Origin of the sequence: Cognatundibacterium oligocarboniphilum (genome assembly GCF_013377855.1) — a bacterium.
GTDB lineage: Bacteria > Pseudomonadota > Gammaproteobacteria > Burkholderiales > Burkholderiaceae_D > Undibacterium > Undibacterium oligocarboniphilum.
In genome coordinates, this window is record NZ_JABXYJ010000003.1 from 115,343 (window position 1) to 443,753 (window position 328,411).

297 protein-coding genes, 4 pseudogenes and 1 riboswitch (1 of these 302 only partly in view) are annotated in these 328,411 nt (G+C 53.5%); of the genes and pseudogenes, 121 read left to right on the plus strand and 180 right to left on the minus strand.

What is annotated here, in order from left to right:
* Both HV832_RS05850 and HV832_RS05855 read left to right on the plus strand, forming a co-directional pair.
* A protein-coding gene (locus HV832_RS05850; protein ID WP_176802628.1) for an N-acetylmuramic acid 6-phosphate etherase crosses the window boundary here: on the plus strand, nucleotides 1-482 show its 3' portion. 454 nt of this gene lie to the left of the window's left edge; 482 of the gene's 936 nt are visible here — the last part of the coding sequence; its start codon lies off the left edge, out of view; it ends in the stop codon at nucleotides 480-482.
* 74 nt (nucleotides 483-556) lie between these two features.
* The gene (locus tag HV832_RS05855) at nucleotides 557-1,465 is read left to right on the plus strand and encodes a LysR family transcriptional regulator (RefSeq protein WP_176802629.1); all 909 of its coding nucleotides are present in this window, start codon (nucleotides 557-559) and stop codon (nucleotides 1,463-1,465) included.
* Between the two features lie 45 nt (nucleotides 1,466-1,510).
* Here HV832_RS05855 and HV832_RS05860 read toward each other — a convergent pair whose 3' ends face one another.
* From HV832_RS05860 to HV832_RS05880, 5 genes are all read right to left on the minus strand, one after another.
* The gene (locus HV832_RS05860) at nucleotides 1,511-2,833 is read right to left on the minus strand and encodes a serine hydrolase domain-containing protein (protein ID WP_176802630.1); all 1,323 of its coding nucleotides are present in this window, start codon (nucleotides 2,831-2,833) and stop codon (nucleotides 1,511-1,513) included.
* Nucleotides 2,834-2,868: 35 nt separating this feature from the next.
* Nucleotides 2,869-3,468 carry a M15 family metallopeptidase gene (locus tag HV832_RS05865; protein ID WP_176802631.1) on the minus strand — a complete coding sequence of 200 codons (600 nt, stop codon included), beginning with the start codon at nucleotides 3,466-3,468 and terminating at the stop codon, nucleotides 2,869-2,871.
* A 180-nt stretch (nucleotides 3,469-3,648) separates the two neighbouring features.
* Nucleotides 3,649-5,451 (minus strand): ABC transporter substrate-binding protein, encoded by a 1,803-nt coding sequence (locus HV832_RS05870; protein ID WP_176802632.1) that lies wholly within the window; start codon nucleotides 5,449-5,451, stop codon nucleotides 3,649-3,651.
* Nucleotides 5,448-6,440 carry a M14 family metallopeptidase gene (locus tag HV832_RS05875; RefSeq protein WP_176802633.1) on the minus strand — a complete coding sequence of 331 codons (993 nt, stop codon included), beginning with the start codon at nucleotides 6,438-6,440 and terminating at the stop codon, nucleotides 5,448-5,450. Before HV832_RS05875 ends, HV832_RS05870 begins: the two co-directional genes overlap by 4 nt.
* Nucleotides 6,441-6,484: 44 nt before the next feature.
* Nucleotides 6,485-7,804: an AmpG family muropeptide MFS transporter gene (locus tag HV832_RS05880; RefSeq protein ID WP_176802634.1), complete on the minus strand. Its 1,320-nt coding sequence runs from the start codon at nucleotides 7,802-7,804 to the stop codon at nucleotides 6,485-6,487.
* Nucleotides 7,805-8,094: 290 nt separating this feature from the next.
* Here HV832_RS05880 and HV832_RS05885 point away from each other — a divergent pair, with 290 nt between their 5' ends.
* The 3 genes from HV832_RS05885 (at nucleotide 8,095) to HV832_RS05895 (ending at nucleotide 10,367) form a co-directional block, all read left to right on the plus strand.
* Nucleotides 8,095-9,045 carry an N-acetylglucosamine kinase gene (locus tag HV832_RS05885; RefSeq protein ID WP_223827206.1) on the plus strand — a complete coding sequence of 317 codons (951 nt, stop codon included), beginning with the start codon at nucleotides 8,095-8,097 and terminating at the stop codon, nucleotides 9,043-9,045.
* The gene (locus HV832_RS05890) at nucleotides 9,042-9,845 is read left to right on the plus strand and encodes an N-acetylmuramoyl-L-alanine amidase (RefSeq protein ID WP_317889304.1); all 804 of its coding nucleotides are present in this window, start codon (nucleotides 9,042-9,044) and stop codon (nucleotides 9,843-9,845) included. Before HV832_RS05885 ends, HV832_RS05890 begins: the two co-directional genes overlap by 4 nt.
* Nucleotides 9,846-10,169: 324 nt before the next feature.
* Complete coding sequence (locus HV832_RS05895; RefSeq protein ID WP_317889305.1) at nucleotides 10,170-10,367, plus strand: hypothetical protein; 198 nt, start codon at nucleotides 10,170-10,172, stop codon at nucleotides 10,365-10,367.
* A gap of 141 nt (nucleotides 10,368-10,508) precedes the next feature.
* On the opposite strand, the gene HV832_RS05900 is transcribed toward HV832_RS05895, so the two are convergent.
* The 3 genes from HV832_RS05900 to HV832_RS05910 form a co-directional block, all read right to left on the minus strand.
* A complete protein-coding gene (locus tag HV832_RS05900; protein ID WP_317889306.1) occupies nucleotides 10,509-11,348 on the minus strand; it encodes an HDOD domain-containing protein in 840 nt (279 codons plus the stop codon).
* Nucleotides 11,349-11,501: 153 nt separating this feature from the next.
* Nucleotides 11,502-11,999, minus strand: coding sequence for a CreA family protein (locus HV832_RS05905; protein WP_176802636.1), 498 nt, complete (start codon nucleotides 11,997-11,999; stop codon nucleotides 11,502-11,504).
* Between the two features lie 98 nt (nucleotides 12,000-12,097).
* The gene (locus HV832_RS05910) at nucleotides 12,098-13,561 is read right to left on the minus strand and encodes an APC family permease (RefSeq protein WP_176802637.1); all 1,464 of its coding nucleotides are present in this window, start codon (nucleotides 13,559-13,561) and stop codon (nucleotides 12,098-12,100) included.
* A 224-nt stretch (nucleotides 13,562-13,785) separates the two neighbouring features.
* On the opposite strand from HV832_RS05910, the gene HV832_RS05915 reads away from it, so the two are divergent.
* Nucleotides 13,786-14,205, plus strand: coding sequence for a DUF2946 family protein (locus tag HV832_RS05915; protein ID WP_176802638.1), 420 nt, complete (start codon nucleotides 13,786-13,788; stop codon nucleotides 14,203-14,205).
* A gap of 101 nt (nucleotides 14,206-14,306) precedes the next feature.
* Nucleotides 14,307-16,625, plus strand: a complete 2,319-nt coding sequence (locus HV832_RS05920; RefSeq protein ID WP_176802639.1) for a TonB-dependent receptor — start codon at nucleotides 14,307-14,309, stop codon at nucleotides 16,623-16,625.
* 111 nt (nucleotides 16,626-16,736) lie between these two features.
* Here the strand turns inward: HV832_RS05920 and HV832_RS05925 are convergent, their stop codons facing one another.
* The 3 genes from HV832_RS05925 to HV832_RS05935 form a co-directional block, all read right to left on the minus strand.
* On the minus strand, nucleotides 16,737-18,389 hold the full coding sequence (locus HV832_RS05925) for a M28 family peptidase (RefSeq protein ID WP_223827207.1): 1,653 nt from the start codon (nucleotides 18,387-18,389) through the stop codon (nucleotides 16,737-16,739).
* 27 nt (nucleotides 18,390-18,416) lie between these two features.
* Nucleotides 18,417-19,499, minus strand: a complete 1,083-nt coding sequence (locus HV832_RS05930; RefSeq protein WP_176802640.1) for a calcium:cation antiporter — start codon at nucleotides 19,497-19,499, stop codon at nucleotides 18,417-18,419.
* A 93-nt stretch (nucleotides 19,500-19,592) separates the two neighbouring features.
* Nucleotides 19,593-20,162 carry a GNAT family N-acetyltransferase gene (locus HV832_RS05935; protein ID WP_176802641.1) on the minus strand — a complete coding sequence of 190 codons (570 nt, stop codon included), beginning with the start codon at nucleotides 20,160-20,162 and terminating at the stop codon, nucleotides 19,593-19,595.
* A 76-nt stretch (nucleotides 20,163-20,238) separates the two neighbouring features.
* Here HV832_RS05935 and HV832_RS05940 point away from each other — a divergent pair, with 76 nt between their 5' ends.
* Both HV832_RS05940 and HV832_RS05945 read left to right on the plus strand, forming a co-directional pair.
* Complete coding sequence (locus HV832_RS05940) at nucleotides 20,239-20,442, plus strand: hypothetical protein (RefSeq protein WP_176802642.1); 204 nt, start codon at nucleotides 20,239-20,241, stop codon at nucleotides 20,440-20,442.
* Entirely contained in the window at nucleotides 20,439-21,122 is a 684-nt protein-coding gene (locus tag HV832_RS05945; protein WP_223827208.1) for a MarC family protein, read from the plus strand. The genes HV832_RS05940 and HV832_RS05945 overlap by 4 nt, the downstream gene beginning before the upstream one ends.
* On the opposite strand, the gene cadR is transcribed toward HV832_RS05945, so the two are convergent.
* Entirely contained in the window at nucleotides 21,119-21,559 is a 441-nt protein-coding gene (gene cadR / locus HV832_RS05950; RefSeq protein ID WP_176802643.1) for a Cd(II)/Pb(II)-responsive transcriptional regulator, read from the minus strand. The genes HV832_RS05945 and cadR overlap by 4 nt on opposite strands.
* A 262-nt stretch (nucleotides 21,560-21,821) precedes the next feature.
* Between cadR and HV832_RS05955 the strand changes: the two genes are divergently transcribed.
* Nucleotides 21,822-24,185 (plus strand): heavy metal translocating P-type ATPase, encoded by a 2,364-nt coding sequence (locus HV832_RS05955; protein ID WP_176802644.1) that lies wholly within the window; start codon nucleotides 21,822-21,824, stop codon nucleotides 24,183-24,185.
* Here HV832_RS05955 and HV832_RS05960 read toward each other — a convergent pair.
* On the minus strand, nucleotides 24,164-24,484 hold the full coding sequence (locus HV832_RS05960; protein WP_176802645.1) for a hypothetical protein: 321 nt from the start codon (nucleotides 24,482-24,484) through the stop codon (nucleotides 24,164-24,166). The genes HV832_RS05955 and HV832_RS05960 overlap by 22 nt on opposite strands.
* A 105-nt stretch (nucleotides 24,485-24,589) precedes the next feature.
* Nucleotides 24,590-26,872, minus strand: coding sequence for a putative bifunctional diguanylate cyclase/phosphodiesterase (locus tag HV832_RS05965; RefSeq protein ID WP_176802646.1), 2,283 nt, complete (start codon nucleotides 26,870-26,872; stop codon nucleotides 24,590-24,592).
* Between the two features lie 198 nt (nucleotides 26,873-27,070).
* Between HV832_RS05965 and HV832_RS05970 the strand changes: the two genes are divergently transcribed.
* Both HV832_RS05970 and HV832_RS05975 read left to right on the plus strand, forming a co-directional pair.
* On the plus strand, nucleotides 27,071-27,691 hold the full coding sequence (locus HV832_RS05970; RefSeq protein ID WP_176802647.1) for a TetR/AcrR family transcriptional regulator: 621 nt from the start codon (nucleotides 27,071-27,073) through the stop codon (nucleotides 27,689-27,691).
* A 212-nt stretch (nucleotides 27,692-27,903) separates the two neighbouring features.
* Nucleotides 27,904-28,998, plus strand: a complete 1,095-nt coding sequence (locus HV832_RS05975; protein ID WP_176802648.1) for an alkene reductase — start codon at nucleotides 27,904-27,906, stop codon at nucleotides 28,996-28,998.
* Nucleotides 28,999-29,076: 78 nt separating this feature from the next.
* On the opposite strand, the gene HV832_RS05980 is transcribed toward HV832_RS05975, so the two are convergent.
* Entirely contained in the window at nucleotides 29,077-29,535 is a 459-nt protein-coding gene (locus HV832_RS05980) for a MerR family transcriptional regulator (RefSeq protein WP_176802649.1), read from the minus strand.
* An 82-nt stretch (nucleotides 29,536-29,617) separates the two neighbouring features.
* On the opposite strand from HV832_RS05980, the gene HV832_RS05985 reads away from it, so the two are divergent.
* Entirely contained in the window at nucleotides 29,618-32,287 is a 2,670-nt protein-coding gene (locus tag HV832_RS05985) for a heavy metal translocating P-type ATPase (RefSeq protein WP_176802650.1), read from the plus strand.
* A gap of 332 nt (nucleotides 32,288-32,619) precedes the next feature.
* Nucleotides 32,620-34,338 carry an alkaline phosphatase family protein gene (locus tag HV832_RS05990; RefSeq protein WP_223827209.1) on the plus strand — a complete coding sequence of 573 codons (1,719 nt, stop codon included), beginning with the start codon at nucleotides 32,620-32,622 and terminating at the stop codon, nucleotides 34,336-34,338.
* Nucleotides 34,339-34,429: 91 nt separating this feature from the next.
* Here HV832_RS05990 and HV832_RS05995 read toward each other — a convergent pair whose 3' ends face one another.
* Nucleotides 34,430-34,708: a hypothetical protein gene (locus tag HV832_RS05995; protein WP_176802651.1), complete on the minus strand. Its 279-nt coding sequence runs from the start codon at nucleotides 34,706-34,708 to the stop codon at nucleotides 34,430-34,432.
* Between the two features lie 54 nt (nucleotides 34,709-34,762).
* Between HV832_RS05995 and HV832_RS06000 the strand changes: the two genes are divergently transcribed.
* From HV832_RS06000 to HV832_RS06015, 4 genes are all read left to right on the plus strand, one after another.
* The gene (locus HV832_RS06000) at nucleotides 34,763-36,964 is read left to right on the plus strand and encodes a TonB-dependent receptor family protein (RefSeq protein WP_176802652.1); all 2,202 of its coding nucleotides are present in this window, start codon (nucleotides 34,763-34,765) and stop codon (nucleotides 36,962-36,964) included.
* A 192-nt stretch (nucleotides 36,965-37,156) separates the two neighbouring features.
* Nucleotides 37,157-38,083 (plus strand): metallophosphoesterase family protein, encoded by a 927-nt coding sequence (locus HV832_RS06005; RefSeq protein WP_176802653.1) that lies wholly within the window; start codon nucleotides 37,157-37,159, stop codon nucleotides 38,081-38,083.
* A gap of 209 nt (nucleotides 38,084-38,292) precedes the next feature.
* Nucleotides 38,293-39,333, plus strand: a complete 1,041-nt coding sequence (locus HV832_RS06010; RefSeq protein ID WP_176802654.1) for a GMP reductase — start codon at nucleotides 38,293-38,295, stop codon at nucleotides 39,331-39,333.
* A 386-nt stretch (nucleotides 39,334-39,719) separates the two neighbouring features.
* Nucleotides 39,720-40,490: an energy transducer TonB gene (locus HV832_RS06015; RefSeq protein WP_176802655.1), complete on the plus strand. Its 771-nt coding sequence runs from the start codon at nucleotides 39,720-39,722 to the stop codon at nucleotides 40,488-40,490.
* A gap of 155 nt (nucleotides 40,491-40,645) precedes the next feature.
* On the opposite strand, the gene HV832_RS06020 is transcribed toward HV832_RS06015, so the two are convergent.
* Nucleotides 40,646-41,158, minus strand: a complete 513-nt coding sequence (locus HV832_RS06020) for a chemotaxis protein CheW (protein ID WP_176802656.1) — start codon at nucleotides 41,156-41,158, stop codon at nucleotides 40,646-40,648.
* Between the two features lie 174 nt (nucleotides 41,159-41,332).
* On the minus strand, nucleotides 41,333-42,181 hold the full coding sequence (locus HV832_RS06025) for a tRNA threonylcarbamoyladenosine dehydratase (protein WP_176802657.1): 849 nt from the start codon (nucleotides 42,179-42,181) through the stop codon (nucleotides 41,333-41,335).
* A gap of 115 nt (nucleotides 42,182-42,296) precedes the next feature.
* Here HV832_RS06025 and HV832_RS06030 point away from each other — a divergent pair, with 115 nt between their 5' ends.
* The 4 genes from HV832_RS06030 (at nucleotide 42,297) to HV832_RS06045 (ending at nucleotide 45,309) form a co-directional block, all read left to right on the plus strand.
* Nucleotides 42,297-42,830 carry a hemerythrin domain-containing protein gene (locus HV832_RS06030; protein WP_176802658.1) on the plus strand — a complete coding sequence of 178 codons (534 nt, stop codon included), beginning with the start codon at nucleotides 42,297-42,299 and terminating at the stop codon, nucleotides 42,828-42,830.
* Between the two features lie 20 nt (nucleotides 42,831-42,850).
* The gene (gene pdxH / locus HV832_RS06035; protein ID WP_176802659.1) at nucleotides 42,851-43,483 is read left to right on the plus strand and encodes a pyridoxamine 5'-phosphate oxidase; all 633 of its coding nucleotides are present in this window, start codon (nucleotides 42,851-42,853) and stop codon (nucleotides 43,481-43,483) included.
* A 177-nt stretch (nucleotides 43,484-43,660) separates the two neighbouring features.
* Nucleotides 43,661-44,815 (plus strand): MGDG synthase family glycosyltransferase, encoded by a 1,155-nt coding sequence (locus tag HV832_RS06040; RefSeq protein ID WP_176802913.1) that lies wholly within the window; start codon nucleotides 43,661-43,663, stop codon nucleotides 44,813-44,815.
* 5 nt (nucleotides 44,816-44,820) lie between these two features.
* Nucleotides 44,821-45,309, plus strand: a complete 489-nt coding sequence (locus HV832_RS06045) for a hypothetical protein (RefSeq protein ID WP_176802660.1) — start codon at nucleotides 44,821-44,823, stop codon at nucleotides 45,307-45,309.
* Between the two features lie 24 nt (nucleotides 45,310-45,333).
* Here the strand turns inward: HV832_RS06045 and HV832_RS06050 are convergent, their stop codons facing one another.
* The 3 genes from HV832_RS06050 to msrA form a co-directional block, all read right to left on the minus strand.
* Nucleotides 45,334-46,413, minus strand: coding sequence for a hypothetical protein (locus tag HV832_RS06050; RefSeq protein WP_176802661.1), 1,080 nt, complete (start codon nucleotides 46,411-46,413; stop codon nucleotides 45,334-45,336).
* 10 nt (nucleotides 46,414-46,423) lie between these two features.
* Nucleotides 46,424-46,936: a lysozyme gene (locus tag HV832_RS06055; protein WP_176802662.1), complete on the minus strand. Its 513-nt coding sequence runs from the start codon at nucleotides 46,934-46,936 to the stop codon at nucleotides 46,424-46,426.
* 98 nt (nucleotides 46,937-47,034) lie between these two features.
* On the minus strand, nucleotides 47,035-47,559 hold the full coding sequence (msrA, locus tag HV832_RS06060) for a peptide-methionine (S)-S-oxide reductase MsrA (protein ID WP_176802663.1): 525 nt from the start codon (nucleotides 47,557-47,559) through the stop codon (nucleotides 47,035-47,037).
* Nucleotides 47,560-47,728: 169 nt separating this feature from the next.
* On the opposite strand from msrA, the gene HV832_RS06065 reads away from it, so the two are divergent.
* From HV832_RS06065 to HV832_RS06075, 3 genes are read left to right on the plus strand one after another with little or no spacing between them, the layout of a single operon-like run.
* Nucleotides 47,729-49,096, plus strand: coding sequence for a hypothetical protein (locus HV832_RS06065; RefSeq protein WP_176802664.1), 1,368 nt, complete (start codon nucleotides 47,729-47,731; stop codon nucleotides 49,094-49,096).
* A complete protein-coding gene (locus tag HV832_RS06070; protein WP_176802665.1) occupies nucleotides 49,093-49,800 on the plus strand; it encodes a hypothetical protein in 708 nt (235 codons plus the stop codon). Before HV832_RS06065 ends, HV832_RS06070 begins: the two co-directional genes overlap by 4 nt.
* Before the next feature lie 5 nt (nucleotides 49,801-49,805).
* Entirely contained in the window at nucleotides 49,806-52,625 is a 2,820-nt protein-coding gene (locus HV832_RS06075; protein ID WP_176802666.1) for an ATP-binding protein, read from the plus strand.
* 77 nt (nucleotides 52,626-52,702) lie between these two features.
* Here HV832_RS06075 and HV832_RS06080 read toward each other — a convergent pair whose 3' ends face one another.
* Nucleotides 52,703-53,407 (minus strand): glutathione S-transferase N-terminal domain-containing protein, encoded by a 705-nt coding sequence (locus HV832_RS06080; RefSeq protein WP_176802667.1) that lies wholly within the window; start codon nucleotides 53,405-53,407, stop codon nucleotides 52,703-52,705.
* Between the two features lie 152 nt (nucleotides 53,408-53,559).
* Here HV832_RS06080 and HV832_RS06085 point away from each other — a divergent pair, with 152 nt between their 5' ends.
* Nucleotides 53,560-54,978, plus strand: coding sequence for a DHA2 family efflux MFS transporter permease subunit (locus HV832_RS06085; RefSeq protein WP_176802668.1), 1,419 nt, complete (start codon nucleotides 53,560-53,562; stop codon nucleotides 54,976-54,978).
* 142 nt (nucleotides 54,979-55,120) lie between these two features.
* On the opposite strand, the gene HV832_RS06090 is transcribed toward HV832_RS06085, so the two are convergent.
* The 4 genes from HV832_RS06090 to HV832_RS06105 all read right to left on the minus strand — a co-directional run bounded on the left by HV832_RS06090 (nucleotide 55,121) and on the right by HV832_RS06105 (nucleotide 61,944).
* The gene (locus HV832_RS06090) at nucleotides 55,121-55,498 is read right to left on the minus strand and encodes a TraR/DksA family transcriptional regulator (RefSeq protein ID WP_176802669.1); all 378 of its coding nucleotides are present in this window, start codon (nucleotides 55,496-55,498) and stop codon (nucleotides 55,121-55,123) included.
* Nucleotides 55,499-55,831: 333 nt separating this feature from the next.
* Nucleotides 55,832-57,388, minus strand: coding sequence for a POT-type proton-dependent oligopeptide transporter (locus HV832_RS06095; RefSeq protein ID WP_176802670.1), 1,557 nt, complete (start codon nucleotides 57,386-57,388; stop codon nucleotides 55,832-55,834).
* Between the two features lie 218 nt (nucleotides 57,389-57,606).
* Nucleotides 57,607-60,798, minus strand: a complete 3,192-nt coding sequence (locus tag HV832_RS06100; protein WP_176802671.1) for an efflux RND transporter permease subunit — start codon at nucleotides 60,796-60,798, stop codon at nucleotides 57,607-57,609.
* A 3-nt stretch (nucleotides 60,799-60,801) separates the two neighbouring features.
* A complete protein-coding gene (locus HV832_RS06105) occupies nucleotides 60,802-61,944 on the minus strand; it encodes an efflux RND transporter periplasmic adaptor subunit (RefSeq protein ID WP_317889308.1) in 1,143 nt (380 codons plus the stop codon).
* A gap of 280 nt (nucleotides 61,945-62,224) precedes the next feature.
* On the opposite strand from HV832_RS06105, the gene HV832_RS06110 reads away from it, so the two are divergent.
* From HV832_RS06110 to HV832_RS06120, 3 genes are all read left to right on the plus strand, one after another.
* On the plus strand, nucleotides 62,225-62,875 hold the full coding sequence (locus HV832_RS06110; RefSeq protein WP_176802673.1) for a dienelactone hydrolase family protein: 651 nt from the start codon (nucleotides 62,225-62,227) through the stop codon (nucleotides 62,873-62,875).
* A 244-nt stretch (nucleotides 62,876-63,119) separates the two neighbouring features.
* Nucleotides 63,120-64,151, plus strand: a complete 1,032-nt coding sequence (locus HV832_RS06115; RefSeq protein ID WP_176802674.1) for a Leu/Phe/Val dehydrogenase — start codon at nucleotides 63,120-63,122, stop codon at nucleotides 64,149-64,151.
* A gap of 192 nt (nucleotides 64,152-64,343) precedes the next feature.
* Nucleotides 64,344-64,658 carry a TM2 domain-containing protein gene (locus HV832_RS06120; RefSeq protein WP_176802675.1) on the plus strand — a complete coding sequence of 105 codons (315 nt, stop codon included), beginning with the start codon at nucleotides 64,344-64,346 and terminating at the stop codon, nucleotides 64,656-64,658.
* A 251-nt stretch (nucleotides 64,659-64,909) separates the two neighbouring features.
* Here the strand turns inward: HV832_RS06120 and HV832_RS06125 are convergent, their stop codons facing one another.
* From HV832_RS06125 to HV832_RS06140, 4 genes are read right to left on the minus strand one after another with little or no spacing between them, the layout of a single operon-like run.
* Nucleotides 64,910-65,530 carry a YkgJ family cysteine cluster protein gene (locus HV832_RS06125; protein WP_176802676.1) on the minus strand — a complete coding sequence of 207 codons (621 nt, stop codon included), beginning with the start codon at nucleotides 65,528-65,530 and terminating at the stop codon, nucleotides 64,910-64,912.
* Nucleotides 65,527-66,207: a 3'-5' exonuclease gene (locus HV832_RS06130; RefSeq protein ID WP_176802677.1), complete on the minus strand. Its 681-nt coding sequence runs from the start codon at nucleotides 66,205-66,207 to the stop codon at nucleotides 65,527-65,529. Before HV832_RS06130 ends, HV832_RS06125 begins: the two co-directional genes overlap by 4 nt.
* A gap of 34 nt (nucleotides 66,208-66,241) precedes the next feature.
* The gene (locus HV832_RS06135) at nucleotides 66,242-66,514 is read right to left on the minus strand and encodes a hypothetical protein (RefSeq protein WP_176802678.1); all 273 of its coding nucleotides are present in this window, start codon (nucleotides 66,512-66,514) and stop codon (nucleotides 66,242-66,244) included.
* Entirely contained in the window at nucleotides 66,511-69,051 is a 2,541-nt protein-coding gene (locus tag HV832_RS06140) for a putative bifunctional diguanylate cyclase/phosphodiesterase (RefSeq protein ID WP_176802679.1), read from the minus strand. The genes HV832_RS06135 and HV832_RS06140 overlap by 4 nt, the downstream gene beginning before the upstream one ends.
* Before the next feature lie 209 nt (nucleotides 69,052-69,260).
* Here HV832_RS06140 and HV832_RS06145 point away from each other — a divergent pair.
* Nucleotides 69,261-69,854 (plus strand): annotated as a pseudogene (locus HV832_RS06145) (glycine--tRNA ligase subunit alpha); the annotation flags it as partial.
* Between the two features lie 58 nt (nucleotides 69,855-69,912).
* Here the strand turns inward: HV832_RS06145 and HV832_RS06150 are convergent.
* The 3 genes and pseudogenes from HV832_RS06150 to HV832_RS06160 all read right to left on the minus strand — a co-directional run.
* Nucleotides 69,913-70,263 (minus strand): annotated as a pseudogene (locus HV832_RS06150) (substrate-binding domain-containing protein); the annotation flags it as partial.
* A gap of 60 nt (nucleotides 70,264-70,323) precedes the next feature.
* Nucleotides 70,324-71,157, minus strand: a complete 834-nt coding sequence (locus HV832_RS06155; RefSeq protein WP_176802680.1) for a hypothetical protein — start codon at nucleotides 71,155-71,157, stop codon at nucleotides 70,324-70,326.
* A 166-nt stretch (nucleotides 71,158-71,323) separates the two neighbouring features.
* Nucleotides 71,324-72,493 (minus strand): HEPN/Toprim-associated domain-containing protein, encoded by a 1,170-nt coding sequence (locus HV832_RS06160; protein ID WP_176802681.1) that lies wholly within the window; start codon nucleotides 72,491-72,493, stop codon nucleotides 71,324-71,326.
* Nucleotides 72,494-72,726: 233 nt separating this feature from the next.
* On the opposite strand from HV832_RS06160, the gene arsD reads away from it, so the two are divergent.
* From arsD to HV832_RS06180, 4 genes are all read left to right on the plus strand, one after another.
* Nucleotides 72,727-73,095, plus strand: a complete 369-nt coding sequence (arsD, locus tag HV832_RS06165) for an arsenite efflux transporter metallochaperone ArsD (RefSeq protein ID WP_176802682.1) — start codon at nucleotides 72,727-72,729, stop codon at nucleotides 73,093-73,095.
* Between the two features lie 91 nt (nucleotides 73,096-73,186).
* Nucleotides 73,187-74,950: an arsenical pump-driving ATPase gene (gene arsA, locus HV832_RS06170; RefSeq protein WP_317889347.1), complete on the plus strand. Its 1,764-nt coding sequence runs from the start codon at nucleotides 73,187-73,189 to the stop codon at nucleotides 74,948-74,950.
* Nucleotides 74,951-74,987: 37 nt separating this feature from the next.
* Entirely contained in the window at nucleotides 74,988-75,407 is a 420-nt protein-coding gene (locus HV832_RS06175; RefSeq protein ID WP_176802684.1) for an OsmC family protein, read from the plus strand.
* Nucleotides 75,408-75,827: 420 nt separating this feature from the next.
* Nucleotides 75,828-76,913: a hypothetical protein gene (locus HV832_RS06180; protein WP_218131972.1), complete on the plus strand. Its 1,086-nt coding sequence runs from the start codon at nucleotides 75,828-75,830 to the stop codon at nucleotides 76,911-76,913.
* Nucleotides 76,914-76,955: 42 nt separating this feature from the next.
* On the opposite strand, the gene HV832_RS06185 is transcribed toward HV832_RS06180, so the two are convergent.
* From HV832_RS06185 to HV832_RS17235, 8 genes are all read right to left on the minus strand, one after another.
* On the minus strand, nucleotides 76,956-77,294 hold the full coding sequence (locus HV832_RS06185; protein ID WP_176802686.1) for a hypothetical protein: 339 nt from the start codon (nucleotides 77,292-77,294) through the stop codon (nucleotides 76,956-76,958).
* A complete protein-coding gene (modC, locus tag HV832_RS06190; RefSeq protein WP_176802687.1) occupies nucleotides 77,258-78,328 on the minus strand; it encodes a molybdenum ABC transporter ATP-binding protein in 1,071 nt (356 codons plus the stop codon). Before modC ends, HV832_RS06185 begins: the two co-directional genes overlap by 37 nt.
* Nucleotide 78,329: 1 nt before the next feature.
* Complete coding sequence (modB, locus tag HV832_RS06195) at nucleotides 78,330-79,013, minus strand: molybdate ABC transporter permease subunit (RefSeq protein WP_176802688.1); 684 nt, start codon at nucleotides 79,011-79,013, stop codon at nucleotides 78,330-78,332.
* Nucleotides 79,004-79,828, minus strand: coding sequence for a sulfite exporter TauE/SafE family protein (locus HV832_RS06200; RefSeq protein ID WP_176802689.1), 825 nt, complete (start codon nucleotides 79,826-79,828; stop codon nucleotides 79,004-79,006). The genes modB and HV832_RS06200 overlap by 10 nt, the downstream gene beginning before the upstream one ends.
* A 9-nt stretch (nucleotides 79,829-79,837) precedes the next feature.
* Nucleotides 79,838-80,608, minus strand: coding sequence for a molybdate ABC transporter substrate-binding protein (modA, locus tag HV832_RS06205; protein WP_176802690.1), 771 nt, complete (start codon nucleotides 80,606-80,608; stop codon nucleotides 79,838-79,840).
* A 148-nt stretch (nucleotides 80,609-80,756) separates the two neighbouring features.
* Nucleotides 80,757-81,119, minus strand: coding sequence for a winged helix-turn-helix domain-containing protein (locus HV832_RS06210; RefSeq protein ID WP_176802691.1), 363 nt, complete (start codon nucleotides 81,117-81,119; stop codon nucleotides 80,757-80,759).
* A gap of 5 nt (nucleotides 81,120-81,124) precedes the next feature.
* Nucleotides 81,125-81,598: a GNAT family N-acetyltransferase gene (locus HV832_RS06215; protein ID WP_176802692.1), complete on the minus strand. Its 474-nt coding sequence runs from the start codon at nucleotides 81,596-81,598 to the stop codon at nucleotides 81,125-81,127.
* A gap of 143 nt (nucleotides 81,599-81,741) precedes the next feature.
* Nucleotides 81,742-81,891, minus strand: a complete 150-nt coding sequence (locus tag HV832_RS17235; protein WP_244954599.1) for a hypothetical protein — start codon at nucleotides 81,889-81,891, stop codon at nucleotides 81,742-81,744.
* Between the two features lie 25 nt (nucleotides 81,892-81,916).
* On the opposite strand from HV832_RS17235, the pseudogene HV832_RS06225 reads away from it, so the two are divergent.
* From HV832_RS06225 to gloA, 6 genes and pseudogenes are all read left to right on the plus strand, one after another.
* Nucleotides 81,917-82,276 (plus strand): annotated as a pseudogene (locus tag HV832_RS06225) (glycine--tRNA ligase subunit alpha); the annotation flags it as partial.
* Nucleotides 82,277-82,310: 34 nt separating this feature from the next.
* Nucleotides 82,311-84,395 carry a glycine--tRNA ligase subunit beta gene (glyS, locus tag HV832_RS06230; RefSeq protein ID WP_176802693.1) on the plus strand — a complete coding sequence of 695 codons (2,085 nt, stop codon included), beginning with the start codon at nucleotides 82,311-82,313 and terminating at the stop codon, nucleotides 84,393-84,395.
* 34 nt (nucleotides 84,396-84,429) lie between these two features.
* The gene (gmhB, locus tag HV832_RS06235) at nucleotides 84,430-84,993 is read left to right on the plus strand and encodes a D-glycero-beta-D-manno-heptose 1,7-bisphosphate 7-phosphatase (protein WP_176802694.1); all 564 of its coding nucleotides are present in this window, start codon (nucleotides 84,430-84,432) and stop codon (nucleotides 84,991-84,993) included.
* Nucleotides 84,994-85,013: 20 nt separating this feature from the next.
* A complete protein-coding gene (locus tag HV832_RS06240; RefSeq protein WP_176802695.1) occupies nucleotides 85,014-85,760 on the plus strand; it encodes a lysophospholipid acyltransferase family protein in 747 nt (248 codons plus the stop codon).
* Between the two features lie 121 nt (nucleotides 85,761-85,881).
* Complete coding sequence (locus HV832_RS06245) at nucleotides 85,882-86,784, plus strand: M48 family metallopeptidase (protein WP_176802696.1); 903 nt, start codon at nucleotides 85,882-85,884, stop codon at nucleotides 86,782-86,784.
* Nucleotides 86,785-86,889: 105 nt separating this feature from the next.
* Nucleotides 86,890-87,288, plus strand: a complete 399-nt coding sequence (gloA, locus tag HV832_RS06250; RefSeq protein WP_176802697.1) for a lactoylglutathione lyase — start codon at nucleotides 86,890-86,892, stop codon at nucleotides 87,286-87,288.
* Between the two features lie 32 nt (nucleotides 87,289-87,320).
* Here gloA and HV832_RS06255 read toward each other — a convergent pair whose 3' ends face one another.
* The 6 genes from HV832_RS06255 to HV832_RS06280 form a co-directional block, all read right to left on the minus strand.
* Nucleotides 87,321-87,473: a hypothetical protein gene (locus HV832_RS06255; protein ID WP_176802698.1), complete on the minus strand. Its 153-nt coding sequence runs from the start codon at nucleotides 87,471-87,473 to the stop codon at nucleotides 87,321-87,323.
* 138 nt (nucleotides 87,474-87,611) lie between these two features.
* Nucleotides 87,612-89,258, minus strand: a complete 1,647-nt coding sequence (gene pgi / locus HV832_RS06260; protein WP_176802699.1) for a glucose-6-phosphate isomerase — start codon at nucleotides 89,256-89,258, stop codon at nucleotides 87,612-87,614.
* Nucleotides 89,259-89,320: 62 nt separating this feature from the next.
* Nucleotides 89,321-90,103, minus strand: a complete 783-nt coding sequence (gene rsmA / locus HV832_RS06265) for a 16S rRNA (adenine(1518)-N(6)/adenine(1519)-N(6))-dimethyltransferase RsmA (RefSeq protein ID WP_176802700.1) — start codon at nucleotides 90,101-90,103, stop codon at nucleotides 89,321-89,323.
* Nucleotides 90,100-91,143, minus strand: coding sequence for a 4-hydroxythreonine-4-phosphate dehydrogenase PdxA (gene pdxA, locus HV832_RS06270; protein ID WP_176802701.1), 1,044 nt, complete (start codon nucleotides 91,141-91,143; stop codon nucleotides 90,100-90,102). The genes rsmA and pdxA overlap by 4 nt, the downstream gene beginning before the upstream one ends.
* Nucleotides 91,143-92,486 (minus strand): peptidylprolyl isomerase, encoded by a 1,344-nt coding sequence (locus HV832_RS06275; RefSeq protein WP_223827210.1) that lies wholly within the window; start codon nucleotides 92,484-92,486, stop codon nucleotides 91,143-91,145. Before HV832_RS06275 ends, pdxA begins: the two co-directional genes overlap by 1 nt.
* A 208-nt stretch (nucleotides 92,487-92,694) precedes the next feature.
* Nucleotides 92,695-94,881 (minus strand): LPS-assembly protein LptD, encoded by a 2,187-nt coding sequence (locus HV832_RS06280; RefSeq protein ID WP_176802703.1) that lies wholly within the window; start codon nucleotides 94,879-94,881, stop codon nucleotides 92,695-92,697.
* A 218-nt stretch (nucleotides 94,882-95,099) separates the two neighbouring features.
* Here HV832_RS06280 and HV832_RS06285 point away from each other — a divergent pair, with 218 nt between their 5' ends.
* Genes HV832_RS06285 through HV832_RS06305 form a run of 5 tightly spaced genes read left to right on the plus strand, consistent with a single transcriptional unit; the run spans nucleotide 95,100 to nucleotide 99,691 of the window.
* Nucleotides 95,100-96,152: an aminoglycoside phosphotransferase family protein gene (locus tag HV832_RS06285; RefSeq protein ID WP_176802704.1), complete on the plus strand. Its 1,053-nt coding sequence runs from the start codon at nucleotides 95,100-95,102 to the stop codon at nucleotides 96,150-96,152.
* Nucleotides 96,153-96,162: 10 nt separating this feature from the next.
* The gene (gene murU, locus HV832_RS06290; protein ID WP_176802705.1) at nucleotides 96,163-96,882 is read left to right on the plus strand and encodes an N-acetylmuramate alpha-1-phosphate uridylyltransferase MurU; all 720 of its coding nucleotides are present in this window, start codon (nucleotides 96,163-96,165) and stop codon (nucleotides 96,880-96,882) included.
* Nucleotides 96,879-98,249, plus strand: coding sequence for a Xaa-Pro aminopeptidase (gene pepP, locus HV832_RS06295; protein ID WP_176802706.1), 1,371 nt, complete (start codon nucleotides 96,879-96,881; stop codon nucleotides 98,247-98,249). The genes murU and pepP overlap by 4 nt, the downstream gene beginning before the upstream one ends.
* Before the next feature lie 7 nt (nucleotides 98,250-98,256).
* On the plus strand, nucleotides 98,257-99,423 hold the full coding sequence (locus HV832_RS06300; RefSeq protein ID WP_176802707.1) for an FAD-dependent monooxygenase: 1,167 nt from the start codon (nucleotides 98,257-98,259) through the stop codon (nucleotides 99,421-99,423).
* Nucleotides 99,424-99,478: 55 nt separating this feature from the next.
* Entirely contained in the window at nucleotides 99,479-99,691 is a 213-nt protein-coding gene (locus tag HV832_RS06305) for a hypothetical protein (RefSeq protein WP_176802708.1), read from the plus strand.
* Between the two features lie 123 nt (nucleotides 99,692-99,814).
* Here HV832_RS06305 and HV832_RS06310 read toward each other — a convergent pair whose 3' ends face one another.
* On the minus strand, nucleotides 99,815-100,270 hold the full coding sequence (locus HV832_RS06310; RefSeq protein ID WP_176802709.1) for an Lrp/AsnC family transcriptional regulator: 456 nt from the start codon (nucleotides 100,268-100,270) through the stop codon (nucleotides 99,815-99,817).
* A gap of 333 nt (nucleotides 100,271-100,603) precedes the next feature.
* Between HV832_RS06310 and HV832_RS06315 the strand changes: the two genes are divergently transcribed.
* Together HV832_RS06315 and rocF are read left to right on the plus strand one after the other, a co-directional pair.
* Nucleotides 100,604-101,689 carry an ornithine cyclodeaminase gene (locus HV832_RS06315; RefSeq protein WP_176802915.1) on the plus strand — a complete coding sequence of 362 codons (1,086 nt, stop codon included), beginning with the start codon at nucleotides 100,604-100,606 and terminating at the stop codon, nucleotides 101,687-101,689.
* A gap of 30 nt (nucleotides 101,690-101,719) precedes the next feature.
* The gene (gene rocF / locus HV832_RS06320) at nucleotides 101,720-102,631 is read left to right on the plus strand and encodes an arginase (protein ID WP_176802710.1); all 912 of its coding nucleotides are present in this window, start codon (nucleotides 101,720-101,722) and stop codon (nucleotides 102,629-102,631) included.
* Nucleotides 102,632-102,679: 48 nt separating this feature from the next.
* Here rocF and HV832_RS06325 read toward each other — a convergent pair whose 3' ends face one another.
* The 5 genes from HV832_RS06325 to HV832_RS06345 all read right to left on the minus strand — a co-directional run bounded on the left by HV832_RS06325 (nucleotide 102,680) and on the right by HV832_RS06345 (nucleotide 107,284).
* On the minus strand, nucleotides 102,680-103,504 hold the full coding sequence (locus HV832_RS06325; protein ID WP_176802711.1) for a tetratricopeptide repeat protein: 825 nt from the start codon (nucleotides 103,502-103,504) through the stop codon (nucleotides 102,680-102,682).
* Between the two features lie 352 nt (nucleotides 103,505-103,856).
* Nucleotides 103,857-105,302, minus strand: a complete 1,446-nt coding sequence (locus tag HV832_RS06330) for an NAD(P)(+) transhydrogenase (Re/Si-specific) subunit beta (protein WP_176802712.1) — start codon at nucleotides 105,300-105,302, stop codon at nucleotides 103,857-103,859.
* Complete coding sequence (locus tag HV832_RS06335) at nucleotides 105,302-105,616, minus strand: NAD(P) transhydrogenase subunit alpha part 2 (protein ID WP_176802713.1); 315 nt, start codon at nucleotides 105,614-105,616, stop codon at nucleotides 105,302-105,304. Before HV832_RS06335 ends, HV832_RS06330 begins: the two co-directional genes overlap by 1 nt.
* 141 nt (nucleotides 105,617-105,757) lie before the next feature.
* Nucleotides 105,758-106,117, minus strand: coding sequence for an aspartate 1-decarboxylase (panD, locus tag HV832_RS06340; protein ID WP_176802714.1), 360 nt, complete (start codon nucleotides 106,115-106,117; stop codon nucleotides 105,758-105,760).
* Nucleotides 106,118-106,168: 51 nt separating this feature from the next.
* A complete protein-coding gene (locus HV832_RS06345; RefSeq protein WP_176802715.1) occupies nucleotides 106,169-107,284 on the minus strand; it encodes a Re/Si-specific NAD(P)(+) transhydrogenase subunit alpha in 1,116 nt (371 codons plus the stop codon).
* A 514-nt stretch (nucleotides 107,285-107,798) separates the two neighbouring features.
* On the opposite strand from HV832_RS06345, the gene HV832_RS06350 reads away from it, so the two are divergent.
* The 3 genes from HV832_RS06350 (at nucleotide 107,799) to HV832_RS06360 (ending at nucleotide 110,579) form a co-directional block, all read left to right on the plus strand.
* Entirely contained in the window at nucleotides 107,799-108,266 is a 468-nt protein-coding gene (locus HV832_RS06350; protein WP_176802716.1) for an NUDIX hydrolase, read from the plus strand.
* Complete coding sequence (mnmA, locus tag HV832_RS06355; protein ID WP_176802717.1) at nucleotides 108,263-109,360, plus strand: tRNA 2-thiouridine(34) synthase MnmA; 1,098 nt, start codon at nucleotides 108,263-108,265, stop codon at nucleotides 109,358-109,360. Before HV832_RS06350 ends, mnmA begins: the two co-directional genes overlap by 4 nt.
* Before the next feature lie 274 nt (nucleotides 109,361-109,634).
* Nucleotides 109,635-110,579 (plus strand): MurR/RpiR family transcriptional regulator, encoded by a 945-nt coding sequence (locus tag HV832_RS06360; protein ID WP_176802718.1) that lies wholly within the window; start codon nucleotides 109,635-109,637, stop codon nucleotides 110,577-110,579.
* Nucleotides 110,580-110,738: 159 nt separating this feature from the next.
* On the opposite strand, the gene ahpF is transcribed toward HV832_RS06360, so the two are convergent.
* Together ahpF and ahpC are read right to left on the minus strand one after the other, a co-directional pair.
* Nucleotides 110,739-112,286: an alkyl hydroperoxide reductase subunit F gene (gene ahpF / locus HV832_RS06365; RefSeq protein ID WP_176802719.1), complete on the minus strand. Its 1,548-nt coding sequence runs from the start codon at nucleotides 112,284-112,286 to the stop codon at nucleotides 110,739-110,741.
* 121 nt (nucleotides 112,287-112,407) lie between these two features.
* Nucleotides 112,408-112,971 carry an alkyl hydroperoxide reductase subunit C gene (ahpC, locus tag HV832_RS06370; RefSeq protein ID WP_176802720.1) on the minus strand — a complete coding sequence of 188 codons (564 nt, stop codon included), beginning with the start codon at nucleotides 112,969-112,971 and terminating at the stop codon, nucleotides 112,408-112,410.
* Between the two features lie 345 nt (nucleotides 112,972-113,316).
* Between ahpC and asd the strand changes: the two genes are divergently transcribed.
* From asd to bfr, 6 genes are all read left to right on the plus strand, one after another.
* Nucleotides 113,317-114,168, plus strand: a complete 852-nt coding sequence (gene asd / locus HV832_RS06375; RefSeq protein ID WP_176802721.1) for an archaetidylserine decarboxylase — start codon at nucleotides 113,317-113,319, stop codon at nucleotides 114,166-114,168.
* 290 nt (nucleotides 114,169-114,458) lie between these two features.
* A complete protein-coding gene (hemP, locus tag HV832_RS06380; protein ID WP_176802916.1) occupies nucleotides 114,459-114,605 on the plus strand; it encodes a hemin uptake protein HemP in 147 nt (48 codons plus the stop codon).
* 65 nt (nucleotides 114,606-114,670) lie between these two features.
* A complete protein-coding gene (locus HV832_RS06385) occupies nucleotides 114,671-114,997 on the plus strand; it encodes a hypothetical protein (protein ID WP_223827227.1) in 327 nt (108 codons plus the stop codon).
* Between the two features lie 16 nt (nucleotides 114,998-115,013).
* Nucleotides 115,014-115,253: a (2Fe-2S)-binding protein gene (locus HV832_RS06390; protein WP_176802722.1), complete on the plus strand. Its 240-nt coding sequence runs from the start codon at nucleotides 115,014-115,016 to the stop codon at nucleotides 115,251-115,253.
* A gap of 80 nt (nucleotides 115,254-115,333) precedes the next feature.
* Nucleotides 115,334-115,933 (plus strand): energy transducer TonB, encoded by a 600-nt coding sequence (locus HV832_RS06395; protein WP_176802723.1) that lies wholly within the window; start codon nucleotides 115,334-115,336, stop codon nucleotides 115,931-115,933.
* An 88-nt stretch (nucleotides 115,934-116,021) separates the two neighbouring features.
* Nucleotides 116,022-116,498 (plus strand): bacterioferritin, encoded by a 477-nt coding sequence (bfr, locus tag HV832_RS06400; RefSeq protein ID WP_176802724.1) that lies wholly within the window; start codon nucleotides 116,022-116,024, stop codon nucleotides 116,496-116,498.
* 105 nt (nucleotides 116,499-116,603) lie between these two features.
* Here bfr and HV832_RS06405 read toward each other — a convergent pair whose 3' ends face one another.
* Nucleotides 116,604-117,212 (minus strand): glutathione S-transferase N-terminal domain-containing protein, encoded by a 609-nt coding sequence (locus HV832_RS06405; protein ID WP_176802725.1) that lies wholly within the window; start codon nucleotides 117,210-117,212, stop codon nucleotides 116,604-116,606.
* A gap of 264 nt (nucleotides 117,213-117,476) precedes the next feature.
* Here HV832_RS06405 and purB point away from each other — a divergent pair, with 264 nt between their 5' ends.
* From purB to HV832_RS06430, 5 genes are all read left to right on the plus strand, one after another.
* Nucleotides 117,477-118,844 (plus strand): adenylosuccinate lyase, encoded by a 1,368-nt coding sequence (gene purB / locus HV832_RS06410; RefSeq protein ID WP_176802726.1) that lies wholly within the window; start codon nucleotides 117,477-117,479, stop codon nucleotides 118,842-118,844.
* Nucleotides 118,845-119,104: 260 nt separating this feature from the next.
* Nucleotides 119,105-119,647: a cytochrome b gene (locus tag HV832_RS06415; protein ID WP_176802727.1), complete on the plus strand. Its 543-nt coding sequence runs from the start codon at nucleotides 119,105-119,107 to the stop codon at nucleotides 119,645-119,647.
* Between the two features lie 15 nt (nucleotides 119,648-119,662).
* The gene (locus tag HV832_RS06420; RefSeq protein ID WP_176802917.1) at nucleotides 119,663-120,226 is read left to right on the plus strand and encodes a YceI family protein; all 564 of its coding nucleotides are present in this window, start codon (nucleotides 119,663-119,665) and stop codon (nucleotides 120,224-120,226) included.
* Between the two features lie 31 nt (nucleotides 120,227-120,257).
* On the plus strand, nucleotides 120,258-120,830 hold the full coding sequence (locus HV832_RS06425) for a YceI family protein (RefSeq protein WP_176802728.1): 573 nt from the start codon (nucleotides 120,258-120,260) through the stop codon (nucleotides 120,828-120,830).
* A 118-nt stretch (nucleotides 120,831-120,948) separates the two neighbouring features.
* Entirely contained in the window at nucleotides 120,949-121,386 is a 438-nt protein-coding gene (locus HV832_RS06430) for a MarR family winged helix-turn-helix transcriptional regulator (protein ID WP_317889309.1), read from the plus strand.
* A 130-nt stretch (nucleotides 121,387-121,516) separates the two neighbouring features.
* On the opposite strand, the gene HV832_RS06435 is transcribed toward HV832_RS06430, so the two are convergent.
* The 7 genes from HV832_RS06435 to queA all read right to left on the minus strand — a co-directional run bounded on the left by HV832_RS06435 (nucleotide 121,517) and on the right by queA (nucleotide 131,987).
* Entirely contained in the window at nucleotides 121,517-124,603 is a 3,087-nt protein-coding gene (locus tag HV832_RS06435) for an efflux RND transporter permease subunit (protein ID WP_176802729.1), read from the minus strand.
* The gene (locus tag HV832_RS06440; protein ID WP_176802730.1) at nucleotides 124,600-125,856 is read right to left on the minus strand and encodes an efflux RND transporter periplasmic adaptor subunit; all 1,257 of its coding nucleotides are present in this window, start codon (nucleotides 125,854-125,856) and stop codon (nucleotides 124,600-124,602) included. Before HV832_RS06440 ends, HV832_RS06435 begins: the two co-directional genes overlap by 4 nt.
* Nucleotides 125,857-126,177: 321 nt before the next feature.
* Entirely contained in the window at nucleotides 126,178-127,116 is a 939-nt protein-coding gene (gene secF, locus HV832_RS06445; protein ID WP_176802731.1) for a protein translocase subunit SecF, read from the minus strand.
* 34 nt (nucleotides 127,117-127,150) lie between these two features.
* Nucleotides 127,151-129,040, minus strand: a complete 1,890-nt coding sequence (secD, locus tag HV832_RS06450; RefSeq protein WP_176802732.1) for a protein translocase subunit SecD — start codon at nucleotides 129,038-129,040, stop codon at nucleotides 127,151-127,153.
* Nucleotides 129,041-129,118: 78 nt separating this feature from the next.
* Nucleotides 129,119-129,442: a preprotein translocase subunit YajC gene (gene yajC, locus HV832_RS06455; RefSeq protein WP_176802733.1), complete on the minus strand. Its 324-nt coding sequence runs from the start codon at nucleotides 129,440-129,442 to the stop codon at nucleotides 129,119-129,121.
* A gap of 167 nt (nucleotides 129,443-129,609) precedes the next feature.
* On the minus strand, nucleotides 129,610-130,743 hold the full coding sequence (gene tgt, locus HV832_RS06460) for a tRNA guanosine(34) transglycosylase Tgt (RefSeq protein ID WP_176802734.1): 1,134 nt from the start codon (nucleotides 130,741-130,743) through the stop codon (nucleotides 129,610-129,612).
* Between the two features lie 200 nt (nucleotides 130,744-130,943).
* Nucleotides 130,944-131,987 carry a tRNA preQ1(34) S-adenosylmethionine ribosyltransferase-isomerase QueA gene (gene queA, locus HV832_RS06465; protein WP_176802735.1) on the minus strand — a complete coding sequence of 348 codons (1,044 nt, stop codon included), beginning with the start codon at nucleotides 131,985-131,987 and terminating at the stop codon, nucleotides 130,944-130,946.
* 122 nt (nucleotides 131,988-132,109) lie between these two features.
* Here queA and recG point away from each other — a divergent pair, with 122 nt between their 5' ends.
* From recG to HV832_RS06485, 4 genes are all read left to right on the plus strand, one after another.
* Nucleotides 132,110-134,263: an ATP-dependent DNA helicase RecG gene (gene recG, locus HV832_RS06470; RefSeq protein ID WP_176802736.1), complete on the plus strand. Its 2,154-nt coding sequence runs from the start codon at nucleotides 132,110-132,112 to the stop codon at nucleotides 134,261-134,263.
* Between the two features lie 72 nt (nucleotides 134,264-134,335).
* Entirely contained in the window at nucleotides 134,336-134,818 is a 483-nt protein-coding gene (locus tag HV832_RS06475; RefSeq protein WP_176802737.1) for a GNAT family N-acetyltransferase, read from the plus strand.
* 95 nt (nucleotides 134,819-134,913) lie between these two features.
* Nucleotides 134,914-135,828 (plus strand): SDR family NAD(P)-dependent oxidoreductase, encoded by a 915-nt coding sequence (locus HV832_RS06480; RefSeq protein ID WP_176802738.1) that lies wholly within the window; start codon nucleotides 134,914-134,916, stop codon nucleotides 135,826-135,828.
* A gap of 197 nt (nucleotides 135,829-136,025) precedes the next feature.
* Complete coding sequence (locus HV832_RS06485; RefSeq protein WP_176802739.1) at nucleotides 136,026-136,970, plus strand: hydrogen peroxide-inducible genes activator; 945 nt, start codon at nucleotides 136,026-136,028, stop codon at nucleotides 136,968-136,970.
* A 45-nt stretch (nucleotides 136,971-137,015) separates the two neighbouring features.
* On the opposite strand, the gene HV832_RS06490 is transcribed toward HV832_RS06485, so the two are convergent.
* Nucleotides 137,016-137,804, minus strand: coding sequence for a helix-turn-helix domain-containing protein (locus HV832_RS06490; protein ID WP_176802740.1), 789 nt, complete (start codon nucleotides 137,802-137,804; stop codon nucleotides 137,016-137,018).
* Between the two features lie 225 nt (nucleotides 137,805-138,029).
* Here HV832_RS06490 and HV832_RS06495 point away from each other — a divergent pair, with 225 nt between their 5' ends.
* The 5 genes from HV832_RS06495 to HV832_RS06515 all read left to right on the plus strand — a co-directional run bounded on the left by HV832_RS06495 (nucleotide 138,030) and on the right by HV832_RS06515 (nucleotide 140,340).
* Nucleotides 138,030-138,242 carry a hypothetical protein gene (locus HV832_RS06495; RefSeq protein ID WP_176802741.1) on the plus strand — a complete coding sequence of 71 codons (213 nt, stop codon included), beginning with the start codon at nucleotides 138,030-138,032 and terminating at the stop codon, nucleotides 138,240-138,242.
* A 72-nt stretch (nucleotides 138,243-138,314) separates the two neighbouring features.
* On the plus strand, nucleotides 138,315-139,181 hold the full coding sequence (gene ubiA / locus HV832_RS06500) for a 4-hydroxybenzoate octaprenyltransferase (RefSeq protein WP_176802742.1): 867 nt from the start codon (nucleotides 138,315-138,317) through the stop codon (nucleotides 139,179-139,181).
* A 113-nt stretch (nucleotides 139,182-139,294) separates the two neighbouring features.
* Complete coding sequence (locus HV832_RS06505; protein WP_176802743.1) at nucleotides 139,295-139,606, plus strand: ElaB/YgaM/YqjD family protein; 312 nt, start codon at nucleotides 139,295-139,297, stop codon at nucleotides 139,604-139,606.
* Between the two features lie 3 nt (nucleotides 139,607-139,609).
* Complete coding sequence (locus tag HV832_RS06510) at nucleotides 139,610-140,020, plus strand: phage holin family protein (protein WP_176802744.1); 411 nt, start codon at nucleotides 139,610-139,612, stop codon at nucleotides 140,018-140,020.
* 2 nt (nucleotides 140,021-140,022) lie between these two features.
* Nucleotides 140,023-140,340: a YqjK family protein gene (locus HV832_RS06515; protein WP_176802745.1), complete on the plus strand. Its 318-nt coding sequence runs from the start codon at nucleotides 140,023-140,025 to the stop codon at nucleotides 140,338-140,340.
* A 55-nt stretch (nucleotides 140,341-140,395) separates the two neighbouring features.
* Here HV832_RS06515 and HV832_RS06520 read toward each other — a convergent pair whose 3' ends face one another.
* From HV832_RS06520 to HV832_RS06530, 3 genes are all read right to left on the minus strand, one after another.
* Nucleotides 140,396-142,204 carry an ArnT family glycosyltransferase gene (locus tag HV832_RS06520; RefSeq protein WP_176802746.1) on the minus strand — a complete coding sequence of 603 codons (1,809 nt, stop codon included), beginning with the start codon at nucleotides 142,202-142,204 and terminating at the stop codon, nucleotides 140,396-140,398.
* Nucleotides 142,205-142,544: 340 nt separating this feature from the next.
* Nucleotides 142,545-143,372 carry a pyrroline-5-carboxylate reductase gene (proC, locus tag HV832_RS06525; protein WP_176802747.1) on the minus strand — a complete coding sequence of 276 codons (828 nt, stop codon included), beginning with the start codon at nucleotides 143,370-143,372 and terminating at the stop codon, nucleotides 142,545-142,547.
* Nucleotides 143,362-144,066 carry a YggS family pyridoxal phosphate-dependent enzyme gene (locus tag HV832_RS06530; protein WP_176802748.1) on the minus strand — a complete coding sequence of 235 codons (705 nt, stop codon included), beginning with the start codon at nucleotides 144,064-144,066 and terminating at the stop codon, nucleotides 143,362-143,364. Before HV832_RS06530 ends, proC begins: the two co-directional genes overlap by 11 nt.
* A gap of 108 nt (nucleotides 144,067-144,174) precedes the next feature.
* On the opposite strand from HV832_RS06530, the gene HV832_RS06535 reads away from it, so the two are divergent.
* Genes HV832_RS06535 through HV832_RS06545 form a run of 3 tightly spaced genes read left to right on the plus strand, consistent with a single transcriptional unit; the run spans nucleotide 144,175 to nucleotide 146,865 of the window.
* Entirely contained in the window at nucleotides 144,175-145,218 is a 1,044-nt protein-coding gene (locus tag HV832_RS06535; protein WP_176802749.1) for a type IV pilus twitching motility protein PilT, read from the plus strand.
* A gap of 25 nt (nucleotides 145,219-145,243) precedes the next feature.
* Complete coding sequence (locus HV832_RS06540) at nucleotides 145,244-146,380, plus strand: PilT/PilU family type 4a pilus ATPase (protein ID WP_176802750.1); 1,137 nt, start codon at nucleotides 145,244-145,246, stop codon at nucleotides 146,378-146,380.
* Nucleotides 146,377-146,865, plus strand: a complete 489-nt coding sequence (locus tag HV832_RS06545; RefSeq protein WP_280525081.1) for a glutathione peroxidase — start codon at nucleotides 146,377-146,379, stop codon at nucleotides 146,863-146,865. Before HV832_RS06540 ends, HV832_RS06545 begins: the two co-directional genes overlap by 4 nt.
* A 5-nt stretch (nucleotides 146,866-146,870) precedes the next feature.
* Here HV832_RS06545 and HV832_RS06550 read toward each other — a convergent pair whose 3' ends face one another.
* The 11 genes from HV832_RS06550 to rplM form a co-directional block, all read right to left on the minus strand.
* Nucleotides 146,871-147,596: an LrgB family protein gene (locus HV832_RS06550; protein WP_176802751.1), complete on the minus strand. Its 726-nt coding sequence runs from the start codon at nucleotides 147,594-147,596 to the stop codon at nucleotides 146,871-146,873.
* Nucleotides 147,593-147,925, minus strand: a complete 333-nt coding sequence (locus HV832_RS06555; protein ID WP_176802752.1) for a CidA/LrgA family protein — start codon at nucleotides 147,923-147,925, stop codon at nucleotides 147,593-147,595. The genes HV832_RS06550 and HV832_RS06555 overlap by 4 nt, the downstream gene beginning before the upstream one ends.
* 32 nt (nucleotides 147,926-147,957) lie before the next feature.
* Nucleotides 147,958-149,181 carry a glycolate oxidase subunit GlcF gene (gene glcF / locus HV832_RS06560; RefSeq protein ID WP_176802753.1) on the minus strand — a complete coding sequence of 408 codons (1,224 nt, stop codon included), beginning with the start codon at nucleotides 149,179-149,181 and terminating at the stop codon, nucleotides 147,958-147,960.
* A gap of 6 nt (nucleotides 149,182-149,187) precedes the next feature.
* Nucleotides 149,188-150,252, minus strand: coding sequence for a glycolate oxidase subunit GlcE (gene glcE / locus HV832_RS06565; protein WP_176802754.1), 1,065 nt, complete (start codon nucleotides 150,250-150,252; stop codon nucleotides 149,188-149,190).
* A 30-nt stretch (nucleotides 150,253-150,282) separates the two neighbouring features.
* Nucleotides 150,283-151,770, minus strand: a complete 1,488-nt coding sequence (locus HV832_RS06570; RefSeq protein ID WP_176802755.1) for an FAD-linked oxidase C-terminal domain-containing protein — start codon at nucleotides 151,768-151,770, stop codon at nucleotides 150,283-150,285.
* 137 nt (nucleotides 151,771-151,907) lie between these two features.
* Nucleotides 151,908-152,258 (minus strand): iron-sulfur cluster insertion protein ErpA, encoded by a 351-nt coding sequence (gene erpA / locus HV832_RS06575; RefSeq protein WP_176802756.1) that lies wholly within the window; start codon nucleotides 152,256-152,258, stop codon nucleotides 151,908-151,910.
* 51 nt (nucleotides 152,259-152,309) lie between these two features.
* Nucleotides 152,310-152,702 (minus strand): bactofilin family protein, encoded by a 393-nt coding sequence (locus HV832_RS06580; RefSeq protein WP_176802757.1) that lies wholly within the window; start codon nucleotides 152,700-152,702, stop codon nucleotides 152,310-152,312.
* A gap of 70 nt (nucleotides 152,703-152,772) precedes the next feature.
* Complete coding sequence (locus HV832_RS06585) at nucleotides 152,773-153,498, minus strand: DUF6776 family protein (protein ID WP_176802758.1); 726 nt, start codon at nucleotides 153,496-153,498, stop codon at nucleotides 152,773-152,775.
* Nucleotides 153,499-153,504: 6 nt separating this feature from the next.
* A complete protein-coding gene (argC, locus tag HV832_RS06590) occupies nucleotides 153,505-154,542 on the minus strand; it encodes an N-acetyl-gamma-glutamyl-phosphate reductase (RefSeq protein ID WP_176802759.1) in 1,038 nt (345 codons plus the stop codon).
* A gap of 142 nt (nucleotides 154,543-154,684) precedes the next feature.
* Nucleotides 154,685-155,077 (minus strand): 30S ribosomal protein S9, encoded by a 393-nt coding sequence (rpsI, locus tag HV832_RS06595; RefSeq protein ID WP_176802760.1) that lies wholly within the window; start codon nucleotides 155,075-155,077, stop codon nucleotides 154,685-154,687.
* A gap of 9 nt (nucleotides 155,078-155,086) precedes the next feature.
* The gene (rplM, locus tag HV832_RS06600) at nucleotides 155,087-155,515 is read right to left on the minus strand and encodes a 50S ribosomal protein L13 (RefSeq protein ID WP_176802761.1); all 429 of its coding nucleotides are present in this window, start codon (nucleotides 155,513-155,515) and stop codon (nucleotides 155,087-155,089) included.
* 404 nt (nucleotides 155,516-155,919) lie between these two features.
* On the opposite strand from rplM, the gene HV832_RS06605 reads away from it, so the two are divergent.
* On the plus strand, nucleotides 155,920-156,375 hold the full coding sequence (locus tag HV832_RS06605) for an OsmC family protein (RefSeq protein WP_176802762.1): 456 nt from the start codon (nucleotides 155,920-155,922) through the stop codon (nucleotides 156,373-156,375).
* A gap of 84 nt (nucleotides 156,376-156,459) precedes the next feature.
* On the opposite strand, the gene HV832_RS06610 is transcribed toward HV832_RS06605, so the two are convergent.
* The 16 genes from HV832_RS06610 to HV832_RS06685 form a co-directional block, all read right to left on the minus strand.
* Nucleotides 156,460-157,224 carry a BPSS1780 family membrane protein gene (locus HV832_RS06610; RefSeq protein ID WP_176802763.1) on the minus strand — a complete coding sequence of 255 codons (765 nt, stop codon included), beginning with the start codon at nucleotides 157,222-157,224 and terminating at the stop codon, nucleotides 156,460-156,462.
* Nucleotides 157,221-158,186 (minus strand): homoserine kinase, encoded by a 966-nt coding sequence (locus HV832_RS06615; protein ID WP_176802764.1) that lies wholly within the window; start codon nucleotides 158,184-158,186, stop codon nucleotides 157,221-157,223. Before HV832_RS06615 ends, HV832_RS06610 begins: the two co-directional genes overlap by 4 nt.
* Nucleotides 158,187-158,207: 21 nt before the next feature.
* Nucleotides 158,208-158,645: a hypothetical protein gene (locus HV832_RS06620; RefSeq protein WP_176802765.1), complete on the minus strand. Its 438-nt coding sequence runs from the start codon at nucleotides 158,643-158,645 to the stop codon at nucleotides 158,208-158,210.
* A gap of 181 nt (nucleotides 158,646-158,826) precedes the next feature.
* Nucleotides 158,827-159,873: a porin gene (locus tag HV832_RS06625; protein ID WP_176802766.1), complete on the minus strand. Its 1,047-nt coding sequence runs from the start codon at nucleotides 159,871-159,873 to the stop codon at nucleotides 158,827-158,829.
* 346 nt (nucleotides 159,874-160,219) lie between these two features.
* Nucleotides 160,220-161,458, minus strand: coding sequence for a multidrug effflux MFS transporter (locus HV832_RS06630; RefSeq protein WP_176802767.1), 1,239 nt, complete (start codon nucleotides 161,456-161,458; stop codon nucleotides 160,220-160,222).
* 70 nt (nucleotides 161,459-161,528) lie between these two features.
* Nucleotides 161,529-163,010 (minus strand): NAD-dependent succinate-semialdehyde dehydrogenase, encoded by a 1,482-nt coding sequence (locus HV832_RS06635; RefSeq protein WP_176802768.1) that lies wholly within the window; start codon nucleotides 163,008-163,010, stop codon nucleotides 161,529-161,531.
* Between the two features lie 156 nt (nucleotides 163,011-163,166).
* Nucleotides 163,167-164,387 (minus strand): THUMP domain-containing class I SAM-dependent RNA methyltransferase, encoded by a 1,221-nt coding sequence (locus HV832_RS06640; protein WP_399310411.1) that lies wholly within the window; start codon nucleotides 164,385-164,387, stop codon nucleotides 163,167-163,169.
* Nucleotides 164,388-164,525: 138 nt separating this feature from the next.
* Entirely contained in the window at nucleotides 164,526-164,948 is a 423-nt protein-coding gene (locus HV832_RS06645) for a CopD family protein (RefSeq protein WP_176802921.1), read from the minus strand.
* Nucleotides 164,949-165,012: 64 nt separating this feature from the next.
* Nucleotides 165,013-166,278, minus strand: a complete 1,266-nt coding sequence (locus HV832_RS06650; RefSeq protein WP_176802769.1) for a glutamate-5-semialdehyde dehydrogenase — start codon at nucleotides 166,276-166,278, stop codon at nucleotides 165,013-165,015.
* Nucleotides 166,279-166,413: 135 nt separating this feature from the next.
* The gene (gene holA / locus HV832_RS06655) at nucleotides 166,414-167,433 is read right to left on the minus strand and encodes a DNA polymerase III subunit delta (protein ID WP_176802770.1); all 1,020 of its coding nucleotides are present in this window, start codon (nucleotides 167,431-167,433) and stop codon (nucleotides 166,414-166,416) included.
* Complete coding sequence (locus tag HV832_RS06660; protein WP_176802771.1) at nucleotides 167,434-167,943, minus strand: LPS-assembly lipoprotein LptE; 510 nt, start codon at nucleotides 167,941-167,943, stop codon at nucleotides 167,434-167,436.
* A 23-nt stretch (nucleotides 167,944-167,966) separates the two neighbouring features.
* Nucleotides 167,967-170,594, minus strand: a complete 2,628-nt coding sequence (gene leuS, locus HV832_RS06665) for a leucine--tRNA ligase (protein ID WP_176802772.1) — start codon at nucleotides 170,592-170,594, stop codon at nucleotides 167,967-167,969.
* Nucleotides 170,595-170,683: 89 nt separating this feature from the next.
* On the minus strand, nucleotides 170,684-171,133 hold the full coding sequence (locus tag HV832_RS06670; RefSeq protein ID WP_176802773.1) for an ExbD/TolR family protein: 450 nt from the start codon (nucleotides 171,131-171,133) through the stop codon (nucleotides 170,684-170,686).
* The gene (locus tag HV832_RS06675) at nucleotides 171,130-171,804 is read right to left on the minus strand and encodes a MotA/TolQ/ExbB proton channel family protein (RefSeq protein ID WP_176802774.1); all 675 of its coding nucleotides are present in this window, start codon (nucleotides 171,802-171,804) and stop codon (nucleotides 171,130-171,132) included. Before HV832_RS06675 ends, HV832_RS06670 begins: the two co-directional genes overlap by 4 nt.
* Nucleotides 171,805-171,848: 44 nt before the next feature.
* Nucleotides 171,849-172,655 (minus strand): 4-hydroxy-tetrahydrodipicolinate reductase, encoded by an 807-nt coding sequence (gene dapB, locus HV832_RS06680; RefSeq protein ID WP_176802775.1) that lies wholly within the window; start codon nucleotides 172,653-172,655, stop codon nucleotides 171,849-171,851.
* 11 nt (nucleotides 172,656-172,666) lie between these two features.
* Entirely contained in the window at nucleotides 172,667-173,224 is a 558-nt protein-coding gene (locus HV832_RS06685) for an outer membrane protein assembly factor BamE (RefSeq protein ID WP_176802776.1), read from the minus strand.
* A gap of 75 nt (nucleotides 173,225-173,299) precedes the next feature.
* Here HV832_RS06685 and fur point away from each other — a divergent pair, with 75 nt between their 5' ends.
* On the plus strand, nucleotides 173,300-173,731 hold the full coding sequence (gene fur, locus HV832_RS06690) for a ferric iron uptake transcriptional regulator (RefSeq protein WP_176802777.1): 432 nt from the start codon (nucleotides 173,300-173,302) through the stop codon (nucleotides 173,729-173,731).
* A 108-nt stretch (nucleotides 173,732-173,839) separates the two neighbouring features.
* On the opposite strand, the gene HV832_RS06695 is transcribed toward fur, so the two are convergent.
* From HV832_RS06695 to HV832_RS06705, 3 genes are read right to left on the minus strand one after another with little or no spacing between them, the layout of a single operon-like run.
* The gene (locus tag HV832_RS06695; RefSeq protein WP_176802778.1) at nucleotides 173,840-174,238 is read right to left on the minus strand and encodes a response regulator; all 399 of its coding nucleotides are present in this window, start codon (nucleotides 174,236-174,238) and stop codon (nucleotides 173,840-173,842) included.
* A gap of 13 nt (nucleotides 174,239-174,251) precedes the next feature.
* Complete coding sequence (gene hrcA, locus HV832_RS06700; protein ID WP_176802779.1) at nucleotides 174,252-175,271, minus strand: heat-inducible transcriptional repressor HrcA; 1,020 nt, start codon at nucleotides 175,269-175,271, stop codon at nucleotides 174,252-174,254.
* 44 nt (nucleotides 175,272-175,315) lie between these two features.
* On the minus strand, nucleotides 175,316-176,002 hold the full coding sequence (locus tag HV832_RS06705) for an HAD family hydrolase (RefSeq protein ID WP_223827211.1): 687 nt from the start codon (nucleotides 176,000-176,002) through the stop codon (nucleotides 175,316-175,318).
* Nucleotides 176,003-176,076: 74 nt separating this feature from the next.
* Here HV832_RS06705 and HV832_RS06710 point away from each other — a divergent pair, with 74 nt between their 5' ends.
* The 4 genes from HV832_RS06710 (at nucleotide 176,077) to HV832_RS06725 (ending at nucleotide 180,707) form a co-directional block, all read left to right on the plus strand.
* Nucleotides 176,077-176,970, plus strand: a complete 894-nt coding sequence (locus tag HV832_RS06710) for an NAD kinase (RefSeq protein WP_176802781.1) — start codon at nucleotides 176,077-176,079, stop codon at nucleotides 176,968-176,970.
* Nucleotides 176,971-177,046: 76 nt separating this feature from the next.
* On the plus strand, nucleotides 177,047-178,693 hold the full coding sequence (gene recN / locus HV832_RS06715) for a DNA repair protein RecN (RefSeq protein ID WP_176802782.1): 1,647 nt from the start codon (nucleotides 177,047-177,049) through the stop codon (nucleotides 178,691-178,693).
* Nucleotides 178,694-178,770: 77 nt separating this feature from the next.
* On the plus strand, nucleotides 178,771-179,877 hold the full coding sequence (hemH, locus tag HV832_RS06720; RefSeq protein WP_176802783.1) for a ferrochelatase: 1,107 nt from the start codon (nucleotides 178,771-178,773) through the stop codon (nucleotides 179,875-179,877).
* A gap of 2 nt (nucleotides 179,878-179,879) precedes the next feature.
* A complete protein-coding gene (locus HV832_RS06725) occupies nucleotides 179,880-180,707 on the plus strand; it encodes a symmetrical bis(5'-nucleosyl)-tetraphosphatase (protein WP_176802784.1) in 828 nt (275 codons plus the stop codon).
* Nucleotides 180,708-180,860: 153 nt separating this feature from the next.
* Here HV832_RS06725 and HV832_RS06730 read toward each other — a convergent pair whose 3' ends face one another.
* The 6 genes from HV832_RS06730 to HV832_RS06755 are packed head-to-tail and all read right to left on the minus strand — an operon-like array spanning nucleotide 180,861 to nucleotide 185,533.
* Nucleotides 180,861-181,703, minus strand: coding sequence for a lysophospholipid acyltransferase family protein (locus HV832_RS06730; RefSeq protein ID WP_399310421.1), 843 nt, complete (start codon nucleotides 181,701-181,703; stop codon nucleotides 180,861-180,863).
* Nucleotides 181,704-181,762: 59 nt separating this feature from the next.
* Nucleotides 181,763-183,049 carry a dihydroorotase gene (locus tag HV832_RS06735; protein ID WP_176802785.1) on the minus strand — a complete coding sequence of 429 codons (1,287 nt, stop codon included), beginning with the start codon at nucleotides 183,047-183,049 and terminating at the stop codon, nucleotides 181,763-181,765.
* A 10-nt stretch (nucleotides 183,050-183,059) separates the two neighbouring features.
* Complete coding sequence (locus tag HV832_RS06740) at nucleotides 183,060-184,034, minus strand: aspartate carbamoyltransferase catalytic subunit (RefSeq protein WP_176802786.1); 975 nt, start codon at nucleotides 184,032-184,034, stop codon at nucleotides 183,060-183,062.
* The gene (pyrR, locus tag HV832_RS06745) at nucleotides 184,027-184,539 is read right to left on the minus strand and encodes a bifunctional pyr operon transcriptional regulator/uracil phosphoribosyltransferase PyrR (RefSeq protein WP_176802787.1); all 513 of its coding nucleotides are present in this window, start codon (nucleotides 184,537-184,539) and stop codon (nucleotides 184,027-184,029) included. The genes HV832_RS06740 and pyrR overlap by 8 nt, the downstream gene beginning before the upstream one ends.
* Nucleotides 184,536-184,937: a Holliday junction resolvase RuvX gene (ruvX, locus tag HV832_RS06750; protein ID WP_176802788.1), complete on the minus strand. Its 402-nt coding sequence runs from the start codon at nucleotides 184,935-184,937 to the stop codon at nucleotides 184,536-184,538. Before ruvX ends, pyrR begins: the two co-directional genes overlap by 4 nt.
* Entirely contained in the window at nucleotides 184,937-185,533 is a 597-nt protein-coding gene (locus HV832_RS06755; RefSeq protein ID WP_176802923.1) for a YqgE/AlgH family protein, read from the minus strand. Before HV832_RS06755 ends, ruvX begins: the two co-directional genes overlap by 1 nt.
* A gap of 441 nt (nucleotides 185,534-185,974) precedes the next feature.
* Here HV832_RS06755 and HV832_RS06760 point away from each other — a divergent pair, with 441 nt between their 5' ends.
* Nucleotides 185,975-187,477, plus strand: a complete 1,503-nt coding sequence (locus tag HV832_RS06760) for a cryptochrome/photolyase family protein (RefSeq protein WP_176802789.1) — start codon at nucleotides 185,975-185,977, stop codon at nucleotides 187,475-187,477.
* Nucleotides 187,478-187,525: 48 nt separating this feature from the next.
* Here the strand turns inward: HV832_RS06760 and HV832_RS06765 are convergent, their stop codons facing one another.
* The 7 genes from HV832_RS06765 to HV832_RS06800 form a co-directional block, all read right to left on the minus strand.
* Nucleotides 187,526-188,167, minus strand: a complete 642-nt coding sequence (locus tag HV832_RS06765; protein WP_176802790.1) for a glutathione S-transferase family protein — start codon at nucleotides 188,165-188,167, stop codon at nucleotides 187,526-187,528.
* 356 nt (nucleotides 188,168-188,523) lie between these two features.
* Nucleotides 188,524-194,769, minus strand: coding sequence for a FimL-related protein (locus HV832_RS17240; RefSeq protein ID WP_223827212.1), 6,246 nt, complete (start codon nucleotides 194,767-194,769; stop codon nucleotides 188,524-188,526).
* A 91-nt stretch (nucleotides 194,770-194,860) separates the two neighbouring features.
* On the minus strand, nucleotides 194,861-197,203 hold the full coding sequence (locus HV832_RS06780; protein ID WP_399310427.1) for a methyl-accepting chemotaxis protein: 2,343 nt from the start codon (nucleotides 197,201-197,203) through the stop codon (nucleotides 194,861-194,863).
* 56 nt (nucleotides 197,204-197,259) lie between these two features.
* On the minus strand, nucleotides 197,260-197,844 hold the full coding sequence (locus HV832_RS06785; RefSeq protein ID WP_223827213.1) for a chemotaxis protein CheW: 585 nt from the start codon (nucleotides 197,842-197,844) through the stop codon (nucleotides 197,260-197,262).
* A 73-nt stretch (nucleotides 197,845-197,917) separates the two neighbouring features.
* On the minus strand, nucleotides 197,918-198,283 hold the full coding sequence (locus tag HV832_RS06790) for a response regulator transcription factor (RefSeq protein ID WP_176802791.1): 366 nt from the start codon (nucleotides 198,281-198,283) through the stop codon (nucleotides 197,918-197,920).
* A gap of 26 nt (nucleotides 198,284-198,309) precedes the next feature.
* Nucleotides 198,310-198,708, minus strand: a complete 399-nt coding sequence (locus HV832_RS06795) for a response regulator (protein WP_176802792.1) — start codon at nucleotides 198,706-198,708, stop codon at nucleotides 198,310-198,312.
* 116 nt (nucleotides 198,709-198,824) lie between these two features.
* Nucleotides 198,825-198,977, minus strand: coding sequence for a rubredoxin (locus HV832_RS06800; RefSeq protein WP_176802793.1), 153 nt, complete (start codon nucleotides 198,975-198,977; stop codon nucleotides 198,825-198,827).
* Nucleotides 198,978-199,141: 164 nt separating this feature from the next.
* Here HV832_RS06800 and thiD (HV832_RS06805) point away from each other — a divergent pair, with 164 nt between their 5' ends.
* Both thiD (HV832_RS06805) and hemL read left to right on the plus strand, forming a co-directional pair.
* Nucleotides 199,142-199,960 carry a bifunctional hydroxymethylpyrimidine kinase/phosphomethylpyrimidine kinase gene (gene thiD, locus HV832_RS06805; protein WP_176802794.1) on the plus strand — a complete coding sequence of 273 codons (819 nt, stop codon included), beginning with the start codon at nucleotides 199,142-199,144 and terminating at the stop codon, nucleotides 199,958-199,960.
* A 38-nt stretch (nucleotides 199,961-199,998) separates the two neighbouring features.
* Complete coding sequence (gene hemL, locus HV832_RS06810) at nucleotides 199,999-201,279, plus strand: glutamate-1-semialdehyde 2,1-aminomutase (RefSeq protein WP_176802795.1); 1,281 nt, start codon at nucleotides 199,999-200,001, stop codon at nucleotides 201,277-201,279.
* Between the two features lie 65 nt (nucleotides 201,280-201,344).
* On the opposite strand, the gene HV832_RS06815 is transcribed toward hemL, so the two are convergent.
* A complete protein-coding gene (locus HV832_RS06815; protein ID WP_176802796.1) occupies nucleotides 201,345-202,622 on the minus strand; it encodes an amidohydrolase family protein in 1,278 nt (425 codons plus the stop codon).
* Between the two features lie 87 nt (nucleotides 202,623-202,709).
* Here HV832_RS06815 and HV832_RS06820 point away from each other — a divergent pair, with 87 nt between their 5' ends.
* Nucleotides 202,710-203,720 carry a LacI family DNA-binding transcriptional regulator gene (locus tag HV832_RS06820; RefSeq protein ID WP_176802797.1) on the plus strand — a complete coding sequence of 337 codons (1,011 nt, stop codon included), beginning with the start codon at nucleotides 202,710-202,712 and terminating at the stop codon, nucleotides 203,718-203,720.
* A gap of 22 nt (nucleotides 203,721-203,742) precedes the next feature.
* Here HV832_RS06820 and HV832_RS06825 read toward each other — a convergent pair whose 3' ends face one another.
* The 8 genes and pseudogenes from HV832_RS06825 to HV832_RS06860 all read right to left on the minus strand — a co-directional run bounded on the left by HV832_RS06825 (nucleotide 203,743) and on the right by HV832_RS06860 (nucleotide 214,765).
* Entirely contained in the window at nucleotides 203,743-204,297 is a 555-nt protein-coding gene (locus HV832_RS06825; protein WP_176802798.1) for a YggT family protein, read from the minus strand.
* 92 nt (nucleotides 204,298-204,389) lie between these two features.
* Nucleotides 204,390-205,043, minus strand: a pseudogene (locus tag HV832_RS06830) (transcriptional regulator); the annotation flags it as partial.
* 749 nt (nucleotides 205,044-205,792) lie between these two features.
* Nucleotides 205,793-206,968, minus strand: coding sequence for a ribonucleotide-diphosphate reductase subunit beta (locus tag HV832_RS06835; protein WP_176802800.1), 1,176 nt, complete (start codon nucleotides 206,966-206,968; stop codon nucleotides 205,793-205,795).
* Between the two features lie 134 nt (nucleotides 206,969-207,102).
* Nucleotides 207,103-210,021, minus strand: coding sequence for a ribonucleoside-diphosphate reductase subunit alpha (locus HV832_RS06840; protein ID WP_176802801.1), 2,919 nt, complete (start codon nucleotides 210,019-210,021; stop codon nucleotides 207,103-207,105).
* Between the two features lie 489 nt (nucleotides 210,022-210,510).
* Nucleotides 210,511-211,950, minus strand: coding sequence for a sigma-54-dependent transcriptional regulator (locus HV832_RS06845; protein ID WP_176802802.1), 1,440 nt, complete (start codon nucleotides 211,948-211,950; stop codon nucleotides 210,511-210,513).
* Complete coding sequence (locus HV832_RS06850; RefSeq protein WP_176802803.1) at nucleotides 211,947-213,713, minus strand: sensor histidine kinase; 1,767 nt, start codon at nucleotides 213,711-213,713, stop codon at nucleotides 211,947-211,949. Before HV832_RS06850 ends, HV832_RS06845 begins: the two co-directional genes overlap by 4 nt.
* 21 nt (nucleotides 213,714-213,734) lie before the next feature.
* Nucleotides 213,735-213,962, minus strand: a complete 228-nt coding sequence (locus tag HV832_RS06855) for a PP0621 family protein (RefSeq protein ID WP_176802804.1) — start codon at nucleotides 213,960-213,962, stop codon at nucleotides 213,735-213,737.
* A complete protein-coding gene (locus HV832_RS06860; protein WP_176802805.1) occupies nucleotides 213,959-214,765 on the minus strand; it encodes a cytochrome C assembly family protein in 807 nt (268 codons plus the stop codon). The genes HV832_RS06855 and HV832_RS06860 overlap by 4 nt, the downstream gene beginning before the upstream one ends.
* A 259-nt stretch (nucleotides 214,766-215,024) precedes the next feature.
* On the opposite strand from HV832_RS06860, the gene HV832_RS06865 reads away from it, so the two are divergent.
* Nucleotides 215,025-217,187 (plus strand): S46 family peptidase, encoded by a 2,163-nt coding sequence (locus tag HV832_RS06865; protein ID WP_176802806.1) that lies wholly within the window; start codon nucleotides 215,025-215,027, stop codon nucleotides 217,185-217,187.
* 83 nt (nucleotides 217,188-217,270) lie between these two features.
* Here HV832_RS06865 and HV832_RS06870 read toward each other — a convergent pair whose 3' ends face one another.
* The 7 genes from HV832_RS06870 to nosZ form a co-directional block, all read right to left on the minus strand.
* Nucleotides 217,271-217,894, minus strand: a complete 624-nt coding sequence (locus tag HV832_RS06870; protein WP_223827214.1) for a nitrous oxide reductase accessory protein NosL — start codon at nucleotides 217,892-217,894, stop codon at nucleotides 217,271-217,273.
* Between the two features lie 45 nt (nucleotides 217,895-217,939).
* The gene (locus HV832_RS06875; RefSeq protein ID WP_176802808.1) at nucleotides 217,940-218,470 is read right to left on the minus strand and encodes a nitrous oxide reductase accessory protein NosL; all 531 of its coding nucleotides are present in this window, start codon (nucleotides 218,468-218,470) and stop codon (nucleotides 217,940-217,942) included.
* A gap of 8 nt (nucleotides 218,471-218,478) precedes the next feature.
* Nucleotides 218,479-219,291: an ABC transporter permease gene (locus HV832_RS06880; protein WP_176802809.1), complete on the minus strand. Its 813-nt coding sequence runs from the start codon at nucleotides 219,289-219,291 to the stop codon at nucleotides 218,479-218,481.
* A gap of 11 nt (nucleotides 219,292-219,302) precedes the next feature.
* Nucleotides 219,303-220,262, minus strand: a complete 960-nt coding sequence (locus HV832_RS06885) for an ABC transporter ATP-binding protein (protein WP_176802810.1) — start codon at nucleotides 220,260-220,262, stop codon at nucleotides 219,303-219,305.
* On the minus strand, nucleotides 220,237-221,508 hold the full coding sequence (locus HV832_RS06890; protein WP_176802811.1) for a nitrous oxide reductase family maturation protein NosD: 1,272 nt from the start codon (nucleotides 221,506-221,508) through the stop codon (nucleotides 220,237-220,239). The genes HV832_RS06885 and HV832_RS06890 overlap by 26 nt, the downstream gene beginning before the upstream one ends.
* Nucleotides 221,505-224,069: a 4Fe-4S binding protein gene (locus HV832_RS06895; RefSeq protein ID WP_399310497.1), complete on the minus strand. Its 2,565-nt coding sequence runs from the start codon at nucleotides 224,067-224,069 to the stop codon at nucleotides 221,505-221,507. Before HV832_RS06895 ends, HV832_RS06890 begins: the two co-directional genes overlap by 4 nt.
* Before the next feature lie 177 nt (nucleotides 224,070-224,246).
* Complete coding sequence (gene nosZ, locus HV832_RS06900; RefSeq protein ID WP_176802813.1) at nucleotides 224,247-226,169, minus strand: TAT-dependent nitrous-oxide reductase; 1,923 nt, start codon at nucleotides 226,167-226,169, stop codon at nucleotides 224,247-224,249.
* A gap of 394 nt (nucleotides 226,170-226,563) precedes the next feature.
* Here nosZ and HV832_RS06905 point away from each other — a divergent pair, with 394 nt between their 5' ends.
* Both HV832_RS06905 and HV832_RS06910 read left to right on the plus strand, forming a co-directional pair.
* A complete protein-coding gene (locus HV832_RS06905) occupies nucleotides 226,564-226,962 on the plus strand; it encodes a c-type cytochrome (RefSeq protein ID WP_176802814.1) in 399 nt (132 codons plus the stop codon).
* A gap of 70 nt (nucleotides 226,963-227,032) precedes the next feature.
* Nucleotides 227,033-228,094 carry an FAD:protein FMN transferase gene (locus HV832_RS06910; protein WP_176802815.1) on the plus strand — a complete coding sequence of 354 codons (1,062 nt, stop codon included), beginning with the start codon at nucleotides 227,033-227,035 and terminating at the stop codon, nucleotides 228,092-228,094.
* A gap of 19 nt (nucleotides 228,095-228,113) precedes the next feature.
* On the opposite strand, the gene HV832_RS06915 is transcribed toward HV832_RS06910, so the two are convergent.
* Nucleotides 228,114-228,512 (minus strand): MarR family winged helix-turn-helix transcriptional regulator, encoded by a 399-nt coding sequence (locus HV832_RS06915; protein WP_176802816.1) that lies wholly within the window; start codon nucleotides 228,510-228,512, stop codon nucleotides 228,114-228,116.
* On the minus strand, nucleotides 228,493-228,630 hold the full coding sequence (locus HV832_RS06920; RefSeq protein ID WP_176802817.1) for a hypothetical protein: 138 nt from the start codon (nucleotides 228,628-228,630) through the stop codon (nucleotides 228,493-228,495). The genes HV832_RS06915 and HV832_RS06920 overlap by 20 nt, the downstream gene beginning before the upstream one ends.
* Nucleotides 228,631-228,834: 204 nt before the next feature.
* Between HV832_RS06920 and HV832_RS06925 the strand changes: the two genes are divergently transcribed.
* The 5 genes from HV832_RS06925 (at nucleotide 228,835) to HV832_RS06945 (ending at nucleotide 234,875) form a co-directional block, all read left to right on the plus strand.
* The gene (locus tag HV832_RS06925; RefSeq protein WP_176802818.1) at nucleotides 228,835-229,404 is read left to right on the plus strand and encodes a YIP1 family protein; all 570 of its coding nucleotides are present in this window, start codon (nucleotides 228,835-228,837) and stop codon (nucleotides 229,402-229,404) included.
* Between the two features lie 290 nt (nucleotides 229,405-229,694).
* Complete coding sequence (locus HV832_RS06930) at nucleotides 229,695-230,483, plus strand: type IV pili methyl-accepting chemotaxis transducer N-terminal domain-containing protein (protein WP_176802819.1); 789 nt, start codon at nucleotides 229,695-229,697, stop codon at nucleotides 230,481-230,483.
* Between the two features lie 152 nt (nucleotides 230,484-230,635).
* Entirely contained in the window at nucleotides 230,636-232,102 is a 1,467-nt protein-coding gene (locus HV832_RS06935) for a pyridoxal phosphate-dependent decarboxylase family protein (RefSeq protein WP_176802820.1), read from the plus strand.
* A 29-nt stretch (nucleotides 232,103-232,131) separates the two neighbouring features.
* Nucleotides 232,132-233,388: an ATP-grasp domain-containing protein gene (locus HV832_RS06940; protein ID WP_176802821.1), complete on the plus strand. Its 1,257-nt coding sequence runs from the start codon at nucleotides 232,132-232,134 to the stop codon at nucleotides 233,386-233,388.
* Complete coding sequence (locus HV832_RS06945) at nucleotides 233,376-234,875, plus strand: hypothetical protein (protein WP_176802822.1); 1,500 nt, start codon at nucleotides 233,376-233,378, stop codon at nucleotides 234,873-234,875. The genes HV832_RS06940 and HV832_RS06945 overlap by 13 nt, the downstream gene beginning before the upstream one ends.
* 50 nt (nucleotides 234,876-234,925) lie before the next feature.
* On the opposite strand, the gene HV832_RS06950 is transcribed toward HV832_RS06945, so the two are convergent.
* The 5 genes from HV832_RS06950 to HV832_RS06970 all read right to left on the minus strand — a co-directional run bounded on the left by HV832_RS06950 (nucleotide 234,926) and on the right by HV832_RS06970 (nucleotide 239,566).
* A complete protein-coding gene (locus HV832_RS06950; protein ID WP_176802823.1) occupies nucleotides 234,926-235,354 on the minus strand; it encodes a flagellar protein FlaG in 429 nt (142 codons plus the stop codon).
* Nucleotides 235,355-235,547: 193 nt separating this feature from the next.
* Nucleotides 235,548-236,345 (minus strand): ABC transporter ATP-binding protein, encoded by a 798-nt coding sequence (locus HV832_RS06955; protein WP_176802824.1) that lies wholly within the window; start codon nucleotides 236,343-236,345, stop codon nucleotides 235,548-235,550.
* Entirely contained in the window at nucleotides 236,346-237,164 is an 819-nt protein-coding gene (locus HV832_RS06960; protein ID WP_176802825.1) for an ABC transporter permease, read from the minus strand.
* Between the two features lie 119 nt (nucleotides 237,165-237,283).
* Nucleotides 237,284-238,243: an ABC transporter substrate-binding protein gene (locus HV832_RS06965; protein WP_223827231.1), complete on the minus strand. Its 960-nt coding sequence runs from the start codon at nucleotides 238,241-238,243 to the stop codon at nucleotides 237,284-237,286.
* A 177-nt stretch (nucleotides 238,244-238,420) separates the two neighbouring features.
* Nucleotides 238,421-239,566 carry an ABC transporter substrate-binding protein gene (locus HV832_RS06970; protein WP_223827215.1) on the minus strand — a complete coding sequence of 382 codons (1,146 nt, stop codon included), beginning with the start codon at nucleotides 239,564-239,566 and terminating at the stop codon, nucleotides 238,421-238,423.
* 299 nt (nucleotides 239,567-239,865) lie between these two features.
* On the opposite strand from HV832_RS06970, the gene ffh reads away from it, so the two are divergent.
* Nucleotides 239,866-241,233, plus strand: a complete 1,368-nt coding sequence (ffh, locus tag HV832_RS06975) for a signal recognition particle protein (protein ID WP_176802827.1) — start codon at nucleotides 239,866-239,868, stop codon at nucleotides 241,231-241,233.
* 243 nt (nucleotides 241,234-241,476) lie between these two features.
* Nucleotides 241,477-241,806 (plus strand): SWIB/MDM2 domain-containing protein, encoded by a 330-nt coding sequence (locus tag HV832_RS06980; RefSeq protein ID WP_176802828.1) that lies wholly within the window; start codon nucleotides 241,477-241,479, stop codon nucleotides 241,804-241,806.
* Nucleotides 241,807-241,949: 143 nt separating this feature from the next.
* On the opposite strand, the gene HV832_RS06985 is transcribed toward HV832_RS06980, so the two are convergent.
* Both HV832_RS06985 and HV832_RS06990 read right to left on the minus strand, forming a co-directional pair.
* A complete protein-coding gene (locus tag HV832_RS06985) occupies nucleotides 241,950-242,573 on the minus strand; it encodes a lytic transglycosylase domain-containing protein (RefSeq protein ID WP_223827216.1) in 624 nt (207 codons plus the stop codon).
* Between the two features lie 102 nt (nucleotides 242,574-242,675).
* A complete protein-coding gene (locus tag HV832_RS06990) occupies nucleotides 242,676-244,406 on the minus strand; it encodes a proline--tRNA ligase (protein ID WP_176802829.1) in 1,731 nt (576 codons plus the stop codon).
* 225 nt (nucleotides 244,407-244,631) lie between these two features.
* Between HV832_RS06990 and HV832_RS06995 the strand changes: the two genes are divergently transcribed.
* On the plus strand, nucleotides 244,632-245,198 hold the full coding sequence (locus HV832_RS06995) for an RNA pyrophosphohydrolase (protein ID WP_176802830.1): 567 nt from the start codon (nucleotides 244,632-244,634) through the stop codon (nucleotides 245,196-245,198).
* A gap of 3 nt (nucleotides 245,199-245,201) precedes the next feature.
* Nucleotides 245,202-245,744 (plus strand): CNP1-like family protein, encoded by a 543-nt coding sequence (locus tag HV832_RS07000; protein WP_176802831.1) that lies wholly within the window; start codon nucleotides 245,202-245,204, stop codon nucleotides 245,742-245,744.
* Between the two features lie 81 nt (nucleotides 245,745-245,825).
* Here the strand turns inward: HV832_RS07000 and proB are convergent, their stop codons facing one another.
* The 4 genes from proB to rplU form a co-directional block, all read right to left on the minus strand.
* Nucleotides 245,826-246,944 carry a glutamate 5-kinase gene (gene proB / locus HV832_RS07005; protein WP_176802832.1) on the minus strand — a complete coding sequence of 373 codons (1,119 nt, stop codon included), beginning with the start codon at nucleotides 246,942-246,944 and terminating at the stop codon, nucleotides 245,826-245,828.
* A 219-nt stretch (nucleotides 246,945-247,163) separates the two neighbouring features.
* The gene (obgE, locus tag HV832_RS07010) at nucleotides 247,164-248,276 is read right to left on the minus strand and encodes a GTPase ObgE (RefSeq protein ID WP_176802833.1); all 1,113 of its coding nucleotides are present in this window, start codon (nucleotides 248,274-248,276) and stop codon (nucleotides 247,164-247,166) included.
* Between the two features lie 286 nt (nucleotides 248,277-248,562).
* A complete protein-coding gene (gene rpmA, locus HV832_RS07015) occupies nucleotides 248,563-248,820 on the minus strand; it encodes a 50S ribosomal protein L27 (RefSeq protein ID WP_176802834.1) in 258 nt (85 codons plus the stop codon).
* Nucleotides 248,821-248,864: 44 nt separating this feature from the next.
* Nucleotides 248,865-249,176, minus strand: coding sequence for a 50S ribosomal protein L21 (gene rplU / locus HV832_RS07020; protein ID WP_162020347.1), 312 nt, complete (start codon nucleotides 249,174-249,176; stop codon nucleotides 248,865-248,867).
* 275 nt (nucleotides 249,177-249,451) lie between these two features.
* Between rplU and ispB the strand changes: the two genes are divergently transcribed.
* From ispB to HV832_RS07055, 7 genes are all read left to right on the plus strand, one after another.
* Nucleotides 249,452-250,432: an octaprenyl diphosphate synthase gene (gene ispB, locus HV832_RS07025; RefSeq protein ID WP_223827217.1), complete on the plus strand. Its 981-nt coding sequence runs from the start codon at nucleotides 249,452-249,454 to the stop codon at nucleotides 250,430-250,432.
* 251 nt (nucleotides 250,433-250,683) lie between these two features.
* On the plus strand, nucleotides 250,684-252,420 hold the full coding sequence (gene pilB, locus HV832_RS07030; RefSeq protein ID WP_176802836.1) for a type IV-A pilus assembly ATPase PilB: 1,737 nt from the start codon (nucleotides 250,684-250,686) through the stop codon (nucleotides 252,418-252,420).
* Nucleotides 252,421-252,435: 15 nt separating this feature from the next.
* Nucleotides 252,436-253,662: a type II secretion system F family protein gene (locus HV832_RS07035; protein ID WP_176802837.1), complete on the plus strand. Its 1,227-nt coding sequence runs from the start codon at nucleotides 252,436-252,438 to the stop codon at nucleotides 253,660-253,662.
* Entirely contained in the window at nucleotides 253,662-254,528 is an 867-nt protein-coding gene (locus HV832_RS07040) for a prepilin peptidase (RefSeq protein ID WP_176802838.1), read from the plus strand. The genes HV832_RS07035 and HV832_RS07040 overlap by 1 nt, the downstream gene beginning before the upstream one ends.
* Nucleotides 254,528-255,151, plus strand: a complete 624-nt coding sequence (coaE, locus tag HV832_RS07045) for a dephospho-CoA kinase (protein WP_176802839.1) — start codon at nucleotides 254,528-254,530, stop codon at nucleotides 255,149-255,151. The genes HV832_RS07040 and coaE overlap by 1 nt, the downstream gene beginning before the upstream one ends.
* 126 nt (nucleotides 255,152-255,277) lie before the next feature.
* Nucleotides 255,278-256,033 carry a cell division protein ZapD gene (gene zapD, locus HV832_RS07050; protein WP_176802840.1) on the plus strand — a complete coding sequence of 252 codons (756 nt, stop codon included), beginning with the start codon at nucleotides 255,278-255,280 and terminating at the stop codon, nucleotides 256,031-256,033.
* 7 nt (nucleotides 256,034-256,040) lie between these two features.
* Entirely contained in the window at nucleotides 256,041-256,235 is a 195-nt protein-coding gene (locus tag HV832_RS07055; protein ID WP_176802841.1) for a DNA gyrase inhibitor YacG, read from the plus strand.
* 20 nt (nucleotides 256,236-256,255) lie between these two features.
* On the opposite strand, the gene HV832_RS07060 is transcribed toward HV832_RS07055, so the two are convergent.
* From HV832_RS07060 to HV832_RS07105, 10 genes are all read right to left on the minus strand, one after another.
* A complete protein-coding gene (locus tag HV832_RS07060; RefSeq protein WP_176802842.1) occupies nucleotides 256,256-257,815 on the minus strand; it encodes a sigma-54-dependent transcriptional regulator in 1,560 nt (519 codons plus the stop codon).
* Between the two features lie 17 nt (nucleotides 257,816-257,832).
* A complete protein-coding gene (locus HV832_RS07065) occupies nucleotides 257,833-258,393 on the minus strand; it encodes a hypothetical protein (protein WP_176802843.1) in 561 nt (186 codons plus the stop codon).
* Entirely contained in the window at nucleotides 258,390-259,682 is a 1,293-nt protein-coding gene (locus HV832_RS07070) for a D-amino acid dehydrogenase (RefSeq protein WP_176802844.1), read from the minus strand. The genes HV832_RS07065 and HV832_RS07070 overlap by 4 nt, the downstream gene beginning before the upstream one ends.
* Nucleotides 259,679-260,881, minus strand: a complete 1,203-nt coding sequence (gene alr, locus HV832_RS07075) for an alanine racemase (RefSeq protein WP_176802845.1) — start codon at nucleotides 260,879-260,881, stop codon at nucleotides 259,679-259,681. The genes HV832_RS07070 and alr overlap by 4 nt, the downstream gene beginning before the upstream one ends.
* Nucleotides 260,882-261,282: 401 nt before the next feature.
* On the minus strand, nucleotides 261,283-261,729 hold the full coding sequence (locus HV832_RS07080) for an NUDIX domain-containing protein (protein WP_176802846.1): 447 nt from the start codon (nucleotides 261,727-261,729) through the stop codon (nucleotides 261,283-261,285).
* Nucleotides 261,722-262,600 carry an ATP-binding protein gene (locus HV832_RS07085; RefSeq protein WP_176802847.1) on the minus strand — a complete coding sequence of 293 codons (879 nt, stop codon included), beginning with the start codon at nucleotides 262,598-262,600 and terminating at the stop codon, nucleotides 261,722-261,724. The genes HV832_RS07080 and HV832_RS07085 overlap by 8 nt, the downstream gene beginning before the upstream one ends.
* 8 nt (nucleotides 262,601-262,608) lie before the next feature.
* Nucleotides 262,609-263,847 carry a bifunctional glutamate N-acetyltransferase/amino-acid acetyltransferase ArgJ gene (argJ, locus tag HV832_RS07090; RefSeq protein WP_176802848.1) on the minus strand — a complete coding sequence of 413 codons (1,239 nt, stop codon included), beginning with the start codon at nucleotides 263,845-263,847 and terminating at the stop codon, nucleotides 262,609-262,611.
* A gap of 157 nt (nucleotides 263,848-264,004) precedes the next feature.
* Nucleotides 264,005-265,213 (minus strand): acyl-CoA dehydrogenase family protein, encoded by a 1,209-nt coding sequence (locus tag HV832_RS07095; RefSeq protein WP_176802929.1) that lies wholly within the window; start codon nucleotides 265,211-265,213, stop codon nucleotides 264,005-264,007.
* Nucleotides 265,214-265,652: 439 nt separating this feature from the next.
* On the minus strand, nucleotides 265,653-268,412 hold the full coding sequence (secA, locus tag HV832_RS07100) for a preprotein translocase subunit SecA (RefSeq protein ID WP_176802849.1): 2,760 nt from the start codon (nucleotides 268,410-268,412) through the stop codon (nucleotides 265,653-265,655).
* A 171-nt stretch (nucleotides 268,413-268,583) separates the two neighbouring features.
* Entirely contained in the window at nucleotides 268,584-269,540 is a 957-nt protein-coding gene (locus HV832_RS07105) for a M23 family metallopeptidase (RefSeq protein ID WP_176802850.1), read from the minus strand.
* A 61-nt stretch (nucleotides 269,541-269,601) separates the two neighbouring features.
* Between HV832_RS07105 and HV832_RS07110 the strand changes: the two genes are divergently transcribed.
* Nucleotides 269,602-270,102, plus strand: coding sequence for a DciA family protein (locus HV832_RS07110; protein WP_176802851.1), 501 nt, complete (start codon nucleotides 269,602-269,604; stop codon nucleotides 270,100-270,102).
* 33 nt (nucleotides 270,103-270,135) lie between these two features.
* Here HV832_RS07110 and HV832_RS07115 read toward each other — a convergent pair whose 3' ends face one another.
* A complete protein-coding gene (locus HV832_RS07115; RefSeq protein ID WP_176802852.1) occupies nucleotides 270,136-270,687 on the minus strand; it encodes a cob(I)yrinic acid a,c-diamide adenosyltransferase in 552 nt (183 codons plus the stop codon).
* 301 nt (nucleotides 270,688-270,988) lie between these two features.
* Between HV832_RS07115 and HV832_RS07120 the strand changes: the two genes are divergently transcribed.
* Nucleotides 270,989-271,876 carry a LysR substrate-binding domain-containing protein gene (locus HV832_RS07120; RefSeq protein WP_176802853.1) on the plus strand — a complete coding sequence of 296 codons (888 nt, stop codon included), beginning with the start codon at nucleotides 270,989-270,991 and terminating at the stop codon, nucleotides 271,874-271,876.
* A gap of 79 nt (nucleotides 271,877-271,955) precedes the next feature.
* Here HV832_RS07120 and HV832_RS07125 read toward each other — a convergent pair whose 3' ends face one another.
* The 4 genes from HV832_RS07125 to HV832_RS07140 all read right to left on the minus strand — a co-directional run bounded on the left by HV832_RS07125 (nucleotide 271,956) and on the right by HV832_RS07140 (nucleotide 276,270).
* Nucleotides 271,956-272,876 (minus strand): aldo/keto reductase, encoded by a 921-nt coding sequence (locus tag HV832_RS07125; protein WP_176802854.1) that lies wholly within the window; start codon nucleotides 272,874-272,876, stop codon nucleotides 271,956-271,958.
* A 93-nt stretch (nucleotides 272,877-272,969) separates the two neighbouring features.
* The gene (locus HV832_RS07130; protein WP_176802855.1) at nucleotides 272,970-273,620 is read right to left on the minus strand and encodes a DsbA family protein; all 651 of its coding nucleotides are present in this window, start codon (nucleotides 273,618-273,620) and stop codon (nucleotides 272,970-272,972) included.
* A gap of 79 nt (nucleotides 273,621-273,699) precedes the next feature.
* Nucleotides 273,700-274,824, minus strand: a complete 1,125-nt coding sequence (locus HV832_RS07135; protein WP_176802856.1) for an anhydro-N-acetylmuramic acid kinase — start codon at nucleotides 274,822-274,824, stop codon at nucleotides 273,700-273,702.
* 78 nt (nucleotides 274,825-274,902) lie between these two features.
* Nucleotides 274,903-276,270 (minus strand): M23 family metallopeptidase, encoded by a 1,368-nt coding sequence (locus HV832_RS07140; protein WP_176802857.1) that lies wholly within the window; start codon nucleotides 276,268-276,270, stop codon nucleotides 274,903-274,905.
* A 295-nt stretch (nucleotides 276,271-276,565) separates the two neighbouring features.
* Between HV832_RS07140 and tyrS the strand changes: the two genes are divergently transcribed.
* The 9 genes from tyrS to ruvB all read left to right on the plus strand — a co-directional run bounded on the left by tyrS (nucleotide 276,566) and on the right by ruvB (nucleotide 284,770).
* A complete protein-coding gene (gene tyrS / locus HV832_RS07145; RefSeq protein WP_176802858.1) occupies nucleotides 276,566-277,834 on the plus strand; it encodes a tyrosine--tRNA ligase in 1,269 nt (422 codons plus the stop codon).
* Nucleotides 277,831-278,286 (plus strand): D-aminoacyl-tRNA deacylase, encoded by a 456-nt coding sequence (dtd, locus tag HV832_RS07150; RefSeq protein ID WP_176802859.1) that lies wholly within the window; start codon nucleotides 277,831-277,833, stop codon nucleotides 278,284-278,286. Before tyrS ends, dtd begins: the two co-directional genes overlap by 4 nt.
* Nucleotides 278,287-278,344: 58 nt before the next feature.
* Nucleotides 278,345-278,998 carry a histidine phosphatase family protein gene (locus tag HV832_RS07155; RefSeq protein WP_176802860.1) on the plus strand — a complete coding sequence of 218 codons (654 nt, stop codon included), beginning with the start codon at nucleotides 278,345-278,347 and terminating at the stop codon, nucleotides 278,996-278,998.
* 389 nt (nucleotides 278,999-279,387) lie between these two features.
* On the plus strand, nucleotides 279,388-280,398 hold the full coding sequence (gene dusB / locus HV832_RS07160) for a tRNA dihydrouridine synthase DusB (RefSeq protein ID WP_176802861.1): 1,011 nt from the start codon (nucleotides 279,388-279,390) through the stop codon (nucleotides 280,396-280,398).
* Between the two features lie 87 nt (nucleotides 280,399-280,485).
* Nucleotides 280,486-280,719, plus strand: a complete 234-nt coding sequence (locus HV832_RS07165) for a helix-turn-helix domain-containing protein (protein ID WP_176802862.1) — start codon at nucleotides 280,486-280,488, stop codon at nucleotides 280,717-280,719.
* A gap of 54 nt (nucleotides 280,720-280,773) precedes the next feature.
* Nucleotides 280,774-282,339: a bifunctional phosphoribosylaminoimidazolecarboxamide formyltransferase/IMP cyclohydrolase gene (gene purH / locus HV832_RS07170; RefSeq protein WP_176802863.1), complete on the plus strand. Its 1,566-nt coding sequence runs from the start codon at nucleotides 280,774-280,776 to the stop codon at nucleotides 282,337-282,339.
* A 34-nt stretch (nucleotides 282,340-282,373) separates the two neighbouring features.
* Nucleotides 282,374-282,916 (plus strand): crossover junction endodeoxyribonuclease RuvC, encoded by a 543-nt coding sequence (ruvC, locus tag HV832_RS07175; protein WP_176802864.1) that lies wholly within the window; start codon nucleotides 282,374-282,376, stop codon nucleotides 282,914-282,916.
* A gap of 207 nt (nucleotides 282,917-283,123) precedes the next feature.
* Nucleotides 283,124-283,705: a Holliday junction branch migration protein RuvA gene (gene ruvA, locus HV832_RS07180; protein ID WP_176802865.1), complete on the plus strand. Its 582-nt coding sequence runs from the start codon at nucleotides 283,124-283,126 to the stop codon at nucleotides 283,703-283,705.
* 15 nt (nucleotides 283,706-283,720) lie between these two features.
* Nucleotides 283,721-284,770: a Holliday junction branch migration DNA helicase RuvB gene (gene ruvB, locus HV832_RS07185; RefSeq protein ID WP_176802866.1), complete on the plus strand. Its 1,050-nt coding sequence runs from the start codon at nucleotides 283,721-283,723 to the stop codon at nucleotides 284,768-284,770.
* Between the two features lie 231 nt (nucleotides 284,771-285,001).
* Here the strand turns inward: ruvB and HV832_RS07190 are convergent, their stop codons facing one another.
* A complete protein-coding gene (locus HV832_RS07190) occupies nucleotides 285,002-286,027 on the minus strand; it encodes a porin (RefSeq protein WP_176802867.1) in 1,026 nt (341 codons plus the stop codon).
* A gap of 415 nt (nucleotides 286,028-286,442) precedes the next feature.
* Complete coding sequence (locus HV832_RS07195) at nucleotides 286,443-287,585, minus strand: porin (protein WP_176802868.1); 1,143 nt, start codon at nucleotides 287,583-287,585, stop codon at nucleotides 286,443-286,445.
* A 338-nt stretch (nucleotides 287,586-287,923) separates the two neighbouring features.
* Here HV832_RS07195 and coq7 point away from each other — a divergent pair, with 338 nt between their 5' ends.
* Complete coding sequence (gene coq7, locus HV832_RS07200; RefSeq protein WP_176802869.1) at nucleotides 287,924-288,556, plus strand: 2-polyprenyl-3-methyl-6-methoxy-1,4-benzoquinone monooxygenase; 633 nt, start codon at nucleotides 287,924-287,926, stop codon at nucleotides 288,554-288,556.
* Between the two features lie 17 nt (nucleotides 288,557-288,573).
* Here coq7 and HV832_RS07205 read toward each other — a convergent pair whose 3' ends face one another.
* From HV832_RS07205 to HV832_RS07255, 11 genes are all read right to left on the minus strand, one after another.
* Nucleotides 288,574-289,836, minus strand: a complete 1,263-nt coding sequence (locus HV832_RS07205; RefSeq protein ID WP_176802870.1) for a putative Na+/H+ antiporter — start codon at nucleotides 289,834-289,836, stop codon at nucleotides 288,574-288,576.
* 124 nt (nucleotides 289,837-289,960) lie between these two features.
* Nucleotides 289,961-292,243, minus strand: a complete 2,283-nt coding sequence (locus tag HV832_RS07210) for a UvrD-helicase domain-containing protein (RefSeq protein WP_176802871.1) — start codon at nucleotides 292,241-292,243, stop codon at nucleotides 289,961-289,963.
* A gap of 79 nt (nucleotides 292,244-292,322) precedes the next feature.
* Nucleotides 292,323-293,033 (minus strand): purine-nucleoside phosphorylase, encoded by a 711-nt coding sequence (gene deoD / locus HV832_RS07215; RefSeq protein WP_176802872.1) that lies wholly within the window; start codon nucleotides 293,031-293,033, stop codon nucleotides 292,323-292,325.
* Nucleotides 293,015-294,400, minus strand: coding sequence for a thymidine phosphorylase (gene deoA / locus HV832_RS07220; RefSeq protein WP_176802873.1), 1,386 nt, complete (start codon nucleotides 294,398-294,400; stop codon nucleotides 293,015-293,017). The genes deoD and deoA overlap by 19 nt, the downstream gene beginning before the upstream one ends.
* Before the next feature lie 4 nt (nucleotides 294,401-294,404).
* Nucleotides 294,405-295,187 carry a deoxyribose-phosphate aldolase gene (gene deoC / locus HV832_RS07225; RefSeq protein ID WP_218131973.1) on the minus strand — a complete coding sequence of 261 codons (783 nt, stop codon included), beginning with the start codon at nucleotides 295,185-295,187 and terminating at the stop codon, nucleotides 294,405-294,407.
* Between the two features lie 123 nt (nucleotides 295,188-295,310).
* Nucleotides 295,311-295,928 (minus strand): thiamine phosphate synthase, encoded by a 618-nt coding sequence (gene thiE / locus HV832_RS07230; RefSeq protein ID WP_223827218.1) that lies wholly within the window; start codon nucleotides 295,926-295,928, stop codon nucleotides 295,311-295,313.
* Between the two features lie 10 nt (nucleotides 295,929-295,938).
* Nucleotides 295,939-296,790 (minus strand): bifunctional hydroxymethylpyrimidine kinase/phosphomethylpyrimidine kinase, encoded by an 852-nt coding sequence (gene thiD / locus HV832_RS07235; RefSeq protein ID WP_176802874.1) that lies wholly within the window; start codon nucleotides 296,788-296,790, stop codon nucleotides 295,939-295,941.
* Nucleotides 296,790-297,599, minus strand: coding sequence for a thiazole synthase (locus HV832_RS07240; protein ID WP_176802875.1), 810 nt, complete (start codon nucleotides 297,597-297,599; stop codon nucleotides 296,790-296,792). The genes thiD (HV832_RS07235) and HV832_RS07240 overlap by 1 nt, the downstream gene beginning before the upstream one ends.
* A gap of 89 nt (nucleotides 297,600-297,688) precedes the next feature.
* Entirely contained in the window at nucleotides 297,689-297,898 is a 210-nt protein-coding gene (gene thiS, locus HV832_RS07245; protein WP_399310474.1) for a sulfur carrier protein ThiS, read from the minus strand.
* A 3-nt stretch (nucleotides 297,899-297,901) separates the two neighbouring features.
* Complete coding sequence (gene thiC, locus HV832_RS07250; RefSeq protein WP_176802876.1) at nucleotides 297,902-299,815, minus strand: phosphomethylpyrimidine synthase ThiC; 1,914 nt, start codon at nucleotides 299,813-299,815, stop codon at nucleotides 297,902-297,904.
* Between the two features lie 78 nt (nucleotides 299,816-299,893).
* Nucleotides 299,894-299,997, minus strand: a riboswitch (TPP riboswitch).
* 175 nt (nucleotides 299,998-300,172) lie between these two features.
* Nucleotides 300,173-302,266, minus strand: a complete 2,094-nt coding sequence (locus HV832_RS07255; RefSeq protein ID WP_176802877.1) for a tetratricopeptide repeat-containing diguanylate cyclase — start codon at nucleotides 302,264-302,266, stop codon at nucleotides 300,173-300,175.
* Nucleotides 302,267-302,503: 237 nt separating this feature from the next.
* On the opposite strand from HV832_RS07255, the gene HV832_RS07260 reads away from it, so the two are divergent.
* From HV832_RS07260 to HV832_RS07275, 4 genes are all read left to right on the plus strand, one after another.
* Nucleotides 302,504-305,389 (plus strand): valine--tRNA ligase, encoded by a 2,886-nt coding sequence (locus HV832_RS07260; RefSeq protein ID WP_176802878.1) that lies wholly within the window; start codon nucleotides 302,504-302,506, stop codon nucleotides 305,387-305,389.
* Between the two features lie 215 nt (nucleotides 305,390-305,604).
* The gene (locus tag HV832_RS07265) at nucleotides 305,605-306,048 is read left to right on the plus strand and encodes a DUF2147 domain-containing protein (RefSeq protein WP_176802879.1); all 444 of its coding nucleotides are present in this window, start codon (nucleotides 305,605-305,607) and stop codon (nucleotides 306,046-306,048) included.
* 437 nt (nucleotides 306,049-306,485) lie between these two features.
* Nucleotides 306,486-308,093 (plus strand): methyl-accepting chemotaxis protein, encoded by a 1,608-nt coding sequence (locus tag HV832_RS17470; protein WP_176802880.1) that lies wholly within the window; start codon nucleotides 306,486-306,488, stop codon nucleotides 308,091-308,093.
* Between the two features lie 56 nt (nucleotides 308,094-308,149).
* Nucleotides 308,150-308,458: an HP1242/YdcH family protein gene (locus HV832_RS07275; protein ID WP_223827219.1), complete on the plus strand. Its 309-nt coding sequence runs from the start codon at nucleotides 308,150-308,152 to the stop codon at nucleotides 308,456-308,458.
* 252 nt (nucleotides 308,459-308,710) lie between these two features.
* On the opposite strand, the gene HV832_RS07280 is transcribed toward HV832_RS07275, so the two are convergent.
* The 10 genes from HV832_RS07280 to HV832_RS07325 form a co-directional block, all read right to left on the minus strand.
* A complete protein-coding gene (locus HV832_RS07280; protein ID WP_176802881.1) occupies nucleotides 308,711-309,514 on the minus strand; it encodes a DUF3025 domain-containing protein in 804 nt (267 codons plus the stop codon).
* A 5-nt stretch (nucleotides 309,515-309,519) separates the two neighbouring features.
* Entirely contained in the window at nucleotides 309,520-310,572 is a 1,053-nt protein-coding gene (gene pyrC, locus HV832_RS07285; RefSeq protein ID WP_399310480.1) for a dihydroorotase, read from the minus strand.
* Nucleotides 310,573-310,819: 247 nt separating this feature from the next.
* Nucleotides 310,820-311,548 (minus strand): amino acid ABC transporter ATP-binding protein, encoded by a 729-nt coding sequence (locus HV832_RS07290; protein WP_176802882.1) that lies wholly within the window; start codon nucleotides 311,546-311,548, stop codon nucleotides 310,820-310,822.
* A 70-nt stretch (nucleotides 311,549-311,618) separates the two neighbouring features.
* On the minus strand, nucleotides 311,619-312,311 hold the full coding sequence (locus HV832_RS07295; protein WP_176802883.1) for an amino acid ABC transporter permease: 693 nt from the start codon (nucleotides 312,309-312,311) through the stop codon (nucleotides 311,619-311,621).
* Between the two features lie 2 nt (nucleotides 312,312-312,313).
* Nucleotides 312,314-313,066, minus strand: coding sequence for an amino acid ABC transporter permease (locus HV832_RS07300; RefSeq protein ID WP_176802884.1), 753 nt, complete (start codon nucleotides 313,064-313,066; stop codon nucleotides 312,314-312,316).
* A gap of 234 nt (nucleotides 313,067-313,300) precedes the next feature.
* A complete protein-coding gene (locus HV832_RS07305; RefSeq protein ID WP_176802885.1) occupies nucleotides 313,301-314,248 on the minus strand; it encodes a transporter substrate-binding domain-containing protein in 948 nt (315 codons plus the stop codon).
* Nucleotides 314,249-314,444: 196 nt separating this feature from the next.
* Nucleotides 314,445-315,341 (minus strand): amino acid ABC transporter substrate-binding protein, encoded by an 897-nt coding sequence (locus HV832_RS07310; RefSeq protein WP_176802886.1) that lies wholly within the window; start codon nucleotides 315,339-315,341, stop codon nucleotides 314,445-314,447.
* Nucleotides 315,342-315,622: 281 nt separating this feature from the next.
* The gene (locus HV832_RS07315; protein ID WP_176802887.1) at nucleotides 315,623-316,909 is read right to left on the minus strand and encodes a Glu/Leu/Phe/Val family dehydrogenase; all 1,287 of its coding nucleotides are present in this window, start codon (nucleotides 316,907-316,909) and stop codon (nucleotides 315,623-315,625) included.
* A 310-nt stretch (nucleotides 316,910-317,219) separates the two neighbouring features.
* The gene (locus tag HV832_RS07320; protein WP_176802888.1) at nucleotides 317,220-318,191 is read right to left on the minus strand and encodes a LysR family transcriptional regulator; all 972 of its coding nucleotides are present in this window, start codon (nucleotides 318,189-318,191) and stop codon (nucleotides 317,220-317,222) included.
* 60 nt (nucleotides 318,192-318,251) lie between these two features.
* Nucleotides 318,252-320,132, minus strand: a complete 1,881-nt coding sequence (locus HV832_RS07325; protein WP_176802889.1) for an ABCB family ABC transporter ATP-binding protein/permease — start codon at nucleotides 320,130-320,132, stop codon at nucleotides 318,252-318,254.
* A gap of 212 nt (nucleotides 320,133-320,344) precedes the next feature.
* Here HV832_RS07325 and HV832_RS07330 point away from each other — a divergent pair, with 212 nt between their 5' ends.
* Nucleotides 320,345-320,764 (plus strand): acyl-CoA thioesterase, encoded by a 420-nt coding sequence (locus HV832_RS07330; RefSeq protein ID WP_223827220.1) that lies wholly within the window; start codon nucleotides 320,345-320,347, stop codon nucleotides 320,762-320,764.
* Entirely contained in the window at nucleotides 320,764-322,347 is a 1,584-nt protein-coding gene (locus HV832_RS07335; protein WP_176802890.1) for an alkaline phosphatase D family protein, read from the plus strand. The genes HV832_RS07330 and HV832_RS07335 overlap by 1 nt, the downstream gene beginning before the upstream one ends.
* Before the next feature lie 235 nt (nucleotides 322,348-322,582).
* On the opposite strand, the gene HV832_RS07340 is transcribed toward HV832_RS07335, so the two are convergent.
* From HV832_RS07340 to HV832_RS07350, 3 genes are all read right to left on the minus strand, one after another.
* Nucleotides 322,583-324,262, minus strand: a complete 1,680-nt coding sequence (locus HV832_RS07340) for a long-chain-fatty-acid--CoA ligase (protein WP_176802891.1) — start codon at nucleotides 324,260-324,262, stop codon at nucleotides 322,583-322,585.
* Between the two features lie 261 nt (nucleotides 324,263-324,523).
* Complete coding sequence (locus tag HV832_RS07345; protein WP_176802892.1) at nucleotides 324,524-326,626, minus strand: molybdopterin-containing oxidoreductase family protein; 2,103 nt, start codon at nucleotides 326,624-326,626, stop codon at nucleotides 324,524-324,526.
* Nucleotides 326,627-326,726: 100 nt separating this feature from the next.
* Nucleotides 326,727-327,641 (minus strand): NAD(P)-dependent oxidoreductase, encoded by a 915-nt coding sequence (locus tag HV832_RS07350; protein WP_176802893.1) that lies wholly within the window; start codon nucleotides 327,639-327,641, stop codon nucleotides 326,727-326,729.
* A 163-nt stretch (nucleotides 327,642-327,804) separates the two neighbouring features.
* Here HV832_RS07350 and HV832_RS07355 point away from each other — a divergent pair, with 163 nt between their 5' ends.
* A complete protein-coding gene (locus tag HV832_RS07355) occupies nucleotides 327,805-328,305 on the plus strand; it encodes an acyloxyacyl hydrolase (RefSeq protein ID WP_223827221.1) in 501 nt (166 codons plus the stop codon).
* Nucleotides 328,306-328,411 lie beyond the last annotated feature (106 nt).

The window sequence follows — 328,411 nt, forward strand, 5'->3', positions numbered from 1 at the left end:
CCGCCGGTGCGTTGACCATCGGGCTGGCGAATAATCCAGCCACACCGCTGCTGCTGACGGCGGAAATCGGCATCGGATTAGATACCGGCAATGAACTGATTTCCGGCAGTACCCGATTAAAGGCTGGCACCGCTCAGAAAATAGCATTGAACACGTTTTCCACCGCACTGATGGTGAAGCTGCACAAGGTTTACGGCAACCTGATGGTGGATGTGAAACCGACCAATGTGAAGCTGCTGCGCCGTACCGTCAGCCTCACCATGCATGCGACAGGGCATGATGAGAAAACCTGCCGCCGGATTCTGGAAGAATGCGATTTCCACGTCAAGACGGCCATCGTAGCGCTGCAGCGCCGTATCAGCGTCAGCGCTGCCGGGCAATTACTGGAACAGCATCGGGGTGACGTGCGCAGTGCGCTGGAATCAGCCATTCCAGATGCGCCGCACATGTACCATCGTGCGGATGAAAAGCTTTCACCGTAACGGTCACGGCAACAATCCGCGCTGCAGGTACAATCGCGGAACGGACACATCTCATTTCAGCCATTCACGCCACCATGCGATTACGCCACATTGAAGTTTTTCATGCAATTATGCAGGCGGGCACCATCAGCGGAGCCGCACAGTTACTGAATATTTCCCAGCCTGCCGCCACCAAGGTATTACAGCATTGCGAACTGCAACTCGGTCTGAAACTGTTTGAGCGCATCAAAGGCAAACTGCATCCGACACCGGAAGCACATCAGCTGTTTATCGAAGTCGATAAGCTCAACCGCGATCTGCAATCAGTGCGCCGCCTTGCCAATAATCTCAAGAACCATCCGGATGAAGCGGTACGGCTGGCATCGACACCCACCTTGTCGGTCACGGTGATTCCGGCTGCCCTGGCCGCATGGCGCGCCAGATTTCCACAAATTCACTGCACGCTCGCAACCCATCACACCAGCGATATGGTCAATGCCTTGCTGCTTGGCGATGTGGATTTTGCGTTTTCGCTCTACGACCCGTGCCATCCGAATCTGGCTTCCGAGCCGCTGGTACGCGGCAGCATGACAGCGATTGCACCGATGGGCAGCTGGTCGCGCAAGCTGGACAATCAGCCGCTGCCAGTCGCCGACTTGCCGAAAAACCTGATTACGCTTGATCTCGACGATCATCTGGTCAGCCGCGTCATGGATACCTGTGAAGAACAAGGTATCCGTTTTAATTCCTATACCGAGGTGCAGACTTATGTACTGGCGCGCACACTGGTCGAGCTGGGTGCCGGCGCAGCAGTCATCGATCCGTTTACTGCCGCCACCGCCAATCACGATAAAGTACAATGCCGCCCGATGTCACCACAGGTTCCTGTCGATTTATTTTTGCTAACGAAAAAATCGACTCCCCTATCCCGTTCAGCCCGCGCATTTGTCGACTGCGTGCAGATGGCAGGCAGCACCTGCATCGCCAGAACAAGCGGAGAATAATTTATCCGGCACGTACCGCCGGTACCGTAGCAAACCTGCTCGTCTTCAGTACAAAGTCTCTGCCAGGACACCCAGAATCTGCTCTTCCCAGCGGTTCATGCTGGAATACAGGCCGGGATTCTGTTCCGGATCGGCACCGGTACCGCCAGTCATATAAATGATGCCATTGCGCTGCACCGGATCAAAGATAAAACCGGACTGCAAACCATAAGCAAAACCCAGATGACCGACGCCGGTCATCCCTTGCGGTTGACCCGGCAATGGCGGCGTCATACGGTCGCCGTGCGCACCGTCGCGGGTGCCGGTGAATACCTGCATGCCCAGCGCCCATGACTGAAACAAACCATGATAACTGTCACCATTCGTCTGGGCATCTGCCTGATAACGCCATTGCGGTGCGATCATCGTCCGGACCGAAGCAGGCTGCAGCAGACGGACGCCATCCAGCTCCCCCTGCTGCATCAACATCAGCATGATGCGGCTCAATCCGCGTGCGCTGATGCGCAGCCCGCCCTGCGGACTGAACAGAGTCGCATTGCTGCCCGGCTGATAATCCAGCAGATAGGGCCTGGCCGCGGGTGCCTGCTGATGGTAGTCATCGACTTGTGCAACCCAGGGACCAGCGCTATCCCAGCGCTCCTGCACCTGTTTGCGGTACAGCGTCGCTAACTGTGCGAGCTGCGCCGGAGCCAGATTCGCCGGATGAAAACTGCCGCAGATCTGCAGCGGTTCCAGCACCAGTTGCTGCATCAGCAGATCAAAACGCTGACCGGAAACCGCCTCCATGACAGAACCGATGACGCCCCAGTTCAGATTCACATAGCTGAAGAAGCTGCCGGGCCGGAAATCGCGTCCGCTGGCATCCGGTGCTGCCCACGGCGAAGCATCGCTGCCAGCCGCGCCCTGCAAGACGCGCCGCAAGCTCATGTCTGGCGGGAAGTTATAACCGGCATCATCTCTCAACGAAGAAGTGTGACTCAGCAGCATGCGCAGCGTGATCGCTGAATCAGGATAATGCGGATTACGCACTCGATATCCCAGATAGCGGCTGATATCTTCATCCAGATCGAGACTGTGCTGCTCCACCAGGCGCATCACACCTATTGCCGTTACCATTTTAGAGACCGAGGCAACGCGGTACAGGGTTGCTGCATTCGCAGGCAGATGGTGGGCAGACTGTGTCGGATCGATATAACGCTCGCCGAATTGTTGTTCATACACAATCTGTCCATTGCGTATCGTCAGCACCGACAGACTTGCCAACGGCCGTTGCGGATCACGCTGGATGGCGCGCAGTTTTTCAGTCACAGTCGGAAAGAATGTGCGGAGCGCCTCGTCGTCCGCCGACTGAGCCGATGAAATCATCATCAACGTGACAAGTACAGAGAATGTTGTCCGCATCATCAATCAATGCGCAGGTATGTCTGGCGAACCAGCGTCGGGTCGCCGCAATTGAAATGCCACCACTCGCTGTTGATGCCGCGAAACCCGCCGTGAAACATGGCAGCCCTCAATATATTGCGGTTGGCCTGCTGTGCATGACTGATCTGACCTTCAGCCAGCATCCTTTCTTCCAGTGCAGGATGCGACTTTTCTACCAGCTCATCGAAAGCGCTACCCATATCCAGTTCCTGCCCTGCTGCATCCAGCAGAGTCGCATCAACCGCCATGCCGAAAGAATGAATAGACCCGCGGGCCGGATCTGCCACATACATTTGCAGACGGGTGCCATCCAGATGCTGCCAAAGCATTTCCTGAACGCGGTGCGGACGCAACGCATCCAGCACCAGAATACGCATTCCCGGCGCATGCTGCGCCAGATAGCGCACTGCCCGCTGCAAGGCATCAGCCGCTTCATGATGCAGCCAGGCGCAATCGAGCTCGCCATACAGGTCGCGCCCGACAAAATTGTCTGCGCCGATATAACGCAAATCAACAGTCACACCATCTATCGTATTCAGGCGACGAAAATCGGGATGACCGGCAATCAATTCACAACGCATGTACAGCTTCTCCAGATAAAACGGACAGCAACCATCCGCGGAAAATATCAGAATTTTTCATCGCACAGAATAAAATCAGACGGCAAGGTATACCAATGAAACTTTACCCGGTGCATATAACCGCAACTCATTTCCCGGTGCGCCGGACTATTTTTTTACAGCGTCCGGCGCCGCATGCCGTCAATGCAGATTCTGCTGTGCATCCGGCGCAATATCGAGATAACGCCAGTTTGTAAGTTCCACCGGATGGTGCTGGTAATTGCGCACCCAGGGCTGCACCACATCGGCAGACAATGGATGAATTCGCGGAATCCATGGGTTATACGCATGCATCAGTAACGCCATCTGCTGATACAGCCGCCTGCGTTCCGGTGAATCGGTCATAAGCCTGGACTGCTCATAGAGCTGATTGAATGCCGGCAGATTAAAGCGGGCATAGTTTGCCCGTCCGGTATTGGGTCCATACAGCAGCTGATAAAAATTTTCACCGTCAGGAAAATCCGCAATCCAGTTTGCTTCCGTCATCTGCACCTTGCCGAGACGGGATGCGCGGATGATCTCTGAATGTTTATCGGTTTTAAAACTGATACGGATTCCCAGCGCATCCAGACTTTTACGCCAAAGCTCATCCCGCAGGCGCCCTGTGGTATTCGCCTGAGAATACATTTCCAGCCGCAGTGGCTGGCCGCCGGGCAGCGTACGGTAACCATCTGCTGCGCGCCGGTATCCGAATCGATCCAGCAAGGCATTGGCCAGCGGCAGGTCATGCGGAACCGGATTTTTCAGGTTCGGGTCATAGCCCAGCACATTCGGCGGCAGCGGTGAGTGCGCCGGAATCGCCAGCCCTTTTTCCATCAGACGGATATCTTCCGCACTGTCATAACTCATGGCAATCGCCCGCCGCAAGGCAATCTTGTCCGGCGTGTAACCCCCGATTACCGGATCTTCCATATTCATCCAGACATAGTAAGTCTGCAAAGGTGAAAACAACGATAAGCGCACGCCCTGCTGCTGCAATTCCGGTTTCAATTGACCGTCGCGCAGCACCATTTCTGCCAGCGGCGGCGGCACCTGCTCCAGCACATCGAGTTCACGGTTCAGAAAAGCCAGTACACGCGCCTGCTGTTCTTCAATGATATGAATCACCACCTGGCTGACCAGTGGCAAGCGCTGTCCCCGCAACGCCGCTGCCATTGCCTGGGCAGCAGGATCACTCCCCGGCTGATCCTGAAAAATCACCTGACGGTATTGGGGATTGGCCTTCAACACCAGTCGAAAACTGCGTTGCCACTCACTCAATACAAATGGTCCTGTACCAGTCGGATGATTACCCGCCTGATTACCATATGCTTCCATCACTTCCCGCGCCACCGCCGCCGTTGCGCCGGTCGCCAGAATAAAAGGAAAATTCTTGTCGGGCGCAGTCAGCCGGATCTGCAAGGTGTAAGTATCGAGCACCTGCAAACCCTCAATGGTAAGCCGGGGGTCTGTGGCCCCCAGTCCTTGCGGCGGCTGGCGCAATTGTTCATCGCCCAGCAGTTTTCCTTCAAACATAAACAGCCATGGCGACTTCAGAACCGGATCGTACAGGCGGCGAATGCTGTAAGCATAATCTGCCGCTGTCAGCTCACGCGCACGTCCCTTGAAAACCGGATCGGGAGAGAAAAAAATCCCCGGCTGCAGATGAAGGATATAGGTCTTGCCGCCATCCCGTACTTCCGGCATCGACTTCAGGGTATTGGGCCGCAGCTGCAATGGTCGCGCCAGATAGTCATAACGCAGCATGGGTTCGAAAATGTTTTCATTGATACTGAGCGTGGCAATATCCGATGCCACTGCCGGGTCCAGCGCACTTTCCGGCGTCGTCAGCAACACGCTCAGCGTCTTGCCTGCCGCTTGAGCCGGGAACGTCGGCAGCCAGACCGTCACGCTCAATAGGGCGCTGAACAACCAGTATCCGGCAGGCAAGGAAAATAATTTCATGACTGCGACTCCATTGCGCGCTCAATCCGATCACTGTGGCGGGTCACATAAAACCATTCCTCACCAGCCTGGGCGGCACTGTCGGGAAAGATCATGCGCCCACCGAATTCGGCACGCACTTCGCTGCCGTCATAGCGAATACCGATGAGATCGCCGGCTTGCAACTTATCGAAACTGCGCCACGCGCGCACAAAACGATCATCGGCATGGAACTTGTCGATCACGTCGTAAATGCGCAAGCCCTCCATCTCATGCATGACTACCGGGCTACTACCTTCTATCATGCCGAGATGGATCAGTGTATTGATAATCGCACGGTACGCAACTTCCGGCGCCTCCGGCGCCTGATGCTGGCCGCATTCCAAAGTCACGGCATAACCACCGGTGGAGCGCATATATTCCGTGGTTCCGACACCAAACCGGGCGGCATTCGCCATAGCCACCGGATCTGCGTCCGGCCCCAGCCTTTGCTGGCGACGGGCAACGCCGCACGCGTAGGTGCTGAGCCAACCATCCACCATGCGGCGCACGCCAAGCCGCATCGCCATCGCGAGCTCGGCAGCGGCATGGGTAAATGGTTCGATCGCGCCCTGATTATTTTCCGGCCCGACCAGTACGAATGCCTCGCCTTCGCCACGGAATGAATGCAGGTCAAGCAATACCTCATGTTCTGCCAGCAAGGGGCAAAGCCAGTTTGCGACATGATCTTCGAATTCGGCCGGAGTCACTGTCGGAATCAGACGCCGGTTCAGGTTGCGATCACCCTGCCGCTGTCCGCGCTGATACGCCAGCGGATTGGCAACCGGCACCAGCGTCAGAAAGCCGCTGCGTAACACAATTCGGCCAGCAGCCATCTCCGCCATCAGTCGCCGGATTGCCACCGTACCGCAGGTTTCATTGCCGTGTACGGCGCCAGTCACGATCAGGCGTGGCCCGGCCTGCAATGATGTGTAGCGATGCGATTCAAAAAAAAGGGGTGTGGCATTCATCGGTATTCCTATTTATTTTCAGAGCGTTTTTTCATCTGGGTTGATTACTTGATTTTTTCATCGGTCTTTTTACCAAATGAGGGATCAACCTCAATCAGCGCCGTTACAATCAGCGTCGGTACAGCGGCGACGCAAATCCAGATGAAAAAATGACTGTATCCCAGCCAGGACTGCAGCCAGCCGCTGAACATACCGGGCAGCATCATGCTGGCCGCCATGAATCCGGTACAGATCGCATAATGCGCAGTCTTGTGTTCGCCATCTGCGACCATGATCATGTACAGTACGTAGGCAGTGAAGCCGAAGCCATAACCCATCTGTTCCAGCGCAACCGCCGCGCCGACCAGATACAGATTCTGCGGTTGCACCAGTGCCAGATACACATACACCAGATGCGGCACATTAATTGCCAGCGCCATCGGCCACAGACACTTTTTCAATCCATAGCGGGCAATCAGCGCACCACCTGCCAACCCGCCGGCCGTCAGTGCGATCATTCCCATGGTGCCGTAGACAATACCGACAGCCTGGGTTGACAGACCCAGCCCGCCTTTGTCCAGCCCGTCGAGCAAAAACGGCGGCGCCATTTTGACCAGCTGCGCTTCGCCAAAGCGGTACAGCAGCAAAAACGCCAGCGTGATCAGGATATTTTTCTTGCGGATGAACTGGCCAAAAATCGTGAAGAAAGTTGTCATCACCTGATCCGGATCTCCATGCGCAGAGTCACTCTCCGGTACCGGCAAAGCCCAGCGGTGATAGAGCGACAAGCTGATGAACATCAAAGCCAGCACGCCAAAAACCACAATCCAGCCCAGTGCAATATTGCCCGTGACATCGCGCAGGGTACCGGCCAGATACACCAGTGCGCCCTGTCCGGTCAGCATGGAAATCCGGAAAAACATGCTGCGCACCCCGACTAATGCCGCTTGCTGATGCTGTTCCAGCGCCAGCATATAAAAACCGTCCGTGCTGATGTCGTGCGTCGCAGCGGCAAACCCCAGCAGCCAGAATACTGCCAGCGTCGCCTGAAAATAAGCAGCCACCGGAATTGTCAGCGCCACCAGACCGAACAATCCACCGATCAGCAGTTCCAGCGTAATGATCCAGAACCGTTTGGTGCGGAACATATCGACAAACGGCGACCACAAAGGCTTGATCACGAAAGGCAGGTACAGCCAGCTGGTATACAAAGCGATATCCGCATTGGATATCCCCATATTTTTGTACATGATCACTGACAGCGTCATGACCGCGACATACGGTATCCCCTGGCCGAAATACAGCGTCGGAATCCAGCGCCAGCTATGACCGGCATCGCTCTCAGAATGGGCATCGGTATCGTGAATGGCAGTGTCTCTGGTCATTATGATGTTTTCTTAATCGGTATTACCTTATACTGCTTTCTGTACGTCGGGATTTTCCCCATTGAGCGCACGGAAAACGATTGAATTTTTGCCTTCTGCTTATAGAGAAAAGTTATACGCTGTGCCGATCTTTTCATTTCTGCAAGCGGAGCAAAGCAACCTATGATAAACGATCAATACCCTGTGCGATACCGCCGGAAACAGGCGGACACCTCTTTCACCTGAAGTGATGATACCGTTCGCAGTCGCGCCTGCTGTTGCCGGTCTGCGCTGCCGGACGAATTAGCCGTATGATGAATCCGATACCGTCTCCGCCTCATTCCGCCGTCCTGTCCCGACTGGGTCTGGGCATTGATACCGGTGGAACGCAGACACGCTGGGCCATTGCCACCATCGATGGAAAAATCGTCGCCAGCGGCACCACCGCCGGACTGACCGCACTGCAACTCAATACCCTGCAAGGACAGGCCGAATTTGGCCAGGTATTCGCCGGTCTGGCCGCCACCGCACATGCGCATGGCAGCCTGCAAAGCGTCCGGGCAGGCATCACCGGTTTCGGCGATCAGGCGCATCATGTCCTGCTGCAAAGGATGCTGACCGATATCCTGCATCTTCCATCACAGGCAATTCATCTGAGTAATGATATTGAAATTGCCTATCTGGATAATTTCCAGCCTGGCACAGGCTATCTGATTTATGCCGGCACCGGTTCGATTGCCGCATTCATCGATGAGACAGGTCAGTTTCACCGTGCCGGCGGGCGCGGCTATCTGCTGGATGACGGCGGCAGTGGCTTCTGGATTGCGCGCGAGGCGTTGCGCCATATCTGGCGCAGCGAGGATGAAGATCCGGGATGGAGCGAGCATTCACGGCTGGCACAGGAAATGTTTAAGGCGCTGGGCGGCGGCAGTTGGGACGTTTCTAAAAATTTCATTTATCATCGCAGTCGTGGTGAAATCGGGACGCTGGCGCTGGCAGTCGCCGCAGCAGCCGATCACGACGAAACCGCAACGCGGATTCTGAAACAGGCGGGTGCGGAACTGGCACGGCTGGGTTTGGCAATGTGCCGCCGTTTCGGTGACAAACCGATGGTGTTGAGCGGACGGGTACAGGAACTGCACCCGCTGATCGCAGATTCGCTACGCCAGCATTTGCCGCCACATATCAGCCTGCGGCGCAGCGTCTGTCAGGCGCACTTTTCGGCAGCCAGGCTGGCTGCCAGACAACTCAGGACTTTATGATGAAAAACTGGTTACTGATCGGCATTCTCGCCATCCTGCTGAGCGCTTGTTCTACCGTTCCCCGGCGCGATATTGATGCCAGCATTTCGGCCAAAAGTCAGGAAGACCGCGTGCAATTTCTGGTTCTGCATTACACCGCGATTGACCAGCCGACCTCGCTGCGTGTACTCAGTCAGCAGGGCGTCAGCAGCCATTATCTGGTGGGAAATGAGTCGCCCGTTAAAGTATGGCAACTGGTGGACGAAAACCGCATGTCCTATCACGCCGGGCTCAGCGACTGGAAAGGCTACAGCCGCTTAAATGCCAGCTCCATTGGTATTGAAATCGTGAATCTCGGCTTTAAAGATACACCGGAAGGGCGCGTCTATTTCCCATTTCCCCAGGAACAGATTGACCGGGTGATTGCCCTGGTCAGGGAGATTGCGGCCAGGCATCAGATTCGCCCGGAATACATTCTCGGTCATTCGGACATCGCCCCACAGCGCAAATCGGATCCCGGCCCAATGTTCCCGTGGAAGCAGCTGGCCGATGCCGGTCTGATTCCCTGGCCGGATGCCGCCGAAGTGGCGCAGCGCACACCGTTATATGAAGCGCAATTGCCGGACGTTTTCTGGTTCCAGCAAAAACTGGCACGGCACGGCTATGCGGTACCGCAGACCGGCGTACTGGATGAAGCGACCAAAAATGTGCTGATTGCCTTTCAGACCAAATACCGGCCTGCAAAGTTTGACGGCATTCCGGATGCAGAGACCGCAGCCATACTCGATGTGCTGGTCACCAATACCAATAAAGTGCATTGACTGCAGCAAACACCGACGCCAGGTCTGAATAACCAATATCACCGAAATACAAATCCTGACGCAAGAGTTCCCATCCTGAGGATTCAGACATTGCCTGACTGACCGGCGCTTCATCCCGTCTGCAAGCATTCTGTTCCGCACAAACTGCATTTGGTCGCCAGCACCTGTCATTCTGACTGCGGAATGATTACAGTGCACTGACCGGAACACGACAGGAAAGGGGCTGTATCATGAAACTTGCTGCGAATATGGAAGGCATACTGCTGGCGGCAATCGGGCTGGTGATGCTGAGCAATCTGCTGCGACCGTTATTTATCTGAGGTGATGATGCTGACACTGATGCTGTGGCTGATTCTGCTGGTATTCTGCTGGCCGCTGGCCTTGCTGGTACTGATGCTGTATCCGCTGGTCTGGCTGTTGTTGCTCCCATTCCGGATCATCGGCATTGCCGTGGATGGCGTTCTGGAGTTATTGCGGACAATCATCATGCTGCCGGTCCGGCTGTTACGTGCCGGCAGCTGACTCAGCTGGCTGAATTTATCTGAATGCACTCCTCCGGATTGAGCAATAGCAGCGGATGGTTGACGGAAACGCGCTCAATCATCCCTTATGACTGTGAAAATGGCTTCAGCAAGGTGTTAAAGCATATCCGCAACCCGGCTCTCAGTGCACGTGGTTGAATAATTCGTGCAGCTCTTCCAGACGGTCTTCCAGCTCATCGCTTGCCAGACCGAGGAAATCAAGCGCCTGCTGGCCGCCCTTCTCCCATTCGGCGAGCGTTTCCTGCCCATGATATTTGTGAATGGCGTACTCAGCCACCAGTGACAGCGCCACCAGTGCGCGCACCCGTTCGCTGGTAGCGGTATCCTGCAACACGGCATAATCATGGTGCAGCAAAATCGCACTACAGACCTCTTCAGGCAAACCCCAGGTGCGGGCCATCAGCGCCCCGATCGAAGTGTGGCTGGTGTGGTGTTTTTCCTGCTCGATGAAGGTGAATTTATGCTCGAGTTGCTGATACGCCAGTTCCAGCGTCTGCTGGTAATCAGGAAAACGCTCCATCAGAATCGGAATGCCGATATCGCAGAACAGGCCAAACGTATGCGCCAGATCAACCGGACAAACACGCATGCAGCCGGCCAGATATGACATGGCTTGCGCGCGCTTGGAGGAAAAATCCCAGAATTTGATCAGGGATACATTTTCTATCTGTATGGATTGCCGGGCAATGATGCCTGTCATCAGCAGGCCGCATTGCTGCATACCGAGCAACTGTACCGCATGATCGACTGAAGATGCTTTCAGTCTCAGACCAAAAAAAGACGAATTAGTGAGCTTCAGCAAAGAAGCCGATAAAGAAACATCGTGGGAAATCGTGGCTGCCAGACGACGCGGATCAGGTTCGCGGCTGCTTAGTTCTGCCTGGACATCAGCCAACATACTGGGGCGCGGGGGAATCCGGATGGTCTTGATCAACGCATCAACCGACTGATCATTCGCCACAGATGTCTTGCTTGCAGGTGTCATATCAAAGCGATAAGGGATATCTTGCAGCTGAGTATTTTAACGTAAATTACAGCGAAGAACCCCTGTCCCGACGCAGTTTTTCACTTCCTGCTGCACCGGAACGGCAAGCAGATCCTCAGCTGCAAGTGTTTATTTGAGCGGAATCGGCGTACTGTGATCGACGGCGACAGCGGTGACGCTGTTTTTCGGTGAACCATCGATCAGTTTGTCCGAATAAGTCAGGTACACCAGCGCATTCCGCTTCTGATCGACCATGCGGACAATGCGCAATTTTTTAAACAGGATAGACAAACTCTGATTAAACACTTCTTCCTGTTGCTTCAACGGTCCCGGAAAAGTGATCGCCCCGACCTGACGGCAGGCAATCGATGCTTCCGATTTATCCTCTGCCAGACCAAGCCCGCCGGAGATGCCGCCCGTTTTGGCGCGCGAGACATAGCAGGTCACGCCATTGACTTTAGGGTCATCGTAAGCCTCCACCACGACTTTATGGTCAGGCCCGATCAATTTAAATGCCGTATCCACGCTGCCGATATGTTCGGCCTGCGCCGCCGTTGTACATAAACCCCAAACCAGTGCAGCGAATATGGTCTGTTTTACCTGTTTTACCTGTTTTGCCCGTTTCATGTTCATCCTTTGTCGGTATATGAATCAGCATGCGTTCCTTGGCACGACCTGGCTGCCAGAAACCCGGAAGTCCGAAGCAGATATGGTGCAACCGGGAGTTAATTCAAGCGGGAATGACGTTTGCTGTATAAAAAATAAATGCCGACCGCAATAAACATCCAGATAAAGAATACCCTATATGTCGTCGCTGATAAATCTTTCAAAATATACAGACAGGCCAGTATGCTCAGGCCCGGGATCAGATAAGGACCAAACGGTACCCTGAACCCATGATTGCCATGACCGGTTCCCTGACGGCGGATCACCGGCACCGCACTCGACACCACGATGAACGCCACCAGCGTCCCCATGCTGACCATATCCCACAGGAACGTGGCATCTACCAGACCGGCAACAATACCGACCACCAGACACACCAGCACCGTGTTGATGACCGGTGCACGGGTGCGGCTATGCACCTTCTGAAATGCATAAGGAATCAGTCCGTCTTTGCTGATGGCATATAAAATCCGACTCTGCCCGTAAATGGTCACCAAAGTCACGCTGAAAACAGAAATCACCGCACCGGCAGATAAAATCAGCGCCGGCCAGGCTTTGCCGGTGACATTTTGCAAAATCACCGCCAAACCAGCTTCCTGTCCGTCAAACATGGCAGCAGGCTGTGCACCGATGGCAGCAACGGCAACCAGCATGTAAAACACCGTCACAACCAGTAGTGCCGCCATGATGCCCAAAGGAACATTTTTGCGTGGATCCTTGACTTCCGCGCCGGCCGTTGCAACCGTGTCGAGTCCGATGAAGGAGAAAAAAACTGTGCCTGCTGCCGCTGTCACGCCTGCCATACCCGCCAGTCCCTTGCTGTTGTCAGTATTAAAAAAAGGCGTGAAGTGTTCGGCATGAAAGCCGGTGAATGCAATCACCGCAAAGAACGTCAGAATCACCAATTTGATCATGACCATGATGGCATTGACCGTGGCGGATTCCTTGGCGCCACGCAGCAACAGCACACAGCAGATCATCACCAGAATCACTGGCGGCAGATTGAACTGGGACAAATGAATTTCCATGCCTTTCGGCCCCGAAACGATCATCGGTGAACGCAGCATTTCCGGAATCTGCCAGCCAATCGCATTTTCCAGGAAATTATTCAGATAAGCCGACCAGCCAATGGCAGTTGCACTGGCGGCCAACCCGTATTCCAGCAACAGGCAGGCTGCCACCACGAAAGCAGCAAACTCGCCGACTGTTGCATAGGCAAAGGAATAAGATGAACCGGATGCCGGAATTCTGGCAGACAGCTCGGAATAGCACAGCGCCGTCAGCCCTGCCGTCAGGGCGGCAATTAAGAAAGACAGGATCACGGAAGGCCCGGCCTTGGGCACGGCTTCGACCATGGTGAAAAAAATCCCGGTGCCGATGGTGGCACCGACGCCGATCATGGTCAGCGCAAATAAACCCAGTGAGCGATGCAGGCCTTGGTGTTGCTCATCCTCCGCAATGATGTCCTGCGAACTAGCCGGTTTGGTACGCAGCAATTGCTGCAGTAATGAAGTCTGGCTCAAGATCATTCCTTCTGCTCGGAAACGCTATCTTGTGGATCGCGCCTCCCTGTTTAATCGGCTCATGTCACCATTGCGCCATCGCACAATGCACCAGCCGTACCGGACTCTGCGAAGCCGGTCGCCAGAGGAATATGTCATTCCGGTGACATGAAAACCGCCATCATAGCGGTAAACGGCGGGCAGATTCACGCTGCCTGCAGGAATTTAGAAGTTTGTTGTATATCATGTTCATCAGGATTGCCGGTGTTACAATTCGCTACATGATTCTGTTCACACCGTCCCGCCGCATCGTGCACCGTCTGGTGCGCGCAGTACTGCTGATGTATGTACTGACGCTGGGCGTTGCCATGGCATCCCCCATGATCCGCTCCGATGCCATGAACCTGATCTGTACCAGCACAGGTTACAAGCTGATCGGCCAGGCAAGCGGTGATTCCACCCCGGGAAAAATCCAGCCAGGCCAGCATCTGCTGGATTGCCCGCTGTGCACAGCCGCCGGTATCCCTCCTGCATTTTCCTGTGCGCCGGTCTGCGAACCGCCTCACACCCTGTCGTACGCGACGCGTTCCATTCCGGCTGCCCGCCTCGCCTCTATCGTGTCGGCACCGTTGCCGGCCCGCGGACCTCCCATAACCATTCAGTAAATCTCCACACTGGTCAGACAACTTGCTGTCATTGCCTGAATACGGCAGACAGCCGTTCGCCCGCACCTCTTTCTGTGCACATTATTGATTGATTCCACACTATGCTGACTACCTCAGTCCCAGCGGGTCTGCGCGTCCGGAAAACCATTCTAGTCGCAGCTCTCGCCTTTGCATTTTCCTGCTTCCCTGCCATGGCAATGGCCGATATCGTTGTGGCCGATGCCAGTGCATCGCTGCAATCGGTCATCATTAACGGTGAGCGCCCGTCTTCCCTGCCGACGGAAATTCCAACCACCATCGAAGGCATACGAGCACGAGAAATCGAACGCACCATCAATGCGGTGGATGCAGAAGATGCGCTCAAATACCTGCCCAGCCTGCTGGTCCGCAAGCGCTACACCGGCGACTACAACCATGCCGTGCTGGCAACGCGTGCTTCCGGCACAGGCAACAGCGCACGCTCGCTGGTGTATGCCGACGGCATCCTGCTTTCCAATTTACTCGGTAACGGTGCAACATTCACCCCGCGCTGGGGTCTGGTGACACCGGAAGAAATCGAACGGGTCGACGTGCTGTACGGTCCGTTTTCCGCCGCCTATGCAGGTAACTCCGCTGGTGCCGTGGTGGATTACATCACTCGCATGCCCAGACAGTTTGAAGCACATGCCAAAATCACCGGCCTCAGCGAAAACTTTCAGCTCTATGGCACCAGCCAGACCTATACCGGCAAGCAACTGAGTACCAGTCTGGGCAACCGCCAGGGAGATTTTTCCTGGTGGCTGAATCTGAATCAGCTCGACAGCGATGGCCATCCGATTGCCTTCACCACCAAACTGATGGCATCCGGCATCAGCAGCAATACGGGCCAGGTCGTAACTGGTGCCATTGCAGGGAAAAATCCGCAGAATCAGGACTGGTGGATTCTTGGGGCTACGGGCCAGTATCACACCGTGCAAGACCATGCAAAAATCAAACTGGCTTATGATCTGAGCCCGGCTTTGCGTGCCAGCTATACCTTCGGCTACTGGCGCAATCACATGGACAGCGGATTACAAAGCTACTTGCGCGATACCGCCGGCAATCCCGTCTACAGCGGCGACATCAATCTGAACGGTAAAAAATATTCCCTGTCGCCAACCGATATGTCGAACACGCAGAACCGGCTGGAACATCTGGCGCACGGCCTGAATCTGAAAAGCCGCACCAAAGGCGTGTTTGAATGGGAAATCGCCGCCAGCCTGTATGACTACCGCAAAGATACCGGGCGCAACCCGCTGGCGGTAGTCCCGGCAGCAGACAATGGCGGCCCGGGTCGGATCACTGATCAGAGCGGCACCGGCTGGAATACGTTTGCCATGAAAGGCATCTGGCGGCCCAATACCGCGCACACCACGGAATTCGGCTATCAGCGCGAGGATTACCGGATGCGAACCCAGGTCTCAGATACCACCGACTGGCTGCACGGCGAAGGACAAAAACTGTTTTCCGCCTTTCAGGGCGACACCCGTTTGCAGAGTCTGTATTTACAGGATGCCTGGCGTCTGGCGCCGCAATGGAAAAGCATTATCGGCGGCAGGCTGGAACAATGGCAGGCTGATCACGGCGCGTTATCAAATGCCGGCACCGTCCTGCATTTCGGCAGTCGCAGTGAACAGGCTTTCTCGCCGAAAGCCGCACTGGCGTTCAGTGCCGCTGACAACTGGACTTACAAGGCATCGGTCGGACGTGCAGTTCGTATGCCGACCGTATCCGAACTGTATCAGGGCAGTATTTCCAATAACGTGATTGTGAACAATGACCCGAACCTGAAACCAGAAAAATCCTGGACCACGGAATGGACTGCAGAACGCAGTCTCGACGAAGGAAAAAGCATACTGCGTGCCACACTGTTTCATGAGCGGACCAGCGATGCCCTGTACTCTCAGGTGAATACGCTGGTCACGCCAAATATCACCAACATCCAGAACATCGGCATCATCAGGACAACCGGACTGGAACTGGTGTATCAGGCCAGCGATGTGTTCTGGCGCGGGCTGGATGTGATGTCGAGTGTGACCTATACCGATTCGGTGATTCTCAAGAATGCGGCCAATCCGGTCAGCGTCGGTAAAGCGCAGCCGCGCATCCCGGACTGGCGCGCCAATCTGGTACTCAGTTATCGCCCGAATGACAAGCTCAGCACTTCGCTCGGCATCCGCTACAGCGGCCGCCAGTATGGGGCGCTGGATAACAGCGACATCCATGCCTTCACATACTTCGGTTTCTCCAGTTTCCTGGTTGCCGATGTGCGCGTGCATTACCAGCTCGCCAGACAATGGAGTGCCGCTATCGGTATCGATAATCTGAACAATAAAAAATACTGGGCGTTTCATCCCTACACCCAGCGCAGCGTCAGTGCAGAAATCAGGTTCGATTATTGATACGCTGCCGAATGAAGCAAACCGGGCGGTTCGCACAGAAATGTGCGCCGCCCATTTCATTATTTTTCAGTGATCCGGCAACCTGACTTCCAGCCGTTGCAGGACATAGTATCAGCGTTTAATGTTAGCGAAGGCTTCACCCTGATGCCAGACAGGCATCAGGGTGGTATTGGCGACTTCGTAGCCCAGATTCAGGGTAAATTGCGCCTGCTGCGCCATGCCAGATAAATCCCAATCGGGGCGATACCTGTCCTGCTCGGTGTGGTAGTGCCCCTTGAAATCTTTCATCTGCTGCTGATAAACCTGCTTAGGCTGTTTGTCGAAATCAAAATGTCCGTCGCCCGAAAAAACGGCAGAACCTACGTTAAACGCAGGTACTCCGGCACGCGCAAAATTGAAATGGTCGGCCCGAAAAAAAGCGCCGCCCAGGTCAGGCGCAGGCGGAGCGATTTTCAGTTTCATTTTTCCGGCCACTTTTTGCGCACTCTGATACAGGTTACTGCGCTCACTGCCTTCCACGCCGATATCCCTGGTGCGGGCGACAAAGTTCATGCTGTCCAGGTTTAAATCCGCAGCGGTAGCCGCCAGTGGCCACGGTGGATTAGTGATATAAGCCGCACTGCCAAGCAGGTATTGTTCTTCCGCACAAGGCCAAAGAAAAATCTGCGTACGCCGGGTCGGATGAGTGACAGCGGTCTCGGCCATCGCCAGCAGAGCTGCACTACCGGAAGCGTTATCGATCGCGCCATTGAAAATATGCGTCTTTCCGCTGGCGTCGGTTTCTATGCCGAGATGATCCCAGTGTGCGGAGTAAACCACTGCCTGTTTTTTCAACACCGGATCGGTCCCCGGCACCATGCCGATGACGTTGAATTGCTCGACCTGACGCACGCGGCTGTGAACCTTCGCATGCAGACGCAGGTTCAGGCTGACCGGGCGGAAATCGCGCCTTTCAGCGGCGGCTCTCAACTGATCGAGATTTTGCCCGGCTGCAGCAAATAATTGTCTGGCCGTACTTTCCTGCAGCCAACCTTCCATTGCGTTGCCTACGTCGGGCAAGCTGAAACGTTCATGCGTAAAGCTGGTTTGCGGCACGTTCCAGGCATAGGTTGCGGAAGGCGTGGTGTGTATCAGTAAAACGCCGGCAGCACCTTGTCTGGCAGCCTCTTCGTATTTATACGTCCAGCGGCCATAATAGGTCAGTGCTGCACCTCCGAAACGCTGCGGTTCATCCGCTGTCGCTTGCGGATCGTTGACCATCATGATCAGCAGTTTGCCCTTCAGATCGGTGCCTTTGAAATCGTCCCAGCGTTCTTCTGGCGCACGGATTCCGTAGCCGACAAAAACCACCTGCGCATCGAGATTACTTTCTGTCCTTCCGCCCGATGAGCCGAATACGATTTCCGAACCGGATACAGGTTTCATGATCTGATTGCCGCTAATGAATTCGGCGTAGCTGTCGGGGAGGGTCTGGCTGCCAATGATTTTAACGCTTTGCAAAAATCCATGTACCTGCGGGGATGGCAGGGGCTGCAAGCCTATGCGCAATGCCTGGGTTTCCAGATAGCGCACCGCCAGCTCGCCGCCGCGCTGACCGGTGCCGCGTCCCTCCAGTAAATCATCGGCCAAAAAAGCAAGATGCGCCCGCAATGAAGGCTCAGATACAATCGGCGCCGATTGCGGGCCCGCTGCCAGCGCTTCACCAGCAAATAAAGCCGCTGCAGCATATAAAAACCATTTCAGACTCATCGTTCCGACACGCATGTATTATCCTTTCGCTGTTCTGCCCGCTCAGGGCACTATTGTGGTGAGTAAATAAACGGCAAACAATACCAGATGAATCGTTCCCTGCATCACAGTGGTACGACCTGTCCCCAGCGAGAGCGTGGTAATCATCAGCGACAGCAGTAACAGCACGGTGGATTTAGCGTCGATCCCCAGCGTCAGTTGCCATCCGGTCAGTAAAGAAATCACAGCCACCACCGGAATGGTCAGGCCGATGCTGGCAAGTGCCGAACCGAGCGCCAGATTAATGCTGGTCTGCAGCCGGTTGGCACGCGCCGCACTGAGCGCCGCCAGCCCTTCCGGCAGCAACACGATTATCGCGATAATGATGCCGACCAGCGCTTTCGGCGCACCCGCGGCTGCCACGGCCGACTCCAGCGCAGGTGCCAGTGATTTTGCCAGCAGCACCACCGCCACCAGACAGACCAGCAACAAGCCGGTACTGATCCGGGCCATGTTTGCCGATGGCTGCGGTGCATGCACTTCTTCATCGCTGGCTGCCACGGCGGGCAGAAAATAATCACGATGCCGCACGGTCTGCACCAGCACAAACGTGCCGTACAGCACCAGCGACACCACGGCAATAAATGCCAGCTGACCAGGGCTGTAATAAGGACCGGCAATGGTGGAGGTAAAATTCGGCAATACCAGCGTCAGCACCGACAAGGCAGCCAGTGTTGCCAGCGAAGTGCTTGCCCCTTGCAGGCCGAAACGCTGTTCTTTGTGCCGGATGCCGCCTACCAGCAGACACAGGCCGATCATGCCGGTCAGGATCACCATGACTGCCGCAAACACTGTGTCGCGCGCCAGCCCGGCAGTCACTTCGCCGCCAGCCAGCATCAGCGAGACAATCAGCGCGACTTCAATCAGCGTCACCGCCAGCGCCAGCAACAAGGTGCCGAAAGGCTCGCCGATTTTATGTGCCACCACTTCAGCATGAAACACGGCTGTCAGCACCCCGGCAAATAATGCGGCGGTCAGCAGAATGGCATACCAGCCAGCCGTCAGCAGCAGGCTGCCTCCCAGCACCAGAAAGACGAGAGCTGGCAGGATAAGTGACCAGCGGGGAAGTGCCGGTGTGATGGTCATACGCAATCTCCTAATCAGATCAGCAGGTGAATTCAGGCCATGTTTCGCTGCTACAGTCCTGACTGCGGATGGTAACCGAAGTTCCGCTGGAATTTACAAAAATCCAGCAGAAGACGGCCATTCCGGTGCCAGCAGCGAATAGCATTTCAAATCCGCATAATGATCCTGTTTCCATTCGCATTCGCGCAAAATACCTTCGAGCCGGAAACCGAGGCGCTCCGCCAGTTTCCAGCTGCGCAGATTGTCCGGATCAATCAGCATTTGCATCCGGTGTATCTGCAATGTCTGAAAACAATAGGTGAGCATTGCCTGCAGGCTTTCGCGCATGATGCCGCGCCCCCAGTGCTCAGGAAAAATCCAGAACCCGGCTTCCGCGCAATGATGTTCCTGCTCCCATTCATTGATGCCGCAAGTGCCGATCAGCGCATGCGGCGCATGACTGAAACAGATTCCCCACCAGATGCCGGTGCCGGTTGCCCGGATCAGTTCAAACCAATCGAGCTGAGCCTGGGTCAACGTCTGCGTTTCATAGCTGATACCGTAGTAATCGGTGACACGCGGATCGGACATGCCGCGAAACAGCAAAGGTAAATCGTCAGTAGTCATGCAGCGCAAGATCAGGCGCGGTGTGTGCAAAACAGGGAAATCGGCAGGAGATGACATACAGGATCAGCAGGGAAATGATATCGGTGGTCTCAGGGGTTTTCAGGACAGGTGCCGTCATCAAAGCGCAGCATACATGGATAAAGGAAGATGGGAAATGCTGCAGCAAACAATCTTTTCTGGCGCTGCTGTTGCACGCATTGCTGGTGGATGCGGCTTTTTGAATGCGGTTTTATTGAATGCATTTCTGTTGGGCGTATTTTTGTTGTACGCATTTTTGTTGTACGTATTTTTGTTGCATAATCAGGCGGATGTTTTTATGAGGAGTTTTTTGCCATGAGTCTTGCGATGATCGTTTTCTTTAAGGCACTGGTTCTGGTACCGGTAACCTTATTGCCTATTTTAAATCCGATCGCGATCGCTCCGATTTTTTTATCCATGACCGGCCCGATCGAGCCTGCGATTGCCAACCGGCTCGCAAAACGAATTGCCATCAATTGTTTTCTGCTGCTGATGGGCGCTATTTTCATCGGTTCTTATGTGTTGGATTTTTTCGGTATTTCCCTGCCGATCGTCCGGGTTGCCGGCGGGATTGTGGTCAGTATGGCTGGCTGGAAACTGCTGAATGACCAGAGCCAGGACAAGCTGCTGAACTCGGTCGCGGCCACTCATGGCGGCCAATGGAATCATGAAGAATTACGCCGCCGCAGCTTTTATCCGTTCAGTTTTCCGCTGACGGTCGGCCCCGGCACGATTGCCGCGTCGGTCACGATCGGCACGCAGATGCCGCATAAGCCGATTGACTGGCTGCTGACCAGCTTCGCTTCCGCACTCGGCGTGCTGCTCACCACGCTGGTAATTTATCTGTGTTATCGCTTTGCTCGCAATATGGAGCGTTTTCTCGGCGATGTCGGTGCCACTGTACTGCTGCGGCTGTCAGCATTTATCCTGCTATGCATCGGGATAGAAATCGGCTGGGCCGGTGTTTCGGATTTGCTGGCAGAACTGAGCCAGCATTAAGCCTTTTTGGTGTCCGGCGGGTGACAGGCGCAGGCTTCGCCATGCGCGGCAGCCACCAGTTCCTGCAAGATCCCGCACTCGCGGCCGTGATGCCGCTCGTCACAGCGCGCGCGCAGCTGGCTCAGTTGTTTTTCCAGTGCTTTCATACTTTTCAGTCTGGCTTTGACGCGGGCAATCTGCTGGTCGATGAGCAGATTGATATCGCCGCAATCATCCGCCGGATCGTTGATGAAAGTGGTCAGACGACGAATATCTGCCAGCGGGATATCCAGCGCCCGGCAATGCCGGATGAAAGACAGGCGTTCCAGATGTTCTGCGTTATAACTACGGTAGCCATTGTCCTGCCGCGCGGGTGCCGGCAGCAATCCCTGCTTTTCGTAAAAGCGGATGGTTTCCAGTTCAACGCCGGTGGCGCTAGAGAGTTCACTGATGCGCATGTTGTTTTCCTTTTACATATACTCCCCCCAGTATATAAAAATACCCTTTATTTACTTTGATATCAGGCCGTTTTATATATTAAAGAGGGGGAGTATCATGAATGATAAGGCCGTACAGGTAGTCATCATCCAGTCAGCCTTTATTTAAGCCTGGCACAAAAAGAAGCTTGACCCTGTAGTCACTCCAGAGTCTACAGTAGAATTCATTTCACCAACAGGACGATAAGACGTTCTGGCAATCAATGATTTCACAGGATAGACCATGAGCGAGAAAATCACCTGCTGCGGAGATCCACAACCGCCTGTCAGCACCTGCAACCACCCTCATCATCAGGACGGTAAACACAGCCATGATCACCATGCGCATCATGATCACGACAGCCATCATCGTCACGGACATGCCTGCAAGCAGGATCATGCTCACGATGCCAGCCATGTGCATGCACATCATGACGGACAGTCTGCCCCCAAACAGTCCGGCAGCATGCCGCCCGGCACGCAGCAATTCCGGCTGCACATTGCCGCGATGGACTGCCCGACCGAAGAAGCACTGATCCGGCGCGTGCTGACACCGTTGCCGCAGGTGCTGGGACTCGATTTCGACTTGCTGAACCGGATACTGACGGTGCATCACCAGGAACAGGAAGTAGCAGAAATCCAGCAGCGGCTGACTGCACTCGGCATGCAGGGTCAGTTAATGGCCGCAACAACAGCAACTGCACCGGTCAGACAACAGGGATGGTGGCGCCTGCTGGTAGGCGGCGGCGCAGCACTGGCGGCAGAAGCACTGGTCTGGGCGGGCTCGCCAGAAAAGGCGCTGCCGGTTCTGATATTGTCCATGATTGCCGTTCTGATCTGCGGCCTGCCGACACTGAAAAAAGGCTGGATCGCCTTGCGTCACCTGACCCTCAATATCCATCTGTTGATGACGGCTGCCGTCAGCGGCGCATTGCTGATTGGCCAATGGCCGGAAGCGGCGATGGTGATCTGCCTGTTTGCACTGGCGGAAATGCTGGAGGCCGCCAGCCTGATCCGGGCGCGGGACGCGATTGGCAGCCTGCTCGATCAGGCTCCCGAAACGGTGCAGTGCCAGCAGCCCGACGGCGGCTGGCAGGCACAGAATACGGCTGAGATTGCCGTCGGCGCGCTGATCCTATGCCGCCCTGGCGACCGCATTGCCATGGATGGCGTGATTGAATCGGGCCGGTCTGAAGTTAATCAGGCTGCCATCACCGGCGAAAGCATGCCACAGGAAAAAATCCCTGGTGATCCGGTGTATGCGGGCACACTGAATCAGACCGGAGCGTTGCAGATTCGCGTGTCAGCGCTGGCTGGCGCCAGCATGCTGGCACGCATAGCCCATTCCGTGCAGGACGCGCAAAGCCAGCGCGCCCCGACCCAGCGCTTTGTCGACCGCTTCGCCGCGCTGTATACGCCTATCGTATTTGTGATTGCTGTACTGGCCGCGATACTGCCACCGCTATTATGGCAGCATGGCTGGCACGACAGTCTGTACCGGGCGCTGGTGCTGCTGGTCATCGCCTGCCCTTGTGCACTGGTCATTTCAACGCCGGTCACGGTCGTCAGCGGCCTGGCACTGGCGGCCCGGCGCGGCATCGTAGTCAAGGGCGGATTGTTTCTGGAACAGGGGAAATTCCTGCAACAGCTGGCGTTCGATAAAACCGGCACGCTGACCGAAGGCAAGCCCGCGTTGCAGCACACACAAAGCTTCAGCGCACTGACGCCTGCTGAAATTCTGCGCATCGCCGCCAGTCTGGATGCGCACTCCAGCCATCCGCTGGCACAGGCATTGCTGCAAGCATGTCAGGAACCCTTATTGCCTGTGACGGAAGTCAGTCTGTTTGCCGAGGGGCGGGGGCGCGGCATTCGCGGGCGCATCGGCGATCAGCCATATCTGCTGGGCAACCGCGCGATGCTCGCAGCACTGGGACTGGAACAGATGCCGGATAACGGAAAGTCAGCCAAATCGACAAATCCATCTGCGGCACAGTCTCTGGAACAGGATGGCAGCACCCTGATTTTTCTGTGCCAGCCGGGACAACTGCTCGGTGTACTCGGCGTGGCAGATCAGGTACGCGCCAGCAGCAAGGAAGCCGTGCAGGAGCTGCATGCTCTTGGTATCCGCACGCTGATGCTGACCGGAGACAATGCATCCGCAGCGCAGGCGATTGCAAGACAGACCGGAATTCAGGAAGTGCGCAGCGAACTGCTGCCGGAAGATAAACTGCAAGTCATCAGCACGCTGGCGCAGCAAGGTATGACCGGCATGGCCGGCGATGGTATCAATGATGCGCCGGCGCTGGCACGCGCTCAGATTGGTTTCGCGATGGCAGCAGGCAGTGATATTGCAATGGAAACCGCCGATGTGGCGCTGATGCAGAACGATCTGCGCAAGCTGCCTGAATTCATCCGTATTTCCCGCAAAACCAATGCGGTGCTGTGGCAGAACATCGGCTTTGCGCTTGCCATCAAACTATTATTTCTGCTGCTGGCGCTGACGGGTCATGCCAGCCTGTGGATGGCCGTATTTGCCGACACCGGTACCAGCTTGCTGGTGGTGCTGAACGGCTTGCGTCTGCTGCGTTACTCCGGCTCGCGCGGCTGATCGCCGGACGCTGGTTCATTGAGCATCAGGGCATGTTCAACCTGGCTGGATTCGTCGCCGATACGGCTTTGCCAGGCGCGCGCAAAATAGCTTTTTTCTTCCGCTGTCGGCGCAGAAAACCAGATCACCATCAACGTGCCTTTGTGATCGTGAATTTTTGCCAGCTTGGTGATGCATTCCCGGTTGCCGGCGACATCTGCCAGTCCGATCGCATAGCCATACACACGGCTCAGACGTTCAATCCGGTCTGGTTCGGTTTCGCTGTTGGTGGCAGAAATTTTCGGGTGATCCAGATACATGATGCAGTCTCCGTCGTGAATGAGGTCGTCTAGCCGCACTGATTTTAGCCCAAGCAGCCCGGCGCGGCTACGTTTATCCGATGCTGAACGCACCGCACCCGCGACTCAGAATACGCGGTAAGCGCGTTGCAGCAACTGGTTGATGGTTGGCACGTCCAGCGGACGGTAATAATAGTATCCCTGGAAATAGCGGCAACCGACTTCTTTCAGGAAATTTTCCTGCTGCTGATTTTCGACGCCTTCGGCCACCGTATCACAGGAAAGGATTTCTGCCAGCGACACAATCGCCTTGATGATCATTTCACTCTTGCGGTTATAGCCGATCTGAGACACAAACGAACGGTCGATCTTGACGGTATGCGCAGGGAAATGGCTGAGCTTGGACAAGGATGAGTAGCCCGTGCCGAAGTCATCAATCGCAATGCTGAAGCCGCGATTTTTCAGTGCATTCAGATGGTGGATCGACAGGGATTCATTTGCGATCAGGCCGGTTTCGGTGATTTCCAGTTCGAGATAACGGGTTTCCACCGCATAGTGCTGGCAACGCTCCTCAATCAGCTGGATCAGATCGGCCCGCGCAATATCAGATACCGACAGGTTCAGCGCCACGACCGGACTCTGACCGAACAGATCGAGCCAACTGCGGATCTGGGCGCAGACCTGGTCCAGCACAAAATCGCTGATGTAGCGGATCAGGCCGGAGCGCTCTGCAATCGGAATAAATTCTGACGGCGCCACTTTTCCCAGCGTAGCGGAATTCCAGCGCAACAGCGCCTCCACCCCGGCCAGCGAACCATCATGCGCCACCTTCGGCTGGTACAGCAGGTGAAATTCGTTCTGTCGCAGACCGTTGATCACACCAACTTCAATTTCGACATTGCGCCGGATCTGTAATGCATCTTCTTCATCGAACAAGGTCACGCTCTGGTCGCTCGACCGGCGCGCCGTATCAAGGGCGACTTCGCTGCGCCGGATCAGGTCATCCGGCTCGGCATCTTCCGGCCGCACCAGCGCGATTCCGGCCGAAAACTGCACCAGTAATACTTCGCCATTGATTTCCAGTTCTTTAGGTAAAGCCTGGCGGATCTGATCCACCAGCTGAATCACATCGCCGGGCGTGCGCAATTGTTCAATCACAAACGAAAAGACGATGCTGCGCAAGCGGGCGCAAAAACAATTTTTCGGCAATACCTGCGACAGTTCGTCAGCAAAGCGGCGCAGCAACACGTCACCGGTGTGGGCGCCAAACTGCTGATTGGCATGCCGGATACTGTTGAGCCGGAACGACACCAATGCCGTCACCTGGCTCGTATCTTTGCTGGTCAGCAGGGTGAACAAATACTGGCGCAGCATTTCGCGGTTCGGCAGATTGGTCAGCGCGTCGTGGCTGCTGAGGTAATCTTCGCGCTCCAGGCTGAGCTGCAATTCATTCTGCATGTGATGCAGATGCGACACATCGCGCAAGGCAACGATGTAATGCTCGCTGGAAGTCTGCGAGATATTGTCCAGCGCCACCATTTTGCCGTCACGCGTCCGGTAGGCAGACATCCGCAGATTGCCAGAATCTTCGCTTTGCGTGACTTTCAGGCGCACGCTATTTTCTATCGACAGCCAGTTAAATAGCGCCTGTTCCTGGTCTGTCTCAGGATCCCGGCCAAGCAGCGCATTGGCCTGATTATTCGCCTGCAGGATCATGCCTGCCGCATCGGTCAGCAGTAATGCGGTTCCGGCATTTTCGAAAACCTCCTGATACTGGGTATAGCTGATCTGCAAGGCATTACTGGCACTACGAAATCGCAACAGCATGGCATCAAGCGCATGCAGCACCCGGAACACAGTCAGCGGCAGACTGAAATTGAAAAATAAGAACAGCAGCAGATGCAGATAAATCCGGGTTACCGGAACCGGCCCGGGCGACTCAGCCAGATGGGTATTAAAAAAATGATAGGGTTCGCCAAACAGCAAAAACAAAAACGGAATCACATTCAGAAACATCAGGCTCAGTGCCAGCCGGGTGCTGAAAAACAGGCGGGCAATCATCGGCACGGCATACATCAGGATATAGCCCAGCCGCGCCAGCTCCGGGTTAGACACCATCGTGATAATAATCAGTGCCGTTGCATAAATATTTGCCACCAGCAGCGCAGCACCAAGCCGGACGGAACGCGAGGAATAATAAATCGCCAGCGATTTGATGCAATACACCGCCAGAATCGCCCACAGTACAGGGTAAGTGCCTTGTGCATAGGCATGCAATGAACTGTGAATCGCAATTCCGCCTTCCAGAAGAAAACCGGACAGCAGAAAAATACGCAGCGCACTTAATTTCCAGGAAGTATGTTCAACCGGCGTCAGCGTGTTCTCATTCAGAAAAAGCCAGCGAAACATAGTGATAAGCAATAGGACCCGGTTAAATAAAATGAAATTTTTGCAGAATGAAAGTAAATTTTCATACAGGCTGAAATATTATCGTAGCAATTGTTACATTTTTTTCTATGCGCGTACATGAATTACACATCTTGATACAAGCTTTGTTGTTACATCTCCATCTTGACATTAGACGACCGGTCTAATATGATTCGGATCATGGATAAATATGGTCACCGCCCCACACATCAGGACACCCGCGAACGGATTCTCGCAACAGGTGAAGGACTGATTCTGGGCAGCGGTTTCAGCGCACTGGGGCTCAGTGAAATACTGGCTGCGGCAGCGGTTCCCAAAGGATCGTTCTACCACTACTTCCAGTCGAAGGAAGGTTTTGGCGTGGCGATGCTGGAGCGTTATTTTGCCGACTATCTGCAGCGCACGCATGTGTTGTTTTCCGACCCGCAACTGACCGTCAGGGAGCGGCTCTTAAGCTACTTCCGGCAGTGGCAGTTGCAGGCAGAAAACAGCGGTTGTCATAAATTATGCCTGGCAGTCAAACTAGCCGCTGAAGTGTCTGATCTGTCAGAGCCGATGCGTGAAGCCTTGTCTGTCGGAATGCGCAATATCATGTCGCAGATTGCAGATGCGATTCGTACCGGACAGGCAGACGGTAGCCTGAGCAATCAGGCCGATGCCCAGGATCTGGCCGAATCTTTGTATGGCCTCTGGGTTGGCGCTTCCCTGCTGACGAAGGTGAAGCTGGATTTGCGTCCTCTGGCGCTGGCTTACCGGCAGACAGAAACACTGCTGCAGGTCCACCGGCCAGCAGGGGCATAAACGACGCATGAAGTCACCCGTGCTGTCGGGTAGAACAAAAACAGCATATGCAGCACAGTGTCCAGAGTGTCAGGCGGCAATATGTAAACCAGTTATGAAGTGCAATGTGGGCTGAACGTCATGCCCATTTTTTTGAAACACAAACTAGACGACCGGTCTAATTTATTATTCTTCTTACCCACCCTGTTATTGGAAAAACCAAAGGAAAACCGATGCTGAATCATTTACTCTCCCCCGTCAAAGCAGGCAGTATTGCTCTGAATAACCGCGTTGTGATGGCGCCGCTGACGCGCTCCAGAGCCGGTCAGCCAGGCGATGTGCCACGCGCACTGAATGCCGAATATTATGCGCAGCGCGCCAGCGCCGGCCTGATCGTGACTGAAGCCAGCCAGATTTCCCGTCAGGGCCAGGGCTATGCCTGGACTCCCGGTATCTATACCGATGCTCAGCAGGCCGGATGGAAAAATGTGGTCGATGCGGTGCATGCGAAAGGCGGAAAAATCGCACTGCAACTCTGGCACGTAGGCCGGATTTCTCACAATCTGTTGCAGGAAAATGGTCAGGCACCGGTTTCAGCATCTGCGATTCAGGCGGCCAACAGCCAGTGCTTCGTGGTGCAGCCGGACGGTACACCAGCCAATGTCCAGACCGCCGAACCGCGTGCGCTGACATTAGAAGAAATGCCTGGCATCGTGGAGCAATACCGTCAGGCCAGCGTTCGTGCCAAGGACGCAGGTTTTGATCTGGTCGAAGTCCATGCCGCAAACGGCTACCTGCTGCAGCAATTCATGTCCACCAACAGCAACCTGCGTGCCGATGCCTATGGCGGCAGTCTGGAAAACCGTGCCCGTCTGACACTGGAAGCCGTGGATGCCGCGATTTCCGTCCTCGGTGCAGCACGCGTCGGTGTCAGGATTTCACCTAACTTCGTGGCGCATGGCATTGCCGATACCGAAGCGGAAGCGATGGCTTTATATCTGGCAAAAGCTTTTACCCAGCGCGGAATTGCTTATCTGCATATTGCAGAACCTGACTGGGCTGGCGGCGCCGAACTGACATCAGCCTTCCGTACCGAATTACGCGCAGCCTTTCCCGGCACACTGATCTGCTGCGGCGGCTACACGGCAACCGAGGCAGAATCCCTGATCGCCAGCGGACTGGCAGACGCGGTGGCATTTGGCCGCCCTTACATCGCCAATCCGGATCTGGTGGAACGCTTCGCCGCCGGTGCCGCATTGAACACCCCGGACCGCAGCACCTTCTACGGCGGGGAAGAAAAAGGCTACACCGACTATCCGTTCATGTAATACGCAGTTGCCGGAAATGCTGGTCTGAAACGTCTGCGTCCTGCACCGCATTCACGACCGGCTTTCCGGCGCTCTGATTCACGGCTGACCAGCCAGCCGGTGGGTCGTATGGCATGCTGGCAGCGGTGCCGGCTCCTCCTGCCCCAATGCCTGAATGATCGGGCACTGCATCTGCGCCGACGCCGATTCGCAGGCATGAATCAGATGCGACAACATGCTCTCCATATGATGCAAATCTGCCAGCTTGGAGCGCACCTGCGTTAATCGCTCCTGCGCCACATGCCGTATCGCCTTGCGGTCATCGCTGTCCTCCAGCAACAGCAGATTACCAATCTCTTCCAGCGAAAATCCCAGTTCCTGCGCCCGCTTGATAAAGCGTATCCGTTCGATCAATGCCACAGGATAAGTGCGGAAACCGCTGCTGACCTGCGGCACCGGCAATAACGCGCGACGCTGGTAGTAGCGTATAGTTTCAATGCCGACACCAGCCGCTTTCGCCAGCTGCCCGATCGTATATTGCCTGTTTTCAGCCATCATAAAAAATCCTTGACTCCGTTCCTGAGTACAGGGTCTATGATACAAAAAAAATTCCTGCCATCCTTCATTCCGGGAGATTTCCATGACACATGAACACACGGACAATTGCTGCTCTCCTGCACAACCCGCTGCGCCGTCCGGCAATAGCGAAAAAATCTATACCGATCCGGTCTGCGGCATGCAGGTTACCAAGAGTGCTGACAAAACCGCACGCTTTCAGGGAGTTCCCTATTATTTCTGCAGCCAGTCCTGCGTGACCAAATTCAATCTTGCGCCGGAAAATTATGTCCGCGCCAAACCGGTGATCGGTGCTGGAAGCATTGCCACCGCTGCTGCAAATCCGGCAGCCCCGGCCTCCATGAAGACCAAAGAAGTCAGCCGCCCGGCCTCGGTCCCGCCTGCGGCGGCCTCTTGCTGTGGCGGACATGCCGAAGGCAGTGCGATGTTGCACGATCCGGCAGGTCAGCATCTGGATCCGGTCTGCGGCATGACCGTCAACGAGATCACGCCTCACCAATTTGAACACAACGGCACCCGTTATTACTTCTGCTCCGCCCATTGCATCAAAAAATTCAGCGCCGATCCGGCGGCTTATCTGGAACCTGGCAAGCGCCCTGCTCCGCCGCCAACAGCCAAGGATGCCATCTACACCTGTCCGATGGATCCGGAAATCGAACAAATCGGCCCCGGCATCTGTCCAATCTGCGGCATGGCGCTGGAACCGAAAGAAGCATCGATGCATGAAGACAGCAGCGAATTCGACGACATGCTGCGACGCTTCAAAATCAGTATCGTGCTGAGTCTGCCGCTGCTGTTGATGACGATGGGCGATATGCTGCCCGGTGTGTCGTTTCACAACATGCTGGGTATGACAACGTTTAACTGGTTACAGTTTGTGCTGGCGACGCCGGTGGTGTTGTGGCTGGGGCGACCGTTTTTCGACCGCGCGCTGGCATCCTTTAAAAGCGGTAATCTGAATATGTTCAGTCTGATCGGGGTCGGCACGGCTGCCGCGTATCTGTTCAGCCTGATCGCATTGCTGATACCGGACAGCCTGCCCGATGCGTTCAAGATGCACGGCATGGCGCCGCTGTATTTTGAAGCGGCGGCAGTTATCATCAGCCTGGTGCTGCTGGGACAAGTGCTGGAATTACGCGCCCGCTCTCAAACCAATGCAGCGGTCAAGGCGCTATTGTCGCTGACGCCTGCAACAACGATACGTGTAGCGGCAGATGGCACCGAGCAGGAAGTCGCGCTGGCAAGTATACACACAGGCGACATCCTGCGGGTGAAACCGGGTGCGCATATCCCGGTCGATGGGGTGTTGCAGGATGGTAGCTCGTATGTCGATGAATCGATGATTACCGGCGAACCGGTACCGGTTGCCAAACAACAGGGCAACCAGCTCAGTGCCGGCACCATGAACCAGCAGGGCAGCTTTACCATGCGTGCTGAGCGGATCGGTAGCGACACGCTGTTGGCCAGAATCATCACGCTGGTGAATCAGGCCAGCCGTTCACGGGCACCAATTCAGAAACTGGCCGATAAAGTCTCGGGCTGGTTTGTACCTGCCGTGATCGGCATCGCTGTGCTCGCCTTTGCGGTATGGGCGCTGTGGGGACCCGCACCGGGACTGGCAAACGGCCTGATGGCAGCAGTATCCGTACTCATCATCGCCTGTCCCTGCGCGCTCGGACTGGCAACCCCGATTTCTGTCACCGTCGGAATTGGCCGCGGCGCCCATGAAGGTGTGCTGTTCAAGGATGCAGAAGCATTGGAACGTCTGGAAAAAATCGACACGCTGGTCATCGATAAAACCGGCACTCTGACCGAAGGCAAGCCATCGCTGCAGGAAATGATACCGGCCAGCGGTGAAGACCGCAGGGCATTACTCGGGCTGGCACTGGCGCTGGAACAACACAGTGAACATCCTCTGGCTCAGGCAATCGTGAGTTATGCACGCCAGCAGCAGGTCGTGGCGGCCAGCATCAGCAACTTCATCGCCGTCACCGGTAAGGGTGTCTCGGCACTGAGCCAGCAGGGAGAAATCCTGCTGCTCGGCAAACCCGGCTTCCTCAGTGAACAAGGCATTGCGCTGGCCGAATTCCAGTCTCAGATTAAAACCCTGCAACAGCGCGGTCATACTGTCATGCTGATAGCGGCCGGACGCAAGGCAGTTGCCTTGTTCAGCGTTGCCGACAGCATCAAGACCGGTACTCAGCAAGCCATACAGCAATTGCAGCAGCAAGGCATACGGGTTATCGTCATGACCGGCGACAATGCGCAGACCGCCCAGGCGGTCGCCAGCCAGCTGGGTGTGGACGAGGTGCATGCCGACGTCATGCCGGAAGATAAATTCCGCTTTGTGCAGCAATTACAGGAACAGGGTCATCAGGTGGCAATGGCTGGCGACGGCATCAACGATGCACCGGCGCTGGCACAGGCGAGTGTCGGTATCGCAATGGGAACCGGCACCGATGTCGCCATGAACAGTGCTCACGTGGTTCTGGTCAAGGGCGATTTACGCGGCATCGCCAAAGCCCGCAGCCTGAGCCAGAACACGATGAAAAATATCCGCCAGAATCTGTTTTTTGCATTTGTTTATAACTTCATCGGCGTACCCATCGCCGCTGGTATTCTGTTCCCCTGGTTCGGCATTTTGCTGAGTCCGATGATCGCCAGTGCCGCGATGAGTTTCAGCTCGGTGTCCGTCATCAGCAATGCACTGCGGCTGCGTCATACCAGACTGTAAATTCATCATCCCGGAAAATCGGAGCGGGAACGGAGAACAGAGAACAAGGCAGAAAGCGTGCAACGCGCTTTCTGCTCACCGAAAGTGGCGGAATGGCGGAATAAAAGATATATATCATTGTCATACGTCCAGTAGTCTTCTTCAGAATATCCGGGCATGTCACATGAATGTCATCTGACGCTGCTAGCATCACTGCACAACATTCGCCTACTCTGGGTGGCTGCCTGCGTTGTTAACGTGTCATGAACACGACAGACAAGCTTGGGAACAATATCTGCCACAGGTCGGGCGGCCAACCCACTTTCTCCACCTCATACTGATTTGCTGACTCCATGATGAAAAAAATTCCCCTGTCAGCGCTTTTACTCAGCGCTTTGTACGTCCACGGCAGCTATGCCCAGACTGCCACCACCACACCGATTGAACATGTGATTGTATTGGTGGGTGAGAACCGGACATTTGACAATCTGTACGGCGTGTATCAACCAAAAAAGAAGCAGACCATCTCTAACCTGTGGTCGAAAGGCATCGTCAAGGCCGATGGTTCGCCGGGACCGAACTATCATCTGGCAGCGCAGAAAACAGCAGAAAACATCACTGCCTATACTCCGACGCCAATGATCAAAGCCCCTTATGCCAACTTGCCCCAACCGTATGCTGCCGGGGCCTTCGGGCAGCGTCATGATGTACCGGATGCACGTTTTCCGGCTGACATGGCCAATGGACCCTTTCAGATTACCAAGCATGTCAGCTACGGTGCGCACACCGGCGATCCGGTACACCGTTTTTTCCAGATGTGGCAACAGATCAACGGCGGCAATAATGACCTGTTTGTCTGGGTTGCTGAAATGACGGGAGTTGGCCCAAGCAACGCCCCGATTCCTTTCGCCCCCGGTCGCACCTATCAGGGTGGCATTGCGATGGGCTTTTACAATATGTCGACCGGTGATGCACCGACCTTCAAAAAACTGGCCGACAACTACGCGATTGCCGACAACTATCACCAGCCTATCATGGGCGGCACCACCGTCAACTATCTGGCACTGGCAACGGGTGACGTGACTTTTTATACCGATCAGGGTAAGTCTGGGATTCCTCCAGCCAAGATGATCGAAAACCCTGATCCACAGCCGAATACCAATAACTGGTACACCGAAGACGGCTACCGTGGCGGCACATATATTCAGTGCGCCGATCTGTCACAACCGGGTGCTGCCGGTATCCATGCATTCCTGAAAAAATTGCCGTATCACGCCTTCAATCAAGGCAATTGCGCGCCGGATACCTACTACATGGTCAATAATATGGACCCGGCCTACTCGCCATTGGGCGAACCGCTGGCATTGGGTGCGGATAAATTTTTGCTGCCGCCACAAACCATTCCTCATATCGGCGATGCGTTGACTGCTGCCGGTGTTTCATGGAAGTGGTATAGCGGTGGCCGCAATGACGGTAAAAATGTGGACAAAGAGTATTGCGCCATGTGCGACACGCCGTCGTTCTTCACTTCAACCATGACCGGTCCGGATAAAGCCAAATTACAGGACCTGCACCAATTCTATGTCGATGTCAAAAAAGACGAGAAATCCTTCCCTGCAGTTTCCTACATCGCGCCTTACGACAGCCTGTCCGGTCATCCCGGTTATGCATCGGAATCCAGTTTTGACGAGCTGGCAGCCGACGTGATTGCCCGCGTCAAAGCGAATCCGGAACTGTGGAAAAAAACAGCGATCCTGATCACCTTCGATGAAGGCGGTGGTTATTACGATTCCGGTTATGTGCAGTTCATCGATTTCTTCGGTGACGGCACGCGCATCCCGCTGGTTGCAGTATCACCGTATGCGAAAAAAGGGCATGTCGATCATACTTATTACGATCACGCATCGATACTGAAATTCATCCAGCGCAACTGGAAACTGGCGCCATTATCCAAGCGCAGCCGGGATAATTTGCCAAATCCGGTGACCGATAAGAAGAATCCGTATGTACCACTGAACCGCCCTGCACTGGGCGACCTGATGGGTATGTTTGATTTCAAACAAAAACCCTGATTTCTGGAACATTACAAAACTTCAACCGGCAACTCAGGCATCCGCCCCTTCCATGAGACAGACGCACAGCGCTTGCTGTGCGTCTGTTTTTTTATGCGCCTCCAGCATTCTTCCCAGTTTTAAAAAACAGGGATTCATCCACTGCGTTTAACGCAAAAAAATATTTCGCCGTGATGACAGCATCAGTATTTTTGTTGCAGAAATGTAGCGAAAATTTCATCCGCTCTGGATTCACTTTCCTGTCACATTGTCTGATTAAACTTCGCGTCGTTGATGTCCGGACATTGCTGCTTTTTATTGCACTCAAAAGCAAATGATTTCCTCGCTTCAGATGAACGGTCAGATTTGCTGGTGCTTCTGATTCGTTCATAGACACACAACATATTCCAACAATTATTTATAAACCACACTCAGGAACTTACTCATGGCACTCCAATTCCGTCGTTCTCCACTTTACCTGATTTTGCTGCAGGCATTTGCCGCACCTGCTTTTGCAGAAGACGCGCCAGCAGAAGTTGTCAGCGTCGTTATCTTCGGCCAGGGTAATACACGTCAGGTACAAGACGTATCCAAAAAAGATCTGGCACTGGCATTGCCAGGCACCAGCCCACTGAAAACACTCGACAAACTGCCAGGCGTGAGCTTCCAGTCTGCTGATCCGTTCGGTGCTTATGAGTGGTCTACCCGCTTCAGCGCGCGCGGCTTCAACCAGAGCCAGATGGGCTTCACACTGGATAACGTACCGCTGGGCGACATGAGCTACGGTAACAACAACGGCCTGCATATCAGTCGTGCGATTTCCTCTGAAAATATTGGTCGCGTTACCTTGTCTCAGGGCGCAGGTGCCGTCGGCACAGCATCAACCAGCAATCTGGGCGGCACAGTACAGTTTTTCTCTTCCGCTCCGACCGACGAATTCGGCGTGACCGGCGCGCAGACTTTCGGCAGCAACAAGACCTATCGCACATTCGCGCGTGTGGATACCGGTTTGCTATCTTCCGGCACCAAAGCTTATCTGAGCGCGACCCGTCAGCGTGCAGAAAAATGGAAAGGCACAGGTTCCCAGAATCAGGACATGTTCAACTCGAAAGTAGTTCAGAAACTGGGCAACAGCAAACTGACTGCATTTTTTAACTACTCTGACCGTACTGAAATCGACTATCAGGATTTGTCGATTGAAATGGCAAATCGTCTCGGTTACGACTGGGATAACTACGCACCGGACTGGCAGCGTGCAGTGAATGCCGCCAAAGGCATTTACACTGGCAAAGTCAACAGCCTGGATGATGCTTACTATCAGGGTAGCGGCCTGCGTAAAGACAGTCTGCTCGGCGCGACACTGGACAACCGTTTTGGCGAAGACGTTTCTCTGAAAACGACAGCCTACCACCACAGCAATCAAGGTCAGGGTCACTGGTACACACCATACAGCAGCTCTTCCAATGGCTTGCCAATCGCGATTCGTACTACAGAATATTCGATCAGCCGTAACGGCGTGATTGCCGACCTGACAGCGGAACTCGGTCAGCACACATTCAATGCCGGTTTCTGGGCAGAAAGCAGCCTGCACACACTGACCCGGAATTTTTATGATGCCACGCCGCTGGATACAAATTATTTCCTGAGCAATCCAAACAAGACTGGCTTCAAGCAGAATTTCACGACAACCACGACTCAGTTCTACGCACAGAATACGATTTCCCTGCTGGCTGACAAGCTGAAACTGAATGTTGGCTTTAAATCCCCGAATGTCAAAATCAATGCCGTCACGATCGTCGGTACCCGTGCTGCCGGTGATCTGACTGCATCTAAAAACTTCCTGCCACAACTCGGCCTGAATTATGCACTGAGCAAATCGGACGAATTGTTCCTGAGCTTCTCGCAGAATATGCGTGCCTATCAGCCGGGTGTGAATGGTCCGTTCTCTCAGACACAAACTGCGTTTAGCCTGAGCTCTGCTTCCATCAAGCCGGAAACTTCCAAAACGGTAGATGCCGGTTATCGCTTCAAGACCGATAATCTGGTTGGCTCTGTTGCCGCTTATTTCACACGCTTTGATGACCGCCTGATGGCAGTTGCCACTTGTGCTGGTATCGTTGGCTGCCCAAGCACATTCGTCAACGTCGGCCAGGTGGAAACCAAGGGTATCGAGACAGCAGCAATGTGGACACTGGCAAAAGACTGGTCTCTGTTCAATTCTCTGACGTATAACGACTCCAAGTACAAGTCAAATTACATGGACGGTACGACGCTGGTCGCCATCTCTGGCAAGCAGGTCGTGGATTCGCCAAAGCTGATGTTCAAGACAGAGTTGTCGTATGAAACACCACAATGGTTTGGCCGCGTCGGTGCCAAATACACAGACAAGCGTTTCTACACTTACACCAATGACGCCAGTGTTCCGGCTTACTGGGTCATGAATCTGTCGACTGGATACAAGCAGAAAAATCTGGCGGGCATTAAAGATTTCTCTGTGCAGTTCAACGTAGAAAATCTGTTCAACAAACAGTATTTCAGCACAATCGGTTCCAACGGTTTCCAGACCTCTGATCCGACTGGGACGGCACAGACTCTGCTGACCGGTGCACCACGCCAGTTCTTCGTGACATTCAGCGGTAAAATCTGATGACTTTATCAGCCTGACTTCTCCGCGCCGCAAGATACGGAGAGTTGAGCAAAACACCTCTTATCTGATTCGTCGGATAAGAGGTGTTTTTTTATTTACCCAACATTCGTCGTTGCCACAACCCCACTGCATGAACAGGTAAAATACGCACTTTGCGCCGCACTGCGGCTGCTCCGCCATCTGAAATATCTTATGCGTCTTCCTTTTTACCTGTCACTGCCGCTTGCACTGTTCACCCTGCTCACCCAGGCTGCAGACCCGGCGCCGACTGGAAAAAAGAACCACCAGAAAAACACTGACCCTGCAACCATCACACTCTACGCTGCGGGAGATATTGCCGACTGCCATAAAAAAACTGCTGTCGACAGTATGGCCGCCCGCACCTCCGATCTGATCCTGAGCCATCTGAACAACGACCCCGATGCGCTGGTGCTCACTCTGGGGGACAATACTTATCCGGTCGGCCGGCCGGAAGAATTCAGCCGCTGCTATGAGCCGACCTGGGGTCGCTTTAAAAACAGAACTCTGCCAGCACCCGGCAACCACGAATACGGCATGCCGAAAGCATTGGGTTACTTTAATTATTTTGGCGACCTCGCCGGACCGGAACGACGCGGCTATTACGCGGTGCAGGCGGGGCACTGGAAAATCATTTCGCTCAACAGCAACCTGGATCCGCAAGCCATGCAAAAGCAGCTGGAATGGCTGCAGCAGGAACTGACGCAAAAGAAATCCCGTTGCACACTGGCTTTCTGGCATCACCCTGTATTCAGCTCCGGCGGTCATGGTCGCAATGAACGCATGCAGCCAGCCTGGAAAATACTGGCTAACGCGCAGGCCGATCTGGTGCTGGCTGCGCACGATCATGATTATGAACGCTTTGTACCGCTGGATGGCAACGGCGAACGCGATGATAAAAATGGCATGCGCAGTTTCGTCGTCGGCACCGGCGGCGCGCAACTGACTCCGATGTTCCTGCCGCGCCTGTCAACAGAAATCAGGGATAACTCGACCCACGGTGTCCTGAAGCTGCGCCTGCACGAACAATCCTACGAATGGGAGTTTCTGCCCGTTCCCGGCCAGCGCTTCACCGATAAAGGCAGCGGCAACTGCCACTGATCCGCGCCAGCCGCGCTGACATTGTCTACGCTGATGCTGCCTCACGCACCCAAACCAGGTATATCACTGAAGTGATAAACAGTATTCCTGAACGCATCGGTACGTAAAAATTTTTTTGCACTATACTGAATTACGGCTCAACGGTCTTGTCTGCCCCGGCGGATCAGGCTGCCCTTTCCCGCGTCCGCCAGACGCATTCCGGAGTCGTTATGCATATCGAAGAAACCCTGCGGCTGGATTTTAAGGATGTTCTGATCCGCCCGAAACGTTCCACGCTGACTTCCCGTTCCCAGGTTGATCTGGAGCGCGAATTCGTCTTTCATCACTCGCGCAAAACCTATCGCGGCATTCCCATCATTGCAGCCAATATGGACAGCACCGGCACCCTGGAAATGGCAGCGGTACTGGGAACGCATCAGCTGTCCGTGGCGCTGCACAAACATTATGACGAAGAAACGCTGGTGAGTTATTTCTCCGGGCTGAACAGAAAATCTTCGGCGTTTTACTCGATGGGCATCACGCAGGCCGATTTTGACAAATTCTGTGCAGTGATGGCGCGGGCGCAAAATGCCATCGAATATGTCTGCATTGATGTGGCCAATGGCTACACCGAAGGATTCATCCATTTCGTCAAAAAAGTACGTACTACCTACCCGCACCTGACCATCATGGCAGGCAATGTGGTGACCGGTGACATGACGGAAGAGCTGATTCTGGCTGGCGCCGATATAGTGAAAGTCGGCATCGGCCCCGGCTCGGTCTGCACAACCCGCAAAATGACCGGTGTCGGTTATCCGCAACTGTCCGCCATCATCGAATGCGCCGATGCCGCGCACGGACTGGGCGGTCAGATCTGCGCCGATGGCGGTTGTGTGGTGCCGGGCGACCTGGCCAAAGCGTTTGGCGGCGGTGCTGATTTCATCATGCTGGGCGGCATGCTGGCAGGACATGACGAATGCGCCGGTGATCTGATCGAGCGCGATGGTCGGCAATTCAAGCGTTTCTATGGCATGAGCAGCAAAGCGGCCATGGATAAATACGCCGGCGGCGTCGCCAACTACCGCGCCTCGGAAGGCAAGGAAGTGCTGATTCCCTATCGCGGTCCGGTGGCCGACAGCCTGCAGGACATTCTGGGTGGCGTGCGTTCCGCCTGCACTTATGTGGGCGCGCACAAGCTCAAGGAACTGACCAAACGCACTACATTCATCCGCGTCACGCAGCAGCTTAACGAGGTATTCGGCAAATCCTGAACTTGCTGCCTACCTGCTGTCTGTACCCGACTGAAGCGGTGGCAGCCACATCAACTGTCACCGTCCGCCCTCATTGTCTGATATTCCCATTACCCGGTCTTCCTGTCAGACACTGGCACATTTCCTGCTCTTTATTTTTCGACGGCACACGAAAACTCCCTGACTGCAGGGATTTCCGGTGTTGCGGCACAGCATTGCTATAGTATTCATTCCATGGCAGCATAGCCGCTTATTTTTTATACCATTTTTGGTAAAAAAATCCGGAATGCCGGGTGCGTACAAAAAGAATATCAGACATGTCCAGTCTGTGAAAATAACGCGGCATGACCGCTCTCTGTACCGTACCGGGGATATGCATGTTGTAACCAATTTATATGTGGAGAGATATGAATAAGGTAGTTCAGAACAGCAGCAAAATACATTTATTGCCGGCATGCAGCCTGCTGGCCGCCAGCCTGATACTGACGGCATGTTCCAAAACCCCGGCACCGGAAGAAAACAGCAGCACCCCGCCGTCCTCTGCTCCGCCTTCCCAGTCCAGCGCACAACCGACCGGTCTGGTGAAAAATCCGGTCAGCCACGACCATGTCGCAGATGTCACCAAATGGATGGATCAGGCTTCGACCAAGACCGCAGCACAAATTGCACAGGAAGAAAAACTACTGAAGGAGACCAGAGAGAAACAGGTGCAGGAAGCAAAACACGCTCAGGAAAACAAAACTGTCCAGGCTAAAAATACCGCAACGGCAAAAGAATCCCTTCCAGCAGCGTCTGTTCCGGCGCCAGTCACCACACCCACCATCGCACCCAAACCTGTAGAAACCGCACCGCCTGCGGCAACTACGGCTGCACCTGCAACGCCACCCACAACAGCACAAAACAAACCGGCAGAACCAGAACGCATCGTCTTAAAACTGATCAATAACATCCAGCCCAAATATCCTGCGACGGCTGTACGTGCCGGGGTGACAGAAGGCTCGGTCAGCGCGCTGATTCATGTAGAAACGGACGGCAAGGTGTCCAAAGTCGATATTATCAAAGCACGCCCGGCCAAGCATTTTGATAAAGAAGTCATCTCGACCGTCATGCAGTGGCGCTATGCACCGATTTCACGGCCGCAAACCACGGTGGTGGAATTTAATTTCAAGGTTGACTGATCGCGTCCGATCCTGCCAGCCGGTCGCAACGCATCTGTCGCGCGGCTGTCTGGCTTTGCATACAGGTCAAAAAAACACCGGCTGCTTTCGTGCCGGTGTTTTTTTGATCCTGCCGTGTTTGTTGCGGCATGGTGGTGCTGATGCAGAGTCAAGACTTATTTTTTCTCGTCCGTAATCAGTCCCAGCTCGGGACCGGACATCAGTTTTTCGATATCCAGCAAAATAATCATGCGCTGATCAATATCACCGAGGCCAATCAGATAATCGCTGGAGAAAACCGTGCCCAGTTCTGGCGGCGGCTTGATGGCAGAAGCCGGTAATGTCACCACGTCAGAAACGCTGTCAACAATCATGCCGATCACATGCCCTTTGATGTTGAGCACGATAACGACTGTCGATTCGTCAAAATTAGCGTTTCCTGTTGCAAAACGCAGGCGCATATCAATCACCGGCACGATCACACCGCGCAGGTTCATCACACCTTTCAGATATTCCGGTGCATTTGCAATCCGGGTCAGCGTCTCGAAATTCCGGATTTCCTGCGTCTGTAAAATATGGATACCATATTCTTCCTTTCCCAGACGAAATGCCAGAAACTCCTGCTCAATCTGGCTGACTACATTCTGTTCATGATCAGCGACTGGGCTGGCAAAGTCTGATGTGCTCATTGAATATCCTCTCATATACCGCTGACGGCGGTAAAAAAGCATGGGCGATGTATGCCTTTTCACTGTACTTCCCGCTTGCCTGAAACTCAAGCCCGGGGTTACGGCAAATAGACGGAATTTGTTAAATATTGTCTAAAAGAAACTTTTTTTAAAGAAATTTTTAGCTCTTTGTTATTACTGGCCGACACTCTTCATACCAGCCAGCTGGCGCAATACCTGCGCCACGGCCATCAGACCAAATGATGCCGTCACCACGACGGATGAACCAAACCCGGCGCAATTGAGCCCGGTCACACCGCCGTTGCGCGATACATCGACCTGGCTGACGCCGTCATCCGACGCGAGTTCTGCTGTATTCACGGCGCAGCTCTCAGCTGTTTCCGGCATAGTCAGTACTTCCATTGAAAACACCGCGTCAATCCCGAATTTAGTCTTGGTGCCGCGCGGGAATCCGTGATTCTGGCGCAAGCGTTTGCGCACCAGCGCCAGCAGAGGCTCCTGCTCGGTACGCGACAAATCGCGGATCATGATTTTGGATGGATCGGTCTGCCCACCCGCGGCACCGATGGTGATCAGGTGAATACCTTTTTCGCGGCAATAAGCAATCAGCGCCGTTTTCGCTTTCACATTGTCAATCGCATCAATCACGTAATCGAACCGGTCTTCGCCTAACATCTGGGCGACGTTTTCCGGTCCGATAAAATCTTCCACCTGATGCACTATGCAACCAGGGTTAATCAGTGCGATCCGTTCCGCCAGCGCGGTGATCTTGGCTTTACCCAGCGTGTCGCTGGTTGCCTGAATCTGACGGTTAATATTCGATTCAGCCACATTATCCAGATCAATCATGGTGAGCTGCCCGATGGCGCTGCGCGCCAGCGCTTCGACCACCCAGGAGCCGACGCCGCCGACGCCAATGACGCAGACATGCGCATCCTGAAAACGTTGCAGCGCCTGTGCGCCATACAACCGCGCGATGCCGCCAAAACGGCGGTCAAAATCAATATCCGTATCTTGTTGCATAATGATAGAAAATGGAAAGGCAGGCGCCATTTTACAAGACCCTGATTGATGTGTCGCAAGCATCGCCGTCCTGCGTCATGCATAATATGGAACACTCACTCCAAAAGGAGCCAGTATGAACAGTTTATTTGACAGCGCCCCTGGTTTTGACCAGCCGCTCGCGGTACTGAAGCACTGCCATGACCGTATTCGTAAGCAATTAGCCACGCTGGACAAATTGGTCAGCCACCTCAGTGACGTCGGCATTGACGAAAACGCCCAGCAGGCCGCTAAAGCCGTACTGCGTTACTTTAACAAGGCAGCCCCCTTGCACCATGAGGATGAGGAAATTGATCTGCTGCCCGAATTACAGGTAACCGCGCAGGGTGAAGATGCCAGTCTGCTGGCGACATTGGTGGATAAAATTCTGGCGCAGCACCAGCAGATGGCAACGCAGTGGAAAACACTGGAAAAGCAGTTGCTCGCGATCGAAGATGGCAGCGGCACCGATCTCTCTGCATCAGATGTGGAAGATTTTTCTGCGCTTTATGCAGAACACATGCAGATTGAGGAAGGCCAGATCGCCCCGATGGCACAACGCCTGTTTAACGCCACACAGATACAGAAACTCGGCGCTGCCATGCAGGCACGCCGGGGTATCAACTCCTAGTATTATTAAGAAGGATATTCATGTCTATCGCCGATCTCCGCAAAGATTATCAGCAAGCCAGTCTGGATGAAACCGAGGTCGCCGCCGACCCTGTCGAGCAGTTTGGCAAATGGTTTCAACAGGCACTGCAGGCCGATGTTGCCGAAGCCAATGCCATGAGCCTGTCTACCGTCAATGCTGCCGGGCGGCCATCTTCCCGGATTGTCCTGATCAAGGATTTCGATCAGCGCGGTTTTTGCTGGTTCACCAATTACGACAGTGCCAAAGGTCATGATCTGGCGCAGAACCCATTTGGCGCCTTGCTGTTTTTCTGGACTGCGCTGGAGCGCCAGGTGAGGATTGAGGGACGCATCGAAAAAATCAGCGCCGGAGAAAGCGATCAGTATTTCCACAGCCGTCCACTGGGCAGCCGTCAGGGAGCACATGCTTCGCATCAAAGTCAGCCCATCGCCAGCCGCGCCATCCTGGAGCAGCAACTGGCACAGGCAGTGGCACAATTCGGCGATCAGCCACCACGTCCGGCGCACTGGGGCGGCTATCGGCTGGTCCCTGAACGGCTGGAATTCTGGCAGGGCCGCAGCTCTCGTCTGCATGACCGTATTGTGTATCTGAAGACAGCCGCAGGCTGGCAGATTCAGCGTCTGCAACCCTGATTTTCCTGCTGGCTGCAAGCCGGTCAGTCGTCCAATATCCTGCAGACGCAGTCACTGCGCCTGACCACGGCGGTACAACCTGTGGCGCGGCGCTCACGCCGGAATACGGCGTCATCAAAGCATCATACTTGCGTGTTAGTCTGGGAAATTCATCTTATTTCCCGTACTTTCCTCGCCATGGTCAGAAAAAAAATCCTGTTGCTGAGCGTCTCAGCCGGTGCCGGACATAAGCGTGCAGCCGAAGCGCTGCATGCGGCCGCGCTGCTGCATGACGCCGCACTTGATGTCTGCCATCTGGATGTGATGCAATTCGTGACGGCAGGTTTTCGTAAAATCTATACTGACTGGTATATCCGGCTGGTGAACAAGGCGCCGTCCTTGTGGGCTTATCTATATCAGATCAGCAATGAAGCGCAGGCCGATGGGAAAATGGAACGGCTGCGCCGCAGCATTGAGCATCTGAATGCGCGTCCTTTATTGAAAGAAATCGCGGCCTTTGCGCCTGATGTGATTATCTGCACACATTTTTTACCGGCAGAAATTCTGTCCAGATTGCTGCTGAAGAAAAAACTACATTGCCCGGTCTGGGTGCAGGTAACCGATTTTGACCTGCACCGCATGTGGGTGCATGAACGTATGGCCGGTTATTTTGCACCAAACGAAGAAATTGCTGATCGTATGCGGCAGCAAGGCATCCTCCCTTTGAATATCCACATCACCGGTATTCCGGTCATGCCGGCCTTTGGCGAACCTGCTAATCGCTTTGCCTGCGCCAGAGGATACGGGTTGCGCCCGGAGCAGGCGACGGTACTGCTGATGGGCGGCGGCTCCGGCATCGGCGGGCTGGAGCAGCTGGCAGAACGCCTGCTACAGCTCGATGAGGCGTTTCAGTTGATCGTCCTGACCGGCAGCAATACCCGTGCGCTGGACGCCTTGCGTGAACTGGCCGAACGTATCCCCGGACGACTGCTGCCGCTGGGCTATACCGATCAGGTGCAACGCCTGATGGCCTGTGCTGATCTGGTCATTACCAAGCCCGGTGGACTGACCACCGCAGAATGCCTCGCGATGGGGCTGCCAATGATCGTGAATTCCCCCATCCGCGGGCAGGAAGAAAGAAATGCCGAATTCCTCATGGAGCAAGGTGTCGCGCTGAAGGCCTATGATGATATGAGTCTGCTGTACCGGGTGCGTTACCTGTTGCAGCATCCTCAGCAACTGCAGCAGATGCGCGCCCGCGCCCGCGCACTGGGCAAGCCGCATGCAGCGGCACAAGCAATCCAGCGGGTGCTGCAAACACCACCACCCGCGCCTGTCCGGGCTTTTCACTGACTGTCATGTCCAATAACGTCAAATCCGTTTACATGACGCTGGCCTGGGTCTGCCTGCTGGCCATTCTGTTTGCGCAGGTCGAAATCCAGATTGAGGGCCCTGCGGGCTGGGGCAGTAATCTGCCGACCTGGCGCATTGAAAAACACTGGCTGCTCGACATCTTCTGGGGAGGCCGCGCGATGACCGGTTACCATGCCTGGGTGTTTCCGTTTATTGCCTTGTTTTTTCATTTTCCGCTGGTGCTGCTGCAAACCTGGAGTCTGCGCCTGCAAGCCAGGATCATCGCCTGCCTGATCGTGTTCTGGATCGTCGAAGATAGCATGTGGTTTGTGATGAACCCGGCCTACGGCATCAGCCGGCTGCAACCGGCGCTGGTACCCTGGCATCACCACTGGCTGGCTGGCGTGCCGGTCGATTACTGGCTGGGCAGCATCGCCGCCTTGTGGCTGCTGCGCTACTCCCTGCCACCGGCTGGCAGCAGGGAAAACAACTGATCCCTTCCCATCGGCCTGGGCAGCTTATTGGGTACTGAGCGGTGCCGCAGCGTACCCGGCTTTCGGATCGTCGGTCGCCACCGCGCCCGACGTTGCCGGGGTCGTCGTCATGTTTTGTTTTTCCGGAATCTTGAATCCGGCATACGTACCTGCGCTCATGCCGAGCAAGGCCAGAATATTGCTATCGAGTTCCGGCATACGGACATGCTGCACCACGTAAATCACAAACAGCAGTCCGAATAAGATGTTCAGGACCAGCATCTGAAAACGGTACAGCGCCAGCCCCTGCGCATCACTCAGAATATCGCGCCAAAAACCTGCGCTTTCCGTTTCCAGCAAAGGCTTGCTGGCATCGACACCGGTTGCCGTCAGATAAGTCGCGCTGCCTATTCCCATCAAACCCAGCGCCTGGGCAGACAATGCCGGAGTGCCCTCTCCGACAATCCACAGCCACAGATAAGCAGCAAACACGATGAAAAACCACCACGCCATCTGCACCCGGGCCAGACTGAAAGTGCGTCGCTGTACACTCAGGTGCGTCAGGTCGCGCAACAACCCGGAATCACGTCCCAGTCGCAGCAGCACAAAACCAACCAGACCAATACAGCCACAGCCCAGCAACATTTGCAAAGGATGCAATACCTGCAGGCGAAACATGCCGCTCTCCAGTTCTTGCGGACTGCCATTCAGATTCAGGCTGAGGTGATAGCTGACGGTGCGCTGAAAGCCCGTTTTTGCATCACGCCACGGCGAGCCGAGCAATACTTCACGCAAATCCGCCTGGCTATCGCTATCGAGTGCCGGTAACCTGTATCCAAGCGCATCCTGCGGCGTCCCCGGATGACAATCAAACGGCTTATACGGAGTCAGCACACCCTGTATCCGCAACTCCACCACGCCCGCCTGTACTGCGGCAATCCGCTGACACAAGCCCGGTGCGGAAATAGTGAAAGGCTGATTGAATTGCAGCTCCGTCAGCGGCAACTGCAGATTATCTGACATGGCGGCCTGAACCGGCAGGGCACCGACAATCCCGCACAACAACAAACCGGGACCCAGACCACGCAGACGGCTCCATATCCTGCTCAACATCATAGCGAACATCGAGATCTCCTCAAACCGGTAATAAAAACAGAGTGCGTTCAGCAGCACGGCGTTTGATCAGGCCGGAAAAAGGCTGGCCACCCGCCATGATCCAGCGGCCGAATTCATCGGCTGCCCCCTGGCGATCATTCATATTCAGTTTTTTGAGCAAGGTAGAGTTACGCAAATTGCCGATGCCGAGATTAAAGACAAAGCTGGTCAGCGCACCGAATTCATTGTCATTCAGAGAGACCGCGACGACCGACAGCACATCGCGCCCCGCATTCATCAGATCGGCGTGCAGCAGCGTTAATGCCTGATCCAGCGAAATCCCGCCCGGATACAAAGCTCTGACCTGCTGCTGACTGGCATCACCACGCAGAAAGCGCCCCTGATACGTAATCGCGTGCCCCCAGCCTATCGTCCAGATACCAACCGGATCAAGATACGGTTCGATCGCACTGGTTGCCGGATCGCCGTCCGGGATACCCTCATACTGTCTGACCAGATCAATGGTCGCCGCATTCACATCGCGCAATGCCATCTGCCGTTCTCCCGTCGAAATATTCCTGAACGCTCAGACAAATGGAGCATCAGGCAAACCGGAAGATCATAGCAAATAAATAATTTCAAAACAGATCATTAAATGATTTTATTTGCAAATACCTGACGCGCCTTGGCAACTTTGGGTGCTACGACAAACGTGCAATACCCTTGTTGCGGATGCTGCCGGTAGTAATTCTGATGATAAGCCTCCGCCCGGTAAAACACAGGCACCGGACTAAGCTCCGTGACCAGCGGCGCATCCCACACCGCCGCCATTGCAGCAATCACCTGCTGTGCGGTCTCTCGCTGCGCCTCGTCGTGGAAGTAAATCACGGAACGATATTGCGTTCCAACATCATTCCCCTGCCGATTCAGCGTGGTCGGATCGTGAATCGTGAAAAAAATTTCCAACAACTCGCGGTAACTGATGAGCACCGGATCAAAGCTCAGGCGCACGACCTCCGCATGCCCGGTCGTGCCGCTGCACACCTGCTCATAAGTCGGCTGCAACACCATCCCGCCCGCATAACCCGATTCCACCGCCAGCACACCACGTATCTGCTGATAAACCGCTTCCAGGCACCAAAAACATCCCCCACCTACCGTAGCCATTTCTGTCATTTTTTTCTCCTGATTGCTTATTTTATATAGCATGGATGTTTCACCAGATAAAAACATCCTATACCAGATTTTAATGACCGTCTGCCAGAAAAGTGAGGGCGACAAACCATCGGCCACACATTAAATAAACGACAATATTCAAGCCCGGTACAAGCAGGTAAAATGCCGTATGCAAAATTTTAGTGACGACGTTCACGTCCAGAGCGGCGAAGACCTGGCTCTGCAGACGTATTTCAAAACTGGTATTTCCCCCGATGACGTTGCCGCCGTTTCTCCCTTAAAGCGCGCCCAGCCTGTCGTGCAGGCATTCACTGCGCTGTTTCACGGCGGATTTAACGGCGTGTTGCTGCGTCTCCTGGTGCTGCGCGAACTGGCGTCCGATGTCGAATCGCCGGCGGTCAGCCGCGCCGATATCAACGCCAAGCTGGGTTATCTGGAGCCGGATGCGCTGGAAACTGTGCTGTCGCGCCTGCGCTCCACCGGCCTGCTGGTATGGGACGCAAGCCAGTCGGTCTACCGCATTACGCCGACTGCCCGCAATGTACTGGCGGCACTCGAATCACTGATTCATACCGAACAGAATCAGGATCAGGCCGAAATGAGCTATATGCTGACGCAGGTCGCCGGTGCGCAGGCAGTCGGCGGCGTTTCAGTCGAACAACTGCATCACCTGCTGGGCCGCCTGATTGAACTGACCGAAGAATTTTCCGATGCGATTGCCTCCGGCTCCGAATTCCAATTGCGGACAGCCCAGAAAAAATGGCACACCGCCTGCGACTGGGTGGAGAAAGGTTCGCAGATTATCCACGCCATCACCCACGACGAGCGCGCCGATGCCGCCACGCATCGCGCCGCGCAGGCGATTGGCCGCGCTCAGAGCGCCCTGTTGAATATGCAGGGGATGTTCTCGCGGGCGCTGAACCAGATTGAGCGGCAACGCGTGCATCTGGGGCAATCCGGCCTGTCCACTACCGACATCAAAACCTGGCTGCTGCAAAAAGACGATCTGGCCGCGCTGGCTGACGGTGCGCTGGCGCAACCGGTGACTCCGCTGTTCATCACCCCGTCTGAAATGATCGACGTTGCAGAAAGCGAATTGCTGAGCCATCGCATCTCCGCCGTCGCTGGCGCGCTGCCGGCGGGTGAAAATGCGGTCGCCGTCGCCAATGACGACAGCGACGCCCTGCATGAGCTGGATCACTGGCTGGGATTGCTGAGCCGCTCTGACGCCCGCACCAAACCGCTGGCCCTGCAGGATATCCTGCTGCCAGCCAGTTTTGCGATCGCCTCTTATCGTGCATCAATGCTGCCGCTGCTGGGGGACGCCAATGAATCTGCCTTGCAAGGCGCCACCGCGACACTGGCACGGCTGCCGTTGGAATTTCATTCCAAAGACAAAATGCAAAAACTCAATGATCCGCATGTCGCGGCGATTTCCGTCGCCAGCCTGACTGCAGCAGCCGTTGCCCCCGACACCGCGGACCACAATGCCGACGATGCAACGGCACACCGGGAACCCATCAGAGACACACCATGACTGAAGATGCACAAATCCTGATTGCGCGCCTGCTCGCGCATCAAACCCTGCGCCGTGATGACAAACTGGTTAAACGCGCCTTGTCGGATGAATTATTCCGTGCCGATCTCGACGGGCGTCTGAAAGCCTGCGGTATGAAATTTATCGACAATGTGTATGCCGATTACGTGACGCTGGCGCTCACCCGCGACAGCGAAGCCAAAGTATTCGGCACCCGCGAAACCTGGCAGAACAATAATGTCGGCCTCGCTCGCGATGGCGTTGCGCTGCTGGTGGTGTTGTGGTCGCTGATCATCCTGCCTAAACGCGAACGCCAGGAAGCGCATCAGCTGGCCGAAGAAGACCAGAACGATATGTTCGGCAAAGAAAAACCTCTGCCGCGCGCGGAAGATACCTCGATCGGCATTTCATACCGTGCGCTGCTGGCCGATTTCGGCGACAAGCTCGGCAAAAAAACCCGCATGGACATGAATCTCGGCCAGCTCGCCCGTATCGGCTTTATCGAACGCAAGGGCGACCTGATCTGCGAAGGTCCGCTGCTCGATCTGCTGATGGATACCGACACCCTGAAAGACCGCATCATCAACGGCGCACTGTCCGATATTTTCCAGATTCCGGCAACCCGCACGCCGGCGGTACTCGGCATGCCCGTTGCAGATGAATCGGTTGCGCCGGATACGACAGACTCTACGGAAGATCAATAAGCCCCATGTTTCATATCAAATCTCTCGAACTCGTCCATTGGGATTACTGGCAGCGGATTAAAAATATTCCGCTTGACGCCAAGATCATCACCATTGCCGGACAAAACGGCTCCGGTAAAACCACGTTGCTCGATGCGCTGCGTACCTTGTTCGGACTTGAATGCTCGATGGGGCGTTCTTACAAACACTATGCCCGCCATTCCGGACAGCAGACCGCCTGGATCAGGGCAGTGGTCGATAACAGCGCGGTCGGCCCGCAGATTTCTAATCGCCCATTCCGCATGTCCGGTCTGTACGAAGATGAAGTCACGCTGTTCTGCAAAATTGAAAAGAACGGCGGCGACTGGAAACGCCAATACCTGATGCGCGGCGGTAAAACCGAGATTGAAGAAGTGCTGGAAGCCAGCGACTGGCTGGGTGTGGAAAGTTACCGCAAACGCTTATCTCATGCCGGTCTGTCGAACGCCATGGGCAAAGTGCTGGCACTGGAACAGGGTGAAACCGACAAGCTGTGCGAATACGCGCCGCGTCAGCTGCTCGATCTGGTATTTCAGGTATTCGGCGACAAGGAAGTGCTGGACGCGTATGACGATGCCAAACGCCATCAGCACGATACCGAAATAGAACTGCAGCGTTTTGAAACCGAACTCGAAGCAGCCAAAACCAATCTGGAAGGTCTGCGTCTGAAGGTGGCAAACTACCACCAGTACGAAAGTCTGGGCAGGGAAAAACGCGACCTGCAGGAAGAAATCCTGCCGACGCTGCAATACCATGAAGCACTGGAAAAAGCCGCTGCCACCAGTCAGGCACTGCGCGCCTCACGCCGCTTTCTGAAAACCCAGGACCAGGCTCTTTCGGAACGCAGGCAGCAACTTGCGCAGCAGGCGCAACTGGTGACAGAAGCCCGGGAAGCCGAAACCGCACTGGAAGCGGAAGAATTCACCCTGCGTGAAAAACTGCAGCAAATCAATGCCAAATTAAAGCCGCAGGAAAGCCTGCTCGAACAAAAAGCGCGACTGCAAAAGCTGGCCGCGGAAGTCGATGCCGATGTCGCCAACATTGCCGACGATCTGGAGAAAAAAGAAGCCGAACTCTCACGGTTGAAACTTGATCGCGACAGCCTGAGCCAGCGTATTGCCGCAGAGATGGATACCATCGCCGCATTGCAGGGCAAATCTTCACTGCCCGACCCGGAAAACGTCCGCCTGATGCGGCGTGCACTGAACGATGCCGGCATTGCCCACTGCATGCTGACCGATATCGTCGAAGTCACCGATTCGCAATGGCAGGGAGCGGTCGAAGGCGTTCTGCGCGGCTATACCTCGGTGATTCTGCTCGATAAAGCCAGCGACGCCAGCGCCGCCTACCGCATCGGTGAAAAGCAGAAATATAGCCACTTCATCGTACCGGAGCGCGTCAGTGCACCGTTGGTCCGGGACAAGAGTCTGCTGTCGGTGGTGAATTTCACAGCACAGGCACCGGGCTGGCTGATTGAACAATTGCAGCGCATCGACACCGTACCTTCTGTTGAAGCCGGTATGAAATTACCCAGATCGCAGGAATGGATTACTCCCGATGCCTACCATTTTGAACGTCGCGGCGGCCGCTCTTTATTCGTCGAGGTATCGCGCTACCGCTTCGGCAACGCCGGACGTACCCAGCGCCTGGAAGCCTTGCTGAAATCGCTGCCGCGCCTGCAATCACAAGAAGACGTGCTGACCATGAATATCAGCAAACTGGCAGGTGAAATCAGCAGTTACAAAGCGCGTCTGGCCGGCGTTGATGCCGCCAAGGAACTGAGCGCCCGTCATGCCGAATTTGAAGAAGCCAGCCGCAATATCCAACCGCTGAAACAACAGCGCATCGAAACCGGCAGCCGGCTGGGAGAGCTGGCGCCATTACTGAAAGCAGCGACTGAGCAACGCTCCGTCACGCACCTCAAATGGGAACAGGCAAAAGCCGCGATTGCCGATGCAGAATCACAATCGCGCAGCCTGGAAAAACGCCATGCAGAAGAACGCAAGGTGCAGTTTGAAACCCTGCGCACCATGCGCGATACCTGGCATAACCTGCCGCCGCAATGGAAACGGACTTCACATCGTCAGGAACTGGTGGCTGAACATGAAAATGTGCATCAGGTCGAATTACGCATCCGCAGCCTCGCCAATAATCTGGCCCGCGACGACTGGGAAACCGATGCCACCGTGGTCGATCAATACATGCGACTCAATACGCTGCTGCAGGGTCGGCAAGCAGAAACCGATGAACGTCGCTATCAGAATAACCGCGCCATCGAAGCCACCATCAATGCCCGCGCTGCCTACATGGACAGACTGCGCTACACCATCAAGGCCTACAGTAAAAATATTAAACAGCTCGGCGAGCTGGCGGGCATCGAGGTGCATACCGATCCGGTCAAGCTGGAAAACGACGATATACAACTGTCCCAGGCCGGCCTGCATGTGCGCTTCAAATTCGACGGCAAAGGTCCGATCGGCATGAACGACGGCGAAGCCTCCGGCGGACAGCAGGTGATGAAATCGCTGATCCTGCTGATCGGTTTATTGAAATCGGAAGACGGCTCAGGCGGCTTTGTATTCATCGACGAACCGTTCGCCCATCTGGATATCCGCAATATTCAGCTGGTCGGTGAATTTCTGAAAAACACCGATGCCCAGTACCTGATGACCACACCGCTGACGCACAATACTGATGTCTATGACCCGTCGGAACTGACGCTGATCACCAGTAAAAAGAAAAAAGACACCGAATGGGCGCAACCGATTTTTGTATTGCAGAGGAAGCAAACTAAAGAGGCCCGCTAATATTCTGCATCTTTCTGCTGCGCTTATCCTGTCGTTATCGGATCAGGGTCAAGCGCAGCAAAATCTGACAAACGCTATCAGTCGCACGACGGGATCACTAAGCCGCGCTGTACTGCCGGTCTTTGCAGAAATTGCTCCAGCACACGCTGTACTTCGGGAAAATCCGAAAACCCGACCAGATCACCCGCCTCGTAAAAACCCGTCAGGTTTCTGACCCACGGAAAAGTCGCGATGTCGGCAATACTGTATTCGCTGCCGCACAGCCACTGGCGGTCGCGCAGATGCTGGTTGAGCACATTCAGCAGACGCTTTGACTCATTCACATAACGCTCCAGCGGACGTTTGTCTTCATACATCCTGCCGGCGAATTTGTGAAAGAAACCGACCTGACCAAACATGGGGCCGATGCCGCCCATCTGAAACATCAGCCACTGCAGCGCCTGATAACGCAATGCCGGATCGACCGGTAAAAACTGGCCGGATTTCTCTGCCAGATAAATCAGGATCGCGCCCGATTCAAACAATGACAGTGGTTGGTGTCCGGGGCCGTCCGGGTCAATGATGGCAGGGATTTTATTATTCGGATTCAGCGATAAAAACTCGGCAGACAACTGGTCATCCGTATTGAAATCAATCAGATGCGCTTCATAGGGCAGACCGGTTTCCTCCAGCATGACCGAGACTTTCACACCATTCGGGGTAGGCAGAGAATACAGCTGGATGCGCTCCGGATGGCGGGCAGGCCATTTGTTTGTGACTGGAAAAGCGGAGAGAATGCTCATGCAACACCTCATAGAAAAAATGGTGAGGCGACGATAGCATAATTTCTGCAGGGCCGATGGCATTGCATTGATCGCCTCCCGTAACATTGCCATACAACGATGCAGCGGACTCGGTGTTATGATTTTCGCTTTCGTCGGCACCGGTATTCCTCATGTCTGCCAGCACAACCATTGAAGCATCCCGTGTGAAACAATATCTGCCATGGGTGGTCGCTACGGCGCTATTCATGGAGCAGCTCGACTCCACCATTATCAACACCGCAGTGCCTTCGATGGCAGCCAGTCTGGCCGTCAATCCGCTGAGTCTCAAAGCAGTGGTCACCAGTTATATCCTGAGTCTGGCAGTCGGCATTCCGGTCAGCGGCTGGATTGCCGACCGCTTCGGCACCCGGCGCGTGTTCAGCATCGCGGTGGCTGTCTTTACGCTGTCATCCGTCATGTGTGGACTATCCATCAACTTATCGATGCTGGTGGTCGCACGCATCCTGCAAGGGCTGGGGGCTGCGATGATGATGCCGGTCGGACGCCTGACCATTGTCAGGACATTTCCGAAGTCCGAATTGCTGGCTGCCATGAATTTCGTGATTATTCCTGCGCTGATCGGCCCCTTGTTAGGGCCGACGGTGGGTGGGCTGATCGTCCACTGGGTGTCATGGCGGGCGATTTTTTTCATCAATGTGCCGGTCGGCCTGATTGCCCAATACCTGATTCACCGGCATATGCCGGACTACCATGGCGACCAGCCGCGGCCACTCGATCTGCGCGGTCTGGTGCTGTTCGGCAGCGGTGCCGCGTTGCTGTCCTGGCTGCTGGAAATTTTTGACGAACACACGATTTCGCTGCAGCTGACGGCGATACTGTTTCTGCTGGCTTTTCTGCTACTCGGCGGCTACGTACTGCATTCACAGCGCACCAGTTTTCCGCTACTGAATCTGAACCTGTTTCGGGTGCGCACTTTCCGTGTCAGCGTGGTCGGCGGCTTCGTCACCCGGCTTGGTATGGGCGGTATGCCCTTCCTGCTGCCGCTGTTGTATCAGCTGGGACTCGGCCTGCCCGCATGGCAGTCCGGCATGCTGATGATGCCCTCGGCAGCAGCGGCCATGGGCATGAAGCTGATTGCAGCCAGAGTGTTGCAGCGCTTCGGCTACAAGCAGGTGTTGATTATTAATACCCTGATGATCGGCCTGACGATTTTCACTTTTTCCCTGATTACACCGGCTACGCCGGTATATCTGATCGTGGCGCTCGGACTTGCCCAGGGTTTATTCAATTCTCTGCAGTTCACCAGTATGAATTCAATGGCCTATGCCGATATCCCGCCAGCGGATTCCAGCATGGCCAGCACCATCGCCAGCACCCTGCAACAGATGTCGATGAGCTTTGGCCTGGCCTGCGGCTCACTGGTCACCGCCTGGTTTTTGAGCGGTCTGCCGCAATCGGATCAACTGGCAGTGACCTCGGCACTGCATCATGCGTTTCTGACGCTCGGCGTCATGACGCTGATTTCTTCTCTCAGTTTCTGGAGCCTGAAATCGAAAGACGGTGAAAGCGTTTCCAAAGGTACGCAATAAATCCATCGTTATCTCATTAGTGCGTCATTCACCAGAAAAGAATTTAGATACCATGGACAGATGATTGCTGAGACAGCACAGTCAAACTAAAAAGGAGCCGTGCGGCTCCTTTTATTTGTTCCTGCTGAATTCCGGCGCAGTCTCACATGCTGTTGTGCGTATGGATATGCAGGCGCTGCTGCTCTGCCTCCATTTTTTCCTGACAAGCGATGCAGCGTTCTGCGGTCGGCTCGGCCTCGAGGCGGGCAAAGGGAATCAGCACTCCGCATTCCTGGCAAATATCGGCAATGTTTTCCGCCAGACGCGCCTGTGCTCTCTGCAGCGCCTGCCATTCCTCATGCTGATGCAGATATTGCGCCATCGTGTCATGGCTGATGACATCATTGGTCACGGAGTCACCTTCGCCGGCACCGGCGTCCAGCTTGCCCGGATTATGGTGGCGCAAGTCCTCCTCAATCTGCTGCTTCATCTGCTCCAGCCGTTTTTTCAGATTTTCCTGCTGTGCATTGCTGAGACTCATATCGGCTCCTTAAAATGAAGATCACAGATCCAGATTACTCCGCCAACCCGGATGAACTTTGATTCACCGCAATCTCGCTGCTGGATGGTTGATTCAGAAAAAAACTGTACAGGACAGCTGCCTACCGATTGTGCATCAGTATATCCCGATGCTATTTTTAAATTCAAATCCTGTTTTACGGGTTAATCATACTGAGGTAAAACAGGCGGCCGAGCTCGCCATGACAAGTTATGACAGAAATCTGAAATAAGCCTGAATGAGAAAAAACCGCATGCTGTTGTCATGCGGCTTTTTTGTTTTTCCAGCCCATACCGACGATATCGGCAAAACCGCTCAGGATGTGCGATAGTTATTCTGCATCTTGTAACTTCTGGCATACAGCGCAAACAGCAAGGCTGCCAGCAGCGCAAATCCGGCAAAAAAGAACATCTGGAATGCCGTCACACTGATACCGGTTGTTTTAATCTGTGCCGTGACGGCGTCGCTCTTGACGCTGGAATTCGCCAGCAACACCCACAGATTACCGATCGTCACCGACAGATTCCAGAAGCTCATGATCACGCCCTTCATCGCCAGCGGCGCCTGGCTGTATGCAAATTCCAGCCCGGTTGCCGATACCAGCACTTCACCAAAAGTCAGCAAGGCATAAGGCAGAATCTGCCAGGTAATCGTCAGCGCATCACCATGATCAATCGCCAGCTGCATGAAGCCGACGACAATCCATGCCAGTCCGGAAAAGGCGATTCCCAGTCCCATCCGGCGCAACGCGGTCAGCTCAATCCCGATCCGTTTCAGCAAGGGAAACAACACCAGATTATTAAACGGAATCAACAGCATCACCAGCATCGGATTCAGCGCCTGCATCTGAGCTGACTGAAACCAGGAAGGTTTCGTCATCAAATCCGCCTGCAATACCCAGGTCGATGCTTTCTGATCAAACAGCGACCAGAAAGGCGTCACCAGCGCAAACACCACCAGTACCCGCAACACGGCACGCACGCCGTCCACCGCCTCATCCGGATGTGCGCTGCGGGCGCGCTCCAGCTGCATCCACGATCCCATGCCGCCGCAACCCAGCACCATCACCAGCGCCAGACACAGTGCCGCCACGATACCGATTTGCGGAATCAGGAACAGGCTTCCACCTGCTAACACCAGACCCAGCACGGCTACATAAAAGCCGTTTCTGTCCTGCCCCGGCGTCGCGCTGCTGAGCGCCGTACGAACGACATTCAGGAAAGAATGCGGATCTTTCGGTGCCAGCGGCACATAAACATATCTGACGCGGCCAGACCAGAACACAATCGTTGCGATCAGCATCAGCAGACCCGGAATACCGAAAGCGACACTGGCGCCAAACTGCTTCAGGAAAACCGGCATCAGCAAGGACGCGAAAAAGGAACCGAAATTGATGATCCAGTAAAAACCGTCAAACACTTTCTGCGCCAGACTGCGGTTACTCTGGTCAAACTGGTCGCCGACAAAAGATGCTACCAGCGGCTTGATGCCGCCGGAACCCAATGCAATCAAAAATAAACCGGTAAAAAAACCATTACGGCTATTCTCAAAAATCGCGAGACAGGCATGACCCGCGCAGTAGACCAGACTCAGCCAGAACACGGTATTGTATTTACCGAAAAAACGGTCGGCGATCCAGCCGCCCAGCAAAGGAAAGAAATACACGCCAATCACAAAAGTATGGAAAATCTCTTTCGCCATGCCTGCACGCAGTTGCTCAGGCATAGACAGCAACAGACTGGTAATCAGGAACGGTGTCAGGATATTGCGCATCCCGTAAAAGCTGAAACGTTCGCAGCCTTCGTTGGCAATGATGTACGGAATCTGCCGTGGCATCTTCGCCTGTGCTGGCTGTCCGGCTTCTTGAGTCATGAGTCTCTCCAGTTCAATTGTTGTTGTGATTAAAATGAATAAACGGCCCGGATAAAGGCCGTTATGAATGGAAATCATCGTTTGTAACGGTTTGTCACAGAACGCTCATCGCAGTATCCTGATTTGAAACCGGCAAGTCAAGCATACCCCGTCCACCGTTTGTTGCAGCGACTCTCCGGCCGGTTTCTGGCATCTGCCGGAGAACGCTGGCGCAGGCATCAGCGGCGTTTTGAGCGCAGCCAACCAGCGAAACGGAAGGGCAGGCGGAACAGGAAGCGAATCAACAATAAAGTAAGTATCGCCTCTGCGAACGTCAACACAAATGCAATCACCGTATTCCAGCGGGCGTCACGCCGGTGGAATTTGGCCTTCATCCTGTCATAGTTGATTTCTATGCTGTCGTAGAAAGTCGGTACCACCAGCAGCGTCAGCAAAGTTGACGTCACCGTTCCGCCAATGATGGCAATAGCCAGCGGGCGATAAAACTCACCGCCCTCACCCAAGCCGATCGCCACCGGCAACATACCGGCGATCAGTGCAAACGTAGTCATCAAGATAGGACGCAGGCGCTTGCGACCTGCATACATCAGCGCATCCTCCCGGTCAAAGCCTTCGCGTTCGCGTTCACGGGCGCAGTCAAGCAGCAGGATCGCATTCTTGGCGACCAGCCCCATGAGCATAATGATGCCGATAAAACTCATCAGATTCAGCGTGCCATGTGTCAGTAACAGCGCCAGCACCACACCGATCAGACTCAGCGGCAACGACAACATGACGGCCACCGGTGCCGTGAATGAGCCGAACTGCATGACCAGAATCAGATACATCAGCCCGATTCCCATCACCAATGCAATCGCCATTTCCGAAAACAGCTCTTTCTGCGAACGTGCAGCACCACCGAGTTCCAGTGCATAACCGGTCGGGAAATTGATCGACTTCGCCAGCGCCAACGCATCGGAAGTGACTTCACCGGAAGATCGTCCCTGCGCATTGGCAGACACCGCAATCATGCGCTTGCCATCAAAGTGCTGAATCTGTGACGGCCCTTTGCCCATCGTGATTCTGGCGATCTGTTCCAACGGCACCATTTTATCGCTGCCGGTCACCGAAATCGGCAGACGTTCGATGTTTTCCAGATTGACCCGATCTTCCGGCTGCAAGCGAACCGCTACATCACGGGCTTCGCCGGTCGGATCTACCCAGTCACCCACTTCAACACCGGCGAATGCCACCCGCAACGCCTGCGCCGCATCATTGACGGAAATGCCGAGTGAATTCGCCAAACCCCGGTCCATCTCGATCTGGAGTTCATCTTTCGGCTCCTGTTCCGACAAGCCGACATCGACTGCACCCGGGACTTTCCTGAGTTTTTCCATGAAATCATTGGCGATCTCCAGCAGCTTGCGGGCATCCGGCCCGGAGAACTGAATCTGCACCGGCTTGCCGCCACCATTATTCAGATCGTCCTGCACCACATATTCGGCACCGATGATTTGCGCCACCAGTTGTCGTAGTTCGACCGCAATTTCTGCCGCAGAACGCTTGCGCTCGGTACTCTTGCCGATATCCACGTACACCCTACCACCACTCAGGTTAACGGTGCTGTTGGTTGCCTTGGTTTCGGATATGGTACGCGCCAGTTCTGCCGCTTTCTCGACTTTCAGCCGCGAATATTCGAGACTGGAACTCGATGGCGTACGGACATTCACCAACAGAGAGCCGTTATCCGCCGCCGGTAAAAAACTCGAACCGCCCAGCGTTGCGTGTAAAACGAGCGCACCGACAAAAGACGCACCGGCAATCACTGCCATCCAGACCCGGTGATGCAGCGCCCACGCAATCACGTGACCATAGCGGTCGGATTGATGATCAAACCAGGTATTGAATTTTGCCAGCCAACGGCTGATACCTTTTTTCGGCTGCTCATGATGACCCGGCGGATCGCCCCAATAGGCCGACAACATCGGGTCCAGTGTGAAGGAGATGAACAAACTCACCAGCACCGAGCTGGCGACTGTCAATGCAAACGGACGGAACCATTCCCCCGAAATACCAGGCATGAATGCCACCGGAATAAACACAGCAATAATCGAAAACGTGGTAGCCGCCACTGCCAGACCGATTTCCCTGGTGCCATTGCTCGCAGCCGTTTTACGGTCAACGCCCATTTCCATGTGACGGACAATATTCTCACGTACCACGATCGCATCATCAATCAGCACACCGATGGCCAGCGACAGGCCGAGCAGCGTCATGAAATTCAGTGTAAAACCGGATAACCAGATTGCGATAAAAGCAGCCACCACCGAAGTCGGCAGGCTCAGCGCCGTAATCAGGGTCGAGCGCCACGAGTTCAGGAACACATACACCACAAAAATCGTCAGCACCGCACCGAAAATCAAAGATTCGATGACGTTATCCAGGCTGCTCTCCGCATCTTTTCCGCCATCCTGGGTGATTTCCATGGTCGTGCCGGCCGGCAGCGTTTTATTAATTTCCGCCACCATCGTGCGCACCCGGTTTGCCACCGAAACCGTGCTGGCATCGCGTGAACGGGTAATGGAAATCCCGACGTTCGGATGGCCGTTGCGCATACTGAAACCGCTGATTTCAGCAAAACCATCTGCCGTATCCGCGACCTGTGCAAGGCGGATCACTTCATTGCCGCGCCGCTTGATGACGATGGCCTTGAATTCTTCCGGCGACTCAATCCGTCCGATCAGACGAATGCTTTGTTCATTCAGCGGGCCTTTGACCTTGCCAACCGGCGCCGTGGTGTTCTGGTTTTTCAGCGCAGTCACCACCTCTGCCACAGAAACATTGTATTCACGCAGCTTCTGCGCACTCAGCAGCACACTGAGTTCCCGTTTCAGTGAACCGTTCACACTCACGGTCGCCACCCCATCGATGTTACGGAATTTATCCGAAAATTCATCTTCAGCTTTGCGCGAAATTTCAGCATGCGTCAGCGTGCTGGAAGATAGCGCAATCTGCATGATCGGTTGTGCCGACGGGTCTACCCGCTGCAGCACCGGTTCGCGCATTTCCACCGGTAATTTATAGCGGACAGCAGCAATCGCATTCCTGACCTCATCCGAGGCCTCAACCATATTTTTGTTGAAATTAAAAAAAATGACGATACTGGCACTGCCCTCATAAGCCGTGGAACTGAGTTTATCCACACCGGAAATGCTTTGCAGGGATTTCTCGATGCGGTTGATAATTTCCCGTTCCACGGTTTCCGGCGACGCTCCCGGATATGGCACGCTGACGACCAGCAAAGGCTGATCGACATCGGGAATCTGATTCACCTTGAGTTTTTTAAGCGCCAGCAAACCCAGAGCCATGAGCGCTATGATAATCACGATCATCGCAATCGGACGCTTGATACTGAAATCGGAAAGGAACATAGTTTATTTTCCTGCTGGTGCCGGTGCGGCAGACACGGAAGCAGCGCTGGCTGCGGTGGACGTCGCTGCGATCGCTCCGGCCGATGCCACCATCTGCACTTTCTGGCCGTCTTTTAGTGTGGACAACGGATTACTGATCACCTGATCGCCATTGTTCAAGCCGCTACGCACGGCATAGTCGCCGCGACGGGCATCACGCTGACCGATGACGACAGAAACCTTATGCAGCACGCCGTCCTTGATCCGCCAGGCATAGGCTTTATCGCCATCACGGATCAGCGCGGAACCGGGAATCATCAGGGTTTCGGCAGAAGCGGCCTCAATCATTCCTTCTGCAAACAAACCGGAAACCCTTGGCTGGACGCTGCCTTCCGCAAAGTTCACCAATACCTCCACCTGCCGGGTAGTGGCATTCGCTGCCAGATCAACCCGTTTCACCTTTCCGCTGAATTCCTGGTTAGCGTAACCGTTGATCCTGAACCGTACTGTCTGTCCGATTTTGACGCTGGTCACTTTATCGGCAGAGACCAGCCCCTCAAAACGCATGCTGGCAGGATCAATGACTTTCACCAGTTCCTTCCCGATCTGGGCCGTGTCTCCAGCAGAAACCTTGCGTTCACTGACGACGCCATCAAATGGCGCCCGCACTTCGGTGCGCTGCAATTGCTGACGCGCCTGAACGGTGCGAGCCTTTGCTGCGACCAGATCGCTTTGCGTGTTATTCCGGCGGATTTCAGCATCTTCCAGCTGCTGCGTCGAAGCCATACCGGAAGCACGCAGAGTTTTCAGGCGCTGCATCTGACGTTCCGCCTGATCGTAGGTCTGCAACGCGGCACGTTCGGCTTCCAGTGCAGAATTCAGACTATCCTTGATCGAGGTGTCATCCAGCCGGACCAGTAAATCACCGCGCCTGACGGCTTCCCCGTTTTCCTTCAATACCTGCAGCACGACCGATGAAATTTCGGAACGCAGGTCTGCCTTGCGTTCCGGCTGAATCGAGCCATTGATGACCGGGCCGGAAGCCAGTGCATTGCTGCTGACCATCGACAAATCTTCCTTGGTGATCATGAGCGGTTTTTCTGCTGCCGCCGAAGTTTTGGCCTGATCAGCCGTTTTTTTATTGCAGCCACTCATGGCAAGTGCCATGCATACTATGATTAAACTGAGTCGCAACATAGACAATCTCCGGATAGCTCGATTCTGGGAAGGTCGCTCCGACATTAAAAACTGACAAAAGTTGCAGATGGCTTTTATTTGCCTGCTTTCAGGTCAGTTTGTTAATGGGAGCAGACCATAGCCGGTCAGTATCCATGACGTCGAAAGCAATTGTCAATCAGACATTTTATTTTTCGTGTGTGGCGCCACCCTTGCAATTCCGATGCAAGTCCGTTAGTCTCCGCCCTCCTTTGCTTTTCCGTATTCTGTTGTGTCAGCATCCATTCAAGTAAGCTCCCGCGCAAGCGAGCACTCTCCCTCACGTCCAACGGCACTGATCGCGACCGACGTCTTCGGCCATACTCCTGCAATCGACAGCCTGGCCAGACAGCTGGCTGTGGACGCGACAATTATTTCGCCGTTTGCCGATCCTGCCCGGCCATTCCGTTCCGAGCAGGAGGCTTATGAGGCATTTATCGCTGGTGGAGGGATCGCCCGCTATACAGAAAAAATCGCCCATGTCCTGGAACAGGCTGCGATACCGTTTCAGTTAGCGCTGGGTTTCAGCGCAGGCGCCAGTGCATTGTGGCTGTCCGTCGCAGAAAGCCCGGAAAACAACGTCAATCCAAACATTTCCTGCATACGCAATGCCGTGTTGTTTTATGGCTCCCGCATCCGCGAATACCGCATGTTGCGACCGACCTGTCCGGTGCGCCTGATTTTTGCCGAACAGGAGGCCGCATTTGAACCGGCGGGACTGGTACAGGATTTACGTCAACGCGGACACGCTGCAGAAATTCACTCCGATAGCAAGCACGGCTTCATGAATGCGTATTCCCGCGGATACTGCGTTCAATCCTATACCCGTTATCTGGGTGAGTTGTCCGCCATGTTGCATCCATCCATGTACCATACGGCCTGACCCGCAGCGTTGCACAGCACCATCACAATAAAGGCGCCGGATTTGAGTAAACAGACCACCCTCACTTATACTCTGCTCCGCGTGACACAATCACCGCCCCATGTCTGCGGCGGCCAAACCGGCCAGCGCAGGCAATTTGTAATTGCACGACCCGTTTTGACTTTTCTTATTAACATTTTTTGCAGACCGATGATTCAGCCTTATCCGGCGTTGTGAATCACTGTTGCTGCGCGGAGCCATAAGCATGACCGCTTTCGTATTCAATGAAATTAATTTTGACAACCATGAACAGGTTGTCTTCGCCTCAGAAGCCAAATCCGGCTTAAAAGCCATCATCGCCGTACACAATACCCAACTCGGCCCGGCCATGGGCGGCTGCCGTATGTGGAATTACTCCAGCGAAGCCGAAGCAGTGCGCGACGTATTGCGCCTGTCACGCGGTATGACATATAAAAACGCAGTTGCCGGACTGCCCATCGGTGGCGGCAAGAGCGTGATTATCGGAAACCCGAAAACGGATAAAACACCTGCGCTGTTCGAAGCACTGGGCGAAGCGCTGGAACGTCTGGGCGGCCGCTACGTCACCGCCGAAGATGTCGGCACCAGTCCCGCCGATATGGCAAACGTTGCGCTGAAAACAAACTATGTGGCAGGACTGGGAGATCGCGGCGACCCGTCTCCATTCACCGCACTAGGCTGTTTTGTCGGTGCGCAGGCGGCAGTACGGCATCAATTCGGACGTGACAGCTTCGACGGCCTGACTGTTGCGCTGCAAGGTCTGGGACATGTCGGCTACGATTATGCGCGTCGTCTGCAAGAAGCTGGCGCCAGACTGATTGTGTCAGACATCGATCAGGCGGCACTGGCACGCGCGCAGGCGGAGCTGGGCGCCGAAGTCGTCGCCACCGACGCCATTTACGATGTGCAGGCAGACATCTATGCGCCCTGCGCGCTGGGTGCTACTGTAAACCCTGAAACGCTGTCGCGCCTGAAAGCAAAAATCATTGCCGGTGCTGCCAATAATCAGCTCGCCACACCGGAAATGGGCATCGCCTGCCGTGAAAAAGGCATCCTCTACGCACCGGATTTTGTGATTAACGCCGGCGGCATCATCAAGGTATGTTACGAATACCTGAATACGCCGGAAACTGGTCTGGACGCCCATGTACGCCGCATCGGCGAGACCTTATCTGAAGTATTCGTACAAGCGGATGCCGACCGGTTGCCAACCAGCGTAGTGGCCGACCGCATTGCCGAAGCGCGGTTCAAAAAATAATCCCCGCCTTCTGTGGTCCTGCTCAGGCCGTCCGGTATCCGGGCGGCCTTTTTTATTTCCATTGCCAGCAATTTCACAGCATGGCTGTTGCCCGATGGTATTCGGCATCCAGAATTCAGTAGTATTTTTTATTCAACTTGTTATGATATTCGCTTCAGCCAGTATCAGCAGGCACTCTGTAAAGGATCCGTGATGGGTATGGTATTTTGTCGTGGTTGTGGAAAAGAAATTCACGAAACAGCGTTGAATTGCCCGCATTGCGGCGCACAGCAAACAGGACCGAAGCAGCAGACAAGCAGCAATAAACGCATCCTGCCTGCCGCACTACTCTGTTTCTTCGTGGGCTTTCTCGGCATTCACCGCTTTTACGTCGGTAAAATCGGCACCGGCATCTTGCAACTATTGACTTTCGGCGGACTCGGTATCTGGGCGCTGATTGATTTCATCATGATCGTAGCCGGCAGCTTCACGGATAGTGAGGGCAATACCATCAATCTCTGGACCTGATCACGGCAGCAACTTACCGGCGCGATTTTTCTGAGCCGGCTCCGGCGTACTCCGTTTTGTTCCGGTTTTTTTCTGCAAATCCCTCGCACGCCTTTCCGGATGCCGCGATGACTTCCAGCATGGGCAAACGCTGGCTTTTCATCTGAAACATCCGGCAGCCATGCATAAAACCGGCATCATGCGTGATGTAGTAATGTCTGCACCGCAGACAGTTCTGCTGAGAGGATAGAGACTGGGAAGCGTTGTTCATCTCAATCCTCTGCCTGATCCGGTATCTGCCATACCTGACTGAACGCCATCAGCAAGCCTTCGCCCAACAATAGCGGTGTCTGGGGCCATCCGTGGTCGTCCAGTGCCAGCCGGGTCCCGGTCATCAAGGCTTCGGAGCGCAGCAGCCGCTCCAGATTTTGCGGCAACGTCTCGCTTGCTGTCGCACATGCGCTGGCATCATACGAATGTGCTTTCCGACATACCGCCGGACGCCAGGCATAAATACTGCACTTTTCGTCATGCAGCAACGGGCATGCCGTCTCCTTCTGCTCCGCGGCAGCAGCCTGCTGCAAACGTGCATAGGTCTGCCGGGCCAGATCCGGTTCATGCAGAGTCATCTGTCCGGCAATGAAAGCCGCTTCTGCCTGGGTGATTTCCACCCTCTGCCGGCGGCAGCAATGGCTGCATCCGGCAGCGCACGCCACCTGCCTGCCGTCGAATTTCTGCTGGCTGATCTGGTCAATATTTTGATGCAGCTGTTGCATCATCTGCTGCGGCGTCACCGACGCGACCGTCAGCCTGCGTCCCTGAGTGTTGCGCACCAGCGTAATCGCCTGCAAAAAACTCTGCTGTTCCTGCTCGCTCAGCGCATCGACCGTCATCGTATATCCATATTGTCCGGCATTCCGGACAATATCCTTCCCTGAGTGTGTTTTCCGGCATTGACCATATGTTGCACGTCCAGTCGCTGCTGCCAGTGCTGATAGACCAGCAGGGCCACATGGGCATCATTGGCTGCATACAAAATCTGCTTTTCCGTCAGTGGATGCTGCGCCCAGTTCGACGTGGAGATTTTTTTTGATTTGGACAACTGCATCCCGAAAAATTTGGCCACTGCCGTTTTGGCGCCCATATCGGCATGCTTGTTTTCGCGTAATGCTTTTGCCAGGTCCAGTACCGGCGCAGTGAGAATGCCCAGCTTGTCTTTCAGGCTTTTCAGATCATCACTCAATCCGAACCCTGCCTTCAGAACGTGGCTGGCTTCCAAAATCTGCTTCAGCACAGTATGTTGCCGCTCACTGAGCGCAGGACCTTGCACCGGAAATAAAAAAACCTGTTGTTCGGTCGCCAGCTGGATCAGATGCGGTCCGTTGTGGCGCTGCCCTTTCTGAAATACAGGCCGGGTCTCGGTATCAAAGCCCAGCACCGGCACGGACATCAGTTGCTCGCACACCTGTTCCGCCATTGTGTCATGCAGCACCAGCGTGACATTCTGAATGGCGATTCCGGGATATGCCGGCAACGAAGGAGCCGGCTCGTGATTAATTTCCTGATTCATTCTTTCTGGTCTGATGTGCGGCCTGCCGGATCACTCATTTTATCTTTCCGTCATCGGTGACAACCGGTTCCGGCGGTACAGTTTCCCCGTGCAGATCCTGACGCCGCCGACGCTGCGCCTGCGGAACATCCGGCGAGATCATCACGACCTGACCGTCTTTCAGCGAAATAGCCAGTTTATCCAGTCCATCATGCCGGAAATGATAAACGGTCGCATCGCTGACGGCACAGGACTGCTGCAGGCTGGCATCTACCAACTGCTGCGATAATTCCTGAATACCGGCAATCTGCCACAGCAGTCTGGTCATGATATTTTCACCGGATATCGAATGAGATAATTTTCAAAAGCCGCCGCATCCATCGGTTTGGCAAAATAATAACCTTGCACCTGATGGCAATGCATCTCTTTCAGTAACTGTATTTGCTCAATTTTCTCCACCCCTTCTGCCACGACGTTCAACCCCAGACTCAGTCCCATCGCGACGATGGCGCTCGCAATCGCGGCATCGTCCGGATTCACATGAATATCATTGATGAAGGATTTATCGATTTTCAATTCATCAATCGGAAAACGGCGCAAATAAGACAAACTGGAATAACCTGTTCCAAAATCATCCAGCGAAATCGATAAACCCAGTTTTTTCAGAGAACGTAATGCGGACAACGTGCTGCTGACATCCTGCATCACCATGCTTTCGGTCAACTCCAGCGTCAGCTGGTGCGGATCAGCGCCAGAATCCTGAATGATCCTGGCAATACGTTCCGATAAATCGTCCTGCCTGAACTGGCGCGAAGACATATTGACGGCAATCTTCAGCAGCGGTAAGCCGTGATTGCGCCAGATCACCTGCTGGCGACAGGCTTCATTCAACACCCACTCTCCCAACGGCAGGATCAGTCCGGTCTCTTCTGCCAGCGGAATAAATTCAACAGGCTGTATCAGGCCAATCTGCGGATGATGCCAGCGAACCAGTGCCTCGGCGCCAATCACGGTATGCGTCACCAGATCAATCTTCGGCTGGTAATGCAGACTGAATTCACCCCGCTCCAGCCCGCGCCGCATCGCACCTTCCATGTTCAGGCGGCTGATGGCGGTCACGCCCATCTCTGGCACAAACTGACGTGCGCTGTTACGCCCGTGTTCCTTGACCCGGTACATCGCAATGTCGGCATAACGCAGCAGAATTTCGCCATGATCGCCATCGCGCGGATAGACCGAAATGCCGATACTGGCGGTCACAAACACTTCCGCGCCATTGATCAGCATTGGCCGCGCCAGGGAATCCCGCACTTTTTCAGCAATCGCATCCACATCTCCGCTCTCAGGCAGATCCGTCAGCACAATCACGAACTCGTCACCACCCAGGCGTGCTACGGTGTCTGTATCACGCACACACAGATTCAGGCGTTGCGCGACCTGTTTCAGCATCTCGTCACCGGCACCATGACCGGAAGCATCATTGATCAGTTTGAAGTGATCCAGATCAAGCAGCATCAGGCCGACATGCAGCTCCTGCCGCTTGGCCCATGCAATGGCTTGCGTAATACGATCGTTCAGCAGACTGCGGTTGGCCAGACCGGTCAGGCTGTCATGGGTAGCGTGATATTCCAGTTCTTTCTGGTAATTGACCCGCTCACTGACATCGTTGATGACGCTGACAAAATGCGTGGTGATGGCGCCGGCGGCATCCTTGACCGGCGAAATGTGCAGTTCATTCCAGAATTGCGAACCATCTTTGCGGTAATTGCGCAGCAGGGCACGCCCCTCGCGCTTTTCCCGCAATGCAGAACGAATTTCTTCCAGATCCGGCTGCGCCATGTCTTCCCGCACCAGAAAGCGGCCTTCGCGTCCGATCACTTCTTCGGCACGGTAACCGGTAATGCGCTCAAACGCAGGATTGACGTAGACGATAGAATGATCGTGATCATCGCTGCGCGTGATCATGATGCCATTGCTGCTCGATACCAGCGCCTGCTCCCGCAGCAGCAAAGCCTGCTCCACTTCCCTGATCTGAAACTGGTCGTCGTTGATAATCTGGCGCACCGCAATCAGATGCGTGACCCGTCCATGCTCATCGCACAACGGACTGACTACCTGCCGCTCCCAATAACAATGTCCCGCTTTATGGCGGGTCTGGATATCGCCATGCCAGTGTTCGCCGGGTTGCAGAGCGGTAAATGCCGCACGGTGCTGCAAATCGTCCGGAAAGCCGTTATCCCATAACACGCATTTGCTTTCCAACTCAGCCAGCGTGAATCCGGACTGGCGGGTATACGCCTGATTACAATACTCCAGTTCGCCCAGTGCATTGGTAATCAGGATAGAAAACGGGCTTTGCTGCACCGACAGTGCCAGCAGTTCCAGATCATTCTGCAAATCCCGATGACCCGGCATCCCCAACTGCGCCAGAATAGCGTCAGCGAGTTCCCGAAAAAAACGGCCCAATACCTGATGCAAGGGATGAACATCGGTAAAGTGTTCGGGTGCACGCGCATGCAATGTCAAACGCCTCTGCGGTGCTATCAGTTCGCTGACCATCAGGTCGTGCATACTGTCGGCAGCCCCTGTGTACGGTTCAGCCTGCTCCGGCATTCCGGCGGTGAAAGTATAAGTCTCAGTCTGCCCTTGCTGCTCCAGCAGAATATCCGCCTGTAAATACCCCGCCCGCTGCACCAGAATCCGGCAAAAATCCTGCAACATGGCAGGCAGCGCATGAGGCGACCACAGACAGTGCGTCAACTCCCCCAGTAATAAATACCAATGTTCCAGCCGTTGCGACTCTGCATCCAGAGAATCCACCTGCCCGATTGTGCCCATCTGTGGTGCCACTCCTCGTCTGGTCATGAAATTGGTCAAAGGATTTTTATACCTTGTATAAAAAATTGGCGCAATAGAAACATTATCAATCCGTATCTAAACGGCAAGCAAACTTGTTTCGCATTGCAGCAAAGTCCTGGTTTATGTCAGATTTACCAGCATTTCTAGGTTAAAATCGAAGGTTTGGCAAACATTTTTCTCCCGCTCCTTCCGGGGCGCACAAGGCAGACAGCACGATGCTCACATTTCAACAAATCATCCTGACATTACAAGATTACTGGGACAAACAGGGTTGCGCCCTGTTGCAGCCTTACGATATGGAAGTGGGCGCAGGGACATCGCACACCGGTACCTTTCTGCGCGCCATCGGCCCGGAACCCTGGCGTGCCGCTTATGTGCAACCTTCGCGCCGTCCAAAAGACGGCCGTTACGGCGAAAACCCTAACCGCCTGCAACACTACTACCAATATCAGGTGGTGTTAAAACCGGCACCAGAAAATATTCTCGACCTCTATCTCGGCTCGCTGAAGGCGCTGGGGCTCGATTTGCAGCAGAACGATATCCGCTTTGTCGAGGATGACTGGGAAAACCCGACGCTGGGTGCCTGGGGCCTGGGCTGGGAAGTCTGGCTCAATGGGATGGAAGTCACGCAGTTTACGTATTTCCAGCAAGTCGGCGGCCTCGACTGCAAACCAATTCTGGGCGAAATCACTTACGGTATCGAACGTCTGGCGATGTATCTGCAAGGCGTCGAAAATGTGTACGATCTGGTTTGGACCGAACGCGAAGAAAACGGAAAAACCGTACGTCTTTCCTACGGCGACGTGTTTGCCACATTTTTTTGAGTTCTTCTACCGTAATTTTGCTAAGGAATTTGTTTTTCGGATTCACCACTACGGTCAAGGCGTCAAATGCAATAGGCAACTCCATGTACTTAATGCCGTTCTTGGCACATTCTTCCATCTCTTTTTTGAGAATGGGGCGAGATGCGTCAGAGATATCGGTTTCACCTTTACAGAACTTCTTAAAGCCACCACCAGTTCCAGCAATGCCGATGGTGACTTTGACTGCACCTTTCTTACTAGCTTGATAATCGTCGGCAACGGCTTCGGTAATGGGGAAAACTGTGCTTGAGCCATCAATTTTAATAAAGGTTTGGGCATTTACTGGAATGGACAAGCCTGCAGTCAGCGTTAACAGAACAACGGAAGGCAGGTAATCAAAACGGAGGTTTTTCATGGATTTTCCTTGGTTGGCGGGGCTAAAACTGAAATAAATACACTTTCTTCAATCGTTGCTTCAGTATTGCCAGCGTGCGGTATTCATCTTGTCTATAGGCATTGAGTTGCTCAGATAGACCAGTTCAATCATTTGCTCGGCAATACGGTCACTTGTCGTTGAGATGTTGCGCAAGTCGTTGGTGCTATTTGTCATCGAGACCAACGCTGTTTCATAGAACAACCATTGACCTCGGGCGACTTCGACGCGGGCTTTGAGTTGCTTATCAGATTCAGCTTCTGCGGTTAGTAAATCCAGGCCATTTTTGAATTCAATTCGAGATTGATTAAGATCCACCTGCAAGCCTTGCTTGGACACCATCGACTTGTCTAGCGATCTGAGCAGTATGATTTTTGCCATACGTTGAGCCAGTGAAGCCTGCCTGAGTGCCAGGGCAGCCAGGCGAGAACTGCCTTCGCTAGATTCTGCTTCGAGCGAAAACGATAAAAAATTCAACTTATTTAGTAAATCCTCGTTCACGTCATACATCACACTGGCATTAGCCGCTGTTAGTTTGGGCAGGCTATCTACTTGATCTGTTAGCGCAGAATTGGCTCTCGTCAATGCTTTCGCTGTTTTGGCGGACTTGTCGTTGAGCCCATTCAATTCTTGGCGCATGCGACTAATAGAGGCAATTGATCGATCAAGCTCTCTTCGTGCTTGATCACCCAAAATTCCTAAGGCAATCTGCAAACTAAGCTTATAGCTGCGCTCAGATTCGATCCGACAGATACCCGCTGTAAGCAGACTGCCACCTGTATTCGCTATAGGGGGCTTAGAAAAAGCCGCGCGCGAATCGATACACAACATCAAAGAAATGACTGCGACAAATTTAATGTTAAGAATGGGGGGCATGGTTACGCTCAATCAATTTATATCGTTAAAAAGATATGCTTTTACATTACTGCAATTCAATAACTATGGAATTGATTGTAAGGATTTAGCGTGACATCTTCATTACAGACAAAACTATGTGGTGATACACCGCAATGCATCACCCACAGGCCCATATTTTTTCTTGCTAAGAAGTGGTTATCGAAACACTTACCGCAATGATGGCATCCAGAACGCACTGAAGTTTCTGATAGTCATAGGACTCGACATGACCATTCTGACTCAGGAAGTCTTTTTTATACTTGTCTTTATGTTCCAGCGCACCTTGATAGACACCCAGTGCTTCATTGTAATTACTCCAGCGTACGCAAGCATTTTCTGGCAAATCAAGGTAACACTCGATTGCGGCACCACACCCATTGATATCATCAAAATGTGGCCCCTGTGGCCCAATAGTGAGAAAACGGTTGAATGCCTCCAGATCGGGCAATTTCATCATTTTCATATTACCGGGAAGCGCCAGAGCATTACACTTCTTCATGCTGGCAACGCCTTCTGCATCGTTGTCAAAGATGAATACAACATTGTTTTGAATGCGGATGCTGACCAGGCCCTTCACAAAGTTCACCAGATTACCTGTGCCCGAAAATGGATAACCGTCCGCCATATCGACGAAACGAAAAAATTCGCTGATGTTCGGGCGTAAAACATCAAAAGCATGCCTTAGTATTTTTGCATCGGAACTACCCTCAGTGACAAGCAGGTATGCTGCATGCTCGCTTATCCCCGCTTGAATATGGTCGCGCTCTACCCACCCGCCTTTTACGACATCATTAAAGAACCAAATGACTGGCAAATCCAAATTCACAGGATTTTCTGCAAAAATCCTCAGTAATGTGTATGGGTCAAAATTCCTAATCAGTGCATATAAATCCCAATGGTTGGTTTCAACATCATGCGGGACTTGCACCGTTCGTACGGTCTGTAGAATTTCTAAAGGGCTAACTATGTCATCATTAAATTCTTCGGAATACCTACTGCTCAATTTACTGACGTCGATTCCCTGAAGAATTTCCAATACCTGGTCGAAGGTGAAAGGCAATGGGTCCGCAAACGAGTAGGGATTAGGTCGTTCAAATTCGCGGCGTGCTCGTTCAAGCGTATGCCCTAAAAGTTCCAATCGCTCCAAGACCAATCTTAATGGACGTTCGTAATGCTCTTCGGGTGTTGTTTCCTCATGGAGTGGGGAAACAACTAAATCTTGTGCCTGAAATAATTCACTATGATAAGAAATAAATTCGTTCTTACTTTCCGTGATCGAAAATGGTCCAAGATTAAGTCCAGAATATGATCCCATGTTGATAGTTTTTCGTTAATACGTTGAATCAAAATTTGATATTACCAACTATTCTGCGTATCCGATTAGGACATTGCAAAAATGTACATCGGCAATCATGAATTTAATAACGCCTCCAAGTTTGATCACGATCAAGCTCATATTCATGCTGTCAATTTAATTTTATAATTCAACTAATATGGAAGTATGGTATTTTAAAAAAGATGCAGTTTTTTCTTTGACAGGAGTTTTTTATGACGACAATACAAGTATTTGACCCCGCACTTTGTTGTAGTACCGGTGTTTGTGGTGTCGAGATTGATCAGCAACTAGTCAATTTTTCTGCTGATGCCGATTGGTTGAAATCGCAAGGTGGTGTTATTGAGCGATTTAACTTAGCGCAGCAGCCGATGGCGTTTGCTGAGAACGTCACTGTAAAAGGATTTTTAGAGCGATCTGGACAGGAGGGGTTGCCGTTAATACTGGTCAACGGTGAAATCGCATTGACAGGACGCTATCCTAAGCGTGCGGAGCTGGCGCGCTGGGCCGGTGTCAGCATTCTTCCCGTCGTCGGTGCGTCACCCACTAATTCTTCGTGCTGCGGTGGTGGTAAGAGCTGTTAAGTGTAAATCGGTTGGATGAATGTGTTGGCGCACAGGTCAACGTAAGTCTGTGATTTGTAAATTTGTAATTAATTTAGATCAAAGGAATTCCGTGCTTTTTCTGACAAAACCTCCAAAATTCTTATTTTTCACCGGCAAAGGTGGAGTTGGCAAAACTTCGCTGGCATGTGCGACGGCGATTAATTTGGCCGATCAAAAGCAAAGAGTGTTGATCGTTAGTACCGACCCGGCTTCCAATGTAGGTCAGGTATTTGGCATCCAGATTGGAAATACCATCACACCTGTGCCTGATGTCGCATATCTGTCTGCCATGGAGATCGACCCGCAAGCCGCTGCGCAGGTGTATCGAAATCGCATTGTCGAACCAGTACGAGGGGTACTGCCTGACGCTGTTGTCAAAAGCATAGAAGAACAACTATCTGGTGCATGTACGACAGAGATCGCTGCTTTTGATGAATTCACTGATTTGCTGACTAATCCTTCTATATTAAAAGACTTTGACCATATCATTTTTGATACGGCTCCCACTGGCCATACGATACGTATGCTGCAACTCCCCGGCGCCTGGTCGGGCTTTCTTGAAGAAGGTAAAGGTGACGCATCCTGTCTCGGCCCACTGGCTGGATTAGAGAAACAGCGCGAGCAATATCACGCTGCAGTTGATGCATTGTCTGACCCACTACGCACACGTATGGTGTTGGTTGCCCGTGCACAAAGCGCGACCTTACGAGAGGCTGCGCGTACCCATGAAGAGTTGGCAGATATAGGATTCAAACATCAGTATCTGGTTATCAATGGTGTCTTACCTGACAGCGAAGTTAAAGAAGATATTCTTGCCGCAGCTGTCTGGAAGCGAGAGCAAGCAGCATTATCTGCTATGCCGACGATACTAAGTGGTGCCCCGACTGATTATGTGCCTTTGCAAGCATTTAACCTTGTAGGCTTGCCTGCCTTACGTGCCTTACTCACACCAGAAAATTTGGGCGATAAGAGTATTGAAACACCTTCAGTAGAAATTCCAGCAGTGCCCAGTTTATCCAATCTGGTCGGTAGTCTGGTTGGAAGTGGTCACGGCCTGATTATGACTATGGGCAAAGGCGGCGTAGGTAAAACTACCGTTGCTGCAGCCATTGCGGTAGAGCTGGCTAATCTTGGTCACCTCGTACATTTGACGACTTCAGACCCAGCTGCCCATTTGATTGAGACACTGGACGGCACCCTGGAGAATTTGACGGTCAGTCGCATTGACCCACTTGTCGAGACAGAACGCTATCGTGACGAAGTCATGAAAAGCAAAGATAAAAATCTGGATGAACAAGGCCGGGCCTTACTGGAAGAAGACTTACGTTCACCTTGTACAGAAGAGATCGCCGTATTCCAAGCTTTCTCACGCATTATTCGTGAAGCCGGTAAGAAATTTGTAGTCATGGATACGGCACCTACCGGCCACACCTTGCTCCTACTTGATGCCACGGGAGCCTACCACAGGGAAATTGAACGGCAGATGGCCAATACTAGCGTTCACTTCACAACGCCTATGATGCAACTGCAGGATCCAAGCCAAACCAAGGTCGTCATCATTACTCTGGCAGAAACAACTCCCGTGCTGGAAGCGGCTGGTTTGCAAGAAGACCTCCGTCGCGCAGGTATTGAGCCATGGGCGTGGATCATCAATAACAGTCTTGCCATGGCAAACCCTCAATCAAATTTATTACGCCAACGGGCACGTAATGAACTGGCTCAGATTAATGATGTCGCAACCAAATATGCACCACGTTGGGCGGTAATTCCCTTGCAAGCAGAGGAACCTGTCGGTCTTGAGCGATTAAAGAAATTGTTGCATAACGCCAAATAAAATATCAAAGGTAATTCTCTGAAGAGAGACCAAAATCATGTCTCAAAATAAAGTAAAAATGACCTTTCATATCGAGTCTGTTCGCATTGACGAAAATGGTAGCTTAGCACGTTGCAAAAATGCTGAAATTCCGCTTGATACGAATCTTGCAGGCAATCCAAATGCCTTTAATCCCGCTGAATTACTTCTGGCGGCACTGTCCGCTTGCATGATTAAAGGCATAGAGCGAGTAGTTCCAATCCTAAAATTTAACTTGCGTGGGGTTGACGTCATTATCGACGGTGTGCGACAAGATGTTCCGCCGAAATTGGAATCCGTTCGATACGAAATTATCGTCGACACGGATGAATCCGATCATCGGCTCGACTTGCTGCATGAGAATGTCAAAAAATATGGGACAGTTTTTAATACTGTGGCACCCGGCACCGATTTAAAGGGGACGTTACGTCGTCGCTGAAACTGCGACGACGTAACGTCGAGATATTTCAACGCAAAAATTCCAGTTTTTGAGTCATACCTGTGCTGACGTGCACCGAATATTGACCAGATGGGAATGCGGACAGCACCAATCAACGCGAGAAAATAGATATCGACATGGACTCAATTCAGCGAGGCTGTAATGACAGATAGTGTACCGGCAAATCAAACCGGCGTAGTGAGTACAGCAACGTCCACGGAAACTCATCTCAATGAAGGAGCAGAGTCCGTTCAACGGTTAAACGCAGAATGTTTTTGCGTCAGTCTTGATCAGAACGCTTTATCGCATGCACTGGAATCTGAAATTGCTGAGCACGATTTAGTGGAGCTGATACAGCAACGTTGTCCGCATCTGTTTTCTGCTCGCCCGGTGTTTCTCTCGCAGGTCCATGCACTACGCATGCACAATCTCATACGCGCCATAGAGAGCGTCGTTGCGCTACCGGCGTACCGCGAATTCGTATTGGCGGACGCACCGGAGACGGCACGGCATCCGCCGCCCGGTCAACAAAGTGTTTTCTTCGGTTACGACTTTCATGTGAATCAGAGTGGTTTCGGTTTGATTGAGGTGAATACCAATGCCGGCGGCGCGATGCTCAATGCCGTACTGGCGCGCGCGCAGCGCGCATGCTGTGCGGCTGTACAAGATCTGGTGCCGCCGCCGTCATTTGCGCAGGCTTTCGAGGAGCGCATCGTTGAAATGTTCAGGCAAGAATGGGCGAACTGCGGTCATACGCGACCTTTGGCAAGTATCGCGATTGTGGATCAATATCCGGCACAACAATACCTGTATCCGGAATTTCTGTTATTCGAGCGCTTGTTCAAGCGTTACGGGATACGGGCGATCATTGCCGACCCCTCGGCCCTGCAACTCAACGATGGAAAATTATCGTGCAGCGGGATGGCGATTGATCTGGTCTACAACCGGCTGACCGATTTTTACTTGGAACTACCGGAAAGTCGCGTTTTACGCGAGGCCTGCCTGCAAGACGCCGCAGTAATCACACCACACCCGCAAGCCCATGCCTTGTATGCCGATAAGCGTAATCTGGCCATATTCAGCGACAAGCAAATGTTAGCCGCGTTGGGCGTCCCTGAAGACGTGCAGAAGATACTGCTTGCCAGCATTCCGCACACTGAATTGGTAACGCCAGAGAATGCGGATCGCTTGTGGAGCGAGAGGAAACGTCTGTTCTTTAAGCCGGCGGCTGGTTTTGGAAGCCGTGCAGCCTATCGCGGCGACAAGCTGACACTGCGCGTTTGGCAAGAGATTTTATCGGGACAATACGTCGCGCAAGCGCTGGTCATGCCGGGCGAGCGGATCATTTCGGAAGAGGATCCAGCGCAAACCCTGAAATTCGATTTGCGGGCGTACGCCTACGACGGCAAAGTGCAATGGATAGCCGCACGTTTATATCAAGGGCAAACGACCAATTTCCGCACGCCAGGCGGAGGTTTCGCGCCGGTTTATGTGGGACCGTTTTAACGTGATGCTCGTAGCCGATAACCGGCGACAGATAAGCAAAACTTATTTTCGATGTGATAGGAAGATGTAACCGATCAAAACGTCATTCGTGTTCGGCACATGATCGCGGGCGTGTCGGGAATCAAATTCGCACGCCGGAAATATAGGGCTAGGAGAAATAATCGTTTTACCATTCTTATTAGTGAGCATCCTCAACAATTGAATGGTTGCATCTTCTTGTATTCCGCGTTTGATACCAGTAATAATTTCGTTGACTTGCTCATCGGATTCAATCAGTCCGATCATAAATCCGACTTCAGTTTCCTTGGCGTAGATACCGTTGACCTGTGCGGCTCCCGCAGTCGCTATTCTATAAGCGCAACAGATTTCACCTGCACCCACACCGGTTGACCGGAAACTATACCGAGCAATGCCGCTGCTCGCCTGGTCAGGCGCGACAGTAATACGACGTTTCCTACCCGTACGCGCACCAGCGCGATACCAGGATGATCGTCATCGGCGATCGCATCAACATGTCCTTGCAGGATATTTTGGATACTGCTTTTCCCCGGTGGTTCAACGGCAAGACTCACGTCTCGTGCCAACACCCGCACTCGCACCCGGCGACCGATCGATAGTCCCTGATCTCTGACCCAGAGGCTGCTGCCGGCAAACTCGACTCTTGCCAAACACCATTCCGTATCCACCTGGACAATTTTGGCATCAAGAACCGTTCCCGCTTCCTCCCCCAAGCGAACAGGTTGATCGAGGCGCGGCAGTGTGTCGGCTAACGAGCCGCAAACCAAAACATGTCCACTTTCCATCGCAACCAGATAATCAGCCAGTCTCGCCACTTCTTCAGGTGAGTGGCTGACATAGAGTATAGGAATGTTCAGCTCATCACGCAGGCGCTCAAGATAAGGCAATATTTCTTGTTTGCGTTTCAAATCGAGTGCGGCCAAGGGTTCGTCCATCAGCAGTATGCGTGGACTGACGGCCAATGCACGTGCAATGCCCACACGACTTCGCTCGCCTCCGGACAATCGATCAGGTTTGCGATCAAGCAGATGAGCGATACCCAACAATTCGATTGCCTGCTCCAGACTGACCCTTTGTACATCTGACATGCGCCGTCTGCCATAGCGCAGATTACCCATCACGGTAAGGTGCGCAAACAAACTCGCCTCTTGAAACACATAGCCGAGCGGACGCTTGTAAGTAGGTAGCCAGTGGCGTTCGTCTTGCCAGACCTCACCGTCAACAACCAGATATCCTGCCAGAGCCTTTTCCAGCCCGGCAATACACCGCAGCAGGGTCGTCTTGCCGGAACCCGATGGGCCGTACAAGGCGGTTACGCCACGGTGCGGCAAATTCAGGTCGACATCAAGCTTAAATCCCGGCCAGTCGAGGCGAAAACGCGCTTGAATTTCGCTCACGTCATGCTCCTTTCTTCATGGGATTGGATCGCCAGGAATACAGGCACAACAGAACAACGAAAGAAAAAATTAACATCACAGCCGCCAGGCGGTGCGCTTGCATGTACTCCATGGCTTCTACATGATCGTAGATTTGCACTGAGACTACTCGCGTAACGCCAGGGAGATTGCCGCCAATCATCAACACCACTCCAAACTCGCCAATCGTGTGGGTAAAAGTCAAAATCGAGGCGCTCAAAAAGCCCGGTAAAGCGAGTGGCACCGCCACTGTGAAAAAAGCATCCAACGGTGAGGCCCGTAATGTTGCTGCGACCTCCAGCGGACGCTCGCCCACGGCCTCAAACGCCGTTTGCAGTGGCTGCACCATAAAAGGTAAAGAATAAAACACTGAGGCGAAGACCAACCCCCAGAACGTGAATGGCAAGGATCCGATCCCTAGCCATTGCGTCAGATGTCCGACTGGGCCATTCGGCCCCATCGTCAGCAGCAGATAAAAGCCCAGTACCGAAGGCGGCAGAACCAACGGAAGCGCTACTATTGCGCCGATTGGCCCTTTCCAGCAAGCTTTGCTGCGAGCCAACCACCAGGCGATCGGCGTCCCCAACAGCAGCAGAATCAGCGTCACGATGCCGGCAAGCCGAACGGTTAGCCACATGGCTTGCAAGTCACTGTCCGTCAGGAGCATGAATGTTCCTTTTGTCGTTGCGCGTGCTGAAATGTCTTAATGGCTGAAATCAGCAGAATCACGCCAAGAATACCCATCATCCAATGTGTGGAGACCAGATCCAACAACATGCCACCCAATGTCGCTCCCAGGATTGAACCTGCGGCCATCCAGCATAACAACTGGCGCTCTTGCCGCAGTACGACAAAGGCATCTGAACTGGAATAGCGTACAAAGCCGACGATCATGGTGGGCAAACTCACTACCAATGAAAGGCTACCCGCCAGCTTAATGTCGACGCCGTAAAGTAGCACGATGGTGGGAATCAGCAGCTCGCCGCCGGCGACTCCTAGCAGCGCAGCTACCATGCCGATGCAGAAACCGGCAATCAGCCCAACGACCCATCGCATGGCACCAGAATCAATAAGTGGCGCAGCACCTTCAAGGCCAAACCAGGCTTCCGACAGCATTACCAGCGCTAAGCCCGTTAGCATGAGCATGATGATGCGGTCGAGCCATCTACGCGGCATGGTGATAGCGTGTCCAGCCGCCCACCACGCACCGGCAAGACTGCCAGCTAGCAAATTCAAAGCCACATCCCGATGAGAGACCAATTGCTCCAGCGGAATTACGTTGATCCGAGACCCCAATGCAGCGACCACGACAAGCAAACTCATGGCTTTGTTAAGGATGATCGCATCCAAAGTGCCCAGCTTGAACAAGCTCACCAGAACCGGCAAACGGAATTCAGCACCACCCAAACCGATCAATCCGCCAAGGGCGCCAATCAGGGAGCCGGCAACAAAGCCCTGACTGCTGCGGCGATGCGTAGTCATGGCACCTCCTTACTTGCTGGCGACATCACCCGGCAGTACGAAACCGTATTTCGTCATGACGGCGCGAGCTGGCTTACTACCCATATAGTCGGCAAACTTCTTAGCTAGCCCATTGCCTGCCGCTCGCTTCGTGACGACAAAGCCTTGTTCCAGTGGCGCATGCAGTTTGTCGGGAATCAACCAATAGCCACCCTTGTTCGCCAATTCGGGATTGACCGCCAGCGAGAGTGCAACGATACCGACCTGAGCATTGCCGGTTTGTACAAACTGGGCGGTCTGAGCGATGTTCTCGCCATACACCAGCTTGGGCGCAAGCTTGTCCCACAGACCGGCCGCACGCAAGGCCTCTTCGGCACGCCTGCCGTAAGGGGCATGTTTCGGGTTCGCAATGGCGATACGGGTGATCTTCGGATCGCTGAGGCTGTCCAGGTTCATCTTGGTTGCATCGTGACTGGCGCTCCATAGAACGATGCGGCCGACCGCGTAAGGCATCACATCGGAAGCCGCCAAACCATTCTTGAACAATTCACGGGCAAACCCGATATCCGCCGAAAAGAACAGATCGTAAGGGGCGCCTTGTTGGATTTGTGTATTGAAATTACCGGATGAGCCGTAGACCACATCTAACTCATCAGCCGGATTCGTTTTCTTGAAGGTGGTGACGATTTCGTCCATCGCAAACTTCAGATCGGCCGCTGCCGCAATGGTGATTTTCTCGGCATGAGCCGACAGAGAAAGAAGAAGAGCGCAAATAAACAGCACGGGCTTAGACAGATTCATAAAAAGGACTCTCTTTTTAAATAGATAATCAACAGGAAAGCACTACATCAAACTTCCGTTGCGTCTCTTATTTCGTTTGGTCAAAAATGACATAACGAAGAGCATAAAGCATTTTATTCATCGAGAACATAATAAAAATCAAGGAAATCTAATCTGCTAACGCGCGCATCGCTTCAAGTTCTGCCGTTGCCTCGGCATTGAGGCGCTGCTCAAGCGCGTCATAACAAGTAATGAGTTCCCGCCCCAACGGGGTCAGCAAAGCTCCGCCACCGCCTTTACCTCCGCTGGCTGTTTCAATCACGGGTCGGCCAAAGCCTTCATTGAGAGAGACAATCAGCAACCACGCCCGTTTGTAAGGAACTCCTAGCACGCGTGCGGCGGCGGCAATGGAGCGCGTTTCGCCTATCTGTCTCAATAGATCGATTTTGCCAGGGCCAATAGCAATACCATCGCCAATATAAATGCGAGGGCGAACCAAAATGGCGAGGGATTTAGTCGTAGAAGTTTTCATGTGAACTAAGCGATCGCAGACTGAGCGATAGCGCTCTCGACCTTATTGTAAAGTTCAAACGCGCAACTTGGTCTCGATTTTGTAAAACCCAATGATTCATAAAACAAATGTGCTTCAGCACGATGTACACCTGAGCCAAGTCGCGCACGTGAAAATCCGATAGCAAATATCCATGCTACGGCATGTTGCACAAGAGCGCGACCAATACCGGATCGTTGATGGCTGACTTTTACAACGAGCGTTAATATTTCTCCATAACCATCACTGTCAACTCGACGAATACCTTTGACGTGGCAAAATCCAACGATCTCATTGGCCATTTCAGCGACGAATAGGTAATCACTTACCCCTACTGGAATCGAGAAAAATCGCTCTCTGATCGTCGCGGCACTCGCTACGTATCCGAGGGCTGGCATTAGACCTGAAACGGATTCGGCATCGTTTTCAGTCATTGGCCTGATATTTAATGGATTTTTCATGAGAACGAATTAGATTGTCAGCAAGATTAAGGGTAAATTATAAGTCACGACTTTTTAGTTATTGATGACCGCTAACGCTGACCCAGTGTTATGCCATGCAAAGCTAAGTGGAAATACACCTTAAACAAACTAAATATTGCAGGTTATGCGAGGTCGTCTTTGTTTTCAATTTTCAATGCACCAGTTGCAGGTGAGGCCGACAAACTGGCCTCAATTTTGTGCTGAGCAAATGGATCAATGGCATCCACGTAGCGCATCGCACTTTGTACACTTTTCCAGCCAACGTATTCCATCAATGTTTTGATATCCCAGCCATTNCACCAAAACGAGGTCGAACAATCGACGTTCAATTTTGAATATTCCAATACTGATTTTCTGTTTTCCCTGTTCAACAATTACGAAGCAGAGGCTAAGCGCCTGCTGGAAGTGACAGAAAAATCACTCGCCCTGCCTGCTTACGAAATGATCCTGAAAGCCGCACACACCTTCAATCTGCTGGATGCGCGTGGTGCGATTTCCGTCACCGAGCGCGCAGCCTACATCGGCCGCATCCGCAATCTGTCACGCGCAGTCGCAGCAGCTTACTACGCGGCACGTGAAGCACTGGGCTTCCCGATGTGCGCGGCGAATGACATGCACAAGCCAGCCCCAGCGGTCAAGAACACAGACGCCGCCTGATCGGCATCCGGACAGAATGGACAGGAATTCCAATATGAATCAAACATTATTAGTCGAATTATTTACTGAAGAACTGCCACCGAAAGCGCTGGCCAGACTGGGCGAGGCATTTGCCGCCGGGATCGTTGCCGGACTGAAATCCCGTGATTTTTTAGAAGCAGATGCAGCCGCCACATCCTATGCTTCGCCGCGCCGGCTGGCAGTCAGCATCACTCATGTTCGCGCTACATCGCCGGACAAGCAGATGCGCGAAAAAGTGCTGCCTGTTTCCGTAGCGCTGGACGCCAATGGTAATCCTGCCGCACCACTGACCAAAAAACTGGCTGCGATGGGTTTTCCCGATGTGCAGATCAGTCAGCTCGAACGTGCATCCGATGGCAAGGCTGAGAGTTTTTTCTACAGTTATACCAGTGCCGGCTCTGCGCTGGCGCCCGCGCTGCAGAGCGCACTGGAAGAAGCCGTCAGTAAATTACCGATTCCGAAAGTCATGAGCTATCAGCGCCCGGATGGCAATACCGTGAACTTTGTGCGTCCGGTGCACAAGCTGATCGCTTTGCATGGCAACGCCGTGATTCCGCTCAGTCTGCTCGGTCTGCAAAGCGATCGTCTGACAGGCGGCCATCGCTTCCTGTCGCAAGGTCTGGTCACTGTCGCGCATGCCGATGACTATGCAAAGACTTTACAGCTGGATGGTAAAGTCATTGCCTGCTTCAGCGAACGCAAAGAACAGATCCGTCAAACCCTGCTGGCAAAAGCCGGTACCGATCAGGTATTGATGCCGGAAGCGCTGCTGGAGGAAGTGACTGCACTGGTCGAATGGCCGGTGGTATACGAATGCCATTTCGAAGCAGAATTCCTCGCCGTGCCACAGGAATGCCTGATCCTGACGATGCAGACCAACCAGAAATACTTTGCCCTGACAGACAGCAACGGCAAACTGCGTTCACGTTTTCTGATCGTCTCGAATCTGGAAACGGCAACACCGGAACACATCATTCAGGGTAATGAGCGCGTAGTGCGTCCGCGTTTGTCGGATGCTAAATTTTTCTTTGAGCAAGACAAGAAAAAAACACTGGCATCCCGTCTGCCGCTGCTGGCCAACGTGGTATATCACAACAAGCTCGGGACCCAGGCAGAACGCACTCAGCGCGTCAAAACCCTGGCTGGAAAAATCGCCGCAACGCTGCACAGCGACGTTGCACTGGCTGAACGTGCAGCCTTGCTGGCGAAAACCGATTTGCTGACCGATATGGTCGGCGAATTCCCTGAACTGCAGGGCATCATGGGCACTTACTATGCCCGTCACGATGGCGAGCATGAAGAGGTGGCTGCCGCCGCATCCGAGCACTATCAGCCGCGCTTTGCCGGAGATACCTTGCCCGCTACCGATACCGGAACTGCCGTGGCACTGGCCGACAAACTGGAAACACTGGTCGGTATCTGGGGTATCGGTCTGCAACCGACAGGCGACCGCGATCCGTTTGCACTGCGCCGCCATGCACTTGGCATCTTGCGCATGCTGGTGGAAAAACGCCTGCCTTTATCTATCAGCACCCTGTTGAATAACGCAGTCAGTTTATTTGCGGCCAACAGTCACTTTAAAGACCCGACCGCTGACGTCCTGAATTTCCTGTCCGACCGCCTGCGTGGTCAGTTGCGTGAACGCGGATTCTCTCAAACCGAAGTGGAAGCCGTGGTAGCGCAGCAACCGGACACGCTCGATACCATCGTCGAGCGCCTGCAGGCAGTCCAGGCATTTGCTGCTTTGCCGGAATCGGTTTCGCTGGCTGCGGCCAATAAGCGGATTACGAATATTCTCAAAAAAGCAGAAGGCACTCCGGGCGAAATCAGTCCGGCGCTCTTGCAGGAACCGGCAGAGCAGGCACTGGCGCAGGCGATGGCCGATGTCCGTCCGCAAGTGGATGCAGCATTCGCCAGCGGTGATTACACGGGTGCCTTGAAAACCCTGGCAGCATTGCGTTCCGGTGTGGACAGTTTCTTCAATGACGTGATGGTGAATGCCGAAGACCCGGCATTACGCAATAACCGTCTGGCATTGCTCGTCAGCCTGCACCGCCTGCTGAATCAGGTTGCTGATATTTCCAAACTCGCAGCCTGAGATTGTTTATGAATTTAGCTACAAGGACGCCGGAATGAAACTCATCATTCTCGACCGCGATGGTGTCATTAATCAGGACTCGGACGCCTTCATCAAATCACCGGATGAATGGATTCCGATTCCCGGCTCGCTGCAAGCCATTGCACGACTGAACCAGGCAGGTTACCGGGTGGTGGTCGCGACCAACCAGTCCGGTATCGGTCGTAAATTATTTGATATGGCCACCCTGAATGCGATTCACCAGAAAATGCATCATATGGCGCAACAGGTCGGAGCGACGATTGATGCGATTTTCTTTTGCCCGCACATGGCGGATGATAATTGCGATTGCCGTAAACCCAAACCCGGTATGCTGCACGAAATTGCCCGCCGCTATGACCAGCCGCTCAAAGGCGTGCATACGGTTGGCGACTCTCTGCGCGACCTGCAGGCAGGTTTTGTGATGGGCTGTATCCCGCATCTGGTCTTGACCGGAAAAGGCCAAAAGAGTTTGGAAAAAGGCGGCTTACCTCCGGGTACCGAACTTTATCTGGATCTGGCCACAATGGTTGACAAATTATTGGCATCCCCGCCTTCTGACACACAGACAGCGGCCTGACCGCACATTCTGGAGTATTCATGCTTCGTATTATTCAGTTTATCCGCTCCCTGATTTTCTTACTGATCATGATTGCCGCCACCGTGATCTGGGCGCCAATCAGTATGCTGTTTGCATTCCTGCCGTATAACCAGCGTTACTACATCACCTCGCGCTGGAATGTGTTTATCATCTGGGCCGCCAAAGTCATCTGCGGCATTCATTACCAGACCAAAGGGTTTGAGAATTTCCCGGATGCGCCGGTGATCCTGCTGGCCAAGCACCAGTCTGCCTGGGAAACCATTTTTTTACTGATGGCCACACCGCGTCCGCTGGTATTTGTGTTTAAAAAAGAAATTACGTACATCCCTTTCTTTGGCTGGGCGATTTCATTGCTGCGCATGATTCCGATCGACCGCAGCAAAGGCAAGGACGCGTTTGCGCAGGTGGTCGTACATGGCAAAAAGCGGCTGGCTGATGGTCAGTGGATCATCATGTTCCCGGAAGGCACCCGGATTGCGGTCGGCAAAAAAGGAAACTACAAAGGCGGCGGCGCACGGCTGGCGGTGGAAACCAATACGCCGGTTGTGCCGATTGCGCTGAATTCCGGCGAGTGCTGGCCCAAAAATTCCTTTATCAAAAAACCAGGAACAGTGACCGTCTCGGTAGGAAAACCGATTTCACCTGAAGGGTACAATCCGGTCGAACTGATGCAGCAGGTAGAAAACTGGATCGAAGCGGAAATGCGGGTGATCTCCCCGGATGTCTACCGACAAGAACATTCCTGACATCTGCCATACAGCCTGCATCCGCTAATGATGCAGGCTTTTTTTGACCCGAAGCCTGCACAAAATCCTGACTTGGTATACATTGACCGGCGTATTTGATTTTTTTCTCCGGCACATTGATATGGCGTCACGCATTCAGACTTTGGGCAAAGCAATTCACTCCGCATTGCAACTGGATTTATTCAGTGACCTGCTGACTCCAGAAAAACTGCGCACCAAACTTCAACCTCCTTCCGATATCATCCCCCGCAGCAATGCCGGACCGGAATTGACGCTCACGCCAACCACGCCACAATCTGCGCGCCAGCGTCAGATTATGCTGAAAGACATGGTTGTTGAATATGAGTTGCAACGCTCCAAACGGCGCAGTATCGGATTTCTGATCAATGATCACGGCTTACGCGTGACTGCGCCGCGCTGGGTCAGCATTGCAGATATTGAACTGGCGATCCACGACAAGCAGACATGGATTTCACGCAAGCTGAGCGAACGGCGGCAACGGGCTGAGCGCCGCATCGAGCCCCCCATGCAATGGCGCGATGGCGCCAGACTGCCGTTTCTGGGGCAAGACATTATCCTGAAAATTGCTCCGGCATCGACAACAGGAACCCATTTCAGTCAGGCTACCGGCGAACTCATCATTAACATTCCTAACGGGGCCACGGAACAGCAATTGAAAGACCGGGTGCAGGCATGGTTGCAGCAACAGGCGCGGCATGAATTCATGCAACGGTTACCGGTGTTTGCCGAAAAACTGAATGTCCGCTATCACAGCATGGCACTGTCTGCCGCAACGACCCGCTGGGGCTCGTGCACCACGCAAGGAAAAATCCGGCTGAACTGGCGCCTGATTCATTTTTCGCCGCTGATCATCGACTACGTGGTCGCTCATGAACTCGCACACTTGCGGGAAATGAATCACAGCCCGCGTTTCTGGGCAACGGTACAATCCGTGTTCCCCGATTTTGAGGTCGCCCGCCATCAGCTGCGTCAGCATGCAACGGCCGATCTCCCGGTCTTTTAAGTATCAGAAATATCCCCCGAAGCACATTCTGCTGCGGGACAGGTAATGCAAGCAGTTTGATCCAGTTTCATTATTCACGAATCACCCGCAACGAAAGGACATCCAATGAGAATTTTACATACCATGCTGCGCGTCGGCGATCTGCAACGTTCAATCGATTTTTACACCAAGGTGTTAGGTATGCATTTACTGCGCCAGTCCGATAATCCCGAGTACCAGTACACGTTGACCTTTCTGGGTTATGGCAGTAATCCGGAACATGCCGAGCTGGAACTGACGTACAACTACGGCGTGGAAAAATACGAGCTGGGTACCGCTTACGGTCACATCGCCATTGCCGTGCCGGATGTGCATGCCGCCTGCGAAAGCGTGAAAACACGCGGTGGTCTGGTGACCCGTGAAGCAGGTCCGGTGAAGGGCGGAAAAACAATCATCGCTTTCGTGCAGGATCCGGATGGCTATAAGATCGAACTGATCCAACGCACGTCAGAAGTCCGGCTGTAAGCGGCTGGTCTCAGAGCACCGGGAAACACAGATCAGGTCTCTGTTTTCCGGTGATCACGCAGACGCACGACTTTAAGTTCTTTCCCTTCTTCTGCTTGTTTCGCCTCATGGTTCATGGCTTTCATAACAACAATCAGACTCAGGATAAACAGCAAAGCTAACCCGGTGAAAATGCTGGCCCACATGATGCAAACTCCGGTGAGTTGAGATATCTATTTATATAACCCCCGGTGTTCACCGGTCAATCAGACTCTCTCCTGCCAAAGCTGTTTGGCAGCCATTTTTTGCATTCTTTAACGATTCACCGGCTAATCGCCCTGTTCTCAGACGTGACCATGTCTTCTGAAGTAAGAAATCAGGCCGCAGGTAGATGTATCGAGCTGCGCATCGTAAGCCTGATCGCCCATGATCGCCGGTAACAGGCGGTTTGCCAGTTGCTTACCCAGTTCCACACCCCACTGATCAAAGGAGTTGATGCTCCAGATCACCCCCTGCACAAACACTTTATGCTCGTACAACGCCAACAGCATGCCAAGCTGAAACGGGTCAAGACTAGGCATCAGAATCGTAGTGGAAGGCTGGTTCCCGGCGAATACCTTGTGCGGCAATAAACGGGCAATCTGGGCTTCCGTCAGTCCTGCCTGCGTCAGCTCTTCACGTGCCTGCGCTTCGGTTTTGCCAAAAGCAAGCGCCGCGCTTTGCGCCAGGCAATTTGCCAGTAGAGGCGCCTGATGGCCTGGTAATGGATGATCGCTGGATGCCGCCACCACGAAGTCACAAGGAATCAGCCAGCCGCCCTGATGCAGCAGCTGAAAGAAAGCATGCTGCCCGTTGACTCCGATCTGTCCCCAGACAATCGGGTTCGCACGGCAGGTCAGCGCTTCGCCGTCGCGGCTGACTGTCTTGCCGTTCGATTCCATTTCCAGTTGCTGCAAAAATGCCGGCAAATGACGTATCGATTCATTGTATGGCAGGATGGCGCTGGTTTCCGCACCGAGAAAATTGGTATTCCAGATGGAAATCAGCGCCAGCAACACCGGCAGATTTTTCTCCAGCGGCGTTTTCCGGAAATGCAGATCCATAGTTTCTGCACCGGACAGCAAGCGCTCAAATCCATTCATCCCGATCGCCAGCGCCACAGATAAGCCGACCGCTGACCAAAGAGAATAACGCCCGCCGACCCAATCCCAGATTTGCAGGATATTGTCATCCGGAATACCGAATTCATGCGCCTTGCCAGGACTTGAGGTGACGGCAATAAAGTGTTTGCCAATCGCCCACTCCTCCATGGCGGCCGCCATCAGCCAGGTGCGTGCAGTCTGTGCATTGATGCTGGTTTCCTGAGTGATGAATGTCTTGGATGCGACGATAAACAGTGTGGTGCGCGGATCGAGTTTTTCAAGCAGAGGGGCCAGATGTGCGCTGTCCAGATTCGAGACGTAATAAAAGTGCAGATTCGGGTGCTGATACGCTGACAGCGCGCGGGTTGCCAGTTTAGGTCCCAGATCAGAGCCGCCGATGCCGATATTGACCACATTCTGTATCGCATCGCCTTTGAAACCTCGCCATAAGCCGCTGCGAACCCGCTCAACAATGTCCCGCATCTGTTTGCGTACCGCTCTCACTTGCGGCATCACGTCGTTTTCAGCATCAGGAAATGGCTTGAAATCGGAATAACGCAAAGCAGTATGCAATACGGCACGGTCTTCGCTGATATTGATTTTCTCGCCAGAAAACATCCGGTCACGCCAGCTTTCCACATCGGACAAACGAGCCAGCGCCAGCAGGCTTTGCAAGGCGGGCTGATCAATGCGTTGCTTGGAATAATCCACCAGCAAACCATCAAGCTCTGCGGAAAAATGTTCGAACCGTTGCGCGTCTTCTGCAAACAAATCCCGCAAATGCTTGCGTTCAAGGCGTTTCTGATGCTGTAACAAAGATCGCCATTCAGGCGTCAGCGTAATATTCATGGGTGCAATCCGTCTCAGGTGAGCAAACAAAAATTACTGTACAACGCTTCCGGCAAAAGGGGTTACGACGTTGAATGCGTCAACATCCGCGCCAGATTCACATATTGTTCCAATGCAACCGTTTCCGGCCGTGACTGCGGATCAATTCCTGCCCCGGTCAGTTGCTGCTCGGTAAACATTCCGGCGACACAGTTACGGATCACCTTACGCCGCTGCGAAAAAGCTTTGGTTACGACAGCTGCCAGATCCGCCTGCGCACAATCCAGCACTTCCGCCTTGGGGATCATACGGACAATCGCAGAATCCACTTTCGGCGGCGGATCAAATGCTTCGGGGGGAACGATAAACAGCAGCTCCATGTGGTAACGCCATTGCAGCATCACGGACAGGCGCCCGTAAGCCTTGCTGCCCGGCTCCGCCACCATGCGCTCGACCACTTCTTTCTGCAGCATGAAATGCTGATCTTCGACGATGCCCGCGATGTCGGCCAGATGAAACAGCAAAGGACTGGAAATGTTATAGGGCAAGTTACCGACTACCCGCAATTTCCTCCCCGGTGTTAACGGTATGGAACTGAAATCAAATTTCAGCGCATCTCCTTCATGAATAATCAACTTTTCAGGAGGGAAATTTTTTTTAAGGCGGGTGACCAGATCCCGATCCAGCTCAACCACATGCATCTGTGGCAATGCGTCCAGTAACAACGTGGTCATCGCCGCCAGTCCGGGGCCGATTTCCACCATCACTTCGCCGCTTTGCGGATGGATTGCGCGGATAATCTGGCTCAATACGAGCTGATCGGTCAGGAAATTCTGCCCGAAACGTTTTCGTGGAATGTGTTTCATTTTTTAATATTCGTCATTGCCATGGCAGCTGCAGTGCGCAGTGCCACCTGCATACTGCCGGTATCAGCGTGTCCGACACCTTGTGCTACCAGATCGAGCGCTGTTCCATGATCGACCGAAGTCCGGATCAAGGGTAAGCCCAGCGTGATATTGACACCCAGTCCAAAACTGGCGTGCTTGAGTACAGTCAGCCCCTGGTCGTGATACATTGCCAGCACACAATCTGCCTGCGCCAGATATTTTTGCTGAAACAGCGTATCTGCCGGATAAGGGCCGGAAACCTGCAGTCCGAGTGCCTGCGCCTGAGCGATGACGGGGGCGATGATTTCGATTTCTTCCCGTCCCAGATAGCCATTTTCTCCGGCATGCGGATTTAATCCGGTCACCAGAATACGCGGATGCGCAATTCCCATTTTCTGCTGCAAGTCTGCGTCAATAATTTGCATAGTACGCAGCAGCTCATCGGATCGGATCGCATCCGGCACATCTCTGAGTGGCAAATGCGTGGTTGCCAGCGCCACCCGTAACGGCTGTGAAAGTTGAGGATTGGCATCGCAGGCCAGCATCATCACCACCTGCGGTGTCTGCGTTTTTTCTGCCAAGTATTCGGTATGACCGCTGAACCGGACTCCGGCTTCATTAATGGTACTTTTCTGCAGCGGCGCGGTCACGATGGCATCGCACCATCCCTGTTGCACGCTCTCCACCGCCACATCCAGCGTCTGCAGCACAGCACGGCCATTGCGCGGATCAAGCTGACCGGCAATTACATGGGCATTCAGCGGACAGTCAATCACCGTTACACGCTGCTGATCTGTAGCGGGCAAGCCGGCGTTACGCATGGCCTGCAGGGAAATGCCCATCAACCGTATCGACGGATCAATTTCATTTGCCAGCATCGCCAGATAAGCCGCATCACCAATCAGCACCGGCCGCATTTGCTGCCGCAAAGCCCAGGCAGCACGGATAGAAATTTCAGGACCGATCCCTGCCGGTTCTCCTACTGTGACCGCGATCACCGGCATTTTGGAATCAGGCATTATTGATCTTCCGCACGGTATTCGACATAAGTGCGGTCACGCAACTCACGCAACCAGTCCTGTTGCGCTTCATCTGCTTTGCGCTCGCGCAACACCTGCCGGGCAGCCATGCGCTGGCGGTCTTTCGACTGATCTTCCGTCTTGCGTTCCAGCACCTGAATCAGGTGAAAACCAAATGGTGACTGCACAGGATCACTGATTTCGTTGACTTTCAGCTTATTCATCGCCTGTTCAAATTCAGGCACCGTGTCGCCAGGATAAATCCAGCCCAGCTCACCGCCTTTAGCAGCGCTGCCATCTGCAGAAAAGGATTTCGCCATGTCTTCAAATGTTGCGGCCTTGCTTTCGATTTTCTGTTTCAGTTCGACCAGTTTCTGGCGCACTTCCGCCTCGGTCACAATCTGGTTTGCCTTGATCAGGATGTGACGTACACGGGTCTGCTGCACAGTCGCAGCGCCATTCTGGGCATCGCTGGCGGCGCGTTTGCCAGCGAGCTTCAAAATATGAAAGCCATTCGGACTGCGGATAATTTCGGAGAATTCGCCGACCTTCAGTTTATTGATGGCATCGACAAATAATTGCGGAATTCTGTCCTGTTCGCGCCAGCCGATCTCCCCACCTTTCAGCGCCTCGCCACTGTCGGAGTATGTCACTGCCAGCTTGGCGAAATCACCGCCGGAACGCAGTTTTTGCACAACTTCTTCCGCACGGTTGCGGCGCAGGGCAATTTGTTCTGCAGTTGCATTTTCAGGAATGCGCACGAGGATATGGGACAGGTTGACTTCCTGTTTGCCTGCTTTGGCGCTGGCTTCCGCGGCCAGATAACTATCGACTTCTGATTCGGTGATGATGATCTTGCTATCCACCTCACGATCGCGGATACGCTGCATCATGATGTCGTCACGGATCTCTTCGCGGAAACGGGCATAGGATGTACCCTCACGTTCAATCTGATTTCTGAATTCCTGCAGGCTCATCTTGTTTTGTTCGGCCATGCGCTGCAATGTGCGATCCAGCATCACATCATCGACGCGCATGCCGTTTTCTTTCGCTAGCTGCAGCTGCGCCCGGTCAATAATCATGCGCTCCAGCAATTGCTTCTGCAGGTCGGCACGATCCGGCAACGCCGTTCCCTGCGCTTTCAGACGACGCTCGACGGAAGCCATTCGCTCGTTCAGTTCCTGCCGGGTAATGATCTCGTCATTGACAACCGCAACAATATTGTTCACCAGTTGTGCTTTGGGTGATTTCGATGGAACAACCGATTGCTGGGCAAAAACAGCCTGACTGGCCAGCAGACTTGCTGAAACAGCGATGGCGGAAAAAAGTGTGCGTTGTTTCATGTGCAGTAAATGTCGCATAATGTTCTAAAACTGGTTAAGCAATGCTGCCGGAACAGCGCATCCTTCCGGCGCAAAAGCTGCAATATACACGTTGGTACGTATTTCACAAACAAAGTTTCCTGATATTACCAAGAGGCAATCAACGTCCCTACGGCTGTCCTGAATCTGTGTCTTCGTTCCGGCACCGTTTCGGTCACACTCGTTCAGTTCAGCGCTCGGAAATCGGCTGATAACCGGAAATATTCCGCTTCAATGCTTCAATCGGGTTATTTCCGACACCCAGCCGCGCCAGTCCGTTCAGTTCCAGCTGAATCGAAAATCCGGTATTACTGTTGATACTATCGATCGCAAACCGCTGCGCCACAAAACGCAACGACCAGCAATCTGCCTTGTATTCAAATCCAGCCAGACCATCCACAATCCGTTTATCCATCAATGAGTAGTTCGTCCGACCAACTGCATACCAACGATTGGCTAGCGGCCATTGCCCGGAAAAGTCAACCTGCTCCAGTGTATCGCGCTGAAAACGGTACGCCAGATTCAGCACTTTTTTAGGTTCCGGATGCCAGCTGACGCCATAGGTTGCACGAACCGATTGATGCGTACTCTGACTGATCTGCAAGGCGGTTTCAGCGCTCAGCGTATCAAAAATTCTGCCATCTGCAGTCAGAAGCAAATCTGAGCGGCCAGGATTTTTTACGCCATCCAAGGTCACTCTCTGCTTACTGAAATTGAATCTCTGCCCAATCGCCAGTTTTAACCGTTCTGCCCCATCTTCTTCGAGAAAACGGGAAATCAAAGCTAAGGTTACCTGATTAGCATCACCAATCCGGTCTTGTCCTGTAAATCGGTTCGCGCTAAAAATCTGCGTAAAATTAAAATCCGCAATGGCGCTGTCAAAATTCGGCAATCTACCCTGACGATGATACGGGGTATTTACATAAAATATTCTTGGCTCCAAAGTTTGCGTCGCCGTTTTCTCGAACAACTGACTGGGGCGTTCAAAAATCAAACCACTGTCAAGGGAGAAAGTTGGGATTTCCAGCTGGTAAGAGGGATTCTGCTTTTTCCTCGGATTGACCAGTTCATATTTGCTTGCATGCAGGGAAATTTTGGGAATCACAAAATACCCCGGCCGAATCAGCGGCAAAGAAAGCTGAGGAGTCACGACCAGGCGATCCCCCTGAACCAGCGTCGGATGCTGAAAACGTGTCCATGTACTGTCAAGCGTCCAGTCAAACCCCATTAAGTCATATTTTTCAGCATGAAACTGCAATTCAGGGGAACGGCTATACGGGAGAGCAATCGGCGTTGTCGCCGTCACATCCTGCAAAACCTGATAGCCGGTTGTACGCAAAGACGTATTCCAGAATGCGCCATAATAAGTCAGGCTGATATCACGCAGCAGCAGACGTTGCGCGGTTTTGGTGATCGAGTTCGAAAAATCGGATGGGTAATTATCATCCGATGCAGAATTCAGATTCCATTCGAGCCGCAACTGCGGCGTCAGCTGCTGCTGATGGACGGAAGTCAGCGCGTAGCGATTGGAATTGGTCAGACGATCGTTGGCCATCCCTTCAATACTCGTTTCACCCCGATATGTTTCACCGAGATAACGCCCCTCAGCCCCCAACTGCAGGCCACGACGGGAAATCAGCTTTGGATATAAAGTCAGGTCGCGGTTTGGCGCAATATTGAAATAATACGGCAATGCGAATTCAACGCCGCCTTTCGACGAGGCACCGACCACGGGCGGCAAAAACCCGGAGTGACGCGCACCGGACAACGGGAAAGTCAGCGATGGCGTCGCCAGGATTGGCGTTCCCATAAAATACAGCACCGACTTCCCGGCAATGCCAGTATCAAGCCCGGTATCGAGATTCAGTGTATCCGAACGCAGGTACCAGTCAGGATTCAACCCTTCGCAGGTACTGTAAGTACCATTGTTGACGATAGAACGTTCTTCATCGAGAAAATCAATACGCTCTGCGTTACCCTGCGCATTGTTACGCAATAATTTATAGACGGGATTAACGACATTACCGGCACCTGAATCGAGCTGCATACGGACACTGTCACCTTTATAGCAATCTCCATTACGCAGCATACGGACGCGGCCTTCCGCTGTCACTTCGTCTTCCAGAAAGCTGTAGCTGGCCCGGTCAGCATTGACCTGCGTACCACCTTTGAGAATTTCAACTTCATGTTCGAAATGGATGAAACGCTCCGGTCTGCCCCAGAATTTCCCGGATTCAATCAGAGTCGGCGCATTTTTATCGTCGGGTTGTTTTTCCTGCTGCAGCATCTTGTAACTTTGCTGACGCAGCAGCCTGTCCTCTTCAAAACTCTGAGGGGTAACGCTCTGCGCCTGGGCCTGGGCAAAAAAAGCGGGCACAAGTACCGATGCAACAATCGCCGGGATAGTAGGAAACAATAGCGGTGAGTGAGATAATACGGGTTTCCTGCGCATGAATTCAGAAGTCAGTAAGCGTTTTGGCAAGCATTCCGGACAGTGTCATCAGATCATCCGCCAGAAATCAATCGTCTATTATAGGTGAAATGCTGTTAAAACCGCCTGAACATTACGCACAAACAAACTCGCTCATTTTTCTCATGTCACTCAACACGTCCTCAATTATGCAACCGGCTTCGGAACAAAAAGAACAGCGCCGCCTGGCTTTAAGTATCTGGCTGGCGCAGAAAAGCGCACAGAATTTACAGCTGACCAGTATGCGGCCAGCATCGGCAGATGCCAGCTTCCGTCAGTTTTACCGGATAGATACGAGCTCCGGGGAAAGCGTGATTGCTGTGGACGCACCACCAGCAACAGAAAATTCCACCGCTTATCTCAACATGGCAAAACTTCTGAAAGCGGCACATTTATCCGTGCCGGAGGTGCTGGAATACGACCTGGAGCAGGGTTTTCTGCTGGTGACCGATCTGGGAGCCCACACCTATGCCCACGTTCTCAATCACGATACGGCACATCAGTTGTATATGGATGCGATTGAGGCGCTGATTCTGCTGCAGACACAGAGCCAGCCTGATGTGCTGCCTGAATATGACCGCGCATTTTTACAGCGCGAGCTGCATATTTTTACTGAATGGTATATCGGCAAACACCTCGGAGTGACGCTCACTGACGCACAGAATAAAACTTTAAATACCGTATTCGACCATCTGCTGGCGAGCGCGCTGGCGCAACCCCAGGTATATGTGCACCGTGACTTCCACTCCCGCAATCTGATCTGGATGGCAAAGGGTAATCCCGGTATCGTTGACTTTCAGGATGCGGTCTATGGTCCGCTTACCTATGATCTGGTGTCGCTGTTGCGTGATGCGTATGTGCAGTGGGATGAGGAAATGGTGCTCGACTGGGCGATCCGCTATTGGGAAAAGGCGCGTCGTGCCGGGTTACCTGTGCCACAGGATATCGACCATTTTTACCGTGATTTCGAATGGATGGGCTTGCAGCGTCATCTCAAGATTCTGGGCATTTTCGCCCGCTTGTCCCATCGTGACGGCAAGGATACTTATCTGAATGATATCCCGACCGTGATGGACTATGTTCGCAAGACTGCCCATCGTTACAAAGAGCTGGTGCCATTGCTCCGCTTGCTCGATGAGCTGGAAAATACTGCGCCACAAGTCGGCTACACGTTCTGAGGTGGAAACCATGAAAGCCATGTTACTTGCCGCGGGACGCGGTGAACGGATGCGCCCCCTGACCGATACCTGCCCGAAACCGCTGCTCAAGGTGCGCGGACGGCCGCTGATTGTCTGGCACATTCTGAATCTGGTCAAAGCAGGTATTACTGACATCGTCATCAACCATGCCCATCTGGGCCACATGCTTGAGGATGCGCTGGGTGATGGTTCGCAGTACGGTGCGCGACTGCTTTACTCTGCAGAGCAACAGGCGCTGGAGACGGCAGGCGGCATCGCCCAGGCATTACCGCTGCTGGGTGATGCACCATTTGTCGCCGTATCCGCAGATATCTACATTCCCCATTTCGATTTCAAAGAGTGCCTGAATACGCTGGAAGATAACGATCCCTGGGGCAACCCGCATGCTCCGGATCAGCGCGACATCGCCTGGCTGTATATGGTCAAAAATCCGTCCTTCCACCCGACCGGGGACTTTGCCATGACGCTCATGGGTTTATCCAATGAAGGGACGCCGCGTCATACGTTTGCCAATATCGGCGTCTACCGGCCTGAGATGTTTGCCAGTATCCGCCCGGGCGATCATGCAAAACTGGGGCCCCTGCTGCGTGAATTCATTGATGCCGGACGGGTCGGTGGCGAATTGTACCGCGGCGAGTGGCATAATCTGGGCACTCCGGAACAACTGAGCGCACTCAATGCACCGCTATTCCCGCATCAGCAGTCATGAGCACGGTACCGGCAAATCTGCATGGCTACCAGCAGCGCCGCCAAGCGTTGATGACGCAAATGGAACAACGGGGCGGCGGCGTTGCGATTATCCCGACGGCACGTGAGTGGATACGGAACAACGACAATCATTTCCCGTTCCGGCATGACAGCTACTTTTATTACCTGTCCGGCTTTTGTGAACCGGAAGCAGTCATCGTGCTGACAGTCCGTCATGGCCGGCAGCAATCCCTGTTATTCTGTCGCGAAAAAAATCCTGACCATGAAATCTGGGATGGCTACCGCTATGGCCCGCACGCCGCACAAGAGCTGTTCGGCTTCGACCATGCATACCCCATTGCCGATCTCGATGCCTGTATGCCGGATATTCTGTCGGACACACCGTATTTGTTTTACAGCTCGGGCAATACGCCGCATCTTGATCCGTCTTTACAGCAATGGCTGCAAGCCGTGCGCGAACGCAGCCGTTCCGGTGTTCTGGCGCCGCACACGGTGATCGATATCCGTCCGCTACTCAATGAAATGCGCTTATTCAAAGACACGCATGAAGTTGCGCTGATGCAGCGCGCAGCAACGATTTCTGGCCAGGCGCATCTGCGTGCGATGCAGCATGCGCGCCCCGGACAATTTGAATACGAACTTGAGGCAGAGTTATTGCATACCTTTCGCCGTCATGGTGCACAATCGCCAGCCTATGGCGCCATTGTGGCCAGCGGCGCCAATGCCTGCGTACTCCATTACCAGAACAATCAGTCTCAGATCCGTGACGGCGAACTACTCCTGATTGATGCAGGTTGCGAATTCGACAGTTATGCTGCCGATATCACCCGGACCTTTCCCGCCAATGGCCGCTTCAGCAAAGCGCAACAAACCCTGTATGAACTGGTGCTCGCAGCACAACAGGCAGCACTCGACTGCGTCCGCCCCGGTGTCCGCTACATGGATGGTCATCATGCCGCCGTGCGCGTGCTGACGCAGGGCATGCTCGATACCGGATTGTTAAACAAAAATCAGGTCGGTGACGTCGATGACGCCATTGCCAGTCAGGCTTACCGCCAGTTTTATATGCATGGCACCGGGCACTGGCTAGGACTGGACGTGCACGATGTCGGCCAGTACCGCGAGCCGGATCAGCAGGGTGACGAGCGTCCTTACCGTCACCTGGAACCCGGCATGGTTATGACGATTGAGCCCGGACTTTACGTCCGTCCGGCAGAGGGTGTTCCCGAAATTTACTGGAATACCGGTATCCGTATTGAAGACGATATTCTGATCACGCCGGAAGGGTATCTGAACCTGACCCGGGATACGCCAAAAACAGTGGCCGAGATTGAGTCGGAAATGCGTCAGCACACCATGTGTTCATGAGGAAATCATGCCAGCAACGATGAATGATTTTGATATAGCCATCTGCGGCGCAGGTCCGGTCGGACAAGTGCTCGCCTTGTTATTGCAGAAACATGGCATTGCAGCACAACGCATCGCCTTATTCGATGCCAAAACCAGTGCCCAGGTGGAACAGGATGCGCGCACGATTGCGCTGTCCTACGGCAGTCAGCAAATCCTGCAGATGGCGGAATGCTGGCCGGTACGGGCAACTGCTATCCGTGAAATCCATGTCTCCCGCCGCGGCTATTTTGGCCGCACGCTGATCCGGGCTGAAGAACACCAGGTACCGGCACTCGGTCAGGTTGCCTGTTACGGCGACATCATCCGCCCGATGCAGGCTGCACTGGTTGCCACCGAGGTGCAGCAATTCCGGCCATGTCTGGTGGAAAACCTGGAGGAAGCTGACGATCACGTGCGACTCAATCTGTATCAGCCCGCAACGAACACCCGTTTCTGCAAAAGCGCCAATATTGTAGTGCAAGCGGAAGGTGGCACATTTTCAGACCAGTCGCAGCGATTGCAACGGCACGATTACCGGCAAACCGCCCTCATCGCCCATGTAGAATTTGAGCAACCCCGTCCTGGTCGCGCATTCGAGCGTTTCACAGAACAAGGTCCGCTGGCGCTGCTTCCTCAGGATCAGGGCTATGCGCTGGTCTGGTGTGTCCGCCCGGCACGGGCGGAGCAGCTGATGAGTCTCAGCGATACGAATTTCATCCAGGCGTTGCAGCAGGAATTCGGCCAACGTATGGGTAACCTGGGCAAGATATCCGCCCGCTCGGCTTATCCTCTGGGCCTGAATGCGCAAGCCCAGGCAACGGCACGCACGGTCTGTATCGGCAACGCCGCCCAGACCCTGCATCCGGTTGCCGGACAAGGGCTGAATCTGGGGCTGCGCGACGCTTATACGCTGGCGCAATGTCTGAGCAGGCAAGGCAATAATGCTCAGAACGTGTTGCAGCAATTCCTGCAGCAAAGACGCACTGATCGCCAGCTCACCATTCGGCTGACCGACACGCTAGCACGCATTTTTGCACAGGATGAGTACGCGTCGCTGACGCAGTCAATGCTCGGTCTCGGGCTCGGTATGCTGGACATGGTTCCTCCGCTTAAAAAAGTTCTTGCCGGACACATGATGTATGGCTGGCGCTAAACTGATCCCCTTAATCCCCTTGATCCCCTTTAACCTCTGACAAACAGGAAAATCAATGAAATTACGTACCAAACGACGTTTGCTGAATTATGGCCGGCTATATAACTACCAACTGGCCACCGTACTGAATGCCGCTTTTGAGGAATTCAAAGCCGATTTCATTCAGGAAGGGGAATCCGTCTCTGACTCACAGGAAGCCTTAAAAAAACTGGGCAACAGCTATCGTTACTTTAAAAAATTCAGCCTGCGTTTTGTCATTACACGCTGAAATAGCATGATAGCAAGGCGGCGCAGCACATCGCCGCCCTGCTGTCTCTACACTGCACCGGATCTGCCGGTCGCCGATCAGGGTGCATGCCGAGCATCCCGCGACGGCATATCAGACAAGCAATCAGCCGATCGGCAAACCACTGACCGGCTTGATTTCCTCCATACAAATCATCGACCGCAGCGATGCCACTCCCGGCACCTGCATCAGAGTATCCGTCAGAAACAAAGACAAACTCTTCAGATCAGCCGCCACCACTTTCAGGATGTAATCAAAATCTCCGGAAATCGTGTGGCATTCAATAATGTTGGGGAACGCCATCAGTTGCCGTTCAACTTCCCTGACGTTGCGGAATTGTTCACGGTCCAGTGAAAGATTGACGAAAGCCATCACTCCCAGCCCTACAGCCTGAGGTGCCACCTGCGCCACATAACCGCGTATCACCTTTTTTTCTTCCAGCGTCCTGACCCTGCGCAGGGTTTGCGGTGCAGACAAATGTATTTTTTCAGCCAGATGCAGATTGCTGATACGACCATCATCCTGCAAGTGCCGCAAAATACTTAAATCATAATTATCCAACTTGACCTCTTTTCGCAGACATTTTTTCAGTTATTTTCTCATTTATTTTATATAAAACTTTATTTTTGAAATAAAAATACTTTTTTTAAATCAAAAGAGAAATTTTATTTCCAATTAAATCGAATCAACAACACATTTAGCAATCTTATTATCACCGGGTCTGGCTACAATGAATATCAGGACTCGTTGTTTTGGAAAGCAGGTTTTGCTTGAGGCTTTTGCGAAATGTGGAAAAATTTCGCAACAGCTTCCGGACATGCCTCAGATGCTTTATCTCTGGCTAAGTTCAATGACGATGTTCCAGACAGATCAATCAACATCACGGAGAACATCATGGTGACCTTCATCGGCACAAAGGAAATGCAAACCCATTTACGCCAGGTACGGCTTGAAACCGCGATTACGCGAATGGCGGAAATGATCAGGGAAGACTATCTGCGCTGGAGCAGCTTTGATAAATCAGCCCGTGTTGCCAATCATTCCGAGATTGGCGTGATTGAATTGATGCCAATTTCGGATGGAAAAAATTATTCATTCAAGTATGTGAATGGCCACCCGAAAAATACTCAGGCCGGTTTGCTGACGGTAACCGCTTTCGGTGTACTGGCGGATGTCGCCACCGGCTATCCCCGCTTGCTGTCAGAACTCACGCTCACGACCGCCATCCGTACGGCAGCGACGTCTGCCCTTGCCGCACGCTACATGGCACGACCAGACAGCCGCAGCATGGCACTGATCGGCAACGGTGCGCAAAGCGAATTTCAGGCTATCGCTTTTCATACCATGCTGGGGATTCAGGAATTGCGCGTCTTTGACGTTGATCCGGCAGCGATGGATAAACTGGTACGAAACCTAAGCGCCTATCCAGCACTGCGCGTAATTCGTGCCCGCTCGGTGGCAGAAGCCGTTAAAGGCGCGGATATTGTCACGACTGTGACGGCAGATAAAACCAATGCCGTCATCCTGACCGCAGAAATGATTGAATCGGGCATGCATATCAATGGCGTTGGTGGCGATTGCCCGGGAAAAACCGAGCTGGATGCCGGGATTTTGCAAAACGCACGGGTTGTGGTTGAATACGAACCGCAATCCAGAATAGAAGGTGAATTACAGCAGATGCCGGCTGATTTTCAGGTCACTGAGTTATGGCAAGTGCTCAACGGCGATGCAATGGGACGCGAGAATGCACATCAAGTCACGGTATTCGATTCAGTCGGCTTTGCACTGGAAGATTTTTCTGCCATGCGTTATCTGGAAAAATACGTTGTGCAGAAAAATTCCCCGGTACTTGATCTGATTCCGGAAATGCTGAATCCCAAAGATCTGTTTGGCATGGGAATGAACGGCACGATTGCCTCTACACAGTCACCGGTCAGTTTCGCAGCCCCTGCAGTACCGATACACGCAGTACACGCTTAATTTTTACTATCACGATCCATCATCATAAGAATGAAAACTATTTCCATCATCGGGGCGCCAACAGATGTCGGCGCCAGCGTCAGGGGTGCAGGCATGGGGCCTGATGCTCTGCGGGTAGCAGGACTGAATGAAGCGCTGGAAGCGCGCCAGCTCAGCGTCATTGACCACGGCAACCTGCATGGCCCCGCCAATCCCTGGGAACAGCCGGTGAATGGTTTGCGCCACCTGACACAGGCCATCGACTGGAATCAGGCAGTTTATGATGCTGTCAATGAAGCTTTGCTGAATGGGCATTTGCCGATGATGCTGGGCGGTGATCATTGCCTGGCTATCGGTTCAATCAGCGCAGTAGCGGCCCACTGTCGGCGGGTCGGGAAAAAATTACGCGTTTTATGGTTTGACGCGCATGCCGACAGCAATCTGTCTACCATCAGCCCGACCGGTAACATTCACGGTATGCCAGTCGCTTGCCTGATGGGGCACGGCCCCAAAGAACTGATCGCTTATTCGGGTGTCACCCCCGCTATTCAGCCCGCAGACATACGGCTGATCGGTATCCGCAGTGTGGATGCCGGAGAGAAAAAATTCATCCATGATATGGGCATGCAGGTTTTCGACATGCGCTACATCGACGAATACGGCATGCGCAATGTCATGAGTTCGGTGCTCGCAGGGTTAGACTCTGACACCCACCTCCATGTCAGTTTCGATATGGATTGCCTGGACCCCGGAATTGCTCCGGGTGTCGGTACGGCAGTGTTAGGCGGCCCAACCTACCGCGAAGCACAGCTCTGCATGGAAATGATCGCCGATACCGGATTGCTGGCGTCGCTCGATGTGGTGGAACTGAATCCAGCGCTGGATGTCCGTAATCAGACTGCTATTCTGGCAGTCGACCTGATTGAAAGCCTGTTTGGGAAATCCACACTGGTCAGAATGTGAGTTGTACAAAAAAGCCGCTGATACAGCGGCTTTTTTGTAGCATTTTGCTTATTTCTTCCCTCCGGATGGCGTACCATTGGTCTGCCCCCCCATATTCGGAGGGCCCATGCCGGTTGTTTTAGCACTCATCAGATTTTGCTGGTTTTGCTTGTCCTGCTCCTGTTGAAAAGCAATCTGTTTCTCTACTGCCTTATTGTTTGCAACGATAAAATCTTCAGTGGCCTTTTTCCATTGCTCCTGACGCTGCATCAATTCATTCAGTGTTTTCTTTGCATCACTTGCAGCAACTGCATATACTTTATCCATGCGCTGTGTTGCCGCATCCATTTCATCCTCATTCATAAGACGTTCAATATCTTTAGGAATAATTTTTCCAGCCGGCAAAGAATTCGTCAGATTTTCAGCGAACCGGTTATAACAATTTGTCCAGGCTGAAAATTCATTTTGTACTTTTTTAATTTCCTCATTGGTTTTAGACACTTCAGGAATAACTGGTGTACCACACTGAAATGCACTCAATTGCACCTCTTTGCCATCAAACTGACTGGTGTAGTACAAAATTTTCTCCCGGTTGGCGGTACGGTCAGCGATTAACTTCAGAAATTCTTTACCTTTGACATTTCCTCCCATGGCAGACTGCCGGAAATACTTTTCTGCAATCTGTTCATCTCTTTTCACACCATCGCCATACCAGTAAAGCTCTCCCAGCGCTTCCTGAGCGTCCGCATTCCCATTCTGTGCCAGCTTGTTGTAAATCGGAATCGCATGTCCAAAATCCTTTTTCTCCGCCAGTCTGGCGGCTTCTGTCAAATCATTCGCAAAAGCCAAGCCTGCAATACTCGATAAGAAGGTAATACTGATCCATCGTTTCATACAACTTCCCCCGATTGAAATGAAGTACTGTGATTTTTATAATCCACGAATTCAAACAGCGTCATAAATGAGATTCAAGAAAATTTTTCAGAATACCCGGATAACTATGCTGTCAACTGACAATGAGTTTTCTGCATTTCTCAGTTACGTTGAATCAACATGGATGTATTAATATATTAGTACAATATTCCATTGATTGGAAAAATTGAATGCCTTTAATGCACTAAAAATTGGCAACTGACTTCCGTTAAGACGTACTGCCAGTCCATTGATTGCATACAAATTTTCATTCATAAAAAAAACCTCCTGCGAATACAGGAGGTTTCTGAAGGAAAAAGAGCGGATACGCAGATTACTCGACCGCTTTCACCATATCCTCAATGACTTTTTTGGCATCGCCAAAGACCATCATGGTTTTGTCCATGTAAAAGAGTTCATTGTCCAGACCGGCATAGCCGGAAGCCATGGAGCGTTTGTTCACGATCACCGTTTTTGCCTTATAAGCTTCCAGAATCGGCATACCCGCAATCGGTGATTTCGGATCTTTGGCAGCAGGATTGACCACATCATTCGCCCCCAATACCAGCACCACGTCAGCCTGTCCGAATTCACTGTTGATGTCTTCCATCTCGAACACCTGGTCGTACGGAACTTCAGCTTCGGCCAGCAACACATTCATGTGCCCCGGCATACGACCGGCAACCGGATGAATCGCATATTTGACGGTAATACCTTTGTGCGTCAGCTTTTCAGTCAGTTCTTTCAGCGCATGCTGGGCACGAGCGACCGCCAGTCCATAGCCCGGGACGATAATCACGGTTTCAGCATTGCCAAGTAAAAAGGCCACATCGTCCGGAGAACCGGATTTCACGTTCCGCTGTACCTGCGTGCCAGCAGATGCTGCCGCTGCCTCGCCACCGAAACCGCCGAGAATGACGTTAAAGAAGGAGCGATTCATTGCCTTACACATGATGTAGGACAGGATGGCGCCGGAAGACCCTACCAGTGAGCCAGCAATAATCAGCATCGAATTATTGAGCGAAAAGCCAATCCCGGCAGCAGCCCAGCCAGAATAGCTGTTCAGCATCGAAACCACGACCGGCATATCAGCACCGCCGATAGGAATGATGATCAGCACACCCAATACAAAAGCGATGGCCGTCATCAGCAAGTAAGGTATCCATGCTGGCTGAGCGCTGGGTGCAAAGCAGAAGATCAGGCCGAAACCGATCATCGCCACTGCCAGCAACAGGTTCAGCATATGCTGACCGGCAAAGCTGACCGGCGCGCCCTGAAATAAACGGAATTTATATTTGCCGGACAACTTACCGAAGGCGATCACGGAACCGGAAAAAGTAATCGCACCGACAAATGTACCGATAAATAATTCCAGCCGATTGCCGAACGGAATAGCAGCATCACGTGCAGTGATATTAAAAATCCACGGCTCAGCCACAACCGAAACGGCAATACAGACGGCAGCCAGACCGATCAATGAGTGCATCGCAGCAACCAGTTCAGGCATTTTGGTCATTTCGACCCGTTTCGCCAGCGTTGCACCAATACCGCCGCCAACAATCACTCCCAGCGCCAGCAAACCGTAACCCAGACCGCTGCCCGCCGCTTCGTTTTTAAGTTTGACGATCAGTGCCACTGTGGTGAATACTGCCACCGCCATACCGGCCATGCCAAATGCATTGCCGCGACGCGCAGTCGAGGGATGAGACAGACCTTTTAATGCCTGAATAAAGCAGACGGATGCAATCAGATACAGCATCGTAACGAGATTCATGCTCATTATTTGCTCTCCCTCGCGTTTGTTTTGCTCTCTTTTTTCTTGAACATTTCCAGCATCCTCTGAGTTACCAGAAATCCGCCGAAAACGTTAACTGCGGCCAATGCCACGGCAACGGTTCCCATGATCTGCGCCAGCAAACCTTCCGTTAAGCCGGCAGCCAGCATGGCACCGACAATGATGATGGCGGAAATGGCGTTGGTGACAGCCATTAAAGGCGTATGCAACGCCGGAGTGACCGTCCACACCACGTGATAGCCGACATAAATGGCCAGCACAAAGATGATGAGATTGGTAAGGGTATGACTAACTTCCATGGTGTCCTCTCTGTTTTTTGGATTAAGACATACAAATCAGTTCAGATGCAGCGCGCCCGGCATGATGAATCACTCCCATCGCAGTTTTGGATCAGATGACGGAATGATATTCAGCGGAAAGCGGCTGCATATGCGCTTCAATTACTCCTTCAGACCAGTGATCTGGTTTTTTGCGTTAACAAAAACCACTTTCGGCTTGTACCCGCTGGTTTCCTGTTCCGTCATCGGGGCGTAGGTACAAATGATCATCAGGTCGCCCAGCTGTACACGGCGGGCTGCGGCGCCATTTAATGAAATTTCACCGCTGCCACGTTTGCCTTTAATGGCATAGGTGGAAAAACGCTCGCCGTTGTTGACGTTGTACAGCTCGATCTGTTCGTTCTCGATGATATTCGCAGCGTCGAGCAGATCTTCATCGATACCACAGGAACCTTCATAGTGGAGATCGCACTGGGTCACAGTGGCGCGATGAATTTTGGCGCGGAGCATATTTCTTTGCATGATGTTTCTGCTTTCTGATACCTTTTACTCAAATACAGTTTATTTCTGAAGTTATTTTTTCAACACTTCGCCACCGGCGCACAGCAAAGTGGCGGCGACAATCTCATCCTCGCGGTTGATCGCAAGCTGCGCATCCTTGTCGATAATCAGCTTCAGAAAATCCAGCACGTTGCGGGCGTACAGTGCAGAAGCATCTGCCGCCACCAGTGTCGCCAGGTTCGGCTCGCCGATGATATGCACACCATGTTTCGTGACTGTCTTTCCGAGTTCGGATAAAGGACAGTTACCGCCCTGCTCTACCGCCATATCGACAATCACAGAGCCCGGTTTCATTGCCTTGACAGTTTCTTCCGAGATCAGCACCGGTGCTTGACGACCTGGAATCAGCGCTGTGGTGATGATGATGTCGGCCTGTTTCGCACGCTCATGCACCAGCGCAGCCTGACGCTGCATCCATGCTGCAGGCATAGGACGCGCATAACCGCCGGTTCCTTGCGCAATCTCACGCTCCTCATCGGTTTCATAAGGAACGTCAATGAACTTTGCACCCAGAGATTCCACCTGTTCTTTGACAGGTGGACGGACATCGGAAGCCTCAATCACGGCACCGAGACGCTTTGCCGTCGCGATCGCCTGCAAGCCTGCAACCCCGACGCCCATAATCAATACCCGGGCCGCCTTCACGGTTCCGGCGGCGGTCATCAACATAGGCATGAAACGCTGATAGGTATTCGCGGCCAGCATCACCGCTTTATATCCGGCGATATTTGCCTGAGAAGACAAGACATCCATAGACTGCGCACGGGTGATCCGCGGTGCAGCTTCCAGTGCAAAGGCGCTCAGACCATGTGCCGCCATGGTGGCAATATTTTCTGCATCAAAGGGATTCAACATACCGATCAGAACGGTGCCAGACTTGATCAAAGCCCGCTCGCCTGCATCAGGAGCCCGCACCTTCAGCACCAGTTCGGCACCGAATGCGTCGGCAGCCGAACCCAGCTGTGCGCCGGCTGCCAGATAAGCTTCATCCGTGATACTCGAGGCCACACCAGCACCAGACTGCACAATCACCTGATGTTTTGCAGCAACGTACTTCTTGATGGTTTCCGGAGTTGCCGCAACGCGCGTCTCTCCGGGCCGAGTCTCGGCGGGAATGCCGATTTTCATAGATTTGCTCCCTGATTAAGTGAATAAAATCGTTCATCACACGCACCCGGTTTCACAGCGCATGCAGTACGGCTGCACAGGATGTTTATGTCGAATGACGTGCTTATCTGCTACCTGCCTGTCCTGCCTCACAGAGCTTTATGCTCACAAATTTCAGTCACAGAGGCGAAATGCTTACCTGAAGCTTACATTTAATATTCGACAACGATATTACACGGAAAATGTTTTTTAGCACAACCGTTCGTTTTTTATTATTTTCTGTATTATTTTGATAAAAATATAGAATTGCCAATTACCGGATATTTCCATAAATATTTATTTTTATATTTAAAAACAATTACTTAAAAATTCTTATTATCGATTTGAATCGGGAATTTGAAAATTCCGACCAAAAATTCGGGTGGCGAAGCCGCCATTAGATCAATTCTGCATTAGCTAATTCGCTTTCAGATTTGCTGGATTGCCACATAAATTCTGACGGCAAAGTAAAATGTCACCCTCATTGAGAAAAGTTATGTCTGCTATCTGGAAACCATCTGTCACTGTCGCCGCTATCATTGAATCCAATAAACGTTTTCTGATGGTGGAAGAAGAAACGCCGGAAGGCATCCGCATCAACCAGCCGGCCGGTCATCTGGACCCGGGCGAGTCACTGGAACAGGCGGTTATCCGGGAAACGCTGGAAGAAACCGCGCACGATTTCACGCCCACCGCGCTGATCGGGACGTATCTGTCACGCTATGTATCCCCCACCGGTGAACAGGTAACTTATCTGCGCTTTGCCTTTACCGGTGAACTGGGTCAGGAATATAACCGCCCACTCGATACCGGCATACTGGGCACAATCTGGATGAGCTATAACGATATTCTGCACAGCGAGCACCTCCATCGCAGCCCGCTGGTGCTGCAATGTATTGACGATTATCTGCGCGGCAAGCGTGCACCGCTTTCCCTGTTGTTTACCCATCCGAGCGCCTTATGAGCAAGAAAAAAGTTGTTATTGGTATGTCTGGCGGCGTGGACTCCTCTGTCTCTGCCTGGCTACTCAAAGAACAGGGCTACGAAGTCATTGGTCTTTTCATGAAAAACTGGGAGGACGACGACAATTCCGAATATTGCTCGACCCGCGAAGACTGGATTGACGCGGTCAGCGTCGCAGATGTGGTCGGCGTGGATATTGAAGCCGTCAATTTCGCCAGCGAATACAAAGACCGCGTATTCGCTGAGTTTTTGCGTGAATATCAGGCCGGACGCACACCGAATCCGGATGTCCTGTGCAATGCTGAAATCAAATTCAAAGCATTTTTGGATCATGCGATGAAACTGGGAGCGGACTATATCGCGACCGGCCACTATGCACGTGTACGTGAAATGCATGGTGAATTTCAATTATTGAAAGCGCTGGACGCGAGCAAGGATCAGAGTTATTTCCTGCACCGGCTGAATCAGAAACAACTGGCGAATACCTTGTTCCCACTCGGTGAAATTCATAAGACCGAAGTCCGGAAAATTGCTGAACAACTGCAATTACCGAATGCCAAGAAAAAAGATTCGACCGGTATCTGTTTTATTGGTGAGCGTCCGTTCCGGGAATTTTTAAATCGCTACCTGTCCTACCAACCTGGCGACATTAAAACTGCAGAAGGTGAAATCATCGGTCAGCACGTCGGTCTGAGTTTTTATACGCTGGGGCAGCGCAAGGGCATCGGTATCGGCGGGATCAAATCCCACCAGAATCAGGATGGCAGCAGCGATGCCTGGTATGTGGCGCGCAAAGATGTGGTCAATAACACTTTGTATGTAGTGCAGGGCCATGACCACCCTTGGTTGCTGTCGGCGGCACTGGACGCCACGCAAGTCAGCTGGATCGCCGGACACGCTCCGGAGCAAGCGGTATTATCTGCCAAGACACGTTATCGTCAGCCTGATGTCGCCTGCAACTTCGTTGGCAACAACGAGCATTTCTCACTGCAATTCCCAGACCCGCAATGGGCAGTCACACCCGGACAATCCGCTGTTTTATATGATGGCGATATCTGCCTTGGTGGCGGCATCATCCATTCCGCACATCCATAAGCCCGTCTGCTCCGCTCCATTCATGCGCGGGGCAGAATTCTCCTTCACGGCAGTCATCCAACGCATCTGCCGGCACAAACCGCACCGGAAAATGTGATTGCCGAATATTATTTATCTATTTTCAAACATTCAAAGCAATCTTCAGCTTTCTTGGTGTAACCATACATTGCGAAAATCCTTTCCTCTGCTGCTATTTGATACGTTTTATTGCTTTACATTTGAAATTTATGAAATTATATTTACATTCCCATTTCACCGGAATTGCCAGTCCATCATGAATCATCCTGATATGCAAGCCCTCGGCGGCACAGTCAATGCACGTATTGGCAAGGTATATATGAGTCTGTCCAAAGCCCACAAAAAAGCGGCTGACTATGTGCTCTCCAATGTATTCCGATCGGCTACGATGTCTATTGATGAATTAGCCAATGCGGTCGGCATTTCTGTCGCCACCGCCAACCGGTTCGCGCGGGCGCTGGGATTTGAAGGTTATCCGCAATTCCGCGCTGAACTGGTTTGCGGATTCGAGGCAATGCTGGCGCCGATTGATAATTTACGCAGTGAGGTGCAGCGTCCCGCCACCAGCACGGAAATCATTGCCGGTTCCCTGAACGAAGACCTCGCCAATCTGGAAGCTACGCGCCGCGGACTCGATCCGGAATTGTGCAATCAGGCAGTCAAAATGATTCTGAATGCAGAACGGATCTACATCGTCGGATACGGTGCAAGCGCTTATCTGGGCGGTTTAATGGCGCACAGCCTCGATCCGTTTTGTAATACGGTGCAATCCACCATCGGCACCGGCGGCCCTTCTGCCGTCGCCCGCCAGTTGTTCAAATATACCGAACGTGATCTGGTGATCGGCATTTCCTTTCCCCGCTATGCGGAAGATGTAGTGACGATCCTGCGCCAGGTTAGAGAGAAAAATGTTCAGATACTGGCACTGACGGATGCTCCCAGTTCGCCACTGGCGGCGCTGGCAGACATTACGCTGTACGCGCAGACCCGCCGCCATTTTTCACCGAATTCAGAAGGTGCGGCACTGTGTCTGATCGAAGCGATCTGCAGCGCAGTCGCGCATCAGGCAAAGGCGCCGGTTCATGCAGCATCGGAAATGACCAAGTTTGTTCTGCCGTGGCTTTATCAGGAACCGAATGCCACCACGCGGAAGAGTCTGGCATCGGAAATCAAATCCATCGACGATAACCGACCAGCCTGATGCGATTTCTGTGGCATCACCGTGGCCAGACATTTGTATGAAGAAAGCCTTCAGAAAAGTAATTTCCTGAAGGCTTTCTTCATCTCTCTTTCGCATAGACGGATCAGGCCGCTCTGCCAGCCCACGATTACCAGGCCATGCATTCCATTAAATAGATAATTACGATCTGATCAGGTAATCAAATGCACTCAGCGCTGCTTTTGCCCCTTCACCAACAGCAATCACGATCTGCTTATACGGCACGGTCGTAACGTCACCGGCAGCAAACACGCCCGGCAGAGAAGTTTGCCCACGCGCATTGACTTCGATTTCACCATGACGTGACAGGTTCAGCGTATCTTTCAGCCATTCTGTATTCGGCACCAGACCAATCTGCACAAACACACCTTCGAGTTCAACACGGTGCACACTGTTATTGCTGCGATCCTGATAACTGATGCCATTCACTTTCTGGCCGTCACCATGAATTTCTGTCGTCTGCGCCTGCGTGATGACGGTCACATTCGGCAGACTATGCAATTTGCGCTGCAATACCGCATCGGCACGCAATTCCGCAGCAAATTCCAGCAAGGTGACATGGTTGACGATACCAGCCAGATCAATCGCTGCTTCCACGCCGGAATTACCGCCGCCAATGACGGCAACCCGTTTGCCTTTGAACAAGGGACCATCGCAGTGCGGACAGTAAGCCACGCCGTGGTTACGGTATTCTTTTTCACCCGGCACATTCACTTCACGCCAGCGGGCGCCTGTTGCCAGAATCACGGTTTTCGCTCTGAGCGTTGCACCGCTGGCTAACTGTACTTCGGTCAATCCGTCTTTTTGCAGCAGCTTTTCTGCGCGTTGCAGATTATTGATATCGACATCATAGGTTTTGACATGCTGCTCAAGTGCCGCAGCGAATTTCGGTCCTTCGGTCTCCGTCACGGATACAAAATTTTCAATCGACATCGTGTCAAGTACCTGCCCGCCAAAGCGCTCTGCGACGACGCCTGTGCGTATTCCTTTGCGGGCAGCATAAATCGCTGCGGCTGCACCGGCAGGGCCACCGCCGACGATCAACATATCGTAAGTTTCTTTGGCATTCAGTTTTTCTGCAGCACGTTCAGTTACGCTGTTATCGAGTTTCGCCAGAATTTCCTCTACCGACATACGTCCCTGACCGAACACCTGACCATTCAGATACACCGTCGGCACTGCCATGATCTGACGCTGCTCTACTTCACTCTGAAACAGTGCACCGTCTATGGTCACGGATTTGATGCGCGGATTAAGCACCGCCATCAGATTGAGCGACTGAACCACTTCCGGGCAGTTCTGACAGCTCAGGGAAATATAAGTCTCAAAATGAAAATTACCGTCGAGTTGCTGTATCTGCTGAATCACCTCCGCATCAACCTTTGGCGGATGACCGCCGGTCTGCAGCAAAGCCAGTACCAGCGAAGTGAATTCATGTCCCATGGGGATGCCTGCAAAGCGCAGGGAAATAACCTGTCCCGGAGATGTGATCGCAAATGAAGGTTTGCGTTCTGCATCATCATATTGTTCGACCACGGAAATTTTGTCAGACAACTCAGCAATCTCACGCAGCAATTCCTGCATTTCCCTGGACTTATCACTGTCATCCAGCGATGCCACTAATTGCAGCGGGCGGGTCAGGCGTTCCAGGTAAGCTTTTAATTGCGTTTTGAGTGTGCTGTCTAACATGATGCGTCTTTCTGATTCGTGATGAAAAGCTCCTCAGAACCGCTGCTGCCGACAAACAGCTTTCTTATCAGGCTGTCTGCCGGGAATATGGCGGCACTGAGGAACGGTAGCGCGGCAGGACTCAGATCTTGCCGACCAGATCCAGAGATGGTGTCAGTGTTTCTGCACCTGGTGTCCATTTTGCCGGGCATACTTCACCTGGGTGGCTGGCTACGTATTGTGCTGCCTGTACTTTACGCAACAATTCTTTGGCGTCACGGCCGATACCGTTGTCGTGCACTTCCATGACTTTGATTTCACCGGCCGGATTGACGACGAAAGTACCACGCAATGCCAGACCTTCTTCTTCGATCAGTACTTCGAAGTTACGGGAAATTTGCAATGTCGGATCTGCCAGCATCGGATACTGGATTTTAGCGATGGTGTCAGACGTGTCGTGCCATGCTTTGTGTGTGAAATGGGTATCGGTAGAAACAGAGTAAATTTCTACGCCCATTTTTTTGAATTCTTCGTAGTGATCAGCCAGGTCGCCCAGTTCTGTCGGGCAGACGAATGTGAAGTCAGCCGGGTAGAACACGAATACCGACCATTTGCCAGCCAGATCTTCATTCGTAACCGGAACGAATTTGCCGTTGTGGTAAGCAGTGGATTTGAATGGTTTGATAGTTGTATTGATCAGTGACATGGTGATTTCCTTTGTGGTTAAAACACGTTCGAAGTAACGGGTTCAAATAATAAAGCGTTTTAATACATTTAAATAGTAAATTAATTTTATAAAAACAATTAATTTTAACTATTAATCCTAGTATACCGTATTCTGATGAAACTGAGATGTCATCCCATTAATACGCCCGATGCGCACGTCTTTCAGGCTGACTGGGACAACATAGTTCATATTCCGGTTTTTAGCTGAACAACATCTGTCTTTGATGGCAAGGATAAATCCCTGCGTCGCAGGGAGGACAAAATACCCGCTTTCATTCGCGTCAACGTTATAATTCCCGACCACTTGATCTTCAGGAAATCTATCGTGTCTGACCGACTTGCCGTAATTCCTCAATACCTGCTCCCCAAAAAAGCATTGACCATGCTGGCCGGGAAGCTGGCGCATGCCAGAGCAGGTCAGCTGACGACTAGCCTGATCCGCTGGTTCGTGCAACGCTATCAGGTGAATATGAATGAAGCTGCCAATCCTGATCCCGGCAGTTACCGGAGTTTCAACGAATTTTTTACTCGCCCGCTGCGCACAGGCATCCGTCCGCTGGCGGATGCCGATCTGGTGTGCCCTGTGGATGGCGCTATCAGTCAGTTCGGGCCGATTGCCAAAGGCCAGATTTTCCAGGCGAAAGGACATGACTATTCAGCCACAGCGCTGCTGGGCGGTAATCAACAACTGGCATCGCCCTTTCAGAACGGCTGCTTTGCCACGATTTATCTGAGCCCGCGGGATTATCATCGGATTCATATGCCTTGTGACGGAATGCTCACGCGCATGGTGTATGTGCCGGGTGACTTATTTTCTGTCAACCCGACGACAGCACGCGGTGTGCCCGGTCTGTTCGCCCGCAATGAGAGGGTGATTTGTTTCTTCGATTCAGCCCGCGGTCCGTTTGTGATGGTGCTGGTCGGAGCCACGATTGTCGGCAGCATGGCGACGGTATGGCATGGTACCGTCAACCCGCCACGTGACGGTGATATCCGCGAATGGAATTACACCGGACAAAATATCAGGCTGGAAAAAGGCGATGAAATGGGACGCTTCATGCTCGGCTCCACCGTCGTGCTTCTGTTTCCCGAGAATACGATGCAATTTAACCCGGTATGGCAAGCAACAAAGCCGGTTCGTCTGGGGGAATGCATGGCAGATTACGCCGTGCCCTGACCTGCCTTACCGAAGTCGCCAAAAAGCCCATGTCATACATGGGCTTTTTTTTATTTCTGCCAATGAGGCCAGTCCTGCTGCTGATTTCTGCTGTAATCAAGAATAAGACTCAAACCGCATGGCTTTAGCTTCATTTTTGCTTTCGATCACATCAGCGATAAAAAGAACTTGCAATACATCTCAAATTAAACAATAATTTAAATAAGAATTATTCTCGTTTAGATTTGAAAATTATGGCAACCATTTTCCCTGCAATTCAAACACACCCTGCCGATGCCTTCGCTGACCGGATGCAGGGCAATTGCCAACCAACCACTATTCCCCGTATCAAAAGCAGCGATCTGATGCCGCACCACAGGGAGCTGGAAATCGATCATGGTGGACGTATTTATCGTTTACGGATCACGCAGCTCAATAAGCTGATTCTGACCGCATGAAATGAATGCAATTTCATCCGGCATTCTGGATTAACGCCCACCTTTCTCACTTTTGGACACATATGATGCGCACTGACCAATCACTGGATTCAAATACTGCTACCGCGACAGTAACTTCTTCCCAGCCGGAATTACTGGTCTCCGCCGTATTGCATCTGATGTCGCATTACACCGTGCAATCCGGCCTGGCTAATGAAGAAGGCGCCTGCATCAAACTGGCCTCCGTGATTGAAAGGCACCTGAAAGTGCTGTCGGATCTGCCGGAGCTGGCGCCTGTTCTGCGTGCAACCTGCCAGCAGCTCTCCGAGCAGTGGGAAATCCTGATTCACCATAATTTGTCGCGCCAGACGCCTGCTAAACGCTTTGGCTGGCTACATCCCAAAAACGCTTAAACTCAGAGGTATTTTCATGATTGTCTGCGTCTGCAATAACGTCTCCGATAAAAAAATCCAGCGCGCTGTTGAACAGGGCATGAGTACGATGTCGGAACTACGCATGCATCTGCAGGTTGCGACCTGCTGCGGCAAATGTGCCGGCTGTGCCCGGGAAGTGCTGCAGGAATGTCTGCAGACCACCTCCCGCGAGTCCAGTGGCATGCGCGGTCTGCTCCAAAAAATTCACTTTCAGCCTGATCCTGTCGTCATATGAATCGGTTTGCCATGCCCTTTGCATTTGGTTCACTGCCGGTTCTAAGGACATCACGCCTATTGCCTTTGAGCATCATTATCATGGGACACCTGATGTTGATTATCGCCTTGCAAAACATCCTGTTACCGGCCACGGCACCTGCAGCGCCAAAAGAAATCGTCATGGCGGTGCTGACACCGCCACCGCCTCCGGCGGCGACTGTTGCCACGCAACGCGCCAGCCAACCGCTTACTCCAGCGGTTCCGGATACAGTCCTCGCAGAGTCTTCTCCAGTCAACATCACGCCTGCGCCTGAAACCGCGTTCGTGCCACCTGCGATTACCGTGATTGCACCAGCGACAGCGCCCGCCATAACAGAAACAACACATGGCATTGCCGCCCATCCGGCTCCTCCTGCGATCAGGCAAATCAGCGAAGTGCAGTACATCCGCGCACCGCAGGCCGAATACCCGCCGATGGCAAAGCGCATGGGTGAACAGGGAAAAGTCACGCTGACTGTTCTGGTCAATGAAAAAGGCTATGCGGAACGTGTCGATATCCAAAAAACATCCGGCTCGCAGCGGCTGGATGAAGCAGCCCGGCAAGCATTGATGCGGGCGGTATTCAAGCCTTACGTCGAAGATGGCAAACCATTGCCGGTGATGGCTTCTGCCACAATCAGCTTTTCACTCGATACCTGACACATATCGACCGTCAGGATTTTTATACCTTTTATCGGCCTAACTTGCTATGATGAATGCATCCATATCATTCATGAAAGGATGCCAAATGAAAGGCGATGCGACAGTCATCAAATTACTCAATGCGCAACTGACGAATGAACTCAGTGCGATCAACCAGTATTTTCTGCATGCCCGGATGTATAAACACTGGGGACTCGACAAGATTGCAAAAAAGGAATACGAAGAATCCATCGGTGAAATGAAGCACGCCGATAAACTGATTGACCGCATTCTGATGCTGGACGGACTACCCAATCTTCAGGCTCTGCATAAGCTCATGATCGGCGAGGATACGCTGGAAATGCTGGAGTGCGACCTCAGACTCGAAACCGCAGCACAACAAACCGTCAAAGAAGGGATCGCGACTGCGGAAGCCTGCGCAGACTATGTATCACGCGACCTGTTTCAATTGATTCTGGAAGATACCGAAGAGCATATCGACTGGCTGGAAACCCAAATTGAACTGATAGAAAAAGTCGGCATCCAGAATTATCTGCAGTCCCAGATGTCCTCCAGCGAGTAGGTCTCCGGAAAACGGGAACCGTCATACCTGATGCTCAACGATAAAAAAGGATGGCGCATTGCCATCCTTTTTTATTGAACACGTTTGCCATCAGCGAAAATAGGCTTATTGCGGAATCGTTTCCTTGAACGAAGGACGCTCCGATAATTTATCAAACAGTTTCACCAGATTCGGGTAATCATCCCGCCAGGCAATGTCGGGAAAACGGAAACTCAGCCAGCCCAGGGCACAGCCGACACTGATATCCGCCAGCGTCAGGTGATTACCGCAGCAGACGGCCGACTCCCCCAACCCTTCCGACATGGCTTTCAGACTGGCGCTAACCTTGCCCATCTGGCGTGTAATCCATTCTTCGCTTTGCTGTTGCTCAGGTCGTAAGGTCTTTTCAAGACGCACCAGAATGGCCGCGTCGAGTAAGCCATCGGCCAGCGCTTCCCAGCATTTCACTTCAGCACGTTCGCGCCCCAGACCAGGAATCAGCTTGCCAACCGGAGTCAGCGTGTCGAGGTATTCAACGATGACGCGGGAATCGAACATCGCGCCACCATCTTCCATTAACAGACATGGTACTTTACCCAGAGGATTGGAATGCTGAATCGTCGTGTCAGCCGCCCACACATTTTCCTGCAGAAATGCATAGTCGAGCTTTTTTTCCGCCATGACGACGCGGACTTTTCTTACGTAAGGACTGGTGGTAGAGCCAATGAGTTTCATAAATTTTAATAAAATAATTTGCTGCGAATTATAACATCGGGTCATGAACAGACGAGACTGGTCAGATGTGAACAAGCTTTACACACGTAGCCAGAAACACGATTCTGAGTTCGTTCAAATGGTAAAATCACGCATCCCGCGCAAAACAAGTCTGCTCAACAATGTATAACAGCTTCCGAAGGCTGAGCACAGATTTGACATAATTTACAAAATTGTTGTTTTTTGCGCAATAATTTTTCTATTTTACCTCACGAACTCATCATCATGGCTTTTTCCTCCCTGTCCGCCCTTTCTCCGATTGATGGCCGTTATGCCGCCAAAGTTGACGCGTTGCGCGCCACCTTGTCCGAAGCAGGTTTCATGCACCATCGCGTCAAAGTTGAAGTCTCATGGCTGCAAGCCTTATCCCAGGCTGGCTTCGATGAGATCAAGCCATTCTCCGCCCAGGCCAATGCCTTGTTAGACAAACTGGTGGCGGAGTTCTCGGAAGCCGATGCCGCGCGCATTAAGGAAATCGAAGCCGTCACCAATCATGACGTCAAGGCCGTCGAATACTGGCTCAAGGAAAAAGTAGCGAGTTCTGCAGAACTGACTGCCGCCAGTGAATTCATCCACTTTGCCTGTACCTCAGAAGACATCAACAATACCTCGCACGGCATGATGCTGAAAACAGCACGCGACCAGGTCATGGTGCCGGTATTGCAGAAAGTCATCAGCAAACTGACCGAACTCGCGCATCTGAATGCCGAAGTGCCGATGCTGTCACGCACCCACGGTCAGCCAGCCAGCCCGACAACGCTGGGCAAGGAAATCGCCAACGTGGTCGCGCGTCTGCAACGTGCGGTCAAACGTATTGAGCAAGTTGAAATTCTCGGCAAGATGAATGGCGCTGTCGGTAATTACAACGCGCATTTGTCTGCATATCCATCTTATGACTGGGAAAATTTTTCCAAAAATGTCATTGAGCAGCGCCTGGGGCTGACTTACAACCCGTACACCATCCAGATCGAACCTCACGACTACATGGCGGAAATGTTTGATGCATTTGCCCGCGTCAACACTATCCTGCTTGATCTGAACCGTGACATCTGGGGTTACATCTCAGTTGGCTATTTCAAACAAAAAACCAAGGCGGGCGAAATCGGTTCCTCCACCATGCCGCACAAAGTCAATCCGATCGACTTTGAAAACTCGGAAGGCAATCTGGGGCTGGCCAATTCTCTGCTGCGCCATCTGTCTGAAAAATTGCCGGTATCACGCTGGCAGCGCGACCTGACCGATTCGACCGTGTTGCGCAACATCGGCGTTGCGTTCGGTTATACCCTGCTCGCTTATGACAGCTGCCTGCGTGGTCTGAATAAACTGGAAACTAATCCCGAGCGCCTCGCAGCCGATCTGGATGCGACCTGGGAAGTGCTGGCAGAGCCAGTCCAGACCGTCATGCGCCGTTACGGCATTGAAAGTCCTTATGAGCAGCTCAAGGAACTGACTCGTGGTAAAGGAATTTCGAGAGAAGCGCTGCGTGACTTTGTGCAGGGGCTGGCTATTCCGCAGGATGCAAAAGACCTGCTGCTGTCCATGTCACCAGCGAATTACACAGGCATCGCCGTCAAACTGGCGAAGGCAATCTGAGCGCTACCCTGATCGCTGTACACATAGGCGGTCTGCCACAATATCCATGATGCCTTGACACTGGCATCTGAACTTCTGAAAGAGCATCCGGTCTGATGGACGGATGCTCTTTGCATTTGGTCGGCAAAGCATTCCCGAAAAACGGTTCTGCTGAACAGAAAGACAAGATTGTCAATTTCTGAAAACTTTCTGCAGACTTTCATTTTTTTTGTTATATTAGTTCGCATTAGAACTAATTTCCAATTTAAACAGGATTGAGCATGCGCACCCAACAACGTTTTCCGGGATCGATGATTTTGTTGCACTGGCTGATTGCCGGCCTGATTATCGCCGCCTTCGTTCTCGGCACGGTGATGACGGACATGAAAATCAGTCCAACGAAATTGCAATATTATGCATACCATAAATGGATAGGCATTACCGTGCTGGGACTGGTTGCTGTGCGTCTTATCAATCGCCTGCTGAGTACAACGCCAGCCTATCCTGCACACATGAGTTCGTGGCAGGTCATCACTGCGAATGGCACGCATGGCATGCTCTATGTGCTCATGTTTGCCGTGCCTTTGTCAGGGTATTTTTATACTTACGCTGCTGGCTATCCGGTGGTGTATCTGGGTCTGTTTGAATTACCGGGCCCGATAGCCCCTGACCCTGAACTCAAATCCCAGCTGAAAGAGCTGCATGAAATCCTGACCTATACCATGCTGGCGCTGGTCTCACTGCATATTCTTGCTGCGCTAAAACATCAGATCATTGATAAAGACGGCTTGCTGCAACGCATGCTGCCAGGTAAGACAACTTAACAAGGACACTGAATGATGAAATTCCCTACTGTCTCCAAATCATTAGCTACAGCACTGCTGGCAGCCGTTATTGCCGTGCCTGCGCTGGCTGCCATGACGAAGCTCGATAACGCCAAGAGCACAATTGTAATCGTATTCAAGCAAATGAATGTTCCGGTCGATGCGAAATTCAAGAAATTCACCGCCGCGATCGATTACGATGCAGCCAAACCGGAAACCTCGAAAGCCAGTGTCGAGATTGAACTCGCCAGTTTTGATCTGGGCGATCCGGAGTACAACAAGGAAGTGTTGAAAAAAGAATGGTTTAACACTGCACAATTTCCCAAAGCCAGCTTTGTTTCCAGCAGCATGAAACAAGGCGCGGCAGGAAAACTGGACGTCCACGGCAAACTCACCATCAAAGGCAAAACTACTGATGTGAGCTTTCCGATGACGGTCAAAAAGGAAGGGAATAGCCAGATTTTTGACGGCAACCTTCCGATTAAACGCCTGACTTTCAACATTGGCGAAGGCGAATGGAAAGATACGGGCATGGTTGCCGATGAAGTCACCATCAAATTTCACGTAGTCACGCAATAAATCACTTACTCTATTTGAAAAGGAATATCCCATGAAATTGCATCCAATGATCATCGCCGCTTTGTTCGCCAGCGCAGCACCGGCATTTGCAGACACTTACAATGTCGATCCTAGCCATACCTATCCAAGCTTTGAGGCAGACCACTTTGGCGGCCTGTCCGTATGGCGCGGCAAATTCACCAAGAACAGCGGCAAGATCACACTGGACCGCGCAGCAAAAACCGGTACCGTCGATATCACGATTGATGCCAACTCCATCGATTTCGGTCACGAAAAACTGAACGAACATGCACGCTCCAAAGAAATGTTCAATGTCGCGCAATTCCCGACCGCCACTTACAAAGGCACATCGATCAAATTCAATGGCGATACACCGGTGGCTGTTCAGGGTGAATTCACATTGCTGGGCGTGACACGTCCATTGACACTGACCATCAACAAGTTCAAGTGCATCCAGCATCCGATGCTGAAAAAAGAAGTCTGCGGTGCAGACGCTTCAGCTGAATTCAAGCGTACCGATTTCGGCCTGAACTATGGCATCGCTTACGGCTTCGCACCGGAAGTCAAACTGGCGATTGAAGTAGAAGCGATCAAGGCTGACTGAGAAACTTCAGGTCAATGATTTGCCGCAGCGATGCTTGATGGCAGCGCATTGCGACAGATCACTGCCTTGCCTGGCCGGTGCAGCCGTCATGGTTTAGCACCGGCTTTTTCATGGACGTATGATGGATAAACGTTATTTACGCAGCATCCGCCTGCTGTCGGAATGCATGCAATTATTCGAACAGGCATCGGCACGCAAAGTTCGCCAGTTTGGCCTGACCCATTCCCAATTCGATATTATCGCCACACTCGGCAACACGTCCGGCATGACCTGCAAAAAACTGGGCGAAAGAACTCTGATGACCAAAGGCACGCTGACAGGCGTACTGGACCGGCTGGAAGAAAAGGGGCTGATACAACGCGAGCGCGGTGCCGATGACCGGCGCCAGCTGTTTGTGCGCCTCAGCAACAGCGGCGAGCAGACTTTTGCCGAAGTTTTCCCACAAGTGGTGGAAAACGGAAAACAGCGCTTCACCAGCTATACTGCGGATGACTATCAGACGCTGGAGGACGCGCTGCTCAAGCTGAAGCAACATCTGGAGCAGGATCAGCGCTGACAGGGGATCATCGGTCGACTGCCAATAACCAGCTGAATGACTACAATATACTCCCCTTCAGTATATAAAAATGCCCTGATTTTTTCTTAATTTCAGGGCATTTTGATTAAAAACGCAGGGGAGTATCTGTTTACAACGCATCTCCGACTATCGGACCGCTGCCGCTGAAACGATCCAGCGCCAGGTAAATCACCGGTGTAATGAACAGCGTGATCGCCTGCGAGAAAATCAGCCCGCCCACCACCGCCAGACCCAGCGGCTGACGCAATTCAGCACCGGCACCCAGTCCCAGTGCAATCGGCAAAGCACCGACCAGCGCTGCCAGCGTAGTCATCATAATCGGCCGGAAGCGCTGAATACATGCTTCCCGGATCGCCTCTGCCGGTGTCATGTTGTGATGGCGCTGCGCGTCCAGCGCGAAGTCAATCATCATGATCGCGTTCTTTTTCACGATACCGATCAGCAGCAAAATACCAATGGTGGCAATCAGGGTCAGGTCTTCGCCAAACCACTTCAGCGTCAGCAACGCACCCACTGCCGCCGACGGCAAGCCTGCCAGAATGGTAATCGGATGAATATAACTTTCATACAAAACACCCAGCAGCACATAGATCACCAGTAATGCGGCCACAATCAGTACCACCTGTCCGGACTGGGTGTCCTTGAACACCGCAGCATCGCCGCCGTAAGAGGTGATAATCGATGCCGGCATTTTCAATTCGTCGCGATACTGTTCAATGCGTCTGGTCGCGTCGCCCAACGCCGTGCCTTGCGACAGATTGAATGACACTGTTACTGCCTGCAACTGGCCAACATGATTAATCGACGTCGGGCCGACGGTGCGCCTGACCGTGGCAACACTCGACAACGGCACCAGGGTGCCGGTATTACTACGCAGGTAAATACCGTTAATCGCACTTTCGTCTGCTTTTGCCTCGGGACCGACTTCCATGATGACCTGATAGCTGTCGACATTGGTGTACATGGTCGATATCTGACGCTCGCCGAACGCGCTGTACAAAGCCGAACGGATGGCGTCCATGCCGACACCGAGCGTATTGGCGCGATCACGGTCAATCTCTACCGAAGCCTGCAAGCCTTTGAGCTGAGAATCTGTGGTCACGTCTTTAAAGCCATTGTCATTGCGCAGCTTTTCCTGCAATTTGCCGGCCCAGTCACTCAGTTCACTGGCTTCGACACTCTGCAAAATATACTGATACTGGCTTTTGCTCTGACGACCACCCAGCTGCAGGTTCTGCGTCGGACGCAGGAACACATTGATGCCGGGAATCTGCGCCAGTTTCTTGCGCAAGCCATCCACGACATCCTTCATCGGTTTGCGTTCATTACGCGGCTTCAGATTCACAAACATCCGGCCCGTATTCTGCGAACCGCTGCCGCCATTGAAAGAAGCAACGGTCAGCACGTTAGGGTCGTCACGGATAATTTTGGCCGCTTTGTCCTGCAATATCAGCATGGCGGGGAAAGACACATCTTCCGCCGCTTCCGTCGTGACGTTGATCTGTCCGATATCTTCTTGCGGGAAAAATCCTTTAGGAATCGTTCTGAACAGATAGGCCGTTGCGATAAAAGTCAGTAAAGCAATCAGCAGCACCATCCGGCGATGGCGCAGCGCCAGATCCAGGCTGCGGGTATAAGCGCGCAACGAAGCAGTAAAGGCGTTTTCAAAACCATGCAATATCCATGCGGCCCATTTGGGCGGCTCGGAAAGCTCATGCTCGCTTTTCAGAAAGCGGCTCGCCAGCATCGGGACCAGCGTCAGCGACACGAATGCCGACGCCAGAATTGCCAGGCTGACGATCACCGCAAATTCATGGAACAGCTGGCCAATCACCCCCGGCATGAAAAAAATCGGAATAAAGACCGCCACCAGCGAAGTGGAAATCGAGATGATGGTAAAACCCACCTCGCGCGACCCCTGCAGCGCCGCTTTAAACGGCGGCTCGCCGTTTTCAACGTGCCGCATGATATTTTCCAGCATCACGATCGCATCATCCACCACCAGCCCCACCGCCAGCGTCAGTCCGAGCAGGGAAATATTGTCCAGCGTATAGCCGAAGCCCCACAGGAGACTGATTGCACCGACCAGCGAAACCGGCAAGGACAAGGTCGGGATCACCGTCGCAGTCACGCGCCGCAGGAACAGGAAAATCACTACCACCACCAAAAATATCGTCAGCAACAGGGTCAGGTTCACGTCATGCAAAGCATCACGCACCGACACAGAACGGTCATTTACCAGCCCGATTTTGACCGAAGCGGGCAATTGCGCCTGAAAGCCCGGCAAGGCTGCTTTGATCGAGTCCACTACCTTCACGGTATTGGCATCCGTCTGACGCTGGATACCTAAGGTGATTGAGCTTTCGCCGTTGTAATTCGAGGCTGACTTGACCTGTTCATAACTGTCTTCCACGACCGCCACATCGCGTAACCGGACCACCAGTCCACCTTTATTCCCAACCACCAGATCGGCAAACTGGCTGGCATTGAGCAACTGCCGGTTCGCCAGAATCGTCAGAGTCTGCTTGTCGCCATCGAGCGTGCCGACCGGGGTATTGGCATTGGCATTGCGGATGCTGGCAGCCAGCTCATCGAGCGTCATATTACGCAGCGCCAGCTCCTGCGGCTTGACCCGGATGCGGACAGCATAACGCTTGATACCGTAAATATTGACCTGCGCCACACCATCAAGAGTGGATAAACTGGGAGAAATCAGATGTTCCGCATAGCTGGTCAGTTCAGACAGGGTCATCGACGGCGACCTCAGCGACAGCACCAGCACCGGCGCATCAGCCGGATTCACTTTCCGGTACGACGGCGGCGAAGTCATATCCACCGGCAAGGAACGCTGCGCACGCAGCAAAGCCGCCTGCACATCCACTGCAGCAACGTCAATATTCCGGTTCTGGTCAAATTCCAGCGTCAGCGAGGTATTGCCTATCGTATTGCTGGAACTGATGACCGACAGACCGGGAATGGTGGCGAACTGCTTTTCCAGCGGCAGCGCCACCGATGTTGCCATTGTTTCGGGACTCGCACCTGGCAGATTGGCATTCACACTGATGACGGGCGTGTTGTAGCTCGGCAAAGCGGCGACCGGAATAAAGCGGTAAGCCAGTACGCCGGCCAGCACCACCGACAGATTCAGCAATACCGTCATCACCGGACGGCGGATAAACAGCTCGGATAAATTCATGATGCACTCGCTGCCGAAGCGGATTTTTCTGCCGGTTTTTCCTGACTGCCCGCACCATCCTGGCGATTTGCAGCGGCTTTTGCGCTGCTGTCCTTCGCCTCATTGTCGCGCTGTTTCACCACGGCGCCCGGACGCAGATTCTGTTTACCATCAAGGACAATTCTGGTACCTGCCGCGATACCTGTCACCACGGCATCCGTTCCAAAACTCTGGGTCACCACAACCGGTCTGAGTTCGGCCTTTCCTTCTGCAGTGACGGCATAGACCGATTTACCACGTGCGCCGACAATGATCGCATCCTGCGGTACCACCACGGCATCCTTGAGTGTCTGCACACTGAGTTCGACAGTGACATAAGCCCCCGGCCATAATTTCATTTCCTTATTATCGAAAATCGCTTTGACCTTGACCGTTCCGGAAGCGGCATCCACCGCATTATCGACAAACTGCAATTTCCCTTTGAACTGCGTGACGCCATCCGGCAATCTGGCCGTGACGTAGCTGTCCGTGCGACGCATACTTTCCAGCGCATCCGGCAAATTCCGCTGCGGCAAGGGGAACATGATCGCAATCGGATCAATCTGAGTGATCGTCACCAGTGCCGGCGTAGTGGCGCTTGGCTGCACCAGCGAACCCGGATAAACACTGATGATGCCGGTACGGCCGGCAGACGGCGCTACAATCCGGTCATAACTCAGTGCAACTTTGGCGGCGACCACCGCTGCCCTATCCGAAGCCACCACTGCCGCCTGGGCATCCACCGCCGCCTGGCTGGTGTCGAGCGCACTCTGCGCCACGAATTTTTTAGCCACCAGTTCTTTGCTACGCACCAACTGGCGCTGGTAATCAGCCAATGTGGCGAGGTCCTTATCCAATTGAGCCTGAGCTTTTGCCAGATTCACCTCGTCAGCGCGACTATCCAGCGTGAACAATAATTCACCGGCCTTCACAAACTGACCCTCACGGATATGCACTTTGCTGACAGTGCTGGTCACCTGCGGCCGGATATCCACGGTATTCAAAGCCGACACCGTACCATTGGCAGAAATTCTGACCGGATAATCGCGCTGTTGCGCCAATACCGTTGACACGCTGACGGGATGCGCCGAAGGATCCCCGTTTTTTCCGGCAGCAGCACTGGCAGATGCGCCAGCGTCAGCCTTGTTCTGAGTTGAAGAGGCGGCAAAATACCAGGCGCCGCCGGCAAGCGCGGCAATCACGGCGACGATAGTCAGTGTTTTGAATTGGCTCATGTTGTTTTTATCCTTTGCAGATGCTTTCAGACTGGCGCAGGACGAGAAAGTTCGGAGGAATTTGTTGATAAATGCGGAGAAAACGTATCAAATCAATGCATAAAGTACGAAATTGAAACAGCCTGCTGCTCAGGCCGGACAGGCTTTATCTGCTGTCATATAGTAAAACAAGGTAGCAACACCAAAGATGAAAATTTTACCCGGTCAGCGGCAAGCGCCTATGCTACCAAAGAGAAAGCCAGCATTCATGCTGGCTTTCTCTGCCGATACCTTACGTTACACCAAAGTCAGGTAGCGGAATGTCTGATGCTGGTGCCAGGTTCAGACGACGGCACCATCGGTATCGTCCTTTTCCTTGACCGGTTTGATCAGGTCTTCGCGCGTCACACCGAGCCACATCGCAATCGCGGCAGCCACGAATACCGACGAGTAAATACCGAAACAGATACCAATCGTCAGCGCTACTGCAAAATAGTGCAATGTCGGCCCACCGATCAGCAACATCGACAGCACCATCATCTGGGTGCAACCGTGGGTAATGATCGTGCGGGAAATCGTGCTGGTAATCGCGTTATCAATTACTTCTTTCACGCTCATCTTGCGCTGCTTACGGAAGTTTTCACGGATACGGTCAAAAATAACCACCGACTCATTCACCGAATACCCCAGTACAGCCAGCACCGCCGCCAGTACCGAGAGATTGAATTCCCATTGAAAGAAAGCGAAGAAACCGAGAATAATCACCACGTCATGCAAGTTCGCGACAATCGCTGCAATTGCAAACTTCCATTCAAACCGGATCGCCAGATAAATCACTACGCCTAATACCACAAACAGCAAAGCCATCAGGCCGTCATGCGCCAGTTCGTCACCCACCTGGGCGCCAACCTGCTCAACACGCTGCTGACGGACTTCCGGGTCTTTGGCCTGCAACGCCTGCATCACCTGGGTTGCCTGATCTGCTGCGGTCATGGTCTTTGACAGCGGCAAGCGGATCACCACATCCTGCGCCTTACCAAAAGTCTGCACCGGTGCATCGGTGTACCCCAGTCCTTCCACGGTGCGGCGGATTGCATCTACGTCGGCAGCTTTCGGATAGGTGACTTCCATCACGGTACCACCGGTAAACTCAACTGAAAAATGCAGCCCCTTGTGCAGCAGGAAAAACACTGCCGCCACAAAAGTCAGCGCCGAAATGACATTGAAAATCAGCGCATGGCGCATGAAAGGAATGTCTTTTTTAATGCGGAATAATTCCATAATAGATTCCTGAATCCTTATCTTGACAACGCGGTCACTGCTTTACATCAGTCTGTGCATCTGCTGCAGGCTTCCAGATCTGTCCGATGGAAATCGAGGCCAGCTTTTTCTGACGGCCGTACCAGAAATTCACCACACCGCGCGAAACAAACACCGATGAAAAAATCGAAGTCAGAATCCCGAGGCAATGCACCACCGCGAAACCGCGGATCGCACCGGAGCCGAAAATCAGCAACGCCAGGCCGACAATCAGCGTGGTCACGTTGGAATCGAGAATCGTTGCCCAGGCATGGGTAAAGCCTTCTTCAATCGCTTTTTGCGGAGACTTCCCGCTGCGCAGTTCTTCACGGATACGCTCGTTAATGAGTACGTTGGCATCAATCGCCATGCCGAGTGCCAGCGCAATCGCGGCAATTCCCGGCAAAGTCAGCGTCGCCTGCAACAGCGACAGGATCGCCACCAACAGCAACAGATTCACAGACAAAGCCAGCACACTGAAGAAACCGAACATCAGGTAATAAATCACCATGAAAATCGAAATCGCGGCAAAACCGTATAGTGTGGAATTACGTCCCTGCTTGATGTTTTCAACCCCCAGCTGCGGACCAATGGTGCGCTCTTCAATGATTTCCATTGGTGCGGCCAGCGAGCCGGCACGCAGCAGCAAGGCCAGATCGGAGGCAGCCGTCGTGGACCCCATGCCGGTAATGCGGAAGCGGGAGCCTAACTCATCCTGAATGGTTGCCACGGTCAAAACTTCGCCCTTGCCTTTTTCAAACAAGACAATCGCCATCTTCTTACCGATCTTATTACGGGTCGCCTCACGCATCTTGCGTCCACCATCGCCGTTCAGATCAATACTGACCGCAGGTTGCTGATGCTCATCAAAACTGGCCGATGCGCCGGCAATATAATCGCCGGTAATCACAGGCTCTTTATACAAAATCGCAGGAGCGCCACGACCGACCTTGAACAGTTCGGAACCAAAAGGAACCGGAGTGCTTTCATCCACCTGGCCGATCACAGACTCGTCCGACAGGCGCACTTCCAGTGTCGCGGTGCGACCAATGATTTCCTTGGCGCGCGCCACATCCTGCACACCCGGCAGCTGCACCACGATACGATCAGGCCCCTGTTGCTGGATGATCGGTTCAGCCACACCCAGCTCGTTGACACGCTTCGACAGCGCGGTAATATTCTGCTTCACGCCTTCGGTAATAACCGCTTTCAGCGATTCCGGTTTCAGGCTGACCTGCAGGTTGAATTCAGTGTTATCCGTGCTTGCCACATCCGTCAGGTTGACATCACTCATTTGTGACGACAGCACGTTTCTTGCGACATTGCGTGTTTCCGCTTCACGGAAACGGACGGTGATCGCGTCACCATCGCGGCTGATGCCGGCATGACGCACATCTTTTTCGCGCAAAGCAGAACGAATCGAAGATTGTAATCCCTGCACCCGCTTTTGCATCACTGCCTTGGTATCCACCTGCATCAGAAAATGCACGCCGCCGCGCAGATCCAGCCCCAGATACATCGGCAGCGCATTCATGCTCTGCAGCCACTTCGGTGTATTCGACAACAGATTAAAAGCGACGGTGTAGGTTGGATCAGCAGGGTCGGTATTCAGTGCTTTTTCCAGCACATCTTTCGCCTTGAACTGGGTATCCGTATCCACGAAACGTGCCCGCACGGAACCTTGCATCCCATTGAAATCATAAAAAATACCGCTGTCTTTCAAACCTGCCTGCTGCAAGGTCTGTTCGACGCGGGTTTTCATGCTTTCATCAATTTTGACTGTCGATTTGGCGCTGCTGATCTGCACTGCCGGCGACTCGCCGAAGAAATTCGGCGCGGTGTAGAGTCCGCCGAATATCAGTGCAATCAAAATCAGCAAATACTTCCAGAGTGGATAGCGATTCATAATAAAAAAAGAAATTGGAAGCTCAAAAGAACAACGCAGTCCAGTTCATCTGTGGACTGCGTTGCCGGTATATGCCGATTAAATCGCTTTAATGGTGCCTTTCGGCAGCAGTGCGGTAATGGCCACTTTCTGCACCACGAGTTCGGTGCCCTCAGCCACTTCCAGCGTCACGTAGCTTTCGCTGACTTTCGTGACCTTACCCAGCACACCACCGGCAGTCACGACTTCATCGTTTTTCGCCAGCGCATCCATCATGGATTTCTGTTCTTTCTGACGCTTCATCTGAGGACGGATCATCAGGAAGTACAACACCACAAACATCAGTACCAATGGCAGAAAGCTCATCAGACCACCGTCAGCGCCGATTCCGGCCGATTGCGCATAAGCGTTGGAAATAAACACGTTACAGACTCCGTTGTAATATTAATTTGACCAGTGCGCAGATTGGCATCAGGTAGAACTGTCAAACCTGCAACACTGACTTCAGCAAATGGTGATTCAAAATCACATTTCAACTGGCAAAGCGTCACATTCTAGCATTGACGCCAGGGCAATTGGCGATTCTGCGTTCAGACTCCGCGTGCCCGGCCGGCGTGAAACTCCTGAACGAATTCCGGGAAGCGCTCTTCATCCAGCGCCTTGCGGATATTACGCATCAGGTCGAGGTAGTAATGCAGGTTGTGGATGGTATTCAAGCGCGCGCCCAGAATTTCACCTGTCCGGTGCAGGTGATGCAGATAAGCGCGGGAAAAGTTTTTGCATGTGTAGCAAGAACAGGTAGCATCCAGCGGCTCCTTATCTTCCTTGTAACGCGCATTCTTGATCTTCACATCACCGTAGCGCGTGAAAATCCAGCCGTTGCGGGCGTTACGGGTCGGCATCACGCAGTCGAACATGTCGATGCCGTTGGCCACACCGGCCACCAGGTCTTCAGGCGTACCGACGCCCATCAGATAATGCGGCTTGTTTTCCGGCAGTTTCGGGCCGGTATGCGCCAGAATGCGCATCATGTCTTCCTTCGGCTCACCGACCGACAAACCGCCGATGGCGATGCCGTGAAAACCCAGTTCATTCAGGTCCGCCAGCGATTCGTCGCGCAGGTGTTCGAACATGCCGCCCTGCACAATACCGAACAAGGCGTTAGGATTTTCAGTGCGCTTGAATTCATCGATCGAACGCTGCGCCCAGCGCAGGGACATACGCATCGACTTGCCGGCTTCTTCCGTCGTGGCGGGGCGACCGTCGATTTCATACGGCGTACACTCGTCGAACTGCATCACGATGTCGGAATTCAGCGAACGCTGAATCTGCATGGAAATTTCCGGCGACAGGAACAGGCGCTCGCCGCTGATCGGTGAAGAAAACTTCACGCCTTCCTCGGTAATCTTGCGCATGGCGCCAAGCGAAAATACCTGGAAGCCGCCGGAATCGGTCAGGATAGGCTTGTCCCAGCCCATAAAATCGTGCAGACCACCAAATTTGTTCAATACATCCAGGCCAGGGCGCAACCACAAGTGGAAAGTATTACCCAGAATGATCTGGGCATCAATTTCCTTTAATTCCAGCGGCGACATCGCCTTCACCGAACCATACGTGCCAACCGGCATGAAAATGGGGGTTTCAATCTCGCCGTGGTTGACTTTCACCCGACCGCGCCGGGCTGCTGTGGTTTTGTCTTTTTTGATTAAGGTAAATTCAAGCATCACTTTTCCTCATGCATCTCATGGATGCACATTCATCTTCAGGGCTGACGCGAAATTGTCCTGACCGGTGAAGCGCCGCCAACCGCACCTCATTACCGTGAAGCGGGGCAACCATGCCAGGGGGATGTTGCATCAGTCCTTAACGTATTAATTTTCTGACTGTAACAGCATCCGGTTCACGCCGGATAGCGGATATCGCCTTATTTTTTTCCTGACTGATTTGTCAGCAGCATGGCGTCACCGTAACTAAAGAAACGGTAACGTTGTGCAACGGCATGCGCATAAGCGAGGCGGATCGGCGCATAGCCGGCAAATGCCGACACCAGCATCATCAGCGTGGATTTCGGCAGGTGGAAATTGGTAATGAGCCGGTCCACGGTTTTAAATACATAACCCGGAGTGATGAATAATCGGGTATCTGCACTGCCAGCTTCCAGCTGTCCGCTCTGCGATGCCGATTCCAGCGCGCGCATACTGGTGGTGCCGACCGCAATCACGCTACCGCCGCTGACCTTGACCTGCCGGATCAGCGCCACGGTCTCTTCCGGCACGGTATACCATTCGCTGTGCATTACATGCTCGCTCAGGTTTTCCACCCGCACCGGCTGGAAAGTACCGGCACCGACATGCAACGTCACATAAGCCAGTTGAATTCCTTTATCACGACAACGCTGTAACAGCGCCTCATCAAAATGCAACCCCGCAGTCGGCGCCGCCACTGCGCCCGGCACCCGGCTGTAAACCGTCTGATAACGCTGTTCATCAAAATCATCGGCATCATGTTCGATGTAAGGCGGCAACGGCAGGCGGCCATAACGTTCCAGCAGAGAAAATACATCCTCCGGAAAAAACAGCGTAAAAAACTCGCCCTCGCGCTCCCCGACAATCACATCAAATGCGTCAGCCAACCGGATCCGGCTGCCGGGCAAAGGCGATTTGGAAGCACGCATCTGCACCAGCACGCGACGGTCCTGTTCCGTATTCGAGACAATCCGCTCCACCAGCATCTGCACTTTGCCGCCGGTTTCCTTCACCCCGTGAAAACGTGCTTTCAAAACCCGCGTATCATTAAAAACCAGCACATCCCCCGCCGACAACTGATCCAGCACATCGGTAAAATGCCGGTCAATCAGCTGGTCGCCATCCACATGCAACAGGCGCGACGCAGTGCGGTCAGGCAAAGGCGTCTGAGCAATCAGCGCATCAGGCAATTCAAAATCAAAGTCACTCAGAGAATAATTCATACACGGAAAGTGGGGAAAAACAGAACAAAATGCTGCGCACTGTATAAAAAATCAGTAAAATACATCTCAACCCAGTGTTACCTGACGGCCAGACTAACAGCAAAACCCACCATTTTACACTCATGGCAGCTGAAGACCCAAGCGTGCATTCCGCCACTCCTCCCGCTCAGGCAAACGCGGCTGGTCAACGCCAGCGTAAAAAACCGCAGACACCGTCCGCCAGAAAGACTTCCACCGCATCAAGCGCGAGCCAGACCAGCAAAATCAGCGACAAGCTGGCACGGCTCGGATTGCGTACGGATATGGATTTTTTGTTGCATCTGCCGATGCGTTATGAAGATGAAACCCAGGTGCTTGGTATCCGCGAAGCAGCGTTGCGCGGCGGCAGCCAGGTACAGATCGAAGGCAAAGTGCTCAGCGCGGATGTGCAATACAGGCCGCGCCGCCAGTTGATCGTCACCATCGCCGATGACAGCGGCCAGGCGACACTGCGGTTCCTGAATTTTTACGGCAGCCAGCTCAAACAATTCTCTGCCGGTGCGAGGGTCCGTGCCCGTGGCGAGCTGCGGCATGGTTTTGCCGGACCGGAAATCGTTCATCCGTCTTATAAAATGGTGACCCAGGGCGCTCCCCTGCCAACCGCACTGACACCGGTCTACCACACCGCTGAAGGTATTTCGCAACCCTTGCTGCGCAAAGCGATTGCCAGCGCAATAATGCGCAGCGAATGGCGCGATACGCTATCTCCTGCGCGCCTCGCAGCACTCGGACTGCAGGGCTTTGAAGCCAGCGTCCGGCTGTTGCACAATCCACCGCCGGAAGCCGACCAGTACAGTTTATTGGAAAGACATCATCCCGCCTGGCAAAGGATGAAATTCGATGAACTGCTGGCACAGCAGCTGTCACTGAAACGGGCCCAGCAAACACGCCGTCGTCAGGGCGCCAGCGCATTGCCGCTGGTGGGTGAACTCAGCAATGCTTTTTTGCTGACATTGCCATTCTCACTCACCAGAGCACAGGAAAAAGTATTGGCCGAGATTCGTCACGACCTGCGACAGACCTTTCCTATGCAAAGATTGTTGCAGGGTGACGTCGGCAGCGGAAAAACCATCGTGGCGGCATTGGCGGCGGCGCAGGCAATCGATAATGGCTTTCAGGCGGCACTGATGGCACCGACCGAAATTCTGGCGGAACAGCATTTCCGGAAAATTGCCGCCTGGCTCGAACCACTGGGCATACGCACCGTCTGGCTCACCGGCAGCCTGAAGAAAAAAGACAAAGAGCAGGCCAGCGCCCAGATTGCCAACGGCGAAGCGCAGCTGATCATCGGCACCCACGCATTGATTCAGGACAGCGTTCAGTTTAAAAAACTAGGCTTGGTGATTGTCGACGAGCAGCATCGCTTCGGCGTTGGTCAGCGTCTGAATCTGGCCAACAAGGCCGAAGCGGGAAAAATACCGCATCAGCTGATGATGTCCGCCACACCGATACCCCGCACGCTGGCGATGACTTATTTTGCCGATCTGGAAGTATCAGTGATTGACGAGCTGCCACCGGGACGCACACCAGTGCTGACCAGGGTGATTGACCAGCAGCGGCGCGATGAAGTCATCGTCCGGGTACACGCGGCAGCACTGGAGGGACGGCAGGTTTACTGGGTCTGCCCGCTGATTGAGGAATCCGAAGCTCTGCAATTACAAACCGCCACCGATACCCACGCGATGTTATCTGCAGCCCTGCCCGACGTCCGGATAGCACTGGTGCACGGTCGTCTGAAACCCGCCCAGAAGCAGGCTGTGATGGAAGATTTCAGCAGGCAACAGACTCAGGTGCTGGTCGCCACCACGGTCATCGAAGTCGGGGTGGACGTTCCAAACGCCAGCCTGATGGTGATTGAACATGCGGAACGTTTCGGCCTGTCGCAGCTGCACCAGTTGCGCGGCCGGGTCGGCCGTGGCGCCGCGGCCAGCATCTGCCTGCTGCTGTACCAGAGCCCCTTGGGTGGTACTGCCAGACAACGACTGGCAATCATGCGCGAGAGTAACGATGGTTTTGACATCGCCCGCAAAGACCTGGAGCTGCGCGGCCCCGGCGAATTTCTGGGGGCGCGCCAGTCCGGTGAGGCGCTGCTCCGCTTTGCCGATCTGGAAACCGACCAGCCGCTGGTGGAAAAAGCCCGCAATCTGGCGGAAGAACTGTTGCGGGATGATCCTGTCACTGTTGCCGCCCATCTGCATCGCTGGATGGGGAACAAAGAAGAATTTCTCCGGGTCTGAGCATATTATCCCGCTCGTACCCCGCATCCGCCCTGCGGTGCCAGTCATCTCATTTTTTAACAGGATTTTTCGATGCTGACCTTTCTCAAAGCCGACCTCCACAATGACCGGCATGCCAGTGACCTGCTGAATCAGCTTAACAGCTATGCGCTCGACCCGATGGGTGGCGGCGAGACGCTCTCACCTTATTGCCGCCAGCATCTGATTTCCGAATTACAGCAGCGGGAACACACCGTGCACGCTTTCCTGCTGTATCAGGATCAGGTAGCGGCGGCATTCTCAATCTGCATCGAAGGTTTTTCCACCTTTGCCTGCAAACCACTGCTGAATATTCATGATTTTGCAGTCCATCCTGATTTCCGAGGACAGCAGCTCGGCAAACATCTGATGAGCCAGATCAGCCAATACGCAGAACAGCATGGCTTCTGCAAACTGACGCTGGAAGTGTTGGAGGGCAATCATCCGGCACAGGCACTGTACCGTTCTCAGGGCTTTGCCGGCTACGAACTGAATCCGGCAATGGGGGGCGCCATCGTGATGCAGAAAAAATTCTGAACCAGATCGCCCGAATCTGAATACACCCTCCAGTCATCACAGGTTAGAATCAGCAGCACTTTACCTGCTGCATTAACTTCGATAAGGATGACAACATGAGCTTAGATTTCAAAGGCCGCGTAGCGATTGTAACTGGCGCCGGTGGCGGTCTGGGGCGCGAACACGCACTGGCGCTGGCTGCGCGCGGCGCCAGAGTAGTGGTGAATGATCTCGGCAGCGCGACCGATGGCTCTGGCGGCTCCTCCGCCGCCGCATTGGCTGTGGTCGAGGAAATCCGGGCAGCCGGTGGCGAAGCGATCGCCAATGGTGCTTCCGTGACAGATTTTGCAGCCGTGCAGACAATGGTGACAGATGCCATGGCAACCTGGGGCAGAGTCGATATCCTGGTCAACAATGCCGGCATTCTGCGCGACAAGAGTTTCGCCAAAATGGAAATCGATGATTTCCGCCTCGTGATTGATGTGCATCTGATGGGCGCGGTGCATTGCTGCAAAGCGGTCTGGCCGGTGATGATGGAACAAAAATACGGTCGTATCGTGATGACGACCTCCTCCTCTGGGCTATACGGTAACTTCGGTCAGTCGAATTACGGCGCTGCCAAACTGGCGCTGGTCGGCCTGATGCAAACGCTGGCGCTGGAAGGCGCAAAATACGACATCCGCGTCAACAGCCTGGCACCAACCGCAGCCACCCGCATGACTGAAAGCCTGTTCCCGGCAGAATTCCTGCAGGCACTGAAACCGGCAGACGTCGTGCCTGCCATGCTGGTCCTGGCAGCAGAAAATGCGCCAAGCCGCGCTATCCTGTGTGCCGGCGCAGGCAGCTTTGAGGCCGCCCATATCACCCTGACGCAAGGCATCTGGGTCGGACGCGGCAACGATACCCCGGAACAGCTGGCGGCACGGCTGGCTGAAGTCAGACAGCGCGATGGCGAAAACGTGCCGGATAGCGGCGCAGCACAGGGACATCTGGAACTGACAAAAGCGATGTCCCAGCTACAGAAAAACTGAGTTTGACCCGATACTCTCCAGCTTGCCAAAAAGACAAGCTGGAGAATTTTATACTCCCTCTCAGTATGTGCAAAAATCAGCCTGATATTATTGAAAATCAAGGTCAAGAAAATATACTCCCCTCTTTTCCTGCATCCTGACAGGATGTTTTAAAACAGACTGCTGACGTCAGCGCCAGTCTGTGCCACACTAAGCGCATGACCCTCACCGAATTAAAATATATCGTCGCCGTCGCGCGCGAAAAGCACTTCGGCCATGCCGCAGAGGCCTGTTTTGTCGCGCAGCCGACGCTGTCGGTTGCCATTAAAAAACTCGAAGATGAGTTAGGCGTCACCATTTTTGAACGGGGCGGCAGTGAAGTATCCACCACCCCGCTGGGTGCGCAGATTGTCGCTCAGGCTGAACGTGTGCTGGAACAGACCGCTGCCATCAAGGAAATTGCCAAGCAGAATAAAGATCCGCTGGCCGGCTCTTTCCGCCTCGGTGTGATCTATACGATCGGCCCTTATCTGCTGCCGGTACTGGTCAAGACCATGATTCAGCAGGTGCCGCAAATGCCATTGGTGTTGCAGGAAAATTTCACGGTCAAGCTGATTGAGCTGTTGCGCCAGGGTGAATTGGATGCTGCAATCATGGCGCTGCCCCTGCCTGATCAGGGGATGATGGTGCAACCGCTTTATGACGAACCCTTTGTCGTCGCCATGCCGCGGCAACATCCGTGGGCTGATCGTGACAGCATCCCCGCCGCTGAGTTGAAATCGGAAACCATGCTCTTACTTGGTAACGGACACTGCTTCCGCGATCAGGTGCTGGAAGTCTGTCCGGAAATGGCACGCTTTTCAACATCCGGCGATGGCATTGCCCGTACATTTGAAGGATCTTCACTGGAAACCATACGTCATATGGTCGCCTCCGGTATTGGTCTGACTGTGCTGCCGGTCGCCTCCATACCGGATATGCATGCGCAGGATGGCATGCTGCGTTACGTGCCGTTTGAATCGCCGGCACCGGAACGGCGCGTCGTCATTGCATGGCGCAAGAGCTTCACCCGCCAGGCGGCGATTGAAGCGATCCGGAAAGCGGTGCTGGCCTGCCACCTGCCGGGAGTCACCATGCTGGACGAAGCGCCTGGCGCACAATAAATCCCGACCTGCAAAACAACTCGCATGCAGGGAGCTGCATTCCAGTTAGCGCTTTTTCGTGCTTATCTGATGCGTCAACACAGGTAATTCCGGTTTCGCTTCCGGCCTGCGCAATGCGGTAAATGTGGAAAACTCCCAGGAACGGAACCCGACCAGCAGAGTGAAACCGTCACGATCTTCCGGTTGTAATTTGCGATCGTCCTGATGCAGGCGCGCCAGCTCGGCAACCAGCTGCTGGATTTTCTGCACGACCTCCTGCGCGCTGTGGATGGAAACGCGCGCAGGCACGCACAGCAAGGTTTCTCCAACCTGATCAAAACGGCCATTGAAATAATCGCTGACCACGTGCTCGCGGAAATATTGCTGAACCGGGCCATCCGGCCGCCAGTGAAACGCCGCCGATACATTCAGGCGGTAACGGTTATTCGGACGTAATTCAATCAGCTCCAGCTTATCGAGTGCAATCAGATGCAAGATGCATTCTGCCTGGCTCAGCGAATAGGTTTCCACGATCTGCTCCAGCGTCCAGTGTCCCAGACAGCAAATTGCCACCAGCAGTAATTTCGGCTCAGCCATCAGGGATTTTTCCTGCGCCAGCGTCAGCGTATCCGAATGCGGCGTCACATCGGCAGCCTGTCGTAGCACGTCTTCCATCGCCACGCCGGATGCTTTACAGATCTGCGCCAGCCGGGACAGGCTCATATCTTTCTGGCCAAACATGCGTTTGACGCTGGATTCACTCATGCCTATCTGTTCCGCCAGCATTTTGTAGGTCACACCGGCGGCGCGTAATTCGCTGCGCAGCACACTGATCAGTAATTCGGGAGAACTCATTTTGACTTCCTGACTCAATATTAAAATAGCAAATAGTCGTAAATTTCAATACCAATAATTCTGAAATATGACACTTTGAACATTTTTATAGTACCAAGTTCCCGATCAGATGAAACTTATCCCGATGACTGATGCGCAAGTCATCTGTGTTGTGTGCGATGCGGGCCGTCATGCCTCCTCCATGCCGGTCCGCATTATCTGATCAACCATCATAGGAAATCCGCGATGAAATCCCTGTTCCGCTACAGCCTGTGCCTGGGCGTCACTGCAGCCGTATTCCTGTCCGGCTATCTGGCCGGACAATCAGCCACTGTCACGACATCCGCCTGTCAACCACCGGCTGCCGGCAGCTTTGCCAACGACACGACAGACAGTCCCGCCAACGCAGATACCAGCTTTGTTCCGGAGAACCACCCGCATTCACCCCTGCTGCTGTAAGACTGGTGCCGGCGTCCGTGACCGGGAGATTCGCCTTTATAATGCGGATCATCACGACTTTTTCACGCACTCATGAACGCCATCCTGACCCGCCTGCACTGGTATCTGAAACTGGTCCGACTGGATAAACCCATCGGTATCGTCTTGCTGTTGTGGCCGACCTTATCGGCACTATGGATTGCCAGCCATGGCGTTCCCGACTGGAAACTGGGAGTGATTTTTTGCCTCGGCACCACGTTGATGCGTTCTGCCGGTTGTGCCGTGAATGATTATGCCGACCGGGAATTTGACCGTCATGTGAAACGCACGGCAGAACGTCCGCTGACCAGCGGCAAAATTTCCGGCAAAGAAGCGCTGCTGATTGCATTGCTGCTGTCGGCGATTTCTTTCCTGTTGATCTGGCCGCTGAATACCCTGACTAAACAACTATCGGTGCTGGCCGTCATGATCGCTGCCAGTTATCCGTATTTCAAACGCTTCTTCCCCATTCCGCAGGCTTATCTCGGAATCGCCTATGGCTTCGGCATCCCGATGGCTTTTGCCGCCGTACAAAACCATGTGCCGCTGATTGCATGGGGTCTGCTGCTGGCCAACATCTTCTGGACGGTCGCTTACGATACCGAATATGCGATGGTTGACCGCGACGATGACCTGAAAATCGGCATCAAGACGTCTGCCATTACTTTTGGCCGCTTTGACGTTGCCGCCATCATGATCTGTTATGCCACCAGCTTTGCGCTGATCACGCTGATCGGCTGGCAACAAGGATTGCGCTTCTGGTTCCTCGCTGGCATGGGCGTTGCCGTACTTTGCGCGCTGTATCACTATCGCCTGATCCGGGAGCGGGACCGCATGCGCTGTTTTGCTGCCTTCCGTCACAATAACTGGCTGGGAGCCGCAATCTTTGCTGGCGTTGCACTGGACTATGTATTACATTGATTCATACAACAATATCAACACTGCATTTATTTGATCTGCAACAAGAGGCCTGGTTTTGGCTTACCTAGACTACAGATAAGAATTCTCCAATTACTTTTCATAAAGGATCTGCCATGAGCTCCGTAGAACAGCATAAAGATCAGTTGATGCACGATTTGAATCAGGTTATCCGTGATGCCGAAGAGTTGCTTAAAAACACTGAGCAGCAGTCGGGCGAAGGCTTCAAATCCGCCAAGGCACGCTTTGAGCACACATTGAAAAATGCCAAAGCAGAAGTAGAACGCATCGAAGACGTGGTTGTGACCAGAACCAAGGAAGCTGCCAAAGCGACGGATGTCTATGTCAAAGAAAACCCTTGGCAATCCGCCGGTATCGCTGCCGGTGTTGGTCTGCTGCTCGGTTTGTTGATCGGCCGCAGCAAATAATTCATGGCCATACTGGACTCAATCAGGCATCTCAGTGCGACAGTTGCGGGTATTGTGCATACCCGTCTGGAGCTGGCTGCGGTTGAAATTGAGGAAGAATTGCACCGTTTTTCCTCATTATTGCTCTGGTCGTTGACCGCACTGTTTTGCGCCTGCTGCGCCGTTGTGTTGCTGGTGGTGTTCCTGATCGCAGTCTTCTGGGACAGCTATCGTTTAACGCTGATCTCGGTTCTGATCGCTTTGTTTGGCATCTTCGCTGCCAGCATCGCCTGGTGGGTGCGCAAACAGTTCAGCCAAAAACCCGGTTTGCTGTCACACAGCCTGCAGGAACTCGAAAAAGACAGCCTGGCGCTGCGCAGGCATGACAGCGCAGCCGTAGCTTCCGGCGCACCGGAAACATCGTCAGCACAATGAATATGGCTTCTGATTACGCAAACCGGCTGGCCTTGCGCCGCAAAACCCTGTTACTGAAAATTCAGGCACAACGCCAGTTGCTGTCTCTGCAGACTCAACATGTCGGGGAACAGATTGCATTTGCCGAATGGAGTTTCCAGGCCGGACAGCAATTAATCCGGCTGGTAAGACACAAACCGCTTGCCGGTATTGCAGTCGCAGCCGGCGTCGTAGCCGTTAAGCCGGCACGCTTGCTGAACTGGTTCGGCACATCTTTCCGGCTTTGGAAAATCTGGCGGCAGATGGCGCCTTTGCTGAAGCAGGATCAGTCGCAGTCCTGAAATTACACAAGGACGACGGCGCATTACTAGACAATCAACAGATCATTAACAGTAGTTAACGCATGTGCCGAGGCTGTTGCCCCAAAGCCAGTTGCCCACCCGTTTTTTTGGCGGCAAACAGCCATAAACGCTCACGCTGATCTCCCGGACGCGCACCTTCCCAGACCAGATGCCACTGATGACTGTTCAGATGTTCCGGCAAATGATTTTGAAAGCCATTCACCAGCAACAGATCGCATTGCATATCTGGCTGCTTCTCCTGACGATAGGTAGTGATGCCGGCAAAATAGCGCAACATGGCACGTTCTGATTCGCCCAGATCTTTACTCGCCATGCAGTCAAAATGATGCGGCAACGCTGTTTCCATCGAATAAAAAACGCTGCGGTAGCTTTTTGCATAATCCACCCATGGCAACAACAGGCTGCTCATCAGCATCCAGCTCAGGCTGACGCCCGACACCCAGCTGATCAGACCACGGCCACGCACGTCCTTAAGCCTGCCGATATACATCATCGCGACGACAGTGATTCCGGAAGCAAACATCACCTCCACCCACCTGAAATCCGGTGTGAATGTATCCGGCAAGTATTTGAGGATAAACATCCAGCGTGGCGGCCCTCCTTCCCAGATCATGGCTGCCCAGAGCGTCCAGATGAACAGAGCTGTCGTACCAAAAATCAGACGGGAAGTCCAGTCGAAAAAGCGATCCACCCTGAACGATAAATGACGAGCCGCAGGCGCAGCCAGAATGGCCAGCGGCAATAACAGCGGCAATGCGTAATTGTCTCTTGCGGAAGCGGCACGCCATAACACCAGCAACATAATCGAAAATACCAGCACACAGACCTGCAACACAGCAGAACTCCGCCACGTGGCACGCTCTCGCCAGAGCGTCAACGCCGCCAGCGGCAAGGCCGGGAAAGTAAACCAGGGCAAAGTGGTAATCCAGAATCCATCTGTATGTGGCGCACCCAGCTGCGCCACAGAAAAACCAAAAAATCTGCCAATGTTATTCAGCCAGAACCAGTCCATGAACAAAGCCGGGGAGCGTCCCAGCAAAGCCAGCGGCCAGATCAGCAGCCACGGCAAAGAAAAGCACAGGGCAAGCAGTAAGACATGCAGATACGTTTTCTTACGCCACGATTGAAACAGCAACGGCAACAAAGCAGCCGTCAGACCAAACACACCCAGCGCCAGTATTCCCTTTGCCATAAACCCGATGCCGACACCTGTACCTAGCAATATTCCCGATCTCAGCGGATTATTTTTGACCTCTGCAAACCCGGCGGTAGCAACCGCAAAACCGGTCAGCAAAGGGACATCGGTCAACATCATATGAGAATGTAAAAGCAGTCCCAGGCAGGCCAGCAGAGACATAATCGCAAAACGTCCATAACCCTTCCCCCACCAAGTGCGGGCAGCCCAACCGGTAGCGATACAGGTAATGATCATAAAAACGCCGGTTGCCAGCCGCGCACCGTCATGCAACGCCAACCAGGGAGAAAGCGTATTTGCAAGAACTGTAGCCAGCCAGTAATACAAAGGCGGTTTTTCCATAAATGGCTCACCAGCCATCATTGGCACAATCCAGTCACCACTTTCCAGCATGTGATGGATAATACCGAAGATATAGGTTTCATCCTGCTTCCAGGGATCATGTCCGATCAGACCAGGAAGCAGGTAAATGGAAATCAAGATCAGCAATGCAAACAATGCCGCATTCAGGCGTTGTGATACCCATTCAATAAGGCAGGAAACAACAGACTCATTACCTGCTTCACACAAGGTAACAGAGGTCGTTCCATCACCGATGAGGCGAAGACGAACAGAAAAGAAGGTACGAAACCAGTCAAGGAAAATCATGTAAGCACATCAAGGGAAATACATTAAAGAGATGTGCAATGATTCATCGAACTATCAGGAGACGCGAAAATTTTCGCGATAAACGATACAAAGCACATAAATCCGGACTGCTGAAGTTAGCAGAAAAACAAAAAAAACTAACACCGGAAGGTAACATATTGTATCTCAAGTACGAGTTTTTTTTGTAAAATTTCTATTCGAAAAGCTATATGACACGCAATTTTGCATTTGCGAAAAAACATTTTCAGAATAAATCATCATAAAAATGCACAACATTCTGATTTTTCATCTTCTAAATTGCAATTGAGCAATTTTTAGTCAATGTCATACACTTTTATGACTATGCTTGCTGACCAAACTCATCACCCAGTTCTGCTGCTCTTGCAGCAGCAACCTTGACGGCCGTCACGATGGACTGTCCGACCCCGGCAGCCTCCATGCTGGACAAGGCAGCATATGTGGTTCCGCCTTTTGAGGTCACCCGCTCACGCAGAATGCTGACTGACTCACTGGAGTGCATCGCCAGCTGAGCAGCCCCCTCAAAGGTGGCGATAGCAAACTGATTGCCTTGTTCAGCACTCAATCCCAGCTGCTGCGCTGCCTGTTGCAGAGCTTCGATAAAATAAAATACATAGGCGGGACCGCTGCCGGAAATAGCGGTAACGGCATCGATCTGCTGTTCCCGTTCCATCCAGGATGTCAGCCCGACTGAACGCAGGATATCGTCAGCAATCTGCTGTTCGTGTACGCTGACGCCAGGTAAGGCAAACATCCCGGTGATGCCTTTACCAACCAGGGCAGGTGTATTCGGCATCGCCCGCACAATCTTGCCGTAAGCATTCAGCCAGCGGGAAATATCGCTGGCACGAATACCTGCAGCAATCGTTATCAACAGCTGTTGCCGCACATACGGCGCCAGTTCCCCGACCACATCTCTTAACTGCTGCGGCTTGACGGCAAGAATAATCACATCGGCATCCTGCAGGCGCGCATCAATCGCCAAAGCCGTGGTCACGCCAAATTCTGTTTCCAGGCGATTCAAGGAGGTCTGATTAACATCCACGACATGAATGCAGCCAGGCAGTGTGAAATCGGGCAATAAACCGCCAATCAATGCACCAGCCATATTGCCGCCGCCAACAAAGGCAATTTTTAATTTATTTTGCATAATTCCTGCTCCCAAAAATTCCTGTTCCGATTCTGACCATCGTACTGCCTTCCGCGATTGCGGCATGTATGTCACTGCTCATCCCCATCGACAATGTATCAAGAGAAATACCTCGCGCAATCAACTGATTCTGCAAGGCATGCAGCCGCTGAAAGGCCTCACGTTGCGCCACAAAATCCGTTACTGGCGCAGGCACGGCCATCAGGCCACGCAACCGGATTTTCGGTAATCCGCTGATCCGTTCTGCCAATACCAGTACATCATCAGGCGAGACGCCGCTTTTGCTGTCTTCGCCGCTGATATTCACCTGCAGACAGATATTCAGATCCGGATAATCCGGGGGACGCTGCTCAGACAAGCGATGCGCAATCTTCTCCCGGTCGACGGAATGCACCCAGTCAAAATGCTCCGCAATCGGTTTCGTTTTGTTACTTTGTATCGGTCCGATGAAATGCCATTCCAGTGTAAATTCAGGCACACTTTGTTTCAGGAATGCAATCTTGTCGAGCGCCTCCTGCAGATAATTTTCGCCAAATGCACGCTGCCCACAGCGCGCCGCCTCGATAATGGCATCGGTTCCGAAAGTCTTGGAAACCGCCAGCAAACGGACACTGGAAGCAGGTCGCCCATATTGCAACTCGGTGCGCCTGATATCAGACAATACGGCTTGCAAGTTGTCAGAAATTAAGGACATAATCGAACAATTTTTTATGAAACTTCACTCAATCCGGGCTGTACCAATCCGCAGCCCCCTGTGTCATGCCTGCCATCCAAGGATGGCGCAATAATAGTGGAATTATAAATGGACATCTCTGAGCTGCTTGCGTTCTCGGTCAAGAATAACGCTTCCGACTTACATCTTTCTTCCGGCCTGCCGCCCATGATACGTGTACATGGCGATGTACGGCGCATCAATCTGCCGCCGCTGGAACACAAAGACGTGCATGAACTGATTTACGACATCATGAACGATTCCCAGCGCAAGATTTACGAAGAAACGCTGGAGTGTGATTTTTCCTTTTCGATTCCCGGCCTGGCGCGTTTCCGTGTCAACGCTTTCAACCAGGAACGGGGACCAGCGGCAGTCATGCGTACCATTCCCTCTAAAATCCTGACGCTGGAACAGCTAAACGCACCGCGGATTTTTGCCGATCTCGCGTTAAAGCCGCGCGGTCTGGTACTGGTAACGGGCCCGACAGGCTCCGGTAAATCCACCACCCTGGCGGGAATGGTGAATCATCTCAATGAAAACGAATACGGCCACATCCTGACCGTTGAGGACCCGATTGAATTCGTGCATGAATCCAAAAAATGTCTGATCAATCAGCGTGAAGTCGGACCGCATACCATGTCCTTCAACAATGCGCTGCGCTCTGCGCTACGTGAAGATCCGGATGCGATTCTGGTCGGTGAATTACGCGATCTGGAAACCATCCGTCTGGCGCTGACTGCTGCAGAAACCGGCCATCTGGTGTTCGGCACCCTGCATACCTCGTCAGCCGCAAAAACTATTGACCGTATCGTCGACGTATTTCCGGCGGAAGAAAAGGAAATGGTGCGCTCCATGCTGTCGGAATCCTTACAGGCGGTGATTTCACAAACCCTGCTGAAAACCAAGGACGGCTCCGGACGAGTTGCAGCACATGAAATCATGATTGGCTCGCCCGCGATCAGAAACCTGATTCGTGAAGCCAAAGTCGCCCAGATGTACTCAGCCATCCAGACCGGCAACAATCTCGGCATGCAAACACTGGATCAGAATCTGACCGATCTGGTCAGGCGCAATGTCATTTCGGTGGGAACAGCACGGGCTGCCGCCAAAATCCCTGAAAACTTCCCAGGCTAATCTGAAACGATAGGAGCATCCCGACATGGAACGCGATCAGGCCACGAAATTCATGCATGACCTGCTGAGGTTAATGCTCAGCAAAAATGGATCCGATTTATTCATTACCGCAGACTTTCCTCCTGCGTTCAAAATTGACGGCAGGGTAACTCCGGTTTCCAACCAGCCGCTGACGCCGGCGCATACTGTCGACCTTGCGCGCGCTATCATGAACGATAAGCAGGCCGCCGAATTTGAATCATCCAAAGAATGTAATTTCGCGATCAATCCGGCAGGCATGGGGCGTTTCCGTGTTTCCGCGTTTATGCAGCAGGGCCGGGTCGGGATGGTGCTGCGGACGATCACGACCGCTATTCCCAAATTTGATGAGCTTGGCCTTCCGGAAAATCTGAAAGAAATTGCCATGACCAAACGGGGGTTGGTCATCATGGTGGGTGCAACCGGTTCCGGTAAGTCCACCACGCTTGCGGCAATGGTCGGATACCGCAACCAGCACAGTTACGGTCACATCATCACCATTGAAGATCCGATCGAATACGTACATCCTCACGCAAACTGCATCGTCACTCAACGTGAGGTGGGCATTGACACAGAAGACTGGGGGGCCGCACTGAAAAACTCTTTACGGCAAGCGCCGGACGTCATCCAGATCGGCGAAATCCGGGACAGGGAAACGATGGATTTTGCAGTTGCGTTTGCAGAAACGGGACATCTCTGCCTCGCCACCCTGCACGCCAACAGCGCCAACCAGGCACTTGACCGCATCATCAACTTCTTCCCGGAAGAACGCCGCGCCCAGCTTCTGATGGATCTGTCGCTGAATCTGAAATCCGTGATTTCTCAACGTCTGATTCCTCTCAAAGGCCGCAAGGGACGGGTTGCCGCAGTCGAAATCATGCTGAACTCGCCTTTGGTTTCTGATCTGATTTTTAAGGGGCAGGTGCATGAGATCAAAGAAATCATGAAAAAATCGCGCGAACTCGGGATGCAGACTTTTGATCAGGCTTTGTTTGACTTACATGAGGCCGACCAGATTTCATACGAGGACGCATTACGCAATGCCGATTCCGTCAATGAATTACGTCTGGCAATCATGCTCAAGGGAAAAGAAGCCAAAGAACGTGACCTGAGTGCAGGCACACACCACCTGGGGATCGTATGATGAGCGCACTGGATTACACGGCAAACAACCTGCAGGGAAAAGAAACCGATCTGCGCCAGTATCTGGGGCAGGTCGTGCTGATCGTAAACACGGCCAGCCAGTGCGGCTTTACCCCGCAATACAAAGGGCTGGAGGCGGTGTACCAGCAGTTCAGAGATCAGGGTGTCGTAGTGCTGGGCTTTCCTTGCAATCAGTTCGGTCATCAGGAACCAGGCGATGCGGATCAGATCGGCCACTTCTGCGAAAAGAATTACGGCGTCACTTTTCCTTTGTTTGAAAAAATCGACGTCAACGGGAAAAATGCCCACCCCTTATTTCAACATTTAAAATCGGCGGCACCAGGCATTTTGGGAACACAGGCAATCAAATGGAATTTCACCAAATTCCTGATCGGGAAAAATGGTCAGGTCTTTAAGCGTTATGCTCCGCAAACCACGCCGGCAGAAATCACTGATGATATCCGAGCCTTGCTGGCATCGACCTGAAGGGATCAGATCATTCCCAGAACGCGTAATGCCAGCGGCAGCAGGATTGCCGTCAGTAACCCGGATAATCCCATTGCCAGACCGGCAAACGCACCAGCCTGCTCACTCATCTGAAATGCCCGCGCAGTACCAATACCGTGTCCACTGACACCCAGTGCAAAGCCACGGATGCTGTCATCCCTGATCCGCAGCAAGTTCAGAATGGCGGAAGCCATCATCGCCGCGGTGATTCCCGTCAACATTACCAAAGCAGCCGTCAGGGAGGGCAGGCCACCGACCTTTTCCGTGATGCCCATGGCGATCGCCATCGTGACTGACTTTGATGCCAGCGACAGCACGGTAATCCGGGATGCGCCAGTGATATGCGCAATCCCCATTGCCGTCACGATGGCAACCGCACTGCCGAGAACCGATGCCGTTAAGAATGCCAGCCAGTGCCGGCGCAGCTGATTGATTTGCTGATAGAGCGGAACAGCCAGCGCCACCGTCGCTGGTCCCAGCAGGAAGTGCACGAACTGGGCACCCGAAAAATACGTACTGTAAGAAGTATTCGTCAGTGTCAGAATCAGGACCAGCAATGCCACAGCAATCGCAACAGGATTTGCCAGTGGACTGAACCGGCATCGGACATACATCGCATACGCAAGCTGATATACCAGCAAGGTAGCCGTCAGTCCTAGTAAGGGTGAAGTCGCCAGATAAACCCAGATTTCACTGAAGCGGTTACTCATTTTTGCATATACTTTGCACACAAGGCAGTGACGACAATCGATAACGCCGTGCTGACCAGCAAAGCCAACAGTAACGGCAGCCATTCATTCAGCACACGTTGCCCATGCACCATGATTCCGACACCGGCAGGGATAAACAGCAAGGATAGATGCCTGAGCAAGACCTGAACATCCGGCAACAATTTTTCTGCCATGCCTTTCCGTGCCAGCAGGTACAAAAACAGCATCAGCATACCGATGACCGGCCCCGGAACCGGCCAATCGAACAAATGCACGATCCCTTCACCGAACGACTGGAAAATCAGTAGTATCGAAAACGTCCGCAGCATGTCCGCCTCTTTTCAGAATCAGCACTAATCGCTTAATGCAGGGCCTGTTCCAGCAATTCTATCCAGTGCAGAACGGGTTTGCCGGTACCTGACTGCAAATGCGTGATGCAACCGATATTGGCTGAAACGATCGCATCTGGTGTGGTTGCCAGCAGTTTTTCCAGTTTATTGTCCCGCAAACGGTAAGATAAGTCCGGTTGCAATACCGAATAAGTACCGGCGGAACCGCAGCACAAATGGCTGTCGGCACACAATTGCACATCCACCCCGGCAGCACGCAAGATAGCTTCGACTTTGCCACGAATCTGCTGCCCGTGCTGCAGCGTGCAGGGCGGGTGCCAGGTAATGCGTTGAGTGATTTTCCCCTGCATTCTGACAGCAATCTGTGACTCAAATTCCGGTAGGATTTCGCTCAGATCTTTAGTCAATGCGGAAACCTGACGGGCTTTTTCTGCATAGACAGTATCGTGCGCCAGCAAATGTCCGTAGTCCTTGACGGTTACTCCGCAACCGGATGCTGTCATAACAATCGCTTCGGCACCGGCTTCAATGAACGGCCACCAGGCGTCGATATTACGCCGCATGTCGTCCAGAGCAGCGTCCTGCTCATTCAGGTGAAACCGGATCGCACCGCAGCACCCTGCTTTGGGAGCCACGATCAGCTGCACGCCCAGCACATCCAGCACCCGTGCCGTTGCGCTATTGATGTTTGGTGACATGGCAGGCTGTACGCAGCCATCCAGGAGCAGCATTTTGCGTACATGGTTTGTCTGCGGCCATGCGATCGTAGTTTTTTTCTCCGGCACTTTTGCGCGTAATGCCGCTGGCAGCACAGGACGCATCGCCTGTCCCAGACGCATGGCGGGTTTGAATATCCAAGGTCTCGGCAGGAGTTCTTTCAAACCAGTTCTTAACATCTGCTGCACCGGTGACCGCCCTACTTGCTGCTCAACCACCTGCCGGCCGATATCGAGCAACCGGCCATATTGCACACCGGACGGACAGGTGGATTCACAATTACGGCAAGTCAGGCAGCGATCCAGATGCTGCTGTGTTTTCTGGGTCGCCGGTTTGCCTTCCAGTACCTGCTTGATCAGATAGATACGGCCACGCGGTCCGTCCAGCTCGTCACCCAGCAACTGATATGTCGGGCAGGTTGCAGTACAAAAGCCGCAATGGACACACTTGCGCAAAATGTCATCAGCTTCTTTGCCTTCGCGGCTGTCTTTTATAAAATCGGCGAGATTGGTTTGCATGATGAATCAGAAATCCTTATACAAGCGACCTGGATTAAAAATCCCGGACGGATCAAATGCTGCTTTCAGCCGTTGGTGAATGCCGGCAATCGCGGGCGCCAGCGGCGTAAAAACGCCAACACTTTTATCCCCGCCGCGAAACAGCGTGGCATGGCCGCCGGCAGCCTGTGCCGCAGCACGGATCGCGGCAGGGCTCTCATCCGTGAACAACCAGCGTTGCGCGCCACCCCATTCTGTGAGGGCTTTTCCGCTCAACTTCATTGCCGGCGCGGTCGACGCCACCGACAGACGCCAGAGTCCGTGTGCATCGTCCTGACTGAAAAAATCATGGGTCTGATCCTGCAATGTCTGCCAGCTGACAGCAGCATCCTGCATTACTTCGCCACCCAGCTTTTGTCTGGCGGCGCGGACCGCAGCTTCAGCCCCCGACAGGCGCAACATCAAGCGACCAACATGCCAGCAGGTGCCTGTGATCGGCAGCGCCTGCCCGGCCCATTCATTCATTTTTCTGATGGCATCGGCCTCAGACATGGCGAACAGCAATGTGGTTTCTGCAAATGGACGCGGCAATACTTTAACAGACACATTCAACACCAGTCCCAGGCTGCCCATGGAACCTGCAAGTAGTCGGGATACATCGTAACCCGCGACATTTTTCATGACCTGCCCGCCAAACTCCAGTATCTGCCCCTTTCCATCCATCAGCGTCACACCCAGCACGAAATCCCGCAACGCCCCAAGGTAAGGTCTGCGTGGTCCGGATAATCCGGCAGCCAGCATTCCACCCAGCGTGGCATCCGGCCCAAAATGCGGCGGATCAAATGCCAGCATCTGCTGATGTTCTGCCAGCGTCGCTTCAATTTCGGCCAGGGGTGTTCCGCACCGTGCGGTCAACACCAGCTCAGTCGGTTCGTAGGCAATGATTCCGCTGTAAGCCCGGGTATCCAGCAATTCGCCTTGCAACGATTGCCCATACCATTGTTTGCTGCCGCTTCCCCGTATCTGTAACGGCGTTTTCCGCTCGGTAGCCTGCTGAATCCGGCTACGGAAATCATCGAGTATGCTTTTCATGGTGATATCTGTCCCGCTATTTTTTATTTTTCAGAAACGTGGCAACTCAGGAAATGCCAACCGGCCTTTGCTCACGTGCATACGCCCGTATTCGGCACAGCGATGCAGAGTTGGAATCGCCTTATCGGGATTAAGCAACATGAATGGGTCAAACGCTTTCTTGACATCCCAGAATGCATTCATTTCCTCGCGGGAAAACTGCACACACATGGAATTAATCTTTTCAATACCCACACCATGCTCTCCGGTAATGGTGCCGCCGACAGCGACGCACAGCTCCAGGATTTCAGCGCCAAATGCTTCTGCCCGGTGAAATTCACCTTCCTGATTGGCATCAAATAAAATCAGCGGATGCAGGTTGCCGTCGCCCGCATGAAACACATTGGCGCAGCGCAAACCGTACTTTTCTTCCATTTTAGTGATACCGATGAGGACTTCTGCCAGCCGCTTGCGTGGAATCGTGCCGTCCATACAGTAGTAATCCGGTGAAATCCGGCCGGCGGCTGGAAATGCATTTTTACGTCCGGACCAGAAACGCAGACGCTCAGCCTCGGTCTGCGACACGGCAATGGCGGTTGCACCAGCCTGCTCCAGCACAGCACTCATACGCGCAATTTCTTCGGCCACTTCTTCTGCCGTACCGTCGGACTCGCAGAGGAGAATCGCCTCGGCATCAACGTCGTACCCGGCATGAACAAAGGGTTCAACCATACGGGAAGATGTCTTGTCCATCATTTCCAGACCAGCAGGAATGATGCCGGCAGCAATCACATTCGCAACTGCGTTACCACCTTTCACAACATCATCAAAGGACGCCATAATGACACGCGCTAACTGCGGTTTAGGAATCAGTCTGACTGTCACTTCGGTCACTACACCCAGCATTCCTTCCGAGCCGATCAGCACTGCCAGCAAATCCAGTCCCGGTGCATCGAGCGCATCACCACCGAGTTCGATCACTTCACCTTCCATGGTGACCACCCGTGCACGCAACACATTGTGCACCGTCAGACCGTATTTGAGGCAATGTACCCCGCCCGAGTTTTCGGCGACATTGCCGCCGATGGTACAGGCAATCTGGGATGACGGATCCGGTGCGTAATACAGTCCTAATCCCGCAGCAGCATCCGAAATAGCGAGATTGCGTACGCCTGGCTGTACAACTGCAGTCCGCGCATAGGCATCGACCCGGATAATTTTATTCAGCTTCGCCGTGGATAACACCAGCCCGTCAGCAATCGGCATGGCACCGCCCGACAACCCTGTACCTGCGCCGCGCGGAACGATCGGTATCTGCAAACGCCGGCAAATCTCCATGACCGCGATTATCTGCGTTTCACTTTCCGGCAGGCAAACCACCATCGGTAATTGCCGGTATGCCGCCAACCCATCGCATTCATAGGGCCGGGTATCCTCCTCCTGCGCCAGCACGCAATGTGCCGGCATGACTTGCCGCAATGCTTCAGCCAGTGTACTTTGCCTGCTCCGGTCAATCTGCACAGAATTACTTTGCTCCATACCTTCACCTCATTATTTTTTTACCAGTGTAATCGGCTGTCAGCAATTATGGATGAATAGTTTGAAGATGATTCACTGAATAGTTTTCAGGAAAAAAAAAAGGACGCCGCAGCGTCCTTTTGTTCTCATTCCAGTGATTAAACCGAGAAAGATGAACCGCAGCCACAAGTCGTGCTGGCATTCGGATTTTTAATCACAAACTGCGCGCCTTCTAGATCATCTTTGTAATCGATCTCGGCGCCTACCAGATACTGATAGCTCATGGAGTCAATCAGCAATTGCACGCCGTTCTTGGTCATCGTAGTATCGTCTTCGTTCGTGATTTCATCAAAAGTGAAACCATACTGGAAGCCGGAACATCCGCCACCCTGCACGAAAACGCGCAGTTTCAGTTCAGGATTACCTTCTTCCTCGATTAGCTGGGCAACCTTTGCGGCAGCGCTGTCAGTAAAATTAATCGGTGCGGGCATTTCTGCAACGGCATTCATTTTTTGCTCCTTCAATCGGTGATACCTGACATTATAGTCCTGTGCGCTGAACTATGCATTGGATGCAGCGAGCTTCAACACTGCATGCTCTTGTTCTGCATCATGTGTTAGCTTGCCTGAGACCAGCGCGCCACTCAGCATTTCCAGCGTCTTGTAATGAACATCGCCTGAAATCCTGGCCTTTGGTTGCAATTCAAGCAATTCTGTAGAGATAACCGGCCCGTTGATGACGCCGTTGACCACCACATGCGCAGCACGTACTTCACCATCAATAATTGCCTGCTCGGAAATGATAAGCATGCTGGATGACTCGGTATCGGCAATAACATTGCCACAGATATGTCCGTCAATCCGGAGTCCGCCCTTGAAATGCAGGTCACCCTCAATCTTGGTGGCAGAACCAATCAGGCTGTCTATCGTATTTTTCACTTTGCGGCTAAACATGCGAATCTCCTGTGCGGGGCCTACATCAGATCCAGACGCTCCGGAAAATTGGGACAGATTCTGATGCAGGTTATAAATTGACCGTTTGCTGGGCACGTATCTGGCCTTTATCCAGCACTTTTGCCAGAACAGACTTCACCGCCGTGCCATCCGGAAGGGTAATCAGGCCTTCCACCCTTTGATAATGCCTGAATGATAATTTCAATTTTCCGGCATCCCCGGTTTTCGGATCGGGGAACAGCATCGTAACAGGTTTACCGGCTTGCACCAAGCCCAGAGAAAACTGCAGTTCGCCAGAAAAATCCTTACCGTTTTTCACCCCTTGCATGACGAGCGCACGGTAACGAATCTGGGTTGAGGACACAACTTCGACCTTCAGATTTTGCAGGGCAACGCCATCCGTCCCGGTTGCAGAAGGCATCAGCCCTTCAAAAAAAGCCAGATCATCTTTCAGCTTCTGGTTTTCCGCAGTCAGGGTTTTCACCTGTTCGGTTAACTCTTTCTGCATGGACCTGTCGATATTTATCTTGCTGTCAATCGTGTTTGCCTCCAGCCTGAGCTGATCGCGCTCGGCAGTCAGCAACTCAAGTTTCTGGCGCAAGGACTGCACCTGGTCCTGATTGAATTGAGGGCCAAATGCAAAATTCCGCCCCAGATCATAAGTCCACCATGCCACAGCGCCGATCAGCGCAATCAGTAGCAAAGACATGGCAAGCTTCATCGGCCAGGGCTGCTGATGCGTAATGGTCATTTTTGACGCCAGGTGACGCCGCTGCCAGATTTTTCTTTTTGACATACGTGATCAGGGTAGTACAGGTACGTGCATCAAGCCGGTCGTTTCCGGCAGGCCAAACATCAGATTCATACACTGCACAGCCTGTCCTGATGCACCTTTCACCAGATTATCCTGCACCACCAGTACAATTACGGTATGACCGTTGTTTGGCCGGTGCAGAGCAATACGCAGCATATTTGAACCACGGGTCGAGCGCGTTTCAGGATGGCTGCCAAATGGCATGACATCAACGAATGGTTCATTCCGGTAGGCCTGCTCAAATAATGCCTGCAATTGCTCATTGCCGACATCCGCCGTCAGACGGGCATACAGCGTGGAATGCATACCACGGATCATCGGAACCAGATGCGGGGTGAACAACAAGCCTACAGGCTGATCGGTCATCTGCTGCAACTGCTCAATGGTTTCCGGGGTATGACGATGCCCGGAAACACCATAAGCTTTAAAAGAATCGCTGGTTTCCGAGAACAAAATACCGATTTCTGCCTTGCGTCCAGCCCCGGAGACACCGGATTTGCAATCCGCAATCAGGCTACCGGCATCAATCACCTTCGCCCGAAGCAAAGGGGCAAATCCTAATTGCATGGTCGTCGGGTAACATCCCGGATTGCCAATCACACGGGCAGACCGGATAGCGTCGCGGTTGAGTTCAGGTAAACCATACACCGCTTCTGACAGTACATCTTTGCACGTATGCGGAATACCGTACCACTTCTCAAACTGCGTAACATCCTTCATCCGGAAATCTGCCGCCAGATCAATCACCTTCACTCCGGCAGCGAGCAACTCCTGCGCCTGCGCCATCGCCACACCATGCGGCGTCGCAAAAAACACGACATCACACTGCGCCAGATTTGCTTTATCCGGTGAAGAAAACGCGATCTGCACGCGTCCGCGCAAAGATGGATACATGTCCGCAACCGGCAAACCATCTTCTTTACGGGATGTAATCGCCGTTAATTGCGCATCAGGATGGGTCGCCAGAATACGCAGCAGCTCCACGCCTGTATAACCTGTGCCACCAACAATGCCAACTTTAATCATTTACTTTCCTTGCAAGAAATTTTTACGTTATTCTAACAGCAGACTTCCTGATCTGAATGATCCAGATAAAACTCGTTACACGGTAGCAGGAAATAAAAAAAGCCGCCTGAACAGGCGGCTTTTTTGCTCCAGCAATAAAAAATTAACGCTTGGAGAATTGCTTTGCGCGACGTGCTTTGCGCAGACCCACTTTTTTACGTTCAACTTCACGGGCATCACGAGTAACGAAGCCAGCTTTGGACAATTCGGATTTCAAAGTTGCATCGTAGTCGATCAGGGCGCGAGTGATACCGTGACGCACTGCACCGGATTGACCGGATTCGCCGCCGCCGTGAACGTTCACCATAATATCGAATGTTTCGAGATTATTAGTCAGTTCCAGAGGCTGACGGATCACCATCAGACCAGTTTCACGAGAAAAATATTCGCTTGCCGGTTTGCCGTTGACAACGATCTTACCGCTGCCAGCTTTCAGGAATACACGAGCAACTGCGCTCTTGCGACGGCCAGTACCGTAGTTGTAATTACCGATCATGGCTAATCCTTAGATGTCGAGTACTTGTGGTTGCTGTGCAGAATGCGGATGCGTTGCATCAGCATATACTTTCAGCTTCTTGATCATTGCGTAGCCGAGTGGGCCTTTTGGCAACATACCTTTTACCGCTTTTTCCAGCGCACGGCCTGGGAAACGCTCTTGCATTTTCTGGAAATTGGTTTCATAGATACCGCCTGGGTAACCAGTGTGACGGTAGTATGTTTTGTTCAGTGACTTGGTGCCAGTCACGCGCAGTTTGCCGGCGTTGACAACGATGATGAAATCGCCAGTGTCTACGTGTGGTGTGAATTCTGGTTTATGCTTGCCGCGTAAACGGAGTGCCACTTCGCTGGCAACACGTCCGAGTACTTTATCTGTCGCGTCAATCACGAACCAGTCGCGCTGAACCTCATGGCCCTTAGCGGAAAAGGTTTTCATGTTGAATCCTAAAAAGTTAAATATGCCCTTGGTTACGGTGGTTCTGCCGGCATTTCAGCAGACTCTCCCTTTTCATATCTCGTTCGGGCAAATCGAGAATCAAAAATTATAAAGCCTTTCAAATACTTAAGGCAAGAAATGTTTAAAATTTAGGCAGTTTTTTTGTTTTAAACAAAAAAATACCCGAAGACCAAGCTTCGGGCTGAATCCACCAAAGGAGGAGGTGGAGGAGACAATTGCGTGGCAGTCAACAGTAATCTCTATTAACTAACCGATGAGTCAATAATAGGACAAGAAATTGTGCAGTGCAAGATAATTCGACGACATTCACAGGAGGACTCCCTCTAATTTCAGATACAGTAAAATCCAGTACTGATATCAATTAACGTCGAAATGAGGATCACATGGAAGCAACTGTACGCTGGACAGGTTTATCGGGCATGTCATTTCTGGCCGAAACCGGTTCCGGTCATGCTGTACTGATGGATGGCGCCCCCGACGGAGGTGGCCGCAATCTGGCGCCACGGCCAATGGAAATGGTCTTACTGGGAACGGGCGGCTGCACTGCGTATGATGTGGTACTGATCCTGCGCAAGAGCAAACAGGATGTCCGCGGCTGCGATGTTCGCCTGCAGGCAGAAAGAGCAGAAACAGAACCCAAGGTATTTACACAGATTCATTTTCATTTCACTGTGCGTGGGCGCAATCTGAAACCAAATCTGGTTGAACGGGCAATCAAGCTATCGCATGAGAAATATTGCTCTGCATCCATCATGCTCGAAAAAACTGCCACGATCACACATAGCTACGAGATTATTGATGACCTAAGCCTGCCATCCGAACACGAAGCGGCAGAATAAGCGCAGCAATTCACGACGGCAAATCAGAAGCGGGGCAGTGATCACCAAAGATCACTGCCCCGGCATAAGCGGTTATGCAAGCTTTTATACTGAGTCTGGCTTACCGAAAATGTCTCTGAAACTGGGATAAAACGAGCAGTACCGGATCGTGGTCAATAGTGCAAGCACCGGCATCATAAGCAGGATAACGAAAACAGTATTACCAGTCATCGCGATGAGTATTTCCACCAGCATGGCTGGCAGCAAACCGGAAATGACGAACCAGGCAGCGGCGTAGACCAGGAATGCGCGCCCTGCACGCCTAACCGAAAAAAAACTGTAAAACAATGCTTTTCCAACAGACATGCGGTGCCACATGATCAATGGTCCCGCAAACCAGAACGCCATCAGTGCCGGGAGAAAGCTGAGAGCAGCAACCAGCATGCCCAGCAATAAACGTCCTTGCGGAACATCTTTGGGGTCAAGCGGCTTCTGATTTGATATGAGCTGATATAAAGCACCATCATCAACCAATTGGGAAATCAGGGTTGCCAGAGAGATGGCCAGTAAATACAAGCATCCCAGTCCCAATAAGCGCGGTAGCGCAGGTGACCGGAATCCCGCCAGCAACACACCAGGATGAACCTTACCGCCTTGCTCAATCAAAAAACTGGCATGCATGAAGCTCATTGCAAATACGGGGATCAGCAATAGCGGCATAAAATGCCCCAACACGGGCAGCAGGCTGATTCCCATGTTGAGGAACATGTAGGCAAAAAACAGCGTCAGCATTTCCGTGGGCTGGCGGCGAAACAACAGAAACCCTTGTTTTACCCAGGACCATCCGGCGGATGGATGAATCTGACTCATACGTCGCAAGTCAAAGGAGGCACCGGGAATGATTCCCGCAAACGCAAAATCCGCTCAAAATGAGCAGGATCATGCGGCGTCAGCATTTCTGCATCCCGCGGCTGATAATAATCATACAGACGGGACAGCCAGAAGCGCAGGGCGGCAGCCCGCAACATTGGTTTCCATGCCACCGATTCGTCATTGGTAAACGGCCTGATTTCGTGATAGGCCTTCAGCAGCGCACGAACCCGCTCAACATCCAGCTCACCAGTGGCAACCTCAATGCACCAGTCATTCACGGTTACCGCCACATCAAAAATCCAGGTGTCGCAACCCGCAAAATAAAAATCAAAAAAACCAGTCAGGCGGTCACCCTCAAACATGACGTTATTCCGGAACAGATCCGCATGGATCGGGCCTCTCGGCAACGCACGATAAATCGCGGTACTGTCAAAAGCATCCTGGAAATGCACTTCGGCACACAACAGATGTTTCAGCTCATCGGACAAAAATGGCATGACCTTGGGCGTTGTTTCATGCCACCAGTCAAGAGAACGCAGATTGGCCTGATACATCGGAAAATCCTGTCCGGCCAGATGCATTTTAGCGAGCATGGCACCAACCTCAGCACAGTGCAAAGGTACCGGTGTCATTTGCGAGCGCCCTTCCAGTTTACTGACGATCGCCGCCGGCTTCCCGTGCAAAGACACCACCAGCTCGCCATTATCATTGGCAACCGGAGCCGGCACCAATATGCCGCGATCAGCCAGGTGACGCATTAATTTCAGATAAAACGGCAGTTGTTCAAAATTCAGATTTTCAAATATGGTGAGCACATACTCACCGGACTCGGTGGTCAGAAAAAAATTACTGTTCTCAATCCCCGAAGCAATACCTTTAATTGCTAATGCCTTCCCAAGCGGGAACTGCTTCATCCAGGAGCTGAGATCATCCAGTGTAACCGGGGTAAAAACTGCCATTGTTAATTACCAGAAATCAGATTATTTATTAGCAGACGCCGCGCTGGCGGGTGCCGCTTTTTTAGGTGCAGGAGGCAGAACCGGCAAAGGCTCTGGTGCTTCCTTGGTTTCTTTCTTACCGCCAAATTCCATCACAGTCCATTGCGGTGCCCGGTTGGTACTCGCAGTTCCTTTCGGCGTATTCCCCACTTCCGGATCAGCTTTCAGCGTGTAATTGCTCTTACCTGACTTGACCTGAACTTCAGTGACTTTACCGGCGTTATTACGTTTTTCCGTCACCTTATTCCTGGGCTCAGGCTTACCGACAGATAAGGCGGCTTCCGATGCTGAAATTTCTTCCAGCTTTTCCACTTTCGGCGGCACAGGATCGGTTTTAGCTGACGTCTGCGCAAAGGTTGCGCCCGATATCAGCAACATACCCAGCGCGCTGACCCAAATATTTTTCGACAGTATTTTCATCAAGGCATCCCTGAAATTGAGGCAACGAAGCGTTTTTGCCATTGTAACAAACGACTATCATCAACGATACCAATTAACAGAAGGAAAAGCACAAAATAGCAGACATGAAAGCACAATAAAAAAGAGCGGCTAAAAGCCGCTCTTTTTAGCAAACCATTATCAGGCTAAAGCCTGAGCATGATTAGAACTGGTGACGAACGCCTGCTGTGAATTCAGTAACGTTAGCACCTGCAACAACTGCTTGCTCTTTCGCAGCTGCGTCTTGTGTGAGACGAGCATATGCTGTGTACAGGTCTGTGCGTTTGGACAGTGCATAGCTGTAACCCAGAGCGAATTGCTTGGAGCTGCCAACTGTGCCACCTGTTGTCAATGCTGTGTCATTCTTCACTTTTGTGAAGCCAGCCAGTACTTTGCTGTTTGCATCAACAGGTACAGTCACTGCCAGAGAGTATACTTTCTTGTCCAGGCCAGCATCGCTGGTTTGTTTCTGATAGAAAGCCACTGGTTTTGCCACGCCGAAGTCATAGGAAGCTGCCAGTGTGTTTGCCTTGACAGCATTGATGCCGCCTGCAGCAGGTTGCTGGTTGTCTTTGGCAAAGTTATAACCAACTTCCAGTGCATCAATCTTGTAGCCCAGATTCAAACCCATAGAGCGGCCAGCAGAAGTGTCGCCTGCGACTTCACCGAAGCCATAAGAAGCCAGTGCTGTGAAGCCGTTCAGGTTAGGTGTGCCGTAGAACACAGCATTGCCAGCACGGCCTGTTGTATCTGCAGAATTTGCTGTACCACCAACGAAATACAGACCACGGATGCCTGTACCGTTGTTGATCAGAGCGGATGCAAACGGATCGAAGTTGTCGAAGAACTTCAGTGTTGTTGTCTTGTCACGACCCAGGTTCAGGGAACCGAAATCACCGGACAGGCCAACGACAGAAGTACGGCCGAAAGTACGGCCACCCTGATCGGAAGCGCCTGTATCCAGCAGAATGCCCTGTTCCAGAACGAAACTTGCCTTCAGACCGCCACCCAGATCTTCAACACCTTTGAAGCCCAGACGGGAGCCAGCTTCCTGACCGCTTTGAATACGGGAGAAACGACCTGCTGGAGTGCCGTTATCCAGACTTTGGAAACCGACGTCAGCGACACCATAAATTGTTACTGAAGATTGCGCGAAAGCCGCACCAGAGAATGCACCCATCAGAGCGAGTGCGAGGAATGATTTTTTCATTGTCTAGTATCCAAAAAATGAATGTTAATTTTTGCTGCAGCACAATACTCATGCGGCAAAAAGCTGAATTGCAGGTCTATTTACAGCCTTGAACCAAAAATTGATCCAATGACAAGTGTCACGATACCTGCGAAAAATGACACTTTGATGAAATCGGGCTTTTTAATAAACAAGGACTTACAGAATGTTGCAATTAAAAGACACAGATTTTTTCATAATCCGGCTTTAAATATTTGCTGCTACGTTATAGCCCAGACCCACATTATAGGCATTTTTTCCATTTGCTGCACAGCATCAAAGATATAAGGGGTATCCACATCTTTTCAAGGGCAGCGAAAAAATTTATTTAACCAACCGTTTCCCAGGCATTTTGTTTCTGAGCAGTCATCGAACGCCAGTAGGCTCTGCCGGTGTACCACAGTGTCGCGCCAGTCAGCGCGCAGGCCAGTTGTCCGGCCGCCAGCGCCAGTACCGAATGATCAAGTAGCGGAGCCACAACGCCTGCAATCACTGCGCCGATCAGCGTCACTGATGCCGACTGGCAGGACGCAACGATGCCGCGGATGGAAGGAAACAGGTCGAGCACCAGCAAAGTCGCACCTGGCGCCACTAAAGACATACCGAAAGTGTAAAAAAACAAAGGCATTACAGACCAGAACAGGACGGGTACAGAAAACAGGTGAAAAGCGACGTTAAATAAGGATGCGCCAATTAAAAAGCAGAAACCGATACTCACCTGTTTCCAGACTGATATCTTTCCAGCCAGCCGGTTAGCCGTTAAGGCTCCCAGAAAAATACCGCCGACCGAAGGAATAAATTGCCAGCCAAACTGATCCGCTCCCAGATGAAGGTGTTGCGTGATAAAGACAGGAGCCGCGGAAATATATAAAAACAAGCCGCCGAAATTAAATGCGATCGTGCCGGCTTTCAGATGGAACAACGGTGATTTAAATACTTTGGCATAGCTTTCCCACAAAAACTCCGCACTGAACTCCTGACGTTTCTCTTTGGGCAAGGATTCGGGTAACAGTTTGAAACAGGCCAGCCACAAGGCAATTGTGTAGCCAAATAACAACAGAAAAATTGCCCTCCAGCTCATGAAAACCACAATCCAGCCGCCCAGAATCGGTGCAATGGCGGGAGCAATCGAAAAAATCATAGTGACCAGCGACAGCAAACGTTCTGCCTGCGCACCAGCATATAAGTCGCGGATGATGGCACGTCCGACGACCATCCCGGCGCCTGCTGAGATACCCTGCAAAATACGGAATCCCCATAAGTAATGAATACTGTGCGCCGACGCACAGCCAAAACTGGCCACCGCAAAGACGGCCAGCGCCACCAAAATGACATTACGCCGGCCAAAGGCGTCGGACAAGGCGCCATGCCACAAGGTCATGATTGCAAATGACAACATATAAGCAGTCAGTGTCTGCTGTACTTCTAATGGGGTCGCCTGCAAACCGGCCTGAATACTTGGAAAAGCTGGCAGATACGTGTCAATTGAAAACGGCCCCAGCATCGCCAGTGCTGCCAGAATGATGGCAAGTCCGGCGCGGCCGAGACCGGAACTGTCTGATTTCATTGATTCTCCAATTTCCAGCGAATGTCCCAGGCAATGCCCTCACCGGCTGCATTGACTGGAACCGGCGGCATCAGATGCCGCCCATGCATAAATATTTCATTTCCAGATACTCATCCATACCATATCGGGAACCTTCACGGCCTAATCCGGACTGTTTCACGCCGCCAAACGGCGCCACCTCATTGGAAATAAGCCCGGTATTGATGCCGACCATGCCGTATTCAAGCTTTTCAGCAACCCGCCAGACCCGGCCGATATCACGGGCATAAAAATAGGAAGCGAGACCAAAATCCGTGTTATTGGCAGCAGCGATCACTTCGTCTTCGGATGTGAACGGCATCACGGCAGCAACCGGGCCGAATGTTTCTTCATTCATCACCAGCATGTCGGCTGTGACATCTGCCAGCACGGTTGGTTCATAGAAAAGCGCGCCGGCGGAATGCAGCTTACCACCCGCCAGCAGGCGCGCACCGTTCGCCAGCGCATCGGCGACGTGTTCGCTGACTTTGGCCACGGCCTGATCGTCAATCATCGGCCCTTGCTGAATCCCTGCGGTAAAACCATCGCCGACCTGAATTTTCTGAGCTCCGGCAGCCAGTTTGCGGACGAACTCGTCATACACCGATACGTGCGCATAAAAGCGGTTGGTGCAAACACAGGTTTGTCCGGCATTCCGGTATTTAGACTGCAGCGCACCTTCCACCGCGGCATCGATGTCGGCGTCTTCAAACACGATGAACGGCGCATGGCCGCCAAGTTCCAGTGCCAGCTTTTTGACTGTCGGTGCGGACTGGCGCATCAGGATGCGTCCGACCGGTGTTGATCCGGTAAACGACAGGTGACGTACGACTGGGCTGTCGCACAAGACCTGTCCGATCGCAATCGAACGTTCCGAATCGGCAGTCAGCACATTCACCACACCGGGCGGGATGCCAGCACGATGTGCTAATTCGGCAATCGCCAGTGCCGACAAGGGGGTCTGCTCTGCCGGTTTGATCACGATGGAACATCCGGCTGCCACTGCCGGAGCAACTTTACGGGTAATCATCGCGATCGGGAAATTCCACGGTGTGATCGAGGCGCAGACACCGATCGGCTGCTTCAGCACCACCATGCGCTTGTCAGTCCATGTGGAAGTCATCACATCACCGGAAACGCGCTTGGCTTCTTCGGCAAACCACTCCAGAAAACTGGCGCCATACACGACTTCGCCCCGCGCCTCCGCCAGCGGCTTACCTTGCTCGGCAGTCATGATGGCAGCCAGATCGTCAGCATGGGCGATCATCAGATCAAACCAGCGGCGCATCAGCCCCGCGCGCTCTTTACCAGTCTTTGCGGCCCAGGCTGGAAATGCTGTCTGGGCGGCAGCGATGGCTTGTTGCGCATGTTCTGCACTCAGATTGGCAACCTGCGCCAGCACTGTCTGCGTGGACGGGTTACTGACTTCAAAACGATCCGCACAGTCTACCCAGTTACCGTTGATGTACGCAGCCTCCCGCAGCAGGCTGGCATCTTTCAGTTTCAGGTTGCTGGCTGTTTGTTGTAAGGACATGACTCAGTCTCCGTATTGATCTGAACTAACAATGTGAACAGGAAAAGGCATCCATCTCTGAACAGATGCCACCAAGAATGAAAGCCTAAAGCAAAACAGCCAGGTCTGCGCTGACTTGGCTGTTTTTTTCACATGAAACAAATTAATCGGCACAGCTTACTGCGGATTCTGATCCGGTTTCGGTTTCGCTTCTTCACGCCGGTTAAAGCCGGATACCATGTCGAAACGGAACAGACGACACTCCAGCGCACCGTTAAAAAATGGCGTCTTGCGCGATTCCTTGAGGCGCAGCAATTTCGGCACTGTCAGATCGGCAGTGAACAGGAAAACGCTCCAGCCGGCAAAACGCTGTTTCAGCGTGGCGCTGAATGCGCTGAAAAATTCTTTCGCCAGCTCATCAGACTCCAGGCTGCTGTCGCCGCGCACACCGATCCGTTCTCCATATGGCGGATTAGTCAGCAAAACACCGGGCTGTATCGTCGGCGCTTTAATTTCCTGCGCTTCAATCTGCTTTAGCGGCACATCGAAACGGATACCGGCCTTATTCAGGTTATTGCGCGTCATGATCACCATGTCGCCGGAAATATCGCTGCCGAAAATTGTCGGCTCCGCCGGCAGTGGGTGCGGTTTGACGCTGGCTTTGATATCTGCCCAGATCGCAGGATCAAACTGATGAAATTTTTCAAACGCGAATTCGCGCCGCATACCCGGTGGAATCCCCGCCAGAATCTGTGCGGCTTCGATCAGGATCGTGCCGGAACCGCACATCGGGTCAAACAGGGGAACGCCGGGCTTCCAACCGGAAGTACGCAACAGACCGGCTGCCAGATTTTCACGCAAAGGCGCATCGCCCGTTTCCATGCGCCAGCCACGCTTGAACAAAGGCTCACCGGACAAATCCAGATAAATCGTGAAAGTACGTGCATCCAGAAAACCGACGATGCGCATGTCCGGATTGCGGGTGTTAACGGATGGCCGCTGGGTGAACTGATCGCGAAAACGATCGCAGATGGCATCCTTGATTTTCAGGGTGATGAATTCCAGGCTCTTTAACGGCGACTTTACCGCCGTCACATCGACCCGGATGGTATGGTGATAGCCAAACCAGTCTTCCCAGTGCGTATCGAGCACCAGATCATAAATATCGTTTTCATTGCTGTAACTGGTGTGCCCCATGCGCATCAGCACACGCGAAGCAATGCGCGAATGCAGATTGATGCGCCAGCCATCCTGCAGGCTGCCGGAGCAGTGCACGCCGCCCGGAACCTGATTGTGGACGGTCATGGTTTTATCCAGTGCCGCGATTTCACCAAGCTCCTCGGCCAGTGCAGCTTCCATACCGCGCGGGCATGGGCAAAAATAAGAGTAACGTGTCATGGGGAACCTTTTATCCGTTGTGTGTCTGTGTCAAAAAAATACCGGCGAAAACGTGGTGTATTTTCGCCGTTGCGCGGAAACCGGAATCCAGATCAGATCCCTGTCCCGCTTTTACTGCCTGCAACCATCAGGCATGGATCAAAATGGCTTGACGATCACCAGAATCAGGACGATCAGCAGTAAAACTACCGGCACCTCATTAAACCAGCGAAACCAGACATGGCTGCGCTGGTTGCGCCTCTGCTCAAATTTCTTCAGCAACCGGCTGCAGGCATGGTGGTAGCCAATTAACAGGATGACACACAGTAGTTTGACGTGCATCCAGCCATTACCCGGCCCTTTACCGATCCCGTATCCCAACCACAGATAAGTACCCAGCAACACTGCGGGCACCATCAGTATGGTTGAAAAACGGTACAGCTTGCGCGCCATCAGCAGCAGACGCGCTGTCGTCATCGCATCATTTTCCATCGCCAGATTAACCAGAATACGCGGCAGATAAAACAGGCCGGCAAACCAGGAAATCACAAACAAGACGTGCAACGCTTTGATCCACAGCATAATTTTTTCCTTCATCGACATGGCACGCCCATCCGTCGCACCGGGTGTAGCCATTAAACGCTATTTACTGGCGAACCTCGCCATGCCCAAACACGATGTACTTCAGAGACGTCAATCCTTCCAGCCCGACCGGGCCGCGCGCATGCAACTTATCGTTGGAAATACCGATTTCCGCCCCCAGTCCGTATTCAAAACCATCGGCAAAACGGGTGGAGGCATTCACCATCACGGATGCAGAATCGACTTCGCGCAAAAAGCGCATAGCGCGGCTGTAATCTTCCGTCACGATCGATTCCGTGTGTTTGGAAGAATATTGATTAATGTGATGGATAGCTTCGTCCATGTCTGCCACCACCTTAACCGCCAGCACCGGTGCCAGATATTCCGTACTCCAGTCTTCTTCGGTCGCACTGGCAATCCAGGCGTAATCGTGCAGCAATGAAGCTGCAACCGGGTCGCAGCGCAGTTCGACTTTCTGCGTCGCATAGCGCGCTGCCAGCAGCGGCAGAATGCGGGGCGCGATCGCTTTCGCGACCAGCAGGGTTTCCATGGTATTGCAAGTGCCGTAACGGTGACATTTCGCATTAAACGCGATATCGGAGGCTTTTTGCAGATCGGCCTTATCGTCGATATACACATGGCAGATGCCATCCAGATGTTTGATCATCGGTACGGTCGCTTCCTGCATCAGACGCGCAATCAAGCCTTTGCCGCCACGCGGTACGATCACATCCACATACTGCGGCATGGTGATCAGCTCACCGACGGCAGCGCGGTCGGTGGTTTCGACGATCTGCACTGCATCGGCTGGTAAGCCAGCGCCAGCCAGCCCTTCTTTGACCAATTTTGCCAATGCCCGATTACAGTGAATGGCTTCCGAGCCGCCGCGCAGTATCGTCGCGTTGCCGCTCTTGATGCACAGACCTGCCGCATCGACGGTAACATTCGGACGCGCTTCGTAAATGATGCCGATCACGCCCAGCGGCACACGCATCTGCCCGACCTGAATGCCGGTCGGACGATATTTCATGTTGGAGATTTCACCGATCGGATCGGCCAGGCTGACGATCTGCTCCAGCCCTTCTGCCATCGTCGCAATTGCTTTATCGGACAGATTCAGGCGATCCAGCATCGCGGCTTCCATACCGGCGGCTTTGGCAGCCTCCAGATCAAGCTCATTGGCTGCGCGTAAAGCCGCAGCCTCGCGGCGAATAGCTGCAGCGATGAGGCTCAGGGCTTGGTTCTTGGCTGCGGTATCGGCTTTGGCCATCGCGCGCGATGCAATGCGGGCGCGCAGACCAAGGTCGTTCATGTAGTGTTTGATATCCATGATGTCATTTCAGGAGCAAAATATACTCCCCTGTGTATTTTTAAATACCCTTTATTTTCAAGGGCATCAGGCATGATTTTAATCATACTCCCCTATTTTCAGGGTTACCGGAGATTTTCCGGCAGCATCCGGCAATCAGGCGGCGCTGGCGACCTGCAGACCAAGCTGCAACAGCGCATCCCAGGCATCGCCGGCCAGTGTTTTAGCACGCAAACCCTTCACCATCTTATCGATTTGTGAGGCTTGCTGCAGCGCAGTCTGCAAGGTTTGCAAACTGACTCTGCGCAGTACCGGGTCCATGAGCTTTTCTCTGGGCCCCCAGATCCGGTATTCCTTCAGCAAAGCCGGCAGTGGTCTTCCCTGACTCATGCCCGCTTTCAGCTTGAGCAACGTACGGATTTCTTCCGCCATCGCCCACAATACCAGCGGCAGGGCTTCGCCCTCGCCTTTGAGCCCGTTCAGCATACGCGACAAGCGCTTCACGTCGCCCGCCAGCATCGCTTCATTGAGTTTGAACACGTCATAGCGCGCCACATTCAATACGGCGTCATGAATCTGTTCAAAACTGAGCCGGCCAGCCGGATGCAGTAAAGCCAGTTTCTGGATTTCCTGATGCGCGGCCAGCAGATTACCTTCGACCCGTTCAGCGATAAATTCGAGACCTTGACGATCTGCACTCTGTTGCTGCAAGGCCAGACGCTGGCTGATCCAGTTTGGCAAATGGGCACGTTCCACCAGCGGAATATCGATATACACCGCCGCCTGCTGCAGACTGCCAACCCAGGCGGCTTTTTGCGTTGCCCAGTCGAGCTTGGGTAAGGTAATCAGCGTCAGGTTATCTGGCGATAAATGGCTGACATAATCCTGTAATGCTTGTCCGCCATCCTTGCCGGGTTTGCCGGTCGGAATACGCAGATCAATCAGCTTTTTATCGCCAAACAGCGATTGAGACTGATTTGCTGCCAGCAACGCACCCCATTTGAAACTGCGCTCTACCGTCAGAATCTCACGTTCAAAAAACCCTTGCGCCTTCGCCGCACGACGGACTTTGTCTGCTGCTTCCAGCGCGAGCAAATGTTCATCGCTGGTGATCACATACAGCGGTGCCAGTGTTTTCGCCAGATGGCCGTCAAGGGCATCAAAACGCAGCTGCATTTACTGATCCAGTTTCACGACAGACAAACGGCGCATAATCTGCTGCACCAGATCGCTTTGCATATCGCGGTACAGCAATGCTTCTTCCGACTCTTTCGCCAGCACCTGCGATTCATTGAAGGTAATAGTGCGCCTCAATTGTATCAATACCGGCTCCAGAAATTCCTTACCTTCAGCATTGCGCAGGCGAAAGTTAAACCGGTACAGCAAATTATATTCACGCACACGCCCCTGACTGTTGAGCGACAGAATCTGCTTTTCACGTGTTTCGCCGAGCACGTCCAGAATCACTTCTGCGTCCTTGGCTTCGCTCGTAATCTGCGTCTGGCCGTTGGCGCGGATCTGACGCTTGAGCTCACCGCCTAACGGTGACGCGTCCGACAGGCCGATGTAGATGCTGTGAAACGGAAAACTGACCGGTCCGCGCAAAGCAAAACCGCACGCAGACAACGTCATCATCGCCAGCAATGCCAGCAACCATGTCTTTTGGTGAATGAGCCGTGAACGCATGCGGTTTCTCCTTTTACTCTTGCTCAGGCCACGATATTGACCAACTTACCCGGCACCACGATGATCTTCTTCGGCGTGCCTTCGATAAAACGCTGCACGCTTTCATTGGCCAGCGCGGTCGCTTCGATCATCGCTTTATCAGCATCTTTGCCAACCTTGATGCTGCCGCGCAGTTTACCGTTCACCTGCACCATCAGTTCGATTTCATCCTGCACCAGCGCGGTTTCATCAACCAGCGGCCAAGGCGCATCAATGATTTCTCCCATCTCTGCGGCAAAGCCGAGTTCCTGCCACATCGCATGCGTGATATGCGGGCAGACTGGATACAAACCTCGTAGCAAAATACTGAACGCTTCACGCAATGCGGCTGCCGAGCCTTCAGCGTCTGATTTGAATGACTCTATCGTATTGAGCAACTTCATCGCACCGGACACCACGGTGTTGTATTGCAGACGATCGTAATCGGCGTCGATCTGCTTTAATGTCAGATGCACTTCTCGGCGCAATACTTTCACATCCGCGGCGTAATTCGCTGGCGTTGCAGCGCCGGTGACAATCGTCTCAGACAATTTCAAGGCCGATGCCCACAAACGACGCAGATAACGCGAGGCACCTTCAACACCACTGCTGCTCCAGGCGGCACTTTGATCCGGTGGACCGGCAAACATCGTGAACAGGCGCGCCGTATCAGCACCGAACTGGGTGATGATGTCTTTCGGTTCAACCACGTTGTTTTTGGATTTCGACATTTTTTCTATGCCGCCCATCTGCACTGGCTGACCGTCAGACTTCAGACTCGCCGATACCGGACGGCCTTTATCATCGTGCCGGACTTCGATTTCATTCGGATAGAACCAGGTCTTCTTGCCGCTCTCGTCTTCGCGGTAGAACGATTCGTTCAGCAACATGCCTTGCGTGAACAGATTTTTGAATGGTTCATCGATCTTCACCAGACCAAGATCGCGCATCGCTTTGGTCCAGAAACGGGCGTACAGCAAATGCAACACCGCATGTTCAACGCCACCGATGTACTGATCCATCGCCATCCAGTAGTCATTGCGTTCATCGACCATCGTTGTCGCATCCGGGCAGGTATAGCGCATAAAATACCAGCTGGAATCGACGAAGGTGTCCATCGTGTCAGTTTCGCGCTGCGCCGGTTTGCCGCATTGAGGGCAAGGCACATTCAAAAATTCTGCATGTGTTTTTAATGGATTACCGGAACCGTCAGGAATACATTCAGTTGGCAATACCACCGGCAAATCTTCGTAGGGCACAGGCACATCACCGCAGCATTCGCAGTGAATGATAGGAATCGGTGTACCCCAATAACGTTGACGCGAAATACCCCAGTCACGCAAACGCCAGGTAGTTTTTTTCTCACCGACGCCTTTGGCGGCAAGATCAGCAGCAACAGCATCCACTGCTGCCTTATAGCTCAGACCATCGTATTTGCCGGAATTGACGGTCACGCATTTCTGTTTGTCGCCATACCAGTCAGCCCATGCTTCAGTGGTAAACCACTCACCTTCAATAGCCACAACTTGTTTGATCGCAATACCGTATTTTTTGGCAAAAGCAAAATCGCGTTCGTCATGCGCAGGTACACCCATCACAGCGCCGTCGCCGTATGTCATCAGCACATAATTGCCGACCCAGACTTCGACCTGTTCACCAGTCAGCGGATGCATGACGAATAAACCTGTTGGCAGACCTTCTTTTTCCTTGGTTGCCATTTCGGCTTCGGTGGTACCACCGGCTTTGCATTCTTCGATGAACGCTGCCAGTGTTGCATTATTTTTTGCAGCGACAGTCGCCAGCGGATGTTCCGCTGCCACGGCGCAAAACGTCACACCCATGATGGTGTCAGGACGAGTCGTGAACACATACATTTTGCCGTCTTGTACCAACGCGCCAGTGTCGTCTTTGATTTCGTGACTGAACGCAAAACGCACACCTTCGCTCTTACCTATCCAGTTACGCTGCATGGTACGCACTTGTTCTGGCCAGCCATCCAGCGTATCAATGCTGCTCAGCAATTCCTCGGCGTATTGGGTGATGCCGAAGTAGTAGCCGGGAATTTCACGCTTTTCCACCAGCGCACCGGAGCGCCAGCCGCGACCATCAATCACCTGCTCATTCGCCAGCACGGTCTGATCAATCGGGTCCCAGTTCACGACCTGCGTCTTTTTGTAGGCGATGCCTTTTTCCAGCATCTTCAGGAACAGCCATTGATTCCAGCGGTAGTAATCAGGATCACAGGTCGCCACTTCACGCGACCAGTCGAACGCCAGACCCAGCGGTTCCATCTGCGACTTCATGTCTTCGATATTCGCGTAAGTCCATTCTGCCGGAGATTTTTTATACGCAATCGCGGCATTTTCAGCTGGCAGACCAAACGCATCCCAGCCCATAGGCATCAGCACGTTATAACCCTTCATACGTAACTGGCGCGCCAGCATATCGTTGATGGTGTAATTGCGCACATGGCCCATGTGCAGCTTGCCGGAAGGATAGGGCAGCATAGAGCAGGCGTAATATTTACCTTTAGGGAAACGTGGATTGTTTTCTACGGCCTTATAGGCATCGATCTTTTTCCAATGGGATTGCGCCGATTGCTCGACGTCGGAGGGCGTGTATTTTTCTTGCATGGCGTGACCAGAAGTAGATGCGGAAATGACTCAGAACCTTTGATTATAACTGGTTCAGGGGCAAGTTTGAGTAAAGCAGGCGTGGCAGATCAGGGGTGAGCTGCCTGCGCGTCGGCGGGATCGGTGACAAAGGCAATTTTTCCCAGTCCCAGTTTCTGGGCTACGGCCATGACCTGGGCAATCGTTTCGTAACGTGTCGCCTTGTCTGCACGTAACTGGATTTCCGGTGCGACCGGCTGGCGCGCAGCAGTTGCGAGCTGACGTTCCAGCATTACCGGGTCAGTCAGCTGCTGCTCAAAAAAAATCTTTCCCTGTGCGTCAATCGCAATATGCAGGCTGGCAGCTGGCTGCGGCACAGGCTGGGCGCCGGTTTGCGGTAATTCAAGTCGGATGCTGGGCACCAGCATCGGGGCTGCCAGCATGAAAATCACCAGCAACACCAGCATCACATCCACCATCGGTGTGACGTTGATATCTGCCATCGGGCCAGACATCCTGACGCCGCTGTCGGCCTGGGCTGAAAAGCTGCCGAAACTCATGTAATTTCCCGGGATGCAGAGGGAGGACAAAAATGTAGCAACAAGTCGTGCGCAAAACCATCCAGTTCCGCCATTGTGATTCTGTGCACACGCTGCAAGGCGTTGTAAGCAAGAACAGAAGGAATGGCAACGATCAGTCCAAAGGCTGTCATGATCAGCGCCTCGCCAACCGGTCCTGCCAGTTGGTCAATCTGTACCATCCCGGCAGCGGAAATCGAGGTCAGTGCATGATAGATACCCCAGACAGTTCCCAGCAAACCCACGAAAGGAGCCGTTGCGCCGATGGATGCCAGCACAGTCAGCCCGTTTTCCAGTTTGCGTGTGAGTTTTTGTAATCGTTGCCGCAGATGACGGGTCAGGACTTCGCGCAAGTCACTTGCCGCGCTGAGCGTGGCGCCACGCTCAGCGCGAGCGGCTTCTGCAGCACCATCCGCCAATGACAAGAAAATCTGTTCTCTGTCATGCAGGCGCAACAGGGACAGTGCATCGTCCAGTGTCGGTGCCAGCCAGAATTGCTGCAGGAAAGACGCAGCCTGCCGGACACGCCAAAACGACCACGTTTTGGCAAGGATCAGCGTCCAGCTCAGCAAAGACATGCCAAACAGCAAATACGCGATGGTATGACCGAACTGATCGGCCTGTTCCCAATATTGTGCGATAGCAGAATGCATCGTCTGTGGTCAGTGTGGAGTCCGTATTGATTCAGTCAGCCGGTTTAATTCAGTCCCAGCACATCGTACATGTCAAACAACCCGTTGGCCTTGTCGCTCAGAAAACGTGCCGCACGCAGACTGCCGTGGGCATAGGTGACCCGGCTGGACGATTTATGGGAAATCTCGACCCGTTCGCCGATGCCGGCAAACAGCACCGTATGATCGCCGACAATGTCGCCACCGCGGATGGTGGCAAACCCGATCGAAGACGGATCGCGCTCGCCAGTCACCCCTTCGCGCGCGAACACGCCGACTTCATTCAGATCGCGCCCCAGTGCACTGGCGATTACTTCACCCATTTTGAGCGCAGTACCGGAAGGCGCGTCCACTTTGTGACGGTGATGCGCTTCGATAATCTCAATATCGTAGCCGCTTGCAAAACTTTTGGCGGCCATCTCCAGCAGTTTCAGCGTCACATTGACGCCGACACTCATGTTCGGGGCAAACACAATCGCCGTTTTTTTAGCAGCCTCTGCAATCGCTGCCTTACCGGCCTCATCAAAACCGGTGGTGCCGATAATCATCTTGACGCCATGCGCAGCGCAATATTCCAGATGTTTCAGCGTTCCCTCGGGACGGGTAAAATCAATCAGGAATTCAGCATCTGTCAGCGCCACTGCTAAATCCGATGTAATCAGCACGCCGCATGGCTTGCCCAGCGCAGCCGCAGCATCGGTGCCGATCGCCGGCGAGCCGGCCACATCCAGCGCACCTGCCAGCACCATATCATCCGCGTTGGCAATCGCTTCAATCAACATCTTACCCATACGGCCGGATGCACCGGCAACAGCTACTCTCAATACTGTCATACAAGCTTTCTTTACTTTTTATCTTTTTTCTTGGTGGCGCCATCGAAATCGGCCAGCGATTCCACTTTGCTGCCCACCAGTGCCGACTCGGTAATCCGTGCCAGATATTCCTGTTCCGTCGGCAAGTCACCGCCTTCGAATCTGGCAACCGTGTTATTTTTGAAGAAAATAGTGACGCGACTAGCAATCTGCTCACCATTCGGCTTGGTCAGACGGAAAGGGTAATCCCAGCGGTCTTCGTGGAACATATCGGTCAGCAATGCCGTGCCGAGTACGAAACGCACCTGTTCACGGGTCATGCCTTCCTTGATCTGGGACATCATTTCCTGCGACACGAAATTGCCCTGCTGCACAGTAATGCGATACGGCGAAATATAGCCCAGGAATTTTTTGACTCCGGTCGGGGTATACACCTGGGTGCCCGCAGCAGCGTTACTGGTCTGCGCTTTAGCCGCCTGATCCACCGACAGCGGCGTCTGGGATGCGCAGGCAGTCAGACTTGCCAGGGCAGCGATGAGCGTCAGATAACCTGTCTTGCCCTGAAGAAATTCGGAAAACAACAATCGCATAGGAACCTCAGTAATTGAGCAACATGCCCTAAAACCCGATATCATAAAGCAGATAGCATTCTTTTGACTGAAAACATGACAAACAGCACTCCAAACCTGAAAGCCAGCGGTCTCAAAGCGACCTTGCCACGCCTGAAAATTCTGGAAATTTTCCAGAACAGCAAGGTACGGCACCTGACTGCGGAAGATGTCTACAAGATTTTACTAAACGACAATATGGATGTCGGACTGGCAACAGTATATCGGGTGCTGACCCAGTTTGAACAGGCAGGCTTATTGCACCGTAATCACTTTGAGACTGGTAAAGCCATTTTCGAGCTCAATGAAGGCTCGCACCACGACCATCTGGTCTGTCTGGATTGCGGACGCGTGGAAGAATTTTTTGATGCTGGTATTGAGCAACGCCAGACCGCCATTGCCGCCGAACGCGGCTTTAAGATCGCAGACCACGCACTGGCGATCTACGGTAACTGCACGAAGGAAAATTGCGAACACAAAAACAGGTGATCGTCACCGGGCAAAGTCATTGATTGATCCTCGTCAGCCAGCGGAAACCTCTGGAATGTGTCCGTTCTACCATGACTGTCAGACGGTTTTCGACGGAGATCCCGCGAATCATCGTTCCGTGCTGTTGTTATTCAGCTTGGCTGCCACAGAATGAACCGTGTCAATAATTTTCTGCGCATTGAAGGGTTTCAGGATGAAGCCGTGTATGCCTGTTCTGACTGCCGCACTCACAGTTTCCTGATCCTTACTGGCCGTCACCAGCAGCACCAGCGAATCCGGCAGCATATCCTTGAGTTTGGGCAGGATATCGAGTCCGCTGACTTTCGGCATCACCACATCGAGCAGAATCATGTCCGGCCTGAGCTTCAATGCCATATCCAGTCCGGTTCCGCCATCTGTCGCTTCGCCGACAACATGATAACCCTCGTCACGCAATATCACGCGTAAGATCTCGCGCGTGATTTTATTATCGTCAATGAGCAGAATCTCAATATCTTTTTTATTCATACCGCTCGCCCTCTCAGTGACTCAGGGCACTGGACAGCAATTTTGCCGTGATATCCACAATCGGAATGACTCTCTCGTACGCCATCCGAGTAGGGCCGATCACGCCCAGCGTACCGACAATCTTGCCATTGACACCATAGGGCGCCGTCACAATGCTCATTTCCTCCATCGGCACCAGTTGCGATTCGCCGCCGATAAAAATCTGCACGCCGCCGGCCTTGCTGGAAACGTCCAGTAATTGCATCAGCCCGCTTTTTTGTTCAAACATATCAAACAATTTGCGCAGCGACGCCATGTTGGATGACCAGTCCTGCACATGCAACAGATTGCGCTCGCCGGAAATCACGACTTCGTCGGCCTGATCTGCCAGCGCGTCGCTGCCAGCGGCAACGGCAGCCTGCATCAGCCGGCTCATATCACTCTGGAGTTGCTGCAATTCATGGTTGAGCCGCAAACGCGCCTCCTCAAAACCGTGACCGCTGAAATGCTGATTCAGATAGTTGGCAGCCTGTGTCAATTGTGCCGGGGTGTAATCCACATCAGTCAGCAGCAGGCGGTTATGCACTTCGCCGCTGGGCTCTACGACGACCAGCAGGATCCGCTTTTCAGACAGGCGCAAAAACTCCACCTGCTGGAATACCGATTCGGTACGCGGCGTCATCACCACCCCGGCAAACTGGGACAGGGAAGATAATGTCTGCGCCGCATTGGCGATAATTTTCTGCGGCGGCTGCGACAGGATACCCGGCTGTATGCGCGATTCCAGTGCCGTTTCATCGATTTCCTGCACCGTCAGCAATTCATCCACAAACAAGCGGTAGCCGCGCGGTGTCGGCACCCTTCCGGCTGAGGTATGCGGGCTGGCAACAAATCCCATCTCTTCGAGGTCTGCCATGACATTTCTGATGGTCGCCGGCGATAACTCCAGTCCGGAAATTCTGGACAAAGCGCGTGAACCGACTGGCTGACCATCCGCAATGTAATGTTCAACGAGGGCTTTTAATAAGGTCTGGGCACGATGATCGAGTTGCATGTCTTCATTCTAGGCGAGTGACGGGGCGATGAACACAGGAAACTTCACAACCACTCTGTTAAATCATGTAAATCTTTAAATTCTGCATCCGGCAATATATGCTGATGACGCGGATCAGCAGACGGCATACCGCTGCGATTCATCCAGCCCGCACGCAATCCGGCCTGTTGCGCGCCCTCTACATCCAGCAACAGATCATCCCCGACATACAGGACTGACTGCGGCACCAAGCCCAGCGCATCACATGCTGCCAGGAAAATGCGCGGATCGGGTTTAGCGCAACCGAACTGATGCGCGGCGACCGACACTTCGAAATGCGGCGCGAGGCCAATGGCCTGCAAATCGGCAAAACCATTCGATACCGTGCCCAACCGCACCTTCTGCGCCAGTGTTTGTAATGCGGGTCGGACATCCTCATACAGGCTGACCTGATTGCGGGCTGCCGCAAACACCGCCATCGCCTGGTCGGCTTTGGCCGGGTCCTCGTCATGTTCAATCAGAATCTGGCGCAACAATGTATGACGCAAAGCCCATAAATCATAGGAAAAGCGGGGGTCGCTGGCTACCAGCGCCTGCCGCCGTTCGCGCAGGCTGTCTATGGTATGCAGGGCAGTGACCGCCGGTACGTGTTCCTGCATCCAGGCATGCAGGCGGCTTTCTGCATGCCGGATGACCGGTGCGACCGGCCACAACGTATCGTCCAGATCCAGCAAGACTGCTTTAATTATCATAAATGGCATTCAATCTGTTCATTTCTTCCTTAATTATGGTCTAATCTGAGACGTTACGTCACTACTCTTTCTTTATGACTGTCCAGGCCAAAACAATCGCCCTTATCGGAAAATACAATGCAGCAGGTATTGCTGGTTCGATCAGTGCGCTGGCCAGTTTTCTCGATCAAGCCGGTCATACCGTCGTGCTGGAAGCGGAGACCGCCAGTTATATCGAACTCGATGCGTTTGCCGTCATGTCGGTGCCGGATATCGGCAAGCAGGCGGATGCGGCGATTGTGGTCGGCGGCGACGGCACCATGCTGGGGATTGCGCGCCAGCTGGCGCCGTACAATGTGCCGCTGATCGGCATCAATCAGGGCCGGCTGGGTTTTATCACCGACATTCCACTCGATCGGATGATGCCGGTTGTTGCCGAAATGCTGGAAGGTAAATACACCTCCGAGCGACGCAGCCTGCTGCAGGCGATTGTAGTGCGGGGCGGGGATCAGATTTTCAGCGGCGTGGCCTTCAACGACATCGTGGTATCACGCGGCACCGGTTCCGGTATGGTGGAGTTGCGGGTCGAAGTCGACCGCCACTTCATGTACAACCAGCGTTCTGACGGCTTGATCGTCTCAACCCCGACCGGTTCGACTGCCTACGCCTTGTCTGCCGGTGGGCCATTGCTGCACCCCAGTCTGGATGGTATCGCCATGGTGCCGATCGCACCGCACGCGCTCTCCAATCGTCCGATTGTGCTGCCGGACAGCAGCGAAATTGTGATTGAGATCGTGGCAGGCAAGGATATCAGCGTGAATTTTGATATGCAGACTTTTGCCAGTCTGCTGCATCAGGACCGGATCATCGTCAAACGCTCTGCGCACACCGTCACCTTTCTGCACCCGAAAGACTGGAATTATTACGACACCCTGCGCGAAAAACTGCACTGGAATGAATATCCCTCGGTGGAAGGTGCACTGAGCTGATTCCGGTTGCTACAATAGCAGCTGCTTTTTCCTTCCGTTTTTTGTATTGTGTTCTTTCTGTTGGCACCTCACTACTATGCTGCGCACGCTTGCTATTCGTGATTTTGTGATTGTTGAAGTGGTCGAGCTGGAATTTTCATCCGGTTTCAGCGCACTGACCGGCGAAACCGGTGCCGGTAAATCGATCCTGATTGATGCGCTGAGCCTCGCGCTGGGTGGACGCGGTGACGCCAGCATGGTGCGCGAATCGGCAGCCAGGGCCGATATCAGCGCTGAATTTTCCACCGGCCAGCATATCAACGATTGGCTGGAACAACACGATTTCAGCACGCCGGAGCAGCAACTGATCCTGCGCCGCACGATCGACAATGCCGGACGCTCTAAAGCCTGGATTAACGGCATCACCGCCACCGCCACCCAGTTACGGGAACTTGGTGATCTGCTGGTCGATATCCATGGTCAGCATGCCCATCAGTCGCTACTGCGCAGCGAGGCGCAGCGTGCATTGCTCGATATGCAGGGCAATCTGCAAACGCAGGTGCAGGAAACGGCAAACCGTTATCAGGTCTGGCGCAAATTACAGCAGCAACGGCAAGAATTTGAAACCAATGCCAAAAACGTGCTGCAGGAAAGAGAACGGCTTGAATGGCAGGTCGGCGAACTCGACAAACTGCAGATCCGTGAAGGTGAATGGGAACAGATCAGCCAGGAGCACAGCAGGCTGGCCCATGCCGCCAGCCTGCTGGATGGTGCTCAGGAAGCCGCTTCCCTGATTGCGGATGCCGAACATCCGGTACTGTCGCAATTGTCAGCGATGCAGCAAAAACTCAGCAAGCTGCAGGATTATGACGCGGCGCTGCACCCGGTCACCGAATCGCTCGAATCTGCCTGCATCCATCTGCAGGAAACCATGTATGCGCTGCATGATTACCTCGGCCGCACCGAGCTGGACCCGGCGCGTCTGCGCGAGGTAGAGGCAAGGGTGGAAGCCATCCACAGCACGGCGCGCCGCTTTCATGTGGCGCCGGAGCATCTGCATCATGAACACACGTCACTGACAGAACAGCTGCAACAGCTGGCCGATGCCAGCGACCTGGACAGCCTCCGGATTCAGGAAGACAAAGCCCTGCAAAGCTATCTGCAGACTGCGCAAAAACTCAGCAAGGCCAGACAGAAAATCGCCAGGGAAATGGGCGCCGCCGTCACAGCAGCAATGCAGGATCTGAGCATGAGCGGCGGCAGTTTCAGCGTCGCACTGCATCCGGCCGAACCAGCCGCACATGGCCTGGAACAGGTCGAATTCCTGGTGGCGGGACACACCGGCGTACAGGCGCGGCCATTGGCGCGGGTGGCGTCTGGCGGCGAACTGGCGCGGATTTCACTGGCGATTTCCGTCATCACTTCCTGTGCCACGGCTACCCCGACCCTGATTTTTGATGAAGTCGACAGCGGCATCGGCGGCGGTGTTGCCGAAGTCGTCGGCCGTCTGTTGAAACGTCTGGGACAGGATCGTCAGGTATTGTGTGTAACCCATCTGCCGCAGGTCGCCAGCCAGGCCAACCATCATTTCCAGGTCAGCAAGGACCAGCAGCGCGGCAAAACCATTTCCCGGATTCAGCTACTCGATAATCCGCAGCGGGTTGAGGAAATTGCCCGTATGCTGGGAGGTATCGAAATCACGGCAACCACCCGTCAGCATGCCAGGGAATTACTGGCTTCCTGATGCCACGGCTGGCACCATGGATTGACCGACGCATTGATCCGCCCCATTTATCCAAACCATTACAACAGAACTGACACATGCGCTTTTTGAAAGAACCTGATTACTCCCACGGTAAAACCGGAAAAACGGCAGTCGTGCTGATCAATCTCGGCACGCCGGATGCACCGACCGCGTCGGCAGTGCGTCGCTACCTGAAACAATTCCTGTGGGACAGACGAGTGGTGGAAGTGCCGCGATTCATCTGGTGGCTGATCCTGCACCTGATTATTCTGCCGTTCCGATCTGCTCAGTCGGCCAGAAAATATGCGTCTATCTGGACCAATGACGGCTCGCCGCTGCTGGTGCATACCGCCAAACAGGCCGCGTTGCTCAAAGGCTATCTGGGTGAACGCGGCCACGAAGTGCATGTTGTCCATGCCATGCGCTACGGCTCGCCATCGATTCCATCCGTACTGGAAAAACTGAAAACAGACGGTTACGACCGCCTGCTGATGCTGTCGGCGTATCCGCAATATTCCGCCACCACCACGGCATCAAATTTTGACGCGGTATTCCGGCACTACCAGCAGGTGCGAAATATTCCGGAATTGCGTCTGGTCAGAAATTATCACGACCATGAGGCTTACATCGAGGCGCTGCGTCAGTCCGTGTTGCAGCACTGGCAAACGGAAGGTCGTCCTGAAAAGCTGGTCATGAGTTTTCATGGTCTGCCCAAAACATTTCTGTTGCGTGGTGACCCATATCATTGCGAATGTTATAAAACAGCCCGCCTGCTGGCAGAAAAACTGGGGCTGGGCAAAGAGGAATACATCGTCAGTTTCCAGTCCCGGCTGGGCCGCGCGGAATGGCTGCAGCCGTACACTGCCCCGACGGTCAGACAACTGGTGAAAGACGGCATCAGGCGGATCGACGTGATCTGCCCCGGTTTTATTGCCGACTGCCTGGAAACGCTGGAGGAAATCGCGATTGAAGTCCGCGCTGAATTCCTGCAGGCAGGCGGCAAGGAATTTCATTACATCCCCTGCCTCAACGAATCGCCAGTGTGGATGCGCGCTCTGGCCGAAATCGCCGAGCAGCATCTGATCGGCTGGCCGACCATGCTCACCGCCAGCATGCGTGAAGAACAGAAAAAACAAGCGCTACAGAGCCGCGCCGAAGCAAAGCGGCTTGGCGCCGATCACTGATCATGCCAGTCACGTATTTCATCGGCGACATTCAGGGCTGCGCTACCGAGCTGCGCCAGTTGCTGACGCTGATTGAGGCCACAACACCGGACGCCCGCTATCTGTTTGCCGGTGATCTGGTGAACCGGGGACCGGAATCACTCGACAGCCTGCGCCTGATCCGCAGTCTGCAACAACAGGGGCGCGCCGACAGTGTGCTGGGCAATCACGATCTGCATCTGCTGGCGGTGGCGCATGGAATACGGCCGTCCCACAAAGATGACACGCTGCAGGATATCCTGCAGGCGCCGGACCGCGAAGCGCTGCTCAGCTGGCTGCGCCAGCGGCCGATGGCGATCATGGAACAGCAACATCTGCTGATCCATGCCGGACTCTACCCGGCATGGAGTGCCAGCCAGACCCTGCAACTGGCAGGAGAAGTCGAAAACATGCTGCGCGGGGATGGCTGGCTGGACTTCCTGCGCCACATGTATGGCAATCAGCCGGATGTCTGGAATGACGACTTGCAGGGCGACGACCGCCTGCGCTGCATCATCAATGCGCTGACCCGGATGCGCTTTTGCGACCAGAGCGGCCGCATGGATTTTACGATCAAGGATGGTGCAGCCTCGGCACCGCCCGCTTATCTGCCGTGGTTTGATCTGCCGCGCCGCAGCACCGATTGCACGGTGGTGTTCGGCCACTGGTCCACGCTGGGACTGGTGTTACGTCCGAACCTGATCAGCCTCGATACCGGATGCGTCTGGGGCGGCAAGCTGACTGCAGTCTGCCTGGAAACCCGCCAAGTGATCCAGATAGACAGTCCGCAACACCGCAAACCCGGCAGATAAATCCCTGACAGTCCGGTGCAGGTCTTGTGGAACACAAAATATACTCTCTCCCAGTATATTTGAAAGTCGTTTATTTACCCAGAGGATAGGGTATATTTAAGGAATACTCCCCTTAAAAATCAATTATAACGGTTGGTTTTTCAGAAAAACCGTTCAGGTTTCGGCAAACACACCCAGCGCCTGCATCACCGCACTGCGCGCCTGTTGCGCGACATCGCGGCGGTGTGCGCCTTCGGTAGAAATGGCAGGCAGACGAATCAGTTCAGCGGTCATGCGCGGCGCCTTCAGGATAGCGCGCAAGCTATCGACAAACGTCATCTCGCCAATGAAATCGGCTGCCGCGTGAAACTGTCCGCTGGCGTCGGTATAGCGAATCACGAAAGGCTGCACCATCACCTTTGCCTCAATCGCTGCCTCAAATAGATTAGCGTGAAATGGCAGCACCGTTCCCTGCGCGGCAGTCGTGCCTTCGGGGAAAAAAGCAATCCGCTTGCCTGCCTGAATCTGATGCACCAATCCTTCATATATCCGGCGCACCTCGCGCTGCTTGCCGCGTGCCAGAAAAATCGTCCCGGCCTGCTCGCACAACCAACCCACCAGCGGCCAGCTACGGATATCCGCCTTGGCAACAAAATGACAGGGATGCAGCGTGTTAATCACAAAAATATCGAGCCAGGAAACATGGTTCGACACGATCAGTGCCGTTTCCGCCACGGCACCTTCGCTGGCATCACGGAATGCCACATCGACGGTGCAGATCGCCAGCAATTGCTGCGACCAGCGGCGAATCAGGCGCTCACGCCGCTCAGGGCTGGAAAAAGGGAACTGGCAGGCACAGGTCAGCATACCTGCCATCAGGTGAACAAAGATACGGAAAAAATGCCAGACAATCATGCCAAACCTGTCAGATATCCAGAGCGGATATCGCTCATCATATTTCTTGTTGATCGGAACCGGCTCCGTTGCAGTAATCGCCGGAGCCGGATAGTCATGCATATGCGTTTCAGGTGGATCGCATCAGGCAGGCCGCGCCGGGCCTGATGCTGCCGCTCGTTTTAATGCAGGGCGTCATAAGCGACATGGCCGTCAACCATCGTCAGCCTCACCACCCCTGGCAGCTCGTAACCGAGGAAAGGGGTATGCTTGCCCTGGCTGACCAGTGCCGAAGCGGTGACGGCCCAATGGGCAGCAGGATCAAACACACACAGATCCGCCGCCTGTCCGACCCGCAGACAGCCTGCAGAAATACCGGTCACCCTGGCGGCATCCTGGCTGATTTTTGCCAGTGCCTGCGACAGGCTGACTTCTCCCCGACTGTCTGCCGCCCATTTCAAGGTCAGCGACAACAGCAACTCCAACCCGGTAGCGCCGGGAGAGGCTTCCGCGAACGGCAGCAACTTCTCATCATCATCCACCGGCGTATGGTCGGAGCAGATCGCATCAATCGTACCATCCTGCAATGCAGCTTTAATCGCATCGCGATCGCGCTGGCTGCGCAACGGCGGCGTCATGCGCGCATTGGAATCAAAAAAGCCGATATCGGCATCCGTCAGATGCACATGATGCGCGCCCACATCACAGGTCAGCGGCAAACCTTCTTTTTTTGCCTGCCGTACCAGCTCCAGCCCCGCTGCCGAAGAAATCCGGCACAGATGCACCCGGGCGCCGGTGGCGCGCATCAGTTCAAACAAGGTATGCAGTGCAATGGTTTCCGCCATCACCGGCACGCCGGACAAGCCCAGCCGCGATGCCAGCGGCCCACTGTGCGCCACACCGCCCTTGCCGATATAGGCATCCTGCGGCCGCAGCCAGACCGTATAACCGAACGTGCTGGCATATTGCAGTGCGCGCTGCAATGTACCGGTATCCCTGACGGGCTCTTCTGCCTGTGAAAAACCGATGCAGCCGGCATCGGTCAGCGCCGCCATTTCCGTCAGCGACTCACCGCGCAGACCAATGGTCAGTGCGCCCAGCGGATACACATGCGCCTTGTTCTGGGTGCGGGCACGCTGCTTCAGCATTTCCACCAGACCGGATTCATCCAGCACCGGATCGGTATCTGGCGGACACACCAGGCTGGTCACACCACCGCGCATGGCTGCCTGCAATTCAGACTCCAGCGTCGCCTTATATTCAAAGCCCGGCTCACGCAAACGGGCACTCAGATCCACCAGCCCCGGCGCGATCACCAGTCCGGCGGCATCAATGACTTTGTTGGCGACGAAGTCTAACGGTGCAGTACCAAGTGCGACAATTTTTCCTGCGGCAATAAACACGTCCTGCACCGCATCCACGCCATTCGCCGGATCGATCACGCGGCCATTTTTAATCTGTATTTTCATCTTGTTTTCCTCAGGCGTCGCTGCCGCTGTTACCGGCAACAATACTCATCACCGCCATGCGCACTGCAATCCCGAACGTCACCTGCGGCAGGATCACGGCTTGCGGACCGTCTGCCACGGCGGAATCAATTTCCACGCCACGATTCATCGGCCCCGGATGCATCACAATGGCATCCGGTTTCGCCAGCGCCAGCCGCTCCGGTGTCAGGCCATAGCTCTTGAAATATTCCTGCGCCGACGGCAGCAGCGCACCGCTCATACGTTCATTCTGCAGGCGCAACATGATGATCACGTCCACGCCCTTCAGACCTTCATTCATATCGGTGAACACGCGCACACCCATCTGCTCCAGTCCGCCCGGCAACAGCGTATGTGGTCCGATCACACGCACTTCCGGCACGCCCAGCGTGGTCAGCGCATGGATGTCTGAGCGTGCAACACGGCTGTGCAGTACGTCGCCGACGATCGCTACTGTCAGGTTGGTGAAATCCTTTTTGTAGTGACGGATGGTATACATGTCCAGCAGACCCTGCGTCGGATGTGCATGGCGGCCGTCACCGGCATTCACCACATGGACATGATGCTGTTTGGTATCGTTCAGATGTTTAGCGATCAGGAAAGGCGCACCGGAAGTCGCATGGCGCACCACGAACATATCGGCATGCATGGCGGCCAGATTGTCGATCGTATCGAGCAGCGATTCACCTTTGCTGGTGCTGGAGGCAGCAATATTGAGGTTGATCACATCCGCTGACAGGCGCTTGGAAGCAATTTCGAACGTGGTCCGGGTGCGTGTGGAATTTTCAAAAAAAAGATTGAACACGCTTTTACCGCGCAGCAGCGGCACCTTTTTCACTTCACGGTCACTGATACTGACAAACGAAGAAGCGGTATCGAGAATGTGATTCAGGATCGATTTCGGCAAACCTTCAATCGTCAGCAGATGCTGAAGTTCGCCATGTTTATTGAGCTGAGGGTTATACATGATCAATAGAAAAACTCAGTGTGCCGTCTTCTGCGCGTTGCAGATTCACAGAAACAGCGGGTTCAAAGGCAGCGACATGCGCCACGAAATCAGCAGCAATCGGCAACTGGCGCCCACCGCGGTCGACCAGCGCAGCCAGCATCACGCGGGCCGGACGACCATAATCAAACAGCTCATTGATCGCCGCTCTGGTGGTGCGGCCGGTATACAGCACATCATCCACCAGGATGATCTGCGCATCATCAACCGCAAACGGGATATAGGTTGACTTCACATCCGCATGCAGCCCCCTGGCGGCATAGTCATCACGGTAAAACGAGACGTCGATCAGTCCCGGCTTATTTTTAAGACCGAGATCATTCACCAGGCGTTCAGCAATCCATGCGCCACCGGAATAAATACCGATGATGGCAAGCTGATCATTGGTGGCGGCCAGCGGTTTGATTTGTTGCAGAAGCTGCTTATACAAGACTTCCGCATCAAGTGGAGTGGAAACAGTCGTCATGGATTCTCATCGAAATATTGTTGCAGGATCAGGGCAGCGGCAGCATCATCAATGCGCTCCCCCCGTTTGCCGTGCAGCACGGCAGAAGAATATCGCTCATCCACCAGTGCAGTACTGACTTGAAACCGGCCTTGCAGCTGATTGGCAAAGCGCTGGCAGCGCACGGTCATATCATGGGCGGTGCCATCCGGATGACGCGGCAGCCCCACCACGCACAGCACGGGCTGCCACTGTGCGATCACTGCCGCGAGCGCGGCAAATTTCCCGTCATTGGTCGGCGCATCGATAATCTGCAAAGGCTCGGCCTGCTTCAGAAACGTATTGCCCACTGCAACACCGATGCGCCTGAGACCGAAATCAAAGGCGAGAACTGTACCTGTGGCAACATCCCCTGTCATCAGGCGTGCCCCGCGTCGGACGCCAGCATGAGCGGATCAATTCCGAGCAGTTTGATGGCGGCATGAAAGCGCTCTTCCAGCGGCAGGTCAAACAGAATATCGGCCCTGGCCGGAACTGTCAGCCAGCCATTGGCCAGTATTTCGCGCTCCAGCTGGCCTGCGCCCCAGCCAGCGTAACCGATACTCATCAGCACATGCGCCGGCCCTTCGCCGGCAGCAATCGCTTCAAGCACATCGCGGGAAGTCGTGAATGCGATCTCGTCGGTTACTTTAAGGGAGGAACTGTATTTTCCAGCTGGGGTGTGCAAGACAAAACCGCGATCGTCCTGCACCGGTCCGCCGAACATCACCGGCTGACGGCCGATCGGGTGCGAATCCGGAATGATTTCAAGTTTGAGATCGATCCGGTCAAACAGGCCGGAAACGGTCATGTCGGTAGGGCGGTTGATCACCATGCCCATGGCGCCGCGCCGGCTGTGTTCACACAGGTACACGACTGTGCCGCCAAATACCGGATCCTGCATCGACGGCATCGCGATCAGGAAATGATTCGTTAAATTTAAATCCAGCGGGGAAACTGTTTCGTCGTCCGCCATGGACTCCTGATCTGCAAATGTGTCAGTAGGGACAGGAGACTGCGTATGCAGCCCTGAGTAGGAGGTTTTTTTTTGCTTCGGCATGGCAGGATTTTAGCATTTCTGACGAAGTTTTTCGATCTGTGCGAGGAAGCAACGGGTCTGCCAGCAGGATTACCGCGCGTGGGCGCGATGCATAAAATACCGGTAGACAATGGAATATTGATGTACAGAACAATTTCTTTATCCGTTGGCAACGCCGGCATCCGGGGCATGAAGGCAAGCTGACAATTTTTGCATCGGACAGACGAATCACGCGGTCATCAACCGGCAAGAAGGCTGGCTTTGTGGCAGGATGACGGCTGAACGCCCCATCAGCAATCGCTTGCCGCGCGGGTATTTTCCGGTCAGAAACAGGTCGCTTATCTTCGCGGGACTGTTGAATGAAAGACGTATTAAAGCATGATAAATCAGAAAAAAAATTCCCCCTCATTTCAACGCTCACTGGTCTGGTTCCGGCGCGACCTGCGCTGTCACGATCATGCCGCGCTGTATCATGCGCTGCGTCAAAGCCAGTCCGTATTCTGCGTCTTTATTTTTGACCGTAGCCTGTTGCACGGTTTGCCCGCAAACGACCGGCGGGTACGCTTCATCCACGATAGTGTGCATGAACTACGGGCAAACATTGAACAACAGGGTGGTTGTCTGCTGGTCGAGTATGCCGACCCGCTCGAAGCGATTCCCCGGATTGCTGCCGCGCTGGAGATTGATGCCGTCTTCGTGAATCACGATTACGAACCGGCCGCTATGGCGCGGGATGCTGATGTCGCGCACACGTTGTCGCAAAGCGGGCGTGCGTTCCTGAGCAGTAAAGATCAGGTCATTTTTGAAAAAGATGAAGTGTTGTCGCAATCAGGCAAACCGTTCTCCGTGTTCACCCCCTACAAAAATGCCTGGCTGCGTCAGTTGCATGCGGACGGTGGCGACTTTTACGCCAAAGCCTATCCGGTCAGCGATTACGCAGCGCATTTTGCCTCTCACCCATCTGCTCCGCTGCCGGGTCTGGCCGAGATGGGATTTTCCGCCGACGATGCACACAAAATGCCGGTGCCGGCCGGCATGTCCGGCGCCAGCAGCTTATTTCATGAATTCATTGGTCGGATGCAAAACTATGATGTGGCCCGTGATTTTCCGGCGATCAAAGGACCATCCTATCTGTCTGTCCATTTACGTTTCGGCACAATTTCAATACGCAGCCTGGTCAGGGCAGCATTGCAGGAAATCCGCACCGCCAGCCAGCGCGGAGCGGAAGTCTGGTTATCGGAACTGATCTGGCGTGATTTCTATTTTATGATCCTGCATCATCATCCATCAGTAACGACTCATGCATTCAAGCCGGATTACGATGCCATCCAGTGGGAAACCGGGCCACAGGCCGATGCATTGTTTGAGGCGTGGTGCGAAGGAAATACTGGCTATCCGCTGGTCGATGCCGCGATGCGGCAGCTGAATCAGACCGGCTACATGCATAACCGCCTGCGTATGGTGACAGCCAGTTTTCTGATCAAGGATCTGGGTATCGACTGGCGGCGTGGCGAAGCTTATTTTGCACTCAGGCTCAATGATTTTGATCTGGCTGCCAACAATGGCGGCTGGCAATGGGCGGCCTCATCCGGCTGCGATGCACAGCCCTATTTCCGCATCTTCAATCCGGTCACGCAATCAGAAAAATTCGATGCCGACGGCAAATTTATCAGCCGCTATCTGCCACAACTGGCGCCGCTGGCACAACTCGCCCCCCGTTCGCTGCATGCACCGTGGAAAGCGTCCCCTGCCCTGTTGCAACAGGCCGGGATACGTCTCGGGGACAATTATCCCTACCCGATCATCGAGCATGAACAGGCGCGGCAGCATACCCTGAGCCGTTATGCTGTCGTTAAAAAACCGGGAACGCACACCGATTGAAACGTTCGGGCAGCCATAGCGTGGCAGCAGGAAGGTAGCCGTTCCTGCTCAGGAATTCGCAGCCTGCGATGCCTGCCAGACAGCATCCGCCTGTTCCACCCTGACCACCCCTGGCAAGCGCCATACCGATTCGACATAGGCACGCAGAACCGGCAATTCGGGCACGATCTTGAATGCCATCAGCCAGTGCAGCGCGATGCCCCATAAAATATCGGCAGCACTGATTTTTTCGCCAAGCAGATACGGTGTTTTTTCCAGCTGCGCACTCAACACCTTAAGCTGCGTGTCCAGGTCGCGCCAGGGTGTCGTCGAAGCCGGTCCGGTTTCCCGTTTCAGGAAAGCATCCATGATGGCCGGCTCAAAACAGGAACCGTATTGCGCAATCCAGCGCAGATAGGCTCCCCGGCGAGGATCATCCATTGCCGGTGCCAGCCCTGCCGCCGGAAACAAATCTGCCAGATAGATGAATAAAGCCACCTGTTCGCTGACCAGCGTATCACCATGCAATACGGCAGGCACTTTACCGTACGGATTCACGGCCAGATACGCAGTCTGCAGTTGATCAGATTTTTTCAAATCCAGATAATGGACCTGATAATCCGCCTTCAATTCTTCCAGCAATACCCGTACGGCCAGTGAGCGGCTCTGCGGCGCATAAAACAAAACCAAAGGCATATTCAGTGTGTGCATATTTCCCTCATGAAAATGATCGGCAATGAAAGACTTGATTCGCTGATCAGGTCTATCCGGATTTTTGCAAAATACATCATTTTTTGAGTATAACCTGTAGCCGGAAAACACGACGACGAAGTGCAAATCATGGCTGATATCTCGCCAGTTGTGCCGGCTCATTCTGTGCAACGGCTGCCTGTGAGGCTTGCTGATGCGTACTATTTCCTTGCAATAGAAATAGCTGATTCTCCTGATTTAATACACGGGTATTAACCCGATTTCAGGAAAAATAAACAGACCGAATAAAAATCCCTCGCAAAACGAGGGATTTTTCTGCAGCACACGAACCGACACCAGGTAAAGGATGCCGTTAATCAGACCAGCACCGTATGCTCCTTGCCGATCAGACCAGTAATTGCTTCCAGCAAGTCATCTTCGCGATAAGGTTTGCCGAAGTATTCGTTCACCCCTAATTCTTTCGCGTAATTCCGGTGCTTGTCGGCGGTCCGCGAAGTAATCATGATGATAGGAATATGGCTGGTACGGGCATCGTTGCGGACGTTACGGGTCAGATCGAAACCATCCATGCGCGGCATTTCAATATCCACCAGCATCACGTGCGGTGTTACCGATTGCAGCTGCTCCAGCGCATCAATGCCGTCCTTCGCCAGAACGACCTGATAACCTTCACGGGTCAGCAGGCGTTGTGTTACACGGCGCACAGTGAGCGAATCATCCACCACCATGACGGTATGCTGCGTGCGTAATCCCTGCACCGGCTCAGAACGGTTCCGGGTAGATGCTGCATCGGCCTGTAAATCGGCTACCGCACCCATTTCCGGCAACGTCTCACTGCCAGATTGCGGCAGGCGTGCGCGCTCATGTTCCAGACGCTGCGCCAATGGCACAGGATTAAGGATAAGTACAATTTCACCGGAACCCAGCACTGTCGCACCGGCAATACCCGCCATCCGTGCGAGCTGCGGGCCGATATTTTTCACAACCACCTCGCGGTTACCGATGATTTCATCGACGTGAATCGCCACCCGCTCAGTACCGCTCTTCATGACCAGCAATGGGGTATATTGTTGCGCCAGCGGCACCGCATCATTCTGTCCGAGAATCGTGGACAGGTAGTACATGGAAACCCGTTGCCCCTGCCACATGACCGCACTATCGTTGTAGGCATTAGCCAGCGCATTAGCTTTCAGATGCTGCACCTGCTCTACCAACACTGACGGTACGGCTAAAGTTCTGCCGCCGGCATTGAGCAGCACCACCTGGGTGACGGCCAGTGTTAATGGCAGGTGAATTGTAAATTCCGCACCCTGACCAGCAATAGTCGAGACTTCGACACGCCCGCCCAGCGAAGCGGCTTCGGAACGCACTACATCCATCCCGACGCCGCGCCCGGCCAGTTCGGTAATCTCGGTAGCGGTTGAAAAACCCGGTTCAAAAATCAGGCTGGCAGTTTCTGCATCATTTGGCGCCTGTTCATTACTGATCATGCCCCGGCTCAGTGCCTTCTGGCGGATATGCGCCAGATCCAGCCCTCGTCCGTCATCATTAAAGCGGATCACCACTTCATTACCTTCCTGGCGGATTTCAATCAGCAGCTCGCCAGTCTCGTTCTTACCAAGCTGACGCCGGACATCCCGAGCTTCGATACCATGCACAATCGCATTGCGCAGCAGATGTTCAAACGGGCCCACCATTTTTTCCAGAACGCCGCGATCCATTTCCACACCGGCACCGCGAATATCCAGATTCACTCGCTTATCCAGTTCTTTCGCCGTCTGGCGTGTGACCCGGTATAAACGTTCAGAGACGCTGGCGAAAGGAATCATCCTGACCCGCATCAGATCCTGTTGCAATTCGCGGGTCAGACGAGCCTGGATGTGCAGATTGCCAGAGGCGCCGTCAATCGTGCGCGTCAGATTGGTCTGCACTGTGGCAACGTCGCTGACGCTTTCCGCCATCATCCGCGTCAGTTCCTGCAGACGTGTGAAACGATCGAATTCAAGCGGATCAAATTCACGGTCCGCCGAGTGCGCCATGCGGGAGGTAATCTGTGTTTCTGCCTGAATTTCCACCTCACGCAACTGATCGCGCAAACGGCTCACGTTTTCAGTCAGTTCGCCCAGCGAAGCCCTTAATGTTCCGACCTCGTTTTCCAGACGGGAACGGGAAATCGATACCTCACCGGCCTGATTCACCAGACGGTCCAGCACGTCGGCACGAACACGAACCAGCGGCACGGGTGCGCCGGGAGCAGCCGGCAGACTGACTTGGGTAGCAGGTGCCGAAGTTCTTGTTGCCGGAGTATTGACTGCCACCGGCATCAAAGGCGTCAGACTGACCATCTGACTGTCCGCAGCCTCCGTTGCAGGGACATGCTGCGCCTGCACCTCACTGGCCACCTGCGCATCCTGGAACTGATCCAGCTCTTGCGCAGCAGTCAATACTTGCGGAACAACTGGCACCGATGCCGCTTCCGGATGCTGTAAATATTCAAACAGCTGCATGCTGTGGTCATGACGGGCCAGCAAATCATCCATCAATGGTTGCCGCACCAGATGGCCAGTATGCATGAGGCTTTCGATACGGGTTTCCATGTCATGGATGTGCTGTCCCAGACCCATGGCACCCGCCATTCTGGCGCTTCCTTTGATGGTATGCATCAGACGGGCGATGGATTGTGGAATGGCGGTGTCTGCCGGCTGCTCCTGCCAGCTGCGCAGCAATTGTCCGACCATCGGCAGCAGATCATGCCCTTCCTCCAGGAATACCGGCAGCAAATCGTAGTCGAGTTCGTCTTTGATCTGCACAGACTGGTCTGGCAAGGATTCGGTCGATACCGGCAATACCGTGGCAGACAAATCAGCCGCAGCCAAATTGGCCGACGTAATCGCATCGTGTCCCGGCAGGCCAGACAGATCGGACAGATCGAGCTTCTCATTGGTCGACGTGACGAACTCTTCATCCGCGCCTGCAGTAGAGCGTGCGATCACATTTTGCAACAACTGCTCCAGCTGACGCACTTCATCCGGTGCAGTCTCCGCCATCTCGGATAAGGCAAATTTTTGCAGCATATGTCTGGCGGTTTCCAGCGCATGATCCAGCACATCGAATTCTGCGTTTTCCAGACTGACCGGATGGCGTTCCAGTCTTTGCAAAACCAGTTCCAGACTATGTGCCAGCTCATGCAGCGGCTTCAGCCCCACCGTTGCAGAACTGCCCGCCAGCGAATGGCTGGCGTGAATCGCATGAATGGAAACATGCCGGTGCGGCTCATGCCGCCATTCTGCAAAGTCCTGCGTCAGGAAACGGACGATTTCATCGGTTTCCGCCATATAAATCGAATACAGCGGCACACTGATTTCGAGGTCGCCAATCCGCTTGATATTGTCATCGACGGGCGCGACCGTCTTGCTCAAGTCAGGGAAACCAATAATTTTTGCACCACTGACAGATGTCGTTTCCTCTGCAATACTGTTTCCAGTATCTGCCGCGCTAGTATCCGGCTGATGTGTATCTGACGCGAGGCCAGCGGCAACGCTATCCGCTGTTTCCTGTGCTTCCAGTTCTGCAGGCGGTGCAATCTCTTGCGGTATCTCTGCCGGCTGCATAGTCGCATTTTCGAGCGGCATGTGTAGCAGCTCATCTGCCGCGATTGGCAATGTTGCAACCATTGCAGGCGCGACGTCGGCTACACCAGCAACAGTTGGTGCGGCCGGTTCAGCCAACAGACTGGCTGCGCTGGGCAAATCATCAAAAACACTGAGTTCAAAATGTTCCGTATTCGCAGCACTGGCTGTCTCCGGCATGTCGGGCGCATTCAGCACTTCGTCCATTGTCACGGATGCGGCAGGTGTTGGCTCGGCGAACTCCGGTAACAGCTCGGCTTCCTGCAGTAATGTCTCAAACGATACGCCTTCCGGAGTCGTAGCAATAATAGTTTCTGTCGCGGCGCCCCCGCTTTCAAGTTCAAGCTGAGATACCGGAGCCGTTGCAGTCTCTGCAGACAGGTTTCCGGGCATTTCCGGCGGCATCAGGATTGCCTGTGGCATCTCAAAATCCAGCCCTGCCTTCACGCGTTCAGCGGCAGCAATAATATCCGCACCAGTTCTGGCGGAATAGCCATACTGTTTCAGTTCATCAACCCAGATCACCATTTCTTTTGCCGTATACTCCAGCAAAGCGTACAGGTTCTGGTCGCCACGCCGGGATTCCGACAACCACAGATTCATGACCTGTTCTATATTCCATCCGGCTTCGCCAAATACGGTCAGCCCCACCATACGGCTGCTGCCTTTGAGGGTATGGAAGGAACGACGCAGGCTGGTCAGATGTTCCTGATTATCCGCATCTTCACGTGACAAAGGCAAGGTATGCTGGACAAACGCCAGCACTTCGTCGGCCTCAGTCAGGAAGATGTCGAGCAATTCAGCATCAATAGCTTCATCGCTCTGAGGCAGAGAAACTGGAGCAGCAGGAATTTTTTCCGGTGCTGCAACCGGAGCGGTCGCCGCTACCAAGTGTTGCAGATTTTCGGAAGTACGCCCGGTATCAGCAGATGCCAGCAAACCAATCGCCGCATTAGCTCGCCCGCTGGCATCGGCATCATCCAGCAAGGTTGCGACGGAACGTTCAGACTCCAGCGACTGTTTCAGTTGTGCCTGCAGCACCTTGTTTTCCGGATGTTCCGCCAGCGAGACTGCCAGCCGCGCAGATTCCTGCTGCTGGTGCGCCAGTTCCTGCTCGGTGGTACGGACGACAGTCTCTGTCGACTGCGGGCTGTCTGGCAAAGCAATATGTGCAAATTCTTCTCGCTCCGGCAGCAGTTCTTTCTGAACCGTCTGCTCCAGCAAATTGGAACGGAAAATCCCCGACTCTTCGTCGAAACTGAATTTCTTTTTCGCCGTATCAGGCTGAGACTGCAAGGTCTCGATGAAAAAACTCAGGGCACCAATATTCTGCGCTACTTTCTGGTGTAGCGCTTCAATATGCACGCCGTCAGAAGGCGCTGAATCCGCCGTCGCGGTAGCATCCACAAACTGTGCAACAACCTGCCGGGTATGCTCGATAGCCTGCATCGCTGCGTCCTGATCGAGAATCGCCAGTGCCCCGCCAATCTGGTGCAGGACGCCATCAATCGACCTCAGGGAGTCATGTTGTGCCGGATCGCGGAAATATTCGTCCAGTGTCTTTTCAACCTGCCGCAGGCTGGTCTGCATTTCCGTCATCAACACTGCCATGGTCTGACGCTGTTGCGCTTCCCTGGAAATTTCTCCCATCCAGGCAGCCTGGGATTCTGGCTCTTCGCCGGAAACTACCGACAGCAGGCGTGCCGTAATTTCCTCAGCACGCTCTGAAAAATGTGCCGGCAAGCGCGTAATATGATCCAAGGTATTCTCAACAAACAACAGGCTGGTTGCCAGCTCGATCGCCAGTTTTGAGCCATCGGCAGAATGCGCCACATGACGGGCAATCCCACTCAGTTCCCGCAGCAATTTCGACAGCGATGGCGAATTCAGCTGATCACCCGTCTCTGCCAGATCTTTCATTTTCTGGGAAAATTTATCGGCAAGGTTATGATCACCGTTGGCGATCCGGCCCCATAAATTTTTCACCGCAGTCAACTGTTCCTTAGCGGTAGTCAGCACCCCCGCCGCAATTTGCCCATAATTTTTCTGTACGTAATCCGCCGGGACTTTATTGTCGAGATCGTATGCCTGACGGACGTTGGCAACAAAAGGGGTCGGATGCTGAACCTGTGCCAGAAAGAACAGGGCGTCGCGCAATAGACGCTCAGGAATCGTATTCACACCATCCATCAAGCGGCGTATCTGCAGATTAATGCGCCCGAAAATCTGTTTGACATATTGCTGATTTTCAATCTGTCCGTTTGTGACTGCTTCGACAAAAGCCCGCATCACGACCCAGAATGCCTTGGTCTGCGAATTAGTCTGCGCGTGATCAATCTCACGGATCAGCTCATGCATGGATGTCAGTGCTAACTGCTGTTTTTGCGGATCTTTACCGGTCAGTACCGTCAGCAATAATTTTTCGAAACGCTGACGCAGATCTGTGTAATTTGCGGGAACAACCGCCTGAGACACGGCCAGCTCGGGAATTTTTTCCTTCGCAGACAATGCAGGGAAAAACAAATCCGCCGGATGAATCCGTTCAGCGCCTTTCAATTCCAGCAGTGCGCGGTAATAGGGAAATAATCTGACTGGCTGATGGACGGAACCGGACAATAAATCTTCCAGATAACGCAACACAGCATGAAACGCATCCAGAATGACATCAATGTTTGCCTGCGTCATCTCCAGCTGTGCGCTCTGCAAACGCTCAATCAGCTCCTCGATGGTTTCCGTCACGATCGAAACACCATCGATATCCACAATCTGCAGGGCACCATGCGCCTGGTGCAGGTAGTTTTTGGCGTGCAGCAAAGTAGTGGACCGGACGTCAATATCCTGTGCCAACGCATCTGTCAGCATCTTGCCGGCGTTGGTCATCGCCTCCCGCACTTCCGGCATCACCCAGGACAATGGTCCGGTATCAAACTGTTCCTGCGGAAAATGAGAGGAATTTGAAAAATCGGATGTCATGCATACTCCGCGAACTCAAGAGACGACCAGCCGTACGGCTCATCGTCTTGCAAATATGGCGGGCTGTCAGTGCAGCCCAGGAACGGACAGATCAGGCTGCAACGCGGAAACGGGACACGGAATTTTTCAATTCCTCAGCCAGCAAAGACAATTGCTTAATCGACTCTGCCGTTTGTTGTGTACCACTCTGTGTCTGCTCAGTCATCGTCAGAATGTGCTGGATATTTTGTGCCACACCGTTCGCAGAAGTTGCTTGCTGCTCCGTCGCCAGCGAGATACCCTGAATCAGTTCCGCCAGGCGGTTCGAAACGCTACGAATTTCTGCCAGCGCCGTACCGGCCGCATCAGACAGCTTGGCTCCCTCAACCACACCCTGAGTGGATTTTTCCATCGCGGCTACCGCATCGTGGGTATCGGTCTGAATCGTACGCACCAGCGCACCGATCTGTTTGGTCGCTTCAGCCGAACGTTCCGCCAGACGCTGCACCTCTTCCGCAACCACCGAGAAGCCGCGTCCCGCTTCACCCGCAGAGGCCGCCTGAATCGCCGCATTCAGCGCCAACACGTTGGTCTGTTCGGTAATGTCAGAAATCAGTTCCGTGATCTCACCAATCTCCTGAGAGGACTCACCCAGACGCTTGATTCGTTTTGACGTTTCCTGGATCTGTTCGCGAATCTCATTCATACCCTTGATCGCGTCTTCCACAGCATGCGCGCCCTGCTCCGCCGCCGCAACCGACTGACGCGCAACCTCTGCCGATTCATTCGCAGAACGGGATACGTCCGTAATTTCAGCCGCCATTGTCAGAACAACCTGACCGGCATCGGTAATTTCGCGTGACTGCTGTTCGGATGCTTCCAGCAAGTCATTGGAAATATTCTGGGCCTGATCAGACGCCGATGTAACCTGTTCTGCGGTCGAGGTAACACGGCCGACCAGACCGCGCAACTCTTCCACCGTATAGTTAACCGAGTCGGCGATCGCACCGGTAATATCTTCGGAAACCGTTGCCTGCACCGTCAAGTCACCGTCCGCGACTTCCTGCAATTCATTCATCAGTCGCAAAATCGCAGCCTGATTCTGATCGTTGGCGGCTTTTGCTTCTTCTTCCTGTTTCTGCGCCTGCAACATCTGCGCCGCAGCTTCCTGACGGCGTTCATTCGCTTCTTTGGCGCGATTACGACTGTCCTGCAACAGAACCAGCGCAATTCCCACCGCAGAGGTCAGCGCGATCAGTGCCGAAAGCATCAGCAACCAGAACGACAGACTGGTGGAATCCTGCTGCGCAGTGTAAGTTTTTTGCAGCTTGGTCAGTTTCGATTTCAGATCTTCGTTTTCATTAAAGATCAGCTGTTCGGATTGTTTGGCCGCAATAAAATTCTGTAAGTTACCGAGAATGGTCGAAACCGATGCCTGATACTCAGTAAAAGTTTTTTGCAGTTCTTCCAGTTTTTCCCTTGTATCGGCATCCTTGGTCATCGTCAGGCGCAACACCTCGCTGCCCTTCAGGAAACCATCCACCAGATCGCGGAAAGTATTGGTATCTTTACCCAACAGGAAAGCCGTTTCCGGATTAACACCTTCAGAAGTCAGGAATTCATTCGCACTACGACCCAGACGCTGGGTCAACATCACCAGCTGGCCGGATGCAGAAATTTCACGCGCAGATCCGCCCCCCTGTACTTTCAGCGTCGAAATCTGCTCTGTCAATTCCAGCAATACTGGCGACAGCGAGTTCAGTTTCTGCAGTGTCTCACCGAAACCGGTCAGCTCTTTACGTCTGGCCAGAATCGTTTCCGATGCTTTATTGGAGTTTTGCCAGGCTTTGATCGTTTCTTTTAAAACAGGCTCCAGTGTGCTGTCCGCCGGTTTAACATCACGCCCCTGATAATTACCACCCTCCAGCAGAATTTTCAGATCGTTGTTGATTTCCTTGCGGCTGTCTTCCAGCTGTTTAAACGCTTCGACGTTACCCTGAATCGAGTTTGGCGCAGCTTTACCGATACGCTGCGAGTGCATCAGCACGTCACCTGAAATCTGCACCTGCGTCGATACCAGCGCAGACTGGTTGGCATTAAGCCAGACGAAAAAACCACCCGCCAGCAATGCAACCGCCATCGTGACCGACAGCACGCGCATCTGCTTCTGCAGCGACATTTTGCCGATCAGCGGCAACCGAATGTCGCCGCCTTTTTCTAGTGCGTCACCGATAAAAGTCGCATCGGCGCGTTGTGCGTGTGATACAGGAGTAGGAATCTCCTGCTTGACTCCGGTATCTGCTTCAGTTTCCGTATTGAGCATTCTGACGTTGCTGGCCTCTTCAATCTCAGCCGAATCAGCATGACTAAATGACCTTGCCGCCATCTCTGCTCCATCAATTTCCGTAACCGGATCATCTTTTTTCTTGGACAAGAACGGTACTTTCAAAGCCATTACTAAGTCTCCTCAACGATTGAAAATCTGTCAGCCGTACTTCAAAAAAAGGCCGACTATAAACCTATATGCAAAAAATCCTGATCCTGCACCAGCGCAGCCAGGCTTAACTCACGCCAGATATGACCATCACGGTCGCGGAACTGCCGTTGCAGCCACGCGCGATGCCCGGCTTCCTGCGTATCTGACGCCAACTCATCCATTTCGGCAATATTACGTAAACCTAACACCTGCGTCACCAGCAATGCGCTGTTAAATGCCAGTTCGGGCGCAAAGGCAACGATACGGCACGTCGGATCCAGTACAGTGGATTCATTTCCCTGAAAGCGCGACAAATCAACCACACTGGTCAGATTACCCCGGATATTCGATAAGCCGACATACCAGTCTTTAGTCAATGGTACCCCTGTCAAAAGACCGGCACTGACAATTTCACCCGCCTCGCGCAAATCGAGCAGGTAACGGTTCTGCCCGATCAAAATCCCCAACTGATTGAGTTGTGAAAAACCGCCACGTTGCGCAGCCTGCATTCTTTCAACCAACTGCGCCTGAAACTCTCTCAAACGGGTGCGCCGCACCCCGCTGTCCGGAGAGGCGGTTTCGAGATTTACAGCTTTAGGGTCACTCAACGTCTGGGTCATGAGCTTGTCCGCGAATTTCTGAAATGGGTAAGGCTTTTATTGCTGTCAACGATGTACCGGTTATCTGCAGACATCAGCCCAGTGCGGCGATTTTGGCCAACAGTTCCTGCGGGTCAATAGGCTTGACCAAGTAATCACGTGCGCCCTGGCGCAGTCCCCAGATACGATCCGTTTCCTGATTTTTACTGGTGCAGATAATGACAGGAATATCCTGCGTTTCCGGATCTTTTGCAATGGCACGGGTAATCTGGAAGCCATTCTGGCCAGGCATAACAACATCCATCAGAATCAGCTGCGGCTTATCTGCCTTGATCTTGGTCAGCGCCTCTTCGCCGTTTTCTGCCGTTGAAACAGAAAAACCGTTTTTCGCCAGCACATCCGTGAGGAAGTAGCGTTCGGTTGGAGAGTCATCTACTACTAAAATTTTTTGAATTGCCATTTCGCTCATTCCTTACATTAACTGAATTATTCCCGCTCGCCGGAAGTGTAATTCCGGACAGTTTTCAGGAGACTGTCTTTTGTAAAAGGCTTGGTCAGATATTCGTCCGACCCCACCATCGCACCACGCGCCCGGTCAAACAAACCATCTTTTGACGACAGCATAATGACTGGAGTATCCCTGAATTTCGCACTTTTTTTAATCAGAGCACAAGTCTGGTAACCATCCAGACGCGGCATCAGAATGTCACAAAAAATCAGGTCAGGGTGAGAATCATTGATTTTTGCCAGGGCATCAAATCCATCTTCAGCCAGGACAATTTTATAACCAGCCTGCCCAAGAAAAATCTCCGCTGAACGACGTATTGTGCTGCTATCGTCAATCACCATGATTTTCAAGTTTTCATTGCCAGCCAATGTTGACATAAGTTCATCTTCCAGACAGAATTATAGCAAGCTAGCACTTTAACAAAAAATCTTTAAAGTGCTACTTGTTTTCCCTGAATAAACATTCAATATAGCCAAAAATACACAAGCCGAGGTTAAATCGCAACCATTTCAAAGTCTTCCTTGCGGGCGCCGCATTCCGGACAGGTCCAGTTCATCGGAACATCATCCCATAAAGTGCCCGGCGCGATGCCCTCACCAGGCAAACCCTGCTCTTCGTCATAAACCCAGCCACAAATCAGACACATCCACGTTTTATACTGCGGTTTATTTCCCACATTATCACTCACGACTAAAACCCTTCAATCAAGTAAAATACAAAGATACCGCACAAAAATGACAAAAAGATTGTCACTTCCATACTTCGGACGAAAAAAAGTCCGGCAAAGCCGGCTATATTAATCTACCCACCGTGCAAAACCAAATTTCCCCACTTATCCTCAGTTTTGGGGCTGCCGATCCGGTAGCTGCCACAGGCTTATATGCAGACACCGCATCATTTGCCGCAATGGGCTGTCACGGACTCCCGGTCACGACAGCGATACTCACCGGCGATACCGGTCAGGTTGACAGCATTCATGCGCTGGATGCCGATCTGGTCGACGAACAGGCAAGAACCGTACTGGAAGACATGCCTGTGATTGCCATCAAAGTCGGGCTGGTAGGCAGCGTCGAAAACGTTACGGCCATTGCCGAAATTGTCTCAGATTATCCTGATATGCCGTTAATACTCGATCCGTTTAATGCTGCCGTGGCGGAACACATTGCCGATGCCGAGGATCTATCTCTGTCCATTCGTGAATTGCTGATACCGCAGGCAATGCTGTTGGTCATTTCCGCAATCGAATTATCACGGCTGGCTGAAACCTGGAAAGAGCAGAACGAATCTGATGATCTGACAGCCGATGCCATGACGCTCATTGATTCCGGTTGCGAATATGTGCTTGTGACCGGAACCCCGTGCCAGGCCGGAGAAATTGCCAACATGCTGTTCAATGAATCGGGCATGGTCAGGCGGGATGTCTGGCAGCGTGCGCCGGGTTCTTATATGGGGGCCGGCAGCACCTTGTCTGCTGCGCTGACTGCCCTGCTTGCCACCGGGATCCCCGTCCCCGAAGCCGTGCTGGAGGCGCAGGAATTCACATTGGCGGCCGTTCAGCATGCGCAACAGTTCGGCATGGGGAAACTCGTACCAGACCGCTATTTCTGGGCCAGAGAACCGGCGCAATAAGCCTGCCGCCCTCCTCGATTTTTACCTGAATCCATATTATGACGAATCATAACGAAACTTTATTTGCACGCGCCCAGTTATCCACCCCCGGAGGGGTCAATTCTCCGGTACGGGCATTTCGTTCCGTAGGAGGAACGCCCCGTTTCATCACCCGTGCGGAGGGTCCCTATTTCTGGGATGCCGACGACCGTCGCTACATTGACTATATCGGTTCGTGGGGCCCTGCCATTGTGGGGCACGCACATCCGGAAGTCGTCACCGCAGTCCAGGAAGCTGCGGCACGCGGCCTGAGTTTTGGCGCACCGACAGAAGGTGAAATTCTGATGGCCGAGGAAATCTGCAAGCTGGTACCCGGCGTAGAACAGCTACGCCTGGTTTCCAGCGGCACGGAAGCGACCATGAGCGCGCTGCGTCTGGCCCGTGGCGCCACCCGGCGCGACAAAATCATTAAATTTGAAGGCTGCTACCACGGTCATGCGGATTCATTGCTGGTCAAAGCAGGCAGCGGTTTGCTGACTTTCGGCAACCCGACTTCTGCCGGTGTGCCGGAAGATTTCAGCAAACACACGCTGGTTCTCGACTACAACAACAGCCAGCAGCTCGAAGAAGTATTCCGTACTGTCGGCGACCAGATCGCCTGCGTAATCGTGGAACCCGTCGCCGGGAACATGAATCTGGTCCGCGCCACAACGGAATTTCTGCAAACCATGCGCCGTTTATGCTCACAGCATGGCAGTGTCCTGATTTTCGATGAGGTGATGTGTGGCTTCAGGGTGGGTCTGCATGGCGCACAGGCTTTATACGAGATTCAGGCCGATCTGGTGTGCCTGGGCAAAGTCATCGGCGGCGGCCTGCCCGTTGCTGCATTCGGCGGTCGGGCGGATCTGATGAAACATATGGCGCCATTGGGCGGCGTGTATCAGGCGGGAACGCTGTCAGGCAATCCGGTGGCGGTTGCTGCCGGACTGACGACACTGAAAATTATTCAGCGCGAAGGTTTTTACAGCACGCTGACCGCGCAGACCCGTGAGCTGGCAGAACGCCTGACCGCAGCAGGACAGGCTGCCGGACATCAGTTCTGTGCGGATGCCGTCGGCGGCATGTTCGGTCTCTATTTTTCTGCGCAGATTCCAGATTCCTATGCGTCAGTCATGGCCAGCGACAAAGAAAAGTTCAACCGTTTCTTCCATCTGATGCTGGACGCCGGCGTGTATCTCGCACCATCTGCATTTGAAGCAGGCTTTGTTTCCATTCAGCACAATACGCAAATCATTGACGCCACGATTGAAGCGGCAAAACGAGCATTTGCGCATCTCTAACATCATTTACGCAAATCAGGCGATCCGGCATCAGAGGAAAACCCGGATCGCCCGCATTACCTGCTTCATCTCCTGAAATTCACAGAATTGCCGCGGCCCGGCAGATCCAATCGCGCTTCCATCCTGGGAGTTTCACTGATAATTTTGCCGCGCCGGATAACGTAACGGCGCACTGGGCGCAAACGCAATGCATCAATACAGTCCGGCGCATCCAGTATCACTAGATCGGCATAACTTCCCACTGCCAGTCCGTAGCCCGGCAACCCCATGATCCGGGCAGGCATGGTAGTCACTGCCTCAAAACACTGATGCATCGCCTGCTGCCCGGTCATCTGAGCAACATGCAGCCCCATGTGCGCAACTTCCAGCATATCGCCGGAACCAAGGCCATACCAGGGGTCCATGACACAATCATGCCCGAATGCGACATCAATATCCATCGCCAGCATTTCGGGCACCCGCGTCATGCCGCGTCGTTTCGGGTAAGTATCATGCCGCCCCTGAAGCGTAATATTAATGAGAGGATTAGCGATCGCTGCCACACCGGCCTCGCGCATCAATGGCAGGAGTTTGCTGACATAGTAATTATCCATGGAATGCATGGAAGTCAGATGCGACCCTGCCACCCTGCCCTGTAAGCCCAGCCTCTGTGCATGAAATACCAGTGTTTCGATATGACGGGACATAGGATCATCAGACTCATCACAATGCATATCAACGCGTAATCCCTGCGTTGCGGCAAACTCGCATAAAAGACGTATCGATTCTGCGCCGTCTGCCATAGTACGCTCAAAATGCGGAATGCCACCCACGACATCGACACCCATGGCAACCGCACGTTTCAGGTTGTCAAAAGCTCCCGGGCTTCGTAACAACCCGTCCTGAGGAAATGCGACCAGCTGCAAATCAAGATACGGCGCCACCCGGCGGCGCACTTCCAGTAATGCCTCAACTGCCAGCAAACGGCCATCGCAAATATCGACATGAGAACGGATAGCCAGCAAGCCCTTTGCAACCGCCCAATCACAATATTGCATTGCGCGCGCGATCAGCGCTTCCTGCGTCAATTGCGGCTTCAGCTCCCCCCAAAGCGCGATTCCTTCTAACAAGGTGCCGCTTTGATTCACCCTCGGCAAACCGTAGGACAGCACTGCATCCATATGAAAATGCGCATCGGCAAACGGCGGACACACCAGATCCCCCGCCGCATCCAGCTCTCTGATTCCTGAACTGACGCCAGACAATCCGGTATCGATGGCGTCAATCAATCCTGACCGGATCAGAATGTCCATTCCGCGACGTCCATCAGGCAAACTGGCATTACGAATCAATAAATCCTGCATCGCGGCTCCTGTCGGTATGTTGATAAAAATTTTAACCTTTTCCTTTATCCTGCGTCATAATCGCAGGATCGAAATGTAGGAATTTTTATGGCAACAATGAAGCAGGTCGCGGAAAAAGCGCGCGTCTCAACCACCACCGTTTCCCACGTCATCAACAATACCCGGGTCGTGAGCGAAGATGCGCGGGAACGTGTGCTGTCCGTCATTCAGGAGTTGCGCTACATTCCCAGCGCAGTTGCGCGCAGTCTGAAAAATGACCGGACCCATACACTGGGTATGATGATCCCGAATAATTCCAACCCTTATTTTGCCGAAGTGATTCAGGGAATTGAAGATGCTTCATTTAAACTCGGCTATAACATCATCCTCTGCAATTCTGATGACAATCCGAAAAAACAGGCTGCCTATATCCGGGTTCTGATGGAGAAAAGAATCGATGGCCTGATCCTAGTTTCGTCAGGTTCGGACGAAGAGCTGAGTCAGTTACTGGCTGATGAAGGCATTCCTAAAGTGCTGGTGGATCGGGAAGTGTCCGGCGTTTCTGCTGATTTCATTGAAGCTGACCATGTACAGGGCGGCTACGACGCCACCAGTTATCTGATCAGCCTCGGACACCGGAGGATCGCATGCGTCGCAGGGCCAGATACACTCTTGCCCAGCGGAGGACGCGTGACCGGTTATCTGCGTGCACTGAAAGAAGCCGGACTGGAATTCCGGAACAAATATCTGTTACACAGCGACTTTACTAGTCAGGGTGGTTTTAATGCGTTCCAGAAATTGCTCGCATTACCAGAGCGCCCTACCGCTATTTTTGTCAGCAATGACCTGATGGCCATCGGTGGTATTTGCGCAGCCAATGCGGCAGGGGTCAGAATCCCGCAGCAATTGTCCGTGGTCGGCTATGACGACATTGCGTTGGCATCGTTCAGTACGCCCCCCTTAACGACGATTGCCCAACCTAAACATGCGATTGGTGAACTGACCGCCAAAACGCTGGTTGACCGGATACAGCACCCGGATGCTCCCTTGCGGCGTGAAATGCTGCAATCCCGCCTGGTCATCCGCCAATCCACAGCGGCACCGGAACAGCAGGCCTGATATTCCCTGCGTCTCGCCCGGATCAGTAAGTCGTCATCAGCAAGCGGGGCAAGGCTTCATTCAGTACCTTGCTCAGAACCTGCAAAATGATGAGAACCAGCAATGGTGAGAAATCCAGCCCTCCCAAAGGTGGCAATAGCCTCCGGAACGGCGACAGCAAAGGCTCGTTCAATGCACGCACAAACGGCGCCAGAGGTGCATGCGGATTAATCCAGCTGAATACCGCCTCAATCAACAGCAGAGCCATCAAGCCATACAGCGCCCACTGTGCCACCCGGAAAATGGTCAGAATCAGAATCATTACCGGGGATACCTGGGACAACAGCCAGAAATCCAGCAGCACCGGTAACAGCGCCGTCAGGAACACGGCCGTTAACGTAGCCCAGTCATACCCCCGGAACCCGGGAATAATGCGGCGTATCGGATGTACGATCCAGTCTGTAATCTGAAAAATAGCCTGTGCCAGAAAAGAAGGAGGACGAACCCGCTGTACCTGCATCCAGAAGCGCAATAACAAGAAACCGGCGAAAAAACCCGTCACGATGTCGATGATGAATGTAAAAATTCCATGTAGCACGAATTGTTTCCTTCAAAAAAATACCCACTGGCGATGTATCACACAGTGGGTATTGTGCCTGAATAAGATCAGGCAACCAAGTTCGCCAGAGATTAAGCCGGACGATTACCTGTTGGAAATGGCCATGCGGCATTTGGGCTGACGACAGTCTTTGCGTCAGGTGTTGCTGGTTTAGCCGGTGCTGCTTTTTTTGCCACTGCCTTTTTCGCTACTGGCTTTGCTGCCGTTTTGGCTGCCGGTTTTTTGGCTGCCGGTTTGGCCGCGACTTTGGTTGCTGCTTTCGCTGCTGGCTTCGCCGCAACTTTTGCTACCACTTTCTTTGCAGCTGGCTTGGCGGCTGCTTTTGCTGCCGGTTTCGCTGCGACTTTCGCTACCGCTTTCTTTGCTGCTGGCTTGGCGGCTGCTTTTGCTGCCGGTTTCGCTGCCGCTTTTTTCGCTGCTGGCTTCGCTGCGACTTTCGCTACCGCTTTCTTTGCTGCTGGCTTGGCGGCTGCCTTTGCTGCAGGTTTTGCTGCCGCTTTTTTCGCTGCTGGCTTCGCTGCGACTTTCGCTACCGCTTTCTTTGCTGCTGGCTTGGCGGCTGCCTTTGCTGCAGGTTTTGCTGCCGCTTTTTTCGCTGCTGGCTTCGCTGCAACTTTCGCTACCGCTTTCTTTGCTGCTGGCTTGGCGGCTGCCTTTGCTGCAGGTTTTGCTGCCGCTTTTTTCGCTACTGGCTTCGCTGCAACTTTTGCTGCGGCTTTTTTCGCTGCTGGCTTAGCAGCGGCTTTCGCTACCGCGTTCTTTGCTGCTGGCTTGGCGGCTGCGTTTGCTGCAGGTTTTGCTGCCGCTTTTGACGCTGCTGGCTTCGCTGCGACTTTCGCTACCGCTTTCTGTGCTGCTGGCTTGGCGGCTGCGTTTGCTGCAGGTTTTGCTGCCGCTTTTGACGCTGCTGGCTTCGCTGCGACTTTCGCTACCGCTTTCTGTGCTGCTGGCTTGGCGGCTGCCTTTGCTGCAGGTTTTGCTGCCGCTTTCTTTGCAGTCGCCTTAGCCTTTTTCGCGCCGACTGGCACGTCTGGAGACGGTTGTGGTGCTGTTGCCATGGTGTTTCTCCTTCAATCGAGATGGAAAAAATCAGATAAAAGTAAAATCCGCTCTATCCTTTCAAGCGGATTATTCATCGGCACAAACAAGATCGCTGTTTGCGCTAATGAATTCGGCACCAGCTAAGAACACTGCGCCTCCTCGATCTGAAGCAGTATCTCAGCTATGGCTCATTTTCTGATTACGAAAATGACGCCTGACACCCGCATTCTGCAGGCGTTGGTATCTGTTTACAGCACGAGCTCAAAGCCAAAAACCGCAATATCCGATCCAGCCAGATATTGCGGCACTAACAGTGTTACATCCTGTAAGCTGTAACTGTTCATTCAGTTTGATGAGGCCTCTCGAGTTTTACATCTCGTGCAAACCATGAGCATTCCATTTCAGAATCCAGAGGCGCAGTACATGTCTGCTGCTATTCCCAATTCAGGGCTCCGCCAGTCTGATACTCAATGACGCGTGTTTCAAAAAAGTTGCGCTCTTTTTTCAGGTCGATCATTTCGCTCATCCATGGGAAGGGATTTTCTTCCTGCGGGAATAGCTGATCAAGACCAATCTGCTGTGCTCGACGATTTGCGATAAAGCGCAAATATCCTTTGAACATTGGCGCATTTAATCCGAGCACTCCACGCGGCATTGTATCCTCTGCGTAGCGATATTCCAACTCCACCGCACGCAAAAACAACGATTTAATTTCGTCGCGAAATGCAGGAGTCCACAAATGCGGATTTTCCATCTTAATTGTATTGATCAGATCGATCCCGAAGTTACAGTGCATCGATTCGTCGCGCAAAATGTACTGATATTGTTCAGCCGCACCCATCATTTTATTCTGCCGGCCCAATGCCAGAATCTGCGTGAAACCAACGTAGAAAAACAGTCCCTCCATCAGGCATGCGAACACGATCAGCGAACGCAGTAAAGTCTGATCGGCTTCGGTGGTGCCGGTCTTGAATTCAGGATTCGTCAGCACATCAATGAAAGGGATCAGGAACTGATCTTTGTCGCGGATAGATTCGATCTCGTTATACGCGTTGAAAATTTCGCCTTCATCCAGACCCAGCGATTCGACGATGTATTGGTAGGCGTGTGTATGGATTGCCTCCTCAAACGCCTGGCGCAATAAGTACTGACGACATTCCGGCGCAGTGATGTGGCGATAAGTGCCGAGCACGATATTGTTGGCAGCCAGCGAATCGGCCGTGACAAAGAAGCCCAGGTTACGCTTGACCAGACGGCGTTCATCTTCAGACAGGCCGTTCGGATTTTTCCAGAGTTCAATATCGCGCTGCATATTGATTTCCTGCGGCATCCAGTGATTGGCACAACCTGCGAGATATTTATCCCATGCCCACTTGTATTTGAAGGGTACCAGCTGGTTAACGTCGGTCTGGCCGTTGATGATGCGCTTGTCGGCAGCGTTCACACGGCGTGCAGTGTCTTCGGCACTGGCAACATGAGGCTGGCTGATGACAGCAGGATTCAATGCCGTCTCCTGCATCTGCAAGCCAGGTGCGGCAGGCAAAGGTTGTGCCGGCATCTGCCTGACAGCAGGTGCGGTGGACGTTTCTTCTTCATCCCAGGATAACATTTCTTTATTCCTTACAAAAAAGCGCCTCGATATCCGTATCAGATCAAAGTGCAAAATAATTTATCAGCTGCAATCATTGATACGGGACAGCCGCATGACGGACTATCCCGTATATTTAAAATGACTGCAAAGTCTTATTGGCAGGCTTCGCACTCTTCGAAGCCAGGGTCGCCGGGCCGCAAATAACAAGCTGCGCCGTCCGCTTCCGCCGCCACTGCTGGCACAGCTGCCGTTGCGGGAGCCACATTGAAGGCACCGCTGCCGCCATCAACCGCCACCGCATTCAGGGCGCCGGTCTTGGTTGTCGATTTTTCGGTATGTGTTGCACCGATTGTACGCAGGTAGTAAGTGGTTTTCAGGCCACGCAGCCAGGCCAGTTTGTAGGTTTCGTCGAGCTTTTTACCCGATGCGCCCGCCATGTAGATATTCAGGGATTGCGCCTGGTCTATCCATTTCTGACGCCGCGCAGCAGCTTCCACCAGCCAGGAAGGGCTGACTTCAAAAGCGGTGGCATACAGGTCACGCAGATCCTGCGGAATGCGGTCAATGCGGGACAGACTACCATCAAAGTATTTAAGATCGGCAATCATGACCTCATCCCACAGGCCGCGCAGTTTCAGATCGCGTACCAGATATTCATTGATTTCTGTAAATTCACCCGACAGGTTCGACTTCACATACAGGTTCTGATATGTCGGTTCGATACAGGCTGATACGCCGATGATGTTAGAAATCGTCGCGGTCGGTGCAATCGCTACACAGTTCGAGTTGCGCATGCCGAATTGCTTGATGCGGTTACGCACCGTGTTCCAGTCCATTGTTTCGGAGAAATCTGCTTCCAGATAGCCGCCACGCTCTTCCGCCAGCATTTTCAGCGAATCCTGCGGCAGGATGCCGCGATCCCATAAGGATCCCGGATAGGAGCTGTAAGTGCCACGCTCTTCCGCCAGCTCAGTCGATGCCAGATAGGCGTAATAACAAACGGCTTCCATCGACGTATCAGCAAACTGCACCGCTTCATTCGAGGCATATGGCACACGCATAATGTGCAGGCAATCCTGAAAACCCATGATGCCCATGCCGACCGGACGGTGACGCAGATTCGACTGACGTGCTTTTTCTACGGCATAGTAATTAATATCAATGACGTTATCCAGCATACGCATCGCTGTGCGGATGGTTTTCTGCAGTTTGACATGATCCAGCTGACCGTTTTTCATGTGTGCCGGCAAATTCACAGAACCCAGGTTACAGACAGCGATTTCACTTTCATTCGTGTTCAGTGTGATTTCAGTGCACAGATTGGAAGAATGCACCACACCGACATGCTGTTGCGGTGAACGGATATTGCATGGATCTTTGAATGTAATCCATGGATGGCCGGTTTCAAACAACATCGACAGCATCTTGCGCCACAGGTCCAGCGCCGGGATTTTTTTGAATAATCCGAGTTCACCGGAAACAGTTTGCGCTTCATACGCCAGATAAGCCTGCTCAAATGCTTTGCCGTATTTATCATGCAGATCAGGAACATCGGAAGGTGAGAACAGTGTCCATTCCCCTTTTTCCATCACGCGCTTCATGAACAGGTCAGGAATCCAGTTAGCCGTATTCATATCGTGCGTACGGCGGCGGTCGTCACCTGTGTTCTTGCGGAGATCAAGGAATTCCTCAATGTCCATGTGCCAGGTTTCCAGATAAGCGCAGACTGCGCCTTTGCGTTTACCGCCCTGATTCACCGCCACAGCCGTGTCATTCACCACCTTCAGGAACGGCACCACGCCCTGCGACTTACCATTGGTACCTTTAATATGAGCGCCGAGCGCACGTACAGGCGTCCAGTCATTTCCCAGACCACCGGCAAATTTAGCCAGCAGTGCGTTTTCCTTCAATGCATCATAAATACCAGCCAGATCATCGGACACGGTGGTCAGATAGCAGGAAGACAGTTGGGAACGCAGCGTACCGGAATTGAACAGTGTCGGCGTCGAGCTCATGAAATCAAAACTGGACAGCAAGTTATAAAACTCGATGGCACGGGCATTGCGATCTTTTTCTTCCAGCGCCAGCCCCATCGCCACGCGCATATAGAAAGCCTGCGGCATTTCGATGCGGGTGCCGCGCACATGCAGGAAATAGCGGTCATATAAGGTCTGCAGGCCAATATAGCTGAACTGCAGATCGCGGTCAGCGATGAGCGACTTCGCAAGACGATCCAGATCGAATTCTGCCAGACGCGCATCCAGCAATTCGGCGGCAATCCCTTTCTGAATAAACTGCGGGAAATAAGTGATGTATTCGGCTGCGGCATCCTGCTGCGCCACTTCCTTACCGAAAACTTCTTTACGAACGGTATGCAACAGCAGGCGTGAAGTCACCTGACTGTATGCAGGCTCTTTTTCCATCAGCGCGCGCGCTGCCAGAATTGCCGATTTGTGCAATTCCTCGACCGGTACGCCGTCATACAGATTTTTCAGCGTTTCAGTCAGAATTGCTTCCGCATCGGCCAGCTTATCCAGCCCTACGCAGGCTGCGGTGATCAGGGCGCGGACTTTTTCGATATCCAACAGCACTTTTTCACCATCAGCGACGACATGAATCTGCGGCAGCTTTGCCTGGGAAGCACGTTGCGCCTCCTGTGCCAGACGACGTTCTTCCTGATGTTTGGCGCGATACAGCACATAAGCACGGGCGACGTCATGTTCGCCGGAACGCATCAGCGCCAGCTCAACCTGATCCTGGATATCTTCAATGTGGAAAGTGCCGCCAGCCGGCTGCCGGCGTAACAGTGCGGCCACCACGGTTGCCGTCAGCTGCTCAACCAGTTCGCGGACACGTGCCGATGCAGCACCTTGGCCACCATTAACCGCCAGAAATGCTTTTGTCATTGCAATCGCGATTTTTGAGGGTTCAAAACCAACTACAGCACCGTTACGGCGGATCACGCGGTGCTCGCTGTATGTATGAGCAGACGTACCTGACTGGGAAGTCGTGCTCAGCAAAGTACCAGGATCGGAATACGATGGCGTTGTTGTTTCAATTGAAGAGTGCATTGAGCCTCCAGAGTCGGAATTGGTGCCGTTCCTGATCAGTCAATCAGTCAGGATGACGCGCGGGTTAATTGAATATTGCGCCTAACTACTAGTCGGCTCTCCCCATTCAGAATGGCGGAAAAACCTTGTCATTTCTTTTTTTAACTCGGTTTTCCCTTAAATTGAAGGGCCGTTCAAGAAAAATGAAGCAAGAAAGATAAAACCAGAAAAACCACTACATATAGTGCACGAATAAAGAATGAACCTAATTCTAGTACCCGACCCCGGCAGATGCAACCGCTTTCCATGTTATATTTTTTATTGTTTTTCACACAGGGTGATTGACTTTCATGAATATTCAGAAATCCTTGGAAGCTGACGCAAGTGAGTACTAACAGAAAACATCTCTGCAATATATCTGCCGGACTGTATGCCAGAAAACAGTCTGTGTTGACAACTGCGATGTAGGGGTGAAATGAAGGAATAAGTACTGGAAATTGAGGATGGAAATTAGTCCTGAATTTTGAGCTTCTGTATCTGGTAACGCAACTGGCGGAAACTGACGCCCAGCAAATCTGCTGCCTGCGTCCGGTTGTGGCGGGTTTTTTCCAGCGCCCGGCGAATCATCTCGCGTTCAATGCTTTCCAGATAGTCCGGCAGGGAGCAGGGCAATTCAGGAAACTCGAAATTTTCAGCATGTGGCTCTGCTTTTTCCTGCTCAGGCGCTGCGATGCCGGCACTGCTCACCGGGAGCGCGGGTAAGCCTGACTCCGGCATGGCGGTAACCGGTTTTCCACTTAATGCCAGATCGTCGGGCTGAATACAGCCCTCATTTGCAAAAGCCAGCGCCCGCTCCAGAATATTTTCCAGCTCCCGGACATTGCCGGGAAAGCGGTAGGCGCGTAAAGCTTCCAGCGACGCCGCCGACAAAGTCACGCTGCTTCCCGCCAGCCGCCCCAGAATTCCAGCCGACAGCAATTCGATATCTTCCAGCCGTTCCCGCAACGGCGGCAAATGCAGCTCAATCACATTCAGCCGGTAATACAGATCCTGACGGAAACGCCCCTCACTGACGCACTGAGCCAGATTCTGGTGTGTGGCACTGATAATGCGGACATCGACCGACTCCTCCGTCGTCGCACCGACCTTACGGATACGCCGTTCCTGGATCGCACGCAATAGCTTCACCTGCATGGCGAGCGGCAGATCCGCCACTTCGTCCAGCATTAAGGTTCCGCCGTTCGCTGCCTGAAAAAAACCTTCCCGATCATCCATCGCACCGGTGAATGCGCCCTTGCGGTAGCCGAAAAATTCGGCTTCCATCAGATTTTCCGGTATCGCGCCGCAATTCACTGCGATAAAGGGTTTACTCATGCGCGAACTGGACATATGGATTTCCCGCGCCGCCAATTCCTTGCCGCTGCCGGACTCGCCGGTAATGATGACTGGCGCCATGCTACGCGCCAGCCGTTTTATTTGCGCCCGCACCTGTTGCATTCCGCCGGACTGCCCGATCAGCAAGGGGGCGACGACAGATTGCGTATCTTCGGGTTTTGCCTGTGGCACCGCATTAATATTGAGTGCGGAATAAACCAGCTTACGCAGATGGTCGAGTGCCACCGGTTTCGAGACATAATCAAACGCACCGGCTTTCAGGGCATTGACCGCATTATCTGCACTACCAAAAGCCGTGATCACGGCCACCGGCGTATTTTTGTAACCGGCATTGATCTCGGCCACCAGCTCCATGCCTGAGCCGTCCGGCAAACGCATGTCGGTCAACACCAGGGCATAGCTCTTGTTTTGCAACAACTGACGCGCTTCAGCCAGATTCTCGGCACTGTCGACATCCAGCCCCATCTTGATGAGTGTGATTTCGAGCAGTTCCCTCAGGTGAGCTTCATCATCCACCACCAGGATGCGCGGACAGGTCGCCACATTGATCGTCATGCATTCAATCCAGAAAAATTAATCACAAACCGGCCGCTGGGTTCGGCATCAGCGGAATCAGTATCCACCCGGTATTCATAATCCAGCAGACAGTGGTTGTTCAGACACAATTCACGCGCCATATACAGACCCAGTCCGGTGCCCATGCGGGAAGTTGTATAAAAAGGTTCAAACAGATGCGCCCTGACATCGTAACTGATTGCGGGACCATCATCCTGGATATGCAGCTCCTGACGCCCGTTCACACTGACCTGCGCATACAGACGAATGCTACCCGAGCGCCCGCTGGCATAGCGCACCGCATTCGACAACAGGTTATTCACCACTTCCATTAAATGTCCCGGATCAAAACTGACCTTGAAATCAGTATCGTCGAAAACACGGATCAGATCAGGAGCAATCCGTCTGGTTTCCGAAAAATCATGCACGCAATCGCGCACCCGTTTCATCAGAAAATAGGGCTCGACGTCATTCCTGGCCTTGCGCGACAACTTCAGGATATCTTCAATCAGCTGGTTCAGACGCGCCACATTGTCATCCACAATTTTCAGCAAACGCCTGGCCTGACCAAGGTCGCCGTCTTCCTGGCTGCGATCGGCCAGATCCTCATTGAGCAAGGATGCGGCGTATGAAATCGAGGACAGCGGATTCCTGACTTCGTGCGCAATACTCGCCGTCAGGCGTCCCATGGATGCCAGTTTTAGCTGCTGTGCCTGGTTTTCAATATCCGACACATCCTGCATGAAAATGACGGTGTAATTATGTCCGCTTATCTGCAAGCCGGTGACTGCCGTGTCAGTCACGATCATAAACCGCAGCTTCAGATGCGTGATGAAATGAGGGTGATCAATACGGCCTGGCAGGCTGGCGATGTCTGCCTCGGGACGCAAACCTGCCCTTGTTTCATCCAGATAACAAGGGATGGATACGAAAGAGATATCCCCTTCCGGATTATTCACGGTACGCGCGTTCTGATGCAGCTCCATGCTCGTCAGCACATCCGCCATGGGACGCAGTGCAATGATATCTGTCAGTCGCGTGCCGATCATGGACTTGTCCAGATGCCCGCCAAGCATGCGTTCTGCGGCCGGATTAATCTCGAACACACAGCGATGCTGGTCAAGCACCAGAATCCCGTCATCCATATCATTAATCACCAGATGATTGATCGCCTGCTGTAATGCCAGCTCATTGCCGCGCTGCAATGCCAGTTGTTCCTGCCGGATCAGATTACTGGCCAGCCGGTTCACCACGTAGACCACAGCAAAATACGAAGCGCCGAACAACCCTGCCTGCGACACCAGATTTCCGTCGCTCTGTTCCAGCAGACGGTAACTGGCTTCCAGCAGCATCAACAGGCTGACTACCGCACAAAAAAAGAATGCCCATAGCAAGGGGGCCAGAATCGAAACGCCCGCCAGAGGAAACAGGAACAGGATATGCAAACCGCCCTTGCCGCCGCCAGATCCGACATACAGCAAAGAGATGCTCAGGATATCAATCGCAATCTGCGATAACAGTTGCAGGATGAAATGCCTGGTATGCACCAGTTTCAAGACCACAAAACCGATACTCAGGAACAGATAAACAATGCAGATGTCGCGCGCAAACAGATGCGAATAAACCCAGATATCTTTGGTGCTGCGCAGATTCAGCAGTAACAGCAGACTGATCGCGACCATCACCCGCGAAATGTTCAGCGTCTGTAGCGAACGCCAGAATGAAGGGCTGGGGTCAGGGAAAGTGGAGAGTGGAATCAACATGGCAACTGATGGCGCGCTGCATCAGTGCAGGTCGGCATGGGCCGTCGAGCAAAAGGTCTGCTGCCCTCGGATCACCGCTTCAGACGCCGGCAGGTAGATCTGGCAATGCGCGCAGCAAACCATGGTCTCGGCGTCTCCCGCAGCAGACGGTGTAACAGGTGGCGGCATATCCTGCGCCGCCGGCCGGGCTTTTTTACGGATGGCAAGAATCACCAGCAGTCCAAAAACCAGCCAGATCAACAATCTCATGTCAGACTCCTGTGCAACAGGACTTCCAGTACAAAACGGCTGCCGACATACGCCAGCAGCAAGGTCAGGAATCCGCTCAGGGTAAAGTTCAGCACGGTCCTGCCGCGCCAGCCGCGCCAGTGACGGCCTGCCAGCAAAATGGCAAACAGCAGCCAGGACAGCAAAGACAAAATGGTTTTGTGATCCCATTTAAATGCAACACCCAGCACCTGCTCAGAAAACACCACGCCCGACAAGACGGTCAGCGTCAGCAGGATAAATCCCAGCGTAATCATGTGAAACAGGACTTTTTCCATCGTCATCAGTGCCGGCAGCTTGTCAATCACCGCATTCAGCCAGGGCCGGGTCTGCGACTGCAATTTGTGCAGATGCTTATCCTGCAGGCTCATGATGAGCGCATGAAAAGCCGCGATCGTCAGTGTGCTGTAGGCCAGCAGCGCAACTGCAACATGCCATGGAAACATGGTCGTCTTACCGGTCAGGGCAATCATGCTCCCGGGGAAAATCGCCGGTAACACCACCACAGCGACTGCTGGCGGAAAAATAAAAAATTTCAGCCCGTCCAGCGCGACATTCCGGTTCTCTAATAAGTAAACAGAAACCGTGACCCAGAGCGCAGCGGACAACATCACAGCAAAGCCGACCCGCAAGGCCTCTCCTGCCAACAATGCCTGCCACAACGATACGCCATGCAACAGCCAGGCCAGCATACCGGCAGCGGCAGCCACACGGCGGCGTGTCAGCGGAATTACCAGTGCAGTCAGATACATCAGTGCTGCCAGAAAAGATAAATAGATTTGCATCTGTTGAGTTTACACCATGTTGTTGTGATTGTTGATGATGAGAAGCCTGTGCAGAAGGCGACAAAAATCAAACACCGGCAGGATTTCTGGCCAGTGAGGAAAATATTTTCATTTATACAATAAAAATCTATGCACCGGGCTTGCTGTTGTGATTGAACTTTTTTTGATTTTTTAGCACTAAACTGCTTGCGCTCACGCCATGCCGGGCGCACCAAGGGATAGTATTAATCGATTCTTATCACTTTTCTATAATAAAACGATGAAAAAGACACTTATCACACTGGCAGTCCTCAACATAGCGTCCGTCGCTTATGCCGACGAAGGGATGTGGATGCCTCAGCAATTGCCGCAAGTGGCAAAAGAACTGAAAGCAGCAGGTCTGAAACTGGACCCGAACAGCCTGACCAAGCTGACCGAATTCCCGATGGGCGCGATTGTCAGCCTGGGCGGCTGCTCCGCCTCATTCGTCTCACCACAGGGTCTGGTTGCGACCAACCACCACTGCGTATATGGCAGCGTTGCCTACAATTCCAAGCCGGAACGTAACCTGCTGGCCAATGGTTTTCTCGCCAACTCACTGGAAGAAGAATTGCCGGCTGCACCTGGCTCACGTATTTTCGTGACCAAAGAAGTCACCAATGTGTCTGACAAAATCATCGATAAAGATGTCGCCAGACTGACTGGCAAGAAGCGCGTTGACGCAATTGAAAAAAATTCCAAGACGCTGGTTGCCGAATGCGAAAAAGATGCCGGTCACCGTTGCAATGTGTATCCCTACTATGGCGGGCTTGAGTTTTACATGATCAAGCAGATGGAAATCCGCGACGTACGCCTGGTACATGCGCCGGCTGAAGGCGTCGGTAAATTCGGCGGCGATACCGATAACTGGATGTGGCCGCGCCATACCGGTGACTACGGCTTCTATCGCGCCTACGTCAGCAAAGACGGCAAAGCCGCAGATTACAGCAAGGACAACGTCCCTTACGTTCCAAAACACTATCTGAAACTGGCGAAAGACGGCCTCAAAGAAGGTGATTTCGTGATGGTGCTGGGCTATCCTGGCCGCACCAACCGCCACCGCCTGCCATCGGAAGTCGCTTATACGTTCGACTGGAATTACCCGGCATTCGTCAAAGCCTCCGGCGAAGCGCTGTCGATCATTGCCAAAGAAACCGCTGATAGTCCGGATGCCAAGCTGAAATATGCCAGCCAGGTGGCAGGTATCAACAATTACTACAAAAACCGTCAGGGCATGCTCGACAGTTATGCGGGCAGCGATTTCCTGGCACGCAAGACCAAAGAACATGAAGAACTGAAGACATGGATCAACAGCAATCCGGCCCGTGCCAAAGAATTCGGTGACGATATTGTCCAGGTTGAAAAGTTGATCGCTGAACGCGATGCGCAGGGCAAACGTGACTTCTTCCTCGAACGCTCTTTCCCGCGCCTGCTGTCGACCGCGCGCGCGCTGTACCGTCTGGCGAATGAAAGCACCAAGCCGGATGCAGAACGCAAAGCCGGTTACCAGGTACGCGACCTGCCTCGCTTCAAAGCCGGCGTGGAAGCAGTTGAACGCAACTACGTCGAAAACGTCGACAAGGCGCTGGTACTGAACAGTCTCAAACAATACGCTGCGCAGCCGGCCAAAGACCGGAATGCCGATTTTGACAGCATCATGGGTATCAAGGACGGCATGAGCGAAGCCGATCTGAAAGCATTGCTGGATAAAATATACGCAGGCAGCAAACTGGCTGACAAAGCAAGCCGTGCCGCCTGGTTATCGGCCAAACCGGAAGATTTCAAAGCCAGCGACGACAGCTTCATCAAAGCTGCGGTCGCAATGTATCCAGCCAGCCTGAAGCGTGAAGCGGAAGAAGAAGAACTGGCCGGCAAAATCCAGCAGTCTTATGCCAACTACATGAAAGCGAAAATTGCTTACATGAAGAGCAAAGGGCAAGCTGTTTATCCTGATGCCAACAGCACGTTGCGCGTGACATTCGGTAAAGTCGCCGGCCGCGATCACGGTACTGCAGACGGCCTGGCATGGGCGGCATTCACCACGGTCAACGGCATCCCGCCGAAAGCCACCGGTCAGGGTGAATTCAATGCGCCTGCGGCACAGCTGGCAGCCATCAAAGCCAAGGATTTCGGCAAATATGTCGATCCGCATCTGAAGACGGTGCCGGTCGCGTATCTGGCGACACTCGACATTACCGGCGGCAATTCCGGTTCTGCAGCACTCAATGCCAAGGGCGAACTGATTGGCCTGGCATTTGACGGCACGCTCGATTCCATCATTTCCGACTGGGATTACAACAAGGCCAACACCCGCTCGATTCAGGTGGATCTGCGCTACATGCTGTGGCAGATGAAACACGTTGATAAGGCAGATCGTCTGATCAAGGAAATGGGCGCGGAATAAACGCTTCCGTCTTCATCCCCTGAAAAAGCCTGATCATCGTGTCAGGCTTTTTTATTATCTGTAACCTGCCGGCGCCTGCCAGCTCAATGCATATGACGACGCGCACCGTGCAGTTGCTGCAGCAAAGCGGCATCCAGCTGCGTGCTACGCAAGATTGAGCCGCCATGCGCACTGACATAATCTCCGGCTGCTGCCAGACCGGAAAAAGCAGGCAGATTACCGGCCCGCATCGGCCCTGGCGTATCTGAACCATGCACATACCATGCGCTGTCTGCCGTCACCCATGTCCCCTGACGCAAGTCACGTACATAAGCGACAGCGACCTCGCTTTGCTGGCGACCACGGCTGTAACGCCCGATATCCTGCAGATACACGAATAATGTCAGCGGCGAATCAAAAAACTGCGCATCACCATTCCGGAAAATCAATTGCGCCGCCCATGTCCCGGTTTTGGCTGGATACATGCCGCATACCGGGCAACGCGCATCCGGTGGTACCGGGCGGACTGCATACACGCTCAGGCCGGACGCGGGATCAAACGGTTGCGGCGGCGCCACCACGCAGATGTCACCGGTCAACACTGGTCCTGTGCGCACTTCATGCTGCTTGCCGGGCATCCACTGAAGACTGGCGAGCACAGACAAGCCTGCACAGGTGCCCCATACCCATCTCCACGCCACCAGCTTCACACGGTCAGTCAGCATCATTTTTTCTACTTTCCTCATTGCATGGCATCTCAGCCGGTGCTTCCGCTACATCTTGCTGTCGTGCAGCGCACCGCCGCTCAGATCGACCATATCAGCGCGGATATCGGCATAACGCAACAACCGGCCGCCCCACTGGGTCGCAAACTGGCCGGCAGCACTCTCCTGTGAAAAACTCGCAATCGTCGTTCCCATTGATCCGCGTCGCCGGCTGCCAAATACGTAGTAAGCCGCATTCGCATCAATCCAGTTTCCCTGCGGCTGCTCCCAGTCCGCCTTGCCCATATCCTGCACATAAACCGCCTGCACTTTCCTGACCTGCTCCGGCGCCAGAAGAGTATGAAACAGTTCAACGGTATCGCAGAAAAATACCGGATTATTCTGTCCCGCATAAAATACCTGTGCCTTGGGGCCGGGAAAGTCCGACAACAACATACCGTCCAGATCGCAGGTGGTGCGAGGATCGATCTCCAGCGGCGCCACGGACTGCTCCATTTTTTTCTCTCCGCATCCCTGCAGGATTCCCAGCATCACTGCTGTCAGCAGTACGGTGCGTCGTTTTTGATTGATTGGATTCATGATGTTCCTTATTTAAATCTCCAGCGCGCGACTGCCAGCGGCAGCACGATCCAGCCCAGCATGACCATCGTCAGCAGCCAAGGCTGCGCCAGCATTGCCGGAACAATACTGTTCAGGCCATACAGCCCGCGCATGTCTTCCAGCGAAAATACATTCAGGATGCGGAATACATCTGCCGGATTGAGCAGCAGCAGATAAGCAAAAATATCACCGCCATACGCGCCGCCGGTGGCAACCAAGCCGCCCAGCAATAACAGATCAAACACCAGCACGAAAAAAAACCACAGCGCAATCGCCAAACCCGAAGCGCGGGTCCGCTCGCGGGCCAGTACCGACACGCAAACCGCCAGACTGAGAAACACCAATCCCAGCAACACCGATGTCAGGACAAAACCGAGATAGTGATACAAACCACCCCAGGAAAACTGCTGGAACAGCAGCACCGCGACCAGCGCAAATCCGCTGCAGGTCGACAAGCTGAGTGCAGCAGCCAGGCCGAGATATTTGCCCAACAGGATTTCGAGGCGGGTAATCGGTAATGCCAGCAGCAGGTCGAGCGAGCCGCGCTCACGTTCACCGACAATGGCATCGAACCCCAGCAGCAAGGCAATCAGAGGGATCAGATAAATCACCAGGCTGACTAGGCTAGCAATCGTGAATTCAATCGAACGCAGACCGATCTGCCCTTGTTGCGCACCGCCGAAATACGTGATCACCAGCGAAAACACCGTAAATACCAATGCAACTGCCAACACCCAGCGGTTCCGGATACGGTCGCGGAATTCCTTGAACGCGAGGGTCAGAACTTGAGAAATCTCCATCTTCCTGTCCCTTAATCCGACAAACCCAAAAAAACATCTTCCAGCGATGATTCACGCACACTCAGATCAGTCAACTCCGAACCCAGTGTCATCAGTGCAGCCAGCGCAGTCATTTTGTCGGCGCGCGGACAAGTTAGCTGCCAGCTACCGGCATTATCCAGCGCATTCCACCTTACCTGCGGCAGGTGCGCAGTCAGTTGCACGGCGCGCTGGCCGACATGCGCGCTGCAGCGGATCTCCAGATGCAGCGGCATCTGCATCTGTTCACGCAGATACTGAACCGTGCCGCTGGCCTGAATTTTTCCACCGGCCATGATCGCCAGACGGTCAACCCTCTCCTGCAGTTCAGCCAGGATATGAGAGGTAATGATGATGCTGACGCCCTGGTCGCGCAGCGTATGCAGGGTTGCGTAAAAGTCGCGGATCGCCTGCGGATCAAGGCCATTGGTGGGCTCATCGAGGAACAACAAGCGCGGTGTTCCCAGCAATGCCTGGGCGAACCCCAGACGTTGCCGCATGCCTTTGGAATAATCGCGCACTGGTCTTTGCATTGCCTGCGCCAGTCCGACCCGCTCCAGGATGGCGCTGCACTGTGCCTGCGGAGCGTGTTTCAGCTGCGCAAAAAAACGCAGGGTTTCCAACCCGCTAAGATTATCGTAGAGCACCACATTTTCCGGCAGATAACCCAATTGCCGCCGGGTGGTCCGGAATGCCCGGCTGCTGGTCGCCTTCCCACAAATCAGCATCTGGCCTGCGGTCGGAGAAATCAGTCCGAGCATCATTTTGAACAGGGTACTCTTGCCGGCGCCGTTATGCCCGATGAGTCCGAAAATCTCACCTTGCCTGACTTCCAGATCAACGCCGTCAACGGCATGTATTGCGCCATAGTGTTTTTTAATGCCGCTGGCATGAATCAATGTGTCACCGCCACGGGTGGCACTAGCATCAGTGGCCGGGGAAATGCTTGCCATGCCATATACTCCATTCTTTGTGATTTGCCTGCATGTGCGGTTTGGGATCAACGATCCCCGGCACCCGCAATACCGGAAACTGTTGTGCCAGCATGTGCAGGGCCTGCAGTGCCGGACTCGCCAGCAGCAGCTTCATACCGGGATATTGCCAGCTCAGCCGGTCAACAATGTCGTTGGCTTCGTAAGGCACATCGCCGATACCATTGCCGTCGCGATCCCAGCCCAGATAATTGCTCCAGTAATTCCCATCTTTGCTACCCCAGCGTTCATCACGGGCACCGACGTAGCGAACCTGCTCACGATTGGCGATGAAGTCATTGTTTTCGACGGCATTGCGGGTGGAGCCGGCAGAAATATGGACGCCGATAAAATTGTCTACCACCAGATTATTCCGGATCGTGGTGTACTCGACGTCATAGATAAATAAGCCGCGCTGGTTACCTGCCACCACATTGTTTTCAATCACCGAATCCTGCGCAGTGCGCAACATGATGCCGTGATCAGAATTGCCCCAGGTGCGGTTGTTTCTGACCACGTTGTCGCGCACCTCCATCAGTGCCAGACCGCCACGGTTGTAGTAGCTGTCATTGTCTTCCCACAGATTGAAATTGGAATTCATGTAATGCGTGCCATAACGGCTGTGGTGCAGACGATTTTTCCGGAACACTGCGTGGTGCGAGACATCCACATACAAAGCGTCACGCACAAAGCTGATGTTATTGCCGATGATCTGCGCCCCTGTCGTGTTATATAGCTGAATACCGTTGCCGCGCTGCGAGGAAGCATAGTCGCGCTTGCCGGTGATGACATTGCCCTCAATCCGTACCTGATCCGATTTTTCTATCCACAATCCAAACAGGTTATAGCTCAGGTCGCAATCCAGCACGGCAGCGCGGTGCGAACCCGGCCACAGATAAATCCCGGCATTCTGATCCTTGAGACTGTCCCCCGAATCGCGAACCTGTAATCCCTGCAGGGTGACATCGGTTGCCTGCACCCGGATCGTGTCTGCATGCAGTCCGCCACTGATAACCGGATGCCCGATTCCGCGCAGCGTCAGCGGCTTATCGATCACGAGATTTTCCTGATACTGCCCGTGCTCGATTTCCAGCACATCACCTGCGGCAGCATGACGAACTGCCTGCTGAACAGATTGCCCGGCATGCACCCGGATCAGCGCAGCCTGCGCCGACCCGCACAGCAACGCGGCACTCAGCAACCAGCTGATCCGGTAACGATATGTCATACCAGCAGCAATCCCAGTGTCTTGAGCGTCAGGAATAAGACCGCGCCAATCAGCAGATTTTTAAAGCCGACATAACTCAGCATATCCATCACGCTGGCATAGCGGTAATTCGCCTGCCACCATGGACCGTCTTTCACATAGCGTCGTCCGGACAGACGGATCAGTACTTCATACACGCTCCAGCCAAACCACCAACCGATAATCGCTGCCGACGATAAACGCCCCATCGCCGCCAGCAACCAGGCCAGGCTGACTGCCAGCGCCAGCGATAAACCGGCGATCTGCAAGGCTTTCTGGGATGCCCATCCTTCAGCGCTCCATGGCCAGAGATGGTCGCGCAATTCCAGCCACAGCCAACGCAAACCACGCGCACCAGCCTTATGTGGCGGCGCTACCGGATCAGTCGGCATCCGAGGATCGGGCCCCTGTTTTTTGCTGACGGCACTCACCGAATCAGACGATACCGGATGAATCGGAATAAAGTAACCGTCACGGCCGATGGCGGTGATTTCCAATCCGTCACGCTCACGCCGTTTCCGCTCTTTGGCCAGCGGCGGACAGGCTTTGACATCGGTGTACAACACCATACAATCCAGGCAGTGCAGGCATTCGCGATGATCGATCCGCCCAGCCGCATCAATCGCCAGCGAGCCGCAACCGACAGCGCAGGCTTTACAGCTCTTGCAATCCTGTTTGCGACGCAGGCCAAACCAGCGGAAGGTGCTCGGCATCGCCAGCGATGCGCCCAGCGGGCAGATGTATTTGCAGTAAGGTCGTTCAATGAACAGCGACAGTCCCAGCAGGGTGCAGACAAACAGACCATAAGGCCAGGTGCGGTGGCTGATGCCGACCAGGAATGTGGTCTTGAACGGCTCCACCTCTGCCAGCATTTCCGCCAGTCCCATCGAAAACACCGATATCGTGAGCAGGCCGAAAAAAATACCATACTTGATCCATTTCAGCCTGTCATGCCAGACCCGCGGCAGATGCCCCTGAAAGCGCTTCAATCCGATCAGGCCGCCAAGCTTGTACATGGCTTCGGATAAAGAACCGAACGGACACATCCAGCCGCAGAACAGTCCGCGCCCGAACAGGAACACAGTGACAATGATGAAAATCCAGAACAGGAAAATAAACGGATCCGTCAGAAATAACGACCAGGTCCACTGAAACAGCAGCGCGTGGAACCAGGTCAGCACCTGCGTGATGGAAGGCTGCGCCATCGCACCGAAACCGACGAAACCGATGCTCAGCGCCCAGGCGCTGTATTTGAAAGCATTGACCGGCCACTTGTTCTTATGGGTAGACAGACGGGTCAGTTTTTCCCGGAATGCATACACTACGCCAACCGTCACCAGCAACAGGGCAAACAGGGCAATTTCCAACGCTTTGGATTTCCATACCCGCACCCAGGGTGCTGCCGCCTCTTCGATCTGCGGCCGGCCACCTTCCAGATAGCTGGCAGGCATCCAGTAAGTAGTATCAAAACTGGTAAAACTCTTGCTGCCGGTAGCGCGGTCAATACGATTGCCGAGGAACGACAGTTTCCACGGATAAGAGGCCGAGAATGCCTTGGAACGAATCACGAAAATCGCCGATTCCGTATATGCCGGCGCGCCATCGGCAGCAATGCCATATAAATTCAGGTAATCCAGATCGCGGAAAGTGAACGAATCACCGCCCTGTTTCACCTGCACCCGGTCATAGATACCACCGCGCACAAAGCCGGAGCCTTTGAACGATTCCTTACCCGCCGTGCGGATCACGAACAGCGCATGCTCATGCGGCTTCAACTGACTATGCAAATTGTTCCAGCTGTTGTCACCCAGCAGACTGCGACCGATATCGGGATGATTCAGATCACCAAACCAAAGCTCAATGAACGGCGTGTCACTATGCTCCAGGCCAAGCTGTTCATTTTTCACCTGTATTTTTTGCAGCGCACCCGCCTTGACCAGCTGTTCCCAGCTGTAATGCTGGCCGGTAACGGCATAGTGCGCCGCTTCCCGCACCACCGGCGCCATGATGCCGACCTGACGCGCGACTGCCGCGCCGGAAGTCATCAGCACCTGGTTCTGCGCAATCACCGTCACCGTGGCACCGGAAATCGCATCCACACCGAGCACGCCTTCATCGGCGCGGGTCTGACCGACCTCGATTTTATCGGTGACCGATTTACCGACATATTGCTGGTTAAATTTCAGCAATGCCGATTCGGGAATGCCAAGCAACAGAATAGGCTCGGAATGTTTTAACACTTTAATGCCGGTGAAATGCCCGGTGGCATCCATACCGATCAGCGTGACCACCGGCTTGCCGGAATAGGCCGGCGTATCGGTGATATCGGTCGACAGCATCACATAGCCGAGTAATTTCTTTCTACCGGCTTCTGCCACACCATAGGCTTCCACATACGGCGGCTGCCCCATGCGGGGAGAAAAACTGCTGGCAGCCGGGAATACCTCGGCACATGGCACCAGCGCGCATAAATCTTTTGCCGTATGCAGATCATCCGGCAATTTCGCTTCATAAGCCCCTGCCTGCGCCCGTGGCGCCATCATCAGCAAACTGCCCAGAAGGAAAAAAAATGCGGCCAGACGGTACGCAAAATCACGCACATCTCTGACCGCTAAGCTCTTGCAAAGTAAGTACATATTGTTCCTGCGAAATCGGTAACGCAGCTCCGGCCATACAACGGAAAAACAGTTTCCGGTCTGTTTTTCCGTCTCAATGGACGATCAGCCCTCGACGATCATGCGTGTGCGCATCTCCAGATGCAAGGCATGACAGAAATTGGTGCAATAAAGCCAGAATACGCCGGGCTTATCCGCCACAAAATTCACCGAAGCCGTTTCCAGCGGATTCACCACAAACTGCACGTTATATTTAGGAATCGCAATACCGTGCGTCAGATCCTCGATCTTGTCCAGATTGGTCAGGATCAGGGTGACTTCATCACCTTTTTTCAGCTTGAATTCACGCATGCTGAATGCCGGTGCCTGTGAGGTCAGTTTCACCGTCACCTTCTTGCCGTTGCGGAATACGCCGGACTCTTTCGGATCTTTGACTGCCAGCGGGAAATCATCCAGGTTGTACACCTGCTTCGGACGCAACAGATCGCGTTTGAAGATGATGAAATCGTGCGGCTCGCCGCGTACCGGATGATCGGCCAGCAAAACCATTTTTTCGCCGGAGATATCGATGAACTGCTCGTTTTCCGGATGCAGCGGGCCAACCGGCAGGAAACGGTCTTTCGAGAATTTACAACCGACAGCGAGATATTTGCCATCTGCGGCGCGGGTTTCGGATTGTGAGGCATTCAAGTGGCCTGGCTGATACTGCACATCGAGCCGGTCGACCACATATTTCGCATTCTTGTCGCCTTTGTGGAATTTAATCGCGGCGTCGACATTCCATTTCACCACCTGGCTGTCCAGGAACAGCGTGGTGTAAGCATTGCCGCGACCATCGAAGGCGGTATGCAATGGGCCCAGACCCAGTTCGACTTCTGCGACGATGGCATCGTCAATTTTTTCCAGCTTGCCATCAAACCAGTCGAGCACTTTCGCCAGCTCGATCACGGTAGCGGTCGGCGACAATTTACCGGCGCAGATGAAGTACTTGGCATCCGGGCTGGCGTTCACACCATGCGGATTTTTCGGAACGCTGACATAGGCGGTCAATGCCGTTTTCGGATCTTTATTCGCTTCATGCGTACCATCCACCACCGGCACTTTGGAATCGCCGATCGTCTTGAATTTACCGGCTTTCACCGCCGCTTCAATCCGCGCCACGTTGAAGAACAGGCAGGCATCGCGTTCCGCCGACATCATGTCTTCATAATGCACACCCATTTCGGTGTTGTACTGATTGGTCGCTGCCAACTTGCCGTCATAGGATGTCGCTACCAGATCACAGTTGCCATCAATCAGCACCTGCCAGCGTACTTCCATGCTTTCTGCATCGACGCAGGTGAACAGGGAGCGGTATTTGCTGCCGTCTTCGATACCGGCATTCGGCAGCGGGATCGAGAATTCGCCGCCGCAGAAAACGCGGGTGGTGTAGTTGATTTTTTCATCGACCGGATCAGCCTTGTCCGGGAAAATACCGTGGAAGCCCTGCACATTCGGCAGGTCGGTGATCTTGTCGCAGATGAAGTAATCTAGGCGGATACGGGCAACGCGTGAATTGATCTTGTCGTTGATCCAGGCGTAGCGGCCATCGTAATTACCATCCTTGTAGGAAGCATGGGTGTGATGGGTGTCGGCCACATTGTATTTCAGGCTGCCATCAGGTCTGGTGCCCATGACTTTCTTGGATTCATTGGTGATGCCCCAGCCAACCAGCGCATCCGGCACAAAGCAGGGAATGCGGTGAATTTCACGGCCGGACGGCAAGCCCAGCACACGCATATCACCGTTATGACCACCACTCCACAGGCCATAATAAGTATCGAGTTCACCCGGTTTCAGATGGGTTACATCTGCCGCGCTGTGCGCTGTTGCACTGGCGCTGCCAGACGCTTCTGCGGAAGCAGATGCACCGGATTTGTTATTGCATGCCACCAGACCAGTCAGACTGGCCAGGGCTGCCGTATTCATGAACTTACGACGCCCCATCGCCAACGCATTTTCTGTGTTCGGTTTTTGATCTTGACTCATGACAAGTTCCCCATAAACGGCCGCTCATTTTTCTCGCGAATGGCCTCGTTGATAAATTTTGACCGATGCAAATAGTGCGGGATCAGGTGAATGCGTGATTGAGATATATCAACCCGCTCTTTGTCGCTGCCGGTGAGCTTTGAAAATCTTGACGCAAGTCATATTTTTACCAATAACGCTGTGAGAACATCGCTGCACTGAACAACAGATGCTTGTTCCGGGCAGGGTTTTTCCTTTTTTTTCTGTCGTCATCGCTGATGCCTGACTCTCGGGAATTTGTGAAAAAAAACCGTCGCCCGCTGCAGCCTTCCGCATGGTTTGCCGGGTATTGTCCGCCAATGACGAAGCGCGCCGGATGCGCTGTATTTTTTAATTTTTTTGAGAAAGTCTCACGATGAAAATTGCTTCACTCGTTATCGCCAGCATCAGCCTCGCCGTACTGGCTGCCTGCGGTCAGAAAGCAGCAGAAACGCCTGCAACAGAATCCGCCTCCACGCCACCGGTCGCTGCAGCACCAGCGGCTGCTGCACCGGCTGAAAACAAAGTCGGCAAAACCGTATTCGGCAACACCTGCTCCATGTGTCACGCAGCCGGGGTGGCCGGTGCGCCGAAACCAGGCGACAAAGCAGACTGGGGACCGCGCATCGCCCAGGGCATGGACACGCTGTACAAACATGCGATGGAAGGTTTCAACGGTGCCAAAGGCCAGATGCCGGCGCGCGGCGGCGCGCCTGCGCTGACCGATGATGAAGTCAAGGCCGGTGTGAACTACATGGTCGATCAGTCACGCTGATCCGCCACACCCCTGCGCACTCCGGTTCGCAGGGCATCACCATTTTTTTATTTAATGTATGAGAGTCATCATGTCTGAATCTCAGCCGATATCTCAGCCGGCATATCCGCCGATTCAAGCCGGACGCCGGCGCCTGGCACTGGCATTGCCGCTACTGGCCTGCGGCCTGATGCTGCCGTCTGCCCGCGCGGCAACACCTGCCGCACCTGATCTGTATCAGGTCAGTCGTCCGCTGATGGGAACGCAGCTGGATCTGGCGCTGCACGGAATCGATCGGACGACTCTGACCAGCGCTGCAGATGCGGCACTGCGCGAAATGGCGCGGCTTGAGGCAATGATGAGCCGTTATCGTCCGGACAGCGCGCTGAACGCGATTCAGCTGGCAGCCGGCTTGCGTGAAGTGGCCGTGCCGCCAGAACTGATGCAGGTGTTGCTGATGGCGAAGGAGGCAGCACAGCGTAACCCCGGGCAGTTTGACCCGACGGTCGGCTCCCTGAGCGACTGGGATTTCGATCCTGCGCATCCACATTTACCGGCACCGGAACAGATCGCCCGTCAGTTGCCGCTGGTCAATGCGCAGCATCTGATTCTGAACCCCCGTCGCGGCACGGCTTACCTGACGCAACGCGGTATGCGACTGGATCTGGGCGGGATTGCCAAGCTACCGATTCTGCAGGCTGGCATGGATATGCTGCAACGGCACGGCGTGCGACATGCCATGATCAATGGCGGCGGCGATGTGCTGGTCAGCAGCCCGCCGGACCAGCGGCCATGGCGTATCGGCCTGCGCGACCCACGCCAGCCGGAACGTTTGCTGGGCAGTATTGCACTGCATCGCGGCTTCGTCGCCTCATCCGGTGACTATGAACGGTATTTCACGCATGACGGACAGCGCATGCACCATATTCTCGATCCGAAAACCGGCTACCCGGCGCACGGACCACATGGCGTGGTGCTGGTCAGTGAGCAGCTCAGTGCAATTAACGGTCTGGGTGCCGCCATTATGGTGGCGGGCGCAGAAGCTGGCCGCAGGCAACTGGCAGGCATGCGGGGCACCGATGCACTGATTGCCGGTGCCGATCAGGAGATCTGGTTATCCGCCGGCATGCGGCAGCGTTTGCAGGCAATCTGACGGCGACTATTGCCACGGCTCAGGCGCTCAGTAAACGCAGTATCTGCCTGACTTCGGCCAGCTGCACATGATGCAGCTGTGCCAGTTCAGCCACCAGCTGCGCACCTTTTGACGTCAGATGAATTTCCACGCAACGCCGGTCCTGCTGTCCGGGACGGCGCTCAATCAGCCCTGCTTTCACGCAACGACTGACCAGTGCGACCACGCCATGATGATGCGATTGCAGACGCTCTGCCAATTCAGCAATGGTCGCCCATTCCCGTCCGGGAAAACCCCGTATCTGCAACAGCAACAGGTACTGCAAACCCGTAATGCCGCGCTGGCTCGCCACCTCTTCACTGAAGCGCAGGAAGCGTCTGAGCTGATACCGGAAAGCAGCCAGCATTTCAAAATCATTTTTAGTCAATGGCGACGTCATCAATACATCCGGCAAAGTTTATCAGCAGTAAGCAGTCATCATAACGCAGATATTTTTCTGTCTGCAGCTCAACCCCGGCTGCGGGCAAGGTCTGCGCGCTTCGTTGTTCCGGTTTCATTGCACAGACTCCGGGTTTTCTTGACTTTTCCGATTTATATCATACATTGATATAAATTCGGTTTGTCAGTGACTGGGACTATCCAGCGCAGATGATTGAATCCCTCTATTGGAACCGGCGCGCCGCACTGAATCTCCCTGCCAGCGAATCAATGCATCAGCGTCCGCGACCAGTACTCCTGCCACCTCACAAGGACAAGACATCATGAATTTGCTGAATCTGGGAAAAATGCCTTTCTCTTTTCATGGCGGCTGGGACACAGTTGCCCGTATCCACCCGTCCGTGATCCGCAGCTTTGTGCTGCTGGTTCTGCCATGCTCGCTGATACCGCCGCTGGCATTGCTGTATGCAGGCAGCCATCATGCCGGTCTGTACTGGGTCAGCGCCCCCTATCTGCGCTGGCAGGAAGTGGCCGCCGTGTTCTTCGTGATGGAGTTACTCAGCGTGCCATTGATGGGCTGGCTCATCGGCAGGATGGCAGCAGATCATCAGGTCACGCTGGATTTCAAAGACAGTTTCCTGCTAGCCAGCATCACGGCAGTGCCGATGTGGCTGTCGAGCCTCGGATTACTCTCCGCCGATCTGTGGCTGGTGATTGCCTGCGTGATCATGGGGCTGATGCTGGCCGCCAGTGTGCTGTACCACGGTCTGTATGCGATTCTCAAAATGGAAGATACTGTCGATGCCCAGGCGATGAGCTATCAGATATTTTCATTCGGCGGCGTGGTCTGGATCATGCTGTGCGGCTTCGTGGCGCTGCCGCTGATGTTGTAATCGTTGTCATACACGCTTCCGTAACCGGTTTTTTGCGCTGTCCGGCTGGCGGCATCTGCGCCGCCTGCCGCCAGCAAACCATCATTCGCATATACTCCCCTGTCTTTTTCAAAAAATAGTTCAGTTGTCATCATCAATAAACGGTATTTTTATATACTCCCTGGAGTATATTTAAAGCATACGTTTCTGCCGGCATCTTTCCTGCGCTGCATCCGGCCTAGTTCCATTGACGAATAGACCAGACCGATCGTGACGTTTAGCATCTCCGGCATCATCCGGGAGATATCATCATGAAACGCAGAACCTTCCTCATCGGCAGCCTGATTGCAGGCAGCGGCCTGATCGCGCCGGCGCTGGCGCAAGTCACCAACATCAGCGATGCCATCAACAAAGCAGGTCGACAGCGCATGCTGGCACAGCGGCTGGCGAAGGCCTATCTGCAGCTGGGCATGGATGTCGATACCGAACATGCCCGGAAGATTCTGGATCAGTCGCTGTCTGTATTTGATCGCCAGCTGGTTGAATTGCGTACCTTCGCTCCGAATCCGGAAACGAAAGCCAGCCTGTCGGAATCAGAAAAACTGTGGCTGGATTACAAGCAGCTTCTGGTCGGCAAAGCGCCGAACAAAAACGATGGGAAAAATATTCTCACTCTCAGCGACAAACTGATGCGTCTGGCGGACGACAGCACGACGCAGCTGGAAAAAATTGCCGGCAACAGCAGCGGCAAATGGGTCAATCTGGCCGGACGGCAAAGGATGCTGTCGCAACGCATGTCCAAGCTCTATATGGCAATGCAGTGGGAAATCGCACCTGCCGATGCCGGCAATCTGCTCGATGGCGCCCGCAAGGAATTCATCGCCGCGCAAAATCTGCTCGGCAGCGCTTCGGTTAACACCACGAAAATCAAAGACGAACTCGGACTGGCGCAGCAGCAATGGCTCTTTTTTGATCATGCGCTTCACCATGCTGAAGATCCGAAAACTCGGCATCAGTCAGCCACCAATGTCGCCACCAGCAGCGAGCGCATCCTGGAGCAGATGGACAAAGTCACCAGCCTGTATCAGCAACTGGCCTGACGGTGTCTCTCCGCGTGCCCCCGTCCGCCCCGTATTGCATGACCGCTGTTACCGGCATGGCCACAGCGGATTGAACCAGCGTGGACAGCGAAAGTTTGCTCAGTTGGTTTTCGAAATGAGATAATCGGACATTGATTTTTTATGATGTGCCGATGAACAAGTCGCCTATCACCTCTCTGGACCCGGACGACTGGGTCGCATTCCGCCAGCAAAGCCATCGGATGATGGACGACATGCTCGATTATCTGGAACAGATCCGTCAGCGCCCGGTATGGCAGGACATTCCCGAAACAACCCGCGCCAGATACAGCGAAGCCCTGCCGCGTGAAGCCATCAGCATCGCTGCCGCGCACCAGCGCTTCATGGAAGAAGTGCTCCCCTATTCCGCTGGCAACAGCCATCCCGGCTTCATGGGCTGGGTGCAGGGCGGCGGCACGCCCGTCGGCATGCTGGCAGAAATGCTGGCAGCTGGCCTGAATGCGAATGTCGGCGGCCGCAATCAGATGCCCGTCGAAGTCGAACGGCAAATTGTGCGCTGGATGCGCGAGCTGTTCTCGTTTCCGGAAACCGCCAGCGGCGTATTCGTGACCGGCACCTCAATGGCCAATCTGATGAGCGTGCTGATCGCCCGCACCGCAGCGCTGGGCAAGGAAGTGCGGCAAACCGGCCTGTGCAGCGACCATATCCGGCTCGTCGCTTATACCTCGGCCGAAGCCCACGGCTGCGTTGCCCAGGCGATGGATTTGTCCGGCCTCGGCAAACAGGCGCTGCGCCGGATTCCGACGAATGCGCAACACCAGATGGATCTCGCCAGCCTCAAAGCCGCCATCGCGGCCGACCGCGCAGCAGGTCTGCGCCCCTTTTTCATTGCCGGTACTGCCGGTACCGTCGATGTCGGCGCCGTCGATGATCTGCATGCGCTGGCGGCGCTGGCAAAGGCAGAACAACTGTGGTTCCACATTGACGGCGCTTACGGCGCATTAGGCATGATGTCGGACAAGGTACGTCCACTACTGCGCGGCATAGAAAATGCCGACTCGATTGCCTTCGATTTTCACAAATGGGGACAAGTCCCTTACGATGCCGGCTTTTTGCTGGTGCGCGACAGCAGTAAACACATGGATGCGTTTGCCGCCCCGGTCGCCTACCTGCGACGCGAGGCGCGCGGCATCGCTGGTGGCTCGCCCTGGCCCTGCGACTTCGGTCCCGATTTGTCGCGCAGTTTCCGCGCATTGAAAACCTGGTTCACATTGCAGGTGTACGGCACCGAAAAATTAGGGCAAATGATTTCGTATACCTGTGAACTGGCGCAAGCGATCTGCAGCGCCGTCCAGGCGCATCCTGAACTTGAGCTGCTGGCGCCGGTCGCACTGAATATCGTTTGTTTCCGCTATCGCGGTCTGCCATCTGTCCAGCTCACCGATCATGAGAGCGACCGGCTGAATCAGGAAATCGTGTTTGAACTGCATGAATCCGGCGTCGCCGCACCATCAACCACGATTGTCGATGGCCACCTTGCCATCCGGGCTGCGATTGTCAATCACAGAACCAGCGAGGAAGATATTCAACGTATGCTGGCAGCAGTCATTGCGAGCGGCCGCAAGCTGATTTCCCGCTGACCGAAAAATCCGACCTATAAGGAGAATGTATGGCTGTTCCGGTCGAAGTTGCTGCACAAGCGTTTTCCCCGCTGATCGGCCTGGCGCCGATGATGCGGCATGTGTTTGAAGGTCGGGATTTACAGCCACTCGCCACGGCATTGTTAAAGCGCGCCGGCGATGATCCCGACGATGTGAATGCGCTGATGGATTGCGTCACCGTCATGCAGCTGGCCGGCCACAAAGAGCTCGCCATGACGATGCAGCAGCAGGCGATTGCGCAGCAGTCACTGTACACGTTTGCTCCCAAAGCACAGGTCGGGCTGAAGCTGCTGGTCATCATGGGACCGGGCGACCTGATGGCCAATACTCCGGTCGAATTGCTGCTGGAAGATTCCGATGTCGAACTGAGCTTGTTGTATCTGTCGCTCGATACGCCGTGGCCGGAAATGGTGCCGGAACACGACGTGCTGCTGGTAGCGATTGCCGAATCCAATGCCAATCAGGAATTATTACGCCAGGTCGGACTGATGACCGCCAACTGGCCGCGCCCGGTGATCAATTTACCGCAGCGGATTGCTGTCCTGTCACGCGATGGCGTCTGTGCCGTGCTGCAAAATTGCCCCGGCGTCGATATGCCGCTGACTGCCAGAGCAGAACGTGCCACCGTTGAACAACTGGCACAAGGGCAGATCCCGCTTCGCAGCCTGCTGAGTGATGCAGATTTTCCGCTCATCATCCGCCCGCTGGGTTCCCATGCGGGTACGCAACTCGAAAAAATGAATGCGCCACAGGATTTACTGCCGTATCTGCAGCAAGTCAGTGCGGAAGAATTTTACCTCTCGCGTTTCGTCGATTATTCAGGTAGCGACGGCCAGTTCCGCAAGTACCGGGTCGCAGTCGTTGAAGGCAAGCCGTATATCTGCCATTACGCGATTTCCTCGCACTGGATGATTCATTACCTCAATGCCGGCATGGGAGAAAGCGCTGAAAAACGTGCCGAAGAAGCTGCCTGCATGGAGCACTTCGATCAGGAATTCGGCCTGCGTCATCAGGCCGCTATTCTGGCGATCGATCAACGCATGGGCCTGCCTTACCTCGGTATCGACTGCGCTGAAACGCAGGACGGCAAACTGCTCATCTTTGAAGTCGATAACGCCATGATCGTGCATGCACTCGATCCGGTAGATTTGTATCCCTACAAAAAACCGGCAATGGAAAAAGTATTTAAAGCGTTCCGTCAATTGCTGGAACACGCCCGCCACCATCCTGACACACCTGCTGCGTCCGCAGAATGCGTCAGTTAGGCTCTTGTGCAGCACTGCTGGTCAGCGGCGGTGACTCGCGGATCACTCCTGACCCGGTAACGGGTCGGAACAAATACGGCTGCCTGGCAACGCCGGATACCGGGGTGATTGCACTGGGTTCGTCAACAGCGTCCTCCATTTCGGAAAAAGGATTCCGTGCAGCGGAAGCCCTGCGGCTGAGTTGTGAACAACAACTTGCCACAGCCAGCGAAGCGGAAGTGTATCGCCGGCAGATGGATCTGGTGCGCGGTGAATTACTGAGTTTGTGCGGCTGCGCCCCTGATTCGGGAGTGGAAGCCGTGATCGCAGCCTCCGGCACCGACATGCATCTGCTGATTGCGCAATTGTTGCAACTGCCGCTGACACTGATGATCGATCAGGCTGAAACCGGAAGCGGACTGGCCGCGGCACTGCGCGGCCAGCATTTCAGCAAAGATTCCACCTGCCTGGGTGGTATCCCGGACACAGCCAGCATCAGCAACTGGCAAGGCGCTCTGCAAATGCTGGCGGCGCGCGACGAAACAGGGCAAGCGCTGACTGCCGGGCAGATGCGGGAATCCTTGTTTGCGGCAGCAGAACCCGTACTTGCAGCGGGTGGGCAGATATTGTGCATACTGACCGATGTCAGCAAAACCGGGCTGATTTTCCCTGATATCGCGAGTCTCAAGGCTTTGCAGCAACAATGGCCGCAACAGGTACATGTACTGGTCGATGCCTGCCAGTTCAGGATCGCCCAATGCAGCCTGCAGGCATATTTGCGACATGGCTTCATGGTTGCGCTGACCGGTTCCAAATTCCTTGCCGGCCCCACCTTCAGCGGCGCATTACTGTTGCCTGCCAGTGTTGCCGCGATACTGCGGTCACGCTCATTACCGCCCGGTGCACAGGCTTATTCGGTGGCTGGCGACTGGCCGGCCAGTTTTGCAGCGGCGCAAAGTCTGCCGCAACAGGCCAATTTCGGCCTGCTGCTGCGCTGGGAAGCGGCACTCGCAGAATTGCGCGACTTTGTCCGGCTCGATGAGCAGCATATCCGTGATTTTCTATCCGATTTCAAACAGGCAGTGCTTGCCAGGCTCAGCAGCGAACCGCATTTCAGCGTGTTGCCCAATCCGGCGCTGGATCGTAGTGCACTGCACGATAGCGACAGCTGGGATGCGGAACAGAGCATCTTTCCATTCCTGTTATACCGCCCCATTTCTGCCGGCAACAGACAGCTTCTGAACAGGGAACAGACGATGCAGATATATCTGGCATTGCAACAGCCATCGGCATCACACCGGTATCAGTTGGGGCAGCCAGTGCTGTGCGAGCTGCGCGACGGCATAGCGGTCAGCGCTTTGCGCCTGTGCGTCAGCGCCGCCATGTTAAGCGCAGCGCGCCAGAAACCGGTGGCGCAGCAACTGATCGACGACGCCCTGGCGGCACTCGATCAGCTGGCGGTACTGATTAGCGCAATGCAGCAGCCGCCAAACACATCACGGCTTTGAATTGCATTTCAGAAAAATTTACCTCTCGGTAAAAGATGACGGCAATCCGCTCAGGCGGATTCCCTGATGAGATGACCGTTGCCGCCGCTGTCGATTGTTTCCGACAAAATCAGGGCTTCTTTGGAAGGTATCTGCAGCAGCAGATTATTGGTTTCTTTGTCAATCACCAGTAACATCATCTTGCCTGAGCCACTGTCAACGCTGAACTGCAGGCTGCCAAAATGCGGCTGCGCATTCTGATTGAGCTGTTCGGCAGATTTTTTCAACAAAGTGTGGTTGTCGCTGCTCTGACTGACAACAGTGGCAGCCGTATTGTCGCTGTCAACCTGTCCCGACTTAGCGGCAGCCACAGCTTGTGCAATCGTTGGCGAGGGCGGCAAAGGTGAGAGCGCAACATCCGAGGGCGCAAGGTAATTCTGTACCGCGGCTTGCACCACAGCACCAGACTGATTACCGACAGAAAGTGTTACGCCATCCATTCCCCGCTCCCCTCAATACTCATTCAGTCTGCTGATTCATCCTAGCACTTAAGCCGGACAACCGCCAGTTTTTGTTGGAAATCATCAACTTAGCGCATTAATAAAAGCTAATTGTAAAATATTTAATATTTTACAGCAAGAAATTGACCAGCGTTTCACGGCACAGGTGCAATCTGCCTAATGGTTTAATGGCCTAATCAACGGCGGCCATTTTCAGTTCATCGTTATGATGACGTTGTTGTTCCTCCATCACCAGTTGGCCCAGTTCACGCTTTAGCGCATTGAATTCCGGTGCCGCCGGATCGCGCAAACGCGGCAGATCGATCAGCAAATCTTTTTTGACTGTCCCGGGACGGTAAGTCATCACGATGATGCGGTCAGCCAGATAAATGGCTTCTTCGATACTGTGCGTAACAAAGATAATGGTTTTTTTCAGCTCGCTCCAGATACGCAGCAATTCATCCTGCAAATTGCGCCGGGTCAGGGCATCGAGCGCACCAAAAGGTTCATCCATCAGCATAATCGGCGAATCCAGCGCCAGCACGCGTGCAATTGCCACCCGCTGCCGCATACCGCCCGACAGGTCTTTCGGAAAGCGCTGCCGGAAATCCTTCAGTCCCAGCATGTCCAGCAACCCGGTGCAGCGACGTTCGATACTGGCGCGATCCAGCCCTTTGATTTCCATACCGAAAGCAATATTCTGCTCCACCGTCATCCACGGAAACAGGGCATATTCCTGAAACACCATGCCGCGATCCGGCCCCGGCTCGGTCACCCGCTGGGCATTCGCCATGATTTCGCCTGAAGTCGGCAGAGAAAATCCGGCAATCGCATTTAACAATGTGGATTTACCACAGCCGGAAGGGCCGAGCAGACAGACGAACTGCCCCTGAGGAATCTCCAGCTGAATATCCCGCAAGGCCACCACTTCTTTATCGCCGGTCTGGAAAATTTTATTGACCGCTTGGATACAGATATGTGCCGTGTTCATTTAATTCTCCAGTCCGCGATGCCAGCGCAGCAGGTAGTTATTCAGTTTATTCATGGCAAGGTCGATTGCCAGACCCAGCAGGCCGATACTGATCATTCCGGCAATGATTTTGTCAGACCAAAAATATTCGCGCGCCTCCAGAATACGGAAGCCGAGGCCATTATTCACGGCGATCATTTCCGAAACGATCACCACGATGAATGCCGTGCCGATCCCGATCCTGACACCGGATAAGATATACGGTACCGCAGCAGGCAGCATCACGCGCAGAAACAGCGTGCCCTGCCCTGCTCCCAGATTGCGGGCAGCCCGGATATAGATACCGTCAACATGGCGCACGCCGGCAATCGTGTTCATCAGCACCGGAAAAAAAGCCCCGATCGAAATCAGGAAAATCGCTGGCGGATTACCCAGCCCGAACCAGAGAATAGACAACGGAATATACGCAATCGGCGGAATCGGACGCAACACCTGAACCAGCGGATTGAGCCAGGCATACACCCGCTGGCTGGAGCCCATTGCCAGCCCCAGCGGCAATGCCAGACCGGTACCAACAACAAAGCCGACCAGCACCCGGTACATGCTGCCGATCGTATCGCGCACCAGTTCACCGGAAAACATCCAGGACAGGCGACTCATGCTGGCAGGATCATAGGCTTCCTGCGGCAAGGCGTACTCCATCCATTTTCTGACCACCGCCAGCGGGGACGGCAGCACCTGCGGATTGACCCATTCGTTGCTGGTCACCAGTTGCCAGATTGCGATCAGGATCACGGGCACAATCAGCCCCGCGCCCATTTCACGCCATTTCAGTTTCATGTGTCATCCTCACAGTACCGGAAAGAAATGCAGGCTGGCGGTATGCACCTTGCAGCCTGCGAATACGAGCAACGTTTCATATGGACGGGTCTTGACTGGCGCCCATCTGCGGATCTGATTTAACGGATATTCAGGTTTTTCTTCGCCTGTTCCAGCAAGTCGGTTTTCACCCAGTCTTTCGCGACCGGTGGCTTTGCCATTCTGCCGATACCGTATTTCTGCATCAGATCCGTCGTGATCTGAATGTGCTCAGCAGTGACATCGTAAGAGTAAGGTGAATTCTCAATCGCATTCACAAAATCTTCATGGCTGACCTGCCCTTTGAACATATTTTCGCGCACGTATTTTTCCGCCAGCTCTTTATTGTCGATAAAGGTTTTGGTGGCCTCAACGAAGCAGCGCATGAATTTTTCAGCCGTCGGCCGATGCTCTTTATAGAATTTTTCCGTCATCACCATGGTGCGCACCGGCTCGCCGATCGGTGTATCGTAAGGTTTGATGATTTCCTTGCCAAAACCTTTGTTGATCGCCTGCGAGGAATACGGTTCAGACTGCATGATGGCATCCAGATTTTTGCCGAGCAGCGCCTGATTCAGGTCGGGAAAACCGAGATAAATGATCTGCACATCTTTGCCCGGCTGATCGGAATACGTCAGGCCATTTTGTGCCAGCTCTGCCGCCAGCAGGATGTCCTGAATGCCGCCCCGGGTCACACCGACTTTTTTCCCTTTCAGATCTTTGACGGATTTAATACCGAGGTCAGCCCGACCGACCAGACGCGCACCGCCTTTGGCGAAACCAGCCACCAGATAAATCGGGGTGCCGCTGGCACGCGCAGAAATCACGGCTTCTGAAGATACCGCGCCAACATCCAGTTCTCCGGCAATCACGGCCTGCATGGCATCGAGCCCTTTGGCAAACACGCGCTCTTCCACTTTAATACCGCATTTCGGCGCAATTTCCTTGATGTAGGAAACCGCCCCGTAGTGGGCAAATTTCAGATTTCCCAGACGCACCAGCTCCTGTGCCTGCGCGCTGGCTACCAGGCACAGCAGGCTGGCCGATATCATGCCTAGCATGAGGGCTGTTTTTTGGATGGATGTTTTTTTCAACATACGATCTGTCTCCTTATGAATTTCTATGCCGCGGCAGCGGGGACGCCGCAGGAAATAGTGTGATCAGCCGACCCTGTCTTTACGGTTGCTTTGCGATTGCAGCCTGTGATTTTAGGCGGATTTTTCATCGCCGTCAGCGTATCAGCGAATGAAGTGCTTGTCCCGGCCGATCAGGGTCAGTTCGACAAACTCGCTGCCGCTATGATCTTTTTCGCTGTAGTCCACCGTCAGCCCGCCAAAATCATGCCGCTTCACGCCCTCCAGCGCCCGGATCAGACCGTCCCTGGTCAGGTTTTTTCCGGCGCGGCGCAAACCTTCGACCATCACTTTGGCAGACACAAAACCTTCCATCGCGGCGTAGGACTCGGGCACCTTGTATTCTTTCGCCAACAGCTTGAATTCCTGTCCCAGAATCGTGGACAGCAAATGCGGCGCAGGCATGATCTGCGACACCATGATGCCGGGTGCGTCTTTGCCGAGGCTGTCAATAAATGATTGTGAGGCATTGTTAGACAAGGTCATGATCTGCACGCCGCTGCCCGCAGCGCGCAAACCTTTGATCAACTCGGCGGCAGGACCGGCAGAGGCGACCAGAATCAGTGCCTTTGCCTGCGAGGCCTGCACTGCCTGTACCGCTGCCCGGACATCCGGCTTGGTGCGGTCATAACTGACGATGGCAGACGGTTTTAAGCCTTTCATCTCCATCGCGGTACGAAATCCCTCCAGTCCGTCCTGCCCGAAGCTGTCATCCACATGAAGAATCGCAATTTCCTTCAAACCGATCGTGGAAAACTGCTCTACCGCTTTCCTGACTTCTGCCTGATAAGTGGCGCGCACATTGAACACATAATGATTCACCGGATGGTGAAATACGGCTGCGCCGGTGCTCGGGGCAATCAGCGGAATTTTGTATTCAGCCAGCAAGGGCAGCAGCATCTGGGTGTGCGGCGTGCCGCGGCTTTGAAACAGCGCAAAGACATGTTCCTGCCGGATCAGTTTGTCGGCATTTTTTGCCGTCAGGGCCGGATCGAACTGATCATCCAGTGTGCGCACTTCGATTTTGCGTCCGTAGATACCGCCAGCAGCATTGACTTTCGCAAAATACGCATTGGCACCCGCCATCATTTCCCTGACTGGACCAGCAATCTGACCGGTCACGCCGACCGTCTGCCCCAGCAACAGGCTGCTCTCTGTCACGCCTTCTTCCGCGCTGGCGAACAAAGGGGCAAACATGGTACCGATCAGCAGGCCGGCGAACCAGCGCCGCCGCAATCCGAACAAATTCATGAAGTCTCCTGAATAGCTGTTTTGTGCTGCTGCATCACCGGATGCGGCAGTTTTTTATGGCTACACTGTATATCGCCGATCCGCCAATCAGAACACTGGGGATACTACTTAGCCTGTTCTGACACAGTCCTATTGCAAGGTCGCTGGCAGCATGACTGCATCGCCACACGGCCTCAGGATTTTGGCTGGCATCAGGCGTCAATCGGTTAAAATACAGGGCTACCTGACACGCGACGGCATTCCGCCAGTCTGTGTGCAGAATGAAATTGCACTTACCTCAAAGATTTTACTGATCCGCTATGCTCGATAATCTCACCCAACGCCTCGCCAAAGTTGTCAAAACCATGCGTGGCGAGGCCCGCCTGACGGAATCCAACACGGCCGACATGCTGCGCGAAGTCCGTATGGCCTTGCTGGAAGCCGACGTCGCCCTGCCTGCCGTCCGCGACCTGATTGCCCGCGTCAAGGAAAAAGCGATGGGCGAAGAGGTACTGGCCTCACTGACGCCGGGTCAGGCACTGGTCGGTGTGGTACAGAAAGAGCTGGCCGTGCTGATGGGCGCCGATCTGGGAGGCGAAGCGGTACAGCTCAGTTTTGCCTGCCAGCCGCCTGCCATTATCCTGATGGCGGGTTTGCAGGGTGCCGGTAAAACCACGACCGTTGGTAAGCTGGCAAAATACCTGCGCGAGCAGAAAAAGAAAAAAGTTCTGACTGTTTCAGCCGACGTCTATCGGCCCGCTGCGATCACGCAGTTACAAACGGTCACGGAACAGGTTGGCGCCGATTTTTTCCCTTCCACGCCGGATCAGAAACCGGTGGCTATCGCACTGGCAGCACTGGACTACGCCAAAAAGCATTTCCATGATGTCCTGCTGATCGATACCGCTGGCCGCCTGGGTATCGATGAAGCCATGATGCAGGAGATCGCTGCCGTACACGCAGCGGTTCGTCCGATCGAGACGCTGTTCGTGGTGGATGCGATGCTCGGTCAGGATGCAGTCAACACCGCCAAGGCTTTTAACGATGCCCTGCCGCTGACCGGCGTTGTGCTGACCAAGCTTGATGGTGACGCACGCGGCGGTGCCGCCCTGTCGGTACGCCACGTCACAGGCAAACCGATCAAATTTGTCGGTATCGCAGAAAAACTCGACGGACTGGAAGCCTTTGATGCCACGCGCATGGCGAACCGGGTACTGGGTATGGGCGACATCCTGGCGCTGGTGGAATCCGCCCAGAAAAGCATGGACGTCGAAGCGGCCCAGAATCTGGCGCACAAGCTCAAAGACGGCGGCAAGTTCGATATGAACGATTTCAAAATGCAGATTTCCCAGATGAAAAACATGGGCGGTCTGGCTGGTCTCATGGACAAGCTGCCGGCCCAGATGCAACAGGCTGCAGCGGGCGCCAATATGGATCAGGCCGAAAAATCTGTGCGGCGCATGGAAGGCATTATCAATTCCATGACGCCGCTGGAACGGGCTAAACCGGAACTGATCAAGGCCTCCCGCAAACGCCGGATTGCCGCCGGTGCCGGCGTGCAGATTCAGGAAGTCAACCGCATGCTGGCGCAATTTGAACAGATGCAATCCATGATGAAAAAACTGCGTGGCGGCGGCATGATGAAAATGCTGCGCAGCATGAAAGGCATGATGCCCGGTAAGCGCTGACCCCGGATTGAATATGTACAGCAACAGGCTGGCGCACAGAGGAGAAATATCCTGTGTCAGCCATTTTTTTAGATAGAAATCCAACGAAGCGCGGATTTCTGCCGGATTTCTTAAAAAATTCCAAAAAAACACTTGCATCACCGGAAAAACCGCACCACTATGAGCGAAGCGTGAAGTAACGCAATGCGGGAACCTGGCAACACGCCTGCGTTCCGTCGATGAAATTTGTGAAGGAGGCTATGTATGGCAACAGCAACGAAGAAAACAGCAGCAAAACCAGCCGCAGCGGCCAAGAAACCAGCGGCAGAAAAACCGGCAGCGCGCAAGCCAAATGCCGCATTCATGAAGCCGATGACCATTTCCCCAACACTGGCAGCAGTCATTGGCGCAGCGCCGATGCCGCGCACTGAAGTGACCAAGAAAGTCTGGGAATACATCAAGAAGCACAATCTGCAAGACGCAGAAAACAAGCGCAACATCAACGCAGACGACAAGCTGAAAGCCGTTTTCGGTGGCAAGAAGCAGGTTTCTATGTTTGAAATGACCAAACTGATCTCCGGCCATCTGTCCTGATTTCAGGCGCCGTCAGTGCCAGTGCTTTGGGAAACTCCATAGGAATTTTGTCCCATCCCAAACAAAAATGCCCGCATCGCGCGGGCATTTTTGTTTCCGGAGTCAGCTGAAATATTCAGGTTTTGCCGAATGCTGAAACCGTATCAGCCGTTACGGTTTTTATATTCCCAGTTTTTCCAGTTGGACAGCACCGCATTCGGATATTCCGGCCTGCCACGGCTGCCGTTGTAGCGGCCCAGCGCCAGAAACAGGTCGCCCTTTTCCATATCGAGATACAACCGCAGGATGGAACAGCCATAGCGCAGATTGGTTTGCATCTGAAACAGCTTGGTCGCATCGCCATCTCCTATCGTACGCGACCAGAACGGCATCACCTGCATGTAACCACGGGCTCCGGCGGTGGAAGTCGCATATTTACGGAAACCGGACTCCACCTGCATTAACCCCATCACCATTGCAGTATCCAGGCCGGCACGTTTTGATTCATACCAGATGGTTTCCAGCAGTTCGATACGGGTCTGATAATCGGGTATCCGTTTTGCCAGCCGGGATGACATTTCCCCCAACCAGTGCAAATAACGAATACGGTCTTCGATATGGCTGAAATCAGGCTTCGGAGGACGCGGGTCGGCAATTGCTCTCGACAGCGCCAGCCGGATCGAATCGGCCATTGCCTCTTCCTGCTGATTACCGGCATACACCACACATGCCGGAAGCAGCAGCGTCAGCCACAACAGACGGCGAATGACAGCAAACAAACTGAGCATGCTTTCCGATGACAAAAAAACGCGAAATCGGGGGAGTATCTGTAATTTCCGAGCGCTTCTCATGACAAAAAAAGGCTCCTTTTACATACTCCCCCCAGTATTTCAGGCGCCAGCAAGCTTGCTCTGAACCAAAGCCAGCATCTCAGCAACTGGAACGTTGGTTGCCTCCGTATCACGACGGCCGACATATTCGAGCTTGCCTTCTTTCAGGCCACGGTCGCCGATCACCACACGATGCGGTACACCGATCAGTTCCCAATCGGCAAACATGGCGCCCGGACGTTCGCCACGGTCATCCAGAATCACATCGATACCGGCGTCCAACATGGCCTGATACAGCTTTTCGGTCTCGGCTTTCACGGCTTCGCTGCGATCCATGCCCATCGGGCAGATCACGACTTCAAACGGGGCAATCGCGGTCGGCCAGATAATGCCTTTGTCGTCGAAATTCTGTTCAATCGCCGCGCCAAGAATCCTGGTCACGCCAATGCCATAACACCCCATTTGCAACAACTGCGGCTTGCCGTTTTCATCGAGGAAAGTCGCTTTCATGTCTTCCGAATAACGGGTGCCGAGCTGGAAAACGTGACCGACTTCGATACCGCGCTGAATCGCCAGCACGCCCTTACCGTCCGGCGAAGGGTCACCGTCGACGACGTTACGCAGATCGGCAACCACCGGCTCCGGCAAATCACGTCCCCAGTTGGCGCCGGTAAAATGGAAATCAGCCTGATTCGCACCACAGACAAAATCCGCCATATTCGCCACGGTGCGATCCGCCACCACGTTCACAGGCTTGCGGGTATTGATCGGTCCCAGATAACCCGGTTTGGTACCGAACCATTCCACGATTTCGGATTCAGTCGCAAAACGGTAGTTCGCAAGACCCGCGACCTTACTGGTTTTTACTTCATTCAGCTCATGGTCACCGCGCAGCAACAGCAGCCAGACCTGCTTGTCTTCTTCTTTTTCGCCTTCCACGGTCAGGACGATAGATTTCACCGTGTGCTGCAAAGGAATCGAAAGCAGCGCCGCCACATCTTCACACTTGGCTTTGCCCGGTGTCGCGGTCTTGGTCAACGCTGCGCTGGCAGCAGGACGTGATGCGGACAAAGCGATCGCTTCGGCAGCTTCCATATTGGCAGCGTAATCAGAAGTCGGGCAATACACCAGTGCGTCTTCGCCGGTTTCGGCAATCACGTGAAACTCGTGCGAACCGGAGCCGCCAATCGCGCCGTTATCGGCAGCAACAGCGCGGAATTGCAGGCCGAAACGCTGAAAAATACGGGTATAAGCGTCGTACATGATCTGGTACGACTGCTTCAGACCTTCCACATTGCGGTCGAACGAATACGCATCTTTCATCGTGAATTCACGGCCACGCATCAGGCCGAAACGCGGACGGCGCTCATCGCGGAATTTGGTCTGGATATGATAAAAATTCACCGGCAGCTGACGGTAAGAACGGATCTCAGAACGCACCACGTCGGTGATCGCTTCCTCGGAAGTCGGCTGGATGATGTAATCGCGGCCATGGCGGTCTTTGACGCGCATCAGCTCCGGCCCCATCTTGTCCCAGCGGCCGGTTTCCTGCCACAGTTCGGCCGGCTGCACGACCGGCATCAGCATCTCTATGGCACCGGCCCGGTTCATTTCTTCCCGGATAATATTCTCCACTTTACGGATGATGCGCAAGCCCATCGGCATATAGTTATAAATGCCGGAACCAAGGCGTTTGATCATACCGGCACGCATCATCAGTTTGTGGCTGACGATCTCTGCATCGGCAGGGGCTTCTTTCAGTGTGGAAATAAAAAATCGGGTAGCTCGCATGACAGTGATTCTTTTTAAATGGAAGGTTATAATCAACTCAATTTTAAAGGATTAGCTGGCTAATGCGCCCACTCTTTGCATATTTGATGAAGGAAACCGCGTTTTGTTCGCCAGACTTGGTGCTGCCCGTTCCCGGATCGGCCTATTTTTGACGTAACCAACGCATTCAATTGCTTTTCAATTGCAGGATAAGCCGTTTAGCCACAGAAAGTTTTGAGGTTAAACATGCTAGATCGTGAAGGCTTCCGCCCTAACGTCGGCATAATTTTGCTGAATGCCAACAATCAGGTCTGGTGGGGCAAGCGTGTGCGCGAGCACTCCTGGCAATTCCCACAAGGCGGGATCAAATATGGCGAATCTCCTGAGCAGGCGATGTTTCGTGAACTGGAAGAAGAAACAGGACTGCTGCCGGAGCATGTCAAAATTATCGGCCGCACTCGTGACTGGTTACGCTATGAAGTGCCGGATCATTTTATCAAACGCGAAATTCGTGGACACTACCGCGGACAAAAGCAAATCTGGTTTCTGCTGCGTATGATAGGCAGGGATTGCGATGTTAATCTGCGGGCATCGAATCACCCTGAATTTGACGCATGGCGCTGGCATGAATACTGGGTGCCGCTGGATGTCGTGATTGAATTCAAGCGCGATGTGTATCAGCTCGCCCTGCAGGAACTGTCGCGTTATATCCACCGCAACGACCACCCTGCCGCGCATCGGCAACGTAATAGGCAAAACCAGAAACCATCTCCTGCGCTGTCCCCCGACACTGAACAGGAAAAATCGGAATAAACTATGCCAGACCTGACAATTCGCCATATCCGCGCTCTTGCCGCCATCCCGCTGCTGATGCTGCTGCACCTGCCTTTGACCTCGGCAGCCGGCCAACAGACAAAGCCGCCGGAAGACGATGAAGCCAGCAAGGAATGGCTGGAAACTGCGCTGCAGCTACCGGCCGCGCCCATCGCGAACAACCTGATTACGTTTTACAACAGCGATAGCCAGTCTTTTGCGGTAGACCGTCTTTCATTGTCTGTCGCGAAAGACGGCACCATACGCTACACACTGATTGCAACCAGCAGCAGCGGTGTGAAAAACATCAGTTACGAAGCGATCCGCTGCGAAACGTATGAGAAAAAACTGTATGCATTCGGACGGCCGGATGGCACCTGGTCCACCTCACGCCGCCAGATCTGGGATCGCATTTCCAACACTGGTGCCAACAAACAGCATCATGTGCTGTTTAGCGAATATTTCTGCGATGGCACCACGGTAGCAGGTAAGGCACCGGAACTGCTGGATCGCCTGCAGGGGAAGCGGATTCCCTACAGCCGCTGACCCATCGCAGTCACACTGGCAATCTGCCCATAAAAAAGGACGCCACAGCGTCCTTTTTTCATACTACTCATACACATCAGGTTACAACAACACCAGATTATCCCGGTGTATGAGTTCCGGTTCCTCCACAAAGCCCAGTATGTTCAGGATTTCCGCAGAAGGTTTGCGGCGGATCCGGCGGGCGTCGGCACTGGCATAATTTGATAGTCCACGGGCAATCGCCCTGCCTGCCTCATCCACGCAGGTAATCACTTCGCCACGACCAAATTCACCCGTTACATCCAGCACACCAATTGGCAATAAAGATTTGCCATCCTGAGTCAGTTTTAATACGGCACCGGCATCCAGCACTACCTTGCCTGCCGTCTGCAAATGGTCTGCCATCCATTGTTTGCGGGCTGCCAGCGGCGCCATGTCAGAAATCAGCTGTGTGCCAATCGCCTCCCCCTGCGCCAGACGCAGCAACACATTGTCTTCCCGCCCCCAGGCAATCACAGTGTGCGCGCCGGAGCTGGCAGCGCGCTTGGCCGCCAGAATCTTGGTCAGCATCCCGCCACTGCCCAGACTGGAGCCTGCGCCACCGGCCATCGCTTCGAGCGCGGCATCTCCGGCTCTGGCTTCGTGAACGAATTGCGCCTCCGGATTTTTACGCGGATCAGCGGTGTACAAGCCTTTCTGATCCGTCAGAATAATCAGCGCATCGGCCTCAATCAGATTCGCCACCAGAGCGCCCAGCGTATCGTTATCGCCGAATTTGATTTCATCGGTGACTACCGTGTCATTTTCATTAATGATCGGCACCACGCCAAAACCCAGCAATGTAAACAAGGTAGAACGCGCATTCAGATAGCGCTCACGGTCAGCCAGATCGGCGTGTGTCAGCAAAATCTGCGCGGTTCCGGTCTGATACGCTCGAAAACTGGTTTCGTAAATCTGCGCCAATCCCATTTGTCCGACGGCAGCACATGCCTGCAGTTCGTGGATGCCGGTCGGACGCTTATCAAATCCCAGCCGTTGCCGCCCTTCAGCAATCGCCCCGGAACTAACCAGCACCACCTCTTTTCCCATGGCACGCAGCGCGGCAATTTGCGCTGCCCATTTTTCGATGGCGATACGATCCAGTCCCTTCCCATCATTCGTCACTAAAGAAGAGCCGACTTTGATGATCAGACGTCGCGCATGTTGAATCACAGAGTGCATAAAAAACCAGACAGAAATAAATTCAGAATTTCTGAATTATACTTTATATCGAAAAATGCTTGTTATCCTGAATTAAATTCAGAGCAAATAAAATTTTATTGATCATTGTCCTGAAAATTTGCATTCAGAAACTATCCACATTGATCGCCTGAACGGCCCATTTCCAGTATAAAAAAAGCCTGACACCAGAGTGTCAGGCTTTTCATCGATATCAGGGAATTATTCTTCAATGATTTTAAAACGGGGATCATCCGGATCAATCGACAGGATACCCTGCGCCTCTTCTTTCATCTGGGTTTCCTGAGAGCGTTGCTCCTGCGTTCTCTTTTGCTCCAGATAAGCGTAAATCTCGGTAATCAGATCATCGCAGCCTTCACGGTTCAGAGCTGAAATTTCAAATACCGGACCTTTCCAGCCGAAGCGCTTGACGAAGTCTTTGACTTTCTTTTTACGCTCATCTTCATTCAATACGTCAAGCTTGTTCAGCACCAGCCAGCGCGGCTTTTCATACAAGCTTTCATCGTATTTGCGCAATTCCTTGATCAAAGCCTTGGCTTCTTTGACCGGATCGACATTTTCATCAAATGGCGCCAGATCAACAATGTGCAGCAACAAACCGGTGCGCTGCAAATGTTTAAGAAACTGAATCCCCAGACCGGCACCATCCGCAGCGCCCTCAATCAACCCGGGAATGTCTGCAATCACGAAGCTTTTTTCATGACTGACACGCACCATCCCCAGATTCGGGTGCAAGGTGGTGAATGGATAATCGGCAATTTTCGGGCGTGCGTTCGAGACGGCGGTAATGAAGGTCGATTTACCTGCATTCGGCATCCCCAGCAAACCAACGTCCGCCAGAACTTTCAGTTCCAGACGCAATTCGCGGCGCTCACCTTCCTTGCCTTCGGTGCGCTGACGCGGGGCGCGGTTGGTCGAGGTCTTGAAGTGGATGTTGCCCCAGCCGCCTTCGCCACCTTTGACCAGTTCGACTTGCTGCCCATGTTCGGTCAGGTCAGCAATCACTTCGTCGGTATTGCGATCGGTAATCAAGGTTCCGACCGGCATGCGCAGGAAGATATCGTCGGCACCTTTGCCGTAACAATCAGCGCCACGCCCGTTTTCGCCATCCTTGGCTTTATGCAGCTTGGAAAAACGGTAGTCAACCAGTGTATTAATATTGCGATCAGCCACTGCCCAGATACTGCCGCCACGGCCGCCATCGCCACCGTCCGGACCACCGAACGGACGGAATTTTTCGCGGCAAAAAGAGGCGACACCGTTACCGCCATCGCCAGCGATGACTTCAATTCTGGCTTCGTCAATAAATTTCATTTTTAAGCACCTAAAAAAGCTTGTATAAATCTTTGTTACCCAAATGGAACAATTGATTTATACAGGATCTCTCACAGACAATTTTTCTGAACCAGCAAGGTTACGTACCATTATCCTGGCAAGGTGCTGCGGATGCAGACAATCACATGCGGGACAAGGAGCTGTCATTCTGACAGGGGAGTTTTGCGTCAATCCTAAACTAAAAAGGCTCTACCAATGGCAGAGCCTTTTTATTGTACTGGCTTGCGCCCTGGTCTGAATTACTTCAAAACAAACTCATCAAACCTTAAGCTGCAACAACAATTGCGTACTGGTGCTTGTTGGCACCTTTGATTGCAAATTGTACTTTGCCGTCAACCAGAGCAAATAAAGTGTGATCTTTGCCCATACCAACGTTTTCACCAGCGTGTACACGTGTACCGCGTTGACGAACGATGATACCGCCAGCATTGATTGCCTGGCCGCCGTAAACTTTAACGCCTAAGCGTTTCGACTCTGAGTCACGGCCGTTGCGCGTGGTGCCGCCGCCTTTTTTGTGTGCCATTTAATAGCTCCTTGATACAGGTAATAAACAGATAACCGTGGGGATTAGCCGTTGATAGATACGATTTGCAGTTCAGTGTAGTTTTGGCGGTGGCCCTGACGCTTCTGGTAATGCTTACGACGACGCATTTTGAAAATACGTACTTTGTCGTGACGACCGTGATCTACTACCTTAGCCAGCACCGTAGCACCTGCGACCAATGGAGCACCAAATTTAATGGTCTCACCTGCGCCCAATGCGAGCACTTGATCAATGGTGATTTCGGAGCCAATGTCTGCAGGTATCTGTTCTACTTTAAGTTTTTCACCAGCAACAACTTTATATTGTTTGCCGCCGGTTTTTATGACCGCGTACATGGGAAACCTCATCAAATAAATAAAAAGAATTTTCTCCGCCCTGCCCATTACTGCCCGGGAATTCGGGAAAACCCCAAATTATACATAGGCCACAACCCCAAGTCAAAGACAATTTGCACACTTTTTCAGCAGCCACTGTGCTGCCGCTGCCCGACAATTCATTGAATTTTCATGCCGCACGTCAAAATCCGGCGTTTCTTACTATTGGTAACAGCGCAAATTCGATGGCGGCGTCGTATAATCTCGCGGTCTTGGATTATTTAGCAGGATTCCCCTTGTCTGCCACTGCAAACCACAACCCCATTACGGAAGTAATTGCCACGGATATGTCGGCAGTCAATCAGGTTATCCGTCAGCAATTGCATTCCGACGTCACTCTGGTCAACCAGATTGCCGAATACATCATCAGTGCCGGCGGTAAGCGCATCCGTCCGATTCTCGTATTGCTGATTGCCAATGCTTACGGATATCAGGGAAAACATCATCACGAACTGGCGGCGATCGTAGAGTTTATTCACACCGCAACGCTGTTGCACGATGACGTGGTCGACGAATCATCCCTGCGACGCGGACGCCAGACCGCCAACGCCTTATTCGGTAATGCGGCCTCAGTACTGGTTGGCGACTTTCTGTATTCCCGCGCTTTCCAGATGATGGTGTCGATCAACAGTATGCGCGTCATGCAAATCATGGCGGATGCCACCAATGTGATTGCTGAAGGAGAGGTTCTGCAATTGCTGAATATGCACGATCCGGATGTCACCGAAGAGCGTTACCTGCAGGTTATCCGCTCCAAGACAGCCAAGCTGTTTGAAGCTGCTGCCGAGGTCGGGGCGCTGATTGCCGGCGCGAATGACAAGCAGATCAGCGCTGCAGGAGAATATGGGCGCAGCATCGGCACCGCATTTCAGCTAATCGACGATGTGCTGGACTATTCCGGAAACGCAGAAGATATCGGTAAAAATGTCGGCGATGATCTGCGTGAAGGCAAGCCAACCCTACCCCTGATTTATCTGATGAAAAACGGCACCGATGCAGAAAAAGAACTGGTGCGTTCATGTATTGAGCAGGGTGACGAATCGCAGTTTGACCTGATTCTGAGCGCCATCACCAGCTCCGGCGCACTTGATTACACCCGACAGGAAGCCATCCAAGCGGCGGAACGTGCCGCTGCCGCAGTCGCCACCTTGCCTGCATCGCCTTACAAAGAAGCACTCCTCACGCTGAGTCAGTTTGCGGTACACCGCAATCACTAATTAATAGCAACCCCACTCAAAATGCATATTTGCGATTGCCTTGATACAGGCAATCGCAATTCGGTCTCCCTATCTGTCCCCAGCTTCCAGCAGCATTGATAACGTCGTCTCCCTTCGCACAAAGGCAACAGATCACACATCACGCTTGCCCCCAGTTGTAAAAATAAGTAGCTTAGCTTTACAAAACAAAGTATCGGCTGCATTATCCCGAAGCAACTGATTGATTTGGCAAACTTTACCTACTGATCATTATGTCCGCCGTCCCCCCAAATTCTGCATCACAGGTTTCGACACCCGGCCTGGCGAGGGCCTTGTTGCAAGGTAATCTGCTGACTCCGGTGCAAGTTGACACCATTGTCAAAAAAACGCAGCAGGATAAGACGCCGTTTATTGATGAGCTGCTGCAAAGCAAACACATGAACGCGCGGGATCTGGCCAGTTTTTGTTCGGACACTTTCGGCTATCCCTTACTGGATTTAACTGTCATTAATGAAAATCTGCTACCGGACAAGCTGGTGGACCAGAAACTCATGCAGACACAGCGCCTGTTACCGATTGCAAAAAAGGGAAACAAGCTGGCACTGGCGGTATCCGATCCCACCAACAATTCAGCATTTGACCAGGTCAAGTTCCAGACCAGCCTGAGCATCGAACTGATCATGGTGCAGCATGACGTGCTGCTGAAATTACTGGAGAAAATCAGTAAAACCTCAGAACAAAATCTGAATGAATTGTCCGGGGACGATTTTGATCTGGATTTCAAGGACGATGATGCAACCCTCGCAGCGAATGCCGCTGCCGATGCGCAGGCCAATGAAGTCGATGATGCGCCGATAGTCCGTTTCCTGCAAAAAATGCTGGTCGACGCCATCAATATTGGCGCATCCGATCTGCATTTTGAACCTTTCGAAAAATTTTACCGTATTCGTTTCAGGGTTGACGGCGAGCTGCGGGAAATTGCCCAGCCACCACTGGCAATCAAAGATAAGCTGTCATCCCGGATCAAGGTTATTTCCAAACTTGATATCTCTGAAAAGCGCGTACCGCAAGACGGCAGGATGAAACTGGTCCTGAGCCCCACCAAATCGATTGATTTCCGTGTCAGCACTTTGCCGACGCTGTTTGGCGAAAAAATCGTGATGCGTATTCTGGACGGTTCTCAGGCACAGATGGGGATTGATGCGCTGGGTTATGACCCGGATCAGAAAGAAACCCTGATGAACGCGATCCAACGCCCTTACGGCATGGTACTTGTGACAGGGCCGACCGGTTCGGGAAAAACAGTTTCCCTGTATACCTGCCTGAATGTGATCAACAAACCCGGCATCAATATTTCGACTGCAGAAGATCCAGCTGAGATTAACTTACCCGGCGTCAATCAGGTTAACGTCAACGATAAAGCCGGCCTGACGTTTGCCGCTGCGCTCAAATCTTTCCTGCGTCAGGATCCGGACGTGATCATGGTCGGTGAGATCCGCGATCTGGAAACGGCGGATATCGCGATCAAAGCGGCGCAAACCGGTCATATGGTGTTTTCCACGCTGCATACGAACGATGCGCCGTCCACGCTGACACGCCTGATGAACATGGGTGTGGCGCCGTTCAACATTGCCTCCTCGGTCATCCTGATCACCGCGCAGCGGCTGGCGCGCAGGCTCTGCACCTGCAAACGCCCGGCGGACATTCTGGATGAGGTGTTGCTGCAGGCTGGTTTCAAAGAGGAAGACCTCGACGGCAGCTGGAAACCCTACGAACCAGTTGGCTGCGAGCGTTGCAGCGGTAATGGCTATAAAGGTCGTGTCGGTATTTATCAGCTGATGCCGATTTCGGAAGAAATTGAGAGAATTATTCTCAACAGCGGCAGTGCAATGGAAATTGAAGCCCAGGCCCAGCGCGAAGGCATCCGTAACCTCCGCCAGTCCGGCCTGTTAAAAGTGAAGCAAGGACTGACCAGTCTTGAAGAAGTTCTGGGATGCACTAACGAATAAGCGGAGAGCAGTTAAATGGCCACTAATGCAGTCAAGCCAGCAAAACAAACCAAAGAAATTCTCTACGCCTGGGAAGGCAAGGATAAATTCGGAAAAACCGTCCAAGGAGAATTGCGCGCCGGCGGCGAAGCGATTGTCAATGCCACGTTGCGCCGTCAGGGAATTCTGGTCACCAAGCTGAAAAAGAAAAGCTACAGTACCGGCAAAAAAATTACGGATGCCGATATCACACTGTTTACCCGTCAGTTGGCGACCATGATGAAGGCAGGTGTGCCGCTGCTGCAATCTTTCGATATTGTGGCAAAGGGCAATGCCAATCCATCCGTCTCCAAACTGCTGCAGGATATCCGTGCCGACGTTGAAACCGGGACCAGTCTGAATCAGGCATTTCGTAAGTATCCGCTGTATTTTGACCCTCTGTTCTGCAATCTGGTCGGAGCAGGCGAGCAGGCCGGTATTCTGGAAGATCTGTTGACGCGACTGGCGCTGTACAAAGAAAAAACCATGTCGATCAAAAAGAAGATCAAGTCCGCACTGACTTATCCGATCGCCATTTTATCGGTTGCCTTTATTGTGACTGCGGTCATCATGATCTGGGTGGTACCAGCCTTCAAGCAGGTGTTTACCAGCTTTGGCGCCGATCTCCCTGCACCAACCCTGTTCGTCATGGCCGTTTCCGATTTCTTTGTCAGTTACTGGTACATCATTTTTGGTGGTCTGTTTGGCAGTATTTACTTCTTCTTCCAGGCATGGCGCCGCTCGCTGCAAATGCAAAGAACCATGGATAGACTGCTGTTGCAAGCGCCGATCTTTGGCGCAGTCATCCGCAAGGCGACCATTGCACGCTGGACCAGAACGCTGGCCACGATGTTTGCTGCCGGTGTGCCGCTGGTAGAATCTCTGGATTCCGTGGGTGGTGCGGCAGGTAATGCGGTTTACCTTGATGCCACGATCAAGATCCAGACCGAAGTCAGTACCGGTACCAGCCTGACAGTGGCGATGCAGAATGCGAACGTCTTTCCGACCATGGTGACGCAGATGGTAGCGATCGGCGAAGAATCCGGTGCGCTCGACAATATGCTCGGTAAAGTCGCTGACTTTTATGAAGAGGAAGTGGATGAAGCCGTTGCGTCTTTATCCAGTCTGATGGAACCGCTGATCATGGTCATTCTGGGCGTACTGATTGGCGGCCTGGTGGTATCCATGTACTTACCGATTTTCAAGTTAGGCTCTGTGGTCTGATGCTGTCTGAATACATTTTCTTTACCTTGCCCGGAAACTCTGTCAGCACAGCGATCTGGGCTATTTTCGGATTATTGGTGGGCAGTTTTCTGAATGTTGTCATTTATCGCTTGCCGAAAATGATGCAGCGGGAATCAGACAATTACGTCGCCAGTGAATCAGGGCAGCCGCTGCCGCACACAGATCGCTTCAGCCTTATGCTGCCGCGCTCGGCCTGCCCGCATTGCGGCCACCAGATCACGGCACTGGAGAATATACCGGTGATCAGTTACCTGCTGATCGGTGGCCGGTGCACCAGCTGCAAATCCCCGATTTCAGTCCGCTATCCACTGGTTGAGCTGTTCACCGCTCTCTTATCAGGAGCAATGATCTGGCATTTTGGCAGCGGCCTGGCCGGACTGTCGGCCATGGTACTGGGCTTTTTTCTGATCGCCATGACCATGATCGATGCTGATACGCAACTATTGCCGGACGACCTGACCTTGCCCCTGATATGGTTAGGTTTGCTGGTCAATCTGAATGGGACATTCACCTCGCTGTCTTCTGCCGTGATTGGTGCAGTCGCCGGCTATCTGTCACTCTGGAGCATCTACTGGATTTTCAAGCTCGCAACAGGCAAGGAAGGCATGGGCTACGGAGATTTTAAATTGCTGGCCGCACTCGGCGCCTGGATGGGATGGGCCATGCTGCCGGTAATTCTGCTGCTGTCTTCCGTTGTCGGTGCAGTGGTCGGGATCATCATGATCCTGTTGTCCCGCATGGGCAGAAACACACCCCTGCCTTTCGGTCCCTATCTGGCAGGTGCCGGTCTGATCGCCTTATTCTTTGGCAAGAAGCTGGTCGCCATGTATCTGGGTGGAGTTTGATGTCACGACGTTTCAGTATCGGCCTGACTGGCGGTATCGGAAGCGGCAAGACCACCATCGCCAACATGTTTGCCGGGTATGGCGCGGCGATTGTGGATACCGATCTGATCGCACATGAATTGACCTGCCCGCAAGGACTGGCGATGCCAGCGATTTTGAGCAGATTTGGCGCGCAGTTCATCAATCCCGATGGCGCCATGAACCGGCAACGGATGCGCGAACATGTTTTTTCCAATCCGGATGCCAGACATCAGCTTGAACAGATTCTGCATCCGCTGATCCGGCAGCAAACCGAACAGGCAGCACAAACGACGCCTGGTCTCTACCTGATTTTCGTTGTACCGTTACTGACCGAGTCCGGCAACTGGCGGCAGAGGGTCGACCGGATACTGGTGATCGACTGCGATGAACAGACCCAGATACAAAGAGTCATTCAGCGCAATCATCTCTCGCAGCAGCAGGTCATCGCTATCATGCACGCGCAGGCGACCCGGCAACAAAGGGCTGAAGTTGCCGATGACATAATCTTCAATGACGGCGATTTGCACCTGATCCGGCAGCACGTTTTTGAACTGCACCGGAAATATTTGCAACTGGCAGGCATCCCGCCGGATCAGAACTGAAACCGCAGCCATGTCCGATTAGTTTATGTGACAAAAAAATTGCACGCGGCATTTGTATTTTCCCGCAGTATGGTTCAGAATCACGTGATACTTGTGTTGGCACAAATCTAAAACAGGGACACTATTTTGATTGTTTACGAATACCCTTTCAATGAGCGTATTCGCACGCTGTTGCGGTTGGAAGACCTGTACGAAAAATTCATTTTTTTCCTGCATCAGTCTGATCCTTTACAGCATCATGTGGCGCTTTCCACTATTTTCGAAATGCTGGAAGTAGCAGGACGTGCTGACCTCAAATCAGACCTGTTGCAGGAACTTGAGCGACAAAAGCAGACATTGATCAGTTTCCGCTCCAACCCGAATGTGCAGACAGAAATGCTGGACAAAGTACTGGAAGACGTGGATCGTGCCAGCAGCGCTCTGATTGCCTGTACCGGCAAGACAGGACAGAATGTACGGGACAATGAATGGCTGATGAGCATTCGCGGCAGAACGATTATTCCCGGTGGTGCCTGCGAGTTTGATCTGCCCAGCTATCATGCCTGGCAAAAAAATCCTGCTGAAAAACGGTTTGCCGATATTTCGGCCTGGTTTGCACCGATTGCCCCTTTATTCGATGCCATCAATGTCGTACTGCGTCTGCTGCGTGAATCCGGAACCACTGCCAAAGTCGTTGCCCAGGCCGGCAGTTATCAGCAGATGTTGCAGGGGAAAATCTACCAGTTGCTGCGAGTCAGCGTCGTCCAGGAACTCGGAGCGATTCCTGAAATTTCTGCCAACAAATATATGCTCTGGATACGTTTCATGTCACAAGGGGGCGACATGAAGCCCAAAGCGGTCGAAAACGATATCCCGTTTGATCTGACGCTCTGTAATTTTTAAAGAATCCATGGTTACCAAGGTAAATTGCCCGACCTGCCACGAGCAGGTTGAATGGGTTGAAGCCAGTCGCTGGCGCCCATTTTGCTCGGAGCGCTGCAAACAGATTGATCTCGGCGCATGGGCCGAAGAAAAATACAGCATCCCGGCAGTGAATTTACCGGAAGACCCAGATACTGACGGCTCACTGAATCCGGGCGCATGAACCAGCGTCTTGCGACTATCCTAGCGTTTTTTCGGAATCCCGTATTTTCTGAGTTTACCGGCAATCATGGAGTGCGAAGTTTTCAGCCTGGCGGCCAGCTTCCGGCTGGAAGGGTATTGCGGATAGAGCCGCTCCAGCAGGGATTGCTCAAACAGATCAACTGAGGCATCCCAGTCTTCGGCCACATCCAGATTCACCTCATCGGCGCTGATGCTGCCTTCAGCCCAATCCAGGTCCGCCGCATCCAGCACCCGCTGATCCGACATGGTGATCGCCCGGAACACCACGTTCTGCAATTGCCGTACATTGCCCGGCCAACGGTTCGACACCAGCGCGGCGCAGGCGGAGGCATTCAGGCGACATACGGCTTTCTGTGACTGGGTGCAGGCGCGTTCGATGAAATGCGCTGCCAGCGGCAAAATATCATCCGGACGGTCACGTAACGCCGGCATTTCCAGGTGCAGAACATTCAGCCGGTAGAACAGGTCTTCCCGAAACAAGCCTTCCTGCACCATTTTTCGCAAGTTGCGATGGGTTGCACTGATGATGCGGACATTGACACTGACTTCCTTGTCGCCGCCGATACGCCGGAATTTACCATCGTTCAGAAAACGCAGCAGTTTTGCCTGCAGATACAGAGACATTTCGCCAATTTCATCCAGAAACACCGTACCACCGTCAGCCATCTCAAACAAACCCGGCTTGCCGCCGCGCTGTGCACCAGTGAATGCGCCGGACATATAACCAAATAATTCACTTTCTGCCAGGCTCTCCGGCAGTGCGGCGCAATTCAGCTCAAGAAACGGTGCATTGCTACGGTTGCTGGCGCCGTGACAGGCTTTTGCCAGCAACTCTTTTCCGGTGCCGGTTTCACCAGTGATCAGTAAAGGCGCATCCACGACTGCGACCCGTGCCGCTTTTTTCTTGAGTGAGCGTATCTGTTCAGATTCGCCGATGATCAGATCAAAACCACTGCCAGCCGTGTTTTGGAGTGCATGAATCCGGCCGCCGATACGTGCCGGCGCATGGAATGTCAGCACGGCACCGAGCGACTTCGCCAGCAAAGCCGGCTCTGGCAGCAGCGGCTCAGAAACCGGTGTGACATCCATAAAAAAAGGTTCGCCATTCAGAATCACTTCCCGGCTGGGAATGCGGAAACTGTTACGGAGCAACTCATTCTGGATTTCGGCATCATCGAGTATCTGTGACAGACTCAGGCTGCACAAGGCGGCCTCCGTCATTCCTGCCACAGCGGCGGCCGCAGCATTGGCAATCACGACACAGCCATTGCCATCAATCGCCAGTACCGGGTCCTCCATCACCGCCATGATGGTGTCCAGATGCAGACGACGACGCATACCGGGTAAGACATCGATCACCTCAATGTCGCCTACGCCGCGCACTTGCTGACAGTCCTGCCGCAATTCCGGCAGCATGTATTCGAGCAGGTCCGGGCTATCAATATAAATCTGCGGCGGATCCACTTCGACCGCTACCACGTTCAGGCCGCGCTTTGCGAGCACCGCCAGAATTTCATGCGCAATACCAACCCGGTCCCTGAACTGTATATTGATGCGCATTGACGAAAGAAGAAATATTAGTAAGGTTCAGGAATATACACACGTGGCCGTGCATGCTGGCTGCGAAAGCTGGCAGCCGTTGCCAGTCCGCGCAAACGGCTCAGATCAAACTGCTCCAGCTGCTGCACCACCGCGCGGTTCACGGTCATTTTAACTTGCATCATGAGCAGATCCACGCTTTGCTGGCTGCTGCTGCGGGAGGGAGATATCGGTTCATCAACCGCTTCTGCACTATCTGCGGCCTGTGCAGCGGCTTTCAGTGCGACACGCTCTTCGGCTTCCACGAAACAGCGATACACATCCGCCAGCGTGATGACGCCGTTACAGTCACGGCAATGCCAGGCATCTTTTTCTTTGGCGTCACGACCGACCAGACCATCCTTGCTCAGGGTCGACAGGATAGAACGGATCATGCGTGGCGTCTGGCCGGTAGCCTGCTGCAGGCCGGCGACCGTTGTTGCGCGTGGCATGACCACCATGATCTGCGCCAGTAATTCAATCGCCGTATAAAAACGGGTATTCAGATTGCTGTCGGCAAACACCTGGGTGGAGGACAGTAATTGTTCAAACTGGCTCATGCCAACCCCCTCGAAATAATAATAGGACGATTCACACTGCCATAGCGATCCATATACAACCCCTCGGTCGAAATCGCCGGACGCTTACCTGAAACGATATCGGCAATGAACTGCCCGGAACCGCAGGCCATGGTCCAGCCCAGCGTACCATGTCCGGTATTGAGGAACAGATTGCGATACGGTGTCGGCCCGATAACCGGGGTGCCATCCGGCGTCATCGGACGCAGGCCGGTCCAGAATTCAGCTTTGGCAACGTCGCCGCCACCCGGAAATAAGTCGGTGACTGAAAATTCCAGCGTATCGCGGCGGTCACGCCGCAAATCGAGGTTATAGCCGGTGATTTCAGCGGTGCCACCGACCCGGATACGATCACCCAGGCGGGTGATGGCGACCTTGTAGGTTTCATCCATCACGGTCGATTCCGGCGCGCAACTGGCATCAGCGATCGGCACAGTGATCGAATAACCTTTGATCGGGTATACCGGAATCCGGATACCCAATTCACGCAGCTTGATGGGAGAGTAGCTGCCCAGCGCAAGCACATAGCTGTCTGCCTTGAATTCACCGGCAGAGGTGATGACGGAAGTAATCTGGTCTCCCTCTTTCACCAGGCGCTCAATGCTGACGCCATAGCGGAACTGAGCCCCCAGCCCTTCTGCCAGCTTCGCCAGATTTTGGGTGAATTTAAAGCAGTCGCCGGTCTCGTCGCCCGGCAGACGCAATGCGCCGACGAATTTTTCCTGCACATTCGCCAGTGCCGGCTCTACCTGCAGACAACCCGTCTTATCCAGTTTTTCGTATGGCACATCGTAACGTTTCAGAATGGCGATGTCGGCTTCTGCGGCATCGAGCTGCGCCTGATTGCGGAACAGTTGCAGAGTGCCCTGCATCCGTTCGTCGTAATGGATGCCGGTATCCGCACGCAATTGCTGCAAGACATCGCGGCTGTATTCCGCCATGCGCAGCATCCGGCCTTTGTTCACTTCATAGCGTGCGGCAGTGCAGTTCATCAGCATCTGCATGACCCAGCGCCAAGTGTTCAGGTCAAAAGTAGGGTTGATTGCCAGCGGGCTGTGTTTCATCATCAGCCATTTAATGGCCTTTAACGGCACGCCGGGACCCGCCCAGGGCGCTGAGTAACCGGGGGAGACCTCACCGGCATTTGCATAGCTGGTCTCCAGCGCCGGTGCGGGCTGGCGCTCGATCACAGTGACTTCATGACCGGCTTTTGCCAGAAAATATGCAGAGGCGGTACCAATGACGCCTGCTCCGAGAATGACGACTTTCATACTGAGACTCCTTGACTGCCCATCAATGCGGGGGTGAATTCTTCTTGATTTGTGTTGCCTGCTGCCTGTCCGGCCCGGAAACCTGCGGCATCGGTATCATTCATGTAATGACGCTGATAACGTGCACCGAGACTGGTCAGAATTTCATAGCCAATCGTGCCTGCCTTTTCAGCAATCTGATCGACCGTATTCGTTGCTGAAATAAGGTCAACCAGCGCACCGGGGTACAGATCGGCCTCAGCCACTCCGGTCACATCCAGTGTGATCGTGTCCATGGAAACCTTACCCACCATCGGTGCCGCCTGCCCCGCGATATGCGCGATGCCGCAATTACTGAGACTGCGCAGCCAGCCATCAGCATAGCCCACAGCCACAGTCGCAATACGACTGACCCGCGTGCTGCGCCAGGTCGCACCATAGCCGACGCTGGTATTGGGCGGGATTTCGCGGGTCTGGATAATGCGTCCCTGCAGATACGCTACCGCCTTCATCGGATTGGCCTGACCGGCAACCGGCGCCACGCCGTATAAGGCGGCGCCGGGGCGCGCCAGATCGAAATGAAAATCCGGCCCCAGGAAAATACCGGAAGAATTTGCCAGACTACCCTTGGCGTCTGGGAATAACTGACGCAACAGACGGAACTGATCGAGCTGCCGGCGGTTCATCGGATTGGCCTGATCTTCCGCGCAGGCCAGATGACTCATCACATGCGAGACGGCAATTCCATCCAGCAGGCTGGGGACTTGTTTCAGCTGTGCCAATTCAGCCGCAGACAATCCCATGCGCGCCATACCGGTATCGACCTGGACGATCGCTGGCAATGCCCGCTGCTCCTGCTGCGCCAGCCGTTGCCAGGCCCGTATCTGTGACAGGCTGTTCAATACCGGTGTGCACTGGTACGCCAGGAAATCGGCTTCGCAACCGACTGGGGAGCCGTGCATCACGATGATCTGGGCGGCCTGCTGCAAATGCGAACGTAAGGCAATGCCCTCTTCCAGATGCGCAACAAAAAAATGCCGGCACCCTTCTGCATACAGCGCCAGAGCGATCCTCTCCGCTCCCAGTCCATAAGCATCCGCCTTGACCGCAGCACCGCAGACTGCGGTACCCAGCCGACCCCGGAGCAAACGGTAGTTATCGCGCACTGCCTGCAAGTCGATATGCAGTACAGCGCCAGCTCTTGCTTCTATGTGTTGCATCGTATTTGCACTCCATTACTTCAGAGAAATGAGATATTCACTCTTAGCAATGCCTGTGCCATCTGTCGTTATCACAATAATTCAAGGACTTAACCAGGGTGTCGGCATGACACCCTGGTACTGAATGTATACTTTTCAATACACCTGATACCGTAAAACGGATGACCATATTTCATCACCAGTCGTAAATGTACTCAAATAATGACGGCGTACAATAAAAAATACACCGTATTGATTTTAATACGCAACAAAATAAAAAAAGTGCAGAAAATAATCTCAGCACGAAAAGTAACAGAGAATTGGCGAAATGACAGAGAAAGTTGCGCCAAAAAGACAGCGCGACGCGCCGGATTGACAAGATGAAAAGCGGTAAAAAACGGCATGGTTATGCCGTTTTTGATTCACAGGTCTGAGTCTGGTATGGTCAGATTGACTTCAGTCTGTAATAAACCCAGCCATTCCAGCAAGGGAATGGTTGCTGGCAATAAGGGACTGACGCCGACGCTGCCCTGCCAGGCAAACGCCTGCCCCTCCATGCTTTGCGGCTCACCTTCCCATTCACGGCTGATGTAAAAATGCAGCCGGACATGCACATGCGGGTACACATGTTCCACGCCGCACCAGGGTTCGGCACTGAGGATATGAATTCCCAGCTCCTCGACAAATTCCCGCTTCAGTGCATCCAGAATCGGCTCACCCTGCTCCACTTTTCCACCAGGAAATTCCCAATAGCCGGCGTAAGGCTTACCTGACGGTCTTTCTCCAAGCAGCACATCGCCATTGGGTTTCATCAGAATACCGACGGCAACATCAATCGGGCCTTGCTGCGCAACTGCCGCCTCACTCATGCATTGCCCCATTCAGTCTGCCTGCGTAATCCCGTGCAAACTGCCATGCCACCCGCCCGGAACGGGAGCCGCGCTGCAACGCCCAGCGCAACGCTTCGGGGCGCGCCCCGGCAATTTGCTCTGCCGTGCAGGAAAAGGTCTGCAGCCAGTGCGCCACGATACCGAGGTAATCATCCTGCCGGAATGGATAAAACGAGACCCACAGTCCAAAACGTTCAGAAAGGGAAATTTTTTCCTCCACGGTTTCTCCGGGGTGCAAATCACCATCGTCTCCGTGCGTATAGCCGCTGTTGTCGGACATTTTTTCCGGCAGCAGATGGCGGCGGTTTGAGGTCGCATAGATCAGTACATTATCTGACTGCGCGGCGATACTGCCATCCAGCGCGACTTTCAATGCCTTGTAGCCTGCTTCACCTTCTTCAAACGATAAATCGTCGCAAAAAATGATAAAGCGTTCAGGGCGTTCAGCCACCAGATCGACGATATCCGGCAGGTCTGCCAGGTCGGCTTTATCCACTTCGATCAGACGCAACCCCTGGGTGGCAAATTGTTGCAGGCAGGCTTTGATCAGCGAAGATTTACCGGTGCCGCGGGCACCTGTCAGCAGCACATTGTTTGCTGGTCGCCCCTGCACAAACTGCTGTGTGTTCTGGGCGATCTGGGCTTTCTGGTCGGTGATATGGTGCAGGTCATCCAGCGTGATCACGGAAGGATGGCGCACAGCCTGCAGATAGCCGCTGCCGCCTCGCTTACGCCAGCGAAAGGCATATCCCGCCAGCCAGTCCGGTGCGGGATGCGCCACCGGCAGCAGGGTTTCGAGGCGGGTCAGCACCTGCTCGGCACGGGTCAGGAAATGCTCAAGCTGATTCATGACAACGCTCAGGAACGGTAATCGGCATTGATCGAAACGTAATCATGCGACAGGTCACAAGTCCAGACGGTGGCCGCAGCATGGCCGCGCGCCAGCCTGACCCGGATCGTGATCTCGCTTTGCTGCATAACACGCTGACCGTCCTGCTCCTGATAATCGGGATTGCGCCCACCGTTTTTTGCCACCCAGACATCATCCAGATACAGGTTCAGCTTGCTGACATCCAGATCGCCGATACCGGCATAACCAATTGCGGCCAGAATACGTCCCAGATTCGGATCGGAAGCAAAAAAAGCTGTTTTGACCAGCGGGGAATGCGCGATCGAATAAGCAATCTTGCGACACTCGTCAACAGATTGTCCTTCTTCCACTGCAATCGTGATGAACTTGGTTGCACCTTCACCATCGCGGATGATCATATGCGCCAGTTTCTGTGCCAGTGCGGTCACGGCAGTGGCCAGCAGCCGGTATTCGGGAGAGTCGATCTCAGTAATTTCCACCTCGCCGGCACCGGTGGCGATCAGCATGAAAGAATCGTTGGTGGACGTGTCGCCATCAATTGTAATGCAGTTAAACGACTGGTCTGCAGCCTGCTTCACCAGATGATCGAGTACCGGCTGCGCGACTTTGGCATCCAGCGCCAGATAGCCCAGCATGGTTGCCATATTCGGCTTAATCATACCTGCGCCTTTGCTGATGCCGGTCATCCGTACCGTCTTGCCTTGAATCTGTACGGTAGCAGAAGCCGCTTTCGGTTGCGTGTCGGTGGTCATGATGGCTTCAGCGGCATGGAACCAGTTATCTTCTTTCAGATTCGCAATAGCCTGCGGCAATCCGGCCACCAGCCGGTCTACCGGCAGTTGTTCGAGAATCACCCCGGTAGAAAACGGCAATATCTGTGCGGCTTCACATTGCAACAACTCTGCCAGCGCAGCACAGGTGGCATTCGCGGCAGCCAGCCCGGTGTCACCGGTGCCGGCATTGGCATTACCCGTATTCACCACCAGCGCGCGGATCGTACCAGTCGCCATACGCAACCCCTCCAGATGGGCCTTGGCGACCTGCACCGGCGCAGCACAGAAACGGTTCGTAGTGAACACACCTGCCACAGTGGCCGTTGGCGCCAGCTCCATGACCAGCAGGTCTTTGCGGTTGGCTTTGCGGATTCCTGCTTCGGCATAACCCAGACGGATACCGGCAACCGGTTTCAGATCAGCAGCGACAGGGAGGGGAGAATTAACGGCCATGGTAGTTTTCCTAGCGATGAAATCAAGCCGACATTGTAGGGCATTTTATTACGCTGCAATGCAAAAAAAACTGCGCCTGCCGGTTGTCTGTCGCCCCCTTCGGCGGAGGAAAAAACAGGTCAGCGGCAGAGTATTGCAGGAGCGCAGCAGCGCGTCATCAAAGGCCGATGATCATCTGCGCAATGATGTTTTTCTGGATTTCGTTGGAGCCGCCGTAAATCGACAGTTTGCGCATATTCAGGTAATTACTGCCCAGCGCACGGAGTTCACCGGAAGTGGCGGCATAGCCGGTAAAAGCGTCGTCCATTGCCTCGCGCTGGAACGCCTGCGCCTGCGGTCCGGCAGCAAGCATCATCAGCTCGGTGATGTTCTGCTGAATTTCCGTACCCTTGATTTTCAGAATCGAGGCTTCCGGTCCCGGTGCACGCTGCTGAGCCTCGGCTGACAGAACGCGCAGATTGGTGATTTCCAGCGCCATCAGGTCAATCTCGACCTGGGCAATCCGCTGTGCAAATTGCGCATCTTCCAGCATTGACACACCGTTGCGGTACTGCTCTTCGGCGAGCCGCTTGAGCCGCGCCAGTTCGCGTTTTGCAATACCGATGCCGGCAATATTGGTGCGCTCATGCCCCAGCAGAAACTTGGCGTAAGTCCAGCCCTGATTTTCCTCGCCGACCAGATTCTGCGCCGGCACCCGGACCTGATCAAACCAGACTTCATTGACCTCGTGCGCGCCATCTGCGGTAATGATCGGCCGTACCGTTACGCCCGGCGTACGCATATCAATGAGCAGAAAAGAAATTCCGCGCTGCGGCTTGACCTCTTTGTCGGTACGCACCAGGCAAAAAATCCAGTCGGCGTATTGTGCCAGCGTGGTCCAGGTTTTCTGACCATTCACCAGATAATAGTCGCCATCGGCATCCCGCTGCCGCACCGCGCTGGTCTTGACGGCAGCCAGATCGGAACCCGCCCCCGGCTCGGAATAGCCCTGACACCACCATTCTTCGCCGGCCAGAATCTTCGGCAAAAACCGTTGTTGTTGCGCTGGCGATCCGAATTCCATCAGCACCGGCGCCACCATCTTGATACCGAACGGCGGCAGCCGCGGCGCACCGGCGCCTGCACAGGCTTCGTCAAACAGATATTTTTGCACCGCATTCCAGCCGGTGCCGCCAAACGCCTGCGGCCAGGTACTGCCGCCCCAGCCACGGGCATGCAGAATACGTTGCCAACGCAGGTAATCGTCACGCTGCAAAGGCCAGCCCTGCCGCACCTTGTCACGGATATCTGCCGGCAATGCCTGCGCCAGAAAAGCCTGCACTTCCTGACGAAACGCCAGATCAGCCGCACTCAGATTTAAATCCATAGACACTCCACACAGAATAGTCGGAACAAAGGGAACAGAGACTTTCAAGACGAGTATGCCGGAAATCGACAGGCAAGGCAGCCAGCCCGGCAACGTAAATGCTTCCAGCGCCACAGAATCCATCGCGCAGAAATATACTCCCCCCATGTTTTATCAAAACCAGCCTGGCATCCAGATGTAAATTGGATGTTTATATATACTCCCCATGAGTATATTTTTAATTTTTCCAGACATTAAAAATATTCATGCAGGTGTAACAACATAGCCACGACATTCATAGGCAATAAAAAAAGGGATGAGTTTCCTCATCCCTTTACCTGCTTTCACATGCTTGCAAATGCTCACGTGCCTTCGTTTGCCTTGATCCGGCCACAGCACATGATTTCTCTGCGTTTCAGTCCGCGGCGTGAATCTGCCACCGGTCAATTCAAGTGCCTGCTCAGGCCAGCTTGCCGTGACACTGCTTGTATTTCTTGCCGCTGCCGCATGGGCAAGGGTCATTACGCCCCACCTTTAAGCCGTAGACCATTTCCGGCTGACCGTCATCTGCCAGGGCGGCGGGGGCCAGCATGTCCTCAGGGGAAGCATTAGCGTCAAAGTCCGCGTGCTGGTAATGCACGTTTTCCACCTGCGACTGCGCCATCTGCTCTTCCGCCGCCTCGATTTCCTCGCGTGACTGGATCCGCACTGTGACGACGGTCCGGATGACTTCGCCTTTAATCAGATCCAGCATTTGCGCGAACAGTTCAAAGGCTTCGCGTTTGTATTCCTGTTTCGGATTTTTCTGCGCATAACCGCGCAGGTGGATACCCTGGCGCAGATGATCCAGCGCTGCCAGATGTTCACGCCAGTGAGTGTCGATGCTCTGCAACATCACGCTGCGCTCAAAGCCCGCAAATGATTCTTTACCGACCAGCGCCACTTTGGCGTCGTATGCCGCATCGGCGGCTTGCTGCACGCGTGCCAGAATGTCTTCGTCCACCAGATTCGGCTCATCCGCGAGCACCTTCTTCAGCGGTACATCCAGCGCCCACTCCGACGCCAGCACGGCTTCAAGCCCGGCGATGTCCCATTGTTCCTCAACCGATTCGGCAGGCACATAGGTTCTGACCACATCGCTAAACATGCCATGCCGCAGCGATGTCATCAGCTCGGTAATGTCTTGAGCTTCGAGCAATTCATTACGCTGCTGGTAAATCACTTTACGCTGATCGTTCGCCACGTCATCGTATTCCAGCAACTGTTTGCGGATATCGAAGTTACGCGCCTCGACTTTGCGCTGGGCAGATTCAATCGAACGGGAAACAATGCCGGCTTCGATCGGTTCACCTTCCGGCATTTTCAGACGTTCCATGATGGCGCGTACGCGGTCGCCGGCAAAAATGCGCAGCAACTGATCATCCAGCGACAGATAGAAGCGGCTGGAACCCGGATCGCCCTGACGACCGGAACGGCCACGCAGCTGATTATCTACGCGACGGGATTCATGACGTTCGGTACCGATGATATGCAGGCCGCCTGCATTCACCACTTTTTCATGCAGCGACTGCCATTCATCGCGCAGCTGTTGCGATTGCGCCTGCTTTTCGGTATCCGATAAGGCAGCGTTCGCCTCAATCATCTGCACCTGTTTGGCGACATTACCGCCAAGGACGATATCGGTACCGCGTCCCGCCATGTTGGTGGCAATCGTGATCGCCTGCGGACGTCCTGCCTGCGCGACGATTTCCGCCTCGCGCGCATGTTGCTTTGCATTAAGCACGTTATGCGGCAGTTTGGCCTTCGCCAGAATGCCGGACAACAGCTCGGAATTTTCAATCGAGGTAGTACCGACCAGCACCGGCTGACCGCGTTCGTAGCAATCCTGAATGTCTTTCAGCATCGCGCCGTATTTTTCCTCAGCCGATTTGTAGACCTGATCCTGACGGTCTTTACGCTGGGACGGACGGTTCGGCGGAATCACCACGGTTTCCAGACCGTAGATTTCCTGGAATTCATATGCTTCCGTATCTGCGGTACCGGTCATGCCGGACAGCTTGGCGTACATACGGAAGTAATTCTGGAAAGTGATCGAAGCCAGCGTCTGGTTTTCGTTCTGAATGCGCACACCTTCCTTGGCTTCAACTGCCTGATGCAAGCCGTCCGACCAGCGACGGCCGGTCATCATCCGACCGGTAAATTCATCCACAATCACGATTTCATCGTTCAGCACTACATAGTGCTGGTCTTTGAAATACAACGCATGGGCGCGCAGCGCCGCATACAGATGGTGAATCAACGTGATGTGCGCAGGGTCGTACAGCGATGCACCTTCCGGCAGCAGCCCCATCTGGGTCAGGATTTTTTCGGCTTTGTCGTGCCCTGCTTCGGTCAGCAGAACCTGATGCGCTTTTTCATCTTTGGTGTAATCACCGGGCACCTCGATGACGCCCTTGCCATCCGGTGTTTCCTCGCCGATCTGCAAAGTCAGCAGCTTCGGCACTTCGTTCATTTTGTAATACAGCTCGGTGTGATTTTCTGCCTGTCCGGAAATAATCAGCGGTGTGCGGGCTTCATCGATCAGGATCGAATCGACCTCGTCCACCACCGCGAAATTCAGGCTGCGCTGCACGCGCTCCCTGGCCTCAAACACCATGTTGTCACGCAGGTAGTCAAAACCGAATTCGTTATTGGTTCCGTAGGTGATGTCGGAGGCATACGCTTCCTGCTTGGCATCATGGTCGAGCTGCGACAGGTTGATGCCGGTACTGAGACCCAGCCAGCCGTACAGTTGCCCCATCCATTCCGCATCGCGTTGCGCCAGATAGTCATTCACCGTCACCACATGCACGCCTTTGCCGGACAGCGCATTGAGATAAATCGGCAGGGTACCCATCAGGGTTTTACCTTCACCGGTACCCATTTCCGCGATTTTTCCGTAATGCAGCACCATCCCGCCGATCATCTGGACGTCGAAGTGGCGCATTTTCAAGACGCGCTTACTGGCTTCGCGGCAGACTGCAAATGCTTCGACCAGCAGATCGTCAAGCGTTTCGCCTTTCGCCACACGAGCCTTGAATTCAGCAGTCTTGGCTTGTAATGCCTCGTCTGACAACGCCTCAAACTGAGGTTCCAGTGCGTTGATCTGACGCACCGTTTTTTGGTATTGCTTCAAAAGCCGCTGATTACGGCTGCCGAATATCTTGGTCAGGAATGACATGCTATGAACGAAAAGTTAAATTCTGGAAAAAGATTGCCGCAATGCTTGCTTTCACAGCAACATTAAGGGATAACTCACGATTCTACCATGCGGCTCAAGCTTCACCAGTAAACACTGAGCAAAAGCTGGCCGTATTGGCAGGAGTTGGTGGCTATTTGTGCAAACTCAAGTTTATTTTTGATTCAAAGCTGCAACATTTGCCAGACTGGCGCCCGCAGACAGGAATTTATGCGGATTTTGCGGCACATCCTTGACCCTGACCTCGAAATGCAGATGCGCCCCGGTTGAGCGCCCGGTTGAGCCGATATCAGCGATATGCTGACCGCGTTTAACGATATCGCCGAGTTTCACATAGATTTTAGAGGTGTGCGCATAACGGGTAATCAAATCCCCGCCGTGGTCAATTTCCAGCATATTGCCAAATTGCGGATGGTATTCGGCAGCGATTACCACGCCGCCGGCCGCAGCCACAATCGGGGTGCCGGTCGGCGCCGGAAAATCAATGCCTTCATGAAAAGCATTGCGCCCTGTGAACGGGTCCAGCCGCCAGCCGAAACCGGATGCGTTGTAACTCACATTCACCGGCTGAATTGTGGGCAGCAGCTTGGACTGCATCTTGAATCCCATGAGCTTGGTTTCCACCACATTCAGATAATCGGAACGGTGCTCCACATCGGTGGACAAGGCATCAAGCGCCGCCTGAAACTCGGACATATTCAACTCATGTGCAGGGGCGCTGGAAATTTCCGGTCCGCCCCGCGCTGGTAGCTCCTTGAAATTAAACTCTTCCGGTTTGATGCCGGCCAGCCCCTGCACCCGCTCTCCCAGCGCATCCAGCCGGATCAGCTGCGCCTGCATTTCCCCCAGTCTGACCGCCATTGCCGCCAGGTTTTCTTTCACATAGCGGTCTTTGGCGTTCGGATCACTGCTCAGTGCCGCACCGGCCGGCAGAATGGTTTTTAAAAACGGCACATCGGCGCTCGCCAGCCGCAAAGTCACTGCGGCCATCAGGGCGGCGCACAACATGGTGACGATCAAGAACCCTAACAATCCGATCACAATGTGATGCGTCGCCAGCGTGACGGATTTGGCCTGCGTGAAACGGGAATGCATCAGAATGATCTGCATTTCTTCCCCCTGTGAGCTTCTGACGCTAAAGACTGCGCCGCTTTATGGTAATGTGCTGCCCATGTCGACATCTTCATCACCTCCGTTTCGAATCCATATCAGGCGCGGACGCCCAGTTCAGGGTGCCAGCGGCGCTGCCGATTTTCTGCGCATGAATGAAAAATTCTCGCCTCTGTTGCCGGCGATCCAGCGCAATGTGTCGTTACAAAAAGATTGTGCGGCGATCCTGCCGCCGATATTTGATACTTGCGAAGTCATGCAGCTGGCTGAAAACCGGCTGACGCTTTCTGCGCCGAATGCAGCCCTGGCGACGAAGCTGAAACAATATTGCCCGAAACTGCAGACTTACCTGCTCGAACGTGGCTGGCAGATTAACGCAATCCGTATCAAAGTACAAGTGAAGCGGACGGTGCCAAAAGCACCGCCGGTCAAACAGCTGAAACTGTCCGCCACCGCCCTGCAGGCATTCAGCCACCTGGAAAAAACCATGGATGACAACTCGCAGAATGCCGCTTTGAAAATAGCACTGACCAAACTGCTGGAACGGCACCGCCAAAAATAAGGGACATGTCAGCACACACGCCGCTCCACCGCATCAGCGCTGACGCTCCTTTTCCCACAGCACGTCAGCACCGCGGCTTAAGTGATTCAGCACCCGTGCCAGCACAAACATCAGATCGGACAAGCGGTTCACATACTGCCGCGGCGCATCGTTGATAGGTTCGCTTTTCCCGACACTGACGATGGCGCGCTCGGCCCGGCGGCACACGGTACGGCAAACATGCGCCAGCGCAGCCTGACGCGAGCCTCCTGGCAAAATGAAGTCTTTCAACGGCGGCAGGTTGGCGTTGTATTTTTCCAGCAAGGCATCCAGCCTGGCAACTTGTTCCGCCGTGATCAGCTGATAACCCGGAATACAGAGTTCCCCGCCCAGATCAAACAAGTCGTGCTGAATCGAAATCAATTCCTGCTGCATCTGCTCCGGCAAATTTTCACACAACAGAACTCCGATATGGGAATTCAGTTCATCCACATCGCCCATAGCATGCACCCGCAATGCATCCTTATCGACACGACTGCCATCTCCCAGCCCGGTGGTTCCGGCATCACCGGTGCGCGTTGCAATTTTAGAAAGTCTATTACCCATGTTATGTCCGAAATCCGCAATCAAGCCACAGAGCATAAGGCAAAAATGTCCGGTACGCATCATAATAGGGTGCTGGATAAGCAATTCATGCGGAATGGCTGAACGCATGCGCCGGAAAATCTGTTGCATTCCGACTTCGTAATACTCATGTCAGTATTGTTCACGACAATACTGACACCCAGCCGGGAACGATGCGTGCGGGATTGGTGTATATCGTATGTACAAAATGTTGCCCGCCGCCTGCGCGCCTTGCAATACAATCCACTCAGCCCGCAAAACAGAATAATGACCAGGACTTACGATGGCTACACGATTACCACCGGTTCACGCGCTTTCCGCTTTTGAAGCAGCTGCCCGCTTCGGATCCTTTGCCGTGGCGGCGGAAGAACTCTGCATCACCCCGTCCGCCTTGTCGCACCGGATCCGCCTGCTGGAAGAGCATCTGTGCGAACGGGTATTTGTGCGGGAGGGACGCAGTGTCACGCTGACGGAATTCGGCCGGCGCTATCTGGATGTGGTCAGGGCCGCATTGCGCACCCTGTCGGATTTTCCCCTGCCAAACAAAACGACCCAAAATCAGATGCGGGTCAAAGTGACGGTACCGCCAACTTTTGCCCGTTACATGTTCATGCCGCGACTGGCCGAATTCATGGCCGAATACCCGGACATTGAAGTCGAAGTCTATCTGTTCGTCCCGCTGTATGATCTGAGCCTGTCGGAAAGTGATGTCGAAGTCCGCTTCGGTGCTGGTGAATATCCCAATCTGGTGACCAAAAAACTGTTTGTCGAACCCAGTTTCGCCGTCGCCAGCCCCGCCTATCTGAAGACCATCCCGCCGGTCAAAACACCGGAAGACCTGCGCCATGCACGACTGCTGCGCTCTGCATTGGAGCCTTGGCAACCGTGGTTTGAAGTAGCCGGACTGGATTGGGCAGAACCGACACGCGGCCTGCGTGTGGATGATCTGGGTCTGCTGCTGGAAGCCGTCAAACATGGCCACGGTGTGGGTCTCACACGCCAGCATTTCGCACAGGACATGATTGACAACGGCGACGTAGTACGTCTGTTTGATACCCAACTGGCCAGCCCGCCACATGCTTATTACCTGGTGCATGAAGCCCAACCCAGCCTGCGGCCTGAAGTGCAGCTTTTTATCGACTGGATGCAGTCAGCCTATCAAGTGATCTGAACAATCGGCGCCGCCCAGCATACAAAATTGCATGATGCCGGCATGAGTTCCCACATTCATTCCGGCATGCATTTCAACATTAATCAACCGGGCGACCAGCAGATGCCGTCCATAGCCGGAACCAGTGTTCGCGTGACAATATCTGCGTGCAGGCCTGCACTGCCTCGCGCACTGCTGCCAGCCGGCCGGAACCTGTCAGGACAACCGGGCGCGAAGGATGCTGCAGCACCCACGCCAGCGCTACTGTGCTGACGGGCAAACAGCGCTCTGCAGCGATCTGCTGCAATACCTGCCGAACCCGCTGCAATTGCGGCGATGCATCGGATTCTGTCGCCAGCAGGCGACCGCCCGCCAGTGCCGACCAGATCATCGGCACAATCCGTTCACGCTGGCACTGATCGAGAGTGCCATCGGTTAATGCCTGCATCCGCAACAGCGATAATTCCACCTGGTTCGTCACCAGCGGCACCCGGGAGGCCAGCAACGCAAACTGTGACGGCATGAAATTGGAGACGCCGAAATGCCGCACTTTGCCACTCTCTCGCAATTGCGTAAATGCTGCGGCGATCTCATCCGCCTCCATCAGCGGATCAGGCCGGTGTATCAGCAGCAGATCCAGCGTTTCAATCTGCATCGCCCGCAACGACTGCTCCGCAGAAGCAATAATGTGTTCGCGACTCGTATCGTAATGCTGGATGCCGTGTGCGGGCCGGTGCGGCGACACCAGCCGGATACCGCATTTGCTGACAAACTGGAAACGCTGCCGCAACCCGGGTGCGATACGCAGCGCCTCACCCAGCAAGGTTTCACTCTGATAGTCGCCATAGATATCAGCCTGATCGAGCGTGGTAACACCCAATTCCAGCGCCTGCTCCAGAAATCTGACGCGCTCCTGAGGTGTCATTTGCCAGCTGGCCAGCCGCCATAAACCGAGAACAATACGGGAAAATTCGGGACCATCAGCTGCCATGCTGATGCGTGGGGCAATCGTCGTATTCATAAAATCCGTGGTGATCGTGAAAAAAATATACGCCAGTCAGCGACCGGAAAAAAAGCGGCATCTCCGTAGAGCTTGTGCTACCAGTTGTATCGGTTATGCCTCTTTTACCTGCGATATCGCAGCCTGCAGGCTGGCAGTTTTGGTATAGCCGGAAGCCACCAGATGCAAGGCGTCCTGATGCAACACTAACAAGGCAGGAAAGCCGCGAATGCCCCAACGCTGGCATTGCTGGAATTCCTGCTGCGTGGCCATCATGCAGGCAGGCGAGTTCAATGTCTCGAGAAAGCTCGCCACGTCAAAACTGTCTGCGCCATCAATCTGATTGAGCGCATCGGTAACGATCACGGCAAGCTGCGCCAGATCCGTCACGTCAGCCCCCTGCGCATAAAACGCCCGCTGAATCGCATGAAAAACCGGAAGCAGCTGGCGCACAGTCAGATGATCGGCCACCATTTTTGCCGCCACAAAAGCACGGCAGGCAGGTTCCGTGTCGTAGATAAAACCGGGCTGGCTCATGGCCGCTTCAGAAAATGGCAGGCCGCTGGCTTCTGCCACATGCTTCCAGTGCTGATGCAGAGTCTGCCGCAGCTCGTCAGTCAATGGTTCTTTATTATAGGCGCGCAAACCGCCGACCAGGATATCGAGTTCTGCATCCGGCATGCTGTCGAGCAAGGCCTGCAGCTCGGGGTCAAATCCATAGCACCAGGAGCACATCGGGTCGGCAACATAGATCAATTGTGTCATGGCAGCTCGCTCATAAAGTCAGTGATGCCGTATTGTATAGAAAGCCGGCACAATGCACCGGATGCCGCCGACATGCTGATCAGGCCGGATACAAGGCGCCCAGAATCCGTGGCCCGCGCGCACCTGTCACTGCTGCCAGATTTCCCGGCTGACGCAAACAGAATTGCTGTGCCAGCCAGGCAAAAGCCAATGCTTCCACCTGTTCCGGCGCAATACCCAATGACGCAGTGCTTTCGATCGTGATCTGTTTTTGCGTTGCCTGCAATTCGCTCCGCAGCAAGGACATCAGCTGTGCATTGTAAGCACCGCCACCGCAGACATATACAGCGCTGACGTCCTTGCCATCGACGGTAATGGCCTGCGCCAGCGTGCGGGCGGTGTAAGCACACAAGCTCGCCTGCACATCGACGGCAGCCAGATCAGGGAATGACCGCAGATGGGACAACAACCAGTCTGCGTGAAACAAGTCGCGCCCGGTACTTTTCGGAGCCGGCAACGCCAGATAAGGTTCTTGCATCAATCGATCCAGCAATGCCTCCGACACGCGCCCCTGTGTCGCCCAGGCACCGCCACGGTCATACGCAGCGCCCTGCTGTCTTTGCATCCAGAAATCCATCAGGACGTTTCCTGGTCCGGTATCAAAGCCATGCGTACTGCCGTCTGCCGCCAGCACGCTGATATTGCTGATACCGCCGATATTGGCCACCACCCGGGTTTCACCGGCTGCACCAAAAATAGCACGATGAAAAGCGGGCACCAGCGGTGCACCCTGACCGCCGGCCGCCACATCGCGGCTGCGAAAATCAGCCACCACACTGATTCCGGTCAGCTCTGCCAGTAAAGCCGGATTATTGGTCTGACGCGTATAACCCAACTCCGGTCGGTGACGTATGGTTTGCCCATGCGCGCCGATTGCACTCACCGTCACCGGCCCCGACTGCGCCAGTAAGACGCTGACGCACTCTGCATACACGGCCGCCAGCCGGTTTGCCAGCAACGCTTCCAGATGAATTTCATTATTTCCCGGTTGCTGCAGCGACAACGCATCCGCACGGAATGTCTCGTCGAAAGGGACATAAGCGCTTGCCAGCAATGCGATTGGCGCAGCAGGAGATGCAGGCAAACAAACCAGTACACCATCCACACCATCGAGGCTGGTACCAGACATTAAACCGATGTACAGCTCTTGATTTTCGTAACGCATAGTCGCTTCAGTCGCGTGAATGCATGCTTGAATGAAAAAAGGCCGAACATCTGTCCGGCCCGGATGGAGTGATGGCGATCAGCGGGATGCGAGTTTCATCGTCTCGGCAAAACGCTCCGGGCGCATCAGATTGAAACGATGCGTCATGTCAGCCGCAATCGCCTTGAATCGCGGCATATCGTTCCCGGCCAGCGGCGGAGCATCGGGTACCACAATCGACATCGGGTCTTTAGGCTGATTGCTGACACGGAATTCATAATGCAGATGCGGCCCGGTGGCCCAGCCGGTAGAGCCGACATAACCGATCACATCGCCCTGGCTGACATGACTGCCTTTGTGAATTCCCGGTGCAAACGCGCTCATGTGACCATATGCCGTACTGTAAGCTCCCCAGTGTTTGATGACGATCAGATTTCCGTAGCCATTGCTTTTTCCGGCCATTTCCACCACTCCATCACCGGAGGCACGAATCGGCGTACCGGTCGGTGCTGCAAAATCCACGCCCTGATGTGCTTTCCAGACACCAAGAATCGGATGCATGCGCATAGAAAAACCAGAAGAAATACGGGTGAATTTCAGAGGAGACTTCAGAAAAGCTTTCTTGAGTGACTTACCGTCAAATGTGTAATACCCTCCCTGCCCGCCAGCTTCATCAAACCACACCGACTGATAGGTTTTACCAGCATTAGTAAACTCACCGGCCAGCACACGACCGGTTTTCACCAGCTGACCGTTCTGCCAGAAACTTTCATAGACCACATTGAACTGATCGCCGCGCTGCAATTTACGGAAATCAATATTGGTTTCAAACATGCTGACGATCTGGGAAGCGACCGGATCTGAAATATTGGCTTCATCTGTCGCAGCAAACAGCGAGGAGCGGATATTACCGGAAGCCATTTCGACACGCCGTTCCAGTTTGGCATTCACTTCCGTCGCCACAAAATGGCCGTTTGCATCACGGTTGATTTCAATATTCCGTGCAGGCTTGTCACTTCCGTCCTGCAAAGTCATCTGCAACCACTCCAGCTCCCCCTCTTCATTCGTGCGGGCGCGAACCGCCTTGTCCGTACGAAGCTGCAACAGATTGCGTGCAATGCTGTCAGATTTAATGAATTTATCGGCCTCGTCATCATCGACGCCCAGCCGCAGCAGCAGTGCGCTCAAGGTGTCGCCGCGACGGATGGTTTCTTCTCTGATGAAATGCTGTTCACTGGCTTCCAGCGCTGCAATCTGCTCATCGAGTACCGGGAGCGGTAAAGTCTGGGTAATTTTCTTGACTGGTAAATCTGACGCATCGGGAGCCAGTGGCGCTACAGCTGCCGCACCGACTGCACAAACCGCGAAAAATATAGCGGTGACAGAAACCACTCGGGTAACGCGGGTAGAACCGGGCAACCATCTGCTGCCAGTCACCACGCGAAGTAATTTATCTGTTGGACGCATGCAATAAGTTAAAATTGACTGTTTTTATAAAAAATTCTCTGTCGTTACAGGTCTGAAGCAGATTGCACAAAATGCATGCTATGCGGCTCAGACTACAGATACGGACGACAAACAAAGCCGGAATTATAAAACAAGTAAACCCGATATTAATTCTGAAACTGCGCCTGAAACTGAATCTGAAAACAGGTCGAAGTCAGACGAGAACCAGGGTACAGAATTAAGCAAAACGCTGATTATGAATTCAGAATACAAATCCTGACAGCGGTGTTACAAAAAAATTTGATGTGAATTAAACATGACTTCTGCACAAGCAACTACCTCCACTTCCGGTCCATCTTCATCACCAGCCCCTTTGCCATTGTCTGAAGCGGTTTTACATGCGCTCGCTGTGACCAAACGCGGCGTTGACGAATTGCTCATAGAATCCGAATTTGCACAAAAATTAGCGCGCAGTGAGCAAACTGGCAAGCCTTTGCGCATCAAACTCGGGCTGGACCCGACCGCACCCGACCTGCATCTGGGGCACACCGTCGTACTGAACAAAATGCGCCAGTTGCAGGATCTCGGACACAACGTGATTTTCCTGATCGGCGATTTCACCTCGATGATCGGCGACCCGTCCGGCCGCAATGCCACGCGCCCGCCGCTGACGCGCGAGCAGATCGAGGAAAATGCGCAGACCTATTTCAAACAGGCGAGTCTGGTGCTGGATGCGGCAAAAACCGAAATCCGCTACAACTCCGAATGGTGCGATCCGCTGGGCGCACGCGGCATGATTCAGCTGTCATCCAAATATACCGTAGCACGCATGATGGAGCGCGACGACTTTACCAAGCGCTTCAAAGCCGGCACGCCAATATCGATTCACGAATTTCTGTATCCGCTGATGCAGGGCTATGATTCGGTCGCCCTGCAATCCGATCTGGAGCTGGGTGGCACGGATCAGAAATTCAACCTGCTGGTAGGCCGTGAATTACAAAAAGATTATGGACAAGAGCCGCAATGTATTCTGACCATGCCTTTGCTGGAAGGTCTGGACGGCGTCGAGAAAATGTCCAAGTCGAAAAATAACTACATCGCGATCACTGAACCGGCGAACACCATGTTCGCCAAAGTCATGAGCATTTCCGATGAAATGATGTGGAAATACTATGACCTGCTGTCTTTCTGTTCGATAGAGCAAATCGCGACATACAAGAGAGCCGTGGCAGAAGGTCAGAATCCGCGTGATATCAAAGTCGCTCTGGCGCAGGAAATCGTCGCCCGCTTCCACAGCAAACAGGCTGGAGAAGAAGCACTGGCAGATTTCGTGAACCGTTCTAAAGGCGGCATTCCGGATGACATTCCGGAAGTCACGCTGGCAGGTGCGCCGATCGGTATCGGCCAATTACTCAAACAGGCAAACCTGTGCGCCTCCACCTCGGAAGCGCTGCGCATGGTGGAGCAAGGCGGTGTGCGCATCGACAGCGCTGTCATCAGCGATAAAGGCTTGAAAGTCGATGCCGGCAGCTTCGTACTGCAAGTCGGCAAACGTAAATTTGCACGGGTAACCCTGACAGCATGATCACCTTACTGCAGCGCGTCAGCCATGCCAGCGTGGTAGTGGATGACGTCCGCATTGGTGCGATTCAGGCGGGTCTGATGGTGCTGGTCTGCGCAGAACGTGGTGACACCGAAAAAGAAGCGGATGCCCTGCTGAGCAAATTGCTCAGCTACCGTGTTTTCAGTGACGATGCTGGCAAAATGAACCGCAGCATCCGCGACACGCAAGGCGGGCTGTTGCTGGTGCCGCAGTTTACACTGGCTGCCGACACCCAGTCCGGCACCCGCCCATCATTCACGCCTGCCGCACCGCCCGAAGTCGCCAAACAATTATTTGATTACTTCGTCGCACAGGCCCGCACCCAACATGCGCAGGTGGAAACTGGTCAGTTTGGCGCTGACATGAAAGTGTCGCTGACCAATGACGGCCCCGTGACCTTCTGGCTGGAAACCAAAAAGCAAACTGCGTCGTAATACCCGTCCATATCTCAACGCCCATCGCCCTTCTGCACTCGTCAAAGTCCATTAAACCATGACAGAAATTCTTCTGATACGGCACGGCGAAACCGCCTGGAATGCCATTAAACGTCTGCAAGGTCATCTCGATATCCCGCTCAACGCCGAAGGTACACGTCAGGCAAAAGCGTTGGCCGCCGCGCTGCAAAACGAAAAACTCGATGCCATCATCTCCAGCGATTTACAGCGCGCCGTTCAGACCGCCGGAGAAATCGCCCGCCTGCAAGGCATTGGTATCCGCATTGACGCCGGCTTGCGTGAGCGCTGCTATGGCGGTTTTGAAGGGCAACTCTACATTGAGATTCCTCATCTGTTTCCGGAAGCCCACGCCGCCTGGAAATCCCATGATCCGGACGCAGAATTTCCACCGGGCGAAAACACCGGAGAAACCACACGCCGTTTTCATCAGCGCGTGATGGAGCACATCTATTACTACGCCAGACAATTCATGCATCAGAAAATTGCTCTGGTTGCCCATGGCGGCGTGCTGGAATGTGCCTACCGTGACGCCAAACAACTGCCGCTGAATGCACCGCGCGAAGTCACCATCTTCAATGCCAGCATCAACCGTTTCCATTTTGATGGTAAACAGCTGCAATTGATACAGTGGGGCGATATCGCGCATCTGGATGCCGACGATACGCTGGACGAAATCGATCAACTTAAATAAGCCACGGCAGGCAGCGTTCTTCTTACTGAAACCGCCTGTCGCTCCGAGGCACGATGTGGCGTCTGACCAGACGCCACAAGACATAAGCACTGCCCGGAAATGTTTGACCTCAGCCCAGCAACTGATAAACATTCCCTATTGATCTCTGCCGTAAAATCATTCATCACAATCACATAATCGGGCCTGAGTTCCTTCAAAAGCACAATCAGCAATCCCTCAAACAACACCGCTTCATGCCGGCATCAATCCCAATGCCGGTGTGTAAAAAAGCAATGAAAAATAATTATTTGTCACAATAAATAATCTCTTTTTTAAAGTGATTTTTGCCAATTATTTAGGCAGCTTTCAGGTAGAATAGCGCTTCTTCAAAATTCCCCTGTCAGCGCATCGTGCAAATCGGCTCTTACCTCCTGCGAAATAATCTGTTTGTAGCACCGATGGCAGGCGTGACGGACCGGCCATTCCGCCAGCTATGCAAAGAGCTGGGCGCAGGGTATGCCGTGTCAGAAATGGCGGCATCGAATCCCAGGCTGTGGGAAACCGAGAAATCAACACGCCGCACCAACCACGAAGGTGAGATGGAACCCAAGGCAGTGCAGATTGCCGGCGCCGACCCGCAGATGCTGGCCGATTGCGCCAGACACAATGTCGATAAAGGTGCGCAGATCATCGATATCAACATGGGCTGCCCGGTTAAAAAAGTCTGTAATGCCTGGTGCGGTTCCGCGCTGCTGCAACACGAAACATTGGTCGGTGAAATTCTCGATGCAGTCGTTAGCGCAGTCGATGTGCCGGTCACGCTGAAATTCCGCACCGGCTGGGATCGCGCACACAAAAACGCGCTCATCATCGCGCGCATGGCGGAAGCTGCCGGAATACAGATGCTGACCCTGCACGGACGCACCCGCGCCGATGGCTACAAAGGCGAGGCTGAATACGAAACGATTGCCGCAGTTAAAGCAGCGGTGAAGATTCCTGTTGTGGCGAATGGCGACATCACCACACCGGAAAAAGCCCGCTATGTACTCGATGTGACTGGTGCCGACGCCATCATGGTCGGCCGTGCGGCACAAGGCCGACCGTGGATTTTTCGCGAGATTGAGCATTTCCTGAAAACCGGTACCCATCTGCCACCGCCACTGATTGCAGAAGTCCGTGAGTTAATGTTGCAGCACTTACAGGCCCATTATGCGTTTTACGGTGAATATCTCGGTGTGCGAACGGCACGCAAACATATCGGCTGGTACGTACAGGACCTGAGCGGCGGTGAAGCATTCCGGCAACAGATGAATCTGCTCACCGATTGCGAAGCACAACTGGCTGCCGTCAGTCATTTTTTTGATTGCATGGCCGGGGAACGGTTACAATACCGCCCCTTTGAAGAAAAACTGGCAGCGTAAAAAAAGAGTCGTCGTGTGTATTACGCCCAACTGCTGACAAACGGGTGATCAACAACACCCTGCATAACCAAACCAAATAAAAACAACATGAGCAAAGATAGTATCCAAGACGCCGTTCACAAAAATCTGGAAAAATACTTCCGTGATCTGGGTGAACAACCCGCCTCCAATATTTACGACATGGTTGTGCTGGCCGTCGAAAAACCGATGCTGGAAATGGTGATGACGCGCGCCGCCAGTAACCAGTCGCAAGCGGCGGATATGCTGGGCATCAATCGCAATACCCTGCGCAAAAAATTGCAGCAGCACGGTTTATTGTAAGCAGCCAGCACCTTATGTGGCCTGAGACCGATTTCCCTACTTAATGAAAATATCATGATCAAACAAGCCCTCATATCCGTCTCCGACAAGACCGGTGTGCTCGATTTTGCACGTGAATTATCCGCACTCGGTGTCAAGCTGCTGTCCACTGGCGGTACCGCCAAACTGCTGGCCGATAACGGTCTGCCTGTCACTGAAGTGGCTGACTACACCGGTTTTCCGGAAATGCTGGATGGCCGCGTGAAGACGCTGCACCCGAAAGTCCATGGCGGCATTCTGGCGCGCCGCGATTTTCCTGAGCATGTCGCGGCACTCGAACAACACAGCATTCCTACCATCGATATGGTGGTGGTGAATCTGTATCCATTCCAGCAAACAGTCGCCAAGGCAGAATGCTCACTCGAAGATGCGATCGAAAACATCGACATCGGCGGGCCGACGATGCTGCGCTCCTCGGCAAAAAACCATAAAGACGTCACGGTGATAGTTGATCCCAGCGACTACGCGATCGTGCTGGCAGAAATGAAAGCCAATCAGAACGTCGTCAGCTATGACACCAAATTCACACTGGCAAAAAAAGTATTCGCCCACACAGCACAATATGATGGCGCGATTACGAATTACCTGACCAGCCTCGGTGAAGACAAAGCCCACACAACACGCAGCGCCTATCCGCAAACACTGAATCTGCATTTCGAAAAAGTGCAGGAAATGCGTTATGGTGAAAATCCGCATCAGTCTGCCGCGTTTTACCGTGACCTCAAAACAGTAGCCGGTGCACTGGCGAATTACACGCAATTGCAAGGCAAGGAACTGTCTTACAACAATATCGCCGATTCCGATGCCGCATGGGAATGCGTGAAATCGTTCAAAGAATCTGCCTGCGTGATCGTCAAGCATGCCAATCCTTGCGGCGTCGCACTGGGTGCAACACCATTCGAAGCCTACAGCAAAGCTCTGCAAACCGACCCGACTTCTGCGTTCGGTGGCATCATCGCCTTCAACCGCGAACTCGATGGCAAGGCGGCAGAAATCGTTGCCAAGCAATTCGTCGAAGTATTGATCGCGCCGTCCTTCACTGCCGAAGCGAAAGCGATATTCGCTGCGAAACAAAACGTGCGTCTGCTGGAAATCGCGCTGGGTGACGGGATCAATCAATATGATGTCAAACGCGTCGGCGGTGGTCTGCTGGTACAAGCGCCCGACTCAAAAAACGTGTTGCAGGAAGAATTGCGCGTCGTCTCCAAACTGCAGCCAACGCCGCAACAAATGTCCGACATGATGTTTGCGTGGCGTGTTGCAAAATTCGTCAAATCGAATGCGATTGTCTTCTGCGGCAACGGCATGACGCTGGGTGTCGGTGCGGGTCAGATGAGCCGCATTGACTCGGCACGGATCGCTTCCATCAAAGCGCAAAACGCCGGTCTGACGCTGACTGGCTCTGCGGTAGCGTCGGACGCCTTCTTCCCGTTCCGCGATGGTCTCGATGTGGTCGTCGATGCAGGTGCGACCTGCGTGATTCATCCGGGCGGCTCCATGCGTGATCAGGAAGTCATCGACGCGGCAGATGAACGCGGCGTGGTGATGGTCTATACTGGCACCCGTCATTTCCGTCATTAATCAAACGCCTTGCCTTGCGCGGGGCAAGGCAAGCATGAAAATATTAGGTATCGACCCCGGCCTGCGCACGACTGGCTTCGGGGTCATCCACAAACAGGGTCAGAAGCTGACATACATCGCTTCCGGCACCATCAAAACCGTCGAAGGCTCTCTGCCCGACCGGCTCAAGAGCATACTCTCCGGCGTATCTGAAATCGTCAGTACCTATCGTCCCGATTGCGCAGCCATCGAAAAAGTGTTCGTGAATGTGAATCCGCAATCGACATTATTGCTCGGACAAGCACGCGGGGCGGCAATCTGCGCGCTGGTCTCGGCTGAACTCAGTGTAGCGGAATACACGGCATTACAAGTCAAACAAGGCATTGTCGGACATGGCCGGGCCAGGAAAGAACAGGTACAGGACATGGTGCAACGTTTACTGATGCTATCTGGCACACCCAGTCCCGACGCTGCAGATGCGCTTGGCGTTGCCATCTGCCATGCGCATAGCGGCGAAGCATTGGCAACACTGAGTACAATCGCTCCTGAACTGGCAAAAAAAGGGTTGCGCGTGAAATCAGGCCGGCTGATCGGGTAGTACAGCGGAAATACAGCGACTGTTATCCGATCAATTTCTGCACAAACGAGCAAACCCACTTTTGATTTCGGGTTTCATCTGCCGGTGAAAGGGTTGCCGTACTTTCAGCCACAACAATACGACGCTAAAAATCGCATCGATAACTCTCCTCAAGCTCTTCAGAATCGTTTACCATCACTGCTTATTCATACAGTATGAAAGCTGGACATGATCGGTCGCATTGCAGGTACCCTGATAGAAAAAAATCCGCCACAGTTAGTGATCGATTGCCAGGGTGTCGGCTATGAAGTGGATGTACCGATGAGCACGTTCTATAACCTGCCCGCGCTGGGAGAAAAAGTTGTTTTGCTCACGCATCTTGCCATACGTGAAGATGCACACATACTGTTCGGTTTTGGCAGCGCCGAAGAACGCGCCACCTTCCGTCAGTTGATCAAAATTTCCGGCGTCGGTGCACGCACGGCCCTATCGATCTTGTCAGGCATGTCCGTTGCCGATCTGGCGCAGGCGATTACCGTACAGGAAGCAGGTCGCCTGACCCGGATTCCCGGCATCGGAAAAAAAACTGCAGAACGCTTGTTACTCGAACTGAAAGGCAAACTGGGAGCGGATTTATTCACAAGCACCGAAGCATCTGCCGGTGGCGATCATAGTGCCGATATCCTTAATGCCTTGTTAGCCCTGGGTTATTCGGACAAAGAAGCCCGCCTTGCCTTAAAAACCATTCCAAAAGACAGTAACGTATCAGACGGCATCAAACTCGCTCTGAAAGCCCTGTCCAAAGCCTAATCTCCGGAATCTGCGATGAGCATACAAACCGATAATCTTTCCATCGATTTTTCTGAACAGCGAATTATTGCAGCCACGCCGGCCTCGCTTGGCGAAGAAGCGATCGAGCGTGCATTACGCCCTAAACAACTTGACGAATACGTGGGGCAGGAAAAGATCCGTGACCAGCTGGAAATCTTCATCACCGCCGCACGCCAACGTAAAGAGGCGCTGGATCACACATTGCTGTTCGGCCCACCAGGTTTAGGGAAAACAACACTGGCCCATATTATCGCCCGCGAGATGGGTGTGAATTTGCGGCAAACATCCGGCCCGGTACTGGAGCGTGCGGGCGACCTTGCCGCGCTGCTGACCAATCTGGAAGCGAACGATGTTCTGTTCATCGACGAAATACACCGGTTGTCACCTGTCGTTGAAGAGATTTTGTACCCAGCACTCGAAGACTACCAGATTGACATCATGATCGGCGAAGGCCCTGCTGCCCGTTCTGTGAAACTGGACCTGCAACCATTTACACTGGTCGGCGCCACCACCCGCGCCGGGATGCTGACCAACCCGCTACGCGACCGTTTTGGCATTGTGGCACGGCTGGAATTTTACACACCCGACGAATTAACCCGCATCGTCAGCCGCTCTTCGGCATTATTGAATGCCCCTATTCACGAAGATGGCGCCAGAGAAATTGCGCGCCGCTCCCGGGGAACACCGCGCATTGCGAACCGGCTGCTACGCCGGGTACGCGATTATGCTGAAGTCAAAGGAAATGGTGAAATTACAAAACTCACTGCGGATGCTGCACTGCGGATGCTGGACGTGGATATCGCAGGTTTTGACCTGATGGACAGAAAATTGCTGGAAGCCATTTTATTCAAATTTGGCGGCGGCCCGGTCGGACTCGATAATGTGGCGGCAGCGATTGGCGAAGAACGCGATACGATTGAAGATGTGCTGGAACCTTACCTGATTCAGCAGGGCTACCTGCAACGCACTCCGCGCGGACGCATTGCGACAACACTGGCATATCACCATTTCGATCTGCCGCAGCCATCGCCCACTCCTCCCTGAAGCGGGTCACTTTTTTTACTCTCTTCTTTTGATTGTTTTTATTGTTTCTTATTGAAGCTTTTTATAATTCCTGATCGACGTAACCTGTCGAACCCGGCATATTCTCTCCTGCCCAACTATCCTGATCCAACACATCAGTTTGTCGTAGCAACCTGAACAATATGTACCGATAAAAACAAAAAGCGCCCGAAGGCGCTTTTTATTGATAAAACCGACGGTAAAACCGGCTTATCAGAATGCGTGGTGGATACCAACGTTCGCCAGACTTGCTGTTGCGCCGTTAGCCACAGCCAGACCACCGCCGTTGATGTTTGCATCATTTCTTACACGAGAGTAAGAACCATAGAGGTTCGTACGCTTGGACAAGGAATGTGTGAAACCAACTGCCAGCTGTGTGCTGTTGTTCGCGCCGGATGCCAGATTGTTTTGCAGACGTGCCGCTGTTGCCAGGATGTTGTCAGCAGCAGTCACAGGCACGGTTACGCCCAGCATATAACCTTTTTGATCCAGTGTATTGTTGTCTGTTGTATCTTTAGAGTAGCCAAATGCTCCCTTAGCTACGCCAAAATCATAGGTTGCGCCCAACAATACGGACTTCAGACCGTTGCTGGCTGCATCATTCTGTTTGTAGTACACAGCGCCAACATACAGTGGGCCTGCAGCATATTGGCCGTTGATACCGACGGAACGGTTAGCCGATGTGTTGCCGGCAACTTCACCGAAGCCATACAGAGCCATAGTGCTAAAACCAGACATATCGTTAGACTGGTAGCTGACACTGTTATTTACGCGCCATGAGCTGGCAGACAGGAAACCGAATACACCGCCTGTGGAAGTAGAGCCACCAGCAACACCAGATGTGAATCCCAGATCAAATGGATCAACTGCGTCGAAGAAGTAGAACTGTGGTGTGTACTGACGACCCATCTTCACAGTACCGAAATCACCCTGCAGACCTACCCAAGACTGACGACCAAATGTCAGACCGCCCTGAGATGCACCGGAATCCATATAAATTCCTGCTTCCAGAGCAAAAATTGCTTTCAAACCGCTGCCCAGGTCTTCAGTACCTTTGAAGCCAAGACGGGAACCGCCTTGCTCGCCACTGTCCAGTGCATATTTAGTGCCCGAACCAGCACCACGATTGCCAGCCTGAACTGCCATATCGGCGATACCGTAGATAGTTACGGAAGACTGTGCTTGAGCAGAGCCTGCAACAGCAGCCATAGCGGCCAGAGCGATGAGTGATTTTTTCATTTAAATTTCTCCAAAGGATTTCAAATAACAAAGCTGCGTTTCAATCGTGAAGCAAAATTCATAATTTGTGATGAAACCAAACTTCTTGTCTGTGAACTGCTAATCTCAACATACTGTATTTGACCAAATATGGCAGGCAAGAGCCAAGCTAAATCCGCACATTGTAAATATTTAAACAATTTTTTGTCTCACACCAACAACAAATCCGATGTTAAATTGCAAATAAGAAAGCTTTTTATTAATTTCACTTCAACTTTTGTCTACCTATAAACTTCCTGTAAATTCGCTATTTATCAATTTCCAGGAAAAACCCGTATCCTTAAACGTCAACGATCACGACACTAAAAAACAAAAATGCCAGCGCAATTGCTGGCATTTTTGAATATCTGTAAAACCCGCGAACTACATCGTCAGATCAGAATGCATGCAGAATACCGACCGCAGTACGTACCGCGTGATCCTGATTAGCCAGATTGCCGATGATGCCCAGAGCCAGACTGGTGTCTTGCAGAGAAGTGGAGCCTGCTTTGGCATAAGTCAGGGAAGCATAGGCCGTCGTACGCTTGCTGAATGCATACTTCACCAGACCAATGTACTGATCTGCTTTACCAACGACATCACCCGAGCGCTTAGTGCCATAGTATGCGCCAGTGATCGTTGTCTGTGGCGACATCAGGTAATCGACGCCCAGACCAATCACTTTGATCTTACGGTTATTCGCATTACCGAACGGAGCGATGACAATGTTGCCATCTACTGTATCCTGCGCATAGGTCGCACGCAGCACAACAGCAGGGTCAACTTTGTATTTGGCACCGGCAGCCCATGCTGTCAGTGTTGCTGTATTCGTGAAATCTTTCATCTTGGCATAAGCGACTGCCGCGCCGTTTGTACCGTCGGTGAAGAAGCCGGATGCGCCCATGTAGGAGCTGGCACCGGTATCACCCGCTTTCTCGCCGAAGCCATACATCAGCGCACCGCCAAAACCATTGGTGATCGGTGATACGTACTTAATCGAATTATTCTGACGCAGTGCAGTACCGCCCTGGTTGGTACCGAAGCCACCATACAATGCACCGGAATTCATACCGCCGAACATCACGTTCGGGTTGCTGCCGGCATGCGCCAGACCGATCGGATCGGCCAAACCAACGGAGTCCACACCCAGAATATTGTTACGTCCGAACGTCACTGTACCGAAGTCACCGGACAAACCCACCCAGGACAAACGGTCAAACAGGGAGCTTGCATTACCGCCCTGGTTAAACACATTGCCACCAAAACCGGCTCCGGCCACACCAGTATCGTTAAACAGTGTGCCTTCCAGATTGAAAATTGCCTTCAGGCCGCCGCCGAGGTCTTCGCTGCCTTTAACACCCCAACGGGATGTCAGCAACTGACCCGGATCCATTGCTATTTTACTGCCGCCTGACGCCGTCTGATTGGTTGTATAGACAGTAGCGGCATCAACGATACCGTAGAGTGTCACGGAAGATTGTGCAGAGGCTGTTGCGGCAAAAGCGCCCAGAATTGCGAAAGCAAGAAGTGATTTTTTCATTGAAAACGTCTCCAAATTGGTCATGTGATTCGGCTATGTATTGGTAGCTCTTATCGTTGGATTGATTACGGCTACTTGGTATTGCCAGTGCTTCCAAGCTGATTGATTAACAATCCAAGACTGATTGAACCAAACTACGCTGATTTGGGCAAAGAGAATTTGCGAACGACCGTATTTAAGCAAATTATATGTGGTGCGATCACAACATACTGTTTCTTTAAATTGGCAATCATGGTCCCGTGATAAACCTGCTCCAAAACAACATGGCCGCAGTAAAACAGCAAACCGGGAGAGATGTTTTACAATGACGAGTACTTTTCAATCTGACAGGATTTTGTATGGCATTCCCTTTACCTGACCGCGCAATCCTGACTTTTGACCGTGCTTTGCGCACAGTCACGGCTCAGGCGCGCAGCTCTCGTCCTTACCCGGCAGCAGAGAGCGGCGTTGACCAACTGGACGAGCAACAAAAGCAACACAGCGCAGGACTGATGCGGGTCAATCATGTCGGCGAAATCTGCGCCCAGGCACTGTACGATGCGCAAAGCGCCTTTTCCCGCAGTACGGAAGTTGAGCGGCAGCTGCAACATTCGTGCATTGAAGAAGAAGATCATCTGGCCTGGACCGCAACACGGTTGCAGGAATTAAATTCACATGCCAGCCTCTTAAATCCGCTGTGGTATGCCGGGGCTTATTGCTGCGGCGTCGTTGCAGCAAAATGTGGCGATGCTGTCAGTCTCGGCTTTGTGGTCGAAACAGAACGGCAGGTAGAAGCCCATCTTGCAGGCCATCTGCAGCAATTGCCGGAGCAGGATCAGCGTTCACGCCTCATTGTGGAGCAGATGCGGCAAGATGAAATCGAACATGGCGCCGCAGCGCAGGCTTTGGGTGCGCGCGAAATGCCGGCACCGGTCAGATGGCTGATGAAAGGTATGGCCAGAGTCATGACCTCAACAGCTTATTTTATTTAAGGTTTCATTTAAAAAAGTTACATAAAATAAAAGAAGGTGGCGGCAATGCCGGTTGGTATCAGCGCTGCTGCAAACAAGCCCGCGGGATTGATTACCTGTCCATCAAAATGGTCTTTCAGGATGGAAAAACCTGCGGGATTCGGCGCATTTGCAATCACCGTCAAACCACCGCCCGCGACGGCACCAGATACCAGGGCATATTTCGCACTATCAGATAAGCCTGATACCAGCGACCCCAGATAAGTCAGCGCAGCATTATCCGTGACGGCGGTCAACGCTGCCGCCCCCACAAATAAAATCGCATTATCCATTCCTGCCAGCACTGGCTGCAGCCACCATTGCTGCTGGCCGCCAAGCACAACCAATCCTGCCAGAAAAAACGCCACCAGCAACCCCTCTCTGAGCATCAGCCTGCTTTGATATTGGTTATAGGCTTCGGTAAATCCAAGGAAGAACAGAAACAGTCCGAAAAACACGACAGGGTAATGGGCAAACCAGACGGTGGCGCTCAAAAATAAAAAATGCACCAAGATCACCGGCCAGGGAATACGCACGCCGGCAACGGACTGCTCGTTATCTGCCAGCGCACTGAGTTCACGACGGAAAGCGACCGTCAGAAGTAAAGCATTCAGCACCACGGCACAAGCAGCCTTCCAGCCAAATACCTGCAGCATGAATGCGCTGTTCCACCCCCATTTTTCCGCCACCATCAGTACCGGAGGCGCGGCAAATGACGTCAGCACGCCACCGACAGACACATTCACAAACAGGACGCCCAGCGTCATGTATTTCATCTTTTCAGAGATCGGCCGGGAATAAAACTGGTCGCGCAACATCAGCGCTGCCAGGGTCATGGCGGCAGGTTCCGTAATCAATGAGCCGGTCAGCGGAATCAAAGACAGGCACAAAAAATAGCCTGCAAGGTGCGTATTAAACGGCAGGCTGCGCGCCAGCCGTAAAACCAGTTGCTGCACCGACCACAACACAGGGCGGGTACCGGCAATGACCAGAATCACGAATACAAACAAAGGCTCGGTAAAATTCCGGGATTCCAGATAATGCACAGCCTGTTTCTGATCTGTCATCAGCGCCATCACACAAACCAGCACCAGTGACCAGAAGCCGAATACCACCTCCACCTCGCCCACTAAATGCCATAATCCGGCATGATGCCGGCTGTGATGCGCCCGCCGTAAAAAGTAAGCGCTTGAAAAAGTATGCAGCACTGCCAGCGCAAAAATACCTGCCGCCGTCACCGGCAATAAGGATGCCGTTATCATGTTATCTCCTGAAAGCAGATGCCGGGCGGAATCTGACTGCTTGTTATCCGCACGACATAGTTGAGTTTTTGAATGCTGCGCCTTTCAGTTTTTCAGCCACTGCCACTGACGCATCTGTCCACGCTCAAATCTTGTCGAGCTTCGCAATACTCAGATCCAGCAGCTTCATGCCGAATTGTCCAAAATTGATATGAGCACGCGCACTGCTGCCGCTGCCTTCAATATTGACAATGACACCTTCGCCAAATTTTGCATGCAAGACATTTTGCCCGATACGCCAGCCATGACTGTCCTGCGCTTTGCTCATGCCCTGTGCGAGCCGGTTCGCTTCTGCTGCGGGAGCCTCGTCCCAGGCGGATTTTTTATTCCCGAACCAGCTCGGCTGGATTTTCGGCGACAACCATTTCAGGGACTCGTCCGGCAATTCATCCAGAAAACGGGAACGCATGTTGTACCGCGTCTGCCCATGCAACATACGGGTCTGCGAGAAGCTCAGGTACAAACGCTGGCGCGCGCGCGTAATCGCTACATACATCAGCCTGCGCTCTTCTTCCACGCCGGATGCTTCCTGCATACTGTTCTCATGCGGGAATAATCCTTCTTCCAGGCCGGTGATAAACACGGCATCAAACTCCAGCCCTTTGGCGGAATGCACCGTCATCAATTGCAGGGCATCCTGCCCCGCCTGCGCCTGATTGTCGCCGGCCTCCAGCGACGCATGCGACAGAAAAGCCGACAGCGGAGACATCACCGCCGGCAAGGCCGCATCGGCATCGATCACCGTCACGCCATCTGCTGCGGCCGGCAATGCAGCAGCGCTGGCAGGGCCGGCCAGCGCCGGCGCTTCGCGGCTGAATCCCTCTTCGGAAACAAAAAGCGTCGCCGCACTGACCAGCTGTTCCAGGTTTTCAATCCGGTCAGCACCTTCTTTTTCAGTCTGGTAATGCGTCAGCAGGGTACTCAGATCCAGCACCACCTGCACCATTTCCGGTAAGGGCAAATTCTGCGTTTCAAAACGCGCGGACTCAATCAGCCGGACAAAATTCGCCAGCGATGACCCCGCTTTCCCTCCCACATGCGGCACGGCGGCATACAGTGAAATACCATGCTGTCTGGCGGCATCCTGCAATTGCTCCATGGAGCGGGCGCCGATGCCGCGTGCCGGAAAATTCACAACCCGCAAAAACGCAGAATCATTATGCGGATTATCCATCAGCTGCAGATAGGCGATGGCATGCTTGATTTCGGCGCGCTCAAAAAAGCGCTGCCCGCCATAAACGCGGTAAGGAATACCGGCGGTGAACAAGGCATGCTCGATGACGCGCGACTGGGCATTGGAGCGGTACAGGATCGCAATCTCACTGCGCAGGCTGCCTTCACGGATCAGGTTTTTCGCTTCGTCGATGATCCAGTTGGCCTCCTGAATGTCGCTGCTGGCTTCCATGATGCGTACAGGCTCGCCATGTCCGGCATCGGTGCGCAGATTTTTACCAAGACGTTTGCTGTTATTGGCGATCAGCACGTTGGCGCTGTCGAGAATATGTCCGTGAGAGCGGTAATTCTGCTCCAGCTTAATCAGATTCCGCACCTGGAATTCGCGTTCAAAAGCAGACATATTACCGACGTTGGCTCCGCGAAATGCGTAGATACTCTGATCGTCGTCACCGACTGCGAATACGGCCGCCGATTCCTGCTTTCCTGCACCGGCCATCAGTTTCAGCCATTGGTACTGCAGATCATTGGTATCCTGAAACTCATCCACCAGAATATGCCGGAAACGCGCCTGATAATGTTCGCGCAAAGGCTGGTTACGGCTCAGCAATTCAAAGGTACGCAACAACAGCTCGGCAAAATCCACCACACCTTCCCGCTGGCACTGGGCATCATACAGATCGTACAGTGCAACCATCTTGCGGTTGAAATCATCGTGAGCCTCCACCTGCGCAGCTCTCAGCCCCTGATCTTTGGCGCTGTTGATGAAATACATCAGTGTTCTTGGCGGGAATTTTTCATCATCAATATTATTTGCTTTCAACAAACGCTTAATGAAAGACAACTGATCGCCGGAGTCCAGGATCTGGAAGGTCTGCGGCAATCCGGCGTCGCGGTGATGCGCGCGCAGCAAGCGGTTGCAAAGACCGTGGAAAGTACCGATCCACATACCGCGCGTATTGATCGGCAACAGCGCTGATAAGCGCGTCAGCATTTCCTTCGCCGCCTTGTTGGTAAACGTCACGGCCAGAATCCCGCCGGGAGAAACCTGCCCGGTCTGTATCAGCCAGGCAATCCGGGTGGTCAGGACGCGCGTCTTGCCGGAACCGGCACCTGCCAGAATCAGCGCGGATTGAGAAGGAAGCGTGACAGCCGCCAGTTGTTCAGGATTGAGGTTGTGAAGTAAATTTTGCATCCCGCGATTATACGGGACTCTACGGTAGTGTCAGGCGATATGAGACTCAACAGCGCTGATGCCGCGACCTCATCGGGGCTCAGATTCCAAGTACGGCAGTCAGGGCAATTTCCATCATGCGCCCGAAGCTGTCCTGCCGCTCTGCTGCCGTCAGGCTGGCGCCAGTACGAATCTGGTCAGCAACGGTCAGCAGCGTTAACGCACTGGCCCCGTATTCAGCCGCCAGCCCGTATAAACCGGCGGCCTCCATCTCTACCGCCAGTATCCGCATCTTTTCCATCTTCTCCAGCATTTCCGGCTGGGCCGAGTAAAACAGATCGGCAGAAAACACATTGCCGACATGCACCGGATAATTCAGCCGCCGGGCGGTATCGCAGGCCTGCGCCAGCAGTGCATAATCGGCAATCGCTGCAAAATCATGGCCCAGAAAGCGCATGCGGTTGACCTTGCTGTCCGTACCAGCCCCCTGAGCGATCACGATGTCCTGTAATTGCAGATGCGGTGCAATCGCGCCGCAGGAACCAACCCGGATCAGGGTACGGGCGCCATACTCGCGGATCAGCTCGGTGGCGTAAATACTCAGGGAAGGAATGCCCATGCCATGTGCCATCACCGAAATTCTGCGGCCGCGGTAATAGCCTGTATAACCATACATATTGCGGATATCCGTCACCAGCTTTGCCTGCTCCAGCCAGTTATCGGCAATCATGCGGGCACGCAGCGGATCACCGGGCATCAGCACGATATCTGAAAAATCACCCGGAGATGCCGCTATATGTGGGGTTGCCATGTTTTACTTTCATGAGGATGTCCGGCCTGCAGACAAGCCAGTATCTGCTGTGGGGCAAAGGGTTGTACATCGGCCAGCTGGAATGCCTCGCGCACAGCGATGGCCGCGCGCTGATAAGCGCCTTCGTCCCGGGCATGAACGATGGCGAGCGGCGTTTCGCTGGTGACCGGCTGCGTCAGCTCGGCCAGATGGCTGAGACCAACCCGCAAATCAGGCACCGCATCCGGCTGTGCGCGGCCACCGCCCAGCCTGACAACCGTCCATCCCAGTGCCCGGGTGTCGATCTGCTCGACATAGCGCAGCTCTCCCGGCGGGATTGCCGCATACACAGGACGCACGCAATCAGCGGCTGGTAAATAGTTTTGAAAATGGCTGATGAAGTCAGACGGGCCACCCAGTGCGGCACACATTTGTCCAAATTTTTCCGCCGCCCGCCCTGATTGCAATACATCCTGCAACATCTGCCCGGCCTGTGCCGGATCGTCTGCCAGACCACTGATCTGCAACAATTCGGCTCCCAGTGCGAGCACGACCTGATGCAGGCGCGGCGGACATTGATCCTGACGCAGATAATGCATGGCCTGCACCAGCTCCAGTGCATTTCCCGCGGCACTGGACAAAGGCTGATTCATGTCGGTCAGCAATGCCGAACAGGTCATGTTCATACCGGCAGCCACTTCCCGTATCCAGCAACCAAGCTGGGTGGCGCGGGTCAGGTCAGGGCTGACTGCGCCATTGCCCAGCTTGATGTCCATGACCAGATAGTCAATCCCTGCCGCTTTTTTCTTGGACAAGATAGAGGCGGTAATCAGCGAAATGGAGTCAATCGTTGCCGTCACATCCCGCACTGCGTACAGACGCCGGTCAGCCGGTGCCAGCGTTTCCGTCTGGCCAACGATCGCCAAGCCACACTGACGGATCACCTGCTGCAGTTTTTGAATATCCGGCGTGATGCAGTAACCCGGAATCGCTTCCAGCTTATCCAGCGTGCCGCCGGTATGCCCCAGCCTTCTGCCGGTAATCATCGGCACCACTGCGCCACAGGCAGCCAGCATCGGCGCCAGCACCAGCGATACCAGATCACCGACGCCGCCAGTCGAATGCTTATCCACCACCGGCCCGGGCAACGCCATGCCGGACCAATCCAGCATGGTTCCCGAAGCGGCCATGGCATTGGTCAGATGCACACATTCCTGCCGGTTCAGACCGGAGAGCCAGCTCGCCATCGCAAAAGCGCCCAGCTGACAATCAGACCAGCTGCCATCACAGATACCCTGCACAGCACTGGCAATCTGCGTTGCGCTAAGAATGTCGCCATCGCGCTTGGCAGCAATCACTTCCTGCGGAAGAAAGGCTCTGGCAGGCATTTTGTCAGTAGGAAGAAGACGGGGTATGGTGTGTGTCTGCCAGCGCTGCGCTGACATCCGCCAGCAAACCGGAAGCGCCAAAGCGCACATGCGAAGGCGTCACCCAGGACGGCCCCATGATACGGTCGGTCAACGCCAGATAGACTGCCGCATCCTCCAGCGTGCGGATGCCTCCTGCGGCCTTGAAACCACATTGACCACCCTGCTCGGCAATCACCTGCAACATGATCTCTGCCGCTGCAGCAGTGGCATTGACCGTCACTTTTCCGGTCGATGTTTTAATGAAATCAGCGCCAGCCTGAATCGCAATTTCGCTCGCCTGCCGGATCAGCGCAGGCGACTGCAGGACGCCTGTTTCCAGAATTACCTTCAGAACTCTGTCGCCACAAACCTGTTTACAGGCGCGCACCAGGCGCTCTCCGGTTAAGGCATCGCCGGCCATCAGCGCGCGGTAGGGGAACACCACATCCACTTCATCCGCTCCGTGCATGACAGCAGTCTGCGTTTCAGCGATAACGGCTGCCACTTCATGGATGCCATCCGGAAAATTACAAACCGTTGCAATCCGCACTGCATCAGCATGTTCGTGAGATAGCTGCTTGCGTGCCAGACCGATAAAACGGGAATAAATACACAAAGCCGCCACATACATCTGACCGGTCTGCACCTGCCCGCACAAGTTGACAATACGTTCCGGCGTATCATCTTCATTCAGGCTGGTCAGATCAATCAGCGACACAACCCGCCCTGCCAACGCACGGCGATCATTCATCATGGTGGCATCCATACCAGCTCCCGGTCAAACAAACAGAATGCTGATTCTATTAGTGCCAGCCTTTGCCCGCCGGTCTTTTTCCCGGTTTATTGCTACATATCAAAGTGGTTTCCGCACACCAATATTTCCGGGAGATTAAAACAACATGGCAAACTGGCGTGCCGCCTGTTGCGGATCAGGCGCCTGATACACGCTGCTGATGGCTGCCACCATCTGCGCTCCTTCCTGCACCAGCGGCACTGCGTTTGTCGCTGTCATGCCGCCGATCACCACTTTTGGCAAATGCATCTGCGCGGTAGCTTCCGACAGCAGCGTGACCGGCGTCGTCACCGGATAACGCTTGACCCGGGAAGGATAAAATCCGCCGAATGCCACATAGCTGGCACCATCTGCCTGCGCCGCCAGCGCCAGCGCCAGGTCGCCATAACAAGATGCTCCGACGATCTTATCCGGCCCCAGCGTGCGCCGCGCCTGCGCCACCCCGGCATCAGTCGCCCCGACATGCACACCGTCGGCGTCAAGCTCCTGACACAGTGCCAGATGATCGTTAATCACAAAAGGGCAAGCATATTGCCGGCACAGCTGCTGCAAAGCGACCGCCTGTTCCCACTGCAAAGCAGCCGGCGCTGTTTTATGCCGGTACTGCAGCAACCGGACGCCGCCCCGCAGCGCCTGTTCCGTCACCTGTAATAACTGCGCCGTATCATCCCAATCCGGGGTTACCAGATACAGACCTGTCAAACTGGAAGTCATAGATATCCTTTCAAGTGTCACGCATGTTGAGTGTGACTTTATCGTCCGCCAGGCACGCGGATGCCGGACTGCGTTGCGGAATCCGCTGTCCCGCGGCAATGCGATAAGCCTGCGCCAGACACGACTGTGTGTATTCCTGCGCCAGGGTCAGGGCGTGCTCCATGCTTTGCCCGCATGCCAGCTGGCCTGCGATCGCCGCCGCCAGCGTGCAGCCGCTGCCGTGAAATTCACCGGACAAACGCGGCCACTGCCATGTCTGCGGCATTTCCCAATGTCCATGCCGGTACCAGTGGTTGATGACCTCTTGCTCAGTACCATGCCCGCCTTTCAACAGAATATCCGCCGATACCTGCTGCATCAGTTCTTCGATTTGCGCCGTCCTGTCTGCCGCAGAGGAAGACAAGCGCTGCAGTTCAGGTAAATTCGGCGTCAGCAGTGTCGCCACTTTCAGCAGAGGCTGTATCGCTACAACGGCATCCTCCAGCGACAGACTGTCCCCCTTGCCGCTGCCGAGCACGGTGTCCACCACCACCGGTAAATCCGGCTGTTGTAATTGCATTTTCTGGATCAGGCTCGCCAGCGCCATCGCATTCTTGGTATGTGCGACGATACCCACCTTGACCGCACTGACCGGGATTTTTGCCATCAGCGTCATCGCCTGCTGCAGAATGATTTGCGCATCCACCGCATGCACCGCATAGGCATGATCGTTGTCCTGCACGGTTAAGGCGGTGATGACCGGTAAGGCATGGGCGCCCTGTGCGGCGATGGCTTCGATGTCAGCCTGAATACCCGCACCGCCGCTGGGATCATGTCCGGCAAACACCAGCACACAAGGACGTTGCGGGATCGTCGTTGCCATCAGACGATACGCCCTGCCATTGGTGAAGATGGCGACGCAGCAAACTTACGCGGCATACGTCCTGCTAAAAATGCCTCGCGCCCCGCCGCTACCGCCAACCCCATCGCGCGCGCCATGCGCACCGGGTCTTTGGCACCGGCAATTGCGGTATTCATCAGTACGCCATCGCAGCCGAGCTCCATCGCAATCGCAGCATCGGACGCCGTACCAACACCGGCGTCGACCAGCACCGGCACCCTGGACTGTTCGATAATCAGCGACAGATTCCACGGATTCAGTATGCCCATACCGGAACCAATTAACGACGCCAGCGGCATCACTGCAACGCAGCCGATGTCTTCCAGCATACGCGCCTGTATCGGATCGTCGCTGCAATACACCATCACGTCAAAACCATCCTGCACCAATGTTTTCGCAGCTTTCAGGGTTTCCGGCATATTCGGGAACAAGGTTTTTTCATCGCCCAGCACTTCGAGTTTGCACAGCTTATGACCACCTAATAATTCGCGTCCGAGCTGCAAAGTATAGACAGCATCTTCAGCGTTATAGCAGCCGGCTGAATTCGGCAGAATGGTGTATTTCGACGGCGGTACCACATCGAGCAAACTCGGCGCATTCGGGTCCTGGCCGATATTCACACGACGAATCGCCACGGTGATGATTTCCGCTCCGGCCGCTTCAGTCGCAAATCTGGTTTGTTCTAAATCTTTATATTTTCCACTGCCAACCAACAAGCGTGAACGGTAGGTTTTACCGGCAATAGTCAGGCCGCTATCTACGCTTGTTGTTGCGCTTATTTCTGTTTGCATGTTCCAATCCTTTTCTGTTTTTCTGCATTGGCCTGTGAACACATACCAAAACACAGGTCAAAACACAGGCCAATACGGCGCACGTCACATCAGCCGCCGCCAATGGCGCGCACCACATCGACTTTGTCACCCGCGTGCAAAGCATGTTCTGCCCAGCGTGAACGTGGAATAATTTCCCGGTTCACCGCGACCGCAATCGCTTTATCTGACAACTTCAGCTCTGCAATCAACTCAGTCAGCCTCTGTGCCGGACTGAGCTGATGTGGCTCTCCGTTTAACTGGATTTCCATCGTCATCATCGCTTACTGTTTTTTATAAATTTCAGCACCGGATTTGATGAATTCCACCGCCTTGACTTCCATCCCTTTTTTCAACGCATCGATCTCGCTGATACCCTGATTCGCGGCGTAATCACGGACTTCCTGAGTGATTTTCATGGAGCAAAAATGTGGACCGCACATCGAGCAGAAATGCGCGACTTTGGCAGAATCTTTCGGCAGCGTTTCATCGTGGAATTCACGTGCTTTATCCGGGTCAAGACCGATGTTGAACTGATCTTCCCAACGGAATTCAAAACGTGCTTTCGACAAAGCGTTGTCGCGGATTTGTGCACCCGGATGACCTTTCGCCAGATCGGCAGCATGCGCGGCAATTTTGTAGGTGATGATGCCGTCTTTGACGTCCACTTTATTCGGCAAACCCAGATGTTCTTTCGGTGTGACGTAGCACAGCATGGCGGTGCCATACCAGCCGATTTGCGCTGCGCCAATGCCGGAAGTGATGTGGTCGTAACCTGGCGCGATATCGGTCGTCAATGGTCCCAGCGTGTAGAACGGTGCTTCGTGGCACTGTTCGAGTTGCAGGTCCATATTTTCTTTGATCAGGTGCATAGGTACATGACCCGGTCCTTCGATCATCACTTGCACATCATGCTTCCAGGCGATTTGTGTCAGTTCGCCCAGCGTTTTCAATTCACCGAGTTGCGCCTCATCATTGGCGTCGTAAATCGAACCTGGACGCAAACCGTCTCCGAGACTGAATGACACATCATAGGCTTTCATGATCTCGCAGATGTCTTCGAAATGCTCGTACAGGAAGCTTTCTTTATGATGCGCCAAACACCATTTCGCCATAATGGAGCCGCCGCGCGACACGATGCCTGTCATGCGTTTCGCTGTCAGCGGCACATATTGCAGACGCACGCCGGCGTGGATCGTGAAGTAGTCAACGCCCTGCTCGGCTTGCTCAATCAGCGTGTCGCGGAAAATCTCCCAGGTCAGGTCTTCCGCTTTGCCATTCACTTTTTCTAATGCCTGATAAATCGGCACGGTGCCGATCGGTACGGGCGAATTGCGGATGATCCATTCGCGTGTTTCGTGGATGTGCTTTCCGGTCGAGAGATCCATCACATTGTCGCCGCCCCAGCGTATCGCCCAGGTCATTTTTTCGACTTCTTCACCAATGGATGAAGTCACGGCAGAGTTACCGATATTCGCGTTAATTTTCACCAAAAAATTACGCCCTATGATCATCGGTTCGACTTCTGGATGATTGATGTTCGCTGGAATAATCGCACGGCCACGGGCGATTTCGGAACGTACGAATTCTGGTGTGATCTCGTTCGGAATCGACGCACCGAAAGACTGTCCCGGATGCTGGCGTCCCATCAGATCAGCCAGCTTGTTGCCCATAGTGCCGGACGCTTTTAATTGTTCCAGATATTCTTTGCGTTGCAGGTTTTCGCGAATCGCGATGTATTCCATTTCCGGCGTGATGATGCCTTGCCGCGCATAGTGCATCTGCGTCACATTTTTGCCCGCCAGCGCGCGGCGTGGTTTGCGTTTCAGGTTAAAACGCAGCTCCGCCAGTTTGGGGTCATTCAGCCGTGCTATGCCATATTCAGACGTCGGGCCAGCCAGTTCTTCGGTATCGTTTCTCTCGGCAATCCAGTTTCCGCGTACCGATGCCAGGCCGGAACGGATATCGATGTTGACATCAGGATCAGTGTAAGGACCGGAAGTGTCATAGACATAAATCGGTGGATTTTTTTCCGAACCGAACATGGCGGGCGTATCAGACTGGCTGATTTCGCGCATCGGCACGCGAATATCGGGGCGGCTTCCCTGTACATAGATTTTGCGGGAATTCGGCAGCGGCTGTATCGCGGCCTCATCGACTGTCGCGGTGGCGGACAGAAATTGTGGGTTGGCATTCATTTTGGCTCCTTTGCATATTGGCAGGAGCCAGCAAAGGAGTTTGTAAAGATGGTTGCCGTATCGCGGTGGGCGGTGTGACAGTGTCTTTAGCAGCTTCCCTTCGCTGGCATTATCCAGATCAGGTTCGAGGGTATTTCTCACCCGTCATCGCACAAGTGCGGACAGGACCCCTAGCATTATTTTCCACCGTCAGGCAAGCATTCTGCCGGGNTCGAGGGTATTTCTCACCCGTCATCGCACAAGTGCGGACAGGACCCCTAGCATTATTTTCCACCGTCAGGCAAGCATTCTGCCGGGTGATGGAATGTCATCATTATAGCGGTTTAATTAGAAAATTCCGGAAAAACTGTATCGGACTCAATGCGATTGCGGCATTTTGTCAAACGCCACTTCCAGCTTGGGTGGGCCGGAAACTTCGATCAGCTCCACCATGCCGTTGGCAATTGCGGCTGCCAGATCGGCTTCAAGAACAGGCAATGCCAGGTCTGCCGATACCCGCAAGTGCGAGACGCCATAAGCGCGGTTACGGCCATTCGCCTTGCCCAGATACAGGGCCATGTCTGCGATCTGCAGCACTTTTTCCCAACCGAACACTGATTCCGGTACGTCGGAAAATGGGAGCGAAATAAAACCTGCCGTCATCGTGACCTGGATTTCTTTTTCACCAGCCAGTATCGGCTCTCCGCCAACCGTGTGCAGCAAACGTTCGACCAGGCCAGCTGTCTGGGCAGGATGTGATTTGGGGGAAAACACCAGAAATTCCTCGCCGCCCCAGCGCAGCACCATGTCGGTATCCCGCACCGCTTTGCGCAGGCGGTGCGCTACTTCCATCAGCACTGCATCACCGGCAGCATGCCCCAGTCCATCATTAATCTGTTTAAAGTGGTCAATATCCAGCAAAATCAGGCAATCCGGGCTGTTTTCCTGCACATCGCGCCGTTCGGCTTCTGCCTGTGCCAGCCGCATTTTCATCATATCCAGGAAAGAGCGGCGGTTATACAAGCCGGTCAATGGATCGCGCACCGCGTGGAATTCCAGTTGGGTATTAGCTTCACGCAACTGCTGATTGATCCGTTTGACCCGGCGGGACAACAACAAAAGAAACAATCCGACCAATACTGTGACGATTGCGCCCAGTATTGTGACCAGCTGTTGCAGGCGATGGTTGCGGATATCCGCATCCTTCAGATCATTTTCCTTTGCCAGCAACTCAATCTGCTTTTGGCGCTGCTCGGCATGGAATTGCTCTTGCAATACAGCAACGGCCTTGGCACGATCCGAGCGGAATAGTTCATGGCTGAGTTTCTGCTGGTGACGTACGGTTTGCAAGGCTTCCCTGTATAAGCCGGCATGTTCATACATCGCAGCCAGCTCACCCAGCACGGATTCGGCATCGGTTTTCTGGTCAGAATCCAGAAAATATTGCACCACCTCATTAATCAGCTCAACGCCCTGGGCAATTTTCCCCTGGCCTGCCAGCGCAAACCCCAGGTTCACGCGGGCAATAGCGATTGACTGCTTATCCTTCAGCGCTTCAGCCTTCTGCAACCCCTGTCTGGCATAATTTTCTGCCTGCCGGTACTGGTTCATAATCAGGTAATGATCACTGATATTGATCAGGCTGGTCACGGCCATCGTGGGCAATCCCGCTTCACCCGCCAGTTTCAGGGCGCGTTTATAGGCTTCGACTGCTTCCTGATTTCTCTGCATTGCCGACAAGGCAATTCCCTGGCTGATGCTCAACGAAGCCTGGGTTTTCGGTGAATGCGACAAGGGCGACAAGGAAAAGGCTTCATCAATCGTTGCCAGCGCCTTTTCCGGATCTTTCATATTGGTATACAACTTGGCGATGGCATCGAGCTTGTACAGACGGCTTTCGACTTTGCGCGTAGTCAGTTCATCGGTCAGCCGCAATGCTTCGAGATAATGCTGCAATGAAGCTTCAAAATTGCCGGTAATATAATAGACCGATCCCAACGCGCTTTCCAAGCGCGTGCGGACTTCTGCGCTGGCATTGCTGTGTAGTGCTGTCCGGATCTGCAGTAAATTTTTCAACGCATCGTCAGGTTTGCCATCATCGATCAGTGCGTAGCATTCCATGATGCGGGCAATTGCTACCCCATCCAGATCGCGCTCAGATTCCGCCAGTTTTTTTAATTCGGCAATGCTGTCGAGTGCAGACTGTATCCGCCCTGCATCGTAATACAGGCTGACCATCGCTTTGAGTGTCTCAAGACGCACCTTGGGCGAAGTGGCGGCCGTCTGCTTTTGCTTCAGCGACTCCAGGCGTTTTAAGGCTTCCGTATTATCGCTGTCGGACAGTTTTCGAATGCTGAAAACCTGTTCAAGATCCGCCTTTTCGTCTGCTTGTGCAGGAAATGCCGATAGCAACAGCCCGAACACGCCGCAAACATACAAAGATGTCAGAGTCCACGTCCTGAGGTTCGTCATCGATATCAATATGCAACGAAAAGTAAGTAAATGTGAGTTTCCATCGTAACACTTTATCGCCACAGAAAAGCATTTTTGGCGCAAAAGTCGAAATTTACGAAAAGCAAGTAGCAAAACTTCCACAGAGAACTTCTGATAAGCACGGACAAAAGCCAGAGGAAATCCAGTGTTAGCGTCATATCCTGTGGCGCTGTCATTTATAATCAAAGGTTTAGCACACTCAACTTTCAGATAATCATGGAATTAGCGAAGTCTTTCGAACCGGCAGAAATCGAACAACAATGGCGCTCCGAGTGGGAGAAACGCGGCTACTTCGCGGCCAGTATGGATGATGGCAAACCTTCCTTCTCTATCCAGTTACCGCCACCGAATGTGACCGGTACGCTGCATATGGGCCACGCGTTCAACCAGACCATCATGGACGGCCTGACGCGTTACTATCGTATGCGTGGCTACAACACTGCCTGGATACCTGGTACCGATCACGCCGGTATCGCGACACAGATCGTGGTGGAGCGCCAGCTCGACGCACAAAAAATTTCGCGCCATGATCTCGGTCGTGAAAAATTCCTTGAAAAAGTCTGGGAGTGGAAAGAAAAATCCGGCTCCACGATTACTGGCCAGATGCGCCGCATGGGCGCATCCGCCGACTGGGACCGTGAATATTTCACGATGGATGCAGAGCGCTCCAAATCGGTCACCGAAGTCTTCGTGCGTCTGGTTGAGCAAGGTCTGATCTATCGCGGCAAACGTCTGGTCAACTGGGATCCGGTACTGGGTACAGCGGTCTCCGATCTGGAAGTGATATCCGAGGAAGAAGACGGCTCGATGTGGTACATACGCTATCCATTGGCGGATAATTCGAGCTATCAATTTCCGATCGCATTTGATGAAGCGGGCAATGCGACCGAATGGGAAGAGCGTAATTTCTTAGTTGTCGCCACAACCCGTCCAGAAACCTTGCTGGGTGACGTTGCCGTCGCTATTGATCCAACCGATGAACGTTATATCCATCTGGTCGGGAAGATGTTGAAACTGCCGCTGACCGAGCGCGAAATCCCGGTGATTGCCGACAGCTATGTCGACAAAGAATTCGGTACCGGTTGCGTGAAAATCACGCCAGCGCATGACTTCAACGATTACGCCGTTGGTCAGCGCCACAATCTCGACAAAATCAGCATCCTGACACTGGATGCAAAGATCAATGACAACGCGCCGGCGGTGTATCAGGGCATGGATCGTTTTGTAGCACGTAAGCAAATCGTGGCAGATCTGGATGCACAGGACTTACTCGAATCCGTTAAACCGCACAAACTCATGGTGCCGCGTGGCGACCGTACGAACGTTGTGATTGAACCGATGCTGACCGATCAGTGGTTCATGGCGATGAGCAAACCTGCACCGGAAGGCACGCATTTCCCGGGCAAATCGATTGCCGAAGTTGCACTCGAAAAAGTCGCGAGCGGCGAAATCAGATTCGTACCAGAAAACTGGACCAATACCTACAACCAGTGGCTCAATAACATCCAGGACTGGTGCATCTCGCGTCAACTCTGGTGGGGACATCAGATTCCGGCCTGGTATGGCGACAACGGTGAAATTTTTGTCGCCCGTAATGAGGCTGATGCCAAAGCCAAAGCCACTGCCGCCGGCTATACCGGTGCACTGAAGCGCGATGACGACGTGCTCGACACCTGGTTTTCTTCTGCACTGGTACCGTTCTCGACCATGGGCTGGCCGGAAGAAACACCGGACATCGAACACTTCCTCCCGTCCTCCGTGCTGGTCACTGGTTTCGACATCATTTTCTTCTGGGTAGCACGCATGGTCATGATGACCACGCACTTCACCGGCAAGGTACCGTTCAACACCGTGTATGTGCATGGTCTGGTGCGCGATTCCAGCGGCCAGAAAATGTCCAAATCGAAAGGGAATACACTCGACCCTATCGACCTGATCGACGGTATCAGCGTTGATGATCTGGTTGCCAAACGCACAGTCGGCCTGATGAATCCTAAGCAGGCAACAGCGATTGAAAAAGCCACCCGCAAGGAATTTGCTGACGGTATTCCGGCGTATGGCACCGATGCATTGCGCTTCACGATGGCGAGCTATGCTTCACTCGGTCGTAATATCAACTTCGATCTGGGTCGCTGTGAAGGTTACCGGAATTTCTGCAACAAACTGTGGAACGCGACCCGCTTCGTACTGATGAATACCGAGGGCAAAGATTGCGGTTTCGGTGCCGACGTGACCGACGCCGATCTCGATTATTCGCAAGCCGACAAATGGATCATCTCGACGCTGCAACGTGCTGAAGCAGAAATCGAAAAAGGTTTTGCCGACTACCGTTTCGATAACATCGCTTCCGCGATTTACAAATTCGTCTGGGATGAATATTGCGACTGGTATCTGGAAGTCGCCAAAGTGCAGGTACAGCAAGGTACGGAAGCACAACAGCGTGCCACCCGCCGCACCTTACTGCGCGTACTGGAAGCAATTTTGCGATTGGCGCATCCCGTTATTCCATTTGTGACAGAAGCGCTGTGGCAAACCGTGGCACCGCTGGCAGGAAAACAACTCAATCCGGCAGGCGATTCCATCATGGTGCAGCCATATCCGATGTTTAATGCAGCCAATGTGAATGAAGCTGCCGAAACATGGATGCATGCACTGAAAGCCATGACCGACGCTTGCCGCAATCTGCGCGGTGAAATGCAATTGTCACCGGCACTGCGAGTGCCTCTGCTGTTGCAAGCAGCAAATGCAGAAGACAGGGCGCGTCTGCAATCTTTTGCACCGTATCTGCAGGCATTAGCCAAGCTGTCTGAAGTGCAGGTGCTGGATGCCTTACCGGAATCACCCGCACCGGTCTCCATCGTTGGTGAATCAAAACTGATGCTGAAAGTCGAGATCGATGTTGCTGCCGAACGCGAACGTCTGGGTAAAGAAATCACGCGTCTGGAAACAGAAATCGGCAAGGCGGAAGCCAAGCTCGGCAATGAAAGCTTTGTCGCGCGTGCGCCAGCTGCGGTGGTAGCGCAAGAGAAAGAAAGAATGGCGAATTTCTCTGCCACACTGGCGAAATTACGCGAACAATTCGCCAAGTTGCCCGCGGCATAAAACCAGTACATGAAAATCGTCCCGATACAGATCGTGGTGCCGGGGCGCTTCTGGATATGGTCAATTTATCAGCATCAATGTTAAAGTAATTGCTCTAAAATTAATGTGCGTCATGCCAACTGTGGCACGTACAATCTTCGACGGCAAAAAATGCTTTTCATGCCGGCACCGCAGGGAAAACGGTCCGGATAAAATAAATTAACATTGGTGAGGCCATGAAAAAATTCCAGCTTTTTGCATTACTCCTGTCCTTTTCATTATCGTCCTTCGCGCATGCGGATGAGTCCCCGGTCGGACTCTGGAAAAATATTGACGATAAATCCGGCAAACCGAGAGCGCTGATCCGCATCACGGAAACTGGAGGTGAATATCAGGGGAAAATTGAAAAACTATTCCTTGAGCCCGAGGCCGATAAAAACCCGAAGTGCGACAAGTGCGAAGGCGTGAATAAAGACCAACCTATCGTCGGCATGACAATTCTGTTTGGTCTGAAAAAAGATGGCGATGAATACAATGGCGGTAAAATCCTTGATCCGGGCAATGGCAAGCTATATAGCAGTAAACTGACCCTGATCGACAGCAATAAGAAACTCAATGTGCGCGGCTACATCGGCACTCCGTTTCTGGGACGCAGCCAGATCTGGTTGCGTGAACAATAAACCCGCCGGCAACTACGTTTCCACCACCCCGCAAAGGAAGCCATGCGCTTCCTTTTTTATTGCTCTGACCTGTACAACCAGACAATCCGGGCCGGCGCAAATCATGCCCTGTGATTAAACAATCTCCCGGATTGATTGAAAAATGGAAAATTAAATCAATTCTGAAATCCGTTTAATAAAATTATCTATCTCTTTTTACTGAAAACCAGAACAAATAACAGTGGTATTTTTGAGAAAAATGATTCCACAGGCAAATTTCTGCACTAAGATTAAACACCCCAGCCCGATGCGGTCATCCGAATCCGTCGCAGCTATTCTGGCGGATATGATTTTAGTACCGACTCAAGATTGTCCTGGCTAAGCGGAGCGCCGCAGGCAGTGTACCCGCGGTGCCGGTACGGTTTTGCATGCCCTGTATTTAAGAAAAGAGACTGACCATGAACTACCTGACTAATCTCAAGATTCGCACCCGCCTGATGCTGGGCTTTGGCATTGTGTTGCTATTTGCAACGGTCTTGCTGATTCTCGGTTTATACAAAATGAATCAGCTACAGGGCTCAACCGATTATATTTTTCAGAATAAGGTCGCCAGCCTGGATGCTGCCACCGAGATGCGCGAGCAGGGACGTGCATTGGCGCTGGTGCTGAGAAAAATGAGTTCTCCGCGTGATCTGGCCGAGGCTGAGCTGGAATCAAAGCATCTGGCAACCACACTGGCGCTGTATGACAAATCCGAAATGCTGGCAAAAAAGCTCATCGATGATGCAGCGGGTCAGAAGACTCTGAAGCAGGCACTGGATCAAAAGACAGCTATCCTGACGATCTCTAAAAAAATCCGCGATTTCGTCGCTGAAGGTAATTATTTCGACGCCTCCGCCATGCTGCAAACAGAGTTTGTGGCGCCGCATGAAAAATGGATGAACGAATTATCTGAACTGGCAAAGCAGCAGCATGAAGCCATGCAGATCACTTACGACGCCTCCAACAGCAATTACAAAAAATCCCTGACCAGCATGCTGATCATCGGTATGCTGACGTTAGCACTGGGCGGTGTCGCTGCCTTCCTGATCGCCCGCAGTATTATCGGTCCGATTAAGAACGCAGCTGAATTTGCCGATCGTATCGCTAACAGCGATCTCAGCACCAGCATGGATGCGGAGGGGCGGGATGAACTCGGTGACTTGCTGCGTTCGCTGCTGCAAATGCAAAACAATCTGCTGGCAACCGTGACCCAGATCAAGCAGGGAACCGAAACCATTACCGTCGCTTCCCAAGAAATTGCGCATGGCAATGCGGATCTGTCCAGTCGTACTGAATCGCAAGCCGGTTCGCTGGAAGAAACTGCCAGCTCCATGGAGGAACTGACCAGCACAGTCAGGCAAAATGCCGACAATGCGCGTCAGGCCAATCAGCTGGTGGTGTCTGCCACGCAGGTCGCTGTGCGGGGCGGGAATGTGGTGAAAGAAGTCGTAGCCACCATGGGATCGATTAAAGGCAGTTCCAAAAAGATTGTCGATATCATCAGCGTGATTGACGGCATTGCCTTCCAGACCAATATTCTGGCACTGAATGCCGCCGTAGAGGCAGCGCGCGCCGGAGAACAGGGACGCGGCTTTGCCGTGGTCGCATCCGAGGTCCGCAATCTGGCGCAACGCAGCGCCACGGCAGCCAAAGAAATCAAACAGCTGATCGACGACTCGGTGAGCAAGGTCGATCAGGGGGGCGTGCTGGTCGACAATGCGGGTCAAACCATGGATGAGATCGTCAAAAGCGTGCAGCACGTGGCGGACATCATGAGCGAAATCACGGCCGCCAGCATGGAGCAGAGTTCCGGCATTGAGCAGGTGAATCTGGCGATTACCCAGATGGATGAAATGACCCAGCAAAATGCGGCGCTGGTGGAACAGGCCGCTGCCGCTGCAGAAAGCATGGAAGAACAAGCGTTGGCCTTAGCGCAGGCAGTCAGCATCTTCACGCTGCCGGCAACACACCGCAGCACAGTGCATCCGGCCAGCCAGCAAAGCTTGCGGCTGAACGGACAGTAAGCGGCTGGCAGGATGTGTTGGAGATGGTCGAATAATTGATCTATATCACGTTATCAATGGGTGAAACGAATACCATCAGTACAGGCAGACGTTTTCATTTTTTAACTGGAGCAGACATGCAAGTAGATCATCATCCTTTAGCACTGGAATTTCCTGAATTTAAAGATAAAATCCATGCTCTGAAATTGCAGGATGCGCACTTCGCCAAATTATTCGGTGAATATGATGAAGCGGACAAGGCGATCAACCGCGCAGAAAATGGGGTGGAGCATATGGCGGATACCGCATTGGAAAATCTCAAGAAATTGCGTATCAATCTCAAGGATCAGTTATTCCAACTGCTGCAAAATACAGCACAGGCTTAATGTCCATGCCATAACATGACTGGCTGCGGGGCGGCTGACTGCCCCGCCCTGCCGGTGATGTCATTCACTCCTGCATCAGCCGATTTTCTGCTTCAAATTCTCTTTCGCATCCCACAAAAAATCCGGCTGGCACAAACACTGTCGTCAAAGCAATGAACGGCTTGAATACGTCACGCGGCTGACGATGGCGGCGCTTTCTGCACGGCATATCAGATAGCGGACGCAGGCTGAGGGCATCGAAGCCGGGTGGTATCAGGTAGTGCTGCGGCGCGGGCGAAATACCTGTTGATCGGCATAAAATGCGCTGTCCTGCTGCGGCCACCAGCCGGGAATACCCAACACAGGCAAAGGCGAGTAAGCGGCTGTCGTCAACGGTGCTTCCTGCAATTGCAGGCTGACAGCATGGTCGATATAGTCTTGCTTTTCTGTCGCCGACAATGTTGCGTATGTAGCAGGAACCCGCAGCAGCCAGGTGTGCGCCGTGATGGCTTTGTAGGGGTGCACCAGTTTTTCCATCAATGCATGGCCAAAGCTCCACACTTCGGCGATTTGCGCAAACTGCTCCCGCTGCACTAAAAATGCCTGCTGCCAGGCATGGGATTGCAAAGCCTGCACCAGCACATCGCCTGCGGCGGTATCCTGCACTGCCAGCACGGCGGCATTTTCATCGAAAATCGTGGCGGCGTCGCGCGCCGGACCGCGTGACTTACCGATACCAAGCGCCGCGATCTGGGCTGACTGCAATGCGTTAAGCTGGCGTTTAATCCGGGGAAAAGTCAGCCAGACCAAAGCGTTAAAAAAATCATGCAGATTTTCCCGGGTCGGCACCTCGCCACTGGCACTGATATGCGCTTCGTAGGCGACGCCTCCGGACAAGGCTTCCTGTGGAATGAAACGCAGCGGCAGTCCGCGGTGATTGTGCAGCGCCAGCATAGCTGCCTGCCGGTTCAGCGCATCACGCCAGGAATCTGCCTCCAGCAAAGACGCCGCAGCAGCCCGCACTGGTTGAAACCAGGGCTGAGTCCAGGTGATGTGATCAAAAAATCGCCCGTTCATGCTGCTTAGGCCGCCAGCATTTTCCAGTGCAGAGTTTCACCGCCATTTAATGGCACGATCGTGCTGTCGGCAAACGGTAATTCGGCGGGCAAAGTCCAGGCTTCGCGCTTGAGCGTGACCGTGCCGGTGTTACGTGGCAAGCGGTAAAAATCCGGGCCGTTGAAGCTGGCAAACGCTTCCAGCTTATCCAGTGCCTGCGCCTGATCGAAGGCTTCGGCATAGAGTTCCATGGCATGCAGCGCGGTGTAGCAACCGGCGCAGCCACAGGCGTGTTCTTTCAACCCTTTCGGATGCGGCGCGGAATCGGTGCCGAGGAAGAAACGAGGGCTGCCGGAAGTAGCCGCCTTCAGCAACGCCTGGCGGTGCGTTTCACGCTTCAGGACGGGTAAGCAATAGTAATGCGGGCGGATGCCGCCTTTAAAAATCTCGTTGCGGTTGTACAGCAGATGATGCGCGGTGATGGTTGCTGCCACCGGGCCGGAAGCCTCAGCGACATACGCAGCGGCTTCGCTGGTGGTGATGTGTTCAAACACCACGCGCAGTTCCGGCATATCTTTGCGCAGCGGCTGCATCACACGCTCAATGAAGACCGCTTCGCGGTCAAACAGATCGATTGCAGCATCCGTCACTTCGCCGTGCACCAGGAACGGCAGCCCGACTTCCTGCATGGCTTCCAGCGTCTTGTAGCATTTTTTCAGATCAGTCACGCCGGCATCGGAATTGGTGGTCGCCCCTGCCGGATACAGTTTGACGGCATGCACAAAACCACTGTCTTTGGCTCGGCGGATTTCATCCGGCGGCGTATTGTCGGTCAGGTACAGAGTCATCAGCGGTTCAAACTGCATACCTGCCGGTAAAGCGGCGAGGATGCGCTGGCGATAGGCAGCGGCCTGCTCCGTTGTCGTCACGGGTGGCTTCAGGTTAGGCATCACGATCGCGCGCGCAAATTGTGCTGCCGTATGCGGCAGAACGCTGGACAAAGCAGCGCCATCGCGCAGATGCAAATGCCAGTCATCGGGGCGGGTGATGGTCAGGGAAGAAATCGGGGACATACGCATAGTTACTTTCAAGGTCAAATACCGGATAGTTGATATTTTACCTTTGCCCGTACACTGCTGAAAGAATAAAAATATACTCCCCTGGAGTATATTTAAAGCCCCATTATTTTATCTGGGCTTCAAGACAGATTTTTAATCTATTCATGGGAGTATCTGCATCTGATACGCAGCAGAATAACCCGGCACAAAGCAAAACTGCCCGCCGGCGAACCCGGCAGGCAGTTTGGAATACACAGTCCGATCAGGATCAGTGCGTAATGATCTTGGCGAGAAAATCCCGCGCCCGGTCTGAGCGGGCATTGGTGAAGAACTCATCCTTGGCGCAGTCTTCCACAATCAAGCCTTTGTCCATGAACACGATGCGGTTGGCAACTTTTTTGGCGAATCCCATTTCATGCGTGACCACCATCATGGTCATCCCTTCCTGCGCCAGCCCGACCATGACATCGAGCACTTCGTTAATCATTTCCGGGTCAAGCGCAGACGTCGGCTCGTCGAACAGCATCGCAATCGGGTCCATCGACAAGGCGCGGGCGATGGCGACACGCTGTTGCTGGCCGCCGGAGAGTTGTCCGGGGAATTTGTCTTTATGCGCCAGCAGACCAACGCGATCCAGATATTTCAGGCCGCGCTCGGCCGCCTCTTCTTCGGAACGACCCAGTACCTTGACCTGACCCAAAGTCAGATTCTGGCGAATCGACAGATGCGGAAACAACTCAAAGTTCTGGAACACCATGCCGATACGGGCGCGCAGCTTGGACAAATTAGTTTTTGGATCACCGACCGACACTCCCTCCACGGTGATCTCACCTTTCTGGAACGGCTCCAGACCATTGACGGTTTTAATCAGGGTGGACTTACCCGAACCCGACGGACCGCACACCACGACCACTTCACCTTTAGCGACTTCGGTGGTGCAATCGGTCAGCACCTGAAACTGACCATACCATTTACTGACATTATTAATTTTGATCATATGAATCTCCCAAATCCTGTAGCAAATATCAGCGCAGCCGGCGCATCCGTGGCGCCGGTCCCGCGCCTGTTTAGCGGATAATCGCGACTTTCTGCTGCAATTTCTTCACCAGGCTGGACAAGCCAAAGCACATGATGAAATAAACAATCGCGACAAATGAATACATCTCGACCAGACGGCCATCGCGCTGCGCCACTTTGGATGCCGCGCCGACAAAATCGGTGATCGACAAGACATAAACCAGCGAAACGTCCTGAAACAAAACAATCGTCTGCGTCAGCAGCACCGGCAGCATGTTACGGAATGCCTGCGGTAAGACGATATAACCCATGGTCTGCCAGTAATTCATCCCGATCGCATAACCGGCCCAGATCTGTCCGCGCGGGATCGACTGAATACCCGAACGCATGATCTCGCAGTAATACGCTGCCTCAAACATGATGAAGGTAATCAGCGAAGATGACAGTGCGCCGATCTGCATCGGCTCGCTTGCGCCGGTCAGCCAGGCACCGATGTAAGGCATCAGAAAATAAAACCAGAAAATCACCATCACCAGCGGAATCGAACGCATGATATTCACATACGTCGTCGCCACCAGGGAAATTAGCTTATTGCTGGACAAACGCATCATCGCCAGCAGCGTGCCGAGAACCGTGCCGCCGACCATCGATATGAAAGTCAGCTTCAGCGTAAAGGCCATTCCGGTGGTAAACAGATAGACCCAGGAACGCTGGATCACATCAAAATCGAAATTCGAAAACATGATTATTGCCCCCCTGTCTTGGCAGAGCCAGAAGTGATGAAACCAGGAACAGCCAGGAATTTTTCCAGCAGATTCGCCAGCACAATCGCGATCACCGAGACAGCCAGATAAATCAGTGTCGCTGCGGTGAAGGCTTCAAATACCTGAAAGGAAAATTCCTGCATGGAACGTGCGCTGGCAGTCAATTCCATCAGACCAATGGTCAGTGCCACCGAACTGTTCTTGATAATCGCCGCCACCTCGTTGGTCAGTGATGGAATAATGATACGGAACGCCATCGGCAGCAGCACATAGCGATATGTCTGCGGCAGCGTCAACCCCAGCGCGGTTCCTGCCATGCGCTGGCCGCGCGGTAGCGCATTGATCCCCGTCGAAACCTGTACTGCAACACGTGCCGAAGTAAAGAAACCGAGGCTCAGCACGGCGGTGATAAACGGTGCGTTTGGCAATGCCTTGAGCCAGTTGCCCATGTCTGCTGGCACCAGTTCCGGCATCACGAAATACCATAAGAACATTTGTACCAGCAACGGAATATTGCGGAACAGTTCCACATAGCCGTTAGCGAATTTAACAGCCCATTTATTTGGTGTGGTGCGAATGGTGCCGATCACAGCGCCCAGTACCAGCGCGATGATCCACGCCAGCGCCGCTGTTGCCAGCGTCCACCACATACCGGCAATCAGAGAATCCATATAGGTGCCTGCGCCATCCGGTGCAGTCTCCCAGAAAATATTCCAATTCCAGTTGTAATTCATCTTACTTCCCCTCAAACAAAGTGGATCATCTTGGTTATGCGGAACGCTCACCGGTTGTCGGGATGATGCACGGTGTGGCTATTCTGTGGTTTATCAGAAAAATCTGGTAGGAACCCGATTCCGGTTATGCCAGAAAGGTCATGCCAGTCATCAGCCTTTTACCGTTCCAAATTAAAACGGGAGGCGAGTATCACCCCCCGTTGATGATTTCACTACAATCTCAACAAACTGCGTTTACTTTTTCTTTTTCAGAACCGCTTTCTGCGCTTCCGGAACAACGGCATAAGCAGCCGGATCACCGGAATCAGTCGGCTTGGCCATCACTGCCTTGAGTTGCTCGGAAACAGGCCAGTTCAGTGAAATACCTTTAGGTGGAATTGGCTGCATGAACCACTTGTGATAAATGCGGTTGATGTCGCCGGAAGTCAGCACATTACCAATCGCGGTATCGACCACCTTCTTGAATGCAGCATCATCCTTACGCAGCATGATGCCGTATGGCTCGACCGACAGTGCTTCCTTGCTGATCTCATATTCGCCTGGATTCTTCGAGTTCGCAGCCAGCGATGCCATCAGGATATCGTCCATCACGAACGCCACTGCACGGCCGGTCTCCACCATCAGGAAGGCTTCTGCGTGATCCTTGGCAGGCAAAATGTTCATGCCCAGATTCTGGTCTGCATTCAGTGTGGTCAGCTGCTTCAGGTTGGCAGTACCGGAAGTGGATACAACAGACTTGCCCTTCAGATCAGCCAGCGTTTTGATGTTGGATGATTTTTTCGCCAGGATACGGTTTGCAGTCACGAAAGTGGTCGGTGCAAAGGAAACCTGCTTCTGACGCTCTGCGTTATTCGTCGTGGAACCGCACTCCAGATCGATCGTGCCGTTTGCCATCAGAGGAATACGGGTCGCCGAAGTGACCGGATTGAGCTTCACATTCAGGCTGCTCATGCCCAGCTGACGCTGTACAGCACTGACGATTTTCATGCACAGATCAATTGAATACCCTTGATAGGACTGTTTATCGTCCAGATAAGAGAAGGGAATGGACGAATCGCGTACACCCAGAGTGATCGTGCCGGTTTCCTTGATTTTTTTGAGTGTGCCTGTTTCCTGCGCCTGCGCTGCACCTGCGATCAGGCCTGCACTCATCATCAATACCAGAACTTTTAACAGTTTCATACTATCTATCTCCTCAAATTAATCCAAAAAAGATCGCACTGCGCGAGTGTATCAAAACCCTCAGAGCACTGATCTTTATTTTTCACTTCAATGATACGTATAAATACGTAAAACGCCGTCTATTTGCAGCAAGCACTTATTTTCTATCCTTTTCTACCTTTTATCTGCAGCAAGGCTCAACACTTCAAACCTTACTTCAGTCAGCCACTTTATCAGTCGGGAAACGGAGATTATCCCGCAACAAAAATCCCATCGGCATATTCAGATTCGCGGCTTTAGGCGGAATCGGTTTCCTGAACCATTTGTCATACAACCGGGTGATTTCACCGTCATTCATCAGGCGCGCCATTTCGCGGTCCAGCAATTCCTTGAAAACGGGGTCGTCCTTGCGCAGCATGATCGCATAAGGCTCGGTTGATAAAGGGTCGCCGACGATGGCGTATTTTTCAGGATCTTTGGCGTTGGCCTTAAAGCCGTACAGCAATACATCATCCATAGGGAAGGCGTCGGCCTGGAATTTTTCAATCATGCCAAATGACTCGGCATGATCGTTGCCTTCCAGCAGCCGCAGATTCAGATTGCGTGCTTTGTCGCGGTCTGCCAATAATTTGACAGTCGTGGTGCTTTTGGTGGTGACGACTTTTTTGTCTTTGAGATCCGGCCAGTTTTTGATGCCGGAATCGGTGCGCACGATCATGCGGGTCGTAGCAAAAAAATGGGGAATGGTGAAGCTGACCTGCTTGCGGCGCTCTGCATTATTGGTGGTGGAGCCGCATTCCATGTCGGCCTTGCCTTCCACAATCGCAGGAATGCGATTGCTGGTGGTCACCAACAGGTAATTCACTTTGAGCTGAGGCAGCTTGAGTTCTTTTTTGATCGCATCGACCAGTTTCAGGCAGATGTCAACGGAATAACCGAGCGGCGTTTTCGACTCGGTCAGATAAGAAAAGGGAACAGATGCCTCACGGTGCGCAATCGTGATGGTCTGGGTTTCCCGGATATGACTCAGGGTGTCGGCGGCGCATGAAAGTGGAACGCTCAGGGCGCAGACGCCAAGCAAACCAGTCTTCAACCATCGATTGACTACTTTCATACAACCTCCTTTTGACAAGGACGGGATAGTAATAAAAAACAGCACTTGAGTCCAAATGAAAAAACGATCTCTTACAAAATTTTATTTGGTTTTAGTTGGACATACCCGACATCAACCAAATATATGAATAACCATGCTCAAAAAAGCAATAAATTTATCTCCCCATGAGCCTGATCACCGTATCCGTTGCAGCTTAGGTCATGGAGCGTTTTTTGCCAATCCGCGCGACGTTTCCGGTTCTGCACAACAAGTGTGCACAGAACCGGACAACAAGCGTTTATTTATGGATACAGGCCACGCACTTCACGTGCCTGCAATACCCGGGAGCAGCCGATGATAAACGCGGCAGTCCGCAGCGATACCTGCTTGTCTTCCGTCACCTGCCAGACCGCGCTGAATGCCTCGCGCATAATGCGGGTCAGGCGTTGGTTGATTTCATCTTCCGTCCAGAAGTAGCTGGAAAAATCCTGTACCCATTCAAAGTAAGACACGGTCACGCCACCGGCATTGGCAATCACGTCCGGCACCACCAGCACGCCTTTGTCGCGCAGGATGTCGTCGGCTTCCGGCGTGGTCGGGCCGTTTGCCCCTTCCAGAATGATACGGGCACGGATCTGCCCGGCATTTTTTTCAGTGATCTGCTGCTCCAGCGCCGCCGGAATCATGATGTCGCAATTTACCGCCCAGAATTCCTCATTCGGCAACACCGCTTCCACACCGGTGAACCCGGCAACGCTGCCGTTGGCTGCCACGTGTTCCAGCAATTTGTGCGTATCGAGTCCGTTGGAATGGAAAATCGTGCCGCCATGGTCCTGTACCGCCACAATCTTGGCACCGGCTTCGGCAAACAGGCGCGCAGCGATGCCACCGACGTTGCCAAAACCCTGCACGGCAATTCTTGCACCAGCAATATTCAGGCCAATCTTGGCAGCGGCTTCGGAACCCACCACAAACACGCCACGTCCGGTGGCTTCGCGGCGTCCGAGACTGCCGCCGAGGGAAATCGGTTTACCGGTCACGACACCGGTAGCTGTACGGCCTTCGTTCATGGAGTAGGTATCCATCATCCACGCCATGGTCTGCTCATTGGTGTTAACGTCCGGGGCGGGAATATCTTTGTCCGGGCCGATGATGATGCCGATTTCCGAAGTGTAGCGACGGGTCATGCGCATCAGTTCGCCACGTGACAGGGTTTTCGGATCAACCCGGATACCGCCCTTGGCGCCACCGTAAGGGACATTCACCGCGGAATTTTTGATCGTCATCCAGGCAGACAGCGCCATTACTTCGGACAGGGTCACATCCTGATGGAAACGCACACCACCCTTGCCCGGACCACGTGAGGTATTGTGTTGCACACGGTAGCCCTCAAAGTGGGCAATCGTGCCGTCATCGCGCTCAATCGGGACATCCACGATCAGGATACGCTTAGGTCGCTTCAGGGTTTCCACCCAGCGCGATAAATGACCCAGATACGGGGTGACGCGGTCAATCTGTTCGAGATACACGGACCAAGGACCTGTCTCTGTCGGGGTAAGATAGGACGGGATCTGGTGTTGGCTGGACATGGTATGGCCTCCTGTGGTGTTAAGACATGTTATTCAGCATTCCGCGGCCACGATCGGCAGCCCGTCCGGAAGGTGAGGCATAGTAGTCTTATCACTCAGAGGTCCGCCAATGCTTTGTTTGCATTTATCTATGCACTAATTGCATAACCATGCAACTGGACTTCAGGTAACATCGGGTGCCGCCAGTTCTGTCCTGTTTATTTTTTCTGTTTTACTGCCTGCAGTCTTAGCCCCGCGTTGTTGCTGCGGCTGTTGCCTGCATTGTCTTTTTTTTTCCTTCCATTTCGTATGCATCGTATGCGTCCGGTACTTATTTTTCAGATGCCAGCCGGGTCCGTTTCGGTTTGCTGTTCTTGCTGCTGTCCTGCAACTGCTCCAGATAATCCCACAGACGCGACACAATCAGCTTACCCGGACGCTGCAGTGAAGGCCGCTCGCGGTACAGGCGGATTTCCATATTCACTTCCCAGCCGCCACTGTTGCCATCGGCGCGCGCCAACTGTTTCTGCTTGAGTTCGCGGGTCACCGCCGACTCCGGCAGGAACGCAATACCGCGGCCTTCCAGCGCCATCATTTTCAGGCCTTCCGCCATATCCGTTTCGTAGCATTTTTCCAGATGCAACAGTACCCTGGCGTCGTTCAGAATCAGATCCACCATGCGCCCCAGATAGGCATTATTGGCGTATGCCAGAAATGGTAACGGTGTATCCGGTGTGCCGGGCAACTGCAATTCCGGCAGCCCCTGCTTATTGCAGCGGGTATAGGCACGCAAGGCTTCGCTGCCCATGCTGATCATGTCGTACTGACTGGCGTCGAGCAGTAGCGGCTGGCGCGGATGGTGGTAGCACAACAGCAGATCGCAACCACCTTCGACCAGCGTCATCACCGCATCATGCACATTCAGCGCCAGCAAACGGCTGTTGATTTCACCGAATGCCGACTCCAACCCGGTCAGCCAGCGCGGCACATAGGTCAGCGAAAGCGTATGCGGTACGGCGAAGTCAACGGTGGTCTGGGTACTGGTGCGCTTGCCACGCAACAGGGCGCGTGCATTGTTGATCTGCCCCAGCATGGCGATTGCCTGCTCGTAAAACACTTCACCGGCATGGGTGAGGCGAGTTGGGTATGAGGTACGGTCAATCAGGTCACTGCCCAGCCAGGCTTCCAGCGACTGAATGCGGCGGGAAAATGCAGGCTGGGTTACATGCCGTAATTCTGCCGAACGGCTGAAACTGTTGGTCTCGGCCAGCGACACGAAATCCTCTAACCATTTGGTTTCCATAATTTTACTCAGTCTGTTCTGATGTGATGGTTGATGAGCCGTCTGTCCATATCGGACCGCTCAGGCAGCAGGGGGCAGCATAGTGACGACATCAGCGGTATCAGCGACTTCACCACCATCACTGGCACCGCTTTGCTGACGTTCCCACATCTGCGCATACAAACCCTGTCGCGCCAGCAATTCCTGATGCGTGCCGCGCTCGATGATGCGGCCTTTGTCCATCACCAGAATCTGCTGCGCATCGGCAATCGTCGACAGGCGGTGTGCAATCACCAGGCTGGTATGGCCTGCAGCAATCTCCTTGAGTTGCGCCTGTATCATCTGCTCGGCCTGCGAATCCAGTGCTGACGTAGCTTCATCAAAAATCAGTATCGATGGATTCTTCAGCAAAGTACGGGCAATCGCCACCCGCTGCTTTTCGCCACCAGATAGTTTCAGTCCGCGCTCACCGACCATGGTCTGATAGCCATCCGGCAGCGACTCGATAAAATCATGAATATAGGCTGCTTTCGCCACCGCAATAATTTCGTCTTTATCAGCCCCCGGCCTGCCATAAGCGATGTTGTATTCGATCGTGTCGTTAAACAGCACCGTATCCTGCGGCACGATGCCAATCGCCGAACGCACCGAAGATTGCCTGACGTCGCGCACATCGTGACCGGCAATACGGATCACGCCGGACTGGATATCGTAAAACCGGAACAGCAGGCGCGACAGCGTCGATTTACCGGAACCGCTGTGCCCGACCACGGCAGTGGTGGTGCCCGCCGGAATCGTAAAGTTCACATCAAACAGAATCTGGCGTTTTTCCTCGTAGCTGAAATTCACATGCTCAAACCGTATTTCAGCACCACCCTGCTGCGGGATCTGCAACACTACTGCATCCGGCCGGTCAGCCACATCCTGATGCTGATCCAGCAGGGAAAACAGTTTTTCCATGTCTGCCAGACTCTGCTTGATTTCACGGTACAGCACACCCAGAAAATTCAGCGGGATATACAACTGCAGCATGAATGAATTGACCAGTACCAGATCGCCCAGACTCATCTTGCCGTCAATTACGCCCTGCGTGGCACGCCACAGAATCAGCGTGACCGCACTCGCAATGATCAATGACTGCCCGGTATTCAGCAGAGACAGACTGCTTTGCGATCTGACGGCGGCAATCTCGAAATTTTTCAATCCCTGATCGTAGCGTTGCGCTTCATATTCTTCATTACCGAAGTATTTGACGGTTTCATAATTGAGCAGAGAATCAATCGCCCTGGTGTGCGCTTTGGAATCAAGCTCGTTCATCGTGCGCCGGAAATGGGTGCGCCATTCGGTGACGGAAATCGTAAAAATAATATAGGTGACCAGCGCGCCGAATGTAATCAGACTGAACCAGATGTCGTAATGTGTACTGAGGTAAATCAGCACCAGCGTGATTTCCAGCAACGTCGGCACAATGCTGAACAGCGCATAGGACACCAGCGAGGACACCGCGCGGGTGCCGCGCTCGATATCGCGCGTCACGCCGCCGGTCTGCCGGTTCAGGTGAAAGCGCAGCGACAAGGCGTGCAGATGTCGAAATACTCTCAACGCGATGGTGCGCACGGCACGTTGCGTCACTCTGGCAAACACGAATTCCCGCAATTCCGTGAAGGCGGTGGTGGACAGCCGTAACGCGCCGTAAGCAATCAGCAGGCTGACCGGCAGCACCATCAGCGCCGCCGGATGCGCCGCTGTGACTGTCATATGGTCAATCAGTTGTTTCAGAATCAGCGGCACCCCCACATTCGCCAGCTTGGCGCCGACCAGAAACGACAGTGCCAGCAGCACCCGCCATTTATAGGCCCACAGATATGGCAGCAGGGTGCGTATGGTTGACCAGTCGCCGCGCGGCTGACCGACTGCGGGATTGTCAGGGAGGCGGCTGCCGGTATTTTCTCTGCGACGCATCGGAAGTGTCTTTTCTCGAAGTGGTTTATCATGTCGGACAAACTGTCTGGGGCAACGCAACGCCATGCATGCGCACGACCCAGTCCCGCGGCAACACTGCCCGCTGACAGCTTGCTCTGTTTTCCGGCGCTGAACGCCAGTCCTCGACAATGCAGGCGGGGAAACAGAATAAGTATTTAAGTATTAATTGTAACGTTTTAAGGAACCCAACGATGTCCGATCATCTCGAAACCACGCTTCCGACGCGCATGCCCACGTTGCGCGTGATGCCCATGCCCTCTGATGCCAACGTTCACGGTGACGTGTTTGGCGGCTGGATCATGGCGCAGGTCGATATTGCAGGAGCAATTCCGGCGGCGCGCCGCGCCAATGGGCGGGTTGCCACGATTGCGGTCAACTCCTTTCTGTTCAAGCAACCTGTGTTTGTCGGTGATCTGCTGTCGTTTTATGCCGATGTCGTGAAAGTCGGTAATACCTCCATTACCATAGCAGTCGAAGTCTATGCCGAGCGCAACCGCCTGCAGGCCAGTACCGTCAAAGTGACGGAAGCCACGCTGACCTATGTGGCCACCGGCGACGATCGCAAACCACGCCAGATCCCGCCCATCGAATCGCTGTCAGCCGGCGCCTGATGACCTCACGCCGTCTGTTTGTGCAACGCGGGCTGCAGCTCGCGGCGCTGGCTGCGCTGTCCCAAGCCTTTCCCGGCTACGCTGCAGAACGCAGTACCGCATATCCATTCACGCTCGGCGTTGCCTCAGGTTCGCCACGACATGACAGCGTCGTGATCTGGACCCGGCTGCTGCCGGATCCTCTGAACGCGCAAGCCCTGCCGCCCACGGTTTACAAGGTCTTGTGGGAAGTCGCGGAAGATGAAGCCTTTAAACACATCGTCACGCAAGGCGAGGTATTTGCCCTGCCCGATCTGGCGCATAGCGTTCATGTGGATGTCACCGGACTGCGTCCGGATCGCTGGTACTGGTATCGCTTTATGCATGGCGACGCGATCAGTCCTGTGGCGCGCACCCGCACCGCACCCGCCATCGACACCCCGCCCGGCACCCTGAAACTGGCGGTAGCCTCCTGCCAGCACTGGGAATACGGCGAGTATGCAGCACATGGTCACATCGCCCGCGCCAATCCCGATCTGGTCGTATTTCTCGGCGATTACATTTATGAGTGGGGGCCTTACGATCTGGCTCATCCGGCCAGGCCGCGGCGGCGGGATATCGAAAGCTATACGCTGGCCGATTACCGCGCCCGCTATGCCCAGTACAAGAGCGACCGCCAGCTGCAGGCGGCGCACCACGCCGCGCCGTGGATCGTGACCTGGGACGACCATGAAGTCTGCAATGATTACGGCAATGACCGGGACGAAAGGCTGGATCCTAATTTCATGCAGCGACGGGCAGCAGCCTATCAGGCATTTTATGAACACATGCCGGTACGTTTGCGGCAAGTCACGGTCTTGCCGTCGCAATTTGCCCACATGCGGATTTATGATCGTTATGACTGGGGCGGGCTGGCGCGGTTTCATGTGCTGGATGACCGGCAATACCGACATCCTCAGGTCTGTCCGAAACCCGGTCGCGGCGGCTCGAATGTCGTCACGCAGGCGGAATGTCCGGTGCGCGCTGATCCCTCGCTGAGCCTGCTCGGCACAGAACAGGAAAAATGGCTGGCACGCGGCTTTGCCTCGTCGAATGCGAAGTGGAATATCCTTACTCAGCAAACCTTTCTGGCGCAAAGCAATCTGAGCAATCTGAATCAGGATGGCAGCGGAAAATTCTGGACCGATGGCTGGGACGGCTACCCGGCAGCCCGGCAACGCCTGTTCGACGACATCCAGAAGCACCAGCCTGCCAATCCGGTGGTGATCTCGGGAGATGTGCATACCTTCTATGCAGCAAACCTGAAGCGCGATTTCTGGAGTCGCTCCTCTCCATCGAATCCTGTCCTGGCGACGGAGTTCTGCGGAACTTCAATCACCTCGAATTCCCGCCCGCAAGCGCAGACCGATCAGATCGTGGCGCAGAATCCGCATATCAAGTTTGGCCGCAGCGATCAGCGCGGATTTATGTTGCTCGAGATTTCAGAATCCCGGATGCTGACGCACTTCATGGCGCTCGACGATGTATTACGCACAGACTCCGGTATCAGCACGCTCAGGAGTTTTTTCGTTGAAGATGGCAAAACCGGTGTCAATACCATCTGATGAACCAAACCCGTTGATGAACACATCGGCCAGCCCGTTGTTTCTGATCTGCGGCTGAATGCAACACGCAACAAAGTAGCGCCCATAAAAAAAGGAAGGCCATAAGCTTTCCTTTTTTTATTCAATATACTCCCCCTAGTATATTTTTAAACCATTACACCACCTGAGGTGCAGAGCATTTTCTGGATTTCTAAAGGGGAGTATCTATCTTTTTATCTCTGTGCGATATATCTGCTCAGGCGGATTTCTTTTCATCACGCAATTCACGGCGCAGGATTTTACCGACATTCGTTTTCGGTAATTCGAGGCGAAATTCGATATATTTCGGCTTCTTGTAAGCGGTGAACTGCTCTTTGCAATAGTCCATCAACTGATCCACGGTCAGCGACGGATCCTTGCGCACGACAAATAATTTCACAGCTTCACCAGAATTTGCGTCGGGCACACCGATACACGCGCATTCGAGCACACCGGGATGCAATGCCACCACGCCTTCGATTTCATTCGGGTATACATTGAAGCCGGAGACCAGAATCATGTCTTTTTTACGGTCAACAATGGTGGTATAGCCGCGAAAATCCATGATGCCGACGTCACCGGTTTTAAAGAAACCATCAGGGGTCATCACTTTGGCAGTTTCGTCCGGCCGGTTCCAGTAACCCGCCATCACCTGCGGACCACGGATCGCAATTTCACCGGCGTGTCCCAACGGCAGAGGATTACCATCATCGTCCAGAATCTGGATTTCCGTTGAAGGGATCGGCAGACCAATCGTGCCGGAAAATTCCTTGGTATTTGCTGGATTAGCAGTCGCCACCGGCGAGGTTTCGGACAAACCGTATCCCTCGGCAATCGCGCAGCCAGTCACTTTCAGCCACTTGTCGGCCACGGCTTTTTGTACCGCCATTCCGCCGCCGCTACAGATTTCATAACCGGAAAAATCGAGTTTGGCGAATTCCGGATTATTCAGTAAGCCGTTGTACAGCGTATTGACTGCCGGGAAAATATTAACCTTGTAATTTTTCAGTTCCTTGATGAATCCGGGAATATCGCGCGGATTCGGGATCAGCAAATTCATCGCGCCGATGCGGGTTCCCAGCAGGGAGCAAACTGTCAATGCAAAGATATGGTAAAGCGGTAAAGCACAGACGATAATTTTTGCTTCGTCTTCATGGCCGGCCATGTTTGCGCATAACCAGGCATCATTCTGCAGCACATTCGCCACCACGTTACGGTGCAGCAAAGTCGCACCTTTCGAGACGCCGGTCGTGCCACCGGTGTATTGCAAAAAAGCGACATCGTCACTCTTGATTGCGACGGGCTGGAAATGCAGCTTCTGTGCTTCGGACAGTACCTGCCTGAAACGCTGGGCGTTAGGCAGGCGGAATTCCGGCACCATTTTCTTCACATTACGGACCACGAAATTGACGATTGCGCCTTTCATGCCGCCCAGCAGATCGCCCATGCTGGCAACCACAATGTGCTTCACATTCGTTTTCGCCACGATCTGCTCCAGCGTGGTGGCAAAGTTTTCCAGGATAAAAATCGCCTCGGCGCCGGAGTCTTTTAACTGGTGTTCCAGTTCACGCGGTGTGTACAGGGGATTTACATTCACGACAGCATAACCGGCGCGCAGAACGGCTGCCATGACGACCGGATATTGCAACACGTTAGGCATCATGATGGCGATGCGGGCGCCTTTCTGCAAACCCCGGCTTTGCAGCCAGGCACCCAGATTCCGGGACAAACGATCCAGTTCTCCGTACGTCAGGAATTTTCCCATGCAGGCATACGCATTGCGCGCTGCAAATTTCTTGAATGCTTCTTCGAGTAACTGAACCAGAGACTGGTACTGTGTGACATCGACTTCTGCAGGAATTCCTTCCGGGTAGGATTTGAGCCAAAACTTGTCCATATATTTCCTCGTCTCTGATTGTTATTGTGTAGATAAAATAATTTCGCGACATGACCAATAAAAAGCATGGTCGTTCTTTTTGATGATTATAATACGCTGTGACCGATGCTATCGGCTAAATATCGGTAAGGCAAGCAATTTAGGCCGCAGTTGACAATATCCTCTAGGAACTTGAACCAGCCTGTTTGAGTCAGCGCGATGCTGTTTTGAATACACACTCCCGGACAGGTCACATTCAACCTGCCCGGGATTGGCGCCGCATCAGCCTGCGACAGCGGGCACAACGGCTTGTACTTTTTCAACCTGCACCAGCAGATCATAAAACGTGGGTCCACCGCCCATGTCCGTCAGACGCTGACTGGTCACCTCGTTGGTATTTTTATCATCGCTGGCCAGCTTTTTCCACCAGATCGACAAACCCACAACCAGGCCGGCACGGGTTTTATCGGTCACCCTTGCTTTGGCGGTAAAGCTGCCACGTCGATTAAAAATCCTGACCCGATCACCATGCCCGATATCGCGCGCCGCCGCGTCCTGTGGATGGATATCCAGATGCGGCTCACCTTCCACATCGCGCAGGCTTTGCACATTCACAAAGGTCGAATTCAGGAAGTTGCGTGCCGGCGGTGAAATCATGGCCAGCGGAAATTCCCGTGCCAGTTCCGGATTACTGGCGACCGATTCGTAAGGTGGGATATAGGTTGGTAAAGGATCGAGACCATCATCCTGCATGCGCTGGCAAAAAAATTCGCATTTACCGGAAGGTGTGGCAAAGTCGCCATGAGCGAACGGTGCGTCGGGCAGGCTGACTTTCTGCCAGCCCTGCTGTTTCAGCCGGTTCCAGTCAAAACCTGCGGCACGCGGATCATCGCGCAGGAAAGCCTGGCTGGCCATCTGGTCGTCAGATTCGTGGAAGCAGGAATCATCCCATCCCATTTTCTGTGCCAGTAAGCGAAAAATTTCTGTATTGGGCTTCGCTTCGCCCAATGGTGCAATCGCCGGATTATTAGCCATCATGTACAGATGGCCGTATGTGCTGTGGATGTCGGTATGTTCGAGTTGCGTGGTGGCAGGCAGCAGAATATCCGCGTAATCGGCGGTATCGGTCTGGAAATGCTCCAGAACAACCGTAAACAAATCTTCCCTGGCAAAGCCCTGCGCCACTTTCGCTGACTCAGGGGCAACTGCCACGGGGTTGGAGTTATACACGATCAAGGCTTCAATGGCGGGACCAAATTCCGCAGAAGCTTCCTGCAACAGCGCATCGCCGATCGTACTCATATTGATCGTCCGCTGCGCTTGTCCAGCGGGAAAAAGATCCGGTCTTTGCAGAAAGCTGGTATTTTTCGGAAAAGCATCCGACAGCGACAACTGAACGCCGCCCGCAGCATGCCGCCACGCGCCCACCAGTGCCGGCAGGCAGGCAATATTACGCACCGCCATCCCACCGCCATGGGTGCGCTGGACGCCATAATTCATCCGGATCAGGCTGGCCTCACCGCGACGGGCGCTTTCGCCATATTCACGAGCCAGTTGTTCGATTTCTGCGGCAGAGATACCGCACACAATCGCGACCTGCTCGGGCAACCATTCTGCGGCACGCAACCGCAGTTGTTCAAATCCTAGTGTGTGCTGCGCGATGTAATCATGATCCAGCAGATTATCGCGGATCAGTACATGCATCAGACCCAGAGCCAGCGCGGCATCAGTGCCGGGTAATAAAGCAATATGCTGATGACATTTTTCAGCTGTCAGGGAGCGATAAGGGTCAATTGCAATCAACTTTGCGCCGTGCCGTTTTGCTTCCTGAGCGCGGGTCCAGAAATGCAGATTGGACGCAATCGGATTCCCGCCCCAGATAATGATCAGACGCGCATTCTGGGTTTGCTCTGTGTCGGTGCCGATGCGGGAACCGATGGTGTACTTATAACCGGCACCACCAGCCGTGGCGCAAATCGTCCGGTCCAGGAATGAAGCACCGATACGGTGGAAAAATCGTTGCGACATGCCATCACCCTGCAGTAATCCCATCGTGCCGGCATAGCTGTAAGGCAGAATCGCCAGTGGATTTTTTGCGGCAATCTCCGTCAATTTCTCGCTGATGCATGTCAGCGCCTCATCCCAGCTGATGCGCTCAAACTTCCCTTCCCCTTTTTTTCCAATCCGCTTCTGGGGATACAGCAGGCGATCAGGATGATACGTCCGCTCCGTATAGCGCGACACTTTGGTACACAGCACACCCGCAGTTGTCGGATGCGCAGGATCACCTTTGACGGCGACAGCCTTCCCGTTTTCTACGGTAATCTGCAATGCACAGGTATCCGGACAATCATGTGGGCACACGCCACGAACCATGTTGCTCATTCTCATTCCTCCATCTTATTTTGTTTCAGGCCCATCACTGCAAGCTTGCTATGCATACAGCCAGGCCGCAAATCATTTTCCGCAACGATATACTGCGCTTTTACGGTAGATGGTCGACGCCGCTACCCAAGCGGATGCCGGGATTATGTTTTTCCAGTTCCAGCAAAGCCGCGGAATGATCCGCCGTCGGATGGGTCTGCAATAACTCACGATATAGTGCACTGACCAGATCAGTCAAAGGCAGTACCAGACCTGCTTTCGATGCAGCATCCTGAATGTTATCCATGTCTTTTGCCTGCGTCTTAACTTGGCCACCGGGCAGAAAACTGCGATTCAGCATACGCTTTCCATGGACTTCCAGTATCCGGCTTTCAGCGAAACCGCCGCGCAGCGCCTGACGCACAGCAACCGGGTCTGCACCTCCGGCCTCAGCCAGCAGCAACGCCTCTGCAACGATATTGATTGTCCCGCCAACAATCAACTGATTGCACAGTTTCGCCAACTGTCCGGCACCTGCCTGCCCGACCAGCGTCGGACGCCCCATTTCTAACAATAACGGAGTGATGCGTTCGTAGCTATCGGCAGGTCCGCCAGCCATGATGGCGAGATCTCCCTCCTCCGCACCCATGACACCGCCAGAAACAGGCGCATCGATGAAAGCCACTCCCTGCCGGGCTAACAGCGCAGAGAATTGCTGCGCTTCCGATTGACGGGTCGAACTCATATCAATCATTATCATTCCCGGAGTCAGAACCGGAAGTAATTCCTGCAGAATAGTAGCGACGACCGGCCCTGCATCCAGCATGGTAATGACAACATCCGCCTGCCATCCGGCAGTCTGAATTGCTTGCTGTGGAGTCTCCGCAATAACGGCACCCAATGATGCGAGCTGCCTTGCTTTTTCTGGTGTACGGTTCCAAACGTGCAGTGTGTAACCTGCGCTCAACAGCCGGGCAGCCATTGGTTTTCCCATCAGACCAATACCTAAAAATGCGATATTTAAATTTTTTGTCATAAAAAATTCTGGATTCAGTTTGGCTCAAATTGCATAGTATCGGTTTTTGGGCTACGTCGGGCAAAACCCGGATAGCGTATCGTGCTATCCTGAGGTTTTACTTTTGCTTGCGACGACCTTTATGAAATTTTTCGATCAAAAAACTTTATTTATTGCAGTCGCTATGTTGTTCGCACAATCGAGTGCTCATGCGATAGATTCGTTTTCCGGTGAATTTGCATCGGGAAACAAGTCACAATTTGTCAGAGCAGGTATTCAATGGAATTGGGATAAAGTCTGGTTTCAATCAAATGGCACCCACCTGGGTGGGTATTGGGATCTGACGCTGACGCAATGGCGCAATAATGCGTATCAGGGTATCAGTGGTGCCACACAAAACATTACCGATGTTGGCATTACACCGGTATTCCGCCTGCAAAACGACTCGAAAAAAGGTTTGTATGGCGAAGCAGCAGTAGGCGCACACTTGTTCTCACACATTTACAGCAATAACGGCAGGCAGTTTTCCACCGCCTTCCAGTTTGGCGATCATCTTGGCGTCGGCTATGTATTCCAGAATGGCCTGGACCTCTCCCTCAAAGTCCAGCATTTCTCCAACGGCGCTATCAAGCACCCGAATCCGGGAGCGAACCTGGCAGTCATCAAAGCCGGCTTCCCCTTCTGAAGCTTGCTTTGACTCACCGGCACGGCAAACTGGCCGTGCCCAGCCTGAACATGTCACGGGTTTCGAAAGAGCGGGAGTGCTCAAGCGTTCGCTCTTTCTGCGCCCG

Bases quoted from the DNA above. Each gene is read 5' to 3' on its own strand.
- HV832_RS06100 (WP_176802671.1), bottom strand. From the start codon at position 60,798: ATGTTCCTTTCCGATTTCAGTATCAAGCGTCCGATTGCGATGATCGTG.
- HV832_RS06905 (WP_176802814.1), top strand. From the start codon at position 226,564: ATGAAAATTGCTTCACTCGTTATCGCCAGCATCAGCCTCGCCGTACTG.
- HV832_RS06245 (WP_176802696.1), top strand. From the start codon at position 85,882: ATGGCGTCACGCATTCAGACTTTGGGCAAAGCAATTCACTCCGCATTG.
- rsmA (WP_176802700.1), bottom strand. From the start codon at position 90,103: ATGAAACACATTCCACGAAAACGTTTCGGGCAGAATTTCCTGACCGAT.
- HV832_RS05935 (WP_176802641.1), bottom strand. From the start codon at position 20,162: ATGTCATCTCCTGCCGATTTCCCTGTTTTGCACACACCGCGCCTGATC.
- HV832_RS06215 (WP_176802692.1), bottom strand. From the start codon at position 81,598: ATGAAAAATCCATTAAATATCAGGCCAATGACTGAAAACGATGCCGAA.
- HV832_RS06685 (WP_176802776.1), bottom strand. From the start codon at position 173,224: ATGCGATTGTTGTTTTCCGAATTTCTTCAGGGCAAGACAGGTTATCTG.
- HV832_RS07350 (WP_176802893.1), bottom strand. From the start codon at position 327,641: ATGACAAAAAATTTAAATATCGCATTTTTAGGTATTGGTCTGATGGGA.
- HV832_RS05960 (WP_176802645.1), bottom strand. From the start codon at position 24,484: ATGTATCTGGATCACCCGAAAATTTCTGCCACCAACAGCGAAACCGAA.
- HV832_RS06180 (WP_218131972.1), top strand. From the start codon at position 75,828: ATGCACAATCTCATACGCGCCATAGAGAGCGTCGTTGCGCTACCGGCG.
- HV832_RS06130 (WP_176802677.1), bottom strand. From the start codon at position 66,207: ATGAATCAGGAAATTAATCACGAGCCGGCTCCTTCGTTGCCGGCATAT.
- HV832_RS06695 (WP_176802778.1), bottom strand. From the start codon at position 174,238: ATGAATAAAAAAGATATTGAGATTCTGCTCATTGACGATAATAAAATC.
- HV832_RS06850 (WP_176802803.1), bottom strand. From the start codon at position 213,713: ATGTTGATTCCACTCTCCACTTTCCCTGACCCCAGCCCTTCATTCTGG.
- HV832_RS07105 (WP_176802850.1), bottom strand. From the start codon at position 269,540: ATGCAGATCATTCTGATGCATTCCCGTTTCACGCAGGCCAAATCCGTC.
- HV832_RS06030 (WP_176802658.1), top strand. From the start codon at position 42,297: ATGAACAGTTTATTTGACAGCGCCCCTGGTTTTGACCAGCCGCTCGCG.
- HV832_RS06925 (WP_176802818.1), top strand. From the start codon at position 228,835: ATGAATTTGCTGAATCTGGGAAAAATGCCTTTCTCTTTTCATGGCGGC.
- HV832_RS06415 (WP_176802727.1), top strand. From the start codon at position 119,105: ATGCGCACCCAACAACGTTTTCCGGGATCGATGATTTTGTTGCACTGG.
- HV832_RS07260 (WP_176802878.1), top strand. From the start codon at position 302,504: ATGGAATTAGCGAAGTCTTTCGAACCGGCAGAAATCGAACAACAATGG.
- HV832_RS06020 (WP_176802656.1), bottom strand. From the start codon at position 41,158: ATGAGCACATCAGACTTTGCCAGCCCAGTCGCTGATCATGAACAGAAT.
- HV832_RS06090 (WP_176802669.1), bottom strand. From the start codon at position 55,498: ATGAGTCTCAGCAATGCACAGCAGGAAAATCTGAAAAAACGGCTGGAG.
- HV832_RS06635 (WP_176802768.1), bottom strand. From the start codon at position 163,010: ATGTCCTTACAACAAACAGCCAGCAACCTGAAACTGAAAGATGCCAGC.
- deoD (WP_176802872.1), bottom strand. From the start codon at position 293,033: ATGGCAACCCCACATATAGCGGCATCTCCGGGTGATTTTTCAGATATC.
- HV832_RS06300 (WP_176802707.1), top strand. From the start codon at position 98,257: ATGCCAGCAACGATGAATGATTTTGATATAGCCATCTGCGGCGCAGGT.
- HV832_RS06160 (WP_176802681.1), bottom strand. From the start codon at position 72,493: ATGGGATCATATTCTGGACTTAATCTTGGACCATTTTCGATCACGGAA.
- HV832_RS06910 (WP_176802815.1), top strand. From the start codon at position 227,033: ATGTCTGAATCTCAGCCGATATCTCAGCCGGCATATCCGCCGATTCAA.
- HV832_RS05925 (WP_223827207.1), bottom strand. From the start codon at position 18,389: ATGCGTGTCGGAACGATGAGTCTGAAATGGTTTTTATATGCTGCAGCG.
- HV832_RS07070 (WP_176802844.1), bottom strand. From the start codon at position 259,682: ATGAAAGTCGTCATTCTCGGAGCAGGCGTCATTGGTACCGCCTCTGCA.
- HV832_RS06115 (WP_176802674.1), top strand. From the start codon at position 63,120: ATGACCGCTTTCGTATTCAATGAAATTAATTTTGACAACCATGAACAG.
- HV832_RS05945 (WP_223827208.1), top strand. From the start codon at position 20,439: ATGAGTCTTGCGATGATCGTTTTCTTTAAGGCACTGGTTCTGGTACCG.
- HV832_RS06965 (WP_223827231.1), bottom strand. From the start codon at position 238,243: ATGCTAGGCATGATATCGGCCAGCCTGCTGTGCCTGGTAGCCAGCGCG.
- HV832_RS06045 (WP_176802660.1), top strand. From the start codon at position 44,821: ATGTCCAATAACGTCAAATCCGTTTACATGACGCTGGCCTGGGTCTGC.
- HV832_RS06055 (WP_176802662.1), bottom strand. From the start codon at position 46,936: ATGGCATTGCGCGATGTGAATGCGGCGACCATTGATCTGGTCAGACAG.
- secF (WP_176802731.1), bottom strand. From the start codon at position 127,116: ATGGAATTATTCCGCATTAAAAAAGACATTCCTTTCATGCGCCATGCG.
- HV832_RS06255 (WP_176802698.1), bottom strand. From the start codon at position 87,473: ATGTGGGCCAGCATTTTCACCGGGTTAGCTTTGCTGTTTATCCTGAGT.
- HV832_RS05895 (WP_317889305.1), top strand. From the start codon at position 10,170: ATGATGCTGACACTGATGCTGTGGCTGATTCTGCTGGTATTCTGCTGG.
- HV832_RS06080 (WP_176802667.1), bottom strand. From the start codon at position 53,407: ATGAGCATTCTCTCCGCTTTTCCAGTCACAAACAAATGGCCTGCCCGC.
- rpsI (WP_176802760.1), bottom strand. From the start codon at position 155,077: ATGATCGGTAATTACAACTACGGTACTGGCCGTCGCAAGAGCGCAGTT.
- HV832_RS07305 (WP_176802885.1), bottom strand. From the start codon at position 314,248: ATGAAACTGTTAAAAGTTCTGGTATTGATGATGAGTGCAGGCCTGATC.
- HV832_RS06740 (WP_176802786.1), bottom strand. From the start codon at position 184,034: ATGTATAACCCTCAGCTCAATAAACATGGCGAACTTCAGCATCTGCTG.
- ruvC (WP_176802864.1), top strand. From the start codon at position 282,374: ATGAAAATATTAGGTATCGACCCCGGCCTGCGCACGACTGGCTTCGGG.
- HV832_RS07140 (WP_176802857.1), bottom strand. From the start codon at position 276,270: ATGCGTCCAACAGATAAATTACTTCGCGTGGTGACTGGCAGCAGATGG.
- HV832_RS06870 (WP_223827214.1), bottom strand. From the start codon at position 217,894: ATGATGCTGACTGACCGTGTGAAGCTGGTGGCGTGGAGATGGGTATGG.
- obgE (WP_176802833.1), bottom strand. From the start codon at position 248,276: ATGAAATTTATTGACGAAGCCAGAATTGAAGTCATCGCTGGCGATGGC.
- HV832_RS06920 (WP_176802817.1), bottom strand. From the start codon at position 228,630: ATGAAACCGGAACAACGAAGCGCGCAGACCTTGCCCGCAGCCGGGGTT.
- deoC (WP_218131973.1), bottom strand. From the start codon at position 295,187: ATGGATGCCACCATGATGAATGATCGCCGTGCGTTGGCAGGGCGGGTT.
- HV832_RS07120 (WP_176802853.1), top strand. From the start codon at position 270,989: ATGGCTACACGATTACCACCGGTTCACGCGCTTTCCGCTTTTGAAGCA.
- HV832_RS07240 (WP_176802875.1), bottom strand. From the start codon at position 297,599: ATGCAAACAGAAATAAGCGCAACAACAAGCGTAGATAGCGGCCTGACT.
- HV832_RS06735 (WP_176802785.1), bottom strand. From the start codon at position 183,049: ATGAAAATACAGATTAAAAATGGCCGCGTGATCGATCCGGCGAATGGC.
- ubiA (WP_176802742.1), top strand. From the start codon at position 138,315: ATGAACGCCATCCTGACCCGCCTGCACTGGTATCTGAAACTGGTCCGA.
- HV832_RS06555 (WP_176802752.1), bottom strand. From the start codon at position 147,925: ATGCTGCGGACGTTTTCGATACTACTGATTTTCCAGTCGTTCGGTGAA.
- coq7 (WP_176802869.1), top strand. From the start codon at position 287,924: ATGGCATTCCCTTTACCTGACCGCGCAATCCTGACTTTTGACCGTGCT.
- purH (WP_176802863.1), top strand. From the start codon at position 280,774: ATGATCAAACAAGCCCTCATATCCGTCTCCGACAAGACCGGTGTGCTC.
- HV832_RS07310 (WP_176802886.1), bottom strand. From the start codon at position 315,341: ATGAAAGTAGTCAATCGATGGTTGAAGACTGGTTTGCTTGGCGTCTGC.
- HV832_RS06015 (WP_176802655.1), top strand. From the start codon at position 39,720: ATGAATAAGGTAGTTCAGAACAGCAGCAAAATACATTTATTGCCGGCA.
- pgi (WP_176802699.1), bottom strand. From the start codon at position 89,258: ATGAATATTACGCTGACGCCTGAATGGCGATCTTTGTTACAGCATCAG.
- HV832_RS07210 (WP_176802871.1), bottom strand. From the start codon at position 292,243: ATGCAAAATTTACTTCACAACCTCAATCCTGAACAACTGGCGGCTGTC.
- ruvX (WP_176802788.1), bottom strand. From the start codon at position 184,937: ATGACAGGGGATGTTGCCACAGGTACAGTTCTCGCCTTTGATTTCGGT.
- secA (WP_176802849.1), bottom strand. From the start codon at position 268,412: ATGTCATTCCTGACCAAGATATTCGGCAGCCGTAATCAGCGGCTTTTG.
- hemH (WP_176802783.1), top strand. From the start codon at position 178,771: ATGCGCTTTTTGAAAGAACCTGATTACTCCCACGGTAAAACCGGAAAA.
- HV832_RS06095 (WP_176802670.1), bottom strand. From the start codon at position 57,388: ATGACTCAAGAAGCCGGACAGCCAGCACAGGCGAAGATGCCACGGCAG.
- glyS (WP_176802693.1), top strand. From the start codon at position 82,311: ATGAATCAAACATTATTAGTCGAATTATTTACTGAAGAACTGCCACCG.
- ffh (WP_176802827.1), top strand. From the start codon at position 239,866: ATGCTCGATAATCTCACCCAACGCCTCGCCAAAGTTGTCAAAACCATG.
- murU (WP_176802705.1), top strand. From the start codon at position 96,163: ATGAAAGCCATGTTACTTGCCGCGGGACGCGGTGAACGGATGCGCCCC.
- HV832_RS06545 (WP_280525081.1), top strand. From the start codon at position 146,377: ATGATGAGCGCACTGGATTACACGGCAAACAACCTGCAGGGAAAAGAA.
- HV832_RS05915 (WP_176802638.1), top strand. From the start codon at position 13,786: ATGTTCATCAGGATTGCCGGTGTTACAATTCGCTACATGATTCTGTTC.
- ahpC (WP_176802720.1), bottom strand. From the start codon at position 112,971: ATGTCACTGATCAATACAACTATCAAACCATTCAAATCCACTGCTTAC.
- HV832_RS06890 (WP_176802811.1), bottom strand. From the start codon at position 221,508: ATGACATATCGTTACCGGATCAGCTGGTTGCTGAGTGCCGCGTTGCTG.
- HV832_RS06040 (WP_176802913.1), top strand. From the start codon at position 43,661: ATGGTCAGAAAAAAAATCCTGTTGCTGAGCGTCTCAGCCGGTGCCGGA.
- rplU (WP_162020347.1), bottom strand. From the start codon at position 249,176: ATGTACGCGGTCATAAAAACCGGCGGCAAACAATATAAAGTTGTTGCT.
- HV832_RS07265 (WP_176802879.1), top strand. From the start codon at position 305,605: ATGAAAAAATTCCAGCTTTTTGCATTACTCCTGTCCTTTTCATTATCG.
- HV832_RS07255 (WP_176802877.1), bottom strand. From the start codon at position 302,266: ATGACGAACCTCAGGACGTGGACTCTGACATCTTTGTATGTTTGCGGC.
- HV832_RS07315 (WP_176802887.1), bottom strand. From the start codon at position 316,909: ATGTCCAGCCAACACCAGATCCCGTCCTATCTTACCCCGACAGAGACA.
- HV832_RS06405 (WP_176802725.1), bottom strand. From the start codon at position 117,212: ATGAAACTCATTGGCTCTACCACCAGTCCTTACGTAAGAAAAGTCCGC.
- HV832_RS06650 (WP_176802769.1), bottom strand. From the start codon at position 166,278: ATGGATATCAAACACTACATGAACGACCTTGGTCTGCGCGCCCGCATT.
- HV832_RS06385 (WP_223827227.1), top strand. From the start codon at position 114,671: ATGCGCACTGACCAATCACTGGATTCAAATACTGCTACCGCGACAGTA.
- HV832_RS05920 (WP_176802639.1), top strand. From the start codon at position 14,307: ATGCTGACTACCTCAGTCCCAGCGGGTCTGCGCGTCCGGAAAACCATT.
- rpmA (WP_176802834.1), bottom strand. From the start codon at position 248,820: ATGGCACACAAAAAAGGCGGCGGCACCACGCGCAACGGCCGTGACTCA.
- HV832_RS06475 (WP_176802737.1), top strand. From the start codon at position 134,336: ATGCTGACCTTTCTCAAAGCCGACCTCCACAATGACCGGCATGCCAGT.
- HV832_RS05865 (WP_176802631.1), bottom strand. From the start codon at position 3,468: ATGCGTTGTGAATTGATTGCCGGTCATCCCGATTTTCGTCGCCTGAAT.
- alr (WP_176802845.1), bottom strand. From the start codon at position 260,881: ATGCAACACATAGAAGCAAGAGCTGGCGCTGTACTGCATATCGACTTG.
- proC (WP_176802747.1), bottom strand. From the start codon at position 143,372: ATGCAAAATAAATTAAAAATTGCCTTTGTTGGCGGCGGCAATATGGCT.
- HV832_RS07130 (WP_176802855.1), bottom strand. From the start codon at position 273,620: ATGACACAATTGATCTATGTTGCCGACCCGATGTGCTCCTGGTGCTAT.
- msrA (WP_176802663.1), bottom strand. From the start codon at position 47,559: ATGACAGAAATGGCTACGGTAGGTGGGGGATGTTTTTGGTGCCTGGAA.
- thiE (WP_223827218.1), bottom strand. From the start codon at position 295,928: ATGACTTCCAGTTTGACAGGTCTGTATCTGGTAACCCCGGATTGGGAT.
- HV832_RS06985 (WP_223827216.1), bottom strand. From the start codon at position 242,573: ATGCTCAGTTTGTTTGCTGTCATTCGCCGTCTGTTGTGGCTGACGCTG.
- HV832_RS06765 (WP_176802790.1), bottom strand. From the start codon at position 188,167: ATGCACACACTGAATATGCCTTTGGTTTTGTTTTATGCGCCGCAGAGC.
- purB (WP_176802726.1), top strand. From the start codon at position 117,477: ATGGCTTTTTCCTCCCTGTCCGCCCTTTCTCCGATTGATGGCCGTTAT.
- thiS (WP_399310474.1), bottom strand. From the start codon at position 297,898: ATGATGACGATGGAAATCCAGTTAAACGGAGAGCCACATCAGCTCAGT.
- argC (WP_176802759.1), bottom strand. From the start codon at position 154,542: ATGATTAAAGTTGGCATTGTTGGTGGCACAGGTTATACAGGCGTGGAG.
- HV832_RS05860 (WP_176802630.1), bottom strand. From the start codon at position 2,833: ATGATGATTTCATCGGCTCAGTCGGCGGACGACGAGGCGCTCCGCACA.
- HV832_RS06390 (WP_176802722.1), top strand. From the start codon at position 115,014: ATGATTGTCTGCGTCTGCAATAACGTCTCCGATAAAAAAATCCAGCGC.
- HV832_RS07035 (WP_176802837.1), top strand. From the start codon at position 252,436: ATGGCCACTAATGCAGTCAAGCCAGCAAAACAAACCAAAGAAATTCTC.
- thiD (WP_176802874.1), bottom strand. From the start codon at position 296,790: ATGGCAACGACGATCCCGCAACGTCCTTGTGTGCTGGTGTTTGCCGGA.
- HV832_RS06025 (WP_176802657.1), bottom strand. From the start codon at position 42,181: ATGCAACAAGATACGGATATTGATTTTGACCGCCGTTTTGGCGGCATC.
- HV832_RS06935 (WP_176802820.1), top strand. From the start codon at position 230,636: ATGAACAAGTCGCCTATCACCTCTCTGGACCCGGACGACTGGGTCGCA.
- proB (WP_176802832.1), bottom strand. From the start codon at position 246,944: ATGCACTCTGTGATTCAACATGCGCGACGTCTGATCATCAAAGTCGGC.
- HV832_RS06840 (WP_176802801.1), bottom strand. From the start codon at position 210,021: ATGCACTCTTCAATTGAAACAACAACGCCATCGTATTCCGATCCTGGT.
- glcE (WP_176802754.1), bottom strand. From the start codon at position 150,252: ATGAAAAGCATACTCGATGATTTCCGTAGCCGGATTCAGCAGGCTACC.
- HV832_RS06630 (WP_176802767.1), bottom strand. From the start codon at position 161,458: ATGAAATCAGACAGTTCCGGTCTCGGCCGCGCCGGACTTGCCATCATT.
- bfr (WP_176802724.1), top strand. From the start codon at position 116,022: ATGAAAGGCGATGCGACAGTCATCAAATTACTCAATGCGCAACTGACG.
- HV832_RS06010 (WP_176802654.1), top strand. From the start codon at position 38,293: ATGCATATCGAAGAAACCCTGCGGCTGGATTTTAAGGATGTTCTGATC.
- HV832_RS06360 (WP_176802718.1), top strand. From the start codon at position 109,635: ATGAATCATCCTGATATGCAAGCCCTCGGCGGCACAGTCAATGCACGT.
- HV832_RS06930 (WP_176802819.1), top strand. From the start codon at position 229,695: ATGAAACGCAGAACCTTCCTCATCGGCAGCCTGATTGCAGGCAGCGGC.
- HV832_RS06880 (WP_176802809.1), bottom strand. From the start codon at position 219,291: ATGGAGATTTCTCAAGTTCTGACCCTCGCGTTCAAGGAATTCCGCGAC.
- HV832_RS06535 (WP_176802749.1), top strand. From the start codon at position 144,175: ATGGACATCTCTGAGCTGCTTGCGTTCTCGGTCAAGAATAACGCTTCC.
- tyrS (WP_176802858.1), top strand. From the start codon at position 276,566: ATGACTTCTGCACAAGCAACTACCTCCACTTCCGGTCCATCTTCATCA.
- queA (WP_176802735.1), bottom strand. From the start codon at position 131,987: ATGAATTATTCTCTGAGTGACTTTGATTTTGAATTGCCTGATGCGCTG.
- pepP (WP_176802706.1), top strand. From the start codon at position 96,879: ATGAGCACGGTACCGGCAAATCTGCATGGCTACCAGCAGCGCCGCCAA.
- HV832_RS06330 (WP_176802712.1), bottom strand. From the start codon at position 105,302: ATGAGCATGAATCTCGTTACGATGCTGTATCTGATTGCATCCGTCTGC.
- HV832_RS05955 (WP_176802644.1), top strand. From the start codon at position 21,822: ATGAGCGAGAAAATCACCTGCTGCGGAGATCCACAACCGCCTGTCAGC.
- hrcA (WP_176802779.1), bottom strand. From the start codon at position 175,271: ATGCAACTCGATCATCGTGCCCAGACCTTATTAAAAGCCCTCGTTGAA.
- arsD (WP_176802682.1), top strand. From the start codon at position 72,727: ATGACGACAATACAAGTATTTGACCCCGCACTTTGTTGTAGTACCGGT.
- HV832_RS07355 (WP_223827221.1), top strand. From the start codon at position 327,805: ATGTTGTTCGCACAATCGAGTGCTCATGCGATAGATTCGTTTTCCGGT.
- HV832_RS06485 (WP_176802739.1), top strand. From the start codon at position 136,026: ATGACCCTCACCGAATTAAAATATATCGTCGCCGTCGCGCGCGAAAAG.
- erpA (WP_176802756.1), bottom strand. From the start codon at position 152,258: ATGAATGCCGTTGCAGAAATGCCCGCACCGATTAATTTTACTGACAGC.
- HV832_RS07330 (WP_223827220.1), top strand. From the start codon at position 320,345: ATGTCCGATCATCTCGAAACCACGCTTCCGACGCGCATGCCCACGTTG.
- HV832_RS05995 (WP_176802651.1), bottom strand. From the start codon at position 34,708: ATGAACGAATCAGAAGCACCAGCAAATCTGACCGTTCATCTGAAGCGA.
- HV832_RS06615 (WP_176802764.1), bottom strand. From the start codon at position 158,186: ATGGCAGTTTTTACCCCGGTTACACTGGATGATCTCAGCTCCTGGATG.
- HV832_RS06335 (WP_176802713.1), bottom strand. From the start codon at position 105,616: ATGGAAGTTAGTCATACCCTTACCAATCTCATCATCTTTGTGCTGGCC.
- HV832_RS06800 (WP_176802793.1), bottom strand. From the start codon at position 198,977: ATGTGTCTGATTTGTGGCTGGGTTTATGACGAAGAGCAGGGTTTGCCT.
- HV832_RS07135 (WP_176802856.1), bottom strand. From the start codon at position 274,824: ATGCGTTACGAAAATCAAGAGCTGTACATCGGTTTAATGTCTGGTACC.
- HV832_RS06200 (WP_176802689.1), bottom strand. From the start codon at position 79,828: ATGACTACGCATCGCCGCAGCAGTCAGGGCTTTGTTGCCGGCTCCCTG.
- deoA (WP_176802873.1), bottom strand. From the start codon at position 294,400: ATGCCTGCCAGAGCCTTTCTTCCGCAGGAAGTGATTGCTGCCAAGCGC.
- HV832_RS06835 (WP_176802800.1), bottom strand. From the start codon at position 206,968: ATGTTATCCTGGGATGAAGAAGAAACGTCCACCGCACCTGCTGTCAGG.
- secD (WP_176802732.1), bottom strand. From the start codon at position 129,040: ATGAATCGCTATCCACTCTGGAAGTATTTGCTGATTTTGATTGCACTG.
- HV832_RS07095 (WP_176802929.1), bottom strand. From the start codon at position 265,213: ATGGATTTAAATCTGAGTGCGGCTGATCTGGCGTTTCGTCAGGAAGTG.
- HV832_RS07295 (WP_176802883.1), bottom strand. From the start codon at position 312,311: ATGTTTTCGAATTTCGATTTTGATGTGATCCAGCGTTCCTGGGTCTAT.
- HV832_RS06990 (WP_176802829.1), bottom strand. From the start codon at position 244,406: ATGCGAGCTACCCGATTTTTTATTTCCACACTGAAAGAAGCCCCTGCC.
- HV832_RS17240 (WP_223827212.1), bottom strand. From the start codon at position 194,769: ATGACATCCGATTTTTCAAATTCCTCTCATTTTCCGCAGGAACAGTTT.
- leuS (WP_176802772.1), bottom strand. From the start codon at position 170,594: ATGCAAGAAAAATACACGCCCTCCGACGTCGAGCAATCGGCGCAATCC.
- HV832_RS06435 (WP_176802729.1), bottom strand. From the start codon at position 124,603: ATGAATTTATCCGAGCTGTTTATCCGCCGTCCGGTGATGACGGTATTG.
- HV832_RS07280 (WP_176802881.1), bottom strand. From the start codon at position 309,514: ATGAACGGGCGATTTTTTGATCACATCACCTGGACTCAGCCCTGGTTT.
- modA (WP_176802690.1), bottom strand. From the start codon at position 80,608: ATGAATCTGTCTAAGCCCGTGCTGTTTATTTGCGCTCTTCTTCTTTCT.
- HV832_RS07125 (WP_176802854.1), bottom strand. From the start codon at position 272,876: ATGAATACGACGATTGCCCCACGCATCAGCATGGCAGCTGATGGTCCC.
- HV832_RS06540 (WP_176802750.1), top strand. From the start codon at position 145,244: ATGGAACGCGATCAGGCCACGAAATTCATGCATGACCTGCTGAGGTTA.
- HV832_RS06510 (WP_176802744.1), top strand. From the start codon at position 139,610: ATGGCCATACTGGACTCAATCAGGCATCTCAGTGCGACAGTTGCGGGT.
- HV832_RS06120 (WP_176802675.1), top strand. From the start codon at position 64,344: ATGGGTATGGTATTTTGTCGTGGTTGTGGAAAAGAAATTCACGAAACA.
- coaE (WP_176802839.1), top strand. From the start codon at position 254,528: ATGTCACGACGTTTCAGTATCGGCCTGACTGGCGGTATCGGAAGCGGC.
- hemP (WP_176802916.1), top strand. From the start codon at position 114,459: ATGCAGGGCAATTGCCAACCAACCACTATTCCCCGTATCAAAAGCAGC.
- pyrR (WP_176802787.1), bottom strand. From the start codon at position 184,539: ATGACGACTGTTTCCACTCCACTTGATGCGGAAGTCTTGTATAAGCAG.
- HV832_RS06105 (WP_317889308.1), bottom strand. From the start codon at position 61,944: ATGGCACTTGCCATGAGTGGCTGCAATAAAAAAACGGCTGATCAGGCC.
- HV832_RS06000 (WP_176802652.1), top strand. From the start codon at position 34,763: ATGGCACTCCAATTCCGTCGTTCTCCACTTTACCTGATTTTGCTGCAG.
- HV832_RS06580 (WP_176802757.1), bottom strand. From the start codon at position 152,702: ATGTTTAGCCGCAAAGTGAAAAATACGATAGACAGCCTGATTGGTTCT.
- HV832_RS06075 (WP_176802666.1), top strand. From the start codon at position 49,806: ATGTTTCATATCAAATCTCTCGAACTCGTCCATTGGGATTACTGGCAG.
- mnmA (WP_176802717.1), top strand. From the start codon at position 108,263: ATGAGCAAGAAAAAAGTTGTTATTGGTATGTCTGGCGGCGTGGACTCC.
- HV832_RS07190 (WP_176802867.1), bottom strand. From the start codon at position 286,027: ATGAAAAAATCACTCATCGCTCTGGCCGCTATGGCTGCTGTTGCAGGC.
- HV832_RS06440 (WP_176802730.1), bottom strand. From the start codon at position 125,856: ATGAGCCAATTCAAAACACTGACTATCGTCGCCGTGATTGCCGCGCTT.
- HV832_RS06135 (WP_176802678.1), bottom strand. From the start codon at position 66,514: ATGACCAGACTGCTGTGGCAGATTGCCGGTATTCAGGAATTATCGCAG.
- HV832_RS06730 (WP_399310421.1), bottom strand. From the start codon at position 181,703: ATGCATGACTATCCGGCTCCGGCGATTACTGCAACGGAGCCGGTTCCG.
- HV832_RS06605 (WP_176802762.1), top strand. From the start codon at position 155,920: ATGGAAGCAACTGTACGCTGGACAGGTTTATCGGGCATGTCATTTCTG.
- HV832_RS06895 (WP_399310497.1), bottom strand. From the start codon at position 224,069: ATGATGGCGCCACGGGCGCAGGCAGGGGCTTATGAAGCGAAATTGCCG.
- modB (WP_176802688.1), bottom strand. From the start codon at position 79,013: ATGCTCCTGACGGACAGTGACTTGCAAGCCATGTGGCTAACCGTTCGG.
- HV832_RS06350 (WP_176802716.1), top strand. From the start codon at position 107,799: ATGTCTGCTATCTGGAAACCATCTGTCACTGTCGCCGCTATCATTGAA.
- pdxH (WP_176802659.1), top strand. From the start codon at position 42,851: ATGTCTATCGCCGATCTCCGCAAAGATTATCAGCAAGCCAGTCTGGAT.
- HV832_RS05875 (WP_176802633.1), bottom strand. From the start codon at position 6,440: ATGAATGCCACACCCCTTTTTTTTGAATCGCATCGCTACACATCATTG.
- ahpF (WP_176802719.1), bottom strand. From the start codon at position 112,286: ATGTTAGACAGCACACTCAAAACGCAATTAAAAGCTTACCTGGAACGC.
- HV832_RS06420 (WP_176802917.1), top strand. From the start codon at position 119,663: ATGAAATTCCCTACTGTCTCCAAATCATTAGCTACAGCACTGCTGGCA.
- HV832_RS07340 (WP_176802891.1), bottom strand. From the start codon at position 324,262: ATGGACAAGTTTTGGCTCAAATCCTACCCGGAAGGAATTCCTGCAGAA.
- HV832_RS07275 (WP_223827219.1), top strand. From the start codon at position 308,150: ATGGGTGAAACGAATACCATCAGTACAGGCAGACGTTTTCATTTTTTA.
- HV832_RS06585 (WP_176802758.1), bottom strand. From the start codon at position 153,498: ATGTCAAAAAGAAAAATCTGGCAGCGGCGTCACCTGGCGTCAAAAATG.
- HV832_RS06155 (WP_176802680.1), bottom strand. From the start codon at position 71,157: ATGCCCCCCATTCTTAACATTAAATTTGTCGCAGTCATTTCTTTGATG.
- HV832_RS06860 (WP_176802805.1), bottom strand. From the start codon at position 214,765: ATGCAAATCTATTTATCTTTTCTGGCAGCACTGATGTATCTGACTGCA.
- HV832_RS06785 (WP_223827213.1), bottom strand. From the start codon at position 197,844: ATGACCCAGACGTTGAGTGACCCTAAAGCTGTAAATCTCGAAACCGCC.
- HV832_RS06425 (WP_176802728.1), top strand. From the start codon at position 120,258: ATGAAATTGCATCCAATGATCATCGCCGCTTTGTTCGCCAGCGCAGCA.
- HV832_RS06815 (WP_176802796.1), bottom strand. From the start codon at position 202,622: ATGCAGGATTTATTGATTCGTAATGCCAGTTTGCCTGATGGACGTCGC.
- HV832_RS07085 (WP_176802847.1), bottom strand. From the start codon at position 262,600: ATGAATCAGCTTGAGCATTTCCTGACCCGTGCCGAGCAGGTGCTGACC.
- HV832_RS05975 (WP_176802648.1), top strand. From the start codon at position 27,904: ATGCTGAATCATTTACTCTCCCCCGTCAAAGCAGGCAGTATTGCTCTG.
- hemL (WP_176802795.1), top strand. From the start codon at position 199,999: ATGACGAATCATAACGAAACTTTATTTGCACGCGCCCAGTTATCCACC.
- HV832_RS06755 (WP_176802923.1), bottom strand. From the start codon at position 185,533: ATGGCGGACGACGAAACAGTTTCCCCGCTGGATTTAAATTTAACGAAT.
- pdxA (WP_176802701.1), bottom strand. From the start codon at position 91,143: ATGCCTGATTCCAAAATGCCGGTGATCGCGGTCACAGTAGGAGAACCG.
- HV832_RS06505 (WP_176802743.1), top strand. From the start codon at position 139,295: ATGAGCTCCGTAGAACAGCATAAAGATCAGTTGATGCACGATTTGAAT.
- gmhB (WP_176802694.1), top strand. From the start codon at position 84,430: ATGAAACTCATCATTCTCGACCGCGATGGTGTCATTAATCAGGACTCG.
- HV832_RS05855 (WP_176802629.1), top strand. From the start codon at position 557: ATGCGATTACGCCACATTGAAGTTTTTCATGCAATTATGCAGGCGGGC.
- HV832_RS07195 (WP_176802868.1), bottom strand. From the start codon at position 287,585: ATGAAAAAATCACTTCTTGCTTTCGCAATTCTGGGCGCTTTTGCCGCA.
- HV832_RS06705 (WP_223827211.1), bottom strand. From the start codon at position 176,002: ATGATAATTAAAGCAGTCTTGCTGGATCTGGACGATACGTTGTGGCCG.
- HV832_RS06790 (WP_176802791.1), bottom strand. From the start codon at position 198,283: ATGGCAATTCAAAAAATTTTAGTAGTAGATGACTCTCCAACCGAACGC.
- HV832_RS06070 (WP_176802665.1), top strand. From the start codon at position 49,093: ATGACTGAAGATGCACAAATCCTGATTGCGCGCCTGCTCGCGCATCAA.
- HV832_RS06970 (WP_223827215.1), bottom strand. From the start codon at position 239,566: ATGAATTTGTTCGGATTGCGGCGGCGCTGGTTCGCCGGCCTGCTGATC.
- HV832_RS05870 (WP_176802632.1), bottom strand. From the start codon at position 5,451: ATGAAATTATTTTCCTTGCCTGCCGGATACTGGTTGTTCAGCGCCCTA.
- tgt (WP_176802734.1), bottom strand. From the start codon at position 130,743: ATGCTTGAATTTACCTTAATCAAAAAAGACAAAACCACAGCAGCCCGG.
- HV832_RS07290 (WP_176802882.1), bottom strand. From the start codon at position 311,548: ATGATCAAAATTAATAATGTCAGTAAATGGTATGGTCAGTTTCAGGTG.
- holA (WP_176802770.1), bottom strand. From the start codon at position 167,433: ATGCAGCTGCGTTTTGATGCCCTTGACGGCCATCTGGCGAAAACACTG.
- thiC (WP_176802876.1), bottom strand. From the start codon at position 299,815: ATGAATGCCAACCCACAATTTCTGTCCGCCACCGCGACAGTCGATGAG.
- HV832_RS06780 (WP_399310427.1), bottom strand. From the start codon at position 197,203: ATGGCTTTGAAAGTACCGTTCTTGTCCAAGAAAAAAGATGATCCGGTT.
- HV832_RS06915 (WP_176802816.1), bottom strand. From the start codon at position 228,512: ATGACGTCGCCATTGACTAAAAATGATTTTGAAATGCTGGCTGCTTTC.
- HV832_RS05940 (WP_176802642.1), top strand. From the start codon at position 20,239: ATGGATAAAGGAAGATGGGAAATGCTGCAGCAAACAATCTTTTCTGGC.
- HV832_RS06480 (WP_176802738.1), top strand. From the start codon at position 134,914: ATGAGCTTAGATTTCAAAGGCCGCGTAGCGATTGTAACTGGCGCCGGT.
- HV832_RS06675 (WP_176802774.1), bottom strand. From the start codon at position 171,804: ATGCATTCTGCTATCGCACAATATTGGGAACAGGCCGATCAGTTCGGT.
- cadR (WP_176802643.1), bottom strand. From the start codon at position 21,559: ATGCGCATCAGTGAACTCTCTAGCGCCACCGGCGTTGAACTGGAAACC.
- HV832_RS06980 (WP_176802828.1), top strand. From the start codon at position 241,477: ATGGCAACAGCAACGAAGAAAACAGCAGCAAAACCAGCCGCAGCGGCC.
- HV832_RS07320 (WP_176802888.1), bottom strand. From the start codon at position 318,191: ATGGAAACCAAATGGTTAGAGGATTTCGTGTCGCTGGCCGAGACCAAC.
- HV832_RS06520 (WP_176802746.1), bottom strand. From the start codon at position 142,204: ATGATTTTCCTTGACTGGTTTCGTACCTTCTTTTCTGTTCGTCTTCGC.
- HV832_RS05905 (WP_176802636.1), bottom strand. From the start codon at position 11,999: ATGAAACGGGCAAAACAGGTAAAACAGGTAAAACAGACCATATTCGCT.
- HV832_RS05965 (WP_176802646.1), bottom strand. From the start codon at position 26,872: ATGTTTCGCTGGCTTTTTCTGAATGAGAACACGCTGACGCCGGTTGAA.
- HV832_RS06885 (WP_176802810.1), bottom strand. From the start codon at position 220,262: ATGGCAAGCATTTCCCCGGCCACTGATGCTAGTGCCACCCGTGGCGGT.
- HV832_RS17470 (WP_176802880.1), top strand. From the start codon at position 306,486: ATGAACTACCTGACTAATCTCAAGATTCGCACCCGCCTGATGCTGGGC.
- HV832_RS17235 (WP_244954599.1), bottom strand. From the start codon at position 81,891: ATGGAATACGTTGGCTGGAAAAGTGTACAAAGTGCGATGCGCTACGTG.
- HV832_RS06645 (WP_176802921.1), bottom strand. From the start codon at position 164,948: ATGCTGTGGATCAAAGCGTTGCACGTCTTGTTTGTGATTTCCTGGTTT.
- HV832_RS06955 (WP_176802824.1), bottom strand. From the start codon at position 236,345: ATGAACACGGCACATATCTGTATCCAAGCGGTCAATAAAATTTTCCAG.
- HV832_RS06760 (WP_176802789.1), top strand. From the start codon at position 185,975: ATGATAAATCAGAAAAAAAATTCCCCCTCATTTCAACGCTCACTGGTC.
- HV832_RS06795 (WP_176802792.1), bottom strand. From the start codon at position 198,708: ATGTCAACATTGGCTGGCAATGAAAACTTGAAAATCATGGTGATTGAC.
- HV832_RS07080 (WP_176802846.1), bottom strand. From the start codon at position 261,729: ATGAGTGAGGCGGCAGTTGCGCAGCAAGGCCCGATTGATGTTGCCGTC.
- HV832_RS07060 (WP_176802842.1), bottom strand. From the start codon at position 257,815: ATGCGCATCAATATACAGTTCAGGGACCGGGTTGGTATTGCGCATGAA.
- HV832_RS06430 (WP_317889309.1), top strand. From the start codon at position 120,949: ATGATGGATAAACGTTATTTACGCAGCATCCGCCTGCTGTCGGAATGC.
- HV832_RS06610 (WP_176802763.1), bottom strand. From the start codon at position 157,224: ATGAGTCAGATTCATCCATCCGCCGGATGGTCCTGGGTAAAACAAGGG.
- HV832_RS07325 (WP_176802889.1), bottom strand. From the start codon at position 320,132: ATGCGTCGCAGAGAAAATACCGGCAGCCGCCTCCCTGACAATCCCGCA.
- HV832_RS06515 (WP_176802745.1), top strand. From the start codon at position 140,023: ATGGCTTCTGATTACGCAAACCGGCTGGCCTTGCGCCGCAAAACCCTG.
- HV832_RS06960 (WP_176802825.1), bottom strand. From the start codon at position 237,164: ATGAAACTGAAATGGCGTGAAATGGGCGCGGGGCTGATTGTGCCCGTG.
- nosZ (WP_176802813.1), bottom strand. From the start codon at position 226,169: ATGAGTCAAGATCAAAAACCGAACACAGAAAATGCGTTGGCGATGGGG.
- HV832_RS05885 (WP_223827206.1), top strand. From the start codon at position 8,095: ATGATGAATCCGATACCGTCTCCGCCTCATTCCGCCGTCCTGTCCCGA.
- HV832_RS06865 (WP_176802806.1), top strand. From the start codon at position 215,025: ATGAAAAAGACACTTATCACACTGGCAGTCCTCAACATAGCGTCCGTC.
- HV832_RS07345 (WP_176802892.1), bottom strand. From the start codon at position 326,626: ATGAGCAACATGGTTCGTGGCGTGTGCCCACATGATTGTCCGGATACC.
- HV832_RS05890 (WP_317889304.1), top strand. From the start codon at position 9,042: ATGATGAAAAACTGGTTACTGATCGGCATTCTCGCCATCCTGCTGAGC.
- HV832_RS06845 (WP_176802802.1), bottom strand. From the start codon at position 211,950: ATGACGATCAATGTGGCGACCTGTCCGCGCATCCTGGTGGTGGATGAT.
- gloA (WP_176802697.1), top strand. From the start codon at position 86,890: ATGAGAATTTTACATACCATGCTGCGCGTCGGCGATCTGCAACGTTCA.
- HV832_RS06875 (WP_176802808.1), bottom strand. From the start codon at position 218,470: ATGAATCCAATCAATCAAAAACGACGCACCGTACTGCTGACAGCAGTG.
- HV832_RS06855 (WP_176802804.1), bottom strand. From the start codon at position 213,962: ATGAGATTGTTGATCTGGCTGGTTTTTGGACTGCTGGTGATTCTTGCC.
- argJ (WP_176802848.1), bottom strand. From the start codon at position 263,847: ATGGCCGTTAATTCTCCCCTCCCTGTCGCTGCTGATCTGAAACCGGTT.
- HV832_RS05970 (WP_176802647.1), top strand. From the start codon at position 27,071: ATGGATAAATATGGTCACCGCCCCACACATCAGGACACCCGCGAACGG.
- HV832_RS06945 (WP_176802822.1), top strand. From the start codon at position 233,376: ATGCGTCAGTTAGGCTCTTGTGCAGCACTGCTGGTCAGCGGCGGTGAC.
- HV832_RS07205 (WP_176802870.1), bottom strand. From the start codon at position 289,836: ATGATAACGGCATCCTTATTGCCGGTGACGGCGGCAGGTATTTTTGCG.
- HV832_RS07040 (WP_176802838.1), top strand. From the start codon at position 253,662: ATGCTGTCTGAATACATTTTCTTTACCTTGCCCGGAAACTCTGTCAGC.
- HV832_RS06550 (WP_176802751.1), bottom strand. From the start codon at position 147,596: ATGAGTAACCGCTTCAGTGAAATCTGGGTTTATCTGGCGACTTCACCC.
- HV832_RS05930 (WP_176802640.1), bottom strand. From the start codon at position 19,499: ATGACCATCACACCGGCACTTCCCCGCTGGTCACTTATCCTGCCAGCT.
- HV832_RS06285 (WP_176802704.1), top strand. From the start codon at position 95,100: ATGTCACTCAACACGTCCTCAATTATGCAACCGGCTTCGGAACAAAAA.
- HV832_RS05990 (WP_223827209.1), top strand. From the start codon at position 32,620: ATGATGAAAAAAATTCCCCTGTCAGCGCTTTTACTCAGCGCTTTGTAC.
- HV832_RS06570 (WP_176802755.1), bottom strand. From the start codon at position 151,770: ATGGAGCAAAGTAATTCTGTGCAGATTGACCGGAGCAGGCAAAGTACA.
- HV832_RS06725 (WP_176802784.1), top strand. From the start codon at position 179,880: ATGCCAGTCACGTATTTCATCGGCGACATTCAGGGCTGCGCTACCGAG.
- HV832_RS05985 (WP_176802650.1), top strand. From the start codon at position 29,618: ATGACACATGAACACACGGACAATTGCTGCTCTCCTGCACAACCCGCT.
- HV832_RS06315 (WP_176802915.1), top strand. From the start codon at position 100,604: ATGGTGACCTTCATCGGCACAAAGGAAATGCAAACCCATTTACGCCAG.
- rplM (WP_176802761.1), bottom strand. From the start codon at position 155,515: ATGAAAACCTTTTCCGCTAAGGGCCATGAGGTTCAGCGCGACTGGTTC.
- HV832_RS05980 (WP_176802649.1), bottom strand. From the start codon at position 29,535: ATGATGGCTGAAAACAGGCAATATACGATCGGGCAGCTGGCGAAAGCG.
- HV832_RS06660 (WP_176802771.1), bottom strand. From the start codon at position 167,943: ATGCGTTCACGGCTCATTCACCAAAAGACATGGTTGCTGGCATTGCTG.
- HV832_RS06275 (WP_223827210.1), bottom strand. From the start codon at position 92,486: ATGAAACAACGCACACTTTTTTCCGCCATCGCTGTTTCAGCAAGTCTG.
- HV832_RS07155 (WP_176802860.1), top strand. From the start codon at position 278,345: ATGACAGAAATTCTTCTGATACGGCACGGCGAAACCGCCTGGAATGCC.
- HV832_RS06345 (WP_176802715.1), bottom strand. From the start codon at position 107,284: ATGAAAATCGGCATTCCCGCCGAGACTCGGCCCGGAGAGACGCGCGTT.
- HV832_RS06175 (WP_176802684.1), top strand. From the start codon at position 74,988: ATGTCTCAAAATAAAGTAAAAATGACCTTTCATATCGAGTCTGTTCGC.
- recG (WP_176802736.1), top strand. From the start codon at position 132,110: ATGGCAGCTGAAGACCCAAGCGTGCATTCCGCCACTCCTCCCGCTCAG.
- HV832_RS06085 (WP_176802668.1), top strand. From the start codon at position 53,560: ATGTCTGCCAGCACAACCATTGAAGCATCCCGTGTGAAACAATATCTG.
- HV832_RS05880 (WP_176802634.1), bottom strand. From the start codon at position 7,804: ATGACCAGAGACACTGCCATTCACGATACCGATGCCCATTCTGAGAGC.
- dapB (WP_176802775.1), bottom strand. From the start codon at position 172,655: ATGACAGTATTGAGAGTAGCTGTTGCCGGTGCATCCGGCCGTATGGGT.
- panD (WP_176802714.1), bottom strand. From the start codon at position 106,117: ATGCAAAGAAATATGCTCCGCGCCAAAATTCATCGCGCCACTGTGACC.
- HV832_RS06710 (WP_176802781.1), top strand. From the start codon at position 176,077: ATGACTGTCCAGGCCAAAACAATCGCCCTTATCGGAAAATACAATGCA.
- HV832_RS06820 (WP_176802797.1), top strand. From the start codon at position 202,710: ATGGCAACAATGAAGCAGGTCGCGGAAAAAGCGCGCGTCTCAACCACC.
- HV832_RS06995 (WP_176802830.1), top strand. From the start codon at position 244,632: ATGCTAGATCGTGAAGGCTTCCGCCCTAACGTCGGCATAATTTTGCTG.
- ruvB (WP_176802866.1), top strand. From the start codon at position 283,721: ATGAGCATACAAACCGATAATCTTTCCATCGATTTTTCTGAACAGCGA.
- HV832_RS06395 (WP_176802723.1), top strand. From the start codon at position 115,334: ATGGGACACCTGATGTTGATTATCGCCTTGCAAAACATCCTGTTACCG.
- HV832_RS06210 (WP_176802691.1), bottom strand. From the start codon at position 81,119: ATGAAAACTTCTACGACTAAATCCCTCGCCATTTTGGTTCGCCCTCGC.
- HV832_RS07335 (WP_176802890.1), top strand. From the start codon at position 320,764: ATGACCTCACGCCGTCTGTTTGTGCAACGCGGGCTGCAGCTCGCGGCG.
- HV832_RS07110 (WP_176802851.1), top strand. From the start codon at position 269,602: ATGTCGACATCTTCATCACCTCCGTTTCGAATCCATATCAGGCGCGGA.
- HV832_RS07065 (WP_176802843.1), bottom strand. From the start codon at position 258,393: ATGAGCCAGTTTGAACAATTACTGTCCTCCACCCAGGTGTTTGCCGAC.
- dtd (WP_176802859.1), top strand. From the start codon at position 277,831: ATGATCACCTTACTGCAGCGCGTCAGCCATGCCAGCGTGGTAGTGGAT.
- HV832_RS06490 (WP_176802740.1), bottom strand. From the start codon at position 137,804: ATGAGTTCTCCCGAATTACTGATCAGTGTGCTGCGCAGCGAATTACGC.
- fur (WP_176802777.1), top strand. From the start codon at position 173,300: ATGACAAACAGCACTCCAAACCTGAAAGCCAGCGGTCTCAAAGCGACC.
- recN (WP_176802782.1), top strand. From the start codon at position 177,047: ATGCTGCGCACGCTTGCTATTCGTGATTTTGTGATTGTTGAAGTGGTC.
- HV832_RS06050 (WP_176802661.1), bottom strand. From the start codon at position 46,413: ATGTTCGCTATGATGTTGAGCAGGATATGGAGCCGTCTGCGTGGTCTG.
- HV832_RS06940 (WP_176802821.1), top strand. From the start codon at position 232,132: ATGGCTGTTCCGGTCGAAGTTGCTGCACAAGCGTTTTCCCCGCTGATC.
- HV832_RS06305 (WP_176802708.1), top strand. From the start codon at position 99,479: ATGAAATTACGTACCAAACGACGTTTGCTGAATTATGGCCGGCTATAT.
- glcF (WP_176802753.1), bottom strand. From the start codon at position 149,181: ATGCAAACCAATCTCGCCGATTTTATAAAAGACAGCCGCGAAGGCAAA.
- HV832_RS06950 (WP_176802823.1), bottom strand. From the start codon at position 235,354: ATGGATGGCGTAACACTTTCTGTCGGTAATCAGTCTGGTGCTGTGGTG.
- HV832_RS06530 (WP_176802748.1), bottom strand. From the start codon at position 144,066: ATGTCCTTAATTTCTGACAACTTGCAAGCCGTATTGTCTGATATCAGG.
- HV832_RS06065 (WP_176802664.1), top strand. From the start codon at position 47,729: ATGCAAAATTTTAGTGACGACGTTCACGTCCAGAGCGGCGAAGACCTG.
- HV832_RS06625 (WP_176802766.1), bottom strand. From the start codon at position 159,873: ATGAAAAAATCATTCCTCGCACTCGCTCTGATGGGTGCATTCTCTGGT.
- HV832_RS06240 (WP_176802695.1), top strand. From the start codon at position 85,014: ATGCTTCGTATTATTCAGTTTATCCGCTCCCTGATTTTCTTACTGATC.
- ruvA (WP_176802865.1), top strand. From the start codon at position 283,124: ATGATCGGTCGCATTGCAGGTACCCTGATAGAAAAAAATCCGCCACAG.
- HV832_RS07300 (WP_176802884.1), bottom strand. From the start codon at position 313,066: ATGAATTACAACTGGAATTGGAATATTTTCTGGGAGACTGCACCGGAT.
- HV832_RS06495 (WP_176802741.1), top strand. From the start codon at position 138,030: ATGAAATCCCTGTTCCGCTACAGCCTGTGCCTGGGCGTCACTGCAGCC.
- HV832_RS07165 (WP_176802862.1), top strand. From the start codon at position 280,486: ATGAGCAAAGATAGTATCCAAGACGCCGTTCACAAAAATCTGGAAAAA.
- pilB (WP_176802836.1), top strand. From the start codon at position 250,684: ATGTCCGCCGTCCCCCCAAATTCTGCATCACAGGTTTCGACACCCGGC.
- rocF (WP_176802710.1), top strand. From the start codon at position 101,720: ATGAAAACTATTTCCATCATCGGGGCGCCAACAGATGTCGGCGCCAGC.
- HV832_RS07115 (WP_176802852.1), bottom strand. From the start codon at position 270,687: ATGGGTAATAGACTTTCTAAAATTGCAACGCGCACCGGTGATGCCGGA.
- HV832_RS07000 (WP_176802831.1), top strand. From the start codon at position 245,202: ATGCCAGACCTGACAATTCGCCATATCCGCGCTCTTGCCGCCATCCCG.
- HV832_RS07055 (WP_176802841.1), top strand. From the start codon at position 256,041: ATGGTTACCAAGGTAAATTGCCCGACCTGCCACGAGCAGGTTGAATGG.
- HV832_RS06140 (WP_176802679.1), bottom strand. From the start codon at position 69,051: ATGACCAGACGAGGAGTGGCACCACAGATGGGCACAATCGGGCAGGTG.
- HV832_RS06620 (WP_176802765.1), bottom strand. From the start codon at position 158,645: ATGAAAATACTGTCGAAAAATATTTGGGTCAGCGCGCTGGGTATGTTG.
- HV832_RS06125 (WP_176802676.1), bottom strand. From the start codon at position 65,530: ATGACGGTCGATGCGCTGAGCGAGCAGGAACAGCAGAGTTTTTTGCAG.
- pyrC (WP_399310480.1), bottom strand. From the start codon at position 310,572: ATGCGTATGTCCCCGATTTCTTCCCTGACCATCACCCGCCCCGATGAC.
- HV832_RS06005 (WP_176802653.1), top strand. From the start codon at position 37,157: ATGCGTCTTCCTTTTTACCTGTCACTGCCGCTTGCACTGTTCACCCTG.
- HV832_RS06670 (WP_176802773.1), bottom strand. From the start codon at position 171,133: ATGAGTTTCGGCAGCTTTTCAGCCCAGGCCGACAGCGGCGTCAGGATG.
- HV832_RS06325 (WP_176802711.1), bottom strand. From the start codon at position 103,504: ATGAAACGATGGATCAGTATTACCTTCTTATCGAGTATTGCAGGCTTG.
- HV832_RS06640 (WP_399310411.1), bottom strand. From the start codon at position 164,387: ATGACACGTTACTCTTATTTTTGCCCATGCCCGCGCGGTATGGAAGCT.